Raw genomic sequence first — 461,373 nt, 5'->3', positions numbered from 1 at the left:
AGTTCGCCGATTCTGCTCGTGCGCTCCATGCATGGGTAGCGATGCTCGCGGCTCTCTCGCCTGAAAAGATGCGGACGGAGCAGATGAAGCTCTCCGTCGAATGCAAAAGCGAATTGTCACGCGGTGCCATTCTAGCCGACCTACGGGCGAAACCGAGTGTAGGAACCGATACGGCCGTATGTGTTGAGGTTGAGATGGCAGAGGCAGAGCGCTTTTTGCAAACCGTATTGGATCAGGGAGGGGTATAAGCGCATGGAAAAAATCATTTTGGATGTAGATACCGGGATTGATGATGCGCTGGCGATTGCTTATGCCGTTCACTCGCCTGCTCTTGAAGTGTGTGGGATTACCACGACTTTTGGCAATATTTCGGTGGAGGAAGCAACACGCAATACCTTACAGGTGCTAGAGTTGCTGGATGCCTCTGCGATTCCTGTCTATCAGGGGGCATCGAAGCCGATTGTTCGCGACCTTACAGGAAAAGCAAGGCTGTTCCACGGTGAAAACGGGCTAGGCAATGTCGTCCTTCCTGAACCATCGACAACGGCTCAGCCACAGTGTGCCACACAATATCTGATCTCTGCGATAAAGGAACATCCGCACGAATTGACACTCGTGACCGTCGGGAGCATGACCAATCTGGCGCAGGCGATTATGGCTGCTCCAGAAATCATATCCCTTGTCAAACGAGTGGTCGTGATGGGAGGCGCTGTAACGGTGCCGGGGAATCGCACGCCTGTAGCGGAGGCGAATATTTGCGCCGATCCGGAAGCCGCAGCGTATGTCTTCCAGTCCGATATTCCAGTGACGCTGGTAGGACTGGATGTGACGATGCAAACGCTGCTTACCCGCGAACACTTGCAGGAATGGAGAGCGAAGGATACACGCTTGAGCCATGTTTTCGCGGATATGTGCGAGGTGTACATGAATGCCTACGCCACAGTGGGCAATTTGCGCGGCTGCGGTCTGCATGATCCGTTGGCGGTAGGTGTCGTCATTGATCCGACGTTTGTGAAGTCAGTCCCGATGCACGTTGCGGTAGATACGTCCGGGGGAGCCAGTGATGCCCGTACGATTGGGGACAGACGGGAACATCCAGCGCAGCCGCCGAATGTGGACGTGTGCTTAGAGGTTGACCACGAGCGCTTTGTCCGGCATTTTTTACAAGTAGTACTAGGAGACTAAGGAGGTAGTTTTTGTGTTAAAAGAGTTTAAAGAGTTTGCGTTAAAAGGAAATGTGATGGACCTCGCTGTCGGTGTCGTTATCGGTGGGGCTTTCGGGAAAATTGTGACCTCACTCGTTAATGACATCATTACTCCCTTGATCGGAATGCTTCTGGGCAAGGTGGATTTCTCCGGCTTGTTCATCAATTTGAGCGGGGTTCCTTATAAGACGATCGCCGAAGCAAAAGAAGCAAAAGCTGCGACACTCAACTACGGGTTGTTCCTCAATTCTGTGATTGATTTTGTCATTATCGCCTTTTCTATTTTTATCGTCATCAAGCAGCTCAACCGTTTCAAACGCAAGCAAGAAGTAGAGAAAGCACCTGAAACGACCAAAGAGTGCCCGCACTGCATCTCGGCTATTCCGGTCAAGGCTACACGCTGCCCGAACTGCACCTCCATGCTGGAGACAAAATTGGCACACGAATAATAGGAACAGAGGAAGGCGATTATGCCTTCCTCTGTTTTCGTTTCACGCGGTTTTTATACTGATAGTGAAGTCTTTTAATCGTATGGTAATAGGTCTTGTCTTTGAGCTTGGCAAACAGCCCGTGGGATGGAAAGTCGTAATTGACCTCAATAATGGAGAGGTTTCCCGCTTTATCAATGGCAAAATCGACGCCGATTTGCGCACTGTGCCGATATTTATTAAAGTGGGCACATACACGGTGACTGATTTGGATCAACTGAGAAACGACACTTTTCAATTTGGCTGGCTCGACTGCTCCAGATTTTTTCAAGGCATGCGGGACTGTGACGGCATATCCGCCGCCGCGAGCGACATTGGTAATAACACTGTCGGAACCGGCTACCTTGGCTAGCATGCCTGCATACTGCCATTTGCCCAAGCCATTGCGCATCATCATGACGCGAATGTCAAAGGGACGACCATTGATCTCTGCTAAATCGAGCCCTTTTTGAATCACGTAATTTTTTTCCGTGCACTGCGCGGCAAGCTGCTGCTTCAAGTCAGCCAAAGAATCTGCCTGCATAGGCTCTCCGCGCTCCTTCACAAATTGATAGCCCCCGCCATCCGTTTTCCAGACACGAATAATGCCTTTTCCCATATGGGTTCTCGTCGGTTTGATATAGACGGTAGAAAACTTTGCTAAATACGAGGCCAATAGTGCCGGCTGATATAAAGAAGTGGGCGGCAGGTAAGGGCGAATATAAGGGCTTTTTGAAAAGAACTGATGAAGGCTCCACTTGGAGGAGGAGATCACATCATGCACCTCACTTTACGAAAAATCCATTCGTCCCAGCATATGCAGAAGCGTTCACGACCGTTTTTCTTTTGAAAGGGGAGGCTTTTCAAAAATTCCAAGGGCTGAGCAGGAGTTAAGGGATTGTGGGGGAATATATGTTCTAATCATAGGAGAAGGATGGCGAAAATCATGCGGCAATTCCGTCCAGTGCAACCTCCGACTCTGCAACGAGCGAGCGCGCAAAATGCCTATCACTACCAAGAGTATATGCCCAGCAAGAGCTTGGTGAATTATATCGCCTGCTACTGGACCTCAGAGTACGACGGCAAGGGGATAGCACCTACAAGCCGAGTCATACCCGATGGATGTGTCGATATCATATTCGACCTTGGCGCCGCTTCTTATCAGAAGGGGGCATTTCTAACGGGACTGATGAGGACGTACGAGGTTATCCCATTGACTGAACCACAATCCTTGATCGGCATTCGTTTTTACGCTGAGGGAGCAGCTCGCTTTTTGCGCTACCCTGTCGCCTTGATCAACGGACAGCATCCCAATCTGGAAGACATCTGGGGCAAAGAGGCGGATGAGGTGATAGATGGCTTGCTCGAAGCTTCCGACACGGCGGAGCGGATCGATTGGCTGGAGCGGGAGCTTATCAAACGCTTGTGGATGGATGATCCAGCAGACCAGTTGCTATTGACAAGCATGAACTACTTATATGAATACAGAGGAAATTTTTCCATGACCGCGCTCGCCGAGAAAGTGAATTACAGCGAGAGAACCTTGCGAAGGACGTTTCAACAACAGTTGGGAATGAGCCCGAAGGAACTGGGACGAATCATTCAATTTCAAGGGCTGCTGCAAATGCTGGCTAAGGGAGCACGAACTTCGTTTACAGATGCAGCTCTCCAATGTGGCTATTACGATCAGTCGCACTTGATCAAGAGCTTTCACACTTTTTACGGGGTAGCTCCAAGTAAAATTGTCTCGCCAGATCGTGCGAATCGATAGTCTCGAAAGGTTGTCCGTTTTTTACAATCTTCTTTTTGCGAGACGCGTTACCTTAAAGAAAGGATGGTGAATTCATGTGAATGAACAAACATTAGATACATACTGCCGGAAGCAGCCCGGTGCCACCCATGACTATCAAATGGATTGGGAATGCGATCGCTACCATGTCGGAGGCAAAATATTTGCCATGATCGGAGGCGATTCCAAAGGTGTTCGCATCCTTACCTTGAAATGCGACCCGATGCGTGCGGAGGAATTGCGCGAGACCTACGAAGGGATCGTACCCGGCTATCACATGAATAAATCCCATTGGAATTCTGTCTACTTGGACGCTGACATTCCCGAAGGCTTATGGGAAAGGATGATCGAGCATGCGTACGAAACGGTGCTCCAAAAACTGCCCAAGCGCGTCCAGCAAGAAATCAAGAGCGAACAGGAGTGAGTGATGTGGGAATCAAGCTTGATATGGTAGGGATTGTCGTACAGGACATGAAAAAAGCGTTGGATTTCTATCGGGTACTCGGTTTCGATATTCCAGAGGGGGCAAATGAAGAGCCGCATGTAGAGGTTGCGCAGGACGGTGTTCGTCTGGCCTTTGATACAGTGGAGATTGCCAAGGGTGTGTATGGAGGATGGGAAGCACCTGTTGGGCATCGGATTGAGCTGGCTTTTTTGTGTGAGGATGCTGCGGCGCTTGATGCGTTGTATACGAAAATCGTTTCACATGGTTACGAGAGTCACCGCGAGCCGTGGGATGCGTTCTGGGGCCAGCGGTATGCCATCGTGAAAGACCCGGATGGGAACCTAATCAGTCTGTTTGCGTAATGCTATCCTTTAATAAGGAAGACAAAAAGCCGAGCCTATTGGAAATGGTTCGGCTTTTTTGCGTTTGTCTGACTGCTTGAGCTGGGAGTGACTTGTGAATGTTTATTATCTCAGGAAACAAAATTTACTAATAATATGTTGAATGGTGTAATTTTACTGCATATAATGAGGATGGTAATAGTAGTGAATTTTTAGATAATTACTAAGCAGGGGCTTTTGACAATGATCAATCTGCAAAACTGCCCGATGAGAGGAACAAGGAGAGATCGAAAAGGAGGTTCGATAGAGCGTGAATCTGGAGAACTTGCAAGCATTGACGACCGAAGGAAAAAACGAGAGCAGCAGTCATTTGGATCAATTGAGTGCCCGAGGCATCGTACAAATGATGAACGAAGAGGACAAGAAGGTTCCTTATGCAGTAGAATGCGTCCTCGATCAAGTATCCGATGCGGTAGAGGTCATCATACAAACACTGGAAAAGGGCGGGAGACTGTTTTACTTTGGTGCTGGAACGAGTGGACGCTTAGGGATACTGGATGCGTCCGAATGCCCGCCGACCTTTGGTACCCAGCCTGAGCTCGTTCAGGGGGTGATTGCAGGCGGACCATCCGCAATGGTACGCGCGGTAGAAGGCGCAGAGGATTCTTTTGAAATAGGTCAAGCAGATGTGCATAAATACGGCGTGACTAAAAATGATGTGGTCGTAGGAATCGCAGCCAGTGGACGGACTCCGTATGTTCTCGGTGTTTTGGCAGAGGCACAGAAGATTGAAGCGAAGACGATTGCTGTCTCTTGCAACAAGCCTTCGTATATCAATAAAGGCGTAGATGTAGCGATTAATGTCGTCGTAGGACCAGAAGTATTGACCGGATCGACGAGGCTCAAGGCAGGAACAGCCCAAAAGCTGGTGCTGAACATGCTGACGACAGCGACGATGATTCGCTTGGGCAAAGTGTACGGAAATCTGATGGTCAGCGTGCAGGCGACAAACCTCAAGCTGAAGGAACGAGTAAAGCGGATCATCATGGAAGTGACCGGAGCGAGTTACGAGGAGGCGGAGGAGCTGGCTGATCAGGCTGACGGTGATGCGAAGACAGCCATTATCATGAAGTTGACCGGATCAAGCAGGGAAGAGGCTACTCGCCTGTTGAATGTTACTAATGGAAGAATCAGGGAAGCCATTCAGCAGTTGGACTAAGTTTTAGGGAAAGGATGGGGAGATTCCATGTTGCCAGGAACCATTCGCGAAGAGCTGCGTGCCATCGTCGGAGAGAAAAACTGTCTCGACAAACAGGAGGCATTAGTCGCCTATTCGTATGACGCGACACCCATGCAGCAAGCGTTGCCGGATGTGGTCGTCATGCCAAAGAGCACAGCCGAAGTCCAACAGGTCATGCGAGTTGCAGCACGGTACCACATCCCGATTGTGACGCGCGGAGCAGGCTCCAATCTATGCGGGGGAACGATACCGGTCGGTGGCGGAATTGTCTTGGTGTTGAGCCGGATGAATCAAATCGTAGAGATTGACGAACAAAATTTGACGATAACGGTGCAGCCGGGGGTCCGAACGGTCGACATCCATCAAGCGGTAGAGGCACTCGGTTTGTTTTACCCACCCGATCCAGGCAGCATGGTCATCTCCACAATTGGAGGGAATATTGCACTCAATTCGGGTGGACTGCGCGGGTTGAAGTACGGAACGACCAAGGATTACGTGCTGGGCCTCGAAGCTGTGTTGCCGAACGGAGAGGTCATTCGTACCGGAGGCAAGCTGATGAAGGATGTGGCGGGCTATGATTTGACCAAGCTCATGGTCGGCAGCGAGGGGACATTGGCCATCATTACCGAGGCTATTCTCAAGCTGATTCCGAAGCCGCCGACACAGCGAGTGATGCTCGCGATGTTCGCAGATATGGCACAGGCAGCGAGGTCTGTTTCCGATATCATTGCCAATCGTATCATTCCTGGAACGCTTGAATTTCTCGATCAGGGCACGATCCGTGTTGTCGAGGATTTCAAACAGATCGGGCTTCCGACAGATGTGGCGGCGATTCTCCTGATCGGTCAGGACGGAGAGCCACAGACGGTCGATCGGGACATGGAGCAGATCGCTGCTATTTGCGAGAAGAATGATGCCGTCCAAATCAAGGTAGCCACAACAGCCGAGGAAGCTGATGAGGTAATGACTGCCAGACGCAGTGCGCTCGCCGCATTGTCACGGATGCGTCCGACGACCATTCTGGAGGACGCAACAGTTCCACGTGCTGCGATTGCGCCAATGGTCGCCGCGATCCAAGAGATTACAGAGCGTTACGGACTGCAAATATGCACCTTTGGCCATGCAGGAGACGGCAATTTGCATCCGACCTGCATGACAGACGCTCGCAACACGGAAGAGATCGAGCGTGTCGAGCATGCCTTCGAGGAAATTTTCGCGGCAGCAATCGATTTGGGCGGAACGATTACGGGAGAGCATGGCGTAGGAATCGTCAAGGCACCGTATTTGGAGTGGAAAGTAGGAGCTGCAGGTATGGAGATCATGAAAGGCATCAAGCACGCTTTCGATCCAAACAATCTCCTGAATCCTGACAAGATGTTTGCCAAACAGTCTCGGAACAGAGTGGTGGTTCAGCGTGCTTAAAGAAGCCTTGGTAAACAAACTCGATTACGATGAACTGTCCAATTGCATGCGCTGTGGCTTCTGCCAGCCAGCCTGTCCGACCTTTCGGGAAACAGGCTATGAGGCAGCTTCGCCACGTGGTCGCATCGCCTTGATGAAAGCCGTAGCAGACGGTGTCATGGAGCCTGACAAAGATTTCGTCGATCAAATGAATCTGTGTCTAGGCTGCCGGGCATGTGAGCCGGTATGCCCAGCAGGCGTGCCGTACGGTCAACTGATTGAGCAGACGAGAGAGGCAATCGAAGAGGTGCAGGAGCATCCATGGTGGGTCAAAGCCGTCCGCAAGCTCGCGTTTTTCCACCTGCTCCCTCATCAGAAGCGCATGTACCAGCTCGGCGGACTCTTGCGCTTCTATCAGCGCTCAGGTGTGCAAAAAGCCGTTCGCAAGCTGGGAGTACTATCCATCCTGCCAAAGCAAATGCGGGAAATGGAAGCGATTATGCCTGAAGCATCTGGAAAAGGTATCGTGGACTTTTTCGGTGGCACGGTTATTCCAGCCGTAGGCGAGCGCAAGTATCGCGTAGGAATGTTTCACGGCTGCATCATGGATGTCCTATTCAATGAGACGAATCGCAACACCGTGCGGCTTCTGAGTGAGGCAGGCTGTGAGGTCATCATCGCTCCTGACCAGGTGTGCTGCGGTGCTCTCCATGCACATAGCGGTGAGCGTGAACAGGCTCGCAATCTGGCGCGAAAAAATGTGGCTGCTTTTCGCAAGGCTGACGTGGATATCATCGTATCCAATGCAGGTGGTTGCGGGGCGATGCTGCAAGAATACGACCATCTGCTGGCGGAAGATGCCGAGTGGCAGGAGAAGGCAAAATGGTTTGCTTCACGTGTGAAGGATATTAGCGAGGTGCTTGCCCTCCTCGTCGAGCCAAAAGAATGGCAGTCATTGCCGCAACGAATCACCTATCAATCCTCCTGTCACCTGCGCAACGGGATGAAGGTGACAAAAGAGCCAGTGAGCCTCTTGCAAGCCATTCCGGGAGCCACATACGTACAGCTTCGCGAGGGAGATAGCTGCTGCGGATCAGCAGGCATTTACAATCTGGTGCAGCCTGAGATGGCCGGAAGCCTTTTGGATGAAAAAATGGGTCAGGTAGCGGCTACCCAAGCAGACATGCTAGTGACCTCGAATCCGGGCTGTCTGTTGCAAATGAAAGCAGGCATTCATCGAGCTGGACTGGAAGGAAAGATGGAGGCCGTGCACATCGTCGATTTATTGGCGCGTGTCAGCCAGAAATAATAGGATCTCTTAACGAGAAGACGTGTAGGGAAGCATTCCGGAAGACGGAGTGGCTCCTTGCACGTTTTTTTAATAAAAAAGGGGATAAAAGGACTATTAACGGAAATTGCATATAAGAATGGCCGAATGTATGATAATAGAAAGAATTTTTGAAAAATTTAATAAAATGTATGTTGGCAGTAAAAAATCTGAGAGAAAGTGGTAGGGAACGATGGAAATAAAAGTTGCAGTTATAGGTCCTTACGATTTGCTTGATGAGGTTTTGCATATGGCAACAACATTTCCGGCCTTAATATTGCTCCCCCTCGGTTACAAAGATGTTCAGGAGGTTAAACAGCTTGTGCTTTCCTGCAAGGAAGAGGTGGATGTCTTTTTATTTGCCGGTCCGATTCCATACCAAATTGCTCGTGAACACGTTGATGGTCCAAAGCCGATGGTTTACCTGCCTTACAATGGAACGAGCCTCTACCGCGTGTTCTTTCAATTGCTGCGAGATAGCGGGACTCTACTGAAAGATAGTCGGTTGCGGTTTAGTATCGATGTTCTGTCTTTACAAGAGATTGAACAAAGGTTGGATGAGCTTTCTATACCTGTGGATCGTATGTACACGATGGAATATCGGCAAGAGCAGAGCGCTGGCGACATTCTTCAGTTTCATTACGACTTATGGACAAGTAACAAGATAGACGCGATTTTCACTTGCGTGGCATCTGTTTATTGGGAGCTTCGAAGATTAGAAATCCCCTGTTATCGTGTGACCCCCACCAAATCTACGATTCAAGACGGTTTGTATCGAGCGCAAATGGAAGGAAAGAACCTCCAGTTAAATGATACGCAGATCGCAATTGGCATCATCAATATTGAAAACATCGTGAAAAAATGGCATTCATCCGAATATGAGCTTCAGCGAAAGAAAATCGCGATCCAGGAAATTTTGATTGATTATGGGGAAGAAATTCAAGCCTTGATGAACTGGCCGGATCGAAATGAAGTCATCTTCGTAACGACTCGAGGAGTTATTGAACGGACGACGAGCATGTTTACGCGGTTCCCTCTGCTAGAGAGAATTGTAAACCGTTTAAACATTTCGGCCAGTATCGGAATTGGGCTGGGCCGAACCGCGAACGAGGCGCAAAGCAAAGCCGGGGAAGCTCTCTCCAAAGCAAAAGCCGGCGGAGGAGGAAGCTGTTTCATCGCTATGCACGATGGCAATGTTGTCGGACCGCTGGGTGAAGAATTTCAGTTAGCGTACTCCCTCCGAAGCAACAATCCAGAGCGTTTGAATGCCGCCCGAAAATCAGGTTTGAGCGTCGGGACGATCAACAAACTGATCTCCTTTTGCCAAAACTACGGCAGCTCACAAATAACCGCAGCTGACCTCGCTAGTCGATTTGGTGTTTCACTACGCAGTGCCAGACGGATTTTAAGCAAATTAGAGCAGAGTCAATTGGCAATCGTCGTCGGTGAAGAGCAGCCGATCTGCAAAGGAAGGCCCCGTCAGGTCTACGATCTGAAACTGCAAATATGAATGCTGAGTTCTACACGTTCATTGGTTTTTACTCGATGACAATGGAGGGGGAAAGACGAAAATGGGAGGTTATTTGCTTAAGCGTGTCGTGTCCTTATTACCTGTCCTTCTGGTTGTAGCGGTTGTTGATTTTATTATCATTCATCTTACCCCTGGTGACCCTGCTTCTGTCATTCTGGGGGCACAAGCTACGGAAGAAGAATTAGCAAAATTACGAGAGCAGCTAGGTTTAAATCTTCCCATCTATATCCGCTTTTTCGAATGGATAGGGGGCTTGCTGCAAGGGGATTTAGGCTGGTCGATTTTTATGGATAAGCCTGTGACAGAAGCGATATGGGAGCATTTAGGGCCTACCCTGTCCTTAACGATTATGGCTGAGATCATCGCGATTCTGTTTGCGATCCCCTTGGGTGTGATGGCTGCCAATCGTCGAGGCACTTGGATGGATCAATCGTTTATGACATTTGCTTTGCTGGGAATCTCGCTTCCTAGCTTCTGGATCGGATTGAATCTGATCTTGCTTTTCGCCGTCCAACTGAATTGGCTGCCTGCAGCAGGCTATCAACCGATATCCAAGGGACTCCTGAATCATTTCAAATACTTGATCATGCCCGCGATATCACTTGGCATTATGCAAGGGGCTTTAATTGCGCGAATGACGCGATCCTCCATGCTGGAAGTGTTGAACGAAAATTACATTCGAACGGCAGAAGCAAAAGGCTTGAAGCTGTGGATTGTCACCTATAAGCATGCACTTCGCAATGCCTTCATCCCCATTCTCACGGTAATCGGACTGTCGTTTGCGACGCTGATCGGGGGAGCAGTCGTGACTGAAACCGTCTTTAACATACCTGGGATCGGCAAGCTCATTGTCAATTCCGTTTTAAGACGGGATTACGAGGTGATCCAAGGAACCGTGCTCATGATTGCGGCAGCGTATGTTCTCATCAATCTCATTGTTGATTTGCTTTACGCGTATATCGATCCACGTGTGCGATACGACAAGAGCTAAGGGGGATGGATGAATGGAAACATCTTCGGTAACGATTGCCACAAGCCAACCTGTTGCACCTTCCAGGCATCACGTACGAGTAGCCATGAATCGGTTTTTCGCAAACCGATTGGCTGTCTCAGGGAGTATTCTCGTTTTGTTTATCACCCTCATTTGTGTCCTTGCTCCTTTGCTCACCTCCTATGATCCACTCGAAATGAAAGTGCAGGATCGACTCCAACCGCCAAGCACGAGCCATTGGTTTGGTACGGACGAGTTTGGCCGAGATGTATTTACCCGTGTTGTGTACGGAAGCAGAATTTCTATGGGGGTTGGATTCTCGGTAGTCGTGATTACTTCCATCGTGGGGTTACTATTTGGGCTGTATTCAGCCTACTACCGAAGATTGGACAACTTTCTCATGCGGATCAATGACGGCTTAATGGCATTTCCCGCTATCCTGCTCGCCATTGCCATATTGGCAGCACTTGGCCCGAAAATGAGCAATGTGATTATCGCTCTGAGTGTTGTGTATATTCCAACGGTAGCCCGAGCGATCAGATCGGTAGCGATCACTGTGAGAGAGCAGACGTATATCGAAGCGATTCATGCGCTGGGGGGGAAGTCATGGAGGGTCATTTGGCTGCATATCGCCCCTAACTGCCTGTCTCCTCTGATTGTCCAGGCAACGTTCATTTTTGCCTATGCAGTCATTACGGAAGCCTCCTTGAGTTTCTTGGGAGCGGGAACTCCGCCGCCTGAGCCTAGCTGGGGAAATATTTTAAATGACGGAAGAACGATCATGAAACAAGCATGGTGGATGACTGTTTTTCCCGGACTGTCGATCATGATAACCGTATTGGGACTCAACCTGCTCGGAGATGGTCTCCGCGATTTATTGGACCCGCATACGAATCGAGCAAAAAAATAAGCGCTGCAAGGCGGGAAGGGGATGATTCATATGCCATTGTTGGAAGTGAAAAACTTGAGAACGACCTTTTCAACAGAGCTGGGTCAGGTGACAGCTGTAGACGGGGTTTCCTTTCAGGTGGATTCCGGCGAGACGGTCGGACTGGTTGGGGAATCGGGATGCGGAAAAAGTGTGACTTCCTTGTCGATCCTACGGCTGTTCCGAAAACACAGTGGAACGAGACTTACAGGCGAAATCTTTTTTGAGCAAAAAGAGCTGCTGCAATCATCCATGGAGGAGCTGCAAGAGATTCGCGGCAATCGGATATCGATGATCTTCCAGGACCCGATGAGCTCGCTCAATCCTGTTTATACCGTAGGAAACCAAATTGCCGAATCGCTCATGTTGCATCAAAAATTGTCCAAAAAAGCTGCGCAGGAAAAAACGATTGAAATGCTTACCTTGGTCGGCATCCCATCACCGGATAAGAGGGTGAACGACTATCCTCATCAGCTCTCAGGCGGAATGAGGCAGCGTGTCATGATCGCCATGGGCTTGTGCTGCCAGCCCAAGCTGTTGATTGCGGATGAACCGACGACCGCATTGGACGTTACCATTCAAGCGCAAATTCTTGATTTGATGCTGGGTCTGCAAAAGCAATTACAGATGGGAATCCTGCTAATTACTCACGATCTTGGCGTCGTTGCGGAAGTGTGCGATCGCGTTCTGGTCATGTATTTGGGGCAGATCGTAGAAGAAGCTTCTGTGGAAACCTTGTTTGAGAATCCGAAGCATCCCTATACGATTGGTTTGATGAAATCGATCCCGACCATTGATGGCAAACGTGGAAAGAAGCTCCATGTAATAGAAGGCATCGTTCCGTCGCTCCATCAGATTCCAAAAGGGTGTCGATTTGCACCCAGATGCCCGCTTGCAGATGAAAAGTGCAGGCAGCATCCTCCAGACTTGTTTGAAATAGCGAGATTGCATCAGGTTCGATGCTGGCATCACGAAAGAATCGGGGTGGGGGGCGTTGCGTTTGGGGGCTAAGGAGAAAACAGCGGTACCACTTTTGCAGGTATCCAATTTAGTGAAGCATTTTCCGATCAAACGAGGCTACTTTCAAGAGAAAGCGTACGTAAAAGCGGTCAGCAATCTTTCCCTGAAAATATACAAAGGGGAAACCTATGGGCTGGTTGGGGAATCCGGATGCGGAAAAAGCACAACGGGCCGCATGATCCTTCGCTTGCTTGCGCCGACGTCTGGGAGTGTGCAATACAAAGGACAGGACATCACTCATTTTTCAGATGAAGAACTAAGAAACGCCAGAAAAGAAATGCAGATCATTTTTCAAGACCCGTATTCAGCGCTGAATCCCCGCAAACAAATAGGCAAAGCCATCGCTGAACCGATGAGTATTTTCCATTTGGGAGAGAAAAGGCAGCACAAGCAGCTTGTCCTTGACCTTCTTCGTAAAGTGGGACTGCAGCCAGAACATTTCGACCGATATCCGCATGAGTTTTCAGGTGGGCAAAGACAGCGGATTGTGTTGGCGCGTGCACTTGCAGTAAATCCTGCATTCATCGTATGTGATGAGCCTGTTTCCGCACTCGATGTCTCCATCCAGTCTCAAATTCTCAATCTATTGCAACAGCTCCAAGAAGATTTTCAACTCACCTATTTATTCATCGCGCATGACCTCAGCGTCGTCCGACATATTTCTGATCGAGTCGGCGTGATGTACCTGGGTCATTTGGTGGAAGAAGCCCCCACCGATGTATTGTTCTCTGAGCCACTGCATCCTTATACCCGAGCGCTATTGTCGGCTGTTCCAGAGCCAAATCCAAAGAAAAGGAAAGAGAGGATCGTCCTCTCAAGTGAAGTTCCCTCCCCCATCGATTTGCCAAAAGGCTGCGTGTTTCATCCGAGATGTCCGCAAGCGATCGCCACCTGTAAGGAAGTCGTTCCGGTTTTGCGGGAAATGGGTACGGGCCATCGTGTCGCATGTCATCTGGTTTCATAAAAATTACAAGGATAGAGAGGAGCAAGAAGAATGCTGGATATCGTTATTCGAAATGGTCAGGTGTACGACGGAACTGGTAATCCGTGGACCCGGTTGGACATCGGCATTAGGGACGGAAGGATTGTGAAGATCGGACAGCTTCACGACTCAGAAGCCGTGCTAGAGATCGAGGCAGAAGGTCTGGCTGTTTGCCCTGGTTTTATTGACACGCATGTACACTCTGACTTGCTGTGCACAAAGCCGGACATTCACAAAATCAAGGTGCTGCAAGGTGTGACAACAGAGCTGCTCGGGCAAGACGGCATTTCTGTTGCGCCTGTCAATGAACAGACGAAACCATTATGGCAAAAACAGCTCCGCGGGTTGAATGGGGACATTGGAGACTGGCCGTGGAATTCCATTGACGAGTACCTCCAATTTTTAAGCCGCTCTACGCTGGCCGGAAATGTCGCTTATTTGGTTCCACATGGTGCTGTTCGAACACTTGTGATGGGGTTCGAGGGACGGAGGGCTACCACAGAAGAGATGCGAAAAATGCGTGAGCTCGTAGAAGAAGGAATGCGGCAAGGAGCAGTCGGCCTGTCGTCAGGGCTGGTGTATCCGCCTAATTTGTTTTCCTGCAAAGAGGAGCTCATCGAGTTATGCAAAGGAGCAGCGAAATACGATGGATGCTTCGTCGTCCATATGCGAAATGAAAGCAATCACATTCTCGAAGCGCTTGACGAGATGATCGATGTTGCACGCCGTTCAAGTGTGCGTCTGCATATTTCTCATTTCAAGGTGATTGGCCGAAACAATCGTGGCAACTTCCAACAGGCATTAGAAAAAATGGATCAGGCCCGTGCTGAGGGGATCGAGATCACCTTTGATCAATATCCGTACACAGCAGGATCAACCGTGTTACATGCCTTGTTGCCACCGTGGATGCACAATGGGGGCACAGAGGAGCTTCTCGCCAAGCTGCAAGACCCAGAGGTTCGCAGGCGGATTAAAGATGACTTCGAGAACAACCATGATTTTGAAAACTGGGTAGAGAGCTGTGGTTGGGGAAAAATCGTGATTGCGTCTGTCGCTTCTGAGAAAAATCGCGTCGCGGAGGGGAAGAATTTACTGGAAATTGCCGAGATGCGCGGAACAACACCTGCCGATGCTGTCTTTGAGCTGTTGCTGGAGGAAAACGCTGGTGTCACGATGGTCATTTCATGGGGCGAAGAGGAGGATATCACGAACGCGCTTAAACATCCGATGCAAATCGTCGGTTCGGACGGGATATTCGGCGGAAAACCGCATCCGAGGCTATACGGAACCTTCCCGAGAATATTGGGGAGGTTTGTCAGGGAAAAAGAAGTTCTCACGATGTCTGAAGCGATTCGCCATATGACAGGAGCGCCTGCGCAACTGCTTCGACTAAAGGATCGAGGATTCATTACCGAAGGGTATTGGGCGGATATCGTCATTTTCGATCCCCAAACGATTGCAGATCAAGCCACCTACGAGCAGCCTCTTCTTGAGCCGATTGGGATCAAATATGTGCTGGTGAATGGGAAAGTGGCGGTGGACAATGCATCCTTCACCGGTTTAACCGCAGGGAAAGTCATTCGAAGTGAAGAGATCAGCTTGAGAATAACCTGAATTTTCAATGAATAAAAAGGGGGTTTTTCCATGATCAAAAAGCCGGTTGGTTACATGTTGACACTGCTCTTCATCGTCACACTTTCATTTTTGGGGTGCTCTTCCTCTCCTTCCTCAAGCGATCCGAATTCTGGCAGCGTACAGGGTGAAGTGAAGCCGAAGGAGAAGAACGAATTGCGTGTAGCGTTGTCAGTATCACCACCATCTCTTGACATGGTGAAAACATCCACGACAGTGGCTCTCCAAGTAGGCTGGCATATTTTTGAGCCACTTGTCACCCTGGATAGAGACTACAAACCAACTCCGATGCTGGCGAAATCCTATCAAGTGAGTGAAGACGGCAAAGAAATTACACTAACACTCAGGGAAGGAATCACTTTTCATAACGGGAAAGCCATGGGTGTAGAAGATGTGATCGCTTCACTCAACCGTTGGAAGGAGCTGTCACCAAACGGAAAAACAGCACTTGCCAATGCCAAGATTTCGTCAAAGGACAGCGATAAGATTATCATCACCTTGGAAAAGCCCTCCGGCACGTTGTTGACTTCTCTCGCGTTTCCTCAGCAGGGCGCAATGATCATGCCAAAGGAAATCATTGAAGCGGCTACGGAAGAGGGAGTGAAAGAATACATTGGAACAGGACCGTACAAATTTGTGGAGTGGAAACAAGATCAGTACATCCATCTTGAAAAATATGCCGATTATCAAGCATTGTCCGATCCTGCAAACGGATTGGGAGGGAAAAAGGAAGCAAAAGTAGACCGGATTTACTTCCACACGGTCCCGGATGCGGCTACTCGTGTTGCTGGACTTCAGTCAGGGGAGTACGACTTTGCTGATGAGCTCCCCTTCGACAACTATGAACAGTTAAAAACTGATCCGAATCTGGTGACGGTCGTGTCGAAACCGCAAAAATACGTTGGCATGATTTTTAACAAGAAACAGGGTTTGTTCGCGAATGTAACGGCACGACAGGCAGTGAACGCCGCACTTGACCATGAAATGATCATGATGGGGATTACCGGGAACCCGGATTTCTTTCGACTGGATCACAGCCTGATGTTTGTAGAGCAGCCTTGGCATTCAGAAGCAGGAAAAGAAAAATACAATCAAAAGAACCCCGAATTGGCGAAAAAACTGCTGGCTGAAGCTGGATACAAGGGTGAGCCCGTGACGATTATTACAACGAAAGATTACGATTATATCTACAAAAGCTCGATTATGGTGAAAGACCAGTTAGAGAAAATCGGGGTCAAAGTAAACTTTGAGATTTACGACTGGCCTACGATGGTCAGCAAACGATCGGACGAAAACAAATGGAACATATTCTTTACCGGTTTTCCAACCTACACAAACCCGGTTCAAACATTGTACCTGGATTCCCGCAACAAGTGGCCAGGCTGGTACAACAATGCTGAGATGGATGCGTTGCTGGACGAACTTCGCCATACCGTTTCCTTTGATGAGCAAAAGGCCAAATTTGAGAAGATTCAAGCGTTGTTCTGGGAGGATCTCCCAATTGTAAAAATAGGTGACTTGCATGGATTGGCAGCTCATCGCAACTATGTCAAAGGCTATCAATACTTCATGGATGCGCCATTCTGGAATGTTTCTGTCCAATAGCGAGGAGACGTTTATATGATACCGAAAAAATTTGATATCGTCATACGCAACGGGATGGTTTGTGATGGCACAGGAAATCCGTGGACGGGACTTGATATTGGAATCGAAAACGGGCTTATTTCTCATATAGCGAAATCTATTCCCACAGAAGGAAGCAAGGAAATAGATGCGACGGGAATGGTTGTGACCCCTGGTTTTATTGATGCACATGTTCATTCAGATTTGTGGTGTACCCGACCCGACATTCACCAAATCAGGGTGTTGCAGGGGATTACGACAGAACTAGTAGGGCAGGATGGGGTTTCTGTTGCCCCCGTCACGGAAGAGACAAAGCCGCTCTGGATGAAGCAATTGAAACGAATCAACGGTGATATAGGAGAGTGGCCCTGGAATAGCATTGAAGAATACTTAGCATTTCTTGAAAAGGCGAAGCTGAATGGCAATGCAGCATATCTAGTACCACATGGAAATATAAGATCCATCGTGATGGGATTTGATGGCAGGGAGGCTACGCAAAAAGAAGTCCAGGCGATGCAGGAACTGGTAGAGCTAGGAATGCAGCAGGGCGCATTTGGCGTGTCGTCCGGTATCCAATACCCGCCTTGTGTCTATGCGAATAAAGAAGAATTGGTTGGAATCTGCAAGGGTGCTGCTGAATACGATGGCTGCTTTGTCGTTCACATTCGCAACGAAAGCAATTACTCGTTGGAGGCGTTGGACGAGGTGATCGATGCAGCCCGCAGATCGGGAGTTCGCCTACATGTATCCCATTTCAAAATTTGTGGAGGCAGAAATCGGGATAAGCTGGATATTGCTTTGGAAAAGTTGGAGCAGGGACGCGCGGAGGGGATCGAGATTACGTTTGATCAATATCCGTATGCGGCAGCATCGACTTTTCTGCACGCCATTCTTCCACCATGGATGCATGACGGTGGTATCCGCAGGATGTTGGAGAGGCTGCACGACCCCAAATTGCGCGAGCGAGCGAAGGAAGAAATTATGGACAACGGGGAATACGATAATCCCGTTAGAAACAACGGATGGGACAATCTGGTCATCGCATCTGTAGCCTCGGTGAATAATCGAGGGCTGGAAGGAATGAGTTTGCAGGAAATAGCCCAGCGAAAAGGGATCGATCCGGCATCTGCCGCATTCGATCTTCTCATCGAGGAGGAAGGCGAGGTAACGATCATTATCCATTGGGGGAACGAATACGATGTCGAACGGGTAATGAAACATTCGCTGCAAATGGTGGGTTCAGATGGTGTGTTCGGCGGGAAACCCCATCCCAGACTCTACGGTTCATTCGCTCGTGTGCTAGGTCATTACGCAAGAGAAAAACAATCGTTTCCGTTATGGGAAGCGGTGCGGAAAATGACAGGCGCGCCCGCTCAGTTGCTGCGGTTGCGAGATCGAGGATTTTTACGGGAAGGATACTGGGCCGATATCGTAGTATTTGACCCGAATGTGATTGTAGACCGGGCAACATATGAAAACCCTTTGCAGCACTCAGTCGGTATTCGCCATGTCCTGGTCAATGGAAAGATCGCAGTGTCAAATGGACGTCTTACAAATGCGGTAAGTGGTTCAGTTATCCGTTATCAGTCTTGAATGCCAAACCGAAAAAACATAGAAAAGGGCCGCACGGTTATATTCCGGCGGCCTTTTCGTATTATACGTGATAAACATCCAGAGCGGCCTGAACAGCACGACCTGCATGCACACGCACTCCATGCCGGATGAGAACCGCTTCCAACGCCCCTAGCACATGCAAAATATTTTTCTTCCGGCAGCTGTAGCCCATTGTGCCAATCCGCCAGATTTTCCCTTTTAGCGGCCCGAAGGAACTGGCAATTTCTATATGAAAATCTTCGAGCAGCATAGCGCGGACTGACTCTCCGTCCACCCCTTCAGGAATTTTGATACAGGTCACGACGGGAAGCTTGCAAGCCGGATCGCCATAGAGCTGCAATCCCATCGCCAACACACCAGCGACCAAGGCTTGTTCATGCAAGCGATGTCTGGCGAATCTCGCCTCCAGACCTTCCGTGAGGGCAATGCGAACTCCCTCGCGCAAGGCGTACAGCATCGTTGTCGCCTCCGTATGGTGGTTCAGCCGTGCGGGTCCCCAGTAATCCATGAGCTGGCTCAGGTCAAAATAGTTGCTGCGGATCGTTCGGGTTTGAACAGATTTCGGTGCGGAAGGATCAGCGAGTCCACGCTCAATTTTTTTCCGTTGGAGCAAGAGTGCTTCTACACGAGAATTAAACGTGATAGGAGCCATCCCAGAGGGGACAGACAAGCATTTTTGCGTGCCGCCAATACATGCGTCGATATACCAGTCGTCTACCTTCACTTCTGTCCCGCCGATCGAAGCGACAGCATCGACGACAAATAGGACATCCATCCGGCGGCAAGCTTCTCCGATTTCTTTCAAAGGCTGAACACAGCCGGTGGATGTTTCGCCGTGAACCACTGCTACGATTTTGGGCTGAACGCGCTCGATTTCGGCAATGACGTCCTGCGGCTCAAAGACACTTCCCCAGCGCGTTTCCATCGTAATCACATCTGCGCCGTACCTTTCCGCAATCTCCGTCAGCAGGTGCCCGAATCGTCCATAAATGGGTACAAGCACCCGATCTCCCGGTTCGATTACGCTGCACAAAACAGCCTCAATGCCCGCCCGGGAAGTTCCGTCAATAGGGAATGCCCAATGATTGGATGTCTGAAACAATTTCCGAAGCATTTCCATTGTTTCGTTCATGATGTTCGTGAATTCTGGATCGAATTGCCCCAAAATGGGTGAACCCATCACGCGAAGAACACTAGGCTCGGCCTCGACGGGCCCTGGCGTCATGATCGTCCGTTGTGAGGTGGTCAGTTCTTTGTATGCACACATAAGCTCTCCCCCAACTCTTTCTATATCAACGGCCGCCTTTCCGATTCCATCACCGGAAAAAACGGCCGCAGCACTACCAATCTTTTGTGCCCATCAAAAATCTATTTTGAAATTCAAGAATCCAGCTTTCCGCAGCGCCTCGTAAATGATGACGAGCGCTGGACCGAGTATCAGCCCGAAAAATCCCATCACCTGAAATCCGAGGAACAAGCTGACGAGAGCGGCAAGGGCGCTAATTCCCAGATTGGATGCGAGTACCTTGGGCTCAATAATCCGGCGGACGACCGTAATCACGAGGAAAATGACGATCAGGCCGATTGCCAAATAGGAATTGCCCATCAAGAAGTTGTAAATGGCCCATGGGACGAGGAACGAGCCTGCGCCCAAGATGGGGAGGATATCGACGAAAACGATCATCAGCGAAATCACGGCTGCATACTTGACCTGCAAAATGAGCAATCCCAAAAAGGACAGCGTGAACGTCATCAGGCTCAAGATGATTTGGGCACGTAAAAATCCAACGGTGGCACGGTTCAATTGAGAGATAACCACCTCGACCTTTTCACGAGCAGACACCGTGAACATTCTCATGAAGCCCGCACGCAATTTCGGCAAATCGAGACTGATCAAAAACAAGGCAACCAAGTAAATGATCGTGGAGATCAAAAATCCCGGAACGATGGCTGCCACACCGAGAATACCTTTGGCAACCGTAGAGGCTGAAGTAAGTGCCCAGCTTTTAAGCCCAGCGAAGACACTCTGGATTTCTGAGACGGTTTCGGCAGGCAACGATTCATAGTAAGTTTCCCAGCTTATCAAATAGGACTCGACCAACTCAAAAATATGCTGCGAAAAAGCCGGTAATCGCTGAGCCAAATCAATTCCCTGAATCACGATCTGCGTACCGATCCAGTACAGTACGATCCCAAAAGAAATGAGGAACAGGAAAAAGGAAGAGATTACCGCACTCATCCGATTCATTCGTAGCCTTTTGATCAGAAACAAGACGAGCGGCTCTACCAGAATTGCGGTTAACAATGCTAGCAAGAAGGGGACGGAGTAAGGCAAAAGAAACAACCCGACTGCCAGAACTAGTAGCAGGATGATCATTTTCCGAATCGTCATGACTGCGCTCCATTCTGAATGAAAAATCGCTGAAAATTGATTCCCTTATTTTATCATTTTTCCAGAAGCGAACACAATCAGCCCAATCATATCGCGAATTCGATAGAGATTATCAGAAAAAATAAAGAAATGGAAAGAATACAAAAAAGGGGAAAACACAAAAAGTCATGATATGATGCTCACCTATATACCACTCGAGTTTGATGCGTATTAGAATATCGACTTGAGAGTCACATCTTAATCTTTCATAGCGAGGTGTCAGAATGAAGCGGTTTGGTTTAGCGATGCAGATTGTCGTCGGTCTCATTCTGGGTATCCTGGTGGGTGCTATTTTTTACGGCAACCCGGCAGTGGCGACCTATTTACAGCCTATCGGTGATATTTTTCTCCGATTGATTAAAATGATTGTCGTTCCGATCGTTGTTGCCACGCTTATTGTGGGCGTAGCAGGTGTAGGCGACATGAAAAAGCTGGGCAAGATCGGTGGTAAGACGATTCTGTATTTTGAAATCGTTACCACGATTGCTATTATCGTTGGTCTATTGGCGGCCAATATTTTTCAACCGGGTGCCGGTGTGGATCGCACCGTTCTTACCAAGACGGATATCCACAAGTATGTAGACACGGCAGAAACGACACAAAGCCACGGCATGGTGGAAACATTCGTCAATATCGTGCCAACCAATGTGTTTGATGCGCTCGCTCGTGGCGACATGTTAGCGATTATTTTCTTCTCCGTTTTGTTTGGTCTGGGTGTAGCAGCGGCAGGGGAAAAAGGAAGGCCTGTTCTCAACTTCTTCAATGGAGTTGCGGACGCGATGTTCTGGGTTGTTAACACGATCATGCGTTTTGCTCCGTTTGGTGTTTTCGCACTGATTGGTGTTACCGTTTCCAAATTTGGTTTGTCTTCCCTCATTCCATTGGGGAAACTGGTTATTTTGGTTCACTTTGCCATGCTGTTCTTTATCCTTGTGGTATTGGGAATTATCGCACGTATCAGCGGAGTCAAAATTACAGCAATCCTGCGCGTTCTGAAGGACGAGCTCTTGCTGGCTTACTCCACTTCCAGCTCCGAGACTGTACTGCCTAAAATCATGGAAAAAATGGAGAAGATGGGCTGTCCGAAGGCGATTACGTCCTTTGTTATTCCGACAGGCTACTCCTTTAACCTGGATGGTTCCACGCTGTACCAGGCACTGGCTGCTCTGTTCATTGCGCAAATGTATGGTATTCATATGCCAATCAGCACACAGATCACGCTGATGCTCGTACTGATGGTTACATCCAAAGGGATCGCTGGTGTACCGGGAGTATCGTTCGTAGTCCTGTTGGCTACGCTCGGCTCTGTAGGTCTCCCAGTAGAAGGTCTTGCTTTCATCGCCGGTGTAGACCGTTTGATGGATATGGCTCGTACAGTTGTTAACGTAGTAGGTAATGCGTTGGCAGCAATCGTGATCTCTCGTTGGGAAGGTCAGTTCGACAAAAAGAAAGCAGACGATTATGTTCAGGCAGTTAAAGCCGATCCGCATGCTGCTTAATAAATAGTGTTTAAGAAGCCTCCTGTCAGTGAATGAGCTGGCAGGAGGCTTTTTGCTTTGTTTTAAAAAGTGGCTAAGGTGGTGGGAAGAAGCGCATTTCCAGTCTACGCTTCGGCCTTCGCCCAGCAAGGGGTGACAACTGTCCGCTCCGGAATAAATGGCGGGAGCGCTTCAAACGTAGAAGTTTCGATGAGGTACTCCATGAGTGAAGCTGAAAACCCCCGCCATTTATTCCTGCGCTGGGAAGGGCTCCAGAGGCGCTTGGACTGGAACTGCGCTTCTTCTACGCGGCTATTTTCTACAAATAAAACACCTTACTTTAAAATGTGGATTTTTTGTTGACACCAAAAACAGGAAAGAGTAATATGATACCAACAACTTGATAATAACATTTTGTTAATAACAAAAAGACAACAACAATTCAGCAGATAAAAGAGGCGATTGGATGAAAGAAAAATCACATGTAAATAAACGAGGTCAAACCGAACAGGAGTACTTGGAGGCTTATGATGTCAGCCAATTCGAGCGGCCGTCTGTGACAGTCGATATGCTGGTATTCACCGTGATGGATGAGCTGGAGGAGAATTACCGCAAGCTCTCGCCCAAGTCGTTGAAAATATTGCTCGTGAAGCGTGGTGAGCATCCGTATATCGGCCAATGGGCGTTGCCAGGCGGGTTTGTTACACCTGGGGAGAGTCTGGAGGAGGCAGCCAGACGCGAGCTGCGTACGGAAACAAACGTAGACGACATTTACTTGGAGCAGCTCTACACCTGGGGCGATGCGGGCAGAGATCCACGGACATGGGTTATCAGCACGTCGTACATGGCCTTGGTAGACAGCTCGTCTTTACAGCTGCAGGCCGGGGATGATGCAGAGGAAGCGGAGTGGTACCGCATCGAGGACAGGTGGCTGAAAGAAACGAAGACGGCTACTAATGACGGCTCCATTACTGAAAAATGGCTGGAACTGCGACTTGTGCACGAGAGAGAGGAACTGTCTGCCACTATTAAGATCACCAAAACAGTAACGGGCCGCATCGTTCGTGAGACCCGCGAAATTGTAGAGACGAACAACATTGCATTTGATCACGCCAAAATCATTCAATACGCACTAGAGCGGTTGCGTAACAAAATTGAATACACCGATATCGCCTTTGCCTTAATGCCGGAGCTGTTCACGCTAAGAGATCTGCAACAGGTGTACGAAGTGATTTTGGGACGTGAGCTGTTGGCTGCGGCGTTTCGCAGGAAGGTAGCCGACAAAGTGCTGGAAACGAATCAATATCGAAAACATGCCGGGCACCGACCATCCAAGTATTTCCGATTTAACCCGGAGTGGATGGATCAGACATAGCCCGTTACCAGGGAGGAAAACACAATGAATCAGGGACACAATCGAAGCGGGCGCGTGCGAATCGCGCAAGAGACGCTGCAAATCATAGAGCAGGGCTACTACGTGAACAAAGCGGGAGAAAAGAAGAGCATTACAGAGGAGCTAGCTGCTGCCATCAGCCAGTCGGTTCTGTATCGGCCAAATGATTTGGCAGCAGACACAGTGCCACTGCCATCGCATCAATCAGCGGATGCACAGCTGCGTGCCAAGGTTGAGGTTACCTCGGAATCCAGCCTGGATGCAGCCAAGCGCCTCGTTGTCCACGAGAAACGAGCAGATGCCGTTTGCTTGAATTTTGCTTCCGCCAAAAATCCGGGTGGAGGCTTCCTCGGGGGAAGCCAGGCGCAGGAAGAGAGCTTGGCGCGTTCCTCTGGGTTGTATCCTTGCATCGTGCAAATGCAGGAAATGTACACCTATCATCGCCAGTTAAAAACCTGCTTTTATTCCGATTACATGATTTACTCACCGCGGGTCCCTGTGCTCCGCGACCAAAGCGATCATCTTTTGCGTGAGCCATACCTCTTGTCTTTTATTACGGCGCCTGCGGTGAACGCTGGGGTTGTTCGTGAGCGAGAGCCTGAAAATATCGCGAAGGTTGGCCCTGTCATGAAAGAGCGCATCCGGAAAATTTTGCGGGCAGCAGCCATTCACAACCACCGGACGATCATTTTGGGGGCGTACGGCTGCGGGGTATTCCGCAACAAAGCGGAGGACGTAGCAGACTACTTTGCGACTGTTTTGATCGAGGAACAGTACGCACAGCTTTTTGACCACATCGTTTTTGCCGTCTACGACAAATCTGCGCGCCAGGAAAACCTGCGAGCGTTCAAGGAGAGATTCGCATGAATGCGAAAAGCACCGGCTTTTTAGCAGACTGGAATTGGTTTGAAAAAATTTGGCTCATCTCGTTTACACTCGTTACCCTTTATTTGTATGTCGCACTGGATGATACATTAATCGGCTTGATCGCCTCCTTAACAGGGATGCTGAGTGTCGTGCTCGTCGCCAAAGGAAAGACGTGGAGCTACTACCCGGGTATCATCAATGTGGTTTTGTACGCCTTCGTTGCGTATGGGCAAAAGTACTATGGCGAAGTCATGCTGAATCTTCTCTATTTTTTGCCGATGCAATTCATAGGACTCTACCTGTGGCGCAAAAACCGCGTGTCCGAAGTGAAACAAAATGACGTCAAGATTACCATTTTGTCCAACCGAGCACGCATCTGGTGGACGATCTTGAGCATCATCGCAACGATTGCCTACGGGTTTGTATTGAAGCAAATGGGCGGGGCTTTGCCTTTTGTCGATTCCTTGACGGCTGTGCTCTCCGTCATCGCGATGCTCTTCATGGTGAAGCGCTTGGTCGAGCAGTGGGTGGTCTGGATCATCATTGATTTGTTCACGATCTACATGTGGCTGGTAGCGTTTTTGAAGGACGGAAGCGATATCTCCATGCTGGTCATGTGGTCAGCTTATTTGGTGAATGCCATTTACGGCTTGATGAACTGGATTCGACAGTACCGCAAGCAAAGGGAGGAGCAGACATGGGGGGCGTAGGCTTCATTGGCGGCAAGTTTTTGCCACTGCATCAGGGACATGTATACGCGATTACACAGGCGGCCTGCCGCTGCGACGAACTGTACGTCGTTCTCTCGCACAGCCCGACTCGCGACCGACAGCTGTGTGAGGAGGCAGGAATCAAGCCCATTCCCTATGAAGTTCGCTTGAGATGGCTGTCCACACTGGTCAAGGACATGGAAAATGTCCGAGTGCTTGCAGTCGAGGATTGTGCGGATAGCGATGATAGCTACGATTGGGAGGCCGGAGCAGCGGATATCAAGCGCATGATCGGGAAAAAAATTGATCTTGTTTTCAGCTCCGAGTCCGCCTACGATCCGATTTTTCGCCGTTTATACCCGGAGGCAGCGCACATCATTCTCGATGAATCGCGCAGCCAAGTGCCGATCTCCGCTACCCAAATTCGCAACGAAGGGGTCTACGCTCATTGGCAGCGCATCCCGGCTGTTGTTCAGCCCTATTTCGTCAAAAAGGTAGTGGTGGTAGGAACAGAGAGCTGCGGGAAATCGACCTTGACCCGTTATCTTGCGAAAATCTACAACACCGTGTTTGTCGAGGAGTATGGACGAACAATCTGCGAAGAGGTCGGGGGCTGCGATACGATTTTGACACCGGAGTATTTCCCACATATCGCGTATGGTCACAAAATGAAAGAGTACGAAGCGCTCCAGAAAGCCAACAAGCTCTTGTTCATCGATACCGAGGCGATTGTCACCCAGTTTTACTCCGAATTGTACACCGGGCAAACCTTCCCTGTTCTCGACCAGATTGCCGAAGAGCAAGCGTATGATTTATGGCTGTTCATGGAGCCAGATGTCGCATGGGTGGATGATGGACTGCGTGTGCACGGAGAAGAGCAAGTGCGCCTGCACAATCATGAAAAGCTGCGCCAGATGCTGGATGAGCGGGGAATTACCTACGTGACACTGCGAGGAAATTATGCCGAGAGACTGCAAGGAGCTATGCGGCATGTCGATCAACTGTTGAAGACGACTTCTCAACAAGCTGGAATTGGGCTAGACTAAAGTCATCAAACGATTCTGACAGTAGAAGGGAGCCGTGCTGCATGCAGTCGATCGTACAGCCGCTATCCCCCCTTAGCTTGAAGGAATGGGCAGTCGCCGTCAAAGCACTTGGAGAAGGTGAGCAGATCATCACGATCCGCAAGGGTGGATTATACGAGGAAACACGAGAATTCCGCTTGGAAAACAATAAATTTTATTTGTACCCGACCTATGAGCACCAGAAGCGCGACATGGTTAAGGCAGACTGTCAACACCTGTTAGATGCGACCCTCGAAGGCTGGACAATGGACAAGAAGACCGTAACGATTGAGTATTTTGCCGAAGTGACCGACGATGTTGAGCTGATGGACGAAGCCAAGCTGCGTGCGCTTTCGCCCTTCCACATCTGGACGGATAATTTCGCAGATGTGCGTTTGCATTGGAAGAAAAAACAGCCGCTGCACATTTTGTTCGTGCGGATGTTTCGACTAGAGCAGCCGGTGGAAATCCCGATTGACGCTGCTTATCAAGGCTGCAAATCTTGGCATGATCTATTGGTGGACATTCCGCGAACTGCGTTTACCCCTGTGCTTTCTGACGAGGAGTTCGCAGCGAAAAAAGCAAAGATCATGGCGATTCTGCAAAACTAACATTCCATTCCACTCTTGTATGGAGGGTTCTCATGAAAGCGATCTTGGTAACGGAATTAGGCGGACCGGAGACGATGCAATATGCGGAAGTCGAGATGCCGACCATGTCACCTACACAGGTGCTGATCCGCGTTGAGATGACCAGTGTCAATTTTGCCGATATCAAATCCAGATATGGAAAAAAGGGAGCAGCCAAGCTGCCGTTTATCCCGGGACTCGATGCGACTGGCGTGATCGAACAGGTGGGGGCAGAGGTGCAAAGCCTCAAGGTGGGACAAAGAGTCATCGCATTTCCGTCCAACGGATCATACGCCGAGTATATCGTGGCGGATGAGAGCTTGACCTTTGCACTACCGGATCAAATCAGCACGGAAACAGCAGCCGCTTGCCCAGTCGTGTCATTTACTTCGTATCAGCTGCTGGCGAAGGTTGCCCGCATTGCCAAAGGGGAAACGGTATTGATTCACGCGGCGGCAGGCGGAATCGGGACGACGGCGATTCAATTAGCCAAGCTGCTCGGAGCAGGACGTGTCATCGGCACAGTCGGCAGTGAAGCAAAGGCCGGCATTGCGTTGTCAGCAGGTGCCGACCATGTGATTTGCAATGATCACGAAGATTTTGTGGAAAAGGTACGCGAGCTGACGGAGGGTGCGGGAGCGGATGTCATTTTAGACTCGATTTCCGGTACGGTCAGCGAGCGTAGTCTCGAGTGCCTTGCTTGGTACGGTCGACTCGTCCATTTCGGCAATGCCAGCGGCGAGATCGGTCAGATCAAGACGATCGATCTGCACGCAAGCTGCCGCTCTGTATTAGGCTTCAGCTTTGGTACGACTCGCAAGCTGCGTCCACACTTGTTGCAGGATACAGCCAAGCAAGTCTTGGAGTATTTGGCGAATGGCCAGCTCGACATCAAGATCGGCAAGCATTTTGCTTTGGAAGACGCAGCGAGCGCCCATGCGTGGGTCGAGAGCAGGTCGAGTACGGGAAAAGTACTGCTGGATGTGAGCTTGTAAAGATGTGGAGCCCTTGCTGACTGACAAGCGGGGGCTTTCTCTTTATCATTTTGGAGAGGTGAATGCTATGCAGATGATTTCAACAAGCGAACTGGACAAAAACGTCATCACTGAATTTTTCATCAAACACTGGGGTAGTCCGCAAATGGTCATCCCCAGTGGCGTCTTCCAATGCGATGCGCTGGACGGCTACGCAGTGAAGGGGGATGATGGTGCAATCAACGGATTTATTTCCTATGTACTCGAAGATCGCGAATGTGAAATCATTTCCCTAGACAGCGTGATCGAAAACAAAGGAATCGGGACCGCACTCCTTAATCAAGTAGAGCAGACCGCCAAAGAAAAAGGCTGCCACCGCATGAAGCTCGTCACCACCAACGATAACTTACACGCCATGGGCTTTTATCAAAAAAGAGGCTATCAGCTTCACGGGCTGTACATCAATGCCGTGGACAAGGCCCGCCAAATCAAACCTGAAATCCCCCTCATCGCAGACAACGGCATCCCAATCCGCGATGAAATCCTTTTTATTAAAAACCTCTTTTAAAAAAGCCACGCAGAAGCAACTGTTGTACGAAAAGCGAAGGTACATGTTTGGAAGGAGACCGCCCGAACGTAGTGAGGAAAAAGGCGACTGGAAAACATGTGCCTTCGCTTCCCCCGACCACCGCAGAAGGAAAGCCTCCGGCTTTTAAAAAAGTTTGCCCCCACACAATTGTTGACATTCGTAACTGTACGAATTATTATTACAGTACTCTTCGCAAGGAGGCCGTCTGTGACGTGAATAGTGAATTTACCATAGCTGTTCACAGCTTGGCTTTGTTGGCTCATATCCCAGAGCATATGGCAAGCAGTGAGCTCATCGCAAAAAATGTATGTACGAATCCTGCCAGAATTCGCAAAATCATGAGCATTCTGCGTAAGAACGGGTTTGTGAAGACCAAAGAGGGAATTGGCGGCGGTTATATACTCGCGTGCGACCCGAATGAGGTCACCTTGGCCGAGATTTATCGTTCGATCTCGAATGGTACACTGAAGCCGCATTGGTGCTCGGGAGATCCGCAAGAAGCGTGTCAGGTTTCTGCGAATATGCACGGAGTCATGGATCAGATTTTTACCGAAGCAGAGATGTATTTTACGAAGTATTTGGAACAAATCACGATCCAGACCGTATTAGATAAAGTCCGTCAAGGATGTCAGGAGAGTTCGCAACAGTAACCATACAAATTTTTAACGTGGAAACTGTAATAATTTCCGTTACAATTAGGAGGTGCACGAGAATGAATCGAGATGAGTTGTTGGAAGTCGGAGAATGGGTATTGGGCAAAACCAAATTCGGCGAGTTAGTTCAAGGCTTCGTCGAAACAGATGATTCATTGCGAGGTACCGCGAAAGTATATGTGGTTCAATGCGACAACGAAGAGACGATCGGCAAGCTGGTGGTAATTCCAAGACAGTGGATGGAACGAATTCCGGTAGGTTCTTTTGATGATGAAGAGCATATGCATGATTTGATCGACCTCGCCCTCGCAACCAAGGATAGAGAGTGGTTTATGGACCTGACTGCCAAGGCAAGCAACATGAAGCGGTCGTCAGGGAAAGAAGCCCGCAAAACAAGAAGCTCTTCCATTCGCAATCGCTTGGGAACTTCTGCTATTTGGGAGCAATAATTTTTCACTATATAGGAGGAGTACGGAGTATGTCTAACGTGAATCAGAACAGTTGGTTTGAAAAAGGAATGAGCTTTGCTGCGTACAAAGAAAGCATGAACGTCAACAAAGAAGAGCTGTCCCGCGTATACGATCAGCTCACATTTACTGACGAGGATCTGGCTGTCTGGAAGGATCTCTCCCAGCGCAATTGGAAAGGAATCGTGCTGACCGCAGACTGGTGTGGGGATGCTTCCTTGTGCGTTCCTGTCATTCAGCGAATTGCCGAGGAAAGCAACATCGAACTGCGCTTTCTCATCCGCGACGAAAATTTGGAGCTGATGGATCAATACCTGACCAATGGGACAGCACGTGCGATCCCGATCTTTCTTTTCCTCGACCAGGATGGCTACGAGGCAAGAGTTTGGGGACCGCGTTCTCCAGAGGTGCAGGAAATGATTACGACTGCCCGTGCAGGATTGCCGGCTGCAGACGCTCCAGATTTTGAGGAAAAGCAAAAGGAGTTGTACCGCAACTTCAAGCAAAAGATATCTACAGACCCTGCCATTTGGCGCACGGTAATTGAAAGCGTAAAAGCGAAGCTGCAAGGTTAAAGAGAAAAATCTAAAGGGATAGGAATGGATAAATGAATATGAATACACAAGAGAATAGTCAGCGACCGATTCTCTTCCTGATGATCAACATGTTTATCGCCATGCTGGGAATTGGCTTGATTATTCCGATTTTGCCCGAGTTTCTCAAAGAGTTCGGAGCGGGTGGGGAGACGGCTGGATACTTGGTGGCGGCATTTGGTGTGACCCAATTTCTTTTTTCTCCGATTGCGGGGGAATGGTCAGATAAGTACGGTCGAAAAATCATGATTGTATTGGGACTCGTCCTGTTTACAATCTCCAATCTGGTCTTTGCCTTGGCTGAACAGACTTGGGTGCTCTACCTTTCTCGTCTGATCGGCGGAATCGGGGCAGCCGCGATGATTCCGTCCATGCTGGCGTATGTAGCGGACATCACGACAGAGGATAAACGTGGAAAAGGACTGGGGATGCTAGGAGCTGCCATGTCGCTCGGATTTGTGATCGGGCCTGGTATTGGCGGATTTTTGGCAGAGCTTGGCTTGCGTATGCCGTTCTACATTTCCGCGGCAGTTGGTGCGGTAGCCACACTAGGTTCCATCTTCTTCTTGTCAGAATCCCTTCCTAAGGAAAAGCAGCTCGCAGCGCGAAACGCCAAAGAGAAGCAGGAAAACATCTTCGTACAACTCGGCAAGTCGTTTCAATCGTCGTACTTCATCATGCTGGTACTGGTCTTTACGATGACGTTTGGCTTGGCGAACTTCGAAGTCATCTTCCCGCTGTTCGTCGACGCGAAGTTCGCTTATACTCCACGTGATATTTCCATCATTATCACAGTGGGAGCACTTGCTGGTACGATTGTGCAGGCAGCGCTGATCGGCAAGCTCATTACTCGTTTTGGCGAGAAGAAGCTCATTAACTGGACGTTCTTCTTGTCTGCTGTATCGATGGTGATGATGCTATTGTCCGGAAACTTCTGGTATATGCTGATTATGACGGTTATCTTCTTTACCCTGACGTCGATTATGCGTCCGGCAATTAACACGCTGATCTCCAAGCGAGCAGGGGATGAACAAGGTTTCGTAGCAGGGATGAACAATGCCTATATGAGTTTGGGGAACATTTTCGGCCCAGCAGTGGCAGGTACGCTGTACGGGGTTCATTTGAACGCACCGTATTTGTTCGGCGCGATTATCCTGGTTCTCAGCTTGTTCTTGTCGCAGGTGGAGAGCCGTCGCAGCGTGAAACGGGCAGTGGCCTAACCATTTTTGCAAGAGAAAAAGAGTAGCGCAAAGTGTAGAAACGCTTTGTGTTGCTCTTTTTTACGTTATAGGAAAAATGGCCTGCATCTTTTATAATTTGTTCAAATTGGAATGATTTAGCATAATGTAGGGTGGAGTAAGAGGAGGGGGAAGCTTTTTGAAGAAATGGGCATCGTTTATTGTGTTTCTTATGCTAGTGATGACAGGCTGTACAGACTCTGATCCTGCGCCAAAAGACACTGCTGCGACACAACAAACCGCAAACTTGCAGGAGCAGACGAAAACGCCTAATCAGACAACTTCAGATACATCTACACAAACGCAGGCCAGAGAGCCGCTGCCGCCTGTCAAGCGAGAGCTGACGGCATTTGAGTTCGCATTGGCAAACCAGGTGGTGGGGACGTATGCTGGCGAGAATTACGATGAAGAGAAGGTCAAAAAAGAATTGGATAAACTCCCAGCTACACTCACATCGGAGCAATACCTCGAGGAGCTGCTGAAATTACTCGGAGAGGATTACCGACCGTTTATTCTCACTTTCGCTAATTTTGATTCCAGTGTAGACGTTCACTTGCAGCGTCCGACAGAGGAGATTACCTTACCGGAAACTCAAAAAACGCATTTTGCCTTGCTGATTGATGCGAGTGGCAGCATGAAAGGAAAAGTCGGCAAAAAAACGAAGATGGAGGCAGCACGAGAGGCGATTGACCAATTCGCGTCTGTCCTTCCCAAAAACGCGACGATTTCTTTACGTGTATATGGTCATAAAGGAAGCGGCAGTGACCAAGACAAAGCGTTATCATGTGCCAGTACAGAGACCTTTTATTCGGAGACGGGCTATCAGAAGGAAGCGTTTCAACAAGCATTGGGCAAAGTACAGCCAGCAGGCTGGACACCGATTGCAAAAGCGCTGCAAGCCGTAAAAGAAGATATTCCAGCCGGGACTAACGAAACATTCGTGTACGTGGTGAGCGACGGGATCGAAACGTGCGGAGGAAATCCCGTAGAAGCAGCGAAAGCACTGAACCAGTCGAGCATAAAGACCGTGGTGAACATTATCGGTTTTGACGTTGATAATGAAGGGCAGCGTATGCTCAAGCAAGTAGCGGATGCGGGAGCGGGGACATACATAACCGTGCAGGATGAAGAAGCTTTGAAAAAGCACCTTAGGGGCGAATACGACAAGCTTAAGCAGGCTTGGTATGCGTGGAAGGAAAATGCCAAAGAAGACGCACTCAGTCAAAAAGAAGCGAAGAAAAAATTCGCTGAAGATACCAAGGAAAAAGTAAAAGCGCTGGTGGAGGAAGAAAAGCAAAGATTGCTGGACGCCAGAGAATATTTGAAAAAGAGATTTAACGGAAAAGGCGGAATCATGGATACAGACAGTGCCATCATTGACCGGAAACAGGAAATATGGCAATACGCTGTAGATACAGGCAATGGGCTATGGAGGGAATCCGTAGACAAAGGCAATCAGGAGTGGCGTGAAGTTATTGAGGAAGGACAACAAGGGGTTCGGGACGCAAACGACAAAAGACCTTGACCGTAATACGCTCGCTTGACATTTTTTGAAACCAGTGTAAAAAGTAAAGTAAAAAAATAACACCAACAAATTCATTGACGAGAAAGAGTAAGCTAATCCCCTTGTTCCCCAGAGAGTTGGCCTTGTGCTGAAAGCCAACGTTCAAGACTTAGCCGAAAATCCTCTCCGAGAAGGAAAGCTGAAGCATTTTGGAGTAAGCTGACCCGGAATCCCACCGTTACAAGGGACGCGTATGATGGTACGTAGTAGAGATGCCGAAATGACATGCTTGCATGAAGATTTCGGAACAAGGGTGGTATCGCGAGATCAAATCTCGTCCCTTAGGGGGCGGGATTTTTTTGCGTTCTATGAACCTACACTTCTACGCAAACTACAGAAGAAGGAGTGTACATGATGAGGAAAGTAGACGTAAAAGAAAAAGCAAGGACACGCGAGCTGCGCGTTCTGGATCAGTGGAAGGAAGATGGCACATTCCGCAAGTCGATGGACAATCGGCTGGGAAAGCCTAATTTTGTCTTTTATGAAGGACCTCCGACTGCAAACGGACAGCCGCATATCGGTCACGTGCTCGGACGGGTCATCAAGGATTTTATCGGACGCTACAAAACGATGTCCGGTTACCGTGTCGTCCGGAAGGCAGGCTGGGATACGCATGGTCTCCCGGTAGAGCTTGGGGTGGAGAAGCGACTCGGCATTTCCGGCAAGCAGGAGATCGAAAACTACGGAGTGGCCAAGTTCGTCGAGGAGTGCAAAAACAGCGTATTCGAGTACGAAAAACAATGGCGCGAGCTGACGGAGGGGATCGCTTACTGGACAGATATGGAGCATTCATACGTCACCTTGACCAACGACTACATCGAAAGCGTCTGGCACATCCTTTCCGAAATTCATAAAAAAGAACTGCTTTACAAAGGACATCGTGTCAGTCCGTAATGCCCGGATTGCCAGACGACGCTCAGCTCCCATGAAGTAGCACAAGGCTATGAAGACGTGAAGGACTTGAGTGCAACGGTCAAATTCAAAAGCAAGACAAGCGATGACATCTTCCTCGCGTGGACGACGACACCATGGACACTTCCAGCCAACGTAGCTTTGGCTGTTAACAAAGAGCTCGATTATGTGCGGGTCAAGCACAAGGGTGAAGTGTACGTCGTAGCAAAAAATCTCGCGGAAAAAGTGTTCAAGGAAGACTACGAGGTTTTGTCCACGCACAAAGGGGCAGAATTCGTCGGTACCGCGTATGAGCCGCCTTTTGGCTATCTCAAAGTAAACCGTGGACATATCGTCGTCGATGCGGACTATGTCAGTGATACGAGCGGAACTGGCATCGTGCATACTGCGCCAGCGCACGGGGAGGATGACTATCGCACGACCTGTCAGCATGGACTTGATTTCGTGAACGTCGTGAATTTGGCTGGCCGCTATACCGATCAAATCTCGGATTTTGCGGGTCGCTTCGTCAAGGATTGCGACGTCGATATCGTAAAAGACTTGTCGCATCGCGGTCTGCTGTTTTCCAAGGAGCGCTACGAGCATAGCTATCCGTTCTGCTGGCGTTGCAAATCGCCACTGCTCTACTACGCAATGGAGAGCTGGTTCATCAAAACGACAGCCATCAAGGATCAGCTGATCGAAAACAATAGCAAGATTGACTGGTATCCGGGCCACTTGCGCGAAGGGCGCTTCGGGAAATTCCTCGAAGAGCTTGTAGACTGGAATATCAGCCGCAATCGGTATTGGGGGACGCCTCTCAATCTATGGCTTTGTCAGGATTGTGGCTCTGAATATGCGCCAGGCAGTGTAAAAGAGTTGCGTGAGAAATCTGTGGCGCCAATCGACGAGAATCTGGAGCTGCACAAACCGTTTGTCGATGAGGTGAAGCTGCGTTGCTCCTGCGGCGGTACGATGGAGCGGACCCCTGAAGTCATTGACGTGTGGTTCGACAGCGGCTCGATGCCGTTTGCTCAGTACCATCATCCATTCGGCGACGAAAAGGTATTCCAAGAGCAGTACCCTGCCGATATCATTTCGGAAGGAATCGATCAGACGCGGGGCTGGTTCTTCAGCTTGTTGGCAGTTTCTACTCTGTATAATGGAAAAGCGCCTTACAAGGCGGTCATATCTACCGGTCACGTTTTGGATGAACACGGTCAAAAGATGTCCAAAAGCAAAGGAAACGGGATCGATCCGTGGGAGGTAATCGAGGAGTTCGGTGCAGATGCATTCCGGTGGGCGCTTTTGTCTGACAGTGCGCCGTGGAGCAGCAAGCGATTCTCCAAGCGGATCGTCGCCGAGGCGAAGTACAAAGTGATCGATACGATCCATAACACACATGCTTTTTATTCGTTATACACCTTGATCGATGTATTCAAGCCAGAAGAGCATCCGGCACATCCACCTGTGAACGAATTGGATCGTTGGATACTTTCCCGTTTGAACACCACCTTGCAGAACGTGGTAAAAGGTCTGGAAACCTACGATTTCATGAATCCGGCCGGGCAAATCGAAGTGTTCGTCGACGAGCTGAGCAACTGGTATATCCGTCGCTCAAGGGATCGTTTCTGGAGCAGAGGGATGACACCCGACAAAGTGTCTGCTTACCAGACCCTGCGGAAAGTGTTGTTGACGCTGGCGAAGATGATCGCACCATTCGCGCCGCTGATCGCAGAAGATATGTATGGCAATCTGGGGGGAGAAGGCAGTGTTCATTTGACAGACTATCCGAAGGTGAATACAGAAGAAATCGACGAAACCCTTGAGCGGGACATGGAAACGGTTCGTCACATCGTGGAGCTAGCGCGAAATGTCCGCAAGGAAACCGGACTCAAGACCAGACAGCCTCTGTCCGAGCTGATCGTATCGATGGAGCAGCCATTTAACCTCGAGCGATTTGCCGGAATTATCCAAGACGAGATCAATGTCAAAAACATTCGGGTGGAGCAAAGTAACAGCAGCTTCGTGGCGTATCATTTCAAGCTCAACCTGAAGGTAGCCGGGAAAAAATACGGCCAGCTCGTTGGGCCAATCCAAGGGTATTTAAAAGAACTGAATGCTGCCAATGCACAGAAAGCAGTGGACAAGGGCTACTTGGATGTAGAGGTCGCAGGCGAGAGCGTGCGGATTACGCTAGATGAGCTGCTCGTGGAAAAGCAAGGGAAGCAAGGCTTCGCTTCTGCATCCGGCTATCAGCTCCACGTGGCCTTGAATACGACACTTACAGAAGAGCTTGAGCAAGAAGGCTGGGTTCGTGAGGTCATCCGCGTCATTCAGGATGCACGCAAAAAGATGGATTTGCCCATCGATAAACGTATCGAGCTCACACTCGATGTGGACGATGAGCTGCGAGCAGCATTGGAGCGCTTTGCCCATGTTTTGCGCGAGAGTGTACTCGTTTCGGATGTGTCTTTTGCGAAAATAGCAGATATGGAGACCGTTTCGTTTGGAGATAAAACATTTGGTTTGCATATCGGGTGACAAAGCGGTTGGATAAACAAACAGCTAGAGAACATAGTTGGTACACCGGTTCCCTAGCTGTTTACTTCAGTCATGTAACATCTCTGGGTCGAACCAAACGTCTTCATAATCGTCCGCAGCTGACAATCTGAGCTTTTCAGAAGGAATGTTCAGTTGAATGGAGAAAGGGGTAGAGGCACGAAGACGAACATTCACCAGGAAGAGAGGAAATGCAGATGGACCAAGTGAAATGGAACGTTGGGGTTGTTGGCGCTGGCGTCATGGGCGAGCGCATGATGAACGCGATCCGTACCCACGAAAAATTTCGAGTAGCCGCAGTGAGTGATGTATCTGCGGAAAGAGCACAGGAAGCCGCGCAAAAGTCCGGCGATGTGCCTTGGTACACAGATTATAAGGAATTACTGAAAAAGGTAGAGCTGGACGTCATCTATTTGGCGGTTCCTCCCAAATTCCATCACGCGATTGCTTTGGATGTACTGGCGCACAAAAAGCATTTGCTCTGTGAAAAGCCGTTGGCTAATTCGTTGACAGAAGCGCAAGAAATGCTGGAAGCAGCAAATGACGCAGGGGTTGTCCATGCGATGAACTTCCCGCTCTACTATCAAGGCATTTTTCCTGAGCTCTCCCGCAGACTTGAAGAAATCGGGGATATCCGCCGCATCGATATCCTGACGCATTTTCACCAATGGCCGCGTCCATGGCAGCAAACACCTTGGCTGGCTGGTCGTGAGCAAGGCGGTTTCATCCGTGAAGTGCTCCCTCATTTCGCTCACCTGACTTACGCGCTCTTCGGAGACCTGCATGTAGTCCGCTCAGAGGTAGACTATCCAGCAGATCCTGGGCTATGCGAGACAGGCGTATCGGCCTTCCTGCGTCTGACAGATGGTACCCCGGTTACGATCAATGGCTTGGCGGGTATCGCACATCAAGAGCATTTGGATTATCGCGTGTACGGGTCAAAAGGGACGCTGAGTGTCGTGAACTGGAGCAATCTGTTTGTGGGTGGACACGGTGAAGCGCTCGTTCCGGCTGAAGTTCCACAGCATGATCGTCTCTCTCTCCTGTTAGATGAGCTGTCTATGGCGATGAACGGTGGCGATGCTAGATTGGTTACGTTTGAAACAGGCGTGAAAGTACAGCAAGTGCTGGAAGCATTGCTCGGACATGAAAAAGTACACTATATCAAATAGAAATGAGCAGGAAAAGTCCACGAAAAAAGAGCAGCCAGGCAGGAGTAACACATCCTGCGCGGCTGCTCTTTTCTTTTTGCTATGGCTTGTATGTCAGTAAAAGCTGCTCAATATGCTTGATGGCAAAAAGGACATGCTTGTTGTCGAGGGTGAGTCTGCTTGCCATTATGGCCCCTTCAATGGAAGAGAAGATAACCGAAGCGACGGCTTCTGCGTCCATTTCAGAACGAAATTCTCCTTGGGCGATTCCGTCTTCCAGCAAGCCCTGCATGAAGGAAATGGTCTCTTGGTAAGCCGCGACGGCATAATCGCGGAGCACCGGGAATGAATGGTCACTTTCGACGGCTGTGTTGAGAAGCGGGCAGCCGCCTTGGAGCGGGGGATTGTTTACCGCATCAGAATATACCTTTGCCATGGCAACGAGTTTTGCAGTGGCTGTGTCCTGCTTTTCCAGTGCAGCTGCAAAATGTTCTTGTAACACTTCACCCGCATATTTAAAGGCCTCTATTGCAATCTCATCTTTACTAGTAAAACCTCGGTAGAGTGCGCCTTTGGTAAGTCCCGTGGCATTCATGATGTCTTGCATGGAGGTTCCTGTATAACCATTTTGATTAAACAGCTCTGCTGACTTCTGGATAATATGCAGCTTTGTTTTTTCGCCTTTTCGCATCGCGATAGTCCTTTCATTCGGCCAACACGGTCTATATTCGTCCAAGTTATTGTAACATTTCTCTCGTGTACGAAAGAAGGCAATCATGTAAAATCAAAAAGAGACCGAACCGTTCGGTCTCTAAAATCGAACAAAGGGTTGTGTGACAGGATGAACCGTATCAAACCGTATTCGATTGTCATTTTCGTCGCTTGTATGGCGATCACGTATGCACTCGTGCAAAACTTTATCATCGATCCAGAAGCAAAAGGCTTTCTCAGTCACAAATCTGATTACAACAAAGAGCGAATGAACACATCGATTTGGCTTACGGTCATGTATGTCCATTTGTTTTTCGCCATGATTGCCCTGGTCTGTGGGGTGGCTAACTTTTCGGACAAGCTGCTCGCAGAGAACCGCAAGCTACATAAAGTAACAGGCTATGTTTATCTTTTTAGTGTGTTGGTTGTGGTAGTCACATCGGGATATATGGCTCCTTATGTAACGGGCGGAAAAGTAGCGAGTTGGCCCTTCCACCTGTTGAACATTATCTGGCCGGCAATTACCATTACGGCGCTCGTTAAAATTAAAAAGCGTCAAGTCATGAAGCATAAGGAATGGATGGTTCGGAGTTTTGTCTTCTTGTTCACCAACATGCTGATTCATCTCGTGAAGCTGATCGTAGAGAAGGTGGTAGGTTTGCCGTATGAGCTCAGCTACACAATCGGTGTATATGTCACCATGATTGGACTTGTCGTGACCGCGGAGATGATCATTCGTACGAAATTGCGAGCACCCAAAAAAGTATGAGAGAGACGCAGCGCTTCTTAAAAAAGCTTCGCATCAACCAACTCCATTGGTTCAGATGTGAAGCTTTTTTAGGAGGTAAGCCGATGGTCCTTTCCTACTGCTGCAAGGCTTTGCTCTGCATCAAAAAGTCAATAAACGTACGCATAATCCCGTGAACAGGTGTATCCTTCAGGTAAATTAGCTCGAAGTTCCGGTTGATTTGCGGCAGATTCAGGACGTCTACTTCCTGCAGCTCGCCTTCGTCCAAATCTTTGGAGATGGCAAAGCGAGGCAAAAAGGCGATGCCCAGCCGTTGTTTCACCATCCGCTTCACGACCTCGATGTTGTCAGCCTCCATGACGACATTGTTTTGTAGCTGAAAATGGCTGAACGCATTGTTGATCAGCTTCCAGTCGAGTGAGCCCCGATTGAACAAGATTAGTCGTTCCCGTGCGACTTCTTCAATGGAGACCTGATGGCGGAATCCAAACGGATGATCGGGATAAATCGCTAAGACCATGTCATCCGGCATTAGCTGAATCCGATTAATCTGTGGATGAGTAACGGCACGAGCAATTCCGAATGACACCTCGTGGTTCAGAACCATATCGAGCACCTGATGGGAATGTCCGGTGAGGATCGTCAGCTTGATTTTGGGGTACAGCTGCTGGAATTGCTGGACGAGGTCAGGCAAAATGTAAAAGGCGGAGACAAAAACGGTGGAGATGGTCAATTCTCCCTCTACATCGCCTTGCGATCGCTGAATCGCTTGCTGTCCCTCTTGCAGCATGTGCATGATGTTTTTCGCATAGGGAAGGAACAGATCGCCTTCTTTTGTAAGAGAAATCGTATGACCCGTTCGTTGAAACAGCTTACAGCCCATAGTCGTTTCGAGTGCCTTGATCCGCATGCTGACCGTGGGCTGCGACAGATAGAGCAAATCAGCCGTTTTGCTGAAGCTCCCGGTCAGGGCGACAAAGATGAATGCTTCAATTTGCTCCATATTCATGAGTAGTGGCTCCATTATGTGAATTTTTAATTGCGCAGGAAAGGTTACGTGCTTCACAGTGTAAAAGCGACCATGCTTACACTTTCCGCAAAAATGCGGCCGCTCCTCCTCGAACATGCCTCGATAATGTTTTCTTAAGTGGCTTATAGCAATAATTTATTGGATTCGCTCTTCAAAATACATTACCTTAAAATTAACAGAATAGGTAGTGTTCTCAAAGGAATTTAGCACAAGGGATGGATACAGATGGCCAAGATGCCGATTATCGATTTGCACTGTGATGCACTTCTGAAAATTTGGGAGAAAAATGGGGCTCTGTCCTTTGCGGAAGCGGACGAGCTGGACGTCAACAGAAAACGGCTGCACGATGGCGGGGTAAAGCTGCAATGCTATGCGATCTGGACATCACCTGAACTGTCCACGGAGCAACGTTTTCAAAAAGCTTTGGATCAAATTCATTACTTTTATACAGAGGTTCTCGGAAAACATCCAGAAATGAAACAAATCCGTGATTGGAGCGATCTCGACCATTTGCAAGAGGGTGAGATCGGAGCATTGCTGACGTTGGAAGGTGTAGAACCAATCGGCAACGATTTGAAGAAGCTGCACATTTTGTATCAGTTAGGAGTTCGCTCTGTGGGCCTCACCTGGAACTTCGCGAATCTCGCTGCGGATGGTGCGCTGGAACCGAGGAATGCTGGACTGACGACCTTTGGCAAGGAAATCATTCAGTTCCACAATGAGCATAAAATGTTGACGGACGTCTCGCATCTAGGGGAGGGCAGTTTCTGGGATACGATTGAGCTTGCTGCATACCCGATCGCGAGTCATTCGAATGCACGAGCGATCTGCGACCATCCACGCAATCTGACGGATGAACAGGCAAAAGCGTTATTTGCCAAAGGCGCGAATGTACATGTCGTCTACTGCACCCAGTTTATCAATGAAACGACACCAACCACGATAGATGATCTGATCAAGCATATCGATCATTTTTGTTCACTCGGTGGCGTGCGTCATATCGGGCTCGGCTCTGACTTCGACGGCATTTCCGCAAAGGTCGTAGGCTTGGAGCACGCGGGTCAGAGCCAAAACCTGATCAACGAGCTGCTCAAGCATTATAAGGAAGAAGAAGTGCGCGGGTTTGCCTATGAGAACTTTCTGCGCAATCGTCCGGTGTAAGCGATCGGCATAGCCTTACGAAAGGAATGGAACGCATGACGAAAAAAATTCGGCAGCTCGGTGCGACAATCGGGAGGCTGCCGGTCGGTGAGAAAAATGACATTACGGATGTAGCCGGAGTCCGAGTGGGACATGTGACGATCCAGCATGAGCTGGACAACGACGACTATGCATGCACAGGAGTGACAGCCATTTTGCCGCATGGCGGCAGCTTGTTTCGTGAAAAGGTGACTGCGGCCAGCTATGTGATCAACGGCTTCGGCAAAACGACGGGACTCGTGCAAGTAAATGAGCTGGGGGTATTGGAATCGCCGATCATGCTCACCAATACGTTTTCCGTGCCCGCGGTTACACAAGGGACGCTGCAATACATGCTGGATACGAACGAAGAGATCGGGGACACGACCGGGACGATCAACATTGTCGTGGGCGAATGCAACGATGGTTATCTCAATTCCATTCGCCGCTGTGTCGTGCGCCCGGAAGATGCTAGAGAAGCGATTCAGAACGCAACGGACCAGGCCGTAGAAGAAGGAGCTGTCGGGGCAGGGACGGGGATGATTGCCTTTGGCTATAAAGGCGGTATCGGCTCGTCTTCTCGTATCGTAGTGACTGAGGAGCAAGTATATACATTGGGGACTTTGGTACTCAGTAACTTTGGCAACAAGAATGATTTCTTGGGAGCGAATCTGTTCACAAGCTGCAAAAGCAATGAAAACGCAGTAGAGAAGTCCGAAGATGGTTCGATCATCATCGTACTGGCGACAGATGCGCCGCTCAGTGATCGCCAACTGCTTCGGGTAGCAAAGCGTACAGGAATCGGCTTGGGACGTACGGGGAGCCATTTTGGGCACGGGAGCGGCGACATCGTCATTGCTTTTTCCACAGCGCAAAAGATCCCACATCAGACAACAGCCGTTACGGAAACGCGCGTGCAACTACGCGAGGATCATCCGATCATGAACGAATTGTTTGCTGCTGCGGCAGAAGCGACAGAGGAAGCGATCTACCATTCTCTTTCCCAAGCAGTCACGACAACGGGAAGAAAGGGACGCATCGTTCATGCGTATCCAAGTCAGGGCATAGGAGAGTAGTAACATAACCCTACAAGTGGTGACATTCCGTTTGATAACAGTGGACACCGCTTGCCGATTTGTCAGGCGGATGATTTTAATAAGAAGCTGATGGAGTTTATTCAATCATAATTCGTAAGGGAACTGACAGCCGATATTTCTGCCTAAAGTGCAGGATATCGGCTATTTCTTTTAGAACTTACCAATATATAGTTTTCAATAGCTCATGAAAAATCAACGATTAAGGATGGGGAAATTGAAGAAAACACTGTGGATCTCTATACTGCTTATAGCCATATTTGTGGGAGGTTTTTATTTCCTTGTGAAAGGGAATCCGCCATTGGATATTGGTACCCTTGCTTCAAGCAAAGATCATAAATCTGTTGTTGTGGGAATTGGTAATAAGGGCTTTGGTGAAGTGAAAATAATAGATGTTTCAGTTAATAACAATGAAAAACCATCAAAAACAAAAGTACAGGTTAGTAATGCTTTACAAGGATTCATCGTAACTGACGATTATGATAAAAAGGAATCAATACCCTATGGATTTCAGAAGATAGAGGATATAGCAATGAAAGCTGGCACATCTGAGGATACTGCTACGAAAAACGATAAAATTTATGGACTTAGTGTCATTCATCATGAAGCAATAAACAGAGTGAATATAAAGTACAGCTATCTGGGGATTCCATTTGATGAAATGGTGTTCTTTGAAGCGGGGGTAAATCGATGAGCCAAATGAAAGTTGTACCGGTCGAAGTTCCTTGGATGATCAGCCCCTCACATGATTTTGTCGGTTTTACTGGTTATGAGGAGCGGGAAGTAAGCGTGGAAGTGATTTACTTTCCAGCCGATTTGTCTTTTTACGATGTACGGTAAAATGGAGGGCTACGAGCGATATGACTTCAGCATGCTCGATCAGTACTATGATGGGAGACTGTCTTTGCGTGACGAATGGGACAAAACTGATGTTTGCCCAAACCCAGGATTTTACGAAGTGGTTGAGTCAAAAGTAAAAGAAGCATTTGGCTTTACGTCCCCTAGAGTCAAGTATTGGGTATTATGCGGGCATGACTCATGTATCGATGTGTTGGCCTATTCTTTTGAATGGGAAGAGGTCGAATGGGGGAAAGCCATGTAAGGGCGATGCCGCTGTGCAATAAAATGAAAAAATATGAGATTACGTAGAAAAGGAGTGTTCCGAAGGCATGTTGAATGGAATGAACCACGCAAGCGTTTCAGCTCTGGAAGCATTCGTGCAGCAATTCATGGAGAAGGAAAAGGTACCGGGACTCTCCATTGGCATCTCCCGGAATGGTGAGACCCTCTATCAAAAAGGCTTTGGTGTCACTGATCTGGAGACGAATCAGACAGTAACACCTGAGACCATTTTCGGCATTGCTTCGGTTACCAAATCGTTTACCGCTACCGCCATCATGCAGCTCGCGGCAGAAGGCAAGCTGTCTGTGGACGACTCAATTCGCAGCTATTTGCCTGATTTACAAGTAAAGGCGGACATACATACTGAAAAAATCACGATTCACCATTTGCTCTCTCATACATCAGGTGTTCCACCGCTGCTGCGCCGTGAAGAACTAACGAGATTCCCTGAGCATATCGCCTATTTGAACGAAGTCCAATTTGACGCCCTTGGTGTACCGGGTGAGTATATCAGTTACAGTAACGACATGTTTCTTCTGCTGGGAGCTATTATCGAGCGTGTTACTGGGCAGCGCTACCGTACCTATGTAACAGAACGCCTGCTAGCGCCGCTCGAAATGAGTCGTTCGACCTTTAACCTGGAAGAAGTCGTTCGTTTTTCCGATGTCTCCGTCCCTTATGTCAAAGGGGAGGAGCAGCAACTAAAAAAAGTGCCGTGGCCCACACTTGGCAACTATGAAGTGGGGGGAGGCATCCGATCCTGCGTCGTTGATTTGCTGAATTACGGACAGCTCTATATCAATGCCGGCCGCTATCAAGAGAAGCAAGTAGCAGATGGAGCTTCGCTTAGAGCCATGTGGCAGCCGGTTCATCGACTGACCAAGGACACCTGGTATGGCTATGCGCTCAAAACTACTCCGAACTATGCTGGAATTACGCTAGTTGAGCATGGGGGTGGTCAGCCTGGGGTGTCGTCGAACTTCGGGTTTGTACCGGAAAATGGGCTAGTCGTCACCGTTCTTTCCAATCTGGAAAACGTGCCAATTCGCAACGTCTGGCTTGCTGCTGTAAACGCTGTCCTTGGTTTGCCACTTGCACACAAAGAAGACGAAGCCCCGCTCTATACACCAACGAGAGAAGAGCTAGAGAAGCTCATCGGGACGTACACGTCAAGGGAAGGCGGAAGATTGCGACTCTTCCTTCGAGGTGATGCTCCTGTCGCAGAGGTAGCTGGTATGGAGTATGAGCTGCGGGCCAGCAGTCACGATACGCTGATCGATGTACAAAACGGTCAACCGCTCCGCTTTTTTTTCAAAGACCAGCAGCAAGCATGGGCTGTTCTCATGGGGCTGAGGATGCTTTGCAGGAGCGAAAACAAGTTCTAGACTGATTCTTAATAAATGAAACAGCGGCGACCTAAGACATGGAAATAAAGTCTTAGACCCGCCGCTGTTATGACTGTATCCTCAGTTTGGTTGGGATTCCCCTGCCTAGACTAAAAATGATACGTCGAGATGAAAAAGGACAGAAAGCAAAGAACGAGCGCCGGTATTGCTTTCGGAAAAGGATCTCTAGCAATCACAAGTAGGATGAAGGCAGCTACCAACATGGTCACGCCTAAAAGCAATCCTGATAGTAATGCAGCGATCGAAAACCATATTCCAATAATCAAGCCAATGGAACTGATGATCTCAATAATGCCAGTTAAGAAGTTAAAGATGGGAGGGAGTCCAAATCGTTCAAATTCCGTCGCCATTTTACCGGAAATAATTTTTGTACCTGTAAACATAAAGAAGATCGCAACAATGACTTGCAAAACGATTAGGGTCATAACGGCTACCTCACTTTCGTTATTCCATATCAAATTTAATATATGCTATAGCATGTATTTGGCGGAAAAAGTATCTGCCTCTCCATTTATTCATCTTTTACTACTTGATATAATTTGTCGAGCAATGCATGCAATTTCGCAATCTCTACATCGGTAAGGTTTTGCGTTACATGGTTATGCGCTTCGGTAACGACGGGTATAAGCTTTGATTTTAGCTCCATCCCTTTGTCACTCAACAACAAGTTATGAGAGCGTCTATCGGCATCATTTAAAGTGCGAATGACGATTCCCTTTTTTTCAAGCGAGTAAATCATTCTGACGACGGTGGTTTGGTCGCGGTCAATAGCATCCGAAAGATCCTTTTGTGTGATCGCTCTTTCTCCATCCATGACACTAAGAATTCCCCATTGCTCCGGCGTGATCTCAAATTGTTTTAACCTCTTCTTAAAATAGTTCGTCATCTTCATATCTGTACGGTGAAGAAGAAATCCGGTCAGGTTGAATAATTCCATAGAAAATCCTAACTCCTTCGTATACATGCTGTAGCATATAAAATGGTAACTTAGTTATTTCAGTTAGTCAAATAAAATAGTGTCGGGAAAGCCTCACTGAAAAAAGAGTAAAGAAAACGAAAAAACTGGTAAAGATATTAAAACTTACAATTCAGAATATTTAATATAATACGAACTGTCTCGCAAAAAAGATCATGAGGGGGTTCGTGTATGGGATTTCGTTCCTGGATTTCTGTGGCGCTCCAATTAACGTTGGCGACAGCATTGCTTGTAGGCTGTAGTCAGCCGGCCGCCACTCCTGACTCAGCATCGTCGTCAGGTACGAATGGCGTCACGCTAAAAATGGTCGAGAGTATTACTAGCCCACAACGAACTGCGCTGTTAAAAGAAATGCTAGTCCAGTTTGAAGCGAAGAATCCGGGGATCAAAGTCGATCTGATTTCACCTCCATTTGAAGGAGCGGATCAGAAGATCACACAGATGCTGATGGCAAAAGAAGAGCTGGACGTACTAGAGGTTCGCGAATTCAATGCCAAGCAGTTTTCGATGAACGGCTTTATTGAAAATTTGAAGCCCTACACAGACAAATGGCAAAATTACGATCAGCTGACAGACGTCGCCAAACGTAGAGCCACTTGGGTGGACAAAACTCCTTATTACATTCCGAATGGACTGTACCAGCGCGTTTTGTATTATCGGACGGATTGGTTTAAGGAAGCGGGGATCGAGGTGCCGAAGACATGGGATGAGCTCTTGGTCGCAGCCAAAAAGCTGACGGACCCAGCCAAAAACCGCTACGGGTACAGCTTCCGGGGAGGTGCGACCGGGTGGGATTACGCGCTGATCACCATGTGGGCCTATAACGGGACAGAGGTCGACCCTGACTCAGCCTTTTTCATGAAGGATGGACGCACGATCTTCTCCACGCCGCAATCATTAGAAGCGATGCAGTATTACAAACAGCTTTACAAAGAAGCCTCTCCAAAAGATTCCGTGAGCTGGGGCTTTCAGGAGATGGTACAGGGCTTTGTAGCGGGTTCGACTGCCATGCTGATTCAGGACCCTGACGTCATCGATGGAGCCAAGGAGAAGATGCAGGAAGGGACATGGGCGACCGCTCCGATTCCGATTGGTCCTTCAGGTGTCGCGCAACAAGTAGTTGGTGGACCCGGTTGGGGGATGGCTTCGTACTCGAAGCACAAGGAAGAGGCGTGGAAGCTGATTGAATTCCTCTCTGATCCAGAACAGAGCACTCATTTTGCGAAAAAGACGTCCACGATTCCTGTCGTGAAGAGCGCGGCAGAAGATGAATTTTACAAGACGGGTTACTTCCAGCCGTTTATTGAGATGAGCCAGCAGCCGACGAAGTTCCTCGATGTTTCACGTCCTGTGGACTACAAAGGCTGGGGAGCTTGGCAAAGCACGGCGGATAAAGATATTCAGAGCTTTTTGCTCGATCAGCTCACCGCAGAGGACCTGTTGAAAAAATGGGATCAATACTGGACGAAAGAAAAAGCCGAGCGAAAGTAGACGTGGGGGGATGGTAGCTTGGACACGCAAAAACCCATCGTCATGACGACGAAGCAGGTTGTGCCGGAAGGGAAGAAATCGTTCCGAATCTCCAAAGAAGGTCGCTTTATATTTTTGTGCCTCCTGCCTGCCATTTTGTTTGTTTCGGTCTTTACGTATTATCCACTCGTGCGTGGGATCATCATGTCTTTTCAGAACTACACGCTCTTTGACTTGATGAATATTCAGTTCATTGGGCTGGACAACTTTGTGAACGTACTGACAAGCCCAGACTTCCCGCGAGTTGCCATGAACAGCTTTTACTGGGTGTTTTTCTCGCTCGTTTTTCAATTGCTGTTTGGCTTCATGCTGGCCCTCTTGATGCGTAAAAAATTTCGCGGGAGAGGGATTTACCAGGCATTTGTCTTTTTTCCATGGGCGATGTCCGGCTTTCTGATTGGGCTGATTTGGCGGTGGATGTTCAATGCCCAGTTTGGCGTCATTAACGATTTGCTCTTGAAAACGGGTTTGATCGATGCGCCGATCTCCTTTTTGGCGGATGGCACTTGGGCAATGGCTGCCGTCATTATCGCGAATATTTGGTATGGCGTCGCGTTTTTTGCCATCATGATTCTGGCTGCCCTGCAATCGATCCCAGAGGAGCTGTACGAAGCGGCGGCGATGGATGGAGCGGGGCGGATTCAGCAGTTTTGGAGCGTGACACTGCCATATATCATGCCTACGATGCTGGTGACGATCCTGTTGCGGGTCATCTGGATTCTCAACTTCCCGGACATTATTTACGCGATGACAAATGGAGCTCCTGCAGGCTCCACGCATATATTCGCTACCTACATGATCGATAAAGTCATCTTTGGACAAGACTACGGGCAAGCCTCGGCAGTGGGGGGCATCATCGTATTGATTTTGATGTTATTCACGATCTTTTACGTGAAAGCGACCAAAGTAGAGAAAGGAGGGGACTTCTGATGCAACGCGATCATCTAGGGTGGAGGACTGGCAGAGCGATTGTACTGACCCTGTTTCTTGCGTTCGCGATTTTCCCGCTGTATTGGATTATCATTACGTCGCTCAAAGGTCAAAAGGAAATCTTTTCGCTCCCGATTCAATATTGGCCACAACAGGTGACGTTGATCAACTACTTGGAGATCTTTCAGATTTCCCACTTTCAGGTGTACATCTGGAACAGCTTTCTCGTTTCCTTGGTCGCTTCGGCTATGGTCGTATTCATCGCGATGCTCGGCGGTTACGTGTTGGCCCGCTTTTCGTTTAAAGGAAAGCGGCAGGTGATGTTCGGATTTCTCGTCACCCAAATGATCCCGATGTTCATTGGCATGGCGCCGTTGTACATGATGATGTCCAAGATGCACATCTTAAACAGCCTGTTTTCGTTGATGCTCATCTACACGGTCATGCTGATTCCGTTTTGCACGATCATCATGTCTGGCTTTTTCCAACGGATACCCAATGCCTTGGAGGAAGCAGCGATGATGGACGGCTGTTCCCGGTTGAGTGCCCTGTTTCGTGTCATCGTGCCGATCATGCTCCCCGGAATTGCGGCCACGTTTATTTTCGCCTTTGTCCAATGCTGGAACGAGCTGATTATGGCAGTTCTGTTCATTGATGAAGAGTCGGTCAAAACGATTCCCGTCGCGATGAACGCCTTCATCAAAAAGTACGATATCGAATGGGGAGCGATGTCGGCAGCTACGGTACTGTCAGTCATCCCGACGATGCTGTTGTTTGCCTTTTGCCAAAAATACTTGGTGGAAGGGCTCACACAAGGTGCCGTAAAAGGCTAGATGTAGTCCTGCATGCCAGCTTGGTACGCTGTTTCATCGTCGTTTTCCAGACCAAACAGCGCTTCTTCCAAGGCGAATGTACTGCGGTAAAATCTCATCCTTGTCATCACCTGCTCAAGCTGGGGGTACACCGGGGTGAAGTGCTGCAAAAACGGTTCCCCGTAGCTCGCGCAAAGTCCGGCGAGGTCGTAAGCAGGATCGCCCACACCTGAGCCGCCAAAATCGATGATGCCTGTGATGCGTTGTTTTGTTGGGGAGTACAAGATGTTGCCGGTGCCGAAATCTCCATGAGTCAAGCAAGGCTGAAAATCAAAATGGGCAGGGTCAGCCAGGTACGTTTCAAAGCGCTCTGCCACATCCTTTTTGGCTTGCTCACGCATGGCTGGGAACAATTTCGAAACGATCTGTTCATACAGCTCAGTCAACTGCTTGGCCATGTCAAAATCGCCAGGGATAAGCTCTGGGAGCAAGGAGGAGACGGGAAGCTGGTGCAGTTCATGAAGAAATTGTGCCAGCTGGGCAGCGACAGTCGGTACCGAATTTTGACGAGAGGCTGCTTGAAAAGCTTCTCGGGTAAAAGGCTCACCTTCGAGTAGTGGATATCCGGCAAACACCCGCCCAGGTAGTTCCTCGGCAAAGGACAAATAGATCGGAGCCGGAATTGGCAGGGAGAGATATGGTTTTACCGTACGTAAAATGTTCGTTTCGATCTTCAGTTGCTCGATTCCGGCGGTATATTTCGGAAAGCGAAACACGTACGCGTCATTGACGATGAGCACATCATTGTTTTGGCCCATTTCGTTAAAGTAGGCGGAAATGATGGTCAATTCCGGATACGTTGCTTGAATGTGTTGGATATACGCTTGCGTTCTCATCATGATTCTCCTTCCCATATTCCGCTTTTCGAAAAAAGAGCACTCTCCACTAAGGAAAGTGCTCTTTCGTATTTACGATGCTGCCAGTTCAAATCTGACGAGCGTTTCTTTGGTGTCTGCGAGCTTTTCTAGTTCAACAATTCGCCAGTTATGGGAGATTGTCCTGCGCATCCATGCCAGTGCAGCGTCTGATAAGCGAACGTGGTTCAGCGCTGTTTCCTCGACTTGATAGTCACGCTCCGCTTGGATGTTGTAGCGTTTGTTCAGCAAAAACTTGATCCCTTTAAAAGTGGTGAATTTGATTTGGTAGCCTTCGCGAATCGCGGCTTCCAGCGTAGTGGGATCGGTTTTGGACAGTTCAAAGAGATGGGTGTAATCGTACTTGCCGCCCTCCACATCCGAAAAAGGCGCAGGGTCACCTGTTCTCAGCTTGTGGATGATTTCTTCATCGACGAATCCATGGGCACGGGCTGCCTCTAACAGCATCATTTCCCACTGGGATAGTTTTACGGTAGACATGGACTGTCCCTCCTCTTAGCACGATGTAACGGTACAGACTCGCCCGCTTTCTCCCAGTATAAAGCAATGAAATTGTACTTCTCAACTACAATTCCGACTATTTTAGTATGAAAAGTGCGGCGAACTGCTTTGCTCAGGATGAAAGTGAGGAGAGCTTCTTCTTTTCGCGCGGGTCCTTGGAGGTTGTGGTCAAGGTCACGCCTGCGATGATGAGAATCGCACCGAAAAACTGTACGGCTGTTACAGGCTTTGCCAGCAATAACAAGCCAAAAAGCATGGCAATAAACGGTTCCAGATTCGCAAACATCGCGGCTTTGGCAGCGCCTACCTTCTGTAGTTGGCTGTTCCAGATTAAGGTCACAATGCCGTGCATGACGACAGCGGTGACAAACAAGAGAATCCAGGATGAGAGGCTGGTGCTTACCGTGGCCGTAGGGATGCTGATCAGGACAAAAGGCAGCATCGATCCGAAACCGATCAAATTGGATACGAGCGTCGTCACGAGTGGAGGGAGTCGATGCCCCAACAACCTGACGAGTATGATCGAGGTTGCGAACGTCAGCATCGTCAATACAATCCAGAGGATGCCTACATCAAAATGCAGCTCTGCCCCTGTATAAATGACGAATAAAACGCCTGATGTACCGATTACCGAACCGATTGCCATGCGGCCAGTCAGCGATTCTTTCAAGAACAAGGCAGCCAAGAGAGCGGTTGTAATTGGCGTCAGCGCCAGGATCAGGGCAGAGGTGGTCGGATCGGCTGTAACGAGCCCTTTATAGAAGGACCACTGGTTGATGAATACGCCCACAACTCCCAGTACCGCGAGCAAAAGCCAGTCCGTACGAGAGAGCTTTGGCATTTTCAGACGCCCTCTGGACCAGATGAGCAGAAACAACACGATAAACAAGAGGCGCATAGCCGACAAAAAGAGCGGAGAAAACTCGGCGACGAGCATTTTCCCGAAGACGAAATTGCTGCCCCAAGCGGTTACGCAAAAAATGAGCAGCAAGTAGGAGCGTAGCATAGGATTCGTTCCTTCCTGTGGGTCAGCGAGTGTGATCCGGCGTTCGGATGTACCGTTTCCACAGCCAGGTCATGCACAAGTAGGCGGTTAAGACCAGAGCTGTACATAAGGAGGCAATCCAGATTGCCATCATGGGATCGACGTACATCCGGCTGCTATAGCCTGCGACGAATCCCATTACTGCGCTGATCAAAATGAAAGTAGGTGCTTTTCCCTTCGTCAACACGATAACGACGACAGGCAAAAACAGTGAGGCATACATAATGCCAAAGAAGAACAGCAAATCCAGCAAGGTCGGCTGGAAGTAGATCGTCAAACCATACGAAAGCGCACCGATAGCAATGGCAAGAATGTAGCCCAAACGGATTTTTTGCCGTTCAGAAGCGTCTGGTCGGAACAGCTGATAGACGTTGTTGACCATTAGACTAATCATGGAATGAAGACCTGCACCAAAAGCGGACATGATCGCACCAAAGGCACAGAGGACAAATAATACAAGCAAGATCATCGTGTCAATCTTGCGTACGAGATCAAACAACAGCGAGTAAATATCATCAAAGCCGCCCGTAAAAAGGACGATGATGATCAGCGAGGAAAACGCCAGTGGTACGGTGGCAAAAATGAGCCCGGACACCAGAAAGGTAGGGACGATCTTTTTCTCTTCCATCATATAGAGCCGCTGCCACGATGCCTGATCGACAAACACTTGACCAAACCCGATCAACAGCCCGGTAATGATAAAAAAAAGCCCCTCGTTGTTGTTGAGCACCAAAAGGTAAGGATGGTAAAGGCGCAGTCCGTTATAGACGTGCTCTACACCTTTTCCGACGAAAAAGTAGACGGGAATCAGGATGATGGCCGCAAACGTAATGACAATTTGCACGATGGCAAAACGATGGATCGAGCGGATACCTCCGATGCCTGCAAACAGCACACAAAATCCAAAAAAACAGAGCAAGCCAAGAGGGATCGGTAAGCCAAACAAGATGTTCAGCAATACGCCCCCAGCCATTCCCTGAACGAACATCGCTTCAATCGTGGTAATCAAAAGGATGATGATCATCAGCCAGTAACCAAACGGATGCAGCTTGTCCCGCATGTAATCCCCGATGGTCATCCCTTCCGATAACTCACGGCGGACTTTACGACCAAGCAGGCCAAACATACTGAGGGCAAATGCTCCCATCAAAGCGAAGCCGATCCCGCCAAATATCCCGTATTTGACGAGTGCTTCCGGTGAACCGAATATCGTGTTTCCGGTTACCCAGCGGGCGAGGATCGAGACGACCCCAAGCCCAATGCCGATCTTTGCTGCACCTACCACGTATTCGCGAAACGATAAGTAGGTCAAGATGCATTCCCCTTATCCCGGTATTCTTTCGGGGTTTTCCCCACTACCTTGCGAAAAATGGTGCTGAAATAGTGTTGGCTGTTGAAGCCAGTCCGCTCGGCAACCGTCGATATGCTCCAATCAGGATGAGCGATCAGGAACTTCTTCGACATTTGAATGCGGTACTGCATTAAATACTCAGAGAATGAGACGCCTACTTCTTCATGAAAACGGCGGCTCAAATAGGTAGGATTGATATGGACTTCTGCGGCAAGATCAGCCAAATTCAGCTTCTCCGCGAATTTTTGATGAATGATGTTCATCGCATCGGAAATAATTCGGGTGTAAGCGGAGAGGGCAGGGCTCTTCTGATATTTTTTCAGAATGTCGACCAGCTCGCTCTCAATGACGGGCTTCGTGATGTAATCCACGACACCGAGGCGGATCGATTGCTTGGCATAATGAAAATCTTGATAAGCTGTTACAATAATGAGCTCGATGTCTTTGTGCTGAGCTCTCAGCTCTTCGCCAAGCACCAGCCCGGATTTCCCCGGAAGATTAATGTCCAGAAAGGCGAGATGAAGAGGAACCTTCTGGCTGATCGCCATGGCCTTGCTGCCATCTGCGGCCTTGTAGAATTTCCACAAGGGGAACATGGGCTGAATCAAATACTCGAGTTGGTCCAGCTCCAACGGTTCGTCATCCACGAGTAGTACGTTCATCTTCTCACCTCAGATCGATTTGTTCATAAGTACAGGGCCACCTGACAGACACAAGAGTTCCTCCCTCAGATATCGGAGCAAGCTCCAGATGTGCATGATCACCAAAACAAAGGTGGAGCCGCCTGCGGATGTTGTCCAACCCGTGACCGCTCTTCTCATGTGGCTGTTCCGTTTCGATCTCACTTTCATTCTGGAATGCTGTGAGTCCGGAAGAACCGTTGTCCATGACCGTAAGCAGGACATCGTCATCTTTTCGGCTTAGGCGGATGTCTAAGATAGCTTCGCCCATTTTTCGTTCCAATCCATGCTTAAATGCGTTTTCCACGAGCGTCTGCAAGACGAATGGGGGAATGGATGCTTGCAAGAGATCATCTGCACAATCTAGCTGAATCCTGAGCCGATCGCCGAAACGCAGCTTTTGAATCTCCAAATATTGCTCCGTGTACGTAATCTCCCGCGCCAATGAAATCAACGGCTCTGTGGATTTGTATTTGAATTTGAGAAACTGGGAGAGCACTTCGAGCGCTCTCACCAGTTCCTTCGTTCGGTTCAGTCGCGCCAGACTGAGAATGACATTTAGCGTATTAAACAAGAAGTGAGGCTGGATCTGTTGATTCAACTGATTGTAGAGCGCTTGCTGCAGCTCTTTTTCCAGCTCGATCTTCAGATTCTTGTTTTCTAACAGATCAATCCGCTTCTCGAAAATGAACAGAAACAATAAAGCAATAGCTCCTATGATAGGAGCCAAAATAAACAGCAGAATGAGCAATGTGAAACCTTCGAAGCTTATCATGAGATCCCTTCTGTATGGATAGATTTTGCAGTTACCATCATATCATGCTGCTTCGTGATCTCTTGCGTTTTTAGAAAATTTTAATCTCTCTATGATTAGACTTGGACAAGGTGGCAGGCAACTTGATGCGTATCGTGCAGGCTGGTCAAGCCAGGTACTTCTGTTTTGCAGCGATCAATCGCATACGGGCAACGCGTATGGAAGCGGCAGCCCTGCGGAGGATTGATGGGAGAAGGTACATCTCCGCGCAGAATGATCCGTTCCTGCTTTTTGTTTATGTCTGGCACCGGGATTGCAGACAAGAGTGCCTGCGTGTAAGGATGCTGCGGGTTGTCAAACAGGGACTTTTTATCCGCAATCTCTACGACTTTACCGAGGTACATGACCATGACGCGATCCGAGATGTGACGAACGACGCCGAGGTCATGGGAGATAAACAAATACGTCAGCTTGAATTGCTTTTGCAACGATTTCAAGAGATTCAACACTTGAGCCTGAATGGATACGTCGAGTGCGGATACGGCTTCGTCACAAATGATCAGCTTCGGTTGCATCGCGAGGGCACGGGCAATTCCGATGCGTTGGCGTTGTCCGCCGCTGAACTCATGCGGGAAACGGTCAATTTGATCCGGACGCAAGCCTACATAGCCGAGCAGCTCGATAATGCGCTCGCGGCGTTGATGCGCAGGTACGATATTTTGGATCGCCAACGCTTCCCCGAGAATAGCGGATACAGATTGGCGCGGGTTGAGCGAAGCGAATGGGTCCTGGAAAATGACCTGCAAATGCTTGCGCATGTCGCGCATTTGCTTCTTGGACATCGCCAGCAGATCTTGTCCTTCGAATAATACCGTTCCGCTCGTTGGTTCATCCAGACGGAGGATGGCACGACCGGTAGTGGATTTGCCACAACCGGATTCGCCTACAATACTCAGTGTTTCTCCTTCATAGATTGTGAAGCTGATGTCATCTACGGCTTTTACATGGTTGACGGTACGGCCTAAAATGCCGCCTTTGATCGGGAAGTGCTGCTTGAGATTTTTTACTTCGAGCAGTGGTTTTTTCGTTGGATTCGCTTGTGTCGTCATCATGGTCATACCCCCACTTCCGTAGCAGTCTTGGTGTCGCCGTCCCACTCAGACGTATACATCCAGCAGCGTACTTTGCTTCCGTCTGCATACTCCAAGAGCTCGGGAAGCTTCGTATTGCACAGCTCTGTTGCATGCGGGCAACGCGGAGCGAATCGGCATCCAACTGGCATGTTGAACGGACTTGGTACGTTCCCTTTAATCGCTTGCAGCTCTTCCACGTCCTCATCCAGACGGGGGAGGGAGTTCATCAGCCCTACTGTATAGGGATGGCGTGGATTCGCGAACAGGTTTTGTGCAGTCGTGTACTCCACGACCTTTCCCGCGTACATGACCGCGACGCGATCGCATGTTTCAGCAACGACGCCAAGATCGTGAGTAATCATGATGATGCTCATGCCCATTTCGACTTGCAGCTTTTTCATCAGCTCGAGAATCTGAGCCTGAATGGTAACATCCAAAGCCGTCGTCGGTTCATCCGCGATCAAAATTTCCGGGCGGCAGGCGAGAGCCATCGCGATCATAACGCGTTGGCGCATACCCCCAGACAATTCATGCGGCTCTTGCGTCGCGCGTTTTTCCGGGGAAGGAATACCGACCAGACGCAGCATGTCTACTGCTTTGTCCCACGCTTCCTTCCGTCCCATATTTTGGTGCAGGCGCAATACTTCTGCGATTTGCTCCCCAACCGAATAAACCGGATTGAGCGAGGTCATAGGCTCTTGGAAAATCATCGAAATCTCGTTCCCGCGGATCGCGCGCATGTCTGTCTCGGATTTCTTCGTCAGGTCTTGCCCTTTGAAAAGGATTTCTCCTCCTACAATTTTTCCCGGAGGACTGGCAATCAAACGCAGGATCGAGAGGGAAGTGATACTTTTTCCACAGCCCGATTCTCCTACCAGACCGAGTGTCTCTCCTCTATTTAGAGAGAAATCAACGCCGTCCACTGCTTTACTGACGCCATCGTCTGTGAAAAAATGCGTTTGCAGATTGCGAACGTCCAGGATGATATCTTGTTGCTCCGGCATGGTGATCCCTCCTTAGTTCAGATCAATTCGTTTATTAAAGTAGCGATACAATACATCGACGAGCAGGTTCACGAACACGAAGATAATGGAAGCGATCAGTACGCCGCCTTGTACGACGGGCAAATCACGCATGCGGATCGCATCGACGATCAGACGGCCCAAACCGTTGATGGCAAATACAGATTCTACGAGAACCGTACCACCCAAAAGGAAACCGAACTGCAAGCCGACGACGGTAATAATCGGGATCAATGCGTTTTTCAAAGCATGCTTGTAAATGATGACTGTTTCACGCAAGCCTTTTGCTTTTGCTGTGCGTATATAGTCTTGACGCACGACGTCGAGCATACTGGAGCGAGTCATACGAGCAACGATAGCAGCCCCAGCGGTACCGAGTGTGATCGCTGGCAAAATCATGTGCTTCCAGGTGCCCCAGCCTGCGACCGGGAAGAGCTGCAGCTTGACGGAGAACGTGTAGATCAAGCTCAAGCCGAGCCAAAAGCTTGGCAAGGATACACCGAGCAAGGCAATAACCATGATCGTAATATCAGCAGCAGAGTATTGCTTGGTAGCAGAGATGATACCTGCGATCATTCCGAGGACAACCGTTACAAAAATACTGGCAATGGCGAGTTCGATGGTAGCGGGCAAGCGCGCCATGATTTCATCCCACACGGGAAGATTAGAGCGAAGTGATGTACCTAGATCGCCTTGGAACACGTTGGCGACATATTGCGCGTATTGAACCATGATCGGCTGATCCAAGCCGAGCTGTGTGCGCATTTTCGCGATGGTTTCCTCAGAAGCGCCTTCTCCGGCGAGCAATACAGCTGGGTCGCCAGGAACCATTTGCATGATCAAAAAGACGACCAGAATGACACCGAGCAGGACGGGAATCATCTGCAGCAGGCGACGGATAATGTAAACAAACATGGTAGCATTCCCTCCTAAGTTTTCATTCGTGGATCGAGAGCGTCCCTAAGGCCGTCTCCAAAGATGTTGAAGCCGAGAACAAGAGTTGCAATAGCGAAACCAGGGAACATGGCCAGATGTGGAGCGGTAAACAAGAAGTCACGTCCGTTGCTGAGCATGGCGCCCCACTCCGGCAGAGGAGGCTGTGCTCCCAGTCCGAGGAACGAAAGGCCAGCAGCGGATAGAATCGCGGTAGCTAGGCGCATCGTTGCCTGTACGATAATAGGAGACAAAATGTTTGGAAAAATGTGTTTAAAGATAATCGTGAAGTCATTGGCACCGAGTGAGCGGATCGCATCGATGTACTCCAGTTTTTTCACGGTCAAAGTAGAGCCGCGGACGATCCGTGCAAATACAGGAATCGAGAAGATACCAACGGCGATCATAACGTTAAAGAGACTCGGCCCTAAGGCACTGACGATGGCCAGAGAAAGCAGGATTCCGGGGAAGGCGAGCAGAACGTCGATGATACGGGAGATGACCGTATCTACCCAGCCTCCGTAGTAACCGGATAATAAGCCGAGAATAATTCCGAAAAATGCACCAATAAAGACGGCGACAAATCCGACGGACATCGAGAGCTGTGTTCCGTATAAAAGACGGCTCAGTACATCCCGGCCTTTGTCATCGGTACCCATCCAGTGTTCAGCAGATGGTGGCTTCAACTTGTTGACCAAGTCAATTTCATATGGATCGTAGGGAGCGATGAATGGTGCCAACAGGGCAATCACGATGTAGAAAATCACGATACAGCCGCCTACCATGGCGAGTTTGTTTTTTCGTAGTTTCCTGTAAAAAGTCCGCCATCTGCTAGGGCGAGCAGCCGCTGCTTTGGGCGGAAGAGCTTGATTGGTTGGTGCGATCTCAACCTTCATGGTGTAACCCCTCCTTTGCTTACGTCAAAGTTATCAGAAAAATGTACGAAGTAAAGGCAATTTGAACAAGTCGTAAAAATAGTGAAAATAGACGTAAAGATTGTGCAAATCAAGTCTTCCGGCTTCCTAGATAATGGGGGAGAAAGGAATGGAGAGAGACAAAGAGAGGGTGGATAATGGATGGGCGTTACCTATTGGTTGACCAATGTTCGTTTGGAGACGGGCTACCGTCGGGAAAATGGTGTCGTCACGGGGACAGAGGCATCCTTGTATCACATTTTGGTAAAAGACGGAAAATTCGCGCGTATTGTACCAGCGACAGAGACGCTTACAGACGGTATTTTGCAAAAGGATGCAAAAGGCTTATTGGCACTCCCATCATTAGTAGAGAAGCATGTTCATTTGGACAAGACGCTTCAGGGAGAACCATGGCGGGCTGTCATTCCTGTGTCCAATATCTTTGAACGCTGTGAAATTGAAAAGCGCACACTGCCAAGTTTGCCGACAACCACACAAGAGCGTGCGGAGAATCTGTTGGAGATCCTCTTGTCCTATGGCTCGACACACGTGCGTACACATGTGGACATTTACCCGGAAGTAGGAATCTCCAATTTGGAATCAGTAAAAGCAGCATTAGCAACCTACGCGGATCGAGTCACCCACGAAATCGTGGCATTTCCGCAGCATGGCTTGTTGCGTACAGATGCAAAAGCACTCTTGCGTGAAGCATTGCGCCAAGGAGCGACTCATGTCGGGGGCGTAGACCCAGCTAATGTGGATGGTGATATAGAAGAATCCTTGCACCAAATGATGGAGCTGGCGGTAGAAGCAAACGCAGGTGTGGACTTGCATTTGCATGACCCGGGACATTTGGGAACCTACACGATGAAGCGGCTGGCAGCAATGACCGTAGACGCTGGCTGGCAAGGCCGCGTAGCGATCAGCCATGCGTTTGCGCTCGGAGACATCCCTGTGCAAGAAGCAGAGGAGATGGCGACGATCCTGCGGGAAGCAGGCATTACGATCATCACCAGCGTGCCATTTAGCCGCGTCATTCCACCTGTGCAGCTGTTGCACCAAAATGGCGTAGACGTTGCGGTCGGCTGCGACAACATTTTTGACACGTGGCAGCCATACGGAAATGGCGATGTGCTGGAGCGCCTCTGGCGACTGGCAGAACGCAATCGTTGGCTGGACGAGCTGTCGCTGTCTCAATCGCTGCGTTTTATCACAGGTGGCAAAACGACGCTGGATGCCAACGGAACACAGCTGTGGCCTGCACAAGGGGAAGACGCTAGCCTGATCCTCGTGGATGCGACCTGCTCGGCAGAAGCGATCGCGCGCCGTGCAGATCGACACGCTGTATTCTTCAAAGGCAATCTCGCTTCTGGTCAAGTGGAAGAAGTGAACGTTTAAGAGGGGTGAAAAGCCGGTGAAATCTTCTCCTTATTGGATCGTCAACGCTCGATTGGAAATCGGGTATGAGTGGGAAGAAGGCGTGGTCAGTGGAACACGGACAGAGCTGTGCGATTTGCTCATTGAGCATGGGAAAATTACGCGCATTGTCCCTTCTAGTGAAATTTTGGAGGATGGGCTGCCGAAAAAGGACGCGAAGGGCTTACTGATCTTGCCGTCTATGGCCGAGAAGCACATTCATCTGGAAAAAACGTATTACGGCGGCCCATGGAAGGCAACAACTCCCGTAAAAAACTTGTTCGAACGCCACGCTGAGGACAGAGGGCTGTTGCCGATGTATCTCAAGCAGGCGCAGACAGGAGCAGAAAAAATTCTCTCGCTGCTGGTGGAAACAGGGGTTACGCATGTAAGAACGCATTGTCATGTGGACCCACAGGTGGGTCTTGGGTTTTTGGAGGGAATGAAGAGAGCATTTGAGACGTATGCAGACCGTGTCTCCCACGAAATCGTTGCGTTCCCGCATTATGGCATGCTGCGTACACAAGCACGCGACATGGTACGTGAGGCACTGCGTCAAGGCGCCACTCATGTAGGCGGCGTCGATCCGGGTGGAGTAGACGGGGACATCGAGCGTTCCCTGCAAACGATGCTAGAGCTGGCAGTCGAAGCGGATGCCGACATTGACATGCATTTGCATGATCCGGGGCATCTCGGCGTGTTTACGATGAAGCGCCTCGCTGCTCTGACTGAAGAGGCAGGCTGGCAAGGACGTGTCACGATTAGTCACGCGATGGGATTAGGCGATGTTTCGCAGGAAGAAGCCAGAGAGATGGCACAACGACTCGCCTCTCTTGGTATCTCCCTTGCATCGACCGTGCCGATCAATCGCCCGACCATACCGATTCCGTTGCTGCATCAAGAAGGGGTTGCCGTCATGCTCGGCAACGATAGCCTGACAGACAACTGGACACCCTTTGGCAGTGGAGACTTGTTGGAAAAAGCGGGACGACTGGCTGAACGCTTCCGCTTGACGGATGAAAGATCGTTAGGCGTAGCACTTGGCTTCGTGACAGAAGGGCGGATCACTCTCGATGAAACCGGGAATCGCCTGTGGCCATTGGTTGGAGATGAGGCGAGCCTGATGGCAGTCGAAGCGACATGTTCAGCAGAAGCAGTTGCGAGACGTGCGAAGCGCAAGGTCGTTCTTTTCCAAGGCAATCGGGTAGCGGGTGAGTGGTAGTACTACTTTTAAATAGAAAGGATGTCATGGATAGATGTCTACAGCCTATTGGATAACCAACGTCCGCTTGGAGAGCGGATACCGCAAAGAAAATGACAAGGTGGTTGCTACAGATACTGAAGTGGCGCATCTATTAATAGAAGACGGACGAATTCTACAGATCGTGAATGGAGCTGCTCCACAAACCGAGCTGCCAACGAAGGATGCCAGCGGTCTGTTGGCCCTGCCGTCATTTCGGGATATGCACATCCACATCGACAAAACGTACTATGGCGGCCCTTGGAAAGCAGTGACACCAGTAAAAAACATCTTGGGTCGACTGGAAGAAGAGAGCCAGCTCATGCCAAAGCTGTTGCCAACAGCCCAAGAGCGCGCAGAAAAAATGCTGGAATTGCTGCTGTCCGCAGGCTCCACCCATATTCGCTCCCATTGTAATATCGATCCGTATATCGGACTCAAAAACCTGGAAGCGACCATGGCAGCTCTGGAAACCTTCAGCGGCAGATTGCAGTGCGAGGTCGTTGCCTTCCCGCAGCAAGGTCTTCTGCGAAGCAACCAAGTGGAGAACATCCGCCAAGCCTTGAAAATGGGCGCGACCTACGTTGGTGGTGTAGACCCGGCAACCGTCGATCAAAACATCGAGAAATCGCTCGCTACCATTTTTGAGCTGGCAGTCGAAGCGAATGCACCAATCGATGTTCACTTGCATGACCCGGATCATCTCGGGGTGTTTACATTCAAGCGTCTGGCTAAAATGACCGAAGAAGCAGGCTGGCAAGGTCGCGTTACCATCAGCCATGCCAACTCCCTTGCCGACATCAGCCTGGAAGAAGCAGGCGAAGTAGCGGAAATGCTCGCTGGCTTGGGCATTTCGATTACTTCCACTGTACCCGTGAACAGAGGAACAATTCCGATCCCATTGCTGCATGAGAAAGGCGTTTCGGTCTCTCTCGGTGACGACAGTATTACTGATCACTGGTCGCCATTTGGACAAGGCGACAGCTTGGAAAAAGCGGGCCGCTTGGCAGAGCGCTTCCGTATGCAGGACGAGCGTTCCCTGTCTCAAGCACTGGGCTTCATTACAGGCGGGAAGACGCCGCTGGATAAAGAGGGCAACCGCCTATGGCCGAATGTTGGCGATGAGGCGGATATCGTATTCGTTCATGCATCCTCGGCAGCAGAGGCTGTTGCACGTCGTGCGAAGCGCCAAGCAGTCATGTTCCGCGGGAATGTCGTTTCTGGGGCTTTGTAAAATCGAAAGAAATAAGAAAAAGGCAGAACCACAGGGTTTTGCCTTTTTTCTTTTGTAGGTGGCATTAGTGGCCAAAATATGGTGTTTATTTTTGTTAATATTAGTTTATTCCAATTTTACTAAACAATAGTTTTTGTTTGAGTTACTATTAACAAAACTTGCATTTTTCAGATATATTTTCGGGGGTGTCATTTTGCCGTTCATTGCAGAGACAAAAAACGTAGAACGCACGTTTGGCAGAGGGGCAGCTGCCGTCAGAGCGCTTGCGGGCGTAGAAATGCGTGTAGAATCAGGGCGACTGCTTGTTTTAAAAGGCAGATCAGGATCAGGAAAAACGACTCTATTAAACCTGTTGGGTGGCCTCGATCGTCCGACGGTAGGAAGCGTGTACTTTCAGGGACGAGAAATCGGCCAGCTATCGGATCATGAGCGAACGAGGATCAGGCGAAAGAACATGGCCTTTATCTTCCAGTCGTTTGGCCTGCTTCCGCTGATGTCAGCCGCTGAAAACGTCGAGTTTGGACTCCGGCTGTCAGGGGTGCCTGCTGCAGAATGGAAGGAGCGTGTTCGCGAATCGCTTGATATCGTTGGACTTTCCAAACGGGTGCACCATCGGCCATTTGAGATGTCCGGTGGAGAACAGCAACGCTGTGCGATTGCCAGAGCTGTTGCGAACAGGCCGACATTACTATTGGCGGATGAGCCGACAGCTGAGCTGGATAGTAAAACGGGTATGCAAATCAGCGGCCTGTTTCGCCAGCTGGTCGATGAGGGTGCTATGAGCATTGTCATGACGACACATGATCCCGGTGTAATGGAGGTGGCCGACGATGTCTATGAATTGGAGGACGGTCGTATCAAGGAATAGCAAATTAAAATGGGCGTACGTAACCGTTTTCCTTTTGTTGACGGGTTGCTCCTTATTCCCTAAGGAAGAGGAGGTTCTGGCTCCGCCATTAGTCGAGCCGTCACCTATCAAATACGAGGTAGCAGAAGTTTTGCAAGGGACGATCGTAAAAAGTGTGAAAGGAAACGCCTCTTTCACGACCGTGAAAACGGCGGAGCTCTCTTTCCCAGAGACGAAGGGACTGCGGCTGAAGTCGTTCTCTGTCCAAGGAGGCGATCAGGTGAAAAAAGGACAGGTGCTTGCTGAATTGGATGCGGCTGAAATGGAAAGGGCGATTGAGTCGGCCCGGTATGAAGTGGAGAAGGCAAAGCTGGAGCTGCTTGAAGCCCAGCAGGATAATCACTACGAAGTCGAATCCGCAAAGCTGGACGTTTTGAAGGCAGAGATGAACGCCAAGGTAAACGAGACCAAGCTAGCCAAGATCGAATTGGAAAAGGCTCAGCTAGACTTGGCGAAATTGCAGGATCCCAAGAAGCGGCAGTACGTGGTCGAGCGTGCCAGGCTGAACGTAAAGCAAAAAGAGATGGACTTGAAGAACCTGCAACAGCGTTGGAACGAGACCAAGCTGATCTCGCCCTTTGACGGCATCGTGCTTTTTACAAGCAACGAGCAGGTAGGAGATGAGGTGGAAGCGCATCAAAAGTTGGTAACGATAGGCGATCCGAACAAGCTGTTCGTGGTGTATACCGCTCCTGAGAAAGAGGCTCTGCAAGACGTTCGAGAAGGAATGAAGGTCATTCTCTCGGGCAAAGACGGCGAAAATGGCGAGGGGACAGTTGTTCAGACACCCCTGCATGTCCCATCCAATTTACCAGAGGATTTGACGAAGCTGTATCAGAGAAGTTTGCTGATTTCACCGAAAATTCCCCCGAAGGGCTTGGAGATCGGGACAGGAGTCAGTATCGAAGTAATTGTGGACAAGCAGGATCAGGCGCTCATCATACCGAGAAAAGCACTTCATGAACTATTGGGCAGGAAGTACGTGCGGGTGCTCGACGGGAATAGCAAGAAGGAAGTGGACGTGGAGACCGGCATCATGACCCAGACGGAGATTGAGATTCGCAAAGGTCTTTCGGCAGGCCAACTGGTTATTTTGGAATAGGGGGACAATCTTGTGGCGATGCTGCAAATGATCTTGCGGAAAATGATGAATAACCGCTGGCTGGTCGGCAGCCTGCTGATCGGGCTGATCGTCGCTGTCGGACTGGTATCGAGTATACCCGCATTCACGTCAGGGGTACTCCAGCGTATGTTGACAAAGGATCTGGAGGAATACCAAAAGAATGTGAAGCGCTTCCCCGGTGGTTTGCTGATCTCCGTTAATCAAAACAAGCTTGGGAAGAATGGTACGGGTCTTGTGGACGAAATGGCCGCTCATCTTCAAAGCAAAGTGATTGCTTCGCTGGGGGTACCCGTGTATGAAGAAGTAACCATTTTGCGGACAATCCCGTTTGACGCCAGACAGCCAAATATACAGCCAAAGAATCCGATCAGTTCCGAAAGTACACGGCTTTATTCCCTCAGTGCTCTGGAGCAGCACATGACGCTGATTGACGGTCGCTTGCCTGCTGCAACTCCCGTTGATGGCGTGTACGAAGCGTTGGTGACGGAAAAAGCGTTAAAGGATCGGCGGATGGTGCTGGGCAGCCTTTATGAGTTGACAGCGAGTGAAGCAAAAGGACTCAAGGTGCGAATCAAACCAGTCGGCGTTTTCAAGGAAAAAGAGGGGAACGATCCTTATTGGTTTGTTACGACCAGTGAATACTCCAATGGCTTCATATTGGATGAACGCCTTTTTCGGAAAACATTTTTGGAAGAGAAGAATCTGGTCATTTCAACCCAGATGTATACCGCTTTTCACTACCAATCATTTCGAATAAGCGATACAGAGAAGCTGAATTCAGCCGTGGCCGGGATCGAAGGCAAACTGCAACAGCTCGGATTGAAAAAAGCGGAGATCAACGTTCAGTTTCCGGCGGCCAGTCTCGTGGGCAAGTACAATGAGCAAGAGAAGCAATTCAAAACCATTCTCTGGTCGCTCTACATCCCCATTTTCATCATGCTCGGTCTTTATCTTGTGATGGTTTCGGGATTAATTGTGGAGAGGCAGCGAACGGAAATCGCAGTGCTGGGCAGCAGGGGAGCCAGCAGAATGCAGATTTTCTCTATTTATTTCATGGAGATCGCCATTTTAGGGTTATGCGCTTTTCTGATCGGTCCAGTTGTAGGGATACAGCTTAGCAAGATACTTGGCATCTCGAATGGATTTCTCGAATTCGTCGATCGCAAAGGTCTGGATGTCACCATTAGTAGCGAAGTTTTCGTGTATGCTGCGTGGATGGTGCTCGCCTGTATCACACTCGTTTTGATTTCTGTATTTCTGGCAACCAGGCAAAATATCGTCACACACAAGCAAAGCATGGCGAGGATGGGAGGACGAGCGATTTGGCATCGGCTGTTTCTCGACGTTCTGCTGCTTGCGATCTCGTGGTATGGATGGTATTCCTATCAAAACGCCGCTGAAACCGCAGCAAAAACGAGCGAAGGGGCTTCGGCTATCTCGATCGATTTTCTTCTCTTTTTTGTGCCCGTTCTGTTTTCACTTGGTTTTGGCCTGCTTCTTCTCCGATTGTATCCGTGGGTCCTACGCCTGATGTCTTGGGCGGGACGCTCCTTTTTCCCGCTTTCTCTGCATACGACGCTGGTGCAGGTAGGGAGGGCTCCACGGCAATATCATTTTCTCATGCTGTTCGTGACGATTACGGTCGCCGTCGGGATGTTCAGCGCAAGCATGGCACGGACGATTAATCAAAATGCAGAGGAGAGAATCCGTTACCAAATGGGCGCGGATATTCGTTTGAAGGCGGAGTGGAAGAGCGACAAGCCGGAAGTAACGGTCTTTCGGCGAGGAAATAATGTTGCAGAAGAAGGGGAGGAGGGGGGAGTGGAAAAAGAGCCTGTAGCTCCTCCTGTTCAGTATGTGGAGCCGGATTTTGACTTGTACAGCGGCCTGCCCGGGGTTGAGCATGCAACGAAAGTCTATGTGAACGGGCTGGCGGAGGCTTCTTTTCGGGGTGATCCTGTGAAGGATATCACCTTGATGGGGATTGATCCTAATGAGTTTGCAAAGACGGCTTGGATGAAGCCAGACTTGCTGCCCCATCACTTCCACGAGTATTTGAATTTGATAGCAAAAGAACCGCGTGCCCTCTTGCTGTCTCGCAGCCTCGCTGACAAGCTGCAAGTGGTGGAGGGACAAACCATCCTGCTCGGTTGGGGGGATTCTCGCAGGGTTGAAATGATTGTGTATGCCATCGTGGATTACTGGCCGGGATGGAATCCTGCGACTGTAAAAAGCACATACGGAAGCAGAATGGAAGAGCAGTATTTGGCCGTCGCCAATCTCCCGTTCGTGCAAGACAAGATTCGTCAGGAGCCGTATGAGGTTTGGATCAAAATGAAAGCGGGAGCGTCTTCGGAATCGCTTTACAAGGGTCTGGAACAAGAGGGAGTCAAGCTCGCTATGCTGAATAATGCCAAACAGCAAGTCATCCTAGTGAAAAACAGCGCGTTTTATTTGGGGCTGAACGGATCGCTGACGCTTGGGTTCCTGCTTTCCATGTTGGTCACCTTTATCGGCTACGTGTTGTACTGGGTGCTTACACTTGGAGCCAGAAAATTGCAATACGGAGTATTCCGCGCGATGGGGATGCCATTCAGACAGCTTCTTGCCATACTCGCGTGGGAGCAGCTCTTGACGTTTGGCGTCGCTTTTGCGATTGGAATGACAGCGGGCAAGCTGGCAAATAGCCTGTTTTTGCCTGCACTCAGTCTCTATTTGCATGCCGATAAGCAAGTTCCTCCCTTTACTGTCATTTCGAGGCCTCAAGATGAACAAATCATTTATACGTTCATTGCTGTGACACTGTTTATCGGAATCGGAATCGTTGGTATTCTGCTGTCACGGATGCAGATCCATCAAGCCGTGAAGCTGGGGGAGGACTAAACAGATGATCGTATGCGAAAATTTGGTGAAAATCTACAAGGCAAATGATCTGGAAGTGGTGGCGCTGCAAGGGTTGGATTTGCGCGTAGAGACCGGAGAGCTGATGGGGATCATCGGGAATAGCGGTAGCGGCAAATCAACGCTTCTGAACATGCTGGGAGGACTGGACCGTCCCTCGGCAGGCAAACTTTCCGTGGCGGGAGCTGATTTGTTTCGATTGACGACTTCCGAGCTGGTTCAATATCGCTTGCAGACCGTAGGCTTTGTCTGGCAGAACAACGCCCGCAATCTGATCCCTTATCTATCTGCTCTGCAAAATGTGGAGATGCCGATGCTTTTGCGGGGCAAGCGAAAAAGGGAGCGCGCCCACGAGTTGTTGGAACTGGTGGGGCTGGGCCACCGAAAAAAGAACAAGCTGAGCGAACTTTCCGGCGGTGAGCAACAGCGGGTAGCCATCGCGATCGCTTTGGCGAACGAGCCCAAGCTGCTTTTGGCAGATGAGCCGACTGGCAGTGTAGACACTCGAACAGCAGCTATCATTCTCGATTTGTTTCAAGAGCTGAACCGTTCGTTCGGGCTAACGGTCGTCATCGTGACTCATGACTTGGAGCTGGCGCGCAAAGTGGATCGCGTCGTAGCCATTCGGGACGGGAAAACGTCTAGCGAATTGTTGCGCAGAAAAGGAACGGAAGAAAACACTTCCGAGTCTTGGGATGAGGAAGCGAACGCGGACACGGACACTCATGAGGAATTGGCGGTGCTTGATCAGGTGGGGAGACTGCAGATCCCAATGGAGTACCTCCAGGCGATCCAGGCGGACGGCATGCTGCGAATCGAGCTGGAAGAAGATCGAATTATCCTAAAGGCACCTGAAGCGTCCACAAAAACAGACACGCGAATGTGACGTGTCTGTTTTTTGTTCCGCTATTGGGATATGCCTGCACGTTAATCTCTCAGCTGTAGGGTGCAGCGCATTCTCGATGACGATCATGCATTCTTGACTGTTGGTATTACAAGTAGGACAATCGTGAAGTTTCATGATTCATCACCTCTCAAGTTTGCTTACATTCCCAAAATAATCGACAACAACCTCACGGAATTCTTGAGCGGCTCGCGAAATGTACCGACTCTTGTGCCATAATAAAGCGATTTCCCGTACCAATTCGTCATTGTCTACTCGAAGATACTTGATTTGTTCACGAGAATCTCTTGCCGTGGTCGGTATGAAGGCTATGCCAATGTCTGCTTCCACCAGCTGGATTAGCCTTGCAGGTTCATCTCCCTCATACACATATTTAGGCGCAAATCCAACCGATTTGCATATAGCGTCTACGAAATCGCGTGTACCGTACCCTCGCTTTACCCCGACAAACCATTCATCCTTCAGATCTGTCAAAGATACGATGCTTCGGTCTGCCAGTCGATGTCCCCTTGGAACAGCTACGAGGATAGGGTCAATGAACACGATTTGACATTCAATGTCATCCTCTTGGATAGGAGGGGAGGACAAGCAAAAATCGACCTCTCCTCTATGAAGAAGCGTGACCATTTCCTGCGTGGTCAGCATTTGTACATGGAATTGGATATCGGGCCGCTTTTTCCGAAACTCTCGAAGGATATTGGGCAGCGTGCTTGCAGTAGTCACCGCCAATTCAAGCGTGCCATGCTCCGGGTTGGACAAATCGCGAAGCTCCAGCTTCCCCTGTTCTAATTCAAACAAAGCTCTTTCCACCCGGCAGAGGAATTTGCTTCCGAACTCATTCAGACGTAGCTTTCTCCCTTTTCGATCAAAGAGTGGGACTCCTAGATCCTCCTCCAATCGTTGAATCGTTTTGCTTAGGGACGATTGGGTCACATGCAGACTTCGGGCAGCATCGGTCACATGCTCCATACGAGCTACGGTGAGAAAGTATTGCAGTTGAAGAAGTTCCATTCAGACCCTCCGTTCATTCCTTCCAATCAATGAAATGATAACATGAAATGCGTTGGAGTAAATGTTTGATTTCCAGTACGATATCATCAAAACGCTTTAAGGAGGGCTGAAAATGGGGGCTCACAACAGGTGGTTGATGATTGCCGTTGGACTAGGGATATTATTGAACCCATTAAATTCTTCGATGATTTCTGTTGCGATTGCAAGGCTACAAAATGTCTACAGTCTTGACTTCACGGTTGTTTCGTGGATGATTTTCTCGTTCTACATTGCGAGTGCGATCGCCCAACCTGTCATGGGAAAGGCAAGCGATTTGTTCGGCCGTAAGAAGATATTTCTTACCGGGCTTGTCGTATCCTTCTTTGCTTCCTTATTGGCTCCATTATCACCCAATTTTGGGTGGCTCATTGTGTTCCGAATAGTGCAATCGATCGGAACAAGCATGATGGTTGCGGTTGGAATGGCCATTGTACGCATTCATATTACGGAGAAACAAGCGACCGCGCTTTCCGTACTGTCCATATTCCTGTCCGGGGCAGCAGCGATTGGACCTTTTATTGGCGGGGTATTGATTCATTATTGGGATTGGTCTGCTATCTTTCTCATGAATATTCCGTTCGTGGTGGCGAGCTTCCTGTTAGCCTGGAGGATGATTCCGAAGGATGAATCGGCAGCATCTGTTGCACATAACATGTCCTTTCGAAAATGGTTGGAGTTGATTGATGCAACAGGGATCGTGCTCTTCGCAGTAGGGCTGGTTGCACTGCTCGTTGGATTACTGTCAGCAAAATCATCCGGGCATGTCTCATGGTGGCATATTCTGGTTGGAGGAATCGGCCTCGTTACACTGGGGGCTTTCGTACGACATGAGTTAAAAACGACGTCTCCGTTTATTCCTCTACGGACATTCGCCAAGTATCCTGCGATGACGTGGGTCAATATCGAATTCATGCTCGTTAACGTCCTTTTTTATTCGCTTTTTTTCGGGCTTCCGTCCTACTTGCAAATGGTTCGCCATGTCAGCGAGTTCCATACAGGAATGCTCATGCTCAGCTTAGGTTTATGCTCACTCGTTGTGTCTCCACTAGCAGGACGATGGATTGATCAATCAGGACCTCGGCCGGCATTGTTCGCATCCGCCTTGCTTATGACATTGGGGTCATTGTGGCTCGTGACGTTCAATCAAGATTCACATGTGATTAGTGTGTGTGTGGCGTTAGCAGCATTTGGTATTAGCAACGGATTAAACAATGTCGGAATGCAAGCAGCCTTGTTCAAAAGTTCTCCAAAAGAAATCATCGGCGTAGCTTCCGGATTATTTAATACATCCAGATACCTGGGAACCATTCTCTCCTCATTGTTGATCGGCATTGTAATGGGAGATAAGTTTAGTGCCGAGGGGTTGCAAGTGCTTGGCATTCTCCTCACGACGATTGCATTGTCTTTGGTACTCATGAGTTGGCGAAGAGAATCAAGGGAAAGGGGGCAGTCGTAGGTTCACCCATCCCTATTCAAAATCGCAGGCATGGTTCATAACAAATTGTTTAAATTTTTCAGTGGCAGGTGATAAATATCGCCCTTCTACCCAGGCAATTCCAATGGTTCGTTGGCACTTCGGGCTTTTGACAGGGATTTGTGTGATCTTACTCTGGTCCGTTCCCTTTAAATTGGGCAAAAGGGAGATTCCCAGTCCGGCAGCGACCAGTCCTGCAACGGTATCTGCTTCCTCTCCTTCAAAGGTAATCGGAGGTGTAATTCCCGCTGCTTGAAACAATTGCTCGACGGTAATACGAAGGGAGTACCCTTCTTTTAAATGGATAAAGGATTCATCTGCAATCTCTTCCAAAGTAATCGAGGTACGATTTGCATATTTGTGGTCTTTGGGGACAATCACAAAAAGTTCTTCATCCCAAAGCGGCTTCCATACAAAAGGAGATTTCATATCCATAGGAGCAAGTAGACAAAGATCAAATTCTCCTCCTTGCAACTGATTCATAAGCGTATGGGAGGGACCTTGTCCGAGTCGAAAATGAACGTTTGGGTAGTGGGAGCGAAAAGAAGCCAGTAAATCAGGGATACGGCTGGTACTTAACGTGTGCAGAAATCCAAGAGACACTTCTCCTTTATCTGGATCAAGCAAATCCATGATTTCTTGTTTTCCTTCATGAAATTCCTTCATCATGTTTTCGACTCGCTTTAAAAAGAGATGACCATATTTATTGAGCCGAATCGAACGTCCCTGACGGTCAAACAGGGGCACGCCTATTTCATCCTCAAATCGGGCTATCGAGCGACTAAGGGCAGACTGGGAAATCGAGAGAGCTTCGGCAGCATGTGTCACGTGTTGGATTCTTGCCAGGGTTTGAAAATATTCGAACTGTTGCCATTCCATTCGAAAGCACCACTTTCCGTTCGGATTTTTCATTACATAAATGCATGAAAAACATGATTATAATGAATTATACATCATAGATAAATGGTGATACCATGAAACCATAATCATCCTGAAATGATATGGTGATCGCATGATACAACAAGGCACGCCACTCTTCCGTAAAACCAGCTTTGCTTTTTTTGCTGCTGGCTTCAATACGTTTGCTATTCTTTACTGCGTACAGCCTTTGATGCCGGAATTTTCAAAAGAGTTTGCGGTTAATCCAACGACAGCAAGTCTTTCCCTCTCCATTACAACCATGGTTCTTGCCGTCAGTATGCTCGTTTTTGGGTCGCTGTCTGAAGTATGGGGACGCAAGCCGATCATGATCTTTTCCATGCTTGCTTCGTCTGTGTTTTGTATTCTCACAGCATTCAGTTCGAATTTTCATGTTCTCCTGGTATTGCGAACGATTGAAGGAATTTCCTTGGCCGGTCTACCCTCCATCGCAATGGCCTATCTTGGAGAAGAAATCGAATCGAAAAGCCTTGGAGCAGCTATGGGTCTCTATATATGCGGCAACTCAATTGGTGCTGTGTTTGGCAGGGTTTTCTCAGGAATGATGAGTGACTACTTCGGCTGGCAGATCGCAATAGGGGGGATTGGTCTCATCAGTTTGGTTGCCACAGTGATTTTTTGGAACACCTTACCACCATCACAAAACTTTAAAGCACGTCCATTCGTATTGAGAAAGCTAGGTCTGTCTTTAATGGCCCATCTAAAGGCTCCAAGTCTCATTTGTTTATTTGTCATCGGCTTTTTACTTTTGGGAAGTAATGTAGCGTTGTTCAATTACATCGCTTATGTATTACTCGAAAAGCCCTATTCACTCAGCCAAACATTGATAAGTTGGACATTTTTAATTATGATCATCGGAATGTTCAGCTCTGTCTGGACAGGAAAATTAGTAGATCGTCACGGTAAGCAAAGGCTGTTATTCATTAGCTTATTCCTTGCATTAATCGGCGTCTGCTTGACGTGGGAAGCGAATCTCATTATGAAGATAGTAGGACTTGGATTTTTTACTTTTGGATTTTTTGGAGCGCATGCCGTTGCAAGCAGCTGGGTAGGACAGCTTGCTTTACAGAACAAAGCACAGGCCTCTTCCTTGTATTTATTTTTCTACTATACGGGCTCAAGTGTAGGAGGAACACTCGGAGGATTGTTTTGGTCCGCATACGGATGGGGAGGCGTCATCAGCATGAATGTTGGCTTTCTCGTAGTAGGCTTCATACTTTGGGCGTGCGTCTCAAAAATGGGACAGAACGCGAAGAAAGTGACGAAAACAGCCTAGACTTGTGCCCCAAAATAAAGAAACGGAAAAACTCAGTATCGTTTTCGTGATACGAAGTCTTTCCGTTTCTTTATAGGTCAAACGATAAGCCGATTGCCAGCGCCAATAAGGCGGCGAAAGCACCACCTGCAAGCGAGCCAACTATATTGACGGCATCGTTGTTCCAACCAGCGCGACCGCGGATTCGCACGGCTGGCTTGCCGCAGTGACGAGACTGCTCGATTTCACGACCGCAAACGCCGCAACGGTACATTTGCTGCCATGTCGCACCGATCCATGAATCAACCAGTGACCCTATCATACCCGCCAGTCCGGCTATTCCGATCCAGGCTGCCAGTCTAAATGCAGGCGAGACCGCATCCGGCGCGGGTTGACCAGGTATCGCAAGCAACAACCACGCTACACCGCCGATAAATAGACCACCGGCCAGCGAAGCACCCATGCCCAGGCTAGAAACACCGCCGGAAGTGCCGGGCGGAACAATCTGACCCGTCTTGATCGATCTCGGAGGCTTTCGGCTCAAGCCGCCGATCTCTGTCGCCCACGTATCAGCCGTGACCGCTGCCATCACGCCGAGGAACGCGTACCACCAAAGCGGATGGGGCCACGCCCAATTTGCTACACATAACAGCAGCCCGAGTCCGCCGTTTGCGAGCACCTGGCCAGCATCGCGTCTCCCCGTTTTCTCATAGCCGCTCTCGGCCTCTTCCTTTTTATGCTTTTTCCACTTGGATAATAAGGTGGACGAGACAAAAAAAGCGATGAGGGAGCCGAACCAGATAGGGCTTCCGAGTGCGTACATCATGGTACCCAGTATCACCGCCGCCAAAAAGCCGGAACCAGACAGCGACCGTTTTACATAAGCCGCCCCCGCAATCCCGGCGCTGCAGGCTAGTCCTATTAACCACTCCACAGTTTCCCGCCCCCTTTGCTTTGCACTATTATACCTCAACGCAGCAGGCAAGATGAGCGGTTTCCTCTAGAAAATGGTAAAGACAGAATAGATGAGTAACAAACACATTACCGCATTGATTCCTTTATCGTATTTGGCAAATAGAACATATAGGAGCGCCCTTGTTTGATCGAATGGGTCGAAAAGTAACGCTTACCGATGTTGGAAAAAGGTTGATTGGCTATACAGAAGAAATATTAAATACGTATGGCAGGATTGAAAGCATAGCGAGTGACGAGAAGGAGGTACGAGGAGAGTTAAAAATAGCCACTCCTGAGTCTTTAACGGTCTATCGCCTAGAACCAATACTTAGTGAATATCGGAAATCTTCATTTCTAACGGGAAAGACTGTATTTATCGTGCCTTGTTCGGAAAATACCTGGAAGAGCGAGGGCTTGCCTTTTCTCAAATGATGGAATTGTGGAGCATCGAGGCAATCAAACGATGTGTGAGGAGTGGTCTAGGTATCACTTGTTTACCGTTGATGACTGTAAAAGATGAGATCGATCAAGAAAAAGTAAAGATCATTCCCTGTGACAGTAGCTTTCCTGCTATTTTCGTGCAAGTTGTTTATCACAAAAACAAGTGGATTTCGCAAGCGATGACGGAGTTTATTGCGATAACGTTAAAACATGCAAAAAGTTGGGCATAGATAGACGTGTTGTACGAACGGATATCTTATTAAAGAAAGGATGACCTGCTATGAAAACTTCACTCAAAGAGAATGCGGTGTCGTTTTTGCAATTGGTAGCGTCGGGTAATGTGCGAGAAGCATACCAAAAATACACAGGACCAAATTTTCGCCACCATAATCCCTTTTTCCGCGGCGATGCTCACTCTCTTATGCTCGCAATGGAAGAGAACGCCGCAAAGAATCCCAATAAGATTCTCGAAGTGAAACGTGCCATCGAAGAGGGGGATATCGTTGCGGTTCATTCTCATGTGAAGCAAAACCAAGAGGACCTTGGGGGAGCTGTGGTCCATATCTTCCGTTTTCAGAACGACCAAATCGTCGAATTCTGGGATGTAGGTCAGCCCATACCGGATGATTCCCCCAATGAGAATGGAATGTTCTAAAGTACCCAAGAAAACCGAGTCACAATGGTAAAGCTTCGGCATTCACGCGCCGAGGCTTTTTGGCATGTAGTCAGGGGATGAATAGACTGACTTTGGTTTTCATGTGGTGCGAAGAGATGTTGTTGACAGGAAACCAAATAGTGTCGTATTATCAAAACGACACCAAATAGTGTCCAATTAGATGTTGGTCATTTTTAAAGATTGGAACCTGAATAAGTTTCACTTGAAACCATTATGAGGGGGAAACAAAATGAGTAAGATGATTGGGGCGGAAACAAACGTGAAAGCAGAGACCAAGCCCCGAGGAAAGATGATTGCTTATTGGTCAGTCACATTACTACTCGCATCAGCGGTTATGTTAAGTGGTATCGGGCAACTGATGCAATATGGGGGAAACCTCGAGTTAGTGACGAATCTTGGTTATCCATTATACGTCTTGACCATTCTCGGAATTTGGAAAGTGCTTGGAGCCATCGCCCTCGTCGTCCCAGGTTTCCCTCGGCTTAAAGAATGGGCTCACGCTGGTATCTTCTTTTTAATGACTGGTGCGGCTTTCTCTCATGCGTTTGCTGACGATTATGGTGATTACGGGTTTGCTATTATTCTTCCGCTTTCATATGCTGCACTAAATATCGCGTCGTGGGCGCTTCGTCCGAATAGCCGCAAACTTTAGGGAGGTGGTGAAAATAACGACTGTCCTCTTCGTACCACCAATAGATTTCTACCACAGAAAATAACATTTTGGAGGGAGTGTTGTGAGCGAGAACAACCAGTTACGGGATGTGTTTGATGCAATTGCAGACCCAACTAGGCGCCAATTGATTCGCCTGTTAGCAGAGACAGAGGAGATGCCGCTTCATGAATTAACGGCACAGTTTCAAATGGGCCGAACAGCGGTATCCAAGCATTTGACAATCCTTAAAGAGGCCGGACTGGTACTTGACCGAAAAGTCGGCAGAGAAACGCGATTTAGGCTAAACGCATCTCCACTCAGAGAAATTCAGGATTGGGTGACTTTCTACAGTAAGTTCTGGAGTACGAATATGTTGCGCTTGAACCAACTATTAGAGGAGGAAGAAGAATGAGTTTAACATTATCCTTGGATTTTGAGTACAAGACATCGATTGAGAAGCTTTGGTCCGCCTTAACAGATTCAAGCAAGCTTGCCAAGTGGGTGGTCAACATCCATAATGGTCAGGCGATGGAAAATGATTTTAAGCCCGTCGTAGGACAGCGTTTTCAGTTTCGCACTCAGCCGACCGAATATTGGGACGGAATTGTTGACGGAGAAGTGCTTATCGTGGACGAACCACACCGGTTGTCCTATACTTGGTCCAGTGGAGGAGAGAACCACACGGTTACTTGGACGCTGCAGGATTTAGGGAACGGAAAAGTTAACCTGCATCTCGAACAAACCGGAATCTCAAATGCGCAAGCACTGGGTGGAGCTAAGTATGGCTGGAGTAATTGGTGCGGCGAGCTTGAAAAGGTGTTGGAACAATAATCGCATTCGTTACTAGAAGAAATGGAAAGAAGTTTCATAAACACAAAGAACGGCAGCCAGTGTTTGGCTGCCGATTTTCCATATCAACTCACAGGACCTTAATCAAAGATTGTCATTTCCTTATGATTGATATCTAACACTTCCATCTTCACCATACCCCCAAGATGATGTGGCACGGAATCAGACAATTCTTTAAGCGCCATATGGAATTCATCGCTTCTTGTTTCATCGATTAATTCGATACAGAGGAATGCATTTTTCGTATTTTCTGTTAGCATTGTCCTCTGCGCTTCACGCCAATTCCAGCATCTGCATATTGCACCGTCATCATCTTTATAAACAATCTCCCCTTCATAGGGCGAAGCATTTTCATCCTGTCCCAATGGGATAAACGGTTCGTTGCCATTTGCCTGCGTCAGGCGAATATTGCCTACAAAAGTGTCGATATCTTCTCCACCACACGGAAGCCCATATCGCAATGAAATGGAATTATAGATGTCAACAAGCGGATTTATTGTTCCGATCGGATTGCCATTTTTTACTCTTTTTAATAAAGCTTCAATGGAACATCTTGCGCCTTTCTTTGTCTTGAATTTCTGAAAAGCTTCTCGCCAAACGGAAATGACAGGATTACTACTGAATTCCTCCAGACTGATAAATGTATGCGCTTCTTTCTCAGCCTCCTGCAGCAGCTTCTCGTATTTTTCAACGTCCCTAATTGAATTATCAATTCCCTGGCAAATCACGATGCCTATTTTTGCATGCGGAAATAACGACCAAAAATCATCTTCAATGATAAATTTAGGCATAACCTATCTCTCCGTTTCATTTAGCTTATTGTCAATTTCATCATGCATACTTATGTTTTGGAGGGGCTCGCAAAGGCGGAGAAAATCCCTAGGGCAATATATAAATAACCAGTTATCCGATTCACTACCTTTGAACTCGCCGTACTACTCACAATCCGCTTTCTCATACTTGCTGCGAGAACGGCATACAGACCATCGCTAACAAAAGCTAGGATAATAAATAACGTTCCTAAAAGCAAAAATTGAACGGTGACTGACCCAGCAGTAGGCGATATGAATTGCGGAAAGAAGGCTAAAAAGAAGAGTGCTGTCTTGGGATTCATTACCTCTACAAGCGCTGACTCGTAAAAAATCTTTCGTAATTTTTTGCGAGGGGCTTTTGGAATTTCGGAAGCCGTATTATCAGCTTTAGAAAATAAAGTCTTACACCCCAGATAGATAAGATAAGCAGCACCCAAGTATTTCACGATATGAAACGCTGTTGCCGATGTCATAAGGATCGCAGAAACGCCAATTGCTCCAGCTATCACGTGAACAGAGCCGCCAAGAGACACACCTAGAACAGATACCAGACCTGCTTTCTTCCCTTGATCGATGCTTCTTGCCATAATGTAGAACACAGCTGGTCCAGGTATGATTAACAATGTAGAAGCGGCAATGACAAATAGCCAAATAGTTGAAAACTCCATAAGAAGCAACTCCTTGTTGTATCTATAGGCTGATCATTTAAATAACTCTTTCCGTTGCTCACGCATCCACTGAGCAACCTGAATTTCCTCTTGATCATTTGATTTTTCAAGTTTTGCCACAATCGATTTATAATCGGTGTTGTTGCGATTTTGGCTCATTTTGGCTGCACCTTGAATCGAGGTGATTTCAATCTCAAAACCAACGATTCCCTTCATTTCTCTCTCAAGCAATTCAGGATCAAATGTCTCCCAGAGCCGACCATTTTTTCGGTGAGATTCATAGTGTGTAAGCATCGAATCCAAAGCCGATTTCAGTTCATCCTTCGTAAGGATTCGTGCTGTCCCATACGCATGTACAGCGAGATAGTCCCATGTGGGAACCTGTTCACTCTCATACCAGCTTGACGAAATGTAAGCGTGCGGTCCTTGAAAAATAAGCAAAACATCCCGATTGTTATCCAACGTTTTCTTCTGCATGTTTCCGTATGCAATATGCCCAGTCGCATAGATTTTCCCTTCCGCTTCACGAATTTCCAAAGGAATATGCGTAGCCAACGGGCGGTGTTCATCAACCGTAATCAATAGGGCAAACGGGTTCGACTTCATCATTTGTACTGCCTCATCATGATCCATACGATATTGCTTAGGAATGTACACAGTAACCACCCTTTCAACTTGAACTTGAACCAAGCGTATGATACAAACTGACATAAAAAAAGATACAATATCAAATAAATATACATGTCAGGAGGGGTGGAAATGAAAAATACCATTTTTACATTCAAAGATCATTCTCCTAAATACAAACAAATCTATGAGAAATTTAAATCATTTATTGAGCAAGGCGACATAAAGGCGGACGAGCCATTGCCCTCCATTCGCCAACTTGCAGATTCCTTACAGGTAAGCCGCAATACTACATTAATGGCGTATGAGCAACTTGTTGCTGAAGGGTATATTCGTGGAGAAGGCCGAAAAGGTTATTTTGTAAATGAGTTAGAGCCCGTTTTATTTCAAGAGGCTCGCAGCTCTTCTGCTTACAAGCAAACAGAGCCGGTACCACCTGTTCGTATTGATTTCCGCGCAGACGTCGTCGATCAATCGCATTTCCCTTTAAAAACGTGGAGGAGGATTTCGAATCAAGTATTAACGGCTAAGGATAGCTTCCGGTACGGGGAGCCTTTTGGTGAATCGAGCCTGCGTGAGCAAATCGCAGCATATTTACTTCAGTCTCGTGGGGTGAGAACAGAACCAGATGCCATCATTATCGGAAGCAGTACCCAACAAATGCTTGTGTATCTCGGTCTTGTCTTGAAGCATGATTTTCCTAGCGTGATTGTGGAAGACCCTGGTTATGATGGCGCTAGGAAAGCTTTTCAATTAAATCGTTTTACACTGGAAACATTACCCGTTTATGAAACAGGTGCTGATTTTTCCCACTTGGAACATATGAAATCACGATTGATTTATGTGGCGCCGTCCCATCACAGTCCATATGGGGTAAGCATGCCCATTCAACAAAGGCATGCACTCATCCATTGGGCAAAAAATAGGCAAGGATATATTATCGAAGACGATTATGATAGTGAATATCGCTATACCCAACAACCATTTCCTGCACTTGCTTCCATCGATTCAACAAGGGTTATTTATCTCGGAAATTTCTCGAAGTGCTTTCTTCCAGGAATTCGTTTAAGTTATATGGTGTTGCCACAGCCACTTATCAGCTGTTATAAAAGTCAATTCGCCCATTTCGAGAGCACCACTTCACTCCTTAGCCAATTTGCCATGGCGAAATTTATGGAGGAAGGGGAATGGAATCGCCATATTAAACGCATGCGTCTGGTTTATAAACGAAAAATGCAGCACTTCGTTTGTGAATTAAGGAATCATTTCAAACAACATATTTCTATCATTGGCGAGCAGTCTGGTTTGTACGTATTAGTTAAAGTACACCTGGAATGTTCAGAAGAATGGCTCATTCAACAAGCTTCCCTTCAGGGAGTGAAAGTGTATCCTACTTCACTCTACTTCATTAAAAACAAAACCGATGAACCAATCATTAAACTTGGTTTCAGTAATTTATCAAGTGATGAAATCCAACGTGGAGTGAAGCTCTTAAAAAAGGCTTGGTTATAAAATGGCGGTTTGATAGCTCAAGCTTTTAGTCGCGAACAAACACCCAAGCTGGTAAGAGAAAAAAGAAGAAATAAGCGAAAGTCTTTGGGATACCAGCCGAAGTGCAATGGAAAAAAAGAAACCTGCCTTTAGCGTCCACCACTGAAATACTTCGCTGAGGCGCGACTTTGGACGCGGGTTTCTTTTTTTCCATGGAGCTGGGCAGGGATGACCCCTTAGGAGGTAGCCCAAGAACTTGAGCGTTTTCTTCTTTTTTCTCCCCACCACCGAAGGCTCGATTTAAACCTAAAGAAAAAAGGCTTCCCTGAAAAATCAGCGAAGCCTTCGTGTCTAACTGACTATTTTGTTTCTTCCATTCTCTCCAAAGCACCATGCACAATCTTCCCTTTAAACATAACAGCAGCCCGACGAGATTTTCTCGCAATCGCTTCCGCAGAGCAGGAGCTTTCGGCAAACACGATGCTCGCCTCGTCGCCAACCTTTGGCCATGCACGGTTGCCATCTTTATCGAGCGTTGTTTTTCCACCGGTGATGAAGTACAACGATTGCACCAATGATTTCTCATCCACCCAACGGTAGCGCTCGACCAGACGGTTTAGCTTATCCAGCATATCGCCTGTTCCATATGGCGACCACGAATCGTAGAATCCATCGTAACCAAGCGCGACATGTACGCCTTTTGCATGAAGCATCGGAACAGGTGGCATCGCCCGATTAATCGGAACGGTCGTCATGATCATCGTTCCCATCTGGGACAATCGATCTGCCATGTCCGAGCTTTCCTCCATCGACACATCTCCGAGCGCAAAGGCATGACTGATCGCCATACGGTTCTGCCAACCAGCTTCCTCGGTAAGATCGAGCAGTCTTTTGATCGTATAAAAGCCGAGTGTCCCCGGATCATGCAGGTGAATATCGACATCCGCATCTGCTTCCACCGCAATGTCCATCATTTCACGCAAGGAGCCTTCCAATTCATTATCAATCCCAGCCGGGTCCAAGCCCCCAACCAGTGTGGCGCCTTCCTTCATGGCTTGTCTCATCAAGGAGCTTGCTTGTGTGCGCAGGAGCCCCTGTTGCGGGAAAGCGACGATTTCATACGTCAGACGATCACTGTATTCTTCCAGTGCTGCACGCACACCCTCCAGGTTTTTCAGCCCGATGTATGGATCGATGTTGACGTGTGTGCGCACATGTGTGGCGCCGCCTTTGATATGGAGCTGGAGCATCGCTTGTGCGCGCTCTTTGGTCGTCCCGGTCATCAGCGGCATTTCTTTTGCTTCGAACTCCAAGCGATCGATCAGTTTTTTCGGAGGGAGGCAAGATTTCCAGGTTGCGCCCGCATACGTTTTATCCAGATGATTATGCTTTTCAACAAAAGAGGGGAGGGCCAATAAACCTTTTGCATCTTCTTGCGGTAAAGTGGTGTCGAGTGGTTCTGTCGCCGAGACGATGTCTGCGATTTTGCCGTCTTCGATCTTCAAATGACAGATTTCTGAGATTGTGTGAAAGACACCGTCGTCTCCTGTTTCAAATCCTTTATCGAGACGAACGTTGGTTAACCAAAAAGCTTGCCTCACTAGAAATCAGCCCTTTCTCTATCTTGCAAGTAGTGGATGAGAGTCCAATCTAGCTGTCTATGTTAATTGTAGTGAATATTTCGAACAAGGTTGTTCATCTTTTTTACTACTTTTTGCATGATCTTTACGTATTGTGTGGAATCTTGCTTGTTTTCGAAAAGGAGTAAAGATTGTGCAAATACACGTAAAGGTTTTGAAACAAATTTTACAGAATATTTCCTATAATGACGAAGAATACACTGAAGTGGAGAGGCCGGAACGAGAACGAGTAGGGAGGATCATCATGAAAAAGAAAATAACCGCAAAATATGTCATCGGTTTTGACGGCGAAGATCATGTGATTATCAAGGATGGAGAAGTCGTTTACGAGAACGACACCATTGTGTATGTGGGGCATCATTTTGATGGCGAGGTAGATGAAGTGATCGATACTGGCAATGCAGTAGTCAGCCCGGGCTTCATTGACCTGAATGCGTTGGGAGACATTGATCACGACATCGTACATCTGGAGCAAGCTTCTGCGAGAAACAAAAATATGCTCTGGTCAGAAGATTACTACCGCAAAGGCTACCATGAGGTAATGACCCCGGAGGAAGAAGCGTTCAAATCCCTTTACGCCTACAGTCAACTGATTCTGAACGGGGTAACGACAGCGATGCCGATTACATCCGTCTTCTATAAGCGCTGGGCGGAAACGTATGAGGAGCTGGCAGCCGCAGCCGATCACGCAGGACGCTTGGGATTGCGTATGTACATGGGGCCGAGCTATCAATCCGGCATGCGCGTCGTGAAGGCAAATGGAGAGATCGAAGTACTGTGGAACGAAGCGGAAGGACAAGCAGGTCTGGAGCGGGCTGTACAATTTGTCAAAGATTTCGATGGGGCGCACAACGGACTTATTCGTGGAATGCTCGCGCCAGAGCGAATCGAGACACAGTCTGTAGAGAACTTGATCAACACAAAGCGCTACAGCGAGGAGCTCGGATGTCCGATCCGTCTGCATGCTGCACAAGGTCTTTATGAATATACGGAAATTCATCGTCGCCACAACAAATCACCGATTCAGTTCCTGAATGAGATCGGCTTCCTCGGAAAGAAAACGGCAATTCCGCACGCCCATTTCATTCCAGGCTTTAGTAAAGCAAATTTCGGAGAGGGAGACGATTTGGCGATCCTCCAAGAGACAGGCACGACCGTGATTCACTGCCCGCTCGTAGTCGGCCGCCACGGCGAGGCACTCGAATCGTTTGCCCGTTACAAGCGTCGTGGCGTCAACATCGCAATTGGAACCGATACGTTTCCGCCTGACTTCATCCAAAACATTCGCACAGCCAGCATGCTATCCCGTTTGGTGGAAGGCGATGTCACGGATTCCAGTTATGCTGATATTTACCGCGCAGCAACATTGGGCGGCGCACGTTTCCTTGGCAGAGATGATCTGGGACGATTGGCGCCGGGGGCAAAAGCAGATATCATTGCCATCGATCTGGACGGTTTCCACATGGGGGCGGTTGATGATCCAATCCGTACGATTATCACGTGTGGCTCAGGCCGTGATGTGAAGCTCTCCATCATTGCTGGACGCACCGTTATGAAAGACCGCCTCATGCCAGGAGTTGATCTGGAAGAGATCAAAGCGAAGGGACAGCGTTACTTTGACAAAATGCGTCTGGGCTACGTCGAGCGCGACTATCAGCAGTTGGGCGAAAAAGAGCTGTTTAAGCCTTCTTTCCCAATCGTGAGCAAACCATAGCCTGAACAAAAAAGAAGAAGCACAATCTGCTAGAAACGGCGGATTGTGCTTTTTCACTTACCGGATGAACCCGCCTTCGGAATGCATAATCTGTCCCGTAATCCACTCCGCTTCGTCACTCGCCAGAAATGCGACCAGACGCGCTGCATCCTCAGGCTGTCCGATCCGTCCGAATGGAAATTGCTGCAAAAGGTATTGCTTGATTTCGTCGTTCATCCACCCTGAATCGGTAGGACCTGGATTTACAGCGTTGACCGTAATCCCTCGCGTAGCTACTTCAGCAGCCAGTGTGGCTGTCAGGGCATCCACGGCTCCTTTTGTTGCCGCATACGCGATCTCACCGACCATCGGGCCTTTGGATTGACCAGAAGTCATGTTGATGATTCGGCCTCCGCGTTGTTGAGAGAAGCGACGAGCAAATTCCACGCTGAGCATGGTGGTTGCCCGCACATTGATGGCATAATGGGCGTCCAAACTAGCTATATCCAATGCCTCGTAGCCGTCATTTGTCGAGTAGCAAGCATTGTTGACGAGGATGCTTGGTATGCCCAATTGTGCTGCAGCTGCGTCGAGCACCTCCTTGTAGGCATCCGGTTGTGACAGGTCGATCTCGATTCCCGCACACCTGACTCCGTAGCGTCTGATCTCCTCCTGCAAAATTGCGGGTTCATCCTTTTGAATCCCATGTGCCATGGAGTGGTCATAGGCGGTCCAATACGTATGGAAAATATCGGCCCCGTGTGAGGCAAGCACTTTACAGATAGCAGCGCCAATCCCTTGAAGGCGGCTGGCACCTGTTACTATGGCAATTTTTCCGTGCAGACGAAGGCTTGTCGTCATCATTGTCCCTCCTCATTTTCGTCTACTATACCTTTTCGGCACGACGATCGCTTTCATCCTGCATGATCAAAAAATCATACATCGCGAAAATTTAACGAAGTTTTCGCTAAATGATAGGTATTTGCGCCCCTACGAGAAACTTAAGCTGGAAATCATGCAAAATTGTTGCTATTTTGTATATATAGGAAGTTTTCAAGAAATAGTGGATTTAATACTAAGGGAGATGTAGAAGATGGAGTGTCAGTTAACAATTACCCGGACAGAACAGAAAAAAGAGAAACCAGCTTCTGACAAGCTGGGGTTCGGTGTTCATTTTACCGATCATATGTTCACCATGGATTATACAGAAGGTAAAGGATGGCATGATCCACAAATCGTCCCTTACTCTCCGCTGATATTAGACCCGGCAGCAATGGTGTTCCACTACGGGCAAGCAGTTTTTGAAGGCTTGAAAGCTTATCGCAATCAAGAGGGCAAGGTTAGCTTGTTCCGTCCTGATCAAAATTTCAAGCGTATGAACCGTTCACTGGAGCGCATGAGTATGCCGTTGATCGACGAGGAATTCATGGTCGAGGCATTGAAGCAGCTGGTAGCGGTAGATAAAGAATGGATTCCAACAGAAAACGGACAGTCTCTCTACATTCGTCCCTTCGTAATCGCAACGGAGCCATGCTTTGGTGTGCGCGCTTCGCATACGTACAAATTGGTGATCGTGCTCTCTCCAGTTGGAGCGTACTATGCGGGTGGCATGAAGCCCGTGAAAATCTACGTAGAAAACAACTACGTTCGTGCGGTAAGAGGCGGAACAGGAAACGCAAAAGTGGCAGGTAACTACGCAGGCGGTCTGAAAGCACAAGTGGAAGCGAAGGAAAAAGGCTATGAGCAAGTGCTGTGGCTCGACGGCGTAGAGAACAAATATATTGAAGAAGTAGGCAGTATGAACGTGTTTTTTAAGGTAAAAGGGGAAGTGTGGACCCCATCATTGAACGGCAGCATCCTGGAGGGTATCACGAGAGATTCGACGATCCAATTGCTCAAACACTGGGGAATTCCAGTCGTAGAGAAGCGGATTTCCATGGAAGATCTGCATACCGCTTACGTCAACGGTGAGCTGGAAGAAGCATTCGGTACCGGAACAGCGGCGGTTATTTCCCCAGTCGGTGATCTGAACTGGAACGGGCATCAGATGATCATTAACGGTGAAAAAACAGGGGAATTGACAACGAAACTGTATGACGAGATGACAGGAATCCAGTACGGTGAGCGTGAAGACAAGTTTGGCTGGTCGGTAGAAGTAACAGAATAATCACGCCAGTAACACAAGAGGCATAGCCTTCTCTTTCGAAAGAGGGCTATGCCTTTTGTGATCATGTAGGAAAGTCCAATCCCTTCACGCACGAAAGCATTACGTTGCAGTATTTCACCTCTTGACAGGAGTTGTGTAAAATATTACCTTTTGTGGTAATACCACAAAAAATTGTTGTAGGACCAGCAGCGCAGGGAGGCGATCATGACATTGGAGAAAAAAGGGGGAAAGAAAGAACGGTCGTCGGATCAAATTGAGATGAAATTAATCAAGGCAATTTTGACCCGAGAGTATCCTGCAGGAAGTACGCTGCGGCCGGAACGGGAGCTGGCAGAGTACTACGGGGTAGGTCGGCCAACCGTTAGAGAAGCACTGCAACGCTTGGAAAGAGATGGCTGGATCACTGTGCGGAAAGGGCATCCGGCAATTGTCAATGATTATTGGCATCAAGGCAATATAATGACTCTTGTCCATATCATTCAAAACCACGACGATGTTACGGATGAGTTTATTTCGTACTTGCTGGAATTGCGGATATCGCTGGCGCCTGCTTACATTCGTAACGCAGTTGCTGCTCAACAGCCGAAGGTAGTCGCATTGCTTGCCAATCTCGATCAACTGAAACCTGATGCTGATTCTTATGCAGTGTTTGATTGGGAGCTGCAGAAAAATCTGACGAAGCTTTCCCCAAATCCTATCTATTTACTGATTGTAAACAGTTTTGATTCCTTTTACCTAAAAATGGCGCGAAGGTATTTTTCCATCCCGGAACACCGCGAGGCATCTTGGCACTATTACCATGAACTGTTGAACGTCGCTTTGCAGGGAGATTTCATCGAAGCAGAGCGTGTAGCCAGAAAGGCAATGGAAAAAAGTTTGGAGCTGTGGAGAAACCGAACCGTGTAGGAACAAGACAAGTGAAGGAACACAAGAGGAGGGCGTTCTGTTGAAGGCAAAGTTTCTGAAGGAATTTTTTACGTTTCCGGATATCCTCATCATGAGCATTCTATTCCTGATTGGCTTGTCTTTCACTATTTCTAAATGGTACGTGTTGGAAACCTGGTTGGCACTCGTGGCGGGGATGATTGGATATGCGGCAAGCGAATACTTGATTCATCGATTTCTCTTTCACCTCAAACCGCCTCGAAATCCATTTTTTCTCCATTTGTTAAAACGCTTACATTACGATCATCACGCCGATCCGAACAACTTGCACCTGTTGTTCTTGCCCGTGTGGTACAGCTTGCCGCTCATTGCAGGAACCGGAGGCATTTGCTATCTGCTTACTTCCGACGTGATTGTGACCAATGCCTTTGTTACAGGCGTGATAGGATTTCTGCTATTTTATGAATGGAAGCATTATATCGCCCATCGTCCAGTTCAACCCATATCTCCATGGGGGCGCTGGATGAAAAAGCTTCATCTATGGCATCACTTCAAAAATGAACATTATTGGTACGGTGTTACCAGCCCTGTTTTTGACGTCATGTTGGGAACTTACAAGAATGAACAGGATGTCGAGAAAAGTTCGACGGTGAGGGATCTGGAAAGACGGGACAAAGATGTTGAACTGTAATGGTCTTTCGACGCCCGTCACTTGTACTCGTATAAATGAGCATATTTCGACATCTTCGCACGGCCATCCCCTTTTTGAGGGATGGCTTTTTATCTTCTTTACGTTTTAAAAGGCCGATGAACCAGCAAAGCTGGTGAGAAGAAAAAGCACAGGGCTCGCAGACCTTGACAACGCCTGCCCAGTCGGAACTTAAAAAAGGGGACCACGCTTGTCGAACACTTCTCCCTTGAGAAACTTCCGCCCGTAGGGTGGCTTTGGCTCGACGGTCCCCTTTTTTAAGTGGAGACGGACAGTCAATCCCCCTTGCGGGCGTGTCAGAGACGAAGAGAACTGTGCTTTTTCTTCTTCTCCACTATGTAGGCACCTTCAATAGAGTTATTTTGAACATTCAAAAACGACATAGTAAAGAAAATGAAAAGAAAGGTAAAGATAATGAAAAGATTAAAAGTAAGAAAATTAGTAATATTTAGTCATGTCATATTCTTTTCATTCTATCATCCAGAATAAGGGGGCATTCACAGTGAAGAAGAAGCACATGCTAGGATCTATTCTCGCCCTGTCTGTCTTGGTTTCCACAGTCTTGGCAGGCTGTGGTGGCAGTCAGACATCCAGTGGGACGAATTCCGCGTCCAACTCCAATCAAGCTTCGACTAGCCCCGCGTCTTCATCGGCCGCAGCGGGTGGAGGCGGTACCTTGATTATTGCGCGCTTGTCCGATGCGAATAATCTGGACCCGCATTTCAGTACCCAGATTAATTCCATGGCAGTGACGCAGCACAAGCTCTATGAAGGTCTGGTCATGATGGATCGGAATAGTGAGTACAAACCTCTTTTGGCAAAGGAATGGAAACAAAAAGACGATGTCACCTGGGAGTTTACACTGCGTGAAGGCGTTACCTTCCACGATGGGGAGCCTTTTAATGCAGAAGCCGTGAAGAAGACGATCGACCGCATTTTGGACAAAGACAACCCAACTCCCAAGGCAAACATGTTTGGCATGATTAAAGAAGTGAAGGTCATTGACCCACAAAAGGTAGATATTATTTTACATTATCCGTTCGCAGGGCTGCTGTCCGTACTGGCGAGTGCCGAGGGTGGCATCATCAGCCCAAAGGCGATAGACCAATTTGGCAAAGAGTTGTCCAAAAAACCAGTAGGGACGGGGCCGTTCATCTTTGAATCATGGACGCCTGGACAAGAAATCGTCATGGTGAAAAACGAGAAGTATTGGGGCAACCAACCGAAGCTGGAAAAAGTCGTTTTCAAAACCATTCCCGAGGATGCGACGCGTGTAGCCATGGTGGAAACGGGGGAAGCTCATGTCGCTGAACAGCTTCCCGTCACTGAACTGGAAAGGGTACAGAATTCACAGAGCATGTCTTTAGGTCGGTTCGAATCATTCGCGGTTGACCACATCGGGATGAACGTCAAGCAGAAGCCTTTTGACGATGTTCGCGTCCGTCAGGCCATCGCCCATGCGATCGATAAGGAAGCGATTATTAAAGGGGTATATAACAATGTCGGAAAAGTAGCCATCTCGTCATTAGGACCAAAAGTCATCGGCTACAGCCCGAATATCAAAACGCCGGAATATGACCTGAACAAAGCGAAGCAATTGCTCACCGAAGCAGGCTACGCCAACGGATTCAAGGCAACCATCTATCTCAATGACAACAAAGCACGAATCAATGTGGCAGAAGTGCTGCAATCCCAGCTGAAGGGAATCGGCATCGACTTGCAGATTCAAGTGATGGAGTTCGGCGCGTATCTGGAATTGGCGGCAAAAGGTGAAGCGCAAATGTTCATTAGTGGCTGGGGTAATGCGACCGGGGATGCAGATTACAACCAGTACAACCTCTTCCACAGCACGTCAGCAGGTGTGCCAGGCAACCATTCCTTCTATAATAATCCGAAAGTCGATGCGTTGATTGAAGCGGGGCGTAAGGAGAAAGATCCAGAGAAGCGCAAGGAAATCTACGCAGAAGCGCAGCAAATCGAGATGGAGGAGGTGCCGTTGTTGCCATTCCGCAGCAGTGAAAACCTCGCAGCCATTGCAAAAAATGTACAGGGTGTGTACATCAGTCCATCCGGGTACATTGACGTGAGCCAAGTGACGATTCAATAGCAGGAGTATGAGACCTTCTCCAACAAATGGAGAGGGTCTTTTTTTAGTAGATAAGAATTAATAAAAAATCATATCGACATGGAAGACTTTTGCCCTTTGAGTACGAAGGCTTCACCAAAAATCTTGGCGCAGCCAGTATTGTAACTGCGGTGGGGAGAAGAATATTTCCAGTCTAGGCTCCAGGCTCCGTCCTACTGAAGCCTGCACTGTCCGCTCCGAAGGGATGGACTCCACAAGTCGCTACGTCTGGAAATATTCTTCTCTGACGTAACTTCTTACATTTTTCAAGCATTTAAGTCATTAAAAGATCGGGTAACACTAAAGGCTCGTAGAGAAAACAGGAGAAAGAAGTGAATCCCCCAGCGGGTGGGACAAGAAGCTGAGCGTTTTCTCCTGTTTCCTCCACATCACTACAGCAACATATACTCCAAGTCTATTTTTATTGCATGATTCGCACAAAAGTAGAAAAAGTGAAAAAAAGAGTAAAGAAAGTGAAAATACAAGTAAAGAGAGTGAAAAAACAATGACAGAATAGTGGGTAAAATGAAATGTGCGCGAATGGTCAAAATATTCAAGTGCATCTGGCGCAAAAAACGGTCACGACCGTTTTTTTGACCGCAAGCGGTCACATCAACATTTATGAAAAACGTTGAGACGTTTTTCACAAAACAGGGGGATCACTACATGAAAAAGACGCGCTTTTTCCAGACGCTGCTTGCCATGACCGTTGCGGTTTCTACAGCGTTGGCAGGCTGCTCGCAAGCACCTGAAGCAGGAGGGAGTACCAATTCTTCAGGGCAAACCAATGCTTCATCACCAGCTGGCAAAGAAGGCGGGACACTCGTCATCGCCCGCTTGTCTGATGCGAACAACCTTGACCCACATTTTTTAACACAAATCAATTCCGCTGCCATCATTCATCACAAGGTATACGAGGGTCTCGTTCGGATGGACAAAGAAAGCAAATATGTAGGCTCACTCGCTTCTGAATGGAAGCAGCTCGATGATGTGACATGGGAATTCAAGCTTCGCTCCGGTGTGACGTTCCACGATGGCACGCCATTCAATGCGGAAGCTGTAAAAAAGACGATTGCTCGTGTCCAAGACCCGGCAGTAGGCTCAAATCGCGCCAATTTATTTGAAGCCATCAAAGAAGTAAAGGTTGTGGATGATACAACGGTACAATTCATCCTCCACTATCCATACGCACCGCTCCTGTCCGTACTCGCCAGTGCAGAGGGTGGAATTTTGTCACCAAAAGCGATTGAACAGTATGGGAAAGACTTGACCAAGCATCCAAGCGGAACAGGCCCTTACAAATTCGAATCATGGACTCCTGGTCAAGAAGTCGTCCTGGTGAAAAACGATAGCTATTGGAGCGACAAACCGAATCTGGACAAAGTCGTCTTCAAGACCGTTCCAGAGGATACGACCAGACTCGCGATGGTCGAGACAGGAGAAGCTCATATAGCTGAGCAATTGCCAGTGACAGAAGTTGAGCGGGTGAAAAATTCTTCGAGTATGACACTTGGCCGTTACCCTGCTTTCGCTAGCGATCATATCGGGATTAACAACTCGAAGAAGCCATTCGATGATGTGCGCGTTCGTCAGGCGATTGCACATGCGATCGATAAGAAAACCATCATTCAAGGGGTCTACAACGATGTGGGGACGGTTGCTCATTCTTCCATTACCCCGTCCATGGTTGGCTACAGTCCGAATGTAAAAGACTTGCCCTACGATCTGGAAAAATCCAAAAAGCTGTTGGCGGAAGCTGGATACGTGAACGGCTTCAAAGCAACTATTTACTTAAATGATAACAAGGCAAGGATTAGCTTGGCAGAGGTGCTGCAGCAACAGCTGAAACAAATCAATATCGATCTGGAAGTGAAAGTGCTGGAGTTCGGTGCTTATATTGAAGCAGCCAACAAAGGCGAAACAGAATTGTTCCTCAGCGGTTGGGGCAACGCGACAGGCGATGCAGACTACAACCAATACAATCTGTTCCACACGAAGTCGCAAGGGGCAGCCGGCAACCACGCTTTCTACAGCAATCCGGAAGTGGACAAGCTGATCGAAGAGGGCCGCAAAGAGAAAGACGAAGAAAAACGGAAACAAATCTACGAAAAAGCACAGCAGATCGAAATGGACGAAGCGGCAATGGTACCGTACCGCTTCTCAGAAAACCTCGCAGCGATTCAAAAAGGTGTAGAAGGAGTTTGGATCAGCCCAGCAGGACACATCGAGATCGACGATGTAACATTGCCGTAATTTTCAGTAAAAAAGTGCTTCATGATCAGCATAGCTTCGCCCATTGGGAACGAGCTATGCTGATTGATTCTACAAAGAAGAATACAATGGGGGCGAGTCTATGAAAAAACAGAAAATGCTAGGTTCAATGCTGGCAGGTATCCTGAGCGTTGCCTTCGTGCTTACAGGCTGTTCATCGGGTACAGAGCAAGGTGCGTCAGGGACTCCGACTGCGAAGGAAGCCCCGGCAACAGATCAGACGCTGGTGATTGCCCGGCAGTCTGATGCAAACAATCTCGACCCGCACTTTATTTCAGCGATCAATGCAGCGAGTGTGGTCCATCACAAAGTGTACGAAGGTCTCGTCCAGCGAGATGATAACATGGCGTTCAAACCGATGCTAGCCACGGAATGGAAGCAGTTGGACGATGTCACCTGGGAGTTCAAGCTGCGTCAGGGAGTCAACTTCCACGATGGTACGCCGTTTAACGCCGAAGCGGTGAAAGCAACATTCGCACGCGTCCTCGATGAAAAGGTCGCCTCTCCACGTGCGTCTCAGTTCAAGATGCTTTCGGAAGTCAAGGTAGTGGATGATTACACCGTGCATTTCAAGCTAGCCTACCCGTATTCCCCATTGCTGTCGATCCTCGCCAATCACGAAGGCAGCATCATTAGTCCAAAAGCAATTGAGCAATACGGCAAGGACCTGAGCAAATATCCCGTCGGTACAGGGCCGTTCGTATTCGAGTCGTGGACACCTGGCCAAGAGATCGTACTCGTGAAAAATGACAATTACTGGGGAGAAAAGGTGAAATTCAAGAAGGCTGTCTTCAAAGTCGTACCAGAGGACACGACACGCGTAGCTATGGTAGAGACGGGAGAGGCGCATATCGCTGAACCATTGCCGGTGACAGAAATTGACCGCGTCAGTAATTCCCCTCATATGGGCTTGTACCGGACAGAGGGCTTAGGGACAGATTTTATCGGGTTCAATACCAAGAAAAAACCGTTTGACGACATCCGTGTTCGCCAGGCGATCAACTATGCGATTGAGACCGATGCGATCATCAAAGGTGTATACAACGATGTCGGAACGAAAGCGAACTCCGCAATGAGTCCGAAGGTTCTTGGATATAATGAGGCGTTGAAAGGATACGAATTTGATCCGAACAAGGCGAAGGCCCTGTTGAAAGAAGCAGGCTATCCGGACGGCTTCAAGACAACCTTGTGGACAGGCGATCGCAAGGAACGGATTAATGCTGCGGAAGTGATCCAGTCCCAGTTAAAGGGGATCGGCATTGAAGTAGAGGTAAAAGTGCTTGAGTATGGAGCCTATCTAGATGCAGAAGACAACGGTGAAACAGAGCTGTTCATCAGCGGCTGGGGCAATGCCACTGGCGACGCTGACTACAACCAGTACAATCTGTTCCACTCCAGCTCTTTGGGTAAAGGCGGAAACACAACGTTCTACGTGAATAAAGAAGTGGACAAGCTGATCGAAGAGGGGCGCCGCGAGCAGGATACGGAAAAACGCAAGCAAATCTATGCAAAGGCGCTGGAGATTGAAAAGCAAGAAGCACCAATCGTCCCAATCCGCAATCTTGAGCATGTCGCTGCAATCAGCAAAAACATCAAAGGCTTCTGGATCAGCCCTTCTGGGTACATGATGATCAACGGCATTACGATTGAATAACGCAAACATGTTAGAGAGAAAAGGATGGAGACGGAGTATGAAAGAAAGTTTGTGGATCAAAAATGCGAGTCTGGAATGTGGTTATACAGAGGCGAATGGCATCGTGACGGGAACAAAGACAAAGCGTTTTCACGTCTTGCTCATGGACGGCCGCGTGGAGAAAATCGTACCTGCTTCGCCGGATATACCTAAGGGGGTATCTGTGTGGGATGCACAAGGCCTACTGATGCTTCCTTCTTTCCGGGAAATGCACATTCATTTGGACAAAACATTTTATGGAGGTCCGTGGCAAGCTGTTCTTCCTGCTCCGAATCGTTTTTTTCGAATCGAACAAGAGCAGGAACTGCTGCCCCGCCAACTTCCCGTCGCTCGAGAGCGTGCAGAAAAGCTGCTGGAGTTAGTGCAATCACACGGTGCTACTCATGTGCGGACCCATTGCAACATTGACCCGGTCATTGGGCTGAAAAACCTGGAAGCCACATTGGAGGCATTGGCAACTTATCGTGAAAAACTTTCCTGGGAAATTGTCGCGTTTCCCCAACATGGCTTGCTGCGCAGTGATTCTGTTTCCCTCGTTCGTGAGGCGATGAAGCATGGAGCTGGCCTCGTCGGTGGTGTCGATCCTGCCACGTTTGACGATGAAATCGAGAAATCTCTTGATGCGATGATGGACATAGCGGTGGAAGCGAATGCGGATGTTGACCTGCACTTGCACGAGCCTGGACATTTGGGTGTTTATATTATGAAAAAACTGGCTGCTATGACGAAGGATGCGGGGTGGCAAGGCCGAGTCACTGTCAGCCATGCTTACGGGCTGGGAGAGGTACCGACTGCTGTCGTAGAAGAGGTCGCAGAGCTTTTTGCCGAGCAGCAAATCGCTGTCATGTCAGCGGTTCCCATTGATATGCCGACCATCCCGATTCCATTGCTTCATTCCAAGGGCGTCCATGTTGGATTGGGCAATGACAACATTACCGATCACTGGGACCCATTTGGAACCGGAGATATGCTGCAAAAAGCAAACCGTCTGGCTGAACGGTTCCGTTGGATCGATGAGCGATCTCTATCGCGAGCACTGGGATTCGTTACAGGTGGCGTGACCCCACTGGACCAAGCCGGGAATCAGGTTTGGCCGAAAGTCGGAGACGAGGCAAATGCGGTTTTCGTCCGTGCCAAATGCTCCGCCGAGGCTGTGGCTAGATTATCTCCGAAGGAAGCGGTGGTTTTCTCGGGCAAGATGGTTTGGCAGAAATAATAATCGAAGGATTGCAAGATTGTTCCGATCTTCCATGGCATTTTGGGAGATCGGATTTTTTATTGGGTTATAAAAGTGGCTGTAGTGGGGAAGAAGTGCATTTCCAGTCTACGCTTCGGCCTCCGCCCCGCTGGGGGTGAAGACTGTCCGCTGCGGAATAAATGGCGGGAGCGCTTCAAACGTAGACAGTTTCGAAGTAGTATCTCATAAATGAAGCTGAAATTCCCCGCCATTTATTCCTACGCTGCGATGGGCTCCAGAGGCGCTTGGACTGGAAATGCACTTCTTCCGGCGTAGCTTTTGTAAGTATTTTGAAAGCCGTCTCAAGATGAGAAAAGATTGCTTCGTGACCATACTGACTTTCATTTCAAATCTATTCATTGGAACACATCCGTGAAGTACAACAATGGAACACCTCTACAAATTTTCCATTATTGCCTTTCAAACAGATCAAAAAATAGACAAAAGTAACGCCAAAGAAGCGTGTTTCCAGTCATAGCGCCTCTGGAGCCCGACCGAGTGGAGGGATGACTGACGGGAGCGTTTTTAGCTTCAACGTGCGAATACTTCATCGAGGCTACCACTTTTGAAGCGGCTCCCGTCAGTCATTCCGGAACGGACAGTCTTTACCCCTTGCGGGGCGTAGGCCGAAGCGAAGACTGGAAACACGCTTCTACACCGGGGCTACGAATTCACGTATCTTTCCATCTGCGTGAAATTAAATAAAAGTAAAAATATTATAAATTGATGTAAAGATGCTGAAAGGTTCGGTTGAAAATCTACCGTATAATGCAAATAAGAAATACATTCAGAATTTTCGACAGTATTCTACAGGGGGTAGACACAAATGAAGAAAACGCGCATGGTCGGTTCCTTGTTGGCTCTGACATTGACAGTTAGTGTAGCGCTGACTGGATGTGGTGGTGCGAGCTCGGAGCAATCCGGTTCGACGAATACAACTGCTGCAGAAGCTCCAAAAGAAGGGGGAACCCTGATTGTAGCCCGCAAGGCAGACGCCAACAATCTGGACCCGCATTTCATCTCCAATATTCCTTCGGCAAACTATGTGTATGGAAAAGTGTATGAGAGCTTGGTTTCTCGCGATAAAAACGGCGAGTACAAGCCTACACTCGCTACTGAATGGAAACAGCTCGACGATCTGACATGGGAGTTTAAGCTCCGTGAGGGCGTTACGTTCCACGATGGTACACCCTTTACAGCAGACGCTGTGAAAAAGACGTTCGAACGTGTACTCGATCCAAAGGTTGCATCATCACGTGCATCCAACTTCTCCATGATCAAAGAAATCAAGATCGTGGATGACAAGACTGTCCATTTCGTGCTGGAGTATCCTTTTGCACCGCTCCTTTCCATCTTGGCTAGCTCAGAAGGTAGTATCATCAGCCCGAAAGCAATCGCCGAGCATTCCGATACATTGGCGAAGCAGCCTGTGGGAACTGGACCTTTCAAATTCACATCGTGGGCACCGGGGCAAGATATGAAGCTCGCAAAAAATGATACCTATTGGGGTGAAAAGCCAAAAGTAGATGAAGTATTGTACAAGGTCGTTCCAGAAGATACAACTCGTGTAGCGATGATCGAAGCAGGCGAGGCACACATCGGCGATCAGCTTCCAGTGACGGAAGTAGAGCGTGCACAGGCATCTCCTGGCATGAACATGGTGCGTGCAGAAGGCTTGGGTGTGGATTACATCGGCTTTAACGTGCAGAAGAAGCCATTTGATGATGTACGCGTACGTCAAGCAGTTGCGCATGCTATTGAAAAACAAGCCATTGTACAAGGGGTATACAACAATGTGGGAACACAGGCTGTTTCCTCGATGTCGCCAAAAGTAATCGGCTACAACCCGAATCTCCAGGATTACTCGTATGACGTCAATGCAGCAAAAGCACTGCTCGCAGAAGCAGGTTACCCGAACGGCTTCAAGACGTCCATCGTGACAGATGACCGTAAAGAACGCATGAACGTAGCAGAGGTCATCCAGTCCCAGTTGAAAGGCATCGGCATTGATTTGGAGATCAAAGTAATGGAATACGGTGCGTATCTGGAGCACACAGACAATGGTGAGCATGCGATGTTCATCGGGGGCTGGGGCAATGCAACAGGGGATGGCGACTACAACCAGTACAACGTCTTCCACAGCACTTCGAAAGGCAGCGCAGGTAACATGGCGTTCTACAACAATCCAGAGGTAGACAAGCTGATTGAAGAAGGACGTCGCGAAAAAGATGCGCAAAAACGCAATGAAATTTACGCAAAGCTGCAAGAAATCGAGCTGAAAGAAGTACCGATCCTGCCAATCCGCACGATTGATCATGTGGCGGTTACATCCAAGAATGTAAATGGCTTCTGGCTGAGCCCAGTTGGATACTTGATGCTGGATGAAGTATCGATCAACTAACGTTGTTAGAAGGGATGGCGTTTGTCGCTGTCCCTTCTTTCGTCAATAGAGAGGAATTCACGCTCTGGACCGGGAATGTAACTTGGGGAAAAGAAATGCTCAAGAGACAAGTCATGGGGTGGAAAACATGCAGGAAGAGCAGCTAGACATATTTGACGAAGCAGGACAGCACATCGGGGTAGAATCGCGTAGCGAAGTACACCGCTTGGGGCTGTGGCATCGAACCTTTCACTGCTGGATTTATCGCGTAGTAGATGACCAGATCGAATTGTTGTTTCAAAAAAGGCATCCACAAAAGGATACTTGTCCGAACTTGCTCGACATTACCTCTGCTGGTCATCTTCTCGCTTCGGAACAGCCATGTGACGGCGTGCGGGAATTGGAGGAGGAGCTGGGCTTGTCCGTGGGTTTTGAGGAATTGGACGAGCTTGCCGTGATTCGTGATGTAATGGTTGCCCCCTCCATCATTGATAAGGAAATGTGCCATACCTTTTTGTATGAATGCGATCAGCCCTTACGCGAGTACCGTGTACAGGAAGAAGAAGTCACGGGGCTGTTTTGGGTCGGGCTGCAAGAGTTAGAGCGGTTGTTTGCAGGCGAGATCGGGCAGATGACGGTGAATGGATTTTTGCTAACGGAAAATGGTGAACAAAAAGATACAGCGATGATCGCGGTTAAAGCTGACTTTGTACCACATGAAGTGCATTATTACCAGCAGGTTTTTGCAGCAGTGAAACTACGCGCAGCCAATCGATAACCCTGATCGGAACAGAAATGCCTCGCTTGTCATCGACAAGACGAGGTTTTTCGTTGGTAGAGAAAGATTGCGAAAACATGTTCTCTAATGTGATATACTAGACAATGCTTTTTCACTGCTCGCGATCATGCGTAGATAGAGAGAGGAGATCGAGATGAGACTTCAGATTATGATTGCCCTAATGCTCTCGACATTCCTTGCTGCGATGGAAGGAACGATTGTGAGTACAGCCGTACCACGTATTACGAGTGATTTGGCAGGCTTTGAACAGGTGAGCTGGGTATATGCCATCTACATGCTTGCCACTGCCGTATCTGCTCCCATTTACGGCAAGCTGGCTGATTTATTTGGCCGAAAAAACGTTTTGTTAATCGGGATCGGCATCTTTTTGTTAGGTTCTACGCTCTGTGGAGTGGCGACGTCCATGTGGCAGCTCATTGTTTTCCGTGCCATCCAAGGCTTGGGTGCAGGTTCAGTCATGCCGATTACGATGACCATCATCGGTGATTTGTACACCGAGCAGACTGCCAGAGCAAAAGCGCAGGGCTGGATTAGCGCTGTATGGGGACTTTCCGGTGTGGCAGGTCCGTTGGTCGGAGGATTTTTGGTCGATACACTGACGTGGCGTTATATCTTTTTTCTTAACTTGCCTTTTGGACTTGTATCGTTTTTCATGCTCGTCTTTTTGTACAAGGAGAAGCTTGCCGTCAAAGAAAAGCGCCATATCGATTATCCGGGCGCGCTTATTTTTTCGGTCGGGACCATCGCCTTGTTGTATGCCTTGCTGACAGGCAGCCAAGATCAATCCTGGACCAGTCCGGTGACGATTTCCTTGATCGTATTTGCTTTGGTGACCTATCTGGTGTTTGTATCGGTGGAGAAGAAATCGCCTGAGCCGCTGATTCCGCTTTCGCTTTTTACCAATCGAAACGTGACCATGATCAATCTGCTGACGCTCTTGACCAATGGAATTGTCATCAGCATGGTGGTTTACTTGCCGATCTGGAGCCAGGGAGTTTTGGGAGAAAGTGCGACAATGGCTGGCTTTGTCCTGACACCGATGCCGGTTTGCTGGACGATCGGCTCTATCCTTGCCGGGAACTTGCTAGGCAAGCTGAGAGCTGAACAATTGTTTATCACAGGGACAGCCGTTCTGACGGTAGCGACAACATTGTTGAGCCTCCTGTCCTCTCAGTCAGCGGGATACCTCATTTATGTGGCTGTAGGCTTGATTGGTTTGGGAATGGGACTCATTTCCCCGATCATCATGGTAAAAATCCAATCATCCGTTGCAGTCGACAAGAGGGGGACTGCCGTTGCCCTCAATACATTCACGGGTACATTTAGCCAAACCTTCGGGGCAGCTGTATTCGGAATGTTGTTCAACATGGTGACTGTAGCAAGTGGTCATACGAATTTAGGGGCCTCGTTTGAACACGGATCGATCCCTGTGGCACAGCTGGCACAGATCCGAGACTTATTGGCTAGTGGTGTTCATGTGGTCTTCACGGGCACCTTAGTGCTTGCGACAGGCAGCTTTGTTCTGTCGCTTTTGATCGCAAAAGGAAACCGAGTCAAGCAGACACATTAAACCGAAGACGTCCGCCGAGTGCGGGCGTTTTTCAATAATTGGTTACAGTTTTCCAAAAAATACAAACTTCATATTGCCAGTTGTTACTTTCATCGTTACTATTTTCCTAGATGCCCAAATTCTTGTGGACAGGAGTGCATGAGACGATGGAGGAGATTCGACCGGTTTCCATTGACGATATCGATGAGGTCGTTAGGATTGCAGCAATGAGCTACCCTGGAAGCAATCTTCTGGGTGCTGAGAGCAGACAGCGATTTGCCGAACGCGTAAGGGAGACGATCGAAAACGACCCACAAGTCAGCTACCACGGATGCTACCGTGATGGACGATTATTGGGTATAATGAAATGGTATGATTTTCCTATGAATGTTCACGGTACACCGCTTTTGACTGGGGGGATTGGGCTGGTCGCCGTAGACCTTTTGCATAAAAAGGAAAAAGTGGCCATGTCAATGCTGCAAGGTTTTCTTTCCAGCTATCGGGAGCGGGGAATCTCGCTGGTCTCTCTCTATCCGTTTCGTGTTGATTTTTACAAGCAAATGGGTTTTGGAATAGGGACCAAGGTTCACCAATACAAGTTCAAGCCGTCCAGCCTGCCGTTTGTAGGCAAGGACAAAATCGTCTATATAGGAAAAGAGGACAAGGAAGAACTGTCAGCTTGCTATCATCGAATCGCCCGTCAAACGCATGGCATGATCAAGCGAACAGATCGAGAATGGGACAGACTTCTCGATGGTCCTGAATGGATTACCGTCGGCTACAAAAAGGAAGGGAGGCTAGGTGGCTATCTCGCTTTCCAGTTCCAGAGCGCCCATGAAAAAAACAGAATCTTCAACAACATTGAAGTGAGAGAATTTCTGTATGAGAGCCGCGAAGTACTTGCGCAACTGCTTTCTTTCCTGCGTAGCCAGGCCGATCAGATTCAAAGGATTGAGTTTACGACGCCGGACGAAGATTTTCACTTGTTGCTATCTGATCCGGGCAATGGGACGGATTCGCTGTTGTGGAGCATTTATCATGAGAGCCATGTATCTGGAGTCGGTCTGATGTATCGGATCATTGATGTACCGGGATTTTTCCGTCAGCTGTCCCACCACCATTTTGGTTCGGAAACGGTAAATATGAAGCTGACGATCCGCGATTCGTTTCTGCCTGAGAACGCAGGAACATGGCTCATCAAGTTTGTCGATGGACGTCCGGAACTAGGGGAGGCAGTGGAGCCTGACATTTCAGTGCAGCTAGATATTTCGGATTTTTCTTCGCTCGTGATGGGTGTAGTAACTGCCCGCAAGCTGTATCAATACGGGCAATTGGAGCTGGATGCCCCAGAAAAGCTTCCCATTTTGGATAGGCTGTTTGCTGTTCCCGAGAAGCCGCGAAGTGTGACTACCTTCTAGAAAAAAGGATTCGTCACGTTTTTGACACATTTGGTTATCTTATTTTGCTTCCTCCCATATGTTGTTAGTAAATGGGAGGAGGCAGGTTTTATGATGTTTCTTACACTGGTTATCTTTTTTGCGTTTCTTTTGATTGTTTGGGTGGTCGTTAGACTCCTCTTCCGGCTGGAAAAGCATGATTCCATCACACATGATGAGAGAGAATTATGGAATCGCTTTCAGGTGAAAGAGCAGGAGATCAGATACCGAAAGCCCAAAAAATAAAAAGAAAGGCGCCAAGATGACAGGCGCTCTTTCTTTTGCGTGTTACCCACTATGAGAAGAGAAAGAAGGAGAAAACAATGCCAGGTAGATCAGAGGGGCATCAACGTGAATTTTTTCGCTTACGTCTAGAATACGCCCTCTGTGCAGACATGACCATTGTGCTGGTCAAAGGGAAAACCATGGAGATTGGGAGCACGCAGGTATTGATCGAGGATATCGGGGCAGGTGGACTTCGTTTTCTCTCTCATCTCAAAATGCCAGCAAATGACCAGCTCGTTCTGCAGTTTGCGACGGAATTGTGCGGACAGGCTCTGAAAATGTACGGCCACGTAGTCCGCACGATTCCGTGGGAAACGGACTATTACGAATACGCTGTACGGTTTACGATGGAAGAGGAACAACATCTGGAGATTAATCGCTTGGTGAACCGATTGGCGATCCGCTATCGGCAGAAACGGTCAGCAACAGAAGGACGTTTCTTTAAAGGAGATCGCCTGGCATTTTTAAAAGAGTTGACGCAAGCAAGTCTTGCGATGCGAGCCAGTGAAGCATAGACAAAAAGGCTTTCTGTTGTGCGATTACACAACAGAGAGCTTTTTTGTTTGACATAAAACAAACACAATGATAAGTTATCTATAATAAATCAAACGAATAAAGGTTGTGTTTATAGATGAGTCTTCATGAAGCATTTTGGAGCGCTTCCCTTCAAGAATGGAAGCAAGGTTACATCGAACAAGACGAACATTTTATGTGTTTGCTCTGTGGGGAACAGGTGGAGAAAGGAATCATTTATCCAGTGGAGGGTGTCCTGTACGAAGCGTCCCGTTTTATGCGCCATCATATCGAGGCTGCGCACGGTTCTGTCTTTACTCACCTGAGCCAGTTGGATAAACGATTGACGGGCTTGTCTGATCATCAGGTTAGTTTGCTTCGCCTTTTTTACCAGGGCAAGACAGACGCCGAGGTTCAACATGAAATGGGGATTGGCAGTGCATCGACGATCCGTAATCACCGCTTTGCACTCAAGGAAAAAGAACGTCAGGCCAAGGTATTCCTGGTCATGATGGAATTATTGCATGAAGCGGATAAAAATCAATCGTCTAATGATGCCAAATCAAGTAAGCAAAAGAATTCCACGAAAGATGGCGATGTCACAGAGTATGCTGCGATCGTAAAGAAATTCCTGCCGAATGGACTATCAGGTCGATTAGAGCGATTCCCGCGCAAGCAAAAGCATAAACTCATCTTACTCGAAGAGATTTCCAAAAAGTTTGAGCTCGATCGTTTCTACTCCGAGCGGGAAGTGAATGAGATTTTGGAAGGTCTCTACGACGATTATGTGACCTTGCGGAGATATTTAGTCGATGTTGGGTTGATGGACAGACAGGCTGACGGCAGTCAATATTGGCGGATCGCTGTGGAAAATGAAGGAGAGGAACGGGGGGCGCAACAGATGAATCGCAAACAAGAGCTCAAGCAGATGTATAAAGAAGTAGAAGTCGATGCAGGTGTTTATCAAATCAAAAACAAGCAGAATGACAAAGTTTTCATCGCCAGCACGAATAACCTAAAAACGATCAACGGTAGAAAGTTTATGCTTCAGCATGGTTCGCATCCGAATCGTGAGCTGCAAAAAGACTGGGATAAATACGGTCCGGACGCTTTTGAAATCGAAGTACTGGAGAAGGTGGAGAAGAAAGACCATCCGTACTTTGACTTGAAGGATGCACTGGAAAAACTCGAAGATAAATGGATGAAAAAGCTGGCGCCTTATGGTGAGCAGGGCTATCACGTGCAAAAAGATCCGTCCTAGTCTCGTCCATCATCAAGCATGCGGAAGCGCTCCAAGTGATCCCACAAGCCTTCCTTTTGCAAGATCTGGATTTGTTTTTCGCCAAGTAAATCAAAATGTGGGAAGGGTGCACGGTTATGAATGTGGACAGGATCGAGTCCGTTGGCAAGGCACCAGTCTGTCAGTAACGAGTAATTGGCACAGCCTACTTTGGTAACGGTTTTGATTCCAGGAAACCGGGGGTCCAGCCAATAGTGGGTGAGAAATGCCAATTCGCCTCGACTAACGGCTTGCTTCCAGCGGTTTAGTTCATCTCGTGTAATCCCAAATGCCACTCTTCCTCATCCTTTGCAAAGCGGTCGTGTTTCTAACATTAATAGCATGGAATTGTATCGACGTCAAAAAGACAGTTCTCCCCGGGGATAGCCGACGAAAACTGTCTTTTTGTGCTTGGTTTTTTACCGAATTCCTGTTGGAAGCTGAGGCGCGATGTAATTCAACTCTTCGTCCGCCGTGATGTAATCCGTGTTGACCATGAGGAGCAAATAGCGTTTGCCGGTTTGCGGATCGCTGAGAATGATGTGGTCGCGGCCAGCCGTTTCGAGGACACCGCGGAAAATTTTAGCGTTCCATTGGCTGTTGTTTTCAAATGTTTGGTACACCGTAATGACTTTGCCTCGATTCAGGCGAAGGATGTTTTCGATGTACGATTCTTCCATCACTTGCCCAGGAGTAATGGGCGTTCCCGGAATCCAGGCTCCGCTTGGCTGCATCGGAACCAGTTGAGGTTGCTGCTGCTGAATCATCTGCTGCTGTTGCTGAGGCATGCCGTATGGATACTGGGCGGATGGGTACATGTCGTAGCCGTATTGTTGTTGAGGGAAACCAGTGTAAGGCATTTGTTGACTCATGATGAACTCGCTCCTTTATCTATCTATTCCTTTTTAATAGACGCGTGGACAATCTGCTGGTGTTGGAACGAAGAAGCAGTGTGCCTTAAAGCGACCGGAGTTTTGTTGATTCCACCAGGTAGCTGGACAGTTTCCGGCAGGACGGTAGAACCACAATGCGTTGCTCGCAGGGCGGGTTTTCTCTCCATTGATTGCACGCCGTGCCAGTCGTCTGTCTTTTTCCCTGGCCCGTTGATAGAAATACGGCTTCTGGATCGCTTCGAATCCTCCCGGAGATTGATAGACCATGTCACGCATGCTGCGAATGTTTTTGAAGTCAAGGCAGTTACCTAAAATCCGATTTACCCCAACGTTGCCAACCATCAACATGCCCAACTCACCTTCGCCCTCAGCCTCTGCGCGGATCAGCCTGGCAAGCATATCTACATCATTGGAGTTCGCTTTGATGACGGCCATTGCTTCACCTCCTTCCACAAAAATCACAATAACAATATATGGGCGAATAATAGATTGGTGATTGGCCCGATAAATTTTTCATCAAGTTGACGTTTACGTAAACGGAAGTTACAATCGTTTTATTCGGTAAATTTAGAATTTTATAAATATAAGTAAGGGGCGCTTGACATGAGCAGAGAAGGAATACAGAAGGAAGAATCGTGGACCATCTCTGATCTTGCTCAACAATTGGATGTCAGCACCAGAACGATTCGGTACTACGAGGAGCTCGGCTTGATTTCCCCCAGTCGGACAGAAAAGGGAAGCAGGCACTACAGCCGCAAGGATCGTGCCAGGCTGCGACTCATTCTGCGAGGGAAGCGATTCGGATTTTCGTTGGATCAGATTCGCGAAATGATTGAGCTGTTCGGTGAGGACCGTACAGGTCGTGCCCAGCTTTTGCGAACGATTGAGTACGGCAACCAAAAGCTGGCTGAGATCGACGAGAAAATCATGGAACTCCGACAACTGAGAGAAGACATTCTCGTCTACAAGCAAAACTTTGAACAAAAATTGCTTGAAGAAAATGAGGAGGAGAAACGATGAACGTATCAGCTCTGCTCGCAGCAAACGGAAGGAAATACCCTGACAAGTCCGCTCTGGTTGCAGGAGATGTAGAGGTCAGCTTTTCCCAGTGGGATACACGCTCTACTCAGTGGGCTTGCCATTTGCGAGAGCTTGGCATCGACCAAGGGGATCGGGTTGTCATGCTGATGCCCAATTGCCCGGAGTTTGCCATTTTTTACGTCGCTGTCATTCGCAGTGGAGCCCTCGTCGTACCGATTCATGCACGTTCAACACAAGAAGAAGTACGACATATATGTGAACAAGCCGGAGCGAAGGCACTTCTTGTTCATGATGCCCTCGTGCCTATCGTGAATGAGTGGGTCCTTCAAGCGCCACAGCTTGTAGCAATCAAAACAGGTGCGAGGCAAGGGAATTGGTATGGAATCGCTGACTGGGATGCCAGTGGCGTGTCTTTTGATAAAATGAATGCGCTTACTTCACAGCCGTATTTGGCGAACATGAACGAAGATAGCGAGGTCAGCATCCTGTTTACATCTGGCACAACTGGACGGCCTAAAGGGGTGCTGTATACACATAGAAGCTTATTGACTGTCGCGAAAATGATGTCAATTGAACTGACGATGACACATCGCTCACGAATTTTACATTTGATGCCGCTGAGTCATTCGGCTCCCCTCCATCTGTTTTTCATTGCAGGGCTTATGCTTGGCGCCACCCAGGTAATGGCTCTTACCTTTTCGCCGCAGCTTCTTTTGGATTTGGTGCAGCAGCATCGGATTACGCATTTCTTCGGAGCGCCAGTGGCGTATTTGCTGACGATGAAACATCCCGAGTTTGCGACGTACGATTTGTCTTCCATCGAATATTGGATGTATGGCGGGGCTCCGTTGTCCAAAGAGATGGCTTCGCTCATGGAAGAAGCTTATGGCCGCGATAAACTGGCGTGCGTCTACGGCTTGACGGAGGCGGGGCCAACCGGAATGTGTCTCTTGCACCGAGAGCACCCGGACAAAATCGGCAGTATTGGCAATCGTGGTGTATTGTTCGCCGAAATGGAGGTTGTAGACGAGCGAGGAGAGCGATGCGCCAATGGCGAAGCGGGCGAAATTCGCTTGCGCGGAGAAGGGACAATGAAAGGATACTACAACAATCCAGAGGCCACAGCAGAAACTATACGCGATGGTTGGGTGTACACAGGCGATATTGCACGCGTGGATGAGGATGGATTTCTGTGGATGATTGATCGCAAAAAAGACGTGATGATTACGGGCGGGGTAAACGTCTACCCAAAGGAAATCGAGCAGTTGTTAGAGCGTCATCCTTCGATTGGCGAGGTAGCTGTTGTAGGTTTGCCGCATCCTGAGTGGGGTGAGACGGTTACGGCCTATGTGGTGCTGAAACCAGGAGTCGATACCAATCGAGAGTGGCTAGAGGAAATCCCAGGCTTTTTGCGTGGTCATCTCGCCGATTACAAGCTCCCGCGACAGGTGAAAATCGTTCCTGCGCTGCCGCGGAACACGAGCGGAAAAGTCCTGAAGCATGTATTGCGTGATGTCAGTTCCCAAAAGGAAGTGGAACTGCGATGAGTGATTTGCAAACGAGCATTGATCAGCGAACATACAGCGACAACATCCCGTACCCGCGTACGCCACAGGAGCAAAACTTTTTCAAAGAAGATCCCAACCTCCATTACTTGCTGGAACGTTATCTCCCTGCTTCCATGCATGAATGGGCAAGACAGCAGTTGAGCTGGCTAGGTGCGCAAGTGGCAGGACCCATCGATGAGCGTGCCGCCTATACAGACAGAGAAGGCAAGCCAAGATTGCGCAAGTACAATCGGTTGGGTGAGGATATTTCCGAGATCATTACCAATGAAGGCTACAAGGAAACAGTAGCGGAGGTTTACGGAGCAGGCATCGTCAGCTATTTGTATCAAGAAATTCCTGAGCTGGGGAAAAAAGCGCCGTATAGCTATTCCTTTTTCATGGGCTATCTCGTGAGTCAGTCTGAGCCGGGCTTCTATTGCCCTGTCACCTTGTCCATGTCAGCCGCTTATTTAATTGATCGCTATGGCAGCGAAGAACAAAAGGAGCAGTATCTAACAGGACTGACCTCTCGCGATCGAAATCACTTCTATGAGGGAGCTACTTGGCTGACGGAGAGACAGGGCGGCTCGGATGTCGGTGCGAATTTGACTGTAGCAGAGCCAGTAGCAGGTCGGCCCGGTGTGTACCGATTGACAGGAGAAAAGTTTTTTGCGAGCAATGCTGGAGCATTTGTTGCGACTGTTTTGGCGAGAATCGATGAGGAGAAACCGGGGACAAAAGGGCTCGGACTGTTTTTGGTGCCATGGATAAAGCCTGACAACGAACGCAATCATATCCAGGTCCGCCGCTTGAAAGATAAGCTGGGAGTCAACGCTGTACCATCTGCGGAGATACTATTGAACGGGGCAGAGGGCTATTTGATCGGGGAGCCTCAGAACGGCTTCAAGTACATGGCAGAAGCCCTGAACCTCTCTCGCATTTGCAACGCGATTGCTTCGATTGGGATTATGCGTCGAGCTTTTTACGAAGCGAAGTATTATGCCGAGCAACGTCGTGCATTCGGGAAACCAATCGATCAGTACCCGATGGTTAAAGAAATGCTGGTCAGCCTCTTATTGGATACGGAGGTCAGCACGGGTGCGGTGTTTGATATGATTGCTGTCTATGATCGCTTGCAGTCTGATTCCGCTAGCAAAGAGGATAACGCGCTTGCTCGCCTGCTGATTCCTTTGCTGAAATACCGTACAGGGGAAGAGGCTGTCGAATCGACCCATACCGCGATTGAAATTCATGGCGGTAACGGCTATATCGAGGAATACGTGACGCCGCGTCTGTTGCGAGATGCGCAAGTTTTGACCGTATGGGAAGGCACCTCGAATATACTTGCACTCGATATTTTGCGTGTGATGCAAAAAGAAAACAGCTACGAAGTGTTTAACAGATTGCTTCGGGAACGGATAGCTGACTGGAAGCATGCCTTTTCACAGCCGTACGCCGAGTTGGTTCGGAAAGAGCTGGCCATCCTGGAGGAAAATATCGCCTATCTCATGAAACAGACCCAAGATTATTTGACGTACAAATTAAAAGCGCTCGCGGACCATATGGTAGATTTGTACACCTTATCGTGCATCGTCAGCGAAGCAGAGGATCAGGTGACACGTGAGGGAAATGCGCGCAAATACATTTTGGCAAAGCTGTATGCCGTAAAGCATTTCCATTCACAAGAAAAGCGGGGGATTCAAGCTGATTCTTTGCTGGATGTACAGTTCTTTACCCAACTGGTGGAGTATCAGTCTGTCAGCGCAGAAGAGTGGGCCCAACAGTCCGCTATTGTTCCGACCCGATAATCAAAAAGCGCCTTTCGACCACTTGTTGAGGTGGCTAGGGCGCTTTTGATTTTTACGCGTATCGCTTGCGGCGGATGTTCCAAATAAACCAGATCGCAGCAACTACTGTTGCGACCGCCAGCAGAGTGATCTCAAAGTATTCATCGATTAGAACCTTTGCGTGTTTTCCGTATAAATAAAACAAGGTGCCAATCAAATAAAACTTCAATCCTCGCCCAATGACCGCATAAAACATGAGCTTGGTCAGCGAGTAATTGAATACGCCAGAGAGCACAGTGAAAACCTTGAAAGGAATGGGGGTAAAAGCTCCGATCAGTACGGCAGCATCCCCGTTTTTTGCGAATTTTTCCGTCGCTACGATAACCCATTTTTCAGGGAGAATCTTGTGCAAAAGTGGTTTTCCCAGCCATCTCCCCAACAAAAATCCGATGGGAGCGCCGAGGACGGAAGCAGTAAAGGCTACTGTCGCAAACTGAATCGCTGAGCCTGGATCGAGCAGACTCATCGCAATTTGCATAAAAAACGGAGGAATCGGACTAATAAATGAGTCCAAAAATGCCATGGCAACGAGTCCCCACATCCCATATTGCATGAATAGCTGTGTGATATGTTCGAGCATGAGCATCTCCTTACGAGGTTTTTTCTATTGTAGCTATCCTATGCCAGTTTGTCCAAAGAAAGACCACAACGAAAGTTTGATGTCGAGAGGGAAAATAAGGAAAATAGGACGATTGGCCCATCAATTGATTTCCAAAATATCCCGAATATAAGATGGTGTGGGAATATAAGAGGGACCATCATGTCATTACGAAAGGGATATTTTTTATGAAAATGCCATTATGTATCAAAGTCATTCAAGGGTTTATGCTGTTGCAAGTCATCGTATTGGGAGGGCTCTATTTTGTGGTTGCACAGGCGGACCCGATGAATTTGAGTCACTGGGCCAGTAAAATGGTGTTCAGCGCGGTAACTATGCCAGAAGATATGTTAGATCAAAGCTATGCGTTAGGAAGAATGCAAGGAAGATTCATGCTTCCACTGATCATCACGACTTTATTGTTTATCTTCATACAGATGAGGTTTTTCAAGTCGTCGATTGTTATCATAAGTTTGGCGATCTTACTCGATATAAGCAATGGAACTTTCTTGATCGCAATGGTGTATGTAGCTCTTCTTTTGGTTATGACCCACAACAAACAATCGAAGGTATATTTTAATCGAAGTCAGAATCAAGTTGCGCAGACGGTTTCAAAATAAGTGGTCCAATGAGCTTTATCTCAGGGCGAATATTGGTAGTGAAGTCCTTGTTTTTCATTGACGCTAGGAAAGATTATCCACTAAAATGAAGGGAAACAGGACAAACATCATGGGAGGAACCAATGAAAACATTGGGTTCGGGAAAAGCCGTTTTCTATGCGCCAAACGGGACTAACTTGCAATTGTCAGGGGAAATTGACGTACGTGGTGATCGGGTATCCATAACAGAAATCATCTATTTTAATGGCAAACCAAACGGAGCGCGCGAAACGAATTTGCCACTCGCGCAAACCGTGATTTACTGGGAGCCAGAAGTATACGAACAGATCGGATATGAAGAACAATAAGAATCATTGCGATTCCAAACCCTGTCTCTTGCAGGGTTTTTTCGCGTATGGCAGCGAATCTGTCAGCACCTCGGGCTATAGCCGATGTCCCGGTATTGTGTTATGATGTGGGATGGAATTTACGTATGGTACAAGGAGTGATCCTTATGATCGATTCTATATTGGAACGTGCTCTCGCAGGTGAACGACTGGGTCTCGAAGACGGTCTGGCTTTGTTTGCGAGCAATGAAATCGAAAAGATCGGACATTATGCCAATCTGGTCATGCAAAAGCATCATCCAGAACCGATTGCGACTTTTGTCATTAGTCGCAACGTCAATTACACGAACGTATGTGACACGTATTGCCGCTTTTGTGCCTTTTACCGAGCTCCAGGTTCTTCCGAAGGATACGTTCTCCCCAGAGAAACGATTTTCCAAAAAATTCAGGAGACCGTGGACGTTGGCGGTACAGAAATCTTGATGCAAGGCGGTACCAACCCAGATCTGAAACTGGATTATTACACGGATCTCTTGCGCGCGATCAAAGAACGCTTCCCGCAAATTACGATGCACTCTCTGTCTGTAGCGGAAGTGATGAAAATCGCGGAAGTTTCCAACATGTCTGTCGAGGAAGTGCTGAAAGAGCTGAAGGCAGCGGGTCTTGATTCCTTGCCGGGAGCGGGTGGCGAAATTCTCGATGATCGTACACGTCGGAAGATCTCCCGTTTGAAGGGTTCTTGGACAGAATGGATTGACACTCAAAAAGCAGCACACCGTGCAGGCTTGCCTGGTACTGCTACCATGGTAATTGGTTTTGGAGAAGAGATGGAGGAGCGCGTACTGTCCCTTCTGCGCATTCGTGATGCGCAAGATGAGACAGGCGGATTCAAAGCGTTCATCGTCTGGACATTCCAACCGGACAACACCAATATGAAGGCAGTCAACAACACGCCAGAGGAATACTTGAAAACACTGGCAATTAGCCGCCTTATGCTGGATAATATCGAAAACTTCCAATCTTCGTGGGTGACGATGGGCCCGCATTACGGTCAGCTTTCTCTCTCTTATGGAGCGAACGATTTTGGCCAAACGATGATGGAAGAAAACGTTGTTTCCGCAGCGGCATGTACGTACAAGGTCAATACAAACCAAATTTTGGAGCTCATTCGCGGCGCAGGCAAAATCCCTGCACAGCGCAACACACAGTATGACATTTTGCGCGTTTTCAAAGACGGCGAAATGGCAGAACGTGATTTTGTGATGCAAAACTAAATAACCTCCAAACGCTTCTCTGCCCCCTTTAACAAAGGGAAACCGGCAGGAAGCGTTTTTTGGTTTTTTAATCAGGAATTTTTTACCTGCAACCTTCCCTGAGTTTCCAATCGTTTAAAAGTATATCGCTCCTGACGGGACATATACTGTAACTACAATGGCGGTTGGGGGGATGGTTATGCAGACGTTTCGCGTATTGCTGGAGAATGTCCCTGAGCATTGTGACACGTATCGGGCTATCGTAAATGAGATGACGGAGCGGGTCAACACTGCACCTGTGCGCATTACATACAGGGAGCAAGAAGAGAATGGATACCTCTTGTTCTACTTTCAAAGCTGGTGTGAGACTGAGTATGACGCGCAGACCATCGAGTGGGCGAGAGCCTTCGTCGCTCTTACATTAGCCGAATGGGTCATTCAGGTGAAGGAACCGAAAATTATGGAAGAAATGGCAGCTGACTTGCTCGCTGCCGAACAAATGGAGACCGAGTGGGCAGAGATTTTTCCTTATATTCAACGCATGTGCCAAGAAGTCGAGCTTGATGGCAGGGAACTGTTAACGGCTACGACACGCAAGGCAAACGTATATCGCAACGTTTTCACCTATCTGGAATGGGAGAGAACGATCAACGTCTTGGGCTTCGTCCGGTTTCGACTGCAGGACCATTGGAACGAGCTGTTCGAACTCGTGGAAACTGGCATTGATGAATATCTGGAAGACAAGCAATACCAAGAGTTTGTCGAGCTGTTGCGCTATTTCATTGCTGTACAGGAAACCAAGCAGGAAGTCGTTCATGTCGTTCCTAGTGTGGACAAACCTTTCCATCTTTATGATAAAAAAGGGGATCGTCTTTGGCTTGAACAGTTGGATACCGTTCTGAACATGGACGAACAAAAATGCAGGGACGAGGATTATTTGGTCAGTGCTTTGGTTACACTGGCTCCTGAGAGTATCGTGCTCCATATGGCTTCGGAAAAGCCTGGGCTTGCACAGACGATCCGCAGTATTTTTGACAGTCGGCTGGTCACTTGCCACTCTTGTTCGCTTTGCCTATCCGAGCGACGTGTACTTGACGGGAATAATCCCTCTAAACTATAATAGCAACAACAACTTTACATCGCTTATAAATACGATGAGAAGGACACGGACAATAGTACGTACGCTCTAGAGAGGCGGGCCACAGGCTGGAAGCTCGCTGCGAACTGTTATTGATCTACCACCTTCGAGTAGCTGCCGGGAACGAAGCGTAGGCTTTTACTATCGGTATGCCGGTTAAATACCGTTACATGGAATGAGGAGTCTGTTTTTGTGAACAGACTTGAAGTAGGGTGGTACCGCGAGAACACACTCGTCCCTTTTTGGGGATGAGTGTTTTTTTATTTTCTCAACCAAACAAGATACAGGAAGGAAGAATCCGCAGTGGCACAAATTCATGTTACTTTCCCAGATGGAGCCGTTCGTCAATACGACGCTGGGATTACGATCGAAGACATCGCAGGCTCCATTAGCTCTAGCCTGAAGAAAAAGGCAGTAGCTGGTAAAAAAGACGGCAAGGTTGTCGATCTGTACACAGAACTCACAGATGACGCAGCGATTGAAATCGTTACCCTCGATTCTGCCGACGGGTTGGAAGTATACCGCCACAGTACAGCTCACTTGCTCGCTCAAGCGGTAAAACGCATTTATGGCGCGGAAGTGAAGTTCGGTATCGGTCCTGTGATCGAAGATGGCTTCTATTACGACATGGATATTCCGGTTTCCCTTTCCCCAGAGGATTTGGGCAAAATCGAAGCAGAAATGGAAAAAATCGTGAAGGAAGACCTGCCAATTCGCCGCAAAGTCGTAAGCCGCGAAGAAGCAACTGCGATTTTCCAAGAACTGAACGATCACCTGAAGCTGGAGCTGATTCGCGACCTGCCAGAGGATGCGACTATCACACTGTATGAGCAAGGCGAATTTTTCGACCTCTGTCGTGGTCCGCACTTGCCGTCCACTGGCTACATCAAAGCATTCAAGCTGATGAGCGTGGCAGGTGCATACTGGCGCGGAAAAGCAGAAAACCAAGTTCTGCAACGTGTATACGGTACAGCTTGGCCGAAAAAAGCAGACATGGATGAATATCTGCACTTCATCGAAGAAGCGAAAAAGCGCGATCACCGCAAATTGGGTAAAGAGCTGGGACTGTTCATGTTCTCCGAGGAAGCACCAGGTATGCCGTTCTACCTGCCAAAAGGCTTCACTGTTCGCAACGAGCTGGAGCAATTCTCCCGCCGTCTGCAACAATTGGCACAATACACAGAAGTACGCTCTCCGTTCCTCATGAACGAGCGTCTCTGGAAAGAATCCGGTCACTGGGATCACTACAAAGAGAACATGTACTTCTCTGAAGTAGACAACGCGACTTACGCTTTGAAGCCAATGAACTGCCCAGGTCACATGCTGATCTATAAAAACGAGATGCATTCCTACCGCGACCTGCCGATCCGTTACTCCGAGTTCGGGCAAGTTCACCGCCATGAGTACTCCGGGGCATTGAATGGAATGCTGCGGGTGCGCACCTTCTGCCAGGATGACGCGCACGTATTTGTCCGTCCTGATCAGATCGCGAGTGAAATCAAAGGCATGATCACTTTGATTGACAGCATCTACAAGGTGTTTGGCTTCGAATACAGTGTAGCTCTGTCCACTCGTCCGGAAGATTCCATGGGCTCTGATGAGCTGTGGGAAGCAGCGGAAGGCTCTCTGAAAACAGTGTTGGAAGAGCTCGGTATGGCATACGAAATCAAAGAAGGCGACGGTGCGTTCTACGGACCGAAGATTGACTTCCAAATTACCGACGCGCTGAAACGCCGTCACCAATGCGGAACGATCCAGCTGGACTTCCAAATGCCAGAGAAATTCGACCTGACTTACGTGGGTCAAGACAACGAGAAGCATCGTCCAGTTGTCTTGCACCGTGCGATGTACGGCTCCATGGAGCGCTTCATTGGTATCCTGATCGAGCACTACGCAGGTGCATTCCCGATTTGGCTGACTCCAATCCAGGCACGCATCATGAACATCAGCGAAGTGCACATGCCATATGCAGAACAAGTAAGAGAAAAGCTGCAACAAGCTGGCATTCGCATAGAGCTGGATGGCCGCAATGAGAAAATCGGCTACAAAATCCGTGAAGCACAAGTTGAAAAAATCCCGTACATGCTGGTCATCGGTGAAAAAGAGGTGGCTGACGGTACACTGTCCGTCCGCAAACGCGGAGTAGGCGATGAAGGCGCGATGACAGTGGATGCGTTTGTAGAGAAAATCCGCGCTGAAATCAATGAAATGAAGTAATAATGCATAGAAGTAAAGCCGCTCTGAAGTTTTGGGCGGCTTTTTTCATTATACGTTTACTTGATACGTTTACTTGGAAAAAAGAACGGGAAAAGGATTTATGGTAATTGAACATATGGACATCAAGAAGAACTGCGGGGGATACGTATGCGGGTAAGCATCAAGCAAAGACTGATAGCAGCATTTCTTGCCATTATTTTAATCCCGATTGGAGTGATTAGCTCATTTGTTTATGTCAAAATGGAGGAGCGAATCCAGACCTATTTTATTGAATCCACGACAAAAGAAGTGGCTCAAGTAGACAATGCGATTAACTTGTACTTCGACTCGATTCGTGAAAACGTAAACCTGATAGCAGGCAGTCCCTTACTAAAAAGTGCAGATAACACCATTACGACGTATATGGACAAGCCAACCAAATCCAAGCATACGCCACTGCAAAATGGTGGGGTAGAAGCTGCTATTTTTCAAGATTTCCTGCGATTTGTCGATTCTCATCCGAATACTGCATTTATTTATTTGGCGACGAAATACGGAGGATACATACAGTGGCCGACAGATGATGTCATTCCGAATTACGATCCGCGTACGAGGGATTGGTACAAAACGCCAATGGAGAATCCCGGCAAAGTGATCACGACAGATCCTTATCTTTATTTAGGCGACAACAGTATCGTGATCAGTAACGTGACGATGCTAAAGGATGACAAGGGTGAACCACTGGGCGTTGTTGGACTGGATGTGAATTTAAAAGGGCTAACCGACATTCTGAAAGAAATTAAGATCGGGAAAACGGGTTATCTCATGCTGGTTGGCAAAGACGGGACGATTTTGGCTAATCCCAAAAACCCCGAGCTCAATTCGAAAAACCTGAAGGATACGCAAATTCCTGAATTGGCCGCTATCGCAGAGAATACCTCCAGCAGCTTTGCGGTCACAATGAACGATACCGAGTATTTGGCCAACGTCTTTACTTCAGACAAAACTGGGTGGAAATATATTTCGTTTATTGAAAAAGCGGAGCTCTCTGCTGAAGCCAATCAAATCGGTTCCATCATCGGGGCATTAAGCATTTTCTTTGCCTTACTGGCGGCTGTCGCTTCCGTCCTTTTCTCGCACAAATTCACCAAGCCATTGCTTGCCATCGTTGATCAGATTGCGCAGATCGGACGTGGTGACTTTACCGGGGAATTGCCCAAAAACCTTTTGGAAAGAAAAGACGAAATCGGCATGCTTGGTCAGAGCATTCAGGTGATGCAAGTATCCATCCAAGGACTCATTCGCGAAGTCCAAAAAGCGGTTAACACCCTCTCTACTTCGTCAGATAACATATCGGTTCGCTTGACGGACAATGTAGATACTGCGAACAAAATATCTACTACCATACAGGAAGTAGCGAGCGGGGCGCAAAATCAGCTCAGAGGTACGGAAGAATCCGCAAGAGCAATGGAAGAAATGTCGATTGGCATCCAACGCGTGGCGGAGACAACCTCCATCATCTCGGAAGCATCTACATGTACGACGGATGAAGCGCAGCTAGGTAACCAGTCCATCCAAAAAGCGATCCAGCAAATGGACTCCATCCGTGTCTCTGTGGAACATTCCGTATCCGTAGTCAAGCAATTGGGTGAGCGATCCAAAGAAATTGTGCAAATTATTGACGTGATTACGGGAATTGCTTCCCAAACGAATCTGCTTGCTCTCAATGCAGCCATCGAAGCTGCCCGTGCGGGAGAGCATGGACGAGGTTTTGCTGTCGTAGCAGATGAAGTGAGAAAACTCGCTGAACAATCTGATGAGTCTGCACGGCAAATCGCCAACCTCATTCAGGAGATCCAAACAGATACGACCATAGCGGTCAACTCGATGGATTCAGTCAATCAAGATGTTCAGGATGGATTGTCTACTGTACTGGAGTCAGGAGAGGCCTTCCAACGCATCTTACAAGAAATTCGACAGATAACCGATCAAATTCAGGAGGTATCTGCTGTCTCTGAGCAGATGTCCGCTGGATCGGAACAAGTAGCAGCATCAGTGGACGAGACTGCCCAAATTGCAAGGATTTCAGCGCACAATGCTGAAAATCTGGCTGCTTCCTCCAAAGGACAATTGGCTACTATGGAAGAGTTTGCTGTTTCATTTGAATCTTTGAATCAGATGGCTCGCGAACTGGAAAGAATGATCAGTACATTTAAGATATAAGAATGCATAACGGAAAGAGTACGAATGTAGGGAGGAATTCGTACTCTTTTTTTTGTAAAGTGGTCCCATTTATGAACAATGTGCTGTTTGCGTTTGAAAATTTGGCTATTTCGATTTATGATAATAGACTGGTACTAAGTCGAAATGCGATATTATAAAGATAAGGGAAAAAAGTCGTCCTATAGATAAAAGGAGAGTGAACATCTATGCCAGAAAAAGTGCTTGATTTACGGAACCGTCCTCTCCGAGATTTACGAATATCTGTCACTGATAAATGTAATTTTCGTTGTCGTTATTGCATGCCTGCCGAAATTTTTGGACCGGATTTTGAGTTTTTGCCGCAAAGCAAGTTGCTGACCTTTGAGGAGATTACCCGTTTGACCCAGATCTTTACTTCGCTTGGGGTCGGGAAAATCCGCATTACCGGCGGAGAGCCATTAATGCGCAGAAATTTGCCTGAATTGATTCGAATGATACGTGGAGTGGAAGGTGTTCAAGATATTGCGATGACGACCAACGGTTCTCTCTTGACCCGCCATGCGCAAGCACTAAAAGAAGCCGGTCTGGATCGGGTCACGGTCAGCCTGGACAGCTTGGATAATGAGCGCTTTGGGATGTTGAATGGAAGAGGCTATCAGGTCGATGCCGTGCTGGAAGGGATTCGTGTTGCAGCAGATGCCGGGCTATCGATCAAGATCAACATGGTGGTACAGCGAGGAGTCAATGATCAAGATATTTTACCGATGGCACGGTACTTCCGTGAGCAAGGGCACACCCTTCGATTTATTGAATTCATGGACGTGGGAAACAGTAACGGCTGGCGACTGGATCAAGTCGTACCTTCCCGTGAAATTGTGCGCATGATCCATGAAGAGATGCCGTTGGTAGCGACTGAAGCGAACTACTATGGAGAGGTGGCTTCTCGTTATCGCTATGAGGGATCGAACCAGGAGATCGGGTTGATCTCATCGGTGACCCAAGCTTTTTGCTCCACTTGTACGCGAGCTCGTCTGTCGGCAGAAGGAAAATTGTACAACTGTCTCTTTGCTTCATCCGGAGATGATTTGCGCGAACCAGTCCGCGATGGACGCACGGATGAAGAGATTCGCGAGCTGATACGTGCGATTTGGGAGCGGCGTGACGTGCGCTACTCGGAGGAACGCCTAAGTGAAACACCTGGTCTCGCCAAGCGTGAAAAGGTCGAAATGTCCCATATCGGGGGATAATTAGGTATTAGCCTTGACAAAACCCAAGCTACCTAGTAATATAAATTGCGTGTATAAACACTTCATACTTCGAGAACAAGCAGAGGCGCCCAGCTTCTCACCTGGGTCGACGTCGTATACGACTGTTGACAGGTAACTCTTACGCAAAGATCCTCGGATCTGATGAAATTGCTTAGGTGAGATATGTGCGGGCGCAGATTGCGTTCGCACATTTTTGTTCCTTCTCGAAATTGACGGGGGTGGCAAGTATTAGCAAGGATCAAATGTTAATTAACGAAGCGATCCGTGCCCGTGAAGTCCGATTAATCGGTGCAGACGGGAGCCAATTGGGAGTCGTACCTTTTAGGGAAGCGTTGCGCATTGCCCAGGAAGCTGAATTGGATCTGGTAAACGTTGCTCCTACAGCCAAGCCGCCTGTATGCCGTATCATGGACTATGGAAAGTTCAAATACGAGCAGGCGAAAAAGGAAAAAGAAGCGCGTAAAAACCAGAAGATTATCGAGCTGAAAGAAGTGCGTTTTTCTTCTAACATCGAGGAACACGATTTTCAAACAAAGCTTCGCAACGTCCGCAAGTTCTTGGAGGATCAACACAAGGTGAAGTGTACGATCCGTTTCCGTGGACGTGAAATCACCCACTCCGAAATTGGACTAGGCGTTATGGAACGTGTAGCTGCCCAGTGTGAAGATCTCGCTACGCCTGAGCGCAAGCCGAAGATCGAGGGCCGCAGCATGATCATGATTCTGGCTCCGAAAGCGGAAAAGTAAGATAGTAGTTTAGACAGGAGGATTTTTCAGATGCCTAAAATGAAAACCAACAAGGCTGCTGCGAAACGTTTCAAAAAGACTGGAAGCGGCCAATTGAAGCGCGACCGTGCGTTTGGTAGCCACTTGTTCGCTAACAAATCGACGAAAGCTAAGCGCCACCTGCGCAAAGCTGCACTCGTTTCCAAAGGCGATCAAAAACGTATTGAGCAAATGCTCACTTACCTGTAAGTTTTTCTTTATTACACACCATTACGCAGCATGAGCTCCCTAAGCGCCTAGCAGTAGGCCGCCATGCTGGAAAGACCAGGAGGAGTTTAGTATGCCAAGAGTAAAAGGTGGCATTGTTACACGCCGTCGTCATAAGAAAATCCTGAAGCTGGCGAAAGGATACTTCGGTTCCAAACATCGCCTGTTTAAATCCGCTAATGCGCAGGTAATGAAATCCCTGCTGTATGCATACCGTGACCGTCGTCAAAAGAAACGTGATTTCCGCAAACTGTGGATCACTCGTATCAACGCGCAAGCTCGCATGAACGGTCTGTCCTACAGCCGTTTGATGCACGGCCTGAAAGTTGCTGGCATCGAAGTTAACCGCAAAATGCTGGCTGACTTGGCTGTTAACGACAAAGCTGCGTTCAACGAACTGGCAACAGTTGCTAAAGGCAAACTGAACGCGTAATTTTTGAATAGAAGAGCCGATCTTCCCGATTGAGGGCGAGGTCGGCTTTTTTGTTGTGATTATCAATCCATTTTCGTCAGACGTGGGGTAGTAGTCAGACAGTGCCATGCTCTTGAATTCAATGACGTACTGTCGAGTTTTGGATTACGAGCCAAAGAAAAACAACCGAAATCACATTCGGTTGTTTTTTCCATTTCTACTCAACAAATGATTCGCTGTCTTATGGCGTCCGCCACACCTTGTGCGCGATTTTGCACACCGAGCTTTTTTAAGGCGGACTTGATGTAATCCTGCACGGTAAACTCACTGATTCCCATCCAGTCCGCCATCTCCTTAACGCTTTCGCCCCATGACATCCGCTGCATGACTTCGACTTCTCGCCGTGAGAGCTTGACGGTTTTAGGGCGAAGGGAGTCAGTTGCCAATACTTTGCCCAGCATCGAACAGTATGCGCTTAAGGATTGTACCAATTGATGGTTGATGCCGGAACAGCCATCCTGATGCCAGGAAATACCGGCGTAGCCGAGTACGTTAGGCCCATAGCTGATGGGGAGAATGAGTGCATAAGGGGCGCCGTACACTAAATCGGGCGGGAACTGACGAATCGCCTCAGAATCTAGCAGGACGGCTCTCTGTTCACGGATCGCATGCTGGATGAGGGGCATATTGCGCATGTCCACCCGTATATCGCGGATAGAGCATAACTCTTGGTCAAGGATCGACCATAGTCCCTCACCCATTTGACTGAGCGTCGAGTAATTGCACAGAATGGCTCCCATAAAAGGAAAGAGATCCACGAAGCCGCGTACAGCAAGCACCAGTTTCTCCTCGTAAAATGTCGTTTCTTCGATTCGATCGATGTACATGTTCAGCTCTGGACTGACCATGGAGTGATTGCCACCTCCATTTGCGTGATGAACACCCCCTGATTTTTGGGGATATGAACGATCGTTCAGCCTGACCTATAATCAACCTACAGCGCCTTCATTTTATCAAACCGCTGATCGGAGCGTAAAGAATGGAAATGGGATAAATTAACAATTTCGTGACTTCTTTCATTCGTTCGGAATAGAAGGCGTATGAGAAAAAAGAAAGGTTGGATGGGGATGAGGAATGGTTTTGTTTCGACCAGCCAAAAAGGATTGAATCAGGAGCTGCTGCCGTACCAATTGTATCAAAAAGCGAAGAGATACGGCATTTGGAACCCGCAGGACATTGATTTTACGCAAGACCGTGAAGATTACGCGAAGATGAATCCGGAGCAGAAGGAAGAAACTTTGGGGCGGATTGCTGGTTTTCTTGGTGGGGAAGAAGCTGTCACCCTCGATCTTTTGCCTTTGATCATGGTCATAGCAGAGGAAGGGCGATTGGAGGAAGAAATGTATTTGACGACCTTCCTCTTTGAAGAGGCCAAGCATACGGAGTTTTTTCGGTTGGTTCTCGATAATATCGGCGAGTCAGGAGACTTGCATCATTTTCACGATGATGTGTACAAACGAATTTTCCATGAGATCTTGCCAAATGCACTCAATCGTCTGCTGACGGATAAATCCCCTGAAGCCATCGCAGAAGCTTCTACTGTCTACAACATGTTTGTGGAAGGCGTGCTCGCAGAGACAGGCTACTATGCGTTTTACGAAGCACTCAGCAAAACAGGGCTCATGCCCGGTTTAATGCAAGGAATCGGGTATTTAAAGACAGACGAATCGCGGCATATCAGCTACGGAACATTCCTGCTGCAGCGATTGATCTGTGAGCATCCCCATATTTACGATGTCATTGCCAAAAAGATGGATGAGCTGGCTCCAATGGCAAGTCATCTGTACGACTGGATGGATGACCCACAAGGAGTGAGTGCATTCGGAGTGAAGGTCGCTGATTTGCAGCAGTTTGCGAAAAAGCAACTGAGTGTGCGCATGGAGGTACTTGCCCGAGCAAAAGGGCAGACGATTGAAGAGCTGTATAAGCATACAAGAACAACGATCGATGTGTAAGAAAAAAAAGGCGATCGAACGAATTCGACCGCGAAAGCATCCACAACGGGTGCTTTTTTTCATGCCTATAGATCCACTTTGATCTTCATTTCAATCATGTTGACTGTTTTTTTGTCTGAGTCTTTGATTTTGATGAACTCGCCTTTTAATTTTTCACCTTTTTCCCCATAGGCATCCTTTACAGTTGGCCACATATTGTCGTCTGGTATGAATTGAATAAGGACGTAATATTGCTTAACTTTGTCAGGCTGGGGGATTTGCAGGGAAAAAGATCCATCCGGTTTAACCTCAGTCTGATCTGTATAGCCATAATGGACATGGTTAGGGATATCGAGACCACCACTTATCTTAGTCCCTTCCAGGAAATTGCTTTTTGCCGCTACGGTTAGGGATTTCCCGTTTTTGGTTATGCTCGGCTTGATCCAAATAGCAGGTTGACCATAATCAGATGGTTTATCCCATACAGGTGTTTCGAATGGCACCTTCGTATTTGTCTGTGCTTTCGGGTCGACATAGGCAAAGGTCGCCACTTTGTATTTCAACTTGTCAGAATCGAGGTATTGATACACGTAATCACCGGTTAGCTTTTCGCCGGTTTTACCATAGGCTTCTTGGATTCGATCGCTTTGCTGATCGGAGGTGAAGGACAATTCGACTTCCATCTGTGCCTTCACGTCTGGCTTTTTTACCTCCAGTTCAAAGCTTCCATCGGAGTTAACCTCCGTCTCATCGTTATAACCCCACATATTATAGCCTTTTGCGGTTACATTTGCTTTTACTTTTGCACCGGGGAGCAAGTTGGATGATCCTTTGATCGTCAATGTCTTGGAGTTGATGGTGAGTTCCCCTCCAAGAGTGGCTTTTGGATCTCCTTGGTCTGCTGGAGCGTCGCTAGATGGCTGGCCAACGACTTCGAAGTTTACAGCTTCACCCTCTGGTTTGGCTTCTTCCTTTGCTTTCGTTTCTGCCGTCGGTTCAGGAGCAGTGGTAGTCTGTGTTGACGGCTGGTTCTGGGTTTGCCCGGACTCGGCTTCAACGGGCTTGGCTTCCTGGCTACAGCCCGATAGAATCGGAATGAGCAACAATCCAGAAAGCAATACCCCTCTGAGCTTGGACATGCGGTTACCTCCTGTCAAATGAAAATCAGCACAATTCAAAATCATACCATATTTTGTATAAATGCTTTCTGTCATTTTGAAAAAGAGGAAAATAGAACTGCTAATTCGCTGTAGAACTAGGCTCTGGTCCTAAAGCAGAATCCGCCCCAGGTCTGAGGAGAAAACAACCTCCCGTCCGTGTTAGACAACATGGCTGATCCCTTAAAATAAAGCCATAAGAGGAAAACATTGGATAGGGAGAGAGATCAAAATGAGAAAACAAAAGTGGATGATGATGGGAATTACAGCAGTTGTTTGTTCAGCGATGTTCGTGCCAGGGGCGTTTGCCAAAGACAAAGATGACTCATATTCCGTGACGCCTTCTATCTTCGCCCCTGGTCCGCACTCGGCTCCAGTAGTACAGAAAACAGATGCGGTAGCAGGCACGCAAACAGCAGGAAGTGCATTTACTTTTACTCCAATTGTAAACGAAAAAGAAGAAAACTAATGGGCTTCAAGCATCCGTACAGGATGCTTTTTCTTTGGTACCAAGTGGATGTAAACCTCAAGTCTGAGAAAAAAACAATCTTTCGTCCGTGTCAAGCAGACTCCCCAATGCCATACAATAAAAAGCGTTACAGGAAAACATTGGATAGGGAGAGAGAAATAGATGAGAAAAAAATGGATGATAATGGGTGTAACAGCAGTAGTTTGTTCAGCGTTGTTTGTGCCAGGAGCGTTTGCGAAAGACAAGGATGATTCTTACTCGGTGCCGCCTTCCTTCGTAAGCCCTGGTTCATATGCGATACCAACCGTTCAAACCGTTAAAGTAACCGATACCAAAAAGACACAACAAATCGGTCCTTCGTTTATTTTCGCCCCGGCTGTAAACGAAAAAGATGAAAAATAACGCAGCAGAAAGCTGTCAGACCATGTCTGGCGGCTTTTTTTCTGTGAAAAACGTCCCCTCTCATCGGGGGATCGAAACATCTCGACATTTTTCAAAAAAGTGGATACGACCGCTTGCGGTCAACCAAACGGTCATGACGGTTTGGTTTGGGCGAGTTGGATATGGGTGGACGATGCGCCACTTCCAGTCACTAGGCATATGATGGTGGGTGAATCCTAGCAAGAGAGGAGTTTCGCTGATGAGCAATCGCCAGAAAATGGCGGATGAGGAAATACAGGAATGGGCAAGCCGACTGGAAGCTCACGCGCCGCAGGACGTGCTTGTGAACGCCGTGGAAAACTATGCAGCTAGTCTGATCCTAGCTGCCAGCTTTGGCGCTGAAGATGTCGTTTTAATTGACATGCAGCACAAATTGGCTCCCACGATTCCTGTATTTTACCTCGATACCAACATTCATTTTGCTGAAACGTATGATACGCGTGACAAGCTGCAAGCCAGATACAGCACAACATTTATTCAAGTGCAGCCACAGTTGACGCTAACCGAGCAGGCAGAAAAACACGGAGAAAAACTGTGGGAGAGAGAACCGAATCTTTGCTGCGAGATTCGGAAGGTAGAGCCGTTAAAGCGCGTCCTGTCCAACTATCAGGCGTGGATTACAGGTATTCGCCGCGAGCAATCACCTACCCGAGCGAATACCAAAAAAGTGGAGTGGGACGAAAAATTCAACCTGGTTAAATTCAATCCGCTAGCAGATTGGACGGAGGCCCAGGTGTGGGAATATATCCATGCGCATGATGTCCCTTACAATCCATTGCACGACCGGAACTATCCAAGCATTGGCTGTCGAGTATGCACGCGCGCTGTCATGCCTGGCCAAGATTCTCGGTCGGGACGGTGGGCTGGCTTCGAAAAGACAGAATGCGGTCTGCACAAATGAACAGCGCAGGAGGGAAAGACGTGAAACAAACGATCTTGCCGCACGGGATCAAAAAAGCCATTATCGTGGACAAATGGACCCTGTCGGACATCGAATGTCTTGCTATCGGGGCATTTTCGCCGTTGGCTGGATTCATGGAAGAGGCGGATTACCACACTGTCGTGGAAACGATGCGTCTAGCCAATGGAACGGTGTGGCCGTTGCCAGTGACATTGGCTGTCGATGCAGATGAGCACGATGATCTTGTGCCTGGCGACAGTATTCTGCTACGTGGGGAAGATGGAGTGGATTATGCGATTTTGCGGGTGAATAGCTGCTATGTGCCAGATAAAATGCGTGAGGCAGAGCTCGTTTTTCGTACGGTGGATCTCGCTCACCCTGGTGTGAAAAAACTGTTTGAAAAGCCAAACCTATACGTGGGTGGCCCCGTAGAAGTACTGCAAAAGCCACGGCCTGAGCGCTTCTCTGATTTTTATTTGACGCCGGCTGAAACGAGAGAACGATTTCGAAAAAATGGCTGGAAAACGGTGGTTGGTTTTCAAACGCGCAATCCCGTTCACCGGGCGCATGAATATATTCAAAAGGCGGCATTGGAGATTGTTGATGGCCTTTTTCTCAACCCACTGATGGGGGAAACGAAGTCAGACGATGTTCCTGCACAAGTACGAATGAAAAGCTATCTCGCCCTTTTGGAAAATTACTATCCGCACAACCGTGTACTGCTCGGCGCTTTTCCGGCTGCCATGCGATATGCAGGTCCGCGAGAGGCGGTCTTCCACGCATTGGTACGAAAAAATTACGGTTGTACACACTTTATCGTCGGCCGCGATCACGCAGGGGTAGGCGATTACTACGGGACGTATGATGCGCAGCACATCTTTTCCGAGTTTGCGCCAGGCGAGCTCGGTATCCAGCTGCTCTTTTTTGAGCACAGCTTTTACTGCACGGCATGCCAAGGTATGGCAACGACCAAGACGTGCCCGCATGACAAAGACTCTCATCTGACCTTATCGGGAACAAAAGTGAGGGAAATGTTGAGAAACGGGATCACGCCACCTCCGGAATTTACTCGTCCGGAAGTCGCAACGATTTTGATAGAAGGATTGAAATCCCCGCAATAAAACGGAACCGAAAAGGAGGAGAGGGACGGCAATGCCGTTCTTTTTCCGTTGCAAAAACTGGACAAGCTTTCCAGTTTTCAGTGAAAAACGTCTCGACGTTTTTCATAAAAGTATAGCGACCGCTTGCGGTCAACAAAACGGTTTTGACCGTTTTGTTGTATCCGCTTTCAAGCAAAAACCGCGCCGTATAGCCATTTCTTACTGAGCATTCGTTCGGACGAAAGTCCAGTAAAATCTTTTTGTTTTCGTTGACACCCCCTAGGTGCCTAGCTATAATCAGACGTAACACTTTATTCTGACAACAACAATATTGAAAATATTGTTTAAATAGTAGGCCATGACGAGGATGGTGCGCGTTACCCCTTTTACAGAGAGCCCTGATGCTGAGAAACGGGTATAGGGTACGCCGCATTGCTCACCTCCGAGCCGTTTAGCTGAAACTTGCTTTGCAGGTAGTAGGCCAAACCGCTTAACACCCGTTAACGTGTTACAGTCCACATTTGCTGTGACTGGCTGAGATCGGCTGACCGTGAGGCGCCGATAAAGTTGGGTGGTACCGCGAACCCTTTCGCCCCAAAAGACATGGAAATAAAACCGTGTCGGGGCGAAAGGGTTTTTCTATGTGTCTATAGTTATTTTCAATACCTGTTGAGAATTGGGAGGAGGAGAGGTTAATGAGTGTTGAAATGGCCGAATTGCAGAAAAAGAACGGCATTCCACCGATTCAGTTCGGGGAAGAAGTGACAGGAGCAGAAACGCTGCTGCGCTGTTTGATCCTGGAGCAGGTCGAATACATTTTCGGCTATCCAGGCGGTGCGGTGCTCCCTATTTATGACTCCCTGTACGGGAGCTACTTCAAGCACATTTTGACTCGCCACGAGCAAGGCGCTATCCATGCTGCTGACGGATATGCCCGAGCAACAGGCAAACCGGGTGTATGTATCGCTACTTCCGGTCCGGGAGCAACGAACCTCGTAACGGGGATTGCAACCGCTCAGATGGACTCGGTTCCGCTGGTCTGCATCACAGGTAACGTGGCACAGTCGCTGATTGGTACCGATGCGTTCCAAGAGGCAAACATTACGGGAATTACCATCCCGATTACGAAGCACAGCTACTTTGTCCGCGACATTCGCGATCTCCCGCGGATTGTGAAGGAAGCTTTCCACATCGCGACGACCGGTCGTCCGGGCCCAGTATTGATCGACATTCCAAAAGACGTCGCCAATGCGAAGGCACCATTTACCTACCCGGATAAAGTGGAGATTCGCGGCTACCGCGCTTCACTCGTACCAAGCGACGAAGAAGTACAAGAGTTTGTAAAAGCAGTTGGCGAAGCGAAGCGTCCAGTCATTTTGGCGGGCGGGGGAATCATTGCAGCTCAAGCAGAGAAAGAATTGCGCGACTTTGCAGAAAAAACACGCATTCCGGTGATCAACACCTTCATGGGATTGGGCGGTTTCCCTGGAACACACGAGTTGTCGCTGGCAATGCCAGGGATGCACGGAAATTACACAGCGAACCAAGCGCTCTTAAATGCGGATTGTGTGATTGGTCTGGGAGCACGCTTTGATGACCGGATCACGATGGGACGCACCAAGGAGTTCGCACCAAAAGCCCGCATCGTACATGTCGACATCGATCCGGCAGAGCTGGGGAAAAACGTAGACACAGCTGTAACAGTAGCGGGCGACGTAAAGAGCACGCTGGCAAAAGCGATTCCGCTCGCAAAAACTTGTGATTCGGAAGCGTGGATCAGCCAGTTGAAAGAGTGGCAAAAACAATATCCGTACAAGTACAAAAAAGATGGCGACGTATTGAAGCCACAAGCCGTCATTGAACTCTTGTACAACTCCACAGATGGGGAAGCGATTGTCACAACAGATGTTGGACAACACCAGATGTGGACAGCTCAATACTATAAGTTCAAGCACCCGCGTTCCTTTATCTCTTCCGGTGGTCTCGGCACGATGGGCTTCGGCTTCCCGGCAGCAATTGGCGCACAAATCGCTCACCCGGATCGCACGGTAATCTCTGTCGTTGGGGATGGCGGATTCCAGATGACCAACCAAGAGCTGGCAATCGTCTCCCAATACAACATTCCGGTTAAAGTAGCGATTGTGAACAACCAGTGCTTGGGAATGGTTCGTCAATGGCAGGAGCTCTTCTACGATAATCGCTATAGCCAAATCGATCTGACGTGCAGCCCAGATTTTGTCAAGCTGGCGGAAGCATATGGCGTAAAAGGCTTGCGAGCAAGTACGCCGGAGGAAGCCGAAGCAGTTTGGGCAGAGGCGCTTGCGCATGATGGACCAGTCGTGGTGGACTTCCGAGTAGCACAGGAAGAAAACGTATATCCGATGGTTGCATCAGGCGACACATTAGATCAGATGGAATTGGGGGACGATTAGGATGCAGCAACATACCATTTCCGTACTCGTCAACGACCAGCCAGGCGTTTTGACCAGAGTGGCCACACTGTTCGGCCAACGCGGCTTCAACATCGACAGCATTACGGTGGGAGGCACGGAAGAACAGGGCCTGTCCCGGATGATCATTTCAACCGGGGGAGATGACCGCCAAATCAATCAGCTCATGAAGCAATTGCACAAGCTGATCGATGTCATCTCCGTCACGAATCTCAGCGAGAACCCTTTTGTTTCACGGGAACTGGCACTGATTAAAGTGACGGCATCGCCCAGCCAGCTGGCAGAGTTAAATGGAATTGTCGAGCCGTTCCGTGCCGCGATCGTCGATGTGGGCCCTAGCTCACTGATCGTGCAGGTAACGGGTGACACCGAAAAGATTGATGCGCTGCTCGTTCTATTACAAAGCTACGGCGTTATTGAACTGACAAGAACAGGTTCAGTAGCGATGGCGCGCAGTATTGTTCCAGCAACAGCCGCTGCAACGGTTTAAATTGCAAAATTTCAGAATAAAAATTCAAACTAAACATTTTTAGGGAGGCTATACAAATGGTAAAAATGTACTATGAAGCGGACGTAAAACAAGAGGTACTGCGTGGGAAAACAATCGCAATCATCGGCTACGGTAGCCAAGGTCATGCACAAGCACAAAACCTGCGCGACAGCGGCTATAAAGTAGTTGTGGGTCTGCGCCCAGGGAAATCTTGGGATGTTGCAGCGAAAGACGGTTTTGAAGTTTTGACTGTAGCAGAAGCAACCAAACGCGCTGACGTGGTTCAAATCCTGATGCCAGATGAACGTCAAGCACAAGTATACCGCGACGAGATCGCGCCAAACCTGAAATCCGGCGCTGCACTGTGCTTCTCTCACGGATTCAACATCCACTACGCGCAAATCGTGCCACCAGCTGATGTAGACGTAATCATGGCAGCGCCAAAAAGCCCAGGCCACCTGGTTCGTCGCGTATACCAAGAAGGCTTCGGCGTACCTGGTTTGATCGCGATCTACCAAGATGCAACTGGCAACGCGAAAGATCTCGCACTCGCATACTCCAGCGGTATCGGTTGCACAAAAGCTGGCGTAATCGAAACATCTTTCCGTGAAGAGACAGAAACAGACCTGTTCGGTGAGCAAGCAGTATTGTGTGGTGGCGCAAGCGAGCTGGTAAAAGCAGGCTTCGATACATTGGTGGAAGCAGGTTATGCTCCTGAGATCGCGTACTTCGAGTGCTTGCATGAGCTGAAGCTGATCGTTGACCTGATGTACGAGGGTGGCTTGGCTCGTATGCGCTACTCCATCAGTGACACAGCTGAGTACGGTGACTACAGCACAGGTCGTCGCATCATCACAGATGAAACACGCAAAGAAATGAAAAAAGTACTGGCAGAAATCCAAGACGGTACATTCGCTCGCAATTGGATCTTGGAAAACCAAGCAAACCGTCCTGGCTTCACCTCCCGTCGCCGCCTGGAATCCGAGCATGGTATCGAGGTAGTAGGGGAGCAGCTGCGCGGCATGATGTCTTGGATCAACAAAGATACGAAAAAAGAAGAAGCGAAAATCGGCCAATAATTGCCGTGTAAAAAATCTATATATAATGTAGGGAAAAATGTGGAGGTGAAAAGTTCATGCGGACCATTGAGATTTTTGATACGACACTGCGCGATGGGGAGCAGTCTCCGGGCGTCAATATTAGCACGAACGAAAAGGTGGAGATCGCCCTTCAACTCGAGAAGCTGGGCGTAAACAAAATTGAGGCGGGCTTCGCTGCTGCCTCTCCTGGTGACCAAAAGTCTGTGGCCGAAGTTGCAAAACGGGTGAAGAATGCAACCGTCGTCAGTCTGGCTCGGGCCGTAAAAGACGACATGGATAAGGCATACGAAGCGCTTCGCAACGCACAAAACGCTTCCCTCCACGTCTTTCTCGCAACATCTCCGATTCACCGTCAGTTCAAGCTGAACATGAGCAAGGAAGAAGTCCTTGCTCGGGCGGTGGAGGCGGTTACCTATGCGAAAAAGTACTTTACGGAAGTTCAGTTTTCCGCAGAGGATGCAGCGCGTACCGAGATCGACTTTTTGGCAGAGGTTGTAGAGGCGGTAATCAAGGCAGGGGCTACCACGGTAAATATTCCAGATACGGTTGGCTACATGACGCCGTATCAATACGGAAACATTTTCCGTGAACTGAAAAAACGCGTGCCTTCTACTGATCTGATTCGTCTGAGCTGCCATTGCCACGATGACCTCGGGATGGCAGTCGCCAACAGTCTCGCTGCTGTCGAGGGTGGAGCTACGCAAGTGGAGGGCACCATCAATGGAATCGGAGAGCGTGCTGGAAATGCAGCTCTGGAAGAAGTGGCTCTTGCATTGGAGACTCGCAAGGATTACTACCAGACGACGACCAAGCTGAATTTGAAAGAAATCGCACGGACCAGCCAGCTGGTGAGCCGTTTGACTGGGATGATCGTGCCAGGAAATAAAGCGGTCGTGGGTGCAAATGCTTTTGCGCACGAATCCGGTATTCACCAGGATGGTGTGTTAAAAGAAGTCACTACGTACGAAATCATCCGTCCGGAATCGGTCGGCTTCAAGTCAAACAAACTGGTTCTCGGCAAGCACTCTGGGCGCCATGCATTCAAAGAAAAGCTGGTTGATCTGGGCTATCACCTGGAGCAAGAAGAGGTAAACGCAGCGTTTGCAGCGTTCAAAGTATTGTGCGACAAAAAGAAAGAAATCACCGATGACGACATCCTCGCATTGGTCGACTCCAAGATGGTTCGCGGACCTGAAGCGTTCCAGCTGGAATCCGTACAGCTCGCTTATGGCAACATTTCTGTTCCGACAGCGAGTGTACGACTGGTTCGTGCCGACGGATCGGTATGCGAAGAAGCCGCATGTGGAAATGGATCGGTTGATTCTATCTACAAAGCGATTGACCGCGCTACCGGAGAAGAAGTCTCCCTCGTCGATTACAAAATCCTTTCTGTTACTCACGGGCAAGATGCGTTGGGTGAAGTGTTTGTACGCCTTCAACAGGGCGATCTGATTGTAACGGGACGCGGTGTGAGTACAGATGTGCTGGAAGCAAGCGCCATTGCCTATGTACGGGCAGTCAACAAGATCATGGAGCGGCGTGGCGAGCCTGCGCCCGTCAGTGCAACGATATAAAGATAGGGTCAAATGTGGATAGGATCATAGGAACCAGCAGCGTTCGGAAACCATTACGTATAGAAAAGCGGGATAAACGATGAAGAAAAACTATCGCATCGCCGTTCTTCCTGGAGACGGTATTGGACCAGAAATCATGCAGGAAGCGGTTAAAGTCCTTACACTCGTAGGGGAACTTGAAGGTGTTACTTTTACATGTGAAGAAGGCCGGATCGGTGGTATCGCAATCGATACGGATGGAACACCGTTGCCAGAAGAAACGGTAACGCTGGCAAAGCAAGCGGATGCTGTGCTCTTGGGAGCCGTTGGCGGACCGAAGTGGGATCAGAATCCTGGGCATCTTCGTCCAGAAACAGGGCTGCTTGGCATTCGCAAAGCGCTTGGTCTGTTTGCCAACATTCGCCCAGCTACCATGCACAGCTCTCTGGTGGATGCGTCCTCCCTCAAGCCAGAAGTCGTTTCTGGCGTTGACTTGATCGTTGTACGTGAACTGACCGGGGGGATTTACTTCGGTGAGAAAAAACGCTATGACGGTCCAAACGGTGAAGTCGCAGAAGACCAGTGCATCTATCATGAAGCGGAAGTCGAGCGAATCATTCGAGTCGGCTTCGACATTGCGCGCAAACGCCAAAAGCGTCTCGTATCTGTTGATAAGGCAAACGTCCTCGAAAGCTCCCGCCTCTGGCGCAAGGTAGCCGAGCGAGTAGCGGCCGACTATCCAGATGTAGAGCTGTCTCATCAGTTGGTAGACTCTTGCGCGATGCAGCTCGTACGAGAACCAAAGCAGTTTGACGTCATCGTGACGGAAAACATGTTTGGCGACATCTTGAGCGATCAGGCAGCGATGCTGACTGGTTCGATTGGGATGCTGTCCTCGGCGAGTCTGGCAGCAGGCAGCTTTGGCCTGTATGAACCGGTTCATGGCTCTGCCCCTGACATTGCTGGAAAAGGCATTGCCAATCCGCTGGCAACCATTCTGTCCGTAGCGATGATGCTTCGTCTCTCGCTCGGTATGGATGAAGCGGCAGCAGCCGTGGAAAACGCAGTTTGGTCCGTACTGGAAGCAGGACATCGCACTGGCGATATCGCGGCAGACCGAAGCAAAGCGATTGGCACAGTAGAGATGGGTCAACTGGTTCGCGACGAGCTGTCCAAACAGTGGCAAAAACAATAAATCATACACAAAACGAAACCCTGCCAAAGTCCTTCGGGTGCTTTGGCAGGGTTTTATCCTTTTTATATGGTTTATCCGATGGTGATCTTCCCTTTTGGATAACGGAAGTATTCCTTCTGCTTGCGCTGCGCGAGGGCAAAGGCAATTGTGAGAGGTCCCAAACGACCAGCAAACATTGTCAAAATGATCAACGCTTTGCCGAGGGGTGTTAGGTTAGGAGTTAGTCCCATGGATAGTCCAGTTGTAGCAAAAGCAGAGGTGACTTCGAACAGGACCATCTCAAAGCGCGCCCCTGTTTCGGTAATAGAGAGGACCATCGTCATGACAAGCACAATGAACAGGGCAATCATAGTCAATGTCAGCGATTTGTAGACCATGTGCGACAGGATGCGTTGCCGGAAGAAGATGACATCTTCTTTCCCTTTTACTTGGGCGATAACTGCACCAATCAGTGTGGCAAATGTCGTCGTCTTGATACCCCCACCAGTCGAGCCAGGGGAAGCACCGATGAACATCAGGATAATAATGAGGAAAAGCGACGACTGATACATGTCACCGATATTCAATGTGTTGGAACCTGCCGTACGGGGTGTAACCGATTGATAGAAGGAGCCGAGCACTTTGCCCATCATGGATAGGGGCTGCAACGTTTTTGGATTGTTGTACTCCAAAATAAAAATAAGCACTGTTCCTGCTGTAATCAAGAGACCGGTTGTTGTCAGTACGACTTTCGTATGTAATGACAAGCGGCGGTTATGACGATAATCGTATAACTCACTGACCACGATGAAACCAATACCGCCAAGAATGATCATCAGACAGACGACGAGATTAACGAGCGGATCCTCCACATAGGCTGTCAAGCTGGCGAACTCGCCCATAAGGTCAAAACCAGCGTTGTTAAAGTTAGAAATCGCATGGAAAAAGCCGAAGTAGATCGCTTTTTGCAGAGGAAAATCAAAGGCAAAACGAATAGAGAGAAGCACCCCGCCTATAAACTCAGTAAGGGCAGTAAAAATCAAAATCATTTTGGCTAAACGTACGATACCTTCTATCGACATCTGATTCAGGGATTCTTGCAGGATGAGTCGCTCGCGCAAGGAGATCTTTTTACGCATGATCAATGCGAAGAATGTAGCGAACGTCATGAATCCGAGACCGCCAATTTGAATGAGCGATAAAATGACGAGTTGACCAAAGGTCGTGAAAGTCGTTCCAGTATCGACGACAACCAAGCCTGTTACACACGTAGCAGAGGTGGCCGTAAACAGAGCATCAAGCCAGTGCAGACCAAGTCCATCCACAGTAGCGACCGGGAGTGTCAAAAGCAGCGCTCCCAGGAAGATAATCAAGGCAAACCCAAGTACAAGCGTTTTTGGTGGATCAAGGTGAAGCTTTTCTACGATTTTTTTAATCATAGCAGGTTATACCTCGGCTTTTTTCGAGTCTAGTGAAAGGGAAATAGGGAAATCCATTTGTTAGTATGGCATTTCCCTTGGAAAACTTACCGAAGAAGAGCAGCACCCAATCGGTGGAGCCAATGTTTCAACTCTCGTTCTTCCAGTGGAGCAAGCGGGAAACGGACAGCCGGGCATCGCAGAATATCGGCAGGCTCATCCGCTACGCGAAAAGCATGGCCGCCAGTCAGTTCGAGACCTTCCTCTCGCAAAATAGCGACGACTCTCTCTTCTTGTTCGGTTGCTCTTGCGGTTGGCGTGCCCCATTTGATCCACGTATTTAACCCGCCTGTGATTGGGAACATCCGTGCGTGATCGGGGAGTGCGTGCCGTCTTTCCTGCCAGAGTCGCAGGAAGCGGGCCTGGAACAGGGCGCGTCGATCTGCCAGAAACTCTTCGTAAAACCATGGATCATCGAGGAGTTGAACGGCTGCCTCTACGACGAGCAGGGAAGGTTCCGCTCCGGTCATGGAAACAAGCTGGCTGTAGCGCTCTAATTCATCATTCGATAATTCAGAAGGAAGCATTAGCACGCCCAATTGCAGATCGCGAGCCAGTGTTTTGGACAAAGAATGCAAATAGTAGACCTCGATTGTGCTTTTTGCCTGCGCAGCCATCTGGTACAGCGGAACACTCGGCTCTTCAAACCAAAGGTCGCCATAATGATCGTTTTCAATAAGACGTACGTTATGATTCTGTGCCCATTCGAGAAGCTCTTCCTTTCGTTTCAATGAATAGCTGATGCCTGTAGGGAATTGGTAATGCGGGTTTATCAATAGCCAATTGGCAGGATAATGCTCCTGCTCTTCATTGAGGGCTTGAATACAAACTCCTTCTTCATCCATGCGAATCGGGCGAACCGTAATACCGCACTGGCTCAGCAGGCGCAGGAACACGGGATAGCTATACTCCTCCACGTAGACGACATCACGCGCATTCATGACGCGCTGTGCTAGGAAGGCGAAGCCGCTCGTGCTTCTGTTAAAAAGCAGAAGGCGCTCTGGAGAGTGGGGCAGTCCCCTTCGGCTGAGGTGATCAGCGAAAACCTTGGCAGCCTGCGTTCGCATGATTTTCTTCTTCGCGGACGGTTCATCCAACACGGTCAGGCTCTCATAAAAAGCACCACGTAATCGCTTCACCAGCTCTTCGCTTGGACGAGGGGAGGAATCAGCTAGGGAAGCAATCGGAATATCTGTGAGCGGGAGGCGATTTTCCAAACGAGCTTCTTTGGCAAGCTGCGTCAAGTAATAGCCTTTACCATGCACAGCTTCCAGCCAGCCTTCCAAAGCAAGATGATCGTATGCTTTTTTGACTGTCTCCAACGAGCAGCCGCTAATTGTTTTCATATCTCGCAGCGATATCAATTGTTGTCCATCTACAAGAAAGGCACCACGCAGAATCGCTGTTTTTAATTGTTCAGCGAGTTGTACATAGATCGGTGTGTGCGATTGTTTGTGGAAATGAAAAGAAAAATAAGGTCGCTCTGGCATTCGCGCACGCCTCCTTGTCTGTCGAAAAAATAGCAGTCATCAGCATTATATAGGAAAGCGAAGCATCTCGGGTATAGGGAGTGAAGAAATTGTTGCCGGAACGACGAGGGTATTGGAATCGCGAACATGGTATCATGAGAAAAGATATATATTGAAGAAATGAGGAAATTACGGATGAGTACGCAGGAACACAAGGCGCTATCGCCCAAGCAAGTCACATGCATGGTCATTACCGTTTCCGATACTCGGACAGAGGATACAGATAAAAGCGGACAGTTAATGAAAGAGCTTCTGACTGAAGCTGGTCACAGCGTTGTACTTTATCAAATTGTTAAGGACGAGCCTGTACAGGTCATTGCGGCAATCGAAGCAGGAATCGCACATGACGACGTTCAAGTCATTCTTCTCAATGGCGGTACCGGCATTTCGCCTCGAGACAATACCTTTGAGGCTGTTTCTGGCTTGCTTGATAAGGAAATGCCGGGATTTGGCGAGCTGTTTCGGATGTTGAGCTTCACAGAAGACATCGGCTCGGCAGCGATGCTCAGTCGTGCGATTGCAGGGACGCGGAAAGGGAAAATGATTTTTTCCACGCCAGGCTCGACAGGTGCGGTGCGACTGGCGATGAATCGGTTGATCGTGCCGGAGCTGGGGCATGTGGTGCGCGAATTAAACCGGTAACGATTTGCCGTTACTAGTCTCGTATGGTACTGTTACGAAAGGAAAAAGATCGGTCAGACCATGAACCATCGATTGCAGATGGTTTTTTGGTGCCGAATTTTGCAAGGAGAGTAGACCCATCCATGAAGATTTTACTATCGACCTTAAACGCCAAGTTTATTCACTCCTCTCTCGCTTTGCGCTATTTGCGGAGCTATGCCCAGGAAGCATTTCCTTCGATTGAGCTGGTGGAGTATACCATCAACGATGTGACGTTAAATATAGTAGCAGATATACACAAGCGAAAGCCCGATGTCGTTGCATTTTCCTGTTATATCTGGAACATTCGCGAGACGCTTAGTGTCATTCGCACGTTGAAAAAGATTTGCCCGGATGTTCCAATTATCCTCGGGGGACCAGAGGTAACCTATGATGCGGACGAATGGATGAAGAAGCATCCTGAAATCGATGTCATCTGCATTGGTGAAGGGGAGCAGACCTTTTTGGAGCTTTTGCAGGTGTATCAGGAATCATTGCAAACCAAGCAGACTCCACGCCTGCGTGATGTAGCCGGAATCGCTTATCGCGAAGAGGAGTACGTTCGTTTTTCCATGCCGCGTGCGCAAGTGGAAGAGATGGACAGCATTCCTTCGCCATACGCGGACCATCTGGACGAGCTGAACAACCGCGTCGTCTATTTTGAGGCTTCCCGTGGCTGTCCGTTCAAATGCCAATACTGTCTGTCGTCGATTGAAGACGGCGTACGCTATTTCAGTCTGGAACGAGTGAAAGAAGATCTCATGCGTTTGATCAATCACGGCGTCAAAACGATCAAGTTCGTGGATCGCACATTTAACATCAATAAAAAATATGCGTTGGAAATCTTTCAGTTTTTGATCGACAACCACAATGGGACAATCTTTCAATTCGAGATCACGGCAGACATTTTGCGTGCAGACGTACTCGACTTCTTGACCGAGAACGCACCGCCAGGCATTTTCCGCTTCGAGATTGGGGTTCAGTCCACGAATGATGAGACCAACCGCCTTGTTCAGCGGATTCAGCGCTTCGATCGCCTTGCGCGTACAGTGACACAGATCAAGGATTCGAAAAAAATCGATCAGCATCTGGACTTGATCGCTGGTTTGCCTGAGGAAGACTATGCATCCTTCCGCAAAACCTTCAATGACGTGTTTGGTCTACGCCCGGAAGAGCTTCAGCTCGGCTTTTTGAAAATGCTGCGCGGGACAGGTGTTCGTGCGCGTGCGGCTAATCACGGCTATGTTTTTATGGATGAGGCACCTTACGAAATTTTGGGGAACAACGTCCTTTCCTTTGATGACATGCAAAAAATCAAGCGTGTAGAAGACATTCTGGAAAAGTACTGGAATGCGCACCGGATGGACTATACAGTGGAGTGGCTGTTGGCGAATCAATTCGAAACGGCTTTTGACTTCTTCCAGGCATTTGGCGACTATTGGGAAAATCAAGGCTGGAGCCGAATCGGCCATCAATTAGAGGATTTGTTCGTGCGCTTGCAGAAGTTTTTGCATTTCCAGCAAGTAGACGGTATGGGGCATGTGCTCAGCATGATGAAATTCGATTTCCTGCGCAACCAGAAGCATCGCCCGCGCAAGCTGTGGTGGGAGGATGTCATGGACAAGGAAGAGATGCAGCAGACGTTCGCTGTCCTAACCGAGCAGCGTGAGCGACTCCGCGATGATTTTGCGGCACATGCTGCATTGGAAAAAGATTACTTCAAGCACACGCTGACTGCCAAGGTGACCTTTGACATAGAAAAATGGTTGGAGACTGGTGAGATTGTCGAGGGTGACTTTATACTCGTCGTGTATTATCCGTACAAAGATGAAGAGCAAAATGCTTTTGCTGTCGTCAAGCAGGACGTCCAAGCAGCAGGCTAAACCACCAGATATCAGAGGAGTTGGGGGAGTAGACGCAGATGAACGCAAGCGAGTATACGGGGGCTGTCGAGGGACTGTTGCGTACACATGGCGATTCAATTGTGGCTGGCCCCATGGCGCAGTACATGAAAAATCATTTTCCTTTTCTGGGAATAAAATCGCCGCAGCGCAAAGAACTGACCAAACAAATCTTTCGTGATTATGGCGCTCCCGAAAATTGGGAGCAGGTCGTTCGTTCCTTGTGGGCTTTGCCAGCGCGAGAGTACCAGTATGTAGCGCTTGACGTACTCGAGAAGTCCAAAAAGCGTCTCACCCCTGACCATCTCCCGTTCGTTGTTGAACTTATCACGACAAAATCGTGGTGGGATACCGTGGATTATTTGGCTTCCCATGCAACAGGCAAATTGTTTGCCTTGCATCCCGAACTGATCGAGCCGAATACGACAGCCTGGATGGATGGAGCAAACATGTGGCTGCAACGAACGGCGATTTTATTTCAGTTGTCGTACAAGGACAAGACAGATCAGCGGCTGCTTTTTTCCTTGGTGGAAAGATGCGCGGATTCCAAAGAGTTTTTTATTCAGAAGGCAATCGGCTGGGCGTTGAGAGAGTATGCGAAAACAAATCCCAACGCCGTGCGTGAATTTGTAGAAGCGACTCCAATCGCGAGCCTGTCCAGACGTGAAGCGCTCAAACATCTATCATGATAGAGTCCTGGTGTATCTGTGGTTGATAAAATACGTGCATCTATTGCAAAATAAACAAGTACCTTTTTTGAGATTCATACGTAATACATAGAGTCAGATATCGTGCGATGCCATAGCTGCTAGTATGTCAAGAAATGACCGCACTGTGGCAAGATAGGGGATTTTGCCTCATGGAAGTCGACCTGCTGATGTCAATCATAGAGCAATACGGCTACGTAGCGATTTTTTTCCTGCTTTGGCTAGGGATTGTCGGTTTGCCGATTCCCGATGAGCTGGTTGTCGCTACAGGAGGATTTCTTGCCTCCATCGGCGTTTTAAACCCTTGGTATTCTTTTTTAGCGGGGTATTTAGGGGTTGCCTCCGGATTGACGATTGGCTTTTTACTTGGAAAGTACTTTGGGAAACCGATATTGCAATGGCTGTGCAAAACCGAGAAAACGAGGAATGCCGTGAATCGATCAACGGGCTTGCTGGAGAAGTATGGTACTGCTGCTCTTTGCATCAGCTACTTATTTCCGGTTGTCCGTCATGTCGTACCTTATTTGGTCGGGCTTGGCGGTATGACGTTTCGTCGTTATGCGATGCTGTCTTATCCGATCGGATTGGTTTGGACCATCGGCTTTTATTTTCTCGGCTATGTATTCGGTAATAATGTGGAAGCCATTATCGAAGTCATCCGCAAATACGGTTTCTACGCTTTGCTGGTGATCGTGGTTGTATTGGCTGTGGTATTCTTCGTACGCAAGCAGTTTATGGCAAATCGGGCATATCGGGCAAAAGGAGAATAAGAAATGTACCATCAACAATTAGCTGCCCACCGCCGCAATTTCGTGCTGGTGCTCGTCATAAGCTGGGTCCTCCTCTTGGCAGGATACTTCAATTCGAATATCTGGGTGCTGGCGGCAGGAGCTTTGCTGCTGAATGGCTATGCTTATTACCTGATGCAGACAGACAAGCGTCTGGCGAAAGAAAAAGGTTTTCGGGTTCCGGAACTGAGTCTTTTGTTGGTCGCATTTTTAGGAGGAGGGATCGGTGCGCTTGAGGGTATGCTCATTCAACGGCATAAGACCAAGCATATGTCTTTTCTCATCCTGCTCCCGCTCTTTTGCATCGCGCAAATCTTGCTAGTCATTTGGTTAACGCAGCTATACTTGGATAAAAATCTCGTGTCGTAGATGGCACGAGATTTTCTTTTTGTAAATATGATTCTCTTGTTTGAAAATTCAGCCTATAATAGGAGGAAACGATAGAACAAGCTGAGGAGGTAGCTATGTCTCAATCAAGCCCCCTAACGAAAGCGTACGCACAGCAATTGGATGCACAGGACGAACTCGCGAGCTATCGCGAAGAGTTTTATCTGCTTCCGAGCCTGTATTTGGATGGCAACTCGCTTGGGCTCATGTCAAAAAGAGCGGAAAAGAGCGTACTGGACATGATGCAGTCTTGGAAGGAGCTGGGTGTGGAAGGCTGGACAACGGGTAACCATCCGTGGTTTTTCTTCTCGGAGAAATTGGGAGAGATGAGCGCAGCACTTGTAGGGGCAAGCCCCGAGGAAGTGATCGTAACGGGGTCTACGACGATCAACCTCCATCAGCTGGCAGCTACCTTCTATCATCCGGTTGGAAAGAGGACGAAGGTGATTGCGACCGAGCTGGATTTCCCTACCGATATATACGCACTCCAGAGTCAAATGAAGCTCCATGGACTGGACCCGGAAGAGCATTTGGTTCGGGTAGCGTCAAGAGATGGCCGCCTGATTGAAGAAGAGGATATAATCGATGCGATGACGGATGAAGTAGCACTGGTAGTCCTTCCGACGGTCCTGTATCGCAGTGGCCAGCTGCTCGATATCGAACGGTTGACAGCAGCTGCACATGAGAGAGGCATTCTGATTGGTTTTGACGGGTGTCACTCTGTAGGAGCGATCCCGCATTCCTTCAGCAAATGGGGAGTGGATTTTGCATACTGGTGCAACTACAAATACGTAAATGCAGGGCCCGGAAGTGTAGGCAGCCTCTATGTCAACCGCAAGCATTTTGGCAGGGCTCCGGGATTGGCGGGATGGTTCAGTTCGAAAAAGGATAAGCAATTTGACATGGAACATACGCTGGATGCATGCGAAAATGCGGGCGCCTACCAGATTGGTACCCCACATATGCTGAGTCTCGCCCCACTGCTTGGTTCCTTGGAAATGTTCCAGGAAGTGTCTGTGGAAAAGCTTCGTACCAAGTCGCTCGGCTTAACGCGGTTCATGATGGATTTGATCGAGGTGGAGCTGGCAGACATGGGCTTTACCATTGCGAACCCACAGCAGGATGAGCGCCGAGGTGGGCATGTCAGTCTTGAGCACGATGAGGCCATACGGATATGCAAGGCCTTGAAGGAAGCGGGTATTATTCCTGACTTCCGTGCACCAAACATCATCCGGTTAGCTCCGGTTGCTTTCTATACAACTTATACAGAGGTTTGGGAAAGTGTCCAGATCTTAAAGACGATTATGCAAGAGAAGAGCTACGAGAAATTTGAAAACAAGCGCGAGGTAGTTGCTTAACAGGTCCGACTTTGGTTGGACCTGTTTTTCTTTTGCGGATTTCCTTTCCATTATTGGGCACACTATCCGTACCTGTAGGCAGGCTACATTCCATGGAAGGGTGAGCAGGATGAGCCAGTTTTTTCAAGCATGGCAAAAAAGAAAAGAAGCCCTTCAGTCAAAAGCGTTGGAGCAATACACCAACAAGAGCATGGAAAGCGTCTCGGATGTCACACTCACGACCAATGTGGAAGAAAACATTCAATTGATTGAAGCGCAGTTCGGAAAGTGTGACGATCTCGTCGTGCGTCGTTTTCAAACAAAGTCGAAGGCTCAAGCCGCTATCGTTTTTATAGATGGCATGGTGGATCGCAATGTCATCAGTGATTTTATTATTCGCTATATGACGACTCCCGATATCACCTATCATGATCCGGCGACAAATGAGCTGGATTTGACAGACAAATTGAGGCAGATCGTCCGAAATATTTTGTCTGGATGTGCGGTACTGATCATCGATGGGTGTCAAAACGCTTACTTGAATAACACGAGAGGTTGGGACAGACGTTCAGTGGAAGAGCCTCAGACGGAATCAGTCGTACGAGGGCCACGCGATGGTTTTTGTGAGACGTTGTGCGTGAATGCAGCGCTGATCCGCTTCCGCTTGAAGGACCCCAATCTCAGAGTGCGTCATATGGTTGTCGGTGAACGAACGCAGACTGACATATACGTCATGTACATCGACGGCATTGCGTATCCCCCGATGGTGGAGGAAGTGATTGCGCGAATAGAGAGTGTTCATGTGGATTCTGTACTGGAAAGCGGGTATATCGAACAAATGATCCAGGATCGCAGATGGTCCCCATTCCCGCAGATTCAAAATACAGAACGTCCCGACAAAGTGGTGGCCAATCTATTGGAAGGAAAAGTAGGCATTCTGGTAGACGGTACGCCGTTCGGTTTGATTGCTCCGGCTGTATTTTCGCAGTTTTATCAGAGTCCAGAGGATTATTACGAGCGATTTTACATCGCGACCTTGATCCGTTTTATTCGGATTATCAGTATCAGCATCGCCTTGCTGCTCCCGTCTCTCTATATCGCTTTTAGCTCGTTCCATCCGGAGATGATCCCTTCTCGGCTGGTCATTGCGATGGCGGCAGGACGATCTACCGTACCCTTCCCTTCTTTAATCGAAGCCTTGTTTATGGAGTTAGCCATCGAGATTTTGCGGGAAGCAAGCGTCAGGCTGCCGGGGCCAATAGGTCCTACGATCGGGATTGTTGGGGCACTCGTCGTAGGGGAAGCAGCGGTAACAGCTGGGCTTGTCAGTCCTGTTATGGTGATCATCGTGGCTGTTACAACAATAGGTTCGTTCGCTTCACCTAGCTACAGTGCAGCCATTGCCATTCGCATGCTCCGCTTTCCGGTTATGTTCTTGGCGGGGATGTTTGGTCTTTACGGTATTATGCTGTTTTTGATCGTCATCCTCATTCATTTGTCTTCCCTGAAATCGTTTGGAGTACCCTATATGTCCCCACTTAGTCCGATCAACCTGACGGGAATGAAGGACTTGTTCATACGGGCTCCTCATCATCTTATGAAAACAAGACCGATGATGTTTCACGTTCAAGATAAAACGCGAATGAGAGAGGAGGATAACCGGAAATGAGCCGGAACGAGGGGCACAGCTGGCACCAAACTCTATCGATGTGGCAGCAAATTTGTCTCATGACAAGTACCTTGATCGGTGTCGGCGTTTTGACCCTTCCTCGTACCACCAGCTCCAAATTATTCGAGGCAGGCTGGATCGCACCTCTGATTGGCTCAGCAGGTGCATTTGTTTCCTTGTGGTTAATCGTCAAATTGAGCAAGCGATACCCGGGGGAAACATTCATTGAATATAGTCACAAGGTATGGGGCTCGGCCAGTCGTCCTTGGGTGGGCAAAGTATTCAGCCTTCCTTGGATTAGTATCTATCTGGTATACCTGTATTTTTCCACGGCAGTCGTTTCTCGCGTTTTTGGCGAAGTGGTTGTGACGTCCGTTCTTTTGCAGACTCCGCTGGAAGTAATGCTGCTGACGATGTTTTTGCTCGTTTTCTTTTTGTGCATGCATGAGGTAGAAGTGGTCGCCCGCGTGAACGAGCTATTGTTTCCCTTTATTATCTTGCCGCTGTTATTCATCGCGCTTGCGTCGTTCCAAAAAGCGGAATTTGGGAATCTCCTGCCAATTACTCATGTGTCGATTCGTTCGATGGCGGAGGGGGTATACGAAGGGATTTATTCTTATTCCGGGTTTGAAATTATGTTCGTCTTTTTCGCCTACGCACAGAAAAACACGAACAAGGAGTTGGCAGGATTTTACAGTCTTTTAATTGCCGCATTGCTCTACATGTTAATTGTTGTCGCTGGTATCTCAGTATTCGGATACGAAGAACTTCAAAGGGTGACGTGGCCGACGCTTGAATTGGTCAAGACGACGCAGGTGCCTGGATTTATCTTGGAACGGTTGGAGTCAGCCTTTTTGGCCGTGTGGGTTTCGGCTGTTTTCACTACGGTAGCAAATGCGTTTTACGTTGTCGTTTACTCACTGAGACAGTTGTTTCGAAAAGGAATTTGGTTTCAAAGAGGCATGGCTGCAGTCCTTCTCGTCCCTTTGTTCTACTTTTCCCTTATACCGCAAAACATCCCAGAGGTATTTCAAGTAGCTTCGTTGTTGGGGTTGTCCAGCTTATTCATCAATTTGCTCATCCCCGTCGTTTACTGGATAGCCATACTCATCCGTGACATGATGTCCAAACGGGAGGGAGAGAATGTCGATGGGTAAGTCTCTGAGGAGCTTTACTCTGTTTTTCATCTGTATGTGCCTGTTGACAGGGTGTTGGGACAGGCGTGAATTGGAAGAGCGGGCATCGGTATTGGCGATTGCGATCGATCGTGCAGAAGAGGATAAAAATCTGTATAAAATAACCGTCCAAATTCCGATTCCAATCAAAATCGCGGGTAGCAGCGGGCAGGGGGGAGGAAGCAATGCGGATGCAGTGAAAATCATGAGCGTCACGGGACGAACGGTAACAGATGCTTCCAACAACCTGCAAATGCGATTGAACCAACGATTGTTTCTTGGACATACGCGAGTTCTCGCCTTGAGTGAGGAGATTGCCAAGGAGGGGATTCAAGACATTATGGACAGTTTCCGCCGTGAACCCCAAATACGGCGCCTTTTGTGGCCGATCGTCGTAAAAGGCAAGGCCTCCACTCTGCTGGAAATCAAGCCGGGGCTGGAGCAAATTCCGGTCGTCTTCTTGATGGGGTTGATCGAGAATGGAATGAAATTAGGGAGAATCCCTGACCAAACGTTGGGTGACTATTTCAACCAGACCTCCAATGTAACCATGGAGCCGTTTCTTAATTATGTAGAGGCCACCAAAAAAGAGGTGAGCTGGAAGGGGGTTGCTGTGTTTCGTGGACACAAGATGGTGGGGATACTGAATCGCGTACAGTCATGGGCATTGATCCAACTGCGCAATGAAAAACCAGGTGGAGACATTATCATTCCGTTGCCGAATACCAAGAACGGTTATGTGAGCTTCCGTCCGCACTTTGTAAAAAAAAAGCTGATGATTCAAGAACAGGGAAATACAAAATCAAAAGGATCGAAGCCCTTTTCAGCTACTTATCATTGCGAGCTTCAAGGGGATATCGTCGAATTAACAGAAGACCTGAAAATCCCGCCAGAGCAATTCATCGTTCAAATGCAGGCACTTATCAAAAAAGAAATGGAAGAACGCGCAAAAAAGCTCTTGCTCCAATTGCAAAAGCAGTATAATAGCGACATTTTGAAGCTAGGTCTTACCCTTCGTGCAAAGCATTACCATGAATACTGGAAGAAGCACAACTGGAAGGAAGATTTCAGGGATTTTCCGGTTCGCGTTAAATACACCATTAAGCTGCGGCGCCTTGGTATGGAAATGCAATAGGAGAGCGATCACTGTGGAGAATCAACAACGAAATTTTGGTACCTGGCAACTTACGAGCATTATGATCAGTTCGATGATTGGGGTGGGCTTACTCACTATCCCGAGAACGTCTACTGTTCTTCTGCATCAAATGGGGTGGATTGGTCCTATTTCAGGCTGTTTGATAGCATCCGTGGCAGTGGCGGCTATTGTGTATTTAGGCAACCAGTTTCCAGGTCTTACCTTTGTGGAATTTATGCCGCGGATATTTGGTACTGTTTTAGGTGCCATCTGTGTGTTTTTATTCATACTCTATCAGTTTTTCAATGCGGGAATAACAGCCAGATTGTTCGGGGAAGTTGTCGTAACCTCAGTATTGCCGAATACCCCGCTAGAGGCCATTATCGTCACACTGCTATTGCTGGTTGTATTTCTTTGTTGTCATGAGATTGAAGTTGTGGCAAGGGTAAATGAGCTGCTGATTCCTTTTCTCCTGTTACCGTCTCTTTTGATTCCACTTGTCGCTCTTATGAACGCAGATTGGTACAATTTATTGCCATTCCATGTAGAATCGTGGACAGATGTCGTCAAAACCGGTATGGATACCTATACACTTTATACCGGATATGAGCTGTTAATGGTTTATTTTGCCTTCTCCATTCCAGGTGCAAGGCTTGGGCTGGCAAGTATGACAGGCATGAGCTTTGCGCTTGTCGTTTATGTGCTTTCTGTCATTGCAGGCATCACTGTATTTGGTTATGAAGAGTTGCAGAGGCTGGTTTGGCCTACGCTTGAACTGGTCAAGGTGACACAGAGGGCAGGCTGGTTTTTGGAGCGATTTGAGTCGGCGTTTCTCGCGATCTGGGTTGCTTCTGTGTTTACGACGATCGGGAATATGTTTTATGCGACGATTTTTTCACTGCGGCGCTGGTTTCGCAAAGGCATTCGCTTTCAGCAAATCAGCGCGGTGGTGATGATGGTGCCACTTTTTTACTTTACATTAATACCACAAAATATCGTGGAGTTATTTTCATATACAAGTCACCTGACCGTTATGGGATATATGGTTACCATCTTCGTTCCCATCTTGCTTGCCATCACCCATTTCGTGCGCAATAAAATCATCAAAGGACAAAATGGGAACAACGAACAAGGGAGAGACATAGAGCCTCTCCCTTAGTGAATGGTGTTTTTCTCACGCTTTGTTTTTAACGATGTGTCTAGATCGGTTTTTCGGCTTGCTCAGGCAAGTGCTCCGCAATGGTATTGATCATCGTCTGACGAGAGGCGGCATCGCTGTTTTGCCATAGCACTTCAAACAAAACGCCTAAACCCGGGAGAGTCTTCTCCTGACCGCTTGAGATCGCGTCACTGATGGTTTCTTCCACTGCGTTTGGATCTGAGCCTTGCATTTTGTACATGATCGCTTGACGTAAATTGAGTGAGGCAATGTTCATGACCTTGGTTGCACCTCTCTTGTGAGAATGAATTCAAGCCATAGTATTTGTAAACCCGGAATCGTGCATACCATGCGTGAGCAAAAAACGGACATGGCCGCTTTGTTGCGGATGTTTTGGTTGTGCTATAATGCTTGTTATTGGTAAGTTCCGTAAAGGAGAAGATTAACATGTCCAAGCAATTTGCCATTATCGGGATGGGACGTTTTGGTTCTAGCGTGGCGAGAACGCTGTACGAGATGGATTATGAAGTCATGGGAATAGATGAGAACGAGGAGCGTATTAACGAAAATATTCAATACGTAACGCACGCGGTAGCAGCTGATTCTACGGATGAACGCGCCTTGAAGGAAATCGGCATTCGCAATTTTGACGTAGTCGTCGTGGCCATTGGGGTCGATATTCAGGCGAGCATCCTGACGGTATTGACGCTGAAAGACTTGGGTGTCAAAAAGATCGTGGCAAAAGCACAGAATGAGCGTCATGGACAAGTATTGTACAAGGTGGGAGCTGACCGTGTCGTATTTCCTGAGCGTGACATGGGAGTTCGGGTCGCCCACAATCTGATTTCCTCTAACGTTCTTGACTTTATTGAGCTGGCAGAGGACTACAGCGTGGCGGAGGTAGTCGTGTCTTCCAAGCTGGTCGGTCAAAACTTGCGGCAGCTGGATATTCGGAAAAAATACGAGGTCAACGTTATTGCCATCAAAAGCGGAGATAAATTCAACATCGCTCCTAGCCCGGATGAAGTCATCCAATACGGCGACGTGCTTGTGGTGATCGGGAACAACAAAGACTTACGTGAATTTGAGGAGCGGGCATAGGTTTATGACAAATGAAATGATTACTTCGGTACAAAACCCTCTGGTAAAGCGATTGCACCAGTTGCTGTCACGAAAAGGACGGGAAGAACAGCAGCGTTTTCTCGTGGAAGGGGCGCATTTGGTAGAGGAGGCGTTAAAAAGCGGGGCGGAGGTAGTCACGGTTATTTACGATCAGCAGCGTGATATGGACCCTGCCTGTCAGCGTGCTCTGGCTAATCATCCGGAAGCTGTCCAGGTCATTGCGGCATCAGAAGCAGTGCTGGCGAAACTTTCCGAAACAAAGTCGCCGCAAGGAATTGTGGCCGAAGTGAAAAAAACAGCAGCAGATTGGGCAAAATGGGTAGATAAGAAGAGGGAGAAACAAGGAAACTTGCTGCTCCTCTTTTTGGACGAAATACAAGACCCGGGCAACCTCGGAACGATTCTGCGCACAGCAGAGGCGGCAGCAGTCGATGGTGTCGTGCTTGGAAGTGGCAGCGTTGATATTTACAACGGAAAAGTGCTACGAGCCACAATGGGGGCGCTGTTCCGCATCCCTGTCTTTACGCAATCATTAGTCGAGACGGCAGATGAATGGAAGGCAAAGGGAGGGCGAGTTTTGATCTCCTCCTTGGAGCAAAACAGTGTTTCCTATGACGAGGCTGACTATGCTGGTCTGACGGCAATGGTCATCGGCAATGAAGGACGAGGCGTTTCCAAAGAGATGTTTGCCAGGGCTGATCAATTCGTTCACATCCCGCTTTATGGCGGCGCAGAGTCGCTGAATGCGGCGGTCGCGGCAGGAATTTTTGTATACGAGGCACAGCGTAAAAGAAAAGATCGGCATGCTTAGCCGATCTTTTGCTCACTTTTCTTCTCTTTGTACTCTTCACGCGCGAGCTGCCATTGATCTTGCGCCATCCGAATAATGCCGCTCTCAATGGTATGATTGCGAAAGGCGAGTGCTTTGCCGAAATACTTGATGGCTAAGTCAAACTTTTCGAGTCTGCGGTAGAGCTCACCAATCAAGTACAGCAAGCGGACTTCGGTCATTTCCTTGTCGCCGCGTGTATAGTCGGAATGAATATACGATTGTTCATATTCTTCCACTGCCATATCGATAAAGCGCATTTCTTCGGCGATATTTTTCTGGAATCGATAAAGCCATGCAAGGCGCAAATACAGACCCGCTTTTACGGAATGGGGCTGATCCGTTATTTCAGCTGCGTAAATGGCCAGCTTGTAGCTGACAATGGCTTCTGGTACATGACGAACCTTGCCAAAATCTTTCGGCGTCCATTTCGAGGAGATTTGTTCATCCACAATCTGCTTTTGCCAGGGGGCAAGCTTGTCCCGGAATTGATCCGTAAAAGCAAAGCCGCATTCAGGGCAAACATTGACGGTATATAAAATGGGATTTAGGGATTGCTCTTTAAAGGTGGTATAAAAATCGCTGTCGCGATGAAGCATCGTCAACGTACCGCTTCTGATCCTTTTGGTCGAAAAGGTCGCTTGGCAATGGCGGCAGTTGCTTGTCTTATCGTAAAGGGCGGAAACATTATCAATCATGTCAAAATCCCCTTTCGAAGTGGTCATACACATGAAAACACTCTCTTGATATGTAACATTTGTAGAATTGAAAGTTCTCTCTTGTTGCGCTATAATTTTCCTTACGTCACAATTATAACGTAAAGCGATGACGGAGACTAGTACGCAGGGCCTATCTGTTTTTCAGGGAGAAGATGTCACAGACTGCGAGCATCTTTAACATGATAGCTGCCGAATTCACTCCAAAGCCGCACTCTGAACCGCTTTTCGCGCAGTAGGAGCAGCCGGGTCATACCCGTTACCAATGATCTGAAGTGAGACAAATGTCTCTTTCCACTAGTGATATTGTCATGGATTTGTCACAGGCTGGAAGTGAATTGTCTAACAAGGGTGGTACCGCGAGAAAAAAGTAACTCGTCCCTTTTCTGGGGCGGGTTTTTCTTTTTTTTATCAAATGGAAAAAGGAGCGATTCGAAGTGCAAACTCGGTTGCAAGAAATGAAAGAGTCCGCACTGGGCCAAATCAGCCAAGTGACAGAAGCCGCACAACTTCAGGATTTGCGTGTCAAATACCTGGGGAAAAAGGGCGAGTTGACAGAACTGCTGCGTGGAATGGGCGGCCTGTCCCCAGAAGAGCGCCCAGTTGTCGGTCAGCTGGTGAACGAAGTAAGGGAAGCGCTGGAGGCAGCATTCTCCGGCAAACAACAAGCTTTTGAAGAAGCGGCTCTGAATGCCAAGCTTTCTTCTCAAACGATCGATGTGACACTGCCAGGACGTCCAGTACCAGCAGGCACCATGCACCCGCTTTCTCGGATCATTGAAGAGATCGAAGACATCTTCATCGGCCTGGGCTTTGAGGTGGCAGAAGGTCCTGAGGTAGAAATGGACCACTTCAACTTCGAGATGCTGAACCTGCCGAAAGATCACCCGGCGCGCGATATGCAAGATACATTCTACGTCACAGAAGAGCTACTGCTCCGTACGCAGACATCTCCTGTGCAAGCACGTACGATGTTGAAAAAAGAAGGTAAGACGCCACTCAAAATGATCTGTCCGGGTAAAGTGTATCGCCGCGATGATGACGATGCGACTCACTCCCACCAATTCACGCAGATCGAGGGTCTCGTGATTGATAAAAAAATCGGGATGAGTGACTTAAAAGGTACCCTCTTGACGTTTGCCCGTCAAATGTTCGGGGAAAACCAACAAATTCGTCTGCGCCCAAGCTTCTTCCCGTTCACGGAGCCTTCCGTAGAAGTAGACCTGCAATGCTTCAACTGTGGTGGTCACGGCTGCCGTGTATGTAAGCAAACAGGCTGGATCGAAATTTTGGGTGCTGGTATGGTACACCCGCGCGTACTGGAAATGGCCGGCTACAACCCTGAGGAAGTAAGCGGCTTTGCATTCGGTATGGGTGTAGAACGAATTGCGATGCTCAAATACGCGGTGGAGGACATCCGTCATTTTTATACCAACGACGTTCGTTTCCTGCGTCAGTTCAATCGAGGCTAGAGAGGAGAGGCAAAGATGAAGGTATCGTACCAATGGTTATCTGAATACGTCGATCTGAGTGGAACGACGCCCCAGGAGCTGGCTGAAAAGCTGACTCGCAGCGGGATTGAAGTAGACGCAGTTGAATCGCGCAACGCAGGTGTATCCGGTGTTGTGATCGGTTATGTAAAAGAACGCAGCAAGCACCCGGATGCAGACCGTCTCAACGTATGCGTCGTTGATGCTGGACAAGGAGAAGACCTGCAAATCGTATGTGGAGCAGCAAACGTAGACAAGGGACAAAAAGTTCTCGTTGCTCTGATCGGTGCGAAGCTCCCAGGTGGTCTGAACATCAAGCGTTCCAAGCTGCGCGGTGTAGAATCCCAAGGGATGATCTGCTCGGCAAAAGAATTGGGCTTAAACGACAAGCTTCTGGCAAAAGATCAGCAAGAAGGCATTATGGTCCTGCCAGCGGATGCGGAAATCGGAATGGATGCCATTTCGTATCTCGGCTTGGATGACTACGTGCTGGAATTGGGACTGACACCAAACCGTTCCGATTGCTTGAGCATGCTGGGGGTTGCTTACGAGGTAGCCGCTATTTTGGGCAAAGAAGTGGTGTTCCCACAAATCGAGCTGACCGAAAATGGTGGCGACAACCCGATCCAAGTCAAGATCGAAGCGACCAATGAAAGCTATCAATACCACGGTCGTCACTTCACCAACGCCAAAATCGCGACATCCCCGCAATGGATGAAAAATCGCCTGATGGCAGCGGGAATTCGTCCGATTAACAACGTGGTAGACGTAACCAACTACGTCCTGCTCGAATACGGTCAGCCGCTGCATGCTTTCGATGCGACACAGGTAGCCGATCGCTCTATTGTCGTTCGACTGGCAAACAAGGGCGAAAAGCTCGTGACATTGGACGATCAAGAGCGCACGCTGGATGAGCAAACTTTGCTGATTGCCGACCAGACCAAAGGATTGGCGATCGCAGGGGTAATGGGCGGAGCTAACTCCGAAATCACTGGCGAGACGAGCGAAATCATCCTCGAAGCAGCTTGGTTCACGCCAAAAACAGTACGCCGCACAGCTCGTATGCTCGGCATGCGTACAGAAGGCTGCGTACGTTGGGAAAAAGGCGTTGACCAAGCACGTGTACAGGAAGCGGGAGAGCGCGCCGCTGCGCTGATTCAGCAGTTGTCTGGGGCAACGGTATCCAAAGGAATCAGCTCTGCTGTTGTAAGCGAAGCTGCGCCTGCTGTTGTTTCTGTTACGCTTGCAAAAATCAATCAGCATCTCGGAACTGACATGTCGGCTTCTGATGTATCGCCGATTTTCGATCGTCTGCAATTCCCGTATGAAGTAGCGAATGACAAATGGACGGTAACCGTTCCAACGAGACGTGGCGACATTACGCTGCCAGAGGATTTGGTGGAAGAGGTTGCACGTTTGTACGGCTACGACAACATTCCGACCAGCTTGCCTTCTGGTTCGACCACGCAAGGACAGTTGACAAAAGAACAGCAATTGCGCCGTACTATCCGTCATCATTTGATTGGTACTGGCATGAATGAAGCGATTTCCTATGCACTGGTTCATCCAGATCGTGTCGAGGCAGTAGCGGGTCTGCATCAGGAAAAAGTAAACCCTGTTGCGCTCATGATGCCAATGAGTGAAGACCATAGCGTTCTGCGCACGAGCTTGATTCCTAGCCTCTTGGAAACAGTCGCTTACAATAAAAACCGTCAAAACCACGATGTCGCGATTTTTGAATTGGGCCGTGTGTTCTTGACGAAGGAAGAAACGCTCACGCAGCTTCCGGAAGAGCGTCTGTATGTAGCGGGTGCATTGACTGGACAATTGCTGACACAAAACTGGATGGGCGCCAAGCAGCCTGTTGATTTCTTCCAAACCAAAGGGATTGTGGAATCACTCTATGCTCGTTTGGGCATCCAAGCTGCCGAGTACAAAGCGGCACAGGACATCGAAGGTATGCACCCGGGACGTACCGCAGAAGTATGGGTAGGGGAAAAACGTCTGGGCTATCTGGGGCAAGTTCATCCGGGTACGGAAAAAGCATATGATCTGTCCGAAACGTACGTATTCCAATTGGATGTAGCTGCTTTGATTGATGTAGCTGCCGAGGTAGGACATTACAATCAGTTGCCGAAGTCCCCAGCAGTAACGCGTGACTTGGCTCTCGTTGTCGATCGTAGTGTAGCTGCTGGTGCATTGGAAGCAACGATTCGTGAAGCGGCAGGTGAGCTGCTTGAGTCCGTAACCCTGTTCGATGTATACATGGGTGAGCGTATTGCCCAAGATAAGAAGAGCATGGCATTTGCCCTTGTATTCCGTCACGCAGAGCGTACCTTGCAGGACGAAGAGATTCAACAAGTGACCACTGCTGTCATTGAAGCCTTGAAAAACAACACAGGTGCTGAACTGCGCATGTAAGATTGCTTGACGAAATCTGACATTTTCAGTAACCTAAATAAGGATAAAGTAGAGCAAAGGTCGCAGTAGGGAGGTATCTCTCGTGCAAGGTGATGGGAAAAATCGTTTGACGGTGGACATCTTTGGCCAACAATACCGGCTCAGTGGCAAGGCAAGTGTCAATCACATACGCATGGTGGCCGGTTTCGTTGATGACAAGATGAACGAAATCGCAAACGGCAACCATCGACTGGATACTGCCAAAATTGCCGTACTTTCTGCAGTCAATATCGCGGATGAATACTTCCGCTTGCGTCAGGAGTACGAAGAACTGCTGAAAATCATTCAGGAAGAGGCAAAGGCTAAACCGATAGATTAAGGAAAAGAGGGGCTTAAATGCCTCTCTTTTCACGTTGTGCGAAAATGAGAAGAGCCACCCCGTTTGATGGGATGGCTCTTTGTCGTGTTTTGCCTATGTCTCCTGCTTGTCTCCGGCATCTCCATTGCGCAAATCCATATGTGTTTTGATCGGGATAAACAAGTCGATGATCCCGATCACCAAGGAAGCCAGAAGCGCTCCAAGAATCGTTACGCGGAAGCCAGCGACGATGAACTGAGTGAGATAAATCACGACGGCACTGACCAAGAAGCCGATAATACCACGATTGTACGGCGAAATTCGATCTCCGAAAATGGCTTCCACGGCCCAGCCAATCAGTGCGATGACAACGGCCGCGAGCAGTGCTGTCCAAAAACTGCTAACCGAAAAGCCGGGGACCAGAAAGCCGACAAACATCAGGACTACGGCAGCGACGATAAAGCGGACGATATGGCGCATAATCGTCAAGTGTACTCCTCCTTTAGGGTTGTTTCACTTTTCATTCTCTCACGCAAAGAGTAGAACTATCCCAAACGAAAACGTGTAAAATTATCCTTCGCTGGCGGTGCCTGTCCATTGCTATCCGTTGCCCAAGTTTTCTAAGCTCCGCTGCCATGCTATAATGGGGAGATCGTAATGATTGCCGGTATAGACCGTCGCTCCCGCCCGCACGGTACAACGGTCGCCGCTGGATAAAGAAGGAGGAGCACAGTGGAACAACGGGTTTTAAAGACGTTAGAATACGATAAAATAGTCGCCCTGTTGATTGACAAGGCATCTTGCACATATGGAAAAGAAAAAGCGGCAGAGCTGATTCCTTTTTTACGTTTGGATGAAGTCATAACCGCTCAGCAAGGGACAGAACAAGCAGCAACCGTGTTACGCCTAAAAGGCAGCGTGCCACTCGGTGGCATTCGCGATATCCGCGGTCCCGTACAGCGTGCCAGATTGAACGCCATGCTCGCCCCGATGGAATTGCTGGATATTGCCAGCACCGTTATGGCCGGACGCAGGCTCAAAACATTTTTGCTCGACATGTGTGAGGATCACGAGCTGCCATTATTGCAACAGCAGGCAGAGCGTATTGAGGGCCTGCGCGAGTTGGAAACCGAAATTCGCCGTTGTATTGATGAAAACGGCGACATTTTGGACAGCGCGAGTCTTGAATTGCGACAGGTACGCCAGGAGATTAGACAGCTCGAGTCACGCATTCGCGAAAAGCTCGATCAAATGACACGCTCGTCTACTTATCAAAAAATGCTGATGGAAAACATCGTTACGATTCGTGGTGATCGTTTCGTTATTCCGGTTAAGCAGGAGTATCGTTCTGTATTTGGCGGAATCGTTCACGATCAGTCGGCATCTGGGGCGACGCTCTTTATTGAGCCGGAAGTGATCGTCGAGATGAACAATAAGCTTCGCGAGCTTCGTCTGCGCGAGGAGCGTGAAGTGGAGCGCATTCTGTATGTGTTGACGGAGCAGGTATCCTTTGCGGTAGAGGCTTTGGTCGAGAATACAGAAGCACTAACAGAACTCGACTTCATGTTTGCCAAGGCTCAGCTAGCTTGGAGCATGAAGGCGATCTGTCCACGCATCAATGATCGCGGATACGTAAACATGCGAAAAGCGCGTCATCCGCTCATTCCACGAGAAGTTGTCGTTCCTGTAGATGTGGAGCTAGGTGGAGAATATCAGGCGATTGTTGTGACAGGTCCGAATACAGGGGGGAAAACCGTTTCCCTCAAAACAATCGGACTGCTGTCCTTGATGACTATGGCAGGCTTGCATATTCCGGCAGAGGAAGAGAGCGAGATGACCGTATTCTCCTCCGTTTTTGCCGATATCGGGGATGAGCAATCCATCGAGCAGAGCCTGTCTACATTCTCAAGCCATATGACCAATATTATTCAAATCTTGGCGAAAATGGACGACAAGAGCTTGGTTCTGTTTGACGAGCTGGGCGCAGGAACAGACCCGACAGAGGGTGCTGCTCTGGCCATGTCCATTATCGACCATGTGATTGATTCTGGTGCGAGATTGGTTGCAACGACTCACTACAGCGAATTGAAGGCGTATGCCTACGATAGACCTGAGGTTATCAACGCCAGCGTAGAATTTGACGTACAGACGCTGCGTCCTACTTACCGCTTGCTCATTGGGGTGCCTGGTCGATCTAATGCGTTTGCCATCGCAAGACGTCTGGGATTGCCGGAACACATCATTGATGTAGCGCGCGGCTCGATCAGTGAGGAAGACAATCAGGTCGAGAGCATGATCGCTTCGTTGGAGCGTAATCGCAAGTCGGCAGAAGCAGACAGGCTGGCGGCAAAAGCGGCACGTCTGGAAGCGGAAGAGCTGCGTAGACAGCTGGAAGAAGAACGTGCCCAATTTGCTGAAGAGAAAAACAAGCGAATGGAGCGGGCAGAGGACGAAGCGAGAATTGCCGTCCAACTCGCAAAAGAAGAAGCGGAAACAATCATTCGCGAGCTGCGCGAGATGATGGCAGAAGGCATGGAAATCAAGGAGCATCGTCTCATCGATGCGAAGAAGCGCTTGGGCAATGCCGTCCTTGAGCTGGAGAAGGAAAAGGTGAAGAAGCCGGCAAAAGCAGTTCGTGCCACACAGATCAAGGTGGGCGACGAGGTAATGGTGACGAGCTTCGGACAAAAAGGAACCGTGCTGGAAAAGGTTAACAATGAAGAATTCCTCGTGCAGATCGGGATCATGAAAATGAAAGTGAAGCGCGATGATATGCATGTACAAAACTCCATCCAACAAAAACCGCAAGCGGCTCCGTACACCTCTGTGAAGCGTCGCAGTGACAATATCAAAATGGATCTCGACTTGCGCGGCTACAACGTCGAGGACAGCATTCGGGAAATCGATCAGTTTTTAGATGATGCGCTGTTGGCAGGCTTGCACTCGGTCTCCATTATTCACGGACACGGGACTGGGGTACTGCGCAAAGGCGTACACGAGTATTTGAGAAATCATCGCAATGTAAAATCCTTCCGCTTGGGTGGTCAAGGAGAAGGCGGCGTAGGTGCTACCATTGCCGAATTGAAATAAGAGGTCGGGAGGGACATATGGAAAGCCTTCTGCACAATCCATATTTTGCAACTGCAGCTTATTTTACTGTGTCTGGACTGGCGATGGTTTTATTCTTAGCCATTTTTGAACTGGTGACGCGTTATCGTGTTTGGGAAGAATTGAAGCGTGGGAACATGGCAGTAGCCATGGCAACAGGCGGGAAAATTTTTGGGATCGCGAACATTTTCCGCTATTCCATTCAGGCGCATTTGTCTTTGGGTGAAGCGTTGATTTGGGCGACATTCGGATTTTTCCTGTTGCTGTCTGCTTACTTCATTTTTGAATTCATGACCCCTACTTTTAATGTCGACCAGGAAATTGCAAAAGATAACAGGGCCATTGGTTTTATTGCGATGGTCCTGTCCATCGGTTTTTCGTATATCATAGGGGCATCCTTGCCTCGTTAGACGGGTTGAACGATATTTCAAACGGGAGTATAATTTGATTTGGCGAAAGAGTACCAAACTATTCTGCCCAATCAAAGTCCTTTTTACAATAAAGAGGACAAGCCAAGATTGTATGGGGGAGGAAAAGCCTTGGAAACGTTGTACAAGGTCCTCATCGGATTGTGTGTGCTTTTTATCGCTGCAGGTGTTTACTACATGTCCTAAAAAATATGCGCAAGTTGGCCGCATGACTACCAAAGTCATACGGACCTTACTTAGAGAATGTGAAAGAGGAGATACGCAATGACTCAACCTGTAAGCGTAGCTGTTGTGGGATTGGGGTTTGTAGGCTTGCCGTTGGCGCTTACCTATGCCATGAAAGGAGCAAACGTCATCGGTATTGACGTCGTACCGCATGTCGTCGATGAGATCAATGCGGCACATTCCCATCACCTGGAGTCCTATCAGGGAAAAACGTTGCCAGAGATCCTCAAAGAGCAGATTGAAGCAAAACGTTTCCGTGCAACGACCTCCTACGAGGAAGCTGCTGCGGAAGTCCATAACTATATTGTAACAGTCGGATTGCCTGTCCATAACGGCGATCCTGATCTCGGACCGCTGAAAAGCTGTGCGCAATCGCTCGGTCGCGTACTGAAAAAAGGCGATACCATCATGATCCGCAGTACCGTCGTACCAGGAACGACAGAAGATGTGATTCTGCCGATTTTGGAAGAAACAAGCGGTCTTGTGGCTGGTGTCGATTTCTATCTGACATACTGCTCGGAGCGAATTGCAGAGGGGCGTGCTTTTGAAGAGTTCATCCACATGCCGCTCGTTCTGGGGGGCATTAATGAACAAAGTGCTGAAAAAGGAAAAGAGTTGTTGTCCTTCATCAGCGAGACGGACATCACGATCACGGATATCCGCGTAGTCGAGACAGCAAAAGTCATCGAAAACATCCAGCGTGATGTAAACATTGCAATGGTACAGGAATTCGCTCGTTTCTCCGAGGCGTTCGGCATCGATACGTTTGAGCTGATCAAGGTTGCCAATACGCACACGCGTGTAAACCTGTTATCGCCAGGACCGGGTGTAGGCGGCTTCTGTTTGCCGAATGCGCTGTACTACTTGCAGCCTAAGGCACGTGAATTGGAAGTGAACCTGCCGATTTTGCAGTTGGCTCGCAACACGAACGATGCGGTGCCAGAAGTGTTGATCGGCATGCTCGAGCAAGCTTTGAAGAAAAATGGCAAGACATTGGCAGGAAGCCGCGTAGCTGTATTGGGGATGGCGATGAAAGACTTTTCCAATGACGACCGCGTAAGCCCTGTCCACGACCTGATCAAGCTGCTCATGGCAAAAGGAGTAGACGTTCGTTCCTACGATCCGGCTGTTCCGACTATCTATGATCACAAGGTTGACAGTCTGGACAAAGCAGTGAATGGAGCAGATGCGTTGTTCCTGACTGCTGTGCAAAAGGAATTTGCTGAGGCAGATTGGGCGAATGTTGCTGAAAAAATGGCGGAAGCACCGATCCTCTTCGATACGAAGAACCGCATCCCGCGTGACCTTGTCTGCAAGGCGACTGTGGTGCGCATTTAATTCTTGAACAAGTTCCACTGATTTGAATGCCAAAACCTCTCTAAACGCACGTAAAAGCGTTTGGAGAGGTTTTTTTTATAAAGTAGTGAACCATATTGAACGAGAGAGCCAATACAAGGTGTATACAATTTCAGGGGGCCCTCCGATGAATGATCAAATGTTAGAACTGTGGCTGGACCGTTTGCTTGATGGAGATCAAGAAGCTTTTGAGGTGGTCTACAGCATGACGCGGACAAAAATTTACGGTACCGTAGCAGCCATGGTCACGAATAAAGAAGATGTTCATGATATTGTAAGCGAAATCTACTATCAGCTATGGCGATCACTGCCTGCCTATGATCGCAAGCGTCCGTTTCTTTTCTGGGTAAATGGGATTGTCATTAGACAGGTGAAAAACTGGCGTAGACAGATTTGGAGAAGATTCCGTCTGTTAGAACGAAAACAGAGCTTGGAAGAAGAGCAACATGTCGAAACGCCGGATGAGCCAATGCTTGCGATGGAGTCTGCCACAGAGATGCAGCAAGCAATCCAAAAGCTGCCGTTCAAGCTGCGGATCGTCGTGATCTATCGGTATTACTACGATTATACGTACGATCAGATTGCCGAACTGCTGGAAATACCCGTGGGGACAGCAAAATCGAGAAATCATCTGGCATTAAAGCGAATCCGCGAGTGGATTGACGTCGAATGGAATGAGGAGGAACTCCAAACATGTCTATCGAAAAAATCATAAAACAGTCTCTCACCAAACAAATTGACGAAACCACGATCCCTGATGAACTCGACCAGCGCGTCAGGCAGTCCTTTCATCGCTATCACGAAAAAAAGGAGACTGCATCGATGAAGAAAAAATTAGTTATGATGGGATTAATTGCTGCTATTATACTGCCGACTGGAGTATATGCGGCTTTAAATGGAACCTCTTATTTTGCAGACAATCCAAAAGACTTGAACAGTTTGGTGGGTGAAGAGGTTAAGCGAGCAGCGGCAGAAGGGTTGTCCATTCCGATCGATCAAAAAATTACCGATCAGGGGATTACGATTCATTTTACGGAAGTGTATGCGGAAGAAAGCAAAGTTCTGCTACACTATCGCATTGAACAACAAAATGGAGAACTGGTGCCTTTCGAATTCGATACGACAGGTTTAGATGTGGTAGGCGAAGCAAATGGCAATCCTGTGTACCAGGATAAAGGCTCGGAAGGTACAACGAGTGTCCTAAACTTTATCGGGACCAGCAAAGAGGATTATTTGCCTTTCTACTTAACAGACGAGTCCGGTAAGGAAGTAGAGGTGGGAATAGCCGATCATGACAAGCCAGAGGGCGTTCTTGCCTTCACCACGCATGGATTCAAGCTACCACAGCCACTCACTTTGAATGTCGATGTGAACCGGATCGGCAAAACAAAGGGCAGCTGGAAGGGACAATTTATTGTGGACCAGAGCAAAGCCAAAGAAGCAACAGAGGCTGCGAAGTAGGAGAAAAAAGTACGGTCACGTATAATAAGCCTCGTAAATGGCAATAGTAACCGAGGTAAGACAATATTTCAAATGTCATGTAAGGGTTACATGCTAGGAGGCAAAAATGGAACGTGGAAGAGTAAAGTGGTTCAACAGTGAAAAAGGTTTCGGTTTTATCGAGCGTGATGGTGGAGATGACGTATTCGTTCACTTCTCCGCTATTCAGGGCGAAGGGTACAAATCCTTGGACGAAGGGCAAGAGGTTGAGTTTGACGTAGAAAACGGACAACGCGGTCCTCAAGCGACGAACGTTCGGAAACTATAAAAGCTGAAACGACAAGCAGACTCCGGTGATGGGTCTGCTTTTTTTATTTGGTTAAGAGGAGTAGCTGCAGAGGGGGAAAGAAGTGAATTTCCAGTCTACGCTTCGGCCTACGCCCTGCTGAGGGAGGGGACTGTCCGCTCCGAAATGAATGACGGGAGCGCTTCAAAAGTAGAAGGTTTGAAGAGGTATTTGCAGAGGTTGAAGCTGAAAACCCCCGCCATTCATTCCTCCGCTAAGTTGGGCTCCACAGGCGCTAGGACTGGAAACAAACAGAAATAGATAACAGAAGAACGGAAGAACTGTTTTCAGTCTTCCGTTCCCTCATTACCATTTTAGAAAAACTCAGCACCCGACGCCAGGTTCAGCATAGCGCGCATCGTTTTGTACATATCTTGCGGATTTGCTGCATTGTAATAAACCGTGTTTGTTGCTGTTTCATAGCGAGTGCCCGGGACAATTGCAGCCATCTCGGCTTGTCCTGCATGGGAGAATTCCATCGCCAGCTCTACAGGTACAGCTGTACGGAATGGCTGGATGTTGTTCCGGTTGCGCAAAGCGTTGGCCGTCTTGCGCTTTAGTTCAGCGGTCGCTTCTTCACGCGAGAGACAGATAGCAGCCGTGCGGGATACAGCTTCCTTCACGATCGCTGTTTGAATGCCTGGGATCAGTTCCTGTGCTTCGACGGCGATGAGATTATCACCAGACACCATGACAACAGGAACGTTGTGCATGCCCGCAATCGCGGCGTTAAAGCCGAATTCACCCACGACTTGTCCGTTGATATACATATTGTGAACCACACCGGACATCGTATGACTGAGCACGCCAGGAATCCCTTGGCGGGTATGATAGCCGATAAACATCGCTGCATCAAAGCTCTCATCGAGTCCTTCCATCATGGATGAATCGCGTGGAGAACCTGCCAACAGTCTCGCTTTTGGATGGAGCTTTTCCCAGAGAATGTTGTTCATCGTGTTGTGGCTGTCTGCTACCACAATTTCGGTTACGCCAGACTCAAGTGCAGCTTCAATGACTGCATTGGCATCGTCCGTCATAAACTGGCGACCACGCTGATAGTTAACGCCTGAATGCGGGTTAATATAACTCGTATCCACAATGCCTGAAATACCTTCCATGTCTACCGAAAGAAATAGTTTCATCTCAATTTCACCCTTTCTGTCTGGTGCAGCTTGCTATACAAAATAGTTCCAATTCATATGTAACCAGATTGATCATGAGTAGGCAACCATAAAAACAGATTCTTCAAACAAATGATATGAAAAAAGCACGATGCCCGCTGTTCGCGTTTCACCGTGCTTTTCGTCATTTCAGTAACGTACGATAAAGAGCAACAATTTGTTCGGTCATGGTTTGGATGGTAAAAGTGGATTCTACTTTGTTCAGAGCGTTTTGCACCATGGTTTCACGCAACTGTGGTGAAGTCCATAACCGTTCCATTGCTTGCGCCAACAAAGCTGGATTCCCCGGTTCGACGATCAGCCCTGTATCGCCATCGAAAACAAACTCTTTCACACCGCCGACATTGCTTGCTACGACAGGAACCTCCGAAGCCATTGCCTCGATGATTGTATAGCCAAGCCCTTCGTACAGAGAAGAGTGGACAAAACCATCTAAGGCATGCAAGCACGCAGGAATATCTTGCCGAAATCCAGCAAAGCGAACACGCGATTCCAGCCCCAATTCTTTAGCCTTGGCCTCGAGCGCAGCACGTTCAGAGCCATCTCCGATCAACACGAGATAAGGGGACTCTTTCTTGTCCGTCACAAGCGCATGAAAGGCATCGAGCAGAATCGGGAGACCTTTTACGGGAACAAAGCGAGCTGCCGTCCCGAACAAAAAGGCGTCCTCTGGTATGTTCCATTCCGCACGCAGTCGATTGCGGTCATTCTCCCGTAAATGGTTTTGCCGATAAGGCTTCATGTCCATTCCGTTATAAATCACGCTAATGTCAGACGAGCGAACACCCTGCCCCCGCAAAATATCGGCAATCGCACCACTGATCGCGATATAATGACGGTTCCAATGTCTCGTGCTCATTTCCATCATGCTGACAATGGCATAGGCCAAGGAGCTTGTATAATCATAACGGAGTGAGCTGTGAACGGTGGTCAGCAAAGGCACCTTCATACCGCGAGCTGCCAGTCGGGAAAAGAAGTTGGCTTTAATCCCATGCGTATGGATAATCGCTGGTTGGAATGTGGAAAAGGCATTCCGCAGAGCCAGCAGCAATCGTAAGTCAAAACGTCCGAACTGATTCAGCGTAATGACTTGGATGCCTGATTCCCGCAATTTACTCGCGAAGAGAGAATCATAGAAGCATACGACTGCGACTTCTACTTCGTCGGCTGGAAAAGTAGTGACCAAATTGAGAATATGTTGTTCAGCACCGCCAAATTCCCCCCCGCCAATCACGTGGAGGACTCGTAATTTGCTCATCTGAATTCACCCGAATCGTAATTAAAAAACAACCTCTACCGAGGTATGTACATGGAGGCACGACCGAATAGGGGGTGTGCCGAAAAATGAACGATCATTTATAAACAAAGCCATTTTCACTATAGCAGATGCCTGCTAGATTCGCAATAAGACAGCACTTATGGTATCGTTGATGATGGAAAATTGAAATGGAGAAGGACGGTTACGTAAATGAATACGCACAACGTGTTGATCATATGCTACATATTTCCTCCAATTGGTGGAGGCGGCGTGCCAAGACCTTTGAAAATGGCCAAATATTTGGGGGAGTTTGGCTGGAATGTCCATGTGCTGACAGTAGATCCTGCATATCATGCGACGCTCGATCCATCCCTTTTGGCACAGCTGCCGAGTGATGTCACCATTCACCGTGCGAAGGAGTGGCAGCTGCTGCCGAATCGAGGGGGACAAGCCGCATCAGCGAGTGCCAATACAATGTCCACACCATCACAGCCTTCGTTCAAGGCGAAGGTGAAAAAACAGGTCGTGAATGTGCTGAAAAAAGTGAAGCCTTACTTGTTGATTCCAGACGACCAAATCCTGTGGATGCCGAATGCGCTCAAGCTGGGGCGGGAAATTATGTGCCGTGAAAAGATCGACGTGATTTTTTCCACATCGGGACCGGTAACGAACCATTTAATTGCAAAAAAGCTTTCCCGTGAGTTTGGCTGCAAATGGGTAGCGGATTTCCGTGATCCGTGGACGCAAAATATGCACACCTCTGGCATCGAATGGCGGGAGCGCATGGAAGAGCGAATGGAGGAGGCAGTGATGACCCAAGCGGATGCGATCACGACCGTTACCGCAACCTTCGCTTATAATTTTCGCGAGAAGCACCAGGACCGCATCAAGCGGATGGAGCTGATCTACAATGGGTTTGATCAGGCTGATTTTCAAGGGTTGTCCCCTAGCCATGCTGCTCCGGACAAATTTCATGCGGTGTACGCAGGTATTTTGTATCAAAAGCGCAACCCACGCCTACTTCTGCAAGGCATCCGGGAACTTATCGATGAAAAAGCAGTAGACCGAAATGATCTCTTGCTCAGCTTTGCCGGGGTGTTCGATTATCCGGGGTATTCCGAAAATCGCGACTGTGTAGAAGCATTGGGGCTGGGTGACATCGTTCGCGTACTGGGAAACCTGCCGCATAAAGAAGCACTCGGATTGATGAAAGGCGCGAATGCCCTCTTGCTGATCGGGGATGTGTCCGCTGACGCAGGAGCGTATATTCCGGGCAAGCTCTACGAATACATGGGGATCGGCAACCCGATTCTTGCTCTGAACAAAAGAGGTGAAGCGACAGAGATTATTGAAGATTTCCGTCTCGGACAAGTAGCCGATCCAGAGCAAAAAGACGAGATCAAGCAAGCATACCTGAAGCTGTATCAAGAGTGGAAAGCGCAAGGGCAAATGAGTAGCGAGGAACGCGGAGCGGATTTTGCAGAGCGTGTGAAACCGTATGAGCGTCGTGAGCAGGCGAAGCAATTGGCGCGATTGATGGATGAACTGGTAAAAAAATAGGACAGCATAGCCCCGGAGCCAATGAAGGCTGCGGGGTTTTCTTCGTGACAGACATACTTGTTCTGCTTCAAAATAAAAGGACCTGACGATAATCGCCAGGTCCTGATTCGTACCGATCAGTCTGCTGCCAAGCAATGGTAGCAGGCTTTTTTAGTACAGCAAATATTTTTCTACTTCTTCCGGTTCCTTGATGTGAATGCCACCCGTATCACCGTATTTAAATAGGTTGAACATCACTTGCTGGTCCATCGTTCCGGCCTCAGGAAGCGGCAGAATGATCCACGTCTCGTACTGGTGGATCAGACGGTCTTCCTTGCCGAACCAAAACGTTGTCTTGATCGTGGATTCCTTCAAGATGTAATCCAGATCAGGGCGTTCACCCAATTGCTTTTTCAATGGTTCAAACAGTGGGCTTTGGCTATTTTTCAGCCATTCTGCTCCTGTCATTTTCAATTGGAACGGAACGCTGACGACGCCAATTACTTTTTCCTCAGGCAATTGGACGGCCTGGTCCATGAAAGGCAGCCAGTCCTCGAAGCCTTTCAATACGTCGAAGGCAAGCGGCTCATCTGGAGCGGTCACAAACTGCTCGTTAGCCTTGATGTAGCGCTTGTCATGAATACGATAGTACGAATACGGCTGGGCAGCGATGCGGGCATCCACATTGTAGCCTTTTCCGTTGATGACAGCTCCATTGAACATGCTTGTCGTGGAGCGCGAGAGGATCGTATTTTTTACATGGCCCTTGTACCAGTAGGTCTGTGCCTCTTTATCCGTCTTGCCTTTTTCCAGAGCCGTTTTCAGCCACTCCGCACCTGACTCGGTTTGGACGGTGGTCGATTGATCTGGCTTCTGGTCAAAATTGGTGGTGGCAAAAGCCTTCGTCCCTGATTCATAGGTGCAGCCACCAAGCAGGGAGGCTGTGCAGATGGCAGCGAGCAGTGCCCATGCTTTCGTAGCTTTACGCATGGCGGAACCTCCTTACGACTCCGTATCCCAAGAGTCCCACGAATAGTGCGATTGTGAGTCCGAATACAGGAATGTTGTGCTGCTTGAACACGAGAATGCGATGTGTATTGAACATGTTCGCAACGATTTCGTTTTTCTTGTCACCGTCGATATCTCCGATTTGGACATTGATCAGCGGCAAGTAAATGCGCCAGTTTTGTTCCAATCCCTCTGGCGTGTAGTCATAACCAGCCAAATAGCGAGTCTCTGTGGTGCTCACCCAGCTTTTCGCTTTGGCTATGATCTCAGGCTTTTCGTTGTTGCCGATGGTAGCGAAGTTAGAGAAGCGGAAGCTCTTGTCGCGATCTCCGCTAGCCCACAAAATCTCCCACGTGCCGTCTGGTTTTGGCTTCAAGATGTACGAAGGCTTGCCTGCTACGAGCAGCTCATCGACCTTGTCGTTGTCGATATCGGCAGGAATGAACTCGCCTGTTGCCAATTCAGCCTGTTTGCGTGTCAGTGTGTACGATTCTGTCAGTGTGCCATCTGGCTCGACAGACAGTACACTCAGGTGCTCGCCCATGACAACGAGTCCCTCGCGGCCATCTGGCAGCATCATGGTGGTCATCAGCTTGGTTGCTTTTGTCGTGCCGCCAAAAGGCTTGCCATCGTAGTTTCCTGTCAGCATGCCATCCTTGATATGCAGATCCGTGTATTTCGAGCCGAGAGTTTGACGCAGGTCCATACTGCCTTCATTTTCCGCCAGCAGGTTTGCGATGTTTTCCATATCAAGCGTAAACGCACGATATGGTGCCGTACCGATTTGCAGCATACCTTCCGCATATGGTTGGCGTTGTACATTCGGTACCAATTGACCGTCTTTCATCGTGTAATACGGGAAGCCCGGGTAATCGGTCGGCAACTTTTCCTTGATGATCTCCATGGTATCTGCCGGAATTTGATCATTCGGCATCCGCACCATTTCGCCGTTTTTCCAGGTCAGGACGTAGAGAGAAACAGGTTCCGCCTGCAAATGGCGCAGCTTCTCCGCCATTGCTTTTTTCTCTTCCTCTGTCTCTGGCTTTTCAATTTCTTCTGGCAGTGGGAGCTCCTCCGCATTTCCAAGGGTGATGATCTCCATGCTGCCATCGCCATCGACATCATGCAGCGTGATCGGGAAGTAATCCACCCAATCTCCGTTGTATAAACGCTCCGATTCGTATTTCACGGTAAAGTTGCTCAGTGCAGTCAGTGTATCTCTGTTGAACGTCACATTCGCCAAGAGAGCGATCAGAACCAATGAGCCGACTGCACGCCAGTTGAGACGCCCGTACCATTTCACGAGCAGGGCAATCACGATGACGGCGATTGCCCCACCGATCAAGAGAGCAGCAGTCGTTTTTACGTCTACGCGTGTCAATGCCCGATCCAAGAGCAAGAAGCCGATGGTAAACACAAGCACTTGACGACGTTCAGACGGATGCACCACGAAATAGCAAAAGGCTAACAGTGGCAGGAAAATGAGTAAAGCAATCCACGTTAAATCAAGGAACGCAGGTTTTACGAGCAAATGGTAAATGAGAAACAGGGCAATGGCGTACAGCGCCCAGTTTATCGTTTCGAGAATAGGATTCCGGCGCATGCCCTCACCACCTTTTGTTTTGTGTCTGGTCGACGAATAATGCGCAGAGGAAGCCGCCAAACAGCCAGAAATAGAGGGCCATGAACGGCACCTCGAAAATGTTTTCCACGAGGTTATGCGTTGCTACCGCGATTAATCCGCCCAATAGGCCGAGTATCGCAAAAAAGTGCGGCGAGCCTTGGAGGTTGCGGATAAGTCCGGCGCCATACTTGAACATGGTGATTACAGTTCCGATTAACAGGATGATCCCGATCAGACCGTATTCCGCCAAACTTTTAAAGAAGTAGCTGTCTGAATAAATGGTACCGAAATGGCGAGCGGCAACTGCTCCGCCGTGATGACCGAGTCCGACACCGAACAATGGCTCGATACGCATATTGTCGTATGCTTTTCCCCAGCGCCCGATGCGTCCACCTTCACTGCTAGATTCGAAGTATTCAGGTGTAAACAGCGTGAAAATGCGATCTTTAACTTTTCCGACAAGTGGAACAGAATCGGGAACGAAGAACAGGGCTACAATCCCGATAATCCCTGCGATTACCAAGTATCCTGCTACTCGTTTGTTCCATATGTAGAAGCAAACGAACACGGCAAAGGCAAGAGCGAACCAGGCACCGCGGGACCCGGTTAAGAGCAAAGCAAGCACGGTGGTCAGTGCAACAATGGCCCAAATCAATTTTTGCTTTAGAGTAGTAGCTGTCATGAATAGACCAGCGGCAATCGGTGTAACCAACGCCATATAGCTGCCCAATACGTTCGGGCTCGTTACGAAGGAGAATGCACGCGTTGTCACTGCTTCCCCTTCCTGCACCCATGATTCAGGCGTTTTGACTCCAACAACGACCTGATAGACTCCGTATAGTGCTGTTACGAAACCAACTAGTGCAAGTCCCTTCATAAACTTGTCCAAATCATCCATTGACTTCAATAAATAGAAGCCCATGAAAAAGGCGATGACGTACTGGTAAACCGAGCGGAATCCTTCCACAGTTGCCTCCCAGTTCGCCATGTCTGACACCATGATGGCAATACCCAGGATAAAAAATGCTCCAAGCCAATGTTTGATTTCAGGCATCGTCCGGTTCGATTGGAAAAACGAACCAAGGGTGAACAGCATCAGGACGATGAGCAGCCCTTCATCCCATAGTGACGAAATGACTGGAATCGATAGTTTTTGTCGCAAGACGTAATCAATTACTGGATAGGCCAACAGCAAATACAACCACGTAGTTGATTGGCTTCCCCACTTCAACACGGTTTCTCTCATTTTTATTGTAGTCCTCCTACAGGTAGGGATTAACCTATCTATTATAATGAATCTGACAACCCGGTAGCAAGCCGGGGGGAAAGAGGTTGGTAGGAACGATAGAAATAAGATATGATAACTAGGTAGTTTGAGGGTTTAGAACCAAGCCTGGAACGTAGGGTTTCAAATAGGGATAGGAGAAAAGTGGACATGAGTTTGTTAAAAATCGCTTCCATGATTGTCGTACTGACTCTCGTTGGAAGGCTTCTAGGCTTTTTTCGCAGTGTGTATGTATCCAGCTTGTACGGTACTGGCATGGAGGCTGATGCGTTTAATATCGCGGCGACGATTCCGCTGACGCTGTTCTTGGTCATACCGGGAGCGGTCAATGCTGTGCTGATTCCGACGATGCGCGGCATGATGGAAAAAGGAGAGCGGACGACTGATTTGTATCAGAAGATGCTCACGATCATTTTGGGTATATTCGTTGCTCTCTCTGCCTTAGGGGTTGTTTTTTCTTACGAGCTTGCTGCGATGTTTGGCCTGACAGGTGAGAAGCTGGAACTCACGGCAAGCATGCTGCAATGGATGTGGCCATCAGCTGTATTCATCGGGTTAACAGGGCTGTGGTCGAGTATTTGCAATGCTCACCAGCATTTCTTTACACCGACGCTTGGCACGGTAGTCAATGGGGCTTTGGTGATTGTCAGCATGTATGTGCTCGTTCCGATGTATGGTCCCATTGGATTGGCGATTGCTACGACAATCGGTTATTTGGCTGCACTGTTGCCGATTCTTCCGACTTTGCGCGGATTCGGCTATCAGCATCGCTTCTCCTTCGCCTGGCGTGAGGACGCTTCTCTCAAAGGCATGGGCGAGCGTGTCATTCCGATTTTGATTGGTGCAGTCGTTGCCCAGGCGACTACCTTTTTGGAGCGAGGCTTCGCGGAAGGACTCGGAACGGGTGTCGTTTCCGCTCTCGCCAATGCGAACCAGATCATGCAATTGCCTCTGGCGATTTTTGTCGGGGCGTTTACATTGCCGTTATTCCCACTGTTGGCTAGTCACGTCAAGCGGGGGGAAATGACGGAGATGAAGCAAATCTTGCAAAAGGGACTTGCCTATCTCCTCATTTTGCTGTTGCCTGTGACGGTTGGACTCGCGCTATACGCAGAGCCTATCATCCGACTAGCTTTTGAGCGCGGCGCGTTCGATGAGCGTTCTGTGGCTTTGACAGCGTGGGCGCTGCCGTTTTATGGCGTGGGACTTTTCTTTTTAGCTTCGAGAGACTTGCTGACTCGCGCCTTTTATGCACTGGAAAACACAAAGACACCCGTTATTATCGGGGCGATCGGGATCGGTGTGTATGCTCTTGCCAACTGGTTGCTCATTCCCGTGCTTGGTCATGGCGGAATTGCCCTGGCTAATGCAGTTTCGGCTATCAGTCAAGCGCTCCTGCTGTTTGTTCTGCTATGGAGGGCGGTAGGTAGTCCTGTACGAGCGAATTTCCTCATGACTGCCGGGAAAACCATTCTAGGCTGCGGAGTCATGGCCGGTGCTATTTTGCTCGTCGATCCATGGTTATCCGTATTGCCTGTCTGGTTGTACTTGCCGCTAGGAATTATCGGTGCAGCTCTTTTATATCTCGTGGTGCTCATTTTGGTTCGCGAGCCACTTGTGTCAGAGTTGATGCAAAAAGTACGCAAGCGGTCTACTCCAGCGGGAGGGCGCTCGTAAGCGGGAATTCCCGGATTGCATAGCGAGTCTTACCCGAGCTTGCGGGGGGAATGGTCTCCACGTAAGAAACGTGGATGCTCACTTGTCCTAATGCCGCGCGAATTCCTGCCAAAAGCTTGGCTTCATCGGCAGGCAAAAAACGTTCGGGCTCCTTCACCAGTCGAAGGCTCAGTCGCTCCGGCTCATGCTGGACGAGCTGGAATGTCCGGAAGCTGTCCATATTGCGCACGATGTGATTAAAATAATGTCCGTGCACGTACTGTCCGTTTAATGAAAGGAACATGTCGTCTTCTCTGCCGTCGATCGAAGCAAGAAGTGGAAAAGGGAGATTGCATGAGCAGGCTGAATCAGAAAGCGCGACGACATCTCCTAATTGGTAGCGCAGGCGAGGCATGACGGTATTGTGCAGGTCTGTGACAAGCAGTGCTCCTGGGTGCCCTTTGTGGACGGGAATATGCGTGATTGGATCGACTACCTCCAAATAACAGTTCCAGGAAAAGGCATGCATGCTCCCAGCCTTGCATTGATAGGCGATGATTCCGCCGTCACGGGCGCCGTATTCATTCACCACAGGCGCATCAAAAGCCTGGGCAATCATTTGCCGCTGGTGTTCGTGCAGGCTTTCCGCTGTAGATACTACGGCTTTAAGCGGGATTCCGAGTGTCATGCCGCGTCGTCGCATCATCGTGGCAAGCGTATAAAGCGCGGAGGCGTACCCGTATAAATAGGCTGGACGGAATTCCCGAATGAGGCGCACGTTTGCTTCCAAATGTCTTTCGTCCAGTTCATAGGCAGAAATCATCATGCGGTTTTTCAACCAGCGTTCCTTCCAGCGGTAGCGGCGAGCTTGTTGGGCGTCTAATTCGAGGGGAGAGCCCCAGATCATCACACATGGGTCACCTATGCGAATGCCGTACCAGGATAGCCCCAACCAGCGAGCAGCTTCATACCGCTCGACAGTTAGACGATCGAGATAAAAATGGGTAGGTTCACCTGTGGAGCCTCCCGTACGATTTGCAATGAGGCTTTTGGTTTGTAGGCCTTGGCTCATATATTGATCAGCGTTTTGCCGAAAGTGTGTTTTGGTCAGAACAGGAATACGCTGCAAAAAACGTTCAGGCATCTCGCGCATTTTGCTCCAATCTGGGGCGAAGGCAGTATAGGCTGGTACGTTTTGTGTCGCATGATCGAGTAGCTTCACCAGCTTTTCTCGCTGCTGCACGTTAAGCGCCTCAGCAGAGAGATGCTCGGCTGCTTGCAATTCTTTCATGTAAGGACGGATGCGATTTCCTTTCAAAGCCTCCATTAACGGCCACTGTACATGGCGGATCAAAAATCCGGTTGTGGGCATAATATCCCCTCCTACTCACAGATCACACAGGCAGACGATGCAAATGAACGCCCATAACCGTTCATTTGCAGACCGCAAGCGGTCACATTCTGTCTAATGAAAAACGTCGAGACGTTATTCACAAAAATCAATGGAATCTGTTTTTCACCAGTATTCCTGCGAAATTCCATCGATATACCTGTTTGCTGGAAGAAGGAAATGATAGTAGGATAGAGAGTGGGTTCATGTCGATTGGGTGCCCCACGGGTATCCAGTCAAAGAGACCAATAAAGGAGTTACCCATGTTGAAAAAAAGTCATTTTCTCGCGGGAGCGTTGATCTTAGCCATAGCGGGGATTTTGTCAAAAGTTATCGGGATGTTCTATCGGATTCCGCTTCAGGAGATAGTGGGCGACAGAGGTCTCGGACTCTATCAGGAAGTATATCCTCTCTACCTGACCTTTCTCATATTGGCGACAGCAGGTGTGCCAGTAGCGTTGTCGAGGGTGATTGCAGAGGCATTGGCTGAAGGAAAACAAGGCACAATTGGACAAATTTTGGCCCGTAGCATGGTCATGATGGGCGCCATCGGACTTGTCTTGTTTGCGCTCCTGTACGCCAGCTCTCCACTCATCGCAAAGCTCATGGGGAATCCGCATTTGATTGAGCCGATTCGGGCGATTTCCATGTCGCTGCTGTTCGTTCCCTTGATTGCGGTTATTCGCGGCTTTTTCTACGGCCATCAAAAAATGCTGTTTGTCGGGCTCTCGCAAATTGTGGAGCAGACGTTGCGTGTCGTATTTATTTTGGTAGCTTCCCTGTATCTCGTGTCACTTGGCGAAGATACGGATACCGTAATTACCGGAGTCAACTTCGGTACGATGATTAGTACGTTTTTAAGCCTCGGGTTTCTAGCGTTGCTCATGTGGCTCCACAACCGGAAAAATTCCGTATTTACCGGAGCAGAGTGGGGGCGCCTTACTTGGTGGTATGATCGTGCCTTCTTCGTCTCGATGTGGCGAATTGCCTGGCCGATTTGTGTAAGCGCCTTGGTTATTCCGATTTTCAGCCTGACGGATTCCTTCCTGGCGATTAACATCTTCCGCTACATATGGAATGTGGACGGCTTGACGGCGGATACGTGGTTTGGCATTTACAGCAGGGGAGGACCCCTTCTGCAAATGGCGAGCTTGTTCGGATCGTCGATTGCCCTCTCGATCGTTCCTGCCATCGCGGAAGCAATCAGACAAAAGGATCAGGAACGGATTACGACCTTGACCAAGCTCTCATTACGTTTTGCTTGGCTAATCGGTCTACCTGCCGGTCTGGGACTGACAGCTGTAGCTGAAGGGGCGAATCTGGCGTTGTATGGTGATATGGAAGGTACGCGTGCAATGGCGATTTTAGGCATCACAGCGATTCCGCTTTCCTTGTTGCTTGCGACAAACGGTATTTTGCAAGGCATCGGCAAAGAAAAAATCCCTGCGCGTCATCTGCTGTATGGTGTCATTGTAAAAGTGCTGGCGACACTCGTGTTTACCTCGATGTTCGGTATGGACGGCTTGTCCCTGTCATGGCTGGTTGCTACTGCATTTGTCTGCGTGCTGAATATGCGCGTCATCAACCGTTACGTAACGATTCCGATAAATTGGCGCTTTGATACCATTTATCCGTTACTAGTGGCTAACCTCGTGCTGATTCTGGCTTGGGGAGCAACAGAGGCAGTTGATTTCCTGTTCAGGGGAAGAGAACCAGTGCGCATTTTGGGAGCGATAGAGACCGTCGCTGGAGTTGGTGTAGGACTCGTTGTTTACTTGGGACTGCTGATCCTCATTCCACTCATTGAGGATAAGGAGCTGGACTGGCTGCCAGGCGGAAACAAGCTGCGCGCCTTTATCCAATTCATTCGGAAGAAGCAGGCTTCCTCGTTAAAGTCGAAAACGAATAACGATTGATAAAATCGAAAAACCCCTTTCTCCATAAACGGAGGAAGGGGTTTTATGTGATCTATTCTATTTTGCTTTTTGATAAACACATACGACCATTTTGACGAAAAATTCACGGGTAGCAGGCAATTTCGCCAAGGACTGCAACTGATTGCGCAACGGAATCTCTCGCTGGTAAACAGCAGGCTGCACCACACCTTGTTGAATTTTTCGAAACCGTTTGATTGTCATGCGATTGATGTACGAGATCGTATCTCTGCCATCAGGAAGCTTGTCGAAGCGAAAAGCAATTCGGTCAGAACCGTCTGGCAAGTCGCGGACTAGCTTTTTATAGGCATCAATCAAGGCTTGCTCCGAGAAGAGAGCATGCACCCAAGGAATGCCGATCGCATCAGACAAATGGGCACCGTATGGATGATAATACGGCGGAAAATTGATGTAGAGATGCCCGCCAGGCTTCAATACCCGAAAGCATTCCTCCAGCGTCTTTTCCGGTTCCCCAACGTGCTCCATCGCGTCATTCATGATGATCGTATCGAACGTGTTGTCCGGGAAGTCCATTCTCGCGGCATCACCAGTCATGAAGGAGACGAGATGATCCAGTCCTTTTTTCTTCGCGAATTCATTTCCTTCCTCCGCGTAGTGGGGGACGATGTCGATGCCGATCATTTTTTTGGGGCCATAGGTGGCATAATAGCAGGTTTTTCCCCCGCCGCCACAGCCGATGTCCAAAACCGTTTTGTCACGGAACATTTGCTCCTGTGAATGGAAGGGGAGGAAAAACTGAATGGTTTGATCCCCTTTTTGAAATTGCCATTCGGTATAGCTCATTTCCCCGTTGTTTGCCAGGTTGAAAGGGTGGACGGGGAGAGGAAATAATCGATTTAAACCAAGTAACACTTGTGAAGAAAAGGACATGATGTCCTCCTTTCCAGGTCAGCCTTATTTACGCAGCGCCTGCAGAACAAGTTCACTGCTTTTGGAAGCTTCAATCGCTAACAGATGGGAATGTTTCGTCACCACATCAATTTCGTGATCGAGGTTGTCCAGTTTTTCAGCGAGCAAGGTCAAAAGTGTAGTTTCATCGAGTTCAGTAATATGACCAGCATTAGGCATTCCAGCGCGTTCGACGAATCGATCGATTTTCGGATCGTAGGAGATGCCGATAAAAGGGATTCGCAGCATGCACGCAAGAATGAGCGAGTGAAGCCGCATACCAACGACGTAGTTGCATTGCTTCAATACCGACATAATGTCATGAAAAGTCACAGGCGCATCGAGAAGACGTGCTCCTGGTTGGCTCATCTGGTCCATGATTTCCTTGGACGGTGCCAAATCACTAGGGACATGCATCGGCAGGAAGAGAACATTCCATCCGCGCATGATAAACCAATCTGCTGCACGGGCTATCTTCTGTTTGAATTGCTGTTCCTGCTTCCAGTCCCGGACAGAGATGGCGACCAAAGGCTTGGAAGGATCATCAAACATACCGTGTAGCAGCTCTTTTCCCCGTTGATCTGCAATATCGTCTGGGGATATCGTTAGAGCAGGGTCAGCTGTTATATAGACAGGGGCTTTTTTTACGCCGCAGGCTTTGAAGTCCTCCCCAGATTCATAGTCGCGAACCGTGATGATGTTGACGTGATTCACTACGCGTTTAATCATCGTGCGACTGAGCGATTTGAGGATGGGTCCAAACCCTTGTGCGTAAAAGACCACGGGTTTACCTAAAAGCTTGGCAATGGTGACGATGCCCAAATAGTAGAGGACACTGCGCGGACTGGTTACATCCTGCATCAGTGTACCGCCGCCCATCACCAGCATGTCACTTCGCGAAAGCTCGCGGACGATGGTTCCAAAGCTCCAGCGGTTATAGGCTTCAATCCCGAACAATTCCGCAGTCCGATCAGGCTGATTAGACAAGACGGCGAGAGAGATATTTGGTTGTTCCCGCTTAAGAGAGCTGATGATGCCGTACAGGACCACATCGTCTCCGGCATTATTAAAGCCGTAGTACCCGGAGATGAGAATTCGCGACATGGAGTGAACCTTCTTTCTATATCAAACGTACAGGAAAAATACATTCTCAAGTATAATCGAGTAAACAAGGGGAAGTAAAGCAACCACAGTAGAAAACTTCACGCCCCAATTGTTTGGACAGATACAGTGGGTGTAGCGCAGTTCGTAGGGTATAATGATGTTGTTCCGAATTACGAGAACATATAGAGGAAACCCATACCGAACATGCCGATGCCAAGAACGATGAGGGCAATCATGACGATGAAAAGTCCCTTGTTTTTGCGGCGGCGGTAAAAAAATTCGTCAAACATGGTAAGCCTCCCTGCGGTTGTGATAGTCCATTCTACTATCATACCATGTTCTCTATCATCCTTGCCATCCACATATAAGTGAATAGATGTCCGCAAGAATAGGGGCGAATGACAGCAAAAGGGAAGGAGCATTTTCATCATGGAAAGCATGTGGCTCAAATACACATTACTAGTGGAACCAGAGATTGAGGATTTGTTTGTGGCAGAGGTTTTGACCAGCTCCTACACGCTTGGCTGGATTGAACCGCAAATCGAAGTACTGACAACGGAAAACGGATATGATTACGCAGAAAATACGGAAGGTCCGCTTGTTGGCTATTTGTTTGAACCCCAGCACGATCGTGAAGAGGAGCATGTGGACCGCCTGAAGACCTACATTCAACGCTGGAATGAACAAGTCACCATAAAAGAAGTAGAGCTCGTAGCTGAAGAAAATGAATCGTGGAAAGAGGAGTTCCGGGAAGTCAAGATAGGCGACTGGTGGGTGGCACCAACGTGGACGGACCCCGCAGCGCTGGAGTCGGCTCGGCATATCCTATGGATCGATCCAGGGGCAGCCTTCGGAACCGGCTATCATGGAACAACACAGGACATTCTTTTGTTTTTGCAAGAAATGGATCTGGAGGGCAAGCAAGTCATTGATGTAGGAGCTGGCTCAGGAATTCTCTCTTTGTACTGCGCTTTGAATGGAGCCAAGCATCCTGTATGGGCAGTGGATATTAATCCACAAAGCGAGTATCAGGTTCTCGTCAATGCGACCAATAACCACCTTCCTGACCACGCTGTACAAGTTGTGATCGGGGATGCGAGCGAGGACGCAGTTAAGTCCCAATTGCCTGGCCGAGCGGATGTCATTCTGGTCAACATCGGAGGCGATGAAAATGTCGCGATGCTTCCGATGATTACGGAGCGAATGGCACCTGAAGGAATTTTGATTCTCTCGGGTATTGTCGAATGGAATCGGGAAGCTGTCATCGCTACATTTGAACAGGCAGGCTTCCAAGTAGAGAAAGAAAGTCAACAAGACGAATGGATCACCGTTGTATTGAAAAACATCGCTGGGAACCGCCCTGTAACTTCCGTGTGAGACAATAAATAAAATAGGGTACTCAATGGAGGGGAAAATCAATGGAGCAGGTTGTCATTGCTGCTGCTGGACGTACGCCAATCGGTACGTTTGGTGGCGTCCTGAAAGATGTAAGCGCTCGCAAGCTGGCAGAAACCGTCATTCGTGGCGTCATGGCTCGGTCTGGCCTGGAAGCTTCTCAGATCAATGAAGTCATTTTAGGGAATTGCATTCAGCGTACAGACGAGCCAAACATAGCGCGAGTGGCAGCATTGGACGCAGGGTTGGGGAAAGAAGTGACGGGCTTCACGATTCAACGTCAATGTGCTTCCGGCATGCAAGCGATTGTGAGCGGCGCTTCCCAAATCCTTTTAGGCGACAGTGAAATCGTATTGGCAGGCGGCGTTGAGAGCATGAGCAACGCCCCGTATGTCCTGAAAAATGCGCGCTGGGGCAAACGATTGACACATGGGGAAATGACCGATGCGATGTGGGAGTTGTTAACAGACCCTCACCATCAAATCCTGATGGGCGAAACGGCAGAACGTTTGGTCGATATTTATGGGATCACGCGTGAGGAGTCGGATGAGATTGCCTTGCGCAGTCAGCAGAATGCGATCCGAGCAATAGACAGTGGTTTGTTTGCCGAGGAAATCATCGGGGTTCCTATTCAAAAACGCACCGAAGAAATCATCGTAACGGAAGACGAATTCCCTCGCAGGGGAGTGACATTGGAAAGTCTCGCGAAGCTAAGACCCAGTTTCCGAGACAATGGTACAGTGACGCCAGGCAATGCCTCCGGGCTCAACGATGGTGCGTCCGCAGCCGTTTTGATGAAAGAAGGAAAAGCGAGAGAGCTTGGGATCGAACCACTCGGCAGAATTGTCTCGTGGGCGGTAGCGGGGGTAGAACCCGATTTGATGGGATATGGGCCCGTTCCAGCAGTGAAGCGAGCATTGGCAAAAGCCGGTCTGACGCTCGCGGATATCGAACTGATCGAAGTAAACGAAGCCTTTGCCGCGCAATACCTCGCGGTGGAAAAACTGCTGGAGCTGCCTCGGGAAATAACGAATGTGAACGGAAGCGGCATCGCGCTGGGTCACCCTGTTGGTTCTACTGGCTGCCGAATTGTCGTCACCTTGCTGCACGAAATGAAGCGGCGACAGCTGAAACGAGGCTTGGCTGCCCTATGTGTTGGCGGCGGGATGGGTATGGCGATGGTTGTCGAACGCACGTAGGTTTAAACGAAGTCTCCCCTGTTAAAAATGGAAGCAAAGGGGGAGGCTTTGTCATGTTTATATGGTCATTTTTCAAGCGACATGGAAAACAGATTGCGTTTCATACCTTTTCCTGTTTGGCGATCGGGGCGTTGCTGCTGGTTGCCTACAGTGCCTATCACTACAAGCAAATGACAAATCAGTGGTATGCTCCGATTGATGGAGCAAAAGGGAACGCAAAACAGGCAGCTGTTTCCCTTCCTCCACGTAATCTTTTGACAGGAACAGAACCATTGAAGCCTTTCGTTGCTCTGCTTCTTGGGGTGGATAGTCGAGACGGGGAGAGTGCACGTTCAGATACAATGATGCTTGCGGCGATTCATCCTGGGAAGCAATCGGTCTACCTTTTGGCGATTCCACGTGATAGCTACATGGAGCTCCCGGGAAAAGGATACGACAAAGTGAACCATGCGATGGCTTTTGGTGGTCCAAAGATGGTGAAAGAGTCGCTGGAGAAATTTTTACATATAAAAATTGATCGGTATATCTCCGTAGATTTCGATGGCTTTCGTCAAATTGTGGACGAGCTCGGAGGTGTCACTGTCGATGTGAAGAAACGCATGAAATACAGCGATCCGAGCGACGACACGTATATCGACATTCAACCAGGGCTGCAGACTTTATCAGGTGAGCAGGCATTGGATTACGCACGTTATCGCAAAAGTGATCTGGGCAAGGAAGACAGTGATTATATGCGGATTGGCCGACAGCAGGAGATTCTCCAAGCATTGGCTTCAAAAGGCACCTCGCTCCAAGTGTATACCAAGGCATTCTCACTCATGGAAATTCTGGGTCAGCATGTGAAAACGGACCTCACTGAGCAGGAAATCGCCTCTCTGCTATTGTCCTATGGCGATGGCACTCCGAACTCCATTCAAGCTGATACATTGGTCGGGCAGGATGAGCGCATTTGGCATAATGGAATCGTTGGCTGGTATCATCTCGTCCCCACATCTGAACGGGAAAGAGCACGCCAGCAAATTATCAAGGAAGTAACACCGTAATACACAAAGATTATAAGGGCAAAGGACATGGCTTTCATCATGGGCTATGTCCTTTTTCGTCGAATGGCTTGTCCCAGATGGAAAGTACATGATTTTAGTTGGAAAATTGAATATGTTTCGAATACAATAGTCATTAGGAAGAGATTATGAATGTAGATCATAGGGAGAGGCAAGGCCATTTAAGGGATGGAGGGAATGACCATGTCAAATGCCAAGCCTTGGATTGCCAATTACCCGCCCGAAACTCCGCCGTCATTGGATTACCCCCGTGTTCCTTTGACGCATTTTCTGGAGCAGTCTGCAGCTATGTATCCAGACAGTAACGCGATCTATTTCATGGGAAAAAGCATTACGTATCGAGAGCTTTTGCAGTTGTCATACCAATTTGCCAATGCATTGATCAAGCGCGGTGTAAAGAAAGGAGACCGCGTGGCGATTATGCTGCCAAATACTCCACAAGCAGTCATCAGCTACTACGGAGCGCTTTTTGCAGGTGCCATCGTGGTTATGACCAACCCGCTGTATACCGAGCGAGAATTGATTCACCAAATGAACGATTCAGGCGCCGAGACCATCATCACACTGGATTTGTTGTACAAACGTGTTACCCAAGTCCGTGCATCTACCTCACTTCAACGAATCATCATCACAAGCATTGGCGATTTCCTTCCCTTATTGAAAAAATGGCTCTATCCGTTCGTGCAGAAGAAACAAGGACAAAATCCGCAGGTTACATACAGCGCAGATATTGAGCCTTTTCTTTCCGTATTAAAAGAAAGCGCTACCAAGCCTGTGGAAGTACCAGTCGATCCGAGCCAGGATATCGCGCTCCTCCAGTATACAGGGGGGACAACAGGTGTTGCCAAAGGCGTCATGCTGACGCACGCCAATCTCATTGCGAATGCAGTCCAGTGCCAAGCAGTCCTTTACAAGCTGAAAAAGGGACAGGAACGGATTTTGTGTGTGCTCCCGCTATTCCACGTGTACGGGATGACTACCGTGATGAACAAAGGCATTTGTATCGCAGCAGAAATTATTCTCGTTCCCAAATTCGACGTGAAGCAAATATTTGAAATGATTGACAAGCGCAAGCCTACTCTTTTCCCAGGGGCACCAACTATGTATATCGGTCTCATCAACCACCCGGACTTGAAGAAGCATGATCTTTCTTCCATCGACGCATGTGTCAGTGGATCAGCTCCGTTGCCGATCGAAGTCAAGCTCAAATTTGAGGAGTTGACGGGCGGCAAGCTGGTCGAGGGCTATGGGATGACGGAGGCTTCTCCTGTAACACATTCCAATCCCATTTGGGAAAAAGGCATTACAGGAAGCATCGGAATGCCGTGGCCAGATACGGATTGCCGAATTGTGGATACGGCAACAGGAGAAGAGATGCCCCAAGGCGAGGTCGGGGAGTTGGCCGTAAAAGGACCCCAAGTCATGCTCGGCTATTGGAATCGCCCAGAGGATACCGCAGCTGTATTAAAGGATGGCTGGTTTTTGACGGGAGATATGGGCTATATGGACGAGAATGGCTATTTCTATATCGTAGATCGCAAAAAAGACATGATTATTGCCGGTGGCTTCAATATTTATCCGCGCGAAGTAGAAGAAGTGCTGTTTGAGCATCCCGCCATCCAGGAGGCAGCAGTCATCGGTGTCCCTGATCCGTACCGGGGCGAAACAGTCAAAGCATTCGTCGTTTTCAAGGATGGACAGCTCGCGAGCGAAGAGGATCTGGAAGCGCATTGCAGACAGAGACTTGCCGCCTATAAGATTCCGAGACAATACGAGATTCGTACAGATTTGCCCAAAACCATGGTCGGAAAAGTATTGCGTCGCCAATTACAAGATGAAGACAAGAAGAAAAGGGAAGCCCAGGAGGAAATCAAAACGAGCTAGTAGCTGGTGTTTTGAGGCTTGCGATCCCAGGCGGAAAGCGGCCTTTTTTGCTGATCCCTTGCGATTGACAGAGGAGTGGCCCTGTATTACACTAATTATGAATGAGTGATCATTCATTTCGTCATCAATGTTAGTAAACGTGGAGGTAGTTATGGCAAAGAAAACGGGGGAAAAGTATCAAGCCATTATTGATGCTGCTGTTCGAGTAATCGCCAGACAGGGCTATTACAGTGCCCAGGTATCGAAAATTGCGAAAGAGGCGAAGGTAGCAGACGGCACCATATACCTCTATTTTGAAAACAAGGATGATATTTTGATTTCACTGTTTAACGAAAAGATGGGCCAGTTTGTGGAGACAAACCGCAAACGCATTTCGGAAGCGACGACCATTGAGCAAAAGCTGTATGTACTCATTCATGCACACTTGAGCCAGCTATCCAAGGATCATGATCTGGCAAAAGTGACGCAAATCGAGCTACGCCAATCCAGTCCGATCATTAGTGAAGGAATCGGCAACGTGATGAAGCAGTATTTCAACCTCATTGACGAAGTGATCGTAGAGGGTATGGAACAGGGCGTATTCCGATCCGATCTGGAGGTGCGGATTACGCGCAAAATGATTTTTGGAACGCTGGACGAAGTGACGACATCTTGGGTGATGAAACAGTGCAAGTACGACCTTGTCTCTTATGTTGATTCCATTCATAACCTCTTCCTGCTTGGTATGAAGGGAAAAGAATGAAAAGAAAAGCTTTTTTTGCATGAAAACGTTTGTTACAATGGAAACAGTAAGACTGAGCGATCGCTCGGAATGAAAAAGTAACTGTTTTTATATATGGGGAGAGTTTGGGGGGAGAGGAATGGCGTCGCATTGGAATGTAGAAATCGTTGATCGCGTTGCTACGGTTACGATTAGCAACCCGCCTGCTAACGCACTCAGTCAAGCAGTGCTCGGTCAATTGAGTGAACTTTTGGACCAGTGGGAAAATAACGATGAGATCAAAGCAATCGTTTTGACTGGCGAAGGTCGGTTTTTCATTGCAGGAGCAGACATCAAAGAATTTACCCAACTGAATCGGGATAATGCGGAAGAACTGGCGAAGAAGGGTCAAGCATTGTTTAATCGCTTGGAAACGTTCCCGAAGCCAATCATTGCAGCAATTAACGGCGCTTGCCTTGGCGGAGGATTGGAGCTTGCGTTGGCATGCCATATCCGCTTGGCAGCACCTGAAGCCAAGCTCGGGTTGCCTGAGTTGAATCTCGGACTCATTCCTGGCTACGGTGGTACGCAACGTCTACCACGTGTGGTTGGCCGTGGCAAAGCGACACAAATGATTCTCACATCTGAGATGATCGGTGGCGAGGAAGCTTTGCGCATCGGTCTTGTGGAAGCGGTTTATCCCGTAGAGCAGTTGCTTGGAGAAGCGCAAAAGATGGCAGCTGTTTTCGCAAGTAAGAGCGCGATTACCCTGAAGTTTGCCCTAGCGTCCATCCACAACACAACGGAGATTTCGTTGTCACAGGGCTTGGAGCAAGAAGCAAAGCTCTTTGGCGATGCATTCGCGACAGAGGACGTAAAAGAAGGCGTGACTGCTTTTCTCGAAAAGCGCAAGCCGCAATTCGCAGATCGGTAGTTGAGCATATAGCTTCACAAGTATGAGGTACCACTAAGGAGGAGGCATCCTGATGAATATCGTGGTTGTGTTGAAACAGACGTTTGACACAGAAGAAAAAATCGTCATCCAAAACGGACAAATTTCCGAAGATGGCGTTGAATTCATCATTAATCCCTACGATGAGTACGCTGTAGAAGAGGCAATCAAGCTCAAGGAAGATCACGGCGGCGAAGTAACCGTGATCAGCGTCGGCCCGGACCGTGCTGAAAGTGCACTGCGCACTGCTTTGGCAATGGGCGCAGACAAGGCTGTTCTGGTGGATGACGAGTCTCTGTTCGGAGACGAATTCACGATCGCCAAAGTATTGGCTGCAGTAGCGAAAAAGGTTGGCTTCGATATCATCATTGGTGGACAAATGGCTGTAGACTCCGGGGCTGGCCAAGGCGGTCCTCGTCTCGCAGAAGAACTGGGAATTAACCATGTTTCGACTGCTGTGAAGCTAGAGGTGGACGGGACAAATGTACGCGTAGAGCGCGATGTAGAAGGTGACCTGGAAGTCGTGGAGACGAGCCTTCCTGTTTTGATTACGGCTCAGCAAGGACTAAACGAGCCGCGCTATCCTTCTCTCCCAGGTATCATGAAAGCGAAGAAAAAACCATTGGATAGACTCGGCGCAGAGGATTTGGGAATTACTGCGGATGAGGTAAAAGCAAAGACAGAAATCGTTGATCAGACATTGCCTCCGAAAAAGCAGGCGGGTCGCATTCTCTCTGGCGAATTGGCAGCTCAAACGTCGGAATTGGTGCAACTGTTGCGCAATGAAGCGAAAGTGATCTAAGCGAGAGGGAGAGGATATCCATGAAAAAAGTACTTGTATTGGCAGAAGTACGTGACGGACAACTTCGCAACGTGTCGCTAGAAGCATTGACTGCAGCACAAGCATTGGCTGAGGGCGGCGAAATTGTAGCAGGTGTATTCGGAGCAGACGCAGCAACGCATGCAGTGACATTGGGTCAGCATGGTGCGAGCACGGTGTATACGGCTGATCATACAGCTTTGGCACAGTACACGCCAGATGCATATGTGCAGGCACTCACGCAATTGATTGAGCTGGCTTCTCCAGATGCAGTTGTTTTGGGTCACACCGCGATCGGTCGTGACATCGCACCTCGCGTAGCAGCGAGACTAGGTTACGGTCTGGTTTCGGACGTAACAAGTGTAGAAGCGGGCCCAGTATTTGTTCGCCCGATCTATGCAGGAAAAGCGACGCAAACACGCAAATTTGTTGATGGAACAACCTTTATTACGATTCGTCCAAACAACATTGCCATCGGTGCTGCTGACCCTTCGAAAACGGCAGTGGTGGTACCAGTTGAATTGGATATCAAGGATTTGCGCACGATCGTAAAAGATGTTGTAAGAAAAACAAGCGGCAAAGTAGACCTTTCCGAAGCAAAAGTCGTGATATCCGGTGGACGTGGCGTGAAGAGTGCAGAAGGCTTCCAGCCGTTGTACGATCTGGCGGAAGTACTCGGTGCAGCTGTTGGTGCATCTCGTGGCGCTTGCGACGCAGACTATTGCGATTACTCCATGCAGATCGGACAGACAGGTAAGGTTGTTACACCTGATCTGTATATCGCATGCGGAATTTCGGGAGCGATTCAGCACTTGGCTGGTATGTCCAGCTCGAAAGTCATTGTTGCCATCAATAAAGATCCGGAAGCGCCAATCTTCCAAGTGGCTGATTACGGTATTGTAGGTGACCTGTTCGAAGTGCTGCCATTGCTGACGGCTGAGTTTAAAAAAGTGTTGGTATAACAGATAAACGGTAACAAGGCGCTCCTTTTGGGGCGCTTTTTTTGTCCGCAAGGCTTACTTTATGCTTTCCTTGCTTGGTATAATAGGCAGTAAGGAGAGGTGATCGGGATGAGCGAGGAGCTTTTGCAACAACTGATACACATGGTGGCGGAGAATAATCGGCTTGTAAAAGAGACACAGCAGGAGCTGCGTGAGTTTAAGAAAGAGATGTACGCGTTTCGTGATGAGATGTACACGTTTCGTGATGAGATGCATGCGTTTCGTGATGAAATGTACGAATTCCGCGATGACGCTACCCGCCGATTAGACAGATTGGAACGCCAAAATAAACATATTGATGCAGACCTTGATCTGCTGCATCGGAAAGTTAGTGACCACGAACGGGAGATCAACCGGCTAAAACAAGTGGGGCAATAAGGTACGGCCAGACTGGACAGACTAAAGCGAGAAGTGCAGGGCAAAGTGTGGAGCGGCGTAGTCAATTTGGTGTTTGAATGATATACTGATAACCGTTAGGAACCTTTATTTAGCAATTGAAATTCAAGGAGGTAACTTCTCATGGCAATTGTAAATGCTACCGATCAAAACTTTTCCCAGGAAGTAGAGCAAGGCGGTACAGTCCTGGTTGACTTCTGGGCTCCATGGTGCGGCCCTTGCAAAATGATCGCTCCTGTACTGGAGCAAATCGACGGTGAAGTGGGCTCCCAGCTCAAAATCGTCAAAGTAAACGTGGATGACAACCCAGATTCTGCTGGTCGTTTTGGTGTAATGTCCATCCCAACGCTGATCGTATTCAAAGACGGTCAACCAGTTGACAAAGTAATTGGCTTCCAACCAAAAGAAGCACTCATGGCAACTGTAGGCAAACATCTGTAATCATATAGCAACGAGTGAAGCGGCATAGCAATATGCCGCTTTTTTCTATGTTTAATACAGAATTCTGAGCGATCGTTTGTCAAAAAATTAAGTTTACTTGAGCGAAAATAATTGCGTTTTTAGAATACTTTGATTAAACTTCATATATTCAATTTATTTCGAAAATAGAGGGGGCTTTTTTAATGAAGGGATTTCATTTGATGCGCTCGCTGGCGGCCATCTCGCTAGGGGCGGTATTGATGGTCGGATGTTCGAGCGGAAATACAAGTGCTCCTGCCGCAGGCGAGGGTGGCTCTGGGCCAGCAGCTAGCACCGACGGCCAAGAGATTCAAGCGAAAATCGGTGTGGTTGGTTTCCTCTCAGGATCTGGCGCAGCCTATGGAGAAGCACAAAAAGCAGGATTGGAGTTGGCGTTGGGCGAGCTGAATGAAGCAAACAAAGGCAAGCTCAAGATCGAACTGAAGTTTGAAGACTCCGCCGGAGAAAAAGAAGGCGCGATTAATGCGGTAAATAAACTGATTAATCAGGATAATGTCGTGGCGATCATCGGACCGACACTTTCCGGAGAAATGTTTGCTGCAGGACCAGTTGCAAACGAGGCGGAAACTCCGATTTTTGGTATCTCCAACACGTCAGAAGGGATCAATGATATCGGGGAGTACGTGTTCCGCAATTCTTTGCCTGAATCCATTGCGATTCCGACAGCTATGAAAGCAGCCGTGGAGAAAAATGGCTTGAAAAAAGTAGCACTTATCCATGCTTCTAACGATGACTTCTCCGTAAATGGTTACAAGGTCATGAAAGCAACCGCTGAAAAGCTGGGCTTGGAGATTACCGGTGAAGCGACTTTCGCAAATGGCGATGTGGATTTCTCGGCACAATTGACCAAGCTGAAGCAAACAAACCCAGACGCTTTGCTAGTGTCCGCCTTGTACAAAGAAGGCTCCATGGTTGTGAAAAAAGCACGTGAGTTGGGCTTTACAGGGACCATTCTTGGTGGCAATGGTTTCAATAATCCGAAAGTTTTTGAAATTGCTGGTCCAGCTGCTGAGGGCTTGATCGTTGCAACTCCATTCAGCCCTGAAAAGAAAGATGAAAAAGTACAAGCCTTCGTAAAAGCATTCGAAGCCAAATACAACAAAAAGCCTGACCAGTTTGCTGCCCAAGCATACGACTCGCTGTATATCATGTCGCAGTCACTGCTTGCCGCAGGAAAAGCAGAACGCGAAGAGTTGCGCGGACAATTGGCTCAGCTGAAAGACTTCACAGGTGTATCCGGCAAACTGTCTTTTGACGAGAAACGCAATCCGATTGGTGATGCGGTTGTCGTAGTCGCAAAAGAAGGCAAATTCGTCCCGTTTGAATAGGATTGTGCCCGGGGTCGCTCCGGGCTTCTTTTTCTATCGTTATCTCGCTGGATCAGAAAGTACCCGATCATGTTCTTCGCTTGCTGATCCAGCGAGAATAACGCAATCATCGTTGGATGTTAACCACTTAACAGTGAGGTGAGGCATTTGTTTTGGCAGCAATTAGTCAACGGTTTGACAGTTGGTAGCACTTATTCATTGATTGCATTGGGCTATACGCTCATTTTTGGTGTCTTGGGAATCATTAATATGGCACACGGCCAAATTTTTATTTTTGGATCACTGGTTGGCTTGGTATTGATGACCAGCCTGAATATGCCTTTAGGGGTAGCGCTGATCGTAGCGGTCGTGATATCGGCCATTTTGGGTCTTGTGTTGGAGTACACAGCGCTTCGTCCACTTCGCAAAAAAAATGTACCCCATCTGGCATCTTTGATTAGTACGATCGGATTTGCCATTTTGATGGAGGAAGCCATGCACAAGTTTTTCGGTGCTGACTCCCGTGCGTTCCCGCAATCCTTTGGGGATACCACTTTTGACTTGGGGCTCATTCAAATTCGCAGCGTCGATCTCGTTATTTTGGGGATTTCTGTGTTGCTGATGTTCGTCCTGCATTTTTGGATTCAAAAAACGAAAATGGGAAAAGCCATTCGCGCGACGGCTGAAAATACGGATACGGCAAATATTTTGGGGATTAACACGAATATGGTCATTGTTGTTACTGTCATGCTTGCTTCGGCACTGGGAGGCGTCGCCGGCATATTGATCGGGATGGCATACTCCGCTCTCATTCCGACGATGGGAATGACGCTTGGCTTCAAAGGTTTGGCCGTTTTGATTTTAGGCGGAGTAGGCAGCATTCCGGGAGCCATGGTGTGTGGCGTATTGCTCGGGATTATCGAGGTGTTTACCGTCGCGTACGGAGACTCGTCGTATCGGGATGCGGTTGCTTTTGGCTTGATCATTCTCATTTTGCTCTTGAAGCCGGAAGGACTATTTGGACGCAAAGCGTAAGGGAGGTGCAGATATTGGACATTCTCAATCCATATAACTTACAGGTACTTACTTTTATTTTGTTAAACAGTATTTTGGCGATCAGTATTTACATTACGCTCTCGACGGGTCAGCTTTCTTTGGGACATGCGGGCTTTATGAGCATTGGTGCTTTTACAGCGAGTATTTTGACGAAGCAAGCGGACATGCCGCTATTTATCGCCATCATAATCGGAGGACTGGCGGCAGGGCTGATTGCACTCTTGATCGGTGCTCCGACATTGAAGCTTCACGGCTTGTACCTGGCAATTGCTACGCTTGGCTTTGGAGAAGTGATTCGCGTTATTTTTCTCAATATGGAGATTACGAACGGTGCACTGGGGCTGACCGGACTTCAATCGATTGGCAATTACTTGTACGATTTTGAAAAAGCTATGGGGTTAAAAGCACAAACCTTTGGCATTTCGGTCATGCAAATGAAGTCATTATCGACCTTTGTGTTCATGCTGCTCCTGTTTGCCTTTGTTCTTTTCCTGACGCTGCGTCTGAACCGTTCGCGTCTGGGACGTGCTTTTGAAGCGATCAAAGCAGATGAAACGGCAGCGCGGGCAATGGGACTGCAAGTCAACTATTATAAGATGCTTGCTTTTGTCATCGGTTCGATTTTGGCAGGGGTGTGCGGAGGATTGTTCGCCCACATTACGACGACTATTACGCCAGATGATTTTAACTATCATAAAGTCGTAGAGATTCTGTCTTATGCCGTGATCGGCGGCAGTGAAGTGGTTTGGGGTCCGCTGTTCGGGGCCTTGGTTTTGACAGCACTGCCGGAGGTGCTGCGTGGTTTAGCCGAGTACAAAATGCTCATGTACGGTTTGATCATGGTCGGTGTAATGGCGTTCCGCCCGCATGGCTTGATCGGTGCCGATACGTTCCAAAAGCTGTTCAAGCGTCGTCGGGGCAAGTCATCGGACAAGGAAGCGAAGGAGGGAGTGTAGGATGTTGCTGGAACTTGCGAACGTAGGAAAAAGCTTTGGCGGCATCACCGCTCTTCGTGACGTTTCTTTTACTGTCGGCGAGGGCGAAATTGTCGGCTTGATTGGTCCGAATGGTGCGGGAAAAACGACCATTTTTAACATGGCAACGGGCATATTCGAACCAACGACGGGTACCTTTTCTTTTGCCGGACAAAAGCTAAATGGAATGGCGCCTAACAAGATTACCGAAATGGGGATTGCGAGGACGTTCCAAAATATTCGCCTCTTCGGTCACATGAGTGCATTGGACAACGTGAAGGTCGGATGTCATTCGCGCATGAAGGCAGGCTTCTGGGCTTCCCTTTTGAAAACGCCGGGACAACGTGCGGAAGAAAAGGCTGTTACCAAAAAAGCGGAGGAGCTCCTCGAATTCGTAGGCTTGTCTGACATTGCTGACGTCCGCTCGGATACACTGGCCTACGGTCAACAACGGCGTCTGGAGATTGCACGGGCACTGGCTACTGAGCCAAAACTCTTGCTTTTGGACGAGCCTGCTGCCGGAATGATCGAGACTGAGACGAAAGCGCTCATGGAGCTGGTCAAAAAAATTCGCGATGACGGGACGACTGTCCTGTTGGTCGAACATGATATGGGATTGGTCATGAACCTGTGTGAAAAGGTCGTATGTATCAACTTTGGAGTCAAAATTGCTGACGGCACCCCGGCAGAAGTACAAAACAATCCAGATGTGATTGAAGCCTACCTCGGCAAGGAGGACGAATAAGATGCTGAATATACAAAATTTGACGACCTCCTACGGTCAAATCAAGGCAATTCGTGGCATAACGCTGGAAGTGCCTGAGGGCAAAATCGTCTCGCTGATCGGGGCGAACGGAGCGGGCAAAACCACAACCATGCGCACGATCGCAGGTCAACTGAAGCCGGAAGCAGGGACGATTACGTTTTGTGGTCAACGCATAGAGGGTTCGAGACCGCATCAGATTGTAAAAGCCGGACTGGCTTTGGTACCAGAAGGGCGTGCGATCCTCGGGAAGATGACCGTGCTGGAAAACCTGGAGATGGGCGCATTCCAGCGCAACGATGCACAAGGCATCAAGGAAGACATGGAGAAGATGATGACCTGGTTCCCCATCCTCAAGGAACGGCTTTCTCAATTGGGAGGGACGATGTCTGGCGGTCAGCAGCAAATGCTAGCCATTGCTCGCGCATTGATGTCTCGACCGAAGCTGTTGCTATTGGACGAGCCTTCGATGGGCTTGGCTCCCATCGTGGTGGCGGACATTTTCAAGGTGATCAAAGAAATCAATGCGGAAGGTACAACCGTCCTCATCGTGGAGCAAAATGTCAAACAGGCCCTCAAAATCGCTGATTACGGGTATGTACTGGAGGCAGGGCAAATCGTATTGGACGGCACAGGAGAATCATTGTTAAACGACGAGCGTGTAAAAGAAGCGTATTTGGGCGGTCGCAAGCACTAGGTTTGCCTATAAAAAACTGTCGCTATGGAATGAGGCGGCAGTTTTTTTCGTATTCATTCCATGGTACTATGAAGGATAGAACGTATATTCTCTTCTGAGTTGAAAAAGGGAAGGAAGCCGGATACGATGCCAGCCAAATTGACGAGAGAGCAAATGGAATATCTAGTTCATCAAGTACAACGCTATTTTAAAGAAGAACGGTCGGAGACACTTGGCAATTTGGAAACGGAAGAGTTGATTGCCTTTTTTTCAAAAGAGCTTGGTCCCTTCTATTACAATCAAGGGGTGCAAGACAGCCGGAAGCTGCTGGTGGAACGGATGAGTTCCTTGGAAGATGAACTATATGTATTGGAAAAGCCATTCCACAAGAACAAATAGATGCAAGACAGATATAGAAAGGGGAGGGAGCAGCCATGAACAGCTCCTTAAAAGATAAACTGGCCGTCCTGCCAGATAAGCCAGGCTGCTACCTGATGAAAAATGCGAGCGGGGAAATCATTTACGTAGGCAAAGCCAAGGTGCTGAAAAACCGCGTCCGCTCTTATTTTACAGGCAGTCATAACGGGAAGACGCAGCTGTTGGTCAGCGAGATCGTGGACTTTGAGTACATTGTGGTATCCTCAGCGATTGAGGCGCTCATCCTCGAGTGCAACCTGATCAAAGAGCACGACCCGCGTTACAATGTCATGCTCCGCGACGACAAGACGTATCCGTACATCAAAATTACGAATGAGGCGCAGCCACGCCTGGAGATTACCCGTAAGGTATTGAAAGATAAAGCCAAGTATTTCGGTCCGTATCCAAATGCCGGAGATGCCTCCGAGGTGAAGAAGCTGCTGGATCGCCTCTATCCGTTGCGCAAATGCCGCAATATGCCCAAGCAGGTTTGTCTTTACTACCATTTGGGACAATGTCTTGCGCCCTGTGTGTACGAGGTATCGGCAGAGGAAAATCAGCGTTTGGTGGACGAAATCAGCCGGTTCCTCGATGGTGGTCATGAGGAAATGAAGCAAACCCTTACGGAAAAAATGCTGCAAGCCGCAGAAAACATGGAGTTCGAGCGTGCAAAGGAATATCGCGATCAGATCAAGAGCATCGAAGCGGTGATGGAGAAGCAGAAGATCACGTTCACCGATACGGTAGACCGCGACATTATCGGGTTCGCTGTGGAAAAAGGCTGGATGTGCATTCAGGTGTTCTATATGCGAAAAGGGAAGATGATCGAGCGTCAGACGACTTCCTTTCCATACTATGGCAGCGAAACCGAAGACTTTATGTCATATGTGAGCCAGTTCTACTACGACAAGCAAAATGCGCTGCCAAAAGAAGTTTTGCTCCCGCAAGAAAGTGAACCGGAATTGTTGAGTGAATGGCTGGGCATCAAAGTCCATGCTCCGAAAAGAGGCAAAAAGCATGAGCTCGTGAAGATGGCTTCCGAGAACGCCCGTATTGCTTTGCAGGAGAAGTTCGCGCTGATGTCCAAGGACGATGCTCGTACAGTCCAAGCGGTACACAATCTTGGTCACATTTTAGGGATTCCGGTTCCTCATCGAATTGAAGCGTTTGACAACTCCAACATTCAGGGAACCGAGCCTGTGTCTGCGATGATTGTGTTTACAGACGGGCGCCCTGACAAAAAGGAATACCGCAAATTCAAGATCAAAACCGTCGAGGGGCCAGATGATTACGGCTCCATGCGCGAAGTGGTTCGTCGTCGTTACTCTCGCCTGCTGAAAGAAAACCAGCCGATGCCTGACCTGATTGTGATCGATGGTGGGAAGGGCCAAATCAGTGCGGCTATGGACGTGCTGGAAAACGAGCTGGGCCTCTATATTCCCGTCTGTGGACTCGCGAAGGACGAGAAGCACCGCACCGCTCAGCTCATGTACGGAGATCCGCCAGAGCCTGTGAATCTTAGACGGGATAGCTATGAGTTTTATTTGTTGCAGCGCATCCAAGATGAAGTCCACCGTTTTGTTATTACATTCCACAGACAATCCCGGACGAAAACGATGCTCTCCTCGCAGTTGGATGAGATCCCGGGTATCGGTGAGAAGCGACGCAAGCTGTTGTTCTCTCATTTTGGCTCGTTGAAAAAAATGCGGGAGGCGACCGTCGAAGACTTCCGCCAATTAGGGATCGGCGACAAGCTGGCGAAAGAAATCATCGCTCATTTGCGCAAGCTTGACACATAGCAAATGCAACTTTTTGAACGACCTCTAAAAAGGAATTGATCCATTTTTAGACTCATGTTATAATCCGATTCAAACAGAATAGTTAGCCTCACTTCCATTATGGAGTGAGGTAGAGGCGCGAAAACCAAGAGTACCACCCTGAGATCGGGTATCTGTGAAGGGAACGGGAAAGGGGAATTCGCCGAAGTGTGGAGGGAAACCCGCTTTTCTCCATGCTGGGTCTGCGTTGAACAAATGCAGGACTGTCATCTGCACAATGACCAATTGTCAGATGGAGAGCTATCTCACGGTGTGTCAATGTGAGTTTTGATGGTGATGACTGTCAATCTTCGTTGTCCGCGTGTATTGGGAGGGAGGAACCGGTATGTCGAAACAGTAGGCAGCGGCAGGTCTTATTCCTTGTCGGTGCCTTTTTTGTAAAATAAAAATGCAAGACTTTTCCTTATAGAGAGAATAGTGAAAAACCATACGATACGAGATAAATACCAACATTGGATATGAGAAAAAGGGAGAGAAGCCGCATGGGGTTGATCGTGCAGAAATATGGAGGCACCTCTGTAGGTACCATTGAGCGAATTTTACGAGTTGCGGATCGAATAATCAGCTACAAAGAGGAAGGGCATGATGTGGTAGTCGTTGTTTCTGCAATGGGGAAATCTACTGACGTGTTGGTAGACATGGCCAAGCAGATTAGCGCATACCCATCCGAGCGTGAAATGGATATGCTGCTGACCACGGGGGAGCAGGTATCGATCGCGCTTTTGTCGATGGCCTTGCATAGCAAAGGCTACGACGCTATTTCTCTAACGGGCTGGCAAGCTGGGATTACCACGGAGGCGATTCACGGAAGAGCACGGATCAAGCAAATTGATCCAGAGCGGATTCAATCGGAGCTCGGCCGTGGTCGTGTGGTGATCGTGGCAGGATTCCAAGGGATCAGTGACGAAGGTGAAATAACGACGCTCGGCCGCGGTGGATCGGATACATCTGCGGTTACACTCGCAGCGAGCTTGAACGCTGAGAAATGCGAAATCTTTACGGACGTGTCCGGGGTGTATACAGCTGATCCGCGAGTCGTTCCAGCTGCGAGCAAGCTGGATACGATCTCGTACGATGAGATGCTGGAGCTGGCGAACCTCGGTGCAGGGGTTCTTCATCCAAGGTCAGTAGAGGCTGCGAAAAAATACAAGGTAAGGCTGGTCGTCCGCTCGAGCTTTACTGCCGAAGATGGTACGTACGTTGAGGAGGTTGCCAACATGGAAACAGGAAGAGTAGTAAGTGGAGTTGCACACGATGAAGATGTTGCCAAAATCACGGTTGTCGGCATGCCTGCAAAGGTCGGGACGCTCTCCCGTCTGTTCAATACGCTGGCGGACAATCAGGTGAACGTGGATATCATTATCCAAAGCTCCTATGATGCGTCTGTTACGAACATTTCTTTTACCGTTGCAGCGGATGACCTGAAAAAAGCACTGGATACGTTGGACAGAAACAAAAACGAGCTCGGCTTTGAAAAAATCGATTTCGAGGAAGGCTTGACCAAGGTATCAATTGTTGGCTCAGGCATGATCAACAATCCAGGGGTAGCTGCCGAAATGTTCCGCGTCCTGGCAGAAAAAGAAATTTCTATTAAAATGGTATCTACGTCTGATATCAAGGTTTCTTGCGTCATTCCAGCAGCCTTGACAGAGCTGGCTGTTCGCAGCCTTCATTCGGCATATGGTCTGGATGTCAAGGAAACCGCGATCGTGCACGGAGTATAAAATATGGATGCTCCCTCTCCCTTTGTTATAGGTAGAGGGGGCATTTTCTTCATGACGCCACTTGTACAGTTATACGTATGTTTGAGGGGCTTTCCATTTCGATTTTGCTGAACGCTTCTCTTTCTTTCCACTGCTCAATCATACCTGCGATGATCCCGGCCTCAAAAGAAAGACTGCATCCTAGTCTTTCTATAGACTGATAGCTAAAAATAGAATGGATGAGTGAATAAACGATAGTTTGCCCGGTTTCCTCCACGACGTCTAGCTGGCCTAATCCAAGCCGAATAAAAGGCATAATCGGGCCTGTTGCAGATTGAATGGGGATTTGGCGGCCCATATTTTTTCCTATCCAATAGAGAATATGGTTTTCACTATCGCCTAGCAGGGTACTGGTCAGCGTTTCGCGTAGAAGATGATAGCCAAGATAGGGCATATTCATTCTTTCCGCATAGGGAATGATTTCCGGCGGCAACAGTGCTGCAAGCTGATCCTTCTCTTTCATATGTGCTTCCCTCCTGTCTGTACTAGATTATGAGGAGGGGCCCGCATTCATGACATCGTAATAGAAAAAATAGCTGGACTAAACAAAGTTATTCTATCAATGTATTTAGTACATTGATTGTCTTGACGCTCTGTGTCGACAAGAGTACAATTGGATTTGGTCAAAGTTTTGCCCAACTTTTTCTCGTATTTTGACACATTCCGACAAATTCAGTTGATCTAGTGAACGCAGTCTTTTTGTGAACAGCGTCAAGATGCTTTTCATAAAATGATCGTGGCGGTTTTGCTATGTCTAATGGGTAAGGCAATGGGTTAGGATATTGGGGAAAGGTCTATCAAAACGGCCGAAAACCGTTTTGGACCGCTTGCGGTGATGCTTGACGTTTTTCACAGAATTGAGAGTTACATACATTGAAAGGGGGACCATTGTATGGCGAAAGGCCATAGCTTTCTCAGTCACAAGCTACACTCACTTCTTGGTTTGTTTCCGATCGGGCTCTTCCTCGTGTTCCACTTGACCGCCAACTATCAAGCGACTCGTGGGCCTGAAGCTTTCAACCAGGCAGTAGGCTTCATTGAAAGCCTTCCATTTCTGTTAGTACTTGAATTTGCCTTGATCTACCTCCCGATCCTGTTTCACGCTGTTTACGGTCTCTACATTGCGTTCCAAGCGAAGCATAACGTAGGGAACTTCGGTTACTTCCGAAACCAAATGTTCTTGTGGCAACGCGTTACAGGAGTCATTACCCTCATTTTTATTGTTTGGCACGTTTGGGAAACTCGTATCCAAAAAGCACTGGGTGCACACGTGGATTATGACATGATGGCAAACATTTTGAGCAGTCCTGCAATGATCGTATTCTACACAATCGGGATTATTAGCACGACTTTCCACTTCTCCAACGGACTGTGGTCGTTCCTGGTTCACTGGGGAATTACAGTTGGGCCGCGTTCCCAACGCATTGCAACATTCCTGACTTTGGGCGTATTCGTAGTTGTAACCTTCATCGGCTTGCGTGCGATGTCGGCTTTCATTTTGTAGGGATAGGGGGACAAAACTCATGGCAAAAGGTAAACTGATCATTGTCGGTGGAGGTTTGGCCGGCTTGATGGCTACCATCAAAGCAGCAGAAAAAGGCGTTCCTGTTCAGCTGTTCTCCCTGGTTCCGGTAAAACGTTCCCACTCTGTCTGTGCGCAGGGCGGTATTAACGGTGCGGTAAATACCAAAGGGGAAGGCGACTCCACATGGGAGCACTTCGACGATACAGTATATGGCGGAGACTTTTTGGCAAACCAACCGCCAGTTAAAGCAATGTGCGATGCAGCACCTGGCATCATCTATATGCTGGACCGTATGGGCGTAATGTTTAACCGTACGCCAGAAGGTCTGTTGGACTTCCGACGTTTCGGGGGAACCAAACATCACCGTACCGCTTTTGCGGGTGCGACAACTGGACAACAGCTCTTGTACGCATTGGACGAACAAGTACGCCGTTATGAAGCTGAAGGTCTGGTAACCAAGTACGAATATTGGGATTTCCTCGGAGCCGTTTTGGACGATACAGGAACCTGTCGCGGGATTACTGCACAAAACATGCGTTCCGGTGAAATTCAATCCTTCCGTGCGGATGCCGTTATTTTGGCAACAGGCGGACCTGGTATCATCTTCGGTAAATCGACGAACTCGATTATCAATACAGGTACAGCAGCGTCTGCGGCGTATCAGCAAGGGGTTATCTACTCCAATGGTGAGATGATCCAAATTCACCCAACTGCAATCCCTGGCGACGACAAGCTGCGTCTGATGTCCGAGTCTGCTCGTGGTGAGGGTGGCCGTGTATGGACGTACAGAGACGGTAAGCCTTGGTACTTCCTGGAAGATAAATACCCTGCATACGGAAACTTGGTGCCGCGTGACATCGCGACTCGCGAAATCTTCTCCGTTTGCGTAGATATGAAACTTGGTATCAACGGCGAAAACATGGTATACCTCGACTTGTCCCACAAAGATCCAAAAGAACTGGATGTAAAATTGGGCGGTATTATCGAGATTTACGAAAAATTCGTTGGGGATGACCCACGTAAAGTTCCAATGAAGATTTTCCCTGCGGTTCACTACTCCATGGGCGGTATGTGGGTAGACTACAACCAAATGACCAATATCCCTGGTCTGTTTGCAGCAGGTGAGTGCGATTACTCTCAGCACGGTGCAAACCGTTTGGGTGCGAACTCCCTCCTGTCCGCGATCTATGGCGGTATGGTAGCAGGTCCAAAAGCGATCGAGTACATCAAAGGCTTGAACAAATCCTCTGATGATCTGTCTTCCACGCTCTTCGATGGCTTTACTAGCCAAGAGCAAGCGAAATACGACAGCATCCTGAAAATGGACGGAACAGAAAATGCTTACCTGATCCACAAGGAACTGGGTGAGTGGATGACTGACAACGTAACGGTAGTACGTTACAACGACCGTCTGCAAAAAACGGATGATAAGATCGTTGAACTGATGGAACGCTACAAGAAAATCAACATCAACGATACGAATAAATGGAGCAACTCTGGTGCGGCGTTTACCCGTCATCTGTGGAACATGCTCGTACTGTCCCGCGCGATCACGATTGGTGCGCTCAAGCGCGATGAGAGCCGCGGTGCTCACTACAAGCCTGATTTCCCTGAGCGTGATGACGAAAACTTCATGAAGACGACAATGGCGAAGTACAATGCAGAAACGACTGCGCCTGAAATCTACTACGAAGACATCGACGTATCCCTGATCGCACCACGTAAACGTGACTATACGTCTGACAAGAAATAAGAGAGGAGGAAACTGATCATGGCAGAAAAATTGATTCATTTGATTATCACTCGTCAAGATAGCCCTGACAGCACTCCGTACAAGGAAGAGTTCAAAATCCCTTACCGTCCTGGTATGAACGTGATCAGTGCTTTGATGGAGATTCAACGTAATCCACTCAACGCACAAGGTCAAAAAACGTCTCCAGTAAACTGGGAATCGAACTGCTTGGAAGAAGTATGCGGTGCGTGCTCGATGGTTATTAACGGAAGACCGCGCCAAGCTTGCTCGGCACTGGTTGATAAACTGGAACAGCCGATTCGTCTTGAGCCAATGAGCACCTTCCCTGTACAACGTGACTTGTCGATTGACCGCAGCCGCATGTTCGATGCGCTGAAACGCGTAAAAGCGTGGGTTCCAATCGATGGTACGCATGATCTGGGACCAGGTCCTCGCATGCCGGAAGTTGAGCGTCAATGGGCGTACGAGCTTTCGAAGTGCATGACGTGCGGTGTTTGCTTGGAAGCTTGCCCGAACGTGAATGCGAAGTCTGAATTCATCGGTCCGTTCGCAATTTCACAGGTTCGTCTGTTCAACCAGCATCCAACGGGTATGATGAACAAGCATGAGCGTCTGGAAGCCCTGATGGAAGATGGCGGTATCGGTGATTGCGGTAACTCGCAAAACTGCGTACAAGCATGTCCAAAAGGCATTCCGCTCACAACCTCGATCGCTCACATGAACAAAGAAACAACCAAACATGCAGTGAAGAAGTTCTTCTTCTCCTAATTGTTTGCAATAGAAAAGGCGTGCACCGGTGATCCGGAATGCACGCCTTTTTTCAGTATAGGAATGTTTGTTTAAGTGTTTACTGTATATGCCGCTGTAGTGGAGAGAAGAATATTTCCAGTCTAGGCTCCAGGCTCCGTCCCTCTGGAGGCTGAGACTGTCCGCTCCGAAGGGATTTGCGGGGAAACGCAAAAGTGGTAGCCGCTTCGTCGCCCGGGCACGTTGCGTTTCTGTTGCCCGCAAATCCCTTCTCCGCTAGGTAGGACTCCACAAGTCGCTACGTCTGGAAATATTCTTCTCTAGCGTAACTGACTACATTCTTCATTCTTTTAAGGCTTTTAAAACCCGTTTAACACGAAAAGCTCGTAGAGGAAACAGGAGAAATAAGCGAAGATCTTAGGGACGCCGACCGAGACGGAATGCAAAAAGCGAAACACGCCTTTAAGCGTCCACCTCTGAGACACATCCTGAAAGAACTACTTTGGACGCGGTTTCGCTTTTTGCATGGAGTCGTGCAGTCAATCCCCCAGGGGGTGGCCCTAGAAGCTGAGCGTTTTCTCCTGTTTTCTCCCCACCACATCAGCAATGTACAAGGAGTTTATTCAATTCGTCTCAATGACCGCCGCCACTGCCAGTTTTTCAAAGATGCTGACGAACTGCTGGAGTTCATCCTCGCTGAGGTGAGAAAACATTTTATTTAGTTGTTCTCTCCGTTTCTGCTTGGCTACTTGCAAAATATGTTTGCCAGAATCACGCAAGCTGATGTAAACCACTCGACGATCTTCCTCATCACGATCACGGGCGACGAAACCGTGTTTATCCAAACGGTCGACCATTGCTGTGATTGCGCTAGGTTTGACCCCCATTGATTCAGCCAATTCTCCAACGGTGCATTTTTCCTTCTGTTCCAACTGATGAAGAATGTAGAATTGCGGGCCAGTTAAACCAGAGACAGGTTCGGCTAATTGCGTTCCCATTGTGCGCATAATGGTACGAAACGCCTCCTGCAGGCGCTCAAGCGTATCTGTTGAGGGGGAGGGCATGCTCGTATCTTCTCCTTCTTTGATCTATTTCTTCGTTATCGGGAATATTTGATATGTAATATTTAATGCACTTAAATATAGGCTGAAAATCCTTCGTTTGTCAACCTTCGCGAAATGAAGGGAATACCCAAGCGCTTCCTAGTGAAAACTGAAAACATAATGGAATGACTTCCAGCAAGGGGGCAAACGATGAAGAAAAAGGTATGCAGCATTGGATTGATATTGGCTTTGCTTCCCGCAACGACTGTCAGTACAACAGCGTTTGAAGGAACGGCGACCATTCGTACACAGATTTTGCAGGATCTCGCGGAAATGCACCAGCCATTACATACAGGCAAGGCGGACAAGGAATATAAAACGAAGGCAGATGAATGGCAACGACAAGAATTGCTATTGCAAGGTGAGCAATTAAAATCTGCGCCTGTCGATTCGCTGGAAATGATTGAGGCGACTCAGGCTTGGGAGGAAGCGGGGGTAAAAGGGGAAGGAATGCTCATTTCCGTGATCGATACGGGAGTCAATCCGCGTCACCCTGATTTGCCTGCTCCGCATGATAAGCGTTCAGCCATGCAAAAGTCAGGTTCTTCCCAGAAGGTGATCCCTGGCTTTAACTGGGCTGACCGTAATCAAACAACGGAAGATGTATCGGAATCTCAGCACGGTATCCATGTAGCGGGAATTATTGGCGCGAACGGCAAAGTTAAAGGGGTCGCTCCTGAATCCCAGCTCATCAGCCAAAAAGTATTTTCCAATTATCAAAGCGAGATTCCTGGGCTGGGTGAATCGATCTTATTTGCGATCAATGATTCCATTACGAAAAAAGCAGATGTCATTAACTTAAGTCTCGGCTCTTCTGCGGGCTATGTGGATGAAACAAATGTGGAGCAAATGGCTGTGAAGAAAGCAGTCGACAATGGGATCATAGTAGTGGCAGCGGCCGGCAATGATGCGTATTTCGGCAGTGATAAGGTACGAGCACAGAATCCGGATATCGCCATGATCGGTTCTCCAGGCTTGAGCCCTGATGCGTTTTCTGTTGCCTCTGTCAATGCTACAGCACTAGCTGGCCATAGCTTTACGGTTCAAGGGGTACCCGGTATGGAGAAAGTCGTGTATTTATCGGGATATGTGGAAGGCGGGGGTGCGATAAACCCAGTCATGACGCTGATGAAGCCGTATCCGCTTGTCTATATGGGGAAAGGCAAGAAAGAAGACTACAATGTTTCCGTAAAAGATAAAGTGGTATTGCTCGAGCGAGGTGACATTTCATTCGACGAAAAGCTGCGCCTCGCCAAAGAAGCAGGAGCAGTTGGTGCTGTCATCTACAACAATGAAATGGGGCCACTCATTATCAGTGCGGAGCATGCCAAACAAATCCCGGCTGTTTCTGTCTTGAAGCACATGGGCGAGCAAATGGCGCAAGCGATAAAAAAAGGCAAGAAAGTGACCGTCTCATTTAACGGTGAATATGGACAAAATTCAATGCCGTATCCAGACGGAGGAACGATCTCGGCTTTTTCATCATGGGGACCAACACCCGATTTGCAGTTTAAACCGGAGATTGCAGCTCCAGGTGGGGGCATCTTGTCACTCACGCGTGAGTCTGAGTATGCCGTGAAAAGTGGTACGTCAATGGCAACGCCACATGTGGCAGGGGGGATGGCTTTACTGAAGCAAGGCTATCTCAAGCAAGGGCGGAACCTGCAAGGCAAATCGCTTGTCGATACGTTAAAAGCTGCGGCGATGAATACTGCAGAACCGATTATCGATCCGCAAATTAGCATCCCGGCAGAGGATAAGGAGAAAGCAAAAAAAGTACCTTACAGCCCACGGGTTCAAGGGGCAGGAATGATGCAAATCGCAAAAGCGATCAAGACGCCAGCCATTGTTGTGACTGCAAAAGGAAAAGCAGGTGTCTCGTTGGGAGAAATTGGGAATTCAACGACCTTTTCTCTGTTTATTAACAACAAGTTTGGCAAGAAACCAATTACGTATCAGCTGCAAAATGAGTTTGGTGTCATGACTGACTTACGCAAGAATGGGATCAACATGCTGACAAATACCCTTTTCGAGGGGGCAGAACTAAAATTTTCCACTCCTAAGGTTACCGTTGCGCCGGGGAAGTTAGAGGAAGTGAAGGTAACGCTCACGATTCCAACAGGCGCAGCACGCAATCAATTTGCAGAAGGATTTATTTCCTTTCAACCAGATGATAAGGGATTGCCTACGTTGCGCACGCCGTTTTATGGCTTCTATGGCGACTGGGATGAACCAAGGATTATGGATCAGCCCGTATGGGAGGCAGAAAGCCAGGAAAAACGAACAGGTGTCAAGACGAGCTGGTATCACGATAAACGCAATGACAAATGGCGCTATCGGGATTATCTAGGTGTTACAGGTGTCAAAGCCGATGGCGGTGCAAAAATCGATCCCAATCATATTGCCTTTTCGCCAAACGGGGATGGGCATTACGATGTCGCTGCTCCTTCCATTACATTTTTGCGCAATGCCCGTCATATTATCGTCGAAGTAACAGACCAGACAGGCAAGCCGATTCGCACTCTTGTACGTGATGAAAAGGTGAGCAAGTACGACCAATCCAAATTGGGGACGCCCTACTATTACACGGAAAAAGAAGCATGGAGCTGGGACGGAAAGATCTTTTCACCGCAAAAAGGCGCCTATATACAGGCACCCGATGGACAGTACCAATTCTCCATTAAGGCCAAAATAGACGGACGCAATGCAAATTGGCAATCGATGACACTCCCGATCCGCGTGGATACAAAAGCTCCTGTGATTACAGCTTCTGTGTCGGGAAACAAGGTTCAGTGGAGTAGCCGTGATAAAGATATCCAGGCCTATTTCCTTTATGTAAACGGCAAAAGGGTAGGAGGCCCCTATTCTCCAAAAGTGTCCAGCACACTCATTAATCAGCCGGATAAAAAAATGAGTGTGGTAGCGTATGATTATGCAGGAAATATCAGTGTGGCGCATATTAACGGGAAAAGCGACAGCACACCGCCATTTGTGGAGTTCCCGGATGATTTGTTTCCTTATCTGAAAATATCCAAGCAGCCGGATGTAGCCTTCAGGGGCAAAGTAACAGGCGAGGATATGATGGACAGAGTCCGCTTGTCGATTAACAAAACGCCTGTAAAGCTGGCGACGGATGGATCATTTGAAACCATTATGCGATTAACGGAAGGTCTCAATTATGTGATGTACAGTGCAATGGATATGTATGGAAACAAGCGCCAGTTCACGCAGCGGGTCATCGTCGATACGAGTCCTCCTACACTGCAATTGCTAAACGATGGCAGCGAAGACGTGCAGTTCGATCCAGCAACCAAGAACATGTTGGTTCCGGTCCGCTTCATGTACAGGGATCAAACATATAAAGGTCAGGTTAGTATCAATGGGGAGATTGTGTCCTACTTTGAAGAAGAGCAATTGGAAATCCCTGCGCAAAAATACGTAACGCAAATTTTGAGTATGAAGCAGGGAGAAAATCGCATTTTGCTTGAAGGGAAAGACGGTGCAGGCAATCAAAGCATGTTGCTGGTGTATGCGTATGTGGATGCTAATGCAGGGGCGGTCGTCATAAGTAATGGAGAGCAGCGTACTTCCTACAAGGCGCGAACAGTACCAGCTCCGACGATACAGCTGTCGAACAAACAGCTAGAAGGGCAGGAAGGTGAAGCGCTGCCCATCGAAGGGAAAGTGACAGGTGCTGGTGCTGTTAACCTCCAAATCAACTATGGATCAAAAAGCTTTCAGACCAACGCGAATGATCGTGGGCTATTTCGCCTGGTGCTTCATGAGGTAGAGGAAGGCAAACAAAAACTGACGGTCGTTGCCACTGATGAGCTGGGAAGGGAAGCCCGAGCGGAGATGAACGTCGTCGGAAAGAAAAAGTAGGGTAGTGGGCCCGTCAGTAGCAGCGAAAAGGCTATTGCCGGGCCAAAATTTTTGTGGGAGGATGCCATTCGATGTTTTACCACGGGATCAAGTGGGAATATGTTACGAGAGAGTACCCTGTGCTATCACCGAGAAGGACCGCCAGGAGGAAGCGTGGGGCAGAGCAATTGAGGGATCGCATTCATCTGATCGAACAATTCGGTTTAGAGCCAGTTCATTTGCTTGAAGCCGATGAGCATTACGATACTGTACGCTGTATCCAGGAATGCTTGGCGTTTGGAGATACTGTTTTTGCCTTTGATCGCGTCCAGCTTCCGATGTGGCAATTGAGTAAGCATGAGATCGGTGTAGAAATATTGGACTTGCGAACGTGCATGGCTATCTATACCATTCGTCATGAGACAAAAGTAGAGGATTATTTTCCTGGCATACCTTGTTTTCGTGACCTTATGCCTATGAAGTTTTCGTAATCCTATTGCATCTGCCAAATACCGACATTATGATAGTCCTATACGAGTACAACCTCTAAGAGTGAATTGCCCGGGAAAGGAAGAGAACGCAAATGATAGTCCAGTACCTTGATCCATTTCTTGAATCAGCTTCGTCCGTGATTCAACAAGTATGCAATGTCGACATTTCGCGTGGAGAGTTAGCTGAAAGAGAATGGAGCCATGTAGAAGGCCATACATGGATTCGAATCGGAATGACAGGTCAATTACAAGGTGAGGTCTTTTTCGGTCTGCAAGAGGAATTGGCTTTGCGTATTGTCTCGGCCATGATGGGCGGCTATCCCGTGCAAGAGATGGATGAACTCGGAAAAAGTGCCATTTCCGAGTTGGGGAACATGATTTCAGGGAATGCGAGTACGCTTTTGTCCAATCGAGGAGTTATTGTAGACATAACCCCGCCCTTATTTTTACACCAGCATGACTTGAAGGACATGGCAGGGACAGCATTGACTGCACCGCTCGATCTTCATGACATGGGCAGACTGGATATTCAAATTATTGTGATAAGATAGAGGCGGCTGCTGGCCGTCTTTTTTGTGAAGGATCATTAGCCACGCATCATCATTCAAAGGAGGGATGGAAAGAGATGGATCATTACTTCTCGATCTGTTCAGCTGAGATGTATTATGAGAAATACATGACCTTTTTATTGGAAAACTACGACCAGCTTCGGATGCCATATTCCTTTCCAGTGGCGCTCAGTTTTCTGGCGAGTCCCGTTTTCATGGAGGGAAAAGCATTTCTTTGCTTCAACGATGACGATGAAGTGATCGGTGCCTTTTCATACATTTACGGGACAGGTGAAAATCAGTACGAAGACAAGCATATCGTTCAAATTCAGGTAGTCTATTTTTTAGAACAGTATCGCAGCAGTCGCCTTTTTTTGCATGCCCTTCAGTATGTAACCGAGTATATTGCCTATATGGAGGAGGACGTGAAGGAGTTTCGATTCTGGACTTCCTCGGACGACTCTTTACGCAAATTGTTTACCAAGATTGCAGAACGAGTAGCTTCTGTGGAAACGGCAAACGGTCCATTGGATGAATATCGCGCATCATTTTTGGCTTGGCAATCCTATGCAGCCAGGTTTCAACATGAACCATTTTTCTAATCCAAGAAGGAGACGTCACGATGCTGTTCGTCATCAAAAATCTGTTTGGCTACATACGCCCCTATAAGCTCCTGAGTTTTCTTTTTTTCCTCACGCTTGCACTCGATCTGCTTTTTTTATCCTTGGCACCTCTTAGTTTCCAGATGATCATCGACAAAGCGATTATTCCCAAAGATATGAACGATTTCACGGTCATCATGATGGTTTTGGCGATTAGCGGGTTTATCTGTATCAGTGCGGGAATTATCAGTGATTATGTGCTGGCAAAACTAAACGCACGTGTGCAAAATGATTTGCGGCAAAAATTGTTTGCGTATATGCAGCACTTGCCGGTCAGCTATTTCCACAAAACACGTTCGGGCGAACTGGTTTCTCACTTTTCAGTGGATTTGCCTGTCATTGACAGATCGATGGCCATTCTCTTCACGACGGGTATTCAGTCATTGGCAGTCGTAACGATCAGTACGATGGTGCTGTTTTACTTGGAATGGGTGATGGCGCTATGTATTTTGGTGGGAGCAATCTTGATCTTTACGGGTCCTTATTTACTTGGTCGACGTGCCCACACAATCAATGCCGCATACAAAGAACAGCTCGCAGCTATGACGAATGATGTCCAAGAAAATACGAAAGCGCAAATGGTTATCAAGGGCTTCAACCTGCAAGATGTCATGATCGATAAATTCAATGAAAGACTCCAATTGCTGTTGGTCAGCCACTATCGCAAAAATTTGATGGCAGCGAATCTGGAACGAATTCCTGCCCTATGCTTACTCCTCATCAACTTTACGATCATTGGCTTCGGTTCCTATCTGGCACTCACAGGGCGAATCTCTGTCGGTTCGCTTGTCGCCTTTTTCACCATGTATACGTCGATGGGGAATGCAGTGTTTAATCTGACCTTTACGCTCCCGCTGATTACAGATGCGCAAGTCAGTATGGAGCGAATCCAGAAGGTGCTGAATGAACCTAGTGAAAAAGTCGACCATTCCGCAGAGGAACTACTCGATTTGCGTACGACTGAAGTGTCCGTAAATAATGTTACGTTTGGCTATCAAGAAAATCAGTTGTCTATCAAGCAGGTCAGCATGCAGATTCCCGCGCGGACAAAAGTTGCGATTGTTGGTTCCAGTGGGTCTGGAAAAAGCACGATCGTTCAGCTGTTATTAGGCTTTTATCAACCTAGTTCTGGTCATATCGAGATAAACGGGACAAAACTCGATGATTGTAATCGGGGAGCCTTCCGCAACCACCTAGGGGTCGTCTTTCAGGATCACTTTCTTTTTCACGGAACAATAGCGGAAAACATCCGGCTCGGCAAACTCAATGCGACCAACGATGAGCTGAGGATGGCTGCACAGCAAGCGGAGATCCATGACTTTATCATGACTCTACCAGACAAGTACGAAACACTTGTTTTGGATGGGGGAAGCAACCTCTCTGGGGGACAAAGGCAGCGACTTGCCATTGCTCGGGCGATTCTGCGCAATCCTTCTCTACTCATTCTGGATGAAGCAACTTCTGCTCTCGATCCCATTTCAGAGGCTTCTATTCACAAGACTTTTGCGAAGCTTTCCAGCGATCGGACTGTCATTACGGTGACGCATCGTTTGTCGACGATAACGGACATGGATCAAATATTTGTGTTGGAGCAGGGGGAACTGGTGGAGCAAGGGACACACTTTCAATTGTTGCAAAAGCGGGGCTATTACAGAAGGCTATGGGAGAAGCAGCAGAGAAGTTTCACCTCCTCGCACGCGGAAAGGTAGAAGTATCCCAAACATCTGCTGAATCTGAGGAGCAGATTCGACTTGCAACGTCCAACAGCCGATACGTTAACGATCAAAAAAAGAAAGGCAGTGTGCAAAGGATGCATGTCCAATTTAGAAGCTGTATCAGTGACAGTGATTTTGCCCAATTCACGCTATTTTTTATGCGCAATCGATTGGAATTTAGCCGTATGTTTTCCCTTAGTGACACGCTTGTTCATATTTTGACGTTTCTCCCGGATTCTCATTTGATCCTGATAGAAGACGAGCAAGGTAAACTGGTCGGATGGGGCCATTATCAATACTTGACAGCAGAAAAGCAACCAGACCCTGAGGGCGAAATCTGCTATATCCATTCAGTCATCGTTGAAGAAAAATATCGAAGGAGCAGGGTATTTCTGAAAGGCTTTCGCCACCTTATCAGACAGGTTCAAGAAGAAAATGCACAAGTGAAACAGGTGACCTTTTGCGCTGATGCTGATCATGCTTATTTGAACCGGCTCTATTCGAAATTTGCCCAGGTTGCAGGGGAGCAGGAGGGCTATTACGGAGAAGAAAACATCTATATGGCCGAAATCAATCAACTCGCTTCCTATCTGGGAGTTGCCAGTAATTGACGTTAAATAAGGAAAAATGCTATTCTTAAGAAGATATTGTCAGAAAGGAGGTCTATCGGATGATTCCAATGGTCCCACGTTTGAAAGACGGAGTAAGAAAACCTTTCACTGCTTCGATTCAAAATCTTCTCATGAAAAATGAGCAGCTGCGTGTAGCTACTTCTACTGCGAAGTAGTCGATAAGCTATCATCTTTCCAATCAACTGTTCCCATGAATGGAGAAGTGGTTGACAGGCTATCCTGCTCAGCCGCTTTTTTATTTATTTCCATTCTGTTTGAATAGATTAAAAAAATAAAATATTTTCTATTGTCTGGATGATTTTTAATAGATAGTGTATTGTTGGAAATAGTAAGGGGGTATGAGAGATTGTCCTATGTAAAACAATTAATTGGGATGTTTTTCCTAGTTATCGTCGTTTGCGGTGGGCCGTTCATGCTCTATACGCAAAAGGAAGAAATCGTGTTCGAACCGGGAAATATCGTAGTCCATACGGTATATCTGATTCAGCAGATTGCAGAAGGCTCCCTCGGAACCTATTATTCAGGGCAAACAGAAAGGAGCATCGCAGAGGATATCCTCCCATTTGCAATTAGCTCCTTTGAACTACTGTTCGCAAGTGTTGGTGTCGCAGTCCTTGCCAGTATTATTTTTGGATTGCTATTGCAGCGCTTTCGGATTGTACGTCAATTTCAAAAGGTTTTGAATCTGCTTGCCACGATTCCTGATTTTATTCTGATTGTTGTTTCGATTGTGGGTGCGGTCGGGTTTTACAAGCTGACGAACATTCGAATTATCACCCTGTCACCCGTAAGTGACGCAGAGAGTACCTGGTTTCCGATCACGCTACTGTCAATTGGACCAACGATTTTCCTCATGAAGGTAGTCAGCCTGAAGTATGCACAAATCGGGGGCGAAGACTACATTAAAACAGCACTTGCCAAAGGGATGGGGATTTGGCATGTTCTCATTCATCACGTCTATAAAAATATCAAGCCGTTTCTCATTGCCGATTTAAAGAAGACGATTGCCATTACGGTAGCCAACTTGTTTATTGTCGAGTACTTGTTAAACGTCGTAGGATTGACCCGCTTTATTTTCAGCAAAGATGGCGGTTACGAATTCAATGCTGCTGTCATGGGACTGTTAGGGATTATTTTGCTATCCATTTTGGTTTATTTATTGATTCGTCTCATTCTGTATGTGATTGAACGTGCGGTTGTGTATAAATAACCCAGACTTCTTTTGGAATGAGTGAGGTTATGGTATGAGGAAACGGTTCAATTGGGCATTATGGCTAGGCTGTATCTTGGTATTACTTCTAATGATGATCGGTGTAGCTGGACCTTATTTGGCCCCCTATGACATCGATTACCAGGTGAAAGTGCGCAATGAGATGGTGAACGGGAAGCAAGTGATCATTTCGCCTCCTTTGGCACCGTCAGGCGAGCATCTGTTGGGTACGGATAAATGGGGCTATGATTTGCTTACCAAACTGCTCCATGGGGCACCGTACACCATTTTTATTACGCTCGTGATTGCGTTATTGCGGTTATTGATTGGAGCATGGATCGGACTGTATATCGGAATATTGGACAAGCAGCAGCGTTGGTGGATTGCGATTGAGAACGCCTGGGGGTACATGCCCATATTTATTCCTGTCTATTTTTTATTGAAAGGAATCAATATCAATCCCGAATTGCCAACGTTTACGCTCGTGTTGTTTTTCGTAGTGGTTGTGGCTGTGCTAGGGACGCCTTCAGTAGCTGCGTCCATCCGTCAAAAAACGGAGCAAATCAAGGAATCCCAGTACGTTTTAGCTGCGACTTCGCTGGGGGCAGGGCGGGATCAGATTATCTTTCGCCACATCCTGCCGCATTTGAAGGAGCATCTGGTCATTGTCCTGGTGACAGAGATGATCGCTACCATGACATTGATGGGGCTTCTCGGGATTTTTGGTCTGTTTGTAGGCGGCACGACTATGTACTATGACCCTGTTGAGTATCACTCGATCACACATGAATGGGCAGGACTGCTCGGGACTTACCGAAGCTTTGTCTACACGAATTACACCTGGATTTTCCTGATCCCGCTTGCTGCTTATATGCTTGCAATCGGTTCCTTTAGCCTATTGGCCAAAGGATTGCGTGATAAATTCGAACAGACCTATAGTCGTACCCCATTTATTTAAGCATCTGGTTACTTTTCAGCATGAGGGATAAGTGAGGTTTTTGGATGAAAAAACGATTCCATTTTTCTTTATGGCTAGGCAGTATTTTCGTGTTCCTTCTGATCATGATTGCTGTGGCGGGGCCTTACTTGGCTCCCTATGATCTGGAATATCAAGCGAAGATGCGTCAGGAGGTTGTGAACGGTAAACAAGTCATGGTCTCTCCACCCTTACCGCCGTCAGAGGAACATTTGCTCGGCACGGACAAATGGGGGTATGATTTACTGACTCTCTTGCTTCATGGAGCGCCATACACTGTTTTTATTACGCTTGTGATCGCATTCATTCGCGTGTTACTTGGTACATGGATTGGACTCAATATCGGCATTCAAGATAAAGAGCAGCGTTGGTGGATGGCTATTGAGAATGCATGGAGCTATATGCCTGTGTTTATCCCCGTGTATTTTCTTTTGCGAGGAATCAATGTGAATTCCGAGCTGCCGACGTTCACGCTCGTTCTGCTTTTCATTGGGCTTGTCTCTGTCCTTGGAACACCTTCTGTAGCCTCTTCTGTGCGTCAAATGACCGAGCAAATTAAAGAATCCCAATACGTTTTGGCTGCCATTGCTCTGGGGGCTGGCCGGAATCAAATCGTTTTTCGCCACATCTTTCCACATTTGAAGGAACAGCTCATTATCATCTTGGTGACAGAAATGATCGCTGTCATGACCTTGATGGGGCTTCTCGGCATATTTGACCTGTTTGTAGGTGGTACGAAAATGACTTTTGACCCGGTTCTGTATCATTCCATTACACACGAATGGGCAGGGCTGCTCGGGTCCTATCGAGGCTTTATTTACAGTAACTATACGTGGATTTTTCTCGTACCGCTGGGGGCATTCATGATCGCCATTGGATCGTTTAGCTTGTTGGCCAAGGGATTGCGTGATAAGTTCGAGCAAACGTATAGTCGTACCCCTTTTATTTAAGTTGTGGTGTCCTTGATTTTTTACGAATCAAGGGCATTTTTGGTTGATCCGGTTAAAAATAATGGAATGGATAGGGAGCAGTATATGTGTCGGGTGAATAGACTGGAGTGTCGGGGGCGGTGTTGGCCTTGGGTTCCGATGGCAATCTCATCAGGCGAGGCGAACTCGTCGCGATCTGAATGGGGGACAACTGGCGGCCATCGTCGTCTCGAACGGAAAAATTCACGGCGGATGTCGAAGAGGTTTCTCAGCGGTGTTCGGAACCCATTGCCCATTTTCTGAATAGGATGTAAGGCAAAAGCCTAAAATCCTTGAAATTCCGGCACCATCACCCACCCCCCATCATAGGATAAGGTGACTCTGTAATCCCTCAACCTTGTTCCTGTAGAGCCCACAAGGAGGGGTGGCACGATTGAAGGGTAGCGACCAAACCAAGCCGTTGTTAACGAATCGCGAAAGAGAAGTGTTTGAACTCTTGGTCCAAGATAAGACAACCAAAGAGATTGCCGGACAACTCTTCATCAGCGAAAAGACTGTGCGCAATCACATTAGTAATGTCATGCAAAAATTAGGTGTCAAAGGTCGATCTCAGGCAGTAGTCGAACTCGTTCGACTTGGTGAACTAGAGATTTGAACCCAGTCCACCCAGCCTCCCTTTTCTTCCCTTGGTCGGAAGGGAGGGTTTTTTTATGTTCATGTATTGGAGTGCTATCTATTTAAGCGGTAATGACTGGCATGAGACCGTACGGCGAGTTGTGTTAGGCAAGATGAAGCCCTCTACCGGCATTTGATCCGAAAGAGGGCTTCAATCAGAGACCTTGTAGAAGGTTCTCTTGTTACCAATTTCTCGGTTACAGTTCTTCCTGTTTGACAAATTGATTTCCGGAAATCTGGTAAAACTTCACCCCAACAAGTTTTTGATTCGTGTAAATCTTTTCAGTCAAGCTCTTTTCGGCCTCATTGTAAGAGAAGTGGTAGGTGGTACCTTTAGTCCCTTCGTCCAGTTGTTGGGAGAAGATCATTTTCACTGTGTTTTTCCCTTTGTCTAGCTGGTACAGGTTAACATAAACCTGAGTTTTGCCTTCTTTTTCTCCATACTCGACCGCGAGGAACTGATTGGTATGAACCATTCTTGTCACTGGATATAGAGTACCTCCTGCACTTTGAGGAAGCGGGATTTCTTTTTTGTTGACTGAATTGACGACCTTATTGGAACCGGCCACGGCATAGTACACATAGTCCAGCGCGTAGTTGGCGTGACCCGCCATTCCCTCAAACTGAACATTTTGTTCAACTCTGTCCAAACTTTCAAATCGAACAGATGGGGTTTTTGTTAGGGGATCGCTGTTCATCCAGGATTGACCGACGCCAAGCATATTCGCGATTGTGGCGACCGGTGCATACACGTTTCCTTTATAAACGAAAGGCTCTGCCTTGGTATCGATGGGACTGCCATTTACGATCAGTTTGATATTAGAAAAGTTCACGGTGATCGCTTCAGTTGCTTTTTTAGCGAATGCGGAGCCGCTTGACATCATTCCCGCAGTGAACAGGAGTACCCCTGATACCACTCCGATAAACAGTTTCTGTGATTTGTTCATTGTTGTTTGTCTCCTTACGAGAATTGACTTTTGTTTGCACATTTATTTAACGCAAGGAGGATTGGAAAAGTTTCACTTCAGATCGTATGCTTGCCCTTCCTTTTTCATTCTAGTTGTGTGTGCGTGATGCACAGGTCGTAATTTTCAAGCAATCTATGTTTCCGGAGAAATAAATGATTTATCACAATGTGTGGCGAATAAAATCAGCCAATTTTATCGATAATCAGTACGCTCTCAGCTTTGAAAAACAGTACGGTTAATATTCCTATCCCGAGAAGCAGTAGTAGTCCAAAAATCAGCGATAAGATAATCATCATCTTCTTCATAACAAACTTCCCCGGTGAAAAGACGAGGGGGTTACAAAATGTGTAAAAAACGATCAAGGTTATCAAACATGCTAGTTACTTCGTTGCGAGGACAAAAATCATATCTGCCAACGCGAAAACTTGAAAAGCGGCCACACCAAACAGAATAAAGGCCATCTTACGGTTTTTCTTCAACTCAAATATTCCTAATGAAGCCATGAAAACGGCAAGGCAAAGCATCGTCAATATTTTTAAGAAAGGCACATGTGTAGAAATGTTCACTATTGCAATTGAAAGGGCAACTATTGAAAAGATATTGAACCAAAGAGGTCTGTTTTTCATTTGGGTCACCAATAATTTCCTTTTTGTAACGATTTTAACAGATGGTTCGATTGAATGCACGTAACACATCGATAATTGAGTGGAATGGAGGTCTAGGCATAACTAGTGAAGTGTAACCGATGCGCGGATTGCGACAATTGCTTGGAATATAGGGGGTTGGAAGTGTGATGGAAGAAGTCCATTTCAGGGAGATTTCCTAATGAAAAAGAAAAAATCGCCTGCGATGGCGATTTTCTCTAACTGCTTGTTTACAATGGCTTGATTAGGTAGTAATTGCCCGAAGTATCGTAATTATCGTAGGAGTCTACATGAAAATAATAAGTTGTCCCAGCCTCAGCATGAAAAGTAACTGTTCTACTTGCGCCAGTGGTTGGTGAGATATCTAGAAAGCCACTACGACTCGGATCCTTAGTCACACCAACTCTATAGGGGATACTATTCGGAACCCCAGATAATTCGACAGTTACCAATCCCGATGAGTTTGGTGTGAACTTATACCAATCGACTACATCACTAGTAGATAATTTACCTAATCTACCACTATTTAATTCGTCCGCCGAGGAGCTCCTATTGTTTGACTCAACTTCCAGTTGATACCCATTAATCGTAATAGATTTACCAATTTCTTTTTTCGGTGTTGCTTCTTGAGCAAAACTAGCAGTTGGAATACCTGCAAGGAGAGGAAGAGAAAGTGCAGCGGCTAAAAGAAAATTACGTTTGCTCATTCGAAGAGTTGATGATGGGTTTTTTGTAAACATTTTGAACCTCCTATTATTTTGAAATATTGGTTATTTCGACCTTATTTTACTAAATTGAAAATCTGTTTACTATACCAAAAAAACTATGATTATTATTGTAAAAACCTATCAATTGCGAAAAGGAGCAACGCGCTTTAAATGGAGGTGTGCTAAGAGGATCGCCATAGGTCTTAGTAACTTTTATGGGGCGGTTGAAACGAAAGTAATATTTGGAGCTTGGTTGTTATGGCGGTGTTGACAGCGTTGAAATCAGCTAAGGACTGTTTTTTGCAATTGTGAAAGAGTTGAGCTAGCACACTTAACAAAACAATCGATTTGTAAAGGTGGGAAGCCGATGGAGAAGCGTGCTATTACGTGAATGTTGGATTGAACAGCAAAACTATTAACGTGTTGAAGACTCTCGGTTGCGAAAGTTGGGAGAGGTGAAAAACGAGCAATCTCCAGTCTGGAAAACCTGCAATATCATGGGTTTGTGGTTGAGGGCGGTTCCTGACGGTGGTTAGCGGTTTTTTCGTGATTTTACTATTGAAGGGTAGCGACCAAACCAAGCGGTTGTTAACGAATCGCGAAAGAGAAGTGTTTGAACTCTTGGTCCAACTTGGTCGGAAGGGAGAGTTTTTTTATGTTTTGTGTGAATAGAAAACAAGAGGGTGGTTCGGATAAAAGAAAGAAGCAGAGAAGGCGATGGTGGAAGGTTATAGGATCGAACGGAGCTTGAATCTCCTCGGCTGTCGAGGGCTGTCGGTATGTATAGGTAATGGCAGAGTGGAGATTACGGCCACTACATTACCTGAACCATTCAAAGTTACATGCCCTAATTGCCGAGGGTGTAGAAATAAAAATGATGATACGTACAGTGCAGCACAAGAGACGATATACGAAATCAAGATACAAATAATATTGGTACTAAAAGACGTTTTGAATGTACTTTCTACATTGAACCAGTGGAATTTAAATCAAATGATCCAGACTACACTGAAATTTTCCATACAGATGAAGAATGACAGCAGTATATAAATGACATTCTGAATCCTTCAGTCCCAGCGGAAAATTGATTTATCACAAGCTCAATTATGTTAAATCACTCCTCATTTTTGCCAAAGTACGTAAAAGCACACCAAATTCCAATAACTAAATAGAGGAAACCAAACAACCCATTTTCCACACTCGTTAACAATAAATATAGGCCAATCAAGCAAATTATAATTGAACCTGTTTTTTGCAAAGTTGTATTTTTCATAATACTCACCTATGTATAGTAATTTACAAAAAATGTATCACGAAATTTATTTATTTATTTACAAATTGCTCAGGGAGATAAGAAAGGAGGCTGTCAGGTGCAACTGGATCTGATCGGAAAGGTTCTTCCATTGCTGCGTGACCAGTCCTCCATATTGGGGTCTACGTGACTGAACATTTTCGAGTTTGGTACTTAACATGATGTGTAATAAAAAAAGACTTTTATTAAAAGTCTCTTGGATTCGAATCGCATTTAATTTTTAATGGCTTAAACCATTTTTTCAAGAATGAACGTGTATCTTTGACTGTCAAAGCAACATCGCCTTTTTGGATATCGATGTACAGGCTATAACCACAATCAGACTTAGACTCAATTGAAATCAAGTCAATGAATCCGTTAAATTCTTTTACTACTGCCGTTACTCTATCAATTTGTGGCTTGGTTACGTCGCTTACAACCATCAAAAATTGTCGCTTCAATAATACACCCCATAGTTTTTAGTTGTAATTCATTATAACACACAGGGAGTATCAGGGGGAAAAGGTCAGTAGGCAGCTCGTCGACCAGAGTTGAAACGAAAGAGATAGGTGTCGATGATTTATCAAAATAGTTAGGGAGGAAAGTACGATGGAAAACAAATTGGTCATATGGGCAGGGCATCGGTAAATAAACAGGAAATCGAAATCTCTTTTTCACAGGAACAGGATTTCCTCACTGTATATGTATCGGGCAACTGCTCGTGGGATGTTGTAAGGCTGCATGATGAAATCTTGGCGATGCTCCCTGATGAGGAGGGAAAAATCTTGAGTGAATCCTTACTGGGTCAAGTATCATCAGCAAACTGATAGTTGGTCAAAAGAAGCACCTTACACATGGAACCCACTTCAAAACATAGCCGATGCGTGGTTGCTTGCTGAGAAACTTTTCATTGGCGTACTTCCGCAGTCACCAGGATCACCAGAGGATATGAGGTTCCTTGCAGTATTTGAAACTCATCCATATGACCGAAATATTCAAGTCTGCGTAAAGACAGCACAAGAAGCGATTTGCAGGGCAGCGTTAGAGACGGTCGCTTAACAAAACGGTAATTATAATAAATGAGACAGGCAGGGTGATTTCACGAAAAAAACACCTCTCATCGAGAAAGGTAAGAGATGAAATTGATTATTACTCTTTTACATCAATTTCCCAATCTTCTGAGCCTATAATATTTCCTTTCTCTACAGAAAATCGAAGGGTATATTTTCCTGATTCTTGGAAGAAAACTGTCCCTTCATATCCATCCTCATAAGGTTGCATTACAATGCTCACATTTTGGTTATTGTCAAAGTAAGTTACTTTTACAAGTGCATTTCGTAACGGCCTACCATTGTAAAACAAATTGCTCGCTACATCAATTGGAGTTTTGGCTACAATTCCATTGGCAGAACCGGCTTGTAAGTTCCATCCAAATTCATTTCCTTGGGCTGGTGATGGGTCAAGTAAGAAACTTGCAGGAATTAAAAGTGCAAATAAGAGAGGCAGAACAACTATTAAGTTTCCAGATTTAAAAAGTTTTTTGTTCAAAATGAAATACCTCCCTTCAAATATTGATACTGTTTCCTCTATAAGGACGAAAGTGATGGTAAATTGTTGCAATTTCATTCGTTGTTTTTTTACAAAACACACACGATTTGTTAAACGGGAGGAAAGAGACATGGAAAACAAGTTGGTCATATGGGCTGTAAATGCTGAGGACAAGGAGTCGTTTGTTAAAAGTATCAAGGGGCATCTGAATGTTGAGTATCTGATCAAGGAAAGAGAGCTTACAGAAACAGAAAACGGATTCAGATTTTTGTTTGACGATGAGGCTGGCAGCGAAATTGAAATTTCCTTATCTCAACAGCAGGATAACCTTTTTGTAAGTGTGGCTGGGAATTGCTCTTGGGACGTGTCAAGGATCAACGACGAGTGGGCAAACGGATTTCGGGGCGGTGCCTACACAGAAGGCAGTACGTTTGACAACCAGACAGGAGGCAAGAGGAAAACACGTGGCAACTTCAAGATTCCTGCAGGGTGGGATACAGAGCCGGGATCTCACGGTACGATTCACAGAACAGGACGTTCGAGGGCAAATTCATTTGCTCGCGCTGTGAACGAATCTCCGAAGCCGGGTGAAGTGCAGTAGCACCGTCCAGATCGGGAACCAATCGAGTTCACGGCATGCGGAACAAGCGGAGTGTATGGACGGTGGCTACACAGCCATTCCCAGAAGCTCACTTTGCAACCTTCCCCGAAAAGCTCATCTGGCCGTGTATCCTTGCTGGTAGCTCGCAGGGAGGAAACGTACTCGATCCTTTCGGGGCTCAGGAACGACAGGTGTGGTGGCGAAGAAGCTTGGCCGGAAATACATCTTGATTAAAATCGGTTCGACATACATCCAGATAGCAGGTGAGCGAATCAAGCGAGAAACGGCCCAGATGAGCATATTCGAGTTCGGAACTTAACATGATGTGCAGTGAAGAAAAGAGGTTTGAACGAAGTAATGCAGAGTACAAATTTTCTCATGAGATAAATGCTTCAAGCTGATTTTAGTACAATCAATTTTTAAAAGTAGTACGTGGTGAAACCATGATGCTATTGTAGTCATTCCGATTATCTGGGTCAGTATTCGAAAACATTACCATAAAATCCCCAACTTTATACCAAATCTCATATCTATATTTATGATTCCCGTACGTATTTTCACCGAAAATATTAAAAATCTGTTCTTTTGTTAATGATTCAAATTTTGCTTGTATGACAGTTAGACGTTCCTTTCCTTTATATTTATTAAGTATATATCTATACCCGTTTCGGTCGAAATAGCTGGTATGCAATCTTACTGAAACATAGTCTTCGTCTTTTATACCAAATTTTGATTGCAGTTCTTCTTTTGTTAGATGAAAAGTGATATCACCGCCTAAATTTCCTTCATGGATGTTCTCTAGAATGTGGGTAAGAAACTCTTGAGCGTTAGATTGAGATTCTTGGGGTTTGATTCTTTCATAGGCGGTCATAGATGAAACATCTTTCATATAGGAAAATACCGGGGTAAGAAGATACATTATTAAACCAATTACTAGGGCTATTTGTTGGATTTTATTCATGCAAGGCCTCCAGGATTATTTCACTATTTCGTTCATTAGTAGTACATTGGTGTTTTGGTTCTTGCTGGATAGATAGAAAATCTAATGCATTCGCGGCTATGTGTTTGGTCGATTACGTAAACAGCTTAATAGATTTTTCCCCCTCATAATCAGTCAGTCTACCATTTGGGGTATTTTACCATACGCGAAGAAAAACATGAATCTCTCAAATATGGAGAAGATGCGGATCATGAATGGTATCAACATATGGGCTCAACCAACCCAGCTACGCTGGACGAGAAAGACCACAAAGTGGCGAAAGAAATTCGTAAGTCGCTGCTCGAATCGAAATAAAGATTAACACAACGATCATTTTGTTAAGCTCAGTGGGCTCCAATTAGGATCGCGCAAGTCTGCAGCTGTAGGCTTTCGAACAAAGGGTATACAGCGTTCTTCACAAGAGCCAAACTCCACATAGTTTTGTTGCGCTTGTCGTAATGAGGGAATATTAGCCCCCCCACCATAATCAGGGTCATCAAATTGGACAGGATCATCCTCCCAAAAACATATCTTGCAGATGATATATGTACCTGGGGATTCTTCATCTAAAGTTTTGTAGCCACAACAAGGGCAGGTGTATTTTTCAGTAGACATTAGCTCCCTCCCGATTCTAGAGATGACTCAATGAAATATGAAAATAATGGCTTTTACACAATGTGAAAAGTGTTACGGAAGGCGAAAAATTGCATTACCTACATCAAGGTTAATGTCGGGAAGCACAACATTATATTGTTTAGAAAGATTGTCCATAGAATTTTTCCATTCGCTAGCCAGTTGTTGTGATTTCTCAAGTTTTTTCAACAATTCTTCTTGTTTGGATGTATCGGTAGTTTGTCCATCTAAATTACTAATGGAGGAAAGAACATCGTAGTTCAATCCAACTGCTTCAATATACTTTTCGTGAATTTCAGCTACTTCTTTTGTCTGTGGTTGCAAAGTTGAGGTTTTATCAACAAACTCCTTAACAATCGGCAAGAATTGTTCTTTCGAAAACTGTTGGAAATCAGTAATTTTCTCCTTTTGAAGTTCGTTCATCTTGTTTGCTATTTCTTGTTGATATCCGGTTACGGTTTGAGCGTAATTTTTAAAGTCCTCTTCAACAGTTATTTGAGAACATCCAGTCAAAAAAAGTAGTAAAAACAAAATTATGCGGTTCATTTTCGCACCTCGCTTCATGTAATAATAGTTAAGCGTCTTGGGACTTTTACTTAGTTGTTATTGTGTAGTAGTACTAGAAAAGTTTACCATAGATATGGGATGTAAGACATTTTTGGGAGGAATATCATGCAAAAATTAGGTGTCAAAGATCGATCTCAGGCAGTAGTCGAACTCGTTCGACTTGGTAAACGAGAGATTTGAACCCAGTCCACCCAGCCTCCCTTTTCTTCCCTTGGTCGGAAGGGAGAGTTTTTTTATGTTCAGTTGCGTCTAAATACTCTTTTATTACATTTATGAGTGTGCCTTGTGTACTCGTTCGACTTGGCTAACGAGAGATTTGAACCCACCCAGCCTCCCTTTTCTTCCCTTGGTCGCAAGGGAGGTTTTTTATATTCTTTTGCGCCTGAACACCCTTTTATTACCATTTATGTAAATGTATTAGCATATCGTGATATAAGTCGCAATAAGATGGATTTGTAACAAAATCCATGAAGATCGAGAGGGATACTATGAAATTCAAGAAATGTGTTAGGAATGTGCTTATGGTAGGTGCCCTGCTTGTCACCTCTGTTTTGCCCATGGCGGCACAGGCGGCGCAAGCAGAGGAAAATCAAACGGAGGCGACAGCGGTATCCAATTACAAAATTATTGGCTACTATCCCTCATGGGGAGCTTATGGACGAAACTACAATGTAACGGATATCGATCCCAATAAAGTAACGCATATTAACTACGCATTTGCGGACATTTGCTGGAATGGAAGACATGGCAACCCAGATCCAACGGGACCCAATCCACAAACATGGGCTTGCCAGGATGAAGTAGGCAATATTAACGCCCCGAATGGTACAGTTGTCCTCGGAGATCCATGGATTGATGTGCAAAAATCCTTTCCAGGAGATACGTGGGATCAGCCGATTCGCGGAAATCTGAATCAATTGGCAAAATTAAAGCAAAAAAACCCTCAATTGAAGACATTGATATCGATCGGGGGATGGACGTGGTCCAATCGCTTCTCTGATGTAGCGGCAGATCCGGCTGCACGGGAAGTATTTGCACAGTCCTCGGTAGATTTTATTCGGAAATATCAGATGGATGGGGTCGATCTCGATTGGGAGTACCCAGTCGAAGGAGGCTTGCCTGGAAATAGCAAACGTCCAGAAGATAAGCAAAATTATACGTTGTTGCTACAGGCTGTCAGAGACAAACTCGATGCGGCTGAGGTAACAGATGGCAAACAGTACTATTTGACGATTGCCTCTGGTGCCAGCCCTAGTTATGCAGCAAATACAGAGCTTGGAAATATTGCCCGGGTTGTGGATTGGATCAATATTATGACCTACGACTTCTATGGAGCCTTCCAAAAGCAGACTGGACATAACGCGCCGTTGGCCTATGATCCGGCAGCAGGAGCAGCAGGTTTGCCAAATGCTCAAACCTATAATGTCCAAACAGCTGTAGAGGGGCATCTTCGTGACGGTGTTCCTGCCAGCAAGCTCGTTCTCGGACTTCCGTTTTATGGAAGGGGCTGGTCGGGTTGCGGAACAGCTAACAATGGGGAATATCAAAATTGCACAGGGCCTTCAACAGGAACTTGGGAACCTGGTATGCTTGACTTCACGGATATCCAAAATAATTATTTGAACAAAAATGGATTCACACGCCACTGGAATGATGCGGCAAAGGTGCCTTACCTCTTCAACCCGGCTTCGAAAACATATATTAGCTATGACGATGTGACTTCAATCGGTCACAAAACTTCTTATATTACATCCAAAGGATTGGCAGGCGCAATGTTCTGGGAATTTAGCGGAGACCGTAACAAGGTTCTGCTAGACAAAGTGAATGGCGATCTTCTAGGCGGGACAGCTCCAGTCGACAACGTACCGCCGACAGCACCAGCTAATCTCCAATCGACTGCAAAAACAGCGACAAGTGTTAATCTGAGTTGGGGAGCTGCTACCGACAATGTAGGGGTTACTGGCTATGAGGTATACAATGGCACTCAGCTTGCAAAAACGGTAACCGGTACAAATACGACGATTAGCGGACTTACAGCTGGAACTGCGTACCAATTTACTGTAAAGGCGAAAGATGCAGCAGGTAATTCCTCAGCAGCAAGCAATGAGGTAACAGTTACGACGGATACAATTCAGCCAGACAACCAACCTCCAAGCACACCTGCCAATCTAGTCATAACAGGGAAAACAGGTACGAGTATCAGTCTGAGTTGGGATGCTTCTACGGATAATATCGCGGTGACAAATTACGAGGTTTACAACGGGGCAGCTTTAGCTGCGGATGTGGCGACTACGACTGCAACTGTTACAGGACTCACGCCTAACACATCGTATACATTCTCTGTGGTAGCGAAGGATGCAGCAGGTAATTCTTCACAGAAGAGCATCGAGGTCGTAGGCGTGACAGATGCTGAAAATCCGGGCACGCCTGCATGGGCGCCAAATGTAAACTACGTAGCAGGTGATTTGGTCAGCTATCAAGGCAAGGTATACAAATGTCTGCAACCACACACCTCCCTCGTAGGCTGGGAGCCAACAAACGTAGCAGCTCTCTGGCAAGTTCAACAGCAAGGGGCAGTAGAAGCAGTCGATGGTTATGTAGATGAGGAGATTTTGGAGGAAACAGAAGGAGCAGAAGAAACTCCAAAAACAGAAGGAAATGCAGATACCCAATAAGTAGGGAAGGGGCTGTCCCTCCAGTCATGAAAGTGATGGAGGAGCAGCCCCTATTTGTTGATTTGGAAATTAAGCAAAGGCTTTTAACAGCTGGACGATTAATGGAATGAGATCTCCAATAAAAGTAAGAATCGCAATTGCGGTATTCATAGAAGCCCCTCCTTAAAATTCCAAATTCACTATCATTATATTAATGTTCATAATAGTATTCAAGAAATATTTTCCACTTATGTCGAATTGACAAAGTGACTTATGTGAAAAAGTCATACAATGACTTGATAAAAATAACGATTTGGAATGCAAGCAGTGCAAAAATAATGACAGCCCAGTCTCTGTTCTTTTTCCATTCCAATACACCTTTCGAGGCAGAGATAACGACTAGGCCTACTATTGCTAATAGCTGAAAGAAAGCGACACTTGTCAGTAGTGCTAGAATTCCAATGACAACAACAATAGTTACTGTCGCTTTAAACCAAAAGGGCTGCTCGCTCATACTAACGCCCCATTTCCCTTTTTTTGTAAATTTTAACATACACAAGAAAAAAGCCAAGCCATAAGGCTCAGCTAGGGGCTTAAATAAAAAGCAAAGGGGAATGTTTTTTTATGTAAATTTTTCGGGAAAATTGAAACAAAACAGATCGAGGTACGAATAATGAATGCGAGAAAGCAAATATGAACAGACGAGAGGAAGAGAAATGATGAAAAAAGTTACGCACGCTGTGTTCCTCCTGATGGCTGCAAGTATTGCGATGTCATCTCCTAGTGGTGCACTGGCAAGGGAGAACACGATGGAAAAAATAAAAGTAGAGCAAATGACACCCGAAATAAACAAGGTGGTGGAAAAAGGGGTGAAGAAAGCAGCTAGTCTCATCCCTTATTTGAAAGATTACCCTGTTAGAGAAATCGTATTGAAAGACACTTCTTATCTGCTCGTGAACAACTACAAGTCTAAAGAAAACAATGCCGAATTCGTTGCCTTGGTGCTCGACAAAAATACGGGTGACCTGCTTGAGTTTGGCAAACACGAGCTATATAACCAAAAGAGTCAAACGCTTTACCCGATCGACAAATCGAAAGAAATAGCCGTGTCTTTTATGAAAAAGTTGTACGGAGAAGACATGGCAGGATACCAACTGGATGGAGATGGGGTTGCGAAGGTTTTCGATGGAAAGACAAATACAATTCAGTTTGTACGTATGGTCAACGGAGTTCCTTTCACAGACGACATCGTTCAGATACAAGTTGATCACGATGGGCAGATCACAGGAAAATCCCTTGGCATGCATATCGAAAAAATCTCCTTCGCGAACTTGGATCAGGCCCTACCTAAAGAAAAAGCCGAGAAACAGCTGTCCACCTTTATGAAATTGCGGTATTCCCTCGATAAAGACGGAAAAACCTACAAGCTCCTCTACATCCCGGCTTTTTCCGGTAAGTTGGATGCCGTGTCCGGCAAAGACAGCGTAAATATGCCTTACCACAGTAAAGTGAATGTGAAACCAAAGGGTACCAGCCAGCCCGTAGCGAAATCACGTGAAGAAGCACAAGCGTATCTTGCTCAGCGTACTGGTTATGATTTTTCAAAAGGGAACGTCTTTTTTGAAGATTTGACTGGTGAAAAACCCGTGATTATCGATTATTTCTGGAAATCAAGGAAGTGGGAGGGGCGTACGAATTATTCGTGGAGGACAGAAGACGGATGGATTGGGAGCATGCTGATCGAACCGAAAACAGGCGCAATTGTGAACTATAGTGTCGTAGATACAAGTGTGTCAAAGTCACCTGCCAAAAAATTGACGCAAGAGCAGGCCTTTCAGTTTGCCATGAATGAAGTAGCTGAGATCGCTCCTGCTGGTACTGGCGAGCTGCTACTGCTTCAGCCGGGAGAATATAATGAAAGTACAAATGAATACTCCTTCCATTTTGTGCTGCAAGAGCAGGGGATTCCTGTAGAGGATTGGCTGACGCAAATCGCGATCAACGGCAGCAACGGGAAAGTCATGGGGATCGATCTCAATGAAAAGGTCGATGGAGTAATGCCTGATCCGAAGAAGGCAATCTCCCCAGAAGAAGCGGCAGCCGTTTTACTCAAGAAATACCCATTGCAGCTACAGTATACCTTGCAAGAGGAAGGCAAAGCTTCTCTTGTCTATACGTTCCCGCACATGTTCGATGCAAAAATAGATGCGATAACGGGTGAATTTTATACCTACGAGTCTACAGAATAAGAGTACAAGCGAGAGAACTTCCCTTTCAGCAGTTTAAGGGAGGTTCTTTTTCAATCAGAAAAAGTTGATTGAAATCTAAGAAAAAACGAAATTGACACAAAATACAAATTTCAGTATGATCACTTTATAAAGTCATTGGAAAAATAAAGGATGAACGAATACGATGCGCAGAACTGGAGATCTGAAACTAATCCAAGAGCTCAATCGCTTTATTATACTCGACACCATTCGCCAGTTTGGGCCCATCTCGCGAAGTGATATCGCCAAAAAGCAGGGCATCAGTCCAACTACCGTCACCTCGGCAGTCAATGAGCTGATCCGTGACGGTATGGTTGCAGAAGATGGAACAGGTGAGTCAAAAGGTGGCCGTAAGCCGATTATGGTTCGCTTCTGTCCAGACGGGAAGTTTTTGATTGGCGTCTCTATTACGAATACAGCGATTACGATTGCCGAAATGAATTTGGAAGCGGCTACAAAGCAAAAGAAAATCTACCCGGTAAAAGCTGGGCTAGTGAGTGACCAGATCATCCAGTATGTGCTGGATTCGATCGAGGACTTTCTCCAGTCGATGGATGATGTCAGCCGTTGTCTGGGCATTTCCATCATCGCACCAGGGATTGTCGATGCAGCGAGTGGGGTCATCCGCTTCAATTCCAAGCTGCGCTTGCATGATGTTCCGTTAAAAGACATGGCAGAAGAGCGTTTTGGGCTAAAAACATGGCTCGACAATGATGCCAATGCAATCGCTCTGGCAGAAAAAAATTTCGGTGGTGGACTGAATGCTGACAATCTCCTGTTTGTTACCGTGGGAGAAGGGGTTGGTTCGGGTCTCGTTGTAAACGGTTCCATCTTCCGCGGAAGCCGCGGTGGAGCGGGAGAATTCGGGCATACGACAGTCGATCGAAGTGGGATGCGCTGTGACTGTGGCAACGTGGGCTGTTTGGAAAACTACGTGGCGTGGCCGGCCATTTACTCAGGTATACTGTCCGCCGTTACACGCGGAAAAGAAACGCTCGTCATGGATTTGGCTGACGGAGATATGACAAGAATCACATTTGATGTCTTTCGCGAAGCACTGCATCAAGGGGATCAAGTATGCCAAGACATCGTCGACGAAATCGCTTCGTACTTGTCGATTGGTATTGTGAATCTGGTGAATTTGTTCAACCCGAGCCTGATCATTTTGGGTGGAGAAATGATCCGGGACAACCAAGTGTTGTTTGCGCGCATCCAAAAACAAGTGATGGCTCAAGCGATGGGGACGATGGTCGAAGGGCTGGAATTCCGTCCAACTGTATTGGGTGCTGATTTCGAGGTCAAGGCTGCTGCTGCTGTTTTGTTACAAGATGTTTTTCACTTCAGCTTGTAACGTCTTTTTGCACACTTTATTTGGTCACTGGAAAAAGAAAGTTCCACCCATCAAAAATCATTGAAAGGGGGCGAGTCGAAAAGGAAAGCGTGTCGTGTTTGGCCATATTTTGGGGGTAAAAGAGGAGAACGTAAATCGAGGAGGGATTTCTGATGAAGAAGTTGGTTTCGATTGCAATGGCTGCTCTCTTGGTAGCAGTGGCAGGATGTTCGGGCGGCGGGCAGAGCTCCGCACCAGCTGGAACGACTGACAGTGCTGCTTCAGGCGAAAAGGTAACGCTCACATATGCGCTGTGGGACAAAAACCAAATGCCTGCGATAGAGGAAATGGCGAAAAAGTTTAACGAAAAGAACCCGAACGTGGACATCAAGATCGAGCTTACGCCTAACAAGCAATACTGGACAAAGATGGAGGCAGCCGCAACAGGTGGCACCTTGCCGGACATTTTTTGGATTAATGGTCCGCGTATCATTAAATACGCAGATAATGACATGCTCTTGCCGATTACAGATCAAATCAAGGCAGATGGCATCGATCTGAACAATTATCCGAAAGCTCTCGTTGATCTCTACACCTACGATGGACAAAACTACGCGCTACCGAAAGATTTCGACACCATTGGCCTTTGGTACAACAAGAAGCTGTTTGACGACGCAAAAGTGCCGTATCCAGACGAAACCTGGGATTGGAACAAGCTGAAGGAAGTTGCAAAGCAACTGACGGATGAGAAAAAAGGCGTTTGGGGAATTGCAGCACCTCCTTATGGACAGGACGGCTTCTATAACACGATCTATCAAAACGGTGGCTATATCATTTCGGAAGACAAGAAAACGTCCGGCTATGACAAACCGGAAACGATCGAAGGTCTCAAGTTTTGGACAGACCTGATCAACGAAAAAGCATCGCCAACAGCAGCCCAATTGTCCGAAACAGAGGCAACACAGCTGTTTGAATCAGGCAAGATCGCGATGATGTACAACGGATCATGGATGGCATCCGCTTTTAATAAGAATGAGTATACAAAGGACAAAGTGGACGTGACGTATCTTCCAAAAGGGAAAGAGAACACGAGCGTCATTCACGGCCTGGGCAACGTGATTTCGGCCAATACCAAACATCCAAAGGAAGCATGGGAATTCGTGAAATTCTTGGGCTCGAAAGAAGGAGCAGAAATCCTGGCAAAATCGGGTGCTGCGATTCCGGCATTTAACGGAACACAGGATACATGGGTACAATCCATGCCAAACTTTCATCTGAAAATTTTTATTGATCAGGCAGCTGTTGCGAAACCTTATCCGATCTCGAAAGACACGGCAAAATGGGCCAAGCTCGAAACAGAGCTCATGACCAAGGCTTGGGCTGGTCAAATGAGCGTAGAGGATGCTTCCAAAGAGCTCGCGCAAAAAATGAACGAAATGCTTAGCCAAGAATAAAAGGTCCATGATGGATGGCTTCGCATCATGGACGAGGCCATCCTCTCTTGAAAAGCTAATGTAAGGAGGGAATGAATGCGATGAGCAGCCAGTTGCAGCCTGAAATGCACGCCGCCGTCCAGCCAAAAACGAAAAAATCGTTGAATCGCATGAAGAGAAGTGATTGGTTCTGGGCGTATCTCATGATTGCTCCCACACTGATCGGGTTGGGTGTCTTCTACTTATGGCCGATCGTACAAACCATTTATTTGAGCTTTACCAAGTGGGGAGGATTCGGCAAGTACAAGTGGGCAGGCTTACATAATTATGAGTTGTTGTTCCAGGACCCTTACTTGTGGATCGCACTGAAAAACACGCTGATTTATACAGTAATCGCAGTTCCGGTAGGTATCGCTATCTCCATTTTTATCGCTGTGCTTCTTAATCAGAAAATTAAGGGGATTACGATTTATCGCACCCTGTACTTCCTGCCTGTTGTGACGATGGCTGCAGCGGTGGCGATGGTGTGGAGATGGTTGTACAACGCCGATTACGGTCTGATCAATTATTTGCTGGGCTTGATAGGCATTGAGGGCCCACGCTGGATATCTGATCCCGCCATTGCTTTGTATGCGGTGATTATCGTTGCCGTTTGGAGCTCCATCGGATACAACATGGTGATTTTTCTGGCCGGACTGCAAGGCATCCCGAGAAGCTATTACGAAGCCGCAGAAATTGACGGAGCAGGACCGGTTCGCATGTTTTTCAAGATTACGTTGCCGCTGTTGACTCCTTCGATCTTTTTCGTCAGTATCACTTCCTTGATTGGGGCTTTTCAAGTATTTGACCTGATTTATCTGATGCTCGGAAGCAAAATGGGCAATCCGGCAACAGAGCAGACGCAGACGATGGCGTACTTGTTCTTTACGAATGGATTTGAATCAGGGAACGGTGGCTATGCGGCCGCAGTTGCCGTCGTGCTTCTGGTGATGATCCTGATCGTCACTGCTATTCAAATGAAGTTGCAGAAAAAATGGGTTCACTATGATTAATCAAAGCTGAACAGATGGGAGGGATATGGGATGAGTGTTTATACGAGTCGGAATAAAACGACCAAGAAATTGTTGATTCATCTGTTGTTGATTGCAGGTGCTCTCGTGATGATTGCGCCATTTGTCTGGATGGTTCTTACTTCGCTCAAGTCACTGGGCGAATCGACACAGGTGCCTCCGGTCATTTTGCCGACCAAGTATCAGTGGGAGAATTACACCCATATTTTTGAGATGCTGCCCTTCTTGGACTTTTATTGGAATACCGTGATCACAACCGTGGCGAAGGTAATCGGACAAGTATTTCTTTGCTCGCTTGCGGCGTACGCATTCGCGCGAATTGAATTTCCAGGGCGAAACGCCTTGTTCATCCTGTTCTTGACCGTTTTGATGGTGCCAGGTCAGGTGTTTCTGCTCCCGCAATTTATGATCATGAAAGAGCTCGGCTGGCTGAATACGTTGACAGCATTGATTGTACCGGGCTTGTTCAGTGCATTCGGTACGTTTCTTCTGCGTCAGTTTTTCATGTCGCTGCCAAAAGAATTGGAAGAAGCAGCGAAGCTCGATGGCTGCAACCATTTTCAGATTTACTGGAGAATTATGCTGCCGCTGGCGAAGCCCGGCTTGATCGCACTCGCCATTTTCGTAGCGTTGTGGTCTTGGAACGACCTGATGTGGCCGCTGATCGTCAACAGCACGCCTGATAAAATGCCGCTCTCAGCTGGTTTGGCGTACTTGACGGGCGAGCACACCAATTTGACGAACTACCCGATTTTGATGGCGGGTTCCGTTCTTGCCATTTGGCCGATGATCATCGTCTTTATTTTCTTGCAGAAGCATTTTGTCGAGGGAATTACCCTAACTGGGTCCAAATAGACTTTTTCCCAAAAGGAGTGAAACCATTATGCATCATGTTCTGGTAATCGGAGCAGGAACCATGGGGACTGTTCACGCGAAATCGTATGCTGCCATGGAAGGTGTCAAGCTGGTTGGAATCGTTGATATCCGCAGCGAGAGAGGAAAAGAGCTGGCTGCCGAGACAAAAACGGAATGGTTCGAGAGCTATGAAGAGGCCATGGAAAAACTGGCGCAGGTCGACATCGTAGACGTGTGTTTGCCTACGTACCTGCATAAAACCTATGTGAAAAAAGCTGCGGATGCAGGCAAGCATGTCATTTGCGAAAAGCCGTTGGCTCGAGATAAGGAAGAGGCTCGTTTTATCGTTGATTATTGCCGGGAGAAAAACGTCAAGCTGTTCGTCGGACACGTCCTGCGCTTCTTCCCGGAATATGAAAAGTCCCGTCAGCTGGTTAATGACGGCGCGATTGGCAATGTCGGTGTGGCACGTACGTTCCGCGGTGGGATCTTCCCGACAGCATGGAATGACTGGTACGCGGACTACAAAAACAGTGGCAGCCTTGTTTTAGATATGATCATTCACGATTTTGACTTTTTGCGTTGGTGCTTCGGGGATGTGGAGCGTGTGTACGCGAAAGGCTTGCTTGGTCGAGGTTTTGCTCGGATGGATTACGCACTGGTTACACTTCGCTTCAAGAACGGCATGATTGCACATGTGGAAGGCTCGTGGGCACATGAAGGATTTGCGATGAAAATGGAGCTGGCAGGCAAGGAAGGCATCATTTCCTACGACAGCTCAAAGGAAAAACCGCTTGTGGCGGTTAATCGCTCGAAGCAAGCAGGCATGAGCGGGGTCGCAGTTCCGGAGAGTCCGTTGCGTGAAAACCCGTATTTCAGAGAACTGAAGCATTTCATCGAATGCATCGACCGAGATCTGGAGCCACTCGTGACGGCAGAAGATGCCGTGAAAGCGGTAGAAATCGCTCGTGCTGCGCTTGTGTCAATCGAAACGGGCAAACCCGTAACTTTGGTGTAGGAGGGGACTGGACATGAAACTCGGTATCATCAGTGTTGCACATATGCATGCATACAGCTACGCAAATGCGGTTGCGAAGTTAGATGGGGTTCAATTGGTCGGGGTAGCAGATGAGGATGAAGTACGTGGAAGGGCGGCAGCTGAAAAGTTTGGCGTTCCGTTCTTCGCCGATTATCATGAGCTGCTCGCAACGGATATCGATGCGGTCATCGTCACCTCGGAAAACGCCAAGCACCAAGAGCATACGTTAGCGGCAGCGAAGGTAGGCAAGCACATCTTGTGCGAAAAACCGCTGGCGACAACAGCAGAGGCTGCTCAAGAGATGATCGACTTTTGCCGCGAGCAGGGCGTCATTTTGCAGACGGCATTCCCTGTGCGATTCCATCCGGCTGTCGTTCGAGCAAAGCAACTGGTGGAGCAAGGCAAGGTCGGACGTATCATGGCGATCCGGGGTACGAACCGTGGACAAAATCCTGGTGGTTGGTTTGTCGATCCCGAGAAATCCGGCGGAGGTGCTGTGATCGATCACACGGTTCACGTTGTTGATTTGATGCGCTGGTTTATGGACTCTGAAGTGCGTGAGGTCTATGCGGAGGTAGACAGCAAGTTTTCCGATACGCCGATTGATGATTGCGGCATTTTGACGATGGAATTTGAGAACGGTGTATTCGCCACACTCGATTGCAGCTGGTCTCGCAACAAGGCCTTCCCAACATGGGGTGACGTGACGATGGAAATTATCGGGACAGAAGGCACGATCTCGCTCGACGCGTTTTCTCAAAAGCTGGATGTTTATTCCAATGAAAAAGGCTTGAAGTGGGTCAACTGGGGTGATGACATGGACAGTCAATTGGTCAAAGATTTCGTCACCAGCGTGCGTGAAAAGAAAGCGCCGTCGATTACGGGTGAAGACGGCTTGCGAGCTGTGGAAGTCGCACTCGCCGCTTATCAATCCGCTGAACAGAAGCAACCAGTCGTATTACGCTAGGACGGTGAAAGACGCATGAGTGTACGTGTAGGCATGATCGGCGTAGGCGGAATCGGGCAGCATCATCTAAAAGGCATGTTGACGGACGAAAGGGTAAAGGTCGTTGCAGTATGCGACGTGAACCAAGAGGCGGCTGCAGAGACTGCTGAGCGCATTGGTGCGCATGGCTACACCTCTTGGCGTGAGCTAGTAGAGGCAGAAAAGCTGGATGCTTTGTTTGTGTGCGTCCCACCTTTTGCGCATGAAGAGATTGAGGAAACAGCGGCGGCGAAAGGCATTCATCTGTTTGTGGAAAAGCCAATTGGGCTGGACATACAGAAAGTAAGCGAAAAGCAAGCAGCGATTGAAAAGGCAGGGATTATCACCGCGACTGGCTATTGCCTGCGCTATCTCGATATCGTGCAGGAAGCGAAAGCGTACTTGGAGGGCAAGTCGATTGCACTCGTCCGCGGCCATTATTTGACCAAGTTCGTCACGACACCATGGTGGAGGGAAATGGGCAAGTCAGGTGGACAGCTTGTGGAGCAGGCGACACATACGCTGGACATGATGCGGTATTTGGCCGGAGATATCGAAAAGGTCTATGCACAGATGGCTTTGCTCGTCTCGCGTGACATTCCAAACATCGATATTCCGGACGTGACTTCTATCAGTATGGTGTTTCAGTCAGGGGCGCTAGGACATCTGGATACGTGCTTCATCCAGCCGGATCACCGTACGAATGTAGAAATCTTGGGCAAAGATTTCCGCGTCATGATTGACGGAAAGCAATTGTCGATCATGGATGAGCAGGGAACACGTACGAAAGAAAGCACGGTGGATATGTACGTGGAGCAAGATCGGGCGTTTATCACAGCGATTGTGACTGGGGATCGCAGCTTGATTTTGTCGCCGTATGAATCAGCGAGAAAGACGCTAGAAGTAACGCTGGCAGCGAATCAATCGGCACAAGAAGGAAAGCCTGTCACTATTTTGAGAAAAGGGGAGTGAGGCGCATGGCTTTTCAAAAGGGAATCAATGCTTGGTGCTTCCCAAAGGAAACGAGCGTACAAGAAATGTTTCGCCAGGCGAAAGCGAATGGCTATCAAGGGGTAGAACTGAATTTGGACGAGGGAGATGCTCCCTTTCATTTAGAGATGACAAAGCAAGAAATGAAGCAGCTGGCAGACGGGGCTCGTGAGCTCAATCTGGAGCTGCCAAGCGTCTCTACTGCCCTTTTATGGAAATATCCGTTGACTCACAATGAGGAAGCGATCCGCGAGCAAGGCATCCGTGTTGTCGAGAAAATGATAGAGGCGGCAAGCATTTTTGGCTCACGGACCGTCCTCGTCGTTCCTGGACTCGTGACGGCTGAGGTGTCGTATGATACGGCCTACGAGCGGGCGCGTGAAGCATTGCAGCGCTTGGCGAAAAAGGCCGAGCAGCATCAGGTATACATCGGGGTAGAAAACGTATGGAACAAGTTTTTGCTCAGTCCGCTGGAGATGGCCCGCTTGATCGATGAAGTAGACAGTCCTTGGGTAGGCGCTTATTTTGATGTAGGCAACGTGCTGCAATTCGGTTTTCCTGAGCAATGGATTCGCATTTTGGGCAAGAGAATCCAAGCCATTCACGTCAAAGATTTCAAGACATCGACAGGCAATATTACAGGTTTCGTGCCGCTGCTCGCTGGCGATATTCCATGGAACCGCGTAGTGGAAGCGCTGCGTGAGATCGGGTACGAAGGCTACATCATCCCGGAAATCTCGCCTTATAGCCAGTTGCCTGAGCAATTGATCGCGCATACGTCCCAAGCGTTGGACGCCATTTTTCAATCGTGAATGGACAGCAAGGATGTGAAGCGGAAGATGAATCAAGACAAATCATATGCCATCGGGATTGATCTGGGAGGTACAAAGATCATAGCCGCGATCGTCGACCAGCATGGCAACATCCTCAGGCAGGCGAACGCAGCGACACAGACAGAAGAGGCAGCGGCAGCAGTCATCGGACGCATCGGTGATTTGGTGCAAAATGTTTTGGACGATAGTGGAATCAATATCTCTCGCATTCGCGGAATCGGAATAGCAACCGCAGGCATTATTGATACCCAGCGTCAAATGGTCATTTTTGCAAGCAATTTGAATTGGAGCGATGTGCCGATCGGCGTGATACTCCAGGAACGATTCGGCGTAGCCGTGCAATTGATCAATGATGCCAATGCAGCAGCGGTAGCAGAATGGGCGTTTGGAAGTGCACGTGGCACGAAAGACTTGATCTATGTAACGGTCAGTACGGGTGTTGGTGCTGGCATTATAAGTGGAGGACGACTGATTACAGGTGTTGGTGATAGTGCCGGGGAGTTCGGGCATATTTCGCTTGATCCGGAAGGTCCGCTATGCGTATGCGGGAATAGAGGATGCCTGGAAAATTACACGTCTGGACTGGCTTTGGCAAGCAGAGCAAGAGAGCAGCTCCTACATGGCGTTACAAGCTCGTTGCTCGTTGACAATGGGAATGATCTAAGCAGGATAACCGCTAGAGAGGTTGGAGAGGCGGCGGATCGCGGAGATATCCTGAGCATGACCTTAATGAAGGAAGCAGGTTATTATCTCGGGGTCGGACTGACCAATCTGATCCATCTGTTCAATCCGCAGGTGATTGTCATTGGTGGCGGTGTGATGAAGAATGGACATCTGCTACTAGCGGAAGCAAAGAATGTCATTCGCGAGCGTTCCATCTCCCGTATGGCAAACCAAGCGAGCATCCAGTTGACTACGATTGGAGCGGAAGCAGGTGTGCTCGGTGCAGCAGGCATGTATTATCCTTCTGAGCGTGAAATGGTTGAGGTATAACAGAGTGAAAGTGCGAGAAGCCGATGGTTTGGAGACATCGGCTTTTTTCTATATCTATCCTGTGCAGTGCTAGTCATAGGAGCCTAGACCTAGATTCTATCTATTGGTAAAATATTGCTTGGAAAAATCTTCACATAACATGATAGAGAGACTGACGGAGGGGTACCATGGCAGATGCCAAAACAGCAAAAGCAGCGAAGAAGCCCGGATTTTTCAGAGAACTCCTTACTTTTTTATTGGTAGTTGCCATCATCCTCGGAATTGCCAGCGGTGCTATTTTTTATTTATCTGGGAAAAACCTTGATGATCTACTAGGATCGCGACCCGTAGCAAAAAAGGAAACGAATCAACCTGCACCCGTAAATCCGGTGTCTACAGGTCAGGAAGCGGGCACAAATCAGCAGTCAAATGCTGTACCTGTTTCGTCAGAGGGAAATGGTGCAACAGACGCGGCGATGCCAGTGTCTTACCCTGTCGATATGCCAGGCCAACAAAGTAATGCTGTAGGACAAGTGGAACAACCAGCACTTCCTACCCCAAAGGGATCGCTTAAAGGTACGATTACGTGGCAGTATAACGATTTTGTTGGGACGAAGCCGGACGTGAATGCAAAGATTTTGCTCATTCCTACAGGTTTTGATAAGAATACGATCACTGATGTTGAAGAGGGGGTGTTTGCAATAGGTACAGTTCCCAAAAACTCGGGATTATTTGCTGCAAAAGCAAATGGATATGGAAATTACGAGATTGGTAACTTGCCGGCTGGAGAATATCACATCTTGGTCGTATCAGCACAAACCACTCGCAACATTAAAGAGCCTGTTGATGAATATTTCACAAGTATATTGAAACCTTACATCAGAAATTGGGATTCATTTGTAAGGATTAGTCTATTACATTACAAATATGAACTCTCCACGATTACAATTGAAGAAGATCAAACACTCGATTTTAGTCACGATTTTGGGAATACGTACTTTTAATGAGTGTTTTGGCCTTTAGACTCATAGGGTTTTCCCCAGCGATTCATGTATCATATTACTATGGCACGTTTTGGCAGGAAAAACAGGTCAAACGTATGAGAATTTGTGGGTAAAGGGGTCGCAGCATGAAGGGAAAAAACAAAAGCATCATGATTGCCATGGCTCTGGTCATCGTCGTATTGCTGGGATACGCAGGCTATCGTTTCTTTGGTCCTGTGACACTGGCGGAAGGGTATTTGTACGAAGACGATACACGCATGCTATACACGAGTGTCACGGTGAATAACGAGAAAGTAAACGTAGAAATGACAGATTCCATTGTCGAAACGGAAGACAGCATCCCTGTTCTGAAAACGGAGTCGATCTTGCTGGAGGGAACGCTGGATGGTAAACAGCTGACCCTCAAAAATCCGGCAACTGGTCAGGATATTATCGGCACAGTGCAGGGTGACGAGCTCCAATTTGACGGGCTGCTTATGGAAGAGAATAAGGGACAGACGAGTCTTGTTGCCACAAACAAAAGTGCGTACGAAAGCAAATTGGCGACACTAACCAAGCGTATCAACGAAGAAGCAGAAATAAAAAAGAAAGAAGTAGCAGAACAACAAGCCAAAGAAAAAGCGCGAGTCGATTTCGCCAAAAAAGTAAAACAGACAGGAAAGCTAGAGGCTGATCTGATTGAAACGGCAAAGTATTTGGACGAGCTGCAATTTACGGATGAAGCGCAGTTTTCAAACGATCAAATAGCGGAGCTGCAAAGACTGTTGGAAGAGATTCGTACCTATTCGACGCAGCCAGGTTTGAGCAAGATGGAATTCGAGGTCATGCAAGGAACACTGGGCAGTATGAAGGTGTTGGTCGATGGGATGAACACCATGGATGGTTCGATCCAGGATAAAAACAAAAACATGCAGGAAATGATCACCATCATGGAGACCGACATGAAGGACATTCAAGCGATTTGGTCGGAAATCAAAGCGAGCGTGCCGGATGCCGAGAAACGGGAAAAAGCAATCCATGCGGCTGTCAAGACAGCGACTGATTCAATCGTGCAGGCGAAGAAGCGCCAAGGCTCGGTAGACAAAAGCGGACAAGCAAAAGTGAAAGAAACTGCGAACAGTCTGTATCAACAAGCGGTGAATGTATTGAATCAGACAAAAGCAAAGTATGGTTTTTAGACAGGTAAAGGCTCTCATTCGAGAGCTTTTTCCCATTTGAGCACCCTTATCGTTTTCAGGTCGGAAAAATTGTATTATTCTTATAGTATTACTAAGGGATAATCATTAAGGCATATTTTTCAGGAGGAGTACAATGAGCGTCTACCAGAACATTACCGAATTGATTGGAAATACGCCGATTGTTCGACTGAGGCGCATGGTTCCTGAAGGAGCAGCAGAAGTTTTTGTGAAGCTGGAGAAATTCAATCCGTCCGGGAGTGTGAAGGACCGTGCTGCCTACAATCTGATTTTGACGGCTGAGCAAGCGGGACTGATCCAACCGGGTGATACGATCATAGAGCCGACTAGCGGCAATACGGGAATCGGCTTAGCGATGAATGCCGCAGCAAAAGGCTATCGCGCGATTTTGGTCATGCCTGACAATATGTCAAAGGAACGGATCAATATTTTGAAAGCGTATGGGGCAGAGGTTGTATTGACACCGAGTGAGCTGAGGATGCCGGGGGCGATTGCCAAAGCGCAGGAGCTGCAAAAAGAAATCCCGCGCAGCTTTATTCCTCAGCAATTCGAGAATCAGGCAAACCCCGACATCCATCGAACGACGACGGCTGAGGAAATTTTTGCGCAAACGAATGGTCGACTGGATGCGTTTGTTGCCACAGCTGGGACGGGCGGAACGATTACCGGAACAGGCGAAGCGTTGCGGGAAAAGCTCCCGGAGCTGTATATTGCTGTCGTCGAACCAAAAGGCTCACCGGTTTTGTCTGGCGGAAAGCCTGGTCCACATAAACTGGTAGGCACAAGCCCTGGTTTTGTTCCACAAATCCTCAATACCAGCATTTATAATGAAATCATTCAAATCGCAGACGAAGACGCCCTACAAAGCATGAGGCAGCTTGCAGCGTTGGAAGGGATTCTCGTTGGCCCTTCATCGGGTGCCTCGGTCTTTGCTGCCATCACGATTGCCAAAAGGCTGGGAGTGGGTAAGCGGGTTGTTTGCATTGCGCCTGACACGGGGGAGCGGTATTTGAGTATGAATCTTTTCTAAATAGGAGAAAAGGCGATGAGCAACGAAAAACACGCACTGATCATCGGGGCAGGCTTGAGCGGGCTCGCATCAGCGCTTGCCTTGAAGCAATTGGGCTGGCAAGTGACGCTTTTTGAGCAGGCAAAGGAGCATAAAGGCATCGGTGCTGGAATCGTTTTGGCTGCCAATGCCATGAAAGCACTGGATAGGCTGGGAGTTGGACAGGAAGTGCGCGAGCTTGGGGCAGCTGTCCGTTCAGCGCGGATTCGCGACTGGAAGGGAAATTTGTTAGTCGAGTTGCCTGTTGCGGAACAAGCAGAACGGTACGGGGCTGACAGCTACTTGATTCATCGGGCTGATCTACAGCAGGCACTTTTGGCAAAAATCTCGACGCATGAATTGGTTCTCGGCAAGCAGTTCGTTTCTTTTTCTCAAGAAGAGGAAAGAGTTCAAGCCGCTTTTGCAGATGGATCAGGTACACATGGGACGATTCTGATCGGAGCGGACGGGATTCACTCTCGTGTACGGAAGAGACTGTTCGGTGAAGAGTCGATGAGATACTCGGGGTACACGGCGATTCGCGGGATTGCAACTTACCAAGACCCTCGTTATCCACTGGAATCAGGAGGAGGCTTTGAAGCATGGGGCAGGGGGATTCGTTTTGGGTTTTCCCATATCGGCAACAATCGAATTCATTGGTTTGCCGCCATCAATGCACCTGAGGGAGAAAAAGATGGGCCGCTGGGCCGGAAGCGAGAGACGTTGCGCCGATTGGAAGGCTGGTATGAGCCAGTACGTGCAGTGATTGAGGCGACAGAGGATACAGCCATCTTGCGGCATGATATTTACGACCGTGTACCACTCAGGAGATGGAGTGAGGGCCGGGTGACATTAGTAGGCGATGCGGCACATCCGATGCTGCCGAATCTGGGGCAAGGAGCAGGCCAAGGCATGGAAGACGCACTCGTGCTGGCCAGATGCTTGGCAGAAGCAGACACGGACTCGGCTCACGCTTTGCGCATGTATGAAGAGAAACGAAAGAAGCGGGCGAATGCGATTGTGAAAGGTTCCCGCTTGATGGGGGCAGTCACCCAATGGGAAAATCCGCTGGCCGTCGCGGCTCGTCATTTCCTGCTAAAAACGATCCCTGCCCGTATCCAGAGCAGAAGACTGGATTGGATTGTCGGACACGAGGTGTGAATGCGGCGGCAGAAAAAAGGCAAGGAGCATGAGGCCCTTGCCTTTCAACTTTGTCCGTTTATTGATGACGTGCCTGATAGGCAAGTAACGCTGCAATGAATAACTGACCGGTTTGAAGCATGGAGCGCTCATCGACATCGAATTTGGGATGATGATGCGGATACGTTGCCTGAATCTCCGGGTTGCGTCCACCGACCATGAAGAAGGTAGCGGGGCGCTCTTGGGCAAAGTAAGCAAAATCCTCTCCGCCCATGCCTGGAGGGATTTTCAATACGCGCTCCTCACCAAAAATACGTTTGGCTTCCGCTACAAATAAGGGAGTCTCTGTCTCATCGTTCCAAGTAGCTGGGTAGCCGCGTTGATACATGATTTCGCAAGTAGCGCCGACTGCCTGGCAACTGGCTTCCACAATACGTTTCAGAGATTGCTCGACCGCGACTCTCACTTCCTCGTCATACGTGCGGACGGTCCCCTTGAGCCTCACTTGATCAGGAATGACGTTGAACGCTTCACCCCCGCCGACGAAGGAGCAAACAGACAGAACAACTTGTTTCAGCGGATCTACCTGACGGCTGGCAATCTGCTGCAAATTCATGACAACCTGACTGCCCAATACGATTGGATCAACGGAGGTATGAGGATAAGCGCCGTGACCGCCTTTTCCGTACAAGACGATCTCGAAGCTGTCTGCTGCTGCCGTAATGTAGCCATGACCGATCCCGACAGTGCCTACGGGAAGCTCGGAGGCAACATGCGCGCCATACACGACATCGACTCCTTCGAGACAACCCGCCTCCACCATGGCTTTGGCGCCACCAGGTGGCAGCTCTTCCGCGAACTGATGCAGGAATACCACATTTCCTGGGAGTTCATCGCGGAACTCGCTTAATACTTGCGCGACTCCCAAAAGTCCGGAGGTATGTATATCGTGACCGCACGCGTGCATAACGCCTGGAATGCGGGACTTATACGGTACTTCTTTTTCATCTTGAATGGGCAAGGCATCGAAGTCAGCGCGCAACGCAACTGTTTTTCCTGGCTTTCCTCCCTTCAGGAGACCGACAACACCCATACCGCCTACACCTGTTTGCACTTCTATACCAAAAGAAGCCAGCTTGTCTGCTACTTTCTTCGCTGTGTTTTCCTCCTGAAAGGAAAGCTCGGGATACATATGCAAATCACGTCTGAATGAAACAAGCTCTGGATAAATCTCCTGCAGCCGGGCAAACAGTTTTTCTTCCATCGAACCCACTCCTTTTTCCTAGGGAAAGAGATTGGTATTTCGTATTCGTCTTATTATAAAAATATTCCGAATCATAATTCAATGTATGATTTCGAGAAGTATAATGAAGCTGAATTCATATTATGTAGACATTTCCAGTAGAAATCTCTAGAATATGAAAGAGACATGTTCAAAAAGTCGTGTTTTTAGTACAACTGCGTAATCAAAAGACGACTTTTTGAACAGATGGATTGAGGAGATTATGACGAGTCCAACACAACCAAAAAATCCCAGAGTTCTAATCATTATGCTCGTTTCTGGCATCCTTGTTTTGATCTTGACTTGTGTAAGCATCGCGATTTCCTATTTTAATACGATTCAATCCGTCCGACTCTCCATTGCGAATCAAAGCATGAAAGCCGCTTCTACAGTAGCAGACAGTCTAGATGTTGACGCGTATCAGGAGTTTTTACGAAATCCGGTAAAAGAGACCCCCGCCTATAAACGAATCGAACAGCAATTGAATCAAGCACGAGAGCAGTTCGGTCTGCTGTATTTATACACGATTCAAATCAATGAAGACAGGCAAAGTGGTCGCGCGATGATCGTCTCAAGGCCTCCAAATGCGCAGCAAAATTTTGATATCGGTATTCCTATTGTTCTATATCCTGAGCACATTCAAATGATTTACGAAGGATCATCAACGTACTACTCAGATATTATCAGAGATCCAGATTACGGGGTCTACATGTCTGCGGGTGCGCCGCTTAGAGATAGAGAAGGAAGAATCATCGGAATAGTCGGAGTAGATACGGACGTAGCCATCGTCGAGGACATTGGAAATGATGTCGTTCGTAGCAGCATTCCTGTTTTTGCGATTCAAGGTTTGTTTGTCGTCGTACTGATCTTCCTGGTTCTTTGCATGGAACGCTGGTACCAACGCGCCATCAAGGCAGCAGTTGGCGAGACGGAAGAAACTTACCAGGATGAATTGCGCTCAGTCATTTGTTCGATGCGCTCCATACGCCATGATTTCGTCAATCACATGCAAGTGCTCTACGGTTTGATCGAATGCGGATATTATCCAAAAGCACGAGATTACGTGCAGTCGTTGCTGAAAGAAACCAAGCTTTTGGACCTCACCGTGAGGTTTGCAAATCCTGCCTTAATGGTATTGCTTCACACCAAATGGGAGCAGGCTAAATCCAAACAAATCGTGATGCAATTTGAAGAATGTTCTGATCCAATCGATAGCATTCCTTCCATTGATCTGATCAAAATTTTATCGAATCTTATTGATAATGCGATTGAAGCGGCTGAGTTAGCGGATGGGGAAAAGCGAGTCAGCATTTATTTTTGCTGTGATGAAGACCACGTTATTTTCCGAGTGGAAAATACAGGACCGGAAATAACGCCAGAACAACGTGCACGTATTTTCGAGAATGGCTATACAACGAAAACAGAGAAAAAATGCGGTGGGCGCGGAACGGGTCTGACGATCGTAGATTCAGTTGTTCACAAGCACAAGGGGAAAATTGAGGTTTGGTCCGAGCGGGGAATCACGAGGTTTACCGTCCGGTTGCCAGTGAAGTAGGCTCGTAACGAAAACGATTCTAGGATGATAAGAAAAAGCCGTCAATTCGTTGACGGCTTTTTGCTTTTGCGAGTTGCTATGCATTTTGTCCTGGCGAAGGCTGCACTACTTGGCTTTCCTGTGCTTGAAATGGACGTGAAATCGAGTAGAAGGCAAACCCGAACGAAAGCAGGACGAACACGGCTCCAACCCAAGGCGTGTAGATGACGGATGATCGCTCGACGACGAGACCGCCAGCCAGAGAGCCAAGGGCGATACCTAAATGCTGGGCAGAGGTATTCAAGCTTAATTGAATGTCTGCGGTAGCAGGTGAGCAGGTGATCAAATAGTTTTGCTGTGCTGGCGAAATAGCCCAGCTAAGCGCACTCCAGATTGCCATGATCGGCAAGAACAAATAAAGCGAGCCTGTAAAAAACGGCAAGACACACATGATCAAGCCAAACACGGGAATGATGAACAGAATGCTCTTGGTTGCTCCCCATTTGTCTGCAATCCAACCGCCAATCCCACCGCCTGCAACGGCAGCAATCCCGAACAAGAGATAAATCCAGCTCAGTGTCGTTCCGTCCACATTCATCGTCGTTTGCAGATAAGGGGTAAAGTATGCATACAGCGTCAAGTGACCTGTCAGCATTAACAAGACGATAAACAAGGCACTGAATAACTTGCCGCTACGGAGGGTAGTCATTTGATCACGTAGCGGAATCGGCGGTGCCGTTTGAACTTTTGGCAAAAACAAGAGGATAAAAATCATTGCAACGACACTTAGAGCCGCAATCAGCCAGAACGGGGCACGCCATCCGAAGGCATTCCCCAGAGCCAGTCCGACAGGGACGCCGAGCACGAGCGAACCGCTAATCCCCATGAAAATAACGCCAATGGCACGGCCTCGATAGGCAGGTTCCACAAGACTCGTCGCAATAGTAATCGACAGCACAATCAGGATGGAACTGCTTGCTGCGCTCAAAATGCGTGCCGTCATTAATACAGCATAGCTCGGACTAAGTGCTGCGAGCACATTACTCAGGAAAAAGGCCGCTAATGCATACAAGTATAGCTTTTTGCGCTCGACACGCCTCGTAACATGCAGGAGCAGAGGAGCGGCAACAGCAAAGGCAAGCGAGAATATGGTGATTAATTGTCCGGCAGCGCTAATCGATACCTGAAGATCACGAGCAATCAGATCGAGCGTACCACCGATAATCAATTCCACCGTACCAACGACAAAGGTAGCAATCGCTAAGATGAAGACACGTGGATTCAAAACAATAGCTCCTCTCAACTAAAAAGGTTACTACCATAATAGTAACCTTTTTAGTCTTGTGCAACTAGAAATTTCTCCATACAAGTAGAAAAGACTCCGGCCAACTGTCAGTTTTTAATAAGGTATTAGGGGGACTTGTGTTACGGATTACGTATGCCCTCGCGCTTTTCTTGAATAAACATTTACATAAATATTGTATGAAATAGAGGAAGTGAATGAATTTTTCAGAAAATTAATATAGTTAGTAAAAAGAAAAGGAGTAAATGAAAAGTGAGTAATCAAATAATCCCAGCGTTAATTGCTTTTATAGTCGTTTCAATTTTATCTCCACTATTAATAGCCGTTTTGAGAAAGCTTAGGCTCATTCAACCGATAAGAAAAGAGCTTCCTTCAGATCATCAGTTAAAAAATGGAACCCCGTTAATGTTTGGAATTATTCTGTTTGTTGGAATTATCGTATCAATTCTTTTTTCACCTACTCCAATCATGTATTTTTTGTCTATTACCTACATTCTTTTTAGTTTTGTCGGGTTTTTGGACGATTTTTGGAAGGCTTCTCGGCAAGATCCAGGAGGGATATCGGGTAAGACCAAACTTATTTTTCAATTTACGTTTACGGGTACTTTGCTTTTTTACGTGATCAACGAGCTAGGCGTAGACACCAGCATTGATATTTTTAAACATATTTCATTGGATCTTCCAATGGTGTTATACGTCATTGTCATTACCTTATTTGTCGTAGGTTCTGCAAATGCTATAAATTTCACGGATGGATTAGACGGTCTTTTAGGAGTTGTTGCAATCCCTACATACTTTTTCTTTTTTATGGTCTCAGACAGATTAGAGGTACAAATTTTTTGTTTAGTTATGATTGGATGTTTACTCGGCTTTCTCATTTACAATATATATCCTGCCAAAGCTTTTATGGGGGATACGGGATCATTAGCGATAGGAGGATCGCTTTCATTTCTTGCTGTTCTTGAGAAAGTTGAAATTTTAATTCCCATTTTATTCTTTATATATTTTGCTGAACAACTTTCGGTTATTTTACAAGTTTCCTCCTTTAAACTTACTCATAAGCGTATTTTCAGAATGACACCGATTCACTTTCACTTTCGCTTAAAATATGGGTGGTCCGAAACTACAATTGTAGCGATTTTTGGACTTATTTCGTGGTTTTGTGCTTTTATCTGTTTAGTTTACTGGAGATTTTTCCTAAATCCATAAATAAAGTTATAATCATTCCGATGAATAGTAGAGGTAACCAAGCAATGCACAAAGCAGAAAAAAAATGCCAAGGTCGAAAATCTGCCACCAAATAAATTGATGTACTAATCAATACCCCGATAAATAAATAAATGGAGATGATCTCCATTTTGTCATCGAACTCCTTTTTAATAGTATAAAAAGGTGCACTTGTAGGGGTGCTACATTTAGGCATAATAGTAAGATTTTTTATGTGAAAACGATCTTCAACTAAATGGCCCGATTGTTGAACATACAAAGAAAAATCGAAGCCGGTGATCCTTAGCGTACAGGACACCGGCAATTTTTCTGTCAACTAGTGCTTAGCGTACAAAATTTAACGTTATCTTAACTCCAAAGTGACAATCATTGTTAAACCAATGCTTGTCACTTTGTTTACATGTATTCAATGTAGTTTTAAGTTTTTAATTATCTCTGTTCGAGGAGAATTTAGACTAATCCATGCTTTATAAACCAAAAACCAGTCAATAACACGAAAATAAAGTGTTAGATTGTTTTTTGGTTTATTGCACTATCGATCCCCGTTAGCGGAACAAAAAAGGTTTAAGTCTCTTTGTCCGACTGCTTTCGACCAGCTGTCCCGACGGTCGGATTCACATCGGCAAGTTAACTAATCTCCGTACGTCGGCACACACAGCTCCCCTCCCGAGGCTGCAATCAGCGGACGCAAGCTGCCATCTCCCAGCAAATTTTCGGCTTCCGGTAGCGGTGCATGTCCGTTTCCGTCAACACGTTGATCGCCCATCCGTCAAACAACCGATGCATATCTGCTTCGTCAAAAAAACGTTTCCGCCGCCCCTCATGCTCGTAATAACGGGGTTCCAATTCGATGCCCTGGCCGGCACCGTAATGAACATCGCGCGTGGAATTCAAGCGGGCTAGCAGCAATCCACCAGTGCCGACAATTCTCGCGATTTCGCTAACAATAGAAATAGTATCGTCCCAGTGAAAATAATGCAGGGACAAATCCGCGACAACCGCCCTCGCGCTACCATCCGGAAACGGCAATCCTCCTGTCATATCGAATAGGTTTGTTTCAGCACCTGGCACATATTTGCGTATAATCGCCAACGACTCAGAGGAGAAGTCGCAGGCGATGACCCGATAACCTCGTTCCGTTAAAAACAAAGTGTCGCTGCCATATCCGCAGCCAAGATCAATGACCGGTCCATCTTGGGCCGATGCTAGCATCGGCTCGTATTTTTCCAGCCAAAAATCCTCTTGCGGCTTGCCGAGATTCACATCGGCAAACACCTCGTTCCAATGTTCAGCTTCTGAACGTTTCGTCATGGTCAGAACCTCCTTAAACACCTATCTCAATGTACTATGAATACTATAAAATTGAATATAGATATCTAGTATTTGATGAAATAAAAAGAATGGGCAGCTCTACATTGAATACTGTAAAGTCACCCATTCTGACTAGTTAAGTTAACCGCACTTTGTTGGCGAGATCCCTATCAAGCTTTACAGACTCGTAATTAAAATGGCTGAAAGTCCTAGGCATTGTCAGTATCGGAGGCGGATGATCATCTTGCGGATTTCTTCATCGTCAAACAGTTGATCCACATATTTTTGGGTGATTTTTGTCAGTGCGACATCATGGTAAAAAGAATCGGCAAAAAATTTGACGAACGGTTGACCGCGTGTCTTGATCGCATGCCAGCCCGTGTCCTCCTCGCCTGCAAAAATCATTTCATCTTGGTCCGCTACGATTAGCTGATAGCGCTCCAAGCCTTGATGCTCTTGTACAGGGATAAAGGAATGAACACAGGACAATTTGGTGCTAATCTGCCCAATCACCAAGGCTTCGATCTCAACGCCTTCCTTTTCTTTCATCTCCAGTAAGGGTGCATACTCCAAAAAATCATCGGACCAGGCAGAGATACGAATAGACCGTGTTGCCCGCTGGATCAATTGTTTGCATTCCGCACGGATCGATTCGTCAACCTTCAGGCTCCAGACTCGGTCATCGCGCACAGTTTTGTGAGAAAGGGAGCTGGTCAATTTTTTGACGTCGGTTTGAAATTGGCGGGTCAGCTTTTCTACCAGGCTGTCCAGAGGAAGGGCTGTATACCGCTTTTTCTTTTCCGATACGGTGTCAAGGACCATCCCCTTTTCTACCAGACGATTTAACACCTCATAAATTTTTGCCTTTGGCACCCCCGAATGCTTCACGACCATTGCTGCATCGAGAGGCTCTCCGCTAGATGCCAACGCTTCATAAACTTTACTCTCATACAGAGAAAAACCAAATGTTTGCAGCATCAAAATCCTCCATGGAAAACACGAGCATTTTTATTCGATCGTACCGATAATCGAGTTGTTTTGCAAGAAAGAGGAGGAGACGATAGGGATATTTTATCGAAAAGAATCGAGTTTTTTCGACGATATTCGCTATATTTATTGTAGGTCTTTAGGCAGTAGACACACCAAGCATATATCAAATAGAGACCCTATGTATAAATGATTAGCCGAAAATTCGGCACTTGCTGTAACTAGTTCGATAGCCTTATTGAGCAACTTCTTTTGAACGGGAAGGTTTTTTTGTCGAAGGAAAAAATTTGGCAAAGATTACGTATGGCGTAATAATTATGAATAATCGGAATTGGGGGTTTGATTTTTCCGATGCATCACAAATAGATAGAAAAAGAGGGTGAACCGTAGTGAAGAAAAGCAAAAAGCTCTTATCCGTTTTATTTTCCTCCTCACTCGTGCTCAGTACTTTCGTGGCTGCACCTGCAACAGGTTTGGCCAAACCAAAAGAGGACAAGCATGATCTGCATGTAGATTTGTCCACTGTTAACCTGGAGCGACTGATTAAAGGGTTAATGGAGCAAGGAATCATTGATGAAGACGCCGATCAGGAAGAGATTGACGAGGCGTTGCTCGAGTATTTGGAAGACAAGAAAGTACCGCACGGCATTGATGAATCGTCCTCTTACGGTAAGGAAGCGAGCAGAGGACAGCAGGCAGCATTGGCTGAGGCTGTGCAGAAAGTGGCTGAGATGGAGGACGGCGATGAATTGCGCTCTTCCAAACGACTACATACCGATAACATCGTTGTCGCTCTTGTCGAGTTCCCTGACCGGGAGCATAACGAGCTACCAAAAGTGAGTGACTCGCTTTGGACGAAAGACTTTAACGAAAAGCATTATAAAGAGATGCTGTTTGATCAGAAGGGGTACGAAACTCCTGAAGGAATCAGCATGACAACGATGGCGAAATACTTCTATCTGCAATCGGGAAAAACGTGGACGGTTGATGGTGTGGTAACGCCATGGCAAATGGCAGAGAATAGCTACAAATATTATGGAGAAAACTCGAAAACCGGTGACGATTCCAATCCGCGCGATCTGGTAATCGAGACGCTTGAGGCAGTTGGGGAATCCATTGCTGGGAAAGAGGAATTGTACGATCAGCGCGATCCGTATGATATCGATGGTGATGGAGACCTAATGGAGCCGGATGGCAATCTGGACAACCTCATGCTTGTTCATGCAGGGATCGGAGAAGAGACAGGGGAAGACCCAGATGCGATCTGGTCTCACCGTTGGACCTTGAAAAAACCAGTGGATATTCCAGGCACAAGCCTCAAAGCGTTTGATTACATGATCCAACCAGAGGATGGCGCACCAGGTGTATTCACTCACGAATACGGACACAATCTCGGTTTGCCAGACTTGTATGACACGACAAGAGGCGGAAAAGATTCGCCAGTAGGTGCTTGGTCCCTCATGTCGTCTGGTAGCCACACAGGTAAGGTTTTCCAAACGGAACCTACTGGCCTTGATCCTTGGTCCAAAATGGTTCTGCAGCAAATGTTCGGCGGAAACTGGATTAATCCGCATGTGCTGGACTACAAGAATGTAGAGAAGCGCAAGAGAACCCTTCGACTCATTGATGCGAGCAGCCTTGAAAAGGACGGTAAGGTCATCAAGCTGAACATGCCTAAGGTCGAAAAGAAACCGCCGGTTGAGCCAAAAGATGGCGGATATGCATACTTCTCGGATGAAGGCAACAAGCTGAATACAAAAATGACGTCCGATGTGATTGATTTAACAGGGGTCGGCTCCGCAACGATGAAATTCGATTCGTGGAGAAGCATTGAGGAAGGCTATGACTACGTGTACGTCAATGTAATCGATGCAGATACAGGCGAGAAAAAAGAAGTTCAAAAATACGATGACGTAACAAAAGGCTGGGACAAAGAAGAAATCAGCCTGAACGAGTTCGTCGGTAAAAAGGTACAAGTCGAGTTTAACTATGTGACGGATGTTGCTTTCGTGATGGATGGCTTCTATTTGGATAACTTCGAAGTAGAGGCAGATGGACAAGTCATCTTCACAGATGATGCAGAGGGTGAGAAGAAGTTCAAATTGGATGGCTTCACTCACTTCGATGGAAAAGGAAAAATGTTCGATGCGTACTACCTGATTGAGCTGCGCTCTCATGAAGGAATTGACGCTGGATTGAAGCATTTCCGTCGCAACGATTCCTTCTTCACGTATGACCCAGGTATGGTCATCTGGTACTTTGATGGGCGTTACGAAAGATCCCGTGACAACAATACAAGCCTGCATCCAGGCTACGGTATGCTCGGTGTAGTAGATGCCCATCAGGAAGTACGTTATTGGAACAATGATGAAGGTAACAAAAAGGCAATTGCAGATTCCCGTTACCAAGTGAACGACGCTGCGTTTAGCCCGAACGATACATCTGGAATTGATCTGGATTACATTTTGGGAACGATGCAATACGAGCCGTTGGATGGCGTTACTGAGTTTAAAGACAGTGATGATTACTCGATGCCGGAAGTACCGGAAGTCGGTAAAATCCTGCCGCAAATCGGTTTGGAAATCAAACTGAAAAGAGTTTCCAAGAAGTTCACGGATGCTACGATTGAACTCTCCATTGATAAAGATTAATCCATAAGCCTAAAGACGCCACACAGCGCCAAGCTGATGTTTGGCGTCTTTTTCGTTTCTATGATTACTGGTCTAAGCTCGGCTTGATCGAAATAGGCTATAACAATGAACGACAAGCTGCCTGATCTGATTGCGCGTAAGAAAGGCAACCTTTTGTACAGGCATAGGAATCGCGCCCGGCAGCAAGGGGGGATCAATCATGCTGCACATTGTTGCTTGCATTAAGCAGGTGCCGGACACCAAAATCATCAAGATGAATCCGAAGACGAATACGATGGATCGCGCCAGTGCGCCAGCCATTCTCAACCCGTATGATGCACACGCGGTGGAGGAGGCCGTTCGGTTGAAAAATCGATATGGGGGTGTGGTCTCCGTCGTCACCATGGGACCTCCGCCAGCGGTGAAGGCCATTCGGAAATGTATCGAGATCGGAGCAGACGCTGGCTATCTGGTAACGGATCGTGCATTTGCCGGAGCAGACACATTGGCGACCAGCTATGCGATTACCAAAGCCATTGAAAAGATTGCAGAAAGCCAGCCAGTCGACCTCGTCATTTGCGGGAAGATGACCATCGACGGTGATACGGGACAAGTCGGACCGGGTGTCGCCAGACGGTTGGATATTCCACCGCTTACGTGTGTGAAAAAAGTAGTGGAGATAAACAAAGAGCAAGGTTACGCCATTGTGCATCGAAAGCTGGAGGATGGTTATGAAGTCATTCAGTCGACCTTGCCTTGTTTGTTTTCCGTGGAGAAGGAGATTAACGAAGTGCCCTATTCTCCGCTGCCCAACATGCTTCGAGCTGCTAGATATCATCCTGTTGTCTGGTCCGTCGATGACTTGGGGGATATCGATCGGACACAGTTAGGTCTGAAGGGCTCTCCTACCATCGTTGCAAAAGTTTGGCCACCAGAGAAGCCAAAAGGCGGTGAAATCCTCGAAGGAAGCGCCAGCGAGCAAATCGCACGCTTGATGGAAATTTTGCACGATAAACAGCGACTGTTTCGGGTAAAGGAGGAGCAGATATGAATCTGGATGATTTTCGTGGCATCTGGGTGTTTTTAGAGGTGAGTGACGGCCGTATCGCGCCTGTATCACTCGAACTGCTGGGGGCGGGAAGACAAATGGCTGACAAGCGAGACGTGCCGCTTGCTGGCTTGTTAATCGGAGATGGAATCAGGGAGTTGGCCCACACGGCGTTTCCATACGGAGCGGACCAAGTGTATGTATACGATCAAAAGATATTTCATGATTACCGAACAGAGTCCTATATGCGGGCAGTCATCGAATGTGTCCAAAAGCACAAGCCGGAAATCATCTTGTACGGGGCGACTTCAACGGGAAAAGATTTGGCGAGCGCTGTCGCGACGGACTTGGAGACAGGGCTGACTGCTGATACCACCATGCTCGATGTGAACGCGGAGACAGGTTTATTGGAGGCAAGCCGTCCGGCGTTTGGCGGTAACATCATGGCAACCATTTTGTGCAAAAAACATCGACCGCAAATGGCGACCGTTCGCCCAAAAGTCATGAAAGCGCTTGAGCCAGACGAGTCACGTACAGGAGAGATCATGGAAGAAAGCCTGGAGCTGCGTGAAGAAGACATTCGCACAAAAGTACTAAAAATCGTCCGGGAGACGAAGGAAAAGGTGCGGCTGGATGAAGCTGATGTGATCGTCGCTGGTGGCAAGGGACTCGGAAGCAAGGAAGGCTTTGCACTTATTCATCGCTTCGCAGAACGAATCGGGGCAACCGTCGGGGCCAGCAGAGATGCGGTGGAAGCAGGCTGGATCGGTCATGAACATCAGGTAGGGCAGACGGGAGTGACTGTCACGCCCAAAATTTACTTTGCCATCGGCATATCGGGAGCTATTCAGCATTTGGTCGGCATGCGCAACTCGGGATTGATTATTGCCATCAATAAAGATCCGAATGCACTCATCTTCCAGTCTTGTCACTACGGTATTGTCGGTGATGCTTTTGAAATTGTGCCATTGCTCATTGAAGCATTCCAAAAGGAGCCGGACAAGGAGGTAACGTATGGCTGAGAAATTTGATGTAATTATTGTCGGAGCAGGTCCGGCTGGAACAGCTTGTGCTTATACGCTTGCCAAAGCGGGTGTAAATGTTCTGTTGATGGAGCGCGGGGAATATCCGGGTTCCAAAAACGTCATGGGAGGTGTTTTGTATCGCAAAACGATGGAAGACATCATCCCCGAATTTTACAAGGAGGCGCCTGTTGAACGGCCGATTGTCGAGCAGCGGTTCATGATGCTCGATAAGGAATCAGCCATCAATTTCAGCTATAAGGGCATGGAGTGGGCCCAGGAACCCTATAACAATTTCACGGTGCTGCGGGCGAAATTTGACCAATGGTTTGCAGATAAAGCCGTGCAGCAGGGAGCACTTCTACTCAATGAGACCGTCGCTTTGGAGTGCATTGTTGAAAATGGCAAAGTAGTCGGTGTCAAAACAGATCGACCGGATGGGGATCTATACGCAGATGTGGTCGTTCTGGCAGACGGAGTGAACTCCTTGCTGGCAAAATCGTTAGGGTTCCACAAAGAGTTTCGCCCAGATGAAGTAGCGCTCGCTGTCATGGAAGTACTGAAGCTGGATCGCAAAATAATCGAGGATCGCTTTAACTTGGAGGGCGATCACGGTTGTACGATTGAAATTTTCGGGGATTCGACCAAAGGGATTTTGGGGACGGCTTGGTTGTATACGAATAAGGACAGCTTGAACATTGGGGTAGGGACGATGCTGTCGGGTTTGATCAAAAACAAGATCAAGCCGTATGAGTTGTTGGACTATGTAAAGAATCATCCGATGATTCGGCCGTATATCCAAGGCTGTGAGCAGCAGGAATACTTGGCGCACCTGATTCCCGAGGGTGGATATCGTTCCATTCCCAAAATTGTCGGCAATGGTGTACTTGTCGTAGGAGATGCTGCCCAGCTCGTCAATGCGATCCATCGTGAGGGATCGAATATGGCAATGGCATCGGGTGTCATGGCGGCGGAAACGATCCTGGCGGCAAAAGAGGCAGGGGACTATTCCGAAAAAATGCTCGACGGATACCGAATCAATCTATTGAACAGCTTTGTCGGCCAAGATTTGAAAAAGTACAAGGACGCAACGCATCACTTTGAAAAATTCCCGCAGTATTTCGAACAGTATATTCCGATGATGAACAAAGCGGCGAGTCAGATGTTCACGGTTGATGGCAGCTCGAAATGGAGCAAGCAAAAGAAAATTTGGAGCGACCTCGGCTCTGCGAAGGATAAATGGAAAATGGCGCGTGATTTGATGAATGCGTGGAGGGTGATGAAGTGATGCAGGATCTACCGAAGGGCCAGTCAATCGAAGAGAAACAGTATCTCGTGCGCTTCAAAGCGGATACGGAGTCACATCTGCATGTGCTCTCCGCAGATGTTTGTGCGACGCAATGCCCTGATAAGCTCTGTACCATCTTCTGTCCTGCGGAAGTATACAAATGGGAAGAAGTGCGGATGCACGTCGGTTACGAAGGGTGCCACGAGTGTGGGAGCTGCCGCATTGGTTGCCCGTACGAAAATATCAAATGGGTGTATCCGAAGGGTGGACACGGAATCATTTTCAGACTCGGGTAATGGGCGGCGATGAACGGTGATACAAGTAGGCGATCTGGTCGTATACGTAAAGGATGGCGCAAAGGGAGTCGTCATTCATATTGAGGAGGACCGCTTCCAGATAAAGTGGGAAGATGATTTTGTCAGCTGGGAGAAAAAGGAATGGCTGCTAACCAGTCCATTGGAAAATGGCGATCTTCAAAAACTGAAAGAACAGCGGGAGTAAATTCCCACTGTTCTTTTGTTTTGAGTGAATTTGACCATTAGTTACGGACTATATAAGGATACTCACGAGCAAAAGACCCCTCGATTCGAAAACAGCCGAGAACGGGTTGGGAAGAAGCGAGCGATACGATGAGATACGCGGCCTCCGGGTAATGACAGAAAGCAATATCTTCGGGTGACGGAATGGGAGGTGCAGTAGGATGGGAATGATAGATCCCGACCAAATGCTCCCCACGCAACGCCATTTTGTGGAAAACCTGTTGAATCTGCTTGGGGTCCATGGCAAAGGCGACCGGGCTTTTTAATGTATTCTCCATACGCCAAACCGTCTGTGCACTCCCATTTCTACCGGAAAGCAATCCGCATGTTTCATTTGGCTTCTTCTCCAGGGAATCTCGGATGATCTCATCCCAGACTGCACGGGTCATGGGAAACGGGGTCTCGATAAGATTAGCCCTGCCAACGCCTGCCGCAGCAACCTCCACTCGTTTTAGTCTGGACAGACGGTTGGACTCTGTGAACCGGACCGGATTTTGGCAAAGGTGATGGCGGCATTCGACGCTGGGTAGGTTGGACTGGGTGTTGTTGACGCTGTTGGTACAGTGCACGCATTTGTTCAGGTGTCATGGTTTTTCCTCCCTTTCTGGACTGTACTATGTTGTATTCAGTATGGCTGCACATGGTAACGGCTCTTGCACATTTTCACTTTTTCAGCGAAACGGGTTGAAGGCGTTGGCATTTGGGGGATAGGGCATCGGCATTTTTACTGGTGTGGGAGACGATTGCTGTGTAGAGGGATCGGAGCTTGGCATGAATGGAGTGGTTTGTTGGAATTGGGTGCTTGGCTGGAATGGAGTGTTTTGTTGGAATGAAGTGCTTTGCTGGAAATGGCCGAAGGCTTTATTGGATCGAGCTTCTTTTTGGGTGAATTCTTTGATGATTTGTTTGTATTTTTCTTCGTTGTTCTGGAGTTCTTTCAGCATGTTTTTGAGTCCGGCTATCGTCTTCTTCATCAATTGCTCCTGAGATGTAAACTCCTCAATGGCTTTTTCTTTTTCGGTTAACAGGGTGTCATATTTTTGGGTTGTTTTCTCCAGTACTTCGTTCCATTTATTTTTTTGAAGAGAGATGCTTGCGAGCTTCTCGTCGGTTTCTTTAACTTGTTGCTGAAAAGCTTTATTACGATCCTGTTCCTTCGCTAATTGCTGTTGTGTTTCTTTTAACTCCGACTGAAGACTCTTAAGGGTGTTTTGTGTTTGTTGTATTTCTTCGTCGCGTTTTTGTAGGCTTTGCTGCAATTCTTGCTCATGCTGGGAATGTGATTCGGCCAGCTTTTTATAGTCAGCGATGAGTTGATTTTTCGTTACCCGAGCTGCTTCCAGCTCAAGCAGAGCTTCTGTTAATTGTTGAGAAATCTCTTCGTGCTTTGCTGTCCAACTTTGTTCGAGATCCATTGCTTTTTGCAACATCTCATGGCGGGTGGCCTCGAGCTCCTGCTCTTTTGTGCGTAAATCTAGTTTTTTCGCTTCGAGTTCTTGCTCTCGGGTGTATATCTCTTGATTCTGGACTTGTAGCTCCTGCTCCCGGGCTTGCAAGTCTTGCCATTGGACTTGAATTTCTTGCTCCTGAGAGAGTAGCGTCTGTTCCAGGGTGTTTAGTTCTTGCCCGCGAGAAAGCAACTCCTGTTCACGAGTGTGTAGGATATGCTCTAGAGCCTGCAGCTCCTGCTCTTGATTGTGTAGCTCTTGATCTCGCGCGTTCAGCTCTTGCTTCATTGTGAGTAACTCTTGCTCATGGGAGTGGATTTCCTGCTCATGAGAGAGAAGCTCCTGCCCACGAAGCTGCAGCGCTTGCTCGCGGGATTGAAGTCCTTGTTCTTGAACCTGCAGCTCCTGGCTCTGAGCCAGAAGTGCTTGCTCCTGAGAGAGGTTGGCTTGCTCCCAATCCCGAAGCTCCTGTTCATGGGTCTTGAGCTCTTGTTCTTGAACCTGCAATGTTTGTGCATGAGCTTGTAGCTCTTTTTCTTGCGCCTGCAGTTCTTTTTCTTGCGCTTGCAGCTCTTTTTCTTGCACCTGCAGCTCTTGTTCAAAACCGTTTAGTTCTTCTTCCCTTGCTTGAAGGTCTCGCGTCTGCTCGAGAAGTTCTTGATCTCGCACCTGAAGCCCTTGCTCGAAAGCGAGCAGCTCTTGTTCTTTTGTTTGGAGATTATGATTTTGAGAGACAAGTTCTTGCCCGCGCGCTTGCAGCTCTTGCTCGAGAATGTAAAGGTCCTGCTCTCGCGCTTGGAGGTATTGCGTCTGTGTGAGAAGGTCCTGCTCCCGTGCTTGAAGGTACTGTGTCTGTGTGAGAAGGTCTTGCCCTTGAGATTTTAGTCCTTGTTCAAGAATTGTTAGCTCTTGTTCTTTTGTTTGCAAGTTATCTGCTTGCGTTTGCAGTTCTTTTCCTTGTATTTGGAGGTCTTGCTCAAAATTGAGAAGGTCCTGTTCCCGTGCTTGGAAGTCTTGCGTCAGAGAATGTAGCTCTAGCTCTTTGGACTGGAGCTGTTGTTCTTTCGTTTGCAGGTTTTGAGTTAGGGATTGAAGTTCTTGCCCTTGCGTCTGAAGTTCTTGCTCGAGAACGTGAAGGTCCTGCTCCCGTGCCTGGAGTTCTTGCGAAAGAGAATGCAGGTCTAGCTCTTTGGCCTGGAGCTGTTGTTCTTTTGTTTGCAGGTTTTGAGTTAGGGATTGAAGTTCTTGCTCTTGCGTCTGAAGCTTTTGCTCGAGATCGAGAAGTTCCTGCTCCCGTGAGTGGAGGTCTTGAGTCTGAGAATGCAGCTCTAGCTCTTTGGACTGGAGCTGTTGTTCTTTTGTTTGCAGGTTTTGAGTTAGGGAATGAAGGGCTTGCTCTTGCGTCTGAAGCTTTTGCTCGAGACCGAGAAGTTCCTGCTCTCGTGCTTGAAGTTCTTGCGTCACAGATTGCAGCTCTAACTCTTTGGAAGTGAGTTGTTGTTCTTTCGTTTGCAGGTTATGAGCTAGGGATTGAAGGTCATGTCCTTGCTTTTGAAGCTCTTGTTCGAGACCGAGAAGTTCCTGCTCCTGTGCTTGAAGGACTTGCGTCTGAGAATGTAGCTCCAGTTCCTTAGCCTGTAGCTCTTGCTCAAGACCGAGAAGATCCTGCTCCCGTGCTTGAAGAGCTTGTGTCTGAGAATGCAGTTCCAGCTTCTTCGTTTGGAGATTTTCATCGGTAACAAGCAGTTCTTGTTCTTTGGTCTGCAGCTCTTGCTTGAGAGTGAGCAGCTCTTGTTCTTTCGTCTGCTGGTTATCCGCTTGAGAATGCAGTTCTAACCATTGCGTCTGAAGCTCTTGTTCAAGACCGAGAAGATCCTGCTCCCGTTTTTGTAGGTGTTGCGTCTGAGTCTGCAGCTCTAGCCCCTTCAACTGGATTTCTTGTTCGAGAGAGAGTAGATCCTGTTCTTTGGTCTGCAGGTTACGCGCTTGAGAATGCAGTTCCTGTCCTTGCCCCTGAAGTTCTTGCTCAATACCTTGAAGTTCCAGCTCCCGTGTTTGAAGGTGTTGCGTCTGAGCCTGCAACTCTAACCCCTTCGACTGGAGCTCTTGTTCGAGAGAGAGTAGATCCTGCTCTTTCGTCTGCAGATTACGCGCAACAGATTGCAGTTCCAGCCCTTGCCTCTGCAACTCTTGCTCAAGATCGTGAAGTTCCTGCTCCTGGCCCTGGAGACTATGCTCAAATGCGTGGAGGTTTTGTTCCCGCACCTGTAGTTCTTGCTCCCGTTGCTCCCATTTTGCGCTTGCTTCTGTAAGCTGCTGTAGGTCAGAGAGTGTCTGCTCTTCCCGGGCCCGTGCGTCATCCAACAGCTGATTCAAATATTCAATTTTGGATAGTTGCTCCTGCTGACTGATCTGCGCACTCTTAAACTCTTTATTTACATTATCCAAAGCTTGTTTCCACGTAAGCTGTTGCTGCTCCAGATGTGCGATCATGTCTAAATGCTGCTGGCGTTCATGCAGGATCTCCTCGATTTTACTCAGCTGCTGCTGTTCTTGTTCGTGTAACGTTGTCTGCCATTGAGCCTCTTTTTGTTCGTAGATCTGTACTCGCCGTTGGAGCAATTCAATGTGCTCTCGTAAATGTGCTTCCTGAGCTTGATGTTTGGACATGATTTCTTCAAGCCGTGGACCTTTTCGTTGCTCTCTGATCTCGTTTTGCAGGCTGTCGATCGAATTCTTTAGCCTTGCCTCTGTTTCCTGGTGATCGTTTATGGCATTTTCGCGCTGTTTCAGGAGATGCTCGTAGTAGTCGAGCTTGCCTTTCATTTCTTGAAGCATGTCTTGTGAATCGTTCAAACGCTGTTTCCATTCTGTCCCTTTTCTGTCCAAATCTTCAAGAGTTTGGTTCAATTGTTCAAGCTGCTCTCTGTATGCTTCGTTTTTTTCGGATGTATCCTCTATCTGCTTCTGTAGGTGCCACACTTCTTGCATGAGTTGGTTTGCTTTGTCTTCGTAATAGTGTGCTTGTTTTTTTAGCAGGAGGAGCTTCTCATTTTCTTTCGGCTTATTCGCATTGGAGATTTTCCTTTTGTACACAGTGTTGTCCTCCTTTTTCCCTCTGGCGTTCCCATATAGACATATGTACGGGGTGGGAATTGGTGCCTGTATTGTAGTGACTGTTTATCCATAGAAAAAACGGGAGAAGTGCTGCTCTTCTCCCGCCTGATTGGTAATCATCTTTTTTGTTTTGCTTACGGAGAAGTGATGACGATATCTCCGAAAGTGATGCAATCGGCAACCAGCAATTGTTCGTCTGGTACGACAGTGACAGTTGCACTGAAGACAAGGACACCAGCAGAGTTGGTGAGTGTCAGGAGGATGACATCAGGCAGGCCGAGACCTGTTTCCGCCAAGGTGAGGGAGTAGGTTACAGTCTCCTGAGCCCCTGTTGCCGTAAATGTCTGTACGCCGGTACCTGTTACGACAAGACCTGTCACGATTGGGAGAATTGGCAAGACGGTAATGCAGGTCGGAGAGCTGATCGTCGTAGGCGAGAAGCTGAAGCTTTGATCGCCTGGGAGTACATCAGGCAAGATATTATCAAAGAAGTTAAAGGTAAACGAGCTGCTGGACGGATCGCAACTTGGGCAGATATCTGCGATGAGCTGAATCGTACCGGCGGCGAGTACGAGTGGAATACCAAGCGATACGGAAATGTTCGGTACCAATGCGTTGACGGACGCCTGGCAATCGCAGTTGCGTACGGGGAAGATTGGTGGGCATTGTGGTGGGAATGTGATCGGCGGGCAACGGAAAGATGGCGTTGGAGATGGAATTGGAATGTTGTTTGGACGAGGTGCGCAGAATTTCGCTAATACTTCCAGCTTGACTTCTGCTTCTACCTGGATCTCTACGCAGACAATGACGTCGAGTTGAACCATGCCGCCGAGGAGAACGGTACCGGTCGGAGAGCATTCGAAAGCGCTGATACGGCACAGGATATTGTCCTCATCAAGCGGTTCAGGCAGGCAGAGAACGACTTCCTGATCGAATTGCACTGTTGTTGTGAATTCGCAGAGAGGCGTTCCATCTGCGAAGACGCGAACGAGTACAGTGGCTCCGAACACGAAGCGAACGACCCCGACCCGAACGGTGGTCCCACCGACTGTAATGTTCTCGCGGCGAATACTGACGACTCTGCAAGTAGGACCAGGAGAAACTGGCTCAACGCAGGAGAGCGTGATATCTTGCCCTGCACGAATTGCAGCGTCTACCAGAGCTTGACAATCGTCGGGAAGGGCAATCTTGTTTCGGTAGCTGTTCGCTAATACTACCCAGTCGTACACCTTGTTGACGCGAATGCACTCTTCCTGCAGGTTGTTCGATATAGGAGGAGTTGCTGTAGGCGTCGGTGTAGGGAGCTGGCGACCCATAATGGGCTTCACGTGATGTTTCACCGTAAGAATCCTTCCTTTCCTAGGGAGTTTGCTTTGCAGTTACATACTATGTGGGCAACGGGAGTTTGGCATGTTGAGCATGCGCCTATTTTTTAGGTCACTATCTTGTCAGAAGGGAATTTTAAATTTTTGAAAGAACCAATTATCGTCGAATTTTCTTTGGGCAGCGTATCGAACACGCTGAGCGGCAGCCCCGCAAGTCAGCACATCATCCGTGATTTCGCTCGCATTTGCGTAAAGTACAAGTTTTTTCGCTCCCTCAATCCGTTGTTCGTTAAAATGGCTGTACGCCATTCGAAGCATATTGTAATAAATGTGCTCATGCGCAACTGTATAAGGGTGGACTTGCCTAAACAAATGCAAGATTTTTACGGATGGCTGGACCATACACGTATATCCAAACAGCCACATTTTGATGGAAAACTCGATATCTTCAAATCCCCATATGCGAAAACCGCGATCAAAACCCCCAACCTTCATAAAAGCTTCTCTGGTGACGAGGAAGCATCCCCCAGGCAATATCGCAACCGGCGCCGGGCCTGTTGGCTTTGGATACCAGGTGATCTCGAGCTTTTGATTCAGATTTTGCCCATATCCAATTTTATGGGGCTCCGTCATGGAGGCGATTCCCGGAGCAACGCCATCTGCTTTTTTGGTAAGAATGAGCTCCATCATGCGATCGATCCAAAAGTTTTCAAAAGACAGATGGGCATCGCAAAAAATGAAGTAGTTGCCGCGTGCATGATCCACACCCAAGTTTCGTGCTGCTGCAGCACCAATGCCTTCTGTTGTGATTAATTTTATTTTTTCATTTTGCCCCTGGCCTTGTAAAAAGTGACAACCATTATCAGTTGAGGCATCATCGACTACGATCACTTCATACGGATACGTCGTTCTTGTATTCAAAAGGGAAGTGATGGTAGAACGCACATTGTCCCCCTCATTTTTTACAGGAATGATAATGGAGATCAGGGGCATTTGTGAGGTGGGCATATAACCACTCCTTTCTGTAGCCATCGTATGCGCAAAGCGCTTCTGCGGAACAGTGATCGCCAAAAATGTTCACTTTGGACACTGGGCATTCATACAATATCGCGGACTGAAGGAAAGTGTCGTAAGGAGAGATGGGAATGGATGTTGAGGTATATTACAGTGGTCAACGTGGCGGGACCATGCCGTACGCGGCTCTTCCAGCGTTTCGTTTGTTTTGCAAGCAAAATGGCTTTCAATTGAAGTGGGATTTGACGAATAAAAGAGTGGATCTGGATTTGGGGTTGAAAGGGAAAGTTTGCGCTCTTTTTACTGGCATCTCTTCAGGAGCAACCGCCTACGAATGGGAGGTATTGGGGAATGTTCAAAAATTTCTCTCTGATAGCGGAATGGAGGTTGTCTTAAGCCAAAACAATTCCTCTCTGGCTAAAAATACGGATGTCGCCATACGTTTCAGCTTGAAGGAAATGAGAGTGCTGGAAAAACCGAGACTGATTTTCTTTCAGTCGGAGGATGAAAAGCGGCAAGATCTGGTCAAGTGTTTGCGTACAGAAATGCAGCAGACAGGAATCCCGTGTCACTATAAAGTAATCAAAAACCAAAAGCAACCATCGATCGTTCACATCCAGTTGCAGATGCCGCATTATACCGAAGTGAGCAAGCGTAAGATCTATGCGGAAAAAATTGCGCTACACTTAGCGTCAGGGGTTTTGGAGTATTTCCAAAATGGATTACACATTCAACCAATGGCGTTTTTACCACCCAATATTTTAAAGCTGTTTTATTCCACTATGCTCTTTACCACTGACAAGGAAAGTCGGCAGGGTGCAGACGAAAAGCCATTGGCAGAGGAACAAAGCACGATACAGGAAAGTGACCAGCCGACTAATGAGGCCAGTGACTCAAACAGTGAAACAAACAGTGTATCAGAAAGTGAACAGGAAGAGCTGTTGATCCTGGCAAAAGAAGAACTGCTGGAACAGGTAGTGACCATACATCCGGTCGAAGAAGTGCCTGAACACGTAGAATTGCGTGCAGCGGCAGAAGTGTATTTTGATTACACGCTGATTCACTCCGAATCGGTTGAGAAGCCGTATCTGTTAATTGGTACACTCCAGGTGAAAAATACGGGGAACGTTGAACTGAACAATCCAATTGTTTGCTTGCGCGTCTCGCCTGTCGATTCGATCAAAATGGGAGGGCAGGTATTGCCGCCGAAGCTCGTGGAGACGATGGCCGTGCAAGGTACATCGGGATTAAAAGGATGGAGATACTTGGAAGACGACTGGTTCGCCCAAGCGATGGAGAGAGGGGAATACTGGATGGCGCCGATCCAGCCTGTATCCATTCCGCCACAATCGACGGAGGCGTTCCAAAACTTCCAGATTTCTTTTATGAAACAAGAAGCGGGGAAGGGAATAGTCGTCGAGGGTGTCGTGCTTTGCAACGATCAGACGGTACACTTTTCAGCCAATAACCGGATCGCTGTGTCTTTTTGATAAGGAAAAAAGCCACCATTTCAAGGAGAAATGATGGCTTTTCCGTTCCGCGCCTCTATTTTTTCAAGAACATTTGCACGAACGTTTTTCCGTGCGGACCGCCATTTACGACAGCAATAGCTACGTAGTCATATGTTGGACTCATGATATTGGCTTTGTGCCCAGAGGAATTCATGAACATTTGATGGGCGCTGCTTACAGAGTAGTTTTGAGCAATATTTTCAGCAGCAGCTAAATAGCGAATACCAAAAGAATCCATCATTTGAAACGGTGAGCCGTAAGTGGGAGACGTGTGGCTAAAGTAACCTTTGCTTACCATCTCTTGGGCTTTTACACGTGCAACCTTCACCAACTGCATGTCCACTTGATAAGGTGCGAGTCCGCGGCTGGTGCGCTCTTGATTCACGAGTTGAACCATTTCTTTTTCCTCAGCCGTCAATTCAGCAGGAAGAGGAACTTGCGTGCCAGCACCAGGGTTTTGCGGTTGCTCAGGCTTGCTTGGTGTTACGGGAGTCGTTGGATTTGTTGGGACAGTTGGCTTCGTGTCTGGTTTAGGCTGCACTGGATTATTCTTGTATTGCGTTTTTATGGCAGTATACGTTTTGGCGTCAGCTTCACCCGTCAAGGTTTGTTTATTGCGCGACTGGAATAGCATAACGGCAAAGCGAGTAGATTCATCGTAATGACCCGAGGCAGTTACTTTGTATCCGAGGCCAGCGAGCATCGTCTGCAATTCCTTTACACGTTCACCGCTAGCACCTAATTTCAGCGTAGTGTAATCATTGGACTCATTTGGCTCAGATGGTGTAACTGGTGGTGTAGTCGGCTTCTGCGTGTGGGCTTTGTACACCCTCTTCAGTTTATCGTAAGTAGCTTTGTTCACAATTCCTGTTTGCTTGAGCTTGTATTTTTTCTGGAACGCTTTGACGTTATATGCTGTGTTGCTGTTGTAGATCTTGTCCACTACCAGCTTGTAGTCGTAATGGAGTGTATCGAGCATCTTTTCCACTTCAAGCACGCGCGTGTTTTTCATCCCTTTTTTCAAAGGAGTAAAGGTTGTTTTCGCAAATGCAGGTTGTCCGATCATGGTAACGAGGACGGACAGGGAAAGGATAGTTGCAATCTTCTTCATGTTGCGATTCATCTCATCACGCCTTTCTCTGATTTGTCGCACCACAATGGTACTAAATGTGGAACAAATGAGAAAAGCACAAAATATTGGAAAGAGGTGGAGGTGGAATGTTTGACCTCTCTTGGATCGACCTGATCATCCTCGTGCTGGCAAGCTTTCGTCTCACGCATTTGATTGTTTTTGATGAGATTACGTCTTTTCTGCGAAACCCATTTTACCAGGTACTATATGTACCCGATGAGTCGGGGCAAATGGTTCGGGACTTTCATTTTAAAGGCGGGAGGGTGCGCCAATGGATGGGGAGATTGTTGAGCTGCCACTGGTGCATGGGAATTTGGGTGGGCGCTTTGATCGTAGGGTTGTATATGTATGTGCCAGCCGCCTATCCTTTGTTGCTCCTGCTTGCTATAGCCGGAGCGGCGGCTGTCATTGAGACGAAGTTATACTCGAGTTGACTGATTAGCTCCTTGCAAATGCTTTGTACACGAGCACTTCATCATGGGATAGCGGAATGATCTCTTCTGCCATGTAACCTCCCACCATTCTGTGATGGACTTGAGGTGTGGTCGGAGCGGTAACACTGGACGAAGATATGTCTACTCGATGCATCGTCGCTCTGGGGTCGAGCGGGATTTCAAGGGCGAAGGTGGGTTTTTCGACGGTATAGCTTTTTACGCCTGCCCCATTTACGAGGGCAGTGAGCACAATCGGCTTCGCCAACCTGGCAGTAGAGCCGGGAACTCTTCCTTTTACCAAAAGCATTTGGGCAGGTGCAGAAGGCACTGATTCAACGATAACGCGCAAGACGGGAGGCGCCCATAAGTCAATACTCCGATTCATGCTTGAGATGCGGGACGTATTGGAAGGGAATGTTTTATACAGTTTTAAAAGGTTTAGTACACCCATGCCTTTGTATTGTGGAACGTACGAAATCCAGTGGCTTGGTATGGAAGCATAATTTTTCGCCAGCGATCTTAATACTTCAGGTACACCGATAGAATGCCATTGTGTAGCTGATTTGCAGGCACCGTGGATTCGTGCGCTTCCCAAATACTGGGCGATGTAGCCAATCGGATAAAATTTGGCGATTCGCATCCAGAGGTCGTAGTCCATGCAAAATTGCAGGGTTTCATCGACGCCCCCCATATGCCTGAAGACGTTGGCTCTGATGAAAGCGGAGGGCTGGCATATACAGCAGCTTTGATACAATTTCTTGGCGTCAGCTGGTTCTGATGGGTAGCTGGAGGATACTTGCCCATACTCATTCGTGACATGGCAATTGCCGTGTAGCATTCCCCAGCTCGGGTTGGACGCAAAAGCATGAACAGTTGCTTGGAGGGCACCAGGTACATACATGTCGTCTGAATTGAGCCAGCCAATGATTTCTCCTCTTGCCATTGCAAGGCCTTTGTTAATCGCATGAGACTGTCCGCGATCCGGTTCGGAAATATAACGGAAGCGCGGATCTTTTTGTGCATATTCTTGCAAGATGGAGAGCGTATCGTCAGTCGAGCCTCCATCTACCACGATATGCTCAAGGTTTGCATAGTCCTGGGTCAATATGCTATTTATGGTGTCACGAATAAACCGGCCTTGGTTGTAAGAGGGGGTAATGATACTCACTAAAGGTTGCTGTGAGTGGGACACGAGATTCACTCCCATCTTTCCATCATATAAAATGCATGCACTACCATCAGACTATGAAAGAATGGAAAATCGGGTACACAAGCATCGTTGATCTTGTGCACCCGATTTCATTTTACCCGGATATTACAGGTAGTCTGGAACGATCCCTGGATTGCGGAATATACGTAGCAATTCCGCGTGACAGTTATTGTCGATCTCGCTGCCAGAAATGGCTCTTGCCACGAGGCTGATACGTCCTGCATTGTAATTGTTAATACTGCCGGAGGGGATGGTCCGAATCGATTCAGGAATGACTTCAAACAGCGTACTCTTCAGCATCTCCTGAATGCAAAGCACGGAAGGCAGCCACCAAGTGGTATCGTCCTTATAAATCCGGTTCATTTGTCCAGGAGCTCCGTTGTAGACCATGATTGATTGGTTCGTATCCAGGATACAGGCAGTTTCCAACAAGAGGTGCCCACCTGGTTTAATCACACTCCGGCATTGCGACAATGTCCACATCGGATCGCGCAGATGATAGAGCAGACCAAGATGCTGGACGACATCAAATTGATTGTGCCGAATTTGATGAGGGAACGGCAGTGGTTCTGTAAAATCGTCCATCAGCAACACTTGCAGTCCTTCCCATAGTTTATAAGGGCTGGTATTGTACAGCGGCAAAACTTTGCTTTGCAGGATGTTCTTGCAAAACTCAAAATTCAAATAGAGCGGCTGCATACAGTCCGTAGCCACGACAAGACTTGCCCCTCTTTGCTCCGCTTCAAACGCCCACATACCGTCAAAGCTAGCAAGATCAAGGACGCGTTTCCCCGAATATTGGATATATTCTCTGGATTGTCGGGTCATATTCCATACATTTTCCAGAAGCGAAATCCCGGGAGTGACGATACCGGGTCGCAGTGCGATTTTATGGTACCATCGCCGTTTGTTGATCTCATCGAGGATTTCCTGATCTGTCCAAAATCTTCCCATCGACATATCCCCCTTCATTGCATAGTGCTTGCCCTATACGATATGTTCGGACAGTGCTGGGGGGAATGATATAAATGCATTAATTTTGTCCCAATCAGGTGTAAAGTTGCTTGGCAACAAGCAGGTTTTCGGAAAAAAGGCATATGCCCGTTTCTCGTTGTCTTTCTCTTACATAAAGTATGGGGAGTAAAAGGAGGCGGAAAGAGTATGCCCTTGCCTATTGTGATCATCCATCGCGGGGACGATGATTATCTCACATACAGCTTGCAGCAAGCGAAAATAAGCAACCCAAATACGCCCGTCTATCTGATAGGGAATGGAGGAAACAGGAGGTATGCTACGAACGGCATCATTCACGAGATGATAGACGAGTACATGCATGCCGCTATCGAAATGACGAGAGTCTATAAACATATTCATTTTATGCCCTTTGAGTACAACCTGTTTTGTTTTCAAAGATGGTTTATTTTGTTGGCGTTTATGAAAAAGCATCAATTTCCGAAATGCTGCTATATCGATACGGATGTCATGCTGTATACCGACGTGAACCATCCACGCTTTGACAACTTTACGATGGAATTCGTATGGACCAATTTCGTAGACAGACAGAAGCTCGAACATTATTGCGAGTTCATGAGGTCTCACTTTGCCACTCCTATTGCATTCGCGAAAGTCGTCCAATACACCATGCAGAGAAAGGAGCATGTAAGGTTCAATCAGCCTTTAATTACGGATATGGTGCTGGCCTTGCTATTTCTTGAGCAATTCAAGGATTACCGAATCACGAATGGCTTGTTTCATGATGGCATAATGGATGGGAATATTCAGCAGGCTACATCGGTGGAGAATTTGTACGGCTATAAGAAAATTTACTCGATAAACGGTATCTTGTGCTGCAAGGATAATGCAACGGGCCGATATATGCCGATGTTTTCTCTGCATTTTCAAGGATACATGAAGCACTTTATGAGATTTTTCACGGCTCCTTATCTTCCCCAAGCAGGTTCATACATTTTCGATTATATTTCCAATCGTTGGATTCAGTTTTCATAGGCTTCTATCATTCCTCGTGTTATTTGACCATTTTCATTGGATCATAGAGCATCCACTGCGACAAACGCATAAGATGGTGCATACAACACGATAAACGGATAGAGGTGGCCTGGGTGAAACTGATATTGCTATCGGGTGGTTCAGGGAAAAGGCTGTGGCCGCTCTCCAATGATGTCAGATCCAAACAGTTCTTGAAGTTGATAGGCAATGAACATGCCCAACCAGAGGCAATGGTTCAACGAGTGTGGAGGCAGCTGACCTCGCGCAATTGGTCGGAGCCTGTTTATATTTCAACAGGCCGCTCGCATGTTGATTTGCTTCAAAGCCAACTCGGTGAGGGCGTTCCCTTGATCGTGGAGCCGGAAAAAAGGGATACCTTCCCTGCCATTGCTTTAGCGGTTACCTATTTGTATTCTGCTTTGACAATGGACCCCGATGAGGTCATAGCCATCATGCCTGTTGATCCATTCGTTGAGGATCGCTTCATGGACAGGATCAAGGAGCTGGAGAACGTCATTCTCAGCTCAGACGCGAATCTCGCATTAATCGGAGTGAAACCGACGTATCCTTCTACGAAATACGGCTACATTGTCCCACAGCTCGAATCGGAATCGGATCAGGGGAAAAGGCCTCATGCCTATCAAAAAGTAAAAAGCTTCAAAGAAAAGCCGTCACTTGAGCAAGCGCAGGATTTAGTAGAAAAGAAGGCCCTGTGGAATTGTGGAATTTTTGCTTTTCGATTGGGTTATCTGATTCGTGAATTGGAGCAAAAAGGATTGCCTACTGAATACAACCGCATGCTTGAGCAATATAGCCAAATGCCTGCCATCAGCTTTGACTATGAGATTGTAGAAAAGGCAGAGAAAGTAGTCGTTCTCCCGTATGACGGATACTGGAAGGACTTAGGGACGTGGAATACGCTCACGGAAGAAATGAGCGGCAGTGCAATCGGTAAGGTCTTGCTTGATGAGAGCTGCGCGAATACGCATGTTATCAACGAATTGGACATACCTATCGTGTCCATCGGTCTATCGGACATGATCGTGGCGGCCAGTCCTGATGGGATCCTCGTTTCGTCCAAGGAGCAAAGTCATATGGTCAAAAATTTGGCTTTGGATTGGACAAAGCGCCCAATGTATGAAGAGCGGCGCTGGGGATGGTATCAGGTTATGCATTTTCAGAAGAATGAAGACGACGTGGAAGTATTAACGAAAAGAATCCATATATACGCCGGGAAAAATTTGAGCTATCAGTACCATCACCACCGCAGCGAAGTATGGATCATTGTAGAGGGCTGTGGCGAGTTCATCTTGGATGATCAGCTGAGCCAGGTCGGACCAGGTGACGTCTTGCAAATCCCGGTAGGAGCCAAACATGCAATCAAAGCTACGAATGAGCTGGAATTCATCGAGGTACAGATGGGAAGTCAGCTGGTGGAAGAAGATATCGTTCGACTCGGAATGACGTGGTCAGCGATTCTGGAGCGGATTGGGAAGCACGGTGATCACGATGGTTGATCCAGTGTTCTGGCGAGACAAAAAAGTGTTGATCACAGGGCATACGGGGTTCAAAGGGGCATGGCTATGCTTATGGCTGCATCACTTAGGGGCGAAGGTAACGGGGTATGCGCTGTCGCCGCCGACAAATCCGAGTATTTTTGAGTGTGCCCAGATCAGCTCATTGGTTGATTCGATTATTGATGATGTCAGATCGAAGGAAAGTGTTCAAAAAGCGATCAACCAAGCAAACCCGGATATTATCATTCACATGGCCGCTCAGCCGCTGGTGCGTTTATCGTATCAATATCCGGCGGAAACCTACGAAATCAATGTCATGGGTACGGTGAATGTACTCGAAGCGGCGAGAGTGGCTGTGCAAAACGGTATGAAAATCAGAGCGATTATCAATGTTACGACGGATAAGGTTTACGAAAATCGGGAGTGGGTGTGGGGATACCGTGAGCAGGATGTATTGGGCGGCTATGACCCGTACTCCAACAGCAAAGCATGTTCGGAGCAAGTGACTGCCTCCTATCGCAATGCTTTCTTTCACCCCGACCAGTATCACCAGCATGGCGTAGCCATTGCTTCAGCGCGAGCAGGCAATGTGATCGGCGGAGGTGATTGGGCTCTTGATCGTTTAATACCAGATTGCCTGAGTGCCTTGATGAAGGGTGAGAAAATCATCATTCGAAGTCCAAAAGCAATTCGACCGTGGCAGCACGTCCTTGAGCCATTGAAGGGTTATTTGATGCTCGCTGAAAAAATGTGGAGAAATGGCAAGGATTACGCGCAGAGCTGGAATTTTGGCCCGAATGATGAAGATGCAAAATCGGTAGAGTGGATCGTCCGGCAATTGTGTGAGCGATGGGGAGCTGGCGCCAGCTTTGAAGCAGAGCGAACAGATTCACAATGGCACGAAGCCCAATATTTAAAGCTGGACTGTTCCAAAGCCAGAAGCGAAATAGACTGGAAGCCCAACTGGTCAATCGAACAGACCTTGGACAGTATCATTTCTTGGCATAAGGCCTATCAGCAGAAGCAAGACGTGAGAAAAATCTGTTTGGCCCAAATCAGAGCGTATACAGATGGGCCCCGATGAACAACAGAGGAAGGAGGGCAGCCAATGAAAGTCGTCATCCTAGCAGGAGGGTATGGCACACGCATTGGAGAAGAGACGCATCTTCGTCCGAAGCCGCTCATTGAGATCGGTGATTGGCCCATCATTTGTCATATCATGTCCAGTTATTCCAAGTACGGCTTCCACGATTTCATCATTTGTCTCGGGTACAAAGGCTATATGATCAAGGAGTACTTCGCGCACTACTTCCTTCACCATTCTGATGTGACGTTTGATTTTCGCAATGACAATCAGGTCACTTTTCACAACCACAATGCTGCTCCATGGCGAGTCACATTGATTGACACGGGGAAAGACACAGGGACAGGTGGAAGGGTGAGACGGATACAGAAATATGTGGGAGAAGAAACATTCATGCTGACGTATGGAGATGGCTTATCCGACATTGATATTGAACAGCTGGTAAAATTTCATCGCGCGCATAAAAAGCTCGCAACGATCACCACTACTCAACCGCCAGGCCGATTCGGAGCATTGGATCTTGCCAATGGGAACACCGTAACAGGATTCCAAGAGAAGCCAAAGGGGGACGGCGGGTGGATCAATGCTGGTTTTTTTGTCATGGAGCCAGGAGTCTTTGACTATATTGCGGGTGACGAGACGGTATTGGAAAAAGAGCCGCTGGAGAGCTTGGCCAAGGCGAATCAACTGATGGCCTTCAAGCATACCGGTTTTTGGCATCCAATGGATACGCTTAGAGATAAAAACTACTTGGAAGAACTGTGGAAATCCGGAAAAGCAGCATGGGCAACCAGCCGAACATAAGGAGGAAGCAGGAGTGGGCGGATTAAACGAGAACAGTGAAGAAGTTTTTTCTCCGATTGGATACGGTGACATCACGATCGATTGTGGGGCAAATTACGGGGTCATTTCTCAAAAAATGGCGGAAAAAGGTGCCCTCGTCTTTGCGTTTGAACCGAATCCATTTGTATTTGAGGAATTGAAAAAAAGGGTAGGACCTTATCCCAATGTCATATGTATAAACAAAGCGGTTTGGCATAAAAACGACAAGCTGCGCTTGCATTTGCATGATCTTTACCATACGGATCCGGCAGGGTCTGCTTATGCCTCTTCCCTTTTGAATAATCATCCTGTTACGAATCCCAATAAGTATGTAGAGGTAGAGGTCATTGATTTGACACAGTTCATCCAAATGCTCAATCGTCCCATCAAATTAATTAAAATAGATATCGAGGGGGCAGAATTTGAACTGCTGGAAAAGATCGTAGAACAAAATTTACACCTGCAAATAGAAAAAATCGTCGTAGAAAATCATGAATGGCTCATCGAAGGCTTGAAAGCGAAGGCCGATCACTTTCGGGGGATCATGCAAGAAAAACAAATTCACAACATCGACTTGAACTGGATATAAGAAGAGAGCCAAGCAAGTGAAGGGGAGCGATCCCAAAATGAAGATACTTGTGACCGGCGCGACAGGTTTTCTCGGAAGCCAGCTCGTAAAAGCGCTGCGATGGGACGGACATACCGTCATCATTTTGAAAAGGAGCACCTCCGATTGCTTGCGTATCCAAGACGTTTTACCTGATTTGATTACGTATGATACGGATCGCGGGGAATGGGAAGCTCCTTTTTTCGAGCAGGGGAGAATGGATGTGATCATCCATACGGCAACCTGCTATGGACGCAACAACGAGAGCAATGCCATGCTGGTAGATGCCAATGTGACCTTTCCGTTAAAACTGCTGGATGTGGCCATACGCTTTGGCACCCCTGTTTTCCTGAATACGGATACGTTTTCCAGTACGCCCATCCGATTATCCAGACATCTGCAACCTTACAATTTGACAAAGCGTCAATTTAGAGAATGGGGAAAAAGCATAGCAGAAACGTCTGCCCTGCAATTCATCAACGTCCGGCTTGAGCATATGTATGGTCCCTATGACAATATGAATAAATTTGTCTCTTCTGTCATCAAAAGCTGTCTCGAAAATCAGCCTGAACTAAGGCTTACTGAAGGAAAGCAAGCAAGGGATTTTATTTATGTGGATGATGTTGTTTCCGCCTTCCGTGTACTGTTGGAGAATGCTGCTCGTCTACCCGCAGGATATGCGGAATACCAGGTAGGGACAAGCAAAGCTACCTCGATCCGAGAGTTTGTAGAACTGGTTCATCAGATGACCCAGTCAAGCACGGCCCTGAAGTTCGGATCGATTGCCTATCATGACCTGGAAATCATGCATTCACAAGCAGATATTCGGCCGCTGCAAGCACTGGGGTGGAATCCTCAGGTGAAGCTGGAGGATGGGTTGAGAAAGGTTATGAGCGTTTTTAAATAGCAACGTAACTAACAAAAAACATGGCGAGCCTGCAGCCATGTTTTTTCGTGTTCGCTTAATCGAGGAAAGTCTTGTTTGTGCAGAACAGATCAGCGTGGTAAGGTTTCATTTCATCTAGTAAATGATTGTAGTTCTTCACTTTTACCACTGTATTGTCCCGCTTGAAAATATACAGATGGGTAAACAATTTCTCCAGCAGTGTATAGAGCACGAGTGGATGTCTGCCGAAATTTTCCTTAATGCTTTCTGGGTTGAATTCAATGATCACATCCGGGTCCCATTGCCTCAGCGTTCGCAGGGCGCTTTCCAGGACCACGACTTCTGAACCTTCCACGTCGATTTTAATGAGGTCGATGCGCGAGATCATATTCTGTTCTACCCAGTCATCCAGCCTGACACATGATATAAATTGAGTGGATTTCTCCACGGCTTCTGGTTCATGCGGGATGTAAGACCATCCGCCTCCACGCGGGTCGTCATTAAAATGGATGTTCCCATTCCGGTCCGCTATTCCGAGCTGAAGTGGTTCGACATTGGTGATGTGATTCTCAGACAGGTTCCGCAGAAGATAAGGATAATTGGCATCCGAGGGCTCGAAAGCATAAACCTTGCCTTGTGGCACGAGATAGCTCAGGGCGAGGGATATCGCACCGATGTTCGCACCGATGTCTAGGCAAATATGGTCAGGTTGTACGATTTTTTTCAGCGGAAGAATGACATAGTCTTCGTAGTATCCTTTGAAGTAGTTAATAAAGAACAGGACGCTTTGATCGGAGTCATCCCCATAGACGGTAAAGGTTTGATTGTCAAACGGCAGGTGAAAGTCAACTTTCTTCATAGAATTCGTTGCTCCTTCAAGTGGATTGTAGATCATGATGATGTCATTCCCTACGACGAATAAGAGGTCAGGACGAAGAGAATGAACGAACTCTCGTAGTTCCTGGATAGTAGGATAATCCTTCAACAATGGGTTGGGACCAATAAAGCAACGAGCATCATCAATCAAAATGACGTGATTTTTCACAGAATGCTGCAGGATAGCGGTAAGCTCCTGCAGGATTGGGGTGTCCAGGTTTCCTTTGGCTGCCTCAGTTGAGCGGGGGATGTAATGACCGTCCAGCCAAAACAGGCAAGGTGTTGTGACAGAGTGCATCAGATTGGCCAGTATGGTTCCACTGTCACCGTGGAGGATATGGATATGGCTGTCACTTGAAAATTTCTGTTTTGCCGCTATAAACAAAGCTTCATCCAGCTCGATGGAAACGAGCAAGTCGAAATGATTTTTCATTGCTTGCAACATGTCGCCCTTAAACGTACCTGTCTCGATCAAGGTGCGTATGCCCATCGTTTTTGCTATATGCTTGATCTTTGACTTTTTCAAATCGTTTGTCGGGGCTTCCAACAGCCAAAAATCCCAAGTCTCTTGTTCTGTTAAGGGAAACGGGATTCGGCGCTCCTTCCTCCACGTCTCCCGAATTTGCTGCATGCGTGACATACAAAGATGACCTCCTTTCAGAAGACATTAGCGTGCGACGGAAGAAAAGACAGCCAATGTTTCGCGCGCGCATTTCTCCCACGAAAAATGCTTTGCTTGTTGGATGCCTTTGGCAACCAGGTCTGCTCTTGCCTCAGGTGTCAAATAAAGATGGGCGAGCTTCACCGCGATATCATCGGAAATATTCGGGTCGAAGGTGAGAGCAGCGTCACCCACCACCTCAGGAATGCTCCCTGCATTAGAGCAAACAATCGGAATGTTGGACTTCATTGCCTCTACCAGCGGAATGCCAAAGCCTTCGAAAAGGGAAGGGAAGCAAAGGAACTGAGCATTCCGATACAGGTAAGGCATTTCTTCCTGTGGTACGTAATGGAGCCATTTGATTTGGTTCCACAGCTGGTTATTCGTGATGTAATTCATGACGTTTTGATGTGCTTCTTGAGCAAAACCTGTGAAAACCATGGGAATTCGTATATTGTGTTTATCCCGCAAAGTCACGAGTGCTTTGAATACATTCAGGTGATTTTTATGATGCCATGTATTCGCGGGGAAAAAGCCGTATTCACTGGGCAGCTTATACTTTTGCAGAACCTGTTGGTTGAGTGCCTCGTTATGCGGCAAGGAAAATTCCCGCGAAGCATCCAGGTGGATCGCATGGACTTTATGCGGGGGAAGCCCGAATTTTTGGAGGATCGTTTGTTTGGAAAACTCCGAGAGAGTCAGTACGGCGCTGCAACGCTGTGCAGACGATTTGTAGTTGTCCAGCCGCCATCGCAAGGAGTGAGCATCGAAAAACTCCGGGTAATATTCGTGCTGGATATCAGGAATGTTGATGACAGATGGAATTGTGACATCGGGAGGATTCAATACAAGCAGCGGACAAAACCACAAATTCAACTGCAGGGAGCTGATCCAGAAATGAAGCATTGCGTGTGCATTTCCGCGGTCGGGGACCATGAATTTACGGACATTTTTTTGCGCCTCAAAGGTATGGAAATTGTGTGACGATAAAAAAAGAAACCACTGATGGCCGTCCCCAGCATTCATCGAGTAAGCCAGCAAGTTTCTGACATACTGTTCCATCCCGCCGATTTTGCCAGGAATTACTGACATCAGGTTTATTCCGACTCTCATGTAGGGATCCTCCCTTGCGCGTGAGGATGTGCCATATACCAAGCGATCGTTTTCTCCAAGCCAGCCAGTAAGGATGTTTGCGCCTCGAAGCCAAACAGCTCTTTTGCCTTGGTCACATCTAATAGGCGGCGCGGTTGCCCGTCAGGCTTCGTTTCGTCCCATTCAAATTCACCATGAAAGCCGCTTAGTTGCCTGATGAGTTCGGCTAAATTTTTGATGGAGATTTCGTGACCAGAACCGATATTGACTGGTTCAGATTGATCATAGTTCATGGTTGCAGCAATAATTGCCTGTGCGGCATCCTCGACATAAATGAACTCGCGTGTGACGCTGCCTGTTCCCCAGAGCACGATCTTCTTCTCGTCATTGCGAATAGCGTCCACACATTTTCGGATGATAGCAGGGATGACGTGTGATGTTTCCAAATCGAAGTTGTCACCGGGACCGTACAAATTGACCGGAAGCAAATAAATGGAATTGAACCCGTATTGCTCACGATAAGCTTGGGATTGGACTAACATCATTTTTTTTGCTAAGCCATACGGAGCATTCGTTTCTTCAGGGTAGCCATTCCATATATCTTCTTCACGAAATGGTACGGGTGCATGCTTGGGATAGGAGCAAATGGTTCCGATGGCGACAAATTTTTCGACGCCAAACAAGCGGGATTGCTCCATGAGCTGAGTGCCCATCATCAAATTATCGTAAAAGTATTTTCCAGGATTTTTTTGATTCGCGCCAATCCCGCCGACGACGGCAGCCAAGTGAAGAAGGATATCGGGCCGGAAATCTTGCAACATCTTGTTCACATCATGTTCTTTGCGAAGATCGTATTCATGGCTTCTAGGGATGAAGATGTCCGTACAGTCCAGCTTGCGCAATTGAAGAACGACGTGGCTTCCTAGAAATCCTGCACCACCCGTAACCACAATCCGTTTTTTCGCCAGATTCAAATTGTGTCAACCTGCCTTTCTCGTCCGCATTCAAATTCGAGGGGATGGGACTCTGCGATTTACCCATTTTTCGATATGGGCCTTGCCTTTGGAAAATTCCTGATAAAATTGGTATTCTTCATACGAAAGAGGAAGGATATCCTCCAGATGGTAACTGACAGATCTCTTGACTCCCGGACTACCAGGATGGTCTTGAAGGACTTGCTGGCTGCAAAAAATACTTACTTCACATTGCTGGCCCTCTGAAGTAATGGGAATCTCCACTTGAAAACGCGTTTGGGTAACTTGGAATTTGTGTACGAGTCTCCCATTCCTCATGACATGGAAGTGCAGCAAAGGGGCAGTATTATGGTTGCTTCCCTTGAGAAGCAGAGCGTGCATCGGTCCATGTCTGGCTCCGATGGTCATTCGCAGGTTTTGGGGTGCCCATGCGTCCGAGTAGCGGTTGGATCTAATGATTTGGGGAGAAGGTCCGAATGCATGATAAGCTTTCAGCTTGTGGAGAAACCAAAATGCCCCTTGATTGTAGTGCTTCTGCGTATAGTGGTGGAGCCATTCATTCGAGATGGTGCCGTGATGCTTCACGCTTGTCTTCAAAATTTCGGAAAACCCTGGCTCCAATTCATAGACAAACGTTTTGCATGCATCGTACAAGCGGGAGTTGGCCAAGAATTCCGGTATCGTTCCAATCGGATAATGCAGAGAAATCCGGTTCCAGAGATCATAATCCATGCACCAGTCGTGCTCCTCATTTACACCGCCTACTGCTTCAAAAGCATGCTTGCGCAGGAAAGCAGCGGGTTGGCAAATGAGGTTGAGATGAAACAATTTTTTTCTGTCAAACTCCATCCAAATGTACGGATACTTTACTTTGTCATTCTCATCAATGTGGAGCCCTTTTCCGTAAACCACGCCCCAATCCGGATGCTGCTGCAAGGCTGCCACGGCCTTTCGAACGGCACCGGGAAAATACGTATCATCTGAATTGAGCCATCCGATAATCTCGCCACGTGCCATTTGCAATCCTTTATTGATAGCATGGGATTGGCCGCGATCTGGTTCGGAAACGTAGCGGAAGCGGTCTGCCAGATGGCTGTATTGCTGCAAAATACTCTGCGTACCGTCAGTTGAAGCGCCATCGACTACAATATGCTCAATATGGGGATAGTCTTGTGTCAGTACACTATCGATCGTTCGTTTGATAAATTTTGCCTGATTGTACGAAGGGGTGATGACACTTACGAGAGGAAGGGATTGCATGGACATAAAGAGTTCCCTCCTGATTTTTTCTAATCATCCACTCGACGCAGCACAGAGCGCCAGTAATTTAATAAATCTTCCATCGTTTGCTGGAAAGAGATCTCGGGCTCCCATCCCGTTTTTTCTCGAAACAGCGAAGAGTCACCCAATACGATGTCTACATCTGAGGGGCGCAACCGATTGGTGTCTACGTGTATTTCTACCTGCACATCAGTCAAGGCCAGCAGCGTCTTTAACATGTCTTCGATGGTATAACGGGTACCTGCGGATATATTGTATACATCACCTGGTTCGCCTCGCGTAATGGCCAACCAGTACGCTTTCACAATATCCCGAACATCCGTGAAGTCTCGAATCGCTTCGAGATTTCCAACGTGTACTTTTGGCTCTTGCAGACCGAGCTCAATTTGGGCAATTTGTTTGGCAAAATTAGAGGTCACATAGCTTTCGCCTCTTCTCGGACCCGTATGGTGAAATGTACGGGTACGGATGATCGCCAAACCGTAACTGTGATGATACTGATAACCGAGATAATCCTGGGCAATTTTACTGACCGCGTATGGATTGAGAGGACGGAGGGGATTGGTCTCCTTAATGGGGATTTCCTCCGGATAAACCAAACCGTATTCCTCACTGGAGCAAGCGATTTGAATCTTGCACGGAACAGCATGGTTGCGTACCGCCTCGAACAAATTTAACTGTGGCACAATATTGTTCACCATCGTATCTGCAGGCGAGAGCACTGAGGTGGGGACGAAGCTTTGTGCAGCCAGGTGAAAAATGAGATCAGGCTTTATTTTCTGGATGAGTTCATTTACAGATTGGGGGTCTTTTAATTCACAGTTTTCCATATGCACGCGGTCCATCAGGTGCCCCAGCTGCTCCTTTTTGGCAAGGGACCGGAATGTGCCGTAAACATCCACATCTCCCCGCGACAGTAGATATTCAGCCAAGTGACCGCCGGCAAATCCCGTTACTCCGGTAATCAATGCCTTCATGAGTCGAATCCCCCCTGTCCATGATGCTCGTAGCGAAGGATGAACAGCTTAACATATTATGAATATGGAAAAACGTGAAAAATGGCACGGCGCACAGCTCGTTTCCAAAGGGAATTTTATTGGGATCAGGGCTCGGCGCGCACCCATTTGCAGGTCGGATAGTCGAAATACATATAATCATCTGTGTTCGGGATATTCTGTGAGCGAAAGTAGGGGATATATGCTTTTGCATGTCCTTGAAAATGCAGAGTATGAACCTTGAGGTAGTCCTCCTTATCTATGAATTTGCCATAAAGAACACCATTCTTTTGATAAATTTGCTTTTTATTATCCAGACTGTGGATTTGCGCGGTGAAGGGAGGAAACGGACAGTTCAGATTATGGTCAAAAAAACCACCTGCGATCATGCCATACGTAGCACTGCGACGAAGGGCGTAATTGTGAAAAAAGACAAACAGCACCATATCTGACACGGGTACATCTCCGTTTTCTTTCGCATAGGCAAGCAGGGTTTGGTAGTGAAGATGCTCGCGGAAAAATTTGGTCATGTAGTCGCATAATTGATCGAGCATGCTCAATTCGCAGGGCGTTGTCCACGTGTACTCAATCTCAAAATTGGTGAGGTCTGCGGCGTCCAATTGGCTAATATCGGTGTAGAGCATCACGTCCGAGTCGAAATACCAACAGCGCTCGATACCTTGACTCCTCATAAAATCACGCAGAATGAACCAGCGCAAAAAGCAGAACAGATTGTAAGCGTAGGTGTCCACATTCGAGGAGTGCTTGTAATGAATAGAGAAGGTTTGGGCACTTTGATTGTACTTACTCAATAGGTGATGCTCTATGTTATTGCCACAAAGATGCTTGTTGTCAGGACTCCCAATCAAAATGACACGAGAAGAAGGGTTGCTGGTTTTGGCCTGTTGCATGCAAAGCCCAACATGCTCCTCATCATCTCTGTGAATAAACACGATCGGCAAACTCACGATACACATCTCCTCTGTCTTTCAAAATGCCTGATAGGCTCCTAGTGGTAAACTTTATCCTAATATATGTCCCGAGGAGGGCCTTGAAACGGCAGGCGCCTCTTACGGGGAACATTTTGTATGAGATGCATGCGAATAGCCTGTTTTTTGCTGCCTGTTCATTGAATGACCAATCATATCCACAAAATGAAAAATAAGATACATAAAAACGGTCATTGTGAATGGAGGCATGGAAAGAATGGATGTGTTAAACCGATATGAAAGGCGAGTGTATTCCCAAAATGGGGAAGACGGTATCATTGAAGAAATATTTTCGAGAATCGGAACCACGAATCGCTATTGTGTAGAATTCGGAGTTGGGGATGGATCGGAATGCATGATAAAAAATCTCGTTACGCAGCATGGATGGAGCGGATTGGCTATGGAAGGCGACCTGAACTGTTGCTACAAAATGTCTGCCGACTATGCTGCCTATCCCCAGCTCAAAATCAAGCATGAGTTGACCACGAAAGAAAATATTGCTCGGTTACTCGAAGAAAATGGTGTCCCAAAGGAGTTTGATCTGCTCTCCATCGACATCGACGGCAATGATTACTGGGTATGGCAAGCTCTTTCTGCTTACACCCCGCGCCTTGTCGTCATTGAGTACAATGCGTCTTTTCCCCCTCCACAAAAAATGGTGATCGTGTATCAGCCGGATTTTAAATGGGGTGGCACGACCTACTTTGGTGCCAGCTTGAGTTCCTTGACCATTTTGGGGAACAGCTTGGGATATGCCTTGGTGGGGACAGATTCAAAGGGTGTTAATGCTTTTTTTGTAAGACGTGACTTGCTTCTCCAATCCGGTTTTCCTGAACGAACACCAGAAGAAGCGTATCATCCTCCTCGTTACGGAGCAGTCGAGGGGGGGCATCCCCGTCAATCCGGACCCTATTTGGAAATCTAGTCCATACTAGAGTCCGAGTAGCTGCAAGACAGCTTGTTTCAAGGTGAAAAGTTTTTCTTGGCTATCCTGCTTACTCGTTCCATTCACTCCGAAATAGATTTTGATTTTGGGCTCTGTGCCTGACGGTCTGACACAAAACCAAGACTGGTCGTGGAAAAAGTATTTGATCGTATCCGAGGCAGGCAAGGTGAGCGGTGTGGATGTACGTGTTTGACAATCTGTTCGGATTCTGCTGGCATAATCTTCGATGGCTATGATGGGGTGGGAGGCGATATGGGAAGGTGGCTGATTGCGCAAGGAAGACATCGTTGCCGATATTTTTTGCATGCCATCTGCTCCTTTGCACGTGAAAGAAATCAGTTCTTCCGCATAATGACCGTAACGGTTGAATAAGTCATTCAATGTGTCATCCAGGCTTTTGTGCTCTGCTTTGTAATACGCGCACATGTCAGCAAGCAACAAAGCAGTTTGTACGGCATCCTTATCCCGGACAAAATCGCCGATTAAGTATCCATAGCTTTCTTCATAACCAAATTGGAAGACGTACGCTCCACTCTTTTCGTAGGCTTCGATTTTTTCGCCAATATATTTGAAGCCTGTCAAAGTGTCTTCAGTCGATACACCGAAGTCTGCCGCGATGGCTCTGCCCATTTCGGACGTGACGATTGTTTTCAATACAATGCCGTTAGAGGGGAGTTCCCCCTTTTTTTGTTTGGTATTCAGCAGGTAGTGAAGAAGCAAGGCTCCCAGTTGATTCCCTGTCAAGACGATGTAGTCTCCTGCCTGATTTTTGACGAGCACACCTAGTCGATCTCCATCAGGGTCCGTCCCCATGATCAAGTCGGCATCCACCTTTTTGGCGTATGAAATCGCTAATCGAAAGGCTTCAGGCTCTTCGGGATTAGGCGAGGCTACAGTCGAAAAGTTAGGATCGGGCACAGCTTGCTCTTCAACGACACTCACTTGTGTATACCCGAACCATTTCAATCCGCGTGTGATAGAGTCATGCGTCGTACCGTGCAGGGGAGTAAAGACGATCTTCACTTGCTCCCGGATCGCAGGAGAGAAGTCTGGATGGACGCGCAATTGCTTTACTTTTTCCAAATACGCATGCAAGAGAGAATCGTCAATGTAGTGGAGAAGTCCATTCTTGCACAGCTCTTGCTCATCGGCTGGGGTAATTTCGAGTTCATTTCCGGCTGCAACGATATGTTCCATCAGTCGTTCGGCTGTCGCGAGCGTAATTTGCCCCCCGTCTGCGCCATAAACTTTGTAGCCGTTGTATTCGGGAGGATTGTGGCTTGCTGTAATGACAATGCCAGCACACGCGCAAAAATGGCGTACAGCAAAGGAAAGCAGAGGGGTAGGAGTCAGCTGATTGAATATACATGTAGTAATCCCGTACTGACCGAGGACTTTGGCGGCTTCCTTGGCAAACAACTGCGAGTGTTTCCGTGAATCATAGGCGATGACGACTTTTTTGACGGCCAGATCCGGGTATGTTTCGAGCAAATAAAGAGCCAGCCCTGCGCTTGCTTTGCGAATCGTGTAGAGATTGATGCGGTTTATTCCCGGCTCCATGACCCCGCGCATGCCTCCGGTTCCAAATGCAATCGGAGCGGAGAAGCAATCCGCAAGCTGCTTTTCATCAGCGTGCATGGCGGTTAACTGCTGACGAAGCGCTGGATCGAGGGATTTGCACTCGTTCCAGCGAGTGTAGTGTGCGTGCCAGTTTGCATTCATGTAGAGTTCACTCCCGCGTGTAGAGTACGACATCATTTACTAGGGTATTAATGAAATGATGAGGGAGTGAGTGGATGTCATTAAGACTGGAGGATGTGAGTCTAACATGAAGGTGGATTGGCTGATTGTCGGAGCTGGATTTACGGGTGCTACACTGGCAGAGCGGATTGCCAATGGGCTTGATCAGAAAGTGTTGGTGGTAGAGAGGCGTAATCATATCGGAGGAAATGCCTATGATTGCTATGATGAGCAGGGGATACTGATTCACAAATACGGATCGCACACCTTTCATACGAATTCCAAGCTGGTTTGGGACTATTTGTCGCGTTTTACCCAGTGGCGGCCGTACTTCCATGAGGTACGGGCCTATGTCGATGGCATAAAAATACCGTTGCCTTTCAATCTAAATGCATTGTCCGCTTTGTTTTCCCCGCAATATGCCCAAAAACTGGAGAGCTTACTGATCCGTCAATATGGATTCGGGGCGAAGATTCCGATTCTGAAGCTTCGGGAAAGTGCAAATGAAGAGCTTGGTTTTTTGGCTGAATTCATTTATCAAAAAGTATTTTATCGGTACACGATCAAGCACTGGGATTTGAAGCCGGAGGAGCTGGATCCGTCTGTTTCCGCAAGGGTTCCTGTGTATGTCAGCAGGGACAATCGGTATTTTCAGGACACGTATCAAGGAATTCCGTTTCATGGCTTTACGGCAATGTTTCATCGCATGCTCGACCATCCGAATATAAAGGTGCTCCTCAATACGGACTATCAAGAAATCGCGGATGAAATCAGGTATAAACGAATGATTTACACAGGCCCGATCGATTCCTTTTTTGGCTATAAGCATGGACAGTTGCCGTATCGAAGCCTGCGCTTTCATTTTGAAACGCATCAAAAAGCACGGTATCAGGAAGTGGGGACTGTCAATTATCCCAATGAGTATGATTTCACCAGAATCCTCGAACAAAAGCATCTCACGGGTCAAGTCGCTCCTCACACAACGATTTCCTACGTATATCCACAGCCGTATTCACCTGGCGAAAACGAGCCGTATTATCCGATTCCTCGCAAGGAAAACAGCCAACGGTACAACCTCTACAAACAAGAGGCGGAGCAAATACGCGATCAGGTGCTTTTTGCCGGGAGACTCGCGGACTATCAATACTACAACATGGATCAAGCTGTGGCGCGGGCATTGACCTTGTTTAAGCAGATTGTCGCAGAATAGTTAGGAAGGCTTTTCTTTCGGAATGAGCTCGTTCACATAGATCCATCCCTCGGGTGTGTACACAAAAACAGGCTCGTATTCGTCGCCCCACAGTTTCAAGATTTTCGTAAGGATGTACTTTCTTGCTTTTGTCCATTGCGGCCAGTTTTTTGTGTGGGAATTGTTGCTCTCGTGAATCAAATAATGATAGAGGTTCGCATCGACCCAGTGAATATCACCAGTTCCGATCAATTTTAATAACATGTACTTGTCATGAGAAAACCTTCCCTGCATCGGATCGTCACATTCAAATCCACCGACATCACGAACCGCTTGTGTCCGATAAAAACGAGGCCAAACCATCGGAGCTTCCAAGTAATAATACTTATCTTCATAGAGCGGAGGCCGCATGATTTCGGACAATTCTCGCGTGTCACCCACTTCCTTCCAAAAAACAGTGTTGGAGAACACGACGTTTGTGGTTTCGGGCTGGCGTTCCATTTCATCCAACAAAATTTCCAAGGTCTTTTCGTCGAACCAGTCATCCGAATCAAGTGAGACAAAGTAGGGCGTGTCAATTCGTTCCAGAGCAGCAGCCATTGTTTTGCCGATCCCTGAATTTTCAGGCAGAAGCACGTAGTGAATGCGGGGATCATCGAGGTACTTTTCTACGATGGCACGTGTGTGATCAGTAGAGGCGTCATCTACAATGAGCAGCTTCCATTCCTTGTGCGTTTGGTTCAACACACTTTCGATGGCTGTGGGGAGATACTTCTCCCGATTATAGGTTGGAATCACGACAGTAATGAGCGACATGACGGTCGAAACACCTCTTTTGGTCATTTTAAAACATCTGGCACCTGCTACCTCCTCTTTGAGCAATGACAACCGTTTGCTTTCATTAGTTTATTACGGACTTCTATTCTTGACCCTCACCCTGATAACTGAACGTATGAACATGGTCCGGCATAAGCTTAAGAGATGCTCAAGGGAACTTGGGAACTACCGGAATGAACATTACGGCACAGCCTGAAGAAGGGGAGTAGAAGCGGATGAAAACAGCTTTCCTCACAGGAATCACAGGTCAGGACGGCGCCTACCTGGCAAAATTTTTGCTTGAGAAGGGGTACCATGTTGTAGGACTGGTACCACGTCGTAGTACGGTAGACAGGTGGCGGCTAGAGTATTTGAACATCGCCGATCACGTCGAGTACAAGGACGGTGATCTATTGGATGTGTCGTCGTTGACGCGGGCGCTGAAGGCATGTAAACCAGAGGAAGTATATCATTTAGGTGCGCAAAGTTTTGTCGGTTCGTCTTGGGAGCAGCCTATTTTAACCGCGCAAGTAACCGGAATGGGTGTCCTGCATGTTCTGGAGGCGATTCGGGAAACGGATCCTGCCATCAAAATGTATCAGGCTTCATCAAGTGAGCTGTACGGATTAATCCAGGAGCCACAGCAATCGGAGCAAACGCCTTTTTATCCAAGAAGCCCATATGCAGTCTCCAAGCTGTTTGGCTACTGGATGACCAAAAACTATCGGGAAAGCTTTCAGATGTTTAGCACCAACGGCATTTTATTCAATCATGAATCACCTTTGCGTGGGCTGGAATTCGTTACAAGGAAAGTAACGCATGCAGTCGCAAGAATAGCCGCGAACAAGCAAAAAGAACTGCGGCTGGGGAATATTCAGGCGAAGCGGGATTGGGGCTTTGCCGGCGATTTCGTGGAAGCGATGTGGCTGATGCTCCAGCAGGATAAGCCGGATGACTATGTCATTGCGACAGGAAAAACTTCGACGGTGGAAGAGATGTGCAAAATCGCCTTTGATTATGTCGGATTGAACTACCAAGATTACGTCGTGATCGACCCGGAATTGTATCGACCAGCAGAAGTGGACATTTTATTGGGCAATCCGGAAAAAGCGAAAAGAGAACTCGGATGGACACCGAAAACGAAGCTGGAAGATCTCATTCACATGATGGTCGACGCGGATATGCAGCGCGTTGCCAAACAATAAGAGAAAGTATAATCAGGACACCCTATTTCCGATTGCGGCATAAAAAGGGGTGTTTTTCTTTTTATTGATCATAAAGGTAGCCTGATTATCTAAAAGGACAACCTATTGTTATTTATAGGCTAACTTATTTATCGTGTTGTTCGCTATTTTTGTCTCGTTACTCATGGATAAAATAGCAGAAAATTCAATATTAACTGTCATTCATTTGCGTTGGCACGCTAATTGCTTACTGTAGAAAAGTACAAACATTCTACTATTCACACTCAAAGGAGACTTGCTATGAACGTCGTTGCCAACGTATATCGGGGAGAACAGGTAGAGAGCTCTCATCTTGGACATATCGCAGTCGTTGATTCGCAGGGGACATTGCTCTATTCGTACGGTGATCCCAATCGCCTTACCTATGCACGCTCCAGTATGAAGCCGTTGCAGACGATTCCGGTAATCGAGACGGGGACGGCAGATCGGTATGGTTTTGAGCCGGCTGATCTCTCGCTCTGTTGCGCTTCTCATAGTGGGGAGCCACGCCATCGCACACGGGCCCTCTCTATGCTTGCGCGAGCAGGTCAGCCAGAAGCGGCATTGCAATGCGGGACACATGTGCCGCGTCACGAGGAGAGCTACAAACAGCTGATTCGGGAGGGAAAGCCGCTTACGCCTGTCTTCTCGAATTGCTCCGGTAAGCACTCCGGCATGATCGCCACCGCGACACATATGGGCGAGGAAGTAACTACCTATCATTTGCCAGAGCATCCGGTTCAACAGCGAATTCTCGAAGTAGTCGAGGACATAACAGGCTACCCCAAAGACAAAATCAAGCTCGGGACAGATGGATGTGGGGTTCCCGTCCATCAATTGCCGCTCGCCCATTACGCGTGGGCATTCGCCAAGCTGGCGAGACCTGAGGTGATCGAGAATCCAGAGCGACGTAAAGCCGTTCAGCGAATTACGGATGCCATGACCGCTCATCCCGAAATGGTCGGAGGCGAGAATCGATATTGCACAGACCTCATGTCAGCCTTTGGCGGTCGTATTGTAGGGAAGGCAGGCGCCGAGTCGGTGTATTGCCTGGGCGATCGAGAAACAGGATTGGGCATTGCCATCAAAATCGAGGATGGAGGACCGCGGGCGATCAATCCGGTCGTCAATGAAGTGCTTCGTCAACTGGGAATCGGCATGGATGGTCCTTTGGAAAGACTCGCCGAATATACTAACCCGCCCATTACAAACATGAGTGGCAACGTTGTTGGACGGATCGAGACTTCCTTTCGTCTCGCCAAGACAGATTTTTCTTTACGTGTATAAATGGCATTCCCAGCAGTGCCGTTTATTCATAAAGCAACAAAGACTAAACGTTGTTTAAAAAGAAAAGGGGGTCACATGCAATGAACATGCGAAAAGGATGGAAGCTGCTTAGTACCGCTGCACTTGTCACTGTCCTTGCCATTACAGGTTGTAGTCAGTCGGCAACGCCGACACAGCCAGCAGGAGGAGGTACAGCAGGTCAAGCGTCCACAGATACAGGTGGACAAGCAAATGTTGCTGCAAAACTCAAGCTCAACCTGAAGACAGAACCACCTTCGCTCGATCCGCCAAAGGGCTTTGACAGTACTTCCAACGAAGTGTTGAATGCCACAATGGAAGGCTTGGTTCGACTGGACAAGGATCACAAGCCGCAAGCAGCCATGGCCGAGAAATGGGCAGTGAGTGAAGATGGGAAAACGTATACCTTTACACTGCGCGAAAGCAAATGGTCGAATGGCGAACCAGTGACAGCCCAGGATTTCGAGTTTGCGTTTAAGCGCATTGTCGATCCGAACAATGCATTCCCGTCTGCTTTCCTCGCTTATTACATCGATGGAGCTGAAGCGTTCAACAAAGGAACAGGAAATGCAGACGGCGTGAAGGTAAAAGCCGTAGACGAGAAGACGTTTGAGGTAAAGCTGAAGGCGCCAACAGGTTACTTCCTCCACATCCTGACGCAGCCGACCTTCTTCCCGGTGAATAAAAAAGTCGTGGAGAGCAATCCGAAATGGGCGGAAGGCGCGGCAAGCATCGTGACGAATGGACCGTTCAAAATGGAGGATTGGGTTCATGACCAATCAGTAAAACTGGTGAAAAACGAAGGCTACTGGGACCGTGACTCGATCAAATATGCGGGAATCGAATTTGTCATGGTCAACGATGAAAATACGCAATTCCAAATGTACAAAACAGGTCAGCTCGACATGATCCAGACCGTTCCAAACGATATGAAGAAACAGTTGATCGATTCTGGAGAAGCAAAGGTAGAAACGGAAGCTTCCATCTACTACTACCGGATGAACACCACAATGCCTCCATTCACCAACGCCAACATTCGGAAAGCATTTGCGCTGGCTATCGATCGCAAGACTTTGATCGACAATGTGGTGCAAGGGAAACAGACGCCTGCCATGGCTCACGTGCCGTTGGGCTTCCCGGAGCCAGATGGAGCGGATTTCCGCACAAAGGGCGGGGATTTCTTCCAGGATAACGATGTAGAGCAAGCAAAAGCACTGCTGAAAAAAGGGATGGAAGAAGAAGGCTGGACAACCCTCCCGCCTGTCACCATGACGTATAACACCAGTGATGCGCACAAGGCCATCGCGCAAGTTTTGCAGGAAATGTACAAGAAAAATCTCGGGGTAGACGTGAAGCTGGAAAACAAAGAGTGGAAAGTATTCCTCGCAGAACAGCGTGCCCGCACTCTTCAATTCTCCCGCTCGACGATCCCTGCCGACTATGGAGACCCGGTCAATTACCTTGAGCTGTTCGTGACTGACCATCCTGGAAACCGTGTCAACTACAGCAACAAAGAGTATGACGCACTGGTCGAGAAGATTCGCAACACTGCCGACGAGCCAGAGCGCTTCAAGCTCATGCATGACGCCGAGAAAATATTCATGGATGATATGCCACTCGTACCTATTTATTTCGGGACAAAAGTATTTATGGAGCAGCCAAACATAAAAGGCATCATTCGCCATCCAGTCGGCACGATTGACTACAAATGGGTAGAAATCGGCAATAAGTAATAAGTAAAATAAGCGAAGACAAGAGCGAATATTCGTAACGTTCTTGTCTTCACCCTACATCTTGGAGCGGCTGATATGGACAAAAAATCGATCATATTTATTGCGAGAATGGATGAGTTTCTACAGTCTGTCGTTAGTCAATATCATGAATTGGGAATCGGCGATGATATCCATGTCGAGGCGATGCGAGTCGACCAGCTTCCGCTACGCCCGATCACGCCCGGTGCTCTCGTCATTGTATCCACCAAAAGCATCGTCCCACTTGTACAACCGTATGTGCCGAAAGAATCCAGTATCATCATTGCCAAGCGAATGCTGCCGTATCATAATTTGCGCGGCATGCTGGAAATCCCGAAAGGCGTGAAAGTGCTTCTCGTCAGTGACACCAAGGAGACTGCTGAAGAAAATGTGGAATTGCTGCGTGCCTCTGGGATGGATTTTGAACTGTATCCCTATTATCCAGGTGCTGACTATCCGCCTGACATCGAGATTGCGGTAACGCCAGGAGAGGCAGAGCATGTCCCCCCGCATATTCGAAAAGTTGTCGATATCGGGTATCGGATCATCGATTTATCTACGTGGCTTGCCATCTATTCTCATTTTAAAAACGGCAATTTCCAAAAGGTGACCGCACGCGCCATGCAATCGTTGGTCGATATCACCAAAGAGCTGAACAACGAGATTCAGCATGCGCATCTGTTGAGCAAATATTTGGAGGCCATCGTCAATCGGATCGAGGATGCGGTGATTGCCATGGATGAAAAAGAAAACATCCGTTTTGTCAATCAGAAAGCAATCGATACGTTGCAGATGGAAGGGAATGAAGTCGTCGGTGAGCGGGCGGCCAATTGCTTGCCGTCGAATTTTTATCAGTTGATCCGGCAGTGTGAAGAGAACAAGGATGTTTTGGTAGATTGGGCGAACAAAACCTACTTTTTCCGCAAAATGCACATCGTCATGGAAGGGAGCTTTCTCGGGAGTCTGCTCTTGTTTCGCCAGGCGGCAGAAATTGAAAAGCTGGAGCATGATTATCGCATGCGCCTTTACAGCAAAGGATTGGTAGCCAAATACCAATTTGATGATTTCTATGGGGAGAGTGCGCCTGTACAAAAAGTGATTCAGATTGCCCGCAAAATCGCAAGAAGCAACTCCACTGTGCTGTTGTTGGGAGAAACAGGGACAGGGAAGGAATTGCTCGCCCAGGCTATCCACAATGCTTCGCCACGCAGAAGAGAGCCGTTTGTCGGGGTCAACTTCGCTGCCATATCGGAATCTCTTTTGGAAAGCGAGCTGTTCGGCTATGAAGAAGGGGCTTTTACCGGAGCTCGTAAAGGTGGCCATATGGGCTGGTTCGAATTGGCCCACAAAGGGACCATTTTTCTTGATGAGATCGGAGATGCCAGCACGGCTATTCAAAACCGACTGCTGCGTGTATTGCAAGAACGCCAGATTATGCGCGTAGGCGGCAGCAAGATCATCCCGACAGATATTCGCGTCATCGCAGCAACGAATCAAGACTTGCAGCGGATGATTGCGGAAGGGGCCTTCCGTGCTGATTTGTATTATCGCCTGAATATCCTGCCGATTCATTTGCCGCCGCTGCGAAACAGACGGGAGGACATCCCGTGGTTGACTCATCAATTTATAAAGAAATATTCCTATGATTTGCGCCGCCCGCCGTTTACGTTGACCAATGAAGCGATGCGGGCGCTCCATGAGTACGACTGGCCTGGAAATATTCGCGAGCTCGAAAATGTGATCGAGTATTTAGCACACGTCGTGGAGGATGAAGCGTATCCATATCATTTGCCGTTTCTGCGGGAAATACCGGAAGCGCCGTTGCCCGTAGATAGCCTGAACAACGAATGTGAAATCATCATTACCGAATATAAAAAACGAGGATTTCTGGATGAAATCACGGCTATTTTGCAGGAGCTGGGGCAAGGTGGCGGTGGACGCTATACGCTACTTGCGCAGTTGCAAGACAGAGGCCACTCGGTTACCTTGCAACAGCTGCGCTATCGCCTGAAGCTTTTGCAGCAGGATGAGCTGATTCAAGTGGGAAAAGGAAGACAAGGAAGTCAGATTTCCTCGAAAGGTGAATCGTTTCTTGCCTATCTACATCGGATGAAAGCAGGGGAACGCATATGAGCGATTACTGGAGGCAGCAAGCGCTTCTGCAAAGAGAGCAGTACCTGGATGATTTGAAATCCTTTCTTTCCATTAACAGCATCGAAGACATGACGACGGCAAAAGAAGGAAAGCCATTTGGCGAAGGTGTTGCCGCAGCGCTTGAAGCCATGCTCGCACGCGGTGAGCTGGATGGCTTCCAGACCAAAAACCTGGATGGCTACGCAGGGACAATCGAGCTTGGCGACGGGGAGGAAGAGGTCGGTGTCCTCGTTCATATCGATGTCGTCACTGTGGGAGAAGGTTGGACGACTCCGCCTTTTGAACCGAGCATTCGCGACGGTCGCATCTATGCGCGGGGAGCCATTGACGACAAAGGACCTGCCATGGCTGCGTACTATGCGCTGAAGCTGGTCAAGGATTCAGGCTTGCCACTGAAAAAACGTGTGCGAATGATCATCGGAACGGATGAAGAGAGCGGCTGGCTGTGCATGAAGCATTTTGCCCGGCATGATTGCATCCCGCCGATTGGGTTTTCACCGGATTCCTCCTTTCCAATGACATATGCCGAGAAGGGACAGATCAACCCGACATTGACGATTCCAGCCATGGAGCCGCCCGAGCAAAACGGAGCATGGCAACTGGCGTCTTTTGTTTCCGGTGATCAAGGCAACAGTGTTCCCGAAAAAGCAGTCGCTCTTGTAAGACTGGACTCTCAGGCACGGCAGGAGGTCGTCCTTTCTCGATTGGCAGAAGAGTGGGAAATGTTTCTGAATGAAAATCACACAACTGGTCGTATGGAACTGGTAGGGCTGGGGCAATTGCAATTCACGCTCGCAGGAAAGCCAGCTCATGGGATGGCGCCATTCCAAGGTGTGAATGCGGGAACCTTGTTGGCCACTTTTTTGCGCCCATACTCGTTTGGTGGCTCCTGCTCGTCCTTCCTTGCGATGTTGTCTGATGTCCTGCATGAAGACTATTTTGGTCACCATCTACACATGGCTTGCGAGGATGAAGTGTCAGGCAAGCTGACGGTCAACGCGGGGATTTTGCGTTACGATTCCAGCGAAGGGGGGACAGTTCGGCTCAATATTCGCTATCCGGCTACCGTTTCTTGTGAAGAATACGTTGAGAAATTGAAGCAAAGGACAGTAGAGCTGGGCTGGACGATTTCCGCTTTGCGGACATCCAAGTCGCATTATGTACCCAAAGATCACCCTGTGATCCAAACTTTGTCGCGGGTGTATGAGGAGCACACGGGAGATCCAGCGACCCTTCTTTCTTCAGGAGGAGCTACCTACGCCAAAATCATGCCGTATGGTGTTGCTTTCGGCCCGCTCTTTCCAGGCAAGGAATCCATGGCCCATCTGGCAGATGAATATGCCGAGATTGACGACCTGCTGCGTGCCATGGCGATATATGCGCATGCCATTTACGAGCTGGCTAAGTAAACGAGGAGGACTTCCATGTCAAACTATCTGGTAAAACGTATTTTGATGATGTTCGTCACTCTGTGGATTATCGTGACGCTGACGTTTGCCTTGATGCATGCCATTCCGGGGAACCCGTTTGCCTCCGAGTCGGATCAGCTGCCAGAGCAAATTCTCAATAATTTGCGTGCCAAATACAACCTGGACGAGCCGTTGCCTGTTCAATACGTTTTATATCTGAAAAATCTGTTAATGCTCGACTTGGGCCCATCCATCAAATCAGACTCTCGTGGAGTCAATGACATGATTTCCGATGGCTTTGCTGCATCTGCGTGGTTGGGTGCGCAAGCGATTGGGATTGCACTCCTTTTCGGAATATCATTGGGCATCATCGCAGCGCTCAATCGCAACAAATGGCTGGACTACGTTGCCATGGCGCTTGCCGTATTGGGTGTAGCGATCCCGAGCTTCATTATGGCACCGCTTCTGATCAATTTTTTTGCGATCAAGCTGCCGCTCTTTCCCGTTGCGACATGGGGTACATGGCTGCATACGATACTGCCTTCACTGGCGCTCGCCTTTGGTCCAGTTGCGGTCATTACCCGCTACATGCGTGCCAGCATGATTGAAGTCATGAACCAGAACTACATTCGAACAGCAGAGGCAAAGGGGATTCCTATGTTTATCATCGTCGTCAGACATGGAATTCGCAATGCGATTCTGCCTGTGGTCACCTTTCTCGGACCTTTGATTGCCAGTTTGATAACGGGAACCTTTGTCGTGGAGAAAATCTTTGCGATTCCCGGCATTGGCAAGTATTTCGTAGACGGCATTTTCAACCGTGACTATCCGGTCATTTTGGGTACGACGATTTTTTACAGTGCGATTCTGATTTTTACCATTTTCCTGATTGATATCGCATACACCCTGATTGACCCGAGGATCAAGCTGACCAACAAGGAGAGATAAACTGTGGCGATGGAGCACAAAGTGGACCCGTTATTTCGCCCGTTGGCGAAAAATACGCAGGCGAATGTCATTGCACGACCGAGTCTCAGCAATGGGCAGCAGGTCATTCGGAAGCTGCTGAAAAACAAGCTGGCAATGCTCGGCCTTTTCATTATTCTCGCCCTGGTTGGAATGGCGATCATTGGACCGAATCTTGTGCCGTATAGTTATTCCGACCAGAGTTTGCTGACCAAAAACCAGGAAATCTCCGCAGAGCATTGGTTCGGTACGGATGAGCTGGGACGTGACATGTTTGCCCGTACGTGGTATGGGGCGAGGATTTCGTTGACGATTGGTATTGTCGCGGCATTCATCGACCTGGTCATCGGAGTGACAGTCGGGGGAATTGCAGGCTATATGGCGGGACGAGGCAAACGAGGGGATCGCATCGATACGATCATCATGCGTATTATCGAGATTTTGTATGGGCTGCCGTATTTGCTGGTTGTCATTTTGCTCATGGTTGTGATGGAGCCGGGAATGTTGACGATTATTATTGCCCTGTCTGCTACGGGGTGGGTCGGCATGGCGCGGCTGGTACGCGGACAAATCCTGCAATTGAAAAATCAAGAGTTCATTCTGGCTGCCCAAGTATTGGGAGCGAAGTTTTCACGAATTTTGCTCAAGCATCTGATTCCCAACACATTTGGCGTCATTATCGTCAATTTGACCTTTACGATTCCATCGGCAATTTTTGCGGAATCTTTTCTCAGCTTTCTTGGACTCGGTGTACAAGCTCCAGTCGCCAGCTGGGGGACGATGACAAACGATGGCTTGGGCGTTATTTTGACGGGCGATTGGTGGCGACTGTTTTTCCCAGCATTGATGATCTCGCTAACGATGTTCGCCTTCAACGTATTCGGCGACGGTTTGCAGGATGCGCTTGATCCGCGTCTACGCGATTAGAGACGACAGGGGGAATGAGGATGAATCAGCATTTGCTGGCAATCGATAACTTGCGAGTGAATTTCAAAACGTATGGTGGCGAGGTTCAAGCCGTACGGGGAGTGTCCTTTTACGTGGACAAAGGGGAGACGGTTGCCATCGTAGGCGAGAGTGGATGTGGCAAGAGCGTTACGGCTCAAGCGATCATGGGATTAATCCCTAATCCACCTGGAAAAATCGTCGGGGGAAAGGTTGTTTTTGAAGGAGCCCAAATCAGTCACCTGCCCAAAAAAGAGCTGCTGGGTATTCGCGGAACGCAGATCGGCATGGTGTTTCAAGACCCGATGACAGCGCTCAATCCAACGATGAAGGTAGGGACTCAAATCGTAGAGGGGTTCGTTCGCAGTCACCAAGTATCGAGAGAGGAAGCGCGAAAGAGAGCGATCGAGATGCTTTCACTCGTAGGAATTCCCGATCCGGAAAAGCGAATCGATCAGTATCCGCACCAATTCAGCGGAGGGATGCGTCAGCGTGTGGTCATTGCGATTGCTCTTGCTTGCCAACCCAAGCTGGTGATTGCTGATGAGCCGACGACAGCATTGGATGTGACGATTCAGGCGCAGATTTTGGATTTGCTCAAGCGACTGCAAGAGGAACAGGAGTTGTCGGTCGTGATTATTACGCATGATTTGGGTGTAGTGGCCGAGATTGCTCATCGCATGGTTGTCATGTATGCGGGGATGGTGGTAGAGACTGGGACGGTGGAGGACGTTTTTGCAAATCCGCGTCATCCGTATACATGGGGACTGATGCGCTCCCTCCCTCGTCTGGATGAAGGCGAAAAGCAACGGCTGATACCCATCGAAGGCAGCCCGCCAGATTTGTTCAATCCGCCAGTCGGCTGTCCGTTTGCTGCCCGCTGTGATTTTGCGATGGAGATATGCGAACAGCAGATGCCCGTGACGAGTGAATTCGGTCGTGGACATCAGGCTGCTTGCTGGCTCCATGATCCACGGGCACCGCGAATAGAGGAGCTGGTGGCAGCAGGGAGGCAGGGAGTATGACAGAAGCTTTGCTTGATGTTCGCGATTTGAAGAAGTATTTTTCGCTTGGAACGGAATTTGATTTGAAAGCAGTCGATGGTGTTTCGTTTACGATCAACAAAGGGGAGACGTTCGGGCTGGTCGGAGAAAGTGGCTGCGGGAAGTCTACGCTAGGCCGGACGATTATTCGCCTGTATGACCATACAGATGGCGAAGTGTTGTTCAAAGGGAAGAATGTTCATCAGCTTCGGGGAAAAGAAGCGGGGCAGTTCAATCGGGATGCCCAGATGATTTTCCAGGACCCGCAAGCAAGTCTGAACCCGCGTATGACTGTGGAGGATATCATTGCAGAGGGCTTGGACATCCACCATTTGAGTCGTGGAATGAGACGAGAGCGTGTGGCGGAGCTGCTCCATCTAGTGGGCTTGCATAAGGATCATGCGCAGCGTTTTCCGCATGAATTCAGTGGGGGACAGCGCCAACGGATCGGAATCGCGCGGGCGTTGGCAGTGGAGCCGGAATTTATCATTGCCGATGAGCCGATCTCCGCACTCGACGTCTCGATTCAAGCCCAGGTCGTCAATTTATTGGAGGATTTGCAGCATGATCGCGGATTGACCTATTTGTTCATCGCGCATGATCTGTCCATGGTCAAACATATTTCCAATCGGATTGGCGTCATGTATTTGGGTAAGATGGTCGAGCTTGCATCGAGCCATGAACTGTACGCTCATCCGTTGCACCCCTATACGCAGGCTTTGCTCTCTTCTGTGCCAGTGCCTGACCCGACGGTGAAGCGAGAGCGTATCGTTTTGCAGGGAGATTTGCCGAGTCCAGCCAACAAGCCCAGTGGCTGCGGTTTTCGCACACGCTGCCCACTCGTACAACCTCGTTGTGCGGAAGAAGTGCCGAAGTGGCAGGAAGCACAACTCGGACATTGGGTGGCTTGTCATTTGATAGAGTCGTAAGAGAGGAAGAAGGGCTGTTCCCAATCGGTGGGACAGCCCTTCTTTGTGAGATTATAAATAGTAGAAACAGGTAAGAACAATCGAGAAGACAATCAGTCCCGTGCCTGACGTGAGAAAAAGCGAGGTTCCGATCCGCAAGAACGACTCCTTCTTTTCCTCGAAAGCAGGGTCGTTTGCTTGAACAATGTCACTGTCCATCATACGTGGCTTGCGAAAGAACATCCCTTTCAGCTGCTTGAATCCACGCAGAAAAATAGTGAAAAATCCAGAGCGTGTCACGACGGCAATACTCCCAATGATCAACAGGAAAAGACCGATTAAAAAGCTCTGGTTAATCAATGGCACCAACGTACCGGCTTGAATGGTAATTCCTAAAATCACACTGCTGATCACACAGAGAGCAAGTAGGAGAATGAGCCATTTTTTCAACGAAGAAGCACGTCCTTTTTATAGTGTGGGTGCAATGCGCTCTGCTTCCCGCAAAAATGCTTGTACGGCAGGTGGGGCTTCTCGAAGCGAGCGTACAGCCAAGCCGATTTGCCGAGAGAGAGGCGGCGTGATTTCGATGACAGCGACATCAGGTAGTTGCGATGGTAGAGTCAGTGAAGGAACGACTGTCACCCCAACACCGCTTTCTACCATGGCTAGTATCGTTGTATTATCGGCGATTTCATAGGAAACATTTGGTGTAAGCCCAGCCTTGGCAAACTCCGCGCCAATCAACAAGTGACAACCCGCCATGGGCATGAGAAATGATTCGCGGGCTATTTGCTCCAAGGTGAGAGAGCGCTCCTTTGCCAGAGGATGATTGGCTGGCACGACAGCAAGCAGGGCGTCTGTCGTCAGCAGGATTCCTTCTAGCTCGTCATCGGGCCACACATGAAAACCGACATCGACAACCCCTGAGCGAACCCATTCTTTTATTTCTTGATAGCTTCCTTCATATAGCTTTGTTTGCATATGCGGATAGTGACTCTGAATCGACTTCAGTAATGTTGGCAGGAGCTGAGCGGTTATGCTGGGAAAAGAAGCGATCCGGAGCGTCGCCTCCGATAGCCCGCCTGATTCGGCAGCCACCTGTTTAATCAGCGAGACGTTTTCCAATATGGTCCGAGCAGAGGCGACGATTTTTTCGCCTGCTGCGGTCAGCTTAACTCCGCTGCGATTGCGGGTGAACAAGGAAATGCCGAGCTCTTTCTCCAGTGCGCCGATCGTATGACTCACTCCCGATTGGCTCAATCCGATTTGTTCTCCAGCTCGTGTGAAGTTACCAGCGTTCGTGACAGCCACAAGGACTTCCATTTGAAACAAAGTCATGGAGCTCCTCCTTTCATGAAGTTTTTATCATGGTTGGTATGCGAAAGCTTCATTTTACAGCGCGGTTGCAGCACTTTAAGATGAAAAGCAAGAGAAGCATTCGTTTCACAAAAGGAGAGAAGTAACGATGAATCATGTGAGCGTATACCATGTGGATGCCTTTACGAGAGAGCCATTTGCAGGCAATCCCGCAGGAGTCATCCCGGAAGCAGGTACTTTGACTTTACAACAAATGCAGAAAATTGCCAATGAGTTGAATCTTCCTGAGTCTGCCTTTTTGATGCCGTCCGACCATCCCGAAGCAGATTTTCGTATTCGCTACTTTTCTCCTTCGGTTGAGATTGATTTCTGCGGCCATGCGACAGTGGGTTCTGCTTGGCTATTGGCAACAGAACGCGGATGGTTGGAAAAGGGTAGCCGTATCGTGTTTGAGACAAACGTCGGTTTGATTCCTGTTCAATTGATAATGGAGGAAGGGCAGTTACAGCGAGTGGAAATGACCCAAATAAAACCTTCTGTGAACGAGATTGATTTAGACAGAGAAGAGGTAGCGAGGCTGGTTGGCATAACACCGGCTGATTTGGACGATCGCTATCCGTTGAAGCTTGCTTCCACTGGCAATAGGCATCTACTCGTTCCAGTCCGCACCCGACAGGCGATCGATGCAGCGCAGCCATTGCTCTCAACGCTCGCAGAAATGAACAGGGAGCATGGCATCACCACAACCCATTTGTTTACGTGGGATGCTCCGGAAGGCTATGACTTGTATACGAGGGATTTTGCGCCTGCGATCGGAATTGCGGAAGATCCCGTAACAGGTGCTGCAAACGGGGCATTGGCAGGCTATCTGGCGTTGGAAGAGTTGCTGCCTGCTGGAAAAGTGACTCAACTCGTCGTAGGGCAAGGGCATGCGATTGATCGGCCAGGAAAGCTGTATGTAACGGTCGATCGCTCTGGTGAAGAGCCTGTTATTCGCGTAGCAGGTGAGGCGCATTTGACGATTGCTGGGCAGATGAGGGGATAAATCACGATAGATAGAAAAGAAAACGTTCCTTACAGAAGTGTGGGGGCTTTCATTAAGCGGAACACCAAAAAATGAGTATGACTTTGTAGCTGGTTTTTCGACTATCAGCTTTGAGGGTGTGACCTCTTGTCTATTAGAAGTTTCTGTTTACAAGCCTAACGAAAATGACTTTATTAAAACCAATGATGGAATGAATGTAAGATTAACGAAAAGCTGGGGAGAGTCTTTGGATTATGAAGAATATCGATATCATCTAGGTGGAGCATTAGACTGGCCAAGTGGCTATTGTCAACTAGGTATTAACGCAACTGGAAAAGTGAGAGTGTCTTTTGAAACAAATGATTGTGTATGATCTGTCGACTATGCAAAGAACCCAGAAAAATATACGTACAAACAGGAATAGCGATTATGTATGCAAAAAAGAGTTATACCTCAAGCGAGTAGTAAAATACTTGTTTGGGGTTTCTTTTTCTTTACCAAAATTTTTCTACCAGCAGACTTATTTGAAACATAAAACAATGACAAAAATAGAATATTATGGTATTTTCTCTGTAAAAATATGTTACGCCTCTCGTATTATCTCGAGTCGCACGGAAGGAGATCGATAGATTTGCTCATAGCCATAAACATGATCTTTCTGCTTATCTTTGCCTTTATATTGGCAAAAATTCTCACCCTATTAAAACAAACCCAGAGACAGGTCCATCACTTCCACCCTTTCATCCCGGAAACAGGACCAGCAATCGGCACCAAACTGCAATCACTGCCTTTCCTTACGTTAAACGGTCAAGAGCAACAACTAAATCATCTCCCTCGCCCACTCATCGTAAACTTCACGCATACAGGCTGCGGGCACTGTGCCAATCATGTGCACGAACTATTGTCCGAGGGAAGGGTACTCACAGATGCATCCGTTATCATCTCGACAGAATCCGAACAGATATCGACTTCCCAATGGCTGCAAGAAAACAACATATCCGGCATCCCTGTCTTGATCGGCAACGAACCCATGCTGGAAGCATACAAGATCAATCATTTCCCCAGCGTTTTTGTGATCGATGAGCAGGACGTCATTCGTGCCAAGCCAATAACCGCCGTGGAAACCAAAAAGAAGCTCCTGGCGCTAGCAGGTGAGGCAGTATGACGCGTTCCTATTTTACAAAAACAGTCCGATTGATTTGGGCACATGGCAAGCTATGGCTCATTTGTTCCATCGCTCTCAGAATTATCCTGGCATTTTCCCCGTTGGCTACGATCTGGATTATGAAAGAAATGGTGAACGAGGTTACGGCCATTGCACTGGATCAGACGGATGATTATCAGCCATTGCTTTGGCTGCTCGCAGGATTGTTTTCCGTGACGCTGGTGACGAATGCGTTGGAAACGGTCTTGCGTGTTCTCGATGCCCATACGGAGCAACGACTGGAATATCATTTGGAGCATTTGGTAGCAAAGAAAGCAGCATCTGTTCCGCTCTCTTATTTCGATGATCCGGAATTTTACAATCATCACCACCGCATCCGGGCAGAGGCAATGGGGGAACGCTTTCTAGACCCTGTGGAAAGGGTATTGGATCTGGGGAAAAATCTGATTACTCTGATTTCCTACGCGGTGTTTTTGCTTAGCATTCACTGGGGATTAGCTGTGATGAGCTTGCTGGCCGTGATCCCGCTGTTAATTGTCCAAATCAAATTTGGTATGTCGGAATACTTTCTCGCAAGGCTGCAGACGCCAGAGATTCGCGAAGCCTCCTACATTAGCTCGATCCTGAATGAGCGCGACAGCTCCAAAGAGGTCCGACTGTTTCAGCTCAAGGACTTTTTGCTAGGCAGATGGTCTCGCCTGTATTTGAAAAATATGAAAGAAGTACTTCGTCTACTCCACCGCAGGGAAAAAGCATTGATTCTCTCAGGGATATTTACCTCCTCGATGTATATTGGCTGCTTGGGATTGGTCGTATCGCTGCTTCGTGCAAGCGCCCTGAAGGTAGGGGATTTTGTAGCCATTGCCCAAGCGGTACAGAATACACAGCAGCTCCTTTCATTAATGACCTTTAACCTCGCACATATCGTCAACAGATGCTTGTACATCGCTGATCTGTTTGACTTTCTGGAATACGAGGATAAGACGATTCCGCAGCTCACTGGCAAAGCGGAGTTTCCCAATAAGCTGCAATCTGGTATTACGTTTGATCGGGTTTCGTTTTGCTATCCCAAAATGGAGCGCAATGTGATCAATGAAGTTTCCTTTACAATCAAGCCGGGGGAGCGTATTGCGATTGTTGGCGATAATGGCTCTGGAAAAACGACGCTCGTCAAATGCTTAATGGGGCTTTATCCGATCCATTCCGGGAATATTTTGTTCGACAATCAGACGATACATGAGCTCGATATTTCCGACCTGCAACGAAATATCACGGTCATTTTCCAAGACTTCATTCGGTACAATTTCACTGCTGGAGAGAACATCACCATTGGAAGAGTAACTCAGGAGATCAATCCCGCACAGATGAGGCAAGTAGCGGTTGAAACCGGTGCAGATACCTTTATTCGCAAACTCCCCAGCGGATACGATACGATTTTGGGTCGGACGCTGCAGGATGGCGAAGACCTTTCAGGCGGACAGTGGCAAAAGATCGCGTTGGCTCGGGCTTTGTACAGAAGAGGAGAGATTTTTATTCTGGACGAGCCTACGGCGGCACTTGATCCGCAGGCAGAGCTGGAAGTATTTCAGCAGTTTGATGCTCTCACACAGAACAAAACGGCGATTTTTATTTCCCATCGGATGGCTGCGGCACGAATGGCGGATCGGATTTTTGTCATGAAGCAAGGTCAGCTGATCGAAGTGGGGCATCATGATGAGCTAATGGATGCCAACGGAGAATATTCGCGCATGTACCGCATGCAGGCGAAATGGTTTGCGTAATGAAGGAGGGGTGTCATGGAAGAGCTTGGTTTGCTGTTTCGGCTGGTTCTCGCCTTTTTATTTCTCAGCACGTTTGTCTCAAAAATAAGCGATATTAGCACGCATTTGTCCATTGTGCGAGCCTACCAGATCATACCTTATTCGTGGTCAAAAAGCTTTACGTATTTGGATCTGGGGTTGCAAGCCACCGTAGCGATTTTCTTGCTACTTGGTTTTTTTACAACGCTGGGACTGTCTCTGGCGATTTTGTTGCTAGGGGCTTACACACTTGCAATCAGTATCAATCTAGCAAGAGGCAGAAAGAAGATTTCATGCGGATGCGGCGGAATGGCGGGAAACCATTTTTTATCATGGAAGCTTGTTTTGCGTAACCTCGTATTCATCAGTCTTGCCGTTTATGTGGGGCAATGGAGCGGGAGCTGGGCGAGTGTTGACCATTATCTAGAGTCTGGCCGTTTCGAAATCGCCAATTGGGTAATCGCTATCTTCTTTTCGAGTGTGTGCATCTCACTGCTCATGGCTATTAGTGGAGAAATCAGTACGTTCAAACATATTTTGCGAAAAAGGCAGGGATGAACATGTCTACAGGTTGGATGATTGGGTTCGGAGTATTATGGGTGACGGTCATCGCGATTTTGGTCGTCTTGTTTCAAGTATTAAAGGTACTCGGGACGTTCATTAACAAAATGGAAGCAGCAGAAGAGAATAGTAGAAGAAGCGACAAAAATATTACTTCTTGAAATTTCAGAAAACACTTTCAATTTCTATATAAGTATTGTATTATATTCCTGTAAATACATTTTATGGAAAGATTGAGGTGATAGACATGTTCAAAAAATTACTCCAAAAACTCGGAGCAAGTGCGTTTGCAGGATGCCAAAAAGGATGCGTAAGAAATGGCCCTTTGTGTGAATGCCCTTGGTAGTTTTTCAGGCAAATAAGTAGAGCAAGACTGTCTCGTAAGTAGAGAATTCTACTACAGGAGACAGTCTTGTTTTTTGAAAAATGAAAAATTAACGTTGTAATTCTAAATGAAGCAAAGGAAACGGCCTTCCCGAACCATCCAGTTCAGATCGTCCTGTTTGCACAAATCCATATCGTTTGTAGAAAGCGTGAGCCCCTTCGTTTTGTTCGTTGACATCTACTTTCAGATTAGGGCCATACTTGCGTTCCGCATGTTTAAGTAATCTGCTGCCAACCCCTTTTCCGTGGTATTCAGGAGCAACGAACAGCATTTCGATTTTCGTTCCATCAAGCCAATAAAGCCCGATTCAAACTAAAAAACAGAAAAGAGCGCTCTTGAGAGCTTATTATATAGAGTCTGTAGGAACTTTCCTATCATGTTCACAGCTTTTCTATCCTCCCAGAATAATCTGACGATTGATCGGAGGGGAAGGGGAGGGGAACCCTACCTCGCCACAATCTCCTCAGGCACCTCCAAATACTCTCTCTTCTCCACAAACAACGGCTCTACCACCCCAAACTCATCCTTCAACTGCTTCATTTTCTCCTGAGCCTCCGCTTCCGTCCGATAATACGCGGCTTCGACAAAGTATCCACCTTGCTTGTCCTTCAAAACCCGCATATGGTCCGCGACCAAGAGAGATTCCTCCATAGCCCCGAGCGTCTCTCCATACGGCACAGAAGCAGTGCGCACCGAGTACACAGGCTGCTGCTTTTCTGGCGACACTTCTTTTGGAGAAATCGTAATCAGAACCTGCGCCGGTTCCTTATACTCTTTCACCTCATAAGCAATCGCTTCCTTAAAGGTCACATGAAACCGCACGAGAGAATCGTCCAACGAAATGATCTCATAAGCATCTTCGATATACGGGCTTTGCTTCAATGTCTCGAAATCTTTGACAGCCGAAAATCTTCTCGCACCACCAACAGCAAACGACATCGTATTCGGATATTCCGTAAAACTCACGTGGAAGGAGCTGGCGTTCTGCTGTACCTCATTATCCTGGGTAAAGTTCAAGATGATGTTTTCACGGTCTCCTTGCTTCTGTACCGTAATGAAGCTGACATCTACGGCATCCTGAGGAGTACCGCCGCCTGCACTGCCTTTATTGAATTGCAAAATTTTCACCAGCTTGCCCAGACCAGGAACGTTTTCCAAAGCACTTGCAAAGGCGGGCATCGTGTTTACGCTGACGGTAAAAAGAACAAAGACAGCGGCTGTGCTTACGCCAGCGTGCTTTAACCAACGCATTCTTGCTTTCGCACGTTTACGATGAAGCTTCCCACGTTCGATGGCTTGCTCGGTGACTGTCGCCAACTCTTCGGGAATTTCAATATCGTGATAGGCTTGTCTGTAATCGTCCAGCTTTTTATCCAAGAGATTCACGCTCCCCAATGTTCACTTTCAATTTCTCCAGTCCACGGTAAATGATCGACTTTACGGAACTGAGGGGTATGTCTAGCACATCGGCAATGTCCTTGATGGGCATGTCTTCGAAATATCTCAGCATAATAACCGTTCTGGATTTTTCATCGAGTTGGTCCAAGGCATCATGCAAGTCGATGGCATCTTCCCGCGGTTTCTGCTCGTAGCTGCCTTCATGTTCTTTATCCATATAAACGACTTTTTTTGCTTTGCGTATGTGATCCAAGGAGCAGTTGACGGCGATTTTGGTCAGCCATGTTTGAAAATATTGCGGCTGCTTCAATTTGTGTACGGAGATAAAGGCACGGTATACGGTCTCCTGCACAATTTCCAACGCGTCTTCCTTGTTTCGTACATAAGTAAAAGCCATGCGATATATTTTTTCTCTACTCTCTTGGATCAGAAGAGTAAAGCTGTCTTCATCACCGGAAATGGCTCTTTGCGCCAGTTCAGTTTGATTCACGATGCTGCACACCCTCCTTACCGAATATGTTAGGTTCTTCCTTTCTTTTTGAAAATAATCCCGCAGCGATAGAGACACTGCGGGAGCGTAGATCCTTCTATCCTTACTTCAATGGAAGCACCATTTTATTCTTCATTTCGCCGCTTTCTTGATCGATTTCAAACAGCTCCAGCGTCAAAGGTTGGTTGCTAGCTAGTTTGCTAGTTGGGATGGAGATTTTTTGCGTGAAGGCTCCCCATTCTGGGCCGCCCTTCGATGCCGTACCAAAGCCTTCTGCTACAATTTTACCGTTTTGCTGTACGGCATACTGATAGGTACCTTCGAAAACGTTAGCTTCACCGGATACGGTATACACGACAGACGGTGCCGCAAGCTTCAGGTTCCGAAATACTTTGTTGTTTGTTACTTGATCGGAGCTATCTAATGGAATGGAAAGCTTGTTGATGACTTCGCCGTTCTCTTGGTTAATTTCAAAGATCTCGAGTATCAATGGCTCGTTTTCGATCAGCTCGCTTGCTGGAATCGTAATCGTTTGCGCAAAAGTTCCCCATTCCGGGCCACCTTTTGAAGCTGTGCCGTATCCTTTTGCCACGACATGCTTTCCTTGCTTGACGGCGTATTGGTACGTTCCTTCAAAAACACTTGCTTCTCCTTTTAAGGTGTACAGGAGAGCAGGCTCCGCTCGTTTGATATTACGGAACATATTCTGCTTGGCTGCTTCGTTTGCTTTTGTTTCTTGCTGCGTGGTTACTGGGGGAGGAGTTTGGTTAGCCCAAGTAGTGCTGAGAGCTCCGGCAAAAACAGAGCAAGTCAAAATAGAAGCAGCAAATACAGTAATGGTTTTTTTGTTCATGGTGTGTCTCTCCCTTATATGGCATATGGACGTAATGATTGATTGTTTTTTGTTGTAGCTTCATGAAGTTTACACGGGTTAGACGGGGGAGGGACGCAAAAAGACGCAAGAGATTTTATGGGAAAAAATGAGATTGACTCGCTTGATTTGGCGGAATTTTTAAAATATTTCAGGCATCGATTCAAAGATTAAGATATACTGTTTTTATGGAACAATCTTCTAATTAGTGGGGGCGGAAAGAATGAAAAAACTCGTTTCTCTGGCAGTCGTTGCAAGTATTGCGATCCCGTTACTGAGTCCGACTTTTGTCCAACATGCTGCTGCAAACGCTATTCATGATTATCGTAACGAAGTTCAGGTCAACCAGTTCCGTCCACATGGGGGAGATAAGCAGGAAGTGAATGATTTCATCGCGTCCTTGGTGAAGCAGCGGTCCAATCCTGCTGAGGTAGCAAAGCTGGTAGCAGATGACTCCTTGACGAATTTTGCGATGAAAACCTACGTGGAAGGATTGGCGCAATACAAAAACATTAAGGTGATCGAAGCAAAAGTAGACAAGCTGTACACCGTCACGAAGGAGGACGCTTACAATAACTACCGCGCGATTGTGAAATTCAAATACGTGGGGTATACCGCAGATAACAAAGCCATTGAAAAAACGGATTATCTTGGCTTGGCCAGACTCGGGACGGACCCGGTGAACTGGAAGGCGTGGGGCGTCCTTTGGCAGGACTCTGGCATCGATGTGTCAGATGTAAAGCTGATTCAGCTGGAGAAGCCGCGCAAAGGGGAAGAAATATGCGTGATCACGACTGATGCCGGTGTGATCAAGCTGAGACTGTTCCCAAGCAAAGCTCCAAAAGCAGTGGAAAACTTTAAAACACTCGCGAAAAAAGGGCAGTACAACAATATGATTTTTCACCGTGTGATCAACGATTTCATGATTCAAGCGGGAGATTTGAAAGGGCCGGATGGCAAGGAGCTGCCGAGTATTTACGGCGAGTCGTTTGAGGACGAGTTTAGCCGGGATCTGTTCAACTTCAGAGGAGCGCTCAGTATGGGGAACGCTGGACCAAATACGAACAGCACCCATTTCTACATTGTACAAAGCCCCAAGGTAGATCAGGAGTACCTCGATTTGTCAGCGCTGCCGTTGAACGCAGAAGCGAAGTATAAAGAAATTGGCGGACGAGCTTACCTCGACAATCGCCACACTGTTTTTGGTCATGTTTTTGCCGGGATGGAAGTCGTAGACAAGATCGCTGCCCAGAAAACAGATGAGAATGCGAAGCCCATCCAAAATCCGATCAAGGTGCAAAAGATCGAATTTGTCCCGTATAACGAATAAGTTTTGCCAGCAAAAACACCCCTCTCATTCCTGCCATTTGGGATGACGAGGGGGTTTGTCACTGAAGGGAGGGTACAAGTCAATACGGCTCCCAGCGAAGTTTTCGTGCTTTCTCGTATCGCTCTTCCACATAGGGCCAGTTGACGATATTCCACCAGTTCTCTACATACTTGTCTCGCTGGGTTTGATACCCCAGGAAATAGGCATGCTCCCATACGTCTAGAGCCAGTAGCGGAATCACATCCCATTGTGACAGGTTCTGGTGCTTTTCGGCTGTAAGAATCTCCAGATGATGTGCTCGCGGAGACCAAACGAGGATCGCCCACCCAGGACCTTCTACCTTTTCTGCCGCCTGGCTAAATTGTCTCCTAAAAGCGTTATACGAACCGAAATACCGATTGATTGCCGCTGCGAGATCACCAGAGGGCGTGCCACCCCCATTTGGACTCATGGCTGGCCAAAAGATAGTATGCAAGTAATGGCCGGCCCCATTAAAGGCTAGCTCGCGTTCCCAATGGCGTATGAGTTCGAAATTGCCACTTTCTCGAGCTTCTGCTAGTTTCCGCTCTGCTGTATTGAGATCGTCTACATACTTTTGGTGCAGTTTGTTGTGATGGATTTGCATGGTAGCTTCATCGATGTACGGCTCCAAAGCGTTGTAGGCATAAGGAAGTGGGGGGAGTGTATGTCGGCCGGCAGGCACAGGGCGTGCCGCACGGACTGGCTCACGTGCACCGGGATAGGAAATGGGTGCTGGTACTACAACAGGTACTTGCACTTCTTCCGCCACGGCTGGCTGTACATTTATTGATTCCTGAGCAGATTCCCTCATTTCTTGTTCCATATGCTCATCTTCACTCAACTGAGCCAGTCGTAAAAAGTGATGGAATTGCTCCTGCACCTGTTCTGCGCGAGTAATGAGAGTAGGGAGCTCATCGCCTGCCTGTGTGGAATCGAGCTTCGATGCTTGCCTTCCGATCAGCGTAAACGTTTCCTCGAATTTGTGCAGATGTCGTTCGAGTTCTCGGTTGAGGGTCTTATGTCTTCGCAAATGCTCGATCCATTGTCGTCCCCATTGGCTCCAGTCCAGCAAATTCTTGGCTTCTTCTACCAAAAGATTCTCCTCCTCGTGGGCACATCATCTCTCCTCACATTATGAAAGGCGCCTAGAGAAGGTGCGACATTTGCGGAGTACAAGAAATTTCATCTCCGCATATGGTAGTAGCACAAATGTTTGAGTGGTATGCTGTACTATATTCATTTCAACAGGGGAGACACATTAGCATGAGTAGAGAACGAGCGATTGCCGTTATTGATTCAGGAGTAGGAGGATTAACTGTTGCGAAGGAAGTCATGCGTCAGCTACCCGAAGAACGGATTGTTTATGTAGGCGATAATGCCCGTTGTCCGTATGGCTCCAAATCGCCGGAAGAGATTCGTGCCTACAGCTTTCAAATGATCGATTATGTAATGCGTACACCGTTAAAAGCACTGGTGATCGCCTGTAATACTGCGACTGCCGTCGTGCTGGAGGAAGCGATGGAGGATTTGCCACTGCCCGTCATCGGGGTGATCGAACCAGGGGCGCGTGCAGCTGTTCAAGTGACGAAGAACGGAAGGATCGGTGTCATCGGGACGGAAACGACCATTCGCACCAAAGCGTATGAACGCGCACTTTTGCGGATTCAACCCGATCTGTACGTCGCAGGCATGGCTTGTCCCGCATTTGTGCCACTGGTGGAGAGCCACATGGCGAACTCGGAGGAAGCAAGAAGAGTCGTAAAAGAAACGCTCGCCCCGTTCTTGCACGAAGATTTGGACACGTTAATTTTGGGTTGTACACACTATCCATTGCTAGCACCAGTCATTTCGGAAGTGATGGGAGATCGAGTTCGCTTGATCAACTCCGCAGAGGAGACAGCGCGAGAATTGTCCTTGCAAATTGCAACGGACGCCGAAAGCAAGCAAATAGAGCGCCCGGAACATCTGTTTGTGACGAGTGGGGACGCCCACACATTCCGGACCATTGCAGAAGAGTGGCTGGATTGCAAAGTAAACGTCCAGCACAACTCATTGGAAAAATCCGTCCAGCCCTGATGGAAGACCTTGTCTGGCGAGACAAACTTTCAACGCATAAACCCAAGCCTAGCTCGTATACATGGTAGTACAAAGTGTGTGGAGGAGGCTGGGGAAATGAAGATAAGGCACATCGGGAAAATGACGGCCGTGCTGGGGGTTAGCGCAGTGCTTTTGTCGGGCTGCGGTCTCTTTGGCCCGGAAAAGGAAACAATTAGTATTGATGCACCGCCACAGTCAGAGGTATCTGTTGATTTACCAAATGGCACGCCATCCCCGGATGCTGCAAAAGAAGGCGCACAACCGGTTGTTCAGGAGACTGGAGAGAGAATGGTGTACTTGCAGGATGCTAACGGATATATCGTTCCTGTCTCGATGACTCTTCCAAAATCAGAAGGTCCTGCCAAACAAGTATTGAGCTACATGGTAAAAGGTGGTCCGGTAGAGAGCATGCTCCAGGGTGGCTTCTCCGCTGTCTTGCCGAAAGGGACAGAAGTAAAAGGACTTGTCATCAAAAACGGCGTTGCTACTGTCGATTTTTCCAAAGACTTCAAAACGTATGAGGAGAAAGACGAGAAGAAAATTGTCGATGCTGTCACTCGGGCGCTGACGGAATTTAGCAGCGTCAAGACTGTGCAAATTTGGGTAAACGGAACGCCGTTGACGGAAATGCCAGCAGCCAAAACACCGATCACGCTATTAGATCGAAATCAAGGAGTCAATCTCGAACTGGGCGATGGGGCGGTACCAGGGGATACCTCCAGCGTAACGGTTTATTTCCAAGGACAGCTGGATGATACACGTACGTATTATGTCCCAGTCACTCGTCTGGTTCCTGAAACGGCTGACATCGCCAAGGCAACTGTCGAAGAGTTGATCAAAGGACCAAAACAAGGATCACAGCTCTTTAGTTCCTTGCTGCGTACGACACGTGTTCTGAATGTGAAGCAGGAAAAAGATTTGGTGACAGTCAATTTGAGCAGTGACATCCTCAAGTATGACGATGGCAAGGAAGCGAGCCCAGAAGCCCTGCAATCGCTCGTCTTGTCATTGACAGAGACGACAGGAGCCAAGCAAGTGCAACTGCTGGTAGAAGGAAAACCGCTAGCCAGTGGCGAGTTCACCAAGCCAGTGAGCCGTCCAGTTCAACTCAATCCCATACAGATGTAAGGAGAGAGCCACGCCCGTATTAACGAGCGTGGTTTTTGTTCGGCAATTGCTCGTTGTCACTAGCCCGTACGGTTCTCCAAATAACAAGCCCGAGCACAAGCGAAGGGACCGTGACAAAAAGACCTGCTACAAAGCCGACTATGCGTGGGTCGGCCATCGTCAGAATCCAGCCGCCAAGGAGCATGGACAGACCGATCAGGATGTTTGAGATCGTCGCATCCAAGGCAAATACTCTGCCATGGTAGCTGGGGTTGACATGCCGCATGATCAACGTATTCACGCTCGCGTTCCCCATTCCTCCCGCCACGGTGGATAGCGAAAAGAACAGTGCCGCTACATAAATCGTGGGTGAAAAGCTGGTTAAAAGAAGTGCAAAGCCTTCCAAAGCGAAGCTGCTGGCAGCCACTTCGTTAAAGTATCGTTGAAAGCGCTGAGCGAGCATTCCCCCGATAATGAAACCAAGTCCGATCGCACCGTACAACAGACCAATTCCCCATTCACCAGCAGTAAACACTTGATAGGCATAGACACTGATCAGGACATTGATAATTCCCCCGCCGATTGGCCACACGGCTTTCAGCAACAGGATGGCGTACACAATCGGTGTGGATGTGATGGCGCGAATCACCTCTCCATACGAAGAGGCTTTGGCAGCCTGCCGCAGCTGCACGTTATTGACAGAATCATCTGCTGAGGCGTGGACCTTCAGTCTCGTCAAAAATAGAGCGGAGGCGAAAAAGGAGAGGGCATTGAAAAGAAAAGCGAGATTACTTCCCCACAGTGCAATAAAAATACCGCCGATCAACGAACCGATGGCCATCACGATTCCGAAGATACTTTGATCAAGTGCGTTTGCAGTCGCCAATTCCTCAGGGGCAACGATTTGGGGGAGCAGGGACATTCGTGCCGGATTGTAAAGCGACGAAAAGGCAACCAACAAAAACGTTCCTGCATAGACGATCCACAAATCTGATTTTTCTGATACGAACAAAAACGAGAGAGCAACGAAGCCGCGAACGAGATCACAGGCGACCATCACTTTTTTTCGATCAAAACGGTCAGCCATCAGCCCCCCCAGCGGACCAAAAATCAAGTGAGGCAGCGTACGTAGTGCGAGGGTAATGCCTACAGCGATAGCTGTTCCCGTTATTTCGAGCAGTAGAGCGAGCACAGCAACACTGTTAAACCAATCGCCGATTCCGCTTAAGAAATTGGCGGTTAAAAGACGCTGCAAATTCGGCTTTTTTAAAAGAAATAGGAAGCTCATAAATAAATTCACCTACCATCAAATTAATCAAATATCTAATTAGATAATATTCAAATCAGACAATGACCGCAAGATTTTTTTATAAAAGAGGAAGTGACAAGAATATTTGCAATTAACGTAAATAGGGAAGAGGCGTTTGTGCAGTGGCAGATCGTTTCCCGCCTCTGGTATAATGAGCGGAGTGTAACAAAGCGATTTAGGAGGAACTTGGAATGAGAGTGGATGGCCGTGCCCATGATCAATTGCGCCCTGTAACGATTACGCGCAATTACATTAAACACGCAGAAGGATCGTGCCTGATTGAAGTCGGAGACACAAAGGTGATTTGTACGGCGACTTTGGAGGAAAGGGTACCGCCTTTTATGCGTGGTGGCGGGAAGGGCTGGATCACAGCCGAGTATTCCATGCTTCCCCGAGCAACAGCGACCCGCAACGCGCGTGAGTCGTCCAAAGGAAAAGTCGGTGGACGAACGATGGAGATTCAGCGTCTGATCGGACGTGCTCTGCGCTCCGTTGTAAACCTTGAAGCAATGGGGGAACGCACCATTTGGCTGGACTGCGATGTCATCCAGGCGGACGGGGGTACACGGACAGCTTCGATTACCGGAGCCTACGTGGCATTGGTAGACGCGATGCAAAAACTGGTGGACAGTGGCACCTGGAAACAGCTGCCGCTCAACGACTTCCTGGCAGCGACCTCAGTAGGGGTAGTCGGCGAGGAAGCAGTGCTCGATCTCAACTACAAAGAAGATTCTACAGCGATTGTCGACATGAATGTCGTCATGACGGGAAAAGGAAAGTTTGTCGAGCTGCAAGGAACAGGGGAGGATGCTCCGTTTTCTCCTGAACAGCTACAAGAAATGATTGCCCTTGCAAAAGTCGGCATTGACAACTTGATTAACAGTCAAAAAGAGGCGCTCGCCGATGTTACGCTCTCTTTTGCACAATCAGTAGCGGAGGAAAGTCATGCCTAATCGAAAAAAAGTCGTTCTCGCAACACGTAACCAGGGAAAAGTGAAAGAATTCAACAGACTGTTCGCAGATGCGGGCTGGGAAGGAATTAGCCTCGCTGAGTTTGACGGTGTGCCTGAGGTGGTAGAAGACAAGGACACCTTCGAAGGAAACGCGCTGAAAAAAGCAATCGAAATCTCTACATACTTGAACATGCCAGCCCTCGGTGACGATTCCGGCCTGGAAGTAGATGCGCTGGAAGGACGCCCTGGTGTTTACTCCGCACGCTTCGCTGGGGAAGATGCAACAGACGAGCAGAATTGGCGTAAATTGTTGAAAGAGCTGGAAGAAGTGTCGACACAGGAACGCACTGCGCGCTTCCGTTGTACGTTGGCATTAGTGATTCCGGGCGAAGAACCAATCATTGCCACTGGCGCTTGCGAGGGTGTGATCGCGCGTGAGCCAAAAGGGACTAACGGCTTCGGGTACGATCCGGTATTCTACATCCCATCGATGGACAAAATGATGGCCGAACTCATGCCAGAAGAAAAGAACCAGATCAGCCACCGCGCTCGTGCCATGCAGCAACTGCTTGAAATCATCAAGTAGACAAGAGAGAAAACAGGAGAGTGAGGCGTGATGGGAATTCTCATCATGAGCGATAGCCACGGCTTGGTTCGGGAAGTAAGCCAGGTCGTCAAACGACATCATGTCGAAAAAATTTTGCATTGTGGCGATTTTTGTGTCGACCATAAGCGCGAGCCGTTTTCCAACATGACGCTTGTCCGAGGCAATTGCGATTCGACACAAGAGGTGCCGACTGAGCAAGAGACGAAATGGCGCGACCTTCACATCCTGCAAACGCACGGGCATCTTTTTGGAGTGAAAGGCTCTCTTCTGCGCCTTCATTACCGTGCAGAAGAGGTCAGGGCAAATGTAGTCGTATTCGGTCACTCCCACGTGCCTGCCTGTGGCGTAGAGAGAGACATCTTGTTTCTGAATCCGGGCAGCCTCCAAATGCCGCGCGGTTTTCATGTACCGACATATGCTCTTTTGGAAGAGACAGGAACGAGCCCGACAGAAGTTTACATATCCGTGGCGTTTTATGATCATTTAGGCAACCCGGTTCCACAATTGGGAGGGAACTATTCTGTTCGTCGCTGGGTGAGGTCTTCTTGAAAATTAAAAGATTTGTGCTATACTAGAATGGTTATAATGGCTAGAATATTATCATCCGAGCCTGCGAAGATACCATGGCGCGGCTGGCGATGTTCTGTTGATTTGATTTAGGAGGGGAAGTTTACGTGGCAGCAAATTGGGAAAAGGTAGAGAATAACCAGGGAGTCCTGACGGTTGAAGTAGATGCTACGCAAGTAGACGCAGCATTGGATCAAGCGTTTAAAAAAGTGGTTCAAAAAGTTCAAGTTCCAGGATTCCGTAAAGGAAAAGTACCACGCAAAATGTTCGAATCCCGTTTTGGTGTAGAATCTCTGTACCAAGACGCTCTTGACATTCTGCTTCCAACTGCATACGGACAAGCTGTTCGTGAAGCTGGTATCGAGCCAGTAGATCGTCCAGAGGTTGACGTAACGCAAATGGAACAAGGGAAAAACCTGATCTTCAAAGCGACTGTAACTGTGAAGCCTGAAGTGAAGCTGGGCGACTACAAAGGTCTGTCCATCGAAGAAAAAGACTTCTCTGTAACAGAAGAGAGCGTTGACGCTGAACTGAAGCGCATGCAAGAGCGTCATGCTGAGCTCGTAGCAGTAGAAGAGGGTGCCGCACAAACAGGCGATATCGCTGTAATCGATTTCGAAGGCTTCCAAGACGGAGTAGCTTTTGAAGGCGGTAAAGCGGAAGATTACTCTCTGGAACTGGGTTCCGGTACTTTCATCGCAGGGTTCGAAGAGCAACTGGCTGGCTTGAACATCGGCGAAGAAAAAGAAATTACCGTAACTTTCCCTGAAGAGTACCACTCTCCTAACCTCGCTGGTAAAGAAGCGGTATTCAAAGTGAAGCTGAACAGCCTGAAGCGCAAAAACCTGCCTGCTTTGGATGATGAGTTTGCCAAAGACGTGAGCGAGTTCGACACGCTGGAAGAGCTGAAAGCAGACACCAAGAAAAAACTCGAAGAAAAAACAGCGCAAGAAAAAGATCAATATGTTCGTGAGCAGCTCGTTCTGAAAGCAGCTGAAAACGCTGAGATCGACTTGCCAGCAGTAATGGTTGAGCATGAATTGGATCAAATGGTAAATGAATTTGGTCAACGTCTGCAATACCAAGGCATGACTCTGGAGCTGTACTACCAGTTCTCCGGCATGGATGAGAGCCAACTGCGTGATCAATTGCGTGCAGACGCAACATCCCGCGTTCGCACTTCCTTGACTTTGGAAGCAATCGGCAAAGCAGAAAACATCGAAGCAACAGAAGAAGACGTAAACGCAGAACTGGATAAACTGGCTGGCGTATACGGCCGCCCAGCAGATGAACTGCGCAAAATCTTCTCTGCACAAGATGGCATGGCTGCTCTGTACCGCGATGTGCAAACTCGCAAAACAGTAGATTTGCTGGTTGCAGAAAGCAAAGTAACAGCATAAGCTTAGAAGAACGCATGATTGGTCAGTGGGCAGGCTAACCCTGAGCGCTGGCTGTCAAGACCACAAGGCACGAGTGTATCGTGCCTTGTTTTTCCACCATTGACTTTTTTCGGCAAAGGAGGAAAATACATAATGCTAATCCCTATGGTCATCGAGCAAACAAGCAGGGGCGAGCGCTCCTACGATATTTACTCGCGCCTCCTGAAAGACCGGATTATTCTCTTGGGCACCGAGATTGATGATGAAATCGCCAATCTGGTTGTGGCTCAGTTGCTTTTCTTGCAGGCAGAAGATCCGGACAAAGACATATCGCTATACATAAACTCTCCAGGTGGTTCTGTTACAGCAGGAATGGCCATCTATGACACCATGCAGTACATCAAACCGGATGTGTCCACGATTTGTGTGGGCATGGCTGCCAGCATGGGTGCATTTCTGTTGGCTGCTGGTGCAAAAGGCAAGCGCTTCGCTCTGCCAAATGCCGAAGTGATGATTCACCAACCGCTCGGTGGTGTGCGTGGGCAAGCAGAAGACATCCGCATTCATGCGGAATGGATTATGAAAACGAAGCGCCAGCTGAATGAGATTTTGTCTGAGCGGACAGGTCAGCCTTATGAACGCGTAGAGCAAGATACAGACCGCGACAATTTCATGAGCGCAGAAGAAGCAAAGGCCTACGGATTGATTGACTCTATTATCGAACGCAAAAACTGACCCGTTGTGAGGTGAAGCGCATGTTTAAGTTTAACGACGACAAAGGCCAACTGAAGTGTTCCTTCTGCGGCAAGTCCCAGGAACAGGTGCGCAAGCTGGTAGCTGGTCCTGGTGTTTACATTTGTGACGAATGTATCGAACTGTGCAATGAAATTGTACAGGAAGAGCTGGGCACTGAAGAAGAAATCGATATGAAAGAAATTCCAAAGCCAGTGGAAATTCGCAAAATCTTGGACGACTATGTCATCGGTCAAGATATGGCGAAAAAGTCCTTGTCTGTAGCGGTGTACAACCACTACAAACGGATTAATTCCGGGGCGAAGATCGAGGATGTGGAGTTGCAAAAATCCAACATCATGCTGATCGGTCCTACTGGTAGCGGGAAAACGTTGCTCGCGCAAACATTGGCGCGCATTCTGAATGTACCTTTCGCGATTGCGGACGCAACTTCTCTGACAGAAGCAGGCTATGTGGGCGAAGACGTTGAAAACATCTTGCTCAAGCTCATTCAGGCTGCTGACTATGATGTCGAGAAGGCTGAAAAAGGAATCATTTACATCGATGAGATTGATAAGGTAGCCCGCAAATCGGAAAACCCATCCATCACGCGTGATGTATCTGGCGAAGGCGTTCAGCAAGCGCTTTTGAAAATTTTGGAGGGTACCGTTGCGAGTGTTCCACCACAAGGCGGACGCAAGCATCCTCACCAAGAGTTCATCCAAATCGACACGTCGAACATTTTGTTCATCTGCGGTGGTGCATTTGATGGCGTTGAGCAGATTATCAAGCGTCGTCTGGGTAAAAAAGTCATCGGTTTCGGTGCAGACTTCGGCGATGGCGTAAAAGGCGATTTGAAAGCCGGAGAATACCTGAAATACATTTTGCCGGAAGATCTGCTGAAATTTGGTCTGATTCCGGAGTTCGTCGGTCGTTTGCCAGTGCTGGCTACCTTGGAGCCACTGGATGAGGAGACGCTCGTTCGTATCCTGACTGAGCCGAAAAACTCTTTGGTGAAACAGTACCAAAAACTGCTGAGTCTCGACGGTGTTGAGCTGGAGTTCGATAATGGTGCTCTCATGCAAATCGCAAAAGAAGCGATTAAGCGTAACACTGGTGCGCGTGGATTGCGTGCGATTATCGAACAAATCATGCTCGATATGATGTATGAGCTGCCTTCCAGAGAAGATGTCAACAAGTGCGTGATTACCGAAGAAACGGTACGCGACAAAGTGAAGCCGCAACTGTTGACCAAAGAAGGCCAGGAATTGCACGAAGAAACAGCATAAGCATTGTCTACACAAACCATCTCGTTATAAGCGAGGTGGTTTTTTTGTTGTTGGTTTACGTCTACGCTTGCGGGGCAATACTACTTGATATCGTTCAAGAGAAGCTTTTACATATGCACAAAACGGTCGTGAACGTTTTCCCTGCTCTTTGGGGAACAAAAAGTTGACCGCAAGCGAAGACGCATGGGAGGGACTGCATATGGACTATACGACATTGGTCATTGCTGTCATTGAAGTGGTTGTTGGTATCGTGATCGGCACCTACTTTTGGAACTTGCTGCGAGCGCAGAGAAACACGAAAACCTCAACCGAAAAGGAATCGCGAAAGGATCTTGATTCCATTCGTAAAATGAGAATGGTTGCGTTGACAGAACCTCTGTCGGAGAGAACAAGACCAGCGACTTTGGAAGAAATTGTAGGGCAAGAAGATGGGCTTCGTGCGTTGCGTGCCGCTTTGTGTGGTCCCAACCCGCAGCATGTCATTATTTATGGACCACCTGGTGTAGGCAAAACCGCAGCGGCTAGGGTCGTGCTGGAAGAAGCGAAGAAAAATCAGCTATCACCGTTTTCTTCTGATGCCAAGTTTATTGAAATTGATGCGACGATTGCTCGTTTTGATGAGCGCGGGATTGCTGACCCGTTAATCGGCTCCGTACATGATCCTATTTATCAAGGGGCAGGCTCGCTTGGGCAGGCGGGGATTCCGCAGCCAAAGCCGGGAGCTGTGACGAAAGCGCACGGTGGCATGCTTTTTCTGGATGAAATAGGGGAACTTCATCCTATTCAGATGAATAAGTTACTAAAAGTTCTCGAAGACCGCAAAGTCATGCTGGAGAGTGCTTACTACAGCGAGGAAAATAGCCAAATTCCTTCGCATATTCATGACGTATTCAAATACGGTTTGCCCGCCGACTTCCGTCTGGTTGGAGCGACGACGAGGTTGCCAGAAGAACTGCCTGCTGCGCTTCGATCCCGTTGCCTGGAAATCTTTTTCCGCCCGTTAAAGGCTGGAGAAATTGGGAGTATCGTGCGTACGGCCGTGCCTAAAATGAATATGAATATTGAAGACGGCGCTGTTTCCGTGATTGAGCGCTATGCAACCAATGGACGTGAAGCGATCAATACACTGCAAATCGCAGCGGGAATTGCCTTGACGGAAGAACGCAAAGACATCCAGGCTGCCGATGTGGAATGGGTGATGCACAGCAGTCAAAAATCGCCTCGCCCTGAAAAGCAGGTGCATGATACGCCTCAGGTCGGATTGGTCAACGGACTTGCTGTGTACGGTCCGAACATGGGCAGTGTAATGGAGCTTGAAGTGACTGCTTCACCCACAGCCGCTTCTGGTCAAGGTCGATTGGCGATGACAGGAATGGCTGAGGAAGAGGAAATGGGCAGCCGCAGCCGGACAATTCGCCGGAAGTCGATGGCAAAAGGATCGATCGAAAACGTTTTGACTGTACTGAACAGAATGGGCGTCCGCCCGTATGATTATGATTTGCATATCAATTTTCCGGGAGGCATCCCTGTTGATGGGCCTTCTGCGGGAATTACCATTGCCACTGCGATCTACTCGGCGATTTTGAATCAGCCTGTCGATAATTTACTGGCCATGACTGGTGAAGTGAGTATTCATGGGAAGGTAAAGCCAGTTGGGGGTGTAGTCGCGAAGGTAGAGGCCGCCAAACAAGCGGGAGCGACCAGAGTCCTCATTCCACAGGAAAACTGGCAAAGTATTTTTGCAGACATGAAAGGGATTGAAGTCATTCCAGTGTCCACAGTCTCTGAAGTAATCGAGCTAGCTGTGCCGCAAGCTGCCATGCAAGAAGAAGAGGCGACGGGATTTACTTTGCAAATCCCAGCAGAGGATCTTGCTTCCTCTCCGCTATCCCTGTAACAGTCGGGTATGCTCGCGGATTAGACATCGGATTGTGTTTGCGCTACAATGGAAAAAAGCTTCTGCTTGCAAAGAGCCTGAGGCCTTGCCCGGCCTGAAACGAGCTCCACAAAAAATGATAGCGTATGATCTTTTTTGTCTCGTTTTTTGGGGTCGGGCGGGCGTTTAAAAAACGGCTTTGAGGGCCGTTTTTGTCTGTTATTAGGCTCTATGTAAGAGGGTAGATCAACAAGGAGAGGTGCATCCGCTTGGGCGAACGTTCCGGTAAACGAGAATTACCGCTTCTCCCGTTGCGAGGATTGCTTGTTTATCCGACCATGGTACTCCATTTGGACGTTGGACGGGAAAAGTCCATCCGCGCATTGGAGCAAGCCATGGTAGACGATAACAAGATTTTGCTTGCGACACAGGAAGAGGTCCATATAGAAGAGCCAGATGCTGAGCAAATTTACAGTATTGGTACCGTTGCACGTGTGAAACAAATGCTGAAGCTGCCGAATGGGACAATCCGTGTATTGGTAGAAGGCTTGCAACGCGCAAAGATCGAGGAGTATCTTCAACAGGAAGATTATTTCGTCGTGTCGATTACATATTTGCAAGATGAAAAAACAGAGCAAAACGAAGTGGAAGCTTTAATGCGTTCCTTGCTGGCCCACTTTGAGCAGTACATCAAGCTGTCCAAAAAGGTTTCTCCAGAGACATTAACCTCTGTGCAGGACATTGAGGAACCGGGACGTTTGGCGGATGTGATTGCTTCGCATCTGCCGCTCAAGATGAAGGACAAACAAGAAATTTTGGAGACGACCAACATCAAGGAACGTCTCGAAATTCTTTTGACCATTTTGAACAACGAGCGCGAGGTACTTGAGCTGGAGCGCAAGATCGGCAACCGCGTGAAGAAACAGATGGAGCGTACGCAAAAGGAATATTACCTGCGTGAGCAAATGAAAGCTATCCAAAAAGAGCTGGGCGACAAGGACGGACGCCAAGGCGAAGTAGATGAGTTGCGTGCCCAGCTCGAAAAGTCGGACGCTCCTGAGCGGATCAAAACGAAGATCGAGAAGGAGCTCGAGCGTTTGGAAAAGATGCCGGCGACTTCTGCGGAAGGCTCGGTCATCCGTACGTATATCGATACCTTGTTTGCGCTGCCGTGGACGAAAACGACAGAAGACAATCTGGATATTCTTCATGCACAGCAAGTTCTCGATGAAGATCATTACGGCCTGGATAAACCAAAAGAGCGCGTCTTGGAGTATTTGGCAGTACAAAAGCTGGTAAACTCCATGCGTGGACCGATCCTTTGTCTGGTAGGTCCTCCAGGTGTCGGGAAAACATCTCTGGCTCGTTCCGTAGCGCGTGCAATCGGGCGCAATTTCGTTCGCATTTCCTTGGGGGGAGTACGCGATGAAGCAGAAATTCGCGGACACCGCCGTACGTATGTAGGTGCTCTCCCAGGGCGAATCATGCAAGGAATGAAGCAAGCTGGCACGATTAATCCTGTCTTTTTGCTGGATGAAATCGACAAGCTTGCGTCCGATTTCCGCGGAGACCCTGCGTCTGCACTGCTCGAAGTGCTCGATCCTAACCAAAATGATAAATTCAGTGACCACTATATCGAAGAGACCTATGATTTGACGAACGTGATGTTTATTACGACCGCAAACAGTCTCGATACGATTCCGCGTCCGCTCTTGGACCGCATGGAGGTCATCTCGATTTCCAGCTACACAGAACTGGAAAAGCTGAACATTTTGCGCGATTACCTCTTGCCGAAGCAAATGCAGGATCACGGTCTAGGCAAAGATAAGCTGAAAATGAACGACGATGCGATGCTGAAGCTCGTTCGTCTGTACACCAGAGAAGCAGGTGTTCGCAACCTCAATCGCGAAGCAGCCAACGTATGCCGCAAAGCTGCCAAGCTGATTGTGAGCGGTGAGAAGAAGCGTGTCGTAGTTACAGCCAAGACGTTGGAGACACTGCTCGGTAAACCGCGCTACCGCTATGGACTAGCGGAGAAAAAAGATCAAGTGGGTTCCGTTACAGGACTGGCTTGGACACAAGCAGGCGGAGATACGCTGAATGTAGAAGTCAGCATTTTGCCTGGAAAAGGAAAGCTCACCCTGACAGGAAAACTGGGTGACGTCATGAAGGAATCTGCGCAGGCTGCATTCAGCTATATTCGTTCCCGTGCAGATCAGTGGGGAATTGATCCGTCCTTCCACGAGAAGAACGATATCCACATCCACTTTCCAGAAGGGGCGATTCCAAAAGACGGTCCGTCTGCTGGGATTACCATGGCAACCGCACTCGTGTCCGCCCTCACGAAAATCCCTGTGAAAAAAGAAGTGGGGATGACTGGGGAGATTACGCTCAGAGGTCGGGTTCTGCCAATTGGCGGGCTGAAAGAAAAATGCATGTCTGCTCACCGTGCAGGTTTAACTACGATCATTTTGCCAAAAGACAACGAGAAGGATATTGAGGATATCCCAGAGAGCGTACGCGGTGAACTGACATTCTATCCAGTTGATCATTTAGATGAAGTGCTGCGTCACGCGCTAACTAAACAGCCAGTAGGTGACAAAGCATGAAAGTAACATCAGCAGAGTTTATTATCAGCGCGGTTGGACCGAAGCAGTATCCGACGGATGGTCTTCATGAGATCGCGCTGGTAGGACGCTCAAACGTAGGGAAGTCATCCCTGCTCAACAAAATGATGAACCGCAAAGGGCTGGCCCGGATCAGTTCTCGTCCGGGGAAAACCCAAACATTGAACTATTTCCGTGTCAATCAGATGCTCTACTTCGTTGACTTCCCGGGTTATGGGTATGCAAAGGTAGCGAAGACGATCAAGGAACAATGGGGAAAAATGATCGAGGGCTATTTGAAAAACCGGAACGAGCTTCGCTTCATTATTCAACTGGTCGATATTCGCCATGCTCCGAGTAAAGACGATGTTGCGATGTACGATTGGTGCAAGCAAATCGGGATTCCTACCGTAGTCGTAGCGACAAAAGGTGATAAAATCGCTCGCGGGCGTTGGCTGCAGCATACGAAGGTCATCCGTCAAAGCCTGAATTTGCGCGGGGATGATACGATCATTGTATTTTCCTCGGAGACAGGTCAAGGCAAGGATGAACTGTGGGCAGAAATCATGCGTCGTATCCGTGCGGGAGAGGAAATGGCCAGGGAGACGGCTGCCAAGGCTGAGGAGACTGCTCCAGCCAATGAGTAATTCTTAGACCCAATTCGCCGTGGGGAAGGGAGCATCTGAGTGAGCGGGAGTGCTTGCTTTGCTGTACGTGGTGTGATCGAAGGCTTCTATGGAACACCTTGGACACATGAAGAGCGGCTGGATATGATCGACTTTTTGCACCGGCATGATTACAATGCGTATTTCTACGCTCCAAAAGATGACGAGTATCTGCGGGAACGCTGGATGGAGCCGCTTCCTGCAATAGCCAATCAACAGTTAGACGAGCTGATCCAGCGGGCAAAGACTCGCAACATGCAGTTTATTTATTGCCTGGGGCCGGGGCTCAGCATGGAATATACGAATCGTCAGCATTTGGAGCTGTTGGGCAGGAAATATCGGGATTTGTATGATCGTGGTGTGCGTTACTTTGCGCTATTGTTCGATGATATCCCCATGCACCTGTTGCATGAGAAGGATGTAGCCGAGTTTGCCCATTTGGCGGAGGCGCATACCCGTACGACGCTTTACGTGTGGGATTTGATACGCAGCTGGGGCGATCCAGTCAAGCTGGTTGTCTGTCCTACACAGTACAACGGGATTGGAAAAGAAGCGTACATCATGTACCTTGGCCAGCATTTGCCGCAAGAAATCGATTTGTTCTGGACGGGACGATTCGTCTGCTCGCCCTACCTGACGGACGGCGATGCGATTCGCTTTCAAGAGTACACGGGTCATCAGCCGTTTTATTGGGACAACTACCCGGTGAATGATTTGGCCATGGCGAATGAACTACATATCGGTCCATTGCGTCACCGTGACCCTGATCTGTGGCAATACGCAGCAGGCTATGTGGCGAATGCGATGTCTAGACCAGAATGCTCGAAGATTCCTTTGATTACGACGGCAGCTTATTTGCGAGATCCGATCGGCTACGATCCTGATACGGTATGGAAACGAGCGGTAGAGGAAGTAGCGGGACAAAAAGATGCAGATGCTTTCTTCATCTTTGCGGATAACGTGCAAAGCTCGTTTTTATGCGAGGTGGAATCGCCGCGATTGCTAGAAGCTATCCTGACCTTTCGCTTTCATTTCTTGGAAGGGGATCGGCAAAAAGCCGTTACTGACTTGACTACTCTTTTTCAGAAGATGGAAGAGGCGGCTGACAAGCTGTTGGCAGGGATGACGAATCAGAAACTTGCGGAAGAAACGAGGCCGTGGGTGGAGAAGTTCCATCTGTGGACCAAGGTTGGTCTGTCGGCAGTCGCTCTCATTGATCATGGGACAAGAGGGCGACTGCCACAAGCAGCCTATCACTTGCTCCGGCTCAAACAGTGGCTCAAACGAACGGAGCGTTACCCGCAAGAAGTGTGCGGACCTGTTATGCAGCTATTTGTGGATGCCGTAATGCAAGAGGTTAAGAAGACCTCGAAAAAAAGCTCATAAAAAAAGTTCCTTTCCCACAGGGGAGAAAGGAACTTTTTTGCTTTTCGCATCAGGTAGATTCACGACCGTCATTTGGTTTTCTCTGACGGAAATTCCGCAACCATTCTTGAATGGGAAGCTCAGCGAGAATCATTCCGGTGAAAATCAGGAGACATCCGGTTAACTGTCTTCCACTCAATACTTCATGAATAAAGACGTACGAGGTGAGTGCAGCAAATACAGGCTCCAAAGCGAAAATGAGAGCGACCCGCGTCGAGCTGGTTTGTTTTTGCAAGGCAGTCTGAGCGAGAAAGGCAAGTGCCGTGGCGAAAATGGAAGTGACGATCAAACCAAACGCCACCTCAGGCTTGAACAAGATCGCCGGATCAAAGGCACGACTCCAATCTTCAAAGAAAAAGGCGTACAGCCAGCTGATAACACCTACCGTGCCTAATTGCGTAATGGCAAGGGGCAGTGCTGCAAATCGAGGTGCGTATTTGCCGGTAAAGACGATTTGCATGGCGAAGCAGATCGCACAGCCGAAGACCAGGGCATCACCGAGATTAAAGGAGAACGACTGGTTCTGTGTCAGCAAATACAAGCCGAATGCAGCTAGAATCACGCCGACGATAGCGAAAGGCTTGACGCGCTCACGCAAGAGCAAAAACGAGAAGAGCGGCACCAATACGACGGATAAACCAGTGATAAAGCCAGCTTTGGACGGCGTTGTATACAAAAGTCCTACGGTTTGCAAGGCGTATCCCAGACAGAGCCAAAAACCGAGGATGACGCCTGCACGAAGCAGTGGACCTCTCCATTCAGAGGTCTGCCCACGATGACGATTGCGGATGAAATAGATGATCAATAAAAATAACGCAGCAATGGTAAAACGAACGGCGTTAAACGTATTGGGAGGCAGCGATGCAATTGCCTGCTGTACGATCAAAAACGTGGTTCCCCAGATAAAAGCGACGAGGAGCAGCGTTATGTCTGCCATCCAAGGTTTTCTCAAAGCTTCTTTCCTCTCCTTTCTGGCATTTTCGCAATTTTTCTTCTGTTTTCATGTATAGCCGAAATCATAAGGTATTCCCGGAAGGAACGCAAGCGGATTATACAGGATATACCCAAAGTGCACTCCGTTAATAAACTTTTCACAATTACTCCTATCCGATTCGGGACATAATGATATAATAATAGTGCATTTTACATATGCCGCTAACAGGTTTGCATTCTGGGAGGACATTATGGATATTCTTTTGCTGGGCCTAAACTATAAAACAGCTCCTGTCGAAATTCGCGAAAAGTTTACATTCAGCGACGATGGGACAGCACGCGCTCTTCATCTTCTCTCCCAGACGAAGAGTATCGCAGAATGTATCATCCTGGGGACGTGCAACCGGACGGAAATTTACGTCGTTTGCGACCAGGCAAATATTGGCCGAGACTATACTCGCCGTTTTTTGGCTGAATGGTTCGGTGTGGAGAAAGAACAATTTAAGGATCATCTCTATATAAAAGAGAACGAACAGGCCATCGAGCACTTGTTCCGAGTCTCTTCCGGTCTTGATTCGATGGTAATGGGAGAAACACAAATCCTCGGACAAGTCCGGGATGCGTTCCTGTTGGCGCAGGAGCGTCAAACGACAGGGACCGTCTTCAACACCTTGTTCAAGCAGGCGATTACGTTCGCCAAGCGTGCCCATACAGAGACAGCGATTGGACAAAATGCGGTTTCTGTCAGCTACGCTGCTGTCGAGCTGGGGAAAAAGATCTTCGGTTCCTTCGCAGGGAAGTCTGTCCTGATCGTCGGAGCGGGCAAAATGAGCGAGCTGACCGCCAAACACCTGCACGCCAATGGATCGGAACGCGTCATGGTAGCGAATCGTACATTGGAGCGAGCGCAGCTTTTGGCAGAAAAGTTCAAGGGTGACTCCTGTACGATGGAGCAGCTGCCAGAGGCACTGCTCACAGCAGACATCGTCATCAGCTCGACTGGAGCGACAGGTTATGTCCTCGGCAAAAAAGAACTGGCTCCGATCATGAAACAACGGAAGCATCGTCCGTTGTTCATGGTGGATATCGCGGTTCCTCGCGACTTGAATCCTGACTTGCATGATCTTGATAACGTATTTTTATATGATATTGACGATCTGGAAGGAATCGTTGCGAGTAACGTAGCGGAACGTTCTCGTGAAGCGGAACGTCTGGATGTCATGATTCAAGAAGAGATCGTGGCATTCACGACCTGGTACCAGACGCTTGGCGTGGCGCCACTCATCGCAGCACTGCGTGACAAGGCAAACACGATTCAAAGCGAAGCGATGCGGAAAATCGAAAACAAGCTGCCGAACCTGTCTGAGCGGGAGATGCATATCATCCGCAAGACAACCAAGGGCATTGTCAATCAACTGTTGCACGATCCGGTCGTGCGTTTAAAAGAAATGGCAGCTACCAAAGATGGGGAAGAAGTACTGGATATTTTCGAGAAAATGTTTGCGTTGGAGGAAATCCTGGAGCGAAAAGAACAGGAAGCAATCTGGGCTAACGATAAAAATAAACAGACATCTTCTTCTCGGGAGCAGGTATTGGCTTCCCGGTTCCCTGACTAAGCTGACCTGACAATCTATCTGCTACTGTTAGAAACCGATTGGGAAAGTGGGGGAGAGAGTGCATGGCCGAGGTGAGATGGATCTACGACTTGACGATCTTTCTCTACGCTGCAAGTGTTCTCTTCTATTTTAACGACTTCTTGCAAAGCAACCGGAAAGTCAATCGTCTGGCTTTCGGGTTGCTTGTTGTCGTTTGGGCCTTGCAAACCGCATTTTTTGTCTCGCAAGCAGTCATGAAGGGGTATTTTCCAGTCATTACGCTGTTTGAGACGCTCTTTTTTTATTCATGGGTGCTGGTAGGCTTGTCGCTTGCCATTCACTATTTTTTTCGGATTGATTTGCTGGTTTTTTTTACTAATATTATCGGGTTCGTCGTGCTCGTCATGTCGATGTTTTTGCCGGAAACGCCGATTGAGGCTGTATCGAGCATTTTGACCTCTGAGCTATTGTTGACGCATGTAACACTGGCCATGTTCAGCTACGGGGCGTTCTCGCTCTCCATGATCTTCTCGGCCATGTACTTGCTTCAGCACAAAATGCTCAAGGGAAGACGCTGGTCGCCGCTGCTCAGGCGTTTGCCCAGCCTCGATCAATTGGAAGGCTACGCGTACCGTATGAACATGCTGGGTGTACCGATGCTCTTGCTTTCGATTGTATTAGGGATCATTTGGGGTAAAATGGTTTTGCCGGAGAAATTTCTGCTAGATTCAAAAGTATTGCTCTCCGTGCTGGTTCTTGCGATTTATTCGCTGTGGCTGTACCAACGCTATCGGGATACGGTGCAGATGCGCAGACTCGCGCAGTGGAACGTCCTGGCGTTTTTGTTACTGCTTATCAATTTTTTAGGCTTCACTACTTCTACATTTCACGACTGGTGGTAGGGGCTGTTCATCAAGGAGGCTGTCATGGGAAAATGGAAAGTGGGAACGCGTCGCAGCAAATTGGCGCTCACTCAAACGAATTGGGTCGTAGATAAACTGAAGGGGTTCGCGCCTGAAGCTGATTTTGAATTGCATGAAATCGTGACAAAAGGCGATCGAATCCTCGATGTAACCTTGTCCAAAGTAGGCGGAAAAGGGTTGTTTGTCAAAGAAATCGAGCAATCCTTGTTCGATAAGGAAACCGATTTTGCGGTACACAGCTTGAAGGATATGCCGGCAGAATTGCCAGAGGGCTTGGTAATCGGCGCGATTCCGAAGCGTGTTGATCCTCGGGATGTCCTGCTTTCCAAGGACGGCAAGACGTTGGATGAATTGCCGCAAGGAGCTTTGGTAGGGACCAGTAGCTTGCGCCGTTCTGCACAAATTCTTGCACATCGCCCTGACATTCAGATCGAATCTCTGCGTGGAAATATTGATACGCGCATACGCAAAATGGAGGAAGGCAATTTTGATGCCATCATTCTCGCTGCGGCTGGACTTGAGCGCGTGAATTTTGAAGGCAACATCTCGCAATTCCTGCCTGTTGAAATCAGCTTGCCGGCAGTCGGTCAAGGAGCGCTTGCTATCGAATGCCGTGCAGACGATAAGGAGACACTCGCTCTCTTGAAGCAGTTTGATGACGCACCGACGCGTTTGGCGGTAACAGCAGAGCGCAGCTTCCTGCACAAACTCCAAGGCGGCTGTCAGGTGCCAATTGGTGCATATGCGACAGTTGGAGAGAACAATGAAATTACTTTAACAGGAATGGTTGGCTCCCCAGATGGGAAGCAAATATTCAAAAACACGGCGACTGGCCAAGATCCGTTAGCACTGGGCATTCAAGTGGCGGAAGCCCTTCTGGCGCAGGGAGCGGGAGATGTACTTGCGCAAGTATTGCGGGAGAATGAGCAATGATTGTCCATGGATCGCACAAGCCGCTGACTGGCAAGTGCATCATGGTCACGCGGGCAAGAAGTCAAGTTCGCGAGCTCGTTGAACATATCGAGCGGTTAGGGGGAGCAGCGTACGCATTTCCCCTGTTAAAAATGATGCCGCCGACGGACACTGCCAAGCTCGACGAAGCCATCACCCAGTTGCCAACATACGACTGGGTGGTGTTCACGAGTGTGAATGGCGTGCGCTTCTTCTTGGAGCGCATGCGCGAGGTCGGGGCAGGACTCGAAGCGTTCACTGGCAAAATTGCTGCGGTCGGTCCGAAGACGGCCAAGGCGCTTGAGCATCACGGGCTCGAAGTAGCTGTCATTCCGTCTGATTACGTGGCGGAAGGCTTGCTGTCGAGCCTGTATGATCAGCTGCTTCCTGGTCAGCGCGTTCTGCTGCCTCGTGCAGATATTGCCCGCAAGGCACTGCCAAAGGAGTTGGCCCGCTTGGGGCTTGCTGTGACAGAGGTAGACGTGTATCACACTGTCATTGATGAAGAGCAGGCTCCAGACGCAGCGGAAAAGCTCCAGCAAGGTCTCATCGATATCATCTTGTTTACCAGCTCTTCAACGGTGACGCATTTTATGGCAGCGATGGAGCCCTATGCATCGTTTGACTGGCTCAAGCACGTTCAGATAGCCTGTATCGGACCAATAACGGCAGATACAGCAAAACAAAACGGGCTTTCTGTTCATGTCGTAGCGAGTGAGTACACCGTGGAAGGATTACTAGCAGCTATTATAGAGAACCTGGGAGGGAATCGACATGGCACAAACATTTGACCGACATCGCCGTCTTCGTAAAAGCGCGGCTATGCGCAATCTGGTGCGGGAGAACCACGTACGGGTGGAAGACTTGATTTATCCGTTGTTCGTAGTGGAAGGAACCGGTATTAAGAATGAGATTCCTTCCATGCCAGGCGTGTATCAGCTCTCCTTGGACACACTAGCAGAAGAGATGAAGGAAATCGTAGCTCTGGGAATTCAAGCTGTTTTGATGTTTGGGGTACCAACGCATAAAGACGCATGCGGAACAGAGGCATACAATGATGATGCGATCACCCAACAGGCGATGCGTCTGATCAAGGAAGCCTATCCGGAAATGATCGTGATTGCTGATACATGCCTGTGTGAATACACCGATCATGGACACTGTGGTGTCATTCACGAAGGCGAAGTCGTGAATGACGAAACATTGAAGCTTTTGGGTCAGACCGCTGTTTCCCAAGCAAAAGCTGGAGCAGATATTATTGCACCTTCCAACATGATGGACGGTTTCGTGATGGCAATCCGTGAAGCTTTGGACGAGGCTGGTTTTGAACACATTCCGATCATGTCCTATGCGGTGAAATACGCTTCTGCCTTCTACGGGCCGTTCCGCGATGCGGCAGGCTCGACTCCACAATTCGGCGATCGCAAAAGCTACCAAATGGACGCGGCCAATGCACGTGAAGGTCTGCGCGAGGCAGCTTCCGATGTAAAAGAAGGCGCGGACTTCTTAATCGTGAAGCCAGGTCTTGCCTTCATGGACATGGTTCTTCGTCTGCGTGAGAACTTCAACCTGCCAATTGTGGCTTACAATGTGAGTGCCGAGTATTCCATGGTAAAAGCGGCAGCTCTGAATGGCTGGATCGATGAAGAGCGTATCGTTATGGAAACATTGGTTGGCTTCAAGCGCGCAGGTGCAGATTTGATCATTACGTACCATGCAAAAGATGTTGCAAAATGGCTGGCGAGGTGAGCACGAGATGAATAGAGAAAAATCTACTCAGTTATTTGCAGAAGCACAGCATTACATACCAGGCGGAGTAAACAGTCCGGTTCGTGCCTTTAAGAGTGTTGGAGGCAATCCTGTTTACATCGCAAAGGGAGAAGGCTCCCGCATTTTTGATGTGGATGGAAACAGCTATATTGACTATATCGGCTCGTGGGGTCCATTGATCTTGGGTCATGCGCATCCGCGTGTCCTTGCAGCGATTACGGAAGTAGCTGCGCTTGGAACAAGCTTTGGTGCACCGACTGAGCGGGAAACAGAAATGGCAAAGCTCGTTTGTGAGATTGTGCCATCTGTAGAAGTCGTGCGCATGGTAAACTCCGGTACAGAGGCGACGATGAGCGCTCTGCGCCTCGCGCGTGGCTATACCAGACGCAACAAAATCATGAAGTTCGAAGGCTGCTACCATGGTCATGCCGACAGCCTGTTGATCAAAGCGGGTTCCGGTGTGGCTACACTAGGACTTCCAGACAGCCCAGGCGTACCTGAAGGAACGGCACACAACACGATTACGGTTCCTTACAATGATCTGGAAAGCGTCAAACTGGCATTTGAAGCGTTTGGCGATGATCTGGCAGCAGTTATTGTAGAGCCAATCGGCGGCAACATGGGGGTTGTTCCTCCACAGCCAGGCTTCCTCGAAGGACTGCGTGAAATTACGGAGAAGCATGGGACTCTGCTTATTTTCGATGAAGTCATGACTGGCTTCCGTGTAGCATTGGGCGGTGCACAAGAGCTGTACGGCATTACCCCAGATTTGACAACGATGGGAAAAGTCATCGGCGGTGGCTTGCCAGTCGGTGCGTACGGCGGCAAACGGGAGATCATGCAGCAAGTGGCTCCAGCAGGACCAATCTATCAGGCAGGGACGCTGTCGGGTAATCCTTTGGCGATGGCTGCTGGCTTGACTACCTTGCAAGAGCTCAGCAAACCAGGCGCTTACGAGCGTTTGGAGAAGATGTCTGCTCGTTTGGCTGAAGGCTTGGCTGACAATGCCAAGAAGCTGGGGATTCCGCACACGCTCAATCGCGTTGGTTCGATGGTTTGTCTGTTCTTCACAGAAACGCCGGTTATCAACTACGAAACAGCGAAAACTTCCGATCTGGAGCGTTTCTCTGCGTACTTTAGCTATCTGCTGGAGGAAGGCGTCATGATCCCGCCGTCCCAGTTTGAGGGCATGTTCGTTTCCTTGGCTCATACTGATGAAGATATCGAACGGACGATTGAAGCTAGCTACAAAGCGATGAAAAAAGCGTTTGAATAAAGCAATGAAAAGAAGAAAGCACTTCCTTGCTGATGCAGGAGGTGCTTTTTTTGCCTTCTTGCAGGATTTTTCCACCCCTTGTCAAAATACGAAGGAAAATGCAGATGAATGAGGTGGAGACATGGAAGGGACGATCATTCACGTACCGCAAAAGCATCTGGTTGGGCTTAGCTTCTCTGGTTCGTTTCCCATGCTTGTAGAATACATGCCAAAGCTGTGGGAGACGTTTTTGAAGCGTCAGGATGAGATTCCTCTCGTCATTTCACCAGATGTTCGTTATGACATCAGCGACGAGAATCAGACGTACCAAATGTATACCGAGTATATTGTGGTGGAAGTAGAGCGTTTCGAGCATATCCCTGAGGGCATGGTCGGGTTCACGATTCCAGCGAAGACATACGCCCGCTTTACCCACACAGGACCGATGGAACAGGTCCAAAACACATACCACGGCCTGTTTGGCTGGCTCAACGAAAATGGCCATCAGGTGGACGAGCAAGCTCTTCGCATGGAGCGCTATGATCAACGGTACGTTCCTTCTGTGCATGAGTCTGCTCGGGTCGAGAACACGTACGAAATTTTTATCCCGCTTCGGTAAAAGAACGAAAGAAGCAACACCTCTAAACGGCCAACACCTGCTATACCCAAAAACGGGAGGTGTTGGCCGTTTGGTTTCACCAATTGGAATCCAGACTCGTATACTGTAAAAAACAGGACAGGGGTGACAAGTGTGGTGAAATTGAAATGGCGTTATCGAAAGCACTTGCGCAAGCGTTACGGTCGGTTGATTTGGAGTGTTCGCAAACGGAAAAACCGGAAAGGATACTTTAAAACGAATGTCCGGGCACATCATCGCAAGAGTTATCGCATTCTTGTCGCGAACGAATACATTGCTGCCTACTTAGCCAAAAAACTCGGGTTACCCGTTGCAAAAGTATTACAGGCTCATGTAAGAGGACCACGAGGGTACATTAAGCGCGGTCTTGTCTCTGTTAAAGCCAATGCCAGGAAGGTTATTCCTTGGAAAAAGGCGAAGTCATACGTAAAGAAAAAACCCCACAAATATATCAAGAATGCCAAAAAATTAGCGCGTTTGGTGGCTTTCGATGCATGGATTCTCAACCCGGACCGTTCGAATCACAACTTGATTCTCTACCGAAGAAAATCATGGAAGAAATACAAATGGTATGGCATCGATCACGGCCTATCATTGTTTGGCAATCCTTCTAAATGGAATCTTCGCAGAGCAAAGAATAAGTTCTCCTGTAAAAAAGCATACAAATTTTGCTTGCATACCGGAGATAAAAAGAAGCAACGAATTCCCTACGGATTGAAGCGGTTTACGCGGGAAAATCGAAAGCAGCTTGACAAGATGGTGAAAAAAATCCAATCTTTGCCTACATCGGAAATCAAAAGAGCGATCAAAAGGGTACCGAAAGGATGTTTGAAAAAGTCCGAAAAAAAATTCATCCAAAAAGTGTTGCAATGCAGACGCAAGCAAATGAAAAAAATGTTGAAACGGGTATCGAAGCGTTTTGCTTAAATGTCCAGCGACTTGTCCAAGAAACAACCAAGTTCATCCATAATAGACTGCAAGACTTGCAGGGAAAGGTCAACCTGCAGACCAATGTCTAAGGAGTGCTTTGCGTTTTGTGGCAGATACCGATGAATATTTGGCTTGGATGTAATGATTCTTTCGAGTGTAGGCTGATGGTAGTGGGGATCGGCAGTACCTGAGACAAGAAAGACATTTTGCTCCAGCGCAAGCAAGTCTGCCACGACCAACTCCTCCCTCAGCAACGGAGTCAACAGGATTGCAGACGAACGGGAAAAACGAGGTTCCTTGAGCAAGGAACATGCAATCGGAACTGTTCCGAGTGATTTCCCGAGAAAGAAGACATGTTCATACTCCTGCTGATCTAGTACCTGGAAGACAACCGTTTTCACATCCTCGCTGATCCAAGCGCTGCGTTTTGCGAATGAACTGGTTTCGAAATCCGGGATGTCTTTTCCATACGCAGCGTGTACATGGACGAGATCAATCTGTTTACTCAAAAAAAGCATGGTAGAATAATACAGATAAGGCCTGTCGAAAGAATAGCTTGCTCCGGGAAAGAAAAAACAGACGGAGCGAGATGGTGTCTGATTTGCCTGAATGTGCGTGTACGTCATTTCTCTCCCATCCCTGACGATCACGGAACCTGTTTTTGGGTATACCATCTACATATGCACCTCTTTCATGTTTTTCGGAACAGGGGTTATTTTCCAATCGTAAGGGTCGGAAGCACTTGTTGACAAGAAGTAAACAAACGATAAAGGAGCATGATTCGATGAAAAAGGAAGTCCAACTCAGTAACGGCATCAAAATAGCCTATGTAGAAGAAGGGACGGGGGAGCCGCTTGTTTTGATCCACGGCTTTTGCGGAAGCTCATCTTACTGGCATAAGCTAGTGCCACTCATGTCCGAAACGCATCGCGTCATTGCGATCGATTTGCGTGGACATGGAGACAGCTCGGCCCCTGATGAACCGTATTCGATGGAGCGTTTTGCTGATGATCTGGGTTTGTTTGTGGAAGGACTGGGTTTAGCGAAGATTCATCTGTTTGGACATTCGCTCGGTGGCTATGTGACCTTGGCGTTTGCAAATCAATATGCGGACAAGCTGGCGAGCTTTGGGCTGATCCATTCGACCCCTTATCCGGATGACGAAACTGCCAAGGCAAACCGCGATAAAGGCGCAGACAACATTCGGCAAAATGGCATGGAGCCGTTTATCAAAGCCCTCGTACCGAAGCTGTTCGCACCTTCTCATATCGACACGTTGAGAGAAGAAGTCCAGCGGGCAAAAGAGATTGGGTTTGCGACGAGCCCGGTCGGAGCCATCCAAACATTAATCGCCATGCGTGATCGAGTGGATCGCAATCATGTGCTGCAAGAAACGACATTGCCTGTGCTATTAGTCGCAGGAACAGAGGACCAGATCATTCCTGCTGAAAAAACTTTCACAGTAAATAAAAACAACGTCGAGCAAGTGTTGCTGCCTGATGTAGGACATATGGGCATGGTAGAGGCACCAGAGAAAATGGCAGAAGCCTTCAAGAGCTTTCTAAACAAAAAGTAAACAAATATCACACCATAGTCCTAGCAAATTTTGCTATAATGAAAACGTTATCCTATTTATTTATACATAGACGAGAGGGGAAATTATCATGAAAAAGGCACGTCGGATTACGATGACGGCGTTTGCATCTATCGTATTTGCATCGCTGATGTCTTCCTCAGCATTTGCAGCACCATTGCATCCCGTACAGCACGTTGACTGGATGGTGAAAAAGGCAATTGTATCCGCTGGTCAAAATGGCGATCTTGCTTTGGATCGTGCCGTGACTCTCGCGGAAGCTACTGTTGTTTTCTCCAAATTGAAAGAGGCAAAAGTGGGAGCTGCCGCTAAAGGTGCTCATTGGTCTACTCCTTACTTCGACTGGGCAAAGAGCCATGGTGCTCTCACACAAGACGACTATAAAAACCCTGCGCAAGCCGTAACGTCTGCTAAACTGGCACAAATGGCTGATAAACTGGGCTACAAAATAAAGCTTGATAACAAAGCAACTGTAACGCGTGGTGAATTTTTCCAAGCATTGGGTGATGCGGCTACCACACATGTAACGATTGCCCACACCAACGATACACACGGTCATATTCAAGAAGACAAGAACCAAAAAGAATTCGGCTTTGCCAAAATCGCAACCTTGCTCAAGGAATGGCGTGCAGAGAACGAAAACTTCTTGCTCTTGGATGCTGGTGATACCTTCCAAGGTACCGTTTTCGTGAACCAATTCAAAGGCGAATCTGTTGTTCCGATCCTCAACAGCCTCGACTACAACGTAATGGCTGCAGGTAACCACGAGTTTGACTTCGGTTATGAGCAATTGCTGAAGCTGCGTGACATGCTCGAGCATCCAGTCATCTCTGCTAACGTGTTCAAGTCAGATGGAAAAGAATTGCTGCCACCTGTTTTCAAGGCGGAGATTGGCGGTAAGAAATTCGCCTTTGTTGGTTTCGTAGCGGAAGACACACCTGTATTGACTCACCCTGACAACGTAAAAGGGCTGACATTCAAAAACCCGGTAGAAGTGGCGAAAGTACTTGTACCTGAGCTGAAAAAAGAAGTAGATCACGTGATTGTTGTTTCCCACATCGGAGTGAACGTAGACCGTGAAATCGCGAAAAACGTTCCTGGCATTGACCTGATTGTTGGTGGTCACTCCCATACTCCGCTGAAAGCACCTGAACTCGTAAACGGCACGTACATCGTACAAGACTGGGAGTACGGCAAGTCTCTCGGACGCGCTGACCTCTACTACCTCGGCAAAGAACTGGTAGCATTCAGCGGCGGTTTGAAAGAGTACGATGAAGCAGTTGTGGCTGATCCAGACGTAGATAAAATGGTAAAAGAAATCGTAGGCAAGATCGATACGGTAATGAATGTTGTCATTGCGAAATCCGAAGTGCCGCTCGATGGTGACCGTGCACTGGTTCGTACGAAAGAAACAAACGTAGGTAACCTGATCACAGATATCATGCTGGAGCGAACGCAGTCCATCAAAGGCTATGAGGCAGATGTAGCACTGGCGAACGGCGGTGGCATCCGTACACAGCTGCCAGCAGGCGATATCACGAAAAAAGGTCTGTACACGCTTCTGCCATTCGAGAACAACACACTGGCAGTCGTAGAAGTAACAGGCGAAGAGCTGAAGAAAGCCCTCGAAAACGGCGTGAGCAAGGTAGAAGAGGGAGCAGGACGCTTCCCGCAAGTGAGCGGCATGAGCTTCACGTACAACCCATCCAAGCCAGCAGGCGAGCGTGTAGTAGAGGTAAAAGTTGGCGACAAGCCGCTTGACCTGACCAAAACCTATAAAATGGCAACGATCGACTTCCTGGCAGCAGGTGGAGATGGTTACGAATCGTTGAAAAAGCCATTCTTCAACACAGGCTTGTCCATGTACAGCATTGTGGAGGAAGGCTTGATCAAGCGTAAAACTGTCAATCCAAAAGTAGAAGGCCGCATTGTTGAAGTAAAATAAGGGTTGACCGGACAGGGATGGAGAAAAACCTCCCTGTCCATTTTTTACGGGATCTGACTGAATATCCTACCTTTAAAACGCGGTCGCACCTCCTTCGCATCCTGTGAAAAGTGGTTTTGTTATTATGAAGTACCTTGCAATATATAGTAGCTATTTGATAAGCTTTGACATGGGTGATGTTGATGAACGTACAGTTTAAAAAAGGGGTTCTGGAGCTGTGTGTTCTCGTCTTGACAGCTAAGCAGGACAGATACGGCTACGAACTGGTTGCGAGCATCTCAGAAAAATTCCATATCTCTGAAGGAACGGTTTACCCCTTGCTTCGCCGATTGACCCAGGAAGGAGTTTTTACGACCTATTTGGCGGAATCACAAGAGGGACCTCCACGGAAATATTACCAGCTGACAAGTCGCGGACGTCAATATATGAATGACCTCGTCTTGGAGTGGCGAATATTTAACCGCGGAGTAAATGAGATCATAGAGGAGGGACTCGGATATGACAAGGCGTGAGTTTATGGATGAGTTAAATGCTTTGCTTAGCGCTTTGCCAGATAAAGAACGCTTAGACATCCTTGCCGATTACACAGAGCATTTTCTCATGGGATTGAAACAAGGAAAGACCGAGCATGAAATTGCAGAAGGATTGGGAAGTCCAAAAGTAGTGGCACGTGAGCTTTTGGCTGGCTACCGAATTGATCAGGCACAGTCCAATGCATCGGTAGGGAATATGACGAGGGCGATTGTTGCGACGATCAGCTTGGGATTTTTCAATCTCGTCTTCGTTTTGGGGCCATTTCTAGGCCTGATCGGCATACTAATGGGGTTGTATGCGATGACTGCGGCGCTTTTGGTCGCGCCAGTCGGAATATTCTTGGATTACGGGATTCCTGCCCCTTCTCAAGAGCGGCTTTTCTTGTTGTTCTCCAGCATGGTTTCCGTAGGATTAGGCGGAATGTTTGCCATCGGCTTGCTGAAATTGACGAAATGGCTGTATCGCCAGTTCTTGCGTTATCTCCAGTTCAACGTAAAGATGATCAGGGGGAAATGAGATGCGAAATTTAGGGAAAAGACTCTTTGGCATAAGTCTTCTTTTGTTCATCATCGGTATATGCGGAATCATCTGGCTCTTTACGAAGCAAGAAAATTTCTCCTTTTCGTTAAAACAAGTCAATGAAGAGCGCATGATCGAACAAGAGGTAAAAGCGATTGAGGTGCTGACGGAAGCGGTTGATGTGGAAATCATGGCAAGCAAGCAACCAAAAGCGAGTGTACGGATGGTCGGGGAAGTATCCGAACAACAGCAGGAGCGACTGGAGTTTCGGAGTGTAGTCTCACCAGATGGTACGCTGCTTGTAGAACTGCGTGAACGCCCTCACGTCAATATGTTTTATCCTCGCAATGGGAAGGTAAAGCTGGAGCTCTTCCTGCCAGAAAAAGTGTATGAGCAAGTCCAGCTTGAAACGATGACAGGGGATATCAAGAGCGGGATGCTGCGTGCAAAGAACACGAAAATATCCAGCGGCAATGGAGATGTGGACGTGTCGGGCTATGAGGGAGAAGTTCTTGACGTCCAGACAGCTACAGGAGATATCAATCTGGTGAATGTTCGCTCGGCCGTTGTCATTGAAAGCTCTACAGGCGAGATTGATAAACTGACAATGCCAGAGCTGACCCATGACGTTTCTATTCGAACGGACACGGGAGATATTCGAGTGACGGTAGCCAAGGAGCCTGCTGCAGCACAGCTAGAAGTAACGACAGATACAGGAGCCATCGAAACCACCTGGTCGAACCTTTCTTATGAAAAGAACGAGGAATACAAAGTGAAGGCATCGATTGGATCAGGTGGACCCAAAATGACTGTGCGAAGTTCTAGTGGGGACGTTCGCATTCAATAGGATAAGTTTGGAAACACTGATGGTTAGGATTGGAAACGGAAGAAACGAAAAGATTTTGACACAAAAGAGACATTACTTGTCGAATGACGAATGGTATCATATTGAAGGAAACATAATTGTGCAAAGCGAGGTTTATTCATGACCGCAAAAACTTTTAACGATACGTTTTTGAAAGCATGTCGCGGTGAAGCGACAGAGCATGTCCCGGTTTGGTACATGCGCCAGGCAGGGCGTTATCAGCCAGAATACCGCGCCATCCGCGCGAAGCATAGCTTTTTTGAAATGAACTACATACCGGAAGTTTGCGCGGAAGTAACACGTTTGCCTGTTGAGCAACTGGGCGTTGACGCTGCAATCTTGTTTGCAGACATCATGACGCCACTAAAACCGATTGGCGTGGATGTGAATATCGAATCGGGCATTGGTCCTGTAATCGCAAACCCAATCGAATCCTTACAGGATGTAGAGCGTCTGCTTGAGCTCGATCCGGAAACACATGTGCCGTACATTCTTGAGTCCATTAAAATTTTGCGTCAGCAATTATCTGTTCCATTGATCGGTTTCGCGGGTGCACCATTTACACTGGCTAGCTATATGATCGAGGGCGGCCCTTCCAAGCACTATCATAAGACAAAAGCATTCATGTACACCGAGCCAGTTGCTTGGCAGGCGCTTATGGAAAAACTGGGCGATATGACTATCATCTACCTCAAAGCGCAAATTAAAGCAGGTGCACAAGCTATACAAGTATTTGATTCGTGGGTCGGCGCATTGAATGACGAGGATTACCGCGAGTACATTACACCAGTCATGACGCGTATTTTCAACGCACTGAAAGATACTGGCGTGCCAACGATCTATTTTGGTATCGGCGCTGGTCATCTTTTGATGGATTGGAACCGCTTGCCTGTTGATGTGGTTGGTCTGGACTGGCGTACTTCGATTACGACTGCTCGTGAAATGGGTGTGACAAAGACACTGCAAGGCAATTTGGACCCAACACTGCTTTTGGCTCCTTGGGAGAAGCTCGAAACGAAGGCGAAGGAAATTTTGGATGAAGGCACAAAACAGCCAGGCTTCATTTTCAATTTGGGACACGGCGTATTCCCTGATGCCAAAGTAGAAACACTGCAACAACTGACGAAGTTCATCCATAGTTACAAAAGGGACGTCTAATCAGGAGGGGCGCTTACATGTCAAAGCAGAAGATCGGACTCTTGTTAATGGCGTATGGAACGCCACGCAGTCCTGAACAGATTGAACCGTACTATACGCACATTCGCCGTGGTCGTAAGCCACCACAAGAACTGCTCGATGATTTGATGGCGCGTTATGAGGCTGTAGATGGATTGAATCGATTTGCAGACATTACGGATGAGCAGGTGCGCGCTCTCGAGCAGGAAATGAACAAACGCTACCCAGACCGTGAATTTGTAGGGTACCTTGGATTGAAGCATATCGCTCCGTTTGTCGAAGACGCAGTAGAGCAAATGAAACGCGATGGAATTACGGAAGCGATCAGTCTTGTTCTGGCGCCTCACTATTCCAGCTACAGCGTCAAAGAATACAATGGACGAGCACAGGAGCATTCCGCGGCAATTGGGGGACCTGTCATCCACAGCATTGAGAGCTGGTATCTGGAACCAGGCTTCATCGGATATTGGGCAGATGCCATTCAAGCGACGTTTGCCGCGATGACGGATGAAGAGCGTGGACAAGCAGTCGTGATCTTCTCCGCTCACAGCCTGCCGGAAAAAATCTTGAAGTCAGGTGATCCGTACCCAATGCAACTGGAAGAGACGGCAAAGCTCATTGCCGAGCAAGCTGGGATCACTTCTTATGCGATCGGATGGCAAAGCGCCGGAAATACACCTGATCCGTGGTTGGGACCAGATGTACAGGATTTGACCAGAGAGCTGTACGAAGCGAAAGGCTACCAAGCATTTGTTTACTGTCCTGTCGGATTTATTGCGGAGCATTTGGAAGTTCTGTTTGATAATGATGTGGAATGCAAAGCGGTTACAGATGAGCTAGGGGTACATTACTATCGTCCACCGATGCCTAACGCCAGACCTGCGTTCATTTCCTGTCTGGCTGATGCTGTCGGAAAGAAGCTGGCGAATTAGGGGATCGATCATATGAGCGATAATACCTATCATATTACGATTGTAGGCGGCGGCATCACAGGGTTAACCGCTGCTTTTTACTTACAAAAGGAAATCGAAGCAAAAGGCTTGCCAATCCGTTTTCAACTGCTTGAAGAGCAGGGACGACTTGGTGGGAAAATCAAGACATGGCGTCACGAAGGGTTTGTGATTGAGCAAGGTCCCGATTCGTTTCTCGAGAGGAAAACAAGTGCGGCTGAGCTGGCAAAGGATTTGGGACTTGCGGATGATCTCGTTCGCAACAGCACAGGCCAAGCTTATATTTGGCATCAGGATCGCCTGAAGGCTATACCAGAAGGAGCGGTCATGGGTGTACCGACGAAGCTCATGCCTTTTGTTACGACCGATCTCATTTCTTGGCCGGGCAAGCTTCGGGCAGCTTTGGATCTCGTTCTTCCTGCCTCAAAAGGAGACGGCGATATCTCCGTGGGTGACTTTTTTCGGCGTAGGCTAGGTAATGAAGTTATTGATAATCTTATAGCGCCTTTATTGTCCGGTGTCTACTCCGGGGATCTCGACAAACTCAGCTTGCTTGCAAGTTTTCCTCAATTCGCCAAAATGGAGGAGCAGCATCGCAGCTTGATCGTAGCGATGAAGCATTCTCGACCGCAAGTAAATACGCAAGAAAAGCCAAAAGGCATCTTCCTGACGTTGAAGAACGGCTTGCAGTCCTTAGTAGAGGCAATCGAAAAGAGCCTGCCTGAAGAAGTTATTTCGAAAAATACCGCTGTCAAAGAACTGGTGAAACGTCCAGACGGGAAGTACACCTTGGTATTGAAAAATGGGGAAACGATTGAGACGGATACAGTCCTGTTTACCGTGCCACATGCTGTCGCTGAACCGCTGTTCCGTCCTTATGTACAAGTTCCTACCCTTCCACAAGCGAAGCCGCATATGGTCGCAACCATCGCCATGGCTTTTCCAGAGTCAGCCATTGATTTAGGTATGGAAGGGACAGGATTTATTGTACCGCGGCATTCTGGAGCAAAAATTACCGCGTGTACGTGGGCACACCGCAAATGGCCGCATACGACGCCGAAAAACAAAGCCTTGCTGCGTAGCTTTATAGGGAGAGCAGGAGAGCAATCCTTCATGGAGCAGACGGACGAGGAAATTTTGGAGGTTGTCCTCCGCGATCTGCGCAAGATCATGACGATTCGAGCAGAGCCGGATTTTTATAACGTATCACGCTTGCAAAATGCCATACCATATGTTGTCGGACATCAGGCTTGGGTGCAGGATGTGAACAGTCAATTGAAAGAAAAACTCCCTGGTGTTATCGTGGCAGGTGCGTCGTACAGTGGCGTAGGTGTACCAGATTGTATTGATCAGGGGAAAAAAGCAATAGCAGAATGGATTGCGTCTGTAAAACCGGGGAGATAGATAACCCCGGTTTTTCCTTTTTTTTCGGTGCTAAACGGCTCGTCCTGTCCATATAGTATAGGGAAATGTCCTGCACTTGAAAGGAGGAGCACGAATGGCATTACAGGATGGGCAACTCTCTTTTGCCATCAAGGAGACCATTTTCCTCTCATCCGATAGAGCTGGAATAGGTGAATTGCAAGAGCTGGAATTGGTTCCAGATGTGGAAGTGTTGGAAAACGATTCCTACATCTCGATTACAGGTTGCTTGCAATTAGTAGGGAAGTACGAGCCAATCAGGGAAGCCGCAGAAGCGACAGGCGGCGAAGGAGAATCGCTGGTTGAGGCCATGACTTTTACTCCCTTTCGCCAGGAAGCATCGGATCAAGCCTTTTATGGCTGGGAGGAACAGATCGGTCATCGCATTCCGTTAAACATTACCATTCCATTGGATCGGATTACCGAGATCGGAGACATCTACGCCATTGTGGACAGCTTTGACTACAAACTGGAATCACCACATCAAATGCTAATCGATGCCGATCTGAAGATTTTGGGAATAGTCTTGGGGGATAGAGCTGAACAAGCAAAGCAGATTGAAACGCAGGCTGCAAGTCCAGGCGAAGGAGCATGGGAATACACCTTCGCTGCTGGGGATGATGGGCAAGAATATACGGAACCGACGTCCCTCGATGACCTTGATCAAAAACTGAGTGCGCTGGAGGAGGAATTGGAGCGGCAGACATTGCCGGCATCCTATGAATCAACCGAATCCCCCTCTATGTTCGATACTCCGGCTATTGCTCAATCCGATGAGGATGAATACTACGAGCAATACGGCGATGTGCTGGAAGTGGCACAGTCCAATCCTCCAGAGTCCTGGGAGACCGCTCCAATTTCGTATGACTTCGATTCGCAACAATCTGCTTCGTACGATTCTTCTGACTCCTATTCTGAGCAGACGGTATTGGCAGATGAGCAAGAGCAGATGAGAGAAATCGCCGAAAAAGATCAAGGACATGAAGAGCCTAAACTGGCTATTCACGATCAACAGGCAATCGCATACCAGCAAATTTCCAATGAATCTACTGGGTCATCAGTCGAAGCAGAGTCGCAGGAAGCAGTGCAAGAAGCAGTGGAAGCCAGTGTTGTATCCGAGCCAGAACCTGAGCAAGAAGCAGAGCCAGTGGTTGCACAACCAGACGCTGCCGCGGAAGATGCAGAAGTGCGAGTGGCGATTTCAGGGAAACCCTCTCAGGAAGAAAGAAGTCGCGTGAACATTACTTCCATCTTCTCACAAGCGACTCGTGCCAAACAGGAAGCGATGGCGTTGGAGGCGGAATCTTCATCTAGCTCTTCGCGACATGGATCTGCGGCGAATGTCAACGCTTCTACGATGGAGGCTATGCAAAATCTCACGTCGTTTGTCCGGAAAAAAGAAGAGCGCTCCAGTCAACTGAAAATGTGCATTATTCAGCGAGATGAGACGTTGGAGCATATTTCACAGCGATACTCCTTGCCTGTTTCCAAAATCGTGGAAGTAAACCGATTAGCTTCCGAACAGCTTGTAGCAGGACAAATTCTGTACATCCCACAATAGAGGAGTGGGGGACCGTGGATAAAATTGATCTCTCCGAGGTTTGCCAGCAATATCGGGCGCGCGTAATCCGAATTACGCCCCTTGATGATTGCTATTTACTGGAGACAAACCGGGGCCCCAAAGAACTCCACGTTTGGCCACGTGTAGATGTGATGCGCTGGTCGTTTGCCTGGCGCGAACGACTGGCTCGTCAGGGGTTTCGAGAAGTGGAGCGGTTTATTCGGACGAGAGACACCAAGCCATTTTTGATTTTGGGTAAACGCGGCGTTACCATGACCGACCATCACCGACAATTCGAAGACTATCAGCATGGCGAGGACATTGCGAGGCAATGCGGACGCGTGATCGCGATGATGCATCAGTCTCAGCAGGAAAGTCCTTTACTGTCCGGAAGTGATTTGCTCAAGCAGGAAAAGCAGCAAGTAGAGGAAAAAGGAAGACGTGCCAAAGAGCTGGTCGAAAAATTTCGAGCCAAATCTGGGCGGGATTCTAAGGAAAATCGTTGGGTATCGGAACTCATGACCCCTATGCTGCAAAGAATGGACCGTTCCGCTGCGATGCTTGCCCATGAGCGAATTACTCCGGAGGCGGTCGCTGCATCCCATCGGGACCTTTTGCGTGACAACTGGGGAATGATAAACGGGAAGCTGTACTTGAGAGGCTTTTTCAGGCCGGTGATTTCTGTCCAGCAACGCGATGTTGCCACCTTTTTGCGCGATCATTTTTTAACCCATAAGGATCTTAAGCAGATTGACGCTTTTTTTGACGGCTATGAAGAAATCAAGCCACTCACCTATGGAAACTATTCGTTGATACTCGCCTTTATGGCTCGTCCTCGTGAAGTCTACAGGAGTATCGAATCCTACGTGAAGCGCGTATCGCTGGATCAAGAAGCGTCGATCGCTGGTATTGAGCACGCCTTGCAGAGCCAACAATCTGTTGACTTGCTGCTTCGGCATATTGCAGAGCGGGCCGAGCGTTCGAGGAGGGAGGGAGTCTATGAGTCGGTATGATGACATTGCTCCTTTATTCAAAGAGTATGACATGTATGCCCAGAGCATTGACGTTTTAAAGGAGCCAAATGTATTTAAGGCGACGACTCCCTACGGCTCCTTCGTATGCAAACGAACGCAAATACCCGCTCAACGTCTTGTTTTCGTCAGCGATATGCTGCGTCAATTGCAGCACCGCGGATGGGATGGGGCCGTTCCTTTTACGTACACGAAATACGATGATCCTTTTGTTCAACAGGGTAGCACTGCCTTTTACGTAACCCCTTGGCAGCCAGGAAGTGAGGAGTGGGCCGAGCAGCCCTTGTCTTGGGCGTTCCCTGCCTTGGAACGTTTGGCGGAGCTTCATCATTTGACACAAAACTATCGCTACGATGATCCGAGACAGGTAGAGCCACTTGTCGACTCCTTGCTTAACCGTTGGCAATATTGGCAAGACCAAATGAATAAGGCGGCAACTCTGGCGCAGGAACGCAAATATCCTTCCCCTTTCGATCTGGTGTTTTTGGCAAACAAGGAGTTTCTTGAGGAAATGGCTCAAACAGCGACAGACTTATTGACCGATTGGCGAGAGCGGCATGAGACGCACGCGCATTTTCGCTTATCGTTGATCCATGGTAACCCGAATCCAGAGCATGTTGTGCCAGATCGATCGGGAAAAGGACGGCTGCTTAATTTTGATCGTGCCAGCTTTGATACACCAGTGCGCGATTTGACGCTATTTTATCGTACCTATTTTCAAATGGCGGGGGATGAGGTTGGGGCATCTCAACTTTTCCATCGCTACGCCGAGATATTTCCGCTGCGGCCGGAAGAAATTGAACTGATGGCTTCGTTTCTCTCCTACCCGGAGAGGATCATGAGGGACTTGGATATTTATTATCATCATCCCCGCGAGTGGAGCGAGTTTTACGCTGTCCAACGTTTTGAAAAAGATATGGACCGTCTGATGCGCCTGCATCGTTGGGTCCAGCAAGCCTTTTAATGAGCAACGTCTCACCGCGTGGGGCGTTGTTTTTCTTTTTTATAACCATTCGAGGGAGATGGCAACATAGAGCATGGCTAGCAAACCGAGAAGGATGACATCAAAAGAGGTAGGAAACACAACTGTTCGGATAAACTGAAAAACTAACAGTGGAAAGAGCACCTGTTTGCAACCGTATTTGATCCGTAAATACGTGGGGTTATACTTCCAACGAAAATTCATCACAATCACCTCATTTCAGCATATGCGCGGCGACTTTGGACAGTGTCTACAAACCTTGAGCAAACGCCTAAAACATTTTCATGGAAAGTAGATAGTGGTTTGAACGGTGCCCGAAAAGGGAAGGTGTAGGGCAGGAAGGCTAGGACGAAACGAATAAAGGTGATCACAATGTTTTTGAAAATTGCCATAACCCTTTTCCCAATTCCCGATTATGCTAAAGTGTGTATGGGAGTGGCTCGGGGATGAATCATCAATTGGTCAAACTAATGGAATTGAAACAGAATTACGAGTATCTGGTGATGACCAGCAATGAGCAAAGCAAGCGCCAAGTCAATTACGAGAGTCTCATGCCATTTATAGAAGAGTTAGTCGATACATGGTTCGTGAAAATGGACAAGCCTTGCTTCCTGTCGATCACGTTTGAATCGGCTCTAGGTGCTGTCTATTTTCGGATCGAGCGTGGCAACAAAGAGAGCGCAATCGTGCAGCGCGAAGTAGAGGAGCGCATTGTTGTCTCGGAACAGTATGACACCCCTCAAACACCGCGCTACGTCCGCTTGTTCGCCCAAAGTAACGTCAATGACCGTGATCTAAAGGAACTGGAGAAATCTTTTTATGGGCTGCTCCTCGTGAACATTCGGGCGCTAATCCTCAGATGTCAACAGGACCAGTCATCAGGACAACGAGAAATCGAGATGGAGATGAAGCTGGCTAGACGCATGCAGTCGATGCTCATTCCCACAGAAGAATTGCAGTTGACCAGTTTGCGAACAAGAACGGTTTACGTACCAGTCGATTATGTAGGTGGAGATTACATCGACTATAGAAAAATCAATGATCGCTATACCTGTTTTATCATTGCGGATGTGTCCGGGCACGGTTTTTTGGCCAGTATTTGGGCTACGGGGATTAGGATTGCTGTACGGCAGGTTTTGCAGTCCAGCTATTCGCCGGATGAGATTTTGGAAAGACTTAATCAGTTGCTTTATGCAGATTTAGTGAAAACCCGTTCTTACATTACGATGCTGGTTGCAGTCTATGACGAGGTGGAACACAAAATTCGATTTGGCAGGGCAGGACATCCTCAGCCTTTTTATTTGTCCAAGTCGAATCAAACCGTTTTAGCTAGCAAGGGTGGGGTCGGCCTAGGGCTTTTGCCCGATAGCACGTATCAAATGGAGGAGGTACCCTTAGAAGAAGAGGGCATGCTATTGCTCTACACAGATGGTTTGCTGGATTCAGGGAGAAAAGAAGTGTTTCGAGACAGCAGGCATTGGCTAGAAGAACTATCCTCCTTATTAAAAATGCCTGGTGATAGTAAGCAGGAATCGATGAATCGAGTTGAGGCCTACTTAATGGAGATAACACAGCAGCGAAACCAAACGGATGATATTTCTGTGTTGATTCTTCAATTTGAGCCTGAAGAGAGTGTAGCCCTCGTGTAGTTGCGCGTGAATAGGAGGATGAACTGTGATTTTGTGTGAGCGTTGTCCGGACAATCCCACTTGTGATAATTGCCTTGTCGCGCTACGTTCTGGCGGTGCAGCAAACAAAGTAGTTCCGGCCCGCACTGTAAAGGTGACGAACCTAGCAACGATGGAATCGTTCCAGGCAAAGCTGGTAGCAGTGAGCCGGACGACCATTGGGTTAAGCAGTTCTGATCATGATTTGCACGGACGAATAGAAATAGAGCTCGCCTATGATTTCCGAATTATCGGTAGCGGATTGCGCGGTATAGCAGGTGATCCTTACTACATTATCGATATCGAAAAAGTTTTGCGACGGGAAGATGTTCTGGAGCGATTGCTCCTGGAAGAATTTCATACGTGGCACATGAGTGGCGAATTGGACCCGGCAGACGTCTTGTTACATTGGAAGGATCGAGACGACGAGCGGGGGCGATTAATAAAACAAGAGATTCAGAAGCTATCGATACTGCGTCAGATCGAGACCATTTTCCTCTATCTTTACGATGAAGGGAAAGTGCGTCCGCTGGGTGACGTTCGCGCGAATGTGGAAGTAGAGCGAGAAATGCAACGACTGGTCGAAGAGGCGGCTGGAACGGGCGGACCTGTGAGAGAGCAAATTGTCACCACTGATGGCAAAAAGGTATTTGAATTATACACATCTGTATTGCCAGATCGGACCTGTGGAATCGCCTTGATTGATGTCACTGCCGTTATTGCAGAAGAACGAAAACGCAAAAGACGGGAATGGGAGATCTACAGAGATATTCTGGGTGTGGTCACAGAAGGTAAGCTGTTGTTGCTTAGTGATGAAGAATTATTTTTCTTGCTTCGAGAAGGGCATAAGCTCTTGGCAATCGATATCCGTTTACCGGAGCAGCTTGCAGAACTGCGTAAATTGTTCAAGCAAGCTTTGGAACCACAAGGCATTTCTGATAAACGATTGCTGCAGTTTCTCGTTGCGGTCAACGAAGCTGCTTCCAATACGTTGAAGCACGGAAATGGTGGTGTGGTTACGTTGTACCTATCGAATGACAGACAGATGTGTCGGGCTGTGATTCATGATGAGGGACAAGGAATTTTGCTCGAGGATATTCCACGAGCTACCCTACAGCAAGGATTTTCTACGCGCCACTCACTTGGGGCCGGTTTTCACGTGATCCTGCAATACTGTGATCGTGTTTATTTGAGCAGCTCGCTGGCAGGTACAAAGCTTATTTTAGAATGTAACCTTTCGCGTTAAGCAACGATTTCCAAAAAGCCAAATGTTTGCAAGTGAATGAAAATGGGTAATATAGTAAAAGGACGAGCAGATTGGGTGTACCGATACCTATTGAGAGGAGTTTGAGCATGGACTACCGCGCAACAGAGGCGAACGGACAGGCTACATTGTTTTTCGTCGGAGAGTTGGACATGGCTGTAGGAGATCGAGTAGGTGAATTGCTCCAGCAGTATGGAGGGCGAAATCAATCCGTTACCGTCGATTTTCAAGGTGTCTCCTTTGTAGATTCTTCCGGTATTGGAAGCCTGTTTTTTACCACGAAAGAACTGTTGGCCATGGGCAAACAGGTAGAAATCGTCAATGTCCGAGAAGAAATTCTCGATATTTTGGGCGTGCTCGGTTTTACCGAAGCACTGGGCATTGCAGTTGGAAAAGTGGGCGAAACCCGGGTTTGACGCCAAACAGCGTGATTGTATATAATAGTGAAAGCTAACAATAAGACAACTACATACGATATGAACGATGAGTGGGAAGAGTAAGTCAGGACGCCTTGGCAGAGAGGAGAATCAGTAGCTGCGAGATTCTCTAAGGTCATGAATGGCTGAAGGTCGCCCAGGAGTTTTTTCGGTGAAAGCACGTGCCTAGCCGAGACCGGTTCGCAACCGTTATCTTGTCAGAGTGAACACACCATAAGCATGACGTTTATCGTGTGTTAACAAAGGTGGTACCGCGAAAATAATCCTTTCGTCCTTTGCGATGAAGGGTTTTTTTATTTTTTGCAAAGCAAGTTATGCTAATAGGAGGAGTCGTACATGTCTACACAGCCAACAACCGACATCGACCAATTGCTGCCGAAAAACTATGATCCAAAAGCAGCAGAGAACAAATGGTATCCGTATTGGATCGAAAAACAATTTTTCAAGGCAGAACGTGACCCGAATAAACGTCCGTTTACGATTGTCATTCCACCGCCGAACGTAACTGGTAAATTGCATTTGGGCCACGCGCTGGATACGACTTTGCAAGATATCATTACGCGTACCAAGCGTATGCAAGGCTACAGCGCCTTGTTCTTGCCAGGTATGGACCACGCTGGTATTGCAACCCAAGCGCGCGTAGAAGCTACCTTGCGTGAAGAAGGCATCTCTCGCCATGATCTGGGCCGCGAAAAATTCGTGGAAAAGGTATGGGAGTGGAAGCACATTTACGCTTCGCATATTCGTGAGCAGTGGGAAAAGCTCGGTCTTGCCCTGGATTACTCCCGCGAGCGTTTTACGATGGATGAAGGCTTGTCCCAAGCTGTACGCGAAGTATTTGTTCGCCTGTACGAAAAAGGCTTGATCTATCGCGGCAACCGGATCATTAACTGGGACCCGGCTGCCCGCACAGCTCTGTCCGATATTGAAGTAATCTACAAGGAAGTAAAAGGTGCGCTGCATCACATGCGTTATCCATTGGCAGATGGCACCGGTTATATCGAAGTAGCTACAACCCGTCCTGAAACGATGCTCGGTGATACGGCTGTAGCGGTACATCCGGAAGATGAGCGTTACAAGGACATGATCGGCAAAACCGTGATTTTGCCAATCGTAGGACGCGAAATTCCAATCGTAGCCGATGACTACGTTGATCCTGAGTTTGGTTCTGGCGCTGTAAAAATTACGCCAGCACACGATCCGAATGACTTTGAATTGGGTCTTCGTCATCAGTTACCACAAATCGTTGTCATGGATGAAACGGGCACGATGAACGAGCTGGCAGGTATCTACAAAGGGTTGGATCGCTTTGCATGCCGCAAGCAAATCATCAAAGACTTGACTGAGCAAGGTGTTATGTTCAAGGTTGAAGAGCATATTCATCAGGTTGGACATAGTGAGCGCAGCGATGCTGTCGTAGAACCATACCTTTCTACCCAATGGTTCGTAAAAATGCAGCCTTTGGCTGACGAAGCACTGGCTAATGCAAACAGCCCTGAGAGCGTGAAATTCGTCCCGGAGCGCTTCAAGACGAATTACCTGCGTTGGATTGAAAACATCCGCGACTGGTGCATCTCCCGTCAACTTTGGTGGGGTCACCGAATTCCTGCATGGTATTGCGGAGATTGTAACGAAACGATTGTATCTCGTACGGACGTGACGGAGTGCCCAAGCTGCCACAGCCACAAGCTGGAGCAGGATAACGACGTTCTCGATACATGGTTCTCCTCTGGTCTATGGCCGTTCTCGACATTGGGCTGGCCAGAAGAATCCGAGGACATGAAGTACTTCTATCCGACGAATGTCCTGGTAACAGGGTACGATATTATCTTCTTCTGGGTTGCTCGCATGATGTTCTCCGGTCTTGAATTTACCGGGAAAAGTCCGTTTGAATCCGTCTTGATCCACGGTATTATTCGTGACTCCGAGGGCCGCAAAATGTCCAAATCACTTGGCAACGGTGTCGATCCGATGGAAGTGATTGAGAAGTACGGAGCGGATGCGCTGCGCTACACACTGGCGACAGGGAACTCCCCAGGGAATGACCAACGCTTCTATTGGGAAAAGGTGGAGGCAAACCGCAACTTCGCGAACAAGATTTGGAATGCGTCTCGTTTTGCTTTGATGAACCTGGCTGACTTTAAATACGAGGAAATCGATTTGAGCGGTGAGCTGTCTACACCAGACAAATGGATTCTCTCCCGCCTGCAAGCGACAATCGCAGATGTAACCCGTCTGTCTGATGCATTTGAATTCGGTGAAGCAGGACGTGTGCTTTACAACTTCATTTGGGATGACCTGTGTGACTGGTATATCGAGATGGCGAAGCTGCCGCTGTACGGTACAGATGAAGCGGCGAAGAAAACAACCCAATCCGTTCTGGTGACGGTTCTGGATCAAACGCTCAAGCTGTTGCATCCGTTCATGCCGTTCATCACGGAGGAAATTTGGCAGGCATTGCCGCACCAAGGCGAGAGCATCACAGTAGCACCTTGGCCAACCGTTAACGAGCAATGGATTTTTGCTGAAGCAGAAAGCGAAATGAACCAGTTGATGGATATCATCCGCAGCGTACGCAACATCCGTGCAGAAGTAAACGTACCGATGTCCAAGAAAATTGAGCTCTTGATCAAGCCTAGCGATGCATCGTCCGCTGAGCGCCTGACACGCGGTGAACACTACCTCACTCGCTTCTGCAACCCAGAGCGTCTGGAAATCAGTCTGGATCTGGCTACGCCTGATAAAGCGATGTCTGCTGTGATCACGGGAGCAGAATTGTTCCTTCCACTGGCAGGCTTGATCGATATCGAGCAAGAGCTGAAGCGTCTGGAAAAAGAAGTGGCGACACTCAACGGCGAAGTGGAGCGCATTGAGAAAAAGCTCAACAATGCCGGATTTATGGCGAAAGCACCTGAAAAAGTAGTCGAAGAGGAAAAAGCGAAGATGGCAGACTACATGGATAAGCGGGATAAAGTGATTGCACGACTTGCCGAATTGAAGGGCGAATGATCCGCCATACCATCGCATATTTTTGAGAATGGAGCATTGTGGTATGCATGCAGAAGAAGGGTTTGTAGAATACACGCAAGCGCTCGACTGGCTGCATGGACTGCTCAGGTTCGGTCAACGGCCGGGGCTTGAGAGAATGCAGTGGGTTTTGGAGCAAGTAGGACATCCTGAGCGGAGAATCCCATTTATTCATGTGGCTGGCACCAATGGAAAAGGTTCAACCTGCGCATTCCTAACGCAAATGCTGATGGAAGCCGGATATAGTGTAGGTACATTTACCTCCCCTTATTTGGTTGATTTCCGTGAACGCATCCGTTACAACGGCAGCATGATCGCGGAAGAAGATCTATTGCAGCTGGTGAATGAAGTCAAGGTATGGGTGCAACGATGCGAACAAGAAACAGAGTTCGGTTCTCCTACCGAATTTGAAGTGATTACGCTGATCGCCATTCTTTATTTTTCAAGAGTGGCGAGACCAGCGGTAGTCGTGTGGGAAACAGGACTAGGCGGGCGATTGGATTCGACGAACGTCGTCCTTCCGCTTATTTCGGTCATCACGAATATCGGCATGGACCATACACAAGTGTTGGGAGAAAGCTTGGAAGAGATTGCCCGGGAAAAAGCGGGGATTATCAAACCGGGTGTTCCTGTCGTCACAGGTGAGGTCAGGCCTGAACTTCTCGCGGTTTTTGAGGAGCGCGCCAGACAAACGAAGAGTACGCTATACCATATAGGTGAACATTTCCAGGCAGAGCAGGTAGAGGAGCAACTGGGTGAACAACAGTTTCGATACAAAAGCATTCACCGTCGTGCGGAAGCATCCTACCGCCTTACCATGAATGGCATTCACCAAACAACCAATGCAGCCGTTGCTTTAATGACCATCGATATCCTGCGAAATTACTTCTCTTTCTTGCTGGAGGAAGAAGAAATATCTCGCGGTTTGCAACAAACACGTTGGCCTGGTCGTCTAGAAGTCATCTCTCCAAGACCAATGGTTATCTTGGATGGGGCACATAATCAGGAAGGAATGGAAGCGCTTGTAAGTAGTCTGGATCGGTTGTTGCCGGACGGAGTACAGTTGCATTTGCTCTTTTCTGGATTGGCAGATAAGCCGCTTGCCAAAATGGCAGAGTCGCTCGCACCAGTAAAGTCAAAAATCAAAAAGCTGCATGTGACAACCTTTGACTTCCCGCGTGCAGCCGAAGCCAATAGCTTACAAGAGTCGTTTATAGCCGGTGGCTGGGAGCAGGAGTTTCTCGATGCAGTCCCAGACTGGCGGGCGTTTCTCCATTCTTGGATGCGGGAGAAGCAATCAGCGAAGGCGGATGACTGGTTGGTCGTCTGCGGTTCGCTCTACTTCATCGCCCAAGTACGCGCATTCTTTCCCACTATAGTAGAAGAGGCAGGTGAATAGGGTGGATCAGGCCCAACACGTCCACTTTGTGGGCATCGGCGGTTATGGCATGAGTGCCATTGCCCGCGTCTTGATCGACCTTGGATACAAGGTAACCGGCTCCGATGTCGCCATGAACGATTTGGCGAAAAAGCTGGAAGCAAGAGGGGCGGTCATTCATATTGGCCATAATGCTGCCCACGTGGAGGGAGCAGACAGCATCGTATACTCCACCAGCATTTCCAAAGACAATCCTGAGGTGATCGCAGGCCAAGCATTAGGAATTCCGGTCATGCACCGTTCCCAAATGCTTGCTCGCATATTGAATGAACGCACAGGAGTAGCAGTAGCCGGAGCACACGGCAAGACGACCACGACATCGATGATCTCTCACGTGCTGGAAGAGTGTGGTGTAGACCCGACTTTCATCATCGGCGGTGAATTGATGAGTGCTGGTACCAACGCAAAGGCAGGTAGCAGTGACTATGTCGTTGCCGAGGCAGACGAGAGCGACGGTTCCTTCTTGGAATACAGACCGATGTATGAAATTGTGACGAGCATCGAACCAGATCATCTGGAGCATTTTGATGGCGACTTCAACAATTTGAAACAGGCGTACGTCCAGTTCTTGAGCCATCTCAAACCGGATGGAAAAGCGATCCTGTGCATCGATGATCCGCATGTGCGTGAAGTCATGCCATCCGTTGAAAAAACGGTCGTGACGTATGCAGTCGATCCGAACTTCGTGGCACAAGCACAGTTTTCTGCCACTTCGATCGAATGTGGAGATCGTTGCAGCACGTGCCAGATTTATCACAAGGATGAGCGGTTGGGTGAATTGTGTCTCGTAGTCCCAGGCAAGCATAATATTGCAAATGCACTGGCTGCGATCATTGTTTGCCTGGATATTGGCCTTTCCTTTGATAAAATTGCACAGGCACTGTCTACTTTTAGCGGTGCCAAGCGCAGATTTCAAATTATCGGAGATGCACAAGGCATCCTGGTCGTAGACGACTACGCGCATCATCCGACGGAAATTATCGCCACACTAAGCGGGGCAAGGGCATCGGGCAGACGTGTGATCGCTGTGTTTCAGCCACAACGCTACACACGCACGTTTTTCCTCATGGATGAATTCAGCCGTGCCTTTGCAGAAGCAGACGAAGTGATCATCACGGATATCTACTCCCCAGCGGGAGAAGAAAAAATCGAAGGAGTCACCTCCGAAGTGCTGGTGCAAAAAATCCGCACCAACAGCCACCCACGTGCACAGTACATTCCGACGAAGGAACAAATGCAGGAGCATGTCTTCAAAGGATTGCAAGAGGGCGATCTCGTGTTGACAATGGGTGCAGGAGATATTTGGAAATCGGCATATTGGCTGGCTGAAAAGCTAGAAAAATAACGGATAGAGATGTATGAAGACTTGGACCCTACGGGTTTCCAAGTCTTTTTATTTTCTACAGGAAAGTTTTGGGTAATACTGCTAAGGATGATCTACTAATGTTTTAAAAGGTATCGATGAACCAACAATGCTGGTGAGAAGAAAAAGCACGGGGCTCGTAGACCTTGACAACGCCTACCCAGTCGGAACTACAAAAAGGGGACCACGCTTGTCGAACACTTCTCCTTTGAGAAACGTCCGCCCGTAGGGTGGCTTTGGCTCGACGGTCCCCTTTTTGTAGTGGAGGCGGCCAGTGAATCCCCCTGCTGGCGTGTCAGAGTCGAAGAGAACTGTGCTTTTTCTTCTCCTCCACTATGTTGACTCAAACCAAAATGCCTTTCATAAGATTTTTATTCTAAAAAATTAGTACTAGATACTAATATCTAGTGTTATAATCAGATCATGAAAAACGGAAGGTGATGATCGGATCATGACAAATGCAAGCCCCTTCAAGTCACGGATTACCGCCATCGGTACGTATGTGCCGAGTCGCGTTCTTACCAATGCAGATATGGAAAAGCTAGTGGAGACATCGAATGAGTGGATTTTACAACGAACGGGTATTCATGAGCGACGTATGGCAAGGGAAGATGAATATACCAGCGATCTGGCTATCGCTGCTATCCACGATATGATCGCAAATTATGGGAAGGATGTCCGCGATGTCGATATGATTTTAGTGGCGACCAGTACGCCAGACTATCCATTTCCAAGCGTAGCAAGTAAAATCCAGGCGCATTTTCAAGTCGAGCAGGCGGGTGCGATGGATCTCTCGGCTACCTGTGCAGGATTTACGTATGCGCTCCATACAGCAAATGCGCTCATCAGCTCAGGTTTGCATCGCAAAGTGTTGGTCGTAGGTGCAGAAACGTTAACAAAAGTAACCGACTATACGGATCGTACGACGTGCATCCTGTTTGGTGACGGAGCGGGTGCGGTGCTGGTTGAGCAGGACTCTACAGCTCCAGGTTTTTTGTCCGCCTATTTAGGTTCAAAGGGGGATGGTGGGATTCATGTATACCGATCGGGCTTGTCAACGCATATGGACGGACGAGAATTGAGTGGGAATGGATGCATGGTCCAAAACGGAAGAGAAGTGTACAAGTGGGCAGTAACAACGGTTCCAAAGGGGATGCAGGAGGTAGTGAGCCGGGCGGGCAAAACGCTCGAAGATGTCGACTGGTTTATCCCGCACAGTGCCAATTTGCGCATGATCGAATCCATTTGCGAGAAGAGTGAGTTCCCTCTCGAAAAGACATTGTACAGTCTGACACACTACGGCAACACATCAGCGGCTACAATTCCTTTGTCGCTCGCCTTGGGGATCAAAGAAGGCAAAGTAAAGGCAGGGGATACGATCCTGCTGTATGGGTTTGGCGGCGGTCTCGTCCACGCTGGCCTTTTGTTCCCTTGGAATCCGTAAAACATGTTCATAAATCAAGAGGCTGTCCAGACCATTCTGGGCAGTTTTTTTGTCCCAGGACGGAAAGGTATTCTTAAAGACAGTTTTCGACTGGGGGAAGAAGAAATGGCAAACGCTGTGATATTATTCGGGCTCTGCCTTTACCTCTCGTGGGTAGATTTTCATTATAGACGAATACCCAATCGCGCATTAGGTGCAGGGTTTGTACTGATTTCTTTTATGAAATATGTTCTCTCTTCGCCGATGGAATGGCTGATGGCTGGACTCTTTGCGATTCTCTGCTTACTGGTGTTTGGCTGGATCAGCTGGCACAGGCCGCTTGCGCTTGGGATGGGGGATGTGAAGCTGTTCGCTCTAGTCTGTTATGGACTTGGGGTCCGCGATTTTGTAATTGTTCTTACGATTGCGAGCTTGGCAGCTTTGCTCGTTTCTCTCGTTTTGTTGCTGATACGAAAAGTAAGTATGAAATGCGAGGTGCCGTTCGCGCCTTTTGTGACGATTGGATTAGCTGTCATTTTGTATATGAGCGAAACCTCTTGAAATGGCAAGGGGAATAGTAGTAGAACCAAATTTAATAGAATCACTAGATAGGAGTCATAACCCGTCCGAGCAAAACGTATGCTAGTACAAAGAGCCTGTGACTAGGAGGGCAAGCGTATGAGCGGACAAAATAAAAATCGTGTGACGGTCAAAATGAACGGAAGGTTCTGGGATGAAAAGCGGGACGACATCTCAAAGGAAGCAAGTAAAAAGCGCACCCCAAAGGATGATACGCCACGCGTTCGCTTTCAAGCTCCTCCCTTACCGTTTACTGACCCGTTGAAGGAAAAGGGCAACGAAGCATGGGAACGCATGATGCAGCTACGTGGAGCTACCGAGAAAGAAACGAAGCCGAACATTGAATTCGATCAGAAGTCAAATGACACCTATGAATCCGATTATTCCTTCGACGATACAGAAGAAAAGGGTTACAGGAGTAGCCTGGGTAGTCGGCTTGCAGCGTTATGGCCAAAGGGGCCCTTTTGGCGCACGACTTTAACAACAGGTGGGGCTGTAGCAATTGGCCTCTTGTTTGGATTTCTTGTGTTGACGGTCTTTTCCCAAAAGGAATTTTCCGAGTCTTACGGAAATGTTCTGAGTGATACAGTGCAGACATTAACTTCGCCGGAAGCTGGCAATGAACAAGCAGTTGTGAAAAATCGCGTAGCAGGTCCCACTTTGCCAGATGACAGTCAGCAAGCGCAAGGTGCGTCGACGAATGGTAACGCAGTGAGTCAAACAGAGGTAGCTCTACAACTGCCAGCTGTAAGTATGTACGTTGCACAAGCAGGTGTATTTCAGCCGGATGCATCTCCTCAAACAGCAGTAGAACCACTGGAGAAAGCCGGAATCCCTCATCTGCTTTATAAAGACGCAAGCAAGCAGTACATGTTCGCCGCGGCTGCTCCAACAAGAGATGCTGTGCTAGGTTTTGCCTCCAGTCTGAAAAACAAAGGCATGGATGTATACGTCAAAGAATTTTCCTTTCCTGCTTTTGAGGGGGCTGTCCCTGTCGGAAAAGCTGCCAACGCATCCGCTGATCCTAATATCCGTGCCTTTTTCACCCACGGACTCAAGCTCGTCCAAACACTTTCGGCACAATCAGGGCTGATTATTACGACGGGTCAACTTTCGCCAACGGCAAAAGAAACAGCAGAATTAAAAGAAATTCACCGCCAATTTTTGGAGGAAAGCCGCCGTATGGAAGCAAAGGAAGCCTGGAAGCCATTGCTAGATGGGATGGTAAATGGGGTGAATCAAGCGCTGGCAGCAAGGGACAAAATGGCAGAAGCAAGCGCCGGCAAAAAGGTGGAAAGCGCCGAATCCTATGCGTGGCAAGTACAGGCGGGGGTTCTTGCCTTTTTCGAGAGCTACGCGAGCTGGATTCAAAATGCACGGTCATCCACATAAATGCATGTTTATATGGTCTTCGCAAGGTTTTCTTGCAGGAGGCCTTTTCTTTCTATACAGTAACTACCAGGAGCAATCAGGGATTGTTTCGCTTCTCCCCATTTGCTAAACTTATGTTTGGCAAAAAGAGAATCCCTTATAAAAAGGGAGTTGGGAAAATGGGGAAAGAAACGCTTACTCTCGTGTTTCTGTTGGTGAGTGGACTTTTGTTTGGCAGCATTATCGGGGAGATTTTAAGTCCCTGGCTACCTTTTTTGACCAAGAGCAAAGAGATTACTTGGTCGCCTGCGGCAGATTTAGAAATTTTGAAGTACGAACTGAACTTTCAGGTAAAACTAAATCTAGCCAGTATCGGAGGCTTAGCCCTCGCATTTTGGATACATCGACGAATAAAGTAGGTTGAAAAATGACGAAAAAAAATGTTCCTCTCATTCTGGCTTCATCTTCGCCGCGTCGAAGGGAGCTTCTGCAAACTTTAGGCTTATCATTTACCGTCATCACCAGTGATGTAGATGAGACGACAGCAGGCCATTTATCTGCGAGCGAAGTAGTAGAAGAATTGTCTTTGCGCAAGGCCAAGGAAGTGGCTTCTCGCTTGACGGAAGGCGTCGTTTTAGGATCTGATACGGTAGTCGTTCTTGATGGCCAAATATTGGGCAAGCCTGTTGATGAAATGGACGCATATCGTATGTTGTCCATGCTCCAGGGGCAAGAGCATACCGTTTATAGTGGAGTCGCCTTGATAGATGTGGAGACAGGCCGTGCGGAAGTCTCACATAGTCTGACAGACGTAAGAATTCGAGCTTTAACAGAGCAAGAAATCAAGTCGTACATTGCGACAGGTGAGCCGATGGATAAAGCGGGCTCATACGCCATTCAGGGTATTGGAGCCACGATCGTGGAAGGAATAACCGGAGACTACTTCACTGTTGTTGGTCTTCCGTTAGGCCTGACGTCTGCTCTTTTGACACGTTTTGGGATGCCAATATTGTAAAGTTGTCATGCTTGGAACAAGCGGCGACGGCCATACGCCTCATGAACATCTCCATGTCAGCCGTTTTCGATAATGTGAATATGGCTGGAGGCGGATATAAAATGGCAACAAATACCTGTAACAAAACGCTGTTGAAAAACGTCCCTTACTATGACCGTCCACGTGAACGACTGCTTCGCGAAGGAGCGGTCCATCTGTCTGATACTGAACTTCTTGCCATTTTACTGCGGACAGGCAGGGAACAAGAGACGGCTCATCAGCTGGCTCAGCGCTTGTTAGCCAGGTTTGGAGACCTGCGTGGTTTAGCCCAAGCTTCTCATGCTGAGTTAACAGAGCTAAAAGGAATTGGTCCAGTCAAAGCGATTGAATTGCATGCTGCGTTTGAGCTTGGGCGTAGATTGATGGGAGTGCCTCGAGAGTATAGGGCTTCTATCCGTTTACCACGGGACGTAGCTGATTTGATGTCGCCAGAGCTTGCTCATTTGACACAGGAACATTTTGTCTGTCTCTTTCTGAATACCAAGAACCACGTGATTGGCAAGCAGACGATTTTCGTAGGCAGTCTGGACGCTTCCATCGTACACCCGAGAGAAGTCTTTAAAGAAGCGATCCGTCGTAGCAGCGCATCGGTGATATGCCTACATAACCATCGGAGAAAGAAAATGTTTATATCTTAAAACATCTCTGTTATATTAAGTGTTGGTTAATAATATTAACTAGCACTTAATTGGAGAGGTTGCCAGATGATAGACAGACCATATTTAGCCGTGACCAATTTTGCTAAAGAAGATATTAAGGCAATAACTTATGAGGAATCAGTGATTTATCAAGCCAAATTAATAGGTATGTGGGAGCAACAACAAAAAGTGTTAGGTTACACTGAGGCATCTATTGCTCTTAACATACGGAACATTAACGAATTTGTTGATGGCGCTGGTAAATTCATATGGGAAGTCACTGCTAAAGATGTTGATCACTTTTATTTGGGGTTAGTAGGTCGAGGGCTGGCATATTCAACGAGAAGAAAATACCAATCGAACATAACAACGTTTCTCGACTATCTGAGGTCAAGACATAGTCATGAGATTTGGGAAAAATATAGGGTGCCCGTACCAACGGTACTCGATAAATTTAACCGTCATCACCATAGAAAGGATGATAATGAAGGGAAGGTAATCCCTCCTGATCCAATTATCCTTTTACGCTTTTGGGATGGCTTAAAAGAAAAAATGCAAACAGCAAGAAAGTATTCTACTTATGCAAGAGACTATGTCCTTTTTAGGATGCTGGAACTGACTGGTCTTAGAATATTTGAAGCTGTGATGTTAGATGTAAAAGACTGTCGTTTTGACCTCGGGGATAAAGGGAAGTTACATGTTCGTTTTGGCAAAGGATCTAAAGGTACTGGTTACAAACATAGATGGGTTCCTTTACTCGACGGTGTTGAAGAATTACTCAAGTGGTACTTGGTCAGAGTACGCCCTTTATTTGCAGATGGACCTGGCCCATTATTTCTCTCTGAAAACGGTAGAAGATTAGGTCGTGATTCAGCTCGTGGTAATTTAAGAAGACGACAAATCGAATTGGGCTTTAACGAAGATGAGATTTTTAGTCCACACCAGCTGCGTCATTCATTTGCGACTCGCCAAACAGAACTGGGCGTTGACCTTATTACGTTAAAAACATTGCTTGGTCATGTAGATATCGCAACTACATTTACCTATTCAACACCAGGATCTAATTTTCTTGAAACAAGAGTAAGAATGGCACAAGAAAAGTGGCGGAAACAACTTGCTGATTATGGAAAAGAAAAAGGGGGTGTAGCTGATGGCTCTGGAATGGAGACTGAGGAAGGTAATGGCTGATCGGGGTATTTGGTCAGGGTCTGAACTCGGAAGATTATTGAAGGCAAAAACGGGATATAGTCTTTCTGCTCCAGCAATTAGTGGCCTTATGACTGGCGAACCAAAGCAGGTAAAGGCTGAGACAATGGACGCACTATGTACAGTTTTGGAGTGCTCGCCGAGCGATCTGTGGAAGCACACCCCGACTTTCATTAAATCAGAAGGTACCAAAATCACTTTATCCAAAGCTGTGAACGATTCAATGATAGATAAGCTTCCGCCAATTTAAGGTGATGAAAATGGACTGTAATCTAAACGCTTTTCATCAAAAATGGGCTGAAGACTTGTTTTTTAGCTATGTTGACTTCGTACGGGGTTCTGGAGTTGGATCTGATACGGTCAAACGATATACCTCTAAGGCCAGAATCGTTTTTCAGAGGGTTGATAATGAGTTAGGAAAACCCGGTGAGCTGACAGAGGAATGGTTTGCCCGAACTCTTAGTGAACTGGCACATCAAAGAGGTATAGGAAAGAGCTTACGAATTTTTCTGGAGCAACAAAATATCCTTTCAGTCGTTACACAAGATGCTCAACTCGAAAAGCAAATTAGTAGCGCATTAGATAGATGCCCGAAGGGATATCGCCGCCTCTTAGAAGTGTACTGTAATGATCGGAAGAAGCTAAGGCAAAGGCAGATAAGTAACAACGAGAGGAAGCCACTATCTCTTAAAACAATTCTGAGTGACCTTACTATATTCAATCGTTTTGTATATTGGGTAGTTGAATTTTACCCAGAGGTTAGTTCTTGGGACCTTGTACAGGAGCATCATGTCCACACATTCTTGTTAACACTTACTCAGAGGCACCGGGAGATAGTTCGAAAAGATCTCCACATGCTGTTCAGGTTTGCGAAAAAGAAGAGACTGATCGTTCATGTACCAATCATGGATTTCCCTGCAAGAGAGCTGCCTGCAAACGAGGCACATTTTTTAACGTTAGAAGAGCAGGTTCATATTGCTCAGACCATAAGTTCAAAGGCAATTGAAGATCCGGTGGGTAGTATACTGAGCAGCTTTTGCTTATTTCATGGCTTAAGTAGTGAACAGATAAGAATGATCACTATTGCTGATGTTGATTTGGATTGTAAGAAGATCAATATACTTGGAAGGCCGGCTTTGTTCTTAGCGGCCGAAGATTTAGGCCTCTTAAACGAATATGCTAAGTGCCGTGCTGAGATAAGAAACTCATCGCAAAAAAAGTATCTATTTCTTAGCAAGGATAATAGCGGGTTATATGAGGACAAACCAGTAAGTAAAAAATTCGTATTGGATAAGGTCAGGACCCTCACGGGTTACACTCCTAAAACACTGCGGATAACCTGTTTCAATGCAATTGCAGCTGAATTTGGATCACAAATGTTAATCGATGCATTCGGGTTGTCGATGACCCAATCAGCACGCTATGGAAAGTTTGAGGAATATTTGCTGGAAGAAGAAATAGGAAATCAGCGGAAATAGGAACGGGGTGTACATATGAGTGATGGTGACCAGCTAAAAGATTTAATTAACAAGTTGCCCTTTCAAAAATTAGATGTGAAACCACCGAAGTTCGAGATAAACATCGATCCGCTCAGGCATTTTAATCAGGGCGAGATGTTAAAGCCAATTCAGGAGGCAGCCAGGGAAATACAATTGCAGCATGATAGAAAAATGGCTTTGTTGGAACAGATGGTAGAAAAACCTAAACCGGTTCAACAGATTAACACTCTCATCCAAAACAGTGGTACCATCCAGAACTTACAAAATAACTATGATAGCTCAACGGGTATCCAAAATGTCACTAATAATAGTGGCTTAACTCCTGAAGAATACACCAAGTTATTTCAGGGAATGAGGGAATTGGTCTCGCTTCTTAATGTTGAGAAAGCAAAAGATGCAGAAGAGATCATCGACCAATTAGATGACGAACTTTCTAAGGATGAGCCCAGAAGAGGTATTGTAAAGGCTTCTGCATCATACTTAACATCGCTGTTCAAAGAAGTCATTGCAGATCCGTTAAAATCAGTCGCAAAGGGTCAATTTACTGATTACGCAAAAGTAAAGGCACCCGAAGTTTTGAATGGATTGGATGAGTTGGTTTCAAACATGTTATGAGCCTTGCACTATTAGTCACTGACGAGACTATTTAGTAACTCTTGGGAGAGACTAAATGCGTATAAGTTTAAGTGATGTTTAACATAGACAAAGCAAACTTACCCATTTCCATCCGAGCGGTGATCCGACACCTAGCAGGGAAGACATCGCGATTACGCACACATTGCGTGACGCTGGTGAACTGGTGGGGATTTCATTGTTGGATCATGTTATTATCGGGGAAGGCAAGTACGTTAGTCTCAAAGAGCAAGGGTACTTGTAACAAGTTTTTACGTGCAAGATTAATCATCGATACGTTTATGAATTCTTGTGCGCATGAAAACCTTCCACAAAAACGCGGTCGCTCTACCTTGGAGAGGCCTCGATAGAGGTTCTCTTATGCTTGTCATTTGGATTAATATTTGGAAGGAGTTTTTTTATGTTTGGTGGATTTACACGTGACTTGGGGATAGACCTCGGCACTGCCAATACACTTGTTTTTGTGAAGGGTAAAGGAATTGTGGTGCGTGAGCCTTCTGTTGTAGCGATTCGTACCAATAACAATTCCATTGAAGCAGTAGGGAATGCAGCGAAAAGTATGATTGGTCGTACGCCAGGTAATATCGTAGCGGTTCGTCCAATGAAAGACGGGGTTATTGCTGACTTTGATACTACTGCGACGATGATGCGCTATTTCATCAATCAAGCACAAAAAAATCAAGGGCTGTTTACGCGTCGTCCCAACGTAATGGTTTGTGTACCTTCGGGAATTACTGCGGTGGAAAAGCGCGCAGTCGAAGACGCTACGAAGCAGGCTGGGGCGAAGGAAGCCTATACGATTGAAGAGCCGTTTGCAGCAGCGATCGGTGCAGACCTGCCAGTGTGGGAACCGACGGGAAGTATGGTCGTTGACATTGGCGGCGGTACAACAGAAGTCGCAATCATTTCACTCGGGGGGATTGTTACTTCCCGCTCCATTCGTGTAGCAGGAGATGAGATGGACGAGGCGATCATTCAGTACATCAAGCGCCGTTACAACTTGATGATCGGGGAACGGACAGCAGAAACATTGAAGCTGGAGATCGGCTCTGCGATTGCTCCTGATGAGGTCGAGAACGTAGACATTCGCGGTCGTGACCTTGTAACCGGATTGCCAAAAACGCTCTCGGTCAGCAGCACAGAGATTGCCGAAGCATTGGCGGAAACCATTTCTGCTATCGTAGAGTCAGTGAAGGTAACACTCGAAAAAAGCCCGCCTGAACTCGCGGCGGACATCATGGATCGTGGAATTGTACTCACAGGCGGCGGTGCGCTCTTGCGTAACATGGATCGCCTGTTAAGTAAGGAAACGGGTATGCCCGTGCATGTCGCGGAAAACGCACTGGATTGCGTAGCGATTGGAACAGGTCGTGCATTGGAGAACATTCACCTGTTCAAATCCAAGCAAGGCATCACCTCTTCCCGACTAAAACGGGGTAAATAAACGGAGGGTAGGGCATGTCGTTTTTCGGGAATAAGCGGCTTATCATTGTACTTGTAGGCTTGGTCCTGCTTATCTCCGTCGTGGGCTTCACTTCTCGTGAACGGGTTAGCCTGACCTGGCCAGAAATGTTCTTCAAGGATACCTTCAGCGTGGTGCAGGGCTTTTTTTATCGCCCTGCCCAGGCTGTTTCTGGCTTTTTTCAGGAAATTGAAGATGCGTACGGTGTTTATGAAGAAAACAAGGCGCTTAAGGCAAGCTTGGATCAATACGCCCGTCTAAGTGCCGAATTGTACACACTCAAAGCAGATAATCAGCGCCTTCGAGAAATGGTGGGGGCAAAAGATTCACTTAAATCTTACAATCTTCACTTTGCGGAAGTCGTGGCGAGAAACCCTGATACATGGAACAATGTCGTTACCATCGATCAAGGATTAAAAAGTGGCATCAAAAAGGATATGGCTGTCATTACAGCCAAAGGAATGATCGGCCGTGTACAGAGTGTTGCCAACTTTTCAGCTACGGTTGAATTGTTGACGAGCTATGAGCGACGTGACCATATCTCAGCAGATATTTTGACGGAGCAGACAGTCGACGGCAAGCCTGTGTACCGTCCAATTAGTGGTGTCATCGAAGAATACGATCCGCAAGAAAGATTGCTCGTCATGCGCAAAATCCCTTGGGGACAGGCAATTAAAAAAGATCAGCAAGTTATTTCATCAGGTTTGGGAGGCGTTGTTCCTCGCAATTTGCCGATTGGCTATATTGTTCGCGTTGAACCAGATGATTATGGCTTGACTCAAACCGCCTACATCCAGCCGAGCGCTGATTTTTCACAATTGAATGAAGTCATGGTAGTAGAACGAGACTTTACGATCGCTCCCAATGGCGAATTGATCCCGCAACAGCCAACCGGACAGACACAAACACAGAAGCAAACGCCTGTGCCTCCGGCTTCACCTGCTAGCGGGGGTGGTCAGTAATGGCCCGGTTTTTATTGACGTTGGGCGTCGTGGTTATGTTTGTTTTGGAAGGTACTGTGATGCAAGTATTTTCACCTGGTACATGGGGTCTGTCTTGGATGACAGTACCCCGGTTTGCGCTTGTCTGCTGTATCTTTATATCGATGTACCTTGGCAGGCGCGAAGGCTTGTATTATGGGATCGCCTTCGGATTTTTACAAGATGTCCTGTTTGGGCAACTAATTGGAATCTATACCATGTCCATGATGGTGGCCAGCTACTTTGCAGGGATGATCGTTCTTTTGTTCCAGAGAGGGTTCGGGATGGTTTTTATTACCAGCTTCCTGATTTTGTTCGGACATGAGTGGCTTTTGTATTCCTTGTTCCGCTTGTTTTCCGCTGCCCCCTTCGATGTTCAATGGATTTTGACACATCAAATTTTGCCTAGTGTGCTGTTTAATCTCGCTTTTGGCTTACTGGTATACTTTCCGATCAAGAATGTATGCAACAAGATTCTGGCGAAAAAGGAAATGCACATGCAGTAAGGGCAAAGGAGAGGAGAGTTCGTGGAAGAAGTCAAAGAACCGAAATCAGACATACCTGTTCGGCTCAATATATTGTTTGTGATTGTATTTTTGTTCTTCGCCGCCATTATTTTACGGCTAGCCTTTGTGCAGCTGGTGGAAGGCGAACAGTATACACATGAATTGGAAAAGTTCAGTATTCGCGAACTGCCGATTTCCGCTCCTCGTGGCCGTATCTTGGATAAAAATGGCGAGGTACTCGTTTCGAATAAGCCTGTGTACACCGTTCAATACGTTGAAGAACAAGGGCAGGACATTGATGAAGAGAAAGTTGCAGACCGTCTGGCAAAAATCCTCATACCCGATGGCGGCAAAATTGGTACGGATAAGGAACTGTTAAAGAAGACGATTGATCTGAGATCAACTTTGCCCGTTGCTTTCAATGCGCAGGAAACAAACGACCTCAAGGCAAAGGTTGCGACGAAGTTAAAAGCCGTTCCGAAAGTAGAGACCGTCGATCAGATGTCGGACTTTGAGCTGGTAAAAACCGCCATTTATCTTGGGATGCGCGTTCGTTCTCCCTTTGATGACAAGGAGAGAGCAGACCTTATAAAGAAACTGAATGCTGCCAAGAAGGGTACACCCGCTATTACGGAAGCGAACACTTCGGACTTCGAGCTGTTAAAAATGGCGATAAACGCCAATATGACCCTCACTCTGAAACTGGACAAGGAAGATCGCAATGACCTCGCCAAAAAAGTGAAGGATCAGATCGGAGTTTTGCCTACTCCCGAAGGCTTGGCAGAAAAGTCTGACATGGATTTGCTGCGCTATGCCTCGTTGTTCGACATGGATATCAAACTGCCATTGACAGAGCAGCAACGCCAATTTCAGTGGCACAAGCTCTCGTTGCTGCAGGAGATGCGTTCACCGCAGATGGCCAGCTACATTCCTAGACGTGTCAAGGTCAACATCACGGAGCAGGAAATGTTCCAAATCGAAGAACGACGCACCGAACTGCCGGGAATTAGTGTGGAGCTGGAGCCTGTTCGCCAAATTTTCGAAGATCCGGATGGTTCGGCATTTGGTACTCACTTTCTCGGATACATCAATGCGATTCGACCTGAGAGCTTGAAAGAATATCAGGCACAAGGCTACAACGCTATCGACCGTGTCGGTGTAACCGGTCTGGAGAGCTCCTATGAACGTTATTTGCGCGGCAAAAACGGGATTATGGAAGTGCACGTGAACAAAAATTCGGAGACGGTAGAGAAGAAGATGCACCAGGAACCTAAGCCAGGAAATGATCTTGTTTTGGCCATGGACTGGCGCTATCAAAGCAAGGTAGAGGCCATCTTGAAAGAAGAGGTAGAAGCATTCAAGAAGCGCCCGACTACGCCAAAAGAATTTAAGGACGCACACGTATTGGTGATGAATCCGAATACAGGTGAAATATTGGCGATGGCGAGTTATCCGGATTACAATTTGAATCTGTATTACGACCGCAAGAAATTCAACGAGAATTACACCTCGCTTATTTTGCCGAACGAATCAAACCGCTTCATTTATACGCCGTACCCACCTGCTTCTACCTACAAGCCGCTGTCTGTCATGATTGCGCTTCAGGAGGGGCTGACTACACCAAACGAGATCATTTATGACCGAGGCGGTTTGAATGTCGGTAACACGTATAAACGCAACTGGAAGGCAAGTGGTCATGGACCTGTTAACGCTCGTCGTGCCTTGCAGGTATCGAACAATACGTATATGTACGAAATGGCGATTCGCTTAGCAAGAAAAGGGAAAGAAGGCTGGGAGAAGCAGTTTTCTGTCTACGATTACTACAATGCCCAGTTTGGTCTTGGTGTGAAAACAGGTGTGGATTTGCCGAATGAACATACCGGTTGGGAAAACCAGAACCTTTACTACGGGAACTTGGCGGACGTGATGATTGGTCAATACGATCTGTTCACGCCGATGCAGCTGGGCCAATACGTATCAACCATTGCCAATGGAGGATATCGGGTACGCCCACATCTTGTAAAAGAAATTCGCAAAGGAACCACCGATCCGAAAAAACCAGGACAAACGCTCTCGGTTATTGAACCACAAGTGCTCAACCGGGTTGATATCGATCCGAAGCATATACAGGTGGTAAAAGAAGGAATGCGGATGGTTACTCAGCCAGGTGGTACCGTTCAACGATTCAATGGGCTGCCTTTCACGGTTGCAGCCAAGTCTGGTACGGCACAAACGTCGCAGCCAGCGGAAAATGCACTGGTTGTCGGATTTGCGCCTTATGAAAATCCTCAACTTGTTTTCGTCGTCATTGCGCCGAACAGTTTGAGAGACGGTACATCCAGTTCTGATGCTACTGGTCCAATCTCGCGTCGATTGCTCGAAGCTTACAATGAACTGAATCCAGGTGTCCTTACTGGTGGGGTTCCGAAGCCGAATCCACCGTCCTCGAAGTAACCGCAATGGTTGTCCAGGGTAATTAAGCCCGAGAGAATAATGGAGTCAAGCTCTTGTAAAGTGCCACCATCTGACCCGATTCGGCAATTTTTTCACGCAGAGCAGGAAAAATCTTTCTGTATGGCGAATGGTATCGGTCGAGGTGAAACCGGTGACGACTGTGAAAAGCAAGGTCACGATCAAAGGGACTAAAGACGGTCTCGTCTTCTTTATGGATGATACCTGTTCCTTCGACGAACTACTGGCCGATATGCGTGAAAAAATAGAGCATAGCCACCAACAGATTTTGTCGGGGCCACTCATTCGGGTATCTATAAAATTGGGAAAACGATACTGCTCACCCGAGCAACAAGAGCAGTTGACTCAAATTATTCGAACGAAGGGCAACCTGGTGATCCATACAATCGAATCTGATTTGATCACGCGGGAAGAAGCTATGGCTGAACGCCTGAAAACCCATTTTTCCATACAGGTAAATACGGTACGCTCTGGGCAAGTACTGGAGTTTGACGGTGATTTGCTCTTATTGGGAGATGTCAATCCCGGGGGGACGGTTCGCAGTACAGGAAGCATCTACGTGCTGGGGCATCTCAGAGGGTACGCGCACGCAGGTATTTCCGGTGACTCACAGGTAATTATTGCGGCTGCAGTCATGAGTCCTACCCAGTTGCGGATTGCAGATGTGATCAGCAAGCCGGGTGAGGAATGGACGAATAATTCCGGAGGCACAGAATTTGCCTATCTGGAAAATGAGATCATGCTGGTAGCGAAAATGAACTACTTGTCGCGAATCCGCCCTGATTTGGGTGAGAAAAAGCGTGAGGGTTGAGGGAAAGAGGAGGAACGGACGTGGGGATTGGAATTGTCGTAACTTCCGGTAAAGGCGGCGTGGGTAAGACGACCACTTCCGCCAATTTGGGAACGGCGCTCGCATTGTTGGGACAAAAAGTGTGCATGGTAGATACCGATATTGGCTTGCGCAATCTGGATGTAGTCATGGGACTTGAGAACCGAATTATTTATGATCTGGTAGATGTTGCAGAAGGCGCATGCCGACTGCCGCAAGCTCTGATCAAAGACAAGCGGTTTGACAATCTGGCATTGCTCCCGGCTGCTCAGACCAAAGACAAATCAGCAGTAACTCCTGAGCAGATGGAGGAAATCATTACGCAACTGAAGCGGGAATATGATTATGTCATCATCGATTGCCCTGCGGGTATTGAGCAAGGCTTCCGCAATGCAGTGGCAGGGGCTGATCAAGCAATCGTCGTGACTACACCTGAAAAAGCTGCGGTGCGTGATGCTGATAGGATTATTGGACTATTAGAGCGAGAAAAAATCGGAATGCCTAAGCTGGTAATCAATCGCGTTCGCTCCCATATGGTGAAAAATGGCGACATGCTGGATGTAGAAGACATTTTGGATTTGTTAGCCATTGACTTAATTGGTGTAGTGCCGGATGATGATCATATCATTAAATCCGCGAACCAAGGTGAGCCGGCTGTGATGAACCACGAATCACGTGCTTCCATCGCGTATCGGAACGTTGCTCGTCGCCTTTTGGGTGAAGCTGTTCCATTGCAACCATTGGAAGAAAAAGCGGGCGTGTTCCATAAAATGCGTAAATTCTTTGGATTAAAATAGGTAATACATGGCTCCCTTCTTTTATAGAGGGGAGTCACGTTTTCTAGGAGGAAACGGATGGACCTGGAAAAACGTCATTTAAAAACCATTGACTGGACCATCATTTTGATTTTGGCAGGGCTGGGTATCTTCAGCTATCTGGGGATTTCCGGTTCTGCGGCAGGCGTAGATAAGGCGCATCGGCAGGTCCTTTGGTATGTCATCGGCTTTATTGTGCTAGGTGTGACATTGCTATTTGACTATCGCCTATTCCACAACATGGCCTATGTCTTATATGCACTCGGTCTGATTCTTTTGATCGGGGTATTTCAAACGAAGCCCATTAACAATACGACAAGCTGGTATGACCTTGGTCCTGTGTTGTTTCAGCCTTCTGAACCGATGAAGCTGTTCACGATCATTACGGTGGCCCGCTTCTTGTCCAGGAGGGCAAACGATCCGGATCGGTTTTACTATTTTTATAAGCTGATTCCGGTAATGGCCTTGGTTGGTGTACCATTGCTTTTGATTTTGGTTCAGCCCGATTTGGGTACGGCCATGGTCTATACGGGGATGCTGGCCACTATGCTAATCGTTGGTGGTATACGGATGAAGCATGTATTGTATATGGGAGGGCTGGTCGGCAGCTTTTTTGCCGCCATGACACTGTTGTATCAATACAAGCAGGATATCTTTTTCAAGATAATCAAGCCGTATCAATGGGATCGGATTGTCTTTTGGATGAACCCGGATCTTGAACCGATGGGACGAGGGTTCCAGCTCAAGCAAGCATTGATTGCTATCGGCTCAGGGCAACTGTTCGGAAAAGGGATTGATACGCCGACGCAAGCGAGCTTTGGATGGGTGCCGGTAGGAGAAAGTGATTTTATCTTTACCGTCATTGCAGAAAAGCTGGGCTTTGTCGGAGCTGGATTGCTGATGATTCTGTTTTTCGTTTTAATTTACCGAATGATTCGCATTGCGATGGAGGCAAAAGATCCGTTCGGCTCCTATGTTGTCGCGGGTGTCGTAGGGATGCTTACGTTCCAGATCTTTGAGAACATCGGGATGACGATTCAGTTGATGCCGATTACGGGTATTCCGCTTCCGTTCATTAGCTATGGAGGGAGCTCACTTGTAACCAACTTCCTGATCATTGGTGTGGTGCTCAATATTGGGATGCGCAAGGACAAGTTGCGTTTTGATTAAAGGAGTAGTTCCAAAAGTCATCTGGTTCTCGCCGCTTTCTCGGTGCTGAATAGATGACTTTTTGAACACTCACGAAATGCGTGACAAATGCAAATACTTATGCTAAAATCATCCTAAGTTAACCATTTTTACAAGTTATAGTGTTTGATTGATTGGTATGGAGTCGTACGTATTGTGAGTGACGTCACCAATTGTCAATCGCAATTCGTATGACTTTTTTTCCTTGACGCAAAAGGCTTATCTGTAAAAAAGAGGTTAACGCTACACTCTTTCGCCTCGTGGGGCGTAATGTTCAGGGAGGTTTTGTTTCATGCAACAAGGTATCGTAAAATGGTTTAACGCAGAAAAAGGATACGGCTTCATCCAAGTTGAGGGTGGCGACGACGTATTCGTACATTACAGCGCAATCCAGTCAGAAGGTTTCAAATCTCTTGACGAAGGTCAAAAGGTTGAGTTCGAAATCGTTCAAGGTAGCCGTGGACCACAAGCTGCTAGCGTAACTAAACTGTAAATTTGACAGATTCAAAGGCAGTCTCTCAATAGGGAGACTGTCTTTTTTGCGTATTTACACCCGATACACTGTAGCGGTGGAGAGGGGCAACGGTCGTCATAAAGCAGGTAGACAAGTCATAGGATGATACTAAAGGCTTGGCCTGCGGAGGGATGGACATGTTTGAAAGAGTAGATCGCGTAAAAGAAAGACGGAGGGAGCGTTTGGAACGAATCCGAACACAGTCACGAGACAGCTATACTCCCTACGTCGATGATTGGAAAGATCCCATCGAAGAAACGCCAAACCCATTCAGTTACTCGCCGCGCGAGAACGAAATGATGGACCAGCCACCGTCCCATGAAAAGTGGGGCGTACAAATTTTAGCATCTGTCTTGTTGATTGGAGCTGCTTATGTTTTGTTTCAAACGACGTTGATCCCTGCCTCTTGGAAAAGCTCCGCGAGGGAAGTCATGACACGGGATTTTAATTTTTCAGGAGTAGCGGACTGGTATGAAGCAAGATTTGGTCCGATCCCGACGATGCTTCCTTCGATACCTGCCAATCCCCCTGCGGTGCCAGCTACGAGCACAACGAAGGACGCAGCTGCTGTGTGGAAGCTTCCCAGCAGCTGGAAAGTCGTAAAATCCTATGATCCAGAGAGCGCAAATGTGATCCTGCATACGGGAATGAACGATCAAATCACGATTGGTGAAGCTGGCTGGGTCGCTTTTGTCGGTGAAAAGCCTGATTATGGGACGACAGTGATTGTTCGTCTAACCAAAGGACGGGAGATATGGCTGGGCAATCTCGATAGTATAGGGGTGACGAAGGACGAGGTACTAACGCCTGGTCAAGTCATCGGAACCGCTCGGGTAATGGATCAGACATCTCGTCATCTGTATGTAGGGGCAAAAGTGAATGAGCAATTTGTCAATCCCTTGGAAGTGATTCCGTTTGAATAGGGGAGGCTGGCTCGACATTCGGTTTCGCATTCACCTGCTTTTTTGGGCGGTGATCGGCTTGTCCGTGGTGACAGGCCATTTTTTGGAGGTCATTACGCTGTTTGTCATTGTGCTGATCCATGAATTGGGGCATGTAGCGATGGCGCGTGAGCTCGGATGGACCGTAAAGGAAGTGCAGCTTCTGCCTTTTGGTGGAGTAGCGACGATGGAAGACTCGTACGCCACGGACCCAATGGATGAGATTGTCGTGGCACTCGCTGGGCCCTTCTTAAATATGGTGATGATGGCTGCTTCGTACTTGTTTTGGTTTATGGGGATATGGACAGAAGAGTGGGCCCGCTTTTTCTTGGTAAGCAATTTGACGATTGCACTGTTTAACCTGTTGCCAATTTGGCCGTTGGATGGCGGGAGAATCTTGTTGGCCGTTCTATGCTGGTTTATGTCATATAGGCAGGCGACGATGATATCGATGACAGGGAGTACGCTGTTTGCAGGGATCATGGTGGGGATGTCCAGCTTGGAGTTGAAGTACAACGTAGCAGTTATCGGGATTTATTTATTGGTGTTGAACATTCAGGCATTTTTACGGTTTCCTTATCAATTTTTTCGCTTTCTTGTGGAAAAATACGACAGGCAGCAAGAAGAAGCTGCCGTTCAAGCGATACGCGTGCATCCCGAGGAAACGGTACTGGCTGTCTCGCACAAGCTGCGGCGGGGATGCTCCCATCTTTTCTACGTGCAAGGGGCGGGTCTCTTGGCAGAGGAACAGCTTTTGTATGCCCTTCTTTTTGAGCAAAAGCACAACGCCGCCGTGGGCAGGCTCCTTTAGACCTTAGTCAGCAGGAGCGATCCATTCCATCAGCCAGCAATCACGCATGCTTCCTTCGTGCCATTCGTGCAGAGGAAGCTCTTTTACTTTTCGAAAGCCACATTTTTCGTAGCAACGGAGGGCTCGTTCATTCCAGGCTTGCGGGTCAATCGCTACTTTTTGTGCTCGTTTTTCCGTGTGAAGATAGTGGAGGATGGCTTTAACAAGCTGAGTACCGATACCGCGATTCCAGTAAGCAGGCTCTCCGATGAACTGGTCCATGCCGTAAACGACGTCGTCTTTTGCATACCCATACAGTTGTTTTTCCGGGGCATCGAGCGGATAAAATTGCGCATAGCCAATCGGTTTGTCCGCGTACAAGATCAGGCAGCGAGTTTCACCATCGTCTTCCGGGAAAAAGCTTTGCTGCACGAGCTTCTCGTCATGCGGCCGATCACGACCTTCATAATAGGCCAAGACGCGCTCGTCAGAAAGCCATTTGACTAAATGAGTGGTATCATTGGGGGATAAGGCTCTTATTTTTAGATCACCTGTTCAGAGAAAATAAAGTATTAGACTGATGTTGTTGATTTGATGCTATTTCTGTCTAAGAAAGCTCTTTACTTTAGAAAAATAGATATTAGACTATTCAATCCTTCCATACAAAAAGGCCAGTCAGAACACAAAAATAAAGTGTTAGAGTGGCCTGGTTTATTGAGCTATCGTACCCGTTATCTCAATGCAACTATGTGTCGCTCACGATCTTCAACGCAAGCGACCCAGCATTGCGTTAGCCCCGAGGAACGCAAAACGATCAAAATCAAAGGAAACGACAGATTGGACGAAAAACGGTTAACCCGTCTACTCACGCATACATCCTCTGCTATCTATCCTTGCCTTGCCATTAGCAGAATTAGCCTATTTGCCCCTATAGTATAGTGGCTGCAAACAGGCTATTTAATTCCGCTTATATCATGATACGTCTTTGTTCAATGCCAGCCACTGCACCGCCAACTCGAACTTGGATGATTTCACCGCTCTCGCTCAGGCGCAAACTTGCCTTGATTTCAGAAGGACAATCCATCGAATACCCTTGCCTGAACATGACATGCTCCACTTCCTGCAAAGATCGTTGGCCATGTTGGTACAAATAACTGAGCAGGGCACCGTTGGATGTTCCTGTCGCGCTTTCCTCGGGAATATCGTACAGCGGCGCAAAATTCCGGCATTCCGCAGCAGCATCGTCTGGAGTATCCATCGTGAACAGATGATATCCAACCACATCATATTTTTCGCTGATGGCGGTTATAGCGTCAAAATTGGGCTGAACCTCATACAAGAGCTTCCTGCTGCGGATCGGGATAAAAATGTCCCGCAGTCCCGTCGAAACAATTTGGATGGGTAACCCGGTTTCCAGATCCTTGGTATCCATTCCCAAGGATGGGGCTATTTCCTCACAGGATAGCCTTTCAAGAAATTTTGGTAAAGCCTGTGACAAATAAACAAGACCCTCGGAGCTAATATCGACATCCAAAATCCCTGCCTTGGTTTCTATCGTATAGAAGGTCCCTTCCTTTGCCAAACCCAGCGCATGCATGAGTCCAAATGCAGCAATCGTGGCGTGTCCGCACAGATCAACTTCGCTGGCGGGGGTGAAATAGCGGATTTTGTAATCCGCAAGCAAGGATTTTTCCATAAAGGCCGTCTCCGAAAGGCCCAATTCTTTCGCGATGAGCTGCATATCTGCAGCATCCAGCGACAGGCCATCCTCTAAGACAACACCTGCAGGATTACCGCCACGCTCCCCTTTCGAAAACGCATTTAACGTATACACTTCCACATTCATGTTCCGCTCGTCCTCTCCTTATCTTCAAAAAAACGATGTGCTCAACAGCACGTCCCACTCGCTGCCATGAGACGGATGTCTTAGACTGCCGCTGTTGTCGTTTAACTAACGTTTCCCGTTAGCTTAACGATACTGTTGTTCTCTTATTTCAAATTATTCCAGATTTAATCTTTCCGCTATGCTTTCCAAACTACAAATGGAATTAATGACAGCGGTTTTACTTTTAATTTTAATGGTCATCTTATTTTAGCCACTATGATTACGCTAACCTGCCAGTTAACTTAATGAAGCTTCCGCAAGTCTAATACTTTATTTTCTTAGTCTTCAACTATTTTCCGAGTCTAACACTTTATTTTTCAGTCTAATACTTTATTTTCTTTGGACATCACCAGCATGAATCATGGTTTATCTCCTTTACCTTGACTTGGTAGCTATGTTAGATTACTTCCTATGAGCCCGGTTATCCTTCTTTGGGGCAACGTTTGCACGGGGAATAAGGAGTGAAGGCAGTGAAGCAAGTAGCGATCAGTGCACAAGGTGGCAGCATCCGCATCGCATTTATAGAAAACGGGAAATTGCAGGAATGGCGTACACAGGATGTAGGGGCACACGCAAGTGTTGGTGACATTTATCAAGGACGGATCGCAGATGTGAGGCCTGGCATCCAATCCGCCTTTGTTGATATTGGTACAGGCCAAAATGCTTATTTGTATGTAGATGACACGGTCGGTTTAGAGTCGGGTGGAGCAGCGAAACCAAGTATTGCGGAACGCGTTCACGTAGGACAAAAGGTATTGGTTCAAGTGACTAAAGAGGCAATGGAAATGAAGGCGCCAAAAATCTCGATGCGGATCAGCTTGCAGGGGCGTTACCTGGTGTACCTTCCGACTGAAGAAAGCATATCGCTTTCGCGTAAAATAACCGATGATACCAAACGAAAACGACTGCAACAAGTGATCTCTTCGACAGTAGCGCAAGGAGAAGGCTGTATTCTGCGCACGGAAGCGGCGGAAGCAGAAGAGCAGACACTCATTCGTGAACTGACCTATTTGCGCAATCGCTGGCAGGATATGCTGCGAACAGCGGAGGGACTGCGCTCGACCGGGCGGATTTTTCAGGATGCAGAGTTGATCGAGGTGGCGCTCCGAGATGGTTTGGCAAACGGAATGGATGAGCTGTTGGTAGAAGGTGCGGCGACTCATCAGCAGGTAAAAGAGGCGTTGGCAGCTTTTGCTCCGGAAGTACAAGAGAAGCTTCGCTGGTATCAGGGCAAACAGCCGCTCTTTGACTTCTTGGGTGTCGAGGCGGAGCTGATTCGTGCTCGTGATCGACAAGTGCCGCTCAAGAGTGGAGGGTCCTTGGTCATCGACAGGACAGAAGCGATGACGGTCATCGATGTAAATACCGGTTCGTTCACAGGCGGGGGAGGGCAACAGCGGGAGCAGGCAGTGACGGCGACCAATCTGGAGGCGGCAACTGAAATTGCCCGGCAGCTGCGCTTGCGAGACATCGGTGGCATCGTGATCATTGATTTCATCGACATGAAAGAGCAGAGCAATAAGGAGCGAGTGATCTCGCGATTGAAACAAGAGCTGGCGAAGGACCCTGTGCCTTCGACTGTTCTCGGGATGACGTCGCTCGGATTAGTCGAGATGACGCGAAAAAGAGTTCGTGCGAGCCTGATGGAGCGGTTGACGGAGCCGTGTGAGGCATGCAAGGGCCGAGGGAGAGTTTGGCGAGTAGACGAGCTGTTCCGGCGCTTGTACGCCGAAGTCACGGCACTGGCAAAGAGCCAAGATGTGGAGGCTGTTCTCGTGGACATGCCGCCAAGATTGTTGGATATGATAGAGGCGTGGGAAAAAGCAGAGGCAATTACATGGCCTGTCCATGTCTATAAGCAGCTTGTCCCTTCTATGAGCCCAGACGAGTTTCGAATTGGGTACGTCGGAAATCGGGCAGAGGCACAGCGTTTACAATCGAAATAACTTGACTGGGCTATTGTATCTATGATAACCTAATGGTTGTCATGCAGATATGCCTCGTGCATACTGTAACCGCACGAATCAGGTACATAAGCCGTCGCTCGTCGACGCACCTGTAAAGGCGAGTCTGAGTATAGGAGGTGCACACAGTGTACGCAATTATCGAAACCGGTGGAAAGCAATACAAAGTTGAAGAGGGAGCAGTTCTCTTCATCGAGAAATTGGCTGGCAACGAAGGAGACGTTGTTACTTTTGACAAAGTTCTCTTCGTAAGCAAAGACGGCAAAGTTACTGCAGGAGCTCCTACAGTAGCTGGTGCAACGGTAACTGGTAAAGTAGAAAAACACGGTAAAGCTGCAAAAATTATCGTGTACAAATACAAAGCCAAGAAAAACTACCGTCGCAAGCAAGGTCACCGTCAACCATTCACCAAAGTTGTGATCGAGAAGATCAACGCTTAATTGGTGACTTGTTATGATTGAAGTGATCGTGAGCCGTGCGCAGCACGGTATCCATGAAATTAGTATTTCCGGACATGCCAATGCGGGTGCCTATGGGGCAGACATCGTTTGTTCTGCTGTATCAGGCATCAGCTTTGGTATATTAAACGCCATCCAACCTTTGACCGGCATCACTCCTGATGTCGCTGTCGCACAAGAAGGCGGTGGGTTCTTGAAGTGGAGTCTTTCTTCTTCGGATGATGAGACTGCACGCGAGAAACAACAGCTTTTGGCAGAGAGCATGGTAATTGCTCTTTTGTCGGTTGAGGCGAATTACGGTAAATACGTAAAAGTAAATGATCGTAAATGGCAGGGAGGTGTCTGATATGAACATGCTGTTTAACTTGGACCTTCAGTTTTTCGCATCGAAAAAAGGGGTAGGTTCCACAAAGAACGGTCGCGATTCCATTTCCAAACGTCTGGGCGTGAAACGTGGCGACGGGCAATTCGTTACTGCTGGTAACATTCTCGTTCGTCAACGCGGAACAAAGATTTACCCAGGTGCGAACGTAATGAAAGGCGGAGACGACACTCTGTTTGCAACTGCAGATGGTGTTGTTCGTTTCAAGCGTCTGGGCCGTGATCGCAAACAAGTTGTGATCGAGCCAGTTGCTTCCGAAGCGTAAATATTTGTTAAGAAAAACCCAGCGATATAGCTGGGTTTTCTTTTTGTCCGGGTCTTTTTTAACGAGGAGGAATTTAAAAATTCTGGAGCGCATAAAAACTTCCAGTAAAACGCGGTCGCTCTTCTATGATTTTGCCTCGAAAGAGGTTTTTTTATGGTACAATAGATGGGAAAGATATTCTTATCGACTTGGGTGAATGTGATGGGGGACGAGCGGAGGCTGTTTACGCATCAGACAGACCAACTGCTGACCGTTCTGAACAGGCAGCGGCATGACTGGTTGAACCACGTTCAGGTTCTGCTCGGCTATTTGCATTTGAACCGTACTGAACAAGGAGAGGCCCATTTGAAGCGCATCGCACAGATGGCGATGCAGGAATCGATGGTAGCCCGATTGAATAGCTCCTTGTTGTCCGTCTTCTTCTTGACATTTAACGCACTGAACAATGAATTGCTTTTAGAAGTGGACGTGTGCAATCATGTGGATCTCACGCGAGTAGTTTTGAGCGAGCAAGACTTGTTTCAGTTGGTGTCAGAGATATTATGCACAGTGAACGATCATGTAGACCAGAGCGGGTACGAACCAGCCAGCATGCAGGTAAGCTTGCAGATGGATGAGTGTGGCGTTCATTTTCGTTTTGACCTGGCCGGTGTACTTCATGCATCCGGAATGGAAGAATTGGAAAAGCTGATACGTAAAAGCGAACAGAGTACGGTGGAGGTCACCGAGTGGATACATACGGAAGAAGAATGGGTCCTGAATTTGGTGGTTCCATTCGCGGAATGAAAGAGGTGACACCATGTTTGTCGATCAGGTAAAAGTATATGTAAAAGGCGGGGACGGTGGTAACGGAGCCGTCTCCTTTCGCCGGGAGAAGTACGTACCGCTGGGTGGTCCAGCAGGTGGAGATGGCGGTCAAGGTGGAGATGTCGTGTTTGTCGTGGATGAAGGTCTGCGTACACTGGTAGATTTCCGCTATCAACGACATTTCAAAGCACCACGCGGAGAGCACGGCCGCAACAAATCTCAGCACGGAGCAGGCGCGGAAGATATGATCGTGCGCGTGCCACCGGGAACAACTGTCATTGATGATGATACCAAAGAAGTGATTGCCGATCTCGTGGAGCAGGGGCAACGTGCTGTGATCGCAAAAGGCGGACGCGGTGGACGAGGCAATATTCGTTTTGCCAACTCTTCGAATCCAGCCCCACACATCTCGGAGAACGGAGAGCCAGGTCAAGAGCGTTACATTGTCATGGAGCTCAAGCTGATTGCAGATGTGGGCTTGGTTGGCTATCCAAGTGTAGGAAAATCCACGTTGCTGTCCAGTGTAACAGCGGCGAAGCCAAAAATTGCAGCGTACCACTTTACGACGCTGACACCGAATCTGGGTGTTGTGGACTTGGGCGAGCAGAGCTTCGTAATGGCTGACTTGCCAGGATTGATTGAAGGCGCACATGAAGGTGTGGGTCTTGGTCACCAATTCCTGCGTCACGTAGAGCGTACGCGCTTGATCGTCCATGTGATTGACATGGCAGCGGTAGATGGACGCGATCCATACGAGGATTATTTGCAGATCAACCGAGAGCTGACAATGTATAACCTGAAGCTCGAAGATCGTCCGCAAATTGTAGTCGCGAACAAAATGGAATTGCCAGAAGCAGAGGAAAACCTGCGTATTTTCAAGGAAAAGGCTCCAGATGTGAAGGTGTACGAGATCTCTGCTGCAACCCGTCAAGGCGTACAAGAATTGATGTATGCGATCGGGGATACCTTGGCGACGATTCCGGACAAGCCTGCTGTCGAAGAAGTTGCGGAAGTGGAAGAGCGCGTGGTCTTCCGAGCAGAAAAAGAACCAGAGGCATTCGAAATTACGCGTGATAACGAAGTGTTCGTGGTCAGCGGTGAAAAGATCGAGAAGCTCGTACGCATGACGAATCTGAACAGCTATGATGCAGCCCAGCGTTTTGCAAGACAAATGCGCAGCATGGGTGTAGATGATGCTCTGCGCAAACTGGGAGCAAAAGACGGGGATACCGTTCGGATCGGCAAATTAGAGTTTGACTTTGTGGAGTGACAAAAACCATGATTGATATCCCATCACTGAACCCATTTTTGGGGGATAAACGACTCCAACGCGGTGCGGCGCTACCGCTAATCATCTCCAAGCAGGTGAAGACACCTGTCCAAGTTATGGTTGAACATGCAAAGGGCAGTTATCTCGTAGTTTCCTGTGAGATGAAGCCTGAAACGAAAGCAGAGCTTCTCGGATCAACTGTACGCATTCGTTGGGAAACGGATGCGGCAGTAAACACCATTGATTTGGAAGTAGTTTCGGAGCAAACGCTTTGGCCGATCAAGCTTTTAGGGATGATTCCGATTAGTGTAGGGGTAGAAATTACACAAAAGCGCAAGCAGGATCCCATCTCCCCCGATCTCGGTATTTCTGTCCCTTACAAGGTGATGGGAGCTAGACCGATCGAAGAAAAAGGCGAGGCAGTGTTGCTGAAATTCTCTCCAACCCGTCTTGTTTTGGGAACGGACGGTTATGTGTCGAAGGGCGATTTTCTCCACTTGTCTTTCAAGATACCGAAGCAAGCGCAGGAGATCGTCATGATGGCGAAAATCGTGGAAAAAACGTTCCAAGACAATCAATCGATCATTGAATTAATCTTTACGGATATCAGTGAAAAGCACCATGAACTCATCAAAGATTACTATAAAAAGCTCTCAACTACCGCTTCTTCCTAAGGAAGCGGTTTTTTTCCTTTGATGTTCCTGTGAAGAAGGTATATAGTAGAGTACATAGAGTTCTAAATCGAGCCTGTTCACTTAAGAATTTGTTGTGTACGCTTTCCTGAATAAATTCTTGTGAAATCATTCACTTTTGATTATTCGAATCCGTTGTCTGTTTCGCTTTGTGAAAAATGTTACAAGCAATTTTAAACCGGATTTTCAGGGAGAATAGCGGCCGTTACTCGTATGAACAGGCATCGAGAATGAAAGGCCTCTATTCCAAAGCAAAGGAGGACGTTTTTTTTATGTCTCAAACAACTACGCAACAAGCTCAAGCTGCTGCTGAAGTAGCAAGCACTGCTACTCTGGCACCAGCGCAGCAACAAGATGTACTCGATCAGTTGATGAAACCAGAAATCCAAGAGTCACTTAACGTATTGGTGGCGAACCTGCCTAAATTGGCGGAGCTGACAACTCTTTTGACCAAAACATATGATTTGGTACAAACAGTAGCAAATGATCACGTATTGATCGACGACATCAAAGGCGGAATGGAAGAGTTCGTAAAACCGATCTCTGATAAAGCGAAAGGTATTGCGCAAGCAGCCATTGAGGCCAATGACCGTGTTCATGTAGAAGAGTCTACGATCGGTTTGTTCGGTATTCTCAAAATGCTCAAAGATCCGCAAGTACAAAAAACATTGCGTTTCGCACAAGCATTCCTGGAAGTAACCGCAGAACGTCAACAACAAAAACGCTAGTATTTTTATTATGGAATGGAAGACAAGGACGGAGGATTGGGCATGGCGAAGCATATTCTGATTCTAGGCGGCGGTTATGGCGGTTTGCTCAGCGCATTGACTGCACGTAAATACATGACGGCTGAAGAAGCGTCGATCACGGTGGTAAACCGTTTTCCTACTCACCAAATCATTACGGAACTGCACCGCTTGGCAGTAGGAAACCTGTCTGAACAAAACGTGGCGCTCCCTCTGGAAAGATTGCTGCGTGGCAAAGAGATTAACCTCGTAGTGGACACGGTAGAAAACATTGGTCTCGATTCCCAACGTGTAACACTGGCGAGCGGCGAGTCCATTAAATACGATGCTTTGGTTATTGCGCTGGGTAGTGAAACCGCATTCTTCGGAATCCCAGGTCTGCAAGAGTACAGCTTTACACTGAAGTCTGTAGAAGAAGCAAATCGTCTGCGTGCACACCTCGCAGAGCGCGTGATTGAATACAAGACGAGCAAAAATAAAGCAGATGCTACCTTCGTTGTAGGTGGTGGCGGCCTGACAGGTATCGAGCTGGTTGGGGAATTCGCTGATATGCTGCCAAATCTGTGCCATAAACACGGCGTAGACTTTGCAGACGTATCCATCTACTGTGTAGAAGCAGGTCCATCCATTTTGGCTGGTTTTGCTCCTGACCTGGTTGAGCGTGCGAAAAAGAGCTTGGAAAAACGCGGCGTTCAATTCCTGACAGGCGTCCCTGTAACGGAAATGAAAGAAACCACGGTTTGCTTGAAAGATGGCGGTACCATTGAAACCAAAACAATGGTATGGACAGGTGGCGTACAAGGAAATCGCGTAGTAGCTGAGTGCGGCGTGGAAGTAAACCGCGGGCGTGCAACTGTTACAGAATTCCTGCAATCCACTTCTCACCCTGATGTATTCCTCGCAGGTGACAGTGCGGTCGTAATGGGGCCAGAAGGTCGTCCATTCCCTCCGACTGCGCAGCTGGCATGGCAAATGGGAGAAGTAGTTGGTCACAATCTCTTCGCGCACTTCAACGGCACCAAAATGGATACTTTCAAACCGGTATTCTCCGGTACACTGGGTAGCCTGGGCCGTAAAGACGCGATCGGAACAATCGGTGCAAGCCAACTGAAGCTGAAAGGCCTGCCTGCAACCTTGATGAAAGAAGCGAGTAACGTTCGCTACTTGACTCATATTAATGGTTTGTCCTCTTTGGCATACTAATTGAATCAGGAAAACCCGGGATCATGATGTCCCGGGTTTTTTGTGCTTGTTTATCCGTTTCCGCTGGGGTCTTCAATCACGTTTGGGGACTGTGCCATTTTTTTACCTCGCATGTCATTGCCAAACTGATCGAGACTGCTTGGCTTACCAGCTGGGTGATTGTTGCGGCGCTCCGATTTATCTGACTTTCCACGTCCGGCCATTTGCCTTTCACCTCCTCCATACGATACGCATTATTGTGCGCGAAGAAGCTCCCCCTCATGTAATCAAAGTAAACCAAATATGATCCGATGAAAAAAAGTGACGGATAAGGATTGTCACATTACATGCTTTCCGTTATAATGTCCTCTATGAAGAAACAACTGTTTTTCTCAGGAGGACACAACGCATGAAAAAGGAAGAAAAATTCTACTTGATTCGATCTGACATCCTGCCAGAATCGATTGCCAAAACGATTGAAGCCAAGAAGATGCTGGAATCCGGCGAAGTGGATACCGTGAATGAAGCGGTTGAACGGGTAGGATTGAGTCGCAGTGCTTTTTATAAGTACAAAGATGGCATTTTTCCGTTCAATGCGATGATGAGCGAAAAAATTATGACGTTTACTTTCTCTTTGGATCACATGTCAGGTTACTTGTCCAAAGTGCTCACCTATGTAGCAGATCAAGGTGGAAACGTATTGACCATCAATCAGACGATACCACTTCAAGGGATTGCTACCATATCCATGTCAGTCGATATGGCTAATCTTCGCGTATCTAGCACGGAGTTTTTGGATAGCTTGCAGCTGATCCCGGGCGTTCGCAAAGCGATGATCGTCGGTAGAGGCTAAACAAAAAACAATCAAAGAAAAGGCAGGGGAGAGAGACATGGAGAAGCAGAGCATTAAATTGGGATTGATGGGTTTTGGGACAGTCGGGACTGGTGTCGTACGCATTATTCAAGCACATCAAGAGGATTTGCAAAAGCAGACCGGCCTCAGTATTGAGATATCCCGTATTCTTGTTCAAGATGCGGAAAAATCTCGCAATATTTCATCCATGGAAAGCACGCTGACCACTGACCCTGCTAGTCTTTTGGATGATCCGGAAATCGAAGTCATCGTAGAAGTGATTGGCGGCATTCACCCTGCCAAGGAATACATTTTGGGTGCACTCGAACGTGGCAAGCACGTAGTAACAGCCAACAAAGATCTGATGGCGTTGCACGGAGCCGAAATTTTAGAGAAAGCGCAAGAAAAGGGCTGTGACGTTTTCTACGAGGCAAGCGTGGCAGGCGGAATACCGATCTTGCGCGCGTTAGTTGAAGGGTTCTCCTCAGACCGTATCGCGAAAATGATGGGGATCGTCAACGGAACGACCAATTACATCATGACCAAAATGAGTCAAGAGGGCGCAGACTATAGCGAGGTATTGAAAGAAGCACAAGCACTGGGCTATGCGGAGCAGGACCCAACCTCTGATGTGGAGGGCTTTGATGCCGCCCGCAAAATGGCGATTCTGGCAACGCTGGGCTTCCGTGTACCGATGAAGCTCGAAGATGTGGACGTAAAAGGGATCAGTTCCGTGAGCAAGGAAGATATCGCCTATGGCAAGCAACTGGGCTATGAAATCAAGCTGCTCGGACTGGCTCGTCGTGACGAAGAGGCGATTGAGGTAAGTGTGCAGCCGACTCTGGTTCCGAAATCTCATCCACTCGCTTCCGTAAATGGTGTCTTTAATGCCGTGTACGTTCATGGGGAAGCGGTAGGAGAAACCATGTTTTACGGGCCGGGCGCAGGTGAATTGCCGACTGCTACCGCCGTTGTGTCTGACCTGGTCACTGTCGTCAAAAACAGAAAGCTAGGAGTGAACGGACGCGGAATGGTTGCTCCATACAAAGAAAAAGTATTGAAAGAAGACAGCGAAAAATTCTCGAAATACTTCCTGCGCATCGTAGTTGCAGATAAACGCGGTGTTCTTGCTCAAATTACACAACTGTTGGCAGACAAAAATATTTCCCTTGAGCAAGTCATCCAGCAACCGTTTAACAACGGACGTGAAGCGGAGATTATCATGATTACACACATGTCCTCAAAAAGTGACATGGATGCGGTACTGGCTTACATGGAGCAGATGGATATCGTATCAACTGTACAGAGCTGCTACCGTGTAGAAGGAGGAGACAAATAATGGGTTCTGATCGACAGTCTGGCATCCTGGCACGTTACCGGGAATTTCTCCCGATCACAGAAAAAACTCCGCTGGTCAGCTTGCATGAAGGAAACACTCCCTTGATCCATGCCCCGAACCTATCCAAACAATTGGGGGTGGAGCTGTACGTTAAGTACGAGGGGCTCAATCCGACCGGCTCTTTTAAAGATAGAGGCATGGTCATGGCTGTAGCCAAAGCGGTAGAAGAGGGAAGCAACACAATCATGTGCGCTTCGACGGGGAATACGTCAGCAGCAGCAGCGGCGTATGCGGCACGCTCAGGGTTGCGTTGCATCGTCCTGATCCCGAACGGCAATATCGCATTGGGCAAGCTGGCACAGGCTATCGCCTATGGCGCAGAAGTCATCGCGATTGACGGTAATTTTGATGAAGCACTGGATATCGTTCGCGAAATCACAGCGAAAGAGCCGATAACACTGGTGAATTCCGTGAACCCTTACCGGATCGAAGGACAAAAGACCGCGGCATTTGAAGTGTGCGATGCGCTGGCGGACGCACCTGACATTTTGGCCATTCCAGTTGGTAACGCAGGTAACATTACAGCATACTGGAAGGGTTTCGAGGAATATTTCGCAGCTAATAAATCGAGTCGCTTGCCTAAGATGTACGGATTCCAGGCAGCGGGAGCAGCTCCGTTGGTTCACGGCGAACCAGTAGCCAACCCTGAAACGATTGCGACAGCTATTCGCATTGGCAACCCAGCGAGCAAGGATGGCGCTTTGAATGCTATTTCGAAATCAAGCGGTCTCGTCGATAGTGTAACGGACGAAGAAATTTTACATGCCTATCATTTGCTGGCGAAGAGTGAAGGTGTGTTTTGTGAGCCTGCCTCGGCAGCATCGCTGGCTGGCATTATCAAGCTGCATGAGGCTGGAAGGCTTCAATCTGGCAGCCAGATCGTGTGCGTATTGACTGGAAACGGACTAAAAGATCCAAACATCGCTTTGAAGCTGGTAGGTGAAGAGCCGCGTTCTGTTCCGGCGACACATGAAGCTGTGATGGAGCTGGTTCGTCAAAGTGGGAGAGAAATTGTATCATGAATGGACGACGTGTAAAAGTAACCATACCGGCAACGACAGCGAATCTGGGACCAGGATTCGATGCGCTGGGAATGGCTTTCCAGTTGTATTCTGTTGTAGAAATGGAAATCAGCGATCATACGACGGTAGAGATGATGGGCAAGGAGCTGCAAGGAACACCGACGGACAAAAATAATCTTCTGTACAAGGTTGCGGCGGGTTTGTTTCAGGAAGCAGGTCTCGCTATTCCTGAGCTCGCGATCCGTGCTTCCAGTGACGCTCCCCTGACGAGGGGATTGGGTAGCAGTGCCGCTGCGATTGTAGGTGCACTCGTAGCAGCTAACCATCTCGCTGGCGAACCATTTACGCGTGAACAGTTGTTTGAAAAGGCAACACGCCTGGAAGGGCATCCGGATAATGCGGGAGCTTCGATGTTTGGCGGTATCATTGTTGCGACGATGCCTGAGGTACCAGGGGAACCCATTCCTTATGTGCGGTTTTCTGCCCCTGCGGGATTGCAGACTCTTGTCGTGATCCCAGAATTCATGCTCTCGACAGAAAAAGCGCGGAACGTCTTGCCACAGGTGTACAGCAGAGAGGATGTTGTATATAATGTGGGTCATAGTAGTTTGCTAGTTGCTGCACTGGCACAAGGCAGACTAGACCTGATGGGGCGGGCAATGTCGGATCGGCTGCATCAGCCGTATCGAGCAAAGCTTGTACCTGGCTTGAACGAAATCCTGGACAAAGCGACTGAACACGGGGCACTGGGGGCTGCTTTGAGCGGCGCTGGACCGACGATCCTCTGCTTTTTCTCTTCGGATGAAGAATTAGAGAAGCTGCGTGCTTTTGTGGACAGAGTGATGAAAGGGCACGACATCTCGTACCGCGTGATGATCTTGCAACCGGACGAAAATGGCGTACAGCTAGAAATCCATCAGAGATAGACCATAGTGGATAGGAGTAGCCATGGAGAAGAAACTTGCTTTTCTAGGACCGCGTGGAACGTTTACCGAAGAAGCAGCGAGGATATTGTCGCTCGGACAAAAGCTGTCTTTCGTTCCGTACCCAAGTATTATTGAAGTACTAGACGCTGTTTCCAAAAATGAAGTGGCATACGGTGTTGTACCGATGGAAAACTCCATTGAAGGAACGGTCAACTCTACACTCGATTGGCTCATTCACGAAGTAGATCTGCCCATTTTGGCGGAGCTCGCACTGCCGATTACGCAAAACTTGTTGGTGGCAAAAAGAGAGCACCCATTGCCTTTGTCCGCGATTAAGAGAGTAATGTCACATCCTCAAGCGATTGCACAAAGCCACAACTTTTTGCGTGAGAATTTGCCGGAAGCAGCGATTGAAACGGTAAACAGTACGGCATTGGCTGCAAAAATGGTGAGTGAGCATCCAGAAGAGCCGTGGGCTGCTGTTGGAACTCGATTGAATGTAGAGATTTATCCATTGGAGTTTGCACGTGAACAAATTCAAGATTATTCGAATAACTACACGCGCTTTGTTCTTGTCGGTCAGGAAAGTCTTGAGCTGCCGGTTTCCCGCAAGGAAAAGACGACCATACTGGTCACGCTGCCGGAAGATTTCCCGGGAGCCTTGTATCAAGTGCTGGCTGCTTTTGCTTGGAGAAAAGTCAACTTGTCTCGCATCGAATCACGTCCAACGAAGAAAGCACTCGGAAGCTATTATTTTGTCATCGACATTGAGCAGAAGATGGACGACGTCTTGTTGCCAGGAGCGTTTGCGGAGATTGAAGCTATTGGTTGTCAAGTTCGCCAGCTCGGGACGTATCCATTTTATATGCATCAGACCAATTCCTAGAGGGATTGGTTTTTTCTTTTTCTACTCCCTCCCAACAAAGGAGTGGCGTCAAGGAGCAAAACGCCCATGACTGCATACGATGTTAGGGAGTTTGGTGCAAGGGAGGAGAAAAACATTGAGAATACACATCGTCCAAAAAGGCGATACGATGTGGAAGATCGCCAAAAGATATGGCGTCGATTACAAAGAACTGTTACGCCTTAATAGTCAATTAAAAACTCCCGATACAATTTATCCTGGAGCGAGAATCAAGATTCCGGCGAAACAAGTTCCTGTCCGACCACCGCAAAGAACAACGCCCCCCCATCCAATGAGTGAGGCGGCCCCTTATGTGAAAGAAAGACCGATTACGGAAGAGGAAGAGATGGAGGTACCGCAAGAAATCGAGAGGCGGCCAATTGAGCCGGAAGAATCAGGAGAGGTGGAAATCGAATCAAGGGAGGAGACCAGACCTACCCTACCGCCGGCTCCCATTCCCACCAGACCACCCAAGGAGATGCCAAAGCCGCCAGTTCCTACTGTTTCACCCGAGGTAGTCAGGCCAACGGCACCACCAACATTACCGCCACCTCCACCGACACGGCCAATCCCAAAACCAACAGAGCCGATTGAAAGACCAATTGAAGAACTAATTGAAAAACCTGCAGAACCGATTGAGAAGCCACCGTATAAACCACCGAACATTTCAGGCAAGCCAAATGTGCTGCCACCGGAACCGCCTGTTCCTATACGTCCACTCATACCGACTCCACCTCCAACCAGAGTGAGTCCGTATATATATCCACCAGCGATTCCACCGAATCAAAATGTGCCCAACATCCCATATAGACCACCGACTCAGGTCTTGCCATTACAGCCTACACGACCGCCAGCATATGTATGCCCACCTTGCCCACAGCCGAATTATCCGCCACCACGGGTAAGTCCGTTGCAACCGATGCAGCCGAACTATCCGCCACCACGGGTAAGTCCGTTGCAACCGATGCAGCCAAACTACCCGCCGCCACGGGTAAGTCCGTTGCAACCGATGCAGCCAAACTACCCGCCGCCACGGGTAAGTCCGTTGCAACCGATGCAACCAAACTACCCGCCACCACGGGTAAGTCCATTGCAACCGATGCAACCAAACTATCCGCCGCCACGGGTAAGTCCATTGCAACCGATGCAGCCAAACTATCCACCTCCACGTGTGAGTCCGTTGCGGCCGCAGAAGCCGCCTTCGAAGGTGAGCCCAGAACAGCAGCTCAAGCCGCCTTCAAAAGTGAGTCCGCAACAGAAGCTGAAGCCATCAACGAGGGTAAGCCCAGAGCAAGACCGCAGGCCATCTCCACAGGTGCGGCCATTCCAGCCATTCCCACCTCCGTTCCCGCCACCATGCCCGCCATTTCCGCCTTGCCCACCGTGGGGGAACCCGTGGATTGGCCCGTTTCATCCAAATCGACGGCCGATAGTGAGTCCAGAACAAATTCGACCAATCAATCCATTTCCAATCGTCCCACCACCGATCAGACCGATGCCGTTTCCTTATCCATGCCCACCACCATTTCCACCCATGCCATTAAAGCGGCCACGAGCGAAGAAGCCTGTGTGCCCGGAACCAGTGGAGTCATCATCATGTGAGTGTTCTTCTGAAGTCCCGGAGTACAGAGGCCGCAAAGGCAAGTACAATCGTTCCCCACAGGAGATTCACAATAACGTGATGTTCCCGCCTTCCCCGTGTATGGCATCTATGCCTGAACAAGGGGTTTGGCCGAACTGGGGAGATGGGCATGAAGAATCCTCTTCGTACTGAGAGGGTATGGGATGAACAAAGGAATCCTATCCACCATTGAAAAGGCTTTTCGCTGTCAAATCTACGGGGTGAAGCCGAAGCGAAACGTCAACCTGTTAAAAACAGACCGGGGCCACTGGATACTCAAAGGATATAAGCAGGTCGAAAAAGCTGTGTGGGTGACAGAGTTAGCAGATGCACTACATGAGAAGGGCTTTCATCATACCGTGCAGTATGTGGCGAATCAGGAAGGGTCCAAAATTTTTGCGTTTGAAGGGCGCCATTACACCATCATGAAAATGATTGATGGCCATGAAGCAGATAACGCTTCTCTTTTCGATGTCAAAAAAACAGCAGAAACATTGGCACGTTTTCATGTTGCAGCTCAGGGCTTTCCTATTGACCTTTCGTATGCGTATGAAGGAAAACCGGCTCTTTTAGATAAATGGGAGAGCCGCTTGGAATACTTTGAGCGGCTGATGTGGTCGATTGAACAGAAAGGCCCCCAGAGCAAACTGGAGCAACTCATTTCCCAACAGGCAGATCACGTCCTTCGAGATGGCAAGGAGCTGCTTCAATCTGCTTACAAGCTGCCTTTGACGCCAGAAATGTATGTAGCCATGGAGCGGGGGACACTCGCACACAGAGACGTGGCGAGCCATAACTTTTTGCTTACGGAGCGAGGCAGTTGCTATTTGATTGACCTTGATACTGTCGGTCATGATCTTCAGCTGGTTGACCTCGTACAATTGATGTCGCGGATGCTACTGATGCAGGAATACCGCATGGATTCATTCGTGGAAGCGATGGAAGCTTACAGTAACGTCAACTATTTATCGGATACTCAGATTTGGGCTGTGCATCAATTGCTTCGCTATCCGGATAATTTCTTGCGGGAGGTAACGGGCTTGTATAGTCAGCGCCCGGGCTACCACATGCGGGGTGTCATGCAGTTGATCCAAATGGAAGGCAAAGTGATGGCGAATCGCCAACGCTTTTTAAACGACGGAGAACGAATTTTCCAACGATCTCCGTGGGGGCATTACCATTTTGTTGGATAGTCGGATAAAACAAAACATCCCTCTCATAAGAGGGATGTTTGTGTTGTTGACAAGCTTACTTGGAAGCAGGCTTGGACAGATCAATGGAGAATTTCGCAAACCCAGATTCCAATACGTTGATGAACTTGATATTGGACAATTTTTCAGCGAATGGTTTCGCGTCAGGAGAAGAAGTGAATGTAACGTTCAGCTTCGCATCTACTGGAGCAAAAGACCAGTTGTTGTCTGCTGCTGGGTCGATATTTTTTTGGTTCAGGATGTAGTCGATTACGATTTGACGGTTTTCATCTGGGGAATCGATGACGATGTTTTTGCCATCCAAACCTGGGAACGCACCGCCGCCGCTTGCACGGTAGTTGTTGGTTACGACGATGAATTTGTCTTCAGGTTTTACTGGTTTGCCGTTAAAAGACAGGTTTTTGATGCGGTTTGCATCTTTGTTTGCTACTTTTCCATCCACAGCGTATTTGGATGGCTGTGTCACATCGATTTGATAAGTAACACCGTCGATTACATCAAAGTTGTACGTTGGGAAAGTCTCGTTGATGAGTGGTTGCTCATCTGCTTTCTTCACATCGATTTGGTTGAACTGTCCAGCGGAGCGCTCCAACCATTCTTTCACGGTAGCTCCATCGACCAGAACCGCCTTCAATGTGTTCGGGTAGATGTACAGGTCAGATACGTTTTTGATGGCGATTGTACCAGCTGGGATATTGGAGTAGTAGCTTACTCCGTTACGGCCGCCTGCTTTAAATGGTGCACCAGCAGACAGAACTGGAATGCCTTCGTATTCTGTACCCTTCACGTTTTTCTCAACGAACCATTTTTGTGCATTGGTTACGATTTGGATAGATGGGTCATCTTGCACAAGTGCAAAGTAGCTGAAGATCGGGGAAGATGTTTTCCCTACAGCAGAACGAACCCATTCAACTGTTTTATCGTGATCTTCTTTTACTGCATCCACGATAGCTTTGTCTGCATCAGCCAAGGATGCTTTGTTCGCTTTGTCATAAATCGGAACTACTTTGGTAGCGGACTCAGCCACTTTCCATTTTCCGTTTTCTTGTTTCAGCGTCAGGTCGATCACGCCGAGGTGGTTGCCCCAGAAGCCAGGCATCACAGCTGGTTTGCCGTTGATCGTTCCTTTTTCTGCATCAATGCCTGGAATTTTATCGAATCCAGGACCTGGGAATACGGAGTGGGAGTGTCCGAACAGGATCGCGTCGATTCCCTCTACTTTGCTCAGCTGGTAGCTAGCGTTTTCCAATTGAGGACCACCCTCGATAGGGCCAATTCCGGAGTGAGGAACTGCGATGATGATGTCCGCACCTTTTTTCTTCATTTCAGGTACGAATTTGTTGGCAGTTTCCACGATGTCCTTCGCAATTACTTTTCCTTCCAGGTGAGCCTTGTCCCACTGCATAATTTGTGGTGGTACAAAACCGATAACGCCCACTTTGAGCTTTACATCTTTACCATTCTCATCTTTAAATGTGCGCTCCAGGATTTCGTAAGGAGTGTACATGTTTTTGTCATTGTCCGGGTTTTTGTCCTTGTCGTCTACATAGACGTTGGAGTTTATGTAAGGGAATTTTGCACCCTTCAAGCTGGTGTCCAAGAACTCCAAACCAAAGTTGAACTCGTGGTTACCGATATTGGCAACATCATAGTCCATCAGGTTCATTGCCTTGTAAGCAGGGTGAGTATCTCCAGCTTTCAACGGGTCGATTTTTGCCACGTAGTCGCCCAATGGGTTTCCTTGCAACAAGTCACCGTTGTCGATCAGGATGCTGTTTTTCACTTCTTCTCTTGCTTTTTTGACCAATGTCGCTGTTTTTGCGAGGCCAAACTCGTCTGTGTTTTTGTCTTGATAGTAGTCATAGTTAACGATGTTGGTGTGGATATCAGTCGTTTCCAACAGGCGGAGCTTAAGGACAGAACCAGTTTGCGCGCTTACAGGAGTAAGAGGAAATGAGAGAGCGCCAACAACCAAAGAAGTGCTGAGGAGGAAAGCGGTCAGCATTTTTTTGTTCGTTTTTTTCATGTTTGAAATGACCTCCATAAGTTTACAATAATGCCAAGCAAAAATAGTTTATCATTAGATTCGGAAGCTGGATAGATAGCCAGATGAAATAGTATATTAATTTTTTGTATTGACAAAAATAAAAAAATATAACGTCAATCCCTCATTGGTCCCGTATGTCCCTCTTTCCTTTTGGAAATCATAGGAAGAAAAGCCTATATAAAAGAAGGGGTTCTATGTGACTGAGAAGAAAAAGTGGATGGTTTACGCGACGTGGGGTACAGCATTAGCCACAGGCATCGTAGTCGGTATCCTATTAGTAGGAAAGGACGGAAACGATTCGGGTCTTGCTCGTTTACTGAACCATTCAGGCAAAGCAGATGTAGTCGCGGGGACGTCGTATGAACTGGTTTTAGCTCGCCATTATTTGTGTGGAGTGCGAGACGAAGAGCATGTGTCAGTTCATGCCAATCAACTGGCAGACGTCATGGGCAACTATAATGGATGGGAAATTGTACAAGCAGAACCTGTCAAGATGATCTTAATGAAACGCGAGCAGGATATAGCACCAGCATGCAAGGAGAATGGGCATATCGGAATAGCTGCGGACGGCATGCTTACTCTCTTTCATGGTCTGCCTGCTGAACAAGAGGTCGTGCAAACCTTTTATCGAATCGATACTGCAAAAATGGAAGCGAGTCTGCCAAAAGAGGAATGGGAGAATCTGAAACGGGGGATTCGCATTCGGAATCTGGCAGAGTATAACAGTGTGTTGTCCACCTATGGCGAATACCAATGGAGTGGACAATGAAAATGGTTAGACCAAAAGAAATCCCTTTCGAGCCTTTCGTGTAACAAGCACGTATTGGACTGGAAAGGGATTTTTGCTTCCATTGCTATTCATTCAGTTCAACCGCAATGATTCGCCAGCGTTCCCCCGGAACTTCGCGGCGCAAAAGAAACTTCCATGTCCCTCGAAAATTACCGCCTTCCCGGGCAATATATGAGAGCCGAACAGGAACCTCTATCAACAGGGGACCGCGTTCGTCTGACGGGATGATGATTTCTGACGATCGTACAGACTCGATCGAAGACAGCCCTTCTGGAAGCGTAAAGCCATCTGTTGTCATTCGCATCGCATGGGTGTCGTGCTCATGCAGAGCGGTCAGGAAATAGCCGACGAGTTCTTCAGGAGACGCCCCTTTTATTGTAGTTGCAAGTGCTCCGGATGCTTTGAGAATCATCATGCTGTGACTAGGATCGGGCTCTTTGTGCCGATGGGTGGAGCTGCCGAAAAAGTGGATGCAAAAATGCCCAGGGAATTCATTTCCTTTAATCGCACCAGCGCCATGAGGCATTCCGTGCATGGATGCTGCAAAATAAGTACCGTCTACCTCTACCAGAATGGCTCTGCGCTTCCACGACCATTTCCCCTGATAAATGTTCTTCATGGTCTGTGTATCCTTGCGCGTCAACGGTTGAACATCGGCATGGCGATTGCCTGCTCTGCGCTGGACATCAAAACGTTGGCCTGTCTCTAAATCAATCACGGTACCAAACTCCATCCGTTTCAACGTTTTTTTCACCTGTTCCCAAGGGATAGCCTGTGCAAAATGGACAGCCTCTACGGATTTGACCATTTCTTCGATCCGTTGGCGAACATCGTTGGCCAATACATAACGACGAGGCATTTTTTTTTCATAAAGCTGGCCATCGTGATCAAATACATACGTTCGCTTTTTTACGGTCAATGTAGCACGTATCCAGTGCGGGTTATAGGAGGCGACTTCGGTAGTAGAGCCCAATAGCCGCTTCGTAAAATGCTTTTGATCACGGAAGGACATGGTCGTTTGGAAGGAGGACTCGGGTGACACCGAAACGGTGACCGTGATGTCATTCTTGACCTTGGCATGCGCAGAGTGCGGCATTGACAGTGCGATTACGAAAAAGCATATACATAAAATGAGGACTTTGCTTCGCAACAACCAACACCTCCACTGCTTATCGTTTCAATTCGATGTCTGGCTCATGTGGCGTAAATCTTGGTATCATAGCGCCATTGCTCTTACGCCATACTGATTTCATACGGTGATCGAAGGAGGAGTCTTTAGACCATGTCTACCATGCCTAGAGGTAGCTACAAAGACCAGTTCCATCAGCGTTTGTACGTTCAGTTGAACCAGGGACACAACAAGCTCAATTACCAACAGATCAACAAGATCAAAGAGCATATGCAGAGTGGCGTGGATGACTATGCCCACATGCAGCATGATGTGTCGGATTCACTCGGAATGAACAAACACTAACAGACGCCGTATAACCCGTTCCTTTTATAGGGAGCGGGTTTTTTATAAGGTTGTTCAAAAAGTCGACTTTTTGAACTCGGATATAAAATGGAAATGCACGTTCGCTTTTTAGGAGCTTTGTGTTACAGTAGAGTGTAGAATCTTTGCTCACGGAGAGTGGACTATGCGCATTTTAGGAATTGACCCTGGCATTGCGATTGTTGGCTTCGGGGTTGTGGATAAAGAGGGCAGTCAATTGCGTCCCGTCCAATATGGAAGCATTCAGACAGAAGCAGGATTGCCAGTGCCACTTAGATTGAAACAGATTTTTGAGGCAATGCAGAGCCTTCTGGAAACATATCGTCCCGATGAAATGTCCGTCGAAAAGCTTTTCTTCAATAAAAACGTGACGACGGCCTTTACAGTTGGTCAAGCGCGAGGGGTTATTTTGCTTGCGGCAGAGCTGGCTGGTGTGCCGGTCTATGAATATACCCCGATGCAGGTAAAGCAAGCCGTGACTGGATACGGGGGAGCAGAGAAGAAGCAAATACAGGAAATGACGAAGCTCCTATTGCGGTTAAAAGAAGTACCAAAGCCCGACGATGTGGCGGACGCATTGGGCATTGCCATTACGCACGCACAGTTTCGCGCGTTCATTTCCATTTCGGAAGGGGTCAAGAAATGATTGATTTTGTAGAAGGTACACTTAGTTATCTCGATTCGGAATACATAGTCATCGAAACGGGCGGAATTGGTTATCGACTGTTTTGCCCAAACCCGTACCAATTCGTTCGGTATGAAGGCAGCAAAACCAAATTGTTTACCCATCACCACGTGCGGGAAGATGCCATTCTGCTGTACGGCTTTGCTACCCGTGACGAACGCGATTTGTTTCGCAAGCTGCTTGATGTTAGCGGAATCGGACCAAAGGGCGGCTTGGCGATTCTCGCTGCGGCGACGCCTGAACAGCTGGTGATGGCGGTTCAACAGGAGAATGTTACCTATTTGACGAAATTTCCGGGGATTGGGAAAAAGACAGCCCAGCGCATTATCCTCGATTTGAAGGATAAATTGGTAGGGTACACACCATCTGCAATTTTGACTGTTGCAGCGGGTGATTTGACAGCAGGCGAGCAAGCTGTTTCTGCACTGAACGAAGCACTCGATGCATTGACTGCACTGGGTTACTCTGATGGTGAACTTCAAAAAATCAGAAACACGCTGTCTGAGAAATCAAAAGAGGGCGATGGTGTAGAAAAGCTCATCAAACAAGGGCTTGCGTTGCTCATGAGGGGGTAGGATTTTGGATTCTCGGATCATCACGACGCATATGAATTGGGAAGAAGATGCGGCGGAGCTGAGCCTCCGTCCTCGCTATTTAAACGAATACATCGGTCAACAGCACGTAAAGGAAAATCTGAAAATTTTTATTGAAGCAGCCAAAATGCGGAAAGAATCGTTGGATCACGTACTTCTGTACGGTCCGCCTGGTCTGGGGAAGACGACTCTGTCGCAAATTATCGCCAATGAGCTTGGTGTGAATATCCGCACGACGTCTGGTCCGGCAATTGAGCGTCCGGGTGATTTGGCGGCGATTTTGACGAACTTGCAAGAGGGCGACGTCCTGTTTATTGACGAGATTCACAGGCTCAACCGGAGCGTCGAGGAAGTTCTGTATCCGGCTATGGAGGATTTTGCCCTGGACATCATTATCGGTAAAGGGCCAAGCGCTCGCAGTGTCCGTTTGGACTTGCCGCCATTTACACTGGTCGGGGCCACGACGCGAGCTGGCATGCTGTCCGCGCCGCTTCGGGATCGCTTTGGGGTTGTAAATCGCCTGGAGTTTTATACAGTCCCGGAACTGACCTTTATCGTATCGCGGGCAGCCGACATCCTGCAGGTCGTCATTCGAGAAGGCGGAGCAGAGGAGATTGCCAGACGTTCACGGGGAACACCCCGGGTGGCAAACCGCTTGCTGAAGCGAGTTCGCGATTTTGCCCAAGTAAAAGGCGAAGGCGTCATTACGACAGAGATTGCCAAAGAAGCGTTGGAAAGATTGCAAGTGGATGCCTGCGGTCTCGATCATATCGACCATAAACTGTTGCTAGCGATTATTGATCGCTTTGACGGTGGACCGGTCGGACTGGATACGATCGCAGCAACAATCGGAGAAGAGTCACAAACGGTGGAAGATGTTTGCGAGCCATACCTCATGCAGATAGGCTTTATGCAGCGGACGCCGCGGGGGCGGGTTCTTACCCCGAGTGCGTACCAACACTTTGGTCGGGAGATGAAATCGTGAATCCTGTAGCCAAGCTACTCATTATTGGTGGTGCTGCTTTAATTGTAATCGGTCTTTTGTGGCAGGTAGGAGGCAGATTTTTGCCGCTGGGGCGTTTGCCGGGAGATATCGTGGTAGAAAAGGAAAACGTCAAGTTCTACTTTCCCATTGTGACTTGTATTGTGATTAGCATCGTCCTGTCTCTTGGCATGTATTTATTCCGGCTGTTTAAATAGGAAAGTGTAAAGGCCATCGGAGCGCATCGTTCCGGTGGTTTTTTTGCGTGCGGGCGTTTGGTCCCATTTTACGAAAATGGCAGGAGATCAGCCTGCGATTGTCGAAAAACATGGGAAGACATGCCATTTTTTGACGAAATCAATCTTAGACGAAATCAGGTGGAGAAAGGACAATGGACGACATGAGAAAGAAATGGATGGGGAAAGTCCTTTCGGTGGGCCTGCTATCAGTAGTTCTCGTAGGAGGACAAGTACCAGCGCAGGCAGCCGGCGACAATATCAGAGTTGCGCTATTTGTGGATACAGGACAAGGCTATCGGGGAGTCGTTCCTTCCGTTACGTTAACGGCTGAAAATGGAATGGAAGTCGTGCTCAATGGACCCGAAGGCAAGACAGATTTACCTGAATTAAAGGGAGATGCAGCTCGTTACCGGGTTGATGAATATCATCTGATCGTTGCCGAAACTGGTGACTGGAATCGCGCACAACAGATTGCACAGCAAATGAGCCAACGAAAATACGAGGGCTCGATCCAGGTGGCAAAGCGCAACGGTCAGACCGTCTATCAGGTCGTAAGCGGAACGTATGATACGTATCAGGCGGCAGCCAATCAGGCAAAAACGGTTGCCCAAGCGATCGGACAGAATCCGCTGGTAAAAGGTCCACTGCGACTTGAAGCGGGTAAATTCAAAAGTTTACAGGAAGCACAAGAATGGCAAGCGTCATTTGAAGCAGCAGGTATTCCAGCTTATCCCGTGATGGTATCAGATGGGGATAAAGTCAAATATGCGGTTTGGATCGGGGACGAGGCAAGTCCTGATGCCGTGAAAGAATTGAAACGAAGAGCAAGTGCCGCATTCCCTTCTTTCTCCTATCAGGAGCCTGACAGCCAATCTTATGTTATATTGAAGCAGGATGTATACGGATCACCGGATGAAGTGATTTGGAAGTACGTATTCTCCCCTCAAGTAAAGCTGACTGTTGAAGCGAATAAAGCAGGCGATGAATCGGTGATTGGCGTTGTGGAGCGAGAGCAGCGTACATATCGCGGTGAGATGGAGCTATCGGAATACAATGGTCACTTGACGCTAGTAAATGAGCTTCCTATGGAAGAGTATCTGTATGGAGTCGTTGGCTCTGAAATGGCTCCAGGCTGGCCGATGGAAGCATTGAAAACACAGGCAGTCCTGTCGAGAACTCGTGCTGTGTGGCAAGGCAATAAGTATGGTGTTGCCAATGTGTCCGATACGGTTTTCGAACAGGCGTATTATGGTTATACAAAAGAGTCTGAGGATGTACGTGAAGCCGTTGACAAGACAGAAGGCGAAATCATTTACTACCAAGGCAAACCAGCTGAGTCGCTATTCTACTCCAATGCTGGCGGTATGACGGCAGATGGTACAGAAGTATGGGGCAATCCGGTTCCTTATTTGCGATCTGTCGAGAGTAAAGACACATCTCCAATGGACAAGGCGAGCATATGGTATCGCGTGGCTTTAGCAGATGGAACGCTCGGCTATGTAAGAAATGATCTGGTAACCGAAACAGGCCAGAGCAATTCAGCGGGACAAAGAATGGCGGTCATTTCGACCGAGAATACCAATTTGCGCTCCGGTCCAAGTACAACGACTCATCGTGTGTTGTCTGTACTCCCTACTGGCGCAGAAGTAACGATCCTCTCAGAAGTAAAAGAAGAAAATGCATATTCGTGGACACGTGGCCCGTTTACCTCAACAGAGCTTGCAGTCATGATCAATGCCGCGCATGACAAGAACAAAGCTCCACGCATTTCAGGAAACGTAACGAGCTTGAAAGTGACGGAGCGAGGGCCATCGGGACGTGTGATTGCGATGGAAGCGAACGGGACGCCGATCGTCGTTTCTTCACCGGATGCTTTCCGTTCTGTGTTTCAACAAGGTGGCTCCCCTCTGCGCAGCACAAAGTTTGAAGTAGAAATGATCAATGGTTCGCAATTCATCTTCCGTGGTACTGGCTTTGGGCACGGACTTGGCGTTTCGCAATACGGAGCTCGTGCGATGGCAGAGGAAGGGTATGACTACAAAGATATCTTGCAACACTACTACCAGGATGTGACAATCGAAAAGTAAGTCGTTTGCCACAAGATCTACCGCAAAAAGGAGTAACGATTTCGTGGACGTGCAACAATTTGACTTTGATTTGCCGGAGCATTTGATTGCTCAGCACCCGCTAGAAGACCGAACTTCATCGAGATTGCTCGTGTTAGAGAAACAAACAGGCAATATCGTTCATCAGCAATTTACCAATTTAATCGATCACCTCCAGGCAGGGGATGTACTCGTCATGAATGATAGCCGCGTTTTACCTGCCAGATTGATTGGAGAAAAGGCTGAGACTGGTGCAAAAATAGAAATCCTTTTGTTGAAATCACTTGGTGACGATCGCTGGGAGACGCTGGTGAAACCCGGGAAGCGGATGAAGCCGGGGACAGAAGTGGTTTTTGGTAACGGTCTTTTGCGTTGTGTTTGTGAAGACGTGACAGAGACAGGTGGACGAATCGTGCGCTTTTTGTACGAGGGAATTTTTTATGAGATTCTCGACCAATTAGGCTCGATGCCTTTGCCGCCGTATATTCACGCACAACTGGAGGACAGTGAGCGTTACCAGACAGTCTATGCGAAGGAGCGCGGCTCGGCAGCAGCTCCGACTGCCGGCCTCCATTTCACGAAGCAGTACTTGGAACAAATCGCTGCAAAAGGCGTACAGCTGGCTTACGTGACACTGCATGTGGGACTTGGGACTTTTCGCCCTGTATCAGCGGATTCCGTGGAAGAGCATGTCATGCACGCGGAGTACTATGAAATTCCTGAGGAAACAGCAGAGCTGGTGAACCTGGCAAAAGCAGAAGGAAGAAGAGTAATCGCTGTCGGGACGACATCCTGCCGCACATTGGAGACAGTAGGGCGCGCGAATGGAGGAAAGCTGGTGGCAACCTCTGGGTGGACGGATATTTTCATTTATCCGGGCTATACGTTTTCCATCCTGGACGGGCTCCTGACGAACTTCCACTTGCCGAAGTCTACGCTCGTCATGCTAGTGAGTGCTTTGGCTGGAAAAGAGAATGTGATGCGTGCCTACAAAACGGCTGTGGAAGAGGAGTATCGCTTCTTCAGTTTTGGCGATGCGATGTTAATTTTATAAAAATGTAATCAACCCACCTGTATAAGTGTATACTTATTAGTCAGGTGGGTTTACTTCACCCAGAAGTTTTTCTATAATAGGTAAGACTTACATACATAGCTTGAGGAGTGCAAAAGATTTGGCTGTACGCTACGAGTTAATCAAAACATGCAAGCAAACTGGTGCACGTCTCGGTAAGCTACATACCCCTCATGGGACGATTGACACCCCTGTCTTTATGCCTGTCGGTACACAAGCGACAGTAAAGACGATGAGCCCCGAGGAGTTAAAAGCGATTGGCGCGGGCATCATCCTCAGTAATACGTACCATTTGTTTCTTCGTCCAGGGCATGAAATTGTTCGCGAGGCAGGCGGACTGCACGGCTTTATGAATTGGGACCGTGCCATTCTGACTGATTCCGGCGGTTTTCAAGTATTTAGCCTTAGTAACCTCCGCAAGATCACGGAGGAAGGAGTATCCTTCCGTTCCCACCTAAACGGAGAAAAGCTGTTTATTGGTCCTGAAGAGGCTACACAGATTCAAAACGCGTTGGGTGCCGATATCTTCATGGCGTTCGATGAGTGTGCTCCTTATCCTGCGGAGTACGATTACGTAAAAAAATCAATGGAGCGAACAACCCGCTGGGCAGAGCGTTGCCTGAAGGCGCATACTCGTCCAAACGAACAAGCGTTGTTTGGAATCGTTCAGGGTGGCATGTTCAACGATTTGCGCGCACAAAGTGCACGAGATCTCGTTTCCATGGATTTCCCAGGATACGCGATCGGCGGTTTGAGCGTGGGAGAACCGTTTCCTTTGATGTACGAAGTGCTGGAGCATACCGTTCCACTGCTTCCGACAAGCAAAGCCCGCTATTTGATGGGGGTTGGTTCACCAGATGCTCTTATTGAGGGAGCGATCCGCGGCATCGACATGTTTGATTGTGTGTTGCCGACAAGAATTGCCCGCAATGGGACATGCATGACAAGCCAGGGAAGACTGGTCATCCGCAATGCAAAATACGCGCGTGATTTTACCCCGCTTGATCCAAATTGCGATTGCTACACCTGCAAAAATTACACACGTGCTTACATCCGACACCTGGTCAAGTCGGAGGAAACCTTTGGCATCCGGTTAACTACTTACCACAACCTGCACTTCTTGGTGAAGTTAATGGAACAGGTGCGTCAGGCGATTGCCGAAGACCGCTTGCAAGATTTCCGCGACCAGTTTTTCGCTCAATATGGATTGGGTGAAGATAGATCTTTTTAATCGAGGGGGATTTTTTTCATGGGTGACTTGACTCAGTTTTTACCGATTATCATCATGTTTGCGATTTTTTACTTCTTGCTGATTCGTCCGCAACAAAAGAAGGCAAAACAACGCAACGCTATGCTTGGTGCTCTGAAAAAAGGCGACAAGATCGTAACAATCGGTGGAGTGCATGGAACGATCCAAGACCTGTCTGATGATACTGTTACGTTGCGTATTGCTCACAACGTAAATGTTACTTTCGATCGTGGCGCGATCAACAACGTAGTTTCTGCTAGCAACGAACCTGCTAAGAGTGAACCAGCGAAGAGCGAAGAAACAAAAGAAGAATCCAAATAATACATGCGAAAAGCAGGTGGGTGATCCACCTGCTTTTTTCTGTCTTGTTTTAGCGGCGAGGCCTGATAACTTTAGGTTTACCGCCTTTATGCTTGTTGTTGGAATTGGCTGAATTCACGCCGAGAATCCCACCTAACGCAGCCACGCCAAAAGCGCCGAACAAGAACAGGAAGGTCCCCCATTGCATCGGGGCGTCAAAGCCGAGGAAGCCGATTAAGAGGATGAAAAGGAAGTAAGTGAGTCCGGTAAGTCCGCCGTAGTACCAGCCCTTGCCGCCGCAACGACGTCCGGTAACGAATCCCCCGACCAAGAGAGCGATGGCATTGATCACATACGTAAAATAGGGCAGCGTGCCTTCACGTATCGAGGTGAAGCTAAGGAGTAAGGTCGCGAGCAACGCTCCAATTAAAACAAGACATGTCGTATACAATAGACCTGTCAGTACAGAGGTGGATGCACTTCGCACGGTATGTACCCCCTTATTGGAAGTGTTTGTACATCTATATGAGAGGCTTGGCTCACGTATTCATCTTCGCGTTGAACATTGATAGGAATTTTCGTATGATGGATGGGGAACGAGACGGGGGTGAGGAAGATTGATTAAAACGTACTTTTATAACCACTCTGAACAGAAGATGTTTCACGACGTTGATCTGGCAACGAAGGATCAATGGCTGAAATCACCAGAGGATTTGCTCTGGATCGATCTGTATGATGTGGGAAACAATGAACTGCCCTATATTGCCAAGATTTTCGACTTTCACCCGCTGGCAATTGAGGACTGCCTGCACGTCAGTCCACGTGCCAAGGTAGACAAGTACGATGACTACTATTTCTTCGTTTTTCACGCCCTGCGTTACAATGAAGAAAGCGATGACGAGATCACAACGGTAGAACTGAACGTTTTTCTCGGCCCTAACTACATCGTGACGATCCACAAGTCCCCGATGAATACCATCGGTCGGATCGCTGCCATGTGTCACCGCAACATTTCTTACTTGAACAGAGGTCCTGACTATTTGCTGTATGCCATTGTAGACGGGATTACCGATGAATATTTTCCCATTATTGATCGGATTAGTGTGCGGATTGACGAGCTGGAGGACGAGATTTATGAACATCAGATGGAGGAAATTACCGAAGAGTTCCTGGCGTTGAAGCGAACGATTATTTTAATCAGGCGTGTGATCATGCCACAAAAAAGAATTTTCGCGAACGTCAACGGCCGTTACTCCTTCGACATTTCCGAGGAAAACGTTCCGTTCTACACCGACCTAACAGACCACTTGGAGCGGATTTCGGATTCAACGGAAACCTTCCGTGATCTGGTTAACGGTGCGTTGGATACGTACTACACCATCATTAGCGCCAAAACAACGGAGACGATGCGAGTTCTTACCATCATCTCCACGATTATCCTTCCGTTGACATTTATCACCGGACTATTCGGGATGAATACTTTCGCATGGCTGGGTGAAGAAGCCGAACCGTATATGCTGATCGTGGCACTCGTGATTATGCTTGCCATGACGTTTGCCATGCTTCACATTTTCCGCAAGAGAAAGTGGCTGTAATTGGTGCTAATACTTTCCCTGCCCCCTGTTGAACACTAGTATCAAATGTTCTTTGGGGGGCAGCGTAAGTGGATAATCTTACAATGGTGTTACTTCGCACCCTTTTCTCGTATTTTTTCCTCCTGATCTTGGTGCGGTTGATGGGAAAGCGGGAATTGGGAAAGCTGTCCGTTTTTGATGTGGTCATCTCGATCATGCTGGCAGAAATGGCTGCACTGGCGATTGAGGATGTCGATAAACCTGCTCTTCGGTTTTATTTGCCGATGCTGTTGATTGCCTTATTGGAAGTCGCCTTCGCTTATGTGTCATTAAAGAGCAAGAAATTCCGCGATACAGTGGACGGCTCTGCCGATTTGATTATAGAAAATGGGCAAATCAGGGAGCATGCGATGCGTCGCAATCGCTTGAACATGGATGATTTGATGGTGCATCTGCGGCAAAAAGACGTAAAAAACATTGGTGATGTTGAATTTGCGGTGTTAGAGCCAACCGGACAGATGAGTGTGTTTTTAAAGGAGCAAAAAGACAAGATTACGAGGGAAGATTTATCGTTGATGAGAAAGCCTCAAGTCGGTTCTATCTCGTACAAAGGTCTGCCCATCCCACTGATTCTCGATGGCAAGGTGAGGACGGAGGCATTGAGCAAGATCGGACAAAACGAGCTTTGGCTGAAACGAGAAATCCGGAAATACGGAATCAAAGACATTCGAGAGGTTTCTTTTTGCAGCGTTGACGAACGTGGCATCATGTATTTGGACAAAAAAGACAAGCCGCTGCAATAAGCGCTAGCGGCGAGGGAAGAACACGGCGAGTTGTTCGCCGATCCACGGAATGCGACGCACATCTTGCTTGCCCAAGACGCGCATGGCGACGAGCAGGACAATGTACAGCAAGGTGCTAATGAAGGTGCTTGCAGTCAATAGCTGTCCAATCGAAATGTCCATAAACCAGTGCTTGGCAATGTAGGAACCAGAATAACCCATGAGTAGCATGGCGACCGCGATTTTGCCGAATTCCCGAAGGTCGATCGTAAACCCGATTTTTTTGATCAGGCTGGCAAAATGCAATAACGTCCCAAGCGTAATGCCGATATTAAGAGCGATGACAGCGCCGTGAATACCGAATGCTGGATGTGCCGTGAAAAAAAACATGGCGACAGTTTTGACGATGGCACTGATCAGCGTATTTCGAAAGACGACCTGAGCGTAATCGAGGCCTTGCAAGGCGGCTGCAAGCGGTGCTTGGAAAAATAGGAAGACGGAGAACGGTGCCAGCTCTTTTAACAGTACGCCAACCTCCCGATACTCATTGCCGTAGAGCAGGACACATAAAGGTTCTGCAAAAATAGTGAGCAAGACGGTACAAGGTGCTCCGATGACGAGTGTTATCCGCATGGCTTGATAAATGCGGCGATGCACGAGTGGAGCATTTTTTTGATAGGCCGCTTCAGCCACGGCAGGAACGAGGGAAACGGACAAGGAATACGTTAAAAAAGTGGGAAAAAGCAACAAAGGAACAGCCATCCCGGCAAACTGTCCGTACAAACCAGTAGCAGTCGAGGTGGTAAAGCCTGCAATGACGAGCGCGTACGGTACGAGCATCGGCTCTAGCACGTAAGCGATGGAGCCGATGACGCGGCTTAGCGTGACAGGGAGTGCGACGTGGATGAGTTGCGACAAACTCGTTTTACTTGCAGAAACCGTCATGAGAAGGGGCTTATCCAGGAGCTCGGCTGCTGCTTTTTTGCTGCCTTTGCGATACTGCCAGAGAATGTACAAGAGTCCGGCGGCTTCTCCAAAAATAATGCTGGCGACAGCCCCTGCTGTGGCGTACTCAATGCCTGCAGAAAGAAACGACATCGTCATGACAACGACCAATGCCATTCGGACGACTTGCTCCACAAGCTGAGAGACGGCCGTAGGGATCATGTTTTGCTTGCCTTGGAAGTACCCACGCAGGACAAGAGAAATACCGGAAATCGGGATGACCGGAATGGCTGCAAGCAGGACAATGTGTGCACGAGGGTCTGCGAATAGCATTCCGGAAATCCATTGAGAGAACAAGAGGAGCAGGACGCAAATGAAGAGGCTAATCCCGCCGGCGACCGACAAGGCTAGGAACAAAAATCGGCGAGTCAGCCGCGGATTATTAGCTGCTTCCGTCTCTGCCACTTGCTTTGCAATGGCAACCGGAAGTCCGAATGTCGTCACAGTAATCAGAAAGTATAAAAGGGGCACAACCATCTGATAAAGCCCCATTCCTTCCGCTCCGATAATGCGCGACAACACGATCCTGTGAGCAAAGCCAAACACTTTGGTAATGCCACCAGCAATAATGAGGATGACCGTTCCGTAAAAGAAGGATTGTTTCATGGAAGGCTCCTTTGCAAGGATAAATTCACTCAGTAAAGAATATGGACGTGCCGCTGTCGGCATGACTACTTTGAGGGGGAAATTGGGATGGACCAAGCGCAAAAACAGGAATGGTATGGACAAGTCTCAAGTCTTTGTGTAAGCAAAGCAGAGGAATTTGCTCTCTTGGGGTACGACAACGTGGCACCGGAAGACGTTTGGGAATGCGTCACGAACGGCTATAAAGAAATGCCACCGATCCACCAGCTTGTCAACGACATTTTGTCCTTGAAGCCAAACAAGTATATGAATTACCTCATGATTCAAATGTACAAAAATTCGTAGTGAAACTTCTTCTTATCTAAATCGTATAGGTAAAAATGCGCGATGCAGATAAGGGGTTGGTTACCATGGTTCGCTTTTCCAGCATCAATTGACACGTTTTTTCTTACTTCGCTATAATGGGCATATTGGTTTTCGTGTCGACGACGAGGCACGGCTAGGAAAGAGGGGTATTACATGATTAAATGGAGCAGACTTGTTTTGTTCCTGGTTGTGGTGGGCTTGTTGGGCGGTCTGTTTACCACGACTGGACAAGTAGCAAGCAATATTACACTAGGATTGGATCTAAAGGGCGGCTTTGAGATTTTGTATCAGGTAGAGCCCCTGAATGAAGGACAAAAGGTCGATACAACATTATTGGCTGCAACAGCGCAAATGGTCGAAAAACGGGTGAATATCGGTGGCGTTACCGAACCAGAGGTAAACGTCGAGCTGCCGGACCGAATCCGCGTGAGGATTGCCTCCCACGATGCTGATCAGGAAAAGCTTCGCGAGTTGATCGGCAAGCCAGCCGTCCTTACGTTCCGTGACGTACAAGGTAAGACGTTGATGAGAGGTAACGATTTGGCTCCGGGGGGAGCAGCAGTCGGTTACGACGACCTGAAAAGACCGTTGGTTACCGTCAAATTTAAAGAACCGAAACTTCTTGAAGACGTGACTCGTGCAAATCTTGGTAAGCCAATGGGAATCTTCTTAGATGATACAATGCAGACCAATCCGACGATTCAGTCTGTCATTTCCGGTGGTAGTGCACAAATTACCGGTGACTATACGCAAGAATCGGCTCAAGAGTTGGCTGATTTACTTAACTCCGGTGCAATGCCGGCCAAGCTGATTGAGAAACAGGTAACATCTGTAGGGGCTACACTTGGTGCGATGTCCTTGGAAAAAACCTTGTATGCAGGATATATCGGTGGAGCCTTTATCTTCCTGTTCATGCTGGTGGTTTATCGTTTGCCAGGTCTGGTCGCTAACATTACATTGGCAGCTTTCATCTATCTCTCCCTGCTCTTCTTGGATTGGATGGATGCGACGCTTACACTGCCAGGGATCGCTGGTTTCATTTTGGGAATCGGGATGGCCGTGGACGCAAATATTATTACCTACGAACGTATTCAGGAAGAGATTCGTTCCGGTAAGACGATTCTATCTGCATTCCGTGCAGGTGAACGACGTTCCTTGGTCACCATTTTGGATGCACAGGTTACGGCTATGATCGCAGCTGTGGTATTGTACTTCTTCGGGACTAGCTCTATCCAAGGCTTTGCGATTATCTCGATGCTGACAACGATCGTAAGTATTTTTACAAACGTTTTTGCCTCTCGTTTCCTCCTCGGCTTGTTGATCCGTACGAACCTATTTAAGAAGCCGTCTTGGTTCGGGGTAAAGGAGAGTGAAATTGGTGAGTTATAGAGCACTTGAGTACGCTGATAAGTACAACATTGTAAAAAACCGTAAAAAGTTTTTTGTGATTTCATTGATTATTCTTGTGTTGGGCCTGCTGTCCATGTTCACTCTTGGGTTGAATCTCGGAGTTGATTTTAAAGCAGGTACACGTCTGGATATGTATATCGGGAAGGATTTCTCGACTACTGATGTAGATGCGATTATCCGGGAAAAGCTGCCGGAGACACATTTTACGGATGTGACCGCATATGGGGAAAAACAGGCCTATACACGCTTTGAAGAAACCATTCCACCGGAAAAGCTGACAGAGATTGAACAGGGATTGAAAGCCAAGTACGGTGAGCAGGTAACCAAGCAAGAGGCTACAGTTGATCCGATTATTGCGCAAGAATTGGTGCGCAATGCGGGTCTGGCAATTTTGTTTGCTGCACTTGGGATTGCCATCTATGTAGCGTTCCGCTTCCAGTTCTTGATCGGGGTCGCGTGTGCGATTGCCTTGCTGCATGACGTATTTATCCCGATCGCGTTGTTTTCCGTGTTTCGACTCGAGGTTGACTTGACCTTTATCGCTGCTATTTTGACGATCGTTGGTTACTCGTTGAACGATACGATTGTTATTTTTGACCGTATCCGTGAAAATCAACGCGTGATGAAGACCAAGACAATTGAAGACCTGGAACACCTGGTAAATGTGAGCTTGTGGCAGACGATGCGCCGCTCTGTCTTTACCGTAGTAACCGTTTTGGCGACAGCCGTTGCGATTGTGTTCCTGGGAAGCGAAGGGATTCGCAACTTCTCTCTGGTACTGATTTTCGGATTGCTCAGTGGTTCCTACTCTTCGATCTTTATCGCTGCGCAAATCTGGGTCTCTTTGAAAAAGAGAGAAATGAACAGGAAGCGCTTTTCCACTGCTCCAAACGAAAGCTAATCCGAAAGCCGCGGGGATATTCCCGCGGCTTTCTCCTTTTTTTACCGGAGAAAGCCTTACTATTGTCAGGCTTGTGCTCCATCCTCTATAATGAATGAGGATTGGAGGAAAGCCCATGCTGAAAGCGAAAACACGCTGGAAACTGGCCACCTATGATGAGCAGCTTGCTGCTAGTATTGCCGCAGATTGCCAGCTTACTCCGCTCGTATCCAAGCTACTGGTGATACGTGGCATTGACACATCACAAAAGGCTCGTGATTTTTTGCAAGCCGGTCCAGAATTGTTTCATGACCCTTTCTTGCTGGATGGAATGGAACAAAGCGTGCATCGCATTCAACAAGCCATTCAAAGGCAAGAACCGATTTGTATATACGGCGATTACGACGCCGATGGGGTTAGCTCCACATCGCTAATGGTACATCTACTGCGCCAACTCGGCGCTGTTTTTGACTACTACATTCCCAACCGTTTTACAGAAGGGTATGGGTTACATAAAGACGCCTTGGCGCATCTGCATCATAGCGGCTATAAACTGATCATCACTGTCGATACAGGGATCAGTGCAGTCGAACAGGTAGCGTACGCGAACCAGTTGGGTCTTGACGTCATTGTAACCGACCACCACGAACCTCCGGCAATCATCCCGGAGGCATTTGCTGTGATTAACCCCAAGAAGCCCGGCTGTTCGTACCCGTTTGATATGTTGGCGGGAGTGGGGGTCGCCTTTAAAGTGGGGCATGCCTTGCTGAAGGAGCCGCCTTTGCATTTGGCTGATTTGGCTGCATTGGGGACGATAGCGGATTTGGTGCCGTTGGTAGATGAAAATCGTATTCTTGCTCGAGCAGGATTAAAGCGCTTAAATCATACACGGAACCTTGGTCTACAGGCCTTAATCCGAGTTTGTGGACTGGCCGATACCGAGCTGTCTGCGGGACATGTAGGCTTTGCGCTAGGACCGCGTCTGAATGCGAGCGGAAGGCTGGAGACAGCAGAATCCGCTGTGAAATTGCTGACGACTTCGGATATGGACGAAGCAGAGAAATGTGCCCAGGCGCTGGACGACTTAAACCGCGAACGTCAGGAAATCGTCGCAGCGATGACTGAGGAAGCTGTACAGATGGTGAATGAGCTGTATCCGCCAGACCAGAACAATGTGCTTGTTTTGGCTAAAGAAGGCTGGAACGTAGGCGTGGTAGGGATCGTAGCTTCCCGATTGGTTGAGCTTTTTTACCGTCCAACGATTGTACTTGGCATCGATCCGGAAAAAGGAACGGCAAAAGGCTCTGCGAGAAGCATTGCAGGTTTTGATATGTATGAAGGTCTGACTGCTTGCAAGGAATGGCTGCCGCACTATGGCGGTCATACAATGGCAGCGGGGATGACCTTGCCTGTAGAAAATCTCGACTTATTACGTCAAAAATTAAATGAGCTCGCTGGAGAGTGGTTGTCCGCTGAAGACTTCACGCCGATGACCAAAGTGGACGTTGCGATGAGTATGGAAGAGATCAGCTTGACCGCAGCGGAGCAACTCGAACAGCTTGCCCCATATGGAATGGGGAATCCAACACCGCTCGTTTTGTTAGAAGAAGTAGAAACACAAGGTATGCGCACGATTGGGCGAGATGACAATCATTTGAAGTGTACTTTGAACAAAGCGGGAACCTCTTTGGATGCAATTGGTTTCAACTGGGCACATGTAACAAAGAGAGTAACGCCCAAGGCACGTTTTCACGTATTGGGGGAATTGTCTGTAAACGAATGGAACGGTAATCGAAAGCCTCAGCTGACGATCCGTGATTTGTCTGTTGGACACCAGCAAGTATTTGACTGGCGAGGCAGTCGAGACAAGATAGAGAAATGGCAGCAAGTGATGGCCGAGTCAAACTCGGTGACCATTCTATTTCGCGCGGAAAGCTATGAGCCATTGGCAGCGAAAGCAACAAGCGATCAGGTGAATTCCTTGTTCGTGGTTGGTCGAGAGGGTACGAGCATTACTGCCTCTGCCAACGTGATTTTGTATGATTTGCCGACGCGTCGATCCGAATTGGAAGTGGTTCGTAACTTGCTCAAACAAGCGGAGCGCATATACTGTTTGTTTGGTGATCCGGATTTGGGAATGGAGCGGCTTTCCTGTCCGGGCCGGGATCATTTTAAACAGTTGTACCAGTTTTTCGTACAGGTGCCAACTGTTAAAAAAATCCACATGGATGCATTGGCCAGAAAGCTGCAATGGAAAAGAAATCTATTGGACGGCATGATCGCCATCTTTATGGAGCTGGAGTTTTTAGTAGAAGAGGCTGAGCAGTACACGTTGCAGGCCAACACTACGAAAAAGCCGCTCGAGAGCTCTGTGCTTTACGCGAATTGGAAGGAAGAGGCACAGCTTGCTACAGATTTATTGCTTTCTTCTTCTGATGCAATGATTCAAGCGCTTCATCAATTGGTGGAACCAGCCACCGTTTAGGAGGAATTTTTCATGGATTTTAAACAATACATTCGAGTTATCCCGGATTTTCCACAGCCAGGTATTCGTTTCAAGGACATCACTACTCTGTTGAAGGATGGCCCTGCTTACAAAGCTGCGATTCAAGACTTGGCTGTCTTCGCTCGTGAAGTACAAGCAGACGTGATTGCGGGTCCAGAAGCACGTGGATTCGTAGTAGGTGCTCCCTTGTCGTATGAAATGGGAATTGGCTTTGTGCCGATCCGCAAGTCTGGCAAGCTGCCATATGAATCCATCAAGGCGGATTACGACCTTGAGTATGGAAAAGATGCACTTGCTGTACACGTTGATGCTATCCAACCAGGTCAGCGCGTACTGATTGCAGACGATTTGCTGGCGACAGGTGGAACGATTGAGACAACAATCAATTTGATTGAGCAACTCGGAGGCAAAGTAGTAGGAGCTGCCTTCTTCATCGAACTGTCCTACTTGGATGGACGTAGCAAAATCGGTGAAATTCCTATCAAATCGCTCGTTCAATATTAATTGATACAACAAGGAAAAACGGGTAAAATGCCCGTTTTTTTCTTTTTTCTACGGCTGTACATACTTTACAGGGGAATTCAGCTTTACAAGACGAACGACATACAAGATAATAGTATGAAATAGACAGACATGATACGTGCAAGTAAGCCTTCGCCTGCGCCAAAAGGCTTGGCAACGCCCAAGTTTTCTAGACGTATAGGAAAGTTCAAGTGCTTCACGGTGCGAAATGCGTCCAGGCTTAAACTTTCCGGAGCGCATCACGAAGTGCCTCAGCGTCTGCTTCCGGCAATACTTCGGTGAAACTTTCCGCTATAATGCGGTCGCTCCTCCGTGAGAAGGCCTCGATTGAGGTTATTTTACTGAGAGGATAAGGGAAGGGAACTATGATTACCGGCATTGATGAGGTAGTAAAAAAAGCAAGCACCTATTTATCACAATCGGATTTGGACCTGATTACACGTGCCTATCAGCTTGCCGAAAAAGCGCATGAAGGGCAAATACGCAAATCAGGCGTCCCTTACATTATGCACCCAATCGCTGTGGCGGGTATTCTCGCAAACCTACACATGGATGCCGTTACGATTGCGGCTGGATTTTTGCATGATGTCGTGGAAGATACCGAGATTACGCTTGATCATCTCCGTGAGCAGTTCGGACCGGATGTGGCTCTTCTGGTAGATGGAGTGACCAAGCTGGAAAAAATTAAATACAAGTCCAAAGAAGAGCAGCTCGCCGAAAACCACCGCAAGATGCTGGTTGCCATGGCACAGGACATACGCGTCATCATGATCAAGCTGGCTGACCGTCTGCACAACATGAGGACGCTTCGGCATATGTCCGAAGAGAAGCAACGCGAGATTTCCGATGAAACGCTGGAAATCTTTGCACCACTTGCCCATCGCCTGGGGATCGCTTCCGTCAAATGGGAGCTGGAAGATACGGCACTTCGGTATTTGAATCCGCAACAGTACTATCGGATTGTGAATTTGATGCAAAAGAAACGGGTGGAGCGCGAAGCCTACCTGAATGAAGCATCGGATACAATCCGGGAAAAGCTGGGCGAGTTAAACATCGAGGCAGAAATTTCGGGACGTCCGAAGCATATCTACAGCATCTTTAAAAAGATGACGAGACAAAACAAGCAGTTCAACGAGATTTATGACCTGCTTGCGTTGCGGATCATCGTGAATGACATCCGCGACTGTTATGCGGTTCTTGGTATCGTACACACCCTGTGGAAGCCGATGCCAGGCAGATTCAAAGATTACATTGCCATGCCGAAGACGAACATGTACCAATCTCTTCATACTACAGTGATTGGGCCAAAAGGTGAGCCATTGGAAGTGCAAATCCGCACGTGGGATATGCACCAGACAGCAGAGATCGGGATCGCGGCTCACTGGGCGTACAAAGAAGGAAAAAGCATCGTGCAAGGCTCGTTTGCAGAGAAGCTGGGCAGTCTGCGGGAGATTATCGAAGGTGGATCGGAGGAAGCTCCGAACGCGCAAGAGTTCATGGAGAGTCTCAAGCAGGATCTTTTCTCCGATACGGTTTTCGTTTTCACGCCAAAAGGTGATGTAGTCGAGCTGCCAAAAGGCTCTGTACCGCTGGACTTCTCCTATCGGATTCACTCTGCGGTAGGGAACAGAACGATTGGCGCCAAAGTGAACGGCAAGATCGTACCGCTTGATTATGCGATGAAAACAGGCGATATCGTCGAGATACTGACCTCTAAGCATTCCTACGGTCCTAGTCAGGACTGGCTAAAGATGGCCAAATCCGCACACGCCCGCAATAAGATTAAGCAGTGGTTTAAAAAAAGAGAAGCGGGAAGAGAACGTCGCCAAAGGTCAGCAGATGGTGGAAGCGGAGATCAAGTCGCGCAGCTTCGATGTAAAAGAAGCGATGACGGAAGCGAACCTGAAGGAAGCGGCAGCCCGGTTTAATTTCCAAGGGGCAGAAGACATGTTTGCCGCAGTCGGCTATGGCGGCATTACGGCTTCGCAAATTGCGACTCGTCTCCTAGACAAACTCCGTCGGGAGCGCGAAGAACAAAACCCGACCATTCCTGAGGTCAAACCGAACCCAGCAAATCGTTCTGCCAAGAGTGAGTCTGGCGTCAAAGTCCGTGGCTTGGATAATTTGCTCGTCCGTATTTCTCGTTGTTGTACACCTGTCCCAGGCGACCAGATTATCGGTTTCATTACGAGAGGTCGTGGGGTATCCGTGCATCGACTGGACTGTCCGAACGTACTGACAGACGAATGTACAGAGCGTCTGATTGATGTCGAATGGGATACCGATTTCAAACATAATTTCCATGTAGAGATCGAGATCACGGGCAATGATCGGAGCGGACTGTTAAACGATGTATTGCAGGTTGTGGCAGAGACAAAAACGAACATCGCGGCTGTCAGTGGCAAGTCCGATAAAAATCGAGTGGCAACAATTCATATGACCATCTCGATTAGCAATGTGGATCATCTGTTGAAAGTAGTAGAGCGCATTAAGCGCATCAAAGATATTTATTCGGTTCGCCGGATACTGAGCACCTGATCCCTCGTGGATTGGGTGTTCTTGTTTAGCTAACAGGAAGGATGAGTCAGTGTGAGGGTTGTCGTACAAAGAACGAGAGAAGCGAGTGTTACCGTAGCAGGTGAAGTCGTCGGACAAATTGATCACGGGTTAATGCTGCTGGTAGGAATTACGCATGAAGACACAGAAAAAGAAGTAGAATTTATCGCAGACAAAATTGCGAACTTGCGAATTTTTGAAGACGAGGAAGGCAAAATGAACTTCTCTGTTTTAGACAAGGGTGGTCAAATTTTGTCCGTATCACAATTTACGTTGTATGGCGATTGCAGAAAGGGCAGAAGACCGAACTTCATGGCTGCCGCACGTCCAGAGCAGGCTGAACCGCTGTACGAGCTGTTTAACGCCAAGCTGCGAGAAAAAGGTCTCCAGGTGGAAACAGGACGCTTTGGCGCCATGATGGACGTACGTCTGTTAAATGATGGTCCTGTCACACTGATTGTGGAATCATAAACACAACCATCAGGGGGAATGAAACCATGACCCAAGAAGCATTGGTGATCGGTGCGAGTGGCATGCTTACAGAGGTCTCCCGATGGCTGGCTCGCCAAGGTTATCAAGTAACCGTGCTTGGCCGTGATCCAGTCAAATTAAGAAGTGTCAGAGACGGTTCAACTCATCCAAAGTCGATTCATGTGTTGCCTCAAGACTATCACCAGACAGACGGCTTACGTCAAGCTATGGCCGAGCTCATAGAGAAAAGAGGGCCGATGGATGTGGTTGTCGCGTGGATTCATTCAACTGCACCGCATGCACTGCCTGTGATCGTGGAAGAACTGTCGCGTCCTGAGAAGCGCTGGCAATTGCTGCATGTGTGTGGGAGCAGTGCTTGGAGAAATCCACCGATAGAACCTACATCAGAAGTTTGTAAATATCGACGGGTCATCCTCGGGTTTACATGTGCAGGTGCGCATTCACGCTGGCTAACGAATGATGAGATTGCGGCTGGGGTGATTGACGCTCTGCAAAAAACTGAACGGCAAATGATCGTCGGTCAAGTTGAGCCGTGGGAAAAACGCCCGGCGTATTAATACGGAAAAGTCAAAAACAAAAACGATTGCCAATTGCAATCGTTTTTGTCGTTTCAGTACTGAATTGGGTTAGTGAATGAAAGTGGTTGAAGGGAGGATCAGATTTTTGCCGATCAGGTTTGCGGAAATCGGCTTTTTCCCGATTTCTCGAGCCCATATCGATAGCTGTCCGACATGGTGGATTTCATGAGCGATCATGTGCCGCAAAATTTCACCCCATGTGTACGTAGCGATGCTGCCGTCAGGTTTCGTATCCTGAAACGCTTTTGTTTCCATATTTTCATCCCAATTGTTCAAAAATTGAAGCACATCCGAGCGAAAAGTCGCCTCCAGCTCACGGACTTTTTCCAACCGGTTGTGCAGGTCGAAGCTTTCTTGGAAATCCGGCCTTCCCAGCATGACTTGAATCCAGCTCCACTCTACATCAATGACATGAAACAGTGTGTGCAAAATACCACCGACACCCCCGATGCGCGGACGAAGCAATTCTTCCATCGGGACATCCTCGCACCATTTCAGCCATTCTTCACGAACCATCCAATTGTACTCAAACATCGTTTTAATAGAAATCACTCCATTTTCAAAGGTTAACTTGTGATCACCTGCGTCCCTACCGTGCGATTGCTGATGTTGTGATTATTTTTCATCCGTCATCACTCCTTTCGATGCCTTATGATATTCGCAAATCCTTTGGGAATTCCTGCCTGCCTTGCCTTGATGTGATCGGAAGGGCCATAAAAGAACCCCCATACGAGAGGGCTTGAGCCAGCTTCTTTCGCATGAGGGTTTTGGTAAGCGAGGGATCAGCCTCCCTGATTGCTTTGTGTATTAAAGTACTGGACGATCCCTTTGAACAGACCTTCCGCTGCAAGATCCTGCTGTTTCTCGGAACGTGCGCGAATCTCGTCGTTGTAGTTGGATAAGAAGGAGATCTCTGCCAAAATGGATGGCACCGGGTTTTCGCGTAGAACGAAATAGTTTCCGTACCGGTAATTCATGTCCTTGTAGTTCGTCGCTTTCACCAGTTCCGTTTGAACCAGGGAGGCGAGCTTGCTAGAGTTACCTTGGCTGTAGTAGAAAATAATCGAGCCATTCGTTGCTGAGTTTGGATGCGTATTATGATGGACGCTGACAAAAATATCAGCCTGATTTTGAATCGCGATGTCGACGCGCTGCTGCAGGGTCAGCTTGCGATCATCAGCCCGTGTCATGATGACTTTGGCACCTGCCGATTCCAACTTGTTGCGCAGGAGCAGAGATACTTGCAGATTGACCGTTTTCTCTAAAGTAGAGAAGCTGGAGCCAGTCGAACCACCATCTGTACCACCATGACCAGCATCGACGACGATGACTTTGCCGGCAAGATCATTACTGCGTACCACGGCTGGCGCTCCATTAGCAGAAACGAGCCAACCTGCAATGTAGCCTGTGGAGCCGTCAGGGAAGTTTACTTGGAACCACTCGCCTGATTTATTGGCAATCCCGTATTTCTCACCAGGCTGTACCTGTTTGATAATATCGTGATCGGTACTCGGACCAGAACGAACATTGGTATCTGGATTCATGATCGTCACATATGGTCCACTCGGAGTAGGCATGCTTGGTTGATTCACCGTAATGTGCCAGCCTGCCACCCAGCCAGCTTTTCCGGCCGCCGTGTTGACGCGGTACCAGTCTCCTTGTTTTTCCAAAACAGTCAGCTTGCTTCCGACTGGAAGTGTAGCTTGAATGGCACTGGTTGTGTTCGGTTCACTGCGCAGATTCAATCCGTCCGTTTTTACTGTGGCGCTTTGACTTGAAGAAGATGGTTGCCCAGTCTGAGGTTGCGTGCTTCCATTTCCATTTTCGGGCAGAGTCGGTTGACCTGTGTTCGGGTTGGTTTGATCGGTGGAGAGCCAAGCATTGACTCCATCGTAAGGGAATTGAATCCAGCCATTTTGTCTGTTCAAGACCGTGATTTTCTCGCCCGCATGTAGTTGACCGATAGCAGGTGTGCTGGCATCTGGCGTGGCGTATACGTACGGAGCGAAATCCAAGGTTAGGCTGGCCTTGTACGGCAGGAGGCTTCGGTTGTGAGCCTGAGCCCGCAGGATTGGTCGTTGGAGGTGTAATGCCTGTAGAGGGAGGAGAAACAGCTTGTCCCGCACCTACTTCTTTTACAAGCCAGTTTGCGACCCAGCCTTTTGTTCCTGCGTTGAGTTGAATTTCGATCCATTCGCCGCTTTTTTGCACGATGGGGTAGCGAGTACCTGGATTGATTGTTTGTACGACTGCGTACGTCTGACCGGGTCCAGAACGAACATTGAGATTCGTTGTGGTGCTCTCCACTTGCTTGGCAGATGCAGTTGCTGGTTTCTGTTGTTGTGGCTGTTGTTGCTGCTGTGTGCTGACGAGCCAGTTCGCTACCCAACCGCTTTGGCCGTTCGGAAGTTTTACCTGAATCCAGTCATTTTTGGAGGAGATGACGGGCAGCACAGTTTTGTTCGGCAGTGTAGTGACGATAGCGTCTTGGAGGCTAGGACCTGAACGGACATTGAGCTTGTCCACGGTGACCTGAACAGAACCGGCGGCCCAAGCTGCGGAAACGGGGAGGGAAATGGCACAGACGACAGTCAGGAGACTCCTCAGGATTTTTTGACGAACAAACACGATAGACATCCTTTCCGAAATACGTAGCATTTTGAATTCATTGCGATCTTGCATGTTTTTACCAAAACAATCACTTCGCTATTTCTCCTGCTTTTTCCTGCAAAAAACGACAAAGTTCTGCATGGGTTCCCTGATTGCTTTTTGGCAGGCTAGGCAATACTAGATTTTACTAGACGCTAGCGCACGCAGCTTATCAGGAGGAATTCATCGTGAGACAGTCAAAGAAGGAAACATTCGCGCAAGGATTGAATCGGCAGTTTTTGTCTGTTGATTTTCAAGACGATTTGGAGAAAGAAACGTCACTGCAAAATGTGGAAATGGCCCAAGATTTTCATCCAGGCTTGCGGGATATCCAACATCCTCGGCAAAAACGAAAGTAACCTTGCACACGATGCCACAACTTGTCTAGTTGACCCGAGTAATTCTCGTCGGCTATGATGAGGAGTGGCATTTTTGAAAAAGCAGGTGAACTCCATGATACAGATCATATGTGAGGGACACGCATTCGAGCGGGAACTCTCCTTAATTCTCGCATTATTTTATGAAGATCCAGCGCTCGCTTTTGTGCCCGTGTGGACAGGTGAGGCTGATTTGAAAATCAAGCTGGCATTGACCGTGCATGAAAATGGAGTCGTAGCATCAGGTGAGTTATTCGATGGCAAACGAAGCATCTCTCATCAGGTGGAGCGAGACTACGTAGCACGTGATGAAAAAGCGATGAAAAAGACGGCCAAGCAAGCTCTTTGCTATGCGCTGTTATTGATGCTGGAAGAATACACGGGTATGGAGCAAGGCTGGGGCATTTTGACCGGGATACGCCCGACAAAACTGCTGCATCAGTTGAACGCCGCTGGTGTAGACAGACAGGAAGCGCACAAGAGATTGCAGCAGGATGTGATTTTGCGTCCATACAAGCTAAAGCTTTTGCAAGAAATCGTAGACAAGCAGCTCTACGTCGTGCCTGATTTGTATCAGATTGACCGCGAGCTATCGGTATATATCGGCATCCCATTTTGTCCGACGAAGTGTGCGTACTGTACGTTTCCTGCTTACGCGATTCGCAGTCATACGGCTTCGGTTAATCCGTTTCTCGAAGGTCTCCATTACGAGATAGAGCGGATGGGGGAGTGGCTTCACGCGAATGACCAACGGATCACGTCCATTTATTTCGGCGGCGGAACCCCTACAAGTATTACCGCAGATGACATGAACCAGCTGTTTGAGACGATGCATCGTTCCTTCCCACACATGGGAGATGTGCGCGAGTTGACGGTTGAGGCGGGAAGACCCGACACGATCACACGCGAAAAGCTCGATGTCATGAAGCAGTGGGAAGTGGATCGGATCAGCATTAATCCACAGTCGTTCACGCAGGAGACGCTCCAGGCAATCGGACGTCATCACACTGTCGAAGAGACGATTGAGAAATACCATCTGGCCATGGAGATGGGTTTGACTAATATTAATATGGACCTGATCATCGGGCTGCCAAACGAAGGCGTTGCCGAGCTGGCGCACAGCCTCCAAGAGGTAGAAAAGCTGATGCCTGCTTCTCTGACGGTTCATACACTGTCTTTCAAGAGAGCATCTGAGATGACGCAGAACAAAGACCGCTACAAGGTAGCCAGTCGCGACGAGATCAGCAAGATGATGGAGATGGCCTCCGAGTGGACAACGGCGAACGGCTATGACCCGTACTATTTGTATCGTCAGAAAAACATTTTGGGAAATCTGGAGAATGTCGGGTATGCCAAGCCAGGGCAGGAGAGCATCTACAACATCATGATCATGGAAGAGGTACAAACCATCCTCGGTCTCGGCTGTGGTGCGGTATCCAAGCTGATGGCTCCAGGAAGCGGCAAGCTGACGCGCTTTCCGAATCCAAAGGACCCGAAAACGTACAATGACACGTACAAGGTTCTAGTCGAAAACAAGCTCCGTGATTTGAATGAGATTTATTCGGGTGCGAGAATAGCTGGACAGGTATCTGACAAGTAAGTGATGGATATACTTGTGGTTAATAAAAAAAGTTTTATTCAAGCGCCTGTTGACGGCTGTTGGCGGGTTTGCTATGATTCACATTAAGCTTTTTTATTGAATAGACAATGATCTGATGACGGGAACAAGTATCCAGGAACCGGATGCCCAGAGAGAAAGCGCCGTGGCTGAGAGTGCTTTCGTATAACGGCTTGGTGAATGACATCCCTGAAGACCGCAGTGAACGGCTGAAAGAAATCTCTTTCCCCAGTAACTGGCAGGCGTGTGCCGGCGTTAACGGCTAATAAGTGGGATAGCCTTTTGTGATGTAGGGCTATTCAAACAGGGTGGCACCACGGGAGTATAACCAGTCTCTCGTCCCTGACATGCGGCGAATTGCTAAATGTCAGGAGGCGAGGGGCTTTTTTATTTGACGATAAATAAGTTCCTTGATCCTGGAGGTTTGGCTTTAGCCCGAGTTTTTGAAAAGACATGGAGGTTCGAGAGGAATGACAAGAATCCAGATCCCACGCGGTACGCAGGATATCATGCCTGGTACTGTAGAGCTGTGGCACTACGTGGAGGCCAAGGCCCGCGATCTGTGTCGCCGCTCCAATTACGCGGAAATTCGCACGCCGCTGTTTGAGAGCACAGAGTTGTTCCAACGGGGTGTAGGCGAGACGACTGACATCGTGGAAAAAGAAATGTACAGTGTAGCCAATCCGCGCAGTACGGATGCTCTCACGTTGCGTCCAGAAGGGACCGCGGGCGTTGTTCGCTCCTACGTGGAAAACAAACTGTACGGTGTGCCTAATCAGCCTACCAAGCTGTACTACCTGGGACCGATGTTCCGTCACGAGCGTCCGCAAGCAGGCCGCTATCGCCAATTCGTCCAATTCGGTGCAGAAGCGATCGGTTCAAGCGATCCAGCGATCGATGCAGAAGTCATTGGCCTTGCGATTCGTCTGTATCAGGAGCTCGGATTGACAGGACTTTCTGTGGAATTGAACAGCGTAGGTACAGGAGAAGACCGGGCGCGTCACCGTGAGCATTTGCTCGCACATTTGAACGGCGTTCGCACCGAGCTGTGTGAGGATTGTCAATCTCGTATTGACCGCAACCCGTTGCGTGTGCTCGATTGCAAAAATGAAAAGTGCAAATCGCTGACAATGGATGCTCCGTCCATTTTGGACTACTTGAGTGAAGAGTCCGCAGCTCACTTTAAAGCAGTGCAAGACTACTTGACCGCACTGGATATTCCGTTTCATGTAAATCCGCGTCTGGTTCGCGGCTTGGACTACTACACACTGACCGCATTTGAAATCAAAATGGCGGAGATCGGTGCGGTAGAAACGCTTTGTGGCGGTGGGCGCTACAACGGACTGGTTGCAGAGCTGGGCGGCGACGATATGCCAGGCATCGGCTTCGCACTCAGTATCGAGCGTCTGCTGTTGGCTCTGGAAAAGCAAGGTGTTCAATTGCCGATCTCGGGTGGCATTGACTGCTTCGTAGTAGTTCAGACACCAGAAGCAAAAGCAACAGCGTTCGTACTCGTTGACCAATTGCGCCAAGCAGGGGTTGCAGCTGAGCTGGATTATCTGGATCGAAAAATGAAAGCACAGCTAAAGCAAGCAGATCGTCTACAGGCTCGCTTCACGGCGATCATCGGTGAGTCTGAATTAGCGAATGGCACGGTTGTTCTAAAAGAAATGGCAACAGGCGAGCAACAAGAAGTGAAACGCGAGGAACTCGTCTCGGTACTCGCTGCAAAAGCGAATCAATAAAACAAATCGTTGGGGGAAATGATCATGTCTTGGCAATATCGCACCGTACATGGTGGAGAAGTAACAACAGCACACGTTGGGCAGGAAGTCGTACTGAACGGATGGGTACAAAAGCGTCGCGACCTCGGAGGCGTTATCTTCATCGACTTCCGTGACCGCACGGGTATCGTCCAAATCGTATTCAACCCAGAGTACAACAAAGAAGCTTGGGAAGCGGCTGACAAGGTACGCAGCGAATACGTTCTGGTTGTAAAAGGGAAAGTTGTGAACCGTGCACCAGAAGCAGTCAATCCGAAGCTCAAAACCGGCGAAGTAGAAGTGCACATCTCTGAAATCGAAATCCTGAACGATGCAAAAACGCCTCCGTTCCTGATTGAAGACGAGATCGATGTAGATGAACAAGTTCGTCTGAAATACCGCTACCTGGACTTGCGCCGTCCAGAAATGCAGCGCTCCCTGATTTTGCGCAGCAAAGCAGCGAAAGCATTCCGTGACTACCTGGATGAGAACAACTTCGTGGAAGTAGAAACTCCAATTCTCCAGAAGAGCACTCCTGAGGGCGCACGTGACTATCTCGTGCCTTCCCGTGTGCATCCAGGCGAGTTCTACGCACTGCCGCAATCGCCACAGCTGTTCAAACAGCTTTTGATGGTATCCGGTTTGGAGCGCTATTACCAAATCGCTCGTTGCTTCCGTGACGAAGACCTGCGTGCTGACCGTCAGCCTGAATTTACCCAAGTGGACATTGAAACCTCGTTCCTGTCTATGGAAGAAATCCTGCCAATGATGGAAAAGATGGTCGCTCACGTATTCAAGCAAACAGTTGGCGTAGACGTACCGACTCCATTCCCTCGTCTCACGTATGCGGATGCAATGGCGCGTTACGGTTCTGACAAACCAGACGTACGCTTCGGCATGGAGCTGACAGACGTATCTGATCTGGTTGCGACAAGTGACTTCAAAGTGTTTGCAGCAGCAGTAGCTGGCGGCGGACAAGTAAAAGCGATCAACGCAAAAGGTTGCGGACACTACTCCCGTAAAGAAGCAGACGACCTGGGCAAATTCGCTTCCCGTTATGGCGCGAAAGGCTTGGCTTGGATCGGCTTCAAAGACGGCGAAGTCAAAGGGCCAATTGCGAAGTTCTTTAAAGAAGAAGAACTGAACGAGATGAAAGCACGCTTGGCGGTAGAAGAAGGCGACTTGCTCCTGTTCGTTGCAGACAAACCAAAAGTAGTAGCAGATGCACTGGGTGCTCTTCGTTCCAAGCTGGGTGCTGAACTTGGTCTGATTGACCAAAGCCAGTTCGCATTCCTCTGGGTAGTAGACTTCCCGCTGGTTGAGTGGGATGAGGATGCAAAACGCTACGTTGCCCTGCACCATCCGTTCACACGTCCAAAAGACGAAGATCTGCACCTGTTCGACACCGATCCAGGTCAAATGCGCGCACAAGCGTACGACATGGTTCTCAACGGATATGAGCTCGGCGGAGGTTCCATGCGGATCTTCAAGCGCGAGGTGCAAGAAAAAATGTTTACCACGCTTGGCTTTACACAAGAAGAGGCGCGGAAACAATTCGGCTTCCTCATGGATGCATTCGAGTACGGTACACCTCCACACGGTGGAATCGCTCTCGGCTTGGACCGCCTGATTATGCTCTTGGCTGGCCGCACCAACCTGCGTGAAGTCATCGCATTCCCGAAAACAGCAAGTGCGAGCGACCTGATGGTAAACGCTCCAGATGTAGTAGACGGAAAGCAATTGAAAGAGCTGTCCATTGCAACAGTTGTCACAGAAGAAGAAAAGGGAGAAGCGTAATCGACTTGCGTAACTGCATTGCTCTTTGATACATTGGTAATACTATGATGAAAGCCCTGCGATGCTCGTGACATCCGATAGTTTTGAGCCACAAAGTTTGTTTAGGGAGTTTTTCGTCCGTGATTGTAAAGGCATGCCTCCTTAGAGTGGACGTCTGTAACAGTTCGGCAAGACACCCACCTGCGATGTGCAGGTTCAAAACTAAGGAGCAACACGGCATAATGGGGCTCCTTTTTTCTACTTCAATCCTACTTTTCCGATTGACTATAAGTCCGTGTTGAACAACCACAATAATCTCGCTTGCGAATGAAAGGTGACACGAAATATGCTTCATCAATTTTCTCGTTGTGAATTGGCCTTCGGTCCCGAAGGTTTGGAAAAAATGAAAAATAGCCGCGTTGCTGTATTAGGAATTGGCGGAGTCGGTTCCTTTACAGTAGAAGCACTGGCGCGTACAGGTGTAGGCAAGCTCGTTTTGGTGGATAAGGATGTAGTAGACATTACGAACATCAACCGCCAAATCCATGCGACGTTGAACACAGTCGGTCAAAAAAAGGCTGAGCTCATGAAGGAGCGTATCGCGACGATCAATCCAGAGTGCGAGGTCGTAACACTTCATATGTTCTACAATGAAGAAACAGCGAATGCGCTGTTTGAGCATGAATTGGATTACATCGTGGATGCCATGGATACCATGTCCGCGAAGCTCCATGTGATTAAGGAAGCGAAGCGTCGCAATATCCCTATTATTTCCAGCATGGGTGCGGCCAACAAAATGGACCCAACCCGTTTTGAGGTTGCCGATATTTCCCAAACGAGTTATGATCCGATTGCAAAGGTCATTCGTCGTGAGCTGCGGAAAAGCGGTATCTACAAAGGGGTAAAAGTTGTCTATTCCCGTGAGATTCCCGTAACCGTACGTGTAGATGTACGCGAACAGATCGTTTCTAACCCGAATTCACCGATTAGCAAAGTGCGGATGCCTCCAGCAAGCAATGCTTTCGTGCCTTCTGTAGCTGGTTTAATTTTGGCCAGTGTAGTGGCAAGAGATATTTTGGAGTGGCAGCCTGTAAAAGGATAGTGGAACATGGATGATTTATTCACGTTTGCCTACGACCAGCAGAGTGGGGGCAAACAGAAGCCATTGGCTGCGCGGATGCGGCCGCAATCGATTCAAGATGTGATCGGACAATCGCATATTTTGGCTCCTGGAAAGCTGCTCCGACGCGCGATTGAAGCAGATCAAGTGTCCTCTGTCATTTTTTACGGACCTCCAGGTACAGGGAAAACAACGCTGGCAAAAGTCATTGCCCGAACCACACGCACGCATTTCTCCGAGTTAAATGCCGTTACGGCTGGTGTCGCTGACATCCGCAAAGTGGTTGATGCGGCAAAGGAGCGGCTCGTCATGGACAGTCAGCGGACAACATTGTTCGTAGACGAGATTCACCGCTTCAATAAATCCCAACAGGACGCCCTTCTTCCTTATGTGGAGGAAGGCACGATCATTTTGATCGGCGCTACGACGGAGAATCCTTTTTTCGAGGTGAACCCGGCGCTTTTGTCGCGTTCACAAGTATTTTCCCTTCAATCGCTTTCTCATGAGGAATTGAAGCAGGTCATGGATCGGGCACTTACTGATGAAGAAAACGGATTGGCGGAGCTATTTGTCACTGTAGAACCGGAAGCGGCAGAGCATTTGATTCAATACGCGGAAGGGGATGCCAGACGTTTGCTGAACGCATTGGAACTGGCGGTGACAACGACACAACCAGGAGCGGATGGACGAATTACCGTGACGTTGGACGTCGCCGTAGAATCCATTCAGCGCAGGGCTGTACGCTACGATAAGAGTGGGGACAACCATTACGACACGATCTCTGCTTTTATTAAATCCATTCGTGGTTCTGATCCGGACGCAGCTCTTTACTGGTTGGCGAGAATGATCGATGCCGGAGAAGATCCACGGTTCATTTCTCGCCGTTTGGTCATCTCGGCTTCAGAGGATATCGGAAATGCTGACCCGCAAGCGATCACAGTTGCGATTTCCTGCTTTCAGGCGGTAGAATTGATGGGGATGCCTGAAGGGCGTATCCCTTTAGCACAAGCGACGACGTACCTGGCAACCGCCCCCAAAAGCAATGCCGCTTACAACGGAATTAATTCTGCGTTGGATCGCATCCGAACGGATGGTCACAAGCAAGTACCGATTCATCTGCGAGATTCTGCTTACAAGGGAGCTGCGAAGCTGGGACACGGTCAGGGATATCTGTATCCGCATAACTATCCATATGGGTATGTACCTCAACAGTATCTGCCTGACGGTGTAAACTACTCGTTCTACCAGCCAAAGGATCACGGCTATGAGCGTCACATTCGCCGCTTCCAGGAAGAAAGACAGAAGATGGATGGACGTGGGTTGCCAAGGAAAAACTCCCCCGAATAATGGGGGAGCTAACATTTTTAAGTGCGGACATTTCCGCCTGGTTTATTGGGCAAATCACCGTTTTCATTCGGTTGTTTGCTCTGCTCACTCGCACCGTAACGGGCTTTGTGAGCAATCGTGCCTGCGGGTTGGTCGTACAAGGTGTCGGACGGGTGGTTGGGACCTCGTTCCGAGCGTTTGTTTGTTGTCATCTGCATATCACCCCCTAAGATGTTAGTGTGTCCCACGATACAGAAGACATGTAGGGGGCGGGCGCGTATTACCGATACAAAGAGGAGAGTTGTTAACGTGAAGATTTCGACGAAAGGACGTTACGGGCTGACGATCATGATGGAATTGGCCAACCGTTGCGGAGAAGGGCCGACTTCACTACGGAGCATCGCCCAAAAACACGATTTGTCCGAGCATTATTTGGAGCAATTGATTGCGCCTCTGCGTAACGCGGGTTTGGTAAAAAGCATTCGTGGCGCATATGGCGGTTACGTTCTGGCGAAGCAGCCGGATGAGATTTCTGCTGGTGATGTGATTCGCGTGCTGGAAGGACCGATCAGCCCTGTGGAATTTGCAGAGGAAGAAGATCCGGCTAAGCGTTATTTGTGGCTGCGTATTCGGGATAGTATTTCTGCTGTTCTGGATTCGACTTCCCTTCAAGACTTGATCAGCTTTGAAGACGATGGTCCTGCTGATAATTATATGTTTTACATCTAGAATATAAGAGGTTGTTCAAAAAGTCGTCTTTTGATCACGAAGTAGCTCAGAAAGCTCATTCGACATCGAATATGGCGTTCACCTCCGAAGTCCGGTGCTCATGTAGATTACCTACACTCCGCTCCTCCTTCGTTCGGTTCTCGCCATCTTCTCGGTGCTAAAAAGCCGACTTTTTGAACACGTACTATAAGTTGGTAGAAGGTGACAGCATTGTCAGATCTATTGTATTTTGACCATGCAGCTACTACGCCGGTACATCCACGTGTAGTTGCTGCTATGACTCCCTATTTGACTCAAGTATTCGGGAATCCATCCAGTGTCCATGGTGCAGGTCGCGAAGCGCGAAAAGCGTTGGAGCAGGCGAGAGATACGATTGCCGACTTTATGGATGCTGATCCGCAATCGCTCATCTTTACGAGTGGCGGGACAGAAGCCGACAATATGGCGATCATCGGTGCTGCAATGGCACAGCGCGAACGTGGTCGTCACGTCATTACTTCGCAAATCGAGCACCATGCAGTCTTGCATGCTTGTGAATTTTTGGAGCAGGCTGGATTTGAAGTGACGTACTTGCCTGTTGATCAGACAGGCATGGTCCGCTTGGAAGACCTGAAACAAGCGGTTCGCCCGGATACGGTTCTGGTGTCCATTATGTACGGAAACAACGAAGTAGGAACGATCCAGCCAATCGAGGAAATTGGTACCTTCCTGCGTGAAAAAGGGATTGTTTTTCATACGGATGCCGTACAGGCTTTTGGTGTACTTCCTGTCCATGCACGGAAGCTGCCTGTTGATATGCTCTCGGTATCCGCCCATAAAATTAATGGTCCAAAAGGAGTCGGCGCTTTGTATTTAGCGCGTAAGGTTCCGTTTTCCCCGATATTGCACGGCGGTTCACAAGAGCGCAAACGCAGAGCGGGAACGGAAAACCTGGCCGGGATTGTTGGCTTTGCCGAAGCGGCAAAGGTCGCTGGCGAGGAAATGGCCGAGCGGGTTGAAAAATATGAGCAGATGAAAGCAGCGATGATTGCAGTCTGGCAGGAAGCAGGAATTACGTTCTGCCTGAATGGACATAGCGAGCAGGCATTGCCCCATATTTTAAATGTGTCCTTCCCTGGTGCCCATACAGAAACCATGCTGATGAATCTGGATATCGCCAAGATTGCAGCAGCCAGTGGCTCAGCGTGTACATCCGGATCATTAGAGCTGTCACACGTTCTAAAAGCGATGCACTTGGACGAGAAGATTGCGCATTCAGCCATTCGTTTCAGCTTTGGGATTACGAATACAGTGGAAGAGGCGAAGCAGGCTGCTACAGCGGTTGCTGCGATTGTAAAGCGCTTGGTACGAGAATAACGAAGGATGAAAGCCGTTTGGATGAAGCCAAGCGGTTTTTTCGTTTGAGCAAAAGCGGGTTTCTTATTGGAGTTTGTGGTGAATTGTGGAAGAGGATGGTAAAATGATGCTGTAGTACTAATCCTGAAGAACTATATAATCCGGATCACCCGATAAGGAGAGGACTTTCATGTTGGCCAGACGCTACTCTATTCGCTACAAACTGGTGTTTACGATACTCATCCTAACCATGCTTCCATTAATGGTCGTCGGCTATATCCAATTTGAAAATGCACGCAGCGCGCTATACAAGCTGGCTGTATCTGACTTGCAATACATAACGGAAATGAAGGCACGAGAGCTGGCTGTTTACGCTCAAGATGCAACGATAAATGAGGGGAACAGACAGAAAATTAACGAAATAACACGCGAGGTGGCCGAAAAATACTACAAGCCAAATGGCATGGTTGGCTACGCCTATATCTTGGATGCAAGTGGAAACGCCATCTTTCATCCAGACCCGAAAGTCGAGAATACCTCTTTGGCGAATGAAGAATTCACGCAAGTCATGCTCGCTCAAAAAAACGGCTGGATCGAATATGAATTCGGAGGCTCTACCAAAGTGGCGGCGTATAAGCAGCTGCCAAACGGGTGGATTCTAGCTATTGGCAGCTACGAAAATGATTTGCTAACGACGATTGAGAGCAGCCGTCCGATGATGTTTCTCCTCAACCTGGTAAGTGCCACCTTAGCGCTGGTCACAGGAATTTTTATTGTCAACAAGCTGGTTCGACCGCTAAAAGAGCTGGTATTGGCAATGAAGCGTGCAGAGACAGGAGATTTGACCACGCAAGTGACTGTACGTTCCCGGGACGAGCTTGGGGAATTATCGTCGATGTACAACGAGATGATGGGGGTATTTCGCCGCATGGTCAACGAGGTGCAGCGAGTAGCCCAACAGGTCGCGGCAGCTTCGGAAGAATTAACAGCGAGTGCGACAGAAAGTGCACGTGCTTCCGAACAAATATCCATGGCTTCTTCGGAAATCGCTACAGGTTCCGAACAACAAAAACAAACGGTAACGGATACAGCTTTTTGTCTCGCATCGGTGGAGATATCCAACTAATCGCGGCCTCGACTAATCAAGTAAATGCTGATGCGACAGACGCAAATCGATTGGCACAGGTTGGGGAAGGCAAGCTGCAAGAACTCGTACTAGAAATGGATCAAATCACAGATCATGCCCGTCGTACAGAGCAGGTGATCCGCGAGCTTGGCTCTCAATCCGAGCAAATCATCGGAATCATCACGACCATTCGTCAAATATCCAACCAGACGAATCTATTGGCTTTGAACGCTGCTATCGAGGCTGCACGGGCGGGGGAACAGGGACGAGGCTTTGCGGTTGTGGCCCAAGAGGTGCGTAAGCTGGCTGAGCAATCGGGTGAGGCTGCAGAAGAGATCGCAGGCTTGATTCATACGATCCATACAGATATTCTCGCGGCAGTATCGGAAATGGGAACGACTGCAGTCGCTATACAGGATGGACGCGAAGGAGTGGCCCAGGCAGGAGACAGCTTCCAACAAATCTTGGTAGCCGTTCAAGACGTCAGCCAGCAAGTACATCGCATGAACGATGCTGCTCAAGCGATTCATCGCGATACAGTCCAATTGGTGAGTCACTCCGAAAAAATAGCTGGACTTGCGGAAACAGCGGCAAGAGATACACAGGAAGTAGCAGCAGCGTCCGAAGAACAGTCAGCAACGTCCGAGGAAATGACAGCGGCATCCGAAACGCTTGCGAAAATGGCCGAGCAGTTGTCAGAACAAGTAAAACGATTTACAATTTAAGACGAGCATATGAGAAATCCACTTTCAAGAAAAGTGGATTTTTCCTTTCTGGAACGGTTTTTTATGTAAGGAGGCGTTTAGATGGACGAGCAGCAGTCAATCTCGCTGTTTGCGGAAACCTACATTCGAGGATTTGTTTCTCAAGAAATTTTTTACAAGGAAGAAACCTGGTACGGAGTTATCCGTCTTAAGATAGAAGAGACTACCGAATCGATTAAAGAATCGGAGGTCATTATTGTCGGTAATTTTCCTCGCCCGCATCCAGATGAGCTGTACACCTTTTACGGTGAATGGAAGACACACCCTCGTTTTGGCCAGCAGTACGTAGCAAAGCGCTATGAACGTGAAACGCCGAAAACATTGGCCGGGGTTGAGCGATACTTAGCCAGTGGTTTGTTTCAAGGGATCGGAAAGAAGATGGCCAAACGGATTGTCGAGCAGCTCGGTGTAGATGCGCTATCGATTATCGCGGACTTCCCGGAGCGATTGGCTGAGGTACCAGGCATTTCTGAACAACGTGCCAAAACGATCTATGATTCTGTAGTCGAGCATCGTTCCTTGGAAAGTGCCATGGTTTTCTTGTACGACTTCGGCATTGGTGTGAACATGGCGCTGCGTATTTATCAGACCTATAAGCTGGAAACGATGACTGTGCTGAAGGAAGAGCCTTACCGGTTGATTGAGGATGTCGTGGGAATCGGCTTTAAGCGGGCAGATGACATTGCACGAGCTACTGGAATCGCTGCTTCCTCAGAAGAACGTGTGAAGGCGGCGGCTCTCTTTGTCTTGCAGGAGGCTTCGTATTCAGAAGGACATGTTTATTTGCCTGTGGAGGAGCTCTGTGAAAAAACGCTGCGCCTTCTCGAAGAGTGCGGGGGGCACGACTTTTCTGGAGACGATATTCAACTGGCAGTGGAAGCCCTGTTTGTGTCGAGCAAAATTGCCTGGGAAGATGAGCGGGTGTATTTGCCCTCATTGTTTTTTGCCGAGCTCGGTCTTGCCAAAAGACTGCGTCACTTCGCTGCGCGGGATGAATTCGGTACGTTCCCGACTTCGGAGTTTTACCGTGCGTTAGGGGCGGTCGAGGATGAGCTGGGGATTACGTATGCCCAGACGCAGCGTGATGCCATTGAACAGGCGATCAAAGCAGGTCTGATGCTTTTGACAGGGGGACCTGGTACGGGGAAAACGACAGTCATTCGTGGGATTTGTCGTGTTTTTTCTCAGCTTCATGGATTGTCTCTGGACTTGAAAAAATACAACGAAGAAAATCCGTTCCCGATCGTTCTTGTGGCTCCTACTGGACGTGCAGCAAAACGGATGACAGAGACTACGGGTTTACCAGCAATGACCATCCATCGCTTGCTCGGTTACAAAGGGGAGAGCTTCGAGCATGACGCGGAGCATCCAATCCGTGGCCGGCTATTAATTGTGGATGAAATGTCCATGGTCGATATCTGGTTAGCAAATCAATTGTTTCGTGCGGTCCCGGATGACATGCAGATCATCATGGTAGGAGACCCTGACCAGTTGCCGTCCGTAGGACCAGGCAACGTCCTGCTGGATATGATTCGATCTGGATTGTTACCGTTGGTACAGCTGACAGAAATTTATCGGCAAGCAGAAGAGTCCACTATTATTCGGTTGGCCCATGATGTACGCAAGGGGAATGTACCGGCAGATTTGCTTCACACCACCCCGGATCGGCGATTCTTCACAAGTTTGCCACAAGAAGTTCCGGAAGCAGTGAAACAAATTTGCTTCGGAGCCGTAAAAAAAGGATATACGGCAAAAGATGTTCAGGTATTAGCCCCTATCTATAAAGGTAATGCCGGTGTGAACCGGTTGAATGAAGAATTGCAGGAGCTGTTTAATCCGAAAACGCCGCAAAAGCGTGAAGTTACTTTCGGAGAGACGACTTTCCGTACAGGAGACAAGGTCCTGCAATTGGTGAACAATGCTGAAGAACAGGTGTTTAACGGTGACATGGGTGAGATCGTCGCCATCTTTTTCCCGAATGAAAATGCGGAGAACCAGGAGATGCTGGTCGCTGCCTTTGATAACAGGGAAGTGGTGTACAAGCGTTCGGATTATCATCAGCTGACGCTTGCCTACTGCTGCTCGGTTCATAAGTCTCAAGGCAGCGAATTTCCGATTGTGATCATGCCGTTTGTCAAAAGCTACTACCGTATGCTCAGACGTAAGCTGGTCTATACCGGGATTACCCGGAGCAAATCATTCCTCATCATGTGTGGAGAGCCGGATGCGTTCCGTGCAGCTGTAGAGTCTGATGAGGAGGGGGTTCGGTACAGTTACCTGGAAGAACGGCTAAAGCAAGAGTGAAGTTGGAACCATTTGCGCCGAATGGACGTGTCCATTTCGCCTGATACTAACAAGGCGGAAGGGGGATGTCCCACATGCGCAAGGCAATGGATGCAGTCGGATTGCCAGTTGTTTGCCTTCAAACAGGGGAGACGATTGGAACCGTGCGTGACATTCTTTGCGACTCCACTTGGCATGTACGAGGAGTCTTGCTGAGCGAACAGGGCTGGTTCCAATCAGGTACCTATATTCCTACCGAACATATTCATGCGGTCGGGGAGTCCTGCCTTACCGTATCGGGAAAAGACGCGATCACGCCCTTACCTCATCTCGCCGGACTAGAGCCTGTCGGCATTGTGACGGGAAAGACGAAGCTAAAAGGAAAAGCGGTGATTACCGCATCCGGAGAGTGTTTGGGAAGGCTGGAAGATGTTTACTTTTCAGCCAACTGGGAGAAACTTGTAGGGTACGAACTATCGAATGGCTGGCTTGCAGATATTACGGAAGGACGAAAGCGCCTCCCTGCACCAGCATCCGTTATCGTCGGGGAAGAAAACCTGATCGTGCCGGACTAGTTCGTGGCCAGGCGTGAAAGGGAGGAAAGCGTGTGCGTGTCATATGCCCGAATTGCAGTTCCAAAGACGTAGGAAAGATTGGAACCAATCAATACTATTGCTGGAACTGCTTTATAGAAATGAGCGTTTCCAATGAGCAGATCGCTTCTGTCTACCAAGTTGAGGAAGACGGATCCTTGCATTCGCTCAACGATCTGTTTATTGAGGATCAGACAGTAACCGCTCACTTGAATATGTAGTGGATTTGAGCGGTAAAACCAATGGAGGTGGCACGCTTGTTCACTCGAGGCCTGTTGCGGGTTCTGGCCACAAGCGGAATTGTGGCAATCATTGGCTATTGGATGGCTCCGCGACGTCGCAGTCGGTTTTCATTGAATTGGAATCAGTTGCCCTTCTCCATGCGTGATGTGACGCGTATGTGGAAATCAGGTCGCAAGCTGATGCGTGCCGTTACTCGTTAACACAAAATGTGAATTGGAACGTAAATAAACACCCGAACATACACTGTGTTCGGGTGCTTTTTTTTCGACATACATGAAAAAGCTCCGTCGCGGAAACGACGGAGCCTTGCTTTGCATTAAGGTTGTTCTGCCAAGCGTTTTTGCTGTTGGCTTTTCATGCGTCCGATCAACAGGACACCAACCACAACAGCTACGATGAATACCCATTTCACCCAAGGGTAAGCGGCAAAGAACGGTGTGAGGAACTTCTCGCTCGTTACCATGCTAGCTGCGGTATACGCCAATACTGCAGAACCGATATAAATAACGATCGGATATTTCTCGATCAGCTTCAAGATCAATGTGCTACCCCATACCATGATCGGAACACTGATGATCAAACCGATAACTACCAGAAGGAAATCACCATGTGCTGCACCAGCAACCGCGATAACGTTATCCAAGCCCATTACTGTGTCGGCTACAATAATCGTCCAAATCGCTGCTCCAAGTGTTCCGCTTGCCTTCATATTCTCATGACCATTATCTTGAATCAGCAACTTGAGGGCGATCCAAATGAGAATCAAACCACCTACAAGCAGCAGACCAGGAATCTTCAGCAACCAAACGACAGCGAGTGTTGCCAATGCACGAATGACAATTGCACCAACCGTTCCCCAGATGATGGCTTGCTTTTGTTGATGAGCAGGCAGGTTACGAGCAGCCATCCCGATGACGAGGGCATTGTCCCCGGCCAGCACCAGGTCGATGATAACGATAGAGAGTAATGCAGTCCAGAACTCAGGTGTTAACAATAAATCCATTTCTCTTCCTCCTCCTAATCCATTTTTGGAAGCGAATAATCCGCTGGCCGTTTTCTTGATACCTCCTATAGTGTGTGTAAAGGGGCGAAAAAGAAAACGACCTTTCCCGGAACAGGAAAAGGTCGTTTGAAAAACAAAAATAGACCTTTTACCTGGTCGGCAAAGGTCTTGCTTACAACATTTACGAAAATGTTGCCAACATAGCCGGGGAAAAATCCCGTAATGACGACTATGTTGCGAAAAAGCTACTCCCCTTTGGAGATATCCTCTTGTAATTACATACTACTGAACACGAAATTGTGTGTCAATAGGTTACATGAAATTTATGTGAATGAGACAAGCTAAAAAAGATGTATGCAAATAGGGAGGAGTTGGGGAACGTGGATGAACTTCGGCGAAGTCGTCTATTTGCTGCTGCTGTTTGGCTCATCGCACTTTTGGTCATCGGCAATCTGCTTTGGCTGCTCCGACCAGTCCTGTCACAGTTGTTTTCGCTCATAAAGGAAGTGCTTGTTCCCGTCATATTGGGACTCGTCATCGCCTACTTGCTCCATCCGATCGTGCAATTGCTGGAAAAAAGAAGGGTTCCGCGCTTAATGGCAGTCCTGCTCATTTATGGATCATTTGTATTGGTGATTACCATTGCGATCATTAACGCCATCCCTATTTTTACAAAACAATTGGTGGAGCTGTCAGACGATATTCCCCGCCTGATGGATTGGTACTATACATGGATGAGTGAGTGGGAGGCACGAAAATATTTCTTGCCGGATAGCATCTCGAGGGGTGTAGACCGGGTGATCATCCAGTCGAATGAGGGGATGTCTCATTCAGTAGCGAAACTCGTAGAAAACGCTCGTCATTCAATGGGAAAGCTGTTTGCTTTTGCTATCGTGCCGTTTATCGCTTTTTACTTTTTGAAGGATATGAAGCAACTGCATGAGACGGGGATGTCGATTGTTCCAAAGGCTTATCGGAAGCAAGTTCTGATTGTCCTGCGGGATATTAATGAATCCTTGGGTAAATACATACATGGACAAATGATTGTGGCCCTGATCGTAGGTGTTTTCGCATACTTGGGCTACTGGTGGATCGGTATGCCGTATCCTTTTGTGCTGGCTGCATTCGTTTGTCTCACCAACATCATTCCGTACATCGGACCCTTGATTGGGGCGGCACCGGCAGTTGTGATCGCGATTACGATTTCCACCAAGACACTATTACTCGTTATCGTGGTCAATCTCATCATTCAAATCGTGGAAGGGAACATTTTGTCCCCAAACATCGTTGGTCGTTCTTTGCATTTGCACCCGCTTCTCATTATCATGGCTCTGCTGGTAGGGGAGACTGTAGGGGGGATCATCGGGCTTATCGTTGCTGTCCCGATTCTTGTCGTTTGCAAAGTGATCGTCAGCCGAATCGCTGTCATGATGCATGAAAGTTGACAGTGATCAGGTAAAATATTTATAATATGGACAAAGTGATTTATGTGAAATCAATGAGGGAACGAGTATGTTGCAGACCTTTTACAGAGAGGGCGCTCCATGGTTGAGAGAGCGACCAAAAGAAGAGCAGCAGAAGGCTACTCCTAAGACCGGGCAAAACCCGGCGGCTTGGCACCGTTAGACGCCACTTAAGCGACAGGCCTTGGCTTAGATACGTGTAGCGAGCCTGTAAGCAGGGTGGTACCGCGAGAAAATCAGTTCTCGTCCCTGAGGGGATGGGGGCTTTTTTTATTTTTAGATGAGGAGAATGTAGATGAAGAAACTGACAGGCAATCAAATCCGCCAGATGTTCCTCGACTTTTTTGTAGAAAAAGGACATCGCATTGAGCCTAGCGCTCCATTGGTTCCAATCGACGATCCTTCCCTTCTGTGGATCAACAGTGGTGTGGCGACCCTCAAGAAATATTTTGACGGCCGCATCATCCCGGACAACCCGCGCATCACGAACTCGCAAAAGTCTATTCGTACCAACGATATTGAAAATGTGGGACGTACTGCTCGCCACCATACCTTTTTTGAAATGCTGGGTAACTTCTCCATTGGTGAGTACTTCAAGGAAGAAGCGATTGAATGGGCATGGGAGTTTTTGACGAGCCCAAAATGGATCGGTTTTGATCCTGAGTTGCTTTCCGTTACCATTCACCCAGAGGACGAAGAAGCATTTGAGCTGTGGAGCAAGAAAATCGGTGTTCCAGAAGAGCGAATCATCCGACTGGAGGGCAACTTCTGGGATATCGGAGAAGGCCCGAGCGGACCGAACACGGAAATTTTCTATGACCGTGGAGAAGCATTCGGCAACGACCCGAACGACCCTGAGCTGTACCCAGGTGGGGAGAACGAGCGTTATCTGGAAGTCTGGAACTTGGTATTCTCCCAGTTCAACCACAATCCAGACGGTACCTATACGCCGCTGCCTAAGAAGAACATCGATACGGGGATGGGTCTTGAGCGCATGGCGTCTGTCATCCAGGGCGTAGACAACAACTTTGAGACAGACTTGCTGTTCCCGCTGATCGAAAAGACCACGGAAATCTCCGGTGTGAACTATAAAACAAGCCCTGAGATGGATGTAGCCCTGAAGGTTATCGCTGACCATGCACGTACGGTTGTGTTTGCGATCGGTGACGGTGCGCTTCCATCCAATGAAGGACGTGGCTATGTCATTCGCCGTCTGCTTCGCCGTGCCGTACGTATGGGGAAAAAGCTGGGCGTAGAGAAGCCATTCCTGTACAGTTTGACTGAGACAGTAGGCACGATGATGGGCGAATTCTATCCAGAAGTTGTCCAAAAGCGTGCGTTTATCGAAAAAGTCATTCGTGCCGAGGAAGAGCGTTTCCACGAGACACTGAACGACGGTCTGGCGATCCTGTCTGACATGGTGAAGGCCGCAAAAGAAAGCGGAAAAACACAACTGTCTGGTCAAGATGTGTTCAAAATGTACGATACGTATGGATTCCCTGTTGACTTGACAGAAGACTTCGCAGACGAGCAAGGGCTGACTGTCGATCGCGATGGCTTTGATCAAGCGATGGAAGAACAGCGTGAGCGTGCACGTGCAGCACGTCAAGATGTAGACAGCATGCAAATCCAAGGTGGTCCATTGTCTGATTTGACGGTTACGAGCCAATTTGTTGGTTATACTGAATTGGTAGCAACAGGTAAAGTTGAAGCGATTATTTTGGACAACCAGCTGGTAGAAGAAGCAGAAGAAGGTCAAACCGTACAACTCGTTCTGAGCCAAACTCCTTTCTATGCAGAAAGCGGCGGTCAGATCAATGACGAAGGTTTCCTGATTTCTGATGTCGTGAAAGCACGTGTGACAGATGTACAAAAAGGACCAATGGGTCAAAATGTACATTCCGTCATCGTCGAAGCAGGTACCCTGCGCAAAGGCGATGAGGTTCGCGCGGAAGTGAACCGTGATGCACGTCTGGCTATCACGCAAAACCATACAGCGACTCACTTGCTGCATCAAGCACTCAAGGATGTTCTGGGAACGCATGTCAATCAGGCAGGTTCCTTGGTAGCACCAGAGCGTCTCCGTTTTGACTTCACTCACATTAGCTCCATTACTCCAGAAGAGCTGGAGCGTATCGAAGCGATCGTGAATGAAAAAGTATGGGCAAACCTGAGTGTCGAGATCTCCAACAAACCATTGGCTGAGGCAAAAGCGATGGGCGCAATGGCGTTGTTCGGTGAAAAATACGGCGACGTTGTACGCGTTGTAAAAGTGGGCGAATACAGCCTGGAGCTGTGCGGCGGATGCCATGTGAAAAATACCGCGGAAATCGGCTTGTTCAAGCTGGTTAGCGAGAGTGGTATCGGTGCAGGTACACGCCGAATCGAAGCGGTAACAGGACGCGGAGCTTACCAGTTCTTGAACCAGCAGTTCACTACGCTCAAAGAAGTGGCGCAAGCACTCAAAGCACCAGTACTGGCAGAAGCACCTGCACGTGTAGAAGGTCTGCAACAACAATTGAAAGACGTACAGCGCGAAAACGAGTCCCTGCGTGCAAAGCTGGGGAACATCGAGGCAGCGTCTTTGACGGATAAACTCCAACAAGTAGACGGTATGAATGTACTCGCTGCACGTGTTTCCGCTGTCGATATGGACAATCTGCGCGGCATGGTGGATGAGCTGAAAAACAAACTCGGTTCTGCTGTTATTGTGTTGGGTGCGGTCGATGGCGACAAGGTGAACCTCGTTGCAGGTGTAACCAAAGATCTCATGGATCAAGGCATTCACGCTGGCAAGATCATCAAGGAAGTTGCAACTCGTTGCGGTGGCGGCGGTGGTGGACGTCCTGATATGGCACAAGCCGGCGGTAAGGACCCATCCAAGCTGCAAGAAGCACTGGATGCAGTGGTTGACTTCGTAAAGAGTCAAGCAGTAGCGAAATAGTGCGATTGCACGAGAAATTTGTATAATCGACAGGAGTATACGAAATCCGAGTCGAATACAAAAAAGAGGATGTAACCAAAAGAGTCTCAAAGGAAATCGAGGTGTTGATTGTGAGTTCGTTGGATAATACCATGAAATTCACGGTGCCCAAGGAAGCGAATGCTGCGGATGTGCAAGAAACATTGACAGAGGTGTACAAAGCCCTGCAGGAAAAAGGATACAACCCGATCGTCCAGATCGTCGGTTACTTGCTTTCTGGCGACCCGGCGTTTATCCCACGCCACAACAACGCGCGGAGCCTGATCGGCAAATTGGAACGGGACAAAATCATAGAAGAGTTGGTGACCGTTTACTTGTCAGAGCGCAAGTAGACCTAAAACGATGACACGATTGATGGGGTTGGATGTAGGCGACAAGACGATTGGAGTGGCTGTCAGCGATGAGCTGGGATGGACTGCGCAAGGAGTAGAGACCATCAAGCGACAATCCAAGGAAAAGGATTTTGCGCGCCTGAGCGAATTAGTTTCGGAGTATCAAATTGGGGCTTTCGTCGTTGGTTTGCCCAAAAACATGAACGGAACCATAGGCCCGCGTGCTGAAATGTGTCAAGCATTTGGCAAGCTTTTGGAGGAACGCACGTCTCTTCCTGTCCACATGTGGGACGAACGCTTGACGACGATGGCGGCAGAGCGTATGCTGATCTCCGCTGATGTCAGCCGTCAAAAGCGAAAGACAGTGATAGATAAAATGGCGGCCACTTTAATCCTCCAAGGATATTTGGACGCGAAATCGAGGTGACCACAATGAGTGAAGAAATGATGGAAGAGTTCGAAGTGGGCGATGTGATCGCGCTGACGGAAGAAGGTACCGAGGAACCGCGAGATTTTCGTATCATGTACATTTTTGACATTGAAGACCGCAGCTATTTGGTGCTTGTACCAGTAGATCAGGAAGAGGAAGAAGAGTACGAGGTTCACTTCCTGCGTTATGACGGTACAGACATGCTCCAGCCAATCGAGGATGATGAAGAGTGGGAGCAAGTAGAAGCTACCTTCGAAACTTTGATTGCTGATTTGGAGAAAGACGGAATTTAATAGATTCGTAAGAAAGGGTCCGCCACTGGTGGGCTCTTTTTTTATGTCTTTTTTCGCCAAAATCACCCATGAAGTGACAGCTGGATAAGCCTCTTGTATAATGGATGGGATGGAGATAAAGAGACCCTAAAGGGAGGATTTCTAGCTTGAAACCAATGTCAGCGAAGCCTGATTTTAACCCCGGCCGCCCAGTGACACATCGACGCAGACGCGGCGGACGAATTGTGATGTGGCTGGTTGCCTTATTGTTGTTGATCATTTTGGCAGCGGGGGGAGCATCGTGGTACGTGTACCAGCAATTACAGCCGGTTGCAGGTGAACAGACGGTGAAGAACGTGGCGATTCCGTCCGGTTCCTCCGTACAAAAAATCGGTCTACTACTGGAAGAACAAGGTCTGATCCGAAATGCCGATGTATTTAATTACTACGTGAAGTATAAAGGCGTGGCCCCTAAACTTAAGGCGGGAGAATACCAATTTACGACTGGCCAAGCTATCGACGAGATACTAACTGCCATGGTAGAAGGAAATACGGTGATCAATGCAAACCGATTTACGATCCCAGAAGGCTGGAATGTCGAACAGATCGCCGATCATCTCGACAAAGAAGGCGTTGTAGAGAAGGCGGCATTCTTAAAAGAAGTAAATGAAGGTGCATTTCCCGACTATCCTTTTGTCGCAGCCATACCAAAGCATGCAGACCGAAAACACCGTTTGGAAGGGTATCTCTTCCCGGAAACGTATGAAGTGGACAAAGACGCTACAGCACATGATGTCGTCTCGCGTATGCTGGCTCAATTCCAAAAGGAATGGAAGCAAGAGTGGACAGAGCAACTGAAGCAGCATGATTTAACACTGGATGAAGCCGTTAATCTCGCATCGATCGTTGAGCGTGAAGTAACAGTAGACAAGGAGCGTCCACTTGTAGCAGGCGTATACTACAATCGGATTCGCGACAAGTGGCCTTTGCAGGCTGATGCTACTGTCCAATTTGTTCTCGGCAAACAACGAGACCGTCTGACCTTCGAGGACCTAAAAGTAAAAAGCCCGTACAACACGTACACGAATCCTGGATTGCCGCCGGGGCCGATTGCCAGCCCAGGCAGAGCTTCACTTGAAGCCGTCGTCAATCCGGCTAAACACGATTACTTTTTCTACGTGACGAAAAAAGACGGAACGTCCGAGCATTACTTTTCCAAAACACTGCAAGAGCATGAAGCAAATGATAAGAAAAGCAGGGGAAACTAACCAAGTTTCCTCTTTTTTTTGCATGCGATCAACAGTGCTTGACGTAGCCAAGTTTTCCTAAGGTGTGCTATAATAATTCGGTTGTAACGAAAGAGGAGTGAAATCATGATTACCAATCCGGCAATTGACGACTACGTGTCAAGCCTGGTTCCCGAGCGTTCTTTGCTGCTCAAGCGACTGGAGCAGGAGGCGGCAGAGGAAAACATTCCGATTGTACAGCTCCCGTCCGCTCAAGTCATGCGGATGTTGTTATTGCTGCATCGTCCCAAAGCGATTCTTGAAGTGGGTACGGCAATTGGCTATTCCACCATTTGGCTTGCAGAAGCTGCACCGGAAGCGCGAATTGTCACGATGGACATAGATGAAGATCGATTGGTGAGAGCACGGGCAAATATAAAAGAAGCAGGATGTGCAGACCGTGTAGAAATTCTTTCACGTGATGCCACTTTAGGGCTGCCGGAGTCGTATCAATTTGACTGCTTGTTTATCGATGCGGCCAAAGGTCAGTATCGAGTATTCCTCGATTTGTATCTACCGCTTCTTCGTGAAGGCGGTTTGGTAATCAGCGACAATGTCCTGTTCCGAGGACTGGTGGCGACCCCTGAAGAAGCGGGCAAGCGCCAGCGTCCAATGGTGGACAAGCTGCTTTCTTATAATTCACACCTGATGGAGCGTCCTGATCTGGAAACGACATTTATTCCAGTTGGAGACGGGCTGGCCATCAGTATGAAAAAGAAGTAAAAACATAGGGTCGTAAACGTGTAAAGCATCATGAGGAAGGGGACATGAAGCATGGGTAACCCCGTATTGATTGGGGTAGCGGGAGGCAGTGGTTCTGGAAAAACGACTGTAGCAAAGGAGCTGTACCGCCAGTTCCAAAATGATAGTGTAACGATGATTGAGCAGGATTCCTACTACAAGGATCAAAGCCATTTGAGCCCAGAAGAGCGGGCGTTGACGAACTACGACCATCCCTTCGCTTTTGACAACGATTTGTTGCTTGCGCATTTGCAGGAGCTGCTGCAAGGAAAAGCGATTCAAAAACCGATCTACGACTTCAAGGTCCATAACCGCAAGCCGGAGCAAATCCAGGTCGACCCGAAGGATGTCATCATTCTGGAAGGAATGCTGATTCTGGAGGATGAGCGGATTCGTGATTTGATGGATATCAAGGTATTCGTCGATACCGATTCGGACGTGCGTATTGTACGCCGAATCGTACGTGATATCGAAGAGCGCGGTCGTTCCCTCGATTCTGTCGTGACACAGTACTTAAACGTTGTTCGACCGATGCATTTGCAGTTTATTGAGCCGACCAAGCGATATGCAGACGTCATCATCCCAGAGGGCGGCTACAACCGAGTAGCATTGGATCTGTTATCTACCAAGATCAGCAATATTTTATTGGAGAAGCAACAATTCGCCAATCAATCATAAACACCGCAAAGTGCACCGTGACGATCGGTGTGCTTTTTTCTTTGTTCGTTGTTTCTGTCGCGTACATTCCGGCAATACTGGTGAAAAAAGCCAGGGAGGGAATTCGATGCAGCTGGATCGACGAATCAAAAGACGCCACTTTCTTGTATTGCTGTCCATGTCGTTGTTATGGCTCGGTTTGGTCGTGCGCTTGTGGTGGATTCAACTCGGATCGCCCCATCGGTTTTCTCGGCATGGCGTTGATTTGGTAAAGGCAGCAGTAAAGCAAAGACAGCAAAGCATCGTGTTGCATAGCGGGCGTGGCGACATCGTGGATCGAAATGGGTACGCTTTTACCGGAGAAGAGCATCTCGCCTTGATTTTGTTCCCGTTGGCGCGAGGGAGCCTGCAAGGAACAGATGGCTTGCAGCGATTGGCTCAAATAACCGGAGAATCCAAGGAACGGCTGTCGGAAACCATGGAAAAGGCAAAAGTACCACTGCTCATGCGAGAGGAGTCAGGCAAGCTGGTGATGCTCACCGAGCGGCAGGCCGAGGAAATCAATGCACTTGCCATCCCAGGAGTTGTGGCCTTGGCGGTGACAGAGCGATACCGCGCTGATGAAGTAGCCAAGCATCTGATTGGTTTTATCCATAAAAATCCCGGCATGGTGCAGAAGCTGTATCCAGATGAATGGACCAGCGGCAAAATGAATGCCGAGAGCACGCTGGGGGCATCAGGTCTGGAGCGAAGCTTTGACCGTTTTTTACAGGGAGTAGAGCCGTCTATCTTGTCCTATTATGTAGATGGCCACGGACAACCGCTCCGAGGGCTGGATATTCGCTACACGAAGCAGTCGAATCAATACTATCCGTTGTCATTAACGACTACCTTGGATGCAGCGATCCAACGAAGCATGGAGGCAGCAGCCGATCAAGTAGGTCTCAAAGAGGGCAGTATCGTCGTTTTGGACGTACAAACAGCCGATGTTCTTGCAGCTGTTAGCCGCCCTACTTATGATCAAACGAATGTTACGGGAAACACAAGTGACTGGAAAAATCGCGCGTTCAAACAACTCCCGCCTGGTTCTGTCTATAAAACAGTGGTAACAGCAGCAGCCTTGGCAGAAGGAATCGTTTCACCTATTGACCGTTTCACATGTACAGGAGAGTACGGGAAGTACCAATTCTCCTGCTGGAAAAAAGAAGGTCACGGCAGTGTGACACTGGAAGAAGCGTATGCCCAATCCTGCAACATTGCGATCGCACATATCGCCAAGATGGTGGGCGGAGAAAAGTTGGAGGAATATGCAAAAAAGCTGGGCTTGACCACTCCAGTGGGGCATGTTACCCCTCATCTGTATAAACTCAAAAACTTCAAGCAGCTGGATGGCGAAGAGCCGGGTAGAGTCTTTGCAGAGGGTGTATCCCGCGACGATGAAGGCGTCCTGATTCAAAGCGCCATCGGTCAGCGGGATGTACGGATTACCCCCTTGCAAGCAGCCAACATGATGGTAACGATTTTGCGTGGCGGTCAAAGCTCTCAGGTACGGCTGGTAAAAGAGATCGCATACCGAAATGGTCAGTCATTCCATACATTCCCAGAGCAGGAGCTCTCTTTGGACGGCATTGACTACGTCACAGCCAATAAATTGCGAAAAATGATGCGCAAAGTCGTCACAGAGGGAACAGGACAGATGCTCATGAATTCCGCTTGGCAGGTGGCAGGCAAAAGCGGGACTGCGCAAATCGGGGATGCGAATGGAAACAACCATCTGTGGTTCCTCGGATACGCTCCGTTAGAAGAGCCGCGGTACGCCATTTGTGTCGTGGCAGAAAATCAGCCGAGCTGGGGAAAAAACCAGGCTATGGAGCTTTTTCACCGAGCTGTCGCTGAGCTTGCCGATCATACAGCTCAATCTTCCCAACCTCGCGAAGAGTATTTCCGAGGATGAATCCTCTTGCGTTAATTTGATCGTTTTTCCCTAGTCCGACGATCAGCATGAGGGGAGAGGAGGACATGTACATGGATTGGGACGCTTTTGCCCAAATGGTTCTCTTATCACCTTTGCTGGGAGATAGGCGCTTTACCGTATGGCTATGCCAATCACCAATGTATTTCCATTGTCGATGTCTGCTTAATTTGCGGACGAGCTTATTGAGATGCCTATCATCGAAAAATATAGAATGTGGCTGGTGAATCGCATTTGGGCCTGGTTCACTTGCATACGTAACGACCCATCTATCCTCACCAAGTGGGTATCCCATCATGACCCCTCCTGTTTCCAGCGAGGGTTTTTTTCGTACGGCCTGCTCAATCTGTTTCCACGCTTTTGGTGTGATGTACAGCGTCGTCATGAGACATTCGTCCCTCCTTGATAAAACCACTGACATTTGCTTGATATCATATGTATGCGAAAAGTGAAATGTCCCGGTGTCCAGCAAAGTTATGAATTGTCGAAAAAAAGATTGTAACTCACCCTCTTCCTTTCTATAATTTGAGTAAAAAGACGGAGACTGGAAAGGTTGATTGTATGCCTTTGGCACCTGTTGATCTCTCACTGATTGGGCAAGTATTAGCGGCTGATTTATACACGGAACAAGGAATTCTGCTGCTGGGACAAAATACGACGATCACGCCTGCCCATGTGATCCTATTGCAAAAGCAACGAGTCCGTGAGGTCGACATCATACAGAGTCTTACGGAGGGAACCGGTGAGGATGTTACTTCTCAACTTTTCCAACTAGAGGCAGATTCTGAGATCGTTGCTGCTTATGTACAAGCTCTCGACAAAACGAGACTACTCTTTGATGAACTGACAGTTGGCGGGGCACCGAGTCTTGATCATTTTTCCAACATCTTTTTTGATGTTGCAGAAAAATCGACGAAGCATTTGGGTTTGTTCCGGAACTTGTACGTACTGGAGGGCGCAGACAGCTATACATACCGGCATTCAATAAATGTAGGCATTCTCTGTTCGCTCATTGCTCGCTTGATGAAATGGGATGAAGAGCGAGTAGCATTCATGGGGACAGCTGGATTTTTGCATGACATTGGAAAAATGAGGGTACCCAAGGAAATATTGCTTAAGCCAGGCAAGCTAAGTGAAGAAGAATTTGCGATCATGAAGAAGCATACCGTCTACGGCTATGAAATGATCCGTGAGATGAAGGGTGGGTCTGAGCTGTTGGCATTGTGTGCCTTGCTGCATCACGAGCGACTCGACGGGTCTGGCTATCCGGAGCAAAGAAAAGGCGATAACATTCCGATCGAATGTCAGGTGCTCGCTGTTGCCGACATGTTTGATGCAATCTGCTCTGATCGGGTGTACAAAGGGAGGACGTCCCCATTTGAGGCGGCACAGCTCCTGTGGAAGGAAGCCTGTAGCGGGGTGCTGAACGTGGAGATCGTTGCGCAGTTTGTCCGCTACATTGCCTTGCTGTACGTAGGCGCGAAGGCGAGGTTGAGTAGCGGGGAAGAAGTCGAAGTGATTCTTATTCATCAGGATGAACCGATGCGTCCGTTGGTAAGACGAATGGGCGAATTCCTCGATTTACGACATGATCGCAAGCTGACGATTGAAAAAATGATTGGATAAGTCGATGCGAAAAAAGAGGAAACGGCTTTTGGGAAATGAGAGCGGTTTCATTGTTGCTGATCTGTGAACGATCTTCGGGAAAGCTCGATCAGCTTGGCAGATTGTGACACAATGAAAATGTGCATGATAGACAAAGAATCTAACGAGTCGTGTCGTGCGAATGCTCGAAACGCAAGGAGGAAACACATGATACGCAAAGCGGAACCCACAGATGCAGCTTTTGCTGCTCCATTAATTTATGATGCCATTGGAGATATTGCGCATACGTTGACAGGTGCAACGGAGGCAGCGGATGCGATTCGCATGATGGAGGAGTTTTTTGCGAAGGAAAATAACCGGCTCAGCTACGAAAACGCGGTGATTGCCATGGATGGAGATGTACCGGTAGGACTGGCGCTCTTTTATCATGGGAGCCAAACAGAGGTGCTCGATCGCCCCTTCGTTGAGCATGTCCAGCGTTTGACTGGTGAGACGATTACGCTTGTAAAAGAAGCAAAAGATGACGAATTTTATTTGGATTCTGTCGCGGTTGATTCCTCATGCAGAGGGAAGGGGATCGGATCACTTCTGCTGGATGCTTTTGAAAAAGAAGCGATTCAGCGCGGGCATGACCGAATCGCTTTGCTCGTTGACGAGGAAAAACCACGTGCGCGCAAGCTGTATGAATCGCTTGGCTATCGTGAGGACGGGACAGTGCTCGTAAGCGGGCATAAATTGAGCCATATGGTGAAGGACATATCTGTTAAGGCGTAAAACGACCTCATCGAGGCTTGATACAAAAACAAAAAACGTTTCCCTTTGGACATGGCTCTAAAAGTCCGAGGGAGACGTTTTTTCGTAAGCTTAGCTGCTAAAAGAAGGCACGATTGCTACTTGAGGTGAGGACAGGTAAGGTGTTAGATCAAACTTCCAGTCAAATTCACGGATCGGACTGTACTTACCCGTCAGGAGCTTCAAAATATGAGCTTCGGTTGCTTTACTCGTATTTTTGGACGCGCCTGCTTCGTCATAAAGATTACCACATGCATAGGCAAATAAATACTCTTCCCAACTCGAATAAGCGAGTTGGATTCGCTTGGCTACATCCAGCATGCTTTCTACGGCATCTGCCTTGGGAAGATAGGACTGCTGGGCGCCTGCTTTGCAAATAATGAGATACCAAGCGTAATCGAAGGCGGCAATGCCGGCATGTGGGAGTCTGTTCATGTACGAGTACACGATCAACTGCCGGGCTGACTCCATGTCGCCTTTTTTTAAGGTCGGGATGTAGCTGGAACGATTGGCAGCGCTGAGTGCAGATAATATGTGACGATGCTGATCAAATTCAGCTCTTCGCCCATGCTCCAGCAACCAGGTCAAGCGCTCTTTCGTTTTGGCAGCATCCCCTGTGTCCCATCTGTTATCAATTCGAAGCCGCAAAAACGTATCGCGCAGGCGGTTGTACTCGTGGATTGCCAAATAATACGCGAGCTGCTTCTGATTTAAACAAACAGAGGAGAGAGCATGCAAATAGCGGCTTAACTTTGGGTCGATCTCTTTTTCGTTTTCTGCTTCTTTTGTCATGGAACTTCTCTCTGCCTCCTTTAGTGGAATGTCAATGCTTTGCGAGTTTTGGGAATCTCACGAATGATGCGGATGTAATACAACATGGAAATCATCGCGAGAATGCCCAGAAGCCATGATCCCGGCCATCCTTTTTCTTCTAAGTCAGGCTTGGCATTGATATACGTATCGGTCACGAGAACCGCATTGTGAGGGTGCTTGCGTTTGTCCAAAGCATTCACAATGACAGGCAACATCTCGCCATCCGGTATGGCCTTGAGTGTTCCTTGCATCGTAATGGATTTTTTGTCATGTATTTCTTTGGCATGGTCGTAGTCCGTAATGACAATAATCGCTTGTTGATCCAGGTAACCCACACTTACATAGCCGGTGTCAGAGTTTAACAGATCCCGTTCTTCGGCTCTGGCAGCAGGCATGAACTCGGCTGTTGGCTCGGGATGCTTTTCTTTGTCATAGACGCGGAGCATATGGATATAAGACGCTTTGGTCAATGTAAATTCCACCTGGTAGCCAAGCGGAGTTTGTTTTAACTCGTCCATCGTCTTAATATGGACAGGCTTGAACTTATTGACCAATGAGTCAAACATCTGCTCCGAAGTCATCTCCAGCTTCATGGATACAACTGCAAACATAGCGTAATGGAGCAGGAGGAGAAAAATAATCGTCCAAATGTTACGTCTCGTGTAGATGGCAAAAAATTGCTTGAACCTTGCTAGCTTGCCAGGAAGCCCGAGTGCTTGCAAGTTTTTTCTCCTAGTAGCTTTGGCTTGCTTGTTCGCAGCTGGCTCGGTCATCCTGTCAAACGGTGATTGTATTTGCGTCAGGCATATCTTCGCGTCGATATCGGAGGGATTATGTGAAAGCATCTCCTGAAAAACCTCTTGAGCCTTCTCCCATTCGCCTAGCTGAAGATAGCCTTTCCCCAGCAAGCTGCGAGCGTCCCACAGTTCTGGCATGCGAGTGAGGATTTCCTCGCAATCTTTGATCGCATCCACGGCATCTCCTTTTTCAAGGAAAAGCCGGGCACGATACAAATACGCATCGATGTTATCTGGATCAAGACGTATCAATTGATCAAAGGTATGAAAGGCACGATTCTTATTTCCGGTTCGCAAAAAATATTCGCCCTGTAAACGGATCAAATCGGGGTCAAGAGCGTACAGGGCATGGGCTTTTGCCAAATAGCTCTGAGCTGTTTCCCAATCATTTTCCATGAGGGCAAATAACGCATCGCTGCGCCATTCTAGGAATGCTTCAATATCCAAGTCATCGCGATTCTCAAAAGAGTGGTAACGCAGCGTGAAGGTCTGATTAAGCTGGCCGTTCAGGTAAGCGACAAAACGTCCTGAAAGCTGGCTTACGAGCTTTTCTGATTTCTCCCGCCATTGAAAATGGGAATCGAGCAGTTTCCACACCTCATGGGGCAAGTGATAGTGTTCTTCTAAAAAGTGGAGAAATCGCGTATCGATGAGTTGATGGCAGCCGACATTCCACATGGCCTCGTCATTCAGCAGCTCACGCCAGTTTTCAAGCTGGATACGTTCGTGATAGTGATCGTACAGCTCTTGCGTACGGCGGAAAAAACGCTCCACCATATCATCGGGGTTCATGGAGCGTTCGGAATGATCGTAGCTCTCCGTGAAATCGTACCGATGGGGAATAGGGATCTCTTCTTGAGAGGCTACTTCTTGCGTTGTTTCCTCTAAAAACCTGTCAAACAATGTGAGTCGCTGCGGTGGATCGTAGTTAGGCTGCTCTTCTATGGAATCGGTATTCGCCAGCTCATAGCGTTGGCTGGGAGGCTGAAGGGGAACCGATTCTTCTTCCGATTCATGATCCGACGTTTCTTCGATCATACGATTCCGCTTGGTATTGCGTGTGTACTTCAGGGCGAGGTCATACGCCTCTCGCAATCGCTGAAAGCCTTCAGGATCAACTTCCGGATTGTGCACCTTCAACTTTTTGGCATAGGCCTTTTTTATCTGGGCAGGATTGTCTGTCGGTTCAATCCCGAGAATCTCCCAAATCCCCATTAATACTCATTCCACCCTTCAAACATGTCCAGCTGCTGCTTCAATTCTTCTGCTGCTTTGGCGATGTCTCTTTCATTTTGGGTGGAGAGGACACTTTCGAAGCGGCGTAAGTAATTTGCAATGATCATACGGTCTTCGCCCAACGCTTCCTCATACATACGCTCACCTTTTGCCAGAAGCAATCGATTTTCGGTTCGTTCTCTGGGGTGGATCTTAATGTTTTGAAGAGCTTGAAAACGCTCCTCAATTTCTTTTTTTGATAGACTACCCGGATTTTTTTCGATGACGGCCTTGGTTTTGACTCCTGTAGAGACGACAGTCACTTCGACTTCGAGAATCCCGTTGATGTCATATGTATAACGAACATCGATAGACTCCTCGCCCTTTTTGGCAGGGGGAACTTTTACATTCAATTCGCCGAGCTTGAGGTTATGTTCGACACGGCGGCTTTCGCCTTGATACACGTCAACGAGAATAGCCCGTTGATAATCGAGAACGGTGTATAGCCGTTCTACCCTGCTGACCGGGATTGGCGTATTGCGCTCGATGATCGGAAAGAAGTAGCCATCCTCGTGTTTGCCGTTTGCCATGGTTTGTACAATACCCGTACCGAGTGTGTATGGGCAAACATCTGTCAAAACAAGCTCGTTTAACGCCTCGTTGCGTTCCTTGAGTGCTGCTTGAATCGCTGTTCCCAATGCGACAGCCTCGTCAGGATTAATATGGGAATAGGGTAGTCGCCCAAAGATTTTGCTTACGATGGATTTGATAAGCGGCATCCGCGTTGCTCCGCCAATCAGCACGATCGCGTCCAGTTCCCGAGGTGAGATGGATGCGTCTCGCAAAGCACGCTCGATCGGCTGACGCAGTCGTTGAAGCAGAGGAAATGCGAGATCTTCCAGCTGATTCCGGCTGAGAGTTGTTTCAACCAGCTCTCCCTGGATATTGACGCTCATTTTCCCTTCTTGGTCGGAAAACAAGGCGCGCTTGCACAACTCAGCTTGTTTGTGGATGGACGAACGCGTCTTGCTGTCTAGCGTGCTGATATCGAGTCGATGAGCTTCTATAAAATAAGAGGCAATCAGATCGGTAAAGTCTTCGCCGCCCAAAAAGTTGTCACCAGCGATTGATTTTACTTCCATCACACCTTCAAACATTTCTAAAATAGAAACGTCAAACGTACCGCCACCTAAGTCGAATACGAGGAATTGTGTCTCGGATTCCTCCTGATGGAGTCCATATGAGATCGCGGCGGCAGTCGGTTCGCTGATCAAACGCTCTACTTTGAGGCCAGCAAGCTCTGCTGCTCGTTTGGTCGCTTTGCGTTGTGTGTCGTTGAAATAGGCAGGCACACTGATAACCGCTTCGTGAACGGGGTGCCCTAAATGAGCCTCTGCATCCGCCTTCAAAGATTTAATCACAAAGGAGGAAAGGTCTTCCGCAGAAAGAGAATATCTTCCCAGTTGGTATCTTTTTTCTGTCCCCATAAATCGTTTGAAGGTAGAGGCAGTCCGATCAGGGTGAGTTAAGAGGCGCTCTCTGGCGATTTTTCCAATCAAGATCTCGCCGTTCTCATCGACGCTGACCACAGAAGGAGTCAGTGTTTCTCCGAGCGCGTTTGGAATGAGCACGGGTCCATTCTCAGTCCAGTAGGCCACCAGACTGTTCGTCGTGCCCAAATCAATTCCAATGGTGGTCATCAGCTAGGTCCTCATTTCGTGTTTTTTCTACTAATATCGGTAAAAGTAGAGACTTTGTAGATAATTTTACCATGAAAAAAATGGATATAATTGGTGCTTTAGTAGGATATGAAATCGAATTTTAGATAAAGAAAATAGAAATAGAATTCGTAAGATAGAAAACGACAGACGAGAGAGGTCGTTATGCCAATGCAGCAGCGAATGGAAAAGTGGTTTGAAGCGTGGAAGTTACTTATGCATGATATGGAGCGACAAGGTGCCCAGGTTTGGCCGCTCACGATAGAACCACCAGCAGGGCTGGAAGAAATCGAAAGAAGAGAGGAAAGTCTCGGGATCAGCTTTCCCGCGACAATCCGTACTATTTTGCTTGCGGGAAGCAGTCAGGTTCAAATAAATTGGTCGTTGCCATCTCGAGCGTTAGACCCTTTTTCGCTCAGTGGGGATTTGGGATGGTCATTGGATGCGTTTGAATGGCCGTGCTTTGGCGGGGACGAAGAGAGTGAGAACGAGAAAAGGTACCTCTGTTTTCACGTCGGCGGGAATGGCGACATGCTGCTAATCGATTTGTCGACAGGCGCGGATGACCCGCCCGTCTATTCTTGGGGGCATGAGACAGACGAGTTCCTATTACTCGGCAAAAGCTTCACAGAGTTCGTAGAGCGAGTCACGGAGCTGGGCTGTATTGGGGCAGAGTGCTGGAATTATGAAGCGCTTGCCGGTGTAGATGGGCTCGATCTCGAAGGGCAAGTCGCACAAGAGTGGAAGGAATGGCTGCAAACCTATCGGACACTAACCTTTGAAGAGGCGGCGCAAGATTTCGAGAAGCTGGTCTTGTTTGCAAAAATGCATGGTGCAGGAGATTCACGTATCCAAGAGGCATTTGCTCAGTACGATTGGGAGCCGGTTTTGCATAAATGGATAACGCAAATTGAAGAGGAAACTTCATCAAGCAATCTGCTACTCTGGTGCCAGCTCATTGTCGAGACAGTAGGCAAGAAGGCAGAGAGCTGGGTACGCTCGCTATGGGAGTCCGGGCGACATTATGAACGGATAGGCTCAAGCCTACGTGCCTATGTAACGGCTGCTTGTTTGCCGGAAGAAGAGGGATTGCAGCGAATTTTGGCTGAAATGGACGAAGTCGTTGCCAGAAAAGAATGTCTAGTAGGGTATGCTGCCAACAGTCATTTGCATCACTTTCGCTCCCGAGAAGTCATTTTGTGGATGGAACCGCATGTGGCGTACCCGATTGAAGGCTGGGATGAGCTATTCGCGGTATCGCGTCCACAATGGGATGATCTGATTCGCTGGCTGGACGGAAATGAAGCACAGCGGCAGATTGCGTTAAGTGCTTGGGGGAAAATGCTGACAAGTGGTGAGTCGCCTTCTGGTGAAGCGAATTGGCAAGAAATCAATCGGTTGTTGGACGTAGCGTACGAGAAAGCCATTCTGCGAAAGGAAAAGGAGCGTGTAGATCGCATTCGCTCTTCCTTGGAAACAGTAAAGCATTAGACGAATGTTCGCGGAGTCATCCAGACCTCATAAAAGTTTGGGAGCGAGGGGGAAAGACAATGAGAAATGTGGTAACGGTATGGGGAACAACCTTGCAGTCTTCTGATGATCTAGCGGATTTTCTGACTCCCGTTTACGATGAGGACGGGGATGTGATACCATCTGGCTTTTTAACAGCGTCGGGCCTTGAATGGGTGGACGAGGACTTTTTTGAAGTGCATGAGGTACAGGATGCAGAGGCCAGAGCGGACTTTTTGACGTATTTGGAAAATGAATATGCGATGAATGCAACACTCGATAGAAAAGAATGGCCCAAACAGCTAACCGAGGAGATTGGCAAGTACCCACATGTGATTTTGCTGTACGGCAATGAATCACGCTACGGTCCGATTAACGAAAAATTGTTCGATCTCACTGAGGGCGGGCAAGTAAAAGATTCACCGCTGGTCCTGCTTGCCAAACTTGTATTTGAGACAGAGGAGCGGTAAGGAGCAGGGAGGAATACATAAGATAGGAGAGACCTATATGGCTTACCATTTCGCAGATTTATATGATGCAGCTGAAATAGGAGACATTGAGCTCGTAAAAAAGATCGTCACGAAACAGCCGGAATTGCTGCATGAAAAGGATGAGTATGAGTTTTCCCTCCTGCATGGAGCGGTAATGACGGACGATGTTGATCTCATTACGTATTTGGTCGAACAGGGAGCAGATGTCCATGCGAAAAACGATGAGGGGATTACCCCGTTGCATATCGCGCTCTATCCAGAGGTTGCAGAGGCGCTCATCGCGCACGGTGCAGACATACATGCCAGCGCTCATGATGGAAGTACCCCGCTGCACACACAAGTATCGGATGGCGAGGAGCGTTTGGATGTGGTAGAGCTGCTGCTGGCAAAAGGTGCGAATCCTAACAAAAAGGACATGGAGGGGCAAACACCATACGATATAGCACGCCAGAGAGAAGACGAAGAGATGATGGCTTTATTTGAATAGGGGAAAAGGTAAGCAAGCGTCCGTTACGATTTCGGACGCTTTATTTGTTGTTCGAGTGCTGCGACGCGTTTTTCCAGCTCGTCGATGGCTTTTTGCTTGGTTGCCGTGCGTTTTAGAATGAACAAGCAGCAAGCAATGACAAGTGCTAAAGGCATGAAGAAGATAAAGAACCGAATGAGTACAGTACCCCATTCGATCGACACAGCGCCAAATTCTACCATGGGTGATCGCTCCAATCATTCGTTTTGTCCATTTTACCAAAATATCTCATTTTTTCTAAATTTCCATCCATATGTACAAATGTGAATCCTTTACCATACAAGCAACCTTGAATTAATCGACAACAACTCCCTGCGTACAGGCACGCATAGGCGACCGCCTACATAAGGATAGAAGTAAGCTATTCCAGACGTGGAGGTGGCAGCCATGTCCAGCATTATCGCGGCGCTTTCCCTTGTTTTTAAAGAACTTCTTGTTTTTGTGGCTTATGTCAAGAACAATGCCTTCCCGCAACCGCTTCAGGACACCGAAGAAGAAAAGTACCTCCGACTCATGGCCAAAGGCGACCCTTACGCCCGCAACAAGCTGATTGAGCACAATTTGCGTTTGGTGGCACATATTGTGAAGAAATTCGAGAACACGGGTGAGGACAGTGAAGATCTGATTTCCATCGGTACCATCGGCTTGATCAAAGCAATCGAGAGTTATCAGGTGGATAAGGGCACCAAGCTGGCTACGTATGCTGCACGTTGTATTGAGAATGAGATGTTAAAGTCAAAAGGGTGATTTAGAAGATACAGCAAAATGTTCTACGTGCTAGTGAACAATCAGGCTGAACAGAGTGTCATTGGAACCTCATTTTGATAAATAAAGGCCTCTGCCGCATCGGCAAGGGAAGAAGTTACATTACGGGGGGATCTGGACACCACCAACCACACCCATAGCGCGTGCAAATATACCTACAACCTCCTCCAAATTGAGATGGATAGTGAGAGGAATGTTGAACCAATTGCCCTTTTACTTTCTTGAATTTCTTAGAATTAGATTTCTTCTTTTTCAAGGGATATTTCCTCCTTTATGATGGATCTAAAATATGGTATTAACAAAATTTGCCTTTTGACTGGACGAGTGTTCTCTAGTGACAAAAATGGACGTAAAAAACTAGCTAAAATAAGTAATGATCTGTTCAATTACCCAAGCAAAAAAATCTCACCAAGTGTTGGGATGTGGGACAAGTTTATCAGAGTGGTATGCCAGTGTTCTTTAACGGGGGAGGTCGGAAAACGAAACGGAGTAATAAAGCTTCATGATTTAGGATAAGGACCTGAAAAAGATGCGGATTTGCGGAATCAACCACCACGACAGCATCAAAACGAAAAATGTAGAGAGCTGCTTGTACCACGTTTTTAAGCAGCTCTCTAAATCTTATACCAAATTTAGTTCCACCAAGGACGCTCACTCAAGGAAATGATATATCTCACATTGGGGTCAACTCTTATTGCATCTTGAGCACCCACTTTTATTCGTATATCACCGTTAGCAGGCAAATATACAAACCAGGTTTCGCGTCCCGTATCTTTAAATACTTGATAGGCTTGACCGTTATGGTCTATTTCAAAAATCTGATAGTCTAGGCTACGATTTTGATAGGTGTCGAAATTAATGTAAAATGTTTTTCCTTGACCAGTGTTGTTCGTCCATCTGAAGAAGTCTTGATCCATTCCATATTCTTGTTTTGCAATGGTACCCTCAAAACTATCGATGATCCCTTGAAAATAATTCGGTGAGTCCCGACTATCAGGCTCTCTGGCATCGCCCATAGCGAATGCTGAAGATGACATGGAAAGTAGGCAGGTCGTAAGTCCAATGGTTGAAATCAATTTCTTTAATTTCATAAACGAAACCTCCTAAAATTTGGTAGATAACACATGTATAATTTACATTTATTTCTAAAAAATGTAAATATCTTTTCTTGTACAAACTGGATGGGAGCATGAGAGAAAGCTCCGAATGCCTGGATCGGTATGGTCGTGAAGGATGGCTTGGGCTTCCACGAAAATAGAGATGGCAAACCTCATTAAACGCCAGGATGTGGATGAAGATGATTTCGGGGAGATGTACGTGAAATCGAATCGGTAAGGAAAGCTGGTGAGCGACTGGGCAGTAGATTGGATCAAAGTAGAGGACCTCGTAAGCGGTACAAAGTAATTGGAAGTATCTGATTGTTGAGTATATCGGTTCGTATATACTACAATATATACAACGACCAATAACCTTACATTTTCTCCTCGACATATTCGTCGGGGATTTTTTAGTATGAGGCCGCTTACCAGTATTTGTAGATTTCATTTTGTCTGCAAAGTGTTTCTTTGGATAGAATTATCGTTATGAGAGCAAAGTAACGTTATACCAATGGTCCCACTTCACGCCCCCCTCTTTTACAGAGGGGGGTTATTATTTGTATAACAAATAAGGGTGCAAACCTTTTCTGATTAATAAGTGCGGTGGTCTGAATAATTTTTCTCAGATTGATAATATTACATGGAGTAAAAGAATACAGGTAGGGGGTCTTCAAGTTGAAAAAGTTGAACGCAATTATGTTGGCTTTCATGCTAACTGTAACAATGAGCGTAACTGCATCCGCTGAGGCTGGTGGTACCATAGGTGCGGGGAACACAGGAGGAATAAACACCCCAAATAATATGACGGGCAATACGGGTGTAGGCGTAACAGGAAATGGGGCGCCAGCTAACACAGGTATCAATAACAATGCGTACAGAACCACAGCAGCAGATACTGATTCAGACTGGGAATGGATAGGTTTGCTTGGATTAGTTGGTCTTGCTGGTTTGAGGGGGAGAAATAGGGAACGAAATCCCCAGAAGTAACCACAATTAAGAACCCGTCTCAATTTTAAGGAGACGGGTTTTTCATGTTTCCTCACTACTTTTGACAAGCCGTTCGCGCATATCTTCTCGACAGGAGGGGATGAACGGTGCATGTAAAGATTATACCGGGCAGTTCTACTGACAGTATTCGTTCCGCCTGTTATCAGTATCTATTAGGAAAATACAGGAGGGAGAAGCCGTATGATCGGAATATATGCCAGGGTGAGTACAGAGGAACAAGCCAAGAGCGGATTCAGCCTCGACGATCAGTTAAGGGAATGCAGGAAGAAAGCAGCGACGAGTGAAGCCGCCGAGTACATAGATGATGTATCCGGCGAGTTCTTAGATCGGCCGGCTCTTTCAAGACTAAGACAAGATGTGAAGGATGGAGTCATTACAAAAATTGTTTGTCTGGACCCTGACCGTTTATCACGAAAGCTAATGAACCAGTTGCTTATAACAGATGAATTTGATAAACGCGGGATAGAGCTTGTGTTCGTAAACGGCGAATATGCCAAGACTCCAGAAGGACAGCTCTTTTACAGCATGCGTGGAGCAATTGCAGAATTCGAAAAAGCTAAAATTAATGAACGAATGAGTCGTGGAAGAAGAGAAAAGGCAAGACAAGGCCGCGTTCTCCGTGACTTTCAAATATATGGGTACGGTTATGATTCTGAGAAGGAGCAGATCGTAATAAATGAAGCTGAGGCAGCAGTAGTACGACTTGTATTTGATCTGTTTACTCAGCCCAACGAGCTCGTTCAAGGGATCAATGGGATAGCTGTTTATTTAACCAAAAAAGGGGTCCCTACAAAGCGTGGTGCCAGTGTATGGCATCGTCAGGTGGTACGACAGATGCTGATGAATGAGGCATATGTTGGGAGATTTTATCAAAATAAATGGAATACGGAAGGGATGCTGGGTAACCAGTTTCGCCAGCCAGATGAGAAAGTCCGCATGAAAATTCGCCCAAAGGAAGAGTGGATATCCTTGCCCTGCCCATCTATCATTGACGAAGTGAAATTTGAACATGCCCAGCGACTTCTAAAGGAATCCAGAAGAAGATGGGCAGGCCGGAGTTTCAACGAGTACCTCTTAAGCGGACTAGTTCGTTGCGGGTCCTGTGGAAATACGATGGCAGGCAGAAAAGCGAAAAACTGGAGCCAGCATGTATTTGAGTATACCGATGTTAAGAATACAGCAGGTGCAAAAAATAAGGGATGCGGTCGTCGTGTAAGATGTGAGCAATTGGACAATCAGGTTTGGGAAACGGTTGCATCCTGGTTGAATAATCCTGACGAGATTGCGGTGGCAGTGGAAGAAAAAGTGGGAACTCCATTTGAGCAAGTGGAGTTGGAGCGACTGCAAAAGGAGCTCGAAAAAACCAAAACAGGACGCAAGAGATTGCTTAAATTGTTTGCGTCTGGAGAAGAAGATATTGGTGAAGAAGATGTTCGTCAAGAGCTGAAAGAACTGAAGGAGAAGGAAGATAAACTGAATCAGCGTCTAAACGAGTTGCTGGATCAAACAAAACAGCAGGTCGATTATGAGTACAGCCGCAACTTGATTCAAGAAGCTGCTGAATATTATTTATCAAAAGCTCAGGATCAGCTAACCTTTGAGGATAAAAAAGAGCTGATCCGACATGTGGTAAGGGAAGTAAGAGTTTTCGAAGAGAGTGTGGAGATATACACGTTCTAATGTCCTGAGTAAATAAAGTTGTGGACTGAAAAATTAAGTGTTTGACCGGAAAATAGAGTGATAGACTGGCGACGGTGTTAAGCTAACGGGCAGTTTAGCACAACATTAATGTATAATGATTTTTATATATTGATGTATTGTCATTGGGAAACAGGTGGTGTGAACGAAGGTGGCAGACAACAAAAGAACGATAGTAATTTGCAACGATGTGGGGCTTTATTTTGCAGCTCTGACACGTGGTAAGCATTACGAAGTTTTAGCTGAGGACGAAGAAAAAGAACAGATAAGGGTTGTTGGTGACAATAACCGAGCAAGATGGTTTAGAAAGTATTATTTCGTACCTGACGGGAGTAGTGTACCAGTATTAGTTAACTGGACATTTGACGATCCGATTCAAGATTCAAGTGAAGAATCTTTAGAACATATTGAGGTCACAGTCACTTTTAGTGAAGGTGACAAGAGATGGTGTTCCCTTTGCACTAAGGCTGGATTGTTGGATTACATTGAGCGGAACATGGACGATAATGTTTTCTTAATAGAGAATCAGGTAATTGTGAAAAACTTTTCAAAAGAAGTAGTCAATGACGCATTAAAGCGATTAGACCAACAAAATCAACTACTAAGTTCAACCAAACCGTTCAACTAACGGGTTCACTAGTTCAACAAATTGGTTCGAAATATGGATTAATCCCTCCCAAACATAGTGAAGCTAATAGTAATTAGCCTTGGGAGGGGTTTATTTTTATGAAAATGACTGATCTCTGGTCGTTGAGGCCGATAAACGCATTCTGGGTTTTAGTCCACACACTTCAAAAGCGTATTCCCTTCAGCTTAAGGTGCTGACTCGAGAGATTGGCAACCTAAACATCGGAGAAGTGACATTGGTCTTACTGAAAGAATATTTAGCAAAGCAGTCCGGACGGTTAAAGCCAAGCAGTTTGGGACATCGTATACGGTTTATACGGTCCCTGTCTCGGTTTGCATTTGAAGAAGGACATATTGTAAAAAATCCTACGGCTAAGCTAAGAGAAGCAAAACTGGACAGATCTACGCTCAGTTACAGATTAGTTCAATAATAACCGAATCGAAGAGGATGACTAATTTGTCCTACAGAAAAATTCCGTTACGAACTCCAAGAATTTTCTTGCTGCTACAGATAAATATCGTGATTCAAGCCAAATGAACTTATAATGACGTTTCATACTGTGGTCATGAATCTTTAATAAAGTGAGTGGAGAGTCAGAGCTTCGTCCGCACTCACCTACAAGAGCGACACCAACGCCGGCCCGGACAAGACTCGCAATAGCAGAAGGCTCATTTACCCTGCATATATATTTAGGATGAACTCCAGCCTCTCCAAAAAAGATATCGTTCAGTGGTTGATAAAATTGCCCCTCATTGTAACCTATGAAAGCTTCAGTAGCAGCTTCTGCCAAAGAAATGCTCTGTCGGTCTGAGAATCGATGGTTAGGAGAAACAGCAAGGTATACTTCTTCCTCCAAGACATGGGAGGAGCACACTCCAGCATTTTGCGTAGGTAACGCTGTGAGACAAATGTCCACTTCTCCACTCAGAAGAAGAGGCTCCAGTTCCATCATAGAAACTTGGGTTATTCGGAAATCGGTTTTCGGGTATTGGGATAGAAAGTCAGCAAGTGGCCTTGACAGGAGCTCGACGCTCGTAACCGCTAAGTGAACACTGCCCGAATACAACCCAGAGAGTTCTTCAATTTCTTTCCTTCCATCTTCCAATGCGTTTAAAGCAATTTCTACCTTTCGAAGGAACGTTTTACCAAACGTGTTTAATCTAATATTTCTCCCCTGTCGGTCAAAGAGGGGGATACCAAGATCTTCCTCAAGTCGAGCGATTATTTTGCTTAATGCGGGTTGAGCAATTTGCAGTTCTTCGGCTGCTTTGGTCATATGTTGAATTCTAGCGATAGTACGAAAGTAATGTAAATGTGAAGTATCCATGATGACCTCCATTTATATACGATTTAGCATGATACTCATGAAAATCATGTATTAGATATTATTGATAATATGTTATAGTATCAGATTTAACAATGAACTAAGCAATAAAGGGAGGCATTTCTATGGTATACAAAGAAGAGGAACCATTGGAGCATGATCGCGAGCTTATCAAACATGTAGTTAATGAAATGGAGGCAGCGTTTAATCGGCACGATGCAGATGCGTTAGACAGCCATTTCACACAAAACGCCACTTGGGTGAATGTAATGGGGGAAAAGTTGTCGGGTTGGGATGAAATAAATAAAGTGCACAAAATCGTCTTGACAGGTCCTTTACGTCATTCTTATAGCAAATATACTGTTGACAGCATCTCGTTCATTAATTCCAATGTAGCTGTAGTTCATGTCCGTCAATATTCAACAACTTCCGATGGTAAACGAATTGACGGAGGGCAAGAAAGCATTGCTATCTACGTAATGGTCAAGGAAACGAAAGTTTGGAGGCTAGCAGCAGGACAAAACACACTTCTAAAATCCGTCTAACTAGATATTGTGAGTTGAGCTAACGGGCTTAACGTTTAAAAGCTGTCGCATCTGCTCAGCCATGATTGTACAATTATCTAGAGAATCTTACATGCTAAATCATACTAGGAGGGTATAAAAATGACGGAGCAATATGTATTCCGTTAAGTCCGTGGTCCCCCTTAATATCTCTATTCCCACCTTATAAAAATATAGGAGGACGAATATGGATATTTTCATTAGAGAACTGAGGGCTGGGGACGATGAGTGTGGTTCAAACATTGATGGGAGCTTTATCGTAGACTCTACCCTTGTCTTGCAACTAATGGGACAGCGAATCGGATATACGGTGAAGGAGAGCCCCCTTAGGAATAAAAGCTACGATGATGAACAGCTTGAAGAAGATACGCTTGAGGATTATTCGAACTATATCGGCAATCCCCATCAAATCATTTATGTAGCGCTCGTAAATAATCAAGTTGTGGGTCAAATTGTTTTGAAAAGAAATTGGAACAAATATGCCTATGTGGAAGATATCAAAGTGGATAAGCAATATAGAGGATATGGTGTCGGTAAAAAACTAATCGAACAGGCTAAACGCTGGACGAAGGATGGCGGTATGACGGGAATCATGCTGGAGACACAAAGTACTAATGTCCGCGCATGTAAATTCTACGAAAGCTGTGGTTTTGTCATCGGAGGTTTCGATTCCTACGTTTACAGAGGTCTAGATAAAGATAGTGATGAGATAGCCATTTATTGGTATCTCATGCTTGATTAATAAGTGATTGATCCTCAGCATATGTCTTAAGAAGCCGAAATAATGGCAGCTTCTTTCAGACATTCCCCAAGTTGAGAGTTAGCGCAAAATAAGCAGCCGCAGTCTAGGACTTTATTTTTTAAGTCATAGTCAGCGGCTTTTTAAATTTGAGCATGAGTCTGAATCTTATTTTGTACGACTGAAGATTTTTCCTGAAACAACTCCCGGCATATCAAGGATTTCTCTGTCTATGCTCCCCTTTTGACATTTAGATTGAAATCCTCATGCATCTGAGAAGTCTGAAAAAAACCAAAAAAGATGTTTCGTTGCACGACCCAATCGGGACGGATAAAGAAGGCAATGAAATCACCTTGATCGACGTCCTTGGCACAGAAACCGACGAAGTGGTCGACGCTGTGCAGCTCAAGCTGGAGTCCAATAAAATTTACCAGCACATACACATCCTCGATGAGCGTGAAAAAGAGGTCATCATCGGCAGATTTGGGCTGGATCAGGACAAAGAAAAGACACAGCGCGAAATTGCGCGTGAGCTAGGCATTTCTCGTTCCTATGTATCCCGTATCGAAAAGCGAGCGTTAATGAAGTTGTTTAATGAGTTTTATCGGACGAAGCAACCGCAGAATCGGTAGTTTTTCGCAGCGGGGGCAGTTTTTTGAGTAAATAGGATGAAGCCACTCGGACGCCGGGCGGCAATGGAAGTGGAGGATTTGGTAATGGAGAGACAACCAATTACTCCTTACCAGTTGAAATTACCAATTTTAGCGGGTTAAAAAACTTTATCGTCTGGAAATGTTCATTCTTTGGGTGTAAGTGCGGAAGGAGTTGCTTTTGGCTGGGGAGGCAATACTTTCGGACAAATTGGAGACGGAACCAAAAGTGGCAAAATCACACCAATTCAAGTTAAAAAAAGCGCCGCTGCGTTAGGCAACCAACAAATGACTCCTGAATTCATCAGGGGTCATTTTCTACTTGGGTTGTAATACGAAATGTACTCCTCAACTTGTGCTCGTAATTCCTGAATAGAAGAACACGTATTATACTCCATTTCATTCTTCATATGGCCCCAAAAGGTCTCCATTGAAGCATTATCCCAACAGTTTTTCTTTCGGACATTGATTGCTGAAATCCTGCTTTGGCGACGAGAAGACGAAATCCAGGGTGAGGATAATGCATACCTTGATCAGAGTGTAAAGTGGCTTTAGGAAGAATGTTACCATCTAGACGCTCGAGCAACTTGCCCATTGTCTTCTCTACTAGTGGTACTATGGAAAAACAGGCTGGACTGCCGAAACATCAGTTACTCCGTACGATGGATCAGATATTATTAGAAATGCCTCGACGAGTCCCAACTCTTATTACATGGACGATATGAGTGCAAATAAAAGTTTGAGTGGGTAGATACGAATAGCAGAAAGGTAAAGTTGCTTACGGATGAAGATGTCCAATGGATTCCGATGGATACCATTAGTGATGTTAGAAGCTAGGGGGTTCAATAGATGGCAAAAGCATCTACACCAAAAAGACCTAATCGAGACGAGTTTGAATTAGAGGAATTGGGGAATCAGCTCGTAGAAGCAAAAGATGATGGCGATGAGAGGTCATTAATGCCGGAGAAACACGGTTCTTGACTCGCGTACCAGACTCGTTCACGTTGAAATAGACGAAACAACGAGGAAAACTCCTTTCTTAGATTTTATGAAAGATAGCATCATATAAAAAGAGAAAGTACAAATTGAATGTCTTCGAAAAAACTACGACCCGTATCTGTAAAAAAGCAGAGACTGGTCTTTTGTTTATTTTTGGTAGGGCAAAATAGCCACATTTTCCGATATTTACAAAAGAATGCTATTATCATGAATGGAAAACTGTTGCAGAGGTCCACAACATAGAGAGAAGAGAAGGTGCATTCATACGAGAATTAAAGAGATTGATTATCTAAGGGCTATCAGTGCTATTGCAGTAATCTCAATCCATGTAACAGCGAGTTATGTAGAAACTAGTGTTATGGCGTTTGCTTGGAATCAGGTAGCGCGTTTCGCTGTACCAATGTTTATTCTACTTTCAGGGTTAAGTCTTGCCTTAAGTGACCGGGGGAGGATAGGGAAACGAGAGTTTTTTAAAAGGCGGTATAATAAGATCTTACTACCGTATTTGATCTGGAGCATACTTTACTTTACCTATGCCCATCAATACAATCTTGGGTCAGTCGAACCCTGGGTTCTTTTAACAACGCTAGGGAAGCATATGGTGAAAGGTACGGCTTACGTTCACCTATATTTCTTGGTGATCATTTGCCAACTCTATCTAATATATCCATTCTTGAAGAGTCTTCTACGGACGAAGACGAATTGGACGCTAACAGTTTCGTTTATATCGACCTTAGTAATGCACATGGCAATTTATTTACATGCCAACCAACTCATCGTACTACCTAGCATCAAGGTACCTTATGTTATTCTTTTTCCTGTATGGGTGTTTTACTTCGTTTTGGGAATGTTCGTGGCAATGAGATTTAATGAATTCTCAGCATTTGTCGGAAAGCTGACGCTCTGGCAAACGTTTGTACCATGGTTTGCCTCTCTGATCGTATTGGTGGTCGATAGTAAATGGACGGACACTTTTGCCTCCTCAACTAAGCCGAGCACTTTGTTGTACACGGTTGTAAGCGCCTTGTTCATGTACAGGCTGTCTACAAGCATGACTGGTTGGCCAAGGAAGGTATTACACTCGGTCTGTTGGTTCTCTACCCATTCCTTTTTCATTTACCTGATCCATCCTTTGATCATTAGTGAACTGTTTCACTTCAAAGGATTGAGAGTAGGAGATTCAGGATTAGTAATGTTATTTATACTTACGATTGTATGTTCCTGTGTCCTTGCCTATTTGGGCAGTCGGTTTAAATTCGTCCATTTGTTCGGGGGAGTCTTCATCAGACCAAAGCTGAGAAAAGAAATTGATACAAAGGTAGATTATTCAAATTGAGAAGCAGTTGTAGATAATTGAGGATACCTTTTCTAACTGGGCACCGAAAAACACCAAAGGTAAACGAACTTTGAATAAACAACAAGGAAAATCCCTTTCCTGGTCATTATGAAGGTACTTACGAGTAATTACCAGCGCATGTGTCTTTTGGTATTGATACAATTGTAGTGGTGATGATATATGGAATTTATATACCTGACGCTGCTCGAGCAAGCTGATAATCCATTCATCGCCAGTATTCGTAGACTATATTCTTTCAGCATAGACGAGCGTTAAGAATGTACGAGGCACCTTCCTGTTAGAGGAGGTGCCTCGGCATGTTATTTGGTATATTCCATTACTTCAAAGGATTGAATCTTACTGAAAGCTACATAATCTTTTCGAGCGGTAAACGGCCCTTTGTTAAAGTCCTTATCGAACATGTATGTTTCTTTTCCTCTACCGTCAGCGCGGTCATTGTACCAGTCAATGAAGTCCTGTACTTCGGATGCAGTCAGCTCAAATTCTTTTTCAAGTCCACTGATCATTTTAATTACAAGAAGTGCGTTATCACCAGTTGGAATTGGTTCTGGATCAGGGTCTGGGGTTGAATTAATTTTCTCCATCATTTCCATTTGGCCTAATGAAATGGCCCATCCACCATTGTTCGCAGTAATAAAAATTCTGTACTTGTTATAGCTATTTGAGTTGTTGAACATAAATTCTTTCTTGGTGCCTGGAACCCAGTCCGTGATACCCGATTGTGA

At 47.9% G+C, this 461,373-nt stretch carries 433 protein-coding genes, 1 other RNA gene, 11 pseudogenes, 1 riboswitch and 4 other annotated features (2 of these 450 cut by a window edge); of the genes and pseudogenes, 337 read left to right on the top strand and 108 right to left on the bottom strand.

Features of this window, described 5'->3' with window-relative positions; translation table 11 throughout:
* The 3 genes in view from EL268_RS22250 to mscL are tightly spaced (at most 13 nt apart) and all read left to right on the top strand, a layout consistent with a single transcriptional unit that may run on beyond the window.
* On the top strand, window positions 1-248 hold the end of the coding sequence (locus tag EL268_RS22250; protein ID WP_106654315.1) for a nucleoside hydrolase. It extends 601 nt beyond the left edge of the window; the window shows 248 of its 849 coding nt (coding positions 602-849); its start codon lies off the left edge, out of view; the stop codon is at window positions 246-248.
* Window positions 249-252: 4 nt separating this feature from the next.
* Entirely contained in the window at window positions 253-1,185 is a 933-nt protein-coding gene (locus EL268_RS22245; RefSeq protein ID WP_106654316.1) for a nucleoside hydrolase, read from the top strand.
* Between the two features lie 13 nt (window positions 1,186-1,198).
* Window positions 1,199-1,654, top strand: coding sequence for a large conductance mechanosensitive channel protein MscL (mscL, locus tag EL268_RS22240; protein ID WP_106654317.1), 456 nt, complete (start codon window positions 1,199-1,201; stop codon window positions 1,652-1,654).
* A 19-nt stretch (window positions 1,655-1,673) separates the two neighbouring features.
* Here mscL and EL268_RS22235 read toward each other — a convergent pair whose 3' ends face one another.
* Window positions 1,674-2,447, bottom strand: coding sequence for a YheC/YheD family protein (locus EL268_RS22235; RefSeq protein WP_106654318.1), 774 nt, complete (start codon window positions 2,445-2,447; stop codon window positions 1,674-1,676).
* A gap of 159 nt (window positions 2,448-2,606) precedes the next feature.
* Between EL268_RS22235 and EL268_RS22230 the strand changes: the two genes are divergently transcribed.
* The 14 genes from EL268_RS22230 (at window position 2,607) to EL268_RS22165 (ending at window position 18,515) form a co-directional block, all read left to right on the top strand.
* On the top strand, window positions 2,607-3,443 hold the full coding sequence (locus tag EL268_RS22230) for an AraC family transcriptional regulator (RefSeq protein ID WP_106654319.1): 837 nt from the start codon (window positions 2,607-2,609) through the stop codon (window positions 3,441-3,443).
* Window positions 3,444-3,519: 76 nt separating this feature from the next.
* The gene (locus tag EL268_RS22225) at window positions 3,520-3,885 is read left to right on the top strand and encodes an MmcQ/YjbR family DNA-binding protein (RefSeq protein WP_047070817.1); all 366 of its coding nucleotides are present in this window, start codon (window positions 3,520-3,522) and stop codon (window positions 3,883-3,885) included.
* 5 nt (window positions 3,886-3,890) lie between these two features.
* Complete coding sequence (locus EL268_RS22220) at window positions 3,891-4,268, top strand: VOC family protein (RefSeq protein WP_106654320.1); 378 nt, start codon at window positions 3,891-3,893, stop codon at window positions 4,266-4,268.
* A gap of 289 nt (window positions 4,269-4,557) precedes the next feature.
* Window positions 4,558-5,466: an N-acetylmuramic acid 6-phosphate etherase gene (gene murQ / locus EL268_RS22215; protein WP_106654321.1), complete on the top strand. Its 909-nt coding sequence runs from the start codon at window positions 4,558-4,560 to the stop codon at window positions 5,464-5,466.
* 27 nt (window positions 5,467-5,493) lie between these two features.
* On the top strand, window positions 5,494-6,909 hold the full coding sequence (locus EL268_RS22210; RefSeq protein ID WP_106654322.1) for an FAD-binding oxidoreductase: 1,416 nt from the start codon (window positions 5,494-5,496) through the stop codon (window positions 6,907-6,909).
* Entirely contained in the window at window positions 6,902-8,197 is a 1,296-nt protein-coding gene (locus EL268_RS22205; RefSeq protein WP_106654323.1) for a (Fe-S)-binding protein, read from the top strand. Before EL268_RS22210 ends, EL268_RS22205 begins: the two co-directional genes overlap by 8 nt.
* A gap of 268 nt (window positions 8,198-8,465) precedes the next feature.
* A complete protein-coding gene (locus EL268_RS22200; protein WP_232029995.1) occupies window positions 8,466-9,725 on the top strand; it encodes a helix-turn-helix domain-containing protein in 1,260 nt (419 codons plus the stop codon).
* Between the two features lie 61 nt (window positions 9,726-9,786).
* The gene (locus EL268_RS22195; protein ID WP_106654325.1) at window positions 9,787-10,737 is read left to right on the top strand and encodes an ABC transporter permease; all 951 of its coding nucleotides are present in this window, start codon (window positions 9,787-9,789) and stop codon (window positions 10,735-10,737) included.
* 13 nt (window positions 10,738-10,750) lie between these two features.
* The gene (locus EL268_RS22190; protein WP_106654326.1) at window positions 10,751-11,647 is read left to right on the top strand and encodes an ABC transporter permease; all 897 of its coding nucleotides are present in this window, start codon (window positions 10,751-10,753) and stop codon (window positions 11,645-11,647) included.
* A gap of 21 nt (window positions 11,648-11,668) precedes the next feature.
* Complete coding sequence (locus EL268_RS22185) at window positions 11,669-12,676, top strand: ABC transporter ATP-binding protein (protein WP_106654327.1); 1,008 nt, start codon at window positions 11,669-11,671, stop codon at window positions 12,674-12,676.
* Window positions 12,666-13,649: an ABC transporter ATP-binding protein gene (locus tag EL268_RS22180; RefSeq protein ID WP_106654328.1), complete on the top strand. Its 984-nt coding sequence runs from the start codon at window positions 12,666-12,668 to the stop codon at window positions 13,647-13,649. The genes EL268_RS22185 and EL268_RS22180 overlap by 11 nt, the downstream gene beginning before the upstream one ends.
* Window positions 13,650-13,679: 30 nt before the next feature.
* Window positions 13,680-15,281, top strand: a complete 1,602-nt coding sequence (locus EL268_RS22175) for an N-acyl-D-amino-acid deacylase family protein (protein WP_106654329.1) — start codon at window positions 13,680-13,682, stop codon at window positions 15,279-15,281.
* 30 nt (window positions 15,282-15,311) lie between these two features.
* Entirely contained in the window at window positions 15,312-16,904 is a 1,593-nt protein-coding gene (locus tag EL268_RS22170) for an ABC transporter substrate-binding protein (RefSeq protein WP_106654330.1), read from the top strand.
* Between the two features lie 15 nt (window positions 16,905-16,919).
* Window positions 16,920-18,515 carry an N-acyl-D-amino-acid deacylase family protein gene (locus EL268_RS22165; RefSeq protein ID WP_106654331.1) on the top strand — a complete coding sequence of 532 codons (1,596 nt, stop codon included), beginning with the start codon at window positions 16,920-16,922 and terminating at the stop codon, window positions 18,513-18,515.
* Between the two features lie 61 nt (window positions 18,516-18,576).
* Here the strand turns inward: EL268_RS22165 and EL268_RS22160 are convergent, their stop codons facing one another.
* Window positions 18,577-19,803 carry a pyridoxal-phosphate-dependent aminotransferase family protein gene (locus tag EL268_RS22160; protein ID WP_106654332.1) on the bottom strand — a complete coding sequence of 409 codons (1,227 nt, stop codon included), beginning with the start codon at window positions 19,801-19,803 and terminating at the stop codon, window positions 18,577-18,579.
* A 93-nt stretch (window positions 19,804-19,896) separates the two neighbouring features.
* Window positions 19,897-20,928 (bottom strand): sporulation integral membrane protein YtvI, encoded by a 1,032-nt coding sequence (gene ytvI, locus EL268_RS22155; protein ID WP_106654333.1) that lies wholly within the window; start codon window positions 20,926-20,928, stop codon window positions 19,897-19,899.
* Between the two features lie 263 nt (window positions 20,929-21,191).
* Here ytvI and EL268_RS22150 point away from each other — a divergent pair, with 263 nt between their 5' ends.
* The 15 genes and pseudogenes from EL268_RS22150 to EL268_RS22075 all read left to right on the top strand — a co-directional run bounded on the left by EL268_RS22150 (window position 21,192) and on the right by EL268_RS22075 (window position 37,811).
* Window positions 21,192-22,466, top strand: a complete 1,275-nt coding sequence (locus tag EL268_RS22150) for a cation:dicarboxylate symporter family transporter (RefSeq protein WP_106654334.1) — start codon at window positions 21,192-21,194, stop codon at window positions 22,464-22,466.
* 445 nt (window positions 22,467-22,911) lie between these two features.
* Window positions 22,912-23,820: an NUDIX hydrolase gene (locus EL268_RS22140; RefSeq protein WP_106654336.1), complete on the top strand. Its 909-nt coding sequence runs from the start codon at window positions 22,912-22,914 to the stop codon at window positions 23,818-23,820.
* Window positions 23,821-23,844: 24 nt separating this feature from the next.
* Window positions 23,845-24,705: a TIGR02452 family protein gene (locus EL268_RS22135; protein WP_106654337.1), complete on the top strand. Its 861-nt coding sequence runs from the start codon at window positions 23,845-23,847 to the stop codon at window positions 24,703-24,705.
* Window positions 24,702-25,415, top strand: coding sequence for a nicotinamide riboside transporter PnuC (gene pnuC, locus EL268_RS22130; protein WP_106654338.1), 714 nt, complete (start codon window positions 24,702-24,704; stop codon window positions 25,413-25,415). The genes EL268_RS22135 and pnuC overlap by 4 nt, the downstream gene beginning before the upstream one ends.
* Window positions 25,403-26,461: a multifunctional transcriptional regulator/nicotinamide-nucleotide adenylyltransferase/ribosylnicotinamide kinase NadR gene (nadR, locus tag EL268_RS22125; protein ID WP_106654339.1), complete on the top strand. Its 1,059-nt coding sequence runs from the start codon at window positions 25,403-25,405 to the stop codon at window positions 26,459-26,461. The genes pnuC and nadR overlap by 13 nt, the downstream gene beginning before the upstream one ends.
* Before the next feature lie 41 nt (window positions 26,462-26,502).
* Window positions 26,503-27,090: a DUF1802 family protein gene (locus EL268_RS22120; RefSeq protein ID WP_106654340.1), complete on the top strand. Its 588-nt coding sequence runs from the start codon at window positions 26,503-26,505 to the stop codon at window positions 27,088-27,090.
* A 32-nt stretch (window positions 27,091-27,122) separates the two neighbouring features.
* On the top strand, window positions 27,123-28,103 hold the full coding sequence (locus EL268_RS22115; protein WP_106654341.1) for a quinone oxidoreductase family protein: 981 nt from the start codon (window positions 27,123-27,125) through the stop codon (window positions 28,101-28,103).
* 67 nt (window positions 28,104-28,170) lie between these two features.
* Window positions 28,171-28,650, top strand: a complete 480-nt coding sequence (locus tag EL268_RS22110; protein ID WP_106654342.1) for a GNAT family N-acetyltransferase — start codon at window positions 28,171-28,173, stop codon at window positions 28,648-28,650.
* A gap of 233 nt (window positions 28,651-28,883) precedes the next feature.
* Window positions 28,884-29,321, top strand: a complete 438-nt coding sequence (locus EL268_RS22105) for an RrF2 family transcriptional regulator (protein ID WP_106654343.1) — start codon at window positions 28,884-28,886, stop codon at window positions 29,319-29,321.
* Window positions 29,322-29,383: 62 nt separating this feature from the next.
* Window positions 29,384-29,773, top strand: coding sequence for an IDEAL domain-containing protein (locus EL268_RS22100; protein WP_106654344.1), 390 nt, complete (start codon window positions 29,384-29,386; stop codon window positions 29,771-29,773).
* Window positions 29,774-29,802: 29 nt separating this feature from the next.
* Window positions 29,803-30,366 (top strand): thioredoxin family protein, encoded by a 564-nt coding sequence (locus EL268_RS22095; RefSeq protein WP_106654345.1) that lies wholly within the window; start codon window positions 29,803-29,805, stop codon window positions 30,364-30,366.
* 32 nt (window positions 30,367-30,398) lie between these two features.
* The gene (locus EL268_RS22090; RefSeq protein WP_106654346.1) at window positions 30,399-31,604 is read left to right on the top strand and encodes an MFS transporter; all 1,206 of its coding nucleotides are present in this window, start codon (window positions 30,399-30,401) and stop codon (window positions 31,602-31,604) included.
* A gap of 157 nt (window positions 31,605-31,761) precedes the next feature.
* Window positions 31,762-33,147 carry a VWA domain-containing protein gene (locus EL268_RS22085; RefSeq protein WP_106654347.1) on the top strand — a complete coding sequence of 462 codons (1,386 nt, stop codon included), beginning with the start codon at window positions 31,762-31,764 and terminating at the stop codon, window positions 33,145-33,147.
* A gap of 65 nt (window positions 33,148-33,212) precedes the next feature.
* Window positions 33,213-33,471, top strand: a binding site (T-box leader).
* Window positions 33,472-33,540: 69 nt separating this feature from the next.
* Window positions 33,541-36,621, top strand: a pseudogene (ileS, locus tag EL268_RS22080) (isoleucine--tRNA ligase).
* 215 nt (window positions 36,622-36,836) lie between these two features.
* Window positions 36,837-37,811: a Gfo/Idh/MocA family protein gene (locus EL268_RS22075; protein WP_106654397.1), complete on the top strand. Its 975-nt coding sequence runs from the start codon at window positions 36,837-36,839 to the stop codon at window positions 37,809-37,811.
* Between the two features lie 79 nt (window positions 37,812-37,890).
* Here EL268_RS22075 and EL268_RS22070 read toward each other — a convergent pair whose 3' ends face one another.
* The gene (locus tag EL268_RS22070) at window positions 37,891-38,481 is read right to left on the bottom strand and encodes a TetR/AcrR family transcriptional regulator (protein ID WP_106654348.1); all 591 of its coding nucleotides are present in this window, start codon (window positions 38,479-38,481) and stop codon (window positions 37,891-37,893) included.
* Window positions 38,482-38,631: 150 nt separating this feature from the next.
* On the opposite strand from EL268_RS22070, the gene EL268_RS22065 reads away from it, so the two are divergent.
* Entirely contained in the window at window positions 38,632-39,270 is a 639-nt protein-coding gene (locus tag EL268_RS22065; RefSeq protein ID WP_106654349.1) for a DUF2306 domain-containing protein, read from the top strand.
* 94 nt (window positions 39,271-39,364) lie between these two features.
* Here EL268_RS22065 and EL268_RS22060 read toward each other — a convergent pair whose 3' ends face one another.
* Complete coding sequence (locus EL268_RS22060; protein ID WP_106654350.1) at window positions 39,365-40,258, bottom strand: LysR family transcriptional regulator; 894 nt, start codon at window positions 40,256-40,258, stop codon at window positions 39,365-39,367.
* Window positions 40,259-40,504: 246 nt separating this feature from the next.
* Between EL268_RS22060 and EL268_RS22055 the strand changes: the two genes are divergently transcribed.
* The 6 genes from EL268_RS22055 to EL268_RS22030 all read left to right on the top strand — a co-directional run bounded on the left by EL268_RS22055 (window position 40,505) and on the right by EL268_RS22030 (window position 45,059).
* On the top strand, window positions 40,505-41,440 hold the full coding sequence (locus tag EL268_RS22055; RefSeq protein ID WP_106654351.1) for a dipeptidase: 936 nt from the start codon (window positions 40,505-40,507) through the stop codon (window positions 41,438-41,440).
* 35 nt (window positions 41,441-41,475) lie between these two features.
* On the top strand, window positions 41,476-42,534 hold the full coding sequence (locus EL268_RS22050; RefSeq protein WP_106654352.1) for a DmpA family aminopeptidase: 1,059 nt from the start codon (window positions 41,476-41,478) through the stop codon (window positions 42,532-42,534).
* 226 nt (window positions 42,535-42,760) lie between these two features.
* The gene (locus EL268_RS22040) at window positions 42,761-43,246 is read left to right on the top strand and encodes a hypothetical protein (RefSeq protein WP_164724588.1); all 486 of its coding nucleotides are present in this window, start codon (window positions 42,761-42,763) and stop codon (window positions 43,244-43,246) included.
* Window positions 43,243-43,392 (top strand): hypothetical protein, encoded by a 150-nt coding sequence (locus EL268_RS33505; protein ID WP_232029993.1) that lies wholly within the window; start codon window positions 43,243-43,245, stop codon window positions 43,390-43,392. The genes EL268_RS22040 and EL268_RS33505 overlap by 4 nt, the downstream gene beginning before the upstream one ends.
* Window position 43,393: 1 nt before the next feature.
* The gene (locus EL268_RS33500) at window positions 43,394-43,654 is read left to right on the top strand and encodes a hypothetical protein (protein ID WP_232029991.1); all 261 of its coding nucleotides are present in this window, start codon (window positions 43,394-43,396) and stop codon (window positions 43,652-43,654) included.
* Between the two features lie 79 nt (window positions 43,655-43,733).
* On the top strand, window positions 43,734-45,059 hold the full coding sequence (locus EL268_RS22030; protein ID WP_106654398.1) for a serine hydrolase domain-containing protein: 1,326 nt from the start codon (window positions 43,734-43,736) through the stop codon (window positions 45,057-45,059).
* A gap of 110 nt (window positions 45,060-45,169) precedes the next feature.
* Here EL268_RS22030 and EL268_RS22025 read toward each other — a convergent pair whose 3' ends face one another.
* Both EL268_RS22025 and EL268_RS22020 read right to left on the bottom strand, forming a co-directional pair.
* Entirely contained in the window at window positions 45,170-45,505 is a 336-nt protein-coding gene (locus EL268_RS22025) for a DoxX family protein (RefSeq protein ID WP_106654354.1), read from the bottom strand.
* Window positions 45,506-45,591: 86 nt separating this feature from the next.
* Entirely contained in the window at window positions 45,592-46,017 is a 426-nt protein-coding gene (locus EL268_RS22020) for a MarR family winged helix-turn-helix transcriptional regulator (RefSeq protein WP_106654355.1), read from the bottom strand.
* A gap of 210 nt (window positions 46,018-46,227) precedes the next feature.
* On the opposite strand from EL268_RS22020, the gene EL268_RS22015 reads away from it, so the two are divergent.
* Genes EL268_RS22015 through EL268_RS22005 form a run of 3 tightly spaced genes read left to right on the top strand, consistent with a single transcriptional unit; the run spans window position 46,228 to window position 49,349 of the window.
* Window positions 46,228-47,547 (top strand): ABC transporter substrate-binding protein, encoded by a 1,320-nt coding sequence (locus EL268_RS22015; RefSeq protein WP_106654356.1) that lies wholly within the window; start codon window positions 46,228-46,230, stop codon window positions 47,545-47,547.
* 18 nt (window positions 47,548-47,565) lie between these two features.
* Window positions 47,566-48,516, top strand: a complete 951-nt coding sequence (locus tag EL268_RS22010) for a carbohydrate ABC transporter permease (protein ID WP_106654357.1) — start codon at window positions 47,566-47,568, stop codon at window positions 48,514-48,516.
* A complete protein-coding gene (locus tag EL268_RS22005; RefSeq protein ID WP_106654358.1) occupies window positions 48,516-49,349 on the top strand; it encodes a carbohydrate ABC transporter permease in 834 nt (277 codons plus the stop codon). Before EL268_RS22010 ends, EL268_RS22005 begins: the two co-directional genes overlap by 1 nt.
* Here EL268_RS22005 and EL268_RS22000 read toward each other — a convergent pair.
* The 10 genes from EL268_RS22000 to nikC form a co-directional block, all read right to left on the bottom strand.
* Complete coding sequence (locus EL268_RS22000; RefSeq protein ID WP_106654359.1) at window positions 49,346-50,224, bottom strand: phosphotransferase family protein; 879 nt, start codon at window positions 50,222-50,224, stop codon at window positions 49,346-49,348. The two genes, EL268_RS22005 and EL268_RS22000, sit on opposite strands and share 4 nt — an antisense overlap.
* Before the next feature lie 72 nt (window positions 50,225-50,296).
* Entirely contained in the window at window positions 50,297-50,743 is a 447-nt protein-coding gene (locus tag EL268_RS21995; RefSeq protein ID WP_106654360.1) for a hypothetical protein, read from the bottom strand.
* A gap of 133 nt (window positions 50,744-50,876) precedes the next feature.
* Entirely contained in the window at window positions 50,877-51,770 is an 894-nt protein-coding gene (locus EL268_RS21990) for a DMT family transporter (protein WP_106654361.1), read from the bottom strand.
* Window positions 51,771-51,792: 22 nt separating this feature from the next.
* The gene (locus EL268_RS21985; protein WP_106654362.1) at window positions 51,793-53,121 is read right to left on the bottom strand and encodes a sodium:solute symporter family transporter; all 1,329 of its coding nucleotides are present in this window, start codon (window positions 53,119-53,121) and stop codon (window positions 51,793-51,795) included.
* A complete protein-coding gene (locus EL268_RS21980) occupies window positions 53,118-53,822 on the bottom strand; it encodes a response regulator transcription factor (RefSeq protein ID WP_106654363.1) in 705 nt (234 codons plus the stop codon). The genes EL268_RS21985 and EL268_RS21980 overlap by 4 nt, the downstream gene beginning before the upstream one ends.
* A 4-nt stretch (window positions 53,823-53,826) precedes the next feature.
* Complete coding sequence (locus EL268_RS21975; protein ID WP_106654364.1) at window positions 53,827-54,615, bottom strand: sensor histidine kinase; 789 nt, start codon at window positions 54,613-54,615, stop codon at window positions 53,827-53,829.
* Between the two features lie 95 nt (window positions 54,616-54,710).
* Window positions 54,711-55,706, bottom strand: a complete 996-nt coding sequence (locus EL268_RS21970; protein ID WP_106654365.1) for an ABC transporter ATP-binding protein — start codon at window positions 55,704-55,706, stop codon at window positions 54,711-54,713.
* A gap of 2 nt (window positions 55,707-55,708) precedes the next feature.
* Complete coding sequence (locus tag EL268_RS21965; protein ID WP_106654366.1) at window positions 55,709-56,731, bottom strand: ABC transporter ATP-binding protein; 1,023 nt, start codon at window positions 56,729-56,731, stop codon at window positions 55,709-55,711.
* A 12-nt stretch (window positions 56,732-56,743) separates the two neighbouring features.
* Window positions 56,744-57,664 carry a nickel ABC transporter permease gene (gene nikB, locus EL268_RS21960; RefSeq protein WP_106654367.1) on the bottom strand — a complete coding sequence of 307 codons (921 nt, stop codon included), beginning with the start codon at window positions 57,662-57,664 and terminating at the stop codon, window positions 56,744-56,746.
* A gap of 14 nt (window positions 57,665-57,678) precedes the next feature.
* A complete protein-coding gene (gene nikC, locus EL268_RS21955; RefSeq protein WP_106654368.1) occupies window positions 57,679-58,578 on the bottom strand; it encodes a nickel transporter permease in 900 nt (299 codons plus the stop codon).
* Between the two features lie 180 nt (window positions 58,579-58,758).
* Between nikC and EL268_RS21950 the strand changes: the two genes are divergently transcribed.
* The 7 genes from EL268_RS21950 (at window position 58,759) to EL268_RS21920 (ending at window position 68,303) form a co-directional block, all read left to right on the top strand.
* Window positions 58,759-59,994: an amidohydrolase gene (locus EL268_RS21950; RefSeq protein ID WP_106654369.1), complete on the top strand. Its 1,236-nt coding sequence runs from the start codon at window positions 58,759-58,761 to the stop codon at window positions 59,992-59,994.
* Window positions 59,995-60,010: 16 nt separating this feature from the next.
* On the top strand, window positions 60,011-61,234 hold the full coding sequence (locus EL268_RS21945; RefSeq protein ID WP_106654370.1) for an amidohydrolase: 1,224 nt from the start codon (window positions 60,011-60,013) through the stop codon (window positions 61,232-61,234).
* A gap of 34 nt (window positions 61,235-61,268) precedes the next feature.
* Window positions 61,269-62,486, top strand: a complete 1,218-nt coding sequence (locus tag EL268_RS21940; protein ID WP_106654371.1) for an amidohydrolase family protein — start codon at window positions 61,269-61,271, stop codon at window positions 62,484-62,486.
* A 193-nt stretch (window positions 62,487-62,679) separates the two neighbouring features.
* On the top strand, window positions 62,680-63,354 hold the full coding sequence (locus EL268_RS21935) for an ABC transporter ATP-binding protein (protein WP_106654372.1): 675 nt from the start codon (window positions 62,680-62,682) through the stop codon (window positions 63,352-63,354).
* On the top strand, window positions 63,317-64,495 hold the full coding sequence (locus tag EL268_RS21930; protein WP_106654373.1) for an efflux RND transporter periplasmic adaptor subunit: 1,179 nt from the start codon (window positions 63,317-63,319) through the stop codon (window positions 64,493-64,495). Before EL268_RS21935 ends, EL268_RS21930 begins: the two co-directional genes overlap by 38 nt.
* 18 nt (window positions 64,496-64,513) lie before the next feature.
* Window positions 64,514-67,399, top strand: a complete 2,886-nt coding sequence (locus tag EL268_RS21925; protein WP_232030587.1) for an ABC transporter permease — start codon at window positions 64,514-64,516, stop codon at window positions 67,397-67,399.
* Window positions 67,400-67,403: 4 nt separating this feature from the next.
* The gene (locus EL268_RS21920; protein ID WP_106654375.1) at window positions 67,404-68,303 is read left to right on the top strand and encodes an ABC transporter ATP-binding protein; all 900 of its coding nucleotides are present in this window, start codon (window positions 67,404-67,406) and stop codon (window positions 68,301-68,303) included.
* Between the two features lie 141 nt (window positions 68,304-68,444).
* On the opposite strand, the gene EL268_RS21915 is transcribed toward EL268_RS21920, so the two are convergent.
* Window positions 68,445-69,332, bottom strand: a complete 888-nt coding sequence (locus tag EL268_RS21915) for a LysR family transcriptional regulator (protein WP_106654376.1) — start codon at window positions 69,330-69,332, stop codon at window positions 68,445-68,447.
* A 112-nt stretch (window positions 69,333-69,444) separates the two neighbouring features.
* Here EL268_RS21915 and EL268_RS21910 point away from each other — a divergent pair, with 112 nt between their 5' ends.
* Entirely contained in the window at window positions 69,445-70,827 is a 1,383-nt protein-coding gene (locus EL268_RS21910; RefSeq protein ID WP_106654377.1) for an MFS transporter, read from the top strand.
* Between the two features lie 12 nt (window positions 70,828-70,839).
* On the opposite strand, the gene EL268_RS21905 is transcribed toward EL268_RS21910, so the two are convergent.
* Window positions 70,840-71,724: a LysR family transcriptional regulator gene (locus tag EL268_RS21905; protein ID WP_106654378.1), complete on the bottom strand. Its 885-nt coding sequence runs from the start codon at window positions 71,722-71,724 to the stop codon at window positions 70,840-70,842.
* A gap of 133 nt (window positions 71,725-71,857) precedes the next feature.
* On the opposite strand from EL268_RS21905, the gene EL268_RS21900 reads away from it, so the two are divergent.
* Entirely contained in the window at window positions 71,858-73,060 is a 1,203-nt protein-coding gene (locus EL268_RS21900) for an MFS transporter (RefSeq protein ID WP_106654379.1), read from the top strand.
* Window positions 73,061-73,130: 70 nt separating this feature from the next.
* Here EL268_RS21900 and EL268_RS21895 read toward each other — a convergent pair whose 3' ends face one another.
* Window positions 73,131-73,973: a DUF92 domain-containing protein gene (locus EL268_RS21895; RefSeq protein ID WP_106654380.1), complete on the bottom strand. Its 843-nt coding sequence runs from the start codon at window positions 73,971-73,973 to the stop codon at window positions 73,131-73,133.
* A 161-nt stretch (window positions 73,974-74,134) separates the two neighbouring features.
* On the opposite strand from EL268_RS21895, the gene EL268_RS21890 reads away from it, so the two are divergent.
* The 6 genes from EL268_RS21890 to EL268_RS21865 all read left to right on the top strand — a co-directional run bounded on the left by EL268_RS21890 (window position 74,135) and on the right by EL268_RS21865 (window position 76,593).
* Window positions 74,135-74,425, top strand: coding sequence for a LysR family transcriptional regulator (locus EL268_RS21890; RefSeq protein WP_126435462.1), 291 nt, complete (start codon window positions 74,135-74,137; stop codon window positions 74,423-74,425).
* Window positions 74,377-74,664, top strand: a complete 288-nt coding sequence (locus tag EL268_RS33990; protein ID WP_164724505.1) for a LysR substrate-binding domain-containing protein — start codon at window positions 74,377-74,379, stop codon at window positions 74,662-74,664. Before EL268_RS21890 ends, EL268_RS33990 begins: the two co-directional genes overlap by 49 nt.
* A gap of 50 nt (window positions 74,665-74,714) precedes the next feature.
* The gene (locus EL268_RS21880) at window positions 74,715-75,089 is read left to right on the top strand and encodes a nuclear transport factor 2 family protein (RefSeq protein ID WP_106654382.1); all 375 of its coding nucleotides are present in this window, start codon (window positions 74,715-74,717) and stop codon (window positions 75,087-75,089) included.
* A 250-nt stretch (window positions 75,090-75,339) separates the two neighbouring features.
* The gene (locus EL268_RS21875) at window positions 75,340-75,762 is read left to right on the top strand and encodes a DoxX family protein (RefSeq protein ID WP_106654383.1); all 423 of its coding nucleotides are present in this window, start codon (window positions 75,340-75,342) and stop codon (window positions 75,760-75,762) included.
* A gap of 82 nt (window positions 75,763-75,844) precedes the next feature.
* Entirely contained in the window at window positions 75,845-76,174 is a 330-nt protein-coding gene (locus EL268_RS21870) for an ArsR/SmtB family transcription factor (protein WP_106654384.1), read from the top strand.
* Window positions 76,171-76,593: an SRPBCC family protein gene (locus EL268_RS21865; RefSeq protein ID WP_106654385.1), complete on the top strand. Its 423-nt coding sequence runs from the start codon at window positions 76,171-76,173 to the stop codon at window positions 76,591-76,593. The genes EL268_RS21870 and EL268_RS21865 overlap by 4 nt, the downstream gene beginning before the upstream one ends.
* Before the next feature lie 98 nt (window positions 76,594-76,691).
* Here the strand turns inward: EL268_RS21865 and EL268_RS21860 are convergent, their stop codons facing one another.
* The 3 genes from EL268_RS21860 to EL268_RS21850 are packed head-to-tail and all read right to left on the bottom strand — an operon-like array spanning window position 76,692 to window position 78,748.
* Window positions 76,692-77,402 (bottom strand): B3/B4 domain-containing protein, encoded by a 711-nt coding sequence (locus EL268_RS21860; RefSeq protein WP_106654386.1) that lies wholly within the window; start codon window positions 77,400-77,402, stop codon window positions 76,692-76,694.
* Window positions 77,403-77,452: 50 nt separating this feature from the next.
* Window positions 77,453-78,091, bottom strand: a complete 639-nt coding sequence (locus EL268_RS21855; protein ID WP_106654387.1) for a LysE family translocator — start codon at window positions 78,089-78,091, stop codon at window positions 77,453-77,455.
* A 33-nt stretch (window positions 78,092-78,124) separates the two neighbouring features.
* Window positions 78,125-78,748: an FMN-binding negative transcriptional regulator gene (locus EL268_RS21850; RefSeq protein WP_106654388.1), complete on the bottom strand. Its 624-nt coding sequence runs from the start codon at window positions 78,746-78,748 to the stop codon at window positions 78,125-78,127.
* A 102-nt stretch (window positions 78,749-78,850) separates the two neighbouring features.
* On the opposite strand from EL268_RS21850, the gene pdxR reads away from it, so the two are divergent.
* A complete protein-coding gene (pdxR, locus tag EL268_RS21845; protein ID WP_106654389.1) occupies window positions 78,851-80,230 on the top strand; it encodes a MocR-like pyridoxine biosynthesis transcription factor PdxR in 1,380 nt (459 codons plus the stop codon).
* A gap of 25 nt (window positions 80,231-80,255) precedes the next feature.
* Here pdxR and EL268_RS21840 read toward each other — a convergent pair whose 3' ends face one another.
* Both EL268_RS21840 and EL268_RS21835 read right to left on the bottom strand, forming a co-directional pair.
* Window positions 80,256-80,603 (bottom strand): hypothetical protein, encoded by a 348-nt coding sequence (locus EL268_RS21840; protein ID WP_106654390.1) that lies wholly within the window; start codon window positions 80,601-80,603, stop codon window positions 80,256-80,258.
* Window positions 80,569-81,810 (bottom strand): amidohydrolase family protein, encoded by a 1,242-nt coding sequence (locus tag EL268_RS21835; RefSeq protein WP_106654391.1) that lies wholly within the window; start codon window positions 81,808-81,810, stop codon window positions 80,569-80,571. The genes EL268_RS21840 and EL268_RS21835 overlap by 35 nt, the downstream gene beginning before the upstream one ends.
* 283 nt (window positions 81,811-82,093) lie before the next feature.
* Here EL268_RS21835 and EL268_RS21830 point away from each other — a divergent pair, with 283 nt between their 5' ends.
* Entirely contained in the window at window positions 82,094-83,563 is a 1,470-nt protein-coding gene (locus EL268_RS21830) for an amidohydrolase family protein (RefSeq protein ID WP_106654399.1), read from the top strand.
* A 57-nt stretch (window positions 83,564-83,620) separates the two neighbouring features.
* Here EL268_RS21830 and EL268_RS21825 read toward each other — a convergent pair whose 3' ends face one another.
* Window positions 83,621-84,403, bottom strand: a complete 783-nt coding sequence (locus EL268_RS21825) for an SDR family oxidoreductase (protein ID WP_106654392.1) — start codon at window positions 84,401-84,403, stop codon at window positions 83,621-83,623.
* A gap of 232 nt (window positions 84,404-84,635) precedes the next feature.
* Here EL268_RS21825 and EL268_RS21820 point away from each other — a divergent pair, with 232 nt between their 5' ends.
* The 14 genes from EL268_RS21820 to EL268_RS21745 all read left to right on the top strand — a co-directional run bounded on the left by EL268_RS21820 (window position 84,636) and on the right by EL268_RS21745 (window position 102,852).
* Complete coding sequence (locus EL268_RS21820; RefSeq protein WP_106654393.1) at window positions 84,636-85,709, top strand: branched-chain amino acid aminotransferase; 1,074 nt, start codon at window positions 84,636-84,638, stop codon at window positions 85,707-85,709.
* Window positions 85,710-85,913: 204 nt separating this feature from the next.
* On the top strand, window positions 85,914-86,615 hold the full coding sequence (locus tag EL268_RS21815; protein ID WP_106654394.1) for a GntR family transcriptional regulator: 702 nt from the start codon (window positions 85,914-85,916) through the stop codon (window positions 86,613-86,615).
* A 40-nt stretch (window positions 86,616-86,655) separates the two neighbouring features.
* The gene (locus EL268_RS21810; protein WP_106654395.1) at window positions 86,656-87,285 is read left to right on the top strand and encodes a sterol desaturase family protein; all 630 of its coding nucleotides are present in this window, start codon (window positions 86,656-86,658) and stop codon (window positions 87,283-87,285) included.
* Window positions 87,286-87,805: 520 nt separating this feature from the next.
* Window positions 87,806-89,410 carry a glutathione ABC transporter substrate-binding protein gene (locus tag EL268_RS21800; RefSeq protein WP_106654396.1) on the top strand — a complete coding sequence of 535 codons (1,605 nt, stop codon included), beginning with the start codon at window positions 87,806-87,808 and terminating at the stop codon, window positions 89,408-89,410.
* Between the two features lie 684 nt (window positions 89,411-90,094).
* Complete coding sequence (locus tag EL268_RS21790) at window positions 90,095-91,681, top strand: glutathione ABC transporter substrate-binding protein (RefSeq protein WP_106657498.1); 1,587 nt, start codon at window positions 90,095-90,097, stop codon at window positions 91,679-91,681.
* A 100-nt stretch (window positions 91,682-91,781) separates the two neighbouring features.
* Window positions 91,782-93,353, top strand: a complete 1,572-nt coding sequence (locus tag EL268_RS21785) for a glutathione ABC transporter substrate-binding protein (RefSeq protein WP_106657499.1) — start codon at window positions 91,782-91,784, stop codon at window positions 93,351-93,353.
* 37 nt (window positions 93,354-93,390) lie between these two features.
* Window positions 93,391-94,608 (top strand): amidohydrolase family protein, encoded by a 1,218-nt coding sequence (locus EL268_RS21780; protein ID WP_106657500.1) that lies wholly within the window; start codon window positions 93,391-93,393, stop codon window positions 94,606-94,608.
* A gap of 847 nt (window positions 94,609-95,455) precedes the next feature.
* Window positions 95,456-97,030 carry a glutathione ABC transporter substrate-binding protein gene (locus EL268_RS21770; RefSeq protein WP_106657501.1) on the top strand — a complete coding sequence of 525 codons (1,575 nt, stop codon included), beginning with the start codon at window positions 95,456-95,458 and terminating at the stop codon, window positions 97,028-97,030.
* Between the two features lie 127 nt (window positions 97,031-97,157).
* Window positions 97,158-97,787: an NUDIX hydrolase gene (locus EL268_RS21765; protein WP_106657577.1), complete on the top strand. Its 630-nt coding sequence runs from the start codon at window positions 97,158-97,160 to the stop codon at window positions 97,785-97,787.
* A gap of 154 nt (window positions 97,788-97,941) precedes the next feature.
* Complete coding sequence (locus EL268_RS21760) at window positions 97,942-99,378, top strand: MDR family MFS transporter (protein ID WP_106657502.1); 1,437 nt, start codon at window positions 97,942-97,944, stop codon at window positions 99,376-99,378.
* A gap of 146 nt (window positions 99,379-99,524) precedes the next feature.
* Window positions 99,525-100,775: a GNAT family N-acetyltransferase gene (locus EL268_RS21755; protein ID WP_106657503.1), complete on the top strand. Its 1,251-nt coding sequence runs from the start codon at window positions 99,525-99,527 to the stop codon at window positions 100,773-100,775.
* Window positions 100,776-100,865: 90 nt separating this feature from the next.
* Window positions 100,866-101,039, top strand: a complete 174-nt coding sequence (locus tag EL268_RS32905; RefSeq protein WP_164724504.1) for a hypothetical protein — start codon at window positions 100,866-100,868, stop codon at window positions 101,037-101,039.
* Between the two features lie 77 nt (window positions 101,040-101,116).
* Window positions 101,117-101,593, top strand: a complete 477-nt coding sequence (locus EL268_RS21750) for a PilZ domain-containing protein (protein WP_106657504.1) — start codon at window positions 101,117-101,119, stop codon at window positions 101,591-101,593.
* A 116-nt stretch (window positions 101,594-101,709) separates the two neighbouring features.
* Window positions 101,710-102,852: a DUF2087 domain-containing protein gene (locus EL268_RS21745; RefSeq protein ID WP_106657505.1), complete on the top strand. Its 1,143-nt coding sequence runs from the start codon at window positions 101,710-101,712 to the stop codon at window positions 102,850-102,852.
* Here the strand turns inward: EL268_RS21745 and EL268_RS21740 are convergent.
* From EL268_RS21740 to EL268_RS21730, 3 genes are all read right to left on the bottom strand, one after another.
* Entirely contained in the window at window positions 102,849-103,166 is a 318-nt protein-coding gene (locus tag EL268_RS21740) for a hypothetical protein (RefSeq protein ID WP_106657506.1), read from the bottom strand. The two genes, EL268_RS21745 and EL268_RS21740, sit on opposite strands and share 4 nt — an antisense overlap.
* Window positions 103,167-103,289: 123 nt before the next feature.
* Entirely contained in the window at window positions 103,290-103,742 is a 453-nt protein-coding gene (gene gerQ / locus EL268_RS21735; protein ID WP_106657507.1) for a spore coat protein GerQ, read from the bottom strand.
* Window positions 103,743-103,775: 33 nt separating this feature from the next.
* A complete protein-coding gene (locus EL268_RS21730; RefSeq protein WP_106657508.1) occupies window positions 103,776-104,198 on the bottom strand; it encodes a cell wall hydrolase in 423 nt (140 codons plus the stop codon).
* Window positions 104,199-104,366: 168 nt separating this feature from the next.
* Here EL268_RS21730 and EL268_RS21725 point away from each other — a divergent pair, with 168 nt between their 5' ends.
* From EL268_RS21725 to EL268_RS21715, 3 genes are read left to right on the top strand one after another with little or no spacing between them, the layout of a single operon-like run.
* On the top strand, window positions 104,367-104,783 hold the full coding sequence (locus EL268_RS21725) for a MerR family transcriptional regulator (RefSeq protein ID WP_106657509.1): 417 nt from the start codon (window positions 104,367-104,369) through the stop codon (window positions 104,781-104,783).
* Window positions 104,780-106,351: a class I adenylate-forming enzyme family protein gene (locus EL268_RS21720; protein WP_106657510.1), complete on the top strand. Its 1,572-nt coding sequence runs from the start codon at window positions 104,780-104,782 to the stop codon at window positions 106,349-106,351. The genes EL268_RS21725 and EL268_RS21720 overlap by 4 nt, the downstream gene beginning before the upstream one ends.
* Window positions 106,348-108,159 carry an acyl-CoA dehydrogenase family protein gene (locus tag EL268_RS21715; protein ID WP_106657511.1) on the top strand — a complete coding sequence of 604 codons (1,812 nt, stop codon included), beginning with the start codon at window positions 106,348-106,350 and terminating at the stop codon, window positions 108,157-108,159. Before EL268_RS21720 ends, EL268_RS21715 begins: the two co-directional genes overlap by 4 nt.
* Window positions 108,160-108,211: 52 nt before the next feature.
* Here the strand turns inward: EL268_RS21715 and EL268_RS21710 are convergent, their stop codons facing one another.
* A complete protein-coding gene (locus tag EL268_RS21710; RefSeq protein WP_106657512.1) occupies window positions 108,212-108,778 on the bottom strand; it encodes a YqaA family protein in 567 nt (188 codons plus the stop codon).
* A gap of 206 nt (window positions 108,779-108,984) precedes the next feature.
* Here EL268_RS21710 and EL268_RS21705 point away from each other — a divergent pair, with 206 nt between their 5' ends.
* The 10 genes from EL268_RS21705 to rplT all read left to right on the top strand — a co-directional run bounded on the left by EL268_RS21705 (window position 108,985) and on the right by rplT (window position 119,224).
* The gene (locus tag EL268_RS21705; protein ID WP_106657513.1) at window positions 108,985-109,416 is read left to right on the top strand and encodes a hypothetical protein; all 432 of its coding nucleotides are present in this window, start codon (window positions 108,985-108,987) and stop codon (window positions 109,414-109,416) included.
* Between the two features lie 122 nt (window positions 109,417-109,538).
* Window positions 109,539-109,763: a hypothetical protein gene (locus EL268_RS21700; RefSeq protein ID WP_106657514.1), complete on the top strand. Its 225-nt coding sequence runs from the start codon at window positions 109,539-109,541 to the stop codon at window positions 109,761-109,763.
* 146 nt (window positions 109,764-109,909) lie between these two features.
* Window positions 109,910-111,016, top strand: coding sequence for a cyclic dehypoxanthinyl futalosine synthase (mqnC, locus tag EL268_RS21695; protein ID WP_106657515.1), 1,107 nt, complete (start codon window positions 109,910-109,912; stop codon window positions 111,014-111,016).
* Window positions 111,017-111,194: 178 nt separating this feature from the next.
* The gene (gene ytxC, locus EL268_RS21690; RefSeq protein WP_106657516.1) at window positions 111,195-112,115 is read left to right on the top strand and encodes a putative sporulation protein YtxC; all 921 of its coding nucleotides are present in this window, start codon (window positions 111,195-111,197) and stop codon (window positions 112,113-112,115) included.
* 25 nt (window positions 112,116-112,140) lie between these two features.
* Window positions 112,141-112,376 (top strand) — a binding site (T-box leader).
* 60 nt (window positions 112,377-112,436) lie between these two features.
* The gene (gene thrS / locus EL268_RS21685) at window positions 112,437-114,350 is read left to right on the top strand and encodes a threonine--tRNA ligase (RefSeq protein WP_106657517.1); all 1,914 of its coding nucleotides are present in this window, start codon (window positions 112,437-112,439) and stop codon (window positions 114,348-114,350) included.
* Between the two features lie 147 nt (window positions 114,351-114,497).
* The gene (locus EL268_RS21680; protein WP_106657518.1) at window positions 114,498-116,552 is read left to right on the top strand and encodes a methyl-accepting chemotaxis protein; all 2,055 of its coding nucleotides are present in this window, start codon (window positions 114,498-114,500) and stop codon (window positions 116,550-116,552) included.
* A gap of 206 nt (window positions 116,553-116,758) precedes the next feature.
* Window positions 116,759-117,778 (top strand): GTP 3',8-cyclase MoaA, encoded by a 1,020-nt coding sequence (gene moaA / locus EL268_RS21675; RefSeq protein ID WP_106657519.1) that lies wholly within the window; start codon window positions 116,759-116,761, stop codon window positions 117,776-117,778.
* 263 nt (window positions 117,779-118,041) lie between these two features.
* On the top strand, window positions 118,042-118,545 hold the full coding sequence (infC, locus tag EL268_RS21670) for a translation initiation factor IF-3 (RefSeq protein ID WP_035291699.1): 504 nt from the start codon (window positions 118,042-118,044) through the stop codon (window positions 118,543-118,545).
* 30 nt (window positions 118,546-118,575) lie between these two features.
* Window positions 118,576-118,773: a 50S ribosomal protein L35 gene (gene rpmI / locus EL268_RS21665; protein WP_012685334.1), complete on the top strand. Its 198-nt coding sequence runs from the start codon at window positions 118,576-118,578 to the stop codon at window positions 118,771-118,773.
* A gap of 91 nt (window positions 118,774-118,864) precedes the next feature.
* The gene (gene rplT / locus EL268_RS21660) at window positions 118,865-119,224 is read left to right on the top strand and encodes a 50S ribosomal protein L20 (protein ID WP_047070959.1); all 360 of its coding nucleotides are present in this window, start codon (window positions 118,865-118,867) and stop codon (window positions 119,222-119,224) included.
* A 200-nt stretch (window positions 119,225-119,424) separates the two neighbouring features.
* Here rplT and EL268_RS21655 read toward each other — a convergent pair whose 3' ends face one another.
* Window positions 119,425-120,111 carry a helix-turn-helix transcriptional regulator gene (locus tag EL268_RS21655; protein WP_106657520.1) on the bottom strand — a complete coding sequence of 229 codons (687 nt, stop codon included), beginning with the start codon at window positions 120,109-120,111 and terminating at the stop codon, window positions 119,425-119,427.
* Between the two features lie 192 nt (window positions 120,112-120,303).
* On the opposite strand from EL268_RS21655, the gene EL268_RS21650 reads away from it, so the two are divergent.
* On the top strand, window positions 120,304-121,218 hold the full coding sequence (locus EL268_RS21650) for a R2-like ligand-binding oxidase (RefSeq protein ID WP_255438307.1): 915 nt from the start codon (window positions 120,304-120,306) through the stop codon (window positions 121,216-121,218).
* A gap of 65 nt (window positions 121,219-121,283) precedes the next feature.
* On the opposite strand, the gene EL268_RS21645 is transcribed toward EL268_RS21650, so the two are convergent.
* Window positions 121,284-122,336 (bottom strand): hypothetical protein, encoded by a 1,053-nt coding sequence (locus EL268_RS21645; RefSeq protein WP_106657521.1) that lies wholly within the window; start codon window positions 122,334-122,336, stop codon window positions 121,284-121,286.
* A 250-nt stretch (window positions 122,337-122,586) separates the two neighbouring features.
* On the opposite strand from EL268_RS21645, the gene EL268_RS21640 reads away from it, so the two are divergent.
* From EL268_RS21640 to leuB, 9 genes are all read left to right on the top strand, one after another.
* Window positions 122,587-122,823 carry a hypothetical protein gene (locus EL268_RS21640; protein ID WP_106657522.1) on the top strand — a complete coding sequence of 79 codons (237 nt, stop codon included), beginning with the start codon at window positions 122,587-122,589 and terminating at the stop codon, window positions 122,821-122,823.
* Between the two features lie 162 nt (window positions 122,824-122,985).
* Complete coding sequence (locus EL268_RS21635) at window positions 122,986-123,225, top strand: hypothetical protein (RefSeq protein WP_106657523.1); 240 nt, start codon at window positions 122,986-122,988, stop codon at window positions 123,223-123,225.
* A gap of 238 nt (window positions 123,226-123,463) precedes the next feature.
* On the top strand, window positions 123,464-124,165 hold the full coding sequence (locus EL268_RS21630) for a phosphoadenylyl-sulfate reductase (RefSeq protein WP_106657524.1): 702 nt from the start codon (window positions 123,464-123,466) through the stop codon (window positions 124,163-124,165).
* A complete protein-coding gene (sat, locus tag EL268_RS21625) occupies window positions 124,147-125,286 on the top strand; it encodes a sulfate adenylyltransferase (RefSeq protein WP_106657525.1) in 1,140 nt (379 codons plus the stop codon). Before EL268_RS21630 ends, sat begins: the two co-directional genes overlap by 19 nt.
* Before the next feature lie 674 nt (window positions 125,287-125,960).
* Window positions 125,961-127,697 carry a biosynthetic-type acetolactate synthase large subunit gene (ilvB, locus tag EL268_RS21620; RefSeq protein ID WP_106657526.1) on the top strand — a complete coding sequence of 579 codons (1,737 nt, stop codon included), beginning with the start codon at window positions 125,961-125,963 and terminating at the stop codon, window positions 127,695-127,697.
* Between the two features lies 1 nt (window position 127,698).
* Window positions 127,699-128,205 carry an acetolactate synthase small subunit gene (ilvN, locus tag EL268_RS21615; RefSeq protein WP_016739051.1) on the top strand — a complete coding sequence of 169 codons (507 nt, stop codon included), beginning with the start codon at window positions 127,699-127,701 and terminating at the stop codon, window positions 128,203-128,205.
* A 56-nt stretch (window positions 128,206-128,261) separates the two neighbouring features.
* Complete coding sequence (gene ilvC / locus EL268_RS21610; RefSeq protein WP_007728552.1) at window positions 128,262-129,284, top strand: ketol-acid reductoisomerase; 1,023 nt, start codon at window positions 128,262-128,264, stop codon at window positions 129,282-129,284.
* A gap of 56 nt (window positions 129,285-129,340) precedes the next feature.
* On the top strand, window positions 129,341-130,879 hold the full coding sequence (locus EL268_RS21605) for a 2-isopropylmalate synthase (protein WP_106657527.1): 1,539 nt from the start codon (window positions 129,341-129,343) through the stop codon (window positions 130,877-130,879).
* Window positions 130,880-130,958: 79 nt separating this feature from the next.
* Entirely contained in the window at window positions 130,959-132,053 is a 1,095-nt protein-coding gene (gene leuB, locus EL268_RS21600; RefSeq protein WP_106657528.1) for a 3-isopropylmalate dehydrogenase, read from the top strand.
* A 71-nt stretch (window positions 132,054-132,124) separates the two neighbouring features.
* On the opposite strand, the gene EL268_RS21595 is transcribed toward leuB, so the two are convergent.
* A complete protein-coding gene (locus EL268_RS21595; protein ID WP_106657529.1) occupies window positions 132,125-133,471 on the bottom strand; it encodes a TrkH family potassium uptake protein in 1,347 nt (448 codons plus the stop codon).
* 86 nt (window positions 133,472-133,557) lie between these two features.
* Window positions 133,558-135,000: an aminotransferase-like domain-containing protein gene (locus EL268_RS21590; RefSeq protein ID WP_106657530.1), complete on the bottom strand. Its 1,443-nt coding sequence runs from the start codon at window positions 134,998-135,000 to the stop codon at window positions 133,558-133,560.
* Between the two features lie 174 nt (window positions 135,001-135,174).
* On the opposite strand from EL268_RS21590, the gene EL268_RS21585 reads away from it, so the two are divergent.
* From EL268_RS21585 to EL268_RS21540, 10 genes are all read left to right on the top strand, one after another.
* Window positions 135,175-135,681 (top strand): MogA/MoaB family molybdenum cofactor biosynthesis protein, encoded by a 507-nt coding sequence (locus tag EL268_RS21585; protein WP_106657531.1) that lies wholly within the window; start codon window positions 135,175-135,177, stop codon window positions 135,679-135,681.
* 122 nt (window positions 135,682-135,803) lie between these two features.
* On the top strand, window positions 135,804-137,582 hold the full coding sequence (locus EL268_RS21580) for a B12-binding domain-containing radical SAM protein (protein WP_106657532.1): 1,779 nt from the start codon (window positions 135,804-135,806) through the stop codon (window positions 137,580-137,582).
* A 38-nt stretch (window positions 137,583-137,620) separates the two neighbouring features.
* Window positions 137,621-138,289: a DNA alkylation repair protein gene (locus tag EL268_RS21575; protein ID WP_106657533.1), complete on the top strand. Its 669-nt coding sequence runs from the start codon at window positions 137,621-137,623 to the stop codon at window positions 138,287-138,289.
* 170 nt (window positions 138,290-138,459) lie between these two features.
* Window positions 138,460-139,077, top strand: a complete 618-nt coding sequence (locus EL268_RS21570) for a DedA family protein (RefSeq protein ID WP_106657534.1) — start codon at window positions 138,460-138,462, stop codon at window positions 139,075-139,077.
* 3 nt (window positions 139,078-139,080) lie between these two features.
* Window positions 139,081-139,464: a DUF1294 domain-containing protein gene (locus EL268_RS21565; RefSeq protein WP_106657535.1), complete on the top strand. Its 384-nt coding sequence runs from the start codon at window positions 139,081-139,083 to the stop codon at window positions 139,462-139,464.
* Window positions 139,465-139,559: 95 nt separating this feature from the next.
* Window positions 139,560-140,840, top strand: coding sequence for a kynureninase (gene kynU, locus EL268_RS21560; RefSeq protein ID WP_106657536.1), 1,281 nt, complete (start codon window positions 139,560-139,562; stop codon window positions 140,838-140,840).
* A 109-nt stretch (window positions 140,841-140,949) separates the two neighbouring features.
* Window positions 140,950-142,488, top strand: coding sequence for a spore germination protein (locus EL268_RS21555; protein ID WP_106657537.1), 1,539 nt, complete (start codon window positions 140,950-140,952; stop codon window positions 142,486-142,488).
* Window positions 142,485-143,645, top strand: a complete 1,161-nt coding sequence (locus EL268_RS21550; RefSeq protein ID WP_106657538.1) for a GerAB/ArcD/ProY family transporter — start codon at window positions 142,485-142,487, stop codon at window positions 143,643-143,645. Before EL268_RS21555 ends, EL268_RS21550 begins: the two co-directional genes overlap by 4 nt.
* Window positions 143,638-144,798 (top strand): Ger(x)C family spore germination protein, encoded by a 1,161-nt coding sequence (locus EL268_RS21545; protein ID WP_106657579.1) that lies wholly within the window; start codon window positions 143,638-143,640, stop codon window positions 144,796-144,798. The genes EL268_RS21550 and EL268_RS21545 overlap by 8 nt, the downstream gene beginning before the upstream one ends.
* A gap of 13 nt (window positions 144,799-144,811) precedes the next feature.
* Window positions 144,812-145,957: a GerAB/ArcD/ProY family transporter gene (locus EL268_RS21540; RefSeq protein ID WP_106657539.1), complete on the top strand. Its 1,146-nt coding sequence runs from the start codon at window positions 144,812-144,814 to the stop codon at window positions 145,955-145,957.
* A 40-nt stretch (window positions 145,958-145,997) separates the two neighbouring features.
* On the opposite strand, the gene sspI is transcribed toward EL268_RS21540, so the two are convergent.
* On the bottom strand, window positions 145,998-146,234 hold the full coding sequence (sspI, locus tag EL268_RS21535) for a small acid-soluble spore protein SspI (RefSeq protein ID WP_106657540.1): 237 nt from the start codon (window positions 146,232-146,234) through the stop codon (window positions 145,998-146,000).
* Between the two features lie 170 nt (window positions 146,235-146,404).
* Here sspI and EL268_RS21530 point away from each other — a divergent pair, with 170 nt between their 5' ends.
* Complete coding sequence (locus tag EL268_RS21530; protein WP_007728524.1) at window positions 146,405-147,058, top strand: potassium channel family protein; 654 nt, start codon at window positions 146,405-146,407, stop codon at window positions 147,056-147,058.
* A 4-nt stretch (window positions 147,059-147,062) separates the two neighbouring features.
* Window positions 147,063-147,890 (top strand): TrmH family RNA methyltransferase, encoded by an 828-nt coding sequence (locus tag EL268_RS21525; protein WP_106657541.1) that lies wholly within the window; start codon window positions 147,063-147,065, stop codon window positions 147,888-147,890.
* On the opposite strand, the gene EL268_RS21520 is transcribed toward EL268_RS21525, so the two are convergent.
* Entirely contained in the window at window positions 147,887-148,606 is a 720-nt protein-coding gene (locus EL268_RS21520) for a DUF2225 domain-containing protein (protein ID WP_106657580.1), read from the bottom strand. The genes EL268_RS21525 and EL268_RS21520 overlap by 4 nt on opposite strands.
* A 455-nt stretch (window positions 148,607-149,061) precedes the next feature.
* On the opposite strand from EL268_RS21520, the gene pheS reads away from it, so the two are divergent.
* The 3 genes from pheS (at window position 149,062) to zapA (ending at window position 152,893) form a co-directional block, all read left to right on the top strand.
* Window positions 149,062-150,096 carry a phenylalanine--tRNA ligase subunit alpha gene (gene pheS, locus EL268_RS21515; protein ID WP_088906565.1) on the top strand — a complete coding sequence of 345 codons (1,035 nt, stop codon included), beginning with the start codon at window positions 149,062-149,064 and terminating at the stop codon, window positions 150,094-150,096.
* A 15-nt stretch (window positions 150,097-150,111) separates the two neighbouring features.
* Complete coding sequence (gene pheT / locus EL268_RS21510; protein ID WP_106657542.1) at window positions 150,112-152,535, top strand: phenylalanine--tRNA ligase subunit beta; 2,424 nt, start codon at window positions 150,112-150,114, stop codon at window positions 152,533-152,535.
* Window positions 152,536-152,617: 82 nt separating this feature from the next.
* Window positions 152,618-152,893: a cell division protein ZapA gene (zapA, locus tag EL268_RS21505; RefSeq protein WP_007728510.1), complete on the top strand. Its 276-nt coding sequence runs from the start codon at window positions 152,618-152,620 to the stop codon at window positions 152,891-152,893.
* A gap of 93 nt (window positions 152,894-152,986) precedes the next feature.
* Here zapA and EL268_RS21500 read toward each other — a convergent pair whose 3' ends face one another.
* Window positions 152,987-153,361 (bottom strand): phage holin family protein, encoded by a 375-nt coding sequence (locus tag EL268_RS21500; RefSeq protein ID WP_106657543.1) that lies wholly within the window; start codon window positions 153,359-153,361, stop codon window positions 152,987-152,989.
* 243 nt (window positions 153,362-153,604) lie between these two features.
* Here EL268_RS21500 and EL268_RS21495 point away from each other — a divergent pair, with 243 nt between their 5' ends.
* From EL268_RS21495 to EL268_RS21470, 6 genes are all read left to right on the top strand, one after another.
* Window positions 153,605-155,962, top strand: a complete 2,358-nt coding sequence (locus EL268_RS21495) for an endonuclease MutS2 (RefSeq protein ID WP_106657544.1) — start codon at window positions 153,605-153,607, stop codon at window positions 155,960-155,962.
* Between the two features lie 17 nt (window positions 155,963-155,979).
* Window positions 155,980-156,390 carry a DUF350 domain-containing protein gene (locus EL268_RS21490; protein ID WP_007728502.1) on the top strand — a complete coding sequence of 137 codons (411 nt, stop codon included), beginning with the start codon at window positions 155,980-155,982 and terminating at the stop codon, window positions 156,388-156,390.
* A gap of 282 nt (window positions 156,391-156,672) precedes the next feature.
* Window positions 156,673-157,971, top strand: a complete 1,299-nt coding sequence (locus tag EL268_RS21485) for a nucleotide sugar dehydrogenase (RefSeq protein WP_106657545.1) — start codon at window positions 156,673-156,675, stop codon at window positions 157,969-157,971.
* A gap of 145 nt (window positions 157,972-158,116) precedes the next feature.
* Window positions 158,117-158,704 (top strand): sigma-70 family RNA polymerase sigma factor, encoded by a 588-nt coding sequence (locus tag EL268_RS21480; protein WP_106657546.1) that lies wholly within the window; start codon window positions 158,117-158,119, stop codon window positions 158,702-158,704.
* Window positions 158,683-159,450 (top strand): DUF4179 domain-containing protein, encoded by a 768-nt coding sequence (locus tag EL268_RS21475; RefSeq protein ID WP_106657547.1) that lies wholly within the window; start codon window positions 158,683-158,685, stop codon window positions 159,448-159,450. The genes EL268_RS21480 and EL268_RS21475 overlap by 22 nt, the downstream gene beginning before the upstream one ends.
* A 106-nt stretch (window positions 159,451-159,556) precedes the next feature.
* Window positions 159,557-159,757, top strand: a complete 201-nt coding sequence (locus EL268_RS21470) for a cold-shock protein (protein WP_012685372.1) — start codon at window positions 159,557-159,559, stop codon at window positions 159,755-159,757.
* Window positions 159,758-160,089: 332 nt separating this feature from the next.
* On the opposite strand, the gene EL268_RS21465 is transcribed toward EL268_RS21470, so the two are convergent.
* Window positions 160,090-160,917 (bottom strand): M55 family metallopeptidase, encoded by an 828-nt coding sequence (locus tag EL268_RS21465; protein ID WP_106657548.1) that lies wholly within the window; start codon window positions 160,915-160,917, stop codon window positions 160,090-160,092.
* A gap of 163 nt (window positions 160,918-161,080) precedes the next feature.
* Window positions 161,081-162,214, bottom strand: a complete 1,134-nt coding sequence (locus tag EL268_RS21460) for a glycosyltransferase (protein WP_106657549.1) — start codon at window positions 162,212-162,214, stop codon at window positions 161,081-161,083.
* A 210-nt stretch (window positions 162,215-162,424) separates the two neighbouring features.
* Here EL268_RS21460 and EL268_RS21455 point away from each other — a divergent pair, with 210 nt between their 5' ends.
* The gene (locus EL268_RS21455) at window positions 162,425-163,774 is read left to right on the top strand and encodes a glycosyltransferase family 4 protein (RefSeq protein ID WP_106657550.1); all 1,350 of its coding nucleotides are present in this window, start codon (window positions 162,425-162,427) and stop codon (window positions 163,772-163,774) included.
* A 150-nt stretch (window positions 163,775-163,924) separates the two neighbouring features.
* On the opposite strand, the gene EL268_RS21450 is transcribed toward EL268_RS21455, so the two are convergent.
* The 3 genes from EL268_RS21450 to EL268_RS21440 are packed head-to-tail and all read right to left on the bottom strand — an operon-like array spanning window position 163,925 to window position 167,631.
* A complete protein-coding gene (locus tag EL268_RS21450) occupies window positions 163,925-164,743 on the bottom strand; it encodes a hypothetical protein (RefSeq protein ID WP_106657551.1) in 819 nt (272 codons plus the stop codon).
* The gene (locus EL268_RS21445) at window positions 164,736-166,364 is read right to left on the bottom strand and encodes a hypothetical protein (protein ID WP_106657552.1); all 1,629 of its coding nucleotides are present in this window, start codon (window positions 166,362-166,364) and stop codon (window positions 164,736-164,738) included. Before EL268_RS21445 ends, EL268_RS21450 begins: the two co-directional genes overlap by 8 nt.
* A gap of 4 nt (window positions 166,365-166,368) precedes the next feature.
* Window positions 166,369-167,631: an O-antigen ligase family protein gene (locus EL268_RS21440; protein WP_106657553.1), complete on the bottom strand. Its 1,263-nt coding sequence runs from the start codon at window positions 167,629-167,631 to the stop codon at window positions 166,369-166,371.
* Between the two features lie 189 nt (window positions 167,632-167,820).
* Between EL268_RS21440 and murJ the strand changes: the two genes are divergently transcribed.
* A complete protein-coding gene (gene murJ, locus EL268_RS21435; RefSeq protein ID WP_106657554.1) occupies window positions 167,821-169,347 on the top strand; it encodes a murein biosynthesis integral membrane protein MurJ in 1,527 nt (508 codons plus the stop codon).
* Here murJ and EL268_RS21430 read toward each other — a convergent pair.
* On the bottom strand, window positions 169,322-170,698 hold the full coding sequence (locus EL268_RS21430; protein WP_106657555.1) for a phenylacetate--CoA ligase family protein: 1,377 nt from the start codon (window positions 170,696-170,698) through the stop codon (window positions 169,322-169,324). The genes murJ and EL268_RS21430 overlap by 26 nt on opposite strands.
* 281 nt (window positions 170,699-170,979) lie before the next feature.
* On the opposite strand from EL268_RS21430, the gene EL268_RS21425 reads away from it, so the two are divergent.
* On the top strand, window positions 170,980-172,632 hold the full coding sequence (locus tag EL268_RS21425) for a putative polysaccharide biosynthesis protein (RefSeq protein WP_106657556.1): 1,653 nt from the start codon (window positions 170,980-170,982) through the stop codon (window positions 172,630-172,632).
* Between the two features lie 57 nt (window positions 172,633-172,689).
* Here EL268_RS21425 and EL268_RS21420 read toward each other — a convergent pair whose 3' ends face one another.
* Together EL268_RS21420 and csaB are read right to left on the bottom strand one after the other, a co-directional pair.
* Complete coding sequence (locus EL268_RS21420; RefSeq protein ID WP_106657557.1) at window positions 172,690-173,541, bottom strand: class I SAM-dependent methyltransferase; 852 nt, start codon at window positions 173,539-173,541, stop codon at window positions 172,690-172,692.
* Window positions 173,542-173,565: 24 nt separating this feature from the next.
* Window positions 173,566-174,663, bottom strand: coding sequence for a polysaccharide pyruvyl transferase CsaB (csaB, locus tag EL268_RS21415; RefSeq protein WP_106657558.1), 1,098 nt, complete (start codon window positions 174,661-174,663; stop codon window positions 173,566-173,568).
* Between the two features lie 429 nt (window positions 174,664-175,092).
* Between csaB and EL268_RS21410 the strand changes: the two genes are divergently transcribed.
* The 18 genes from EL268_RS21410 (at window position 175,093) to EL268_RS21325 (ending at window position 193,306) form a co-directional block, all read left to right on the top strand.
* Window positions 175,093-176,040 carry a 50S ribosomal protein L11 methyltransferase gene (locus EL268_RS21410; RefSeq protein ID WP_106657559.1) on the top strand — a complete coding sequence of 316 codons (948 nt, stop codon included), beginning with the start codon at window positions 175,093-175,095 and terminating at the stop codon, window positions 176,038-176,040.
* Window positions 176,041-176,081: 41 nt separating this feature from the next.
* Entirely contained in the window at window positions 176,082-177,257 is a 1,176-nt protein-coding gene (locus EL268_RS21405) for an acetyl-CoA C-acetyltransferase (RefSeq protein ID WP_106657560.1), read from the top strand.
* 53 nt (window positions 177,258-177,310) lie between these two features.
* Entirely contained in the window at window positions 177,311-178,300 is a 990-nt protein-coding gene (locus tag EL268_RS21400) for an LCP family protein (RefSeq protein ID WP_106657561.1), read from the top strand.
* A gap of 201 nt (window positions 178,301-178,501) precedes the next feature.
* Window positions 178,502-180,202 carry an AMP-binding protein gene (locus EL268_RS21395; RefSeq protein ID WP_164724503.1) on the top strand — a complete coding sequence of 567 codons (1,701 nt, stop codon included), beginning with the start codon at window positions 178,502-178,504 and terminating at the stop codon, window positions 180,200-180,202.
* A gap of 151 nt (window positions 180,203-180,353) precedes the next feature.
* Entirely contained in the window at window positions 180,354-180,944 is a 591-nt protein-coding gene (locus EL268_RS21390; RefSeq protein WP_088906587.1) for a fatty acid metabolism transcriptional regulator FadR, read from the top strand.
* A 118-nt stretch (window positions 180,945-181,062) separates the two neighbouring features.
* Window positions 181,063-181,836, top strand: a complete 774-nt coding sequence (locus tag EL268_RS21385; RefSeq protein ID WP_106657563.1) for an enoyl-CoA hydratase — start codon at window positions 181,063-181,065, stop codon at window positions 181,834-181,836.
* A gap of 52 nt (window positions 181,837-181,888) precedes the next feature.
* Entirely contained in the window at window positions 181,889-182,656 is a 768-nt protein-coding gene (locus tag EL268_RS21380) for an electron transfer flavoprotein subunit beta/FixA family protein (protein ID WP_106657564.1), read from the top strand.
* Between the two features lie 20 nt (window positions 182,657-182,676).
* The gene (locus EL268_RS21375) at window positions 182,677-183,636 is read left to right on the top strand and encodes an electron transfer flavoprotein subunit alpha/FixB family protein (RefSeq protein ID WP_106657565.1); all 960 of its coding nucleotides are present in this window, start codon (window positions 182,677-182,679) and stop codon (window positions 183,634-183,636) included.
* Window positions 183,637-183,744: 108 nt separating this feature from the next.
* Window positions 183,745-184,053, top strand: coding sequence for a hypothetical protein (locus tag EL268_RS21370; RefSeq protein WP_106657566.1), 309 nt, complete (start codon window positions 183,745-183,747; stop codon window positions 184,051-184,053).
* Window positions 184,054-184,194: 141 nt separating this feature from the next.
* Window positions 184,195-184,512 (top strand): thioredoxin, encoded by a 318-nt coding sequence (gene trxA / locus EL268_RS21365; RefSeq protein WP_007722428.1) that lies wholly within the window; start codon window positions 184,195-184,197, stop codon window positions 184,510-184,512.
* A gap of 182 nt (window positions 184,513-184,694) precedes the next feature.
* Window positions 184,695-185,879, top strand: a complete 1,185-nt coding sequence (locus EL268_RS21360; RefSeq protein WP_106657567.1) for an ABC transporter substrate-binding protein — start codon at window positions 184,695-184,697, stop codon at window positions 185,877-185,879.
* A gap of 147 nt (window positions 185,880-186,026) precedes the next feature.
* Complete coding sequence (locus EL268_RS21355; protein WP_048031973.1) at window positions 186,027-186,893, top strand: branched-chain amino acid ABC transporter permease; 867 nt, start codon at window positions 186,027-186,029, stop codon at window positions 186,891-186,893.
* Between the two features lie 5 nt (window positions 186,894-186,898).
* A complete protein-coding gene (locus tag EL268_RS21350) occupies window positions 186,899-187,870 on the top strand; it encodes a branched-chain amino acid ABC transporter permease (RefSeq protein WP_106657568.1) in 972 nt (323 codons plus the stop codon).
* A gap of 1 nt (window position 187,871) precedes the next feature.
* The gene (locus EL268_RS21345; protein ID WP_106657569.1) at window positions 187,872-188,633 is read left to right on the top strand and encodes an ABC transporter ATP-binding protein; all 762 of its coding nucleotides are present in this window, start codon (window positions 187,872-187,874) and stop codon (window positions 188,631-188,633) included.
* A 1-nt stretch (window position 188,634) separates the two neighbouring features.
* On the top strand, window positions 188,635-189,348 hold the full coding sequence (locus EL268_RS21340) for an ABC transporter ATP-binding protein (RefSeq protein ID WP_106657570.1): 714 nt from the start codon (window positions 188,635-188,637) through the stop codon (window positions 189,346-189,348).
* Between the two features lie 126 nt (window positions 189,349-189,474).
* On the top strand, window positions 189,475-189,726 hold the full coding sequence (locus EL268_RS21335; RefSeq protein WP_106657571.1) for a DUF2164 domain-containing protein: 252 nt from the start codon (window positions 189,475-189,477) through the stop codon (window positions 189,724-189,726).
* A 35-nt stretch (window positions 189,727-189,761) separates the two neighbouring features.
* A complete protein-coding gene (gene uvrC, locus EL268_RS21330; protein ID WP_106657572.1) occupies window positions 189,762-191,543 on the top strand; it encodes an excinuclease ABC subunit UvrC in 1,782 nt (593 codons plus the stop codon).
* Between the two features lie 102 nt (window positions 191,544-191,645).
* A riboswitch (Lysine riboswitch) is annotated at window positions 191,646-191,833 on the top strand.
* Between the two features lie 231 nt (window positions 191,834-192,064).
* Window positions 192,065-193,306 carry an aspartate kinase gene (locus EL268_RS21325; RefSeq protein ID WP_106657573.1) on the top strand — a complete coding sequence of 414 codons (1,242 nt, stop codon included), beginning with the start codon at window positions 192,065-192,067 and terminating at the stop codon, window positions 193,304-193,306.
* A gap of 49 nt (window positions 193,307-193,355) precedes the next feature.
* On the opposite strand, the gene EL268_RS21320 is transcribed toward EL268_RS21325, so the two are convergent.
* Window positions 193,356-193,808, bottom strand: coding sequence for a YslB family protein (locus EL268_RS21320; RefSeq protein ID WP_106657574.1), 453 nt, complete (start codon window positions 193,806-193,808; stop codon window positions 193,356-193,358).
* 429 nt (window positions 193,809-194,237) lie between these two features.
* Between EL268_RS21320 and EL268_RS21315 the strand changes: the two genes are divergently transcribed.
* The 3 genes from EL268_RS21315 to sdhB are packed head-to-tail and all read left to right on the top strand — an operon-like array spanning window position 194,238 to window position 197,391.
* A complete protein-coding gene (locus tag EL268_RS21315) occupies window positions 194,238-194,849 on the top strand; it encodes a succinate dehydrogenase cytochrome b558 subunit (protein ID WP_106657575.1) in 612 nt (203 codons plus the stop codon).
* A gap of 19 nt (window positions 194,850-194,868) precedes the next feature.
* Window positions 194,869-196,623 (top strand): succinate dehydrogenase flavoprotein subunit, encoded by a 1,755-nt coding sequence (sdhA, locus tag EL268_RS21310; protein ID WP_106657576.1) that lies wholly within the window; start codon window positions 194,869-194,871, stop codon window positions 196,621-196,623.
* Window positions 196,624-196,641: 18 nt separating this feature from the next.
* Window positions 196,642-197,391 (top strand): succinate dehydrogenase iron-sulfur subunit, encoded by a 750-nt coding sequence (gene sdhB / locus EL268_RS21305; RefSeq protein WP_049737738.1) that lies wholly within the window; start codon window positions 196,642-196,644, stop codon window positions 197,389-197,391.
* Between the two features lie 602 nt (window positions 197,392-197,993).
* On the opposite strand, the gene EL268_RS21295 is transcribed toward sdhB, so the two are convergent.
* The gene (locus EL268_RS21295; protein WP_106655737.1) at window positions 197,994-198,434 is read right to left on the bottom strand and encodes a MarR family winged helix-turn-helix transcriptional regulator; all 441 of its coding nucleotides are present in this window, start codon (window positions 198,432-198,434) and stop codon (window positions 197,994-197,996) included.
* 189 nt (window positions 198,435-198,623) lie between these two features.
* Here EL268_RS21295 and EL268_RS33745 point away from each other — a divergent pair, with 189 nt between their 5' ends.
* The 10 genes from EL268_RS33745 (at window position 198,624) to EL268_RS21245 (ending at window position 210,152) form a co-directional block, all read left to right on the top strand.
* Entirely contained in the window at window positions 198,624-202,355 is a 3,732-nt protein-coding gene (locus EL268_RS33745) for a S8 family serine peptidase (RefSeq protein ID WP_106655738.1), read from the top strand.
* Between the two features lie 71 nt (window positions 202,356-202,426).
* Window positions 202,427-202,825, top strand: a complete 399-nt coding sequence (locus EL268_RS21285) for a hypothetical protein (protein ID WP_106655739.1) — start codon at window positions 202,427-202,429, stop codon at window positions 202,823-202,825.
* Between the two features lie 92 nt (window positions 202,826-202,917).
* Entirely contained in the window at window positions 202,918-203,376 is a 459-nt protein-coding gene (locus EL268_RS21280; protein ID WP_056497752.1) for a chemotaxis protein CheX, read from the top strand.
* Window positions 203,377-203,450: 74 nt separating this feature from the next.
* Entirely contained in the window at window positions 203,451-203,975 is a 525-nt protein-coding gene (locus tag EL268_RS21275) for a hypothetical protein (protein WP_106655740.1), read from the top strand.
* A gap of 20 nt (window positions 203,976-203,995) precedes the next feature.
* Window positions 203,996-205,744, top strand: a complete 1,749-nt coding sequence (locus tag EL268_RS21270) for an ABC transporter ATP-binding protein (RefSeq protein WP_106655741.1) — start codon at window positions 203,996-203,998, stop codon at window positions 205,742-205,744.
* On the top strand, window positions 205,696-206,361 hold the full coding sequence (locus EL268_RS21265) for a GNAT family N-acetyltransferase (RefSeq protein WP_232029986.1): 666 nt from the start codon (window positions 205,696-205,698) through the stop codon (window positions 206,359-206,361). Before EL268_RS21270 ends, EL268_RS21265 begins: the two co-directional genes overlap by 49 nt.
* Window positions 206,362-206,728: 367 nt before the next feature.
* Window positions 206,729-207,592 carry an ABC transporter permease subunit gene (locus tag EL268_RS21260; protein ID WP_106655742.1) on the top strand — a complete coding sequence of 288 codons (864 nt, stop codon included), beginning with the start codon at window positions 206,729-206,731 and terminating at the stop codon, window positions 207,590-207,592.
* 34 nt (window positions 207,593-207,626) lie between these two features.
* Window positions 207,627-208,550 (top strand): ABC transporter permease, encoded by a 924-nt coding sequence (locus EL268_RS21255; RefSeq protein ID WP_106655743.1) that lies wholly within the window; start codon window positions 207,627-207,629, stop codon window positions 208,548-208,550.
* A 44-nt stretch (window positions 208,551-208,594) separates the two neighbouring features.
* Window positions 208,595-209,518 carry an ABC transporter permease gene (locus tag EL268_RS21250; RefSeq protein ID WP_106655744.1) on the top strand — a complete coding sequence of 308 codons (924 nt, stop codon included), beginning with the start codon at window positions 208,595-208,597 and terminating at the stop codon, window positions 209,516-209,518.
* A gap of 412 nt (window positions 209,519-209,930) precedes the next feature.
* Entirely contained in the window at window positions 209,931-210,152 is a 222-nt protein-coding gene (locus EL268_RS21245) for a helix-turn-helix domain-containing protein (protein WP_003387736.1), read from the top strand.
* A 217-nt stretch (window positions 210,153-210,369) separates the two neighbouring features.
* On the opposite strand, the gene EL268_RS21240 is transcribed toward EL268_RS21245, so the two are convergent.
* The 4 genes from EL268_RS21240 to EL268_RS21220 form a co-directional block, all read right to left on the bottom strand.
* A complete protein-coding gene (locus EL268_RS21240) occupies window positions 210,370-211,119 on the bottom strand; it encodes a stalk domain-containing protein (protein WP_106655745.1) in 750 nt (249 codons plus the stop codon).
* A 401-nt stretch (window positions 211,120-211,520) separates the two neighbouring features.
* Entirely contained in the window at window positions 211,521-211,766 is a 246-nt protein-coding gene (locus tag EL268_RS21235) for a hypothetical protein (protein ID WP_106655863.1), read from the bottom strand.
* 248 nt (window positions 211,767-212,014) lie between these two features.
* Entirely contained in the window at window positions 212,015-212,524 is a 510-nt protein-coding gene (locus tag EL268_RS21230) for a hypothetical protein (RefSeq protein ID WP_106655746.1), read from the bottom strand.
* 1,464 nt (window positions 212,525-213,988) lie between these two features.
* A complete protein-coding gene (locus EL268_RS21220) occupies window positions 213,989-214,243 on the bottom strand; it encodes a hypothetical protein (RefSeq protein WP_106655748.1) in 255 nt (84 codons plus the stop codon).
* 328 nt (window positions 214,244-214,571) lie between these two features.
* Between EL268_RS21220 and EL268_RS21215 the strand changes: the two genes are divergently transcribed.
* Window positions 214,572-214,841 (top strand): BC1872 family protein, encoded by a 270-nt coding sequence (locus EL268_RS21215; RefSeq protein ID WP_164724502.1) that lies wholly within the window; start codon window positions 214,572-214,574, stop codon window positions 214,839-214,841.
* Window positions 214,842-214,931: 90 nt separating this feature from the next.
* Here the strand turns inward: EL268_RS21215 and EL268_RS21210 are convergent, their stop codons facing one another.
* Window positions 214,932-215,330 (bottom strand): hypothetical protein, encoded by a 399-nt coding sequence (locus EL268_RS21210; protein ID WP_106655749.1) that lies wholly within the window; start codon window positions 215,328-215,330, stop codon window positions 214,932-214,934.
* 130 nt (window positions 215,331-215,460) lie between these two features.
* On the opposite strand from EL268_RS21210, the gene EL268_RS21205 reads away from it, so the two are divergent.
* Together EL268_RS21205 and EL268_RS21200 are read left to right on the top strand one after the other, a co-directional pair.
* Window positions 215,461-215,931 carry a hypothetical protein gene (locus tag EL268_RS21205; RefSeq protein WP_106655750.1) on the top strand — a complete coding sequence of 157 codons (471 nt, stop codon included), beginning with the start codon at window positions 215,461-215,463 and terminating at the stop codon, window positions 215,929-215,931.
* 35 nt (window positions 215,932-215,966) lie between these two features.
* Window positions 215,967-216,250 (top strand): annotated as a pseudogene (locus tag EL268_RS21200) (DNA methyltransferase).
* Between the two features lie 93 nt (window positions 216,251-216,343).
* Here the strand turns inward: EL268_RS21200 and EL268_RS21195 are convergent.
* From EL268_RS21195 to EL268_RS21185, 3 genes are all read right to left on the bottom strand, one after another.
* Window positions 216,344-216,892 carry a hypothetical protein gene (locus tag EL268_RS21195; protein ID WP_106655751.1) on the bottom strand — a complete coding sequence of 183 codons (549 nt, stop codon included), beginning with the start codon at window positions 216,890-216,892 and terminating at the stop codon, window positions 216,344-216,346.
* 348 nt (window positions 216,893-217,240) lie between these two features.
* Complete coding sequence (locus tag EL268_RS21190) at window positions 217,241-217,525, bottom strand: CPCC family cysteine-rich protein (RefSeq protein ID WP_106655752.1); 285 nt, start codon at window positions 217,523-217,525, stop codon at window positions 217,241-217,243.
* A gap of 72 nt (window positions 217,526-217,597) precedes the next feature.
* Window positions 217,598-218,089, bottom strand: a complete 492-nt coding sequence (locus tag EL268_RS21185; RefSeq protein WP_106655753.1) for a hypothetical protein — start codon at window positions 218,087-218,089, stop codon at window positions 217,598-217,600.
* 120 nt (window positions 218,090-218,209) lie between these two features.
* On the opposite strand from EL268_RS21185, the pseudogene EL268_RS33485 reads away from it, so the two are divergent.
* Both EL268_RS33485 and EL268_RS21175 read left to right on the top strand, forming a co-directional pair.
* Window positions 218,210-218,290: pseudogene (locus EL268_RS33485) on the top strand (helix-turn-helix transcriptional regulator); the annotation flags it as partial.
* 287 nt (window positions 218,291-218,577) lie between these two features.
* The gene (locus tag EL268_RS21175) at window positions 218,578-220,785 is read left to right on the top strand and encodes a glycosyl hydrolase family 18 protein (protein WP_106655754.1); all 2,208 of its coding nucleotides are present in this window, start codon (window positions 218,578-218,580) and stop codon (window positions 220,783-220,785) included.
* Between the two features lie 250 nt (window positions 220,786-221,035).
* Here EL268_RS21175 and EL268_RS21170 read toward each other — a convergent pair whose 3' ends face one another.
* Complete coding sequence (locus tag EL268_RS21170; RefSeq protein WP_106655755.1) at window positions 221,036-221,278, bottom strand: hypothetical protein; 243 nt, start codon at window positions 221,276-221,278, stop codon at window positions 221,036-221,038.
* A 202-nt stretch (window positions 221,279-221,480) separates the two neighbouring features.
* On the opposite strand from EL268_RS21170, the gene EL268_RS21165 reads away from it, so the two are divergent.
* The 14 genes from EL268_RS21165 to EL268_RS21100 all read left to right on the top strand — a co-directional run bounded on the left by EL268_RS21165 (window position 221,481) and on the right by EL268_RS21100 (window position 236,947).
* Window positions 221,481-223,013, top strand: a complete 1,533-nt coding sequence (locus tag EL268_RS21165) for a YcdB/YcdC domain-containing protein (protein ID WP_106655756.1) — start codon at window positions 221,481-221,483, stop codon at window positions 223,011-223,013.
* Window positions 223,014-223,176: 163 nt separating this feature from the next.
* Complete coding sequence (locus tag EL268_RS21160; RefSeq protein ID WP_106655757.1) at window positions 223,177-224,382, top strand: ROK family transcriptional regulator; 1,206 nt, start codon at window positions 223,177-223,179, stop codon at window positions 224,380-224,382.
* 152 nt (window positions 224,383-224,534) lie between these two features.
* Window positions 224,535-225,815 carry an ABC transporter substrate-binding protein gene (locus EL268_RS21155; RefSeq protein ID WP_106655758.1) on the top strand — a complete coding sequence of 427 codons (1,281 nt, stop codon included), beginning with the start codon at window positions 224,535-224,537 and terminating at the stop codon, window positions 225,813-225,815.
* Between the two features lie 71 nt (window positions 225,816-225,886).
* Complete coding sequence (locus tag EL268_RS21150; protein WP_106655759.1) at window positions 225,887-226,846, top strand: carbohydrate ABC transporter permease; 960 nt, start codon at window positions 225,887-225,889, stop codon at window positions 226,844-226,846.
* 30 nt (window positions 226,847-226,876) lie between these two features.
* On the top strand, window positions 226,877-227,719 hold the full coding sequence (locus tag EL268_RS21145; protein ID WP_106655760.1) for a carbohydrate ABC transporter permease: 843 nt from the start codon (window positions 226,877-226,879) through the stop codon (window positions 227,717-227,719).
* Between the two features lie 28 nt (window positions 227,720-227,747).
* Window positions 227,748-228,737: a Gfo/Idh/MocA family protein gene (locus EL268_RS21140; protein ID WP_106655761.1), complete on the top strand. Its 990-nt coding sequence runs from the start codon at window positions 227,748-227,750 to the stop codon at window positions 228,735-228,737.
* 13 nt (window positions 228,738-228,750) lie between these two features.
* Complete coding sequence (locus tag EL268_RS21135) at window positions 228,751-229,725, top strand: Gfo/Idh/MocA family protein (RefSeq protein WP_106655762.1); 975 nt, start codon at window positions 228,751-228,753, stop codon at window positions 229,723-229,725.
* A gap of 15 nt (window positions 229,726-229,740) precedes the next feature.
* Window positions 229,741-230,715: a Gfo/Idh/MocA family protein gene (locus EL268_RS21130; protein WP_106655763.1), complete on the top strand. Its 975-nt coding sequence runs from the start codon at window positions 229,741-229,743 to the stop codon at window positions 230,713-230,715.
* 5 nt (window positions 230,716-230,720) lie between these two features.
* Window positions 230,721-231,545 carry a sugar phosphate isomerase/epimerase family protein gene (locus EL268_RS21125; protein WP_106655764.1) on the top strand — a complete coding sequence of 275 codons (825 nt, stop codon included), beginning with the start codon at window positions 230,721-230,723 and terminating at the stop codon, window positions 231,543-231,545.
* A 27-nt stretch (window positions 231,546-231,572) separates the two neighbouring features.
* The gene (locus EL268_RS21120; protein ID WP_106655765.1) at window positions 231,573-232,559 is read left to right on the top strand and encodes an ROK family protein; all 987 of its coding nucleotides are present in this window, start codon (window positions 231,573-231,575) and stop codon (window positions 232,557-232,559) included.
* Between the two features lie 167 nt (window positions 232,560-232,726).
* Complete coding sequence (locus EL268_RS21115) at window positions 232,727-233,542, top strand: hypothetical protein (protein ID WP_106655766.1); 816 nt, start codon at window positions 232,727-232,729, stop codon at window positions 233,540-233,542.
* Window positions 233,543-233,667: 125 nt separating this feature from the next.
* Window positions 233,668-234,720: a hypothetical protein gene (locus tag EL268_RS21110; protein WP_106655767.1), complete on the top strand. Its 1,053-nt coding sequence runs from the start codon at window positions 233,668-233,670 to the stop codon at window positions 234,718-234,720.
* 133 nt (window positions 234,721-234,853) lie between these two features.
* A complete protein-coding gene (gene cysK, locus EL268_RS21105) occupies window positions 234,854-235,768 on the top strand; it encodes a cysteine synthase A (protein WP_088906631.1) in 915 nt (304 codons plus the stop codon).
* Window positions 235,769-235,783: 15 nt separating this feature from the next.
* On the top strand, window positions 235,784-236,947 hold the full coding sequence (locus EL268_RS21100; RefSeq protein ID WP_106655768.1) for an FAD-dependent monooxygenase: 1,164 nt from the start codon (window positions 235,784-235,786) through the stop codon (window positions 236,945-236,947).
* Between the two features lie 58 nt (window positions 236,948-237,005).
* Here EL268_RS21100 and EL268_RS21095 read toward each other — a convergent pair whose 3' ends face one another.
* On the bottom strand, window positions 237,006-238,190 hold the full coding sequence (locus EL268_RS21095) for an amidohydrolase (protein ID WP_106655769.1): 1,185 nt from the start codon (window positions 238,188-238,190) through the stop codon (window positions 237,006-237,008).
* Between the two features lie 241 nt (window positions 238,191-238,431).
* Here EL268_RS21095 and EL268_RS21090 point away from each other — a divergent pair, with 241 nt between their 5' ends.
* Window positions 238,432-239,763 (top strand): ATP-binding protein, encoded by a 1,332-nt coding sequence (locus EL268_RS21090; RefSeq protein WP_174769459.1) that lies wholly within the window; start codon window positions 238,432-238,434, stop codon window positions 239,761-239,763.
* Window positions 239,764-239,839: 76 nt separating this feature from the next.
* Here the strand turns inward: EL268_RS21090 and EL268_RS21085 are convergent, their stop codons facing one another.
* Window positions 239,840-241,027 (bottom strand): MFS transporter, encoded by a 1,188-nt coding sequence (locus tag EL268_RS21085; RefSeq protein ID WP_106655770.1) that lies wholly within the window; start codon window positions 241,025-241,027, stop codon window positions 239,840-239,842.
* A 270-nt stretch (window positions 241,028-241,297) separates the two neighbouring features.
* Between EL268_RS21085 and mraY the strand changes: the two genes are divergently transcribed.
* Window positions 241,298-242,254, top strand: coding sequence for a phospho-N-acetylmuramoyl-pentapeptide-transferase (mraY, locus tag EL268_RS21080; protein ID WP_106655771.1), 957 nt, complete (start codon window positions 241,298-241,300; stop codon window positions 242,252-242,254).
* 696 nt (window positions 242,255-242,950) lie between these two features.
* Here the strand turns inward: mraY and EL268_RS21075 are convergent.
* Window positions 242,951-243,583 carry a class I SAM-dependent methyltransferase gene (locus EL268_RS21075; RefSeq protein ID WP_106655772.1) on the bottom strand — a complete coding sequence of 211 codons (633 nt, stop codon included), beginning with the start codon at window positions 243,581-243,583 and terminating at the stop codon, window positions 242,951-242,953.
* Between the two features lie 219 nt (window positions 243,584-243,802).
* Window positions 243,803-244,561: a TrmB family transcriptional regulator gene (locus tag EL268_RS21070; protein ID WP_106655773.1), complete on the bottom strand. Its 759-nt coding sequence runs from the start codon at window positions 244,559-244,561 to the stop codon at window positions 243,803-243,805.
* A gap of 398 nt (window positions 244,562-244,959) precedes the next feature.
* On the opposite strand from EL268_RS21070, the gene EL268_RS21065 reads away from it, so the two are divergent.
* The 6 genes from EL268_RS21065 (at window position 244,960) to EL268_RS21040 (ending at window position 251,059) form a co-directional block, all read left to right on the top strand.
* Window positions 244,960-247,221, top strand: a complete 2,262-nt coding sequence (locus EL268_RS21065) for an immune inhibitor A domain-containing protein (RefSeq protein WP_106655774.1) — start codon at window positions 244,960-244,962, stop codon at window positions 247,219-247,221.
* 199 nt (window positions 247,222-247,420) lie between these two features.
* The gene (locus tag EL268_RS21060) at window positions 247,421-248,251 is read left to right on the top strand and encodes an electron transfer flavoprotein subunit beta/FixA family protein (protein WP_106655775.1); all 831 of its coding nucleotides are present in this window, start codon (window positions 247,421-247,423) and stop codon (window positions 248,249-248,251) included.
* Window positions 248,248-249,270 (top strand): electron transfer flavoprotein subunit alpha/FixB family protein, encoded by a 1,023-nt coding sequence (locus EL268_RS21055; RefSeq protein ID WP_106655776.1) that lies wholly within the window; start codon window positions 248,248-248,250, stop codon window positions 249,268-249,270. The genes EL268_RS21060 and EL268_RS21055 overlap by 4 nt, the downstream gene beginning before the upstream one ends.
* Window positions 249,263-250,558 (top strand): FAD-dependent oxidoreductase, encoded by a 1,296-nt coding sequence (locus EL268_RS21050; protein ID WP_106655777.1) that lies wholly within the window; start codon window positions 249,263-249,265, stop codon window positions 250,556-250,558. The genes EL268_RS21055 and EL268_RS21050 overlap by 8 nt, the downstream gene beginning before the upstream one ends.
* Window positions 250,558-250,854 carry a ferredoxin family protein gene (locus EL268_RS21045; RefSeq protein WP_007726971.1) on the top strand — a complete coding sequence of 99 codons (297 nt, stop codon included), beginning with the start codon at window positions 250,558-250,560 and terminating at the stop codon, window positions 250,852-250,854. Before EL268_RS21050 ends, EL268_RS21045 begins: the two co-directional genes overlap by 1 nt.
* A 16-nt stretch (window positions 250,855-250,870) precedes the next feature.
* Window positions 250,871-251,059 carry a hypothetical protein gene (locus EL268_RS21040; RefSeq protein ID WP_106655778.1) on the top strand — a complete coding sequence of 63 codons (189 nt, stop codon included), beginning with the start codon at window positions 250,871-250,873 and terminating at the stop codon, window positions 251,057-251,059.
* 37 nt (window positions 251,060-251,096) lie between these two features.
* Here EL268_RS21040 and EL268_RS21035 read toward each other — a convergent pair whose 3' ends face one another.
* The 5 genes from EL268_RS21035 to EL268_RS21020 all read right to left on the bottom strand — a co-directional run bounded on the left by EL268_RS21035 (window position 251,097) and on the right by EL268_RS21020 (window position 257,995).
* Window positions 251,097-251,486, bottom strand: a complete 390-nt coding sequence (locus EL268_RS21035) for a M67 family metallopeptidase (protein ID WP_232029982.1) — start codon at window positions 251,484-251,486, stop codon at window positions 251,097-251,099.
* Window positions 251,487-251,508: 22 nt separating this feature from the next.
* On the bottom strand, window positions 251,509-251,685 hold the full coding sequence (locus EL268_RS33480; RefSeq protein WP_232029980.1) for a hypothetical protein: 177 nt from the start codon (window positions 251,683-251,685) through the stop codon (window positions 251,509-251,511).
* Window positions 251,686-251,768: 83 nt separating this feature from the next.
* Window positions 251,769-255,641: a hypothetical protein gene (locus EL268_RS21030; protein ID WP_106655780.1), complete on the bottom strand. Its 3,873-nt coding sequence runs from the start codon at window positions 255,639-255,641 to the stop codon at window positions 251,769-251,771.
* 155 nt (window positions 255,642-255,796) lie between these two features.
* Complete coding sequence (locus EL268_RS21025) at window positions 255,797-257,002, bottom strand: BMQ_0737 family morphogenetic spore coat protein (RefSeq protein ID WP_106655781.1); 1,206 nt, start codon at window positions 257,000-257,002, stop codon at window positions 255,797-255,799.
* 108 nt (window positions 257,003-257,110) lie between these two features.
* A complete protein-coding gene (locus EL268_RS21020; protein ID WP_106655782.1) occupies window positions 257,111-257,995 on the bottom strand; it encodes a glycosyltransferase family 2 protein in 885 nt (294 codons plus the stop codon).
* 137 nt (window positions 257,996-258,132) lie between these two features.
* On the opposite strand from EL268_RS21020, the gene EL268_RS21015 reads away from it, so the two are divergent.
* Window positions 258,133-259,491: a hypothetical protein gene (locus EL268_RS21015; RefSeq protein WP_106655783.1), complete on the top strand. Its 1,359-nt coding sequence runs from the start codon at window positions 258,133-258,135 to the stop codon at window positions 259,489-259,491.
* Window positions 259,492-259,546: 55 nt separating this feature from the next.
* On the opposite strand, the gene EL268_RS21010 is transcribed toward EL268_RS21015, so the two are convergent.
* Window positions 259,547-260,623: a peptidoglycan-binding protein gene (locus EL268_RS21010; protein WP_232029978.1), complete on the bottom strand. Its 1,077-nt coding sequence runs from the start codon at window positions 260,621-260,623 to the stop codon at window positions 259,547-259,549.
* 107 nt (window positions 260,624-260,730) lie between these two features.
* Here EL268_RS21010 and EL268_RS21005 point away from each other — a divergent pair, with 107 nt between their 5' ends.
* On the top strand, window positions 260,731-261,078 hold the full coding sequence (locus EL268_RS21005) for a DUF1360 domain-containing protein (protein WP_106655785.1): 348 nt from the start codon (window positions 260,731-260,733) through the stop codon (window positions 261,076-261,078).
* Between the two features lie 4 nt (window positions 261,079-261,082).
* On the opposite strand, the gene EL268_RS21000 is transcribed toward EL268_RS21005, so the two are convergent.
* Both EL268_RS21000 and EL268_RS20995 read right to left on the bottom strand, forming a co-directional pair.
* Window positions 261,083-262,270 carry a glycosyltransferase family 2 protein gene (locus EL268_RS21000; RefSeq protein ID WP_106655786.1) on the bottom strand — a complete coding sequence of 396 codons (1,188 nt, stop codon included), beginning with the start codon at window positions 262,268-262,270 and terminating at the stop codon, window positions 261,083-261,085.
* 123 nt (window positions 262,271-262,393) lie between these two features.
* Entirely contained in the window at window positions 262,394-263,242 is an 849-nt protein-coding gene (locus EL268_RS20995) for a DUF1698 domain-containing protein (protein WP_106655787.1), read from the bottom strand.
* Window positions 263,243-263,449: 207 nt separating this feature from the next.
* Between EL268_RS20995 and EL268_RS20990 the strand changes: the two genes are divergently transcribed.
* The 6 genes from EL268_RS20990 to EL268_RS20965 all read left to right on the top strand — a co-directional run bounded on the left by EL268_RS20990 (window position 263,450) and on the right by EL268_RS20965 (window position 269,232).
* Window positions 263,450-264,295, top strand: coding sequence for a hypothetical protein (locus tag EL268_RS20990; RefSeq protein WP_106655788.1), 846 nt, complete (start codon window positions 263,450-263,452; stop codon window positions 264,293-264,295).
* 113 nt (window positions 264,296-264,408) lie between these two features.
* On the top strand, window positions 264,409-265,812 hold the full coding sequence (locus tag EL268_RS20985; RefSeq protein ID WP_106655789.1) for a sugar phosphate nucleotidyltransferase: 1,404 nt from the start codon (window positions 264,409-264,411) through the stop codon (window positions 265,810-265,812).
* Window positions 265,805-266,896: a CDP-glucose 4,6-dehydratase gene (gene rfbG, locus EL268_RS20980; protein ID WP_106655790.1), complete on the top strand. Its 1,092-nt coding sequence runs from the start codon at window positions 265,805-265,807 to the stop codon at window positions 266,894-266,896. Before EL268_RS20985 ends, rfbG begins: the two co-directional genes overlap by 8 nt.
* A 24-nt stretch (window positions 266,897-266,920) precedes the next feature.
* Window positions 266,921-267,700 (top strand): glucose-1-phosphate cytidylyltransferase, encoded by a 780-nt coding sequence (gene rfbF / locus EL268_RS20975; RefSeq protein WP_106655791.1) that lies wholly within the window; start codon window positions 266,921-266,923, stop codon window positions 267,698-267,700.
* Window positions 267,701-267,713: 13 nt separating this feature from the next.
* The gene (locus EL268_RS20970; RefSeq protein ID WP_106655792.1) at window positions 267,714-268,307 is read left to right on the top strand and encodes an FkbM family methyltransferase; all 594 of its coding nucleotides are present in this window, start codon (window positions 267,714-267,716) and stop codon (window positions 268,305-268,307) included.
* Between the two features lie 37 nt (window positions 268,308-268,344).
* Window positions 268,345-269,232: an NAD-dependent epimerase/dehydratase family protein gene (locus EL268_RS20965; RefSeq protein WP_106655793.1), complete on the top strand. Its 888-nt coding sequence runs from the start codon at window positions 268,345-268,347 to the stop codon at window positions 269,230-269,232.
* A 55-nt stretch (window positions 269,233-269,287) separates the two neighbouring features.
* Here EL268_RS20965 and EL268_RS20960 read toward each other — a convergent pair whose 3' ends face one another.
* The 6 genes from EL268_RS20960 to EL268_RS20935 form a co-directional block, all read right to left on the bottom strand.
* Window positions 269,288-270,727 (bottom strand): FkbM family methyltransferase, encoded by a 1,440-nt coding sequence (locus tag EL268_RS20960; protein ID WP_106655794.1) that lies wholly within the window; start codon window positions 270,725-270,727, stop codon window positions 269,288-269,290.
* Between the two features lie 27 nt (window positions 270,728-270,754).
* Window positions 270,755-271,861 (bottom strand): glycosyltransferase family 4 protein, encoded by a 1,107-nt coding sequence (locus EL268_RS20955; RefSeq protein WP_106655795.1) that lies wholly within the window; start codon window positions 271,859-271,861, stop codon window positions 270,755-270,757.
* Window positions 271,858-272,814 (bottom strand): GDP-L-fucose synthase family protein, encoded by a 957-nt coding sequence (locus tag EL268_RS20950; RefSeq protein ID WP_106655796.1) that lies wholly within the window; start codon window positions 272,812-272,814, stop codon window positions 271,858-271,860. Before EL268_RS20950 ends, EL268_RS20955 begins: the two co-directional genes overlap by 4 nt.
* A gap of 30 nt (window positions 272,815-272,844) precedes the next feature.
* Complete coding sequence (locus EL268_RS20945) at window positions 272,845-274,080, bottom strand: glycosyltransferase family 2 protein (RefSeq protein ID WP_106655797.1); 1,236 nt, start codon at window positions 274,078-274,080, stop codon at window positions 272,845-272,847.
* Window positions 274,081-274,103: 23 nt separating this feature from the next.
* Complete coding sequence (locus EL268_RS20940; RefSeq protein WP_106655798.1) at window positions 274,104-275,072, bottom strand: GDP-mannose 4,6-dehydratase; 969 nt, start codon at window positions 275,070-275,072, stop codon at window positions 274,104-274,106.
* 125 nt (window positions 275,073-275,197) lie between these two features.
* Complete coding sequence (locus EL268_RS20935; RefSeq protein WP_232029976.1) at window positions 275,198-276,067, bottom strand: hypothetical protein; 870 nt, start codon at window positions 276,065-276,067, stop codon at window positions 275,198-275,200.
* A 229-nt stretch (window positions 276,068-276,296) separates the two neighbouring features.
* Between EL268_RS20935 and EL268_RS20930 the strand changes: the two genes are divergently transcribed.
* Window positions 276,297-277,004 carry a hypothetical protein gene (locus tag EL268_RS20930; protein WP_106655800.1) on the top strand — a complete coding sequence of 236 codons (708 nt, stop codon included), beginning with the start codon at window positions 276,297-276,299 and terminating at the stop codon, window positions 277,002-277,004.
* Between the two features lie 6 nt (window positions 277,005-277,010).
* On the opposite strand, the gene EL268_RS20925 is transcribed toward EL268_RS20930, so the two are convergent.
* Window positions 277,011-278,747 carry a phospho-sugar mutase gene (locus tag EL268_RS20925; protein WP_106655801.1) on the bottom strand — a complete coding sequence of 579 codons (1,737 nt, stop codon included), beginning with the start codon at window positions 278,745-278,747 and terminating at the stop codon, window positions 277,011-277,013.
* Window positions 278,748-278,853: 106 nt separating this feature from the next.
* Here EL268_RS20925 and glf point away from each other — a divergent pair, with 106 nt between their 5' ends.
* On the top strand, window positions 278,854-279,975 hold the full coding sequence (gene glf, locus EL268_RS20920) for a UDP-galactopyranose mutase (protein ID WP_106655802.1): 1,122 nt from the start codon (window positions 278,854-278,856) through the stop codon (window positions 279,973-279,975).
* On the opposite strand, the gene EL268_RS20915 is transcribed toward glf, so the two are convergent.
* Window positions 279,976-280,797 carry a glycosyltransferase family 2 protein gene (locus EL268_RS20915; protein ID WP_232029974.1) on the bottom strand — a complete coding sequence of 274 codons (822 nt, stop codon included), beginning with the start codon at window positions 280,795-280,797 and terminating at the stop codon, window positions 279,976-279,978.
* 209 nt (window positions 280,798-281,006) lie between these two features.
* Between EL268_RS20915 and gmd the strand changes: the two genes are divergently transcribed.
* The 9 genes from gmd to EL268_RS20870 all read left to right on the top strand — a co-directional run bounded on the left by gmd (window position 281,007) and on the right by EL268_RS20870 (window position 292,495).
* Window positions 281,007-281,975, top strand: coding sequence for a GDP-mannose 4,6-dehydratase (gmd, locus tag EL268_RS20910; protein WP_106655803.1), 969 nt, complete (start codon window positions 281,007-281,009; stop codon window positions 281,973-281,975).
* 279 nt (window positions 281,976-282,254) lie between these two features.
* Window positions 282,255-283,280 (top strand): asparaginase, encoded by a 1,026-nt coding sequence (locus EL268_RS20905; protein WP_106655804.1) that lies wholly within the window; start codon window positions 282,255-282,257, stop codon window positions 283,278-283,280.
* Window positions 283,281-283,360: 80 nt separating this feature from the next.
* Entirely contained in the window at window positions 283,361-285,031 is a 1,671-nt protein-coding gene (locus EL268_RS20900) for a peptide ABC transporter substrate-binding protein (RefSeq protein ID WP_106655805.1), read from the top strand.
* 75 nt (window positions 285,032-285,106) lie between these two features.
* Complete coding sequence (locus tag EL268_RS20895) at window positions 285,107-287,182, top strand: sigma-54 interaction domain-containing protein (protein WP_106655806.1); 2,076 nt, start codon at window positions 285,107-285,109, stop codon at window positions 287,180-287,182.
* The gene (gene pepV / locus EL268_RS20890) at window positions 287,179-288,612 is read left to right on the top strand and encodes a dipeptidase PepV (protein ID WP_106655807.1); all 1,434 of its coding nucleotides are present in this window, start codon (window positions 287,179-287,181) and stop codon (window positions 288,610-288,612) included. The genes EL268_RS20895 and pepV overlap by 4 nt, the downstream gene beginning before the upstream one ends.
* A gap of 15 nt (window positions 288,613-288,627) precedes the next feature.
* Window positions 288,628-289,560: an ABC transporter permease gene (locus tag EL268_RS20885; RefSeq protein ID WP_106655808.1), complete on the top strand. Its 933-nt coding sequence runs from the start codon at window positions 288,628-288,630 to the stop codon at window positions 289,558-289,560.
* 9 nt (window positions 289,561-289,569) lie between these two features.
* On the top strand, window positions 289,570-290,505 hold the full coding sequence (locus EL268_RS20880) for an ABC transporter permease (RefSeq protein ID WP_164724585.1): 936 nt from the start codon (window positions 289,570-289,572) through the stop codon (window positions 290,503-290,505).
* 20 nt (window positions 290,506-290,525) lie between these two features.
* Window positions 290,526-291,548, top strand: a complete 1,023-nt coding sequence (locus EL268_RS20875) for an ABC transporter ATP-binding protein (protein ID WP_115984406.1) — start codon at window positions 290,526-290,528, stop codon at window positions 291,546-291,548.
* Window positions 291,545-292,495: an ABC transporter ATP-binding protein gene (locus tag EL268_RS20870; protein ID WP_106655811.1), complete on the top strand. Its 951-nt coding sequence runs from the start codon at window positions 291,545-291,547 to the stop codon at window positions 292,493-292,495. Before EL268_RS20875 ends, EL268_RS20870 begins: the two co-directional genes overlap by 4 nt.
* 51 nt (window positions 292,496-292,546) lie before the next feature.
* Here the strand turns inward: EL268_RS20870 and EL268_RS20865 are convergent, their stop codons facing one another.
* Window positions 292,547-292,924, bottom strand: coding sequence for a DUF3899 domain-containing protein (locus tag EL268_RS20865; RefSeq protein WP_106655812.1), 378 nt, complete (start codon window positions 292,922-292,924; stop codon window positions 292,547-292,549).
* Window positions 292,925-292,942: 18 nt separating this feature from the next.
* Window positions 292,943-293,812 (bottom strand): LysR family transcriptional regulator, encoded by an 870-nt coding sequence (locus EL268_RS20860; RefSeq protein ID WP_106655813.1) that lies wholly within the window; start codon window positions 293,810-293,812, stop codon window positions 292,943-292,945.
* A gap of 127 nt (window positions 293,813-293,939) precedes the next feature.
* On the opposite strand from EL268_RS20860, the gene EL268_RS20855 reads away from it, so the two are divergent.
* From EL268_RS20855 to EL268_RS32900, 5 genes are all read left to right on the top strand, one after another.
* Window positions 293,940-294,836 (top strand): PhzF family phenazine biosynthesis protein, encoded by an 897-nt coding sequence (locus EL268_RS20855; RefSeq protein ID WP_106655814.1) that lies wholly within the window; start codon window positions 293,940-293,942, stop codon window positions 294,834-294,836.
* A gap of 610 nt (window positions 294,837-295,446) precedes the next feature.
* Window positions 295,447-295,980, top strand: coding sequence for a TlpA family protein disulfide reductase (locus tag EL268_RS20850; protein ID WP_106655815.1), 534 nt, complete (start codon window positions 295,447-295,449; stop codon window positions 295,978-295,980).
* Window positions 295,977-297,761, top strand: coding sequence for an ABC transporter ATP-binding protein (locus EL268_RS20845; protein WP_106655816.1), 1,785 nt, complete (start codon window positions 295,977-295,979; stop codon window positions 297,759-297,761). The genes EL268_RS20850 and EL268_RS20845 overlap by 4 nt, the downstream gene beginning before the upstream one ends.
* A 15-nt stretch (window positions 297,762-297,776) precedes the next feature.
* A complete protein-coding gene (locus tag EL268_RS20840; protein WP_106655817.1) occupies window positions 297,777-298,337 on the top strand; it encodes a MauE/DoxX family redox-associated membrane protein in 561 nt (186 codons plus the stop codon).
* A gap of 2 nt (window positions 298,338-298,339) precedes the next feature.
* A complete protein-coding gene (locus EL268_RS32900; RefSeq protein WP_164724411.1) occupies window positions 298,340-298,501 on the top strand; it encodes a hypothetical protein in 162 nt (53 codons plus the stop codon).
* A 273-nt stretch (window positions 298,502-298,774) separates the two neighbouring features.
* Here EL268_RS32900 and EL268_RS20835 read toward each other — a convergent pair.
* From EL268_RS20835 to EL268_RS20820, 4 genes and pseudogenes are all read right to left on the bottom strand, one after another.
* Window positions 298,775-299,032 (bottom strand): annotated as a pseudogene (locus EL268_RS20835) (GNAT family N-acetyltransferase); the annotation flags it as partial.
* A gap of 137 nt (window positions 299,033-299,169) precedes the next feature.
* Window positions 299,170-300,111 carry a DUF4179 domain-containing protein gene (locus tag EL268_RS20830; RefSeq protein WP_232029972.1) on the bottom strand — a complete coding sequence of 314 codons (942 nt, stop codon included), beginning with the start codon at window positions 300,109-300,111 and terminating at the stop codon, window positions 299,170-299,172.
* Window positions 300,095-300,613 (bottom strand): sigma-70 family RNA polymerase sigma factor, encoded by a 519-nt coding sequence (locus EL268_RS20825; RefSeq protein WP_106655819.1) that lies wholly within the window; start codon window positions 300,611-300,613, stop codon window positions 300,095-300,097. The genes EL268_RS20830 and EL268_RS20825 overlap by 17 nt, the downstream gene beginning before the upstream one ends.
* A 103-nt stretch (window positions 300,614-300,716) precedes the next feature.
* Complete coding sequence (locus tag EL268_RS20820) at window positions 300,717-301,466, bottom strand: Gmad2 immunoglobulin-like domain-containing protein (RefSeq protein ID WP_106655820.1); 750 nt, start codon at window positions 301,464-301,466, stop codon at window positions 300,717-300,719.
* Window positions 301,467-301,707: 241 nt separating this feature from the next.
* On the opposite strand from EL268_RS20820, the gene EL268_RS20815 reads away from it, so the two are divergent.
* Window positions 301,708-302,814 (top strand): peptidylprolyl isomerase, encoded by a 1,107-nt coding sequence (locus EL268_RS20815; protein ID WP_106655821.1) that lies wholly within the window; start codon window positions 301,708-301,710, stop codon window positions 302,812-302,814.
* 79 nt (window positions 302,815-302,893) lie between these two features.
* On the opposite strand, the gene EL268_RS20810 is transcribed toward EL268_RS20815, so the two are convergent.
* A complete protein-coding gene (locus EL268_RS20810; RefSeq protein ID WP_106655822.1) occupies window positions 302,894-303,928 on the bottom strand; it encodes a superoxide dismutase in 1,035 nt (344 codons plus the stop codon).
* A 170-nt stretch (window positions 303,929-304,098) separates the two neighbouring features.
* Between EL268_RS20810 and racE the strand changes: the two genes are divergently transcribed.
* Entirely contained in the window at window positions 304,099-304,911 is an 813-nt protein-coding gene (racE, locus tag EL268_RS20805; RefSeq protein ID WP_106655823.1) for a glutamate racemase, read from the top strand.
* A gap of 96 nt (window positions 304,912-305,007) precedes the next feature.
* On the top strand, window positions 305,008-306,060 hold the full coding sequence (locus EL268_RS20800; protein ID WP_106655824.1) for a GerMN domain-containing protein: 1,053 nt from the start codon (window positions 305,008-305,010) through the stop codon (window positions 306,058-306,060).
* 19 nt (window positions 306,061-306,079) lie between these two features.
* Here EL268_RS20800 and EL268_RS20795 read toward each other — a convergent pair whose 3' ends face one another.
* Window positions 306,080-307,327 (bottom strand): MFS transporter, encoded by a 1,248-nt coding sequence (locus EL268_RS20795; RefSeq protein WP_106655825.1) that lies wholly within the window; start codon window positions 307,325-307,327, stop codon window positions 306,080-306,082.
* 212 nt (window positions 307,328-307,539) lie between these two features.
* On the opposite strand from EL268_RS20795, the gene rph reads away from it, so the two are divergent.
* From rph to EL268_RS20745, 10 genes are all read left to right on the top strand, one after another.
* On the top strand, window positions 307,540-308,301 hold the full coding sequence (gene rph, locus EL268_RS20790) for a ribonuclease PH (protein ID WP_106655826.1): 762 nt from the start codon (window positions 307,540-307,542) through the stop codon (window positions 308,299-308,301).
* On the top strand, window positions 308,294-308,887 hold the full coding sequence (locus EL268_RS20785) for an XTP/dITP diphosphatase (protein WP_048032069.1): 594 nt from the start codon (window positions 308,294-308,296) through the stop codon (window positions 308,885-308,887). The genes rph and EL268_RS20785 overlap by 8 nt, the downstream gene beginning before the upstream one ends.
* Window positions 308,888-308,917: 30 nt before the next feature.
* The gene (locus EL268_RS20780; protein WP_106655827.1) at window positions 308,918-309,457 is read left to right on the top strand and encodes a metallophosphoesterase family protein; all 540 of its coding nucleotides are present in this window, start codon (window positions 308,918-308,920) and stop codon (window positions 309,455-309,457) included.
* 125 nt (window positions 309,458-309,582) lie between these two features.
* The gene (gene tig / locus EL268_RS20775) at window positions 309,583-310,875 is read left to right on the top strand and encodes a trigger factor (protein ID WP_048032071.1); all 1,293 of its coding nucleotides are present in this window, start codon (window positions 309,583-309,585) and stop codon (window positions 310,873-310,875) included.
* 132 nt (window positions 310,876-311,007) lie between these two features.
* The gene (gene clpP / locus EL268_RS20770; RefSeq protein ID WP_007722241.1) at window positions 311,008-311,589 is read left to right on the top strand and encodes an ATP-dependent Clp endopeptidase proteolytic subunit ClpP; all 582 of its coding nucleotides are present in this window, start codon (window positions 311,008-311,010) and stop codon (window positions 311,587-311,589) included.
* 20 nt (window positions 311,590-311,609) lie between these two features.
* Window positions 311,610-312,875, top strand: a complete 1,266-nt coding sequence (gene clpX / locus EL268_RS20765; protein ID WP_007722243.1) for an ATP-dependent protease ATP-binding subunit ClpX — start codon at window positions 311,610-311,612, stop codon at window positions 312,873-312,875.
* A 199-nt stretch (window positions 312,876-313,074) separates the two neighbouring features.
* Entirely contained in the window at window positions 313,075-314,772 is a 1,698-nt protein-coding gene (gene lonB / locus EL268_RS20760) for an ATP-dependent protease LonB (protein WP_106655828.1), read from the top strand.
* A gap of 248 nt (window positions 314,773-315,020) precedes the next feature.
* The gene (lon, locus tag EL268_RS20755) at window positions 315,021-317,360 is read left to right on the top strand and encodes an endopeptidase La (RefSeq protein ID WP_106655829.1); all 2,340 of its coding nucleotides are present in this window, start codon (window positions 315,021-315,023) and stop codon (window positions 317,358-317,360) included.
* Window positions 317,357-318,004, top strand: a complete 648-nt coding sequence (gene yihA / locus EL268_RS20750) for a ribosome biogenesis GTP-binding protein YihA/YsxC (RefSeq protein WP_106655830.1) — start codon at window positions 317,357-317,359, stop codon at window positions 318,002-318,004. Before lon ends, yihA begins: the two co-directional genes overlap by 4 nt.
* A 39-nt stretch (window positions 318,005-318,043) precedes the next feature.
* Window positions 318,044-319,408: a protein O-GlcNAcase gene (locus EL268_RS20745; protein ID WP_106655831.1), complete on the top strand. Its 1,365-nt coding sequence runs from the start codon at window positions 318,044-318,046 to the stop codon at window positions 319,406-319,408.
* A 49-nt stretch (window positions 319,409-319,457) separates the two neighbouring features.
* Here EL268_RS20745 and EL268_RS20740 read toward each other — a convergent pair whose 3' ends face one another.
* Window positions 319,458-320,399 carry a DMT family transporter gene (locus tag EL268_RS20740; protein WP_307724154.1) on the bottom strand — a complete coding sequence of 314 codons (942 nt, stop codon included), beginning with the start codon at window positions 320,397-320,399 and terminating at the stop codon, window positions 319,458-319,460.
* A gap of 232 nt (window positions 320,400-320,631) precedes the next feature.
* Here EL268_RS20740 and hemA point away from each other — a divergent pair, with 232 nt between their 5' ends.
* From hemA to EL268_RS20700, 8 genes are all read left to right on the top strand, one after another.
* Window positions 320,632-321,996, top strand: a complete 1,365-nt coding sequence (hemA, locus tag EL268_RS20735; RefSeq protein WP_047072881.1) for a glutamyl-tRNA reductase — start codon at window positions 320,632-320,634, stop codon at window positions 321,994-321,996.
* 62 nt (window positions 321,997-322,058) lie between these two features.
* A complete protein-coding gene (locus EL268_RS20730) occupies window positions 322,059-322,877 on the top strand; it encodes a cytochrome C assembly family protein (RefSeq protein ID WP_106655833.1) in 819 nt (272 codons plus the stop codon).
* A 24-nt stretch (window positions 322,878-322,901) separates the two neighbouring features.
* Complete coding sequence (hemC, locus tag EL268_RS20725) at window positions 322,902-323,831, top strand: hydroxymethylbilane synthase (protein ID WP_106655834.1); 930 nt, start codon at window positions 322,902-322,904, stop codon at window positions 323,829-323,831.
* On the top strand, window positions 323,828-324,640 hold the full coding sequence (locus tag EL268_RS20720; RefSeq protein ID WP_106655835.1) for a uroporphyrinogen-III synthase: 813 nt from the start codon (window positions 323,828-323,830) through the stop codon (window positions 324,638-324,640). Before hemC ends, EL268_RS20720 begins: the two co-directional genes overlap by 4 nt.
* Window positions 324,624-325,598, top strand: a complete 975-nt coding sequence (gene hemB / locus EL268_RS20715) for a porphobilinogen synthase (RefSeq protein WP_106655836.1) — start codon at window positions 324,624-324,626, stop codon at window positions 325,596-325,598. Before EL268_RS20720 ends, hemB begins: the two co-directional genes overlap by 17 nt.
* Window positions 325,599-325,605: 7 nt before the next feature.
* A complete protein-coding gene (gene hemL / locus EL268_RS20710; RefSeq protein WP_106655837.1) occupies window positions 325,606-326,895 on the top strand; it encodes a glutamate-1-semialdehyde 2,1-aminomutase in 1,290 nt (429 codons plus the stop codon).
* A 121-nt stretch (window positions 326,896-327,016) separates the two neighbouring features.
* Window positions 327,017-327,493, top strand: coding sequence for a GyrI-like domain-containing protein (locus EL268_RS20705; protein WP_106655838.1), 477 nt, complete (start codon window positions 327,017-327,019; stop codon window positions 327,491-327,493).
* Window positions 327,494-327,628: 135 nt separating this feature from the next.
* The gene (locus tag EL268_RS20700) at window positions 327,629-328,438 is read left to right on the top strand and encodes a HipA family kinase (RefSeq protein ID WP_232029970.1); all 810 of its coding nucleotides are present in this window, start codon (window positions 327,629-327,631) and stop codon (window positions 328,436-328,438) included.
* Here EL268_RS20700 and EL268_RS20695 read toward each other — a convergent pair.
* Window positions 328,435-329,115, bottom strand: coding sequence for an alpha/beta hydrolase (locus EL268_RS20695; protein ID WP_106655840.1), 681 nt, complete (start codon window positions 329,113-329,115; stop codon window positions 328,435-328,437). The genes EL268_RS20700 and EL268_RS20695 overlap by 4 nt on opposite strands.
* Window positions 329,116-329,225: 110 nt before the next feature.
* On the opposite strand from EL268_RS20695, the gene EL268_RS20690 reads away from it, so the two are divergent.
* The 11 genes from EL268_RS20690 to EL268_RS20640 all read left to right on the top strand — a co-directional run bounded on the left by EL268_RS20690 (window position 329,226) and on the right by EL268_RS20640 (window position 341,002).
* Window positions 329,226-330,017, top strand: coding sequence for an alpha/beta fold hydrolase (locus tag EL268_RS20690; RefSeq protein WP_106655841.1), 792 nt, complete (start codon window positions 329,226-329,228; stop codon window positions 330,015-330,017).
* Between the two features lie 88 nt (window positions 330,018-330,105).
* On the top strand, window positions 330,106-331,980 hold the full coding sequence (locus tag EL268_RS20685) for a bifunctional metallophosphatase/5'-nucleotidase (protein WP_106655842.1): 1,875 nt from the start codon (window positions 330,106-330,108) through the stop codon (window positions 331,978-331,980).
* A gap of 182 nt (window positions 331,981-332,162) precedes the next feature.
* Window positions 332,163-332,492 carry a PadR family transcriptional regulator gene (locus EL268_RS20680; RefSeq protein ID WP_106655843.1) on the top strand — a complete coding sequence of 110 codons (330 nt, stop codon included), beginning with the start codon at window positions 332,163-332,165 and terminating at the stop codon, window positions 332,490-332,492.
* Window positions 332,479-333,030, top strand: coding sequence for an HAAS signaling domain-containing protein (locus tag EL268_RS20675; protein WP_106655844.1), 552 nt, complete (start codon window positions 332,479-332,481; stop codon window positions 333,028-333,030). The genes EL268_RS20680 and EL268_RS20675 overlap by 14 nt, the downstream gene beginning before the upstream one ends.
* Window position 333,031: 1 nt before the next feature.
* Window positions 333,032-333,880 carry a DUF4097 family beta strand repeat-containing protein gene (locus EL268_RS20670; RefSeq protein WP_106655845.1) on the top strand — a complete coding sequence of 283 codons (849 nt, stop codon included), beginning with the start codon at window positions 333,032-333,034 and terminating at the stop codon, window positions 333,878-333,880.
* 138 nt (window positions 333,881-334,018) lie between these two features.
* Window positions 334,019-335,056 carry a uroporphyrinogen decarboxylase gene (gene hemE, locus EL268_RS20665; protein ID WP_106655846.1) on the top strand — a complete coding sequence of 346 codons (1,038 nt, stop codon included), beginning with the start codon at window positions 334,019-334,021 and terminating at the stop codon, window positions 335,054-335,056.
* 17 nt (window positions 335,057-335,073) lie between these two features.
* The gene (hemH, locus tag EL268_RS20660; protein ID WP_106655847.1) at window positions 335,074-336,006 is read left to right on the top strand and encodes a ferrochelatase; all 933 of its coding nucleotides are present in this window, start codon (window positions 335,074-335,076) and stop codon (window positions 336,004-336,006) included.
* Window positions 336,007-336,018: 12 nt separating this feature from the next.
* Window positions 336,019-337,428 (top strand): protoporphyrinogen oxidase, encoded by a 1,410-nt coding sequence (hemY, locus tag EL268_RS20655; RefSeq protein WP_106655848.1) that lies wholly within the window; start codon window positions 336,019-336,021, stop codon window positions 337,426-337,428.
* Window positions 337,429-337,522: 94 nt separating this feature from the next.
* Entirely contained in the window at window positions 337,523-339,007 is a 1,485-nt protein-coding gene (locus tag EL268_RS20650) for a LysM peptidoglycan-binding domain-containing protein (RefSeq protein WP_106655849.1), read from the top strand.
* Between the two features lie 14 nt (window positions 339,008-339,021).
* Window positions 339,022-340,020, top strand: a complete 999-nt coding sequence (locus EL268_RS20645) for a phosphotransferase (protein WP_106655850.1) — start codon at window positions 339,022-339,024, stop codon at window positions 340,018-340,020.
* Window positions 340,007-341,002: a protein kinase family protein gene (locus tag EL268_RS20640; RefSeq protein WP_106655851.1), complete on the top strand. Its 996-nt coding sequence runs from the start codon at window positions 340,007-340,009 to the stop codon at window positions 341,000-341,002. The genes EL268_RS20645 and EL268_RS20640 overlap by 14 nt, the downstream gene beginning before the upstream one ends.
* A 39-nt stretch (window positions 341,003-341,041) precedes the next feature.
* On the opposite strand, the gene EL268_RS20635 is transcribed toward EL268_RS20640, so the two are convergent.
* Window positions 341,042-341,224 carry a hypothetical protein gene (locus EL268_RS20635; RefSeq protein WP_217366939.1) on the bottom strand — a complete coding sequence of 61 codons (183 nt, stop codon included), beginning with the start codon at window positions 341,222-341,224 and terminating at the stop codon, window positions 341,042-341,044.
* 242 nt (window positions 341,225-341,466) lie between these two features.
* Between EL268_RS20635 and EL268_RS20630 the strand changes: the two genes are divergently transcribed.
* The 27 genes and pseudogenes from EL268_RS20630 (at window position 341,467) to EL268_RS20495 (ending at window position 369,137) form a co-directional block, all read left to right on the top strand.
* Window positions 341,467-342,669, top strand: coding sequence for a PP2C family protein-serine/threonine phosphatase (locus tag EL268_RS20630; RefSeq protein ID WP_106655853.1), 1,203 nt, complete (start codon window positions 341,467-341,469; stop codon window positions 342,667-342,669).
* 25 nt (window positions 342,670-342,694) lie between these two features.
* A complete protein-coding gene (locus EL268_RS20625; RefSeq protein WP_106655854.1) occupies window positions 342,695-343,933 on the top strand; it encodes an ATP-binding protein in 1,239 nt (412 codons plus the stop codon).
* A gap of 107 nt (window positions 343,934-344,040) precedes the next feature.
* Window positions 344,041-344,367 (top strand): STAS domain-containing protein, encoded by a 327-nt coding sequence (locus EL268_RS20620; RefSeq protein WP_007726674.1) that lies wholly within the window; start codon window positions 344,041-344,043, stop codon window positions 344,365-344,367.
* 58 nt (window positions 344,368-344,425) lie between these two features.
* Window positions 344,426-344,667, top strand: a binding site (T-box leader).
* A 57-nt stretch (window positions 344,668-344,724) separates the two neighbouring features.
* Window positions 344,725-347,397, top strand: coding sequence for a valine--tRNA ligase (locus EL268_RS20615; RefSeq protein WP_106655855.1), 2,673 nt, complete (start codon window positions 344,725-344,727; stop codon window positions 347,395-347,397).
* Between the two features lie 43 nt (window positions 347,398-347,440).
* Window positions 347,441-348,814 (top strand): bifunctional folylpolyglutamate synthase/dihydrofolate synthase, encoded by a 1,374-nt coding sequence (locus tag EL268_RS20610; RefSeq protein ID WP_106655856.1) that lies wholly within the window; start codon window positions 347,441-347,443, stop codon window positions 348,812-348,814.
* Between the two features lies 1 nt (window position 348,815).
* On the top strand, window positions 348,816-350,198 hold the full coding sequence (gene murC / locus EL268_RS20605; RefSeq protein WP_106655857.1) for a UDP-N-acetylmuramate--L-alanine ligase: 1,383 nt from the start codon (window positions 348,816-348,818) through the stop codon (window positions 350,196-350,198).
* A 466-nt stretch (window positions 350,199-350,664) separates the two neighbouring features.
* Window positions 350,665-351,660 carry a ketoacyl-ACP synthase III gene (locus tag EL268_RS20595; RefSeq protein WP_106655858.1) on the top strand — a complete coding sequence of 332 codons (996 nt, stop codon included), beginning with the start codon at window positions 350,665-350,667 and terminating at the stop codon, window positions 351,658-351,660.
* A 105-nt stretch (window positions 351,661-351,765) separates the two neighbouring features.
* On the top strand, window positions 351,766-352,200 hold the full coding sequence (locus EL268_RS20590; RefSeq protein WP_106655866.1) for a prepilin peptidase: 435 nt from the start codon (window positions 351,766-351,768) through the stop codon (window positions 352,198-352,200).
* A gap of 117 nt (window positions 352,201-352,317) precedes the next feature.
* Window positions 352,318-353,610 (top strand): hypothetical protein, encoded by a 1,293-nt coding sequence (locus EL268_RS20585; protein ID WP_106655859.1) that lies wholly within the window; start codon window positions 352,318-352,320, stop codon window positions 353,608-353,610.
* 158 nt (window positions 353,611-353,768) lie between these two features.
* Entirely contained in the window at window positions 353,769-354,008 is a 240-nt protein-coding gene (locus EL268_RS20580; protein WP_007726664.1) for a DUF4321 domain-containing protein, read from the top strand.
* Between the two features lie 8 nt (window positions 354,009-354,016).
* Window positions 354,017-354,604 (top strand): Maf family protein, encoded by a 588-nt coding sequence (locus tag EL268_RS20575; RefSeq protein ID WP_106655860.1) that lies wholly within the window; start codon window positions 354,017-354,019, stop codon window positions 354,602-354,604.
* A gap of 101 nt (window positions 354,605-354,705) precedes the next feature.
* Window positions 354,706-355,254: pseudogene (gene radC, locus EL268_RS20570) on the top strand (RadC family protein); the annotation flags it as partial.
* A 93-nt stretch (window positions 355,255-355,347) separates the two neighbouring features.
* Window positions 355,348-356,469, top strand: a complete 1,122-nt coding sequence (locus EL268_RS20565) for a tyrosine-type recombinase/integrase (protein ID WP_106657694.1) — start codon at window positions 355,348-355,350, stop codon at window positions 356,467-356,469.
* The gene (locus tag EL268_RS20560) at window positions 356,432-356,737 is read left to right on the top strand and encodes a helix-turn-helix domain-containing protein (protein ID WP_106657695.1); all 306 of its coding nucleotides are present in this window, start codon (window positions 356,432-356,434) and stop codon (window positions 356,735-356,737) included. The genes EL268_RS20565 and EL268_RS20560 overlap by 38 nt, the downstream gene beginning before the upstream one ends.
* A 10-nt stretch (window positions 356,738-356,747) precedes the next feature.
* Entirely contained in the window at window positions 356,748-357,965 is a 1,218-nt protein-coding gene (locus EL268_RS20555) for a site-specific integrase (protein WP_126435458.1), read from the top strand.
* 15 nt (window positions 357,966-357,980) lie between these two features.
* The gene (locus tag EL268_RS20550; RefSeq protein ID WP_106657697.1) at window positions 357,981-358,601 is read left to right on the top strand and encodes a hypothetical protein; all 621 of its coding nucleotides are present in this window, start codon (window positions 357,981-357,983) and stop codon (window positions 358,599-358,601) included.
* A gap of 103 nt (window positions 358,602-358,704) precedes the next feature.
* Window positions 358,705-358,863, top strand: a pseudogene (locus EL268_RS20545) (JAB domain-containing protein); the annotation flags it as partial.
* Window positions 358,864-359,019: 156 nt separating this feature from the next.
* Window positions 359,020-360,063, top strand: a complete 1,044-nt coding sequence (locus EL268_RS20540; RefSeq protein ID WP_016739188.1) for a rod shape-determining protein — start codon at window positions 359,020-359,022, stop codon at window positions 360,061-360,063.
* A gap of 14 nt (window positions 360,064-360,077) precedes the next feature.
* Window positions 360,078-361,043, top strand: coding sequence for a rod shape-determining protein MreC (mreC, locus tag EL268_RS20535; RefSeq protein WP_106656772.1), 966 nt, complete (start codon window positions 360,078-360,080; stop codon window positions 361,041-361,043).
* Window positions 361,043-361,567 carry a rod shape-determining protein MreD gene (gene mreD / locus EL268_RS20530; RefSeq protein ID WP_106656771.1) on the top strand — a complete coding sequence of 175 codons (525 nt, stop codon included), beginning with the start codon at window positions 361,043-361,045 and terminating at the stop codon, window positions 361,565-361,567. The genes mreC and mreD overlap by 1 nt, the downstream gene beginning before the upstream one ends.
* 21 nt (window positions 361,568-361,588) lie before the next feature.
* Entirely contained in the window at window positions 361,589-364,021 is a 2,433-nt protein-coding gene (locus tag EL268_RS20525) for a peptidoglycan D,D-transpeptidase FtsI family protein (RefSeq protein WP_106656770.1), read from the top strand.
* Window positions 364,022-364,172: 151 nt separating this feature from the next.
* Window positions 364,173-364,850 carry a septum site-determining protein MinC gene (gene minC, locus EL268_RS20520; protein ID WP_106656769.1) on the top strand — a complete coding sequence of 226 codons (678 nt, stop codon included), beginning with the start codon at window positions 364,173-364,175 and terminating at the stop codon, window positions 364,848-364,850.
* Window positions 364,851-364,870: 20 nt separating this feature from the next.
* Window positions 364,871-365,665 carry a septum site-determining protein MinD gene (minD, locus tag EL268_RS20515; RefSeq protein WP_048032107.1) on the top strand — a complete coding sequence of 265 codons (795 nt, stop codon included), beginning with the start codon at window positions 364,871-364,873 and terminating at the stop codon, window positions 365,663-365,665.
* A 57-nt stretch (window positions 365,666-365,722) separates the two neighbouring features.
* On the top strand, window positions 365,723-366,853 hold the full coding sequence (gene rodA, locus EL268_RS20510; RefSeq protein WP_106656768.1) for a rod shape-determining protein RodA: 1,131 nt from the start codon (window positions 365,723-365,725) through the stop codon (window positions 366,851-366,853).
* Between the two features lie 310 nt (window positions 366,854-367,163).
* Entirely contained in the window at window positions 367,164-367,364 is a 201-nt protein-coding gene (locus tag EL268_RS20505; RefSeq protein WP_005832370.1) for a cold-shock protein, read from the top strand.
* Window positions 367,365-367,522: 158 nt separating this feature from the next.
* Entirely contained in the window at window positions 367,523-368,308 is a 786-nt protein-coding gene (locus EL268_RS20500; protein ID WP_106656767.1) for a M23 family metallopeptidase, read from the top strand.
* Window positions 368,301-369,137, top strand: coding sequence for a M50 family metallopeptidase (locus tag EL268_RS20495; protein WP_106656766.1), 837 nt, complete (start codon window positions 368,301-368,303; stop codon window positions 369,135-369,137). Before EL268_RS20500 ends, EL268_RS20495 begins: the two co-directional genes overlap by 8 nt.
* 3 nt (window positions 369,138-369,140) lie before the next feature.
* Here the strand turns inward: EL268_RS20495 and aac(6')-35 are convergent, their stop codons facing one another.
* On the bottom strand, window positions 369,141-369,656 hold the full coding sequence (gene aac(6')-35, locus EL268_RS20490) for an aminoglycoside 6'-N-acetyltransferase AAC(6')-35 (RefSeq protein ID WP_106656765.1): 516 nt from the start codon (window positions 369,654-369,656) through the stop codon (window positions 369,141-369,143).
* A gap of 427 nt (window positions 369,657-370,083) precedes the next feature.
* The gene (locus EL268_RS20485) at window positions 370,084-370,962 is read right to left on the bottom strand and encodes a PhzF family phenazine biosynthesis protein (RefSeq protein ID WP_106656764.1); all 879 of its coding nucleotides are present in this window, start codon (window positions 370,960-370,962) and stop codon (window positions 370,084-370,086) included.
* Between the two features lie 509 nt (window positions 370,963-371,471).
* Between EL268_RS20485 and EL268_RS20480 the strand changes: the two genes are divergently transcribed.
* From EL268_RS20480 to EL268_RS20440, 9 genes are all read left to right on the top strand, one after another.
* The gene (locus EL268_RS20480; protein ID WP_106656763.1) at window positions 371,472-372,947 is read left to right on the top strand and encodes an Rne/Rng family ribonuclease; all 1,476 of its coding nucleotides are present in this window, start codon (window positions 371,472-371,474) and stop codon (window positions 372,945-372,947) included.
* A 57-nt stretch (window positions 372,948-373,004) separates the two neighbouring features.
* Window positions 373,005-373,083 (top strand) — a sequence feature (ribosomal protein L21 leader region).
* 10 nt (window positions 373,084-373,093) lie between these two features.
* On the top strand, window positions 373,094-373,405 hold the full coding sequence (gene rplU, locus EL268_RS20475) for a 50S ribosomal protein L21 (protein WP_047072807.1): 312 nt from the start codon (window positions 373,094-373,096) through the stop codon (window positions 373,403-373,405).
* A 13-nt stretch (window positions 373,406-373,418) separates the two neighbouring features.
* On the top strand, window positions 373,419-373,769 hold the full coding sequence (locus tag EL268_RS20470; RefSeq protein WP_012685564.1) for a ribosomal-processing cysteine protease Prp: 351 nt from the start codon (window positions 373,419-373,421) through the stop codon (window positions 373,767-373,769).
* A 7-nt stretch (window positions 373,770-373,776) separates the two neighbouring features.
* The gene (gene rpmA / locus EL268_RS20465; protein ID WP_005832382.1) at window positions 373,777-374,070 is read left to right on the top strand and encodes a 50S ribosomal protein L27; all 294 of its coding nucleotides are present in this window, start codon (window positions 373,777-373,779) and stop codon (window positions 374,068-374,070) included.
* Between the two features lie 201 nt (window positions 374,071-374,271).
* Window positions 374,272-374,856, top strand: coding sequence for a Spo0B C-terminal domain-containing protein (locus EL268_RS20460; protein ID WP_106656762.1), 585 nt, complete (start codon window positions 374,272-374,274; stop codon window positions 374,854-374,856).
* Between the two features lie 13 nt (window positions 374,857-374,869).
* Window positions 374,870-376,147 carry a GTPase ObgE gene (gene obgE / locus EL268_RS20455; RefSeq protein WP_106656761.1) on the top strand — a complete coding sequence of 426 codons (1,278 nt, stop codon included), beginning with the start codon at window positions 374,870-374,872 and terminating at the stop codon, window positions 376,145-376,147.
* Between the two features lie 8 nt (window positions 376,148-376,155).
* A complete protein-coding gene (locus tag EL268_RS20450; protein ID WP_106656760.1) occupies window positions 376,156-376,821 on the top strand; it encodes a PilZ domain-containing protein in 666 nt (221 codons plus the stop codon).
* A gap of 290 nt (window positions 376,822-377,111) precedes the next feature.
* Window positions 377,112-377,567, top strand: coding sequence for a helical membrane plugin domain-containing protein (locus EL268_RS20445; RefSeq protein WP_047072800.1), 456 nt, complete (start codon window positions 377,112-377,114; stop codon window positions 377,565-377,567).
* Window positions 377,568-377,609: 42 nt separating this feature from the next.
* Window positions 377,610-378,788: an NAD(P)/FAD-dependent oxidoreductase gene (locus EL268_RS20440; protein WP_106656759.1), complete on the top strand. Its 1,179-nt coding sequence runs from the start codon at window positions 377,610-377,612 to the stop codon at window positions 378,786-378,788.
* 50 nt (window positions 378,789-378,838) lie between these two features.
* Here the strand turns inward: EL268_RS20440 and EL268_RS32895 are convergent, their stop codons facing one another.
* Window positions 378,839-378,991 carry a hypothetical protein gene (locus EL268_RS32895; RefSeq protein WP_164724500.1) on the bottom strand — a complete coding sequence of 51 codons (153 nt, stop codon included), beginning with the start codon at window positions 378,989-378,991 and terminating at the stop codon, window positions 378,839-378,841.
* Window positions 378,992-379,176: 185 nt separating this feature from the next.
* Between EL268_RS32895 and EL268_RS20435 the strand changes: the two genes are divergently transcribed.
* From EL268_RS20435 to EL268_RS33865, 6 genes and pseudogenes are all read left to right on the top strand, one after another.
* On the top strand, window positions 379,177-379,620 hold the full coding sequence (locus EL268_RS20435; protein ID WP_106656758.1) for an ACT domain-containing protein: 444 nt from the start codon (window positions 379,177-379,179) through the stop codon (window positions 379,618-379,620).
* A gap of 37 nt (window positions 379,621-379,657) precedes the next feature.
* Window positions 379,658-380,959 (top strand): homoserine dehydrogenase, encoded by a 1,302-nt coding sequence (locus EL268_RS20430; protein ID WP_106656757.1) that lies wholly within the window; start codon window positions 379,658-379,660, stop codon window positions 380,957-380,959.
* Window positions 380,959-382,041 carry a threonine synthase gene (gene thrC, locus EL268_RS20425; RefSeq protein ID WP_106656756.1) on the top strand — a complete coding sequence of 361 codons (1,083 nt, stop codon included), beginning with the start codon at window positions 380,959-380,961 and terminating at the stop codon, window positions 382,039-382,041. Before EL268_RS20430 ends, thrC begins: the two co-directional genes overlap by 1 nt.
* Window positions 382,038-382,967: a homoserine kinase gene (thrB, locus tag EL268_RS20420; protein WP_106656755.1), complete on the top strand. Its 930-nt coding sequence runs from the start codon at window positions 382,038-382,040 to the stop codon at window positions 382,965-382,967. Before thrC ends, thrB begins: the two co-directional genes overlap by 4 nt.
* A 22-nt stretch (window positions 382,968-382,989) precedes the next feature.
* Window positions 382,990-383,853, top strand: coding sequence for a prephenate dehydratase (pheA, locus tag EL268_RS20415; RefSeq protein WP_106656754.1), 864 nt, complete (start codon window positions 382,990-382,992; stop codon window positions 383,851-383,853).
* Between the two features lie 79 nt (window positions 383,854-383,932).
* Window positions 383,933-384,055 (top strand): annotated as a pseudogene (locus EL268_RS33865) (LysM peptidoglycan-binding domain-containing protein); the annotation flags it as partial.
* 125 nt (window positions 384,056-384,180) lie between these two features.
* Here the strand turns inward: EL268_RS33865 and EL268_RS33470 are convergent.
* On the bottom strand, window positions 384,181-384,594 hold the full coding sequence (locus EL268_RS33470; protein WP_232029966.1) for a hypothetical protein: 414 nt from the start codon (window positions 384,592-384,594) through the stop codon (window positions 384,181-384,183).
* A 147-nt stretch (window positions 384,595-384,741) separates the two neighbouring features.
* Here EL268_RS33470 and EL268_RS33465 point away from each other — a divergent pair, with 147 nt between their 5' ends.
* Window positions 384,742-385,473, top strand: a complete 732-nt coding sequence (locus EL268_RS33465) for a prolipoprotein diacylglyceryl transferase (protein WP_232029965.1) — start codon at window positions 384,742-384,744, stop codon at window positions 385,471-385,473.
* Between the two features lie 183 nt (window positions 385,474-385,656).
* Window positions 385,657-386,685 (top strand): phosphotransferase, encoded by a 1,029-nt coding sequence (locus tag EL268_RS20405; RefSeq protein WP_106656752.1) that lies wholly within the window; start codon window positions 385,657-385,659, stop codon window positions 386,683-386,685.
* A gap of 55 nt (window positions 386,686-386,740) precedes the next feature.
* Here EL268_RS20405 and EL268_RS20400 read toward each other — a convergent pair whose 3' ends face one another.
* The gene (locus tag EL268_RS20400) at window positions 386,741-388,729 is read right to left on the bottom strand and encodes a bifunctional 2',3'-cyclic-nucleotide 2'-phosphodiesterase/3'-nucleotidase (protein ID WP_106656751.1); all 1,989 of its coding nucleotides are present in this window, start codon (window positions 388,727-388,729) and stop codon (window positions 386,741-386,743) included.
* Window positions 388,730-388,946: 217 nt separating this feature from the next.
* Here EL268_RS20400 and EL268_RS20395 point away from each other — a divergent pair, with 217 nt between their 5' ends.
* Window positions 388,947-389,519: a BofC C-terminal domain-containing protein gene (locus EL268_RS20395; protein ID WP_106656750.1), complete on the top strand. Its 573-nt coding sequence runs from the start codon at window positions 388,947-388,949 to the stop codon at window positions 389,517-389,519.
* An 85-nt stretch (window positions 389,520-389,604) separates the two neighbouring features.
* On the opposite strand, the gene EL268_RS20390 is transcribed toward EL268_RS20395, so the two are convergent.
* On the bottom strand, window positions 389,605-390,693 hold the full coding sequence (locus EL268_RS20390) for a hypothetical protein (RefSeq protein WP_106656749.1): 1,089 nt from the start codon (window positions 390,691-390,693) through the stop codon (window positions 389,605-389,607).
* 129 nt (window positions 390,694-390,822) lie between these two features.
* Between EL268_RS20390 and EL268_RS20385 the strand changes: the two genes are divergently transcribed.
* The 9 genes from EL268_RS20385 (at window position 390,823) to yajC (ending at window position 398,278) form a co-directional block, all read left to right on the top strand.
* Window positions 390,823-391,014 (top strand): hypothetical protein, encoded by a 192-nt coding sequence (locus tag EL268_RS20385; protein WP_047072775.1) that lies wholly within the window; start codon window positions 390,823-390,825, stop codon window positions 391,012-391,014.
* A 163-nt stretch (window positions 391,015-391,177) separates the two neighbouring features.
* A complete protein-coding gene (ruvC, locus tag EL268_RS20380) occupies window positions 391,178-391,678 on the top strand; it encodes a crossover junction endodeoxyribonuclease RuvC (RefSeq protein WP_106656748.1) in 501 nt (166 codons plus the stop codon).
* Complete coding sequence (gene ruvA, locus EL268_RS20375; RefSeq protein ID WP_048032131.1) at window positions 391,675-392,292, top strand: Holliday junction branch migration protein RuvA; 618 nt, start codon at window positions 391,675-391,677, stop codon at window positions 392,290-392,292. Before ruvC ends, ruvA begins: the two co-directional genes overlap by 4 nt.
* Before the next feature lie 4 nt (window positions 392,293-392,296).
* The gene (gene ruvB / locus EL268_RS20370; protein ID WP_012685582.1) at window positions 392,297-393,295 is read left to right on the top strand and encodes a Holliday junction branch migration DNA helicase RuvB; all 999 of its coding nucleotides are present in this window, start codon (window positions 392,297-392,299) and stop codon (window positions 393,293-393,295) included.
* Window positions 393,292-393,510 carry a DUF2905 domain-containing protein gene (locus EL268_RS20365; protein WP_012685583.1) on the top strand — a complete coding sequence of 73 codons (219 nt, stop codon included), beginning with the start codon at window positions 393,292-393,294 and terminating at the stop codon, window positions 393,508-393,510. The genes ruvB and EL268_RS20365 overlap by 4 nt, the downstream gene beginning before the upstream one ends.
* A gap of 173 nt (window positions 393,511-393,683) precedes the next feature.
* Window positions 393,684-395,618 carry a SpoIID/LytB domain-containing protein gene (locus tag EL268_RS20360; RefSeq protein ID WP_106656747.1) on the top strand — a complete coding sequence of 645 codons (1,935 nt, stop codon included), beginning with the start codon at window positions 393,684-393,686 and terminating at the stop codon, window positions 395,616-395,618.
* 43 nt (window positions 395,619-395,661) lie between these two features.
* A complete protein-coding gene (queA, locus tag EL268_RS20355) occupies window positions 395,662-396,690 on the top strand; it encodes a tRNA preQ1(34) S-adenosylmethionine ribosyltransferase-isomerase QueA (RefSeq protein WP_106656746.1) in 1,029 nt (342 codons plus the stop codon).
* A gap of 118 nt (window positions 396,691-396,808) precedes the next feature.
* On the top strand, window positions 396,809-397,939 hold the full coding sequence (tgt, locus tag EL268_RS20350) for a tRNA guanosine(34) transglycosylase Tgt (protein WP_012685587.1): 1,131 nt from the start codon (window positions 396,809-396,811) through the stop codon (window positions 397,937-397,939).
* Between the two features lie 18 nt (window positions 397,940-397,957).
* Window positions 397,958-398,278: a preprotein translocase subunit YajC gene (yajC, locus tag EL268_RS20345; protein ID WP_106656745.1), complete on the top strand. Its 321-nt coding sequence runs from the start codon at window positions 397,958-397,960 to the stop codon at window positions 398,276-398,278.
* Window positions 398,279-398,327: 49 nt separating this feature from the next.
* On the opposite strand, the gene EL268_RS20340 is transcribed toward yajC, so the two are convergent.
* Window positions 398,328-398,744, bottom strand: a complete 417-nt coding sequence (locus tag EL268_RS20340; protein WP_106656744.1) for a TIGR04086 family membrane protein — start codon at window positions 398,742-398,744, stop codon at window positions 398,328-398,330.
* Window positions 398,745-398,874: 130 nt separating this feature from the next.
* Here EL268_RS20340 and corA point away from each other — a divergent pair, with 130 nt between their 5' ends.
* Together corA and EL268_RS20330 are read left to right on the top strand one after the other, a co-directional pair.
* Window positions 398,875-399,852 carry a magnesium/cobalt transporter CorA gene (gene corA, locus EL268_RS20335; RefSeq protein WP_007717563.1) on the top strand — a complete coding sequence of 326 codons (978 nt, stop codon included), beginning with the start codon at window positions 398,875-398,877 and terminating at the stop codon, window positions 399,850-399,852.
* 68 nt (window positions 399,853-399,920) lie between these two features.
* Window positions 399,921-400,634, top strand: a complete 714-nt coding sequence (locus EL268_RS20330; protein ID WP_106656743.1) for a DUF421 domain-containing protein — start codon at window positions 399,921-399,923, stop codon at window positions 400,632-400,634.
* 3 nt (window positions 400,635-400,637) lie between these two features.
* Here EL268_RS20330 and spoVB read toward each other — a convergent pair whose 3' ends face one another.
* On the bottom strand, window positions 400,638-402,224 hold the full coding sequence (spoVB, locus tag EL268_RS20325; protein WP_106656742.1) for a stage V sporulation protein B: 1,587 nt from the start codon (window positions 402,222-402,224) through the stop codon (window positions 400,638-400,640).
* An 87-nt stretch (window positions 402,225-402,311) separates the two neighbouring features.
* Here spoVB and EL268_RS20320 point away from each other — a divergent pair, with 87 nt between their 5' ends.
* The 8 genes and pseudogenes from EL268_RS20320 to EL268_RS20285 all read left to right on the top strand — a co-directional run bounded on the left by EL268_RS20320 (window position 402,312) and on the right by EL268_RS20285 (window position 411,492).
* On the top strand, window positions 402,312-402,548 hold the full coding sequence (locus tag EL268_RS20320; RefSeq protein ID WP_106656741.1) for a post-transcriptional regulator: 237 nt from the start codon (window positions 402,312-402,314) through the stop codon (window positions 402,546-402,548).
* 174 nt (window positions 402,549-402,722) lie between these two features.
* Window positions 402,723-403,958 carry a protein translocase subunit SecD gene (gene secD / locus EL268_RS20315; protein ID WP_106656740.1) on the top strand — a complete coding sequence of 412 codons (1,236 nt, stop codon included), beginning with the start codon at window positions 402,723-402,725 and terminating at the stop codon, window positions 403,956-403,958.
* Entirely contained in the window at window positions 403,948-404,880 is a 933-nt protein-coding gene (gene secF / locus EL268_RS20310) for a protein translocase subunit SecF (protein WP_106656739.1), read from the top strand. The genes secD and secF overlap by 11 nt, the downstream gene beginning before the upstream one ends.
* Window positions 404,881-404,995: 115 nt before the next feature.
* Entirely contained in the window at window positions 404,996-407,344 is a 2,349-nt protein-coding gene (recJ, locus tag EL268_RS20305) for a single-stranded-DNA-specific exonuclease RecJ (protein ID WP_106656738.1), read from the top strand.
* Window positions 407,345-407,356: 12 nt separating this feature from the next.
* The gene (locus tag EL268_RS20300) at window positions 407,357-407,869 is read left to right on the top strand and encodes an adenine phosphoribosyltransferase (RefSeq protein ID WP_017247577.1); all 513 of its coding nucleotides are present in this window, start codon (window positions 407,357-407,359) and stop codon (window positions 407,867-407,869) included.
* Window positions 407,870-408,252: 383 nt separating this feature from the next.
* A pseudogene (locus tag EL268_RS20295) lies at window positions 408,253-410,425 on the top strand (RelA/SpoT family protein).
* Window positions 410,426-410,476: 51 nt separating this feature from the next.
* Complete coding sequence (gene dtd, locus EL268_RS20290) at window positions 410,477-410,914, top strand: D-aminoacyl-tRNA deacylase (protein ID WP_106656736.1); 438 nt, start codon at window positions 410,477-410,479, stop codon at window positions 410,912-410,914.
* A 26-nt stretch (window positions 410,915-410,940) separates the two neighbouring features.
* Complete coding sequence (locus EL268_RS20285; protein WP_106656735.1) at window positions 410,941-411,492, top strand: short-chain dehydrogenase; 552 nt, start codon at window positions 410,941-410,943, stop codon at window positions 411,490-411,492.
* A 69-nt stretch (window positions 411,493-411,561) separates the two neighbouring features.
* On the opposite strand, the gene EL268_RS20280 is transcribed toward EL268_RS20285, so the two are convergent.
* Together EL268_RS20280 and EL268_RS20275 are read right to left on the bottom strand one after the other, a co-directional pair.
* A complete protein-coding gene (locus tag EL268_RS20280; RefSeq protein WP_106656783.1) occupies window positions 411,562-412,056 on the bottom strand; it encodes a DinB family protein in 495 nt (164 codons plus the stop codon).
* Window positions 412,057-412,295: 239 nt separating this feature from the next.
* Window positions 412,296-414,195: pseudogene (locus tag EL268_RS20275) on the bottom strand (SH3 domain-containing protein).
* Between the two features lie 155 nt (window positions 414,196-414,350).
* Here EL268_RS20275 and EL268_RS32890 point away from each other — a divergent pair.
* The 7 genes from EL268_RS32890 to EL268_RS20245 all read left to right on the top strand — a co-directional run bounded on the left by EL268_RS32890 (window position 414,351) and on the right by EL268_RS20245 (window position 422,163).
* Complete coding sequence (locus EL268_RS32890; RefSeq protein ID WP_162837767.1) at window positions 414,351-414,521, top strand: hypothetical protein; 171 nt, start codon at window positions 414,351-414,353, stop codon at window positions 414,519-414,521.
* A gap of 94 nt (window positions 414,522-414,615) precedes the next feature.
* A complete protein-coding gene (locus EL268_RS20270; protein WP_106656782.1) occupies window positions 414,616-416,139 on the top strand; it encodes a coproporphyrinogen III oxidase in 1,524 nt (507 codons plus the stop codon).
* 488 nt (window positions 416,140-416,627) lie between these two features.
* A complete protein-coding gene (hisS, locus tag EL268_RS20265; RefSeq protein ID WP_106656734.1) occupies window positions 416,628-417,902 on the top strand; it encodes a histidine--tRNA ligase in 1,275 nt (424 codons plus the stop codon).
* A 24-nt stretch (window positions 417,903-417,926) separates the two neighbouring features.
* The gene (aspS, locus tag EL268_RS20260) at window positions 417,927-419,717 is read left to right on the top strand and encodes an aspartate--tRNA ligase (RefSeq protein ID WP_106656733.1); all 1,791 of its coding nucleotides are present in this window, start codon (window positions 417,927-417,929) and stop codon (window positions 419,715-419,717) included.
* A gap of 50 nt (window positions 419,718-419,767) precedes the next feature.
* Window positions 419,768-419,949, top strand: a non-coding RNA gene (ssrS, locus tag EL268_RS20255) — 6S RNA.
* A gap of 93 nt (window positions 419,950-420,042) precedes the next feature.
* Complete coding sequence (locus tag EL268_RS20250; RefSeq protein ID WP_106656732.1) at window positions 420,043-420,798, top strand: tRNA threonylcarbamoyladenosine dehydratase; 756 nt, start codon at window positions 420,043-420,045, stop codon at window positions 420,796-420,798.
* Window positions 420,799-420,804: 6 nt separating this feature from the next.
* Entirely contained in the window at window positions 420,805-422,163 is a 1,359-nt protein-coding gene (locus tag EL268_RS20245; RefSeq protein WP_106656731.1) for a replication-associated recombination protein A, read from the top strand.
* A gap of 17 nt (window positions 422,164-422,180) precedes the next feature.
* On the opposite strand, the gene EL268_RS32885 is transcribed toward EL268_RS20245, so the two are convergent.
* The gene (locus tag EL268_RS32885; RefSeq protein ID WP_164724499.1) at window positions 422,181-422,354 is read right to left on the bottom strand and encodes a hypothetical protein; all 174 of its coding nucleotides are present in this window, start codon (window positions 422,352-422,354) and stop codon (window positions 422,181-422,183) included.
* A 97-nt stretch (window positions 422,355-422,451) separates the two neighbouring features.
* Here EL268_RS32885 and cymR point away from each other — a divergent pair, with 97 nt between their 5' ends.
* The 8 genes from cymR to EL268_RS20210 all read left to right on the top strand — a co-directional run bounded on the left by cymR (window position 422,452) and on the right by EL268_RS20210 (window position 429,415).
* A complete protein-coding gene (gene cymR, locus EL268_RS20240; protein ID WP_106656730.1) occupies window positions 422,452-422,871 on the top strand; it encodes a cysteine metabolism transcriptional regulator CymR in 420 nt (139 codons plus the stop codon).
* Between the two features lie 210 nt (window positions 422,872-423,081).
* The gene (locus EL268_RS20235) at window positions 423,082-424,227 is read left to right on the top strand and encodes a cysteine desulfurase family protein (protein WP_106656729.1); all 1,146 of its coding nucleotides are present in this window, start codon (window positions 423,082-423,084) and stop codon (window positions 424,225-424,227) included.
* Between the two features lie 169 nt (window positions 424,228-424,396).
* Window positions 424,397-425,332 (top strand): methyl-accepting chemotaxis protein, encoded by a 936-nt coding sequence (locus EL268_RS33460; protein WP_232029959.1) that lies wholly within the window; start codon window positions 424,397-424,399, stop codon window positions 425,330-425,332.
* Complete coding sequence (locus tag EL268_RS33455; protein WP_232029957.1) at window positions 425,302-426,057, top strand: methyl-accepting chemotaxis protein; 756 nt, start codon at window positions 425,302-425,304, stop codon at window positions 426,055-426,057. Before EL268_RS33460 ends, EL268_RS33455 begins: the two co-directional genes overlap by 31 nt.
* 81 nt (window positions 426,058-426,138) lie before the next feature.
* Window positions 426,139-428,400, top strand: a complete 2,262-nt coding sequence (gene recD2 / locus EL268_RS20225; protein WP_106656728.1) for an SF1B family DNA helicase RecD2 — start codon at window positions 426,139-426,141, stop codon at window positions 428,398-428,400.
* A gap of 74 nt (window positions 428,401-428,474) precedes the next feature.
* Window positions 428,475-428,954, top strand: coding sequence for a PRC-barrel domain-containing protein (locus tag EL268_RS20220; protein WP_017247593.1), 480 nt, complete (start codon window positions 428,475-428,477; stop codon window positions 428,952-428,954).
* Window positions 428,955-428,986: 32 nt separating this feature from the next.
* The gene (locus EL268_RS20215; RefSeq protein ID WP_007717618.1) at window positions 428,987-429,193 is read left to right on the top strand and encodes a hypothetical protein; all 207 of its coding nucleotides are present in this window, start codon (window positions 428,987-428,989) and stop codon (window positions 429,191-429,193) included.
* Between the two features lie 27 nt (window positions 429,194-429,220).
* On the top strand, window positions 429,221-429,415 hold the full coding sequence (locus tag EL268_RS20210; RefSeq protein ID WP_232030579.1) for a hypothetical protein: 195 nt from the start codon (window positions 429,221-429,223) through the stop codon (window positions 429,413-429,415).
* 116 nt (window positions 429,416-429,531) lie between these two features.
* On the opposite strand, the gene EL268_RS20205 is transcribed toward EL268_RS20210, so the two are convergent.
* Window positions 429,532-430,218, bottom strand: a complete 687-nt coding sequence (locus EL268_RS20205; RefSeq protein WP_106656726.1) for a TerC family protein — start codon at window positions 430,216-430,218, stop codon at window positions 429,532-429,534.
* 380 nt (window positions 430,219-430,598) lie between these two features.
* Here EL268_RS20205 and EL268_RS20200 point away from each other — a divergent pair, with 380 nt between their 5' ends.
* From EL268_RS20200 to EL268_RS20160, 9 genes are all read left to right on the top strand, one after another.
* Window positions 430,599-431,663, top strand: coding sequence for an AI-2E family transporter (locus tag EL268_RS20200; RefSeq protein WP_106656725.1), 1,065 nt, complete (start codon window positions 430,599-430,601; stop codon window positions 431,661-431,663).
* Window positions 431,664-431,976: 313 nt separating this feature from the next.
* Window positions 431,977-434,625: an alanine--tRNA ligase gene (gene alaS, locus EL268_RS20195; protein ID WP_106656724.1), complete on the top strand. Its 2,649-nt coding sequence runs from the start codon at window positions 431,977-431,979 to the stop codon at window positions 434,623-434,625.
* A gap of 110 nt (window positions 434,626-434,735) precedes the next feature.
* Complete coding sequence (locus EL268_RS20190; protein ID WP_106656781.1) at window positions 434,736-434,996, top strand: IreB family regulatory phosphoprotein; 261 nt, start codon at window positions 434,736-434,738, stop codon at window positions 434,994-434,996.
* Between the two features lie 10 nt (window positions 434,997-435,006).
* Complete coding sequence (ruvX, locus tag EL268_RS20185; RefSeq protein WP_106656723.1) at window positions 435,007-435,423, top strand: Holliday junction resolvase RuvX; 417 nt, start codon at window positions 435,007-435,009, stop codon at window positions 435,421-435,423.
* Between the two features lie 5 nt (window positions 435,424-435,428).
* The gene (locus tag EL268_RS20180) at window positions 435,429-435,719 is read left to right on the top strand and encodes a DUF1292 domain-containing protein (RefSeq protein WP_005832492.1); all 291 of its coding nucleotides are present in this window, start codon (window positions 435,429-435,431) and stop codon (window positions 435,717-435,719) included.
* Window positions 435,720-435,865: 146 nt separating this feature from the next.
* Window positions 435,866-436,966 (top strand): endolytic transglycosylase MltG, encoded by a 1,101-nt coding sequence (gene mltG / locus EL268_RS20175; protein WP_106656722.1) that lies wholly within the window; start codon window positions 435,866-435,868, stop codon window positions 436,964-436,966.
* A 105-nt stretch (window positions 436,967-437,071) separates the two neighbouring features.
* Window positions 437,072-437,707 carry an O-methyltransferase gene (locus EL268_RS20170; RefSeq protein WP_106656721.1) on the top strand — a complete coding sequence of 212 codons (636 nt, stop codon included), beginning with the start codon at window positions 437,072-437,074 and terminating at the stop codon, window positions 437,705-437,707.
* A gap of 51 nt (window positions 437,708-437,758) precedes the next feature.
* Window positions 437,759-438,403 (top strand): uridine kinase, encoded by a 645-nt coding sequence (gene udk, locus EL268_RS20165; protein WP_106656720.1) that lies wholly within the window; start codon window positions 437,759-437,761, stop codon window positions 438,401-438,403.
* Window positions 438,404-438,509: 106 nt separating this feature from the next.
* Entirely contained in the window at window positions 438,510-440,336 is a 1,827-nt protein-coding gene (locus EL268_RS20160) for a peptidoglycan D,D-transpeptidase FtsI family protein (RefSeq protein WP_106656719.1), read from the top strand.
* On the opposite strand, the gene EL268_RS20155 is transcribed toward EL268_RS20160, so the two are convergent.
* Window positions 440,248-440,739, bottom strand: coding sequence for a Mov34/MPN/PAD-1 family protein (locus EL268_RS20155; RefSeq protein WP_106656718.1), 492 nt, complete (start codon window positions 440,737-440,739; stop codon window positions 440,248-440,250). The two genes, EL268_RS20160 and EL268_RS20155, sit on opposite strands and share 89 nt — an antisense overlap.
* 176 nt (window positions 440,740-440,915) lie before the next feature.
* Here EL268_RS20155 and EL268_RS20150 point away from each other — a divergent pair, with 176 nt between their 5' ends.
* Window positions 440,916-441,980, top strand: a complete 1,065-nt coding sequence (locus EL268_RS20150; protein ID WP_106656717.1) for an HD-GYP domain-containing protein — start codon at window positions 440,916-440,918, stop codon at window positions 441,978-441,980.
* 186 nt (window positions 441,981-442,166) lie between these two features.
* A complete protein-coding gene (locus EL268_RS20145) occupies window positions 442,167-442,733 on the top strand; it encodes a GNAT family N-acetyltransferase (RefSeq protein ID WP_106656716.1) in 567 nt (188 codons plus the stop codon).
* Between the two features lie 90 nt (window positions 442,734-442,823).
* On the opposite strand, the gene EL268_RS20140 is transcribed toward EL268_RS20145, so the two are convergent.
* Genes EL268_RS20140 through EL268_RS20130 form a run of 3 tightly spaced genes read right to left on the bottom strand, consistent with a single transcriptional unit; the run spans window position 442,824 to window position 447,276 of the window.
* The gene (locus tag EL268_RS20140) at window positions 442,824-443,543 is read right to left on the bottom strand and encodes a DUF1266 domain-containing protein (protein ID WP_106656715.1); all 720 of its coding nucleotides are present in this window, start codon (window positions 443,541-443,543) and stop codon (window positions 442,824-442,826) included.
* Window positions 443,544-443,563: 20 nt separating this feature from the next.
* Window positions 443,564-445,576, bottom strand: a complete 2,013-nt coding sequence (locus EL268_RS20135; protein WP_106656714.1) for a J domain-containing protein — start codon at window positions 445,574-445,576, stop codon at window positions 443,564-443,566.
* Complete coding sequence (locus EL268_RS20130; protein WP_106656713.1) at window positions 445,576-447,276, bottom strand: molecular chaperone HscC; 1,701 nt, start codon at window positions 447,274-447,276, stop codon at window positions 445,576-445,578. Before EL268_RS20130 ends, EL268_RS20135 begins: the two co-directional genes overlap by 1 nt.
* Window positions 447,277-447,459: 183 nt before the next feature.
* On the opposite strand from EL268_RS20130, the gene EL268_RS20125 reads away from it, so the two are divergent.
* The 3 genes from EL268_RS20125 to EL268_RS20115 are packed head-to-tail and all read left to right on the top strand — an operon-like array spanning window position 447,460 to window position 449,781.
* On the top strand, window positions 447,460-448,785 hold the full coding sequence (locus EL268_RS20125; RefSeq protein ID WP_106656712.1) for an SMI1/KNR4 family protein: 1,326 nt from the start codon (window positions 447,460-447,462) through the stop codon (window positions 448,783-448,785).
* A gap of 59 nt (window positions 448,786-448,844) precedes the next feature.
* Window positions 448,845-449,273, top strand: a complete 429-nt coding sequence (locus EL268_RS20120) for an immunity 22 family protein (RefSeq protein ID WP_106656711.1) — start codon at window positions 448,845-448,847, stop codon at window positions 449,271-449,273.
* Between the two features lie 37 nt (window positions 449,274-449,310).
* Window positions 449,311-449,781, top strand: a complete 471-nt coding sequence (locus EL268_RS20115; protein WP_106656710.1) for an ankyrin repeat domain-containing protein — start codon at window positions 449,311-449,313, stop codon at window positions 449,779-449,781.
* A gap of 23 nt (window positions 449,782-449,804) precedes the next feature.
* Here the strand turns inward: EL268_RS20115 and EL268_RS20110 are convergent, their stop codons facing one another.
* Window positions 449,805-450,002 carry a hypothetical protein gene (locus tag EL268_RS20110; RefSeq protein WP_106656709.1) on the bottom strand — a complete coding sequence of 66 codons (198 nt, stop codon included), beginning with the start codon at window positions 450,000-450,002 and terminating at the stop codon, window positions 449,805-449,807.
* A 205-nt stretch (window positions 450,003-450,207) separates the two neighbouring features.
* Between EL268_RS20110 and EL268_RS20105 the strand changes: the two genes are divergently transcribed.
* Window positions 450,208-450,567: a sigma-70 family RNA polymerase sigma factor gene (locus EL268_RS20105; RefSeq protein ID WP_106656708.1), complete on the top strand. Its 360-nt coding sequence runs from the start codon at window positions 450,208-450,210 to the stop codon at window positions 450,565-450,567.
* A gap of 650 nt (window positions 450,568-451,217) precedes the next feature.
* On the opposite strand, the gene EL268_RS20100 is transcribed toward EL268_RS20105, so the two are convergent.
* Window positions 451,218-451,676, bottom strand: a complete 459-nt coding sequence (locus tag EL268_RS20100; protein ID WP_106656707.1) for a hypothetical protein — start codon at window positions 451,674-451,676, stop codon at window positions 451,218-451,220.
* Between the two features lie 681 nt (window positions 451,677-452,357).
* On the opposite strand from EL268_RS20100, the gene EL268_RS20095 reads away from it, so the two are divergent.
* The 3 genes from EL268_RS20095 (at window position 452,358) to EL268_RS20085 (ending at window position 455,016) form a co-directional block, all read left to right on the top strand.
* Entirely contained in the window at window positions 452,358-452,669 is a 312-nt protein-coding gene (locus EL268_RS20095) for a WGxxGxxG family protein (protein WP_106656706.1), read from the top strand.
* 201 nt (window positions 452,670-452,870) lie between these two features.
* Entirely contained in the window at window positions 452,871-454,370 is a 1,500-nt protein-coding gene (locus tag EL268_RS20090) for a recombinase family protein (RefSeq protein ID WP_106656705.1), read from the top strand.
* Between the two features lie 169 nt (window positions 454,371-454,539).
* On the top strand, window positions 454,540-455,016 hold the full coding sequence (locus EL268_RS20085; protein WP_106656704.1) for a hypothetical protein: 477 nt from the start codon (window positions 454,540-454,542) through the stop codon (window positions 455,014-455,016).
* 451 nt (window positions 455,017-455,467) lie between these two features.
* On the opposite strand, the gene EL268_RS20075 is transcribed toward EL268_RS20085, so the two are convergent.
* Window positions 455,468-456,343 (bottom strand): LysR family transcriptional regulator, encoded by an 876-nt coding sequence (locus EL268_RS20075; protein WP_106656703.1) that lies wholly within the window; start codon window positions 456,341-456,343, stop codon window positions 455,468-455,470.
* Between the two features lie 122 nt (window positions 456,344-456,465).
* Between EL268_RS20075 and EL268_RS20070 the strand changes: the two genes are divergently transcribed.
* The 4 genes and pseudogenes from EL268_RS20070 to EL268_RS33985 form a co-directional block, all read left to right on the top strand.
* Window positions 456,466-456,885, top strand: coding sequence for an SgcJ/EcaC family oxidoreductase (locus tag EL268_RS20070; protein ID WP_106656702.1), 420 nt, complete (start codon window positions 456,466-456,468; stop codon window positions 456,883-456,885).
* 205 nt (window positions 456,886-457,090) lie between these two features.
* Window positions 457,091-457,645: a GNAT family N-acetyltransferase gene (locus EL268_RS20065; protein ID WP_106656701.1), complete on the top strand. Its 555-nt coding sequence runs from the start codon at window positions 457,091-457,093 to the stop codon at window positions 457,643-457,645.
* A gap of 254 nt (window positions 457,646-457,899) precedes the next feature.
* A pseudogene (locus tag EL268_RS20060) lies at window positions 457,900-458,274 on the top strand (sigma-70 family RNA polymerase sigma factor); the annotation flags it as partial.
* A gap of 159 nt (window positions 458,275-458,433) precedes the next feature.
* Window positions 458,434-458,625, top strand: a pseudogene (locus EL268_RS33985) (hypothetical protein); the annotation flags it as partial.
* Here the strand turns inward: EL268_RS33985 and EL268_RS20055 are convergent.
* Window positions 458,604-458,723: an IS3 family transposase gene (locus EL268_RS20055; RefSeq protein WP_106656700.1), complete on the bottom strand. Its 120-nt coding sequence runs from the start codon at window positions 458,721-458,723 to the stop codon at window positions 458,604-458,606. The pseudogene EL268_RS33985 and the gene EL268_RS20055 overlap by 22 nt on opposite strands.
* 418 nt (window positions 458,724-459,141) lie before the next feature.
* Here EL268_RS20055 and EL268_RS33980 point away from each other — a divergent pair, with 418 nt between their 5' ends.
* Together EL268_RS33980 and EL268_RS33975 are read left to right on the top strand one after the other, a co-directional pair.
* Entirely contained in the window at window positions 459,142-459,273 is a 132-nt protein-coding gene (locus EL268_RS33980) for a hypothetical protein (RefSeq protein ID WP_373863436.1), read from the top strand.
* Between the two features lie 229 nt (window positions 459,274-459,502).
* A complete protein-coding gene (locus EL268_RS33975; protein ID WP_106656699.1) occupies window positions 459,503-460,627 on the top strand; it encodes an acyltransferase in 1,125 nt (374 codons plus the stop codon).
* A 320-nt stretch (window positions 460,628-460,947) separates the two neighbouring features.
* Here the strand turns inward: EL268_RS33975 and EL268_RS33445 are convergent, their stop codons facing one another.
* On the bottom strand, window positions 460,948-461,373 hold the 3' end of the coding sequence (locus EL268_RS33445) for a discoidin domain-containing protein (protein ID WP_232029953.1). The gene runs 429 nt beyond the window's last position; the window shows 426 of its 855 coding nt (coding positions 430-855); the start codon falls outside the window, past its right edge; its stop codon occupies window positions 460,948-460,950.

The sequence above is a fragment of the Brevibacillus brevis genome, from assembly GCF_900637055.1.
GTDB lineage: Bacteria > Bacillota > Bacilli > Brevibacillales > Brevibacillaceae > Brevibacillus > Brevibacillus brevis.
The sequence above is the reverse complement of the archived record's forward strand: the minus strand, read 5'-3'. Positions and strand labels throughout refer to the sequence as shown.

Bases quoted from the DNA above. Each gene is read 5' to 3' on its own strand.
- EL268_RS20855 (WP_106655814.1), top strand. From the start codon at position 293,940: ATGAATCATGTGAGCGTATACCATGTGGATGCCTTTACGAGAGAGCCA.
- EL268_RS21055 (WP_106655776.1), top strand. From the start codon at position 248,248: ATGAATCTGGATGATTTTCGTGGCATCTGGGTGTTTTTAGAGGTGAGT.
- EL268_RS21550 (WP_106657538.1), top strand. From the start codon at position 142,485: ATGAGCCGGAACGAGGGGCACAGCTGGCACCAAACTCTATCGATGTGG.
- EL268_RS33460 (WP_232029959.1), top strand. From the start codon at position 424,397: ATGTTGGCCAGACGCTACTCTATTCGCTACAAACTGGTGTTTACGATA.
- EL268_RS21035 (WP_232029982.1), bottom strand. From the start codon at position 251,486: ATGACCCGTGCAGTCTGGGATGAGATCATCCGAGATTCCCTGGAGAAG.
- EL268_RS22135 (WP_106654337.1), top strand. From the start codon at position 23,845: ATGAATCAGGGACACAATCGAAGCGGGCGCGTGCGAATCGCGCAAGAG.
- EL268_RS22070 (WP_106654348.1), bottom strand. From the start codon at position 38,481: ATGCGAAAAGGCGAAAAAACAAAGCTGCATATTATCCAGAAGTCAGCA.
- EL268_RS20795 (WP_106655825.1), bottom strand. From the start codon at position 307,327: ATGAGCTTCCTATTTCTTTTAAAAAAGCCGAATTTGCAGCGTCTTTTA.
- EL268_RS21385 (WP_106657563.1), top strand. From the start codon at position 181,063: ATGGCGTCGCATTGGAATGTAGAAATCGTTGATCGCGTTGCTACGGTT.
- EL268_RS20470 (WP_012685564.1), top strand. From the start codon at position 373,419: ATGATTGAAGTGATCGTGAGCCGTGCGCAGCACGGTATCCATGAAATT.
- EL268_RS21865 (WP_106654385.1), top strand. From the start codon at position 76,171: ATGAGTTTAACATTATCCTTGGATTTTGAGTACAAGACATCGATTGAG.
- EL268_RS21640 (WP_106657522.1), top strand. From the start codon at position 122,587: ATGAGAAAACAAAAGTGGATGATGATGGGAATTACAGCAGTTGTTTGT.
- racE (WP_106655823.1), top strand. From the start codon at position 304,099: ATGAGTAGAGAACGAGCGATTGCCGTTATTGATTCAGGAGTAGGAGGA.
- EL268_RS33470 (WP_232029966.1), bottom strand. From the start codon at position 384,594: ATGAGTGGACGTATAGGAACAGGCGGTTCCGGTGGCAGCACATTTGGC.
- EL268_RS20385 (WP_047072775.1), top strand. From the start codon at position 390,823: ATGTCTACCATGCCTAGAGGTAGCTACAAAGACCAGTTCCATCAGCGT.
- EL268_RS21965 (WP_106654366.1), bottom strand. From the start codon at position 56,731: ATGCCGGAGCAACAAGATATCATCCTGGACGTTCGCAATCTGCAAACG.
- EL268_RS21915 (WP_106654376.1), bottom strand. From the start codon at position 69,332: ATGGAACTTCTTCAACTGCAATACTTTCTCACCGTAGCTCGTATGGAG.
- EL268_RS22245 (WP_106654316.1), top strand. From the start codon at position 253: ATGGAAAAAATCATTTTGGATGTAGATACCGGGATTGATGATGCGCTG.
- ruvC (WP_106656748.1), top strand. From the start codon at position 391,178: ATGCGCATTTTAGGAATTGACCCTGGCATTGCGATTGTTGGCTTCGGG.
- EL268_RS21445 (WP_106657552.1), bottom strand. From the start codon at position 166,364: ATGCGCCGGAATCCTATTCTCGAAACGATAAACTGGGCGCTGTACGCC.
- mreC (WP_106656772.1), top strand. From the start codon at position 360,078: ATGTCGTTTTTCGGGAATAAGCGGCTTATCATTGTACTTGTAGGCTTG.
- sdhB (WP_049737738.1), top strand. From the start codon at position 196,642: ATGGCAGAAAAATTGATTCATTTGATTATCACTCGTCAAGATAGCCCT.
- EL268_RS20590 (WP_106655866.1), top strand. From the start codon at position 351,766: ATGGCAAACGCTGTGATATTATTCGGGCTCTGCCTTTACCTCTCGTGG.
- EL268_RS21270 (WP_106655741.1), top strand. From the start codon at position 203,996: ATGCTGTTCGTCATCAAAAATCTGTTTGGCTACATACGCCCCTATAAG.
- yajC (WP_106656745.1), top strand. From the start codon at position 397,958: ATGGGTGACTTGACTCAGTTTTTACCGATTATCATCATGTTTGCGATT.
- EL268_RS22175 (WP_106654329.1), top strand. From the start codon at position 13,680: ATGCTGGATATCGTTATTCGAAATGGTCAGGTGTACGACGGAACTGGT.
- EL268_RS21240 (WP_106655745.1), bottom strand. From the start codon at position 211,119: ATGAACAAATCACAGAAACTGTTTATCGGAGTGGTATCAGGGGTACTC.
- EL268_RS20065 (WP_106656701.1), top strand. From the start codon at position 457,091: ATGGATATTTTCATTAGAGAACTGAGGGCTGGGGACGATGAGTGTGGT.
- EL268_RS22100 (WP_106654344.1), top strand. From the start codon at position 29,384: ATGAATCGAGATGAGTTGTTGGAAGTCGGAGAATGGGTATTGGGCAAA.
- nadR (WP_106654339.1), top strand. From the start codon at position 25,403: ATGGGGGGCGTAGGCTTCATTGGCGGCAAGTTTTTGCCACTGCATCAG.
- EL268_RS21235 (WP_106655863.1), bottom strand. From the start codon at position 211,766: ATGAAAAACAGACCTCTTTGGTTCAATATCTTTTCAATAGTTGCCCTT.
- EL268_RS20405 (WP_106656752.1), top strand. From the start codon at position 385,657: ATGAACAAAGGAATCCTATCCACCATTGAAAAGGCTTTTCGCTGTCAA.
- EL268_RS22000 (WP_106654359.1), bottom strand. From the start codon at position 50,224: ATGAGAACGCAAGCGTATATCCAACACATTCAAGCAACGTATCCGGAA.
- EL268_RS22200 (WP_232029995.1), top strand. From the start codon at position 8,466: ATGGCAACAACATTTCCGGCCTTAATATTGCTCCCCCTCGGTTACAAA.
- EL268_RS21760 (WP_106657502.1), top strand. From the start codon at position 97,942: ATGAGACTTCAGATTATGATTGCCCTAATGCTCTCGACATTCCTTGCT.
- mreD (WP_106656771.1), top strand. From the start codon at position 361,043: ATGGCCCGGTTTTTATTGACGTTGGGCGTCGTGGTTATGTTTGTTTTG.
- EL268_RS22140 (WP_106654336.1), top strand. From the start codon at position 22,912: ATGAAAGAAAAATCACATGTAAATAAACGAGGTCAAACCGAACAGGAG.
- EL268_RS20485 (WP_106656764.1), bottom strand. From the start codon at position 370,962: ATGAATGTGGAAGTGTATACGTTAAATGCGTTTTCGAAAGGGGAGCGT.
- EL268_RS20705 (WP_106655838.1), top strand. From the start codon at position 327,017: ATGGAAGGGACGATCATTCACGTACCGCAAAAGCATCTGGTTGGGCTT.
- EL268_RS21410 (WP_106657559.1), top strand. From the start codon at position 175,093: ATGGAAAGCATGTGGCTCAAATACACATTACTAGTGGAACCAGAGATT.
- EL268_RS20820 (WP_106655820.1), bottom strand. From the start codon at position 301,466: ATGAACAAAAAAACCATTACTGTATTTGCTGCTTCTATTTTGACTTGC.
- EL268_RS20125 (WP_106656712.1), top strand. From the start codon at position 447,460: ATGCCAATGCAGCAGCGAATGGAAAAGTGGTTTGAAGCGTGGAAGTTA.
- EL268_RS21880 (WP_106654382.1), top strand. From the start codon at position 74,715: ATGAAAACTTCACTCAAAGAGAATGCGGTGTCGTTTTTGCAATTGGTA.
- EL268_RS21400 (WP_106657561.1), top strand. From the start codon at position 177,311: ATGTTTATATGGTCATTTTTCAAGCGACATGGAAAACAGATTGCGTTT.
- obgE (WP_106656761.1), top strand. From the start codon at position 374,870: ATGTTTGTCGATCAGGTAAAAGTATATGTAAAAGGCGGGGACGGTGGT.
- rpmI (WP_012685334.1), top strand. From the start codon at position 118,576: ATGCCTAAAATGAAAACCAACAAGGCTGCTGCGAAACGTTTCAAAAAG.
- EL268_RS21005 (WP_106655785.1), top strand. From the start codon at position 260,731: ATGTTTGACCTCTCTTGGATCGACCTGATCATCCTCGTGCTGGCAAGC.
- EL268_RS21905 (WP_106654378.1), bottom strand. From the start codon at position 71,724: ATGGAATGGCAACAGTTCGAATATTTTCAAACCCTGGCAAGAATCCAA.
- leuB (WP_106657528.1), top strand. From the start codon at position 130,959: ATGAAGAAAAACTATCGCATCGCCGTTCTTCCTGGAGACGGTATTGGA.
- EL268_RS21970 (WP_106654365.1), bottom strand. From the start codon at position 55,706: ATGATGACGACACAAGCGAATCCAACGAAAAAACCACTGCTCGAAGTA.
- EL268_RS20505 (WP_005832370.1), top strand. From the start codon at position 367,164: ATGCAACAAGGTATCGTAAAATGGTTTAACGCAGAAAAAGGATACGGC.
- EL268_RS20090 (WP_106656705.1), top strand. From the start codon at position 452,871: ATGATCGGAATATATGCCAGGGTGAGTACAGAGGAACAAGCCAAGAGC.
- hemL (WP_106655837.1), top strand. From the start codon at position 325,606: ATGAATAGAGAAAAATCTACTCAGTTATTTGCAGAAGCACAGCATTAC.
- EL268_RS22020 (WP_106654355.1), bottom strand. From the start codon at position 46,017: ATGGAATTATTCAACCTGACCGGATTTCTTCTTCACCGTACAGATATG.
- EL268_RS21315 (WP_106657575.1), top strand. From the start codon at position 194,238: ATGGCGAAAGGCCATAGCTTTCTCAGTCACAAGCTACACTCACTTCTT.
- EL268_RS20320 (WP_106656741.1), top strand. From the start codon at position 402,312: ATGGACCAAGCGCAAAAACAGGAATGGTATGGACAAGTCTCAAGTCTT.
- EL268_RS21020 (WP_106655782.1), bottom strand. From the start codon at position 257,995: ATGCCCACCTCACAAATGCCCCTGATCTCCATTATCATTCCTGTAAAA.
- EL268_RS20620 (WP_007726674.1), top strand. From the start codon at position 344,041: ATGGACTACCGCGCAACAGAGGCGAACGGACAGGCTACATTGTTTTTC.
- EL268_RS20875 (WP_115984406.1), top strand. From the start codon at position 290,526: ATGAATCAGCATTTGCTGGCAATCGATAACTTGCGAGTGAATTTCAAA.
- EL268_RS20055 (WP_106656700.1), bottom strand. From the start codon at position 458,723: ATGGAGACCTTTTGGGGCCATATGAAGAATGAAATGGAGTATAATACG.
- cysK (WP_088906631.1), top strand. From the start codon at position 234,854: ATGAGCGTCTACCAGAACATTACCGAATTGATTGGAAATACGCCGATT.
- EL268_RS20900 (WP_106655805.1), top strand. From the start codon at position 283,361: ATGAACATGCGAAAAGGATGGAAGCTGCTTAGTACCGCTGCACTTGTC.
- EL268_RS21430 (WP_106657555.1), bottom strand. From the start codon at position 170,698: ATGCCCACAACCGGATTTTTGATCCGCCATGTACAGTGGCCGTTAATG.
- EL268_RS21145 (WP_106655760.1), top strand. From the start codon at position 226,877: ATGAGTGTTTATACGAGTCGGAATAAAACGACCAAGAAATTGTTGATT.
- EL268_RS21150 (WP_106655759.1), top strand. From the start codon at position 225,887: ATGAATGCGATGAGCAGCCAGTTGCAGCCTGAAATGCACGCCGCCGTC.
- EL268_RS21575 (WP_106657533.1), top strand. From the start codon at position 137,621: ATGAACGCAAGCGAGTATACGGGGGCTGTCGAGGGACTGTTGCGTACA.
- EL268_RS21790 (WP_106657498.1), top strand. From the start codon at position 90,095: ATGAAAAAGACGCGCTTTTTCCAGACGCTGCTTGCCATGACCGTTGCG.
- EL268_RS21820 (WP_106654393.1), top strand. From the start codon at position 84,636: ATGGAGTGTCAGTTAACAATTACCCGGACAGAACAGAAAAAAGAGAAA.
- EL268_RS20245 (WP_106656731.1), top strand. From the start codon at position 420,805: ATGGATGATTTATTCACGTTTGCCTACGACCAGCAGAGTGGGGGCAAA.
- udk (WP_106656720.1), top strand. From the start codon at position 437,759: ATGGGTAACCCCGTATTGATTGGGGTAGCGGGAGGCAGTGGTTCTGGA.
- EL268_RS21465 (WP_106657548.1), bottom strand. From the start codon at position 160,917: ATGAAACTATTTCTTTCGGTAGACATGGAAGGTATTTCAGGCATTGTG.
- EL268_RS20860 (WP_106655813.1), bottom strand. From the start codon at position 293,812: ATGACTTTGTTTCAAATGGAAGTCCTTGTGGCTGTCACGAACGCTGGT.
- EL268_RS21525 (WP_106657541.1), top strand. From the start codon at position 147,063: ATGACAAATGAAATGATTACTTCGGTACAAAACCCTCTGGTAAAGCGA.
- EL268_RS20640 (WP_106655851.1), top strand. From the start codon at position 340,007: ATGAGTCGGTATGATGACATTGCTCCTTTATTCAAAGAGTATGACATG.
- EL268_RS20630 (WP_106655853.1), top strand. From the start codon at position 341,467: ATGAATCATCAATTGGTCAAACTAATGGAATTGAAACAGAATTACGAG.
- EL268_RS21995 (WP_106654360.1), bottom strand. From the start codon at position 50,743: ATGTCTACCGTAAAACTATCCCAGTGGGAAATGATGCTGTTAGAGGCA.
- EL268_RS21700 (WP_106657514.1), top strand. From the start codon at position 109,539: ATGAAAACATTGGGTTCGGGAAAAGCCGTTTTCTATGCGCCAAACGGG.
- recD2 (WP_106656728.1), top strand. From the start codon at position 426,139: ATGGACGAGCAGCAGTCAATCTCGCTGTTTGCGGAAACCTACATTCGA.
- EL268_RS20130 (WP_106656713.1), bottom strand. From the start codon at position 447,276: ATGACCACCATTGGAATTGATTTGGGCACGACGAACAGTCTGGTGGCC.
- EL268_RS20730 (WP_106655833.1), top strand. From the start codon at position 322,059: ATGGCCGAGGTGAGATGGATCTACGACTTGACGATCTTTCTCTACGCT.
- EL268_RS21375 (WP_106657565.1), top strand. From the start codon at position 182,677: ATGAAAAAAGTACTTGTATTGGCAGAAGTACGTGACGGACAACTTCGC.
- EL268_RS21580 (WP_106657532.1), top strand. From the start codon at position 135,804: ATGAAGATTTTACTATCGACCTTAAACGCCAAGTTTATTCACTCCTCT.
- EL268_RS21520 (WP_106657580.1), bottom strand. From the start codon at position 148,606: ATGATTGATAATGTTTCCGCCCTTTACGATAAGACAAGCAACTGCCGC.
- EL268_RS21170 (WP_106655755.1), bottom strand. From the start codon at position 221,278: ATGAGCGAGCAGCCCTTTTGGTTTAAAGCGACAGTAACTATTGTTGTT.
- EL268_RS21745 (WP_106657505.1), top strand. From the start codon at position 101,710: ATGAGTCTTCATGAAGCATTTTGGAGCGCTTCCCTTCAAGAATGGAAG.
- EL268_RS21725 (WP_106657509.1), top strand. From the start codon at position 104,367: ATGAGCAGAGAAGGAATACAGAAGGAAGAATCGTGGACCATCTCTGAT.
- glf (WP_106655802.1), top strand. From the start codon at position 278,854: ATGAAGGTGGATTGGCTGATTGTCGGAGCTGGATTTACGGGTGCTACA.
- EL268_RS21340 (WP_106657570.1), top strand. From the start codon at position 188,635: ATGCTGAATATACAAAATTTGACGACCTCCTACGGTCAAATCAAGGCA.
- EL268_RS21075 (WP_106655772.1), bottom strand. From the start codon at position 243,583: ATGACGAAACGTTCAGAAGCTGAACATTGGAACGAGGTGTTTGCCGAT.
- EL268_RS20540 (WP_016739188.1), top strand. From the start codon at position 359,020: ATGTTTGGTGGATTTACACGTGACTTGGGGATAGACCTCGGCACTGCC.
- alaS (WP_106656724.1), top strand. From the start codon at position 431,977: ATGAAGAAACTGACAGGCAATCAAATCCGCCAGATGTTCCTCGACTTT.
- EL268_RS20440 (WP_106656759.1), top strand. From the start codon at position 377,610: ATGGCGAAGCATATTCTGATTCTAGGCGGCGGTTATGGCGGTTTGCTC.
- EL268_RS21825 (WP_106654392.1), bottom strand. From the start codon at position 84,403: ATGACGACAAGCCTTCGTCTGCACGGAAAAATTGCCATAGTAACAGGT.
- EL268_RS32885 (WP_164724499.1), bottom strand. From the start codon at position 422,354: ATGACAACAAACAAACGCTCGGAACGAGGTCCCAACCACCCGTCCGAC.
- EL268_RS22005 (WP_106654358.1), top strand. From the start codon at position 48,516: ATGCAACGCGATCATCTAGGGTGGAGGACTGGCAGAGCGATTGTACTG.
- EL268_RS20785 (WP_048032069.1), top strand. From the start codon at position 308,294: ATGCCTAATCGAAAAAAAGTCGTTCTCGCAACACGTAACCAGGGAAAA.
- EL268_RS20120 (WP_106656711.1), top strand. From the start codon at position 448,845: ATGAGAAATGTGGTAACGGTATGGGGAACAACCTTGCAGTCTTCTGAT.
- EL268_RS21250 (WP_106655744.1), top strand. From the start codon at position 208,595: ATGAAAAAACGATTCCATTTTTCTTTATGGCTAGGCAGTATTTTCGTG.
- thrC (WP_106656756.1), top strand. From the start codon at position 380,959: ATGGGTTCTGATCGACAGTCTGGCATCCTGGCACGTTACCGGGAATTT.
- EL268_RS21595 (WP_106657529.1), bottom strand. From the start codon at position 133,471: ATGATTAAAAAAATCGTAGAAAAGCTTCACCTTGATCCACCAAAAACG.
- EL268_RS21420 (WP_106657557.1), bottom strand. From the start codon at position 173,541: ATGTCCTTTTCTTCACAAGTGTTACTTGGTTTAAATCGATTATTTCCT.
- EL268_RS20925 (WP_106655801.1), bottom strand. From the start codon at position 278,747: ATGAATGCAAACTGGCACGCACACTACACTCGCTGGAACGAGTGCAAA.
- EL268_RS21770 (WP_106657501.1), top strand. From the start codon at position 95,456: ATGAAGAAAACGCGCATGGTCGGTTCCTTGTTGGCTCTGACATTGACA.
- EL268_RS20990 (WP_106655788.1), top strand. From the start codon at position 263,450: ATGCCCTTGCCTATTGTGATCATCCATCGCGGGGACGATGATTATCTC.
- EL268_RS21395 (WP_164724503.1), top strand. From the start codon at position 178,502: ATGTCAAATGCCAAGCCTTGGATTGCCAATTACCCGCCCGAAACTCCG.
- EL268_RS33980 (WP_373863436.1), top strand. From the start codon at position 459,142: ATGGCAAAAGCATCTACACCAAAAAGACCTAATCGAGACGAGTTTGAA.
- hisS (WP_106656734.1), top strand. From the start codon at position 416,628: ATGACAAGAATCCAGATCCCACGCGGTACGCAGGATATCATGCCTGGT.
- EL268_RS21335 (WP_106657571.1), top strand. From the start codon at position 189,475: ATGCCAGCCAAATTGACGAGAGAGCAAATGGAATATCTAGTTCATCAA.
- EL268_RS21265 (WP_232029986.1), top strand. From the start codon at position 205,696: ATGGGAGAAGCAGCAGAGAAGTTTCACCTCCTCGCACGCGGAAAGGTA.
- EL268_RS21605 (WP_106657527.1), top strand. From the start codon at position 129,341: ATGCGGACCATTGAGATTTTTGATACGACACTGCGCGATGGGGAGCAG.
- hemB (WP_106655836.1), top strand. From the start codon at position 324,624: ATGGCACAAACATTTGACCGACATCGCCGTCTTCGTAAAAGCGCGGCT.
- EL268_RS20695 (WP_106655840.1), bottom strand. From the start codon at position 329,115: ATGGTATACCCAAAAACAGGTTCCGTGATCGTCAGGGATGGGAGAGAA.
- EL268_RS21380 (WP_106657564.1), top strand. From the start codon at position 181,889: ATGAATATCGTGGTTGTGTTGAAACAGACGTTTGACACAGAAGAAAAA.
- EL268_RS21545 (WP_106657579.1), top strand. From the start codon at position 143,638: ATGGGTAAGTCTCTGAGGAGCTTTACTCTGTTTTTCATCTGTATGTGC.
- EL268_RS22075 (WP_106654397.1), top strand. From the start codon at position 36,837: ATGGACCAAGTGAAATGGAACGTTGGGGTTGTTGGCGCTGGCGTCATG.
- EL268_RS21710 (WP_106657512.1), bottom strand. From the start codon at position 108,778: ATGCTCGAACATATCACACAGCTATTCATGCAATATGGGATGTGGGGA.
- gmd (WP_106655803.1), top strand. From the start codon at position 281,007: ATGAAAACAGCTTTCCTCACAGGAATCACAGGTCAGGACGGCGCCTAC.
- EL268_RS20105 (WP_106656708.1), top strand. From the start codon at position 450,208: ATGTCCAGCATTATCGCGGCGCTTTCCCTTGTTTTTAAAGAACTTCTT.
- EL268_RS20220 (WP_017247593.1), top strand. From the start codon at position 428,475: ATGCGCAAGGCAATGGATGCAGTCGGATTGCCAGTTGTTTGCCTTCAA.
- EL268_RS20610 (WP_106655856.1), top strand. From the start codon at position 347,441: ATGCATGCAGAAGAAGGGTTTGTAGAATACACGCAAGCGCTCGACTGG.
- EL268_RS21645 (WP_106657521.1), bottom strand. From the start codon at position 122,336: ATGTCCAAGCTCAGAGGGGTATTGCTTTCTGGATTGTTGCTCATTCCG.
- EL268_RS20685 (WP_106655842.1), top strand. From the start codon at position 330,106: ATGAAAAAGGCACGTCGGATTACGATGACGGCGTTTGCATCTATCGTA.
- EL268_RS20555 (WP_126435458.1), top strand. From the start codon at position 356,748: ATGGACTGTAATCTAAACGCTTTTCATCAAAAATGGGCTGAAGACTTG.
- uvrC (WP_106657572.1), top strand. From the start codon at position 189,762: ATGAACAGCTCCTTAAAAGATAAACTGGCCGTCCTGCCAGATAAGCCA.
- EL268_RS20560 (WP_106657695.1), top strand. From the start codon at position 356,432: ATGGCTCTGGAATGGAGACTGAGGAAGGTAATGGCTGATCGGGGTATT.
- EL268_RS21650 (WP_255438307.1), top strand. From the start codon at position 120,304: ATGAGAAAAAAGAAAGGTTGGATGGGGATGAGGAATGGTTTTGTTTCG.
- EL268_RS21750 (WP_106657504.1), top strand. From the start codon at position 101,117: ATGCCAGGTAGATCAGAGGGGCATCAACGTGAATTTTTTCGCTTACGT.
- ytvI (WP_106654333.1), bottom strand. From the start codon at position 20,928: ATGACGATTCGGAAAATGATCATCCTGCTACTAGTTCTGGCAGTCGGG.
- clpP (WP_007722241.1), top strand. From the start codon at position 311,008: ATGCTAATCCCTATGGTCATCGAGCAAACAAGCAGGGGCGAGCGCTCC.
- EL268_RS33480 (WP_232029980.1), bottom strand. From the start codon at position 251,685: ATGACACCTGAACAAATGCGTGCACTGTACCAACAGCGTCAACAACAC.
- EL268_RS20075 (WP_106656703.1), bottom strand. From the start codon at position 456,343: ATGGATACTTCACATTTACATTACTTTCGTACTATCGCTAGAATTCAA.
- EL268_RS20870 (WP_106655811.1), top strand. From the start codon at position 291,545: ATGACAGAAGCTTTGCTTGATGTTCGCGATTTGAAGAAGTATTTTTCG.
- EL268_RS21860 (WP_106654386.1), bottom strand. From the start codon at position 77,402: ATGCCTAAATTTATCATTGAAGATGATTTTTGGTCGTTATTTCCGCAT.
- EL268_RS22120 (WP_106654340.1), top strand. From the start codon at position 26,503: ATGCAGTCGATCGTACAGCCGCTATCCCCCCTTAGCTTGAAGGAATGG.
- pnuC (WP_106654338.1), top strand. From the start codon at position 24,702: ATGAATGCGAAAAGCACCGGCTTTTTAGCAGACTGGAATTGGTTTGAA.
- EL268_RS20110 (WP_106656709.1), bottom strand. From the start codon at position 450,002: ATGGTAGAATTTGGCGCTGTGTCGATCGAATGGGGTACTGTACTCATT.
- EL268_RS21655 (WP_106657520.1), bottom strand. From the start codon at position 120,111: ATGGTCAGTCCAGAGCTGAACATGTACATCGATCGAATCGAAGAAACG.
- EL268_RS20840 (WP_106655817.1), top strand. From the start codon at position 297,777: ATGGAAGAGCTTGGTTTGCTGTTTCGGCTGGTTCTCGCCTTTTTATTT.
- EL268_RS21875 (WP_106654383.1), top strand. From the start codon at position 75,340: ATGAGTAAGATGATTGGGGCGGAAACAAACGTGAAAGCAGAGACCAAG.
- EL268_RS21140 (WP_106655761.1), top strand. From the start codon at position 227,748: ATGCATCATGTTCTGGTAATCGGAGCAGGAACCATGGGGACTGTTCAC.
- EL268_RS21010 (WP_232029978.1), bottom strand. From the start codon at position 260,623: ATGAAGAAGATTGCAACTATCCTTTCCCTGTCCGTCCTCGTTACCATG.
- EL268_RS21490 (WP_007728502.1), top strand. From the start codon at position 155,980: ATGGAAAGCCTTCTGCACAATCCATATTTTGCAACTGCAGCTTATTTT.
- EL268_RS21160 (WP_106655757.1), top strand. From the start codon at position 223,177: ATGCGCAGAACTGGAGATCTGAAACTAATCCAAGAGCTCAATCGCTTT.
- EL268_RS20435 (WP_106656758.1), top strand. From the start codon at position 379,177: ATGAAAAAGGAAGAAAAATTCTACTTGATTCGATCTGACATCCTGCCA.
- kynU (WP_106657536.1), top strand. From the start codon at position 139,560: ATGTCTCAATCAAGCCCCCTAACGAAAGCGTACGCACAGCAATTGGAT.
- EL268_RS22210 (WP_106654322.1), top strand. From the start codon at position 5,494: ATGTTGCCAGGAACCATTCGCGAAGAGCTGCGTGCCATCGTCGGAGAG.
- EL268_RS21230 (WP_106655746.1), bottom strand. From the start codon at position 212,524: ATGTTTACAAAAAACCCATCATCAACTCTTCGAATGAGCAAACGTAAT.
- EL268_RS20895 (WP_106655806.1), top strand. From the start codon at position 285,107: ATGGACAAAAAATCGATCATATTTATTGCGAGAATGGATGAGTTTCTA.
- gerQ (WP_106657507.1), bottom strand. From the start codon at position 103,742: ATGAGTCAACAAATGCCTTACACTGGTTTCCCTCAACAACAATACGGC.
- EL268_RS21815 (WP_106654394.1), top strand. From the start codon at position 85,914: ATGACATTGGAGAAAAAAGGGGGAAAGAAAGAACGGTCGTCGGATCAA.
- EL268_RS21050 (WP_106655777.1), top strand. From the start codon at position 249,263: ATGGCTGAGAAATTTGATGTAATTATTGTCGGAGCAGGTCCGGCTGGA.
- EL268_RS21785 (WP_106657499.1), top strand. From the start codon at position 91,782: ATGAAAAAACAGAAAATGCTAGGTTCAATGCTGGCAGGTATCCTGAGC.
- EL268_RS22040 (WP_164724588.1), top strand. From the start codon at position 42,761: ATGGGGAAATTGAAGAAAACACTGTGGATCTCTATACTGCTTATAGCC.
- EL268_RS20170 (WP_106656721.1), top strand. From the start codon at position 437,072: ATGATTACCAATCCGGCAATTGACGACTACGTGTCAAGCCTGGTTCCC.
- EL268_RS33745 (WP_106655738.1), top strand. From the start codon at position 198,624: ATGAAGAAAAAGGTATGCAGCATTGGATTGATATTGGCTTTGCTTCCC.
- rfbF (WP_106655791.1), top strand. From the start codon at position 266,921: ATGAAAGTCGTCATCCTAGCAGGAGGGTATGGCACACGCATTGGAGAA.
- EL268_RS21480 (WP_106657546.1), top strand. From the start codon at position 158,117: ATGAATGATCAAATGTTAGAACTGTGGCTGGACCGTTTGCTTGATGGA.
- EL268_RS22185 (WP_106654327.1), top strand. From the start codon at position 11,669: ATGATTCATATGCCATTGTTGGAAGTGAAAAACTTGAGAACGACCTTT.
- EL268_RS20300 (WP_017247577.1), top strand. From the start codon at position 407,357: ATGGATTTTAAACAATACATTCGAGTTATCCCGGATTTTCCACAGCCA.
- ilvB (WP_106657526.1), top strand. From the start codon at position 125,961: ATGAGTGTTGAAATGGCCGAATTGCAGAAAAAGAACGGCATTCCACCG.
- pepV (WP_106655807.1), top strand. From the start codon at position 287,179: ATGAGCGATTACTGGAGGCAGCAAGCGCTTCTGCAAAGAGAGCAGTAC.
- sspI (WP_106657540.1), bottom strand. From the start codon at position 146,234: ATGAACATTGCCTCACTCAATTTACGTCAAGCGATCATGTACAAAATG.
- EL268_RS22055 (WP_106654351.1), top strand. From the start codon at position 40,505: ATGGCCAAGATGCCGATTATCGATTTGCACTGTGATGCACTTCTGAAA.
- EL268_RS22165 (WP_106654331.1), top strand. From the start codon at position 16,920: ATGATACCGAAAAAATTTGATATCGTCATACGCAACGGGATGGTTTGT.
- moaA (WP_106657519.1), top strand. From the start codon at position 116,759: ATGCCAGAAAAAGTGCTTGATTTACGGAACCGTCCTCTCCGAGATTTA.
- EL268_RS21720 (WP_106657510.1), top strand. From the start codon at position 104,780: ATGAACGTATCAGCTCTGCTCGCAGCAAACGGAAGGAAATACCCTGAC.
- EL268_RS21930 (WP_106654373.1), top strand. From the start codon at position 63,317: ATGTCTATGAATTGGAGGACGGTCGTATCAAGGAATAGCAAATTAAAA.
- EL268_RS22030 (WP_106654398.1), top strand. From the start codon at position 43,734: ATGAACCACGCAAGCGTTTCAGCTCTGGAAGCATTCGTGCAGCAATTC.
- EL268_RS32905 (WP_164724504.1), top strand. From the start codon at position 100,866: ATGATGTTTCTTACACTGGTTATCTTTTTTGCGTTTCTTTTGATTGTT.
- lonB (WP_106655828.1), top strand. From the start codon at position 313,075: ATGGACTATACGACATTGGTCATTGCTGTCATTGAAGTGGTTGTTGGT.
- EL268_RS20720 (WP_106655835.1), top strand. From the start codon at position 323,828: ATGATTGTCCATGGATCGCACAAGCCGCTGACTGGCAAGTGCATCATG.
- EL268_RS20940 (WP_106655798.1), bottom strand. From the start codon at position 275,072: ATGAAGGCATTGATTACCGGAGTAACGGGATTTGCCGGCGGTCACTTG.
- EL268_RS22110 (WP_106654342.1), top strand. From the start codon at position 28,171: ATGCAGATGATTTCAACAAGCGAACTGGACAAAAACGTCATCACTGAA.
- EL268_RS21705 (WP_106657513.1), top strand. From the start codon at position 108,985: ATGAAAATGCCATTATGTATCAAAGTCATTCAAGGGTTTATGCTGTTG.
- EL268_RS21390 (WP_088906587.1), top strand. From the start codon at position 180,354: ATGGCAAAGAAAACGGGGGAAAAGTATCAAGCCATTATTGATGCTGCT.
- EL268_RS22015 (WP_106654356.1), top strand. From the start codon at position 46,228: ATGGGATTTCGTTCCTGGATTTCTGTGGCGCTCCAATTAACGTTGGCG.
- sdhA (WP_106657576.1), top strand. From the start codon at position 194,869: ATGGCAAAAGGTAAACTGATCATTGTCGGTGGAGGTTTGGCCGGCTTG.
- EL268_RS21325 (WP_106657573.1), top strand. From the start codon at position 192,065: ATGGGGTTGATCGTGCAGAAATATGGAGGCACCTCTGTAGGTACCATT.
- EL268_RS20430 (WP_106656757.1), top strand. From the start codon at position 379,658: ATGGAGAAGCAGAGCATTAAATTGGGATTGATGGGTTTTGGGACAGTC.
- EL268_RS20675 (WP_106655844.1), top strand. From the start codon at position 332,479: ATGACAAGGCGTGAGTTTATGGATGAGTTAAATGCTTTGCTTAGCGCT.
- EL268_RS20250 (WP_106656732.1), top strand. From the start codon at position 420,043: ATGCTTCATCAATTTTCTCGTTGTGAATTGGCCTTCGGTCCCGAAGGT.
- EL268_RS20580 (WP_007726664.1), top strand. From the start codon at position 353,769: ATGGGGAAAGAAACGCTTACTCTCGTGTTTCTGTTGGTGAGTGGACTT.
- EL268_RS21155 (WP_106655758.1), top strand. From the start codon at position 224,535: ATGAAGAAGTTGGTTTCGATTGCAATGGCTGCTCTCTTGGTAGCAGTG.
- EL268_RS21855 (WP_106654387.1), bottom strand. From the start codon at position 78,091: ATGGAGTTTTCAACTATTTGGCTATTTGTCATTGCCGCTTCTACATTG.
- EL268_RS21255 (WP_106655743.1), top strand. From the start codon at position 207,627: ATGAGGAAACGGTTCAATTGGGCATTATGGCTAGGCTGTATCTTGGTA.
- EL268_RS20965 (WP_106655793.1), top strand. From the start codon at position 268,345: ATGAAGATACTTGTGACCGGCGCGACAGGTTTTCTCGGAAGCCAGCTC.
- EL268_RS21975 (WP_106654364.1), bottom strand. From the start codon at position 54,615: ATGATAAGCTTCGAAGGTTTCACATTGCTCATTCTGCTGTTTATTTTG.
- secD (WP_106656740.1), top strand. From the start codon at position 402,723: ATGATTAAATGGAGCAGACTTGTTTTGTTCCTGGTTGTGGTGGGCTTG.
- EL268_RS21175 (WP_106655754.1), top strand. From the start codon at position 218,578: ATGAAGATCGAGAGGGATACTATGAAATTCAAGAAATGTGTTAGGAAT.
- EL268_RS21715 (WP_106657511.1), top strand. From the start codon at position 106,348: ATGAGTGATTTGCAAACGAGCATTGATCAGCGAACATACAGCGACAAC.
- EL268_RS21195 (WP_106655751.1), bottom strand. From the start codon at position 216,892: ATGAATAAAATCCAACAAATAGCCCTAGTAATTGGTTTAATAATGTAT.
- EL268_RS21555 (WP_106657537.1), top strand. From the start codon at position 140,950: ATGAGCCAGTTTTTTCAAGCATGGCAAAAAAGAAAAGAAGCCCTTCAG.
- EL268_RS20450 (WP_106656760.1), top strand. From the start codon at position 376,156: ATGATTGATATCCCATCACTGAACCCATTTTTGGGGGATAAACGACTC.
- ruvA (WP_048032131.1), top strand. From the start codon at position 391,675: ATGATTGATTTTGTAGAAGGTACACTTAGTTATCTCGATTCGGAATAC.
- EL268_RS22050 (WP_106654352.1), top strand. From the start codon at position 41,476: ATGACGAAAAAAATTCGGCAGCTCGGTGCGACAATCGGGAGGCTGCCG.
- EL268_RS20160 (WP_106656719.1), top strand. From the start codon at position 438,510: ATGCAGCTGGATCGACGAATCAAAAGACGCCACTTTCTTGTATTGCTG.
- EL268_RS20100 (WP_106656707.1), bottom strand. From the start codon at position 451,676: ATGAAATTAAAGAAATTGATTTCAACCATTGGACTTACGACCTGCCTA.
- EL268_RS22150 (WP_106654334.1), top strand. From the start codon at position 21,192: ATGAAGCGGTTTGGTTTAGCGATGCAGATTGTCGTCGGTCTCATTCTG.
- EL268_RS20205 (WP_106656726.1), bottom strand. From the start codon at position 430,218: ATGGATTTATTGTTAACACCTGAGTTCTGGACTGCATTACTCTCTATC.
- csaB (WP_106657558.1), bottom strand. From the start codon at position 174,663: ATGTCGCGAATTCTCATCTCCGGGTACTACGGCTTTAATAATGCCGGA.
- EL268_RS20150 (WP_106656717.1), top strand. From the start codon at position 440,916: ATGCCTTTGGCACCTGTTGATCTCTCACTGATTGGGCAAGTATTAGCG.
- EL268_RS20880 (WP_164724585.1), top strand. From the start codon at position 289,570: ATGGAGCACAAAGTGGACCCGTTATTTCGCCCGTTGGCGAAAAATACG.
- trxA (WP_007722428.1), top strand. From the start codon at position 184,195: ATGGCAATTGTAAATGCTACCGATCAAAACTTTTCCCAGGAAGTAGAG.
- EL268_RS21320 (WP_106657574.1), bottom strand. From the start codon at position 193,808: ATGAAAGAGAAGGATCAGCTTGCAGCACTGTTGCCGCCGGAAATCATT.
- EL268_RS20670 (WP_106655845.1), top strand. From the start codon at position 333,032: ATGCGAAATTTAGGGAAAAGACTCTTTGGCATAAGTCTTCTTTTGTTC.
- EL268_RS21090 (WP_174769459.1), top strand. From the start codon at position 238,432: ATGACGAGTCCAACACAACCAAAAAATCCCAGAGTTCTAATCATTATG.
- EL268_RS20145 (WP_106656716.1), top strand. From the start codon at position 442,167: ATGATACGCAAAGCGGAACCCACAGATGCAGCTTTTGCTGCTCCATTA.
- EL268_RS21015 (WP_106655783.1), top strand. From the start codon at position 258,133: ATGGATGTTGAGGTATATTACAGTGGTCAACGTGGCGGGACCATGCCG.
- rodA (WP_106656768.1), top strand. From the start codon at position 365,723: ATGGACCTGGAAAAACGTCATTTAAAAACCATTGACTGGACCATCATT.
- sat (WP_106657525.1), top strand. From the start codon at position 124,147: ATGCGGTCTGCACAAATGAACAGCGCAGGAGGGAAAGACGTGAAACAA.
- EL268_RS20615 (WP_106655855.1), top strand. From the start codon at position 344,725: ATGTCTACACAGCCAACAACCGACATCGACCAATTGCTGCCGAAAAAC.
- infC (WP_035291699.1), top strand. From the start codon at position 118,042: ATGTTAATTAACGAAGCGATCCGTGCCCGTGAAGTCCGATTAATCGGT.
- EL268_RS21275 (WP_106655740.1), top strand. From the start codon at position 203,451: ATGGATCATTACTTCTCGATCTGTTCAGCTGAGATGTATTATGAGAAA.
- EL268_RS20690 (WP_106655841.1), top strand. From the start codon at position 329,226: ATGAAAAAGGAAGTCCAACTCAGTAACGGCATCAAAATAGCCTATGTA.
- EL268_RS21165 (WP_106655756.1), top strand. From the start codon at position 221,481: ATGATGAAAAAAGTTACGCACGCTGTGTTCCTCCTGATGGCTGCAAGT.
- EL268_RS21950 (WP_106654369.1), top strand. From the start codon at position 58,759: ATGGGCGTTACCTATTGGTTGACCAATGTTCGTTTGGAGACGGGCTAC.
- rfbG (WP_106655790.1), top strand. From the start codon at position 265,805: ATGGTTGATCCAGTGTTCTGGCGAGACAAAAAAGTGTTGATCACAGGG.
- EL268_RS21100 (WP_106655768.1), top strand. From the start codon at position 235,784: ATGAGCAACGAAAAACACGCACTGATCATCGGGGCAGGCTTGAGCGGG.
- EL268_RS20585 (WP_106655859.1), top strand. From the start codon at position 352,318: ATGAGCGGACAAAATAAAAATCGTGTGACGGTCAAAATGAACGGAAGG.
- EL268_RS22170 (WP_106654330.1), top strand. From the start codon at position 15,312: ATGATCAAAAAGCCGGTTGGTTACATGTTGACACTGCTCTTCATCGTC.
- EL268_RS21440 (WP_106657553.1), bottom strand. From the start codon at position 167,631: ATGAGAGAAACCGTGTTGAAGTGGGGAAGCCAATCAACTACGTGGTTG.
- EL268_RS21455 (WP_106657550.1), top strand. From the start codon at position 162,425: ATGAATACGCACAACGTGTTGATCATATGCTACATATTTCCTCCAATT.
- EL268_RS20180 (WP_005832492.1), top strand. From the start codon at position 435,429: ATGAGTGAAGAAATGATGGAAGAGTTCGAAGTGGGCGATGTGATCGCG.
- EL268_RS21130 (WP_106655763.1), top strand. From the start codon at position 229,741: ATGAGTGTACGTGTAGGCATGATCGGCGTAGGCGGAATCGGGCAGCAT.
- EL268_RS21990 (WP_106654361.1), bottom strand. From the start codon at position 51,770: ATGCTACGCTCCTACTTGCTGCTCATTTTTTGCGTAACCGCTTGGGGC.
- EL268_RS21780 (WP_106657500.1), top strand. From the start codon at position 93,391: ATGAAAGAAAGTTTGTGGATCAAAAATGCGAGTCTGGAATGTGGTTAT.
- EL268_RS21630 (WP_106657524.1), top strand. From the start codon at position 123,464: ATGAGCAATCGCCAGAAAATGGCGGATGAGGAAATACAGGAATGGGCA.
- EL268_RS21460 (WP_106657549.1), bottom strand. From the start codon at position 162,214: ATGAGCAAATTACGAGTCCTCCACGTGATTGGCGGGGGGGAATTTGGC.
- nikB (WP_106654367.1), bottom strand. From the start codon at position 57,664: ATGTTTGTTTACATTATCCGTCGCCTGCTGCAGATGATTCCCGTCCTG.
- EL268_RS22160 (WP_106654332.1), bottom strand. From the start codon at position 19,803: ATGTGTGCATACAAAGAACTGACCACCTCACAACGGACGATCATGACG.
- rph (WP_106655826.1), top strand. From the start codon at position 307,540: ATGAGAGTGGATGGCCGTGCCCATGATCAATTGCGCCCTGTAACGATT.
- EL268_RS20575 (WP_106655860.1), top strand. From the start codon at position 354,017: ATGACGAAAAAAAATGTTCCTCTCATTCTGGCTTCATCTTCGCCGCGT.
- EL268_RS20140 (WP_106656715.1), bottom strand. From the start codon at position 443,543: ATGACAAAAGAAGCAGAAAACGAAAAAGAGATCGACCCAAAGTTAAGC.
- EL268_RS21135 (WP_106655762.1), top strand. From the start codon at position 228,751: ATGAAACTCGGTATCATCAGTGTTGCACATATGCATGCATACAGCTAC.
- EL268_RS33505 (WP_232029993.1), top strand. From the start codon at position 43,243: ATGAGCCAAATGAAAGTTGTACCGGTCGAAGTTCCTTGGATGATCAGC.
- EL268_RS21680 (WP_106657518.1), top strand. From the start codon at position 114,498: ATGCGGGTAAGCATCAAGCAAAGACTGATAGCAGCATTTCTTGCCATT.
- EL268_RS21830 (WP_106654399.1), top strand. From the start codon at position 82,094: ATGAAAAAGAAAATAACCGCAAAATATGTCATCGGTTTTGACGGCGAA.
- EL268_RS32900 (WP_164724411.1), top strand. From the start codon at position 298,340: ATGTCTACAGGTTGGATGATTGGGTTCGGAGTATTATGGGTGACGGTC.
- EL268_RS20285 (WP_106656735.1), top strand. From the start codon at position 410,941: ATGACCCAAGAAGCATTGGTGATCGGTGCGAGTGGCATGCTTACAGAG.
- EL268_RS20945 (WP_106655797.1), bottom strand. From the start codon at position 274,080: ATGTCCATGCAATCCCTTCCTCTCGTAAGTGTCATCACCCCTTCGTAC.
- EL268_RS21530 (WP_007728524.1), top strand. From the start codon at position 146,405: ATGTCCAAGCAATTTGCCATTATCGGGATGGGACGTTTTGGTTCTAGC.
- EL268_RS21900 (WP_106654379.1), top strand. From the start codon at position 71,858: ATGATACAACAAGGCACGCCACTCTTCCGTAAAACCAGCTTTGCTTTT.
- EL268_RS21635 (WP_106657523.1), top strand. From the start codon at position 122,986: ATGAGAAAAAAATGGATGATAATGGGTGTAACAGCAGTAGTTTGTTCA.
- EL268_RS20445 (WP_047072800.1), top strand. From the start codon at position 377,112: ATGTCTCAAACAACTACGCAACAAGCTCAAGCTGCTGCTGAAGTAGCA.
- EL268_RS21190 (WP_106655752.1), bottom strand. From the start codon at position 217,525: ATGTCTACTGAAAAATACACCTGCCCTTGTTGTGGCTACAAAACTTTA.
- EL268_RS21115 (WP_106655766.1), top strand. From the start codon at position 232,727: ATGGCAGATGCCAAAACAGCAAAAGCAGCGAAGAAGCCCGGATTTTTC.
- ilvN (WP_016739051.1), top strand. From the start codon at position 127,699: ATGCAGCAACATACCATTTCCGTACTCGTCAACGACCAGCCAGGCGTT.
- EL268_RS20635 (WP_217366939.1), bottom strand. From the start codon at position 341,224: ATGAATTTTCGTTGGAAGTATAACCCCACGTATTTACGGATCAAATAC.
- EL268_RS20935 (WP_232029976.1), bottom strand. From the start codon at position 276,067: ATGTGTATCGTGAGTTTGCCGATCGTGTTTATTCACAGAGATGATGAG.
- EL268_RS20960 (WP_106655794.1), bottom strand. From the start codon at position 270,727: ATGTCACGCATGCAGCAAATTCGGGAGACGTGGAGGAAGGAGCGCCGA.
- EL268_RS22065 (WP_106654349.1), top strand. From the start codon at position 38,632: ATGAACCGTATCAAACCGTATTCGATTGTCATTTTCGTCGCTTGTATG.
- aspS (WP_106656733.1), top strand. From the start codon at position 417,927: ATGTCTTGGCAATATCGCACCGTACATGGTGGAGAAGTAACAACAGCA.
- EL268_RS20650 (WP_106655849.1), top strand. From the start codon at position 337,523: ATGGCATTACAGGATGGGCAACTCTCTTTTGCCATCAAGGAGACCATT.
- hemE (WP_106655846.1), top strand. From the start codon at position 334,019: ATGACCGCAAAAACTTTTAACGATACGTTTTTGAAAGCATGTCGCGGT.
- EL268_RS21565 (WP_106657535.1), top strand. From the start codon at position 139,081: ATGTACCATCAACAATTAGCTGCCCACCGCCGCAATTTCGTGCTGGTG.
- EL268_RS21485 (WP_106657545.1), top strand. From the start codon at position 156,673: ATGACTCAACCTGTAAGCGTAGCTGTTGTGGGATTGGGGTTTGTAGGC.
- EL268_RS20500 (WP_106656767.1), top strand. From the start codon at position 367,523: ATGTTTGAAAGAGTAGATCGCGTAAAAGAAAGACGGAGGGAGCGTTTG.
- EL268_RS22195 (WP_106654325.1), top strand. From the start codon at position 9,787: ATGGGAGGTTATTTGCTTAAGCGTGTCGTGTCCTTATTACCTGTCCTT.
- EL268_RS21285 (WP_106655739.1), top strand. From the start codon at position 202,427: ATGTTTTACCACGGGATCAAGTGGGAATATGTTACGAGAGAGTACCCT.
- EL268_RS20155 (WP_106656718.1), bottom strand. From the start codon at position 440,739: ATGACGACGCTGTACATCACACCAAAAGCGTGGAAACAGATTGAGCAG.
- pheT (WP_106657542.1), top strand. From the start codon at position 150,112: ATGAAGGTATCGTACCAATGGTTATCTGAATACGTCGATCTGAGTGGA.
- EL268_RS21425 (WP_106657556.1), top strand. From the start codon at position 170,980: ATGTTGAAAAAAAGTCATTTTCTCGCGGGAGCGTTGATCTTAGCCATA.
- EL268_RS21730 (WP_106657508.1), bottom strand. From the start codon at position 104,198: ATGGCCGTCATCAAAGCGAACTCCAATGATGTAGATATGCTTGCCAGG.
- EL268_RS21920 (WP_106654375.1), top strand. From the start codon at position 67,404: ATGATCGTATGCGAAAATTTGGTGAAAATCTACAAGGCAAATGATCTG.
- EL268_RS21095 (WP_106655769.1), bottom strand. From the start codon at position 238,190: ATGGAAGAAAAACTGTTTGCCCGGCTGCAGGAGATTTATCCAGAGCTT.
- EL268_RS21570 (WP_106657534.1), top strand. From the start codon at position 138,460: ATGGAAGTCGACCTGCTGATGTCAATCATAGAGCAATACGGCTACGTA.
- EL268_RS22115 (WP_106654341.1), top strand. From the start codon at position 27,123: ATGAAAGCGATCTTGGTAACGGAATTAGGCGGACCGGAGACGATGCAA.
- EL268_RS20815 (WP_106655821.1), top strand. From the start codon at position 301,708: ATGAAAAAACTCGTTTCTCTGGCAGTCGTTGCAAGTATTGCGATCCCG.
- pdxR (WP_106654389.1), top strand. From the start codon at position 78,851: ATGAAAAATACCATTTTTACATTCAAAGATCATTCTCCTAAATACAAA.
- thrB (WP_106656755.1), top strand. From the start codon at position 382,038: ATGAATGGACGACGTGTAAAAGTAACCATACCGGCAACGACAGCGAAT.
- EL268_RS22190 (WP_106654326.1), top strand. From the start codon at position 10,751: ATGGAAACATCTTCGGTAACGATTGCCACAAGCCAACCTGTTGCACCT.
- EL268_RS21060 (WP_106655775.1), top strand. From the start codon at position 247,421: ATGCTGCACATTGTTGCTTGCATTAAGCAGGTGCCGGACACCAAAATC.
- recJ (WP_106656738.1), top strand. From the start codon at position 404,996: ATGCTGAAAGCGAAAACACGCTGGAAACTGGCCACCTATGATGAGCAG.
- rpmA (WP_005832382.1), top strand. From the start codon at position 373,777: ATGCTGTTTAACTTGGACCTTCAGTTTTTCGCATCGAAAAAAGGGGTA.
- EL268_RS20995 (WP_106655787.1), bottom strand. From the start codon at position 263,242: ATGGGAAGATTTTGGACAGATCAGGAAATCCTCGATGAGATCAACAAA.
- hemY (WP_106655848.1), top strand. From the start codon at position 336,019: ATGAGCGATAATACCTATCATATTACGATTGTAGGCGGCGGCATCACA.
- EL268_RS20955 (WP_106655795.1), bottom strand. From the start codon at position 271,861: ATGAGAGTCGGAATAAACCTGATGTCAGTAATTCCTGGCAAAATCGGC.
- EL268_RS33500 (WP_232029991.1), top strand. From the start codon at position 43,394: ATGGAGGGCTACGAGCGATATGACTTCAGCATGCTCGATCAGTACTAT.
- EL268_RS20115 (WP_106656710.1), top strand. From the start codon at position 449,311: ATGGCTTACCATTTCGCAGATTTATATGATGCAGCTGAAATAGGAGAC.
- murJ (WP_106657554.1), top strand. From the start codon at position 167,821: ATGAGTTTGTTAAAAATCGCTTCCATGATTGTCGTACTGACTCTCGTT.
- EL268_RS21295 (WP_106655737.1), bottom strand. From the start codon at position 198,434: ATGCCCTCCCCCTCAACAGATACGCTTGAGCGCCTGCAGGAGGCGTTT.
- EL268_RS20070 (WP_106656702.1), top strand. From the start codon at position 456,466: ATGGTATACAAAGAAGAGGAACCATTGGAGCATGATCGCGAGCTTATC.
- EL268_RS22060 (WP_106654350.1), bottom strand. From the start codon at position 40,258: ATGAATATGGAGCAAATTGAAGCATTCATCTTTGTCGCCCTGACCGGG.
- mqnC (WP_106657515.1), top strand. From the start codon at position 109,910: ATGATCGATTCTATATTGGAACGTGCTCTCGCAGGTGAACGACTGGGT.
- EL268_RS21925 (WP_232030587.1), top strand. From the start codon at position 64,514: ATGCTGCAAATGATCTTGCGGAAAATGATGAATAACCGCTGGCTGGTC.
- spoVB (WP_106656742.1), bottom strand. From the start codon at position 402,224: ATGAAACAATCCTTCTTTTACGGAACGGTCATCCTCATTATTGCTGGT.
- ruvX (WP_106656723.1), top strand. From the start codon at position 435,007: ATGACACGATTGATGGGGTTGGATGTAGGCGACAAGACGATTGGAGTG.
- EL268_RS21345 (WP_106657569.1), top strand. From the start codon at position 187,872: ATGTTGCTGGAACTTGCGAACGTAGGAAAAAGCTTTGGCGGCATCACC.
- pheA (WP_106656754.1), top strand. From the start codon at position 382,990: ATGGAGAAGAAACTTGCTTTTCTAGGACCGCGTGGAACGTTTACCGAA.
- EL268_RS20930 (WP_106655800.1), top strand. From the start codon at position 276,297: ATGGATGTGTTAAACCGATATGAAAGGCGAGTGTATTCCCAAAATGGG.
- EL268_RS21585 (WP_106657531.1), top strand. From the start codon at position 135,175: ATGAGTACGCAGGAACACAAGGCGCTATCGCCCAAGCAAGTCACATGC.
- EL268_RS22025 (WP_106654354.1), bottom strand. From the start codon at position 45,505: ATGACCCTAATCGTTTTGCAAGTCATTGTTGCGATCTTCTTTATGTTT.
- EL268_RS21470 (WP_012685372.1), top strand. From the start codon at position 159,557: ATGGAACGTGGAAGAGTAAAGTGGTTCAACAGTGAAAAAGGTTTCGGT.
- EL268_RS20360 (WP_106656747.1), top strand. From the start codon at position 393,684: ATGGACGACATGAGAAAGAAATGGATGGGGAAAGTCCTTTCGGTGGGC.
- hemH (WP_106655847.1), top strand. From the start codon at position 335,074: ATGTCAAAGCAGAAGATCGGACTCTTGTTAATGGCGTATGGAACGCCA.
- EL268_RS22090 (WP_106654346.1), top strand. From the start codon at position 30,399: ATGAATATGAATACACAAGAGAATAGTCAGCGACCGATTCTCTTCCTG.
- EL268_RS20915 (WP_232029974.1), bottom strand. From the start codon at position 280,797: ATGACCAAAAGAGGTGTTTCGACCGTCATGTCGCTCATTACTGTCGTG.
- EL268_RS32895 (WP_164724500.1), bottom strand. From the start codon at position 378,991: ATGGCCGGACGTGGAAAGTCAGATAAATCGGAGCGCCGCAACAATCAC.
- EL268_RS21370 (WP_106657566.1), top strand. From the start codon at position 183,745: ATGAGCGAGGAGCTTTTGCAACAACTGATACACATGGTGGCGGAGAAT.
- EL268_RS21940 (WP_106654371.1), top strand. From the start codon at position 61,269: ATGTCTACAGCCTATTGGATAACCAACGTCCGCTTGGAGAGCGGATAC.
- ytxC (WP_106657516.1), top strand. From the start codon at position 111,195: ATGCAGACGTTTCGCGTATTGCTGGAGAATGTCCCTGAGCATTGTGAC.
- hemC (WP_106655834.1), top strand. From the start codon at position 322,902: ATGGGAAAATGGAAAGTGGGAACGCGTCGCAGCAAATTGGCGCTCACT.
- EL268_RS33975 (WP_106656699.1), top strand. From the start codon at position 459,503: ATGGAAAACTGTTGCAGAGGTCCACAACATAGAGAGAAGAGAAGGTGC.
- EL268_RS20680 (WP_106655843.1), top strand. From the start codon at position 332,163: ATGAACGTACAGTTTAAAAAAGGGGTTCTGGAGCTGTGTGTTCTCGTC.
- EL268_RS20460 (WP_106656762.1), top strand. From the start codon at position 374,272: ATGGGGGACGAGCGGAGGCTGTTTACGCATCAGACAGACCAACTGCTG.
- EL268_RS21405 (WP_106657560.1), top strand. From the start codon at position 176,082: ATGGAGCAGGTTGTCATTGCTGCTGCTGGACGTACGCCAATCGGTACG.
- EL268_RS21280 (WP_056497752.1), top strand. From the start codon at position 202,918: ATGATAGTCCAGTACCTTGATCCATTTCTTGAATCAGCTTCGTCCGTG.
- EL268_RS21450 (WP_106657551.1), bottom strand. From the start codon at position 164,743: ATGCGTAAAGCTACGAAAGCATGGGCACTGCTCGCTGCCATCTGCACA.
- ilvC (WP_007728552.1), top strand. From the start codon at position 128,262: ATGGTAAAAATGTACTATGAAGCGGACGTAAAACAAGAGGTACTGCGT.
- EL268_RS21070 (WP_106655773.1), bottom strand. From the start codon at position 244,561: ATGCTGCAAACATTTGGTTTTTCTCTGTATGAGAGTAAAGTTTATGAA.
- yihA (WP_106655830.1), top strand. From the start codon at position 317,357: ATGAAAGTAACATCAGCAGAGTTTATTATCAGCGCGGTTGGACCGAAG.
- EL268_RS21110 (WP_106655767.1), top strand. From the start codon at position 233,668: ATGAAGGGAAAAAACAAAAGCATCATGATTGCCATGGCTCTGGTCATC.
- clpX (WP_007722243.1), top strand. From the start codon at position 311,610: ATGTTTAAGTTTAACGACGACAAAGGCCAACTGAAGTGTTCCTTCTGC.
- EL268_RS20135 (WP_106656714.1), bottom strand. From the start codon at position 445,576: ATGGGGATTTGGGAGATTCTCGGGATTGAACCGACAGACAATCCTGCC.
- EL268_RS21765 (WP_106657577.1), top strand. From the start codon at position 97,158: ATGCAGGAAGAGCAGCTAGACATATTTGACGAAGCAGGACAGCACATC.
- EL268_RS21360 (WP_106657567.1), top strand. From the start codon at position 184,695: ATGAAGGGATTTCATTTGATGCGCTCGCTGGCGGCCATCTCGCTAGGG.
- EL268_RS21840 (WP_106654390.1), bottom strand. From the start codon at position 80,603: ATGGTGCTTTGGAGAGAATGGAAGAAACAAAATAGTCAGTTAGACACG.
- EL268_RS21980 (WP_106654363.1), bottom strand. From the start codon at position 53,822: ATGAACGTACTACTCGTGGATGACGAACCGTTGGAGCTGGACCAACTC.
- EL268_RS21910 (WP_106654377.1), top strand. From the start codon at position 69,445: ATGGGGGCTCACAACAGGTGGTTGATGATTGCCGTTGGACTAGGGATA.
- EL268_RS20885 (WP_106655808.1), top strand. From the start codon at position 288,628: ATGTCAAACTATCTGGTAAAACGTATTTTGATGATGTTCGTCACTCTG.
- hemA (WP_047072881.1), top strand. From the start codon at position 320,632: ATGGATATTCTTTTGCTGGGCCTAAACTATAAAACAGCTCCTGTCGAA.
- rplT (WP_047070959.1), top strand. From the start codon at position 118,865: ATGCCAAGAGTAAAAGGTGGCATTGTTACACGCCGTCGTCATAAGAAA.
- EL268_RS20800 (WP_106655824.1), top strand. From the start codon at position 305,008: ATGAAGATAAGGCACATCGGGAAAATGACGGCCGTGCTGGGGGTTAGC.
- EL268_RS21120 (WP_106655765.1), top strand. From the start codon at position 231,573: ATGAATCAAGACAAATCATATGCCATCGGGATTGATCTGGGAGGTACA.
- EL268_RS22095 (WP_106654345.1), top strand. From the start codon at position 29,803: ATGTCTAACGTGAATCAGAACAGTTGGTTTGAAAAAGGAATGAGCTTT.
- EL268_RS20270 (WP_106656782.1), top strand. From the start codon at position 414,616: ATGATACAGATCATATGTGAGGGACACGCATTCGAGCGGGAACTCTCC.
- EL268_RS20550 (WP_106657697.1), top strand. From the start codon at position 357,981: ATGAGTGATGGTGACCAGCTAAAAGATTTAATTAACAAGTTGCCCTTT.
- EL268_RS21755 (WP_106657503.1), top strand. From the start codon at position 99,525: ATGGAGGAGATTCGACCGGTTTCCATTGACGATATCGATGAGGTCGTT.
- EL268_RS21205 (WP_106655750.1), top strand. From the start codon at position 215,461: ATGGAAAACAAGTTGGTCATATGGGCTGTAAATGCTGAGGACAAGGAG.
- EL268_RS21045 (WP_007726971.1), top strand. From the start codon at position 250,558: ATGCAGGATCTACCGAAGGGCCAGTCAATCGAAGAGAAACAGTATCTC.
- EL268_RS21125 (WP_106655764.1), top strand. From the start codon at position 230,721: ATGGCTTTTCAAAAGGGAATCAATGCTTGGTGCTTCCCAAAGGAAACG.
- EL268_RS21475 (WP_106657547.1), top strand. From the start codon at position 158,683: ATGTCTATCGAAAAAATCATAAAACAGTCTCTCACCAAACAAATTGAC.
- EL268_RS20780 (WP_106655827.1), top strand. From the start codon at position 308,918: ATGGGAATTCTCATCATGAGCGATAGCCACGGCTTGGTTCGGGAAGTA.
- EL268_RS20400 (WP_106656751.1), bottom strand. From the start codon at position 388,729: ATGAAAAAAACGAACAAAAAAATGCTGACCGCTTTCCTCCTCAGCACT.
- EL268_RS20565 (WP_106657694.1), top strand. From the start codon at position 355,348: ATGATAGACAGACCATATTTAGCCGTGACCAATTTTGCTAAAGAAGAT.
- EL268_RS20845 (WP_106655816.1), top strand. From the start codon at position 295,977: ATGACGCGTTCCTATTTTACAAAAACAGTCCGATTGATTTGGGCACAT.
- EL268_RS20905 (WP_106655804.1), top strand. From the start codon at position 282,255: ATGAACGTCGTTGCCAACGTATATCGGGGAGAACAGGTAGAGAGCTCT.
- nikC (WP_106654368.1), bottom strand. From the start codon at position 58,578: ATGAAGGTTGAGATCGCACCAACCAATCAAGCTCTTCCGCCCAAAGCA.
- EL268_RS21185 (WP_106655753.1), bottom strand. From the start codon at position 218,089: ATGAACCGCATAATTTTGTTTTTACTACTTTTTTTGACTGGATGTTCT.
- EL268_RS22230 (WP_106654319.1), top strand. From the start codon at position 2,607: ATGGCGAAAATCATGCGGCAATTCCGTCCAGTGCAACCTCCGACTCTG.
- EL268_RS21590 (WP_106657530.1), bottom strand. From the start codon at position 135,000: ATGCCAGAGCGACCTTATTTTTCTTTTCATTTCCACAAACAATCGCAC.